This is a genomic window from Alloyangia pacifica, from assembly GCF_900116195.1.
In the GTDB taxonomy this organism is placed as follows: Bacteria; Pseudomonadota; Alphaproteobacteria; order Rhodobacterales; family Rhodobacteraceae; genus Salipiger; species Salipiger pacificus.
Window position 1 is genome coordinate 1 of record NZ_FOZW01000002.1, and the last position, 449,927, is coordinate 449,927.

Consider the following 449,927-nt stretch of genomic DNA (forward strand, 5'->3'; position numbering starts at 1 on the left):
CGCGGCGGTTTTCGGCCTCGGCGGCATCGGGCTCAACGTCATCCAGGGCCTGCGCATGGCGGGGGCCGACATGATCATCGGCGTGGATCTCAACGACTCCAAGGCCGAGATGGCCAAGAAGTTCGGCATGACCCACTTCGTGAACCCCTCGAAGATCGAGGGCTCCGTCGTGCAGGAGATCGTCAACCTCACCAAGCGCGGCGCGGACCAGATCGGCGGCGTGGACTACACCTTCGACGCCACCGGCAACGTCAAGGTGATGCGCGACGCGCTGGAATGCTCGCACCGCGGCTGGGGCGTGTCGGTGATCATCGGCGTGGCGCCGGCGGGGGCCGAAATCAGCACCCGTCCGTTCCAGCTGGTCACCGGCCGGGTCTGGAAGGGCACGGCGTTTGGTGGCGCCAAGGGCCGCACCGATGTGCCGAAATTCGTCGACTGGTACATGGACGGCAAGATCGAGATCGACCCGATGATCACCCACAAGCTGAGCCTCGACGAGATCAACCACGGCTTCGATCTCATGCACGAGGGCAAGTCGATCCGCGCGGTGGTCGAGTTCTGAGCCGCCCCGGTTCCCGACCGACCTGAAATTTCTCCCGGCGGGCGCTTGGCTTGCCGGGAGTTCGACATGTCCTTCCTAGTCGGACATTCGGAGCCGAACGCTTTCTCCGGGCAATGGGACCATTCATGCATTGCTCTCATGAGTGCCTTCCACTCTGAGCGGATTATCCAGTCGGGCGGTCTCGCCTAGATACCGGGTCATGAAGCGGACAGGGCCGGTAAGGCGTCAGCGACATCTCGTCGGTCGCACCTGTCCGGGAACCCAGAACCGGAGTGACACAGATGATCCTCGAAGAAACGTTCACCCTGCCGAATGGTGTCGCCATGCCGAAACTCGGCCTCGGCACCTGGATGATCGAAGACGATGTCGTGGCCGACGCCGTGAAGGCGGCCATCGCGATGGGCTATCGCCACATCGACACCGCTCAGGCCTACGGCAACGAGCGCGGTGTCGGTTTGGGCATCCGCGAGAGCGGCGTGGCCCGTGACCAGCTGTTCCTGCAGACCAAGCTGGCGGCTGAGGTCAAGGACTACGAAGGCGCCAAGGCGGCCATCGACGGCTCGCTCGAGACCCTCGGGCTCGATTATATCGACCTGATGATCATCCACAGCCCGCAGCCCTGGGCAGAGTTCGGCGGCGAGGACCGCTGGTTCGATGGCAACCTTGCCGCATGGAAGGCGCTGGAAGAGGCCTACGAGGCCGGCAAGCTCCGCGCCATCGGCGTGTCGAACTTCAAGCAGGCCGACCTGCAGAACCTTCTGGACAGTGCCACTGTCAAGCCGATGATCAACCAGGTCCTCGCGCATATCAGCAACACCCCGTTTGAGCTGATCGACTTCTGCCAGCGGAACGGCGTGCTGGTTGAAGCCTATTCGCCCATTGCGCACGGCAAGATCCTCGACAACGCCGAGATCAAGGCGATGGCCGACACATACGGCGTCACCGTCCCGCAACTCTGCATCCGCTACGTGCTGCAACTGGGTCTCGCGGCGCTGCCGAAAACCGGCAACCCGGCGCACATGAAGAGCAACGCCGAGCTGGACTTCGTGATCTCGGACGCGGACATGGACGCCCTGAAGAGCGCCGAGGAGATCAAAGACTACGGCGACGCCAGCATGTTCCCGGTCTACGCCAAGAGCTGAGCTGCCAGACCGAGACGGGCACGGAGTGTCCCGAGAGACGCCGCGCAATTCGCGCGGCGTCTTTTTGTGCCGGGCGGCCCTCGAGGCTCAGGACCCTTTGTTTGCAGGGGCCATGATTCAACCTTCGGAACACGGCCGGTGACACGTCTGTCTGGGCTGAGCGAGGCGCAGGTTGCGCGACGGCAGGCCTGTTTTCCAGAAGCCCGGGGCAAGCCATTCGTCGCTGACTGGCGCGGGCGTTTCTGGACAGTCTGCCAAGCGGCAAATGGTTGCTCGGCAATGGGGGCCATGCCACTGATCGGTCCAGGGGCGCGCTCGAAGACAAGGGGGAAGTGCGCCTGCATCCCCGGCCGACCGCAACGCATGACGGACAAGCGGCGCAACCGCATCAAGATGATGTTTGGACCGCCAAAGGACTGGCGTCGCATCGCGACCAGATACGACCGCTGTCTCAGCGCCTTCCTCTCCGCCATCGCCCTCGCAGCGAGGGTCATCTGTTGCTATGAGGCCTGAGCCCAGAACGTGGGGCGCGGGCCCGGGGCGAGGGCGCCGAAGAGATCACCGCGGCCCAGGTTGATCGTTTCGCCGATGCTTCCGAGAAGGTTTCGGGACCGGTGGCGGTGGCAAGGGTATTGCTGCAAAAAGTGCGAGTTACGAAAGAAGAGCTGATCGGGCTCTCGCGCTATTTCGTCCCGCGGGAAGGTGGGCTGGACTTGCTCGCAGAACTGCGCAGCGAGAGCGTTTCGGCGAGGGTGGTTGCCAATTCACTGTCCACGACCGAGGTGCCTGCGCTGCATCACCTCTGGGCACCAGCGCGGCGCGCGCCACTCGCAGAGAAGGCACGGAGCTGGGATTTTGGCACGCTTCCCCTCGCGGAAGGTGCGACGGCGTCTGCTTCGTGTGCCCAGGCCCATGTCATTGCGCGCGAGAAGCGCTTTGTCGGCTCGTTCAACTGGCTCACGGCCGCGGCGGCTCAATTCCGAGGTGGTCCCGCTGATCTCGTGGCATCGGGTTTGACGGCGGGACTGGCCGGGGTGTTGAGGATCACCGGGCAGATGGAGAGCCGGCGCAGCACAGCCCGTTGCGCGCTCGGATTGAAAGCGGTCCTGATCCCGGGGTCGCACAAGACGATCCGTCGGTCGAGTTCACAGAGGAGGACCCGGAGCTCTGCCTTTGGCGCGACCGCAACGGGTGGCGACCGCAGTCGGCACCCGGAGCTTTTACCCCGAGTGCCGTTGCGGTCCCATTCAAGTCAGCGCGAGGGGCTGCATGAGCTCCGGACCACCGACGCGCCAGGTCCCCTATCGAAGTCCAGGCACCTTGTGCGAGCCGCTCAGCATGGGCCCGCTCACTGGTGGTCGCGGTCTTCTCGACGCAGGGATCAACGATAGATCAGGGTCGGCAGCCACATGGTGATGCCCGGCACGAAGGTCACCAGCAGCAGCACCAGCACCAGCGGGATCAGGAAGGGCGCCGTGCCCGAGAGCGCCCGCTCGAAGGGAATGTTGGCCACCCGGCTCAGCACGTAGAGCACCATGCCGACCGGCGGCGTCAGCAGCCCCAGCATCAGGTTCAGCACCATGATCACCCCGAAGTGCACCGGATCGACGCCGAGCTGTACCGCGACCGGCAGCAGCACCGGCACGAGGATGGTGATCGCCGCAACGGTCTCCATGAAGCAGCCGACGATCAGCAGCACGAGGTTGATCAGCAGCAGGATGACCACCGGGTTGTCCGATGCGCCGAGCAGCAGGTTTGCCGCCATCTCCGGCACCCGGTTCGACGTCAGGATCCAGGCGAAGATCGAGGCAGCGCCCACCACCAGCAGCACCACGGCGGTCGTCTCGATGGTGTCGTAGCTGACCCGGATCAGCCGGCGCAGTGTGAGCGTACGGTAGACCACGGCTCCGAGGAAGATCGCATAGGCACAGGCGGCCACGGCGGCCTCGGTCGGGGTGAAGGCCCCGGTGAGGATGCCGCCGACGATGATCACCGGGGTGAGCAGCGACAGGAAGGCGCGCTTGAAGCTGTGGGCGAGGATGCGGATCGCGAAGGGCTGGTCGCGCTTGAACCCATCTCGGCGGGCGAAATAGGCCACCATGAGCATCAGCGCCACGGCCATGACCAGTCCCGGGATGAAGCCCGCGGCAAAGAGCTGGCCGATCGAGGCGCTCGCCACCACCCCGTAGATCACCATCGGCAGGGAAGGGGGGATGATCGGACCGATGGTCGACGAGGCGGCGGTGATGCCGACGGCGAAATCGGTCTTGTAGCCGGCATCGCGCATGGCCTTGATCTCGATCGCACCGAGCCCGCCGGCGTCGGCCACCGCCGCGCCGGACATGCCGGCGAAGATCACCGAGGCGCCGACGTTCACATGGCCGAGCCCGCCGCGCATCCAGCCGACCAGTGCCAGAGCGAAGTTGAAGATGCGCTCGGTGATCCCGGCGGTGTTCATCAGGTTGCCGGCGAGGATGAAGAAGGGCACGGCGAGCAGCGGGAAGCTGTCGACGCCATTCACCATGCGGTGCGCCACCACCATCGGCGGGACGGTGCCCGACAGGATGAAGGCCAGCGAGGCCCCGGCCAGCGCGATGGCCACCGGCACGCCCACCAGGATGAGCACGAAGAGCAGCACGAAGAGAAGCGTGATTGTCATGTCCGGGTCCTAGTCGATGGCGCGGGGTTCATCCGCGAAGTCTTCGGGGTCGATGAGCCGGCTGGTGCCGCTGGTCAGGTGGCGGATGCCGTTGATCGCGGAATGGATCGCCATGCCCGCGAAGCACAGGGCGACGAACCAGTAGACGTAGGACTTCGGCACGTCGATCGAGACCATCATGCCGCCGGTGCGCGTGGCGAGCTGGCCCGAGAGCCAGGCGAGCGTGGCGAAGAAGCCGGTTGTGATGAGGTCGATGACGCTCTGCATCACCCGGCGCAGCGGGCGCGGTACCCAGCGGTAGAGGAACTCCACCGCGATGTGGCTGTGCTTGCGCGCCGCCATGACAGAGCCGGCGAAGGTGACGCCGATCAGCAGGTAGCGGGCGATCTCCTCGGTCCAGCCCAGCGAGTCGTTGAGCACGTAGCGGGTGAAGAATTGCAGGAAGACCACGAAGGCCAGCACCCAGAACAGGGCCAGCACCAGAAAGTCCTGCGGACGGATGTCGGAGAGGTCGATCTCCTCCGCGTCCTGATCCGAGATGTGGAGGCTCAGGTCCTCTTGGCCGGAGGTGTCCGGCTTGGTGTCGTCGTACATGGGGCGCCTCGCATGAGGATCGGTGAGCCGGGGCGGCAGAGGCCGCCGCCGGCACGTTGGTCGGGCTGGGGGCCCGTTACTGGCCGATGGCCTGCAGACGGTCGTAGGTCTCCTGGTCCCAGGTCGCCATGTCGCCGTTGTGCACCGCCTTCACCGCCTCGATGAACGGACCGCGATCCACCTCGTTGACCGTCACGCCTTCGTCGATGAACCACTGCGTGAGGTTGTTCTCGGCCTCGATCACCTGTTCGGTGGCGCAGGTGGCGGTATCATCCAGCACCTGTTCGAGCGCGGCCTGATCCTCTTCCGACAGGCTGGTCCAGGTCGGACCGCCGACGATGGTCAGCAGCGCGTCGGTGATATGGCCGGTGAGGTTGATGTTGGACTGCACCTCGTAGAACTTCTTGGCCTGGATGGTCGGCAGCGGGTTCTCCTGCGCGTCCACCGTGCCCTGCTGTAGCGCGAGGTAAACCTCGGCGAAGGCGATCGGCGTCGGATTGCCGCCGGTGGCCTTGGGGAACATCATGTAGAGCGGCGCGTTGGGCACGCGGATCTTCAGCCCTTCCATGTCCGCCGGCGCGAGGATCGGCTTGTTCGAAGTGACGTGGCGCTGGCCGTAGTAGGTCAGCGAGGTGACGTGGTTGCCGGTGGCATCGGCGTAGCCCTGGGTCAGCTCGTCGAAGAGGTCCGAGTTGCGATAGGCGTCCCAATGCGCGTAGTCGCGGAACATGAAGGGCGCACCGCCGATGGCGAGCGGTCCGTAATAGCGCCCGGCGAACAGCTGGCCGGTGTAGATGATGTCCACCGTACCGAGGCTCAGGCCCTCGTTGATGTCCGACTCCTTGCCCAGCGTCGAGGCCGGGAAGACCTCGATGCCGAGGCGGTTGTCGGTGGCCGACATCAGCGCGTCATTCGCCGACACGGCGCAGGTGTGATAGGGTTCGGCGGTCTCGTAGACATGCGCGAACTTGAGCACGCGCTCGGCCTGCGCCGAGGCCGGCAGGGCCGCTCCCAGCGCAACCGCCGCGGTGGTCAGCAATGCCAGTGTCTTGGTGATGCGGGTCATTTGGTTCTCCTCCCTAAATTCCCAAAAAGTTGGACTTTTCAGCTGCCCACCACCTCCAATGGCGGGATGCCTTTTTCTTGCGCGAAGCGCGTCAGCGCCTCGACGGCCGTCTGGTCGAGCGTCATGCCCTGCAGCGCCCGGCGCTTGCCTTCTGCCCACTCGCGGTCACCTGCCGCCATCACCTCGGCCCCCTGCGCGGCGCTCGAGCCCCGGATGGCGTTGCGATAGCGGCGAATGGTGTCGGTGAAGATCTCGAGCCCGGCAAAGGCCGCCGGGTCAAAGGCCATGACGAAGGCCCCGAGCCCGCGCGGGGTGGCCATGTCGTCGGAAATCATCCCGGGCAGCTCGAAGCTGAGCGGCGCCCCCGAAAGCGCGGTGCTGAGGATTTCCGAGATCCCCGCGAGCCCCGCGCCCTTGTAGCCGAATTCGCCACCGAGCGGCGCGAGCATCTCGGCCAGTTCGGGGTCTGTGACATTCTCGCCGAGCGCATTCGAGGCGGTGTCCGCAGGCAGCTCGATGCCGAGCGCGCGGGAAAGCTGCACCTTGTTGAAGGGGATCGCGCTGGTTGCCATGTCGAAGAGCCAGGGCTCTTCGTTCTCTCCGGCGGGGCCCGCCATCGAGATCGGGTTGGTGCCGTGGAACTTCTGGGCGCCGCCGTGCAAGCGCACGAAGCTGTCGGAATTGCAGAAACAGAACCCCAAGAGCCCCTCTTCGGCGATGGCGCGTGCATAGGCCCCCGCCGCACCGAAGTGAGAGCTGGCCCGGATCGCCACTGCGCCTGAGCCGCTGGCGCGTGCCAATGCCACGGCCTTGTCGACCGCCGCATAGGTGGCGCGCGCGCCATGCGCATCGTCGCCGTCGAGCAGTGCGGCGCCAGCGCTTTCGCGCAGGAAGCGCACCTCGGGCGCGGGGTTCAGCCGTCCCTTGGTGAAGCCCTCGAGGTAGTGCGGCAGCAGCCTGTAGCCATGGGTGTCGACCCCCAGCGAAGAGGCATGGCTGAGCGCACGGACCACCGCCGCCCGGGTCGGGGCATCGCAGCCCGCTGCCGCCATCGCGTCCTCGGCGAACCGCTCCATCTCGGCCTGCATCACGCGCGCGGGCGGTCGCGGCGCGGCGCTCGCAGCGCTCTCCTGCGCCAGGTAGTTCTGCGTGGTGTCACGGATGTGGCTGCGCATCAGCGTCTCGGCCGCCGCGATGTCCCCCTGGGCGACCAGCGCAGCGAGGTGCTGGTGCTCCGCGAGGGAGCGCTCGTTCAGCTCGTGTTCGCGGCTCAGCTTGTTGCGCAGCGCCTGGATACGGAAGGACAGCATGTGATGCGTCTTTTCCAGGTAGACGTTGCCACATTCGGCAAAGATCGCATGGTGAAAGACGTTGTCGAGCAGCTTGTAGCTACGCGCGTCGCGGGTGGCGAGTGCCTCGGTCATCTGCCCGGTGATCTCGCGCAGACGGGTGGCGAGTGGCAGGGCATTGCGGGCTATGGCGAGGCGCAGCGCCTCGGTCTCGAGCATCTCGCGCAGCTCGCCGAGGCTGCTGATGTCGTCCTGAGACATCTCGAAGACGCGCGGGCTGCGGTTCGGACGGGTGGTGATCATCCCCTCGCATTCGAGTTGCACCAGTGCCTCGCGCACGGGGATCTTCGACATGCCCAGGCTCGTGGCCAGCTCGGATTCACGCAGGGCAGAGCCCATTGGCAGGTCACCGGAGATGATCTGGTCCCGGATCGCATCGCGGGCCCGGTCGGACAGTTTGGGCGTGCCCTCACGCAAGGTCGCTGCATCCACGATCGTCCCTCCTCCACATGTCCGAACGGTATATGGTATACCAGCGATCGGTCAACTGTGATCTTAGGCTGTGGAGGCAAGGGTCCTGCGGAGTGTCCCTGTCTTCAGGTGAACGACCGCCAAGCTGTGGAACCTCTGAAGGTTGTGCACGCGCCGCGGGGTGTCCGGCGCCATCGTTCACGGCACATCTGAATTGATTTCGGAAAGGAAGGCTTCTGGCTCACCCTGGTCACCACGGAGCGGAGATGAGTCAGAAACCCGGCACACAGAAGCTATCCGCCGAGAAGGCCGTGACATACATCCGCTGGCGCACCCGCAAACAGCACTTGGCGGAGGATATGGTCCGCCAAGTGCTTGAGGGCCTTTGCGGCAGGAAGAGCGTCGGTCAGGCGTAGTCGGGCTCTGGCAGCTCCAGACGGATACCCACTTCCGCGCTCACCGCCATGATGTGATCGGCCGACCTGCGGATGTAGGCGCGGGCTTCGGCGTAGCGGTAGGACTGATTGGCGTAGCTCGGATAGCCGTAGTTGCGGCTCTCGTAAGTCTCCCAGTTCTCGATGGCACCGCGGGCGATGCGCTCCTCGTAGACATCAACCATCTGCATGTAGGCCTCGTATTCCTCGGCCGTCAGGTCCGGATGGACCGCACGCCAGACCGGGTCATTGATCTGGATGCATTGGCGCGGGTTGGCGGCGCGGGGCTTGTCGTCGCAGGAGGCTGCCATTTCGAGCGAGAGGTTCAGCTGCGGGTTCGCCTCGACGAGGATCGGCAGGATCGCCGCGAAGTCGACGATGCCCTCGCCGCAGGCGCGGCCCTGGAAGTCGAGGCCGCCGGGGGCGCGGGCGACATAGGCGTCCTTGATGTGGGTCTGCCGGACGTAGGGCGCGAGGCGCCGGGCCGCCCAGACCGGGTGCTCGCCGCGCTGCAACCCGTTGGCGGTGTCGAGCACGGCACCGGTCACATCGTCGCCCACCGCCTCGATCAGGCGCAGGATCTCGAAGGAGGTGATCTCGTCATGCGTCTCCATGTTCATATGCGAGCCATGGTCGCGCAGCGCGGGCGCGAGGCGATGCATGATCTTCTCCATCGCGGCAAGCTGATCGGCCCAGTCGATGTCGGTGCGGAAGCGGTCGTTGGCGAGGCGGCCGGGGAACTGGCCCTTGAAATTGCCGGGCGAGATCCAGAGCTCGTGCAACCCGATCTCGGCGGCGATCTCGATCATGCGGGTCAGGCCGGCGAGGATATCGCCATTGCCGGCGGCGCGCAGCTCGGGCGCCTCGGCGCTGCAGTAGGGGTTGATCTTGCCGAGGCCCGCTTCGAGGTAGAGCCCCATCGCGTCGGCCTTGGCGCGCAGCTCCTTCAGGAAGCCGCGGTCCAGCGTCGGGGACATGTCGAGCACGGTGGGAAAGAAGATCCCCGCGAGCCCCATCTCCTGCACGTGGTCGAGGCTGGCCATCGGGCCGCGCGTCGTGGCTTCCGGCAGTTTCTGCCAGTCGATGCCGAGTTTCATGGGGAAGTCCTTTCCGGTGGGGATCAGTTTCCGCGGCCCTTGGGCGCGAAGCGTTTCTCTAGGTAATGCTGGCCGATCTGCGCCACCGTGGTGATGCCGAGGTACCAGATGGAGGCCACGAACAGCAGTTCGATGACCAGGAAGTTGGCGGCGTAGATCTGCTGCGCCATGGTCAGCAGGTCGCGCATGCCGATGACCGAGACGATGGCGCTGGCCTTCAGCATGCCGATCGCCTGATTGCCGGTGGGCGGGATGACCAGCCGCACCGCCTGCGGCAGGATGATCGTGCGCATGATCTGCAGCGGCTTGAGGCCGAGCGCCTGCGCCGCCTCGCGTTGGCCCTTGTCGACAGCCTTGAGGCCCGCGCGGATGATCTCGGACATATTGGCGGCCTCGTGCAGCCCGAGGGCGAGGAAGCCCGCCACCGCCGGGGTCACCAGCAGGTTGATGTCATAGGGCCCGAGGCGGGGCACGAAGAGCGCGATATTGAACCACAGGAAGATCTGCACGATCAGCGGCACGCCGCGGAACCACCAGACGAAACCCGCCGCGATGGCGCGCAGCACGAGGTTCTCGCTGATCGCCATGGCCGCCACGACGCAGCCCACGACGATGCCGAAGATCATGGCGCCCACGGTCAGCTTCAGGGTCAGCACCACACCGCTGAGGATGCGCGGATCGAGCAGGTAGCCGGGGATCTCGGCCCAGAGGATGCTCTGGCTCTGGGCGACGACCCAGACCATGGCGCCGAGGATCAGCAGCGCCGTGCCGCCCGTGGCGATCTGCCCCCACCGGATCTTCAGTCGTGCGGGCGGTGCGCGAAAGTCGGTCTCGATGGAGGCCATGGTGTCTTACTCCGTTTCGACGGGCATGGAGGCGGCGTCATTGACCTTGACGGTCTCGACGGCGAGCGGGGCGAGGCCCCATTTCTCCATGATCTGCGCATAGCCGCCTGCGTCGACCATCTGCTGAAGCGCGGCGACGACGGTGTCGCGCAGCTCGGGGTTCTCCTTGTGGGTCAGCATGCCAAGGTAGCCGACCGCGAGGCGGATGTCGGGCAGTGCCTGAAGGCCCACGCCCTTGCCGACCTGTTTCTCGGTCGAATAGACGCTGGTGGCATAGCCGTTGACCGTGGCATCGGCGCGGCCGCTGCGGACGGCCTGAAGCACTTCGGGCATCTTCGGCAGCGACATGATGTTCATTGGTTCTGCGCAGCCTTCGGCGAAGGCGGTGACGAGGCGGTTCTGGAAGGTGCCCACGGGCACCGCGACGCGCTTGCCGCAGAGATCGTCCATCGAGGCGATGTTCAGCGGGTTGCCGTCAAGCACCATGATCGTCGTCGCGTCATACATGTAGTCGATCACGTCGACCTGCTTTTCCAGTTCGGGATCGTCGTTGATGCCCGAGATCGTCATGTCGAAGCGCCGGGACAGGATTGCCGGGACGATGCCCGCGCCTGCGCCGAGGTCGGTCATCTGCACCTCGACACCGAGGATCACGCCGAGGGAGGCGGCAATATCGGCGTCGATGCCGATGAGCTTGCCCGCGTCATCGTGAAAGCTGATCGGCGGGGTGAGGTCGGTGGCGACGCGCAGCACGCCCGCATCGCGGATCGTTTGCGGCAGGCCCGCAGCGAGATCAGGGTTGGCGGTGACGCCGGGCAGGGCGGTGATGTCATCCGACGCGTGCATGACCTCGGTCATGCCCTGCGCGAGGGCGGAGGTGGCGAGGGTGGCGGCGAGCGCCGGGCCGAGTGCCATCTTGACGAGTTTGTTCATGAGGAGGGTCCCTGTTGTCAGGCGCGCCGTTGCTCGGCGCTACACCCTCAAACTCACCTCACGACAAAACTTGCGCAAGTTCATTCGAAAGTTTTGGCGAACCGCAGCGTGGAAAATGTCGTGGAGCGCCGCGCGCGCGAGCAAAACGCAACTCAGAACGTCATGATGGCGCATTCTTGGGCGAAATGCGAACGCTAGGCGCGATTCGTCCCGGCCTCTGCCGGGCGCTGCGTCGGGATCAGGGCTTGCCGGTCATCCGCTCGAGGATGGCAAGGAACTCGTCCTTTTCGCCGTCGACACCTTCGAAGGCGATGTTGCCTTCCATGTCCTCGAGATGCACGGCCATGGCCGTGCGGGCTGCGTCATAGTCCCCGGCCTTCAGGTGATCGAGGATCAGCGCGTGATGGGAGGTGCCGCAGGTACAGTCATTGGCGCGTTCATAGAGAGCGTTGACCAGCGAGAGCCGGGTGATGACGTTTTCCAGCATCTCGAGCAGCACGTGATTGCCCGCGTATTCCGCCAGAATATGGTGAAAATCTCCAGCAATGCGCTTTTTCTCCGTGGCGTCACTGCCCGAGTGGACCTTTGTCTCATTCTCTATGGTGCGCGCGAGAACGTCGAATTCCTTCTTGTTCAGGCGGCCCGGCAGCGCGTCCATCACCGCCATTTCAAGCACGCGGCGGGAGGCGAGGAGGTTCTTCGCCTCGGCCGGGGTGGGGGTGGCCACGAAGGAGCCGTGGTTGCGCCGGCGCTCCGCGAGATGCTGCTGCGCCAGCATGGTCAGCGCGCCGCGCACCACCGTGCGGGAGGCGCCGAAATGCTTCGCCAGGATGTCTTCCTTCAGCTTGTCGCCGGGCTTCAGCGCGCCTTCGAAGATCGCCGCGCGCAAAGTTGCGCAAATCACCTCGGAGATGTCGTCAGATAGAATCATGCTGTCTTTCATTGGAAACGCTCCACAGGCCGGCCTCTCGGAATGACCGAGATTTAGCGGTCCGCGCAGCAAAGATACAGGGAATGCGTTCTCAGGGCGCCCGGAAAGGGCGCACCTTGAGTATATCTGCGCAAAAACTCCGCACAATAGTCGCGAACAAACTTTCGTACAAACTTACGCATTGATCTGCGAACATGATGTGACGCAACAGTCGAGTCATCACAGTTCGCAACCAGCGGAGCACCCGTATCATGGCCGACACCGGATTGCAGATCAGCAACGTGGATCACAGCTACGAGGACAAGCAAGTCCTCCACAACGTGAATTTCGACGTGCCCGACGGCAAGGTCGTTGCCCTGCTGGGGCCCTCGGGCTGTGGCAAGTCGACGATCCTGCGGGCCATCGCCGGGCTCATCACCCCCGACCGCGGCCGTATCTCGCTGCAGGGGCGTGACCTGACCAAAGTGCAGGTGCGCAACCGCAAGCTGGGGATGGTCTTTCAGAACTTCGCGCTCTTCTCGCATATGACGGTGGCCGAGAACGTCGCCTATGGCCTCGCCCATCTGCCGCGGCAGGAGCGCAGGGAGCGCGTTTCCCGGCTGCTCGAACTGGTCCGGCTGACCGCCTTTGCGAACCGCTTCCCGCCGAGCCTTTCGGGCGGCCAGCAGCAGCGCGTCGCCGTGGCCCGCGCCCTGGCGACCGATCCCTCGGCGCTGCTGATGGACGAGCCCTTCGGCGCGCTTGACCGCGCACTGCGCTCCGAGCTTCAGGCCGAACTGGTGCGCATGCAGGATGACGTGGGCATCACGACGGTCATGGTGACCCACGATCAGGAAGAGGCGCAGGCGGTTGCCGGCCAGCTCGTGGTGATGAACGAGGGCCGCGTCGAACAGGTCGGCTCGCCGGAAGAGATCTACGACCATCCCGCCAGCCTCTTCGTCAACGGCTTCATCGGCCACGCCAACCAACAGCACGCCACAGTGACCGGCGCGGGCCGCCTGAGGACCGCCGATGGTTCCGAGATCGCGATGAACCGGACGCTGAACTACCTCCCGGGCGCCGAGGTGATCGTGACTTCCCGTCCCGAGGACCTGAGCCTGTCGCTCACCGAGCAGCCCGGCGCCATCGCCGCGCGCTTCGATCGCGCCGTGGTGATGGGGCGCTTCCTCACCATCGACGCCAAGCTTCCCGACGGCACCGCGATCAAGGCGCAGGTCCTGCGCGACGGCGGCCCCCGTCCCGGAAAGGGAGATGCCATCTGGCTGATCCCGGACACCTCCCGCCTGCACGTCTTTCCCGGCAACAACCAGATCAACTGAAAAACCCAACGAGGAGACTGACATGACCATCAACCTGACCCGCCGCGCCTTCACCATGGCCGGCCTCTCGGCCCTTGCCACGCCGGCGCTGATCCGTCCCGCCTTTGCCTCCGGCGGCAAGGTCGTCGCCGCCACTTTCCCGGGCAGCTGGGAAGACGCCTACCGCTCGATCGTCGGCCCGATGGTCAAGGACGCGGGCTTTGATCTGACCGTCGCACCGTCGCTGGCGCAGGACCAGATCGCCCGCCTGATGGCCAGCCCCGGCCAGCCGCCCTATGACGCGCTGCTCGTCTCGCCGGGCCAGAGCGACATCCTGATCCAGGAAGGGCTGATCGAGAAGATCGACCCCACGCGCCTGAAGAACTGGGACAAGCTGAGCCCCGCCGCGCAGAACGAGTGGGGGCCCTATGTGACGATCGAGGTCAACGGCATCGCCTACAACCCCGAGGTGGTCGACAAGCCCGCGGGCTACAAGGCGCTCTTCGAGGACCCGCAGTACGAGGGCAATCTCGCGCTCATCGGCTTCGGCTCGAACACCGCGACCATGGCCTATACCGAGATCAACAAGGCCTACGGCGGCACCTATGACAACATGCAGCCGGTCTTCGACCTGCTCGAGGCCTACCTGCCGAAGATCGGCGCCATCGCGACCTCGGGCTCGAACCAGATGACCATGTACCAGCAGGGCGAGATCGCCGTGTTCATGGCCTCGACCGGCAACGTCGCCAAGCTGCGTGAACTGGGTATGCCCTGCGAGTTTGCCCATCCCGAAACCGGCTCGCCCTCGGTGCCCGTCGCGATCCACCTGGTGAAGGGTGCGTCCAACCCCGATGGCGTCTACGCCTATATGGATGCCGCCATCGACGCTGCCGCGCAGACCCAGCTGGCCGAGCCGCCGACCGCGATGATCCCGACCAACATGGATGTGCCGTATTCCGAGGTCGTCTCGCAGTTCGTCACCCCCGAACAGGTCGCCAACGCCGTCTACCCGGACTGGCAAGCGATCAACAAGCACCGCGCCGAGTGGACGGAAACCTTCGACCGCCTCGTCGTCCGCTGATCGGGAGAGCCGCGATGATCCGCAAAGAAACCTTACTGTCGTGGCCCATGATCGCCTTCATGGTGCTGTTCTTCATCTCGCCACTGCTGCTGCTCGCCGGCATCAGCCTGCGCGGGGCGGATGGAAGTTGGGGCCTTGGGAACTTCGCGGCCTTCCTTTCCGATCCCTTCGCGCGCGGCGTGCTTACCGGCACGCTGGCGCTTGGCGCGAAGGTGACCTGCTTCGTCTCGCTGGCGGCGCTGCCGCTGGTGATGCTCTATTGGCACGCGGGGAAACGTCTCCGCGGGCTGATCCTGATCTGCACGCTCTTGCCGATGCTGACCGCCAACGTGGTGCGCACCTTCGCCTGGGTGGTGCTGCTCGGGCGCAACGGGCCGATCAGCCAGACGCTGCTCGGGCTCGGCCTCACCGAGCGCCCGTTCTCGCTGCTCTTTTCCGAGACCGGGCTGATCATTGCGCTGGTGCAGATCGAACTGCCGCTGCTGCTGCTGCCGGTCTTCGCCGTACTCAACCGCGCCGACCGCAAGACGCTGGAGGCCGCTGAGGTGCTCGGGGCGGGGCGCTGGCGCGCCTGGTTCTCGGCGATCTTCCCGCAGATCATCCCCGCCGTGCTGGCGGGCTGGGTGCTGGTCTTTGCCTCCGCCACCACCTCCTACGTAACGCAGAGCGTCATCGGCGGCGCGCGGCTGATCTATCTTCCGCAATTCGTCTACCGCGAGGTCGGTGTACTCTTCCAATGGCCGATGGCCGCCGCGATCTCGATCCTTCTTCTGGCGTCCACCGGCGTCATCATGCTGGGCCTCACCATGCTCGCCCGTCACGAAAGGCTCCAAGGTCATGCTTGAGACACGTTCGAAGATCTCCACCGCCTTGTATTGGGCCTTCGTCTGGGGCTGCGGCCTCGCGATGCTGGCCTTCATGATCGGCCCGATCCTGCTGGCACTGCTGATGTCCTTCAACTCCGGCACGACGCTGCGCTTCCCGCCCGAGGGCTTCTCGCTGCGCTGGTACGAGATGCTGTTCGATCCGATCGCCTCCGAGCCGATCCACACCGCCGCGAAGAACTCGATCGAGGTGGCGCTCTCCACGGTCGCCGTGGTCACGCTGATCACCGCCCCCGCCGCCTGGGCGCTGGCGCGCGCACCGAAGCGCTTCGCCGGATCGGTCGAGCCGGTGCTGCTGGCACCGCTGGTGCTGCCCAGCCTTGTCTACGCGCTCGCCGCGCTGCTGGCTCTGAGCCTGCTCGGTCTCGGCCCCTCCTTCCTCGCGGTGCTGATCGGCCATGCGGCGGTCTTCGCACCGCTGATGTTCCGCACGGTGCTGGGCCTCGCGCAGCGCATGAACCCGGCGCTCGAGGAAGCCTCGGCCACGCTCGGCGCCAGCCGCGCCCGCACCTTCCTGCGTATCAGCCTGCCGGGCATCCTTCCCGGTATCCTCGCGGGCGCCTTCCTCGTCTTCATGCAGTCGCTCGACAACGTGTCGGTGACACTCTTCCTCGGCGATCCCGGCCGGACCATGCTGCCGCTGCGCCTCTTTGCCATGCTCGAGGAAAGCCTCGACGGACGGGTCGCTGCGGTTTCGGGCGTGCTGATCCTCGCCGCGGCCCTGCTGCTCGTTACCCTGCAACGCTTCGGTGGGCGAGATGCCCGCTGACCCCGAACTCCCTCACGGAAAGGACCATCCCATGAACGCGCACAGCTCCGGCGCCCGGCCGTCCATCGAAAGCCTGCTCGGCGATTTCGCCCCCGACTTCGATTTCACCCCCGCGATGCCGATCCCGCCGGAGGAATACGCCGAGCGGATGCGCAAGTTGAAGCGCGAGGCGGTTTCTGCCGGGCTCGACGCGGTGGTGGTGCATTGCGACAGCGTCGGCTGGTTCCATGCCGCGCATGCCTACCTGCGCTACCTCTGCGACTGGATGCGCGAGGGGGTGCTGATCGTGCCGATGGACGAGGACAAGGAGCCGGTGCTGCTGTCGTTCTTCACCCAGTCGGTGATCCTGCCGCCGGGTGGCGAGCCGGTGGGCGTGGACCGCATCCTGCAGATCGGTGCCGTGGGCCGCGAATACGCCGACATTCCCGGTGACTCGGGTGCCAAGACGATGCAGGCGCTGGTTGGTATCCTGGGTGAGCTGAAGGCCGACAATATCGGCTTCATCGGCGACAAGCGCTCGGCCGCATTCCGTGCCGCGCTGGTGGCCGAGATGCCCAAAGCGAAATTCTCCGACCAGCACGGCATCCTCGAGCGCATGCAGCGCAACCGCACGCCCGCCGAGATCGCCCAGTTCCGCACTGCGGCGCAGCTGATCAGCATCGCGACGCAGGCGGCCTATCATGTCGCCCGCCCCGGCGTGACCGACTACGAGATCTACGCCGCCTTCACCCTCGCTCAGATGGCCCGCGGCGGCGAGACCGGCGACGGCTACCAGATCGGCGCAAACGAATGGGGCACCCATTGCGGCAAGCCCTACGGCCACGTCATGCGCAAGGGCGATCTGGCGAACCTCTACGTGTCGAACGTCACCTACCAGGGCTACACCGCCCAGACCGCGCGCATGTTCGCCTTCGGCGAGCTGACCGATCGGCAGGAGCTGGTGCTGGACGCCTGCACTCGCGGCGTGAAGGCCGCCGAGAAGCTGATCCGCCCCGGCACGCTGATCCGCGACCTGAACAACGCCGCATTCGACAGCTACATCGAGGCCGGCCTGCTGAAAGACGCCGAGGCGCGCACCATGCCCTACAACTGGCGCACCGGCGACGATGGCGGCCCGCGCGAGATCCCGCGCCAATACGTCCCCGACGCCGACTACGAGGCGCAGGGCCGCAAGCTGATGCACGTCTACCCGGCAACCTTCGGGCCGCATAACCCCAACCTCGGCCATTCGGTCGGCATGGCGGGCGGGCAGAATGCCTTCAACATCTCCTCGCACAACTATGACAGGCTGGAAGAGGGCATGGTCTTTGTCCTGCACACGCAATGGCTTGAACCCATGTCCGCGGGCTGCAACATCGGCGACATGTACGTCGTGACCGCCGACGGTTTCGAGAACCTCTCGCGCCACACGCCCCTCGAGACCTACCGGGTGCCCGCATGAAGGATCATACCATGACCAGCCACGCTTTCGATTTCGCCGAGCTGACGCCGAAGCAGCGCTACAAGCTGCTGATCGGCACGGTGATCCCGCGCCCCATCGCGCTGATCACCACCCTGTCGGAGGACGGTACCCCCAACGCGGGCTCCTTCAGCTTCTTCAACATCCTCACCCATGATCCCGCGATCATGGCGGTGGGGATCGAGCACAAGCCCGACGGCACCCCCAAGGACACGGCGGCGAACATCCTCGCCACCGGTGAGTTCACCGTCCACATCTCGGACCATGCGCTGGTCGACCAGATGGAGATATGCTCGATCAAGTTCCCGGCGGATGTCGACGAGCTCGCCCTTGCGGGGCTCGAAACCGCAGCCGGCGAGACGGTGCGCAGCCCGCGCATCATCGCCGCGCCCGCGGCTTTCGAGTGCCACTTGGTGCAGACGGTCTCGGTCAGCCCCGCACGCACCATCGTGCTGGGCGAGGTCAAGCGCATGTTCGTGCGCGAGACGCTGGTGGATCCGGAAACCCATTACGTCGACCAGATCGGCATCGACGCCGTCGGGCGTCTCGGCGGGCATCTCTACGCGCGTCAGCTCGACCAGTTCGAACGGGTGACGCCGACGGTAGAGGAATTCATGGGTCTTTCGACGAAAGCGGGCTGAGCCCCATTTTGCAAACGCCAGGAACGATCTCTTGAATTGCCCGGCAGCGGCCGCCTCCATGGACAAGAAGACTGGATTGTGACCGCGCCGCTGGAGAGAGCAGATGAAGAGATGGAGCTCTGGTGCGGAACTCCAGGTCGCGGCGGCGAGACCGATGCGGGAACGCGGCGCAGGCATCTTCAGCGTAGCCAGGGTCTGTGGGACGGACAGCTTGTCCTGCGCCGAAGGATGCGGTCGCAAAACCCTGTGCTGTGCGCTGGGCGAAGGGCCGCTGCCGATCGCCTCTTTCTGGGACTGACCTCGTCAAAGCGCGCGGCACATGGCTGGATGCGCGCTTGTGGGTGGCGACGGCGCGGTGGAGTCTGTCCGGGCGAGGAAGTCGACGAACCTGCGGACCGGTGCCCGTCGTTCTGAACGGAAGACAACTCATGCTCAAGGCTACGCCCGGCGCCCACCTGCACCAGGAGATGGGCGCCCCCGGAGCAGCAGCGATCAACATTGGATCGTTGACGCACACGGCGGCGGTGAACCCGTTGAGCCGTGACATGCCGGTGTGCGCCTTCGGCGCATTCACTCAGGATTTACACGCCCTGTCTGATTGGGGTGCGGACTGTGGAGCGATCAGCGTGGCAATGACGTCGACGGGCCCCTGCGGGACCCGGGCGTTCGAATGCCCCGAGGCCCGAGCTTAGCAAGCCAAACCCAGGGTCCGCGGAGCCGGCAGCCGCCGCTGCCGAAAAGCCGCCGCCCAGAGAGGGCGACGGCTGGCCGGAAATCATCCTGTCTCAGGACGCAAGCAACCCGTGCGGATCGAGCACGAACTTCTTCGCCACGCCGCTATCGAAGCTCTTGTAGCCTTCGGCGGCCTGATCCAGAGGCATGATCGTCGCGTTGACGATGTCCGCGATCGGCAGACGGTCGTGCAGGATCGCCTGCATCAGCTGACGATTGTACTTCAGCACCGGGGTCTGACCCGTATGGAAGCTCTGGGCTTTGGCCCATCCCAGCCCGAAGCGCATCGAGAGGTTGCCCGACTTCGCGGCGTCGTCCACGGCACCGGGATCCTCGGTGACATAGAGTCCCGGAATGCCGATACCGCCCGCGACACGGGTGATCTCCATCATCTGGTTCAGCACGATGGCCGGCTGTTCGCCTCCCGAGTGGCCGCGCGCCTCGAAGCCGACCGCGTCGATCGCCGCGTCCACTTCTGGAGAGCCGGTGATCTCGGCGATCATTTCCGGCAGGTTGTCGCCCTTCGACAGGTCGACCGGGGTGAAGCCCACCTTGGCCGCGTGAACGAGGCGTTCCTTGTTGAAGTCGCCGATCATCACCACGGCCGCGCCGAGGATGCGCGCGGAGGCCGCCGCGGCGAGGCCCACCGGGCCGGCACCCGCGACATAGACGATGGAGCCGACGCCGACGCCGGCCTGCAACGCGCCGTGAAACCCTGTCGGAAGAATGTCCGACAGCATGGTCAGATCGCGGATCTTCGCCATGGCCTGGTCGCGGTCGGGGAACTTCAGCAGGTTGAAATCGGCGTAGGGCACGGTGACGTAGCGGGCCTGGCCGCCGATCCATCCACCCATGTCGACGTAGCCGTAGGCGCCGCCCGCACGCTCGGGATTCACCGTCAGGCAGACGCCGGTATCGCCCTCGCGGCAGCAGCGGCAGCGCCCGCAAGCCACGTTGAACGGTACCGAGACGATGTCGCCTACCGTCAGCATCTCGACGTCCGAGCCGATCTCGATCACCTCTCCGGTGATCTCGTGGCCCAGCACCAGGCCGGGTTGTGCCGTGGTTCGTCCGCGCACCATGTGCTGGTCGGAGCCGCAGATGTTGGTCGAAATGACCTTCAGGATGACCGCGTGCTCCAGCTTGCGCCCATCAGGGGCCTGAAGCTTCGGGTCGTCGATCTTCTGGACCTCGACGGCCCCCGGGCCGGTGTAAACCACTCCGATATTGCTCATGTGCGTCTCCTCCCTAGGTCTTGCACGGGTGGGGCGCCGTATCCCGGCCTGCGGTCGAACCCGGGCCCCACCGGCAAATGCATATCCAATGCACGCAGGGCCAGCTGCCGGGAAACGACATTGGCCCGAGCGCTTGCGACAGGGCGACCTCGGCGGCCAAGGTGGCGGCTAGAACTGGCGCGGTGCGGGTCAGGATCGCGCAGGCGGGGGGAGCGGCGATCCGGGCCGCGGGAAGACTCTGCCGGGGGAGGTGCGCGAACCCGGCGCCGCATTGTCGCGGAGACGGATGCGCGCGGCCCGCGGCCATGGCAAGGCGATCGCAGCGGTTCCGATCCACGTCCCGAAGGAATTGGGCGCAGGCCCCCCCCCCCTCGCAATCCTCCGGCCGTGGAGGGCCGTCAGACTTCTTCGCCGCCCGGACGCGACCGGCGCGAGTGGGAGCCGACCCGCGCCGTCGTTGCCATGTTTACTGGACATCGCGCTGCATCCGGCCTAGCCTCGTCCTACAGACAGGAGGCGGCCACATGCCATTTCGCATGGACCCACATCGCACCCGCGGACCTGTCCCCGCCCTGCGGATCCGTTCGCAGGGCTGACGGGACAGGCTAGCGCTCTCCCGGTCGGCCCGGGTCGTCCCGCAAGGGGACGGCCGCTTTGTACCCGACCGATAAGTGAGACTGCGATGTCCCTTCTGACCCTGAAATCCCTGTCCCTGACCCTTGGTGCTCCGCTCTTCGAGGGACTCGACCTGACCCTGAACCCCGGCGACAGGCTCGGGCTTGTTGCCGCGAACGGCCGTGGCAAATCCTCGTTGATGCGCCTGATCGCGGAGGGCGGTGCGCCGACCTCGGGCGAGATCGCCACGGCGCGCGGCCTGAAGGTGGCGCTGCTCGAACAGCAGGTGCCGGGCGCGCTGCTCGGCCAGAGCGTGCGCACCGCGGCCTGCGCGCGGCTCGATCCCGAGATGGTGGACTACGAAAGCTGGCGCGCCGAGATCGCGCTCGACGATCTGGGAGTGTCTGAAGAGCTGCGCGACCGCCCGCTCGGCGCTCTCTCCGGTGGCTGGCAGCGGCTGGTGCTGCTGGCGGGACTTGCCGTTACCGAGCCGGATCTGCTGCTGCTGGACGAGCCGACCAACCACCTCGATCTCGCGCGGATCGGCCAGCTGCAGGACTGGCTCGCCGCACTGCCCGCGCGCTGCGGGATCATCGTGACCAGCCACGACCGCGCCTTCCTCGACGCGGCGACCAACCGCACGCTGTTCTTGCGCCCCGGGGGGAGCCGTGATTTCGCCTTGCCCTATTCGCAGGCGCGTGCGGCGCTTGACGAGGCGGATGCGGCCGACGCCCGGCAGTTCGCGGGCGAGATGAAGCGCGCCAGACAGCTGCGTCAGCAGGCCGCGAAGCTGAAGAACGTCGGGGTGAACTCCGGCTCCGACCTGCTGACGGTCAAGAGCAAGCAGCTGCGCGAGCGGGCGGAGAAGCTGGAAGAGGCCGCGCGTCCGGCCCATGCCGAGCAGTCCGCCGGACGGATCCGACTGGACAGCAGCGACACCCACGCGCGGGCGCTGGTCTCCTTCGAGGCAGCGGATGTCGTGGCACCGGGCGGGCGGGTGCTCTACCGGATGCCGAAGATGTGGATCGCGCCCGGTGACCGGGTTGTGCTGCTTGGGCCGAACGGTGCGGGCAAGTCCCGGCTGATCGAGGCGGTGCGCGCGGCCTGTCGCGGCAATGCGGGCCCCATCCGCACCGCCGCAACGCTGAAGGCGGGGGAGATGGGGCAGGGACTGGATCAACTCGACGGCTTTTGCAGTCCGATGGAAGCGGTCACCCAGCTCTCAAGCGGCGGGGATGCGCGGGCGCGGGCGGCGCTGGCCGGGGCGGGGATCGGTATCGATCTGCAGACGCGACCTCTCGATGCGCTCTCGGGCGGTCAGCGTGCGCGGCTCGTGCTGCTGATGCTGCGGCTCACGAAGCCGACCCTCTTCCTCCTCGACGAGCCGACCAACCATCTCGACATCGAGGGGCAGGAGGCTCTGCAGGGCGAGTTGCTCTCGCAGGGGGCGGCCTGCCTGCTGGTGAGCCATGACCGGGCGTTCGTGCGCGCGGTGGCGACGCGGGTCTGGTCGATCGAGGCGGGAAGACTGGTCGAGCGCGACGATCCGGAGCCGGTGCTTGAGCGGCTGATGGCAGGGTAGGCCGCTGGGTGGTGGCGGGCCCGGTCTGGATTTTCGCCAGTCTGCGGGGGATGGCAAGTGCGTGTAGCCCGCGCGCTTCGGCGCAGCGCATCTGCTGCCTGTCCACGGCTCGAACGGCGCGGACCGGCGGAGGCAGGGTCAGGAAACGCGCTGCCGTCGAGCCCGGTTCCGACACGCATTCGGCACCGCGGGAACGGGCGCCTTTTTGCTGGGTCCTGCCGTTTTGCTAGGCGGCAATCGGCGCTTTTGCCTGCAGGTCCGACTTTTCGTGGATCCTCGGGCGAACCCGCCTCCGCTGCACCGGGTTGGCGTCTCAGGAGGACTAGATCCATGAAAAAGTACCTGTATATCACCGCCATCACTCTGCCTTTCGTCACCGGGCCCGTCTGGGGACAGGAAGCCACCATGTCGCCGACCGACGAGGCTCCCGCCGAGCAGATGGAAGGCCAAGCGCCGGAAGCTGGCGCTGACATGAATGCGCAAGCACCGGGCGCTGACACTTCGGCGCCGGGCTCGACCGACACTGCGCCCGCCGAAGGCATGGCGGGAGAGACGCAAATGGACGCGGCTCCGGCCGATGGAATGCAGGCCGAGACGTCCGATGGCGATGCCGCCGCGCCGACATCGGACGCCGTGGTGCCGCAGCAAGACAGCGCCGAGATGCTGGGTGACTGGCTGCTCAGCACCTCGGTCACATCGCCTGATGGCGAGACCATCGGCAGCATCAAGGATTTCATCATCACCGGGGAGGGGCAGATCACTGCCGTCATTCTGGGTGTCGGCGGGTTCCTTGGCATGGGCGAGAAGGACATCGCGGTCGACTATGATGAGCTGGACATTCAGTACGACGGCAACGCCATTCAGCTCGAGATGACGCGGGATGAGGCGGACGCGGCTCCCGAGTACCAGTACCGGGACAAGCAGACCCCGCCGCCGGCTACCGGGGACGCGATGGGCGCGACCGGGACCGATATGAACAGCGGTACCGGGATGACCGGCGGCGAGGCCGGGACCGCCGGGACCGAGCTGACCGAATAACGACATCTGCTCACAGCTCTGGCCATTTGCGCCCGGCAGGCTCGCCTGCCGGGCGCGTCGTTCTGGGAGTCTCGCGGGTCAGCGAAATCGCGCTCCGGGCCCGGTGACTGCGGCCCGGAGGAGACCGATCTCCAGGGTTTCGGGCGCGGGAGTTGAAATCTGCCCCCCTGTTGATGTTATCATGCGGGCCTCGCGCACGCCGGATGCCAGGCCCGACGCGACACCCGTCCTGTTGAACAACTCCGATGGAGGCCCGTTATCGACGCTCATCTGCTCGCCGCCCTGATCCTGTCTCCCTTCGTTATGGCCTTCTGCTACGCAGCTGTGCACGAATACCTGAGGTACAAGGCGGAGGGCAGCGCGACCTATGGCCTGGTGTTCGACGAGGAGACGGGAACGTCCTATGTGACGGGTATCGGCGACGAGGCAGAGGCCTTCGATCCCGGGGAATTCAATCCCGATGACTACAACGATCCGGAGACAAACAAGTGGGATCGTGAGGCAAGGTTCTGACACCGGCCTCCCGGCGCCGGGCTCAAAGGAGCCGAGGGGGCTCTGACGGGCCGGGCTTGGCGGAGGGAAGGATGCGCAGCAGCAAGGTCATTCACGTCGTCTCATGCCATGCGGAGGGGGAGGTCGGTGATGTCATCGTGGGCGGGGTCGCGCCGCCGCCGGGCGAGACGCTCTGGGAGCAACGCCGCTGGATCGCCAAGGACCAGACCCTGCGGAACTTCGTGCTGAACGAGCCGCGCGGCGGCGTCTTTCGCCACGTGAACCTGCTGGTGCCGCCCAAGCTCCCCGAGGCGCAGGCCGCCTGGATCATCATGGAGCCCGAGGACACGCCGCCGATGTCGGGCTCGAACTCGATCTGCGTGGCAACAGTGCTGCTCGACAGCGGGCTGATCCCGATGCAGGAGCCGGTGACTGAGCTGGTGCTGGAGGCCCCCGGCGGGCTTGTGCGGGTCCGCGCCGACTGCGCCAACGGCAAGGCCGAGCGCATCCATGTCGAGAACCTGCCGTCCTTCGCCAGCCGCCTCGATGTACCTCTGGACGTGCCGGGGCTGGGCGAAATCCGCATCGACACCGCCTTTGGCGGCGACAGCTTCGTGGTGGTCGATCCCGCGGCGCTGGGGGTCGCGCTGGTGGCCGACAAGGCGCGGGAGATCGCCGAGCTGGGCATCCGGATCACCAATGCCGCCAACGCGCAATACCGCTTCGAGCATCCCGAAAAGCCCGACTGGGCGCACCACTCCTTCTGCCTCTTTGCCGGCAAGGTCCGGCGTGAGGGCAATGAGCTGCGGGCGCAGTCCGTGGTTGCAATCCAGCCCGGCAAGCTCGACCGCTCGCCCACCGGCACGGCGGTTTCAGCGCGCATGGCTCTGCTGCAGGCGCGGGGCGAGATGGGGAGGGAGGACCGGCTGACCTGCGAGTCGATCATCGGGTCGGAGTTCACTGGGCGGATTCTCGGCACCACGAAGGTCGGCGCGCTCGACGCGATCCGACCTGAGATCAGCGGCCGCGCCTGGATCACCGGCACGCATCAGCACATGCTCGATCCGGGCGATCCCTGGCCGGGCGGCTACCGGCTCGCTGATACCTGGCCGAAGCTCTTCTGAGAGGAACGCCCCGCCGGAGGTCGGACCTCGGGTGGGGCCTAGGCGTGACTCAGAAACGATCGGCGCGGAACGGGGACAGGTCGATCCCCGGCGCGCGCCCGGCGCAGAGCGCGGTGATCAGCTGCGCGGTGCCTGCCGATTGCGTCAGGCCGAGGTGGCCGTGGCCGAAGGCGTAGATCACGTCGCGCGATTTGGGCGAGGCGGAGATCACCGGCAGGCTGTCGGGCATCGAGGGCCGGAAGCCCATCCATTGCTTGCCCCCCGTAGGCTCGAAGCCCGAGAGGAACTTCGCGGTCTTCTCCACGAGGGTCTCGGCGCGCCTGTAGTTCGGCGGCAGATCGAGCCCGCCCAGTTCCACCGCGCCGCCGACCCGCAGCCCCTCGCCGATGCGGGTCACGACGAAGCCGTGGTCGCTGAAGGTGAGGTGGGTGCGCAGATCGAAGCTGGCCGTGGGGAAGGTGGTGTTGTAGCCGCGCTCGGTGTCGAGCGGGATGCTGTCGCCGAGCGTACGGGCAATGCGGTGCGACCAGGCCCCGGCGGCGAGCACCACCTTGGCGGCGCGCAGGGTGCCGTTCGCGGTTTCGACCTCGACGCCGCGCTCTAGCGGGCGCAGGGCGCGTATCTCGGTGATCTCGATGGTGCCGCCTCGCGCGACGAAGGCCTCGGCGACATGGCGGGTCCAGAGCGCCGGATCGACGGTATTCATCCATTCGGGCGTGTAGCCGGCGTGGGTGAAGCGTCTCGAGACGCCGGGCTGGATCTCGGCGATGGCCTCGGGGCTTTCCAGCAGCTCGAATTTCACCCCATGCTGGCGGCGCAGCTCCCAGGACGGCAGGCTGGCCTTGTAGGAGGTCGCGCCCTCGTAGAGCTGCATCTGCCCTTCTCGGCGCATCAGCGGCTCGCCTGAGACCTGCGTGATCAGCCGCTCCTGCGCTGCCTGAGCGAGATGCATCAGTTCGGACTGCGCCTTGACGGCGGCGGCGTAGCGGTCCTTGCGGCTGGCGCGCCAGAACTTCAGCAGCCAGGGGGTGAGTTGCAGCGCGTAGCCGGGGCGCAGCGACAGCGGCCCCAGCGGGTCGAGCAGCCATTTGGGTGCCTTGCGCATGATCCCCGGGGTCGCCAGCGGCTCGACGTCCGCATAGGCGAAGGCCCCGGCATTGCCCACCGAGGTGCCTGCGGCAACGCCTGTCCGGTCGAGCAGGCGCACCGTGTGGCCCTCGGACTGCAGCGCCAGCGCGGCGGTGACACCGATGATGCCCGCGCCGATGACAAGAATTTCAGTATGCTCGGCCTCAGCCATGGCGGACCTCGAAGTACGCGGAACAGGGAAAAATCCGCCGCGCCCCGGGGCTGGGCGCGCGGCGGCGGGGCATCAGAGCTCGATACCGTGCTTGAACGGATCGGCAGGATCAAAGAGCAATTTGCTCTCGGCCATGACGTAGGCGCGGCCGGTAATCGAGGGGATCACGCCACCCTTGGGACCCGCAATATAGGACAGCCGGTAGCTGCTGCCGATGACGCTTTCCTGCACGATCTCCTCGCCCGCGCCGAGGCGGCCCGCGGCGGCGAGGCACGAGAGCCGCGCCGAGCTGCCGGTGCCACAGGGCGACCGGTCGTAGGCGTCGTCGGGGCAGAGCACGAAGTTGCGGCTGTGCACCTTGGCGCTGTCAGAGGGCCCGTAGAAGATCACGTGGTCGATCTCGCCGCCGTTCTCGCCCGCGATGCCCTGCGCCTTCAGCGCGGCACGGGTGGCGACGGTCATGTCGGTGAGCTGGCGGATGTTCGACGAAACGACCGGCACCGGGCTGGGATCGACGAGGAAGAACCAGTTGCCGCCGTAGGCCACATCGCCGGTGACCGTGCCGAGCCCCTCGACTTCGACCGAGACGTCCGCCTGCGTGCGGCGGCTCTCGACGTTGGTGACGGTGACGGTGTTGGCGTCGAGGACCTCGACGGTGACGACGCCCACCGGGGTCTCGATCTTGTGTTTGCCCGGACCGATCCTGCCCATATGCGCCAGCGTCACCGCAAGCCCGATGGTGCCGTGACCGCACATGCCCAGCACCGCTTCGGCGTCGAAGTAGATGACGCCGGTGACGCACTCCGGATCCACCGGCTCTACCAGCAGCGCGCAGACCATGGCGACCTGACCGCGCGGCTCGAGGCTGACCGAGCGGTAGAAGGCGCGGTGCTCGGTCGCCAGCTTGGCGGCGCGTTCGGCCAGCGGCCCGGACCCGAGGTCCGGACCACCCTCCAGGATCACACGCGTGGGCTCGCCCCCGGTGTGGCTGTCGATCACATGCATTCGGCGATCACTCCACCCTGTTTGGACCAGGTCGCGAACCAGCGGTTGAACTGGTGGAACTGCGCCTCGCAGAACTTTGCCTGCGACGGCGACAGCGCGTCGGTCTCGTATATGTTCAGACGGTATTCCTCTTCGCCCTTCAGCACCATCAGGTGCTTGAAGTAGAGCACCAGATCGACGCCCTCGTCGAATTTCGCCAGCACCGAGAAGGCCCCGGCCAGCTCGCGGGCGCGCATGTCGGCCTCGGGGCAGCCGGTCGCGGCACGGCGCGACAGCTCGACCTGCAGCAGCGCTTCGGTGGGGAAGATCGTGCCGATGCCGGTGATCGCGCCGACCGCGCCGCATTTGACGAAGCCGTGGTAGACCTCGGTGTCGACGCCGACCATCAGGATCACGTCGTCATCCTGCGAGGTGATGTGCTCTGCCGCGTAGCTCAGGTCGGCCTTACCGCCGAATTCCTTGAAGCCGATCAGGTTGGGGTGCTCGGCGCGCAGGGCGAAGAACAGGTCCGCCTTGGTGGCATAGCCGTAGTAGGGGCTGTTATAGATGATCGCGGGCACGTCCGGAGCGGCGTCGAGGATCGCCTTGAAGTGGTTGCGCTGCGCCGCGACCGACAGCCCGCGGGACAGCACGCGCGGGATCACCATGAGACCGGCTGCGCCGACCTTCTGGGCGTGAGCGGCGTGGGCGACGGCGGACTTGGTGTTGATCGCACCGGTGCCGACGATGACGGGCACATCCGCCTCGGTCAGCCGTGCGACACCTTCCATGCGCTGCGCGTCGGTGAGCAGGGGCCAGTCGCCGCAGGAGCCGCAGTAGACCACCGCCGACATGCCCGCCGCGATCATCTCCTTGCCCTTCTTCACCAGCGCGTCGAAGTCGGGCTGGCGGTCCGGGGTGCAGGGGGTGAGCAGGGCGGGAATGGTGCCGAGGAAGACGTCTTTGTTCATGTGAGTGTCCGTATGGTCGAAATGGGTGGATGGGCTTGACGGCGTGGGCATCACGCGTTGCGGGTTGGGGTGGGGGAAGTCGTGCCGGTGTCGATCCAGCGCGGCGGAAATGCGGGGGCGTGTCTGCTGCGGGCGGCAGATCGGCTTCGGCAGAGTGATCCGACAGCCTGCAGTGCCGTCGGGGCCGAGGCGGTGCCATCGGCGCTGCAGAGCGCCTTGAAGGGGTTCTCTTTTGGTGTGCTTTTTTCCAGTCCGCGCGTCAGCGGGATGCAGTTGGACGCGGCCTGAGCCTTGCGTAGGCCGCGCATTGGACCAAAGGCATCGCCGGTCGGCTCGGGCAAGGTGACGTCGATGACAAGGCCCGTGGAGAAGTCTGCGTCGCCCGGGTGGCTGATCCCGTCGTCACCGATGAGAAACGGACTCCCGATCATCTTGGCAAGGCGCGATCTTGGCATGACGAGTCCTTTCCTGGACCTTGTTTATCGGCCGCAAGCCCGAAAAACTCTGCAAAATGGGGACAGGCCAGACTGTTTTCTTCGCTGCGGAATAGGGCGGTTGCGTTCTACGCAATATTTGCATAAACGATCATTAATGGTAAAAAAAGAAAAATCATGAGTGAAACGGAAAAAGACGCAAATCCACCGGGCGGGACCGACTGGGAGGCGGAGCGCCAGCAGCTGCGCAGCGACCTAGGTGCGCGCATGAAGGCGGTCCGGCAGGCCTGCGGCTTCACGTTGGAGGTCGCGGCGCAGCGCACGGGGCTGGCCCTCTCGACGATCCACAAGATCGAGAACGGCCGCGTCTCGCCGAGCTACGAGAACCTCGTCCGTATCGCCCGGGCTTATGGCATCGGCATGGAGCGGCTGTTCTCGGCAGATCACGAGGCGCATCAGACCACCCGTTTGACGGTCACCCGCGCTGGGCAGGGCCGCAAGGTCCGCTCGAAGAACTTCGAATACGAGGTGCTCTGCAACGCGCTGGCCGAGAAGAAGATCATCCCGCTGGTCACCAAGGTCGAGCAGCGCGCGCCGCTGAAGCGCGAGGAGCTGGAAGCGCACGACGGCGAGGAAACGCTTTACGTGCTATCGGGGCGGGTCGAGCTGACCGTCGAGCACTACGAGCCGGTGATCCTCGAGGCGGGCGATTGCGCCTATTTCGACAGCACCCTCAAGCACGGACTGCGCGCCGTGGATGACACCGAAACCAGGGTCTTCTGGGCCTGTACCTATATCGACGTGGACAAGTGATCCGGCTTTTCCCGCCGACCTTTCCACCTGAACCACTCAAGGAGAGCGCCTGAACATGGCCGATCAGCACATCATTTCCGTCGACCGGCTCATGAACCGCGTCCAGGCGATCTTTGAAAAGAGCGGGCTGAGCCCCGACAACGCCCACGCCGTGGCTCATGTGATCGTGGCCGGCGAGCGGGATCACTGCAAATCGCATGGCATCTACCGGATCGAAGGCTGTCTGCGGGTTCTGGCCGCGGGCAAGGTGTCTCCGGATGCCGTGCCGCAGCTGCAGGACTCGGGCAAGGCGGTGATCGAGGTGGACGCGGGCGGCGGTTTCTCCAACCCCGCCTTCTACGCCGCGAAGGACGCGCTGGTCGCGCGCGCCCGCGAGACCGGGCTGGCGGCGCTGGTGATCCGCGACTGTCTGCATTTCTCGGCGCTCTGGCACGATGTCGAAGCGCTGGCCGAGGAGGGGCTCGCCTCGCTCTCGATGTGCCCGAGCTATTCCTTCGTCGCCCCCGCGGGCGGCAAGGAGCCGCTGCTGGGCACCAACCCGATCGCCTTCGGTTGGCCGCGTCCGGGCCCGACCCCCTATGTCTTCGATTTTGCCACCAGCGTCGCTGCGCGGGGTGAGATCGAGCTGCACCGCCGCGCCGGCACGCCGATCCCCGAGGGCTGGGCGGTGGACCGTGATGGCAACCCGACCACCGACCCAGACGCGGCGCTCGATGGCGCGATGCTGACCTTCGGCGCGCACAAGGGCTCGGCGATCTCGACCATGGTCGAGCTACTGGCCGGGGCAATGCTGGGCGAGTTCATGAGCAAGGAGGCGCTGGACTTCATGGGCGGCGGTGCGCTGCTGCCGCGCCACGGCGCGCTGATCCTGGCGCTCGATCCGCAGACCTTCGCGAAACGCTCGGGCCGCGATCCCATCGCCGAGGGCGAGAAGCTGCTGACCGCGATCAGCGGCCAGGGCGCGCGCTTGCCGTCGGAACGCCGCTTCACCGCGCGCGCCAAGGCACTGTCCGAGGGGATCGTGCTGACCGCGGCCGAGATGGCGCAGCTCGACCGTTTCGAGGCCAAGGGGCTCGCCGCGTTGGAGGGCTGAGCGTTCCACGAGGGATCGCAGCCAGGGCGCGGGGTCGCTCCCGCGCCATTCTTCAACGTCGCGCCGGGTACAGACGCTTGTTCGTCTCGTCGGCATAACGCCGGAGGCAGTAGTGCTCGTTGAGCGTGCCGAGCACGGTCATGTCGCTGCCCACAACAGCCAATGTATCCGCCTCGTTGCGGGCAAAGGAGTTGATCGCGTCGCGCACGGTCTGCTCCGGGCGCAGCCAGGCGGATTTGAACCGGGCGAGGCTGGCCAGCCGCTCCTTCGGATCGTGTCCGTCCCAGTGCAGATCCGTCATCAGACACATGCCGGCGTAGCTGTCGGTCTCATCGAGGAGCGGGACGGCCTTGGTCGAGCCCAGCGGAAAGCGACGCCGAGCCTCGGCGATGGTGGTGCCCGTCGAGAGCGTGTTGGCAGTGCGGCGCATCAGCCGCCCCACTGTGAGATCGCGGATCCAGCCAATGTCGGTGGCCGAGCGGATGCTCTCGCCGCGCAGGTGGAAGCGCCAGGTCGAGAAGCTGAAGCCGAAGAACTGGCGCACGATCGAGGTCGAGAGCAGGGCGGAGAAGAGCACGGCGAGCGCGAGCGGCAGGCTTTGGGTCATCTCGAGCGCGAGAAAGCTCATCGCCATGGGCGCACCGATGATCGAGGTGGCCAGGGCGCACATGCCCACCACCGCGAAGATCACGATCGGGATCTGCAGGCCGAAGGCGATCATCCAGCCGATGGCGAAGAGCTTGCCGAGGATCGCGCCGAGCAGCAGCGAGGCGAAGAAGAGGCCGCCGCGGAAGCCAGACCCGAGCGAGAGGATCGACGCGAGCGTCTTCAGCAGAAAGAGCGACAGAAGCGCCCAGATCGTCATGTTGGTGCCGAGAACGAGCGTCATCGCGCCGTGACCCGAGGAAAGCACCTGCGGCGATACGAGTGCGAGGAACCCCACGGCCAACCCGCCGATCATGGGTTGGGTCCAGCCCGGGATCGGGCTCTTGGCGAAAAGCTGCTCCATCATCGCCACCGACCGCATGATGACGATGCCGACGCCGGCGGCAAGCACCGCCAGCAGGGCAATGGGAAGATAGCCGTCAACCGGAACCTGGCCGGCATAGAACAGGCTGGGACCATGGCTGTCTGTAATCAGCCGGGTGACCGCGGTGGCCGCAATCGAGGCCGCGAGCACCGGCAGAAGGGCGGCCACCGTATAGGTGGCCAGCACCAGCTCGAAGGCATAGAAGGCTCCGGCCAGTGGCGCGTCGAAGGCCGCGGCGATGGCTCCTCCCGCCCCGGCCGCCACCAGCTGGCGCAGGTCCTCTCGCCGCAGGCGCAGCCGCTGGCCCAGCCAGGAGGCCCCTCCGGAGGCGACCTGAGTGTAGGCGGCCTCCATCCCGACAGAGCCGCCAAAGCCGCTGGACAGGATGGTCTGCGCGGTGATGTAGAGGCTTCCCGGCACGCCGATCTTGCCGCCGCCGACGGCATTGGCCTCGATCGGGTCGGCGACCCTGCGGAACCAGCGCCTGCCGATCAGGTAGGACAGGCCCACCAGCACGCCCCCCACCACCGGCCCGGCAAAGGCGCGGATCGGATCAAGCTCCGCCGCGCCGCTGACCGGGTCTTCCGAGCCGAAGATCCACAGGCCCATCAGGTGGATGAGCTCCTGCATCCCGACCACCGCCAGCCCCGAGAGCAGCCCGATGATCGCGGCCAGTGCCGTGTAGGCAATTTCGTTGCGCCGGATCAGCGTCCGCAGGCGAAACGGAGCGACGATCCGGCGCAGGGCCTTTCGCCTGCGCAGAGTATGCAAGCGGGCCGCCACCAATCAGGCCCGGATGTACGCTTGATAGAGGGTGTTCATCCTGGCGGTCATCGGGCCGGCAACCAAGGACTCGTCCGCGGAATAGACCTGGGCCAGGATGTAGGGTTTTTCACGCACGGTCAGACCGGCGTCTTTCCAGACCTTGTTGGTCTTCTTGCGCGCGATGCCGTTGAAACAGGTCATACCATCCGAGGTCCAGAGTTCGTCTCGGCGGATGATAAAGAAGTTCGTCGAGTTGCACGAGGCCACAAAACCGCGATTATCGAGCATCAGTGCCTCGTCGGCGCCCATGTTGATCGCCCATGTTGACCGCTCGGATCAGCGCCTGGATGAGTTGAGGCGTCTCTGCAAGTTGAGGCGCATGGCCTGCGCCCGGGTCATGCCGATGGCGAGCGCGCCCTCCATCTGGCCGCGGTGGATCGATGCGATGCCGCCTCGGAAGATCGCCGCGGCATAGGGCTAGGCGTTCAGCGTCAGCCCGAGCCGCGCTGCGGCGTAAGGACCGAGCTGTGGTAGCGCCAGAGGAACTGGATCAGCATCGGCGTGTCTCGGAACAGCTCGACGTAGACGAGGCCGGGGCCGCGGACCCAGCCGCCCGCCAGCCCGACGAGGACCGAGGAGATCCAGCCCTAGATGACAACCCAGATCCCGCGCAACAGGCCGGTCCAGGTGTCGGCAACGCTGCTGAAGTCGGGGACGCAGTTTATCGTGCGGGCGTCACAGGTAGGCCGTCATCCGGGCTTCGGCGAGCAAGGCGCGCTGGCTCGAGGTGACCAGAAGCACGAGGGACATCAGCGCGATGGTCGTGTGGGCTTCCGGAAGTCACCAGCATCTTCTGGTAAAGCCGGTCGGCCTAGAAGGCGGCGGATTGCGACGACTGGGCCGGCACGGCAACAGGGGGCTTCCAGACTGATCGCCAGCAATACCGGCAGCGCGTAGAAGAACGAGAAGTGAACGATCGACGGCGTGTAGCGGTAGAACCCGTTGAAGACGAGCGTCGGGAGGGTCAGCTACCTGCGCGGGGACAGGCGCATCATCGCAAGGACGAGCCACATGAGGACGCCCAGAACGATCGAGGCAGCGGCGATCTTGACGGTGTTGAGCAGCCCCAGCGCCAGCATGTGCAAACGCTCCAGCACCGGGCCGAAGTTACCGGAATTGTCCGTGTGACGTCTTTCGCTCGATCAGAGAGGGCGCAGACCCACCGGTGGGCGGTCGGTCCGCGCAGGGCCTTACCAGTCTTCCTTGAGCAGTCCGGGAATGCCGTTCGGATCGATGTCCTTGCTGGCGAGGTAGGCGCCGAAAAGCTCGTCCGGCACGCCCGCGGCGTAAAGGTCGGCAAAGGTGGTGTTCACCCAGTCAAGGAATTCGGTGCTGTCTTCCTGGCGCATGCCCGCCGAGGTCGCGACCGGGTCGACCGGTTCGGGCAGCAGCACCTTGCCCATCCTCAGGCGCGAGTACTGCACGACGAGCGCCGGGTGGAACTGCACCACCGCGTCGATGCGGCCTGCGGCAAAGGCGTCGGTCGCCTCGTCGTTGGACGAGAAACGGCTGATCTGCGCCTGTGTCATCATCTCGGTCACGCTGAGGTCGAGCGAGGTGCCGAGCGTGACGCCGATGCGGGTCTCGGGGGTGTCGAGCTCGTCCCAGGTCTTTGCCTCGGAGCCCTCCTTCACCAGCGCGCCCATGGCGTAGTAGAACAGCGGGTTTTCCGGGAAGGCGAGCGCTCTCTTGCGCGCTTCGATGGCGTCGAGCACGAACATGATGTCGAACTGATTGGCCTGCAGGCCGGCCACTGCATTTGCCCAGGAGGTCTCGACCGGGAACAGTGCCACGCCAAGGTCATCCGCCATGCGCTCGCCCATGGCAACGCCGATACCGGCCCATTGCTCCGACGTCGGATCCTTGTAGAACCACGGCTCCGCCGAGACGACGCCGATGCGCAGCTCGCCCGCCTCTTTGACCCGCGCCATGGTGCCGCCGTTCTGGGCATGCGCCATCGGTGCGAGCGCCAGCGCGGCTATGGGGGTGAGAATGAGGGAACGTATCTTCATGTCTGTCTCCTGTCGGAACCGGCCTTCTTCGCCTCGACGGAGGAGACGAAGGCCATGGTCTTTCCGAGTCGGTGGCGCCTGTGGTCGCGGATATCTTCCTTCATCCGCTCGCAGCTGTCTCGCAGCGCGAGGCGGACGCCGTGCGCGGTCTCGGTCGCGGGTCCGCCCGGCTCGAATTCGCCCGAGAGGATCGCGCGGCGCAGCAGGCCTCCGTGCCGGGCTCCCATTGTTGCTCGCTTGATCATGCCGGCCATCAGAAGGTTTTGCGGTGAGACTAAGATGTAGATTGTTCCAATGTTAAATCCTTTCCAATCTTGAATAATTCTTCGGGCATTTTGCGCCCTCCGTGCCGGCTGGCCAGGCACGGCGCCGGCTCATGAGCCGTGCCGGACGCCTGAAGCTCTCCTGCTCAAGCGCCAATCCTCTTGTCTCCCGATCGAGCCGTTTGTGGTTTTCTGAGGTGATGACCCGCCCGGAGGCACCTCCCGGTGGCGCAAAGACCTCTGTCATGACCGGTGCTCATCTTCAGGCGGTCGCGCGCCGTGAGCCGGTCCGACATCCCTTGCCGGCCCGGGGCTGCGACTCTTCTTCGCAAGCGAGGGTTAGCAGGTGCCAAAACGCGCCTCCCGGGCGACACTCGGCCTGCGCCGCGCGCGCCCATGCACCGTTTCCGTTGCCGCGCTGCTTCTCCTTCGGAAGGATCGGATCATGCAGTCACCCGAGCCCTCAGCCGACCACGGAGTCCCGCTTCACGCGTTGCCGCCAGAGGCGGCGCTGGAGCGCTTTGGCGCATCTGCGGCCGGGTTGAGCGAGGCTGAGGCGGCACGGCGGCGATCGCTGCATGGTGCCAACCGGCTTCCTGGCGCGCCGAAGCAGAAGCCGGTCCTGCGCTTTCTGAAGCAGTTCAACAACGTACTGATCTACGTGCTCATCGGTTCTGCCGTGGTCACCGCCGCGCTTCAGCACTGGGTGGATACCGGCGTCATTCTTGCGGTCGTGCTGATCAATGCCGTCATCGGCTTCGTGCAGGAGGGCCGTGCCGAGGATGCCATGGCCGCGATCCGCGACATGTTGGCGCCGCAGGCGATGGTGCTGCGGGACGGGCAGCGGCAGAGCCTCGATGTCGCGGCGTTGGTGCCCGGGGACATCGTCTGCGTCGAACCCGGCGCGCGCGTGCCCGCCGATCTTAGGCTGATCGAGGCCCATGCACTTCGGCTCCAGGAGGCCGCGCTCACCGGCGAATCCGTTCCCGTCGAAAAGGGCATCGCGCCGGTCGGGGCGGGCAGTGCGCTCGGGGACCGCAGCCCGATGCTCTACTCCGGCACGCTGGTGGCCGCCGGAACCGGGCGGGGCGTTGTCGTCGCCACCGGACTGTCGACCCAGATCGGCCAGATCAGCGGCATGCTCTCGCGGGTCGAGACCGTGAGGACACCGCTGCTGAACCAGATGGATCGTTTCGCCCGCTGGCTCACCGCCGTCATCCTGCTCGTCGCGGTGGCCCTGTTGGCCTATGGCGCGCTCGTCCGGCAGCTGCCCTTTGCCGATCTCTTCATGGCCATTGTCGGCCTCTCGGTCGCGGCCATTCCCGAGGGGCTTCCCGCCGTACTGACCATCACGCTGGCCGTCGGGGTCCGCACCATGGCGCGGCGAAACGCCATCGTCCGGCAGTTGCCGGCCATCGAGACGCTCGGCTCGGTCTCGGTGATCTGCTCCGACAAGACCGGCACGCTGACCCTCAACGCGATGAAGGTGGTGAACCTCGTTGCCTGCGACCGGGTCTATGACATCGGCGGCGACGGCTACGCCCCGGAGGGAGCCATCCGCCGGGAGGGCATCGACATTCGCGCGCCGGAGGATCCCGTGCTGCAGGATTTTGCCCTCGCGGCTGCGCTCTGCAACGACGCGAGCCTGCACCAGCACGGGCCCACCTGGCATGTCGAGGGCGACCCGATGGAGGGTGCGCTGATGGCGCTGGCGGGCAAGATCAGCGAAGAGGGTCCGGCTCCCTATCGGCGCTGGGGCCGGACCGATGCCATTCCCTTCGATGCGGCGCATCGCTACATGGCCACGCTGCACCACGACCACGAGGGGCATGCCGCCATTCACGTGAAGGGGGCGCCCGAGGCGGTGCTGGCGCTATGCCGAACGCAAGGCGCCCCGGGTGCCGGCGATCAACCCCTCGACAGCGCCTACTGGCACGAGATGATCGAGACTCTCGCCGCCGAGGGTCAGCGGGTGCTCGCGGTCGCCCGTCGCGAGGTGCCGCCGGATCGGACTGTCCTGAACACTTCCGACCTTGAGGGAGAGCTTACCCTGATCGGCCTCGTCGGCCTGATTGACCCGCCGCGCCCCGAAGCGATTGCCGCCGTCACCGAATGCCGCATTGCCGGTATACGCGTGAAGATGATCACCGGGGACCACGCCGCCACCGCCCGCGCCATTGCGCGGCAGATCGGGTTGCAGAACGTGGACCGCGTGTTGACCGGTGCCGAGTTGCAGGTGATGGAGGATGCCGCCCTGTCGCGGGCCGTCATCGAGACCGACATTTTCGCGCGCACCTCGCCCGCCCACAAGCTGCGTCTGGTCACCGCGCTGCAATCGCACGGGCTGACCGTGGCCATGACCGGCGACGGGGTCAACGACGCCCCCGCGCTGAAGCGCGCGGACGCAGGCATCGCCATGGGGCAGGGCGGGAGCGAGGCGGCCAAGGAGGCCGCCGCCGTGGTCCTCGCCGATGACAACTTCGCCTCGATCGTGGCTGCTGTGCGCGAGGGCCGCACGGTCTACGACAACATCAAGAAGGTGATCAGCTGGACCTTGCCGACCAGCACCGGCGAGGCGATGACGGTGGTCGTCGCGCTCTTTGCGGGCATGTCGTTGCCGATCACGCCGGTGCAGATCCTCTGGGTCAACCTGATCACCGCCGGCACGTTGGGGCTGGCGCTTGCCTTCGAGCCGACCGAGCCGGGCACCATGCGGCAGCCGCCGCGCCCGCGACGGGAGCCCTTGCTCAGCGGCACGCTTGTCTGGCACATCGCGCTGGTGTCGATGCTGTTTCTCGCGGTGGTCTTCGGCATGTACTTCCTGGCCATCGCGCGTGGGGACTCCATTGCCTACGCCCAGACGCTGGCGATGAACACCATGGTGATCCTCGAGATCTTCCATCTCTTTTTCATCCGCAACATCCATGGCACCTCGCTGACCCTCAGGGCCGCGCGCGGGACACCGATCATCTGGGCCTGCGTCCTGACGGTGACCCTCGCGCAGGTCGCGATCACCTACATCCCCGCGCTCCGGGCGATCTTTGGCACCGAGCCGCTGTCCCTTGGCGACGGGATGCTGGCGGTGGCAGTGGGCGTCGTCTTTCTCGTGGCGCTTGAGGTGGAAAAGCAGATGCGGCTGCGGTGGCGCAGGACGCGGGGTGGAGCCTAGGGCAGCGTACCGCCCGCCTGCGCTGAGAGCGCCAGAGCGGCGGCCCCGCAAAGGATCGCCGCGGCGTAGACCGGCAGTACCCGCAGGCCTAGACGGCGGTTGCCCGCGACGAGGCTGATTGCGCCCTTCACCGCCGAGTTCACCGACACGGCGATGACGACCGCCACCGATCCATGGAAGGCTGAAAACTCCGTACCGACGAGCCGGGACACCGAGATGGTCAGCGCGTCGACGTCGGTGACACCCGAGAGCGCCGCCGCGGCGTAGACCCCCTCCACTCCAAGCCAGAGCCGCAGGTAGTGCACCCCCAGCAGAACAACCGCCAACACCGCACCGAAGCCGAGCGCCGTTCCGAGCTCGAGCGGGTTGCCGATGCCCTCGACGCCGTCGGGTTTCCCTTCCTCGCCGTTCCTGCCCGCAAGGAGAGCGAGTCCGGCCGCCCCCAGGAAGCCGACCCCCGCCATGATCCCCACCGGCAGCGCGAGCTGCCGCAGCAACAGCGGCTGGAACATTGCCGCGAGGAAGAGCACCCGCAGGAAGGCCATCGAGCCTGCCACAACGATCCCTGCCGCGGCCATCGGTGCAAGGGTCGGTTGGCTGCGCACCATGCGCGACAGTGCCAGTGTCGTAGAGGTCGAGGAGGCAAGCCCGCCGGCAAGACCGGTCAGCAGCATCCCCAGACTGGCCCCGCCGATGCGGATCGCCACGTAGCCAAGGAAGGACAGCCCGGCGACGACAACCACCGCCCACCACAGCTCGTAGGGATTGAGCACGCCTCCCGGGCCGTAACCTTGGTCCGGCATCAGCGGGAGGCCAACCACGGAGATCAGTGCGAGCTTGAGCAGGGCCGAAAGCTCGCCGGCGTCCATGCGGGCGATCCAGCCGTGGAGACGGGACTTCATCGATAGCAAGAACGCGCAGATGACCCCGGCGGCGGCGGTCGGTGCGGTCTCGCCGAGCACCGCCGATACGCCCAGAACGTAGACCAGCACCAGCGCGATTTCGGTCGTCAGCCCGACGTCTCCGTCGGCGCGCAGGGTGTTCCAGTAGCCGAGCGCGAACAGGGCGCTCAGGGTCAGCAGGACCGCCACAATGGCGCTGGGCCCCGCCACCGGGACCAACGCGCCGGAAACGCCGCCTAGCAAGCCGACCAGCGCGAAGGTCCGAAAGCCCGCAACGCGCGCGCCCTCGCGTTCCGCCCGCCCGTGCCAGCCCCGTTCGAGCCCGACCAGTAGGCCAATTGCCAGCGCCAGCCCGAGGCGCAGCAGGAGATCGATATCCGTCATGGCAGCCGTTGGCGCTCCGTACCTGGTTTCATCAACGATAGCAGACACACCGAAGGCGTTTGGTGATCGAGGTCAAATGACGGTTGTTCGAGAACGCCTTGCTGCGCCACGAAGTGGGTCGGGCGCTGCAGCCGGTCGGGCCGAGTCGCGAAGAACTCCGGAGCCTACGCTTGGGGCGCTGCCCGGATTGGCGATGGTGCCAGCTCAGCGGGGTCGGACACCCGGCAGCGGCGGCGGACAGCGCAAACGGACCATTGCTTGCATTCGGGAGGCATTTCGCGTGATAGGGCCACAGTTAACCTCTCCTCGGGTGGACCGATAGCCACAATGCCCCAGACCGATCCCATCACGACCGATCACCTCGAGACCGATTGTTCGAAATGCGCGGCGCTGTGCTGCCTCGCGCTGGCCTTCGACAAGGGCAAGGATTTTGCCTTCGACAAGAACCCCGGAGAACCTTGCCGCAACCTCTCGGGGCACAGCTGCACGATCCACGACCGGCTGACGGAGGAAGGTTTTCCCGGCTGCGTTGCCTATGATTGTCTGGGCGCCGGCAACCGTGTCGTCCAGGAGGTCTTTGCCGGTCAGTCCTGGCAGAAGGAGCCGCGCTTGACGCGGTTGATGATGGAAGCCTTCTCCGGCATGCGCGAAGTCCACAAGCGCATCGACCTGCTGCGCGCTGCCGAGACTTTGCCGCTGGAACAGCGCGACGAGCAAATTCGGCGGGATTTTCTTGCCCGCCTCGAGCAGCACCGTTGGAGCGGGCCCGAACTGAACGATTTCGAGGTGGGCCTCGCGTTGGAGATCGACCTCTTCTTCCACAGCATCCGGAAATACTTGCCGGTCTCACACTCAGCCGAGTGGTGAACCACGGAGCCGCGCCGACGCGGCCGTTCGGTCGACCCAGGCGCAAGTTCACCGGGGCACAACGCTGTGCGAGGGCGCGCCGCGGCGGTCGGCATCAAACTCCTTTTGGTCACGTAGATCTTGCGCCCCCTGTGGCGCGTCTCTTTCGGCGTCGTCCGCTCTACGGGATTTCCCGCTTGCTCTGCAGCAAAATGGACATCCAGAGGCCGGAGGCCGCGCAATCTTGGCAATTGCACCGGCGCCCGGTCGCGCAGGCAGCCTGCGGGCGCGGCGCATTGGTCGGGGTGGCCACGACCTCGGGTCATCGCGGGGCGTGCCTGACGTGGCAGAGCGTCTCGGTTTCCGCTCGCGGTGGCGGGCCGCGTGTGCTGACCCCCGAGCCCAGCAGAGGCGCTTGGCCCATCGGGGGGCTGGCCGCTTCCGGCGGATTTCCGCCGCATTGCGGGAGCTAGAAGTTCTCGATTCCGAAACCGGCGGGGGCATGGCCTCATATCATATGTAATTTATTGAATTTATTTATGTGCCGCAGATTCAGCATTTCTCTGGAGGCCCTTCCCATGGCGATTTCTCCGTCAGGTGTTTCTCGATTTGATCTACCCCTTGAAGAATTCTCCGCGCCAATTTTGACCGGGCGCACCGAGGCCGAAAAGCTGACGCTCGCACAGGGCTTTGCCGTCAGTGCCAATCCGCACGCTTCTGGCGGTGCCTATGTCGAAGCCACGGCGGAGGTGTCGCGGGCGGGCGGGGTCTTCGAGGGGGCACCGGGCCTCTACGATCTGACACTCGGCTATATGGACGAGAGCGATGGGGTCTCCTACCTCGAGGTGCTGGTGAACGGCGCGGTGGTCGCGGCCTTTGACTGGGACCGGCCGGTAGGCACGGCGATCGTGACCGCGACGAGCAGGACCGAGCACCTCGTGACCGGGCTCACACTGGCGCCGGGTGACGTAATCGAACTGCGCGGCGCTGCGGAGGGCGGCGAGCCGCTGCGAACCGACTTCCTCGACATCTCGGTAGGACAAACCCCGGCACCGGGGGACAGCTTCGAGATCGAGGCCGAAGCGCTGCAGATCCTCGGAGGCTTCTCCGTGGTTGCGAACGGGGCGGGATCGGGCAGAGCGGTTCTGCAGCATACCGAGGGGACCGAGGCGCGGGCACTCTATGAAGTTCAGCAGGCCGGAAGGTTCGACCTGACCCTCGGGTATTTCGACGAGACCGACGGCATCTCGTCCCTGCGCGTGCTGCTCAATGGCGTCGAGATCGACGCTTTCGACTGGGACTCGGATCGGGGCGGCGTGCTGGCTAGCGCCGAGAGCCGCGCCGAAAGGGTCCTGCAGGGGATCGATCTCGCCGTAGGCGATCTGCTCGAGTTTGTCGGACACGGTGACGGCGGCGAGCCGCTGCGCCTCGACAGGCTCTCTTTCACCCGCAGGTTGGAGACCGTCGATTACGATCCGTTCCTGACCGAGTTGCCGAACGTCGAGATGGTTGCGCGCCGGGGCGATCACATTGCGTTGCTGACGCCTCTTGCCGACGAGAGCCGGTATGACGATGCGGTGCTGAGGCGCATCGTCGAGGCGGTCGACACCGGCTGGGAGTTCTACCAGAAGGTCACGGGACGCGCGCCGAGCCTGCATCCGGTCTATTCGCTAGACGGTCTCGGCACCGTCGCGGTGGTCGAGCGGACCATCGGCGCAGGTGGCGGCTTTCTGGGTTACACGGGCATCGAGATCTGGGCCGATCCCTATTTCGACGTCTGGATGCACGACAACGTCCGCGATCACGACCAGTTCGACCAGATTCCCTTTTACGAGCTGGGGCGCAATTTCTGGTTCTATTCTGGTGCGCTCGGTGCCCTGCCGGTGGACGAGGCGACGAGCTTTGCGGTGGTGAACCGCTATTTCGCCATGGATTTCGCTGGGGTCGATCCGGCGCCGTACAACAACCGCTATCCCTTTGACGCGTTGCGAGACGAACTGCTCGACGATCTCGCCCAATTTTACCTTCAGGACCCGGCGCTCGACTGGAGCAACACAATCGAGATCAACGCCGGACCGGTCCTGCCGGAAGCCTATGCCCGCTGGGACGGCAGCGCGCTGCTGGTCTCGCTGTTCGCGCGGGTGATGGAGGACCTGGGCATCGACGCTTATGCGCGGATGTGGCAGCTCATCGGGCAGGCTCCCCATGCAGGTGACCCGGAGGCGGCGGCGGAGAATTTCTTCGATGCGGCCTGGCAGGCGACCGGGGTCGACTACGGCTTCCTGCGCAAGCAGGGCGGCGAGCGATTCTTCATCGGAGATGATGGGGACAACACGCTAACAGCGTCGAGCACCACAGCCGGACGCGCGGTGCTGCACGGTTTTGCCGGGAATGACCACCTCGAAAGCGAGGCGGCATGGCCCTACGGGCACTCGCAGCTGTTCGGGGGCTCCGGGGACGACCACCTTGTCGCGAAAGAAAGCGGCGCCACCTTGGTCGGGGGCACGGGCAACGACCTGCTCGAGGCGACCTCGCGAAGTTACGGGCAACTCCACGGCGGCGACGGCGACGACAGGCTTTCGGCACCCGGATACCTTTACGGCGAGGCAGGCCGGGACACCTTTGCAGTCGGCGTGCTGGTCGACGACACGCTCAGCCACGGCTGGATGCGGATCCAGGACTACCAGCCCGGCAGCGATGTCATCGACATGGGCGGCTACCCGATCGAATATGCGGTCGAGCGCGAGGGCCAGGTCGAGCTGAGTGTCCTCGGCGGCCAGAGGTTGGCGGACCGCGTCTATATCAACGGGGCGAGCACGCTGGATGAGATCAGCTTCGTCAATCTGGGTGACCCGGCAATTCCTCTGCTTTTCGAGGCCGAGGACCTCGACATTCTCTCCGGCTTCGAGGTCGTCGCCAATATCAATGCATCGCGGGAGTACTTCCTTCAGCATGTTCACACCGAAGATCCCGCGCGTGCGCTGCTGCGCGTCGAGGAGACCGGAACCTTCGACATCACCATCGGCTATTTTGACGAGACCGATGGTGTTTCGAGGATGCATGTCCTTCTCAACGGCGAGGAGATCGGGGTCTTCGACTGGAACGCCACCACCGGCGATGACATCGCCTCAAAGGCGAGCAGGGCCCAGCATACCCTCGAGGGTGTCGAGCTCGCCGACGGCGATGTGCTTGAACTTCTGGGGCAGGGCGATGGTGGCGAGCCATTGCGCACCGACTGGCTGATGCTGAGCCCGGTCGCGGCGCAGGCGGTCGATATCTGGTATAAGGAGCGCGCGCCTGACGCTGCGGGCGACCGCGCAATGATCGGGGCCAATGACGGCAGCGGTAGCTTCAGCGAAACCGATCCCGCTGTCGGCTGGGACGGGCAGACCGTCATGGCCGCCGATGTGGACGGGGATGGTGACGACGATTTCGTGCTGATCGACGGCCCGCGATCTTTCGACAGCTCCATTCCCAATCCCGCGATACTGGAGTTCACCTTCAGCATTCGGGAGAATCTCGGTGGGGGAGATTTCGTCGCATCCGACAGCTACGCGCTACAGGTCGAACTGCAATTCGAGGACTATCTCCTGGAGGACTACCTCGCCTCGCCTGCCTCGCTTACGTTTCTCGAGGATATCATGGAGCTGCAGGACGCTGCGGACGTCGACGGTGATGGTGATGTCGACCTTCTGGCCACGAGCTACGTTGCGCAGGCCTTTCTCATCTTCGAAAACGATGGCGCCGGCCACTTTCAGGTCATGGCGCAAAGCCCGGGAATTCTCGGCTCCAATGGCAGCGAGGCGCTGTTTGGAGACTTCAACGGAGACGAGGCGCTGGACGTGGTGGTGGCAACCGCCGGCGACTATGCTGGCATCTGGATGATGATCAACGACGGCAGCGGGCAACTGAGTTTCGGGGCCGGGTCGTCTCCGTCCGACGATTCAGCCCGCGATCCGCAGGTCGTCGATCTCGACGGGGATGGCGACCAGGACGTGCTCTTCATCGGTGGCGGCGACGGGCATGGCATTTTCGGCCTGCTCAATGACGGCACCGGCAATTACCAGCGCGTGTCGCAGCCGAGCATCAGCCCGGGCGATTTCGCGACTGTAGGCTCGGCGCGGGCTGCCGACTTTGACGGGGATGGCAAGGTCGAGGTGGTCGCGGCTGGGCTTTCCAACGGAACCGACATGCCGCCCGGGCTGCGGGTCTTCGAGGTCGTTTCGTCAAGCGAGGGCGTCGATTTCGTTGAGACGGGGTACGACCCGCGCTTCAGCGGCAACGTGAAGGCGCCCGCCGACTATGATCTTGACGGGTATGTCGATCTTCTGCTCACCCAGAGCAGTGCGGAGGGCTATATCGTGACCCTGCTGCGGAACGACGGCACCGGGCAGTTCGAGGACGGCGGGCGGGTGATCGCCCCCTTTTCTGCGGCGGAATATTCGTGGGGGCCGCAGGTTCACCTTGGGACCTTCGACAGCCTTGAAGCGCTCGTCTGACGCTTTGGACAGCGAGTTTGTCACCGAGGGCAGCCTGCGCGCGGAGGCATGGCCCATCGGGTCGCAGGCGGGGTACCCTGGAAACGGTTGGCAGAGCGGTTCCAATTGCGGCGCGGTGGGCGCTCAGCGTTAGGTGAGACCCTTGCGGCGCGCCGCGAGATCAGGCGGAGGCCCGGGCGGAGCGATGGTCGCCGATGCGCCGATCCCTGCCGCCTGAAGCCCTCTGTCCGGACGGGTCCTACTGGAAGAAATACTGCGCGTAGATCGGTGCGCATCCGGCGCCGAGCGCCCGGGCATTGGCGCCGACCCGGGCTTCCTCCGGGCGGGGGGGCAGCATCCCCCTGGTGTCCAGCCGGTCGAGCGCGTCGCAGGTGTGGGCAACCACCCGGGCTCGCACCTCGGCCGGCATGGCTCCGTCGATCAGCGCGACCTCGAAATCCAGCACCGAGCCGATCGAGCGGATCGCATGGGCCAGCGCCTCGCCGGTGCGTTCGACCCAGGGGCCGATCTGCCGCTCGAAGGCGCGCCAGTCCTGCGGCTGCGTCCAGAGCGCCGTGGTGTCCAGCCCTTCCGCCGCGATGGCTGCCTCCAGCGGGTGCAACGAGGCGGCGTCGATCAGCGGCAGCTCGCCGCCGCCGGGCGCGGGCACGCGGAGCGAGCCGAAGGCCCCGGCGTTGTTCTGCGCGCCGACGGTAACGCTGGAGTTCAGCACCACCCCGCCGCCGATGAAGGAGCCAATGAAGAAATACGCGTAGTCGCTGAACTCGCGACCCCGCCCGAAAACATGCTCGGCGCGGCAGGCGGCAGTGCCGTCGTTTTCGGTGAACAGCGGCAGCTCGCTGATCCGCGCCACCTCTTGCTGAACGTCGATCTGCGCCCAGATGCTGAAGTCGATGGGAGCGCCCAGAACCTCGGTCCAGCTCCAGATCTCCGAGGGGGCGGCGATGCCGATGCCGCAGAGCCGCTCGCGCTGGTAGGCCGAAAGCCCCCGCGCAAGGTCCTCCATGCCACCTTCCAGATAGGCAAAAATCTCGGCTGGCATGGGATAGGGGTAGGTGGACTGCGAAGAGCCCAGAACCTCGCCCATCAGGTTCATCACCACGAGGTCCGCCGAGCGCCGGCCGATCTTCAATCCATAAGAGAGCGCCGCGTCTGGGTTCAGCGCCATCGGCACCGAAGGCTTGCCGACCCGCCCGCGTTGCGGCTCGCGGCGCAGCAGGAACTCCTCCGCCTCGAGCTTGCGCAGGATGTTGGAGACGGTCTGGGCGGAGAGACCGGTGTGCTTGGCGATGTCGCTGCCGGGCAGCGCGCCGTGGCGCTGGATCATTGACAGGATCAGCCGCTCGTTGTGTGCCCGCACGCCAAGCAGGTTGGCGCCGTCGCTGAGCTTCCTGATCTCCTGTCCGACCTCCCGGATCTCCATGCTGTCTCCCCCGTACCGACGTGCCACAGACTACCTGCTCCAGTTAATAAATCAATTTTATTTATTTATTGACGCAAGGTCGGAATCGCCAGTATCACAGTGGGCAATCCGTTGGAGGACGGAGGTTTCACGGGGCGCCCGGCGAGGCGACCCCATGACACGATAGGGAGGAGGAGACCCCATGAAGAAGCTGATTTCCGTCAGCGCGTTTGCGCTGCTCGCATCGACCCTCGGCGCCCACGCGCAGGACGGCGGCAGCGCCTGCCTGATCACCAAGACGGACACCAACCCGTTCTTCGTGAAGATGCGCGAAGGCGCGGCGGCCAAGGCCGAGGAACTGGGCATGACGCTCAACTCCTACGCCGGCAAGGTGGATGGCGACAACGAGAGCCAGGTGGCCGCGATCGAGACCTGCATCGCAAATGGCGCGGACGGTATCCTGATCACCGCGTCGAGCACCTCGGCGATCGTTCCCTCGGTGCAGCAGGCGCGCGACGCGGGAATCCTGGTGATCGCGCTCGACACACCGCTCGATCCGATCGACGCCGCCGACATGACCTTTGCCACCGACAACTTCCTTGCCGGCGAACTTATCGGCCAATGGGCCGCGGCCAAGCTCGGCGATGCGGCGGCCGATGCACGGGTGGCCTTCCTCGATCTTGATGTCAGTCAGCCGACCGTCGGCGTGCTGCGCGATCAGGGCTTCATGCAGGGCTTCGGCATCGATCTCGCCGACCCGAACAAATGGGGTGACGAGGACGATAGCCGCATCGTCGGCCATGACGTCACGCAGGGCAACGAGGAAGGTGGCCGCAAGGCGATGGAGAACCTGCTCGCCACCGATCCGATGATCAACGTGGTCTACACGATCAACGAGCCCGCCGCCGCCGGCGCCTACGAGGCGCTGAAGGCCATCGGACGCGAGAACGATGTGCTCATCGTCTCGGTCGACGGCGGCTGCCCCGGTGTGCAGAACATCGCCGACGGGGTGATCGGCGCGACCTCGCAGCAATACCCGCTGCTCATGGCGTCCAAGGGCATCGAGGCGATCGCCGCCTTTGCCAAGGACGGCTCCAAGCCCGAGGCGACCGAGGGCAAGAACTTCTTCGACACCGGCGTGAAGCTGGTGACCGACCAGCCCGTCGAGGGTGTCGAGTCGATCTCGGTCGAGGAAGGCACGAACCTCTGCTGGGGCTGAGCCCGGCAGCCCGGGCCCGTGCCGCCTGACGGGGCGGGCCCATTCCAGATTACCGCAACCTGCGGGTCACGGCCGGTGAGGGGCCGCCCGCGTACGCGAGAGGAGGGCGCGAGATGGCCGAAGCGGACAGGTACGAAGACGTTGTCCGAACCCGGAGCGACGAGAAGTTCGCCGAGTTCGAGGACACGGGAAAGGGGCTCTGGGGACGCTTCCATGAGCTTTTGCACACCACCCCGGCCATTGTGCCGCTGATCGTGCTGCTGGCCGCCTGCGTGGTCTTCGGGCTGGTCCTCGGATCGAAATTCTTCTCGCCCTTCGCGCTCACACTGATCCTGCAGCAGGTGCAGATCGTCGGGGTGCTCGCCGCCGCGCAGGCACTGATCATCCTGACCGCCGGGATCGACCTGTCGGTCGGGGCGGTGGCGGTGCTCTGCTCGGTGATCATGGGGCAGGTGACCTTCCGCTACGGTGTGCCCGCGGTGCTCGCCGTGCCCATCGGTCTGGCCTTCGGTACCGCCATCGGCGCAATCAACGGTTGGCTGGTCAGCAAGGTGAAACTACCGCCCTTCATCGTCACGCTGGGCATGTGGCAGATCGTGCTGGCGGTGAACTACCTCTATTCCGCCAACGAGACGATCCGCGCCCAGGACATCGAGGCGCAGGCTCCGTTCCTGCAGTTCCTCGGCACCAAGTTCAACGTCGGCGGCGCGGTCTTCACCCTTGGCGTGGTGCTCATGCTGCTGCTCGTGCTGGTGCTGGCCTACGTGCTGCGCTCCACTGCCTGGGGGCGCCACGTCTACGCGGTGGGCGATGACCCCGAAGCAGCGCAACTCGCGGGCGTCGACCGGCACAAGACCATCATGTCGGTCTACATGCTGGTGGGCTTCATCTGCGGTCTCGCGGGCTGGGTGATGATCGGTCGCTTCGGTTCGGTCTCGCCCTCCGCGACCACCGGCGTCATCGGCAACATCCAGGCGATCACCGCTGTGGTTATCGGGGGCATCTCGCTCTTCGGCGGGCGCGGCTCGATCCTCGGGGCCTTCTTCGGGGCGCTGATCGTGGGTGTCTTCGAACTGGGCCTGCGCATGGCCGGGGCCGACCCGCAATGGACCTATCTTCTCATCGGTGTGCTGATCATCGCCGCCGTGACCGTGGACCAATGGATCAGAAAGGTGACGGCATGACCTCTCCAGTTCTCGAAGCCCGTGGCCTCGTCAAGCGCTACGGCAAGGTGACCGCCCTCGACCACTGCGACTTCGACCTGATGCCGGGGGAAATCCTCGCGGTGATCGGCGACAACGGCGCGGGCAAGTCGACGCTGATCAAGGCGCTCTCCGGCGCCATCCAGCCCAACGCGGGGGAAATCTTCCTCGAAGGCAAACCGGTCAGTTTCGACTCGCCCAATGACGCGCGGGGCGAGGGGATCGAAACCGTCTATCAGACCCTCGCCATGTCCCCGGCGCTATCGATCGCCGACAACATGTTCATGGGGCGCGAGCTGCGCATGCCCGGCTTCATGGGCCAGTACTTCCGCAAGCTCGACCGCAAGCGGATGGAGGAGTTCTCGCGGCAGAAGCTCTCGGAACTGGGGCTGATGACCATCCAGAACATCAACCAGCCGGTCGAGACGCTCTCGGGCGGCCAGCGTCAGGGTGTGGCGGTGGCGCGGGCGGCGGCCTTCGGCTCGCGGGTGGTGATCCTCGACGAGCCGACCGCGGCGCTCGGGGTGAAGGAGAGCCGCCGGGTGCTCGACCTTATTCAGGAGGTGCGGGCGCGGGGCATCCCGATCATCCTGATCTCGCACAACATGCCGCATGTCTTCGAGGTCGCCGACCGGGTGCACATCCACCGCCTTGGCAAGCGGCTCTGCGTGATCGACCCCAAGGAGCACACGATGTCAGATGCGGTGGCCTACATGACCGGTGCGGCGGTGCCGGAGGGGGTTGCCGAACCGGCGTGACCTGCCGATCCCGCCCAGACCGGACGACGCCCGGCTCCTAGATGGGGCCGGGCGCATTGGTGTCCAAGCGCGCCGGTACGTCAGAAGATGCGCGTTCTCAGCTGACCAGCTTCTTCTGGGCGGCAAAGGGGCTCAGGCCGAGCCACTTTTGAATTGTCGACGCGACGTCGCGGCAGCCATCCATCTCGAATTTGTCCGCGGCCCTGGCGGTCGTCGTCAGGCCCATCCAGACCTCGGTCATCGTCCGCAGGTCGGTGGTCACCACGAGATCGACCTCGAAGCCGGGGTCGACGAGGCAGAGATCAACCGCGCCGTTCGGCTCGACAATGAGCCACCAGGACCGTTTCGACTGGGGCACGTCGGCGAACTGGAAGTTCAGCACCGTGCGCCTTGGCGGCAGTGGGCTGGGGTCGAGATTGCGCCGCATGTCCCACATCAGCAGCGAGACATCGAGCCGTTCGAGCGAGGGCTCGGATTTCACCCATTTCTGCCCCCAGATGCCGAAGGCCTCGACGATCGACAGCAGGTCCGCGCCAGCCGTCGTGAGCAGGTAGTCGACGTGTTGCGTGCCGGCGACCGGGTGCCGCTCGACGATGCCCGCGGCCTCCAGTTCGCGCAGCCGCTGCGCCAGCAGCGAACGCGACATGCGCGGCACGCCGCGCCGCAGGTCGTTGAACCGCGTTGACCCGGCGACGAGCTCTCGGACAAGCACCATTGTCCAGCGTGTACAGAGAATTTCGGCGGCCATGGCCACCGGGCAGAACTGGAAGTAGCTGGCATTTGACATATCCGCTCCCCTGGCTTGCAGGCCGCATTATAGCCCACATTCCATTTTTTGTATCCGGTCCAGACTCTGGACCGGCTGGTCCAGTTTCGACACTGGTTTCAAATCCGTCCCAGCTGCATCCTCCTGCGCCATGAACCGCACCGCATGTCGGTTCGGCACAGGGGCGCCCGGCCGGTGCCGCCGCCCCGCAACCAGCGGAGGAAACCATGACCAACGGAATCGAGGTGAACGGCCTGGACGGCACCAGGCAGAAGGTCTCGGCGGAGGCGCGGGCGGAACTTGACGGGGCGCTGCGCGGCGCTGTCCTTTCCGACGGCGAGGACGGGTTCGAAGAGGCGCGGGCGATCTGGAACGGTATGGTCGACCGCAAGCCGGCGCTGGTGATCCGGGCGATGGGCACCGGTGATATCCGCGCCGCGGTGAATTTTGCCCGGGACCACGGTCTGCGGATGTCGGTGCGCGCAGGCGGGCACCAGATCGCCGGGCTGGCGGTCGAGGAGGGCGCGCTGATGCTGGATCTGTCGCAGATGCGCTCGGTGCATGTCGATCCGGCGGCCCACACGGCGCGGGTCGAACCCGGTGCCACGCTTGGCGATATCGACTGCGAGACGCAGGTGCACGGGCTGGCCGTGCCGGTGGGGGTCAATTCGACCACGGGCATATCCGGGCTGACGCTGGGCGGCGGCTTCGGCTGGATCACCCGCAAATACGGCATGACCATCGACAACTTGCTCTCGGCCGAGATCGTCATTGCGGACGGCACCATCCTGCATGTGTCGGAAACCGAGAACCCCGACCTGTTCTGGGCGATCCGCGGCGGGGGCGGCAACTTCGGCGTGGTGGCCTCCTTCGAGTTCCGCCTGCATCCCGTCGGCCCCGAGGTGCTGTCAGGGCTCATCGTGCATCCCTTCGCCGAGGCCGCCGAGCTGCTGCCGAAGTTCCGAGCGCTCTGCGATACGGCCCCGGACGAGCTGACCATATGGTCGGTGCTGCGCAAGGCGCCGCCGCTGCCTTTCCTCCCCGAAGAGTGGCATGGCCGCGAGGTGCTGATCTTTGCCGCCTGCTACGCCGGTGACATGGCCGAGGGCGAGGCGGCGATGCGCGAGCTGCGGGCGCTTGGCTCGCCCATCGTCGACGTGATCGGCCCCCACCCATTCGCCGGCTGGCAGGCGGCCTTCGATCCGCTGCTCGCGCCGGGCGCGCGCAACTACTGGAAGAGCCGCGATTTCCTGACCCTTGGGAGAGGCACCATCGGCGCCATTCTCGATGCGGTCGGGCAATTGCCGGACCCGCAGTGCGAGGTGTTCATCGCCCATGTCGGCGGTGCCATGGCCCGCGTCGCCTCGAATGCGACTGCCTTCCCGCAGCGTGACAGCCACTTCACCATGAACGTTCACACGCGGTGGGACGATCCGGCGAAGGACGCGGCCTGCATTGGCTGGGCGCGCGATCTCTTCGAGGCAACGGCGGCAGATGCGGCCCCCAGCGTCTACGTCAACTTCATGCCGGAGGACGAGCCCGATCGTCTTGCCGAGGCCTATGGCGGCAACCTAGAGCGACTGCGCGAGATCAAGGCGCGCTACGACCCGGCGAACCTCTTCCGGGTCAATCACAACATCCAGCCGCAGCGGGTGACCGAAGCCGCGCAATGAGCGGTGGTGCAGGCGCGCCCTTCGGTGCGCCTGCTTCAGAATGCGGCGCGCCGCGGACGAGGAGCTGGCGGCGACCCATACATAACGACGGGAGGGAAACATGGAACGCTCACTCTACGACCGGCTCGGCGGCAAGCCAGGCGTCGCGGCCCTGGTGGACGACGTCATCGAGGCGCACCTGAAGAACCCGGTGATCCAGGCGCGGTTTCTGCCGTATCTCGAGATGCCGGAGCGACTAGCAACGGCCAAGGCGCATCTATGCGATTTCTTCGGGGCCGGGAGTGGCGGGCCGGAGACCTATACCGGACGCAGCATGGTCGAGGCGCACCGCGGCATGAACATCAGCGCAGCCGAATACCTTGCGGCCATGGACGACATCATGGCCACGCTCGAAGCGCATGACATCGACGAGCAGGCCCGCAAGGACGTGCTGATGATCTCCTTTTCCCTGAAGCCGGAGATCGTGCGGCAGTGATGCCCGTCGCGGAGTGGCGAGCCCTCTGCGGCGGGATCATTTCTTGCCGAGGAACTGGCCGACGATGGCGGTCAGCACGCCGCCACCGGCGGCTCCGCCAAGCAACTGCCCGATCAGGGCGCCGATATCGAGCCCTCCGGCCGCAGTGGCCGCATCGGCCGCCGCTGTCGGATCACCGCCCCCGAGAAGTGCGCCGATAGCCGAGCCGCCGAGGATGCCCCCGACCGCTCCGGACAGGAGCTTCGGTAGGACCGCCATGCCGACGGTCTTCACCACCTGCCCGGCCACGCCACCGCCAACCATGCCGGCAATGGCCTGGACGATCAGTGCTGCAATACCTTCCATGAATTTCGTCCTTCGATTGCAAATGTCCTCAAGTAATCAGCTCATGGTAACTCAGTCGGAAAAATTCCGTTAGGTAAAACTCTACCGCGGGTGAAAAGCGAGCGCGGTGTGCGCGACAGGCAGGACTGCCTGGAGAGTGTAGGGTCCCGGTCGGGGGGAGCCGGAACCCCACCGGTCAGGAATAGGCCCCTGCCGAATAGGTCAGCTCGTAGCTGTGGCTGTAAAGCTCGAAGACGTTGCCGAAGGGGTCCTCGACATAGACCATGCGGTAGGGTTTCTCGCCCGGGAAATAGGCGCGCACCGGCATCCGCTGCTTGCCGCCCGCGGCAACGATCTTTTCCAGCAGCCCCTCGATGTCCGGGTCCTGGATCGCGAAATGGAATGTCCCGTGACGGCGGAAGGCGAAGTTGTCCTCCGGGGCGTGGTTCCCGGCGAATTCGAAGAGCTCGATGCCGATGCCGTCGCCGGTGGAAAGATGTGCGATCCGCAACCGCTCCCAGCCCGAACCGAAGACGTCGGTGCACATCACGCCGATCGCGCTGTCATCCTCGACGACCTCGCTCGGGGGCATGAGCACGTAGAAGCCAAGAACCTCGGCGTAGAATTTCACGGCGGCGTCGAGATCGGGTACGGAAAGGCCGATGTGCGAGAAGGTGCGGGGGGTCGGTTTCATGTCGCTCTCCTGTTTGTTGAGGATGGGCGAGGTGTAGACAGGCACTCCCTATATGTGAAATTATCATATCTCATGATGATTCAAATGATGCGTTATGATTTATGCTCAATGCCACCTGGATCGAAACCTTCACCGTGCTTGCCGAAGAGGGGCATTTCACCCGGGCGGCCGTCCGGCTGAACATGACGCAGCCCGGCGTGTCGCAGCACCTGCGCAAGCTCGAAGCGCAGCTCGGGCAGGCGCTGATTTCGCAGGAAGGCAAGGGCTTTACCCTGACTGCGGCGGGGGAGGCCGTCCGTGATCTCGGCCTCTCGCGCCGCGCCGAGGAGCGCGCGCTTCGGGAGGCGGTCGGGCGCGATGACCCGGAGGTTGGAGAGCTGCGCGTCGCCTGTTCGGGCAGTTTTGCCATGCTCTTCTATCCGCACGCCATCGCGCTCATGCGGCAGTCGCCTGGCCTTTCGATCCACGTCGAGGCGGCACCGCAGGATCGGGTCCTCGCCGGTATCCTTGAGGGGCGCTTCGACCTCGGCGTGATCGCGGAGGACCCGCAGCATCCGCGGATCGACGCGCGGCACATCGGGCAGGAGGAGCTCTGCCTCGTGGTCCCGGCGGGGACTGCCAGCCCGCTGCGGTTCGCCGAGTTGGAGGCACTCGGGCTGGTCGCCCACCCGGACGTCTACAGCTATGCCGATGACCTCTTCGCGCAGAACTTTCCCGAGGCATTCACCGGGGCGGACAGGCTGCGGCTGCGCACCTACGTGAACCAGATCGGGCAGATACCTGCGCCCGTGGCCGAAGGGGTGGGGTACACGCTGCTTCCGCGCAGCGGTCTCACGGCGTTTCCACTCGCGGACCGGGTCGAGATCGCGCGTCTGCCGCACCCGAGGTACCATGAGCTCTGGTGCATCGCCCGGCGCGGGCGCGTGCCAAGCGCAAGGTTCGAGCGGATCAGGACGCTTGTCGAGGCGCTCTCGGCCGAGCTCGACTGAGGGCGGGCCGGTGCGACGCCGGCCCGCCCTGTCTCATTCAGTCAGGCGCCGCGTCGCGCAACGATGCCCGGTCAGCTGCCCAGGCCCTTGGCCTGTCCGGTGCCGCCCATCGCCGCAGGGGCGGGCGATGATGCCGAACCGAAGGCAAAGACCAGCGGCAGCATCGCGCAGATCGCAAGCAGCGCCTGTATCCCGAAGATCAGCGCATAGGGCGGCAGCGTGCTGCCGTTCGACAGGGTGACCAGCTGGCTGAGCAGCTCGAAGCCTTCCAGCCCGATTTCCGTGCCGATGATGATCACGAAGGCGAGGAAAAGCTGCGCTGCGCTCTTGGGGCCTGCGATCCGGCCCACGGCAAAGATCGTCGCCGTGGTCGCCATGCCGCCGCCGAAGCCGGTCAGCAGGCGTGATCCGATGAAGATGGCGTTGTCTGGCACGGGATAGAAATTCAGCACCAGCAGGCCCGGGTAGGCGAGGTAGGACACCAGCCCCAGCGCGGCGATGCCGATCCCCGTGAGGATGAGCGTGCCGTGGAGGTTCCAGCGCGCGAGCGCCATGGCGGTGCCGGTGGCGGCAATCACCTGCGCCAGCGCCGCCAGCGTGGCGCGATCGTCGATCAGCGTTGTCGAACAGGCGTGACGCACGAGGTAGGCGGTGTCGAAGAAACCCGTGGTCGCCACGTTCAGCAGGAACAGCGCGGCGAAGAGACCCGCGATGCGGCGGCGCGTTCCGGGTGCGGCGGCGGTGCCGGCAGGCTCGGCCCGCCAGACCTTATGCAGGTACCACAGGCTCGCGGCGAAGACCGCCGTGAGCGGCAGAACGAGCGGCGAGCGGATGGTCTCGAGCGAGGTGAGGAAGGTCAGCCCCTCGAAGAGGATCAGCGCCATGAGCGCCGCCAGCATCAGGCGGCCGGACAGCAGGGGCGGGGCATCGGGGGCCTCCTCCGGGGCGCGCCGGCGCAGCAGCAGGATCGCGCCGATCAGCAGCAGCACGACCACCGCGAAGCCGGCGAAGAAGCTGTCGAGCCCGTGCCGGGGCGCGACGACGCGGACGAGCTGGGGCGTGACGAGAAAGGCCAGCGGCATGGCCACCGACCAGACCCCGGTCAGGAACTTCTCCCAGCGCGGGCCGCCGAAGCCCGTCCAAGCCTGCGAGATCGGCGCCAGTGTCGCCAAGCCGAAGCCCGCCATCGGGAACAGCAGCACCACCAGCGCCACGCGGGTGTCCACCGGCGGGGCGAAGCGGAACAGCGCCGCCAGACCCAGTGCCGCCGCGCCCGACATGAGGCACATCCAGACCGCGAGGCGCCTTGCCGGAATCCGCCGCATCAGCCAGGGCGCGACCAGCAGCGAGACCAGCACCGCCCCCATGAGCAGCTCCATGATCGCCGCCGTGGCCTCGACGGTGATCGACAGGAAGCTGGCGAAGCTGCCCTCCGAGACGAAGACGGTCGAAGCGATGACCGAGCGCAGCCCGTTGCCGAGCAGCACCAGCGGCACCAGCAGGAGGAGACCCAAGCCGTTCATGCCCCGAGATGCTCGGCAAGGCGGATCGCCATGGCGGCGATGGTGAGCGAGGGGGCGTTGACCGGGCAGCTCACGTGCGTGCTGGCTCCAAGGATGTAGAGATTGTCATGCTGGTGGCTCCGCAGGTCGGGGCGCACCACCGAGGTGTTCGGGTCGGTGCCCATGCGGGTGGTGCCACCGATGATCGCGTTCGACAGGTAGGGATCGTTGGTGTGCACCTCCGGCGCGCCCATGCGGGTCAGCACCTCGCGCGAGACATCGGTGGCCACCTTGATCCCGGCGTTGGTGTAATCGTCCACGGTGAACGCGATGCGCGGCTTGGGGATGCCGGCGCTGTCCAGCTGGTCGGACAGGGTGATGCGGTTGTCGGGGCTGCCCAGCGTCTCGGCCGAGGAGTTGAGCCGCACGTGCCGCCCGATCTGGCTGTCCAGCGCGGTGACCAGCGCCGCGCCGCGCAGGCCCTTGGCGATCAACTCCTTCGACAGCTTGGTGGCGTCGTCGTTGCCGCTCCAGCCATTGTTCATGAAGGAGGTGCCGAAGGGTGCGTACTCCTTGCGGAAGGCGCCGTCGCGATATTCGGTGATGCCCGAGGTCTGCTGCGGCCCGCGGTAGGGATAGACCGGGTCGCGCACCTCGCCCCAGACATCGACGTTCCACTGCGAGAGCAGGTAGCGCCCCACGTGGTCATTGCCGTTTGCCACGCCATTGGGCGCGGTCTCCTGCTTGGAGTTGAGCAGCAGGCGCGGCGTCTCGATGGCGTGGCAGGCCAGCACGTAGGTATTGGCGCTGACGCTCTGGGTGGTGCCGTCCGGGCGACGGATGGTGAGGCCGCTGACCTTGCCGTCTTCGCCCACGGCGACATGGGTGACCAGCGCCTGCAGCTCGATCCGGGCGCCGGCGGCCACCGCCTTGTCCATGTCGACCGAGGCGTCGTACTTGGCGGCGATCGGGCAGATCGGCACGCAGGTGTTGTTGCCGCAGCAGGGCGGGCGGCCGTCGTGCACCTCCGAGTTGCGGGCATGGCTGAAGATCGCCGCGTTCAGGCCCATCTGGTCGAGTGCCTGCCGCTGGATCTGCGTGTCCATCCAGGAGGCGGGGATCGGCGGCATCGGATAGGGATCATCCGCGGCGCGCGGTGCCCCCCAGGTGTGCGCCGGGTCACCCGCAACGCCCCAGCGTTCCTCGGCCTGACGGTAGTAGGGCAGCAGGTCGTCGTAGCTGATAGGCCAGTCGGCACCGCGCCCGTAGAGCGTGGCGGCCTTGAAATCCTCTGGGCGCAGCCGGTCGGCAAAGCCGGTCCAGTGCCAGCTGGTGCCACCATAGATGCGCAGGTAGGCCCCGACGAAGCGTGCCGGTCCCGCCTGATCGTAGAAGGCGTCGTAATCGGTGTCGGTGGGATGCGGCGCGAAGTCCTGGCTGGGGTAGGGCGCCTGCGGTCCCTTTACCGGGTTCTCGTAGAAATCCGCCAGGTACTCGCCACGGGTCTTGCGCCCGCCGGCCTCGAGCACCAGCACGTCGCGCCCGGCCTCGGCGAGGCTGCGCGACAGATGCGCGCCGCCCATGCCCGAGCCGACGATGACAATGTCGGCAGAGAGGTCAGCAGGTCCGGTCACGCGGCGCTCCATTCATCATTCCAGTAGCCGAAGCCCGGCCCGGCACAGAGCCCCGGCGCTTTGCCGAAGCTGAGGGATTTCCAGCCGAGCGCGTGGGGGTAGTTGATCATCCGCGCGTCGTCGTCCTCGGGGTCGGCGGTGCCGGTGAACAGCGCTTCGGTCAGCCATTGCAGCTGCGCCTCGCGGCTCGCGTCCTCCTGCGGCTCGAGCAGCGGCGCGACGCCGGCCTGCGCCGCATGGGCCGCGAGCACGTCCACCGCGGACGCACCGAACTTCGCCTCGAAAAGCGCCGTGACGCTCTCCAGCAGTTGCGGCGCCACCTCGACCGGGCCCGCGAGCGCGTAGAGGATCGAGCGGAACATGGTCCGGTCCCGCGCGGTGTTGAGCGAGGCCGCCAGCGCGCCGCCGGGCAGCGCCGCCATGGCGACGAGGCTGACGCCGCCGCCCAGCACGGCGCGGCGGGAGCGCGGCGCGGGGCTCATGGTGCCGAGACCACGACGAAGCCGCGCGAGCGGTTCGAGCCGCTGTCGGTCATCATCATGCCCGCATGCAGCGTCTCCACCGAGACCCAGACCGGAGGGTACTTGTACTTGGCCACGTCGAGGATCAGCACGCTGTCGCTCGCCTCGTCATAGGCGGCGACCGGAGAGATGTGCCCGTCACCCTCCTGCGGCAGCGCCTTGCGCGAGTAATTGGCGATGAAGCGCGAGTTGCGATCCGACAGCGTGGCCTTGATCGCCTCGCGCAGCGCGTCCACCGAGGTCTCGTCGGCGAAATGGTGGTCGGCCTTCATCCCGAGGTTCTCGATGAAGGTATCGAGCTCGGCCAAGGTCAGGCCTTCGTGCTCGACCATGGCATAGGGTTTCAGCTTCTGGTTTGCCTCGTTGAACAGCGTGTCCTGGGTGAACAGGGTCCACGGGTAGAGCCGGTCGGGCGAGGGGCGCGAGATGTCCAGCGAGTTCGCCACGGCGGCGACCGAGGCCGGGCCGCAGAAGGTCAGGATCTGCTCGTACTCCAGGTAGGAGGCGAGCGGGAAGTAATCGCGGTTCATCGAGGTCGCCAGCAGACGGTCCTCTCCCTCGGCGCTGGTCAGGTAGACGAGATCGTCTGCCATCACCGGCCCGGCGAGCGTCAGCCCGAGCAGGGCGGCGATCAGTTTGCGGCGAACCATTTTGCGATCTCCTCGATGTCGCTGTCGGAAAGTTCCTTGGCGTAGACGCCCATGACGTCGGCCATGCCACCTTTGCGGTAGCCGGAGCGGTAGGATTTCAGCGCGCTCTGAAGGTAGTCCTCGCGCTGCCCGGCGAGGATCGGCACGCCCGCGACCAGCGGGTTGCCATCAGCCGAGTGGCACGACACGCAGGACGAGACGCTGGCGGGCACGGCGGGTGCATCATCTGCCCAGGCTGCGCAGGGTGCGAGCAGCGCGAGCAGGGCGAATTCAGGCCTGAATGGCGACATTGAACATCATCCCCAGATCTTCGTGTGGCAGGATGTGGCAGTGCATGACGAACCGCCCGTCGAAATCGGTGAAGCGCATGCGCAGGGTGACCGTGCCCGCGGCGGGCACCGCGATGGTGTCCTGCCATTGCGGATTGGCCAGCGGCTCGCCGTTGATCTTGATCACCTGCATCGGGTTCACGTGGACGTGGATCGGGTGCGGGAAGGGCGTGGTGTTCACCAGCTCCCATTCCTCGGCCTCGCCCAGCTTGGCGACGATATCGTCGCGCTTGGGATCGAAGGGCTCGCCGTTGAGCGTGAACACCGTGTCCTTGAACATGCCCTCGACATCACTGACGCCGAGCACGATCTGCCGGGTGCGGACGATCTCGTCGTCGGGGATGTCGGTGAGCACCTTGTTCTTCGGCAGCGGCCCCTTGGGCAGCTCGGTGCCCATCTTCACGTCGGGCGCAATGCGGTTGGTGTCGGCGGGCAGCACGATGACCTCGGCCATCAGCACCTCGTCCAACGGCTGCTTGCCCTGGCTGAAGGCCGGACGACGCAACATGTAGCTGCCCGGCTCCAGCGCCTTGACCATCAGGTTCATGCGGTTGCCGGGGGCGAGGAAGATCTCGCCGGTCTGGCGCGCCTCGGGGTAGGGGTTGCCGTCGAAACCGATCTCGTGGAGCTCGAGGCCGTCCAGCGTCATCGGCAGGAACTGCTGATCCCCGGCGTTGAGCATCCGCCAGTGCTGCACCTCGCCCGCGCGCATGTAGATGCGCGGGTGGTAGTGGCCGTTCACCAGCCAGTAGCGCTCGGCGTCCAGCGACCAGATCGTGTCGTAGCTGTCGAGATCCTCGGCCTTGGGGTCGACCACCGGGCATTGGAACACCATGACCCGCTCGATCGCGGCCGCCACCTCGGGCACCTCGTCGAGCGTGCCGCCGACGATCATCATGCCGCCGCAGCCGGAGGCCACCTGCAGCGCCACCGAGCCGTGCCGGTGCGGATGGTACCAGTAGTTGCCCGCCGGATGATCCTCGGGCAGGCGTACGATGTAGTTGAAGCTCTCGCCGGGGTGGATCTGCAGGTAGACGTTGTCCGAGTTGCCCTTGGGGCTGACGTGGAAGCCGTGGAAATGCAGGTTGGTCGTGCTGAACTCGTTGGGTGTGTTGAGCACCGCCGGGGACGGATCGGCGTTCGGCGGCATGTCGTTGTGGAGGGTGATCTCCATGTCGTCGCCGGGCAGCACGCGGAAGGTCGGGCCGGGAATCTCGCCCTCGTAGAGCCGCAGCTTGGCCTGCGCGTAGGGCAGTTCGATCTGCGATTGCTTCATCGTCAGGTCGAGCCGGAAGCGTCCGGCGACGGAATGGACCTCGCGCGGGTTCGGCAGGTCGGCCGCCAGTCCCAGCGGCGAGCGCGCCGGTATTTCGGTCTCCGCCCCTGCGGCGAAGGCGCCTGCTGCGCCTACTGCGCCCAGCAGCGCGGCCCCTCCGACAGAGGCCGTCGACAGCAACAGCGTCCTGCGGGTGAGTTCCTTGGCGTGGGGGGCGAATGGATCGGGCTTGGCCTGTGGCATGGGTCTTTGGGTCCGATCTTGGCTCGTCAGCTAGGGGTGTCTTTCGTCAATACTACCTATGCACGAAGATGGTACCCGTTATGCGCGTACAGACTGGTTCAGATTTGGCAACAATGCGAAAGAGCTCCCCTTCATAATCCCATCGGGTCGCGTGAGTGGTCGGTTGGCATGTTGCACGTTTTGATTGTGCCTTGTGCATCAGGCGTTTGCCGATTTCTGTGAGGAGGAAGGACCGCGAAGCTGTGCTGCCGTTTCTGCGGTCACGGCATCTTTCCGCGTTGCCGAAAAGCAACGGGGCCCGCGTCGCGGACCCCGTGCAGTTTCTGAAAAGACGTCGGGCGCTCAGGCCTTTGCGTCGAAAAAGGCCCGCGCCCGGATGAGAACCGCGCGAAAGGCCTCGAGGTCACCCGGCATGTCATCGCTTGCCGCGTCCTCGGCGACGAAGGCGCCGCCTGACTGGTCAACGGCGGTGTCGAGCATCAGGTTGTCGCGCATGCCGTGGTTCTCGATCATCAGCCCGTCGGCGGCGCGGGTCACCTCGCCGTCGGCCTCGAACGGGCCGCCGGCGTAGAAATCCTCGGTCAGCCGTGTGTAGTAGTCGCGCGCCGAGTTGGAATAGGCAAAGCAGGGCTTGCCCTGCGCGCGCATGTAGCCGACCTCGAAGGCGGTGCCGACATCCGCCGAGATGCCTCGGAACGGCGTCAGATTGGCGATGATGAAATCGCTCTCATCCATCATCTTCTCGTTCGCCAGCCCGATCGACAGGCCGAAGGCGAAGGGGGTGTCACCGCCGAGCGCGTCGCCGTCCTCGGCCAGCGTCGAGGGATGAAAGCCATACTCCAGCGCCATTTCGCCCTTGGTCCGCATTACCTCGGAGGCATTGCGGAAGAAGACGTCGGGCCCGGCGATATAGACCTTGTGCGTCGGGGTCACGTCAGTTTCCCCGCATCCAGCGCCGCGAGGATCCAGTTCTTCCAGGTCTGGTCCTTGTCGGCCTTCTCGGGGATCACCTTCGAGGCCTCTTCCATGAAGAAGCGGTAGTCCCGGCCCATCTGCTGGCCCTTCAGCGTGTGCATGTCGAGCGCCACGTCAGGAATTTCCGGCAGGCGCTCGCCCAGTTCCACCGAGCGACGCGCCCAGTTCACCAGGTCGTCCGAGGTGCGTTCCTTCTCGCTGCCCGAGATCATGCGGATGGCATGGGCGGCAAAGAGGAAGCGGTCGCCGGCGGGGCGGGGGTAGCGCTTGTGCTGCTGGTAGAGCGTTTCGACCAGCACGGGCAGCTGCGAGTTGCCGGTGCCGACATCCTCGACCGCGATGACACAGAGGCGGGACCACATCATCTCTTCCATCTCGGGGCTGGTGAGGAACATCTCCCAGCCGAGCAGGATGGCGTTTTCCAGCATGCCGCGGCGCAGGCTCTTCTGAAGGGCCGAGATCACGTCATCGGCGGCGAAGCCGTGCTCAGTTGTGGTGCGCTGCCAGGGATCGGGGGGTTGGTGTACGTTGATCATGGATCACTCCGGGTTGTACGGCGCTTACGACCAGCGCGTCCTGACGACGCGTTCGGCCCGGTGCGCAAGGGAAAAGCAGAGAACGGCGGCGACGGTCACCACCAGCGAGGTGCCGAGCGCGCGTTCCATGGCGAAGCGGCTGGCGGCTTCGCGGAACATGAAGCCAAGGCCGCTGCGGCCCATGAGGAACTCGGCGAGGATGGCGGCGAGCACGCCCTCGGGGACGGTGATGCGCAGGGCGATCATCAGGTTCGGGACCGTGGCGGGCAGCACGAGGTGGCGCAGCCGCGCCGCGCGGCTGGCACCGAGCACGCCGAAGAGGTCATCGGCGCCGCGCGGCAGGTCCTTCAGTCCCGCGCCGACGAAGACGAAGGTCGGGAAGAAGGCCGAGACGGCGACGATGGCGACGACCGTCGAGATGTCGTAGCCCAGAAGTCGCGCCAGGATCGGGATCAGCGCGACCACCGGCACCGAGGAGAAGATCAGCCCGAGCGGCGTCAGCATCCCCGCCAGCAGCCGAGAGGCCCAGGCCGCCACGGCGACCAGCGCGCCGAGCGCGAGGCCGATCGCGACGCCCGCCGCGGCGGTGGCCAGCGTCTGCGCGGCATTGGCAAGATAGAGCGCGGGATGGGACAGCACATCGCGCAGCACCGGCCAGGGGGCGGGCAGCACGATGGAATTGAGACCGGCGAGGCTGACCCAGCCCTGCCAGAGCGCGAGCAGCAAGAGCACGGCCCAGTTGCGGGCGAGGAATTGCGAGAGGCGGGTCATCGGAATCTCCGGTGCACGGCCGCCTCGAAGAGCCCGAGCAGCCCGTAGAGGATCAGCGATGTCAGTGTGGTCAGCAGAACGGCGGCCCAGAGCAGCGGGATCTGGAAGTTCTGCATCGCCGAGATCATCAGCAGGCCGAGCCCACGCGAAGCGCCGAACCATTCGCCGACGATGGCCCCCATGAAGGAGACCGGCACCGCCAGCTTCAGTCCCGAGGCGAGCGCGGGCAGGGCCGAGGGCAGTTCGAGCCGCCAGAAGGCGGTCAGGGGGCGCGCGCCGAGGGTGCGGAAGAGATCGGCATGCGCGGCCTTGGTGGCCTCCAGCCCCGAGGTGGCGGCAACGTAGATCAGGTAGGTGACCGCCAGCGCCGAGATGGCGACGGGGATGGTCTCGCGGCTCATCAGGATCATGAAAACCGGGGCAAGCGCGATGGCGGGTGTGGCGTGCACCAGCGCCACGAGGCGGTCGATCCCGGCGCGCGCGGGCCGGACGAGGCGGGTGAGCAGTGCCAGACCGAGGCCGATGCCGGTTCCGGTGAGGTAGCCCAGGGCCACCGCGGCAAAGGTGGTGCCGGCGGCGCGGCCAAGCAGCTGGTGATGCGCGGGGTCGGCCAGATAGGCGAGGACTGCCGTGAGCGGCGGCCAGGTCATTCCCGCAAGGCGATAGGCCCCGATCAGCTGCCACGCCAGGCAGAAGAGCAGCACGCCCAGCACTGGCGGACCGTAGCGATGCAGGCGCGCGCGCAGTGTCAAAGCGCCGCCTCCTCGGGTTCGAGCGCCAGCGTCAGCTCGTCGACCATCGCGTGGAACTCCGGCGTGCGGAGCACCGAGGGGTCGCGCGGGCGCGGGAAGGGCACGGTGACCTCGCGCAGGATGCGGCCGGGGCGGCCGGTCATGACGATGATGCGGTCGGCGAGGAAGATCGCCTCGTCGACGGAATGGGTGACCAGCAGGGTGGTCAGGGTGCGGGTGCTCCAGATCCGCTGAAGCTCGACGTTCATGTGCCGCCGGGTGACCGCGTCGAGCGCGCCGAAGGGCTCGTCGAGCAGCAGCACGTCCGGATCCAGCACGAGGGCGCGGGCGATCGAGGCGCGCTGGCGCATGCCGCCCGAAAGCTGGCTCGGCCGCGCGTCGCGGAAGCCGGTGAGGCCGACCAGCTCGATCAGCGCATCGACGCGGGCGTTGTCGACCTTGGTTCCGGCGACGCGGTAGGGCAGGGCGATGTTCTGCGCGACCGAGAGCCAGGGCAGCAACGCGTGATCCTGGAAGGCGACGCCAAGCCGGTGCGCGGCGGCCAGCTGCGAGGGCGCGCGGCCCTCGATGCGCACCTCGCCGGTGCTGGCGGACTCCAGCCCGGCGATCAGCCGCAGCACCGTGCTCTTGCCGCAGCCCGAGGGGCCGAGCACGGCGACGAACTCACCTTCGCGCAGGCCGAGGTCGATCCCCTCCAGCGCGGTCACGCTATTGCCGTCATCGAGGCGGAAGGACTTCGAAACGCTGTCGAGGCGAATGGCGTCGGGGGTGGCTTGCGTCATGCGGGCTCCGGGGCGTCAGGGCAGAGAGGCCATGGGGGCAATGCGCTCCCATGGCCGATGTGCGTCAGATGGGGGTTCCCCTCAGAGCGAGGCGAGCGCTTCTTCGAGCGGGCCGAGATCGACGATCTCGGAGGCGACAACCGGGGCCTCGATGCCTGCAGCGGCGGCGACCGGCGCGACGGAGCTTTCCACCAGCGCGACGTCGAACCAGAAGGGGCCGGGGCCGCCGGGTGCGGTGACCAGCGGCTGGCCAAGCTCGCTCTGGCGGGTCTGCTGGGCAAGGTCTAGGCCGAAATCGGCACCGTATTTCTCGACCGCGAGCTTTGCGCCCTCGGCCGGATCCTTGCCGTTCTGCACCCAGCCGCGGGTCAGCGCGCGCAGGTAGCGCACCACCAGGTCACGGTTCTCCTCGACGAAGGATCGGCGGGCGACGAGCGGTGCGCCGGGCACGGTGTAGCCGAGATCGCTGAACAGGGTGACGTGGAAATCCTCGCCCTCGGTGAGGCCCATCTGTTCGAAGGTGATCGGCTGATTGGTGGCATAGGCCATGTAGGCATCGCCGTCGCCTGCCAGCAGCGGCTCGGGCGAGAAACCGGTCGGCACCAGCTCGAACTGGTTCTGCTCCAGTCCCGCCTTTTCCAGCACGAAGTTCAGCGTGTTGGCGTCGGCGGGCATTTGCGACAGGATGCGCTTGCCGATGATGTCCTCGGGTTTCAGCACCGGGTTTCCAGACAGCGACATGATCGCCGAGGGGCTGGTGGGGTAGTTGCAGCCGAGCACGATGAAGTCGTTGCCGCGGGCGCGGGCCTCGAGGAAGGGAATCCAGTCACCGCCGGCAAAATTGCATTGGTCCGCGGCCAGCTGCACCAGTACGCCGGGCGCGTTGGGGCCGCCGGGGGTGTAGCGGCCCTCGATGCCCTCATCGGCGAAATAGCCGTTCTCCAGCGCCATCCACAGGCCGGCGTATTCGGCGTTCGGAATCCAGCCGAGCGCGGTGGTCAGCGGCACGAGATCCTGCGCGGCACCAAGGCGCGGCAGGGCGGTCGCACCGAGCAGCGCGGTACCACCGGCAAGGAAAGAGCGGCGAGAGACATCGAAAAAGGGTGTCATGGTCGACTTGTGTCCCGTAACTGAGGTTACATTTGCACCGGTGTGTGGGATAATTTTTACACATAGCCAAGAAGAATGTGCTATTTGTTACATTGCGGGCGTTGGCAGGGTCGGAAGTGCTGAGAAAATGAGCAACAGTCAGGCGCAATACGGATTGCCGGCCCAAACCTCGGTCGCGCGTCGGATCCAGGAAGCCTATCCCGAGCTGACCGCCGCGCAGCGCCAGTTCGCCGAGCTGGTGCGCCGGTCGCCTCTCAAGGTGGCGCGGTTGAATATCCATGACGCCGTGGCGCAAGTCGGCGTGTCCGTGGCCACCGCGAACCGCTTTGCGACGGCCCTCGGATATGAGGGCTACGCCGAGTTCAAGGCTGAGCTGATCCGCGGCTTCGAGCTGCTGTTCGAGCCCTATGACCGCTTCGAGCAGGAGCTGCAGGAGCACGAAGGGCCGCTCGGCGCATTGCGCATGTCGCTGGCCACGGATGCCGAGAGCCTGCGCAGGGCCTCGGCCGCGATGACACAGGATGACCTCGAGAACGCTGTAACTTTGGTTACAGAAGCGCGACGGATCCATGTGGCAGGCTTCGACCTTGCGGCCCATCTGGCTGGGATCTTTGCCATCGACCTGTCGATGATCGGCTGCCGTGCCACCACCGCCACCAATGGCGGCGGCTCGATCGGTGCGATCCGCGAAATCTTCGATTTCGGCCCCGAGGATCTGGTGATCGCCATCGCCTTTCCGCATTACTACACCGACACGCTGCGCATCGCGAACTATGCGGCGGAGGCCGGGATCCCGGTGCTTGCGGTGACCGACACGCTGGCCTCGCCGCTGGCGGCAATCGCCCGCACCAGCCTGTTCGTGCCTCCGGCGCAAGGCGGGCAGTTGCCGTCGTCCACAGCGATTCTCGGGCTGCTGGAGGGGCTGACCGCGGCGGTGGCAAAACGCCGCCCGGATGCAACCGAGGCGGGCCGGCGCTTTGCCGAAGCTGCCTACCCGTGGATGACCGCCGGTCCCAAAAGCTGGCCGCATCGGGACTGAGGGATCGTCAGCGCGCGGAGATCGCTCATGAGGGGCCGGCTCCGGCCCGGCCCGGTCGGGTCGCGGCTGCCGGGCAAATGCGTCGGCGCGTGGGCCGAACACCGCGGCGGCCATCAGTACCATCAGCAGCAGCCCGCGGGGCGGTGCGCCAGCCGACGGCCCCTGCGGCGCGCTGAGCGTGCCAAGATCGGTCAGCTCCCCGTCATGGAGCACCTCGACCTTGTCCAGTTCCGGAGGTGAATGACCCGCTCATGGGGGATACGTTGAAATAAACGATGCGGTGCACAGCCCCTCGGGGCCTCTCGGGATGGAGACGGATTGCCCCGGCCAGATGCCCGACCCTTCGAGCGTGGCGATCACCTTGACTGAAGGTCCGGGGTACGTCCGTCGGAACACGGCACCGGCTGCTTCGGAGGTTTCACCCGGCGCGGTCGGTGGCCTCGGACAGCGGCATTCGTCCCGCTTTCGCCACCATGACGCCCGAGCAGGTGTTGCAGCGGCTCGCGCGTCAGGCCGATCCGGTCGCCCCCTTTGGAAGTCGGGCACCTCATCGCTGGGCGGGAATCGAATTCTGCGCCCCATGATCCGCACGCCGGGGCGGGCGCGTGCGTTTAGGAAACCGTCAGCGCCCGCGGCGTCGATCTCGGTCAGGCGTTCGGAGGTGATCCATACGACTGACGGTTGCCGCGACGCTGTCAACGGCAGCCGGATCAAGTGGTCGCTGATCGTGGCGAATGACGCGACCTTTCCGTTGACGGCAGTCCGGCTCAGGCGGGCAGGTTGTCCGAGCTGAGGCAGGGGCACCCTGTCGGTTCTCGGGCACCAGACCTGCTCTGGGCGTCGAAATATGTCGGACCGTTCATGCCGCCTTTGTGCAGCGCGGCGATCAGCGCCGCCAGCGCCGGACGCGGCGCGGGTGAGGGCCCGCGCCGCGGCAGAGACGCATCAGGTCGGCGGTTGGTCGTGGTGCACCGGGCGGAAGCTGCCATGCTCGGCGACGATGGTCTCGAGGCCGAGCGCCTGCGCCGCGGCAACGCCTTCAGGCGCCACCACCATGGTGGTGCCCGAGCCGACAACGTCGCCTCTGCGCAGGATCGGCCGACCGCTGCCAAAGCTCAGAACCGGTTGCCTGCGGCCGAGATCGATGACGGTCACATCCGCATCCGCTCCGGGTGCCAGATGCCCCTTGCGAGCCGAAAGACCCATCATCCGGGCCGGCTCCGCCGAGGTCTTCAGCACGAATTCGGACAGGCTCAGCGCGTTGAGGTGCACCAGCGCAAGGCCGCGCTCGCAGAGGTCGTTGCGCGGCAGGCCGCCACCGTCGGTGGCCAGTGCATCGATTGCGAAGCGGCCGGTCTCGCGGCGCAGCAGCGCCAGCGTGATCGAGGTGTCGGCGGGGTTGACGAAATAGCTCATGCCGATGTCGGTCTCGGACTCGCGCCACGCGGCCACTGCGGTCTCGCCGGTTTCAAGCCGGGTGACGCCATCGGCGTAGACGTGGATATGCGCCCAGCCCTCGAGGATCGCCTGCTCCATGCCCTTGATGTCGGCGCTGTAGCCGCCGGCGATCAGGTTGCGCTGGGTGGCGACGCTTTCGGGGATGCCGTTGGCGCATTTCGCCGAGTTGCCGTTGATCGGGGCGAGGTAGCTCTCGGACCAGATGTTGGGATAGCGGGAGAGGATCTGCGCCGCCTCGTAGGCCTCGAGCACCGCGGGCCCCTGGAAGCCGCGAGAGTAGGCATTGACGTGCGGCATGTGCAGCGGATGGCCGCCCGCCAGCTCGCAGGCCTGCCGCAGACCGTCGAGGTTCTGCGGCGTGTCGAGCGTGCCGGCGTGGAAGGCGACATGCGCGCCTTCGCGGCCGCAGAGCTCGATGACGCGCCCCGAGGCCTCGGGGGTCAACGGGAAGTGCCCGCCCAGCACCTTGAGCCCCACCGCACCGGCGGCGCGGGCGCGGGCCAGCCCGGTCTCAAGCTCGGGCATCTCGGGATTGGTGGTGTCGACAGTGTGGCCGGGGCGCACGTAGTCGATGCAGGCCAGCGTGAGGCCGGTACCGGTGCGCGCCGCGATCTGCATGACGCTGTCGATCGGCCCGGCCATGTCGAGCGCGGTGGTCACCCCCGCCAGTGCCAGCATCCGGTGCCCGGCGCCGCCGCCCATCCAGCCCGATACGTGCACGTGCGAGTCGATCAGCCCGGGCAGAACGTGCAGTCCGGTGACATCCTCTTCGCGCGCGGCAGGGGCGCTGATCTGCGGCGCGACCTCGGCCACCTTGCCGCCCTCGAAGGCGACATCGGCGATGCCGTTCACGCCCGAGCGCGGGTCGCAGACGTGGCCGCCGCGCAGGATCAGGTCATAAGTCATCGTGTCTTTCCTTTCGCGCCCGTCCCCGCGGGGACAGAGCGGTCGATCAATCGGGGTTGGCGCGATGCGGCGCGCCGTCGTCGCCGCTGTGGCGGGCGAGGATATGGACGAAGATCACCACGATCATCAGCGGCACCGCGATGGCGACCCAGATGGTGTGGAAGGGCAGCGCCTCGGCCATGGTCTTGGTGTGCCGCAGCAGAAAGCCGCGCGCAGGGTTCATGCCGGGACCGACGAAACAGTAGAGCAGCACCGGGGCGAGGTAGACAAGGACCACCAGCGACCGCACCAGTTCGGCGGCGGTCTGCAGCCACGGCGGGCCGTTCTTGACACTGTTCATCAGGGCCGGATCGAAACGGCGCTTGAACGCCATGGTGGCGCCGATGAGGCCGGCCCAGATCATCGCGTAGCGCGCGACCTCCTCGGTCCAGGAGGGCGGCTGCTGGAAGATGTAGCGCGCCGCCACCTGAAGCAGCACCACGCCCACGAGCACGACCAGCGCGGTGAGTGTCACCGCGCTGGCTGCCCAATCCAGAACCCGGCTGATCCGGAGGATTGCGTTTTTCAGGGAGGTCATGACCGCTCCTGCTTACTCGGCCGCGGCCTTGGCGTCGGTCCAGAGCTGGAAGTCCTCTGCCGAGACCTGGGTCTCCCACAGCGGTGCGGCCATCTCGATCATCTTGTCGCGCTCACCCTCGGCCAGCGGGGTGATGGTCACGCCCAGCTCTTCCTGACGCTCGGCGATCTCGGTGGTCCACTCGGCGAGCCATGCGCGGTTGGCCTCGAGGCCGGCTTCGAGCGCGGCGTCGATCTGGCCCTGCTCTTCCTCGCTCAGGCTGCTGTACCAGTCATCCGACACCATGATGGCGCGGGTCGACGGGAAGAGGTCGGCCGGGGTGTAGTTGGTCAGGAAACCGGTGTGGCCGCCACGGATGGCCGAGCTCGGCGGGTTGAAGTAGCCGTCCGCGACGCCGGTCTGGATGGCATTGGCCACTTCCGCCCAGGCGATCACGGTGCCGTTCGAGCCGAGCGCTTCCATCAGGTTCAGCTGCTCGGGGTTCAGGGCGCGGAAACGCAGGTCGGCGAGATCGGCAACGGTCGAGACCGGCTTCTTGGCGTTGTGGATGCCCATCGGGGTGCCGATGAAGTTGATGCCGGCAAAACGCACGCCAAGGTCGAGCAGCGGCGCGCTGGCCTTCTCCATCATCATGTCCTCGGACATGATCTTGTCGAGCTGTTCGTTGCTGTCGAAGAAGAACGGCAGGGTCAGGCCCTTCAGGACGGGCGAGACCGAATAGGCGGTCGAGGCGGCGGCGAGGTTGATCTCGAGCAGGCCCGAAGACACCTGGTCGAGGCGCTCCTTTTCCTTGCCGAGGGTCTCCGACGGGTAGATCTCGACGGTGAAGTCGGTGCCTTCGAGCGCGTCGGCGAAGCCATGCGCGAAGGTGGCCTCGCCGCTGTTCGCCGGATCGTCGACCGAGTTCATGGCGATCTTGATTTCAGCGGCCTGGGCGCAGGTGACGCCAAGTGTCAGCGCGCTGGCGGTGAGCAGGGTTGCAAGGGTGTTCATCTGGGAGGTCTCCTTGTTGGTAGGGCTCTTGATTGGGAGGGATCAGCGCAGCCCGAGCGCCGTGGGAAGTGCGAGGGTGATGGCCGGGACGTAGGTGAGAACCAGCAGCAGAAGCAGCTCGGCGATCAGGAAGGGCATGGTGACCCGGATGAGCCGCCAGTAGTCGAGCTTGACCACCGTCGACAGGATCAGCAGCACCGCGCCGAGCGGCGGCGACAGCAGGCCGGCGGTGATGTTGAAGCAGATGACGATCGCCAGGTGGATCGGGTCGATCCCCATGGCCAGCGCGGCCGGCACGAAGATCGGGGCAAAGAGCGCCACCGCCGCCTTCACGTCCATCGCCATGCCCGCGCCGAGGAAGATCACGTTGATCAGCATCAGGTAGCCGAGCGGCCCGAGGCCCCAACCTTCGACCACGCTCTGGATCGCCTGCGGCCACTGCAGCAGCGCCGCGATGTAGGAGAAGGTCGAGATCGCGCAGAGCAGGATGAACAGGCCGCCGAGCATCACGCCGGTGCGCATCAGGCTGTCGAGGATGCCCCTGAGGTCGAGCTTACCGTAGCCGATGCCGATCAGCACGGCCGCCAGGACCGCCACACCCGCCGCCTCGGCCGGGGTCATGAAGCCGAAGAGCGTGCCGCCGAGAATGATCACCGGCAGCATCAGCGCCGGGATCGCGCGGATCAACGAGGGCAGGAACGGCGGCAGGTCCATGTCTGCGCCGCCGGGGTGATCGTCGCGATGGGCGTAATAGGCATTCATCGCCATCAGCATTGCGGCCAGCAGCAGGCCGGGCAGAATGCCGGCGGCGAAGAGCGCGGTGACGTTGGTCTCCATCAGCGCGCCGTAGAAGATCATGATCGACGACGGCGGGATGATCGGCCCGATGATGGACGAGGCCCCGGTGATCGCAGAGGCGTAGTCGCGGGTGTAGCCGCGGCGTTCCATCTCCGGCACCAGCGAGTTCCCGAGCGCCGCGGCGTCCGCGGTGGCGGAACCAGAGACCCCGGCAAAGAACACCGAGGTCACGACGTTCACATGGCCCAGCCCCCCCTTGAGACGCCCGAAGACCGACATGCTGAGATCGATCAGCGCAGAGGCGACGCCGCCGCGGTTCATCAGGTCTCCGGCGAGGATGAAGAGCGGCATGGCGAGAAAGGCGAAACTGTCCAGCTGGCTGAACAGGCGCTGCGGCAGAACGGCCATGAACTGGGACTTGTCGACGGCCCAGAAAGTCAGGATCGCCGAGGCGCCGATCAGATAGGCAATGGCAGACCCCGCGGCGAGCGCGACGGCGGTAAAGACGAGGATAAGGGAGACGGGCAAGGCGAAGTCCATGTGGGAGGCGAGTTCCCGGGACGCTGCAGAGCGGTGATGTGAAAGAAAATCCTCTAATACTTCACATAATATAACCCCCGCTTATACATTTCCGGATGAAGTGAGATAAGATGTTTTATTTCAATTGCTTGGGTGGAGAATTTCGGATTCTCCAAGTTCGAGCGGAATAGCGTTGATCCGGACGATCGCCGGTTCGATGGGCATCTCCTCTGGGGGTGTTTAAAAATCGGGCAGTCCGTCGACAAGTCTCGACAGCCATGCGCAGGAAACCTTCGACGCGGAGCGCTTTCACGGCAGCTGTTTGTACCCCGCGCCCCGGGGTCCATGCCGCCACGAATTGCCGTGGCTGTCCCATGCTCGCGGCGATCGAAGCGCGACGGCGCGCTGGAGCCGGCCACGCTGGACAGCGGGGGTCATTTGCCCGAGGGATGTGGCCCGGCCTGCGCAAGCCGGGCCGGCCCTGCTCCCAGCTCCGGTCATCAGGCGGGAGCCAGGGGGGCTTACATGTGGCGGCGGGTCAGTCGACCATGAAGAGCGTGGCTCCAGTTTCGGTGCGGGAGGAGTGCGGCTCGGCGTCGTCGGCCACCTGATAGCTCATGCCTTCGCGGACCTTGAGCACGCGCCCGTCCTTGAGGTGGGTATCCATGCCGCCCTTGATACAGAAGATCACGTGGCCCTTGGTGCACCAGTGATCGGAGACATAACCGGGGGAATGCTCGACGAGCCGAACACGGATGCGGTTTTCGCCTTCGCCGAAATATTGCACGCGCCACAGCGAGAAGCCTTCGTCACCTTCGTGGCGCTCGGGCTCGATCTGCGACCAGTCGGTGAGGGTGATGGCGAAGTCGGCAAGTTTCATGTCGGTCCTTTCTTGCAGTCGGGGCGGCGGTGGCGACCGGTGCGGTCGCACAGGCATGACCGCAGCCTTCCGTCGCGGCACTTAGGTCAGCAGAATGAGGAGAAGGTCAACGGGAATGCGGGAGTGCGGTAGTGCGACCGGCGCCGGGGGGCGCTCCTGGGGCGCGCGGAGCCGGTCTGACCCCGATGCCGCATCTGTGCGGGCTTTCGGCAGTCAATGTCCTCCCCGCGTGGCGCGGCCGACGACCCTGGTGCCCGGCTGGGTCGGCAACCTGCCTCTGCCGGGGAAGGGGGGAGCGGTGGCCTGCCGATCGATTGTCGATGCGCTGCGCGCGGATGTCCGGCCAGCGCAGGTGGCGAGGGAACTCTCGGCCAAGCGCCGAAACGAAGAGTTGTCACGGCAGGGTGCGCGCGACCCGCGCTCGGCGCTAGGTCCTTTCTCTTCCGGGCTGCATCCGCTAGGTCGAGGGTGACCCCTGCAACAGGAGCTGCACATGCTTCCCTGGGAGCTTCTAGCGACCGCGACCGCCCCCGAGGGCGACACGCTCCGGCTCTTCCGGCGCGGCGAGGAATACTCGATCCGCCTGAGCGATGGAAACGAACTGATGAACAGCCGCCTCGGTGGCTCCGAGGAGGCGCTGGCAACGCTCGCCTTCGACAAGCTCGCCGGCCGCACCGCACCGCGCGTGCTGATCGGTGGCCTCGGCATGGGCTTCACCCTGCGCGCGGCGCAGGCTGTGGCGCCCGAAGGCGGTCGTCTCGTGGTCTCGGAGATTGTGCCGGAACTGGTGGACTGGGCGCGGGGGCCAATGGCTCCGGTGTTCGGAGATTGCCTGTCCGATCCGCGTATCGAGATACGGGTGGGGGATGTTGCCACGGAGATCCGCGCGGCGCCCGGGGGCTTTGACGCCATCCTGCTCGACGTCGACAACGGCCCGGGCGGGCTGACCCGTGCGGGCAACGACACGCTTTACGGCGAGCGGGGCCTGCAGACGGCGCACGCCGCTCTCGCACCGGGCGGCGTGCTGGCGATCTGGTCGGCGCATCAGGACGAGGCCTTTACCCGCAGGCTCGGGCGCTGCGGTTTCGAGGCCCGCGCCCACATGGTGCGCGCCGGTCGCACGAAACGCGGCTCCCGGCACACGGTCTGGATCGCCCGGCGCGCGGTCCGCTAGCTCTGAGAGTGGGCAGGGGGCGGAAATGTCGCCCCCCGCGCCTTGCTCCTGCGGCTCAGTAGATGCGGTCGACCGGATGGCCGAGCGCCAGCGCACCGACATACTCCGCCTGTATTTCCTTCTGCAGCGGGTGGTAGCGGGCCGCCTGCACGTCGCGAAACAGCCGTTCAAGCTCCGCCTTGCGGTAGAACCCGGCACCTCCGGCCAGTTCCAGCGCCAGCTCGACCGTCCGGATGGCGTTCTCCTCGACCAGCCGGCGGCCGGTCATCACCTGGCCGACGGTCTCAGCCGAGGGCGCGTTCAACTCGCAGGTCGCCACCATGTGCTGATGCGCGAGCCGCGCCGAGGTGAGAGCCGTCTCCATCCGCCCGGCGCGGTCCCGTAGCAGCGCCGAGGCCGGACGCCGGGCCGCGATCTCCACGGCAAGATCGCGCGCGCGTTCGGCGACGCCGAGGTAGACCGCGTAGATCAGCGGAAAGGCGATCGTGCCCAGCATGAAGAAGACAGGGTGCCATTGCCCTTGCGGCCGCTTGACCGCGATCTTCTCGGCGGGAACGAACAGCCCCTCGATCATCACGTCATGGCTGCCCGTCCCGCGCATCCCGAGCGTGTGCCAGGTGTCGAGCACCGAGACCTCTGGCGCGGTCATGGGGCAGGGGAAGTGGAGGATGGTGCCGCCGTCTTCGGGCGAGACCGCGCTGGTCATCAGCAGATCGCCCGCGGGCGCGCCCGAGACGAACATCTTGCGCGCGGTGATCCGGTAGCCGCCCTCGACCGGCTCGGCCTTGCCGGAGCCGCCGATCCAGTCACCGCCGCCCGACGACAGGAGCACCAGCTTCTCGGCGGTCACGCGCTTCAGCAATGGCTCGGTCTTGTCGCGGGTCGCCTGTTGGTGGTGCCAGCGCCAGGCCGGAAACGCGACCTGATGGCTGTGCATCGACAGTGCCAGCGCCGTGGACGAGCAGCCATGCGCAATCCGCCTCAGCATGTCGGCGAGGGCGCGCACGTCCGCCCCGCCGCCGCCCAGTTCCGAGGGAACGCCGGCGTCAAGCAGCCCGGCCTCCGCCGCGCTCTTGTAGTTGTCGGCGACGAAGCTGTCGTCGTCGTCCCGGGCCTGCGCCGTCCGGGCGCAGCCCTGCGCGAACCGCTCGGCAATGGCTGCAAGGTCGTCTGCCTGCGGACGGTCCACCGTTTCGAGTGTGTCGATCTGGGTCATGTCGGGCTCCTTCCTTCCCTGAGGTGCCTTCAGCATGACGACCGGGCGCGCGTCGCGATAGTTCAGGAAATGTACCGGCTCTGTTATGATGCGCGGATGGAGATCACCAACCTCTATGGCCAGTTCTGCCCGATCGCGATGGCGTCAGAGGTTTTCTGCACGCGCTGGACGCCGCTCGTGGTGCGCGAGCTTCTCTGCGGCTCGACGCGCTTCAACGATATTCGCAAGGGCGTTCCGAAGATGTCTCCTAGCCTTTTGTCGAAGAGGCTCAAGGAGTTGGAGCTTGCGGGGGTGATCCGGGCGGAGCCGGGCCCGCGCGGCACGCAGGAATATCACCTGACGCCCGCCGGCGAGGAACTGCGCCCGATCGTGATGGGCATCGGCAGCTGGGGGCAGCGCTGGGTCGAGTCGCGCCTGTCACTGCGTAACCTCGACCCCTCGCTGCTGATGTGGGACATCAGGCGGAATTTCGACCCGGATCCGCGCCCCGACAGCCGCTGCACGATTCAGTTTCTGTACCCCGATATCGGAGAAAATCTGCGCGACTGGTGGCTCGTTGTCGGTGCCGAGGACACGGATCTGTGCAAGTTCGATCCCGGGTACGAGATCGACATCCTCGTCACTGCCGACCTCAGGGCCATGACCTCTGTCTGGATGGGGCTGTCGAAGCTACGTGACGAGATCGATGGCGGCCACATCCGGATCGATGCGGTGCCGGAACTCGAGGCGCGGCTGAAGTCCTGGTTGAAGCTGAGCGTCTTCGCGCCGCAGCCTCGCATGGCGCAGTAGCACGGACCCGGCCCGCCAGTGCGGTCGGGTCAGCCGGGGCGCAGTGCTTGGCTCGCGCGGGGGTGGTCCGGACCTTCTTGCGATGGTCTTGTGGGCTTTGAGGCCGAGCCGCTGTTTGACAAGCCGCCTGCAGTCGGCGATCCACCCTTGGGTATCCGCGGTCGCCGCATCCCCGACTTTCAGCGGGGGAGACATCATCGCGTGGAGCAAATGGGCCCTGCGGTGTGCATGTCATGCAGCCGGCGGGCTCTCCGGAAGCGTCGGCGAGCGGGGGGAGGGACGTAGGCTCGCTGATATGGGTATTTTCGGGATATCGCCGTGCAGCGCCAGCGCCAGGGGGAATTGTCCGGTCTATTAACGCAAGGGCACATCAATCTGGCGCTCCGGGCGCAATGGGTGATGGATGAACCACACGTTCCAGAAGTGATTTGCTTTCTTGAATATTTGACGTGTTGGAGGGCTTTAAAAGAAATATTCTGGATACATCTAATGTGATTTTATTCGCTCGGGTCTGGTGTTGAAAAAATCCCTCATGTTTGATTCAACAACTGTATCTTTTTGATAAAATATGGACGTCCAAGGGTATCGTGTTGCACAAGAGTTCCTGTGCGCACGTGGTGTTTTTTTGAGTTGGGTGCATGTGGATAGTGAGGCTAATGGCAGTGCTGTGGCTTCTGGCACCGTCATTCGCGCGGGCCGGAGGTATCGAGCTGCTGCTTTTTGACGCGAAGACACAGCAGAAATTTGCGGGCTGCCTGACCTGCGACCGCGCCGAGCCAGAGGCAGTCTGCAACGATCTGGGCGATTACGGATCACGACTGATGGCCAATAGCATTTGGAATATGCATGGGGCATTCGGGTCGAAATACAGCGAGGACAGTCCCTGGAATGACGCGGGCGAAGGCTTGGTCATCGTTGACGAGAAAGGAAAATTCTACGGCCGCTTCACTCGGAATGCGGAGGCCAACCGCGGCCAGCCGGTGATCGCATCTGCGCGATATATCATGAGCCTCTACGAGAAATACACCGATCTCTCCGTCGTCAGGGACCTGCTCTGCGAGAGGTAAATCTTCGGCCGCATGTGAGCCTGACCGGCGGTCGGCGACGGCGCAGCACGCGTTCGCGAACCGTTTGGTCCTGAAGCGACGCGCGATCTCCGCACCGCCAAAGCTGTTCCGGACCTTGAGCCTTTGGGGAAATACGCCTTGACTGCCCAAGGCAGCCAAGGCGGAAGCTGATAAAATGGGATGCTACGCCACCACTCACGGAACTCACTCACAAGCCACTCGTTACCTGACGTTGCGGCGACTCGGTAGCACGGGGGCAAACGACCTCCAAGAGTTTATCATTTCGATAAAGTCATTTCTGACCGGAAGCGTGACATTGTTGACCTGGCCGCCGCACTGTAGGATGAGTGTTCGGATGGACAAGCTTAGCTCAATTCTGCACCTGCGCGAGATGCTGCGGCAGCTCGAACGCGACGTCGGCCTCGAGGACCTCAGCCGTTTCGAGCGTGACGTCCTGCTGGCTGCGCATGGGCTTTGCGAGCGCCCAGGCGACGTGATCAGCTCGGAGCAGATTCGCGAGCATGCTCTCGTCCGGTCGGCAGCGCAGGCGACGTTCTACCGTGCCCTGCGCACCTTGCTTGCGCGCGGACTGCTCGAGCGGGCCGCCGACACCAAGGCCAAATCCTACATCGTGCGCAGCGATCTGGTCGGCGCGCCGCTGCCGCTGCGCTGATCCGCGCCACACAGAAACGGTCGCACCGATGAGCCCCGCACGCCCCTCGCGAAACGCCCTCGATGCGCTACGAGCCTTCACGCTGATCCCCGGGGTGGCGGCGTGACCGCTGCGTTGAACATGGCGGTGGTGGTGCTGGCCTACATCCTCGCGCACGGGCTGACGGCGATGCTCGTCACGCCCTTGCAGATGCGGTTTCTGCCCGATGTGACCGCATTCGCCAGCCTCGTCTACCTGCCGCACGGGGTGCGCGTGCTGTCGACATGGCTGATGGGAAAGGTGGCTTTCTTGCCGCTTTGCGTCGGCGCCTTCCTCTCGGAAGTGCTCTTCACGCCCGCCGAGCTGCGCGTGGCGATGGAGCCGGTGATCCTTCTGTCGATCGCGGTGGGGGCCGCCTCGGCGTTGCTGGCCTTTGAGGCGGTCGCGCTGGCAGGGCATCGGATCTATGCCAGGCAGCAGGCGGTTATCCATTGGAAGTGGCTTCTTCTGGCGGGGACGGTGGCATCGGTCATCAATTCCGTCGGGCAGTCGCTTGTCTTCTCGGGAGCGGTGCTGCCCGATCATTCCTATGCGGTGCTGACGGTCTACGCGGTCGGTGACCTGATCGGCCTGATTGTCACCACTTTTGTGCTGATGTTCGTCTTCCGCTGGCTCCGCGTCCTGTCCGCCGCGCGGTGAACAGGCGCTCGGGCACGGACACGCTGCGCTTGACGGTGGTCGAGCTCAGGCAAGCCCGGCAATCGTGCGCGAAACCAGATCGCGGACCCAGCGCATTACGGCGGACTGATGGGTCCGGGCGCTCCAGACCATCTTGACCTCGATCGTCGAGACGACCGGACAGTCGACGATGGCCAGCGACGGGTCCTGCAGGATCGCCAGCCGCCGCGGGACCGTCGCCACGAGGTCCGACCCCGCCACCAGCCTGTCGATTCCCGCCGGGCTGGGCACTCGCAGCGCCACAGACAGGCTGTGCCCCGCAGCCTCGATCTCGCTCACGTAGGGAGAAACCCAGCGCCCGCCGTAGGTGATGAAGATGTGCTCGAAATCCAGATATTGCTGCAATGTGGGCGTCCGGCCGGCGGCGGGATGGGCGCTGTCCATCAGGCAGGCGTAGCGATCGGTGAGCACCATGCGCTCGTAGAAGGAGGCATCCTGCCGCCGGTAGGGGCCGATGAGCAGGTCGGCCTCGCCGTCGAGCAGGCGTTGGTGGCCCTGTCCGGAGGCATCCACGACCTCGATCTGCAGGCGCGGAGCCTCGCGCCGGAGGTTGGTGATGATCGGCGGGATCATGAAGCTGCGCTCGTAGTAGTTGCAGGCGATCGTGACCCTGTCACCTGCCGTGGCCGGGTCGAACGCGGGACGGGCGCGGATCGTGTCGAACCCCGCAATAAGGTCAACCGCATAGGCCACAACCTCCTCGCAGCGGGGGGTCGGCAGCGTGCGGCCGGCCTCGCGCACGAAGAGCGGATCGTCGAAGACCTTGCGCAGCTTCTCGATGGCATAGCTCACCATCGACTGGCTGGTCCCGAGCACCTCGGCGGCGCGGCTGAACGAGCGCTCGCGGTGGACCACGCTGAGCACGTGGAAACTGCGAAAATCCAGCTGTTGGGGGTCGATCATCGGGGCCTCCTCTCTGCATCCGGCCTAACTCTATCGAATTTTCAGATCAATGATATCGTAACGATCAGGTTGCGCGATGGGCGCGGCCTATGGCCTCTTGCCGGAAGCACGTTCTTTGGGAGGAGGCGTCAACCATGCCACTGGCACCAGTTGATGAGACTGTTTCAATCGGGGATCTGGTTCGCGACCCCTATCCGATATATCGCCGCATGCGGGCCGAGACGCCCGTGGTCCGGGTGCCCTCGGTCAAGCGCACGTTCCTGACCAAGGCCGCCCACACCAAGATGGTGAAGGACGATGTGGTTCGGTTCAGCTCGAACGATCCCACCACGCCGATGGAGCCGGCCTTCCGGGCGCACACGCTGATGCGCAAGGACGGCGAGGAACACCGCCGCGAGCGCATGGCTATGCAGAAGGCCTTCACGCCCAAGGTCATCAAGACCAATTGGGCACAGCTCTACCGCGACATCACCGACCGCTACCTCGACCGGCTGCCGCGCGGCGAGACGGTGGATCTCTACAGCGAGATTTGTGCCCCGGTCTCGGCGCGCATCCTGACCCATATCCTCGGCCTCGAAGGGGCCAGCGACGAGGAGATGATGCGCTGGTCGCAGCAGCTCATCGACGGCGCGGGCAATTTCGGCTGGGATCCCAAGCTTTTCGAGATCACCGACAAGGCGAACGACGAGATGGATGTGCATATCGCGGCCTGCGCCGAGCGGCTGCGGGCCGAGCCCAACGACTCGGCTCTGTCGCTGATGGTCAATGCGGCGGACCCGATCCCGTGGAGCCAGATCGTCGCCAATATCAAGATCGCCATCGGCGGCGGCATCAACGAGCCGCGCGACGCCATGGCGACCATCGTCTACGGGCTGCTGACCAACCCCGATCAGCTCGAGGAAGTCCGCCGGCAGGAAGCCTGGGGCGCGGCCTTCGAGGAGGGCATACGCTGGGTGGCACCGATTCAGGCCTCGTCGCGGCTGGTCATGGAAGACACCGAGATTGGCGGCATCGACATTCCCAAAGGGGATATCGTGATGAGCATCCAGGCCTCTGCGAACCGCGACGAGGAGTTGTTCGAGGAGGGCGAAGACTACCACGTCTTCCGCGACAAGAACCCGCATCAGGCTTTTGGCACCGGCCCGCACCATTGCGCCGGGGCGCATATCGCGCGCCGCACCGTGGGCGAGATCATGATGCCGGAGCTTTTCGAGCGCTTCCCGAACATGAGCCTGCCGGACCCCGAGGCGATCGTCTGGCACGGCTTCGGCTTCCGCGGGCCGCTCAGTATGCCGGTGACGCTCAACTGAGCGGGGCAAGTTTCTAGGAGGAGGAACTCATGGTCAAGGTGACCTATGTCGCGGCCGATGGCACGCGCACCGATGTCGATGCCGAACCCGGCAGCAACGTGATGCAGACCGCGCTCGACAATGATGTCGACGGGATCGTCGGCGAATGCGGCGGGGCGATGATGTGCGCCACCTGCCATTGCTACGTCGACGAGGACTGGACCGGGGCCACCGGTGCCCGCAACGACGGCGAGGACGACATGCTCGATTGCGCCGCCGATGAGGTGAAACCGAGCTCGCGCCTGTCGTGCCAGATCAAGCTCACCGAGGCGCTCGACGGGCTGGTCGTGCACCTGCCCGAGGAGCAGGCCTGAGCGATGCAGGACATCGTCATCATCGGCGCGGGGCAGGGCGGCTTGCAGGCGGGCATGAGCCTGCGGCAGGACGGTTTCGAGGGCAACATAACGCTGATCGGTGCCGAGCCGGGACTGCCCTACCAGCGCCCGCCGCTGTCCAAGGCCTATCTGAAGTCCGGTGATGCGGGCGCGCTGCAGCTGCGCCCCGAGAGCTTCTTCGAGAAGAAGCAGATCACGCTGGTCAGCGGCACCCTGGTCGACCGCATCGACCGGGATGCAAGGACCGTTCAGGCGGGGCAGCGGGTGTTCTCCTACGACCACCTGATCCTTGCCACGGGCACGCGCAACCTGCGCCCGCCGATCCCTGGCGCGGAGCTGGCGCTCGACCTGCGCACGCTGGAAGATGCGGCGCGGCTGCGCGACGCGCTCGACAGGCCGATGCGCTGCGCGGTCATCGGCGGCGGCTTCATCGGGCTTGAATTTGCTGCCGTGGCGCGGGCCCTCGGGCACGAGGTGACCGTCGCCGAGGCGGCGCCCCGGCTGATGGCCCGGGCGGTCTCGCCGGAAACCTCGGAGCGCTTTCTCCGGATGCACCGGGACATGGGCACGGAAGTCCTGCTTGGCGATCCGGTCTGCGAGGTGCGGGCGGACGGCATTTCGCTGGCGGGCGGCACCCGGATCGCGGCGGACCTGGTGCTGATGGCTGCCGGGGTGACCCCCAACACCGAGCTCGCTGCAGCGGCGGGGCTCGCGGTGGACAACGGCGTGGTGGTGGACGCGCATATGCTGACCGCGGATCCGGGGATCTCGGCCCTCGGCGACTGCGCCGTCTTCCCCGACCCGGCCACCGGACGCCCGGTGCGGCTGGAGTCGGTGCAGGCGGCCACGGACCACGCGCGGCTCATATCGAAGCGGCTGACGGGCAAGGCGGAAGCGCCCTACGATGCGGTGCCGTGGTTCTGGTCGGATCAGGCCGACAGCAAGCTGCAGATCGCCGGTCTCGCGGCCGCCGGGGACGCCACGGTGACGCGCGCGGACGGGGCCATCTTCCGCTTTGCCGGGGACCGGCTCTCGGCGGTCGAGACGGTGAACGACGCGCGCACGCACATGCTGTCACGCAAGCGGCTCGCGGGAGCCCCGGTACTGCGGCGGGATCTGGAAGCGGCAGGCTTTGATCTGGCGGAGGTCTGATGCGGCAGTGCCGCTTCGGTCGCGCGGTCCGGAGGGCAGATCCCCGGCGGAAAAGTCGCTGTAGAGGTCCGGACGCGTCCGGCTGCCGCCCACCAGTCGTTTGGCGATAAAGCGCACCACGTAGCCCCCGAAGTCGGCGTGCAGGCCGAAAGTCCACATGAGACAGGCTCCGTCGAGCGCGACCACGCGGCAGGGCGGGCGGCAGATCGCGGTGGGGGCGTGCCTTGCCGCGTCCGAACAGGGCCATTTCCCCGAAAAGCGCATCTTGGCCAAGAGTGATGTCCAATGCGGGCGACTCGATCTCTCCCTCCTCCAGCAGGTAGACGTGATCGAGAGGTCTCCACGCAGGAAGATCAGCTGCCCGGGCGCAAAGGCCATGAGAGTGTCCTCTGGCGCGGTAGGCTCCGGAGCGCGGTTCACCGAGGGCATGCCGACATTGCGATCGCCGGCGAGCAGCAGCGCGCAGAGCCAGCCTGTAACATCGAACCAGGACATCGGATTTCCTTTCCGGCGTCGGGTCTGACGCGGGTATCCCGCACGTCCGGCGGTTGCACATACGGCTTTTGTGAGCGTCAGTCCGGAGGCGCGGCCATGGCCCCCGCCCCCGAGCTGCGAAAGAGGTTGCCGCACCAGAACTTCTTTCATCCGGCTGCCATGGCAGCGGGGCGGTGCGCCTGCCGCTCCGGGAGCTGACGGCAGGCGGCAGGCTGTGCGCTACCGTCAGGCTCTGCCCCGGCCCGGTGCGGGCAGGCAGTCATTGTCGAGACTGCACCCCCGCGGGATAGCCTACTGCGGGTCACGCAGCGCGCACGGTAGGGGGGCTTGATCATGGGGGCGGCTGCGGGGATGCAGATCGCGCCGACATGCGGGTGGCGGCACCGCGCGCACAGCACCTGCGCTTCGGCAAACAGGCCCGTGGCTTGCGGGGTGGCCTCTGCAATGACTAGCTATGCGCCAAACGGGCCCGGCAGCTGGGATGTCCCCTGCCGCAGCCGCCCGAGGAGTATCGCTATGAAAAAGATCGGCTTCCTGTCCTTCGGACATTGGTCCCCGCAACGCGGCTCGGCCACCCGCACCGCCTCCGACGCCCTGCTGCAGGCCATCGACCTCTCGGTGGCCGCCGAGGAGCTGGGCCTCGATGGGGCCTACTTCCGGGTCCACCACTTCGCCCGCCAGCATGCCAGCCCCTTCCCGCTGCTCGCCGCCGTCGGGGCGCGCACCAAGAAGATCGAGATCGGCACCGGCGTCATCGACATGCGCTACGAGAACCCGCTCTACATGGCCGAGGATGCCGGCGCGGCCGACCTGATCAGTCAGGGCCGGCTGCAGCTGGGCATCAGCCGCGGCAGCCCCGAGCAGGTGATCGAGGGCTGGCGCTATTTCGGCTACGCCCCGGCAGAGGACGAGACGGATGCGGATCTCGGCCGTCGCCATGCGCAGGTGTTCCTGCAAATGCTCGAGGGCCATGGTTTCGCCGAGCCCAACCCGCGTCCGATGTTCCCCAACCCGCCGGGCAAGCTGCGGCTGGAGCCGCATTCCGACGGGCTGAAGGACCGCATCTGGTGGGGAGCGGGCTCTAACAAGACCGCCGAATGGGCCGCCATGCTGGGGATGAACCTGCAGAGCTCGACGCTCAAGGACGACGAGACCGGAGAGCCCTTCCACATCCAGCAGGCGCAGCAGATCCGCGCCTACCGCGAGGCGTGGAAATCCGCGGGCCATTCCCGCAAGCCGCGGGTTTCTGTGAGCCGTTCGATCTTTGCCATCACCAATGACGAGGACCGGATGTATTTCGGCCGCGGCGGCAAGGAGCAGGACTCGGTGGGCTTCATCGAGCAGCAGCGCTCGATCTTCGGCCGCTCCTACGCCGACGAGCCGGACAAGCTGATCGAGCAGTTGAAAGGCGATGAGGGGATCAAGGAAGCCGACACGTTGCTGCTGACCATCCCCAACTCGCTGGGCGTCGACTACAACTCTCATGTGATCGAAAATATCCTGACCGAAGTCGCGCCGGCGCTCGGCTGGCGGTGACCCTGGCGCCCGGCCGAGAGGCCGGGCGCACTGCGGCGGAACAAGGCCGCGAGATGGCGTAACGTCATGCAAGTGTCATCCCACGGTATCACGCCCGTCACAGAACGCGCTTACCCCGGCGCGGAACAAGAACGGGGGACACCAAATGTTCAAGACAACCGGACTCGCGATCGGTTCGATGCTGATGGCCTCGACCGCCTTCGCCGCAACCGACATCACCTGGTGGCACGGCATGGGCGGCCGCAACGGCGAGGTGATCAACGAGATCTCGCAGCAGTTCAACGCCGCGCAGGATCAGTGCAACCTGACGCCGATTTCGAAGGGCACCTACGAAGAGGCGCTCTCCTCGGGCATCGCGGCCTTCCGCTCAGGCGAGCAGCCCAACATCCTGCAGGTGTTCGATGCCGGCGCCGCGACGATCATCGCCGCCAAGGGCGCGACGATCCCCGCCGAAGACCTGATCACCGGCGCGGGTGAAGAGTTCAACCGCGAAGACTTCATCGCCGGCGTGCGCAACTTCTACGCCGACAGCGACGGCAAGTTCATCGGCATGCCGTTCAACTCTTCGGCGCCGATCATGTACTACAACATCGCCGCCTTCGAGAAGGCCGGTGTGCAGCCGCCGAAGACCTGGGAAGAGTTCGAAGAGGTCGCCCCGAAGCTGAAAGAGGCCGGCTACCTGCCGATGACCGCCTCGCAGCTGACCTGGATGATGGTCGAGAACTTCAAGTCGCGGAACAACCAGCAGTTCGCCACGAACAACAACGGCTATGACGCCACCCAGGGCACCGAGATCATCGTCAACGACGAGAACCAGGTGATGATGTTCGAGAAGCTCAAGGAATGGGCCGACGAAGGTCTCTACGGCTTCTACGGCGCCGGCTGGGCCGACAACCTCAAGCCCTTCGAAGAGGGCGAGGCCGCCATGTGGATCGGTTCCTCGGGCAGCTTCGGCGGCCTGCAGAAATCGGCCGACTTCGACTTCGACGCGGTGTACATGCCCTATTGGGACAGCATCGAGGGCGCAGGCACCCAGAGCTTCATCGGTGGCGCGGCGCTCTTCGCCATGGCCGGCAAGCCCGAAGAGCAGAACACCTGCACCGCGCAGTTCTTTTCCTTCCTGACCTCGCCGGAAACGCAGGTCTACTGGCACAAGAACACCGGCTACGTGCCGATCACCGAGGCCGCCTACGAGATGGCCAAGGGGGAAGGCTACTACGACGAGCAGCCGGTGGCCGAGGTCGGCATCCAGCAGCTGATGCTGGAGACCGGTGAGTGGTCGAAGGGCTACCGCCTGGGCTTCTACCCGCAGATCCGCACCGTGATGGAACGCGAGTTCAACCGCATCTTCTCGGGTGAGACCGAGGTGAAGGCGGCCTTCGACACCATCCAGCAAGAGGGCAATGCGCTGCTCGCGCGCTTCGCCAAGACCGCCAACTAAGGACCGGCTCCGCCGAGTTCCGGGGTCCCGGGCAGCTGCCCGGGGCCCCGATGCCATTGCCGCGCCGCGCGGCGGCGCCTTTCCCGATCAGGACACAGCCCGTGACCGATACCCCGCTCAACATGGTGGAGGCCGACCAGACGCTGGTCACGCGCCTCCGCGCCTGGTGGTCCGGCGAGACCGCCAATCCCGCCAAGCGCGTGCAGTTCGACCGCCCGCTCACCCCCTGGCTCTTCCTGCTGCCGCAACTCGCGGTGGTGGTGATCTTCTTCTACTGGCCCTCGGTGCAGGCGGTGACCTCCTCCTTCTATCTCGAGGACCCATTCGGCTTCGGCTCGACCTTCGTCGGGATGGAAAACTACACCGACGCGCTGAACAGCTCCGAATACTTGGGCACCGCCGCCTTCACCGCCTTCTTCTGCGTGGTGGTCACGACGCTTGCGCTGAGCATCGGCCTGCTGCTGGCGGTCAAGGCCGACAAGGTGATCCGCGGCGCCGAGAGCTACAAGACGCTGCTGATCTCGGTCTACGCCATCGCGCCGCCGGTCGCCGGGCTGATCGGCATGATGTTCTTCGACATGCATATGGGGCCGCTCAAGGACCTCGCGGCCTTCTTCGGCTACGATCTCAAGGTCGGCATCAACTACTGGGACACCGCCACTGCGCTGATCGTCATCGCCGTGTGGAAGCAGATCCCCTACAACTTCATCTTCTTCCTGTCGGGATTGCAGTCGGTGCCGGTCTCGGTGCGCGAGGCGGCGCTGATCGACGCGCAGTCCGGATGGCGGCGGTTCTGGGACATCACCCTGCCTCTGCTCGCGCCCACCGCCTTCTTCCTGCTGGTTATCAACATCACCTACACGATGTTCGACACTTTCCCGATCATCGACGTCATCGTGAAGGACAAGCCCGCCAACAACCCGATGACGCTGGTCTACAAGGTCTATCTCGACGGGTTCAAAGGCAATGACATCGGCGGGAGCTCGGCGCAGTCGGTGATCCTGATGGGCGTCGTGGCGCTGCTGACCGTGCTGCAGTTCCGCTTCCTCGAACGCCGCGTGCACTACGGATAAGCCCATGCAGAAGATCAAACCCTTCGACCACCTGATCCTCATCCTCGGCGTGCTGTTTCTCTGCGCCCCGGTGGTGATGGCACTGATGTCCTCGACCCACGCGGCGATCGACATCCACTCCAACGGCCTGTCGCTGCTGCCCGGCGGCAACGGCATCGAGACCTACACCAAGGTGCTGACGCACAAGGGCGGCTTTACCGGTGACGTCACTGGCCTTTTGATGCTGCGCAACTCGCTGATCATGGGGCTCGGCTTCGCTGTCGGGAAGATCGCGCTGTCGATGATGGCCGCCTACGCGCTGGTCTACTTCCGCTTCCGCTTCGCGACGCTGCTCTTCTGGGCGATCTTCGCGACGCTGCTCTTGCCGCTTGAAGTGCGGATCATGCCCTCCTACCAGGTCATGTCCGAGCTGCACCTGCTGAACACCTACACCGGCCTCATTGTGCCGCTGCTGGCCTCGGCCACCGGCACCTTCTTCTTCCGGCAATTCTTCCGCTCGGTGCCTGACGAGCTGCTCGAGGCGGCGCGGATCGACGGGGCGGGCCCGGTCAAGTTCTTCATCGACGTGCTGGTGCCGCTGTCGAAGACGATGATGGCGGCGATCTTCATCATCATGTTCATCTACGGCTGGAACCAGTACCTCTGGCCGCTGCTGATGACCACGGACGAGAGCTTCTACACGCTCATGCGCGGCATCAAGTCGATCCTGCAGGTCTGGGTCGGCAGCCAGATCCCCGATTACAACGAAGCCTTTGCCCTCGCGGTGCTGGCCATGGTCCCCCCGGTTGCCGTGGTGGTGATCTTCCAGCGCATGTTCATCAAGGGCCTGACGGAAAGCGATAAATAATGGCTGAGCTTACTCTCAAGTCGGTCGGCAAGACCTATGCGGGCGGCGTCGATGCCGTCTCGGACGTGAACATCGACATCAAGGACGGCGAGTTCATCGTGCTCGTCGGCCCCTCGGGCTGCGGCAAGTCCACGCTCCTGCGCATGGTGGCGGGGCTGGAGACGGTGACCCGCGGCGACGTCCATATCGGCGGGCGTCGGGTCAACGACCTCGACCCGGCCGAGCGTGACATCGCCATGGTGTTCCAGAACTACGCGCTCTACCCGCACATGTCGGTGCGCGACAACATGGCCTACGGGCTGAAGAACCGCGGCGAGAGCAAGGCGGTGATCGAGGAGCGCGTCGCCGAGGCGGCGCGGATGCTGGAGCTCGGCCAGTACCTCGACCGCAAGCCGCGCGCGCTCTCGGGCGGCCAGCGCCAGCGGGTGGCAATGGGCCGCGCCATCGTGCGCCAGCCGTCGGCCTTCCTCTTTGACGAGCCGCTGTCGAACCTCGACGCCAAGCTGCGTGTCTCGATGCGCATGGAGATCCGCAAGCTGCAGCAACGGCTCGGGACCACCTCGCTCTATGTCACCCACGACCAACTCGAGGCGATGACGCTCGCCGACCGTCTGGTGGTGCTGAACGGTGGGCGGGTCGAGCAGATCGGCGCGCCGCTCGAGGTCTATCGCAAGCCCGCCTCGACCTTTGTCGCCTCCTTCATCGGTGCCCCCGCCATGAGCCTTCTGGATGCGCGCATCGAAGGTGGGCAGCTCTCGCTGGCGGGCCATGCGCTGGCACGCCTCGGCAATGCGCCGGGCCCGGTCACGCTGGGGCTGCGGGCCGAGGATCTGCGCATCGTCGACACCGGCCTGCCGATGCGGGTGGAATACGTCGAGGAGCTGGGCGCGCAGCGTATCATCCACGGCATGGTGGGCGATCAGGCGCTGGCGGTCACCGATACGCATGACACGCCGCTCGGGCCGGAAGTGCGTGTCGCGGTCGACTCCGCGAAGATTCACCTTTTCGACGCCCAGAGCGGCCGCCGCATGGATAAGCGCCTGCAAACTGTCTCCGAGCCAGCGGAATGATCCGCGACACAACGGCCGCGCTGCCCGTACCCGGCGCGGAAGAGCTCGCCATCCGTGACTTGCCGCGCGAGGTCGCGGTGCATGACGCCCATATGGCGAAGGTGCCGGGCATGACCATCGTCGAGATCGGCGGAGGGGCGCCGGATGCGCCCCTCGCGCTGCCGCTCACGGTGGCGGCCTGGAATCTCGAGCGCTGCCTCTTCCCCGAGGCCTCGGCTTTGCATGCGAAGGACTGCGACCTTCTGCTGCTGTCCGAGATGGACCACGGCATGGCCCGCACCAAGCAGCGCAACACCACGGCCGTCATGGCGGCGGAGCGGGGCATGGCCTATGCCTACGCGGTGGAGTTTCTCGAGCTGGGCCTCGGCTCGCCCATCGAGCACCAGTTCTGCGATGATGGACACAACGCACGCGGCTATCATGGCAACGGTCTCATGGCGCGCGGCGCACTTCATGAACCCTTCGCGCTGCGGCTCTGGGGCAAGCGGCAATGGTTCTTCGATGACGAGCAGCCGCGGCTCGGCGAGCGCATCGCGGTGGGCGCGCGGATCGAGACGACGGAGGGGCCGTTCCTCGCCGTCTCGACGCACCTCGAAAGCGCCTGCGGTCCCGCGCACCGGGAGCGGCAGGTGGCGGAACTGATCGCCGCGCTCGACGCCGAATTCCCCGGCGTTCCCGTGCTGATCGGCGGCGATCTGAACACCGGCAACCACGCTGGCGGCGACTGGCGCTCGGAGGGGCTGTTCGACGTCGCCCGCGCCGCCGGGTTCACCGTGCACGGCGGGCCCGAGGATCAGATGACCACCCGCCCCAGCCTGATCACCCGCTGGCCCGAGCGCGCGATGAAGCTCGACTGGTTCCTCGCGCGGGGGCTTCGGATGGGGCCGGTGGAGATTCGCGCCTCGCTTGGCGCGGACGGCACGCCACTGTCCGACCACGACCTGATCGTCGCGCGGATCGAGGGGCTGTCCGAGCCGGGCTGAACCGCTCCCAGCGTGGCATCTTTCGGTACGGAGCGATGGGCCAGGGTCGCGCCTGCGCCGGATGTGCGCTGCGGTTCTGGCGGAATTGGTGATGCGCGGTGGCACCTGTACGATACGGGCCGTGTTCGTTCTTGGCGCCGGTTGGTTCTGCGCGACGACCGCGGCGAAGTTCGCGGCCCGTTCGCGAAGGGTGGCGCAGTACGTGCATGCACGCAGCTGGCTGCGGGAACTGCGTGTCGCAAGAGACACCCTGCCGCGTCAGGGGGATAGGTCGAGCGGGACCAGTATGGTATCGAGGCTTGTACCAGTGGAGGGAAGCTCATGAAGGTACTGCCCCTGTTCCTGACGGCAATCGCCCTTGGACAGTCTGCGTCGGCCGAGGATGCACTGGTCCAGCCGGTGATCGACGGGTGCATCGACCAGTTGATCGCGCGCGGAGGCGCCTCGCGCCCCGGCGGGCAGGTGATCGACAGCCAGTATTCCGAGGCAGGGTCGATGATCTTCCTGCAGGATGCAGACGGTCGCATCTGGCAATGCTTCGGCTACCGGGACGGCAGCGTCGAGAGCCTCGATCTCGCCGGGGCGGATGCTGCCGAGGCCGCACTGGCCCGTGCGGGGGAAAAGGCGGCCATGGCACCGGAGCGGATCCGCTTTGCACCGGGCACCAGCGGCGCCGAGTTGAGCCGCAGGCTCGAGGCCGGCGGTGCCACGCAATTCGTCCTGGGGGCACGGGCGGGGCAGGTGCTCGACCTGCGCGTCGTGCCCGAGGGCGGTGCGATGTATTATATCCTGCGCAATCCTGACAATTCGATCCTGCTCACGGGTACGGATGCCGCGACGCCCTTTCGCGCGGAGCTGCCGCAGTCCGGGGATGTCACCGTCGAGGTTGTCAGCAAGGAAAGCATGCCTATGGCGTTCGACCTGATCGTGACAGTCGAATGATCCGGCATAGCGCAACGAGCGCCGGATGAGGGACCGCGCTTCGACTGCCGATCACCGTCGTCTTGGCATCGCCGGTGGCACGCTCGTGCTCTGGACGCTGGTCACCATCTTTGGTGTCGGCGCCCGGAGCGATCCGATCGAGCTCGAGGATCTGACGACCAGCGGGATCGCCTGGCAGGTGCTCGCCGCGGGCCTGCTGCTCGTGGCGGTCATCGCGTGGCGCCGCTGGCGCGACATGGGCTTCCGCGCGCCCACGCCGGGCACGCTCAGATTGCTGTGGTTGCCGGGCCTGATCCTGATGCTCCTCTTCGCGCTGCTGCTGGCGCTCGGGCTACCCGCGCCGGTGACCGTACTGCTGGTGCTGGTCAACACGCTGCTGGTGGGGTTCTCGGAGGAAGTGATGTTCCGCGGCGTCTTGTTCAGGGCGCTCCGGACGCGCCTTTCCATCTGGCCGGCGATCCTCTGGACCACCGCGGCCTTCGGCGCGGTTCACGTGTTCAATGGTTTTCTGACCGGCCATTTCGCCCTGGCGGCGCTGCAGGCGGTCGCCGCCTCCTGCACCGGGCTCATGCTCATGGCGATCGTGCTGCGCACCGGCTCGCTCTGGGTCGCCATCGTGCTGCACGCGGCCTGGGACTGGGTGACATTCCTCGTGGTGCTGAGCGCAGGGGCCCAGAGTGAGCTCCAGGAGGTGCCGGGCGGAGGTGCCGCTCTGCCCGAGCTGAGCGCCGGGCAACTGGTCGCGCCCTTCCTGCTGGTGCTGCCCAACCTGCTCTACGGTCTCTGGCTGCTGCGCCGAATCCACCTCCGCCCTGTGGCGGTGGACCTTGCGGCCCGCTGAGCCCGCTCTCCGGTGGCGATGAGCCTCTCGAGGCGCCCGCTGATCTGGCGGTGCCTGCGCTGCTCCGCAGTTCGCATCATGCCGAGGGGCATCCTGACGATCGGGGGGGAGAGCCCGAGTCCGGGCAATGGTCGCAGCGGCTTCACGAGGGAGAGCAGAGAGTCCGAATGTCGCACCTCCGCTTTGGCCTGCCCGTGACTTCGGACGCTGCCGGCCGCAGCTTTTCCGCAAGTCGGGACGGGGTCATGCACATCACCGGAGGTGCGCAATCCCGGCGTCGGGCCGCGCAGGTCTCGGCTCGCCTCTTGGCAAATCCCGCGCTTTGGGGCAGAGGAACGGCATGAGCCTGACCTCCTTTACCCTTTCCGGCCGGGACGGCGCCGCACGCACCGGGGTGATCTCCACCCCGCGCGGCGAAATCCGTACCCCCGCCTTCATGCCCGTCGGCACCGCCGCCACCGTCAAGGCGATGCTGCCCGAGAGCGTGCGCGCCACCGGGGCCGACATTCTGCTCGGCAACACCTATCACCTGATGCTGCGCCCCGGCGCGGAGCGGGTTGCGCGGCTTGGAGGCCTGCACAAGTTCATGAACTGGGAGCGGCCGATCCTGACGGACTCCGGCGGTTTCCAGGTGATGAGCCTTTCGGGGCTGCGCAAGCTCACCGAGGAAGGGGTCACCTTCAAGAGCCACATCGACGGCTCCAAGCATATGCTCTCGCCGGAAAGCTCGATGGAGATCCAGCGGCTGCTCGGCTCGGACATTGTCATGTGCTTCGACGAATGCCCGGCGCTGCCCGCCGACCGCAAGCGCATCGAGCAGAGCATGCGCCTGTCCATGCGGTGGGCACAGCGTTCGCGTGATGCCTTCGGCGACCGGCCCGGCCACATGCTCTTCGGCATCCAGCAGGGCGGGCTCGAAGAGGACCTGCGCGGCGAGAGTGCCGAGGCGCTGACCTCGATCGGCTTCGACGGTTACGCCGTCGGTGGCCTCGCCGTGGGCGAGGGCCAGGAGGCGATGTTCAAGGTGCTCGATTTCGCCCCCGGCCAGCTGCCCGAGGACAAGCCGCGCTACCTGATGGGCGTGGGCAAGCCCGATGACATCGTCGGCGCGGTGAAGCGCGGCATCGACATGATGGACTGCGTGCTGCCCTCTCGCTCGGGGCGCACCGGCCAGGCCTGGACCCGCCGCGGCATGGTGAACATCAAGAACGCCCGCCACCAGGATGACCCGCGCCCGCTCGACGAGCACTGCACCTGCCCGGCCTGCCGCAGCTACTCGCGCGCCTACCTGCACCACGTCTACCGCGCCGGAGAGATGATCTCGGGCATGCTGCTGACCTGGCACAACCTGCACTACTACCAGGAGCTGATGCAGGGTCTGCGCGATGCGATCGCGGGCGGCACCTTTGCCGCCTTCGAGGACCAGTTCCACGCGCAAAGGGCCGAGGGCGACATTCCGGTTCTGTGACGATCTGAGGACTGGCTGTCCAAAGGGCTGGCGGGCCTTCTCCGACGAGGCTCAGCGCAGGCGTGTGGCGATGAGCCGGATGATCAACCAGAGTCCGCAGAGCGTCGCGAACCCTGCGAGGAACAGCACCTTGTACCCGGCATCGGTCGCGGGTCTTGCCCAGCAGGCGAAGGCGACCGCGACCAGCGCGGCATAGAGATAGGGCACCACTCTGTGGCCCAGTTCAGCCATCGCCGTCTCCGGCGGGGCCGGGCAGGGGCAGCGCGCGCAACCATGTGGCGCCAGGCCCATCTGCCCAGGCCCGCAGCTGCAGACGGGTATAGGCGATCCGGCCCATGCGCTCGACCAGCGCCCGCGCGTAATTTTCCTCGAGGCCTATGTCGCTGTCCCACCTGGCAAAGCGGGCGCGGGCCTCCTCGGCGCGGGTCACGTCGGAGAGATCGTCGAACAGGATCGGCTTGCCCGGGCTGGCGAAGGCCGCGCCCGGTTGCCATGCCATCAGGAAGGGGCCGCGCCGGAACGGGTTGAGCAGCCCGCTGTCCACGGCTGCGCTGATGGCGACATGGGCAATGGGCATCCTGTAGCGTTGGAGAGCGATCGGGCAGGCCTCCCCGGGCGGTGCCTGCGTCGCGCGCTCGGCCGAGGCCGAGCTCTGCATCGGCCAGACGGTCACCACGATCCGCGCGGGAGAAGGTGTGGCCTGAGCAGGTCGAGGCGCGAGCGTTGCCAGAAAGGCCTCGCAGATCATCCTGTGGCGCGCCACCTCGGAGTCGCTGGCGTCGACGGCGACTTTCGGTGCTCCGTTGAAGGCAATGACCCCGTAGGCGGCAAAATCATCCGGCGAGAGGTCGCCCGGCCCGGCGAACAGCCGGGCGGACCTCGGCCGGAGCCTGCCGCCGCGCGGTTTCGGCGCGGCAAGCTCTTGGGTGGAGCTTTCGGTCTTGGGTGCGGGAGGCGCGATGCCGGTGCCGGAGTCAGGGCCGGTGGCGATCCTCGGACCAGACGGTGCGGGCGGCGTTCCCTCCCTCGGTGTTTCCGGGAAGGCCGGGGCCGGGGGCGTACGCAGGGGTGGCAACGAGAAGCTTTCGCGCAGTACGGAGCCGCCCTCGCGCAGCGGGGCGTAGAGCCTCGCCGGAAGCAGCGCGAAGAACATGCACAGGAACAGGGCCAACAGGATATCGCGCATCGGAAAAGTCGGAGCGCCCTTGAAGTTGCGGGAAATGGGGTCTTGAGCAATTCTGCAAGCGTAGCACGCAACCGGCTCTCCGCGGAAGCGTCACGCCTTGCGTTGCCTTCACCGGCGCCTTCACCGGCGCATTGCCACCGAGGCATGCGCTCCGTGCAAATCCGCACAGCGCCCTGCGCGCTTGCCGCGGCGCGGCGCATTCCTATCTTTGCAGTCCGAAGCCGGGACAGCCCGGTGCGATCTTGGCCCAAAGCAAGGGAGATATTCCATGACCGAGGCCCTGTTTACCCCCTTCACCGCTGGTGCCATTGAGATGGCCAACCGCGTGGTGATGGCCCCGCTTACCCGCAACCGTGCCGACAACGACACCGCCGAGGTGAACGAGCTGCACGTCGAATACTACCGCCAGCGCGCAGGCGCCGGGCTCATCATCACCGAAGCCTCGCAGATCTCGCCGCAGGGCAAGGGCTACATCCAGACCCCGGGCATCTACTCGCCGGGGCAGGTGGACGCCTGGAAGAAGGTCACCGACGCCGTGCACGCAAAGGGCGGCAAGATCGTCATCCAGCTCTGGCACGTCGGCCGCATCAGCCACACCTCGCTGCAGCCCGGCGGGCAGGCGCCGGTTGCTCCCTCGGCAATTCCGGCGGGCGGCAAGACCTTCACGCTGAACGGCTTCGAGGAGACCTCTACGCCGCGCGCGCTGGAGACGGATGAGATCGCCGGCATCGTCGCCGACTACCGCCACGCCGCCCGCGCGGCCATCGAAGCCGGTTTCGACGGGGTCGAGGTGCATGGCGCCAACGGTTACCTGATCGACCAGTTCCTCAAGACCGGCGCCAACCAGCGCGAGGATGAGTATGGCGGGTCTATCGAGAACCGCGCGCGCTTCCTCTTCGAGGTGCTGGACGCGGTGACCGACGAGATCGGTGCCGACCGTACCGGCTTGCGCCTGTCGCCGTTCTCGCCGGCCAACGGCATCAGCGATGCGGATCCCCAGCCGCTGTTCGAGTACGTCGTGGGCAAGCTCAACGGCTACAAGCTGTCCTACCTGCACGTGGTCGAAGGCACCACCGGCGGTCCGCGCGCGCTGAACGAGGGCGAGAGCCTCGACAAGCTGCACGCGCTCTATGACGGCGTCTGGATGGGCAACAACGGCTATGACCGCGAGATGGCCATCGAGGCGGTCAAGTCGGGCAAGGCCGATCTGGTCGCATTCGGCCGCCCGTTCATCTCGAACCCCGACCTCGTGGCGCGCCTGCAAAAGGCCGCTCCGCTCAACGAGGGCGACCAGGGCACGTTCTACGGCGGCGGGGCGGAAGGCTACACCGACTACCCGACGTTGACAGAAGCCGCCTGAGGGCGGTGGGGAGCGCGGCACCGCGTGTTCGGGGTGCTGCCGTTAAGGCTGTTTCAAGGTTTTGGTGCCGCGCCCCCCGCAATCTCCTGCCTTCCGCCAATTGCCCGCTTGCGCCCGGCGCAGCGGAGCGTCACATTGGTGGGAACCGGGTCTGGCGCGCTTGAAAAGTTAATGGCTGCGCCCCACCTGAATACCTCGACAGGGGACGGCAGAGGTCGCCGATATCCGGGGCCGGACCGTCCTGCCAGTAGCAAGGAATGCGTATGCAACAGCCTCTCAACACATCCTATCCGGTGCTGCCGCTGCGGGACATCGTCGTTTTCCCGCACATGATCGTGCCGCTCTTCGTAGGGCGCGAGAAATCGGTGCACGCGCTGGAAGAGGTGATGGCGGACGACAAGCAGATCCTGCTTGCCGCCCAGATTGATCCGGCCGTCGACGACCCCGATTCCGACGGCATCTACAAGACCGGCGTGCTGGCCAATGTGCTGCAGCTGCTGAAGCTGCCCGACGGCACCGTGAAGGTGCTGGTCGAGGGGCAGGCGCGCGTCAAGATCACCGAATACCTGGAAAACGAGCGCTTCTTCGAAGCCAAGGCCGAGTATCTCTCGGAGATGCCGGGCGATCCCGCCGCGATCACCGCACTGGTGCGCACCGTCGCCGAGGAATTCGAGCGTTACGCCAAGGTCAAGAAGAACATCCCCGAAGAGGCGCTTTCGGCGGTTGCAGAAACCACCGAGCCGGCCAAGCTCGCCGACCTCGTCGCGGGCCACCTCGGCATCGAGGTGGAGCAGAAGCAGGAGCTTCTTGAAACGCTGCCGGTGAGCGAGCGTCTGGAAAAGGTCTATGGCCTGATGCAGGGCGAGCTCTCGGTGCTGCAGGTCGAGAAGAAGATCAAGACCCGCGTCAAGTCGCAGATGGAGAAGACCCAGCGCGAGTATTACCTGAATGAGCAGATGAAGGCCATTCAGAAGGAACTCGGCGACGGCGAGGACGGCCAGAACGAGATCAACGAGCTGGCCGAGAAGATCGAGGCCACCAAGCTCTCGAAGGAGGCCAAGGAGAAGGCCGAGGCCGAGCTCAAGAAGCTGCGCAACATGAGCCCGATGTCCGCCGAGGCCACCGTGGTTCGCAACTATCTCGACTGGATGCTGTCCATTCCGTGGGGCGTGAAGAGCCGCGTGAAGAAGGATCTGGGCCGTGCTCAGGAAATCCTCGATCACGACCACTACAGCCTCGACAAGGTCAAGGAGCGCATCGTCGAATATCTCGCGGTTCAGGCGCGCAGCCAGAAGCTGAAGGGCCCGATCCTCTGCCTCGTCGGCCCGCCGGGCGTGGGTAAAACCTCGCTGGGCAAGTCGATGGCCAAGGCCACCGGGCGCGAGTTCATCCGCATCTCGCTGGGCGGCGTGCGTGACGAGTCGGAGATCCGCGGCCACCGCCGGACCTACATCGGCTCGATGCCGGGCAAGATCATCCAGGCGTTGAAGAAGGCGAAGACCACCAACCCGCTCATCCTGCTCGACGAGATCGACAAGATGGGTCAGGACTTCCGTGGCGATCCGGCTTCGGCGATGCTCGAGGTGCTCGACCCCGAACAGAACGGCACCTTCGTCGATCACTACCTCGAAGTGGAGTACGACCTGAGCAACGTCATGTTCGTGACGACCTCGAACTCGTACAACATGCCGGGGCCGCTGCTCGACCGGATGGAGATCATCCCGCTCTCGGGCTACACCGAGGACGAGAAGCTCGAGATCACCAAGCGGCACCTGCTCGACAAGCAGATCAAGGCGCATGGCCTGAAGAAGGGCGAGTTCACCATTACCGACGAGGCGCTCACCGACATTCTGCGCTACTACACGCGCGAGGCCGGCGTCCGGAACCTCGAACGGGAAGTGGCGAAGATCGCGCGGAAAGCGGTGACCAAGATCGTCAAGGGCGAGACCAAGCACGTGGAAGTCACGCGGGACAATCTCGACGACTTCCTCGGCGTGAAAAAGTTCCGTTACGGTCTGGCCGAGGACGAGAACCAGGTGGGTGTCGTCACCGGTTTGGCCTATACCTCGGTGGGCGGCGACCTGCTGCAGATCGAGGCGCTGCGCCTGCCGGGCAAGGGTCGGATGAAGACCACCGGCAAGCTCGGCGACGTGATGAAGGAGTCGATCGAGGCCGCGTCGAGCTACGTCCGCTCGATCTCGCCGCAGATCGGGGTGAAGCCGCCGAAATTCGACAAGATGGACATCCACGTCCACGTGCCGGACGGTGCCACGCCCAAGGACGGCCCCTCGGCCGGTTTGGCGATGGTGACGGCGATCGTCTCGGTTCTCACCGGCCTGCCGGTGCGCAAGGACATCGCCATGACCGGCGAGGTCACCCTGCGCGGCAATGCTTCCGCCATCGGTGGGCTCAAGGAGAAACTTCTCGCGGCGCTGCGGGGCGGCATCAAGACGGTGTTCATCCCCGAGGAGAACGAGAAGGATCTCGCCGAGCTGCCGGACAATGTGAAGCAGGGCCTCGAGATCATCCCGGTCAAGCACGTCTCGGAGGTGCTGGAGATGGCGCTCATCGGCAAGCCGGAGCCCATCGAGTGGGACGAGGAGGCCGAAGAGGCCGCCGCTGCCCTGCGCGCCAAGGACGAGAAGGGCGCGGGAGCCACGGCGCACTGACGCTCTGCCTCGCCGGCACTGATGCAACAAAGCGGGCCCTTCGGGCCCGCTTTTTTCATATTTTGAGCCCCCTTCGGTCTCTTCCACATGGTTCAAATATCCCGGGGGAGACCGCGCAGCGGGCGGGGGCGGAGCCCCAATCCAGTACGCAGTTGCAACCACGCCGCTGCCGCTGCGGCAGGGTCGGAAATTTGTGAAATTTTTGCGCCGACTCCTCTTGCGCCCCCCATGCCATATGAGTAAAAGCCCGCCTACCGGGTGATTAGCTCAGTGGTAGAGCGCTTCGTTCACATCGAAGATGTCAGGAGTTCAAATCTCTTATCACCCACCACTCTTCCAAGAGGCGCGCTGATCGGTTTCCCCGAGGCGCGCCTCTTCTAGTTTCCGGACCTTTCTTCAGTCTCGGTACCGCAGCGGAGGCGGGGGCGGCGGGCCGCCGTCGGAAAGCCCGACGTCTCGGGACAGCCGGGGGCCCGCGCGCAGCTCGGCGCTGCGCCGTGCAATCCGGCGCGCGCTGCGCCAGCGCAGGAGCATCGCGAGAAGCCCTGTTTCTGTCCGCTGCCGACGGGTCTTGGTGTTTCTTGCGGTCACTGTCTCTCTCCTTGCAGAGTCGCGGAACGCCTGCGAGACTGCTTTCTCAAGTTCACTTGAGGTCAAGCGCCTTTCGTATGCGTGAGGAAACTCCATGTCCCGCAGGTCCCGTCCTGTCAGACGTGCGCGCTCCAATGACCTGAGCGTGGGAGAGGTCGCCGCCCGCGCCGGTGTCGCCGTCTCGACGCTGCATTTCTACGAGGCAGAGGGGCTGATCGAGAGTTGGCGCACCGACGCCAATCACCGCCGCTACGACCGGCGAGAATTGCGCCGCATCGCCGTGATCCGCATGGCGCAGAAGTTGGGCGTTCCATTGGCGGAAATTCGCGAGATGCTTTCGGCGCTGCCGCGCGACAGGGCGCTCTCCAAAGCTGACTGGCAGGCGGTCTCGCAGGGCTGGCGCGCCCGGCTCGACGCGCGAATCCGTCAGCTCGAACAGCTGCGCGATGAGCTCGACGGCTGCATTGGTTGCGGCTGCCTGTCGCTGGAGAGCTGCCCGCTCTACAACCCGTCCGACCGGCGCGGCCGCGAAGGCCCGGGGCCGCGCGTGTGGATCGAGGAAATGACGAAGGATCAGGCTTGAAAGCCGCCGGAAGCTTGGCTAAACCCCGCCCTACGGGTGATTAGCTCAGTTGGTAGAGCGCTTCGTTTACACCGAAGATGTCGGGAGTTCGAGTCTCTCATCACCCACCATTTTCAATCACTTAGCGACCTCGCCGTCTTCATGTTTCCCAATTTCGGGAAACTGTTTCCCAAAGTCTGGTAGCAGCAGCACCGTCTCGCGGTTCATGTGCTCAACCTCCGCGCGTCTTGCGTAATGCTTCGACATGCGCTCTGACAGGTGTCCGAGCATTGCCTGAACGCGCTGGATGCCGCCGAATAGCTCTGGGTTTCGGGCGACGGTGTTGGCGATGACTGTGGCGTTCGTTGTGCGCAGGCCGTGGAAGGTCGGGCGAAATTGCCCAGCTTCGATTTCCTCGACAGAGTGGGGCCGCAGCTTGAGGCGGATCAGCTCTTTGGTCCAAGAGGCGCCGAAGCCTTTTCCCCACGGTTTGCCGCGGCTGTTGGTCAGGAGGGGAAGAGCCGGGGCGACGATCTGAGCCTTGCGCCGCGCTGCGCGTTCTTCCTCGATGATCGCCAGAACGACCGGGTGCAGGGGGACAGTCACCGGGTTGCCGGTCTTGCCCTGCTCGATGGTCCAGATGCCGTCTCGAATCTGGGTCTCACACATGCCGATCACATCAGCGCGGCGCTGTCCGGTATAGAGCGCGACCAGGGCGACCTTCACGAGATGCCGCTTGCCTCGACCGATCAGGATTTCGAGCTGGTCATCGGGCCACGGCTCATAGCTCTCTTCGCTGTGCACGCGCTCGATCCGGCGGCAAGGGTTGTCGTCTGCAAAGCCTCGCGTTCTGCCCCAGCTGAACACTGCGCTCATGTCATCAAGCCGCCGGTTGGCAGTCGCTGGGCGATCAGAAAGACTATCGTAGACCGCCTGCACATGGATGGGCCGGATTTGGTCAGCGTCGAAGGCGCCCCAACGGTCACCCATCAGGTCCAGGGCGTAGTCCCGAAGGAGGCGGCTCGCTTTGGGGAGCCTGGCATATCTCGCGCTGTCTTTGTGGTCTCGGATAAGGCGGGCGATTGCCTTCGGGCTTTCGAACTCTCCCGGGATGGTGCCGAAGGCTTCGTGGTGCGCCGCGTTGTAAGCTGCGCGGTAATCGGCCTCGAACGGATGCGGGAGTGAGCGGCGAAGCTCTTTGCCCTTACGCACCACACGGAAGAAGAAGTACTCCTTCCCTCGCGCAATCTTGCGCTGAACATACTTCTCAAGGCGGATGTCACCGGCCACGGCTGGCCCTCAGGATTGGATCGGCATCGTCGGGCGACCCTGCCGCACCATCGATGAATGTTTCAACCTCCGACCACTTCCATCTGGTCGCACCGCTCGGCATCTTCCGTGGCTTGGGCAGGTGGCCCTTGCGCGTCCAGTCCCAGATCGTGCTCTCGGATATGTCCATCAAGACGCCAAGCGTCTTCGCGCTGACATATGCCAGTGGTCGGGCCTCGACGGCGAACTCGGCGGGCTGCACATGGGTCATGCGATCGGGGGGCATGCCTCTGGTTCCTTCTATCGTGGGTTAGTTGGACTGTTCGTGGGTGGTCGCCGAGCGGCGGGCGGCGCACCGCCGCTGCAGCTCGCGCATTGTGATCTCGACAGCGCCGGCGGCGACCGCCTTGGCGCGCAGCCCCATGCCGATGTCGAAGTGCTCGTCAGCGGTTCCGGCTTTCTGCAGCCATTTCCGCTTCAGGCCGATCCGGTCCGCCATGGCGAGCAGCTCGTCGGTGCTGTCCGCGATCATGTGGCTCATCTTCATGTGCCGAAAGCGGCCCATGGCGGTCCGGTACATGTCGTCGACGTACACAGTCATGCTGCGGCCTCCTGCAGGGCGTAGCTTCCCCACTGCTCGGCCCAGGCCTGCGCATCCGACAAGGGCGCGGAGGGGGGCATCAGAAGCCCTCCGCCGTCTTTGCCGCTCTTCGCAGGGTGCGGATCATGTTTTCCGCTTCGCAAGCGATGGCGTCGAAGACATCACTGATGGGGGTGCCAAGATCGGCGCGGGCTTGCTGCCGTGCACGGTCGCGCACGTCGCTAAGGCGGTCGATCTCGTCCATGGCGTCGCGCATCAGAGCATCCCCTCGATCAGCATGGCGAGCGACCGGATCGCCGCCGCCAGAAGGTCGAGGCCGAGCCAGATGGCGAGGGCACCGCCCGTCGCAAGGATGGCCAGCACGAGGAACGCGAACCAAAAGCCCTCGGGAAGCCAGCGCTCCTCGTCATGGCAATCTTCCCAGAGGCGATCCGAGAGGCCTTGCCCCTCATATTCACGCTGGGGCGGAAGCGGCGTCAGGGCGGCCGATTTGCGGTGCTCGTGCTCGGAGCGTTTGGCGCGGATTTTCGCGAGGATGTCGTCGGGGCTGGTGTGGCTGGTGTCGGTCATCAGTCCATCCCCAGCGCGGCTTTGTACATCTCGAGCACCGCCTCTTCCTCGGCGATGTCGTCCTTGTCGCGCTTGCGCAGGGCGATGACCTTGCGCACGATCTTGGTGTCGTAGCCGCGCCCCTTGGCTTCGGCCATGACCTCCTTCTGTTGGTCCGCGATCGCCTTCTTCTCGGCCTCCAGCCGCTCCAAGCGCTCGATGAACTGTTTCAGTTCTCCAGCAGCGACGCCGTATGCGCCATCAGAAACCGCTTTGTCCTCGGCGGTCTCCTTCATGGGGGTGCGCTTGCGCGACGCCGCGCGTGCCATGTCGGCGCCGGCGGTGTCGGGCTGGAAATCGGTCTCTTGGGGCATCAACATGCTCGATCCTCTTGAAGAAACTGGGCCCCTCGCCGCGTTCGTCTTGGGGGCAGAGACGATCCATGCTGGGTCGCGGCGAGGGGATGCGGGCCTCATGCCCGGCATTCGTATTGGCGGGCGCCTCAGCAGGCGCCGCAGCCGTGTAAGGTGTGCAGGGCGTTCCGAACCGCCTTGTCGGCGACGAAAAGCAGGCCGATCCCGCCGGCGGTGATCATCAGCCAGCAAGCGACCGACAGAAGCCGCTCACCGGCGTCCACTGCCGCGCGTTCAACCTCGTCTGCGTCGATGCTGAGCCTGTGCGTGATGCTGCGCGCTGGGACGTGGGTGTGCTGGTAGGTCATCTGATCCTCCGGTTCGGTCGGCGCTTGGCGCGGCGGAATTCGAGGTCGAGGGCGATGGCGCAAAAGCGCGCGGCGCTCGGGCTCGGCATGTTCACGAGGGCGGTGCGGCGCACGGCGTCCCTGAGCACGATGAACTCGCGAAAGGGGCGTGCCTGGATGGGGCGGAAAGAGACCCTCATCGCTTTGCAACCTGTGAATGAAAATGCATGGAATTACTTAGGGTCACCCCTTGCGGGCCTTTTCGCCTTGGGCGGTGGCGGGTAATTGTTCTGCGGGGATTCGGCACAACTCTAAGGAGAGGCGGCTCATGTTGGGCGGTTACGGTCACTGCTTGCGCTCCTCGATGAGGGTGGCAGGCAAATGCGGAAGTGCGGGCGGCGGCGTGCTGCTGCCGTCGTCAGAAGAGGCCGCAAAAATGTCGGCAAGATCGACAGCGCGGGCGGATGCCGCGGGGCGATTGCCCTCGCGGATAGCGCGCTTGAGCAGTTCAAGTCTGTGCTGAAAATGATCCATCGGTGATGTCTCCCTGAAAATGAACCGCGATCAGCCCTGGTTGGGTGTCTTCGGCGGCGCACGTTCGGGAAGTTCGCAGATAGCGAACAGATCGTCAATCAAAAGGTTCGCTAATAGCGGACATTCCAGACGCGAAGTCGCGTCGGTGTTCTTGAAGTTGCGAACAAGTTCGTGAAGGTTGCCCTAGCGGTAGAAGGAGCAAGGCAAGTTAATGACTGACGATCAAACGGATAACGCGAAGCTCCTGAAAGAGCTTCTTGCGATGGAGCGCGATCAGTTTGAGGCGTTTATTTCCGAGGCTCACCGGATTCGGCGCGATCTCGAAATGCGCGAGCAGTCTCAAGGATCAGACCGCGATGCTCAGGAGACATGAGCTGGAAGGCCTCTAAGAGGTCTTTGGCGTCTTCGCTCAAGTTTTCATCATTGATGAGGTCGAAGACGGAGACGCCAAGCGCCTTCGCGAACTTTTCCAGCCTGTAGCTGTTCGCGCGGCGCTTTCCATTCTCGAGGTCGCTTACGTAGGACTTCGACAGGCCAACTGCGTCAGCGAGTTGCTGAACGGTCAGACCCTTTCGGGTGCGGAGTTCTTTGAGCCGAAGTTCCATAGCGGACGAATAGCACGGGTCTGCGGACATATCCCGCCGCAAATAGCTTACAGGCGGCTTGCAAGGTTGTCCGCTATGTGCGACCACTTCCATCATGACATCGCTTTCTGAATATCTGCGGTCGAACGGCCTGTCGCAGCGAGAGTTCGCCGCTCGTGTTGGGCTTTCGAAGACCTATGTGAACGAGATTGTTGCGGGCTCGAAGACCCCGAGCTTGAAGGCTGCCCTTGAAATTCAGGAGGCAACGAAGGGTGCAGTGACACTAGCATCTCTTCTGAAATCCAATTCTGCAAAGGTTGCGAGCTGATGAAATACCCTCAGCCTCAAAGACCTTTGATCTGTGAAGCTTCATTTCAAGCAGCACCTGCGAAAAACCGCATCCTGGCAGCGATTGCGCCGGGCAGCAGCGCGGGCAGGGGCTTCTCCTCCTCCCTGGTCCCGCCCGCGCTGCACCAAACACTCACCACTCACTGAACAAACCACTCGTCCCATGGTCTCCAACATGAGGCGGGTCGCCAAGTCCTTCCAGCTAAACGAAAATGAGGCCTTCACATGCGAGACCAGATTTACGGCACGATCCAGAGCGCGGTGTGTGCAGCGGTCGAGGCGACCGGGAAGCGCCATCAGGATGTGGCCGAGTTCCTTGGAATTCGGGGGTCGACGCTTTCCTATGGGATGGAGGTCAGCGAGACGCGGCCGGGCGGTCTCGGCGTGAACTACCTGCACCGTCTCGGCGCCGATTGCCCGGCGGCGGCGCTCCCGCTGGCGCAGCACTTTGCTGGTCTGGCCGGAGGTGTGTTCCAGTCGGTCAACGTCGGTGGCGTCGTCACCTCGCTCTATGCCCAGTGCGGCACTGTCGCGAAGGAGTGCGGAGAAGCTCAGGCCGCGATCATCCGCGCCGCAGAGAAGGCCGGTGGTCATGGGAATTCCGCGCGCGCAAATGCCGAAGCGCTCTGCGAGATCGACGAGGCGATCGAGGCGCTGACCCGCGCTCGCGCCTCGATCGTTGCCAGCCGGGATGCTGCATAATGCGTGCGGCGATCTCTTCCTATTCGATCCCTCGCGCCGGGGTTACAGGCGCTTCTTCCTGTCGAACTTCCCCGCGCGGCCAGGTGCCGCGTGGGGCTTTTCGGGGGGTGGTTCATGGATAACTTGCAGCTTTCGGGGCGTGAGAAGGCCATCTTCACTTTCTGGCGCGCGGGTTTGACCGATTCCGAGATCGTGAGGAAAGTCGGCTGCTCTGAGGAGTTCGTTTCGACGACACGCCGGCGGATTGAGCTGGCCGCAAACAAGCCGAGCCCGACCGCTCGTGCCGAGGCGCAGGAGGCGCTGGACGCGGCTGTGGCGGAGCTCTGGAGCGCGGGCATCCCCGACGTGCGGATCGCGGATCGGCTCAAGTGTGGCCGCTCGACGGTCGCCCGGACAAGGGCTCGGCTTGGCTTGGCGACGTTGCCGCGCAAGAAGAGCATAGACGATGCCGAGCTTCGAAGGCTGCACGGAGCGGGCCAATCGGATGCCGAAATGGCCAAAGCCCTCGGTGTGGCCCGCGGTACCGTGGCTGACCGTCGTGCCTATCTCGGGCTCGTCCGAAACCGCGCCACCGATGGTGCGCTCCGTATCGGGCCTCAGGCCTTCACCGAGGCGCAGCTGCGCGCGGCGCACGCTGAGGGGCTCTCCGACAAGGAGATCGCGGAACGGTTCGACGTGAGCACGAAGACGATTGGGAATTGGCGGCGCAAGTACGGTCTGGATGTTCACTCCGATGAGCTGACGGCTGAGGACGCGGTTTCCGCTGAAGAGGTCGCGCGCGATGCCATGCTTCGCCGGGCCGCCCGCTGCGCATTCGCTCTGGCGCCCGAGGACCAGCGCCTTCTTCCCATGCTTGAGCCCTACGTGGCCGAGGAAATGCTGAGGGCCCGCGCATGAGTGGCTCGGCGCGCTCGGTCTTCGTAATCGCGGCCACCGCTCTCGCGCTGCACAAAGGCGGCATGACGCTCTGCGGTGGTGGCATCATTGCGCTGAGCGATGCGCTCGATGCCTTCCCGAATGTCGCGCCGGGCGATGAAGTCGCCTTGGCGCATGCACGCGCTCGCGAAGTGGTAGCAGCGCGGCTTTCCAGCAATGAGACCGCGTTCAGCGCGGCGAAATACGCGCTTGAGGTGGAGATGGCCTCTCTTTGGTCACTCCGAGTTCAGGCTTTCTCGAAAGGAGTGCGAGTATGACCTCGGCGTCACCGTTCCAAGTGGTTGGGGGCAACAACCCTCTGCCCGAATACCCGGTCGAGCTTTGCGATGCGCACCTCACCTCGGACTACTTCACCCTGTTCTGGCATGACCGCTGGTTGGCCTCGAAGCTCCACCTGAAGGCGCCCCTCGCGGTTCAAGGTGCGGCGCTCAACCTGTTCTTCCTCGCGCGCAAGCAGAGCCCGGTCGGGTCGCTTCCGGCCGACGAAGAGCTGCTGGCGCGGCTGCTCAGGGTCGATCTCGCTGACTGGCGCGGCATGATGGCCCAGCCGATCACGCCCCTGCACAAATGGACCAAGTTCTGCCACGGCGACGAAGTCGTGTTGGGCCACCCTGTGGTAATCGAGATCTGCATGGACGCGCTCACGAAGCGTGAGGAACGCAAGGCCAGCAATGAGGGCAAGGCGGTCAACATGCGGCAGAAGCGTCTCTCGGAGATGATGCAGGAGATGGGCTGCGTGCAGGCCATGTGCCAGGACAGGGTTCTCATCGAGCGCCTCGACGCGTGGCTCATGGAAAACCACCACGGTCAGCGCCGGCGTCCGCAGATCGAAGCGTCGATCAAGCGCTCGCTCGAGCATGCGGCCAGAGAGGGTTGGATCGGGCAGCAAAGGTTATGACACTGAAAACAGTGAGGAATTCTTTCCTCTTGTTGCCGGAACAGTTCGGAACGGTTGCGGAACAGGTTTCCCAAAAACGGAACAGTTCCAGACAGAGAAGAGAAGAAAAGAAGAAACAAAAGAAGAGAACACGGAACGGAACGCGCCGTGCTCTCAAAGCGGATGGGGCGAATTGCTTAGAAAGGGGTTGGCCGTGACGGAAGAGCAGACCACCACCGAAACGAAGCGGGGCAGAGTGAGGCGCCTGTTGATCGAGCCGCTGACCGAGCACGGCTTTCGGAAGCCTGGCAACGTGAAGACGGGCGCACATGACGGCTTCCTGGTGAAGCTGGCCGATGCGCTCACCTACATGTCGGATCATCAGCTTGAGACCCTGCGCGACATGCTGCGCTATCGAGGCGAGGGAAAGTCGCGCGATGCCTGGCCGTCGATGGCGACGATTGCTGCCATGGCCGAAACGGTCGCGCCGCGCCCCCTTGAAGAGCATCCGACGATCCTAAGCTGGTTCGGCTCGGCGCGCGGGCCGAAGGCTCTGGAGGAGGGCGTGCTCGTCGCCGAGTTCGCCTTTCTGGAGAGGCGGAAGCGCCCGCCGCTGAATGACGGTGATCGCCGCGCAATCCGCGACCGGGCCGATGAGTGGGCGCGGCAGCGTGAGCTGATGCTCGATCGAGGTCGGCGCGGAATGTCGCGGGACGGCGATGCGCAGTGGTTGCGCTGGTATGACGGAATGGAGCGGCGGGCAATGTCCCTGCTGCCGGAGGGGACTGCATGATGATGGGTCATCGACAGCTTGCGCGTGAGAAGGTCGGCGTGGAGCGCGGGCCGCGCGCGGCGAATGGCAAGGAGCTGATCTCGGTTCGCGGTCTTCTCAATTGGGCATTCGGCATCGAGTTTGCTTCGATGGATTTCGATGAGGTCGGATCAGCGGCGGTTGAGTATCGGCCAGCGGTCGGCGCGGAGTATCGGATCATGCAGCAGCTCTCGCTCGGCAAGCGCTCGGGAGAGGGGGTTCGTCCAGACACCTCGTTCGGGAGGAGCCTGCCGCATGATGATGCTGACCTCGTGGCGTCTGTGCTGCGGAACTCGGTGCCATGGCACATGGCGATTCGTGTTGCGGAGCTGGCTCGGGCCGGACGGGCTCCGCAATGGGACCTCGGACCGCAGCGCTTCCAGCCGCGCGAGTGGTCAAAGCGCAATCACCTCGGGCAGTACGGCAAGGCCGAGGTGTGCCAGGAGGTCAGTTACGTGTGTCGCGGTCGGCAGCGTGTGCGCAAGGAATACTGGACGCCTGTCATGGTTGTCCCGAGCGCCCGTGAGATGGCATCAGCACGGCGCGAATACCTTGATTGGTGGGGTGCGCTGCTGTCAGTGCATGCTGGCCTCAGTGGCGTGCAGCTCCGCAAGTTCGAGGTCACTGACCGGATGCCACCGATGACGCCGTGGAGAAAGTGATTGACAGGAATGAGCTTCTGTTGACATCTTGTCTGCGAACCGAATTGCGCCCGGAGCGGAGATACCGCTGCCGGGCGCTTCTCATTTCAGCGGGTCAGTCATGGGAAGATTGAGCGGACGCGGCTTGCCGTCGCGGCTTGGTGCTGCGTCGTCGCGCCTGAAGAAGTCGGCGGCTCAGCCGTCGGGCGATGCGCCGGGGCGGCGCTCCCACAATTGGCTGAACACCTCGCGGTGGCGTCGGGTGCGACAGCGAGTTCTCGAGCGCGACTGCTACGTGTGCCAACAGACCGGCGTGATGTTGATCGGCAAGTACCCGGCGGCGAACAGTCCGGTGGTCGACCACATCAAGCCCCATCGCGGCGACCCCGCGCTCTTCTGGGATGAGAAGAACCTGCAGGCCGTGAGCAAGGTCTGGCACGACCGGACCAAGCAGAGCCTGGAGAAGCGCGGGCTCGCCTGAGGTGCCGCGAGGCCGGGGGGGGGAGGGCAAAAGTTCGGGGTCGAAAAAGCTGGAAACCCGTCGCCCCATCATCCGGAGATTTTTTTTGTGTCGAACCAAGAAAATCAGGACGAAATCATAGGTTTCACCTTCTGGGGTGATCCGGTCTACAAGGTCAGCCGGAAACGCGGTCGCCCGCCGTTCCAGTGGACCGAAGAAAACTCACATAAAGTCAGTATGTTACTGGCTATGAACTGGTCGAATGAGCGGATCGCGAATTGCATCGTCGATCCGAGGACCGGGAAGAAGATCAGCATACCGACGCTGAAGCGGTATTTTAGATCCGAGCTCGCTCTCCGAGATCAGGCTCGTGACCAGCTGGTCGCCAAGCAGATGATGTCGCTGGCCGAGCTGGCGTTCGGCGGGAACGTCGGAGCGATGAAGGAATTCCAGCGCATGGTCGAGAAGAACGACCTCGCGCTGATGAGCAGCAACATCAAGGAAGCGCAGCGCCGGCCGAAGGCTGGTGAGCGGCTGGGCAAGAAGGAAGCGGCGCGCAGGGACGCCGGACAAGTCGCGGCCGGTGGGGGCGAGGGCTGGGGCAATGATCTGAAGCCTGGCGGGTTCCACTGATGCTCGACGCGATCGATCTTGACGCGCTGGGTGTTGATCCGGCCTGGAACACGGCAGTCCCCGATTGGCACGAACGGCTCCTCGGCGGTCAGTCGATGATCCCCGACCTTCCGCTCTTCGATGCGGTTGCGGAGAAGGCGCTTCGTATCTTCAAGCGGCTCAAGGTTCCGGACCTTCCGGGAACACCGACGTTCGGTGAAATCTGCGACGACTGGGTTTTCGAGTTCGTCGAGGTGATCTTCGGCAGCTACGATCCGGAGACGAAGCGGCGCATGTTGCGGGAGTTCTTCCTGCTGGTGCCCAAGAAAAACGGCAAGTCGGCGATCTCGGCGGGGATCATCGTGACGGCGGCGATCATGAACGAGCGCCCGCAGGCCGAGCTCTACCTTATCGCGCCGACGCAGAAGATTGCGGGCATCGCGTTCAAGACTGCCGCCGGGATCATCCGCTTGGATGACCAGCTGTCGCGCCTCTTCAAGGTGCAGACGCACCAGAAGCAGATCACCCATCTGGTCACCGAAGCGGCGATCATGATCCTGTCGGCCGACGGCGATGTCGTGACCGGCTCGAAGGGCTGCTACATCCTGGTGGATGAGACCCACGTTCTCGGCTCCAAGCACAAGGCGCCGGACATCTTCATCGAGCTTCGAGGCGGTCTGAAGTCCCGACCAGAGGGTTTCTTCCTGCAGATCACGACGCAGTCGAAGGAGCGCCCAACGGGACAGTTCGAGAAGGAACTGGAAACGGCGCGAGCTGTCCGCGACGGTGAGATTGCGCTGCCGATGCTCGCGGTCATGTACGAGCTTCCGCGCGAGATGGCCGAGGCCGAGGCATGGCGCGACCCGAAGACCTGGCATCTCGTGAATCCGAACCTCGGAAGATCGGTCCACCTCGAAGACCTGGTGAACGATCTTCGGAAGGCGGAGCGGGAAGGGCCAGAGGCGCTGGCGCTCTTTGCTTCGCAGCACTTGAACGTCGAGATCGGCGTCGGGATGCATTCCGGCAGATGGGTCGGCACCGACTACTGGACCAAATCGGCGAGGTCCGAGATGACCCTCGAAGACATCGTCGAGCAAAGCGACGTATGTGTTGTCGGGGTAGATGGTGGCGGCCTCGATGACCTGCTCGGCGTCGGTGTCCTTGGGAGACACAAAGAAACTCGCGTCTGGATGCATTGGGGCAAGGCGTGGGCCGACCGTGACGTGCTGAAGTTGCGGAAGAACATTGCCGCCGAGCTCGAGGTGCTCGAGCAGGAAGGCGATCTGACGCTAGTCGACAATCTGGAACTCGAGGCAATCCCGGAGATTGTGGAAGTGTGCCTCACGTTGAAGGCTGCGGGTCTTCTTCCCGAAGACAGCGGCATTGGGATGGACCCGGAAGGGGTGGCGAAGATCGTCGATGCCCTGATCGAGGAGGGTTTCACGATCGACGACATTCGGGCCGTAAGCCAGGGCTACAAGCTTAATGCCGCGATCAAGTCCGTGCCCGTGAAGCTGAAGAATGGATCGATGATACACTGTGGTCAGCGGATCATGGGTTGGTGCGTTGGAAACGCGAAGGTCGAGGCCCGCGGGAACGCCGTCATCGTGACCAAGGCGCAAAGCGGCAGCGCCAAGATCGACCCGCTCATGGCGCTGTTCAACGCGGTGATGCTGATGAGCTGGAACCCCACGGCTAGCGGCGGGCCGAGCGTCTACGAAACCCGCGGCATCCGCACTGTCTGAAGGGAAAACCATGGGTTTGATGAACCTCCTGCGCCGCTCCGAGCCGGAGGCGCCAGCCGAAGCTATTGCAGAGCACGAAGCGGAAACGCAGTCGCAGGTTCGGGCAATGGCGGGCGAAATGGCGCAGTTTTCGGGCCTGACCGATCCGCAGTTCTACGAGTTTCTGCGTCAGGGAGGCGGCGCAATGACCGAGAGCGGCGCGACGGTCACAGTGAAGGCGGCGATGCGCAACACCACCGTCCTACGGTGCGTTTCCCTCATCTCGTTTTCGATCGGGATGCTGCCGCTTCATCTTCAGCGCAAGGATGACAAAAGCGCGGCGAAGGATCATCCCCTCGATCGTCTTCTGCACCGTCGCCCAAACGCTTGGCAGACAGCTTTCGAGTTCAAGAGCCTTATGGAGCAGCGTGCTCTGCAGCATGGTAGCGCCTTCGCGCGGATCGTGCGGAGCGGTAGCCGAATTCTTCAGCTCATCCCGATTGATCCTGAGCGGGTGGTCGTCAAGCAAAACGCGGATTGGACGCTTCGCTACGAATACCGCCGTGACGACGGAAGCAATCTGACGCTGCAACAGAAAGATGTGTTCCACCTGCGCAACGGCTTGTCCGAGGACGGGCTCACCGGATTGGCGATGGTCAAGCAGGCCGCCGAAGCGATCGGGTTGGCGCAGCAGGCCGAGCGCGCGGCTGCCCGGCTCTTTCGCAATGGGATGATCGTCGGCGGGGCGCTCAAGCACAAAGGTCAGCTTTCTCCGGAGGCCTACGAGCGGCTGAAGGAAAGCATGAACGAGGACCGAGGCGCCGGCGGCGCGCACAACTGGAAAATCCTCGAGGAAGGGATGGAGCTGCAGACGGTGAGCCAGTCTGGCCGAGATAGCCAGACCATCGAAAACCGCAGCCACCAGATCGAGGAAATTTCGCGCGCCTTCGGTGGTGTTCCGCGGCCCCTCCTGGTCATGGGCGATACGTCTTGGGGAACTGGCATCGACGCGCTCGGCCAGCTCTTCGTGCGCTACTCCCTGAATCCTTGGTTTCAGGCTTGGGAGCAGGCGATCGAGCGCGACCTGCTCAGTGACGAGGATGCCGAGGTCTACGAGGCAAAGTTCAATGCAGGGGCGCTTCTGCGCGGCTCGATGAAGGACCAAGCGGACTTCTTCGCCAAGGCTCTCGGCGCTGGTGGGCATCAGCCGTGGATGCTGTGGCAGGAAGTTCGCGAGACCATGGATTTGCACGAGCTCGAACAGGCACCTCCGCCGCCGCCGGGCTTGGTTGGAAAAGGGGAAAGCTGATGAGCCTGAGAAAACTACCCGAGATCACCGCCGGCCGACTGCCGGAGGTCTGTGCCTTCCAGCCCGACGAGGATGCACTCGATCGCTGGAATGCCTCGGTCATGGCAGCGCAGACGTCGGAGAACACCATCTCGGTACTCGACGTGATCGGCGAGGATTTCTGGACCGGTGGTGGCGTGACGTCCAAGCGGGTGTCGGCTGCGCTTCGTGCCATTGGAGATCAGGAAGTCTTCGTCGACATCAACAGTCCGGGCGGTGACTTCTTCGAGGGCGTGGCGATCTACAACGCGCTTCGGGCACACCCGCGCAAGGTCACGGTGCGGATCCTCGGGATTGCCGCGTCGGCTGCCTCGGTGATCGCCATGGCCGGCGACGAAATCCAGATCGGCAAGGCAGGCTTCCTGATGGTTCACAACGCCTGGGTCGTCGCGATGGGCAACCGTCATGACCTCACCGAGGCCGCGGCCACGATGGAGCCTTTCGATGACGCGATGGCGACGGTCTATTCGGACCGGGCCGGGGTCAAGAAGGCCAAGGCCGCCGAGTGGATGGACAACGAAACCTGGTTCAACGGCGAGCAGGCGGTCGAGGAGGGGCTCGCAGATGGGTTTCTTCCCGCTGACGCCGTGAACGAGGACAAGGCGAAAGCGCACCTGGCCAAGTCGCCCAAGGCGATCAACCGGGTGGACGCAATGCTCGCCAAAACCGGAATGCCGAGGTCGGAACGCCGTGCGCTTCTTGCCGAGGTCAAGGGGGTCACGCACGACGCTGACCCGACCGTCACGCACGACGCTGACGCACTCAAAGCCCTTACGCAGGGCCTTTTCCAACTCTGAAAGGAATGATCATGTCGAAGCACATGACCCCCGCGAAAGCTCGCGGGATCATCGCCGTGCGTGCCGAAACCGGCGACGTGGCGAAAATCCTCGCTAATCTCCAGAAGGACTGGCAGTCGTTCAAGGACACCCAGGCCGAAAAGGACAAGGAGGTCAGCGCGAAGTTCGATGACGTGGTGACCACCGAGAAGTTCGCGCGTATCGACGCCAGCGTTGGCGAGCTTCAGTCCGCGGTCGATCAGGCCAACGCGCAGCTCGCCGCGATCGCCATGCAGGGCGGTGGCGCTGGTCAGGTGGTCGATGCCGAGTATTCGCAGGCCTTCCTCGCGAACTTCCGCAAAGGCGACATCAACGCGGCGCTGAACAAGGGCGCGGACGATGAGGGCGGCTACCTGGCGCCGGTTGAGTGGGATCGCACGATCACCGACAAGCTGGTCGAGGTCTCGCCGATGCGCCAGATCGCCTCGGTGCAGCGCATCTCGAAGGCCGGCTTCACCAAGCTCTTCAACCTGCGTGGAACCGGCTCGGGCTGGGTCGGCGAGGAAGCTGCCCGCGGCGAAACCGCTACGCCGACCTTCGGCACCATGACCATCACGCCGGGCGAAATTTACGCGAACCCGGGCGCGACGCAGGGGATGCTGGATGACGCCGAGGTCGACCTCGAGGCGTGGATTGCGGGTGAGGTGGAGACCGAGTTTGCCAAGCAAGAAGGTGCAGCCTTCGTCGCGGGTGACGGCACCAACAAGCCCGCTGGCTTCCTGTCCTTCGCCACCGGCGGAGCGAACGCAGCCGCGAACCCGCTTGGCGCAATCGAGGTGCTCGATGCCGCCTCGACCACCGCAGTGACCGAGGACGAGTTGCTCGATCTCATCTACGCGGTGCCTTCGGCCTATACCTCGGAGTCGCGTTTCACCATGAACCGCACTTCGATGGGCAAGATCCGCAAACTGCGCGATGCCGATGGCCGCCAGCTCTGGCAGCCCTCCTCGGTCGCAGGGCAGCCCTCGACGCTGCTGGCGTACCCGCTGACCGAAATGGCGGACATGCCTGACATGGCTGCGGGCGCCATGGGTATCGCCTTCGGCAACTTCCGCCGCGGCTACCTGATCGTGGACCGTGCGGGCGTGCGCGTGCTTCGCGACCCCTTCACCGCCAAGCCCAAGGTGCTGTTCTACACCACCAAGCGCGTCGGCGGCGCGGTCACCGACCCGACCGGCATCAAGGTGCTGAAGCAGGCCGCTGCCTGATGATATGCGCCCTGGCGGCTCTTCCGCCAGGGCGCTCCGTTTAACTCGGATTTTCTTGGAGTTCCAATCATGGTTGATCAAACCAAGGCAGCCGCGCCGAAAGCGGGAGCCGCAAAACCGGCGAAGCGTCAGGGCATGACCGCTGAAGAGGCGAAGAAGGCCGGCCTCGATCCCGTTCCCTACGGCGGCAAGGGCAAGTAACCCATGTTTCGCCCGACCCTTATCACCCCGCCTGCCGGGAAGCCCGTGGGCGCCACTGAGTGCAAGTCGCACGCGGTCGTTGACTACAGCGAAGATGATGCGATCGTTGAGGCGATGATCGACGCCGCGGTGTCTCATTTCGACGGCTTCCGAGGGGTTCTGGGTCGGGCGATCATCCTGCAAACGTGGCAGGTCGAAATGGGCGCGTGGCAGCGCTGCGTTGATCTGCCGGTGCCTGACGTATCCGCGGTCACAATCACCTACGCGGATGCGGCTGGCGAGCAGCAGGATGGGCCGAATGTGCGGATCCTCGCGACCTCGGGCGGTACCCGAGTTGTGCTGCCGAACAACTGGTCGTTCCCGGCAACTGAAACCGGAAACCCGGCACCGATCAGCATCCAGTTCACGTGCGGTTTCGGTGATGCCAGCGCCGTGCCGTCGGCGATCAAGATGGCGATCATGCAGATGGTGGCGCACATGTTTGCAGAGCGCGAAGGGATATCGATCGCAGAGCCGGTGTACGATCGGCTCATTGCGCCCTGGCGGTGGGCGCGCCTGTGATCGGGCGGAAGGAAAAGAGGGCTCTGTCTGGAAAGGCTGGCGTCCTGACGGAGCGGGTTGCGTTCGATGAGAACGTCGGCGTGACCGGCAGCCTCGGTGGCACTGTGACAACTTGGACTGAGCGGCACCTCTGCCGAGCCGAGTGGATTTATCAGCGCGGCGATGAGGCGGTGCAGGCCGCGCGTCTCGCGGGGCGGCGCGTCTTCAAGATCAAGGTTCGCTCCTGTGCCGCGACACGGTCGATCACGACGGATTACCGGATGCGCGACATGCGCCGCGGGCTGCCGTCCGGTGTCGGCGAAGATGTCCTGCCGGGAAACCGCTGGGATGTGAAGGATGTCGACGCGATCACCGACCGGCAGTGGGTTTATCTGACCGTAGAGGGGGAGGTGGTGTCGTGAGCATCTCCATGAAGATGTCCGGCTTTCGCGAAATCGAGAAGGCTCTGGCGCGACTGCCTGCGGGCGCGGCGAAGGGTGTGGCACGGCGGGCGATGCGCGATGAGCTGAAACCTGTGGCTGCCACCGCGAATGCGTTTTGGCCGGGCTCGAGTGACGATGTTTTCCGCATCGGCTCGCGCCTCAGCAAGGGGCAAAGAGGTGCCAGCGCCGTGCCAACGGGCCGGAGCGTGACGAATTTGTTTGTCGGCTCCCCTGGCGGCCGGAACGGGACGCCAGAAGCGCACCTTATCGAATTCGGTACCGGCCCGCGGTTTCAGAAGAAAGGGCGTTTCACCGGCTCGGTGGCGCCTCAGCCCATGCTTCAACCGGCGTGGGACATGCACAAGCAGAGCATGCTCGAGGGTCTGGGTGCGCGGCTCTGGGGTGAGATTGAGAAAACGATGGACCGGCGCGCGAAGCGGGCGTCGAGGGGATGATGCAAGAACACCTCTATGCGCTGCTTTCAGGCGCGGTCAGTTTCACCGTCGCGTGGGGCAGCCTCGGCTCTGGCGTGGGTCTGCCGCGCGCGTCGATCTTCCGTACCAGCGGCGCGCGGGACATGCACCTGCAGGGCACCGGCCTCATGCAGACACGCGTGCAGATCGACTGCTACGGCGCGACCGTCGAGGACGCCCATGCCGCGGAGTCTGAAATCCGGTCTGTGCTGGAGGGTTACCGCGGCGGACCGATCCTCGGGATTTTCCTCGAGGCGGTGCGGGACGGGTTCGAGGATGACACGCAGCTTCTGCAGCGGGTCTCCCTCACATTCGCGGTCAGGCATCGCGACTAGACGCCGGGCAGCCGGCAATCACTCAACGCTGAAACAAGGAGATCGCCATGGCGACCAAGCAGCGCATTGTCTACGGTGCCACGTCCGAGTGGGGAACCGATGGCAGCACCTGGGAAAATATTCCCGAGGCCAAGGGGATCGCGGTTCCCACGGTGGAAGTCGAGTATCAGGACGCCACACACCTCGGGAGCCCCGGCGGTTTCCGCGAGTTCGTGCCGGGCCTGAAAGACGCGGGCTCGATCAGCATTCCGTGCGGCTATTCGTCGGCGGGCTATGCTGCGGCCTTCGACCACATGACCAACCGCACCTTGGTTTATTTCAAGACCACCATGCCGCTGGAGGAGGGGCAGACCACCGGCGATATCTTCGAGTTTGAGGGGTACGTCACCCCCGAGCTCAACACCGATGAGGTGGGTAACATCATCTCTATGAACCTCGCGGTTCGTATCAGCGGCGCACCGAGCTTCACTGAGGCCACCACGGCATGATCAGCGGAGTAACCAAGCAGATCGGCGGAACGTCTGAGACGTTCCGCATGACCACGCGCGCGATGATGGAAATCGAGGACGCGCTCGGGGCAGGCATCGTTGACGCGATGAAAGGCCTGAAGGCTGGTTTTCGGGTCGGCACAGTGGTGCGGCTCTTGTCGGCGTGCGCGGACAATGGCTCCGGTCGGGATTTGGCCTGGGCGCAGTGGGCGATCGATGAGATTGGCCTCGCGGCGGCGGGCGAGCTGATGGGCGAAGTGGCCGAGGCCGCATTCCCCGAGGCGAGTTCGAAAGGGCGCCAAGCAAAAAACGCGAAGGGGGCGGATCGGGTCAAATAGACTGGTCCGCCCAATTTCGGGCATGGGTCTTGGCCGGGGAAGCGCCCGAGGCATGGCCCAACGCAACATTCCGAGAGGCGCAGGTCATCATCAAGGCTGCGTCTCTCCGCGATGCGCGCCTCGCTTGGCAGGCGGCGCACTTTCACCGCTACGCGGTGCATCAGCCAAACGATTTTCCCGAGGAGCCGAGCCTTGAACCTCGCGCGGAGGTTAGCGGCGAGGCTGATCGGGTCGCGGCGAAGGCTTGGATGCGGGCAATGAGCAGGAGGGCGGCAAATGGCAGTTGAAATCGGGGTCCTGCGGGCCCTCCTGAGCCTGGATAGCGCGGCCTTCGAGAAGGGCGCTAAGCGTGCGCAGGCCAGCATGAACGGCCTGCAGCGCTCTTTCAGCAAGACCGCTGACAAGATGGGCGACATTGGCCGTACCATGTCAACGCGGGTGACGGCGCCCGTGATTGGTGCATTGGGCCTGATGGGACATGCCACGATCGATAACGCGGTGGAGATCGAACGCCTTTCGCAGGTCGCGAATGCCAGCGCGACGGAGCTGCAGCGCTTTGCGGCTGGCGCGAGAACCGTGGGGATCGAGCAGGATAAGCTCGCCGACATTCTGAAAGACACCAACGACAAGATCGGTGATTTCCTGACCACAGGCGGCGGCCCATTGGCCGACTTCTTCGAGAATATTGCTCCGCAGGTCGGCGTCACGGCGGAGCAGTTCAAGAACCTGAGCGGGCCGGATGCGCTGCAGCTCTATGTCTCGTCCCTCGAAAAGGCGGGTGTCGGTCAGCAGGAGATGACCTTCTACATGGAGGCCCTTGCCTCGGACGCGACTCTGCTGCTGCCCCTCATGCGTGAAAACGGAAAGGAAATGCAGCGGCTCGGGGATAGCGCGCAGAAGGCCGGCGCCATCATGGGCGAGTCGACGATCGCGGCGTTGCTGAGAACCCGCAGTGCCATGCGCGATGCCGGCAACGCTCTGAGCGGGCTGGCAAACCAGATCATGGCTGCCCTCGCGCCCGCCATGGAGTGGATCGCCGAAAAGGTCAGTGAGGCCACCGAATGGTTCGGCAACCTCTCGCCGGAGGTGAAACAGATGATCGGCATTGCGACGGCGGTGGCGGCGGCCCTTGGGCCCCTGGCGCTCGCCATCAGTGCCGTCACAGCCGCGCTGGCTGTTCTCTCCGGCCCGGTGGGCATCATCTCGGCCCTGATCGGCGCTGCCGCCGCCGGGTTCGTCCTGTTCGGCACGAATGCAGGTGAGGCCGAGGTCGCGAGCTATGACGCGGCAGAGGGTACGGCGAAATTGGCCGATGCTCTGGCACTGGTCACGGCGGGCGCCCCGGGCGCGGCGCAATCGGCCATAGATATCGCCAACGCCAACTATCAATTGGCGGCGAGCGCGGTCGATGCCGCCCGCGCCGAGCTGGCAAAGAGCAAGGCGCTCCTGGCGTCTCGGGAAGCCAACCCGAATATCGCTGGCCGCAATCAGAACAGAAGAACGCTGAATGCCGAGATCGCCAAGGATCAGGAAGCGCTGGAGGCCGCGCTCGCCGCCCTCGAAGAGGTGGCAACCCAACGGCAAGAGGCCTATCGCGCGATCAACCAATCGGGTGCGCCCGGCAGCAACGCAGCGGTGCTCGATGTGGACACCAGCGCCGCGACGGGTGCCATGCAGTCGATCATCGACAGCATGGATTCGGCAACCGCAGCTGGCGGCAGATTGAAGGACGTTGTCACCGAGACGCCCGAGGCCATCGAGACGGAGGGGGCGAAGATCGCTTCCTTCTACGACGATATTGGGAACGCCGTGGCGGGTGCGATCACCCAGGGGCAGAATTTCGGCGAGGCCATGGGCAATGTGTTCCAGCGGATCGCGAATGACTACATCGCCTCCGGCGTCAGCGACATTTTCGCCTCCCTATTCGGGGATTTGAAGGCTGGAAAAGATGGCGGCTCGGGCGGCTGGCTGAGCAGCATCGGCTCCGCCTTCGCCGGCCTCTTCGACAAGGGCGGCCGCATCCCCTCCGGACAGTTCGGAATCGTCGGCGAGCTTGGGCCGGAGCTGGTGCGCGGCCCGGCCGTGATCACCTCGCGCAAGGACACCGCCGCGATGATGCAGGGCGGCGGCACGCAACGTGTCGAGGTCGCCTTGGTCGGCGGTGGCCTCACGCTGACCGATGGCGGCCAGATCATGACTGAGGTGGGCGCCGTTGTCGCGCAGGGCGCGCAGGCCACCGAGGCCAAGATGCGCGCAGACGTGCGCGACGGGCGCGGCCTGGCGCGCGATCTGCGCAGCACCACCACCGCGCAACAGCGCCTGAGCCCGAGGTAAGACCATGGCAAATTGGCCGGATAATGTGCCGTGGATCGCCCTCGGCTTCACGGAAGTGCCGCAGGACGGGACAATTCGCACCGCGATGAGTGCCGGGGCGGCCAAGCAGCGGCCGCGCTTTTCGGCGGTCTCGCGCGCGATCGCTGCGAGCGCGGTGCTGACGGCGGCTCAATATGCCGCGCTCAAGGCGTTCTACTACACCACGCTTGCGGGCGGCAGCCTGACCTTTGAGCAGATCGATCCGCAGACCGGCGCAAGCGCGACCTGGCGCTTTAACGGCCCGCCGTCCGGCGCGGCGCTGCGCGCCGATGGCGAGACGCTGACGGCCGATCTGTGGAGCGTGTCTCTGCCTTTGGAGATCTTGCCCTAATGGCGCTTTCCCAAACCCTCATCCGCGCCGCGACCGCGCAGCAGACGGGCGAGCTGGTGCTCGCCCTGGTGACCTTCACGCACCCGATTGCCGGGACGCGGCGCCTGGTCAACGACACGCAAGCGCTGACCAGCGGCGGAAACCTCTTCGAGGCCTACCCTTTCTCGGTGGTGCTGATGGCCGACAAGCCCGACGATCAACCGGTGATGACCCTGCGCGCCGCAAATGTCTCGCGCAAAGTGCTGGCCTACGCCCGCACCGCGGCGGCGAGCGGCACGCGCGCGAAGGTCATGATCCAGATCGTAGCGCGGGATGAGCCGGACATCATCGGGGCGCAGTACACCAATCTTGATGCGGCCGAATGGCGCTATGACCTCGAGAATATCAGCTGCAAGCTGACCTTCCGAAGCTATCAGAACGAGCCTTATCCCGCAGAGAGCTTTACGCCGGGCGCCGTGCCGGGGGTGTTCTGATGCATTGGTCGGCCGGGTTCGTCGGCATCCCGTACCTCGATCGCGGCTATGACCGCACCGGGGCCTGTTGCTGGGGCCTCTTGTGGCTGGTGCAACGCGAGGTGTTCGGCCGCGACGTGCCGCGCCATGATGAGCCGGTGGCGATGGTGCAGGCCGGCAAGGAGCTGATGGCATCGACCTTCTTTGCCGGTGCGCGGGTTGTGCCAGTCGCGCCCGCGGAGGTGCAGGCCGGCGACGTGCTGCATATGAAGGGCTTTCGCGCGGGCAAGGTCACGCGGCTGCACTGCGGTGTTCTGACGGGCCGCCACCACGTTCTCCATACCTCAATCACCACGGGCGCAATCGTCGAAGACCTTCGGCGCGCGCCATGGCGCTGGATACAGGCGTACCGCTTTGTCTGAGACTTTCTCCATCCGCATGATCGAAGACCCGCTCCTGCCGGGCGCCTCGGTCCATCAGTACCCGGTCGGCACCTCGCTCGCCTGGGCAATGGATGACCTTGCGCGCGCCTATGGCATGGATGTCGAGCTGATCGAGGTGTTCGACAGCGAGGCGCACCTGGCGCGCGAGACCTGGGAGGCCACCTATCCGGCGGCGGGGGTCGCGCTCTACCTCAAGGCGGTGCCGGGCATTGAAGGGGCAATCGCGATCTTCGCGAGCGTGGCGGGGAGCTGGGTTTCCGGCCTTACCTTCCTCGGCGGCGGGCTTCTGGCGCAAGCGGTTGGCCTCGCGGTGACCTTCGGCATTCAAGCGATCGCCAACAGCTTCATGTCTCCGGATCAGCCGGAAATCGGCAATTCGTCCGGCCCGCAGCGTTACTCTCTGAGCGGCGCGCAAAACAGGTTGGTGCAATGGGGAGCAATCCCGATTGTCATGGGCCGCATGCGGGTTACGCCCCCATATGGCGCTGTCCCTTACACCGAGGTGCGCGGGGTCGATCAGTATCTGCGCATGGTGTTCCTCTGGGGTCGCGGGCCGGTACGCCTATCCGATATCCGGATCGGCAACACGCCGATTTCGAGCTTTCAGGGCGTCGAAATCGAGCATGACCTCAATGGATATTCCGGGCTTGGTCTCTATCCGAGCGATGCCGCGCAACAGAGCCTCAACGTCAACTGCACGCACCAATGGGTGACGCGGACCACCGAGCCGGACACCGATGAGTTCGGGGTCACGATCACCTTTCCGAGCGGCATCTATGAGATCACCGACGAAGGCGCGCAAGGCGACCTGAGTTTCAACGTGACTGCGCAGTATCGCAAGGCAGGCACCGCGGCCTGGACGACCTTTTACTACATCTCCGGCGAATGGGAGCGCACCGACCTGGTGCGCCTGGCGGCAAACGCGCGCCCCGGCGCGCGGGCGCAGTATGAGGTGCGCGTCCTGGTCAACATGGCGCCAGGCGATAAGGGGCGCAGCGACGATGGTGTCCTGACCGCGCTGCGCAGCTTCCGCCATGAGGCCCCGGTCAATGCGCCTGGCATCGCCAAAACCGCTCTGGTCATCAAGGCGAGTGACCAGCTCAATGGTGCGATTGACGAGCTCAACGCCATCGTCGAGCGGCAGATCCCGATCTGGAATGGTGTCGACTGGTCGCAGCGGGGGTTCAGCGCCAACCCGGCCGCGCTCTATCGTGACGTGCTGACCGGGCCATCCAATGCGCGGCCGGTGACCGCCGCCAATGTGGCCGACCACAACCTCGGCGAATGGTATGAGCACTGCGCCGCGCTTGGGCTCACCTATGAGAATTATCTCGACCGTCAGAGCGTGTCGGCGGTGCTGGGTGCCATCGCCACCGCAGGCTTTGCCAGCCCGACGATGTATGACGACAAGTTCGGCGTGGTGATCGACCGGGCGCGAGACACCGTTGTGCAGGCCATCACGCCGCGCAACTCCTGGGGCTTCGCGGGCCAGATCAACGCGCCCGAGGAGCTGCAAGCGCTGCGGGTTCAGTTCCGCAACCGCAGCAAGGACTATGCCGATGACGAGGTGATCGTCTACGCCGAGGGTTACTCGGCCGCCAATGCCACGCTCTACGAGGTGGTGAACCCCGAGGGCATCTCGACGGCGGCGCAGGGGCAGCTCATGGGCCGGTTCCTGCTCCTGTCGCGCATCCTGCGGGCCGAGCCGTACCAAGTCAGCATGGATTTCGAGCACCTGCTCGCGCGCCGCGGTGACCTGGTGGCTTTCAGCCACGATGCGGCGCTTGTCGGTGACGTGGCGGGGCGCATCAAGGCGGTTGACGGCACCACGCTGACAGTCGATGAGCCGGTCACCTTCGAGGCCGGCATCGCCTACAACGTGCGGGTGCGGACCCGCGATGCGCAAATGCTTTTGCTCACGGCCGCGGGCACCGGCACTACCGCGCAATTCGAGGTGTCGAACGCCGCGGGCCTCAATCCCGGCGATCTGTTCATGTTCGGCCAGGTGGGGAGCGAAAGCCGCCTTTGCGTGATCTCGGACATTGAACGCGGCGATGATCTGCAGGCGAATATCGCGCTGCTGCCCTATGTGCCCGAGCTCTACGAGGCCATCGACCAGGGCGTGCACGAGAGCAACCTGAGCGAGCCGGTAGGGTTTTCCAAGGTCGGGCCGGTGCAGCCGCGCATCGTGGGCGTTGTGTCCGATGAGCGCGCCCTGCCGCGATCGGCAACGGGCGACGTGCAACCCGCGATCCTGGTCTATTTCGATCCGGGCTTCGCCCCGGCGGGCAACGCGCGCGTGACCCGCACGCAGTACATGCTTGTCTCCTGGCGCGAGACCGGTGCGGACGAATGGAGATCGGAGATCGTGAGCGCGCTGGCGGGGGAGGTTCGGATCTCGGGGGTGACCGCGCGCCGGTCCTACGATATCCAGCTGGTCGCGCAGGATGCCGAATTTCGCACCTCTGAGGCGGCGCTGGTCAGCGGGCATGTGGTCACTGGCCTAGCGGCCCCGCCGCCCGCCGTTGCGACCTTCCGCACCAGCGCCAACGGCAGCCAAGTCTATCTCGAGTGGACCTATCCCGCGATCGTCGGCGACGTGGTGGGCTATGAAATCCGCTATCACCCGGATCAGGGCGTGACGGATTGGCGGATCATGAGCCGCGTGGCGGACAACGTGCCCCGCGCGGCGCGGTCGATCATGGCGCCATCGACGGTGGGCAGCTACGCCATCAAGCCGTTTGACGCGCTGGGTATTAGGTCGGTCGAGGCACTCTATCTGTCGAGCGCGATCTCCGACCCGGCGCTGACCAACGTCATTGCTGTGCTGAGCGATGCGCCGGACTTCGCCGGCGTGCGGGATGGGGTGACCTTCCTTGATGGCGGTCTACAGCTCGACGGCTCGGCGGTCATGGCAGACTGGGCCACGCTGGACGAGGTGGAAAACCTGCTTCGACCCTACGGCAACGACACGCCTCTCAATCCCGTGGGCACCTACACCCTGTCGGAGCCCTTCGATCTGACAGGGGTCTATACCGTGCATGCGGATTTCGACATTCGCATCGAGGTCGCGAGCTACCGGGCGCTTGTCTCCGATTGGGCAAACCTCTCCGATCTCGCTGACCTCACCGGCGGCGTGACCGGCGATGAATATTCGGTCGAGGTGCAGATGCGCTATAGCCGCGAGGATGTGGCCAGCGGCTTCACCTGGTCGGAGTGGCAGACATTCCGGCCCGGCGAGATCACCGCGCGGCACCTCGATTTTCGGGCTGTCCTGGAAACCACCGACCCGGCTGTGTCGCCATCGATCGAGGCCCTGACGGTTTCGATCGATGTTCCAGATCGCGTGGCGCGCGGGGATGAGATCACCTCGGGCGCTGGCGCAAAACCGATCACCTTTTCGCCCGCCTTCACGGCCACGCCATCCATCACCGTGACCGCTCAAGACATGCAGGCGGGCGACTACCAAGAGATCACCGGGAAAAGCCGGGAGGGCTTCACCGTCACTTTCAGAAATCAGGCCGGAACGGCTGTCAGTCGCACCTTCGATTGGCAGGCTATCGGCTACGGCAGGGAGCTGGGCACATGAGCCAGAACTTCGTCACCAATACGCCGCCCTCGACCACGAGCGGATCGGCCTTCGCAACGCAGACCGATGATCGGTCTGACGCGCTTCTCACGATGCACTCCGGCGCGGTCCGTCCGCCCTATGCTAAAGCCGGCACCGCTTGGCTCAAAAACGATGGCAGCCCCTGGGTACTGTATTTCTACGATGGGGCGCAGGATGTGCAGCTCGCGACGGTCGATCCAGTTACACACGTGATCTCCTGGAACCTCGCGGACAGCTATGACCCGGACCTCGCGGCCATTGCTGGACTGTCGCCGACCAAGAACGACCAGCTTGTTTACCGCGATGGCGCGTGGGCTGCGGTTCCGGGGCTTCTGTCGGGTCTGAGAAATCGCCTGATAAACCCCCTGTTCTACGTTGACTTCCAGGCGCAGAACACCGGCGTGACTGCGGATGCTCGCCATGTCGTCGAGGGATGGGTTCTTTCGCACTCCAATGATGTGACCACGCAAACGCTGAGCCGGGTAACGGGGGACAGTGTTCCCTACTCTCTGCGGTATGCGGTCACTACTGGGAGCGATCCGAGTCTCGCAGCCGGTGCCTACGCTGCTATTGAGACTGCGGTAGAGGGCAACGACCTGGCAGATGCACTTTGGGGAACGGCAAATGCAAAGCCTGTGTGGATTGCTGGGCGCGTTATGGCCCCAACTACGGGGGTCTACTGCGTTTCCCTCTGCAATTCCGACAACTCCCGCTCGTATGTTTTTGAGGTCGACTGCATCGCAGACACCTGGGTCGACTTTGAAGTAGAAGTGCCTGGGGATACGGCAGGCACGTGGCTGAAAAACCAAGGTATTGGTACCCGGCTTCGCTTCTGCGTAGCCGGCGGAGCAAACTTCGAAACCGCTGCCGATGCATGGGCTGGTGGTAACTTCCTGGTGACTGCAAATCAGGCCAACGGCACTGAGACAAACGGCAATCAATACCGCATTGAGAATGTTCGTCTCTCTGTTGGTGCTCCGGTTGGTCAAGACTGGATTGGCTATAACAACGAGCTGCTGCGATGCCAGAGATACTATCAAGTCCACACGCACAGACTGCGCTGGGATCAGGCCATTGCTGGTGAGGTTGTTGGTCAGATCCTTCCGATGCCTCAGGCAATGAGGGCAACCCCGACTGTGGTTATTGACCAACTTGACGCTATCAACATGCAATCGATCAACGTGTATGGGGTGTCCTCTTATTCCATGCAGATCGATTACGGCGGTTCCGCCGCAGGTGGTGCGTCCGACTACAGGTTCAATGTGCGGCTTAATGCGAGGCTCATCTGATGGAAATCACAGAAGCAAACTTCACAAGTGTCGGAACAATCCTTGCCGTCGTTGACGGTGAGGAACTCAATATCCCCGACGATATGGAAAACCGGCACCGCGCAGCTCTTGCTGCGTGGGAGGCGGCGGGCAACACGATCGCGCCCTATGAAGCCCCGGCGACCACGGCGGCCTCTGTTGATGCCGAGCGTGACCGCCGCATCGATGGCGGCTTCACCTTCGATGGCGCGCTCTATCAGACCCGGCCCGAGGATCGCGAAAACATGGCCGGGGCGGCAACCTCGGCGCTTGCGGCCATCGTGAGCGGCGCGCAGGCCGGCGATCTCTACTGGCACGGCGGTGCCGAGCCCTTCGCCTGGATCGCCGAGGACAACAGTCTCACCGAGATGGACGCGCAGACCATGCTCGCCTTCGGGCAGGCCGCGATGGCGCACAAGCAGGCGCATATCTTCGCGGCTCGGGCGATCAAGGATTTGGACCCGCTGCCCGCCGACATCACCGACGACGCGCTCTGGCCGTGAGCGCCTACACGCACGCCCTCGATTGGTGCGAGCGCCACGGGGTCGGCTACCGCGTCACGCACGCCCTGAGCTGGGACGTGGGGCGCCCTGGCTCGGGCCTGCAGGTGACGGTCCCGCCGGGCTTCGGCTTCGAGGTCAGCGTGCCGCGCTGGCTCTGGTGGGCGGCAAACCCTCACCGGCCTGAATACCTGAAAGCCGCGGCCCTGCACGACTACACGCTGCAAAGCGGGTGGGATCGTATCAGCGGCGGGGCGCTCTTTCATGCAGGGCTGAAGGCGGATGGCGTCGGCCGGATGCGCCGCCTCGCCATGACGCTGGCGGTCATGCTCTACCGCTTCCAGTGAGGGCAGAATGCCGATCATCTATAAGAACAGGCTTCTCGAATGGTGGTTCGCTGCGTCGACTGTCGGCTTTGGCGTCTGGCTCGGCTTGCCGATGGACAGCATGTCGACCGGCGCTTTCGCGGACCTCACCCGATGGCTGACCGAGGCCGAGTGGGCGTTCCTCTTCGGTATCACCGGTGTCGCCCATTGCGTTTCGCTCTTCGTCAACGGTCGGCGGTGGTGGACGCCGTTCGCGCGCACCCTAATGCTCACGGTCAATTCGCTTTGCTATGGGCTCTTCGCTGTTGGCTTCGCCGTGACCTACTGGCCAACCACGGCCACCTACACCTATGGCGTGATGATCCTCGGGGCCGCGCTGATCTGTATCTACCGCGCGGTGAAGGACTGCGTGCATGCCTTGGAGGGTCTCGCCCATGCCCACTGATCCCAGCTTCGCCGAGCAGTTCGGTCTCGTGATTGGGGCAATCGCGACCCTGATCACTGCCATCGGCGGCGTCGCGATCATGAAGGGTCGCAAGGAGACCAAGGCGGGGGAAGGGCCATCCCAGGGGGCGGCAATCCTTGCTGAGCTAAAGCGGCAGACCGATGTGCTCGAGCACGAGGCAGGCCACGCCGCTCAGCAGCGCGCGGAGCTGATCAACATCGCCCGCTCGGTCCACCACCTCGCCATCAAGTTGGACGCCCGCAGCAACTAGGCTGCGGAGAAAGGCCGCGCCGCCTAAGGGCGAGCGGCCCTCATTTTTCGGAGAAAGCGATGCGACAGGAAATCCACGCCCTCCAGACGGGGGCGAACGCGCTTGGCTTCAACGCCGGGCGCGCAGATGGCCTGTGGGGGCCAAAGACTGAAGCAGGCCTGCTTGCGCTGCTGGCTTCGCACGTAGGCCGCTGGGGCGATCCGGTCGAGGCAATGCACCAGGCGGTCATCGACCTCGGATATCTCTCCGCGGGGCCGGTCAGCCGGGTCTGGACGCCCGAGCTGGATCGCGGGCTGCGTGCAGTCGTCGAGGCTGAGGGCCTGCCGCGTGCAGGAGCGATCGTCGAGGATGTCACGTTGTCGCCCGGTTGGGGCGGATGGGTCTCTCACGAGAAGCAGGTGCTGCAGGGCTCCGCTGGCTACGTGGTAGGGCTCTTCGTCTTGCACACGACCGCGACCTCGGCGACCTGGTGGAAGGGCAAGAGCAACCGCCAGATGTTTGATGAAGTGCGCGGCTGGCATCTCGCCAAGGGTTGGCGCGACATCGGCTACCACGGTCTGATCTTCCCGGATGGCGAGGTCATCGAGGGCCGCGGCTGGGGCGAGATCGGCGCGCATGTCATCGGCCACAACGCGGGCTCTCTGGGCTATTCGATGGTGCCGGTGAACACCGTCACGAACATGGGCGCGCCCGAGGACTTCTACACCGCCGAGACGCTCGACGCGATGCGCGGGGTGATCTCCAAGGCCTGCAACGCCACGCAAATCCGACGGATCGCCGGCCACAACGAATTCGCCAACAAGCTCTGCCCCGGGTTCAAGGTCGACGACGCCGACTGGGCGCCGCTGGGGTGGGCGGCATGACCCGGGCCGTCCACTACCGAGACCGCAACGCCTTCCTGCAGGACCGCGCGCCCGGATCGTTCTGGATCAGCGGACCGGAAGAGACTGGCGAGCAGAGCTTTATCTTCTTCTGCCCGTGCGGCTGCGGCGACAAGTCGGTGCTGAAGGTGGGCAGCGGCTTCAAGCCGAAGCACGGGCCGAGCTGGTCCTGGAATGGATCGACCACCGCGCCCGAGCTCGCGCCTTCGGTCAACTGGCAGAGCCACTGGCACGGCTGGCTGCGCGAGGGCGTCTGGCGCTCGTGCTGATCAACCTGCCGATCTCCGACTGGCGCCTCGCGCTGGTCCTCTCTGCGGCTGCGGCCGCCATCCATAAGGGACAATTTGATGGACTTCCTCAAAAGCATTCTCGCCAGCCCCGAGCTGGTCAACGCCCTGATCGGTCTCTTCGGACTTGTCCTGATGCTGATCATCAACCGCGGTGCCGGGGCGATCGAGGCCTTTACCGGCATCAGGATCGAGGCAGCCGCGCGTGAGGCTCTGCATTCCGCGATCAAATCTGGGGTCGAGGCAGCTGTGCTCGAAGGCCCTGGCGCAGGCTTCGAGGTGGTCAAGGCGCACGCGATCTATCACGCGCAGCAGTCGGTGCCGGATGCGATAGAGCGATTGGTTCCCGGAGATGGCGTCCTCGATCGGATCGCGCTGCGCTACTACCGCGAGGCCATGGCCAGTGCGGGAGTGAAGATCCCGGAGGCGGCGTAGTCCGCCCCGGCAGGTCGAATGATGGGCGGATCACTCTCGCCCGTGTCGCCCCAGCAGGGGCCTGTTTCTGAAAGGGTTTCGCCATGGCTTTCCACGGCAATATCGAGGTCAATTCGGACCAACCTGCACTTCTCACTGCCGAGGACGTGTCCGGCAATTTCTTGTGCCAGAACCAATCGGGTGAGCCTGTCCGCCTCATCGGTGCAACTGACACGACCGTGCCGGCGGCGGATGCGCCTGGTCTCGAGTTGGCGCATGGTGCGGTAATTCTCAATGAGGCGATGACCGATCTCTTCCCTAGCATCGCAGCAGTGCGTGTCTTCGCGGTGAGCCTGAGCGGCAGTGGTCCCGTCTTGGTGTCCTATGCGTGAGTTTGCGCTAGCGACCTTCGGTGGTTTCCGCGTCGGGCGCAGGCACGAGAAAGGTCCTGTCGCGGTCCTGCCGCTGATCATCGTCGGCGCGTCCAACGCCGCCGGTGGCGCAACAGATGATCCTGCTGCCTTGCCGCTCACCGCAGAGGACATGGATGCGAGCATCACGATCTACGACCCTAATGCCAACACGGTGCGCGCGCTCGACAACGACCTCGGAATCCCGCGGCCCGGCGATGGTGCAATCACGACCAGCACCACCCCGGCGATCAACTTCGCCAAAGAGGTGCGCAGGGCGACAGCGGGGAAAGTCATCGTGGTGCTGATCCCAACTGCCGTCGGCGGGCGCAAGCTCGACGGTGGCTCTTGGGACCCGGACGGGGCAGGGCCTGCATGGACCATCGGCGGATCGGCGGCGGCGACTGATGTGGTAGGCGCGCTCTACCTCGCGCACGCCAATGGCACGTTCCGCGATGCGGCCCTGGCGGCCATCGCGGCGGAGTATCCGGGTTTTCCGGTCCTGGACCCGGTGTTCTTCGGAAGCCTCGTGAATGAGAACGACACCGGCTCGGACATTCCCACGCTGCTCGACAAGGGCGAGCGCGGGATGAACGGCATCCGCTCTGCGTGGAACGCGCCGACCGCGCCTTGGGTCACCTACGGTGGCCCGCCTGAATTCAGCTATGACGGCGGCGCGGACAAGGACATGATCGCCGCGGTGAACCTGATGTTGGCCGAGCGGATGACGCATGTTGGCTTTGCCCGTGGCGTCGAAGGCAACACGCACAGCACCGAGCCGATTCACTACAGCAACGTGGGTTACCGGATCGAGGGGACCTACGCTGCAGGGGCCTATGCCGCAGCTGTGGCCAATGCGCAGGCGCGCCCCGAGATGGTCGACTGGGCCGATGACCTCACGAACAAGCCGGCCCGCCTCTATTCGCTCTACCGGGGGCTCTCGACCTACACCGGCCCGCTGTTCCAGATCACGAACGGCACCACCACGCTCGACATCTCCGCCGACTCTGACGGATACCCGGATATCGCTGCGATGCTGACCCATGCGGCGGCAGGCTCGGACAGCGCCAACGTGAAAATCGTCTACGACCAGATGGGCTCGGGCGCGACGATGATCCCCGAAGGCACCGGCACCCACACCATCGTCAACGCGGGTGCAGTCTGCCTGCAGGGCAAGCGCATCGCCTGGGGCGAGAATGGCACCCTGACGGGGCTGGTTGACGCATCCTACGACCTTCCTGCCGCCGGCGCGCTGCTGGCGCTGGGGCACATCCGGGATTCCGGAAACTGTGTGCTGCTGGCCGCGCATCAATCTGCCGTCGCGCTCTATGCTCAGAGCGGCGTCACGCGCGCGGCGATCGGCAGCGTGGGCTACGATCTCTCGCCCGCGCTGCCCTATGAGCCCGCCTGGCTCGTCTCGCAGAACGGCCACGGCCTCAACACGCACGGGGTTTATGCTGACGCTGCCGGTGTCATCGCCAACGGCGAGGCCTCGACGCTGACGCCAAACGGGCTCACCGGCTCGGGCTACGGGACCACCGGCGTTCTTTCGTGGGGCATGCGCTCCGGCGCGACGAACCGATCGGGCGGCGGAGCTTACACGCTGGCGGTCGCTTGGGACGTGGCGCCGACCGGCGCCGACCGCGAGCTGCTGCGATACCTCACCGGATTCTGGGCGAGGAAGGATGACGTCTGACGGAAGGGCCCGGCCATAGCGCCGGGCTTTTTCTTTTCCCGGGTGGCGCCTATCTCCGCACCATGTGGACACGCAAAAGAACAGTGGTGGCGGGCAGAACGGACGGCGACAGAGACTGGATGGTCTACGAGGACCGCCAGAAGGTCGGGCGCGTCTATGCCACGCGCATCAGCGACCCGGCGCTCCCGTGGTTGTGGTTGGTGCAGGTCGGGCCGGTGGGGCACGGGTATGCGCCGTACATGGCCGAAGCGCTCGAGGAAGTTCGCCGGCGCATCGGCTGATGCGGCGTCTCCCGAAACGTAGGCGATGCGTCCGCCGCCCACCCTTGACATATCAACTGAGGCACTCGGCGCTGATCACGCCGAGTGCAGCTTTCCACGCTTTAGCGGGAAATTGGGCCGCGGAACAAAACTCACAGTTCTTGTCCGTAGCACCTACGCTGGCGGCGCTTGGCGGCGGACCTAAAGCGCTTGCTGAAGCGTCTGCCCAGAAACTTCGCGTCACCCAAGAGAGCATGTATCCGGTAGTCCCAGTAATCGATCTTGAAAGCCAGACGGGATTTTCTAGCCTCTATGTCTCTTGCAAGCTCGTCTCGCTCAATCGTCAAGCGTTCCCGCTCCATCGTCAAGCGTTCCAGGTCCATCGTCAAGCGTTCCAGGTCCATCCTCAAGCGTTCCCGATCCACGTTCGCGCTTTCGAAATCTAGGAGCGCAGAGTTGAAAGCTGCTGCCAGTGATGATAGATCTTCGCTCTCAGATGAAATTTCAACTTTATTTTGATTTTTGCTATTGTTGTATGTAATTATTATTTCTTCATCCGGGGGGAGGATTTGGTTGAAGTATTCGATAGGAGTTCGAAATTTTTCTTGGAATTGGGCGACCAGTCCTGCGGATAGCCAAGCTTCTTGAGGTCGAACATTGGGTGAGATTTCAACGAGTCGATCGCTTACGAAAGTCCCAACTCTCCCCCCAAAGTTTTTGTTCACCGTTCGAACGAGTCTGAGCTCTATCGCAGAAAGAGAGCGGTTGACTATGCGTTGCTCTGCGTCAGCATAACCTTGAGTGAGAAGCGTGTTTGTGCAGTTAAGTTCTTCTAAGAACCTGCTAATTGTACTCTTCTTCGTTTTGGAGTAATTTACGACTCTGACAGGAACGCCAAGGTCTGAAAGGTTTTGGTGCCATAACTGCGCCTCCAATAGGTGATCCTCGTCGAGCGCGAATTCCTCCAGTTCTCTGGTTTCCTCATGTCTCTTGACTCGTTGGTGATACACAGCGGCTGCCATTTCTAGAGGATTTCTAATAAACATTATCACTTCAAAATCAAATCCTCCAATCATGCATTCAATTTCTTGGATTATCTCAATTCTCTGATAAAACATGTGTTCACCGGAGAAGAGAATCCTTGCTCTATTTTCTGCAGTTTCTGCCTCTTTGCGAATCTCCTCAAATATTTTACATGCTTCATCTGGACAGTTTCCGGAAGTGATGCCGCCGCGTTGGGCTTTTTCAAAAGATGCGTGTTTCGGGTATATAACTCCGTCCTGCTCTAATTGGTGAACGTTAGATGCCAGAAAAGACTGGATGGCAGAGGTACCTGTTTTTCCGTGCCCGATGTGTAGAATGACGCTCTTTTTCACTTAAGTAGTCCTGCAAGTCCAAATAGTAGGGATCGTGATGCGGGCGGATTTTGCATGTCAGGTCGGCAACCTCAAGGTTAGGTTTCGATAGTTAAGGTTAGGTCCTTGAGGTTTGGGGATTGGTGGAGCGGAAATGCCACTAGTTCTATTGCGCCACTGTAGCGGGGACCGTTTACAGGGATCGCCAGCCGGTTGGTCCTGTCTACATGACCCACATCAGCGACCCGGCAATGAACTGGATCTGGATCGTTCATGTCGAGCCAGTTTCCCAAGGGTAGGCCAAGAGCCTCGAAGAACCGCTGGGGGAGGTGCGGCGGCGGGTCGGATGATCCGCCGGGCGCGGGTTAGTTGGACTCGCGTCGCATGACCGTTCCCAGCCCGAACATGCCCTTCGCCTCGAGATGCCTCGACCGGTGAAGCGGACCTTCATCGCGAGGCCATTGGGCGACCGAGGAGCGGACAAATTGAACTTTCGCTTCGGTTGTGATGTTATGCGCATTTCGTGTGACGATTGCGCAGAATTTCGGTACGCTGCCTCTGCAGTATTTGCGAACAAGAGCAATTTCTGGAGCGCCGCGATGGAGAACGATGAACGGGAAATCGAAAAAATAGTAGAACTAGAAGTTAGGCGAATCCTAAGCGAAAGCGAGGCAGAACGCGGAAAGGCGATACTTGAGTCGTTGAACTCGCAGAGGGATTTCATGATCGGCAACACTAAGTGGGCTGTGACTGGCTTCTTCGGATTGATCGTTTTATTTGGAGCGATTGGGACTTTTCTTTTTGGAACACAGGTAGACACCAAAGTGATTGAATATTTTGTGAATCCCAAAATCGCTAGTGTCATCGATGCGCGTATATTGTCGTCCGGGAACGAAGTGGCAAACAGGAAGATCGAGGAACTAAAAATTTCAATCTATACTGAGGCTGATGCTCAAGCCCAGAAATCGATAAGTCTAGTTCGAAATGCAGTCCGTCAAGAAGCCGATTTGATTATTGATGAAGCGGTAAAGAAATCGATTGTTGAGGCGCAAAGAGAATTCACAAGTGAATCAACTGATGAGATTATCCAAAGGTTATTCCCTCGCGGCGCGGTCGTTGCTTTTGACCGGGTGGACCTGAACCGCGACATTGGCGAGGCATGCCCAGAAGGCTGGCAGCTATTTGAACCAGCTGGCGGAAGAATGATCTTAGGCGCTGGAAGGCATCAGAATGCCGACGCCAAAGGCACACCCTTGTCAATTTACCCAGTATATGCAGATAGCCCAGAGCGTTCTATTGGAGGTTCGGAGACACACACTTTGAACGTCGCCGAAATGCCTAGTCATACCCATCGGATTTCATATGGCGGCGCTGATACCGCCGTAGACATAGCGGGCCTGAATACGGGTGTTAACTGGGGTATCCGGCGAACAATAAGTTCGGATTCCACGAGCGCAACTGGCGATGGACAGCCACACAACAATATGCCGCCCTTCATCGCACTATACTTTTGTAAGAAAGGGTAAAGCCGACATTTATGCAAGTGCAGCCTCGGTCAATTTGGGCTCTGAGGCGTCGATCGCCGCGCTCAGCCCGAACGGCCGCTTCCGAGAAATGAGCCCAACGGAGCGAAGTCCGCTCCCTGCGCTGAACGGTCGCTGCGGGTTTTCTGGACTCGGTTCAAATGACCGCTCCCAGCCCAAAGCGGTCTACCGTGATAGAAGCAGAGAAGGCTCACTCGCAACCTTTAGCCGTCGGTCACACCCCTGCGAGGCTCCAAGCCGGACACGCCCCGGAAAGCGGAAAGCCGACGGACGCTGCAGGTGCGACCCAGTGTAGCCCCTCTTTACGAATGTCGTCATTATCAATCTGCATCGGCACTCAGAAAATAAGGGATGTACCCTCGATATGTCTCTGAAAGCTGTAGCAACTGAAATCGGGACTAATCCAACGATCACCTGCAGGGACGAGCCTGCACACTCTTTCACCTCCCACTCTCAAAAAATTCTCCAGTCGATCAATAAAGGCGGCGTCCTTGGTATCGACCATTCGCAAATAGTATCTGATATCAAGGAGATCACCTTTCCTTGTGGCGTAGGGTACAATCGCGCCGTCGCAGCTCCCTATGGCTGCTGAGTTTGCAGCAATCTCCAAAAGTGAAAGTGATTGAGGCCAGAATTCTTGGATTTCTTCTAAAGCCCTTTCTTTGAGATCGCGCCCCCAGATTGTGATCGAGCCTTCGATGATCCGTTCCCAGATAGGTTGACTGGACGCTGGCTCGCCAGACCAATATCTTTCGGCCATCGCCTCCCACCCATCGACAAGGATATTCTTGTCGTCGCGCATCATTGTTATCCAGACTGCATCGAGACGAGAAGACTGGTCGGCAGAAACTCCGACGTCTGTTAGGTAGTCTGGGTTGAAGTGACCAGACCAGGCGACGTCGTCCCAAACCTGAGCAGCGCTGTCAATGTCGTCGAATACAAATATGCCTGTTAGTCTCGAGGCCGCGCCAGAAAAGTGCCTTCTCCTAAAATCCTCTAAACGGAATTCAGCTGTGGCTCTCGAGGCGTTTCCGTTCCGAAAAAGATTAGAAGTCCCGAAACTTAATGCGCCACGCCGCTCTGATTGTGGAAGGTGCGACGGTGAATAAAAGTTCGAGCGAACCACATTCCATGCGACCATTGGATTATCGATCTGTATGTAGACGAAGCCTTCAAAATTCTCGGTCATTTTTTCCTACTTATAATGGCGGACAAAGCTTCGGAGGTAGCTTCCGGGGGCCTCATGGCACAAAAGTTCGTACCTTCGCTCCTACGCCCTTTAGTATCCCGTTGAGTGATCCGCTTCTCGCGAATGTCAGGTTCATAGGGCTAGGCAACTGCATTGCCAACGTGCTTGAACGTCCGCAGTCGCCCTGTCGGACCGGGTAAGGTTCCCTCGTCTGCAAATGGGAAGGGTCCGCTTGCTGCGCGTAGCGGACCTCGCGGGTTTTCTGGACAAGGCCGTTCGGTTGCTTGCACCCCTAAATTGCCCTTCGCCTCGAGCCACAGCGGCCGGCAATGCGGACCTACCCGCCAAGAGCATGGCGTGATCGCTCAGCGGACTTCGCTGTCGTTCGTCGATGGCGCGAACGACCTTGATGACAAGGCTGAAAGCGGGCTCGCGCCTCAACTGCAAGTTCACATGCGATCCCGTTCATGTTACCTGCCATCATAAAAGGAGCGATATCTTTCTAAAAAGACGCAACTGGGAACCAGAAAACGAAAGTAAAAAATGTTCGCCTACGTGGATGAAACCGGTAACACCGGCAAAAACATCTTTGACCCGGATCAGCCTGAATTTTTCACGGCTGCATTGATCACGAAGACGAATTTCGACGTTCTGCATGGAAGGACGCTCCAGTCGATTTCCATGCGAGCAGGCGTCCCGGCACTGCATGCCTCCGTGGTTGGAATGGGTCCAATCGAGAGTGCTGCGGGCGACATCTTGAGCCTACTCAAGAAGGTCGATGCCCGCTTCTTTGTATCGCGTGTAGAGAAGCGATACCTACTGGCGACCAAGGTCTACGATGTCTTCTTCGACTCGGGAGAGAACCCAGCTGCCTCATGGTCAGCGTATAACATCAGACCCCTGAAGATGATCCTTTGCTTCAAGGTTGCGACCTTGATCACTGAGCAGATTGCCCGCGACTTCTGGGATATGCTGATGGCGCGTAACGAAAAGACTGCTCGCCAGAAAATTCCCGGTATCTGCGAAGCTCTTTTGGCGCAGGTGCCGACTTTAGCAGATGCGCGCTCACGTGAAGTGGTAACAGAGACGCTAACATGGTCTCGCGATCATCCAGAGGCACTCGACATCTTCATCGCCGGACGGCAGGCCAAAAATGGTCACATGCCCAACATGGTTGCTTTCGCAAATCTCCTCGATGGCTTGGAGGGTTTCTCGAAACGCTGGCGTCGGCCCTTGAAGAAGATTGTCCATGACCGACAGTCTCAGTTCGAGGGGTCGCTCGCTGAGTGGCATATGATGTTCTCCAACGCCTCCGATGAGCCGATCCATCGACCCGGCGAAACCATTGTGTTTCAGAAAGTGGCGGGGTCGACCTTTGAGGTTTCCGCTTCTGACGACAGCGCCGGAATTCAGATCGCTGATTTGGTCTTGTGGTTGTTTCGGCAGCATCTCTCGGGAAAACGCCTCCCTCCAGCATCGGGGCGGCTCCTAAACTATGTTCTCAAGAAAGGTTACCACAGCGACTTTTCTTTCGACGGAGTCGGTCAGCAGGTGGAAGAGCAATATAGGCAGATTATGGCGACTGAACTGACGCCCGAGATGGAACAGGTGGCTCAGAAAATGATTGCGGATAACGAACAGCACCGCCGCCGTATGGTCGCCGCCTATGAAGAGGACGGGTTGATGCCTTACCAGCGGTCCCCATTGAAACTCGCCGGAGAAGGCAAGGACTAAGGGCTTTTATGGGCTCGGTGCGGCCGATCGCTGCGCGCCGCCCGAGCGGCAGCTTTCGAGAAATGGTCTCTGCGGAGCCAGGTCCGCTGCTTGCGTCAGGCGGCATTGTGGTGCCGCGGGCGCAAAGGGCCGCTACCTGCGCTGAGCGGCCCCTGCGGGTTAGTTGGACTGGGAGTTTTGGGCGCAGCTCCCGACGCAAACCCAAATGTCGGCGTAGTCCATGGAGGCCACGACTGCCGCGCCGATGAATACCCACATGGCGGCTTCGCGGACCTTGGCCCACGGGTCGAACTGGTTCGCGGTTTTCCGAAGCTGCTTCGCGATGAATGACGCATCGCTGTTGGTGATGTTGAACTGGCAATCAGCCATGGCGGGCGCCTTTCGGGTTAGCTGGACCGCTGTTGGTCGGCCCATTTCTGTGGGGTGTAATCGAGGGCGTGCTCGATTTCCTGCCATTCGCGGCGGTCGCCCTCGGTGAAGTCGCGCGGCGGGGACGCATGAGCCGCCTCAATCGCGCGGATCAGATCGTCCCTCTTCTCGTAAAGGTCGCGCCAGATATCCTCTCTCATGGCGGTCATAGTGCCTCCTGCGGGTTTTCTGGAACAGTTGGCGCAGATCGCTTCAACCGTGCCAATAAGTACACACCTTCCGCGGTTGGTAGGTTGCGTGTTGCGGGTGGCGGCTGGGAGTGCGTAGGTAGCCAGGGTGTTTCGATTTTGAGGCGAAGTTTGCCGAGCTCTCAGTAAGGGTGTTGTAGCGTGATGGACAAATATGTACTCGGCGGAAATCTTGATGCCGACATTCTATTTAATTGGGCCCCCTGGGGAGAGCTGGTGGAGACCCAAGCTGAATTATTCGACGTTGCGATACTGAAGGAAATTTCAGATCGACTCCAAATGGAGTTTCACAGAGGACATGCCCCTGGAAGAGACATGCCGGAAATTCCTCGCAATGCTTGGTCTACTAAACTGCTGGATCGTTACTCCCATAAGACCATTGGCTATGATCTGCCGTGCTTGCTCTCAGCGGCGCGCCCCTCGCGTGGGCGGATCATGCTGTGTGCTCAAGATCCGAAGCGGGACGGCTCGGAGAGCAAGCTCACAGTCGGGACATTCTTTGGCATCGATAGCGACTACCACCGTGTGCGCCGGCATTGGGGCATGATGTGGCAGCTCATAAGACGCTGCGTTCTGGCTGGGTATGATGTTTGGGTGACGGATGCGATCAAGGTGTACGCAGGAACAAACGTCTTGCGCCGTGATCCTGAGCTCCGGGCGCTTTGTTTCTCAGTTATCCGAAAAGAGGTAAACGCTTTCAGGCCTGATAGAATTCTCGCGATCGGCAATGACGCGAGAGATGCTTTGCAGGCTGCAGATATCTCCTCCCCTGTTACCCATGTCGTTCACCCGACAGCTCGCGGTTTGAAAGGACCTTTAAGTGAACGTTTGGAGCTCTACTGGGGAGCGCTGGGTGGTTCTGAGCTAGTCAGCTAATTGCGTGCAGTCGGGTTAGTTGGATTGATCGCCCGGGGTGCCTGCATCGGCGGCCCATTTCTTTTCGAGCCGGTCCATGATCTCGGCGGAGCGCGCGGCGCTCTCGTCCAGAAACTGCCCGGCGCGAGTGAGAGCTGCTTCATATGTCGGGCCGGTAAACCACATCGGGAACCCGTGCAGCTTGGCCTGATACTCGCCGTCCTTCTTCGTGATCGTCACCGTTTCGCGCTGCGCCATGGTTCCCCCGTTTCACGTTGCAATAACTTAATAGGGTAATATAGTGGCGCAAAGCTGAAACCGAACGAAGGCGGGTAAGTTTGTCCATTATCTGGGGATACATCCTTGAGGCTCCGGGGCGTCCGCCGCTGGCAAAGCAGCGCGAAGTCATGCGCGCCCTGGGCGTGGATATGAGCGAGTTCGGCACCTGCTGGCACGACAAGATCACGAAGGGCTCGACGCGCCCGCGTTCGCAGCTCACCGGGCGGAATGACCTGCTGTTGGCGGTCATGGAAGGCGACAAGGTAGTGATCGCCGCGCCGCTATGCCTTGGGCTTTCTGAGAGGGACGCCGCGTGGCTCCTTGCCGAGCTGGCCGAGCGCAAGGTGGAGGTGACGGTCAACGGCGACCTCGACACCATCAAGCCGGGCGACGATCATTCGGACATGCTGCGCCGCGTGGCGAGCGCTCACAACGTCCATCATGTGCGGGTGGCGAAGGCCAAGGCCCGCGCGAAGTCCAAGTAGGAGTGGGAAAGAATGTCCGAGGACGAAACCTACGTCGAAATCTTCAAGCATATGAATGAGAAGGTGATCGACACAGCGAACTTATTTCTGCGCAGCGCGATCTTGATCAACGGCGGTGCTGCGGTCGCAGTGCTCGGTTTCGTTGCTTCAATCGCGAAGGCTGACAAAGCCTACTCGGAGGCCATCGTCGGCGTCGCGGATGCTATATCCTACTTCGCACTCGGCGCGGTCGCTGGGGTTCTCGGTATCGCCATTGCATACCTCACAAACTATGCCGCCCTTGCAACACTGAACCAGAGGGGCGGGACACGCGAGAAGTTCTTTGGGAACGTAAAGCGGTTTGTCCATCTCTTTGCTCTGGTGGTTGCCGCGTCCACGGTCGCTTTCTTCTTGCTGGGAGTGTTTGAGGTGAAGTCCGCCATCACGAGCGGGCTCGTCTGAGAAAGGAGTGTGCGTGCGTCTTTTAAGTGTTCTGGCTTTCTGCCTGACTATCGCTGGGTCGATTTCGGCCCAGACAGTTGATGATCTCGCAGACTACGTCGCAGGCATGCCGCGTGGCATGCTCGGTATCCCGGCGTACTGGTTAGAGATGGAAAGTGCAGTTGGCTGGGAGAGAATGATTTTGGTGATCGGCTACGCCAACAATCAAAGCATCTGTTCAATGCTGGAAGGCATGGCGAGGGAAAGCAGCCCCGGCCGACGCTTCAAGTGCTCGGAAGCCAACTGATCCAGAAAAGGAGCGGGAATTGACTGACAAGGTAGGCAGGAGTTCTGATCTCCCGACTGAGGAAAGATACTCGGCGGCAGTCTGGTCATATTTGCTCGCAGCAGAAGTTCTTTGGAAGCGGCAAAAAGACGAACCTCTGCCGTTGGTACTTCCGATATCGCAATGCCTGGCTCACGGACTTGAACTATTTCTGAAGGAAGCCCTCATCCGTCGTGGGCGCAGTCCAACGGAGGTAGCGAAATTTCGCCACGACATCTATAAAATGTGGATGTTGAAAGACTTCAGCGATCTCCGAACTCATGCACAGGCGCTGGCATTTGCCTGTGTGGGAGTTAAGCCTCAGCCATATGCAGATCCTAATATCAAATCAATTGATGATACGATTAAGGAATTGGACCATCTCTACAACAAGTCTTCGAGGTATTCGCTCCGCTACCCAAATGGGGAGTTCAAGGTGCCATACCCGCAGCCTCTACTCTGGGTCTTGGCAGAGTTAGTTCGAGACGAGAGATGGAAGTCTGCGGCCAGCTCTGAGTAGCTAGCGCCACTGTCGGCTGGCGCTGGCGCCGCAGAACGCATCGAGTGCGGCTGCATTATTCATGCCTAGTGCGGTCGATATGGGTGCGCGAAAGCCAGTTCACACATCGCGATTCGTTCACTGAATGTCCGTGTGAATGAAATTGACCTAGGCGGCTGATTTCGCTCCGAGTTGACCAAATTCAAAATCCCCTGCGCTTTCGCGGAGGGGATTGCGCGCAGCGGTAACAGTAGATCGAGTAATAGACGACAGCGAAATCCTGGTCAGCGCCACCGTCTGCATAAGCCTTCCGCTATCATGATATTCGCTAAGCTTCGCCCGTCAGAAAGAGTGCACTCCCCGATCTCTCGATCGTAGCTCTTCCGGCCCGTCAGGGTGCATCTTAACGCTCGGTTCAAGGCCAATGACCTCATTCGCTCGCTAGCGCGTTCTCCCTCGGCGGTACCAAGTTCAGCACAGTCGAGCGATCCAAAGCGAATTGGAACACCTTGTACTTCAATCGTGTCGCCATCGCGAACGTGCGTGGTGACGCCGGTCAACTCGACTGAGGTCGTACGAACTCCCAATCGATGCACACGCACGCTTTTTCCGAGGGATTCGGGTTGGAGCCGGTTGCGAACCTCGCCATACGCGAACACGCCAGCTGCGGCAAAGGCGATGGCTGCAATGGCAAGGTCTTCCTTCCATGTTCGATGTGCCGACCGCCGTCTGGGAAGTTGGCTCGTTCTTTTCCCTCGCTTGGTGCCTTGCCATGGGTTGGCCTGGCTCTGCCTATGCAATCTGGCTTGGCGCAGTAAAGCGAAAAGTGACAATCCTATCGCTACAGCAACGGACAAAAACACCCAAGCCGGAGCCACGATTTCCGACGCAGAGGCAAGCCAAATTTTTGTGCCTTGTAGAAGGTCTATAATCCAATCACTCATTCTACACTTCCGAAAACATGAGCCCTAGCTGATTTCGTTCTATATAGCTGCAGAAGTATACAGGGATTTTCTGCCTTTGAGGATGAATCCTCTAGTAGACCCATTGCCAATTTGACAACGACAGGATTGTGTGGCCGGTTGGAAAGCAATCGGCTGTTCGCGTGAAAGTTGTTCTCTGACGTTTCCCAAGTTCCGGCTTCGTTTTGGTTTTGTCCGGCGTGTTCTGCTGGGGTGTTGGGAAACGGTTATTAAGTGTATTCAGTGCTTTAGAGTTCTAGTTTGCTCGTTTACACCGAAGATGTCGGGAGTTCGAGTCTCTCATCACCCACCATCCCATCCCATTGAAATCTCGCAAAGTATTGATTTCGTGGGGAATGCGCCACCTCAACTGGTATCTTGAGGCGGTATAAGATTAGACCCCGACCATTCCAAATCGGAGCGACCTATTCCCTGCGAGTCCACGTGCTGGGCCGTGCAGCGGGGACACCGTCTCTCTGCCAAGCCAAGCTCACCACAGATGCCACGGCCTCTCTGAGGCCCGAGGATTGCGCCGAGGCGAAGCGACGCTTTTTGCAGGCGCTCTGGCTGCACGGGAGAGCTATTGGGAGACGCTCAGAGCCGGCACTCAAGACCTGACTCAAAGGCCAGCGTGCGCAGTTGCCGGTGAGCTAGCCAAAGACTTTCTCGATGGGTTCGAGGAAATCCCCGGCTGCCCGGAAATGTGGACGCGTGCGCGTGAGATGGACGAAGACGCGGTAGGCGAGGGCCGCGCTGTTCGAGTACATCGCAATCTTCTGTCGCCGGCGCCGGTACCGGCGCCAATCGAGCATCGGATACCGCTCGCCCGAGTAGTTCAGATCGACATGTCCGCACAGTGAATATCAGTCCAGTCCGGGATCCAGTGGCAAATTCAGGGGTATGCTGGCCAGGCGATCCGAGGCGGAGCTGCGTGATGCCTGCGCGAGCTGGCCTCTGGCGGCGGGAACACCGTAGACTTTCACGGACCGCGCCAAGGTTGAAAGCGACTTACGCGCCGCGAAACCCAACGACGACGCGATCACCGAGGGCCAGACCCTGCGCAAACAGATCAGCATCGCGGTTCCGATCATCGGCCCAGCTGCTCGCGCCGAGGTCGCGTTGCAGGTGCCAGTGCCCGGCCGTACCAACGATCTCCAATATGTCCGGGGTAAGATCCTGCTGGTTCTCCGCCGGTATACGGGGGTAGGAGCAGTCGGCTTCGAAGCCGCCGGGCCGAAGTCGGAGCGCAGGAATTCAGGGCCGGGCATCAAACCGTGGATGCCTCGCCAACCGACGTCCGGCCATTCGACGTCGGGCCGACCACGCGGGAGCGTCGGGAGGGCCGCGAAGCGGCGACGGCGCCGGCAGGATCGGGTGACAGCACACGCCGCCGTGGGGGCGGCGGCGCGAAGGCTGGTCTCCGCGCCCCAGAGGTCTCAGGCTTTCTCGGGGAGCGCCAGCCGCGTGATCGCCTGATCGCTGCTCATCGGAACACCCGTGCAGCCCGCGACCCAGCTCAGCGCCATGTCGTGTTTCTCACGGCTGAAATCCGCGAGGGCATCTGCCACGAAGAAGGGTTCAATGTCGCGCTGGAAGGCCTCTGCCGCGGTGGCAAGGCAGCCGATATGGGCGTAGATCCCCGTCACGATCAGCTGGTCGCGCCCGCGCGCGCGCATCAGCGTGTCGAGGTTGGAGCGCTGGAAGGCGCTGTAGCGATGCTTGACGAGGGGGATGTCGCCCTCGACCGGGGCGAGCATCGGGATGATCTCCTCGTGCTCGGGGGTCGCCTGCATGCCCGGCCCCCAGAGATCGGCCTGCAACCCGCGGTCCGGGCGGAACTGGTTGCCCTTCTGCGCGGTGTAGAACACCGGGACGCCGGCCCCGCGGGCGGCCTCCAGCAGCCGCGCGATATTGGCCGCCGCCGCGGCGATCGTGCTGCCATCGCGGGTGAAGGCGTCCTCGCCGTAGGCGGCGCAGAAGTAACGCTGCATGTCGTGCACCAGCAGCGCGGCGCGCTGCGGGGCCAGCTCGAAGGGCGCGCGCGGCTGCGGCAGCTCGGCCTCGGTGGGCAGCGGGTAGTCGGGAATCTTGGGAAGGGCCATCGTGTCTCTTCTGTGGTCTGGGTCGGCGGGCTCAGAGGCTTTCGGCGATGCCGAGCGCGCGGCGCATCGCGATGAATTTCGCGCGAGTCTCGGCGACCTCTTCGAGCGGGTCCGAGGCGGCGACGATCCCGGCACCGGCAAACAGCCGCGCGGCGCGGCCCTCGATCATCGCGCAGCGCAGGGTGACGTGCCATTCGCCGTCATTCGCCTCGTTCACCCAGCCGAGCGTCCCGGCATAGAAATCGCGGTCGAAGGGTTCGGCCTCGGCGATCGCCTGCAACGCCTCGCGCAGCGGCGCACCGGCGACGGCGGGGGTCGGGTGCAGCGCTGCCAGAAGCTCGAGGCAGGGCGTGTCGGCATCGCGCAGGGTGCCGTCGATGCAGGTGCCGAGGTGCCACATGCTGGCGGTGCGGTCGAGCTGCGGCGCGTCGGGCACGCTCAGCGCCGAGCAATAGGGGGCGAGGATGTCGTGGATGTATTCGACCACCACGCGGTGCTCGACATTGTCCTTCTCGGAACCGAGCAGCGCGGCCCTGGCATCGGCGTCCTCGCGGGCATCCTCGCGGCGTCGGGCCGAGCCGGCGAGCGGATGCGAGCGAATGTCGCCGCCGGTTTTGCGCAGCAGGAGCTCCGGGGTGGCACCGACCAGCCAGCGTGTCTCCGCGCGGCGACCGGGCAGCGGCAGGCAATAGGCGGTCACATGCGGGTCGGTCCCGAGCCGTTTGGCCACGGCAAAGGGATCGAGCGCGCGATCCGTGCGCAGGTCGAGCGCGCGGGCCAGCACGGCCTTTCTGAGCGGATTGGCGGCGTCGGCCACCTGCGCCGCCGTTGCCGCCACTGCCTCGCCGTAGGCGTCCTGCGAGGGCAGGCGGCACAGGTCCAGCGCGCGGGCCGGTTTCGCCTTGTTCAGATCGGCCTGATGCGAGTCGGGGCGAATTCCGTAGAGCCAGCCAGCCTTTTCGCGGGCGAAGGGAAAGGCACCATACATGCGCCGGTCAAAGGGGCTGTGGGTGCGGGCGAGGTTGGCGAGCGTATCGCTCTGCGCCTCTTCGATGACGCCGCCCAGCGATCCGAGGCGCAGGGGAAGTCCGGCGCAGGAGGCTGCCGACTGCAGGGAAATGGCCAGTTCGCTCAAGAAACAAATCCTGTTCTAGGAGCTGCCTGCCGGGAAGGTGGGTGCTGTCGGTGAAAAGGGCGCGGCGTCGCGCATCCGGTGCCCCGCACCTAACGCGGGCGGGCGAGGGCTGTCAATTCACAAGCAGCGCGCGCCGGGGTGCCTTTTGCGTGAGGCCCCTCTCGACCGGTGGCTGTGTTTGGGCGTGCGGGAATGCGGACCGAGGTCGTGCGGCTCCCGGGGTCGGAGATCGTGCCGCCCATGCGTTGAGGTCTCTTCGCGGGCTGATCCACCTGCGGCGGCAGGGGTGCTAAACGCAGTCTTGTCCTGAGGCGTGCGCCCTGCCCACGTACTGCGCTATTAGTAGCGACCCTGATCGGCGGCCGAGTAGGGGCCATCCGGGTCTCTGTTAAGTTGGAGCTTTCCGGCGGCATTTGCATCGGACCTTGGGCTGGGCCGGTTCAGTTCAGCAGGCTCTTGATCCGGCTGCGCTTGTTGGCATCGCTTTCCCTGCCATAGAGGACTGCGCGGAGTTTGCCGATCCTCTCCGGCGGAATCATGCCTGCGTCAATCCCGGGGACCAGCATGCGCAGTTGCTGGATCTCGCCCTGCGTGAGCTCGACGGGCCGGCCGAGGCTCATCGCGTAGCGTTCGCCCTCCGGCTGCGTATCGGGTGTCGATGCCCGGTCCGTATTGGTCGGTGTCCGCGCACGGCTGGTGGCCGCAGCGCCGACGACGACCAGCATGGCTCCGAGGGCGAAGACGACAGCAAGGCTTTTCATGGTGGGTCCCGATCGGTCAGCATTCAACACACCAAAGATAGTCCGTCGGGGGGCACGCGCAAGGTGAGCTAGACGCGCGGGGCATGCGACTTCACGTGGTCGATGAAGGCGCGCAGCGCCGGGGGCATCAGCCGTCGCTCGGTGAAGTAGAGCGACGGGCCGGGGAAGGCCGGCGTCCAGTCGCCGAGCACCTGCACGAGCCGCCCGGTCTCGAGGTCCGCCGAGAGGTACTCGTCGAAGGCATAGATCAGCCCGTGCCCGGCGCGCGCCGCGACCAGCGCGGCGGCGGAGCTGTTCACCGAGAGCCGCCCCTGCGGTCGGATGTCGAGCGCCCGTCCGTCCTTCTCGAAAGACCAGGGCAGGGTGTTTCCGGTGCCGAAAACATGGGTGATGCAGGCGTGCTGCGCGAGGTCGTCGGGGGTGAGCGGCGTGCCCCGCGCCGCGAGGTATTCGGGCGCTGCGGCGACCAGCATGCGCTGGTCGGGGCCCAGCCTCACGGCCACCATGTCCTGCGCCAGCGTTTCGTCGTAGCGCAGCCCGGCGTCGAAGCCGCGCGCCACCACGTCCACCAGATCGCCTTCGCTGACCGCCTCGATCCGCACCCCCGGGTGTCGCGCGAGGAAGGAGGTCACCAGCGGCATCAGCCGTAGCTCGATCGCCGGGGCGGGGCCGTTGATGCGGATGCGCCCGCCCAGCGGAGCGTCGCGCCCGCTGCCGACGGCGGCGGCGGCCTCATCCAGCACGGCAATCGCATCGCGTGTGCGCGCGAGCAGGCGCTCACCGTCCTCGGTCAGCGAGGTGCTGCGGGTGTTCCGGTTGAGCAGCCGTACGCCGAGCCGCGCCTCCAGCTCGCGGATGCGCTCGCTGAGGGTCGAGGGGGATATCGCCAGCTCGGCTGCGGCACGGCGGAAATTCAGGTGCCGGGCGACGGCGACGAACTGCGCGAGGGTGTTCAGGTCGAGTTGCTGCATTGTTCGGATATCCGGATAGCCTATACGAATCTATACGATTTATCGCATGCTGCGAGCAACGTATCTCTTCCGGCAGGCGGGCGGCCATGCTGCCCAAGCACAGGAGAGACCGACATGACCCCTAAAATTGCCCTCATCACCGGCGCGAGCCGTGGCCTTGGCCGCGCCGCCGCATTGCACCTCGCCCGCGCGGGTGTCGAGGTGATCGGCACCTACAACAGCTCGCCCGAGGCCGCCGCCGAGGTCGCGCGCGAGATCGAGGTGCTTGGCGTGCGGGCAGCGATGCTGCCCTTCGATGCCGAGCATGGCGACATCGCGGAATTTGCCGATCGGGTCCGCGAGGCCCTCTCTCAGACCTTCGGGCGCGACAGCCTCGACTATCTGGTGAACAACGCGGGTCTCGGGGTTCACCGCAGCATTGCCGAGACCGGGCCGGAAGACCTCGACCTGCTGTACCGCGTGCACGTGCGCACGCCCTTCCTGCTGACTCGCGCCTTGTCGCCGGTGATCTCCGAGGGCGGCTCCGTGCTCTTCGTTTCCTCCGGCCTCGCGCGGTTCACGCTGCCGGGCTACGCCGCCTATGCCTCGATGAAGGGCGCGGTGGAGGTACTGACGCGCTACGCGGCGCAGGAATTCGGGCCACGCGGCATCCGGGTAAACTGTATTGCTCCGGGCGCAATCGCCACGGATTTCGGCGGCGGTGCGGTGCGCGACAATGCGCAAATCAACGCGGGCATCTCTGGTATGACCGCGCTTGGCCGGGTGGGCGAGGCCGAGGACATCGGCGCGGGGGTTGCCGGGCTGCTGACCGGCGGGTTGTCGTGGATGACCGGTCAACGGGTTGAACTGTCGGGCGGGCAGCGCCTCTGACAGCCTGCGCCCGTGCGGCGCAGCGGAGGTCATTTTCGTGGATGAAGGCGTCATGCGTGACCACGCATGAAACGCATCAAAAGCTCCTTGGGCCGCCGGCAGGTCTGCCGTCCGGACCCAAGGAGTGCAGGGTTTAAAAGAATACCACTCACATTGGAAACAACCCTGCCTCGACGCTAATCGGAGTAGGGTGAATCTTTCGTGAATCCCGGTAATTCAGCGACTTACAGCAGAAATCTTGCGACTTGGTGCAGAATCGCTTGGGGTGAGGTCCGCGTGGCCACCAGCAGAGTGGCCACGCGGAAACACCGCTCACGCTCAGTCCGGCAAGGCACCGCAGAAGCCGCCCGAGGCGGCGCTGCCAGAGCCGAAGGCCAATATGGCGGGGGCCTGGTAGGGATTCGGCGGGGTCCTGGTGAGGTCGAAGACCAGCAGCGCTGCGACGAAGGCCAGCGCGAGAGAGGCGGTGAAGCTGCGGGTCATGACCGCGCCTCCAGTCCCAGCATGGGCCGAAGCCGGATGCCGAGGAAGGCTCCGCCGAAGGCAGCGATGAACCAGACCCAGCCGTGCAGGCTGCCGGTCGAGATGCCCGAGAAGAACGCCCCCACGTTGCAGCCGAAGGCGAGCCGCGACGAATAGCCGAGCAGGAAGCCCGCGACGATGGTCGCGACCCAGGCGCGCGCCGGGTAGGTCGGGAGTTTCGCCGCCAGCGCGCCGCGGCGCCAGGCCGCCACGCCGAAGGCGCCGAGGATGATGCCGATGTCGGTCAGCGAGGTGTAGTCGGTCAGCACGCTCGACTGCACGCGCTCCATCGAGCCCGGCGCGGCCCAGAAGGCCGAGGCCGAGAGGTCGCCACCGAGCGCGCTATAGCCCTTGGCCGCCCAGAGCCCGAGCCCGTAGACCACGCCCCAGGGCTGGCCCGCCACCAGCAGGTTGCCGATTGCCAGCAGCGCCAGCACCACGGCGGCGATGGCGTGGCGGCGGCTCAGCTTCACGGCGCCGGGCGCGGCGCGCCACAGGAAGATCGCGGCGGCCAGCGCCAGCAGCACCAGCGTCACGCCAAGGCCGGCGCCGCCCGAAAGCGTCAGGATCGGCAATGCGCCGAGATCGGTCCACCAGATCAGACCCCAGGCCCCGGCAAAGCTGCCGAGTGCGAAGAAGGGCAGCGCCAGCAGGCTGACCGGGTTGCCGCTTCCGGCGTTGACCAGCGTGCCCGAGCCGCAGCCGAGCACGATCTGCATGCAGGCGCCGAAGACGAAGGCGCCGCCGACCATGGCAAAGCCGATGGGGGCCTGCGCACCGACGAGTTCCCCGGCGTGGCTCGACAGCAGCGGAATGGCGACCACGGCAACCAGCGCGATCGCCAGCAGCTGCGCCAGCACCCCCGAGGGTTCGCGGCGCAGGATCATCGCGCGCCACGGCCCGGCGAAACCGAAGCGCATGCCTTCGAGCGCGATGCCGAAGCCGAGGCCGATCGCGAGCAGCAGCCCGTAGCGCGCGCCGGCGAAAAGCGCGACCAGCGCGACTATGACAAGCGCGCCGAGGATCAGCCCGGCGCGCTTTCCGAAGGGGCCTGCGGGGGCGGTCTCTGCCGCCCCCTGTAGCGTTGCCTGGCTCATCAGTTGCCCCCGGTAACCTGGTTCAGAAGGTTCTTGAACAGGCCCGGCGAGTTCTGCATGTCACGGCCGGTCTGCGAGTATTCGACCATCGAGCCGGGGTAGAGTTTGACGTTCTCGATCCCCGCCATCTCGCTCAGCGCGAACCAGTTGGTGGCCGCCCAGTGGCCGGTGTTGCAGAACGAGACGATCTCCTCTCCGTCGTCGACGCCGAGCGAGGCTTTCAGCGCCTGCACATCCGAAATCTGGCCGATTGCGGTGGCACCGCTTTGGAAGAACTGCGTGTAGGCATAGTTCTGCGCGCCGGGCAGGGTGCCGGGCTTGGCGGCGGCGCCATGCGCCTTCTTGCCCTCGAAGAAGGCGGCGGGGCGGGCGTCGAGCAGCAGAGCCTCGTGGCCGCCGTCGACCACGTCGGCGACCTCGGGGGTCTCGGCGGTCCAGGCGTCGTTCCAGCTGATGTCGAGCTCGGTGGGCTCGGGGGTCACGGCGTCCTTGCTCAGCGGCAGGCCGGCATTCACCCAGGCCTGCGAGCCGCCGTTAAGGATCGACAGATCGGTGAAACCCGAGCTCTTCAGCGTCCAGTAGACGCGGGCGGCGGCACCGAAGTCGGTGTCGGTGTCCCCCTGCGAGACGATGACCACCTGCGCGTCGGGTTCGAGGCCGAGCTTCTCGTAGGTGGTTTCCAGCTGGTCCGACGGCACCAGCGCGCCGGGGTTGTCTTCGGGGCCGCGGAACAGGCCGTAGGGGGCCGAGACGGCGCCGGCGATGTGACCGTCGGCATAGGCGTCGCCGCGGATGTCCAGCACTTGCGGGGTCTCGGCGTCGTTCAGGGCGGTTTCGAGCTCGGCGGGGCTGACCAGCGGGCCCAGGTCGGCGGCAAGGGCACCGGTCGCTGCGAGGCCGCTGATCGCGGCGGAGAGAGCAATCGCTTTGTAGGTCATTGTGGAGCCTTCTCGTAAACGGGGTCTTTTGTGGCCTTATTTCGGTCAGATAGCCTGCGCTGCAAGGGCTGGCAGGGCACCCGGGCGCAGCGCGGCCGGGACAGTGCTCCGCCGATCCGGCGCGGCTTGGATCAGCGATTTCTGGGAGCGGCGCGGATGGAATATCATTCCCTGCGCGCCCCTCCTTTGGTGACGATGTTCTTATTCGCTGCGGCGAAACCCGGGTCGTGTCGGACCCCTGTCCCGATCACCTCATTCGATACCGCTGCGCCGCGCATCCCAGAGCGTGATCGCGAAGAGCACGAAGCCCCCGGCGCTCAGCGCCGCCCCGACATAGCCCGAGGAGGGGAAGTCGTGGCCAGCGGCGATCACCCGCGCCGCTAGGAAGGGCCCGACCGCGTTGGCGACGTTGAAAGCCGCGTGGTGCAGCGAGGCGGCAAGCTGCTGCGCCTCGCCTGCGACGTTCATCAGCCGTGTCTGCATGACCGTCGAGACACCGCCGAGGATGCTCATGCAGAGCACCGCGACGCCCATGGTCCAGAGGCCCCCCGACACGGCGGCCGGGAAGAGCGCCAGCACCAGCGCACCGCCGCCGAAGGAGACGAAGGCGGTAAGGTTGAGGTTCTTGTCGGCCAGCGCCCCCATCAGGAGGTTGAAGATCGTCATGCCGACGCCCGCGGACATCAGCATCACCGCCACCATGTCCTCGGAGGCGCCAAGCGTGCTCTGCACCGTCGAGGCAATGTAGGTGTAGACTGCGAAGAAGCCGCCGAAGCCGACCGCGCCCGTGGCCAGCGTCAGCCAGACCTGGCGGTTCTTCAGCGCGCCGAGCTCGCGCAGGGGGTTGGCGTTCGGATCGGCCGGGGTGCGCGGCGCCTTGAGGTAGACCGCCAGCGCCGTCGCCAGCGACAGCGCGCCGACGATCACGAAGCCCGAGCGCCAGCCGATGTACTGGCTCAGCCAACTTGCGGCGGGTACGCCGATGGTGGTGGCAATGGTCAGCCCGAGGAATACCCGCGAGACCGCCGTGGCGCGCTTGTTGCGCGGCACGATCGAGGCCGCGACCAGCGCCGCCACCCCGAAATAGGCGCCATGCGGAAGACCCGAGAAGAAACGCGAGACAGTGAAGAGGCCGAAGGTCGGCGCCATGGCCGAGAGCGTGTTGAAGGCGGCGAAGGCAAGCATCAGCCAGATTAGCAGCATCCGCTTGCGCATCTTCGCCGCGGCCACCGCGAGCACCGGCGCGCCGACCACCACGCCGAGCGCATAGGCGCTGATCGCATCCGCCGCGCGGGCCTCGCTGACGCCGAGGTCACGGGCGAAGCTGGGCAGCAGCGCCATGGCGGCAAATTCCGTGGTGCCGATGGCAAAGCCGCCCATGGCGAGTGCGAAGAGCACCATGCGTGCAGAAATCTGTCTCTCGCTGCCGGCCATCGAGGCAGGCGCGGTATGGGCCGCTCTGTCGGTCATGCCAATCCATCTGGTCTGTCGGGAATCGGGAGGGATTCCGGGTCTGCCTCACTCCCTGAGATCACACCTAGGACGCAGCGGCAGGCGTGGCAAGCGGTGGGGCCAGGTTTCTCGACCACAGCGACCGGCCTTGCGCGCGGATGCGGCGTTCGGGCGATGGACGCAGCCCGATCCCGCTGCTATCAGGCGCGCGAGCGATAACAGGAGAGGCGCCATGTCGAGCCACGGGGACCCCATTCCGATGATTGCCCGCAAGTCCGCGGGCCTTAAGGGCGAGGCACATGTGCCGGGCGACAAATCCATTTCGCACCGGTCGCTGATCCTCGGCGCCATGGCAGTGGGCGAGACCAAGGTCACCGGATTGCTGGAAGGGCAGGACGTGCTAGACACGGCCAAGGCCATGCGCGCCTTCGGCGCCGAGGTCGAGAAGACGGGCGACACCTGGCACGTGCACGGCGTTGGCGTCGGCGGTTTCGCCGAGCCCGGCAATGTCATCGACTGCGGCAACTCTGGCACCGGCGTGCGGCTGATCATGGGCGCCATGGCGACGACGCCGATCACCGCCACCTTCACCGGTGACGCCTCGTTGAACTCGCGGCCCATGGCCCGCGTCACCGATCCGCTGGCGCTCTTCGGTGCGCGCGCCTACGGGCGCAAGGGCGGGCGGCTGCCGATGACCATCGTTGGCGCGGCGGATGCGCTGCCGGTGCGCTATGCCACGCCCGTGCCCTCGGCGCAGGTGAAATCGGCGGTGCTGCTGGCCGGGCTCAACGCCCCGGGCGAGACCGTGGTGATCGAGCGCGAGGCGACCCGCGACCACTCCGAGCGGATGCTGACGGGCTTCGGTGCGCAGGTGACCACCGAGGAGAGCCCGGAAGGCCGGGTGATCACGCTGGTCGGCCAGCCCGAGCTGAAGCCGCAGACCATCATCGTGCCGCGCGATCCCTCGTCGGCGGCCTTCCCGGTCTGCGCCGCGCTGATCACCGAGGGCTCGGACGTGCTGGTGCCGAACATCGGCCTCAACCCGACCCGTGCCGGGCTGTTCTTCACCCTGCAGGACATGGGCGCGGATCTCACCTTCGAGAACATGCGCGAGGAGGGCGGCGAGCCCGTCGCCGACCTGCGCGCCAAGTTCTCGCCGAACCTCAAGGGCATCGAGGTGCCGGCCGAGCGTGCCGCCAGCATGATCGACGAATACCCGGTGCTTTCGGTGGTCGCGGCCTTTGCCAGCGGCAAGACCCACATGCCCGGCGTCAAGGAACTGCGCGTCAAGGAAAGCGACCGCATCGACGCCATGGCCACCGGCCTGCGCCTCAACGGCGTCGAGGTCGACGAGGGTGAGGACTGGTGGACGGTGCATGGCCGCGGCTTCGGCGACGTGAAGGGCGGGGCGACCGTGGAAAGCCACCTGGACCACCGCATCGCCATGTCGTTCATGGTCATGGGGCTGGCCACCGAGGCACCGGTGCGGGTGGACGACGGCGGGCCGATCGCCACCTCCTTCCCGATCTTCGAGACGCTGATGACCGGCCTTGGTGCCGACATGGGCCGCGACGCGTGAAACACATCCTGCCGCTCGTTGCGGCCTTCGCCGCCGCGCTGCTGATCTGCATGGGCTATTATACCTGGGCGGTGCTCTGGCCCGGCACCGGTGGGTTGCTGCCCTTCGATCTGCGGGTCTTCGGCTATTCGGCGGCGGAGGCGCAGCGTTACCTGCTGGCGCTGAGCGACGACGCGCGGGCGGTCTACCTGCTGGAAATGCGCTGGCTCGGGCTGGCCTTCCGCGTCGTCTTCGGCCTCGCGATGTTGCTCGGGGCCTTTTATCTCTCCAAGGGCCGAGCGTGGTGGCGACGCGGGATCTTCGTGGTGCTGGCGCTCGCCTGGATCGGGGCGGATGCCGCCGAGAACCTGCTGATCAACGAGATGCTGCTGCGTGGGCCGGTGGCGCTCGACCGGGCGCTGGTCGAGTGGTCGAGCCTGTTCACCCGGCTCAAGTACGTGCTGCTGGCGGTCTGTGGCGCAGCGCTCTTCGGCCTCTGGAAGCAGCAGCGGGGCAGGTAACTTGCGGCCCTTCCCGGCGGGGGCCATAAAGGCCGCGATCTGAAAGAAAGGGACGGCCATGGCCTTTACCATTGCCATCGACGGGCCGGCGGCTGCCGGCAAGGGCACGATCAGCCGCGCCGTCGCGGCACATTTCGGTTTTGCCCATCTCGACACCGGGCTGCTCTACCGCGCCGTCGGGCGCAAGATGTTGGACGGGGTCGAGCCGATCCTCGCGGCTCAGGAACTGGTGCCCGATGACCTTCAGGTGGAGGGGCTGCGCACCGCCGCCGTGGGGCAGGCCGCCTCGCGCGTGGCGGCGATCCCCGAGGTGCGCGCGGCGCTGCTCGACTTCCAGCGCGCCTTTGCCCGTCGCGACGGTGGCGCGGTTCTCGACGGGCGCGACATCGGCACGGTGATCTGCCCGGAGGCAGAGGCCAAGCTCTTCGTCACCGCCAGCGCCGAGGTGCGCGCCCGCCGCCGCTACGAGGAACTGGTGGCCGGAGGGGCCGTGACCGATTTCGAGACGGTTCTGGCCGAGACCCGCGAGCGCGACCACCGCGACGCGACCCGCGCCGACGCGCCGCTGAAGCCGGCGACCGACGCGATGATGATCGACACCTCTGAGCTGGACGTCGAAGCTGCCGTGGCCGCCGCAATCTCGGCGGTGGAGGCGCGCAGCCTTGAGCGTGTGAAAGGATGAGCATGAAGACAGTTCGCATGGGGTCCGGCGGCCCCGAGGTTCCCGCCTTCGGTATCGGTGCCATGTCCTTTGCCGAGTTCTACGGGCCAACCACTGAAGCGAACTCCTTTGCGGTGCTCGACGCCGCGGCGGAGGCCGGCGTGGTGCATATCGACACGTCGAACGTCTATGGCATGGGGCGCTCGGAGAAGGCGATCGGGGCGTGGCTGGAAGCCAACCCCGGGGCGCGCGAGACGCTGCATATCGCCACCAAGGCCGGCATCACCAAGGACGCGGACGGCAACCGCTGCTACGACAATTCTGCCGCCCACCTCGAAGGCGAACTCGACGGCTCTCTGGCGCGCATGGGGATCGAGCAGGTCGATCTCTTCTACGTGCACCGCCGCGAGGCCGACCGACCCATCGAGGAGGTCACCGAGACGCTCGCCGGGCTGGTGAAGAAGGGCAAGATCAAGAGCTTCGGCTTTTCCGAGATCGCGCCGTCCTCGCTGCGCCGGGCCGCCGCGGTGCACCCTGTGGCCGCGGTGCAGTCGGAATACTCGCTCGCCACGCGGTTCGTCGAACTGGGGCTCCTGGCGGCCTGCAAGGAGTTGGGCACCGCCTTCGTGGCCTTTTCGCCGGTGGGCCGCTCGCTGCTGACCGACAGCCCGATCGGCACCGAGACCATCGCGGCGAACCCTTTCCTCGCGGGCAACCCGAGGTTCACCGAGCCGAACCTCGCGGCGAACCTTGTCATCACCGACCGGTTCCGCGCGCTGGCCGCCGATATGGGGCTGCCCGCCGCGGGTCTCGCCATCGCATGGCTGCTCACCCGCGGCGATCACGTGATCCCGATCCCGGGCACGCGCTCGGTCGCGCACTTCCGGGAGCTTCTGACCGGGCTGAGCGCCACGCTCTCGGACGGCGATCTCGCGCGGATCGAGGAGGTGCTTCCCGTCGGTTGGGCGCATGGCGACCGCTACTCGGTGATGCAGCGCGTCGGTCCCGAGAACTTTTGCTGAGTTTGCCGGTGTCCCGCGGGACAAGGGAAGGGGGTGCTGCCTCCTCGCCGCTGCGCGGCTCTCCCACGGCGTATTTGATGGAACAATGAAAGGGGCGGGGCATGTCTCATGTCACCCTCGTGCGGCACGGGCAGGCAAATACCCATGCCAAGGACGAGATCAGCTATGACCGGCTGAGCGATCTGGGGCGCCAGCAGGCGCGCTGGCTGGGCGATCACCTGCGCGGCACCGGCGAGGTCTTTGCCCGTGCCTATTCGGGCACGTTGCAGCGCCACCGCGAGACCGCGGCGGAGATGTCGATCGGGCTCGAGGTGGTGCAGGACGCGCGGCTCAACGAGCTGGAGTATTTCACCATGGCGCAGCTCATGGACCAGCAGCACGGCATTGCCCTGCCGCCGGACCGCGAGGGTTTCATCCGCCACATGCCGCGGCTGCTCGGCTATTGGCGCGAAGGGAGGCTCGAAGGCGTGCCCGAGAGCTTCGAGCATTTCGAGAGCCGCGTGCGCGAGGTGCTGGGCGAGATCGCCGCGGGCGAGGGGCGCGCCGTGGTGGTCACGTCGGGTGGGCTCATCGGCATGGCGATGCGGGTGACCATGGGGCTCGAGGTGCAGGCGCTGGCGCATGCCTGCCTAGCCATCGAGAACACCTCGCTGCACCGCTTCCAGCCGCTTTCGACCGGGCTATGCCTGACTTTGTTCAACGCGGTGCCGCACCTCGAAGGCGCGGAGCGATCACTGGCACGCACCCATCTCTGACGGCCGGCTTTCCCCGCGTTGTGCTTTTCTATAGCAAGGCGGGGAATTTGGCTGTGGAGAAACGGATGACACATCTCTGGGTGCGCGCGGAGCAGCGGCAGAACGAGGACCGGGTGGGCGTGACCCCCGAGGGGGTGAAGGCGCTGATCGCCGCGGGGCTGCGCGTCACCGTCGAGGAAAGCCGCGCGCGGGTCATCGGCATCGAGGGCTACCGCGCCGCCGGCGCCGAGATCGCGCCGGAGAACAGCTGGCCGGAGGCACCGGGGGATGCGATCATCTTCGGCCTCAAGGAGCTGCCCGAGGACGGCACGCCGCTGCGCCATCGCCACATCATGTTCGGCCATGCCTTCAAGGGCCAGCCCGCCGGGCAGCTCCTGCTGAAGCGCTTCGTCGCGGGCGGCGGGGCGCTCTACGATCTCGAATATCTCGTCGCCGAGGACGGGCGGCGCGTCGCGGCCTTTGGCTACTGGGCGGGCTACGCCGGGGCGGCGGTAACCCTGCTGGCCTATGCGGCGCAGAAGCAGGGCGGGCTCTGCGCGCCAGTCTCTGTCTGGCCCGGGGCGGCGGCGATGGAGGCATCGGTCACCGACGCGCTCGACGCGGCGGGCGGCGGGCGTCCGAAGGCGCTGGTCATCGGCGCGCTGGGGCGCGTCGGCACCGGGGCGTCGGACCTCTGCCGCAAGGTCGGCGTCGAGGTCACCGGCTGGGACATGGCCGAGACCGCCCATGGCGGGCCGTTCCCGGAGGTGCTGGAGCATGAAATCTTCTTCAACTGCATTCTCGCCCATCCCGGCACGCCGGTCTTCGTGCCCGCCTCGGCGGCAACAGGCGCGCGCAGGCTGCGCGCCATCGGCGACATTGCCTGCGATCCCGACAGTGACTTCTCGCCGGTGAAGGTCTATGACCGCGTGACCGACTGGCAGGCCCCCGCGCTTCGCGTTCACGAGGAGCCGCCGCTCGACGTCATGGCGATCGACAACCTTCCCTCGCTGCTCCCGCGGGAGAGCTCGGAGGATTTCGCCGCGCAACTGTTGCCGCATCTGCTGACCCTGCCCGCGCTGGACGCGGGCGTCTGGGGCCGGGCGGCGGCGACCTACGACAGATACCTCAAGGAGGAACTTGCATGATTCATTGGTGCGGAACGGGGCTTTCGTCCATCCCGGGGCTGCGACGCCTGATCGAAGCCGGCCACGACGTGATGGTATGGAACCGGACCGAAACCAAGGCCCGCGAGGCCGTGGGCGATCTGACGAACCGCATTCTCGCCTTCGCCCCCGAGGCGGTGGAGTCGGCGGTGCAGGAAGGCGATGTGATCGTCTCGATGCTGCCCGGCGACTGGCACGTGATGCTGGCCGAGATCGCCATCAAGAAGAAGGCGCATTTCGTGTCGTCCTCCTACATCTCGCCGGAGATGCGCGGGCTTGATGCGAAAGCCAAGGAGGCCGGGGTGGCGCTGGTCAACGAGGTCGGGCTCGACCCGGGGATCGATCACCTGATGGCGCATGACCTCGTTGCGGCCTACCGGGCGTCGGGCGCCTTCGATCCCGCCAATGAGATCAGCTTCCTGAGCTATTGCGGCGGCGTGCCGAAGGAGGCCAATGCCTTCCGCTACAAGTTCTCCTGGGCACCGGTCGGCGTGCTGAAGGCGCTGCGTTCGCCCTCGCGCTCGATCCGCCACTTCGAAGAGCTGAACGTGCAGCGTCCCTGGGATGCGCTGACCCGCTACGATGCGCCGCTCGATCCGCCCGAGAGCTTCGAGGTCTATCCCAACCGCGACTCGCTGCCGTTCATCGAGCAGTACGAGTTCGGTCAGGACTGGAAGGTGAAGGACTTCGTGCGCGGCACGCTGCGCCTGAACGGTTGGTCCGAGGCGTGGAAGGACATCTTCGCCGAGGTCGAGACAGCCGACGATGCGCGGCTGGCGCAGATGGCCTCCGACCTGCTTGCCGAGAACAAGTACGAAGAGGGCGAGCCCGACCGGGTGGTACTCTGCGTGACGCTGAAGGCCGAGAAGGCCGGAGAGACGGTCTGGCACAAGACCTGGGTGATGGACGCCTGGGGCGACGCGCGCGGCTCGGCCATGGCGCGGCTGGTGTCCATGCCGGTGTCCTGGGCGATCGAGGCGGTGCTGAACCGCGAGATCAAACGGGGTGTCTCGGCGGCACCGTCGGACCCGAAGCTGGTCACGCGCTGGCTGGGCGGGGTCGAGAGCCTCGCGCAGCGGATGATGCGCGTCGATGAGGCCGGCTGAGAAAAGTGAGCCGCTGGCGGGGCGAGGGCCTCGCCGGCGCATTCTGTAAGAAGGGCAAGGCGCAGTTGCGCCGGCCCGGTCGCCTGCCTGTCGCTCTCGGGAAGGTCTCAGGCGGCGGTAGAGGCGATCATCGTCTTGCGCTCGGCGACCATGTTCACCTTGCGATACTCCTGCAGTCCGGTCACCTCGCGGCCCACCCATGCGGGCAGGGGCAGGGGCGTGTCGATCGCGGGCAGTTCGACCTCGGCGATGATGATCCCGGCCAGCAGCCCTTCGTAGACATCCACGGTCCAGACCAGCGGCCCCGCCGGAACGTAGTGGCGCGTCTTTTCGACGAGATTCTCGCAATGGGAGGCGAGCATCTCTTCGGCATCCTGCGCCGGGATGGGGTATTCGAACTCGTCGCGCGACAGCCCGTCGCGGCGACCCTTGATGCACAGGGTGGCGCGGTCGTCGTAAAAGCGGACGCGGGCCTTGCGCCCGTCCGCGGCGGCGATCAACCCGTCGCGCAGGCGTTCGCTGCGGACGGCCTCGATCTGCCAGCCCTGGTCGGCCACGAGGAACTTGCGTTCGATTTCCTTTGCCATGGTCGCCTTAGGATGGATGAAATTTTGGGCTCTTTGCGAATCCAGCTTTAGCCCGGCGCCCGGTCGAGCGCCACCGGGCAAAACCATGCTTTTCCGCCAAGATGTCCCGGGATCGAGACACGCGTAACGTCCGCTGGGTCCGAACGAAAAAGGACGCGCCGGCATGGCGCGCCCTGATGGCCGGCACCCTGGCGCCGGCGTGTCCGAGAACGGCTTACTGCGCGTCTTCGTAGTGCTCGTCGAGAACCTTGGCGAACTCGTCGTAGGACATGTTCGAGTAGGGCTTGCCGTCGATGATGAAGGAGGGCGTCGCGGTGATGTTGTCGCGGGTCGCGTTCTCCTGGTACCAGCCGACCAGCGCTTGCAGCTTGGCGCCGTCGTTCATGCAGGCGTCAAGCTGCTCTTGGCCGATGCCGGCCATCAGGCCGATTTTGCGCAGGCCGTCGGCGATGCCCTGGTCCGAGCCCGCCTTGATCCAGTCGCCCTGGGTCTTGTACACCATGTCGGCGATGCCGAAGAACTTCTCGGGCTGGCACCGCGCGACCATGGCCGCCCACATGCCGTACTTGTCGAAGTAGACGTCCCGGTAGACCAGTTTCACCTTGCCGGTCTTGATGTAGTTCTCCTCGATCTGCGGCAGCACCTCGTTGGAGAAGCGCGCGCAGTGCGGGCAGGTGAAGGAGGCGTATTCGATCATCTCGACGGGGGCGTTCACGTCGCCCTTCACCATCTCGACGATTTCGGGTGCGGTTTCGGTGGCGCTGGCCTCGCTGCTCGCCTCCTGCGCGCTGGCCGCGCCGGACAGGGCGACGCCCCCGAGGGCGAATGCGGCCGCGAACGCGGCGACGGGGAAAATGCGGGTCATGTAAGGTCCTCTTGTGGTTGCCTTGCCTGCGGCGCTATTGCCGCGATTTCGAGATGACGTTGCCGGCGAGGCGCTCCAGCGCCGCGCGCAGCCCGTCGTCATGGATGTCGCCGGCCACCTTGTGTGCCTCCGCCTTGATCTCGGGCGAGGGCTCGGGCTTTTCCGCCTTGGCGGCATGGCCAAAGGCGACGCGCCCTTCGGCGAAGCCGGTGGCGGCGGTCTGGGTGATCCGGACGCGCGCGATGGCGTTGTAGCCGTAGATCGCGTTGACCTTCTCGCGCAGCTGTTCCTTCTGCATTTCGAGAAGCGGTGCGTTGGCACCGGTGGTCAGCAGGGTCAGCGTCGCGCCGAGTCCCTGCTGGCGGGAGTAGCTGACCTCGACCGGGCGGGCCATGGCGGCCACGTCGGCACCGACGATCTCGTCCCAATGGGTGAGCAGGCGCGACTGCGCAAAGCCGCGGCTCTCGCTGGCCTTGCGGATCTGCGCGTTCAGCAGGCCCGAGGTCTTTGCGAACCCGTATGTTGAGGTGTTGCGCCGTGCCATCTTGAATCCCTCTCTGCGGACCTATTCTAGTGACCCCGCATCCGCATGCCAGCAGGGAATCGCTTTTGTCGTCGATGATCAAGGGAATGTCAGCCACGCGTGACACGGCGCAGGCCGCAGATCTGCTCACCTGGTACGATCGCCATGCGCGCGAGCTTCCGTGGCGCGTCAGCCCGGCGGCGCGGGCGGCTGGCGTGCGCCCCGATCCCTACCGGGTCTGGATGTCCGAGATCATGCTGCAGCAGACCACCGTGGCCGCGGTGAAGAGCTACTTCGAAGCCTTCACCACGCGCTGGCCGACGGTGTCGGACCTCGCCGCTGCCGAGGATGCCGACGTCATGGCCGCCTGGGCGGGGCTGGGGTACTACGCGCGGGCCCGCAACCTGCTGAAATGCGCGCGGGCGGTGGCCGATGAGCACGGCGGGGTGTTCCCCCAGACCCTGGAAGGGCTTCGCGCCCTGCCGGGGGTCGGGCCCTACACGGCGGCGGCGGTGGCGGCGATCGCCTTCGATCTGCCCGAGACGGTGGTGGACGGCAATGTCGAGCGGGTCATGGCGCGGCTGCACGACGAGCACATGCCGTTGCCGCAGTCGAAACCGGTGTTGACCGGCTATGCCGCCGCGCTGACCTCGCAGGGACGGCCCGGCGACTACGCGCAGGCGGTGATGGACCTCGGTGCCACCATCTGCACGCCGCGCAACCCGGCCTGCGGGCTTTGCCCGTGGCGTACCGCCTGCGCCGCCTGGGATCGCGGCACGCAGGCCGAACTGCCGAAGAAGGCCCCGAAGAAGCGCAAGCCGACCCGTCACGGCATCGCCTATCTGGTGAAGCGGGTGGACGGGGCCTGGTTGCTGGAACGGCGGCCCGACAGTGGGCTGCTTGGTGGCATGCTGGGTTGGCCTGGCTCGGACTGGTCCGAGGAGGCCCCCGCCGACGCGCCGCCCATCAGGGCCGAATGGAAGACGCTCAATGCCGAGGCGCGCCATACCTTCACGCACTTCCACCTGCGGCTGACGGTGAAGACCGCGCTGGTGCCGATGGAGCGCCGCCCCGAGCGCGGCGAGTTCGTCGAGGCGGAGGTCTTCGATGCCGGTGACCTGCCCACGGTGATGCGCAAGGCCTTTGCCCTGACCACGGGCTGAGGCAGGGCGGCCACGTCACGCAGCCCGCGGCCCTTGCGTCGCATTGACCGGGGCCCATGATCGGCTCAAGCTGCGGCAAAAGGGCCTCGATATGCGCCGCGCGCCGGCCAGAAGCGATATCCGGGGCGGACGTTTGGGACGAGTGCATGATTTCCGCAGATAAATTCTCGCGCTGGACCGCTGCGGCTCCGTTCTGGCTGGTCTATCTGCTGCCCTTGCTGGTCTGGATCGGCGCGCTGAACGGCGGGCTCTGGGTGCTGCTGCCCCCTTTGGCCACGTGGTATCTCTTCTCGGCGCTCGACGCGGCACTGGGCCTGAACGCCGAGAATGCAGACCCGCAGACCGAAGAGCGCGCGCTCGTCTGGTATCGCGCCGGGGTGATGCTCTGGGCACCCGTGCAGTTCGTCACGCTGTTTGCGCTGATCTGCTACGTCTCTGGCAATGACGCCCTCAACAACTGGGAGAAATTCGGGGTCTTCTTCGGCACCGGGGTGATGACCGGCACGGTGGGGATCGTCTACTCCCACGAGCTCCTGCACCAGCGCAACAATCTCGAGCGGCGGCTGGGGGACTGGCTGCTGGCCATGGTGCTCTATTCGCATTTCCGCTCCGAGCACCTGCTGGTGCATCACCTCTGGGTCGGCACGCCGCGGGACCCGGTGACCGCGCGCTACAACGAGGGCTTCCATCGCTACTACGCGCGGGTGCTCCGCGATTGCCCTGTCTCGGCCTTCCGGGCGGAGAAGCGGTTGCTGGCGCGGCGCGGGCTGCCCTGGTGGCACAGGCGCAACCCGTTCTGGCTCTACCTGGCGCTGCAGGGGGCGATGCTGGCGCTTGCGGTCGCGCTTGGCGGACCCGGAGGGCTCATGCTGTTTCTCGTGCAGACGGGGGTGGCGATCTGGCAGCTCGAGCTGACCAACTACGTCGAGCACTACGGGCTGACCCGCGAATACCTCGGCGACGGGCGCTACGAGCACGTCAAGCCGCACCATTCGTGGAACTCGGCGCATACCGCGACCAACTGGCTGCTGATCAACCTGCAGCGCCATTCCGACCATCACTACAAGCCTGACCGGCGGTTCCCGCTCCTGCAGACCTACGCCGAGAGCGAGGCGCCGCAGCTGCCCTATGGCTACCCCGTGATGACCATGGCGGCGATGGTGCCCCCGGTCTGGCGGCGGGTGATGAACCCGAGGGTGAAGGCCTGGCGCCGGACCTGGTACCCGCAGATCGGAGACTGGTCCGACTACAATCGGGCGCGCACGCCCCTGCCGAAGGGATCGGCCTGAGGCATGGGCCGCACCGCCGGGGGTTTCACGCCACCGCACCCCCGTGGGATATTTTCCTCTGGACGAAGGGGGCGGGGGGCGCGGGGATTGCATTCGGCGTGAACGCCTCGCAACATGGCGCCGAAAGTCCAAAGAGGTGCGCCATGTCGCTCGAGAACGCCGCCCGCGCGGTGCGTGAAAACGCCTATGTCCCCTATTCGAAATTCAAGGTCGGGGCGGCGATGCTGGCACCCTCGGGCAAGATCTACGCCGGTTGCAACGTCGAGAACGTTGCATATCCCGAGGGTACCTGCGCCGAAGCGGGCGCCATTGCCGCCATGGTTGCCGCTGGCGAGACAGAGATCATCGAGGCCTATGTCATCGCTGATTGCGAGCACCCGCTGCCGCCTTGTGGCGGCTGTCGTCAGAAGCTCGCCGAGTTCGGCCGGTCGCATGCCAAGGTAACACTGGCCACCACCGATGGGGCGACGCTGGAGACCACCGTGGGCGAGCTGCTGCCGGGCGCCTTCGGTACGGGGCACATGGACCGGGTCTGATGGACGCGCGCACGGTCATCGCCGCGCTGCGCCGGGGCGAGGTGCCTTCGGACGAGGGGCTGCGCTGGTTCGCCGCGGGGCTCGCAGACGGCACGGTGACCGCGGCGCAGGCCGGGGCTTTCGCCATGGGGGTCTGTCTGCGGGGGCTGCCGGAAGACGCCCGCGCGGTTCTGACCCTCGCGATGCGCGACAGCGGAGAGGTGCTGCGCTGGGACCTTCCCGGGCCGGTGCTCGACAAGCATTCGACCGGCGGGGTGGGGGACTGCGTGAGCCTCGTGCTCGCGCCGATGCTGGCCGCCTGCGGGGTCTATGTACCGATGATTTCGGGGCGCGGGCTCGGCCATACCGGAGGCACGCTCGACAAGCTTGAGGCGATCCCGGGCTACGTGACCGACCCGAGTGCGGCGCGGCTGCGCACGGTCCTGCGCGAGGCGGGCTGCGCCATCGTCTCGGCCTCCGCGGGCATCGCCCCGGCGGACAAGCGGCTCTACGCCATAAGGGACGTCACTGCGACGGTGGAGTCGCTCGACCTGATCACCGCCTCTATCCTGTCGAAGAAACTTGCGGCGGGGCTTGAGGGGCTGGTGCTGGATGTGAAGGTGGGCTCGGGGGCCTTCATGAAGACCATGGAGGAGGCGCGAGCGCTGGCGCGCTCGCTGGTCGGCACGGCCAATGCCGCGGGCTGCCCGACGACGGCGCTGATCACCAACATGGACCAGCCGCTCGCCGACGCGCTGGGCAACGCGCTGGAGGTGCGCGCGTCGATGGAGGTGCTGACCGAAGGCGCGGGCGGGCCGCTCCTGGAGCTCTCCGTCGCGCTTGGCGCGGAACTTCTGTCCGGGGCCGGGATCGCGGAGGGCGAAGCACGGCTGCGCGAGAGCGTTGCCAGCGGCGCCGCGGCGGAGCGTTTCGGGCGCATGGTGCGCGGGCTTGGCGGCGCGGAGGATTTCGTCGAGCGCTGGCGCGATATGCTGCCGCAGGCACCGGTGGTGATCGATGTGCCCGCGGCAGAGGCCGGGCATGTGGCGGCCATGGATGGCGAGGCGCTGGGGCTGGCGGTCGTGCACCTCGGCGGCGGGCGCGAGGTCGAAAGCGATCCGGTTGATCCCGCCGTGGGCCTGTCCCATGTGGTGCGCCTCGGGCAGCGGCTCGAGGCGGGACAGTCCTTGGCGCGGGTTCATGCGGCGAGCGAGGACGCGGCGCAGGTGGCGGCGCGGGCGGTGCAGGCGGCGGTCCGGATCGGGGAAGCGCCGCACGTAGGCCCATTGGTGCGGGAAAGGATCGCCTGATGCGGGCATTTCTGCTGGTGATGGATTCGGTGGGCATCGGCGGCGCGCCGGATGCAGCCTCCTATTTCAATGCGGGACATCCCGACACCGGGGCGAACACGCTCGCGCATATCGCGCAGGCCTGCGCCGAGGGCCGGGCCGAGGAAGGGCGCAGCGGGCCGCTATGCCTGCCGGTGCTGGATGCCCTCGGGCTCGGCGCCGCCGTGCGGCTGGCCAGTGGCGACGCGGTGCCGGGGCTCGAGGTCGAGCCTTCAGGTCTTTGGGGGGCGGCGTCCGAAAGCTCGAGGGGCAAGGACACGCCCTCGGGGCATTGGGAGCTGGCCGGGCTGCCGGTGCCCTGGGACTGGCACTATTTCCCGGTCGAGCAGCCGGTCTTCCCGCCGGAACTGCTGGCCGAGGTCTGCGAGATCGCCGGTGTGGACGGCACGCTGGCCAATTGCCACGGCTCGGGCACGGTGATGCTGGAAGAGTTTGGCGAGGAGCATCAGCGCAGTGGATGGCCGATCTGCTACACCTCCGCCGACAGCGTCTTCCAGATCGCCGCGCATGAAGAGAGTTTCGGGCTGGATCGGCTGCTGAACCTTTGCGAGAAGATCGCCCCGGCGCTGCACAAGATGAAGGTCGGCCGGGTCATCGCGCGGCCCTTCGTCGGCGCGCCCGGCAGCTACAAACGTACCAGCAACCGCCACGACTACGCGATCATGCCGCCCCAGCCGATCCTCACCAACTGGGTGCAGGACGCTGGGCGGCGGGTCTACGCCATCGGCAAGATCGGCGACATCTTCTCGATGCAGGGCATCGACGAGGTGCGCAAGGGCGAGGACGCCATGCTGATGTGCCACCTGTCGGACCTCGTGGAGGAGGCCGAGGAAGGTTCGCTCACCTTTGCCAATTTCGTCGAGTTCGACAGCCTCTACGGTCACCGGCGCGACGTCTCGGGCTACGCCCGCGCGCTCGAGTGGTTCGACGCCGAGCTGGGCCGGCTGCTGCCGCGGCTGCGCGAGGGCGACATGCTTCTGATCACCGCCGATCATGGAAATGACCCCACGTGGACCGGCACCGATCACACCCGCGAGCGGGTTCCGGTGCTTGTATATGGCCGCGGGGCAGGGCAGATCGGGCAGATCGCATTCGCCGATGTGGCGGCAAGCATCGCGGCGCATCTGAAAGTGCCCGCGCAAGGACCGGGAAGGAGCTTCCTTTGAGAGACCCAAGAGACCACGACGAGGAAAGCCTGCACCGGATCAAGGCCTTGCCCAAGCTCGAGCTGCACCTGCACATCGAGGGCGCGGCCCCGCCGTCCTTCATCCGCGGGCTGGCGCAGGAGAAGAAAGTGCGCCTCGATGGGGTTTTCGCCGAGGACGGCTCGTACATCTACCGCGATTTCGTGCATTTCCTCGAGGTCTACGAAGCGGCGACCTCGGTGCTTAAGTCGCCGGAGGATTACGCCCGGCTGACCCGTGCCGTGCTCGAAGAGTGCGCGCAGAACGGCGTGATCTATGCCGAGACCTTTATCTCCCCCGACTTCTGCGGCGGCGGCGATCTCGGCGCATGGCGCGAGTACCTGCATGCGATGCAGGATGCGGCGGACCGCGCCGAGCGCGACATGGGCATCACCCTGCGCGGCGTGGTCACCTGCGTGCGCCACTTCGGCCCCGAGAAGGCCAAGGCCGCGGCGCTCTGCGCGGCGGAGACCGCGGGCGACTGGATCGTCGGTTTCGGCATGGGCGGCGACGAGAACCGCGGCGAGCAGCGTGACTTCGCCTACAGCTTCGACATGGCGCGTGAGGCCGGGCTGCGGCTGACCACCCACGCCGGCGAGTGGCGCGGGGCCGCCGAGGTGCGCCGGGCGATCGAGGACCTGGGTGTCGAGCGCATCGGCCACGGCGTGCGCGCCATCGAGGATCTCGCGCTGGTCGAACTCATCGCCGAGCGCGGCATCACCCTCGAGGTCTGCCCCGGCTCGAACGTGAGGCTGGGCGTCTATCCGTCCCTCAGCCAGCATCCGATCCAGAAGCTGCGCGAGCGGGGCGTGAAGGTCACCGTGTCCACGGATGACCCGCCGTTCTTCCACTCGACGATGGTGCAGGAGTACGAAAACCTTGCACGCACCTTCGGATGGGAGGAAGAGGACTTCATCGAGATCGCCAAGACCTCCGCCAACTCGGCCTTCTGCTCGGCCGACACGCGCGAGGCGCTGCTGAAGAGACTGGAGAGCGCATGAAACACCTGACCGTCGTCGATCACCCGCTGGTGCAGCACAAACTGACCCTGATGCGGGAGAAGGACACTTCCACCGCATCCTTCCGTCAGTTGCTGCGCGAGATTTCCCTGCTTCTGGCCTATGAGGTGACCCGCGAGCTGCCGGTGACCACCAAGCAGATCGAGACCCCGCTCTGCCCGATGGCCGCCCCGACCATCGAGGGCAAGAAGCTGGCGCTGGTGTCGATCCTGCGTGCCGGCAACGGTCTGCTCGACGGCATCCTCGAGCTGATCCCCGCCGCGCGGGTCGGCTTCGTGGGCCTCTACCGCGACGAGGAAACGCTGGAGCCGGTGCAATATTACTTCAAGGTGCCGAAAAACCTCGAGGATCGCACGGTTATCGCGGTCGACCCGATGCTCGCCACCGGCAATTCCTCGGTTGCGGCCATCGACCTGCTGAAGCAGGCGGGGGCGAAGAACGTGATCTTCCTGTGCCTGCTCGCCTCGCCCGAGGGCGTCAAGCGCATGGAAGAGGCACATCCCGATGTGCCGATCATCACCGCCTCGCTCGACGAGAAGCTCAATGAAAAGGGCTACATCGTTCCCGGACTAGGGGATGCGGGCGACCGCATGTTCGGCACAAAATAAGCCCGTCCAACGCTTTACAGCCGCGCGGCCCTCATGCAATGCTGGCCGCGTAGCTTCCTGGGGGCGACATGGGTTTCAAGGTTCTGGCAAGTCACGCCATTCTGGCACTCGGGACGGCGCTTGCCGCCGCTCCGGTTGCGGCACAGCGGATCGATACGATCAGCGATCCGGCGGAGCTTCCGCCGGCCAGCTATTCCGCATCGCAATACGTCGACAGCCGCGGCTGCGTTTTCGTGCGCGCCGGGTTCGACGATGCGGTGATCTGGGTGCCGCGGGTCAGCCGCGCCGGCGATCCGGTCTGCGGTTACGCGCCGAGCCTGCAGGGCCAGGGTACCGCCACGGCGGCCGCTCCGGCCCCGAAGGCCAGCCCGACTCCGGTCCAGACACCGGCCCCGGCGCCTGCCGCCACTCGCACGGTCCAGGCGGCCGCGCCGACGCAGGCTCCCGCCCGCAGCAGCCAGCCGATGACCACCGTGGCCTCGAAGCCCGCAACCGTGGTCAAGGCCCCGGCCTCCAAGCCGCCTGCCGCGCCTGCGCCGCGCGTCGTCGCGACGGTTCCCGCGCCGAAGGCCGTGGCAGTTCCCGCACCGCAGGGCGGCGGTCTGGTCGGTGGGGCCTGCGCTCCCGGTTTCAGCGGACAGATCCAGAGCGATGGCCGGACGGTGCGCTGCGGGCCGCAGACCGCGCCCTACGTCACCGAGGTGCGTCGCGGCGAGGCGCCGGCACCCGGAAAGAACGTCTACTACAATACCGGCAACGGCACCGGCAGCTGGCAGGACGGCAAGCTGATGGTGCCCGGTAGCACCCGCATCCTGCCGCGCCACCTCTACGAGGAGGGGCCGGCCGAACGCACGTTGATCCCCGCGGGCTACCGCCCCGCCTGGGAGGATGACCGGCTGAACCCGCATCGCGCGCTGCAGACGGTAAAGGGCTACTACGACACCCAGCGCGTCTGGACCAAAGAGATTCCCCATACCTCGACCGCCGGCTCCACGGTGGTCGCCAAGGCCCCGCGGGTGCGTTTCGAAGGCGACCCGGTGCTGAAGCCCGCCCTGTCCAGCACCGCGGCCCGGTCTTCCACGATGGTCGCCGTGGCGTCGGACAGTGCCTCTGACGTAAGCGCCAAGCCGCGCTACGTGCGGATCGGCGCCTTCACCTCGCCGCAGAAGGCCGAGGAGGCGCGCCGCAGATTGCAGGCCGCCGGCCTGCCGGTGCAGGAGCTTCTGCGCAAGACGGACGGCATGCGCCGCCTGCGCGTCGGTCCTTTTGCCGACGAGCGCGCGGCGCGGGTTGCCCTCGCAAGGGTTCAGGCCACCGGCTACGATCAGGCAGCGCTGCGCTGAGCGCGCTCACCCCTTCTTCTCCTTGAAAATACGCCGGGGGAGTCCGCGTCAGCGGACGGGGGCGGAGCCCCCTCTCGGGCCTGGGTCCCGTGCCTTGTTCCGGCCCGTGTACCTCAGCCGCCGCATATTCCCTGCAGCCGCACCCAATCCGCATCGCTGAGCACCTGCACGCTGCCCTCCGCGGCGCGCGGGTCGCCCTCGACCAGCGGCAGCACGGTCTCGCCGGTGATGTCATGGGCATAGGCATAGGGCGAGCTGCGTAGCTCGATCTTCGCGAAGGCGGCGAGCAGCTCGTCTTCGGGCACCGGCACCTGCGGGCGGGTGAGCAGGGTCTCGGCGTAGCTCTCCAGCGTGCCGCGCGGCAAGGTGCCGGTGGTCAGCAGCTTGAGGCTGGACCAGAGGCCGGCGTGCCGAAGCAGATCGCCAAGCGGGTCCGATTGCTTTGCCCGGAGCGACTCGGCGAGGATGTAGCCCGCTGCCACGTCCGGATCCTCGTAATCCTCGAGCAGATCGCTGCTGACGAGGATCAGCCCGCCCGGCAGATGCGCTGTGTCGCGGACCCCGTCGCGCAGGACGACGAGATCGTTGCGGCGGCTCTCGCCGAGGACGCGCGCCGCGAGGTGGCGCAGCGGGCGGGTCGCCTCGCCGGTGCCGCAGGGCCGCCCCGAGACGCGGGTGATCTGGCCGAGCAGCGCCTGTCCGATCTCGACACGCTTGGCGCGCGGCACCACCCGCTCGGCGTGGTCGAGCAGCGCGCCGGGCAGCCACAGCAGCGCGCCCGCGGCGACGATGGCGGCGGTGCCGATGACCATCCGCATGCGCAGTTTTCCGGGCTTGGGACGGCGGCGCTCGATGTCGCGCAGCACGCGGTCGATGGCGTCGATCATCGTCGCCTCGTCCTCGGCCAGTTCCAGGGTCTCGCCGGGATCACCGTCGGGATGGTAGAGCGCCGGGTTGCGGCCCTTGTTGGCGCGCACCACGGCGGCCATCGACCAATGCGACAGGGCCCGGCCCGAGACATCGGAGACGGTCAGAGTGGCGTCGCCCATAGAGAGGATAACCTCGCGCCGCTGCGCATCCGGCTCGGGCCGCCAGAGCGCGGTGGATTCGAGGCGCTGGTACTCCTTGAGGGCTGTCATGCTCGGGGTGTGTTCTCGGGGCGTTTCTGGGGCGCTTGGGGTGGCCGGGGCGGCATCTGCTCTGCCTTTTCTCCGCCACTGATTAGCAAGCTCGTCGTTCAGGGGCAATCGCTCCCGCGCGCCGCTGGTCGCATGGACCTGCGCAGCCGTGCCACGGTGGCGAAAAAGACGCGGATTGGTCGGGTGTTGCGGATGTTCCGGCAGCCGCGGCGGCGTTAGTCTCGGACGCATGATCATCTCACCCGGCCGCGCCTACATCTTTGTGCATATCCCCAAGACCGGGGGCACCTCGCTGGCGCGGGCACTGGAGCAACGCGCGCACCGCGACGACATCCTGATCGGCGACACCCCCAAGGCGCTGAAGCGCAGGGGCCGGCTGAAGGCGCTGACGCCGCGCGGTCGGCTGTGGAAACATTCGACGCTGGCCGACATCGACGGCATCCTGACGCCCGAGGAGATTGCCGGGATGCGCCGGGTCGCGCTGGTGCGCAACCCCTGGGACCGGATGGTGAGCTACTACCACTGGCTGCAAGCGCAGGCATTCGATCATCCCGCGGTCGGGCTGGCGCGACAACTCGACTTCGCCTCCTTCGTCCTGCACCCGCAGACCACGCAAAGCCTGCGTGCCTGGCCGAGCGCCCGCTACCTGCGCGACGCGCGCGGGGCCGATCGCGGTGACATCTGGCTGCGTCTCGAACATCTCGAGGAAGATTTGCCGCCGCTCGAGGCGCATCTCGGGTTTCGCCTCGCGCTGGGGCATGAGAACCGCTCCGAGCGGCAAGGCGACTACAGGGCGTACTACAACGAGAGCGTCTCGCGCCACGTGGCAGAGATCTGCGCCGAGGACATCGGCCGTTTCGGCTATTGTTTCGGCTAACGCGCCGGCGCTTTGTGGAGTTTTCGGCCATGGGACAAAATTTATGTCCTCTTAAGGGCGGTTAACTATTTCGTTAACCATTTCTTAAGAACTTGGCGATTTGACTGCTGGCACGGTCGCGACCTCGTTTACTGGCGGCCGTGCCAGGGGGTGAACCGCTCCTATGATCGTTTCCGTTTTCTGTATGCTGGCAAGCATTTGATCTTGGATCGGGTACACCCTCTGGCGCTTTTTCCCTGCCGCCGATGCCCCGCTGCAAAACCTGCCGTCTTGGCCGATCTCCTTGGCTGTCGCAAAGGGTCGGGACGTGGTTCAATCTCATCGGATCGGGTCGAGCAAGGCATTCCCAAGGCGGCAATCCTTAACCACGTCCTGGCCGCAGGGCACGGGCTCCAGTTCCTTGGAGAGGCACAGTCGCGCCTCCTGGATGCGGCCCGATTGGCAGGTGATGGTCAGCATGTCCGGCTCCCAGCCGGGATTGGCCTGCAAGAAGGCCTCCTCGATCACCGTCGCTGGCAGGGTGACCGGATCCTCGAGCCGGCGCAGGACCTCGGGTCGGGACACGCTCTCGTAGGCGCGGCGGGCGAGGGCGAAATAGTCCTGCGCGGACAGCCCGGCGCAGACGCCGTGTTTCTTCCACTGGTACCAGGCCAGCCCCGGCGTACCCATGATGTCGGCCATGGCGGCGGTCTCCTTGCGGCTCGGCGGGCGGGCGGTGGAGTCGCAATAGGAGGGGTAGCCGCGGGTATACTGCGGCCAGAGCCCGTGCAGCACCCAGCCGAGCGCGCGCTCGCATTGCGGCGAGTTCCGCGCCTCGCCCTCGAGCGCGCACCAGGTCGGCGACCAGCTCAGCGACAGCACGTAATAGTCGAAAGCGCCGGCGCGCTCGCCCTCGGCGCGGGCGGAGGGAGCCAGCGGGCAAAGGATGACGCAGGTGAGCAGGATCGGCAGCCAGCGCATTTTCTCTTTCCTCTTGGGTTCGCCGCGACTATATAGGCCCGAAGTTCCCCGACAACGGTAACCCGTCCTGGAGAAGTAATCCGGGACCTCCCGAGGCCAACGCCTTGGGGGAGGGGAGAAGATTTACGTAAGGAGATGATCCATGGCAAAACTGCTGCATCCCAAGGCGACCGCTGTCTGGCTCGTCGACAACACCACTCTTACCTTCAAGCAGATTGCCGACTTCACCGGCATGCACGAACTGGAAATCCAGGGCATCGCCGACGGTGACGTTGCTGGCGGCGTGAAGGGCTTCGACCCCGTGGCCAACAACCAGATCGAGCAGATCGAGATCGACAAGGCCGAGAAGAACCCCCTCGCCAAGCTGAAGCTGAAGTACAACCCCGCCGCCGTCGACGAGGACAAGCGCCGTGGCCCGCGCTACACCCCGCTGTCGAAGCGCCAGGACCGTCCGAACGCCATCCTGTGGCTGGTGAAGTTCCACCCTGAGCTCAGCGACGGCCAGATCTCCAAGCTGGTGGGCACCACCAAGCCGACGATCCAGTCGATCCGCGAGCGCACCCACTGGAACATCCAGAACATGCAGCCGATCGATCCGGTCGCGCTGGGTCTTTGCCGCCAGTCCGAGCTTGATGCCGCCGTGGCCAAGGCCGCGAAGAACCGCGACGAGGTGATGACCGACGACGAGCGCCGCAAGCTGGTGTCGACCGAGCAGAGCCTCGGCATGGACAGCCACGAGCCGCGCCTGCCTTCGGCGATCGAAGGCCTCGAGACCTTCTCGCTCTCCGATCCGCGCGGCGAGGACGACGAGGAAGAAGACAAGGGCCCGAGCGATTTCTCGGACGCCGACAGCTTCTTCAACCTGCCGTCCAGCGACGAGGATGACGACGAGGACGACAGCGACGATCCGCGCGGCTGACCCCGCGCGCCTGCGCGGCAGGGGCGGGTCCGCCCGCACGCAGCGCGGGTCGCCACGATCGTCTGAAAACATGGGGCCTGCCGGGGATATCCGGCAGGCCCTTTCTTTTGCGCCAGGCGCTGTTCACTGGGCGCTTGCGGGACGTTGATGCCGCTTGGTCACGTGTCTCGGCATGTTTGCATGGACATGGGGCTATCCGAATCTTGCCGGCCGCATCCTGCTGGGCATTCGGCCTCGGTCGGAGCTGGTCACAGGGCCGCTGTCGTGGCCCCGGTCAGAGCTCCCGTGGACGCCGAGTTGTTGGGCGCAGTCCCGAGTGTCGGCGGCCGGGCGGCATGTCCACCCCTCCGTTTGACGGGATCGGAGCCTCTGACCGGCTCTCTCGTTCCGGTCACACCGGGCTCGGGCCGACTTGGCTTTCGGAACGCCGGCAAGCGCGCGATGTACCGCGCGTCGGGGGGCGTTCCGTCATCACAGACGCGGAGCATAGCCATCGGGAAAGGGTGTGTTGCCCGCATCTCTTGACCCCCCGTGTTCCGCGGGGCCAGCGATAGCGCGCACCGTGAGCTGACCGCGGGAGAGCCCGGAGGGTCGCGCGGCGGACAACCCGCCGCGCGCGTCCTCAGAAGCCGATGGTGCGCAGCAGCAGGAAGCAGCCTGCGGACAGCAGGGCGGCGGCGGGCACCGTGATCACCCAGGCCGCGACGATGGTCATGAAGTGCGAGCGGCGCACGAGCTTGCGGCGTGTGCGTTCCTGGCGGGGAATGCTCACCGCGGGGCGGTTCAGGTGGATCTTGCGGGCGCGGCGCTCGGAGTGCCATTCGCGGAAGAAGCCGACGCCGAACACGCCGCCGACGGCGATATGGGTCGAGCTGACCGGCAGGCCCAGCCAGGAGGCGGCAATCACCGTCACCGCCGCCGAGAGTGCGACGCAATAGGCGCGCATCGGGTTCAGCTTGGTGATCTGGTTGCCCACCATGCCGATCAGCTTCGGCCCGAAGAGCACGAGGCCGAAGGAAATCCCCAGCGCGCCGATCACCATGACCCAGAGCGGGATCGAGACCTCGCCGGCGACGCTTGCGGATTGCTGCACGTAGACGATGGCGGCGAGCGGACCCACGGCGTTGGCCACGTCGTTCGCCCCGTGGGCGAAGGACAGCAGCGCCGCCGAGACCACCAGCGGCAGGCGGAAAAGGGCCTTGAGAGAGCGGGTCCGGTTCTCCAGCCCCTCGGACTGGCGGCGGATGAAGGGCACCGAGATGAGGCCGATCACCACGCCGGCCACGGCGCCGATGAACAGCGCGGTCGCGAAGTCGATCTTCACGAGCTTCTTCAGGCCCTTAAGCGACAGATAGGCGGCGAAGGCGGCGGCCATGATGCCGATCAACACCGGCACCCAGGTCCGCGCGGCGGCGATCTTGTCCTCGACGTAGATCACCCGCCACTTGATGAAGGCCAGCATCGCGGCGGCGATCAAGCCACCGAGCAGCGGCGAGATCACCCAGCTGGCGGCGATGGCCCCCATGGTGGGCCAGTTCACCGTGCCGAGCCCGGCTGCGATGATGCCGGCGCCCATCACGCCGCCAACCACCGAATGGGTGGTGGAAACGGGCGCGCCGAGCCAGGTCGCGATGTTCACCCAGATCGAGGCCGCCAGCAGCGCCGCCATCATGGCGCGCACGAAGATCGCCGTGTCCGCCAGCCCTGCAGGATCGATGATCCCTTTCGAGATGGTCGACACCACGTCGCCCCCGGCGATCAGCGCCCCGGCGGTCTCGAAGACCGCGGCGATGGCGATCGCCCCCAGCAGCGACAGTGCCTTGGCCCCCACGGCGGGCCCCATGTTGTTGGCCACGTCGTTTGCGCCGATGTTGAGCGCCATGTAGGCGCCGAAGGCGGCCGCCACGACGACAGCGAGGCTCTGGACCTCACCGCCGGTGAAGATGGCCGCGGCCACGGCCGCGAGCGAGACGAAGACAAGGCTGACGCCCACGCCGACGAGCGGCCGCGACGCGTACATGGTGGCCTCTTCCAGACGCGTCAGACGGTTCAGGTCCTTGTCGAGCGTCTTCCACTCAGTCGTGGTGTCATCAGTCACTGTGAGTTTCCTTGAAGTCCTGTGGTCCGTCCGGCGCTGGCAGTGCGCCGCGGGCCCGCTCAGGGTTGGCGCGCGTTCGCGAGCAGGGCAGGGAAGTCGGCGAGGATCGTTTTGAGCTGCTCCTCGTCGACGGCCTCCGCGGCGTCGGCCGGGGCCATCCACTTGCGTTCGCGCGACTGCATGTCGGGGTAGCTGTCCAGCAGCTTCTCGACCTCCACGGCGTAGACATCCACGTCGGTGGTCACCGGCAGCTGGTCGTTGACGATCTTCTTGTAGCGATATTGTCCGATGCGGATCGGGCGCTGGCCGCGGTGCTTGACCCCGGCTTCCTCCCAGGCTTCCTGCAGCGCGGTTCCGGCGCCATCGGTGCCACTCATCGGCCAGCCCTTGGGCAGAATCCAGCGGTGCGCGCCGTGGGTGGAGGTGATCAGCAGGACCTCCGGACCGTCGTCGGCCGAGCGGTGACACAGCGCGGCGATCTGGACGCGGGCAGGCCTGCCCAGAAGCGGCGCAAGATAGCTATTCCACAGACGGCTGAACATGGGCTCACCGGGCTTCGACAGGGACGGATCGGGGGCGTGTATCGCATCGCGCGCAGGATCTCAACCCGGCGGTGGGCTGTCGCAGGGTCAGGCGGTCTCGCAAAGTCGCCGGCAGCAGACGGCACGCCGGGCTAGGCGCCGCGCCGCACGAGGTGCCCGGCGGTACGGTTGGCGATTGCGCCGGTCAGCTCCGAACGTGTCGGCAGCTCCCAAACGATGGCGATGCTCATCCCCGTCATCGCGAGGGTGCGCCTGCCGCCTTGGCGCGCGAGCATGGCATCGAGAGTGCCGAGAGTTGCCGGTTGCCGATGACATCCGGATGGCCTTGCATGGGGCGGGCCGGGGGGGCTGCACGGTCGGCGCGCAGGCAAGACTTCGTCGAAGCTGCCGCGGCCGCTTGCCGTGCGCTCGGAACCGCGGCGCGGGCGCGGGCCGTCTCCATGACCCTCGGTGTACTGAGCTGCCGGGCCCATCGCCCATGTCCGAGCCAGGCGGTCGCCCCGCTCGGCAGGAGACCGGCGTCAGCCTGCCGCGGCCACAACTCGGCGAGATCGGCTTCGGCCTTTTCGGCGCCTTGGCGGCTGCTGCTGCCCCTATCGGTGCCCGGACCTTCGGTGCGCCCACACCAGCCTGCCCCGGTCGGCAGGGTGTCCAAACCGAGTACCGGCGTCATGGCGCCCTGTCATCAGTGTCTCGAGAGAGCGTCGGCCTGCGGGGCCGCTGCAGCGCATTGCCTCGAGGCGGAGGCAAGGCGGGGCCACCGGGGGCAGCCGAAGGTCGACGGCGGCCCGCGGCCGAGTTTTTCGCGCAAGGCACTGTTGCCCGTACCGAAAAGCGCCTGGCCGACGCAGACCTCCCCGAGCTCGGCGGTCGCGAAGCGGGCCAGCTGGTCATCGGGGCGCGGCCCATGGCGCGCCCGGGCCAGAGGCGTGCGGGCCGACCGCAGAGGGACTGTCCGTGCGGCGCTGGCTGGTGCCACCGCAGGCACGCCGCCGCGGATGCAGCTCGATGCCGTCGCCGCGGCGGCGGTCGGAGGGGAGCCGGAAGCGGTGATCGAGGCACGCGCGATCCTCTTCATGCGCAAGTTTCTTGGCCGCAGTCCCGCTCCGGCCTTGCGTTTCGCGCGGGGCCGTTCGCCTGGCGCGGCGCGGTTCACTCGACCGGCGCGCCGAAGACCGCGATCACCAGTCCCAGCAGCGCCAGCGCTTCGAAGGCCAGCGCCCGCCCGCGCTGGCCCTGCGCCCGTGCCCCCATCGCAGCGATGCCGGACTGCAGTGCGTAATAGAGCGCGAAGGCACGGCTGGCGAAGGCGATGATCTCGAAGACATCCAGCATCCACGTCAGGACCAGCCCAAGGCCGACCAGCAGCGCGTAGGCCGTGCGCACCCGGATGCGGCGGCGGGTCAACTCCTCCACCAGCCCACCCGCGCCACCGGTGTCGGCCACCGCCGCGCTGAACTGCGCCGCAAGCGCCGCGGCGGTGAGCATCAAGGGCAGGATCGGCGCCACCAGCCCCATCAACCCGATGATCGCCGTCTCGCTGGCGTCGCCGGTGCCCGGGGGGAAGACATAGGCGATGAGCCCGATATAGGCCATGTAGATGCCTGCCGAGAGCCCCTGTGCGAGCTTCATCGCGCGGATGCGGGTGGGCGCGGTGTACTCGGCGCCGAGATAGCGGGTGGTCTCGAACCCCTGCACGGTGACGATGAGGCCGAAGCCCAGCGTCAGCGCCGCCCAGCCCGACAGGGTCGGCGGGTTGGCAAGCAGCGCCCCGTCTCCGGCCTTGTCGCTGAAGAAGACCGCCAGCCCCGCCAGCAGCCCGGCGGTGATTGCCAGTTTCAACCCCACGGCGATCTGCTCCAGCCGCTCCAGCGCCGAGAAGCCGCGCGTCCATCCGACGCCGAGCACCAGCAGGAACATCGCCGAGGTCAGCAGCTTGGCATGCAGCGGATCGTTCCAGGGAGTCAGCCGGGTGCCGAAGGCGCCGAAGAGGTTGAGGTAATAGGCCACCGAGATCACGTAGGCGAAGGCCAGCGCCCAGGAGGCGCCGGTCTCCAGCCGCTCCTCGGCGGCGCTGCGCGTGCCCTGCGCCCGGCGCGCGATATTGGCGCGCACCGCCGCGCCGAAGAGCCAGGCGCCAAGGCAGAGCGCCGCCATCACCACCGGCGCCCAGATGCCGTAGGCGGCCTCGAGGATTGGTCCGAGAACGAGAAAACCGCTGCCGATGATCGAGGCGAGCGGGGTCACCGTGGCGCGCCAGAGCCGGGCGCGGGACAGCCGGGGCCAGAGCAGCAGGAGCGCGGTGCCGAGTGTGGCGCCGAGGATCAGGGCAGTCATCATGCAGGCAGGCTAATCCCGTGCCGTGCCAAAGGAAATGCGACATCGCGGGCCGTGTCGCGGGCTTGCGGGAGGGGCGGGGCCGCACTAGGGTCGCGCCGCAGTCAGAAGGGAGCAGCGCATGGCCCACGAGTTTCCGGTGCGTGTCTACTACGAGGACACCGACATGGCGGGGATCGTCTACCACGCCAACTACCTCAAGTATATCGAGCGCGCCCGCTCCGACTGGGTGCGCGCCCGCGGCATCGACCAGAATGCGCTGCGCGAGGTCGAGGGCATCGTCTTTGTGGTGCGCCGGATCGAGGCGGACTATCTTGCCCCGGCGCGTTTCGACGAGGAACTCGTGGTCCGCACCGAGGTGAAATCGGTTTCCGGCGTGCGGCTGGGGCTGGTGCAGGAGGTGCAGCGCGGCGGCAAGCCGCTGTTCCGCGCCGAGGTGACGCTGGTGGCGATCACCTCCGACGGCCATCCGGCGCGCCTGCCGGCCGCGATCCGCCAGCAGATGCACTGAGCCCGGACACCCGGCCGGCGTCCGGGGCTTCTTCTCTTTCCAAATACGCATTTGGCCCCGCCGGGCCATGTCGGACTGGCAGGGCGACGCGGGAAGCGACGGCCTTGGCGGCGCTCGTTCCGGCGCGGCGCCGCGGCTTCAGCGCTGCGCCGCGCCGTTGACCCCGCGGAAATGGGCGATTTCCCGCGGGAATCTGCCGCTTTCACGCCCCTGATGACGTCAATGTGTTGGTGATGCGCCTGCAAATCGGCTACATAGGCCGGTAATCGAGAGCCTCGAACGGAGGCCAATTCATAGCCCATGAGGAAGAGCAGGCTTATGGACGCAAATACCCTTGCGCTCGCGCAGGAGATCGACTTCTCCATGTGGGGGCTCTTCGCCCGTGCCACGCTGACCGTCAAACTGGTGATGCTGATGCTGATCCTGTCGTCGGTCTGGGCCTGGGCCATCATCTTCGAAAAGATCGTCGCCTATCGCCGCGCGCGCCGCGAGGCCGCGGTCTTCGACCGCGCCTTCTGGTCCGGCGAGCCGCTCGACGAGCTTTTCGACCAGATCGGCCCCGAGCCGCGCGGTCGCGCGCAGCGGGTGTTTGCCGCCGGCATGACCGAGTGGCGGCGCTCGCATCGCGGCGACGGCGGGATGATCGCAAATGCCTCGGCGCGGATCGACCGCTCGATGGATGTCGCCATCCAGAAGGAGGCCGAGGACCTGCAGCGCGGGCTGCCGGTGCTGGCAACGGTTGCTTCGGCTGCGCCCTTCGTCGGGCTTTTCGGCACGGTCTGGGGCATCATGCACGCCTTCATCGAGATCGCGCAGCAGCAGGACACCTCGCTGGTGGTCGTGGCACCCGGCATCGCCGAGGCGCTCTTTGCCACGGCGCTGGGTCTTGTCGCGGCGATCCCGGCGGTGATCTTCTACAACAAGCTCTCGGCCGACTCGGATCGCGTGATCGCGGGCTACGAGGCTTTTGCCGACGAGTTCTCGACCATCCTCTCGCGCCAGCTGGATTCCTGATCCATGGCCGGTGGCGTGATGAAAAAGGGAGGCGGCGGAGGCCGCCGTCGGCGTCGCCGCAGCGGTGGCGGGGGTCAGCCCATGGCCGAGATCAACGTCACGCCGATGGTGGACGTGATGCTGGTGCTGCTGATCATCTTCATGGTCGCCGCGCCGCTGCTGACCGTCGGCGTGCCGGTGGAGCTGCCGAAGACCGCGGCCTCCTCGCTGCCGAACGAGGCCGAGGAGCCGCTGACCGTGACCATCGCCGCCGACGGCATGGTGATGATCCAGACCACCGAAGTGCCGATGGACGAGCTGACCCCGCGCCTGCAGGCGATTGCCACGGAGCGCAGCGACGACCGCATCTTCCTGCGGGCCGACGGCTCGGTGCCCTATGACACCGTCGCCAAGGTGATGGGCGCGTTGAACCGCGGCGGCTTCTCGTCGATCGGCCTTGTCACCGACGCCGGCGGTCCGACGCTGGACGGCACGGCCCCCGCGGCCGGCAACTGAGGGAGCGCCCTTGCGCAGGAACCTCTATATCTCGGGCGCATTGCACCTTGCCGTGATCCTTTGGGCGATCTTCGGCAATGTCTTCCGCCCCGATCCGCCGCAGGTCGAGACCTCGGCGGTCACGGTGATCTCGGAGGCCGAGTTCGCCGCGCTGACCCGTGCCGCGCAATCGCCGGAGACGTCGCAGGAAATCGACGCGCCGCCCGCCCCCGAACCTGACGCGCGCCCCGCGGCACGGCCCGAACCCGCCGAGCCAGAGCCCGTGCCCAATCCAGAGCCGCCCGCGCCGACGCCCGAGCCGGAGCCCGAGCCCATGCCGGAGCCGGTCGCGCCGCCCGCGCCGGTGACCCCGCCCGACACCACGCTGCCCGAGGCGCCGCCGACCCCCGAGGCCTCGGCCCCGCCGCCGGTGCTCGCGCCCGAGCGCGCCGATCGCCCGGTGCCGCGCCCCGCGCCGCGAGTCGCGCCCGAGCCCGTCGCGCCGCCCGAGCCCGACACCAATGTCGCCGAGGAGGTCCAGCAGGCCGCCGAGGCCGAGTCGGACTCCGCCGAGGTGGTCGAGGAAGAGCAGGAGGCGACCGCCCCCGAGGAAGTGGCGACCGAGATCGTCACCGAGGCCGAGGAGCCCGCCGCCGCCGAGGAGCCCGCGCCGCCCGCGCCGACGCTCGCGCCGGATGCCTCGCGCCGTCCGCTGACCCGGCCGACGCAGCTCGCGCAACGCCCAGAGCCGGAGCCTGAGCCGAAACCGGAAACGCCGAAGCCGGCCGAGAAGCCAGCGGAGACACCGAAAACCGAGACCGCGCAAACCGAAACGCCCAAGCCCCCCGCGCCGGAACCGGCCGAGGACGCCGTGGCCGATGCCATTGCGCAGGCGCTGGCCGCCGGCGGCGCTGCCGAGAACACCGGGCCTGCCGGGCCGCCGCTGACGCAGGGCGAGCGCGACTCGCTGCGCGTTGCGGTGCAGAAGTGCTGGGTCGTCGACGTCGGCAGCCAGGCGGCCAACGTGACGGTCACCGTCAGCATGGACATGGAGCCCGGTGGCCGGGTGGTCTCGTCCTCGCTGCGGATGATCGGCTCGTCGGGGGGGGATGCCTCCGCGGCGGAGACGGCCTTCCAGAACGCACGGCGGGCGATCCTGCGGTGTCAGGCCGACGGCTACCCGCTTCCGGCGGACAAGTACGACCAGTGGAAGACCATCGAAATGACCTTCAACCCCGAGCAGATGAGGCAGCGGTGACCGCCCGTTTCGCAAGGTTTTGCGCAAGCCGCGCGTTGCGGCGCTTTGTCCGGGGCACCTCCCCGCGCTATGTTTGCCCCGAGGCAGTCACCTCGGCCGACAACAAGCGCGGCGGCGCGACCGGGAAGGAGAACACGAGCATGACAAGACTACTGGCCCTGATCCTCGCCCCTGCGCTCGCAGTGGCGGGTCTGGCGGCGCCGGCGCTGGCCCAGAACGGCCCGCTGCGCATCGAGATCACCGAGGGGGTGATCGAGCCCTTGCCCTTCGCGGTGCCGGATTTCGTCGCCGAGAGCGGTGACGCCGGGCAATACGCGCAGCAGATCAGCCGGGTGATCGCCGAGGACCTCACGGGCACCGGCCTCTTCCGCGAGATCCCGCGCGACGCGCATATCAGCCGCGTGTCGAATTTCTCGAGCCCGATCCAGTTCTCGGACTGGAAGGCGATCAACGCGCAGGCGCTGATTACCGGTGCAGTGTCTTCGGATGGCGGCGGGCGGCTCACCGCCAAGTTCCGCGTCTGGGACGTCTTCGCCGGTACCGAACTCGGGCAGGGCATGCAGTTCTCGGCCACCGCCGACGGCTGGCGCCGGCTCGCGCATAAGGTCGCCGACCAGGTCTACTCGCGGATCACCGGCGAGAGCGGTTACTTCGACAGCCGCGTGGTCTTCGTGTCAGAAACCGGGCCGAAGGACGAGCGTGCCAAGCGGCTCGCGGTCATGGACTACGACGGCGCCAACGTGCAGTTCCTGACCTCCAGCAACTCCATCGTCATCGCGCCGCGCTTCTCGCCGAACGGCGACCGGGTGCTCTACACCAGCTACGAGACCGGCGAGCCGCGGATCCATGTGCTCGACGTCGGCTCGGTGCAGAGCCGCATCCTGCCGACCTCGGACGGGGTGATGAGCTTTGCGCCGCGCTTCTCGCCGGACGGCTCGCAGCTGCTCTACTCGATGACCCGCGGCTCGAACACCGACATCTACGCGATGGACATCAACTCGGGCCAGACCCGGCAGCTGACCACCGCGCCCTCGATCGAGACCGGCGCGAGCTTCTCGCCCGACGGCAGCAAGATCGTCTTTGAAAGCGACCGCTCGGGCACCCAGCAGCTCTACGTGATGTCGGTGGGCGGCGGCGAGCCGACGCGGATCAGCTTCGGCCAGGGCCGCTACGGCACGCCGGTCTGGTCGCCGCGCGGCGATCTCATCGCCTTCACCAAGCAGAACGCCGGCCGCTTCCACATCGGGGTGATGCGCACCGATGGCTCCGAAGAGCGCTTGCTGACGGCATCGTTCCTCGACGAGGGCCCGACCTGGGCGCCGAACGGCCGGGTGCTGATGTTCGCCCGCGAAACGCAGGGCGCGACCGGGGCGAGCTCGCTCTATACGGTCGACGTCTCGGGGCGGAACCTCAAGCGGGTGCGAACGCCGGATGGCGCGTCGGACCCGAGCTGGGGACCGCTGCAGTAAGCGCGGCACCCTGCGCGCCAGCCGGTGGGTCGGCGCGCAGGGCGGTTTCCGTTCAATCCCCGGACGGAGACCCTGCGCGGCGGAGTGAGACCGGCGGCGTTGTTGCTCAAGAAACAAACCTCTCAAAAGGGTTATCTTGCCTTCAATGCGCCACGTTCCCAAGGCTTTCGCGCTGTGCTAGCGTTGGTGCAAACACACGAGCAGGACAGTGATCCAATGACATATCTTCCGAAGGTGATGATGCTGGTGGCCGGCCTCGGGCTTGCCGCCTGTACCAACCCTGACCGCTTTGGCGCGGGCGACGGCTCCGCGGGCGCGGGTGCTGGTTACGGCAATGGCAGCGGCGTGAACGGCGGCTACCTCGAAGGCTCCGCCAGCGACCCGCGCTCCTCGGCCTATTTCAACCAGGCGATCGGCGACCGCGTGCTCTTTGCCGTCGACCAGTCGACGCTCTCGGCGCAGGCCCAGGCGACGCTGGATGCACAGGCGCAATGGCTGATGACCAACTCCGACTACCTCGCGGTGATTGAAGGCCACGCCGACGAGCAGGGCACCCGCGAATACAACATCGCACTCGGCGCGCGCCGTGCCAACGCGGTGATGGAGTACCTGATCTCCAAGGGCGTGGCATCGAGCCGCCTGCGCCAGATCTCCTACGGCAAGGAACGCCCGGTCGAGATCTGCTCCGAGGAAGCCTGCTACGCCAAGAACCGCCGCGCGGTGACGGTGATCTCCATGGGCATGACGAGCTGAGGCTGAGCGAATGCGTCTGACCGGCATTGCCCTCTGCCTGGGCCTGATCGCCACCGGAGTGCAGGCCCAGCAAACCGAGACCCTGGCGGACCTCCGCCAGGAACTCGTCATGCTCAACGGTGAACTGCAGAAGCTCAAGCAGGAACTGAACACCACCGGGATCGGGTCGATGAACGTCTCGGGCAGCACGCTCGACCGTGTTAACGCGATCGAGGCGGAGCTGTCGCGGGTGACCGCGCGCACCGAGGAGCTGGGTCATCGCATCGACAGCGTCGTGGCGGATGGCACCAACCGCATCGGCGATCTGGAATTCCGCATCTGCGAGATGGAGCCGGGCTGCGACATCGGCAGCGTCGGCCAGACCAAGCCGCTTGGCGGGCAGCAGCCGTCGACGGGCGGCACGCCCGCACCCCTTCCCGCGGTCCCGGCGGACACCGCAGAGACGCCCCTCGCGGGCGGCGCGCAGCTTGCCGTCGGCGAAGAGACGGACTTCCGGCGGGCGCAGGAGGCGCTCGCCAACGGTGACTTTCAATCCGCCGCGGACAAGTTTGCGGCCTTCCGCCAGACCTACCCGGGCTCTCCGCTAGAGGCGGCGAGCTACGTGGCCGAGGGGCAGGCGCTGAAGAAGGCGGGCGACACCCGCGAAGCGGCCCGCCGCTTCCTCGGAGCCTATGCCAACTACCCCGAGAGCGAGGTCGCCCCGGCGGCGCTCTGGCAACTCGGCACGGCGCTTGGCGAACTGGGCAGCACCACCGAGGCCTGCGTGACGCTGGGCGAGGTCGCGACCCGCTACCCGGGCGCACCCGAGGTCGCCCAGGCACAGGCCGAGATGGGTCGCCTCGGCTGCCAGTGAGGCAGCCGGTGACCCTGCGCTCCGAGAGCCCTGTCGGCGCCTCGCTCGACCAAAGGTTCGCCGAGGCGATGGGGGCGGCGCTCGGCCCTGATTTTCCCGAAAGCATCGCGCTCGCCGTCTCCGGCGGGGGCGACAGCATGGCGATGCTCACGCTGGCGCACAACTGGACCCATGTCTGGGGCGTCCGGCTGCGCGTGGTGACCGTCGACCACGGGCTGCGCCCGGAGGCCGCCGCCGAGGCACAGATGGTCGCCGAAACCTGCGCCGAGCTGGGCTGGGAGCACCAGACCTTGCGCTGGCATTGGGATGGGCAGGGCAACCTGATGGACGCGGCGCGGCGGGCCCGGCTTTCGCTGATCGACGCCTGGCGGGGAGACACCCGCGATGTGCTGCTGGCCCATACCGCGGATGATGTCGCCGAGAGCTTCCTCATGCGCCTCGCGCGCGGGGCGGGTGTCGAGGGGCTGTCTGCGATGCGTCCCGTCCGCGAGGTGCACGCGGGGCAGGGCACGCCGATGCGGATCCTGCGCCCCTGCCTCGATATGCGCCGGGCGGAACTGCGCCACTACCTGCGGGTTCTGCAGGGCCAATGGGTGGATGACCCCTCCAACGACGACGAGAAATACGAGCGCGTTCGCGCGCGCCGTCTGGTGGCGCGGCTCGAGGCCGAGGGGACGCTCGCCGGCGCGGATCTGAGCGGTGCGGCCGCCCGCATGGCGCGGGCCTCCGAGGCGCTGCGGGCACGGGCGGCACAGGTCTGGGGCGAGATCGCCGTCGCGCCGTCTCCGCAGCGCCTCGGCGAGCTGATCTGCGACCAGTCCGGGTTCCAGTGCGTCGAGCGGGACACGCAGCTGCGGCTGCTGTCCTCGGCGCTCCGCTACGTTTCCGGCGCCGAGTACCCGCCACGCGAGGCCCCGCTGGAGGCGTTGCTCGACCGGCTCCTCGGCGGCGGAGGCGGCACGCTGCATGGCTGCGAGGCGCGGATCGAACGCGGGTGCATCGCGATCTTCCGGGAGTTCGCCGCCGTGCAGGAGCTGCGCGTTCCAGCCGTTGCGGCTGCGCTCTGGGACGGTCGCTGGCGGCTGGCGCGCGACGTGCCAGAGGGATTGATCCTGCGGGCCCTTGGCGAGGATGGCTGGGCGCAGCGTGACCGCGCGGCCCCGCAGCCGGTGCCATTCCACGCCGCACGCAGCGCCCCGGCGCTCTTCGAGGGCGCACGTCTCGTCGGCTGTGATGCGCTGCAACCCACGGGAGAGCTGCCGCTTTTCGACTTCTGCCTCTTCGGGCATGGGGGGCAGGACTTCGCGGCTTTCCTGAGGTATGGCCCCGCTTCGGGGTGAAATCGCATTGAACCGGCTGGCTCAGCCCTTATGTTAGGCACACATCGCGACTTCGCGAGGAGCGCGAGATACGTCATTTTAGGAGGCCGTCCTTGGGCAACGCACGAAATATCGCCTTCTGGGTCGTTCTTTTCCTGTTGATTCTGGCGCTCTTCAACCTCTTCTCCGGGGGTGGAAGCACGCTGCAGAGCCGGGAAATCAGCTACTCGGACTTCATGGAGGCGGTGGATTCGCAATCCGTCAGCTCCGTCACCATCGACGGCGAGCAGATCCGCTATCGTGGCAATGACGGTCAGGATTACGTCACCGTCAAGCCCGAAGATGCCCAGGTCACCGATACGCTCATCGACAAGGGCGTAACCGTTCGGGCCGAGGCACAGGAACAGTCGGGCTTCCAGGCCTTCCTTCTGAGCCTTCTGCCCTTCCTGCTGCTGATCGGCGTGTGGATCTACTTCATGAACCGCATGCAGGGTGGCGGCAAAGGCGGGGCCATGGGCTTCGGCAAGTCCAAGGCAAAGCTGCTGACCGAGAAGCATGGCCGCGTCACCTTCGACGACGTGGCAGGCATTGACGAGGCCAAGGAAGAACTCGAAGAGATCGTGGAATTCCTGCGCAATCCGCAGAAGTTCTCGCGCCTTGGCGGCAAGATCCCCAAGGGCGCGCTGCTGGTGGGCCCTCCGGGCACCGGTAAGACGCTTCTGGCGCGCGCCATCGCGGGCGAAGCCGGCGTGCCGTTCTTCACCATCTCCGGTTCGGACTTCGTGGAAATGTTCGTCGGTGTCGGCGCATCGCGTGTGCGCGACATGTTCGAGCAGGCCAAGAAGAACGCCCCCTGCATCGTCTTCATCGACGAGATCGACGCCGTTGGCCGCAACCGTGGCTCTGGCTATGGCGGCGGCAATGACGAGCGCGAGCAGACCCTCAACCAGCTGCTGGTCGAGATGGACGGTTTCGAGGCGAACGAGGGCGTGATCATCATCGCGGCCACCAACCGCCGCGACGTGCTTGACCCCGCGCTGCTGCGTCCGGGCCGCTTTGATCGTCAGGTCATGGTGGGCAACCCCGACATCAAGGGCCGCGAGAAGATCCTCGGCGTGCACGCCCGAAAGACCCCGCTCGGCCCGGATGTCGACCTGCGCATCATCGCGCGCGGCACGCCCGGCTTCTCGGGTGCGGATCTGGCGAACCTTGTCAACGAGGCCGCGCTGATGGCCGCCCGCGTCGGCCGCCGTTTCGTGACCATGGAGGACTTCGAGAACGCCAAGGACAAGGTCATGATGGGCGCCGAGCGCCGGTCGATGGTCCTGACCGCCGAGCAGAAGGAAAAGACCGCCTACCACGAGGCTGGTCACGCCGTCGTCGGTCTGCTGCTGCCGCAGTGCGACCCGGTCTACAAGGCGACGATCATCCCGCGCGGCGGTGCCCTCGGCATGGTGGTCTCGCTTCCCGAGATCGACCGCCTGAATTGGCACAAGTCCGAGTGCGAGGAAAAGCTCGCCATGACCATGGCCGGCAAGGCCGCCGAGATCATCAAGTACGGCGAGCCCAACGTGTCGAACGGCCCGGCTGGCGACATCCAGCAGGCCTCGGCGCTGGCGCGTGCCATGGTCCTGCGCTGGGGCATGTCGGACAAGATCGGCAACATCGACTACTCCGAGGCGCACGAAGGCTACCAGGGCAACACCGCGGGCCTGTCGGTGTCGGCGCACACCAAGGAGCTGATCGAGGAGGAGGTCCGTACCTTCATCCAGGTCGCCTACGAGCGTGCCTACCAGCTGCTCACAGAGCACAACGAGGAATGGGAACGCCTCGCGCAAGGTCTGCTTGAATACGAGACACTGACCGGTGACGAGATCAAGCGCGTGATGAAGGGCGAGCCGCCGCAGGCCTCGGGTGGCGAGGACAGCGGGTCGGACGACACGCCCAGCATCACCTCGATCCCCAAGACCAAGCCCAAGGCCAAGCCCGCCGATGACGGCGGCATGGAGCCCGAGCCCTCGGCATGAGCCGGATGGCTACCACAGACTGGAACCCCGGGACCTATCACAGGTTCCGGGGTTTGCGTTTGCGCCCCGCACTGGATCTGCTGCGCGCGCTGGGTCCGCTGCCGGAGGGCGCGGTGATCGACCTTGGCTGCGGTGCCGGCGACGTTGGACCCGCGTTGTCCGGGTTGGGACGGCGGCTCGAGGGGGTGGACCTGAGCCCGGCCATGCTCGAGAGCGCCCGCGCGACAGGCTGCTATGACGCTCTGCACGAGGCTGACCTCTCGGCCTGGGCACCCGACGGACCGCCCGCGCTGATCTTCTCCAACGCCGCGCTGCACTGGCTGAAGGGCCACGAAACCCTGCTGCCGCGATTGCTGCTCATGCTCGCGCCGGGCGGCACCCTTGCGGTGCAGGTGCCGGCACAGAACAACGCGCCCTCGCACCGCATGTGGCTGGCGCTGGCCGACGAGCATTTTCCGGGGCGCGTCGATCATGCGAAGATCCCCGGCATCCTGCGCCCGGCGGAGTATCATGCGCTGCTCGAGCCGCTGGGCGAGGTCGCACTCTGGGAGACGGAGTATTACCAGCTGCTCGACCCGCAGGAGGAAGGCCACCCCGTGCGGCACTTCACCCAGGCGACTTTTGCCCGCCCGGTGCTCGAGGCGCTGACCCCCGCGGAGCAGGCGCAGCTGATTGCGGCCTACGAGGAGGTGATCGCCAAGGTCTACCCGGTGGATCCGCAGGGCCGGGCGCTGTTCCCCTTCCGGCGGCTGTTCTTCACCGTCACGGTCTGAGGCGCCACGTCTGCCCGGTGCCACCACTCGCACGGCAGGTGGCGGCGCTGATGATGGCGCAGACTGGCCCGGCCCCAACATGCACCGATATTGGCAGAGCGGCAGGAGTTCTTGAGCAGACCGACCTCCGGCGCGCCATGTTGGCTGCGGCGACAGTACAAGGGTCGGCACCGTGCCCAGTGTTGTTCCGCTGCGCCCGGGGATGGAGGATTTCCCCCCTCGACGCCGGGTCGTATCTGTGGCCCAAGTAGGCCCCGTACCGTCATTTTCCGAGGACACGCCATGCCCGCGCTTATCCCCACCGAGTTCACCGCCCGCATCACCTGGCTCGGGCAGGTCCCGATGGAGGGCGACAATATCCGCTCGCAGGCGGTCGAGGCGCTGGACATCGGCTGGGGTGGGCCGGAGGGAGAGCGCCACGGCGGGATCACCCGGCCGTCCTGTTCGCGGGTCACCTCCCAGCACAAGCGCGGCACCGAGATCGCCAATGTCCGCCAGCTGTGCCTGATGTCGGCCGAGGAACTGGCGGAGATCGCCGAGAGTCTGAAGCTCCCGGTGGTCGACCCGCAGCTTGCCGGGGCGACGCTGGTGCTCGAGGGTATCCCCGATTTCAGTCACCTGCCGCCCTCGTCGCGGCTGCAGGGGCCGGACGGCGTGACCTTGGTCATCGACATGCAGAACCGTCCCTGCCACCTGCCGGCGCGCGAGATCGAGGTGGAGCACGAGGGCCACGGCAAGTCCTTCAAGACGGCGGCCAAGGGCAAGCGCGGCGTGACCGCCTGGGTCGAACGGCCCGGGCACCTGGCGATCGGCGACACGCTGCGGCTGCACATCCCCGACCAGCGCGCGTGGGATCACCTCGGGGCAGCGCGGAAAGGCTGAACGCTTCGGGCGTGACCGGGGCGGGGGAAGCCGTTATGAGGGCGGCAGAAAAGCAGCCGGACAAGGGGGCCCAGCCATGACCACCGACATCGAAATCGCCCGCGCCGCCGAGAAGCGCCCGATCCAGGAGATCGGCGAGAAACTCGGGATCACCGGTGCCGACCTCATCCCCTATGGCCATGACAAGGCTAAGGTGTCCGCCGGGTTCATCGCCGGGCTCAAGGGGCGCAAGCAGGGCCGTCTGATCCTCGTCACCGCGATCAACCCGACGCCGGCGGGTGAGGGTAAGACCACCACGACCGTCGGTCTTGGCGACGGGCTGGCGGCGATCGGCAAGAATGCCGCGATCTGCATCCGCGAGGCCTCGCTCGGGCCGAACTTCGGCATGAAGGGCGGGGCCGCCGGCGGCGGCTACGCGCAGGTCGTGCCGATGGAAGAGATGAACCTCCACTTCACCGGCGATTTCCACGCGATCACCGCGGCGCACAACCTGCTCTCGGCGATGATCGACAACCACATTCACTGGGGCAACGCGCTCGACATCGACCTGCGCCGCATCGTCTGGCGGCGGGTGCTCGACGTCAACGACCGGGCGCTGCGCGACGTCGTGACGGGGCTTGGCGGCGTGCCCAACGGCTTCCCGCGGCAGGGTGGCTTCGACATCACCGTCGCCTCCGAGGTCATGGCCTGTCTGTGTTTGGCCGATGACCTTGCCGACCTGCAGCAAAGGCTTGGCGACATGATCGTCGCCTACCGCCGCGACAAGACCCCCGTGCACGCGCGCGACCTCAAGGCCGATGGCGCGATGACCGTGCTGCTCAAGGACGCGCTGCAGCCCAATCTCGTGCAGACGCTGGAGCACACGCCGGCCTTCGTGCATGGCGGGCCGTTTGCCAATATTGCCCACGGCTGCAACTCGGTCATGGCGACCAAGACGGCGCTTGCTCTGGCCGACTACGTGGTGACCGAAGCGGGCTTCGGGGCCGACCTCGGGGCCGAGAAGTTCTTCGACATCAAGTGCCGCAAGGCCGGGCTGCATCCAGACTGCGTGGTGCTGGTGGCCACGGTGCGGGCGCTGAAGATGAACGGCGGCGTGGCCCGCGCCGACCTCGGGGCCGAGGACGTGGCGGCGGTGAAGCAGGGTTGCGCCAACCTTGGCCGCCACATCGAGAACCTGCGCCAGTTCGGTGTGCCGGTGGTCGTGGCGATCAACCATTTCGCCGGCGACAGCGAGGCAGAGGTGGCAGCGGTCAAGGCCTATGCCGAGGCACGCGGTGCCGAGGCGCATCTCTGCCGCCACTGGGCCGAGGGCTCGAAGGGCATCACGGCGCTCGCTGAGCGCGTGGCGCATATCGCCGATGGTGACGCCGCGCAGTTCGCCCCGATCTACCCCGACGAGATGCCGCTCTGGGAGAAGATCGAGACCGTCGCCAAGCGCATCTATCACGCCGAGGAGGTCTCCGCCGATCCGCGCATCCTTGCGCAGCTCAAAGAGTGGGAGGAACAGGGCTTTGGCAACCTGCCGGTCTGCATGGCCAAGACCCAGTATTCCTTCTCGACCGATCCCAAGAAGCTCGGCGCGCCCACGGGGCACATGGTGCCGGTGCGCGAGGTGCGCCTCTCGGCGGGAGCGGGCTTCGTCGTGGCGATCTGCGGTGACATCATGACCATGCCCGGCCTGCCGCGCGTGCCGGCCGCCGAGACCATCCGGCTCAACGACGCAGGCGAGGTCGAGGGGCTGTTCTGAGGCCACCTGTCCCGTCCCAAGCGCGGGCGCCGTCTCCGGGCGGTGCCTGCGGTTTCCGATCCGCGCCCCGATTGTCGTCTTTGTACTGAGCTTTGCCGCACTGGTGCGTTGATCATCGCGCCGCATCGCGGCATAGGGGGCGCACCGGATCACGGTCACTTTGCAAGGAGACGCTCATGCGCGATCCCGCAACCCTCGGCGACATGGCGGCGCTGCGCGCCGAAATCGATGCCACCGACAAGGCGCTGTCGGCGCTGCTGGCGCACCGCCAGAGCCTCATCGACCGTGCCGCCGAGATCAAGACCGGCGCGGGTCTGCCCGCCCGGATCAAGGCCCGCGTCGACGAGGTCATTGCCAATGCCCGGCGCAATGCCGAGGCCGAGGGGATCGATCCGGACCTGAGCGAGACGCTCTGGCGCGAGCTGGTGGACTGGTCGATCCGCCGCGAAGAAACGGTACTGGGACAGGAGTGAGGCGCATGAGCGCGACGATCATCGACGGCAAGGCCTTTGCCGCAAAGGTGCGTGAACAGGTTGCCGCCCATGTGGCGCGGCTGAAGGACGAGCATGGCATCACCCCCGGCCTCGCCGTGGTGCTGGTGGGCGAGGACCCGGCCTCGGAAGTCTACGTCCGCAACAAGGGCAAGCAGACGCTCGAGGCGGGGATGAACAGCTTCGAGCACAAGCTTGCCGCCGACACCTCCGAGGCGGACCTGCTGGCGCTGATCGACCAGCTCAACACCGATCCGGCGGTGCACGGCATCCTCGTGCAGCTGCCGCTGCCGGGGCACCTGAACTCGGATTTGGTGATCAACTCCATCGACCCGGCCAAGGATGTGGACGGCTTCCACATCTCCAACGTCGGCCTTCTGGGCACCGGGCAGAAGAGCATGGTGCCCTGCACCCCGCTCGGCTGCCTGATGATGTTGCGCGACCACCTCGGTTCGCTCTCGGGGCTGAACGCCGTGGTGGTGGGGCGCTCGAACATCGTCGGCAAGCCGATGGCGCAGCTGCTGCTTGGCGACAGCTGCACGGTGACCATCGCGCATTCGCGCACCAAGGATCTGGCCGAGGTCTGCCGCCGTGCCGACATCCTCGTCGCCGCCGTCGGCCGCCCCGAGATGATCCCCGGCGACTGGGTGAAGCCGGGCGCTACGGTGATCGACGTGGGCATCAACCGCATCCCCGCGCCGGAAAAGGGCGAAGGCAAGCACCGGCTGGTCGGTGACGTCGAGTTTGCCTCCGCCGCAGAGGTCGCGGGCGCAATCACCCCGGTGCCGGGGGGCGTCGGTCCGATGACCATTGCCTGCCTGCTGGCCAACACGGTGACAGCCTGCTGCCGGGCCAACGCTCTGCCCGAGCCCGAGGGGCTGACGGCGTAACTGCGCGTGGAGCCGGGGGAGCGCCAGCCCATGGGTAGGCGCTCCCCCTGCGGCCTTCGGGCTTGATTTCGTGGAGACGTCTGCCGCTACCTCGGCATCGGCAGACGCACCGGCTTTGCCCCCGTCAGGATCGCCTGCGCGCCGTCGTCCATCAGCGCCGACAGAACCGCGCTGTCGGTCCGCAATCCGCCAGTATAGGCGCCGTAGGCCGGCATCAGCAGCCGCGACGTATCCAGCAAGAAACAGGGCCGCGAGATCACCCGCCCGCGCAGCACAAGCCGCGCCTTGGGGTGGTAGTGGCCCGAGACCTCGCCCGTCGCGTCAGGCTCGGCGATGTGCCGCAGTACCAGCCCGCCCAGCTCCAGCTCTGCCAGATGCGTGCCGCCCAGAGACACCGGGCCGGGATCGTGGTTGCCCTCGATCCACATCCAGTCGCGCCCCGCCTGCAGCCGGGCAATCCACAGCCGCTCTTCCTCGGGCAGCAGCAGGTCGAGCCCCGCTGCGTCAAAGCTGTCGCCAAGGCACACAACCCGGCGCGCGCCGGTGGCCTCGAGGTCGTGCTCCAGCCGCAGCAGGGTTTCCCGCCCCTCGTAGGGGGGCAGTAGCGCGCCGCCTTGTGCCGCCAGCCGCGCCGATTTGCCGAGGTGCAGGTCCGAAACCACCAGCAGTCGTTCGGAAGGCCAAAAAAGTGCCCCCGATCCCAGCGCCTCGAGCGCCGCGTCATGAAATTCGAAGCAGAGCCGTGTCATCGGCGTTGCCATGCCAGAGCGCTGCGCGCCCCGCAAGGCGCTTGCCGCCGGCACCGGGCCGCCCTAGCTGGCGGGCAGGACACAAGAAGGAGAGAGCCATGCGCCGCGCAATCGTCACCGGGGGATCGGGCCTCATCGGCCGGGGCATCTGCGCGCGGCTGATCGCGGCGGGCTGGGAGGTCGCCAGCTTCGATCTCGCCGAGGACGGTCCCGCCTGCCACATCCGCTGCGACGTCTCCGACGAGGCTTCGGTGAAGACTGCCTTCGACAAGCTCGGCTGGGACCGGCTCGATCTGCTGGTCAGCAACGCCGGGCGCACCGGCGGTATCGACATGGAGCTCGGGGCGACATCTCTGGACGACTGGAACGGGATGATCGGCAGTCATCTGACCGGCGCCTTCCTGATGAGCCGGGCGACGCTGCCGCTGATGGGGCAGGGCGGGGCGATTGTCATCATGGCCTCGACCCGGGCGCTGATGTCCGAGGGTGGGGATTTCGCCTATGCCGCCGCCAAGGGCGGGCTGATCGGGCTGACCCAGGCGCTGGCGGTGCAGCTCGGGCCGAGGGTCCGCGTCAATGCCATCGCGCCGGGCTGGATCAGCGGCGAGGCTGAATTGGCGATAGAGGACCACGCGCAGCACCCGGCTGGGCGCGTCGGCCGGAGCGATGACATCGCTGACGCCGTGCTCTATCTCGCGGATGCGGGCTTCGTCACCGGCCAGACGCTGACCATCGACGGCGGCATGACCAAGAAGATGATCTACGCCGAATAGCGCTCAGAGCTCGCCGATCCCCGCCTCCTGCAGCAGTGCGCCGATCTCCTCCTCCAGCAGCCGCGCCTCAGCGCTGCCCCGGATCGGCACCTTGCCGGGTTCGAGAAACAGCGGCGCCGAAAGCGGCGAGAGCCGGTCCAGCCGCACGAGGTCGATCCGCCCCGCGATTCGCGTGCACATCTCGCGGATGCGGGCGAAATCCACCAGACCGCGCATCGCCTCCTCGCGGGTGATCTGCAGCAGCAGGTGGTCCGGGTCGTATTTCACCAGCGTGTCGTAGAGGATGTCCGAGGACATGGTCGCCTGCTTGCCGGTCTTGCGCTGGCCGCCATGGTTGCGTTCGATCAGCCCGGCGATGGTGGCCGAGGCCCGGAAGGTGCGTTTCATCACCGCGTTGCCCGAGAGCCAGCCCTCCAGCCCCGCCTCCAGCGCCCGAAGATCAAAGAGCGGTGCCGGGTCGATCACCGCATCCAGCCCCCAGATCAGCACGGCGTAGTCGGTGGCGACAAAACCCATCGGAGCCAGCCCTTCCTCCTCCATGCGCTTGGTCAGCAGCAAGCCCAGCGTCTGCATCGCGTTGCGCCCGGCAAAGCCGTAGACCACCAGCTGCTCGCGCCCGTCATGCGGAAAGCTTTCGATCAGCAGCCGCCCGGGCTGCGGCAGGGAGGATGCATCGCGCTGAAGCCTCAGCCAGTCTGCGGTATGCTCCGGCAGCCCGGGCCAATCCTCCTGCCGGAACATCCGCAGGATGCGTTCCGAGAGCTGGGTGGAGGTGGCGAACTTGGTGCCCATGAAGGTGGCGATCTTCGGCTTGCGGTGAGCGTCGCGGCTCACCTGCACCACCATCTCGCGCAGCCCTTCATAGCGCACGATCTGCCCGCCGATGAGGAAGGTGTCGCCCTTCGTCAGCTGCGCCGCGAAACCTTCCTCGATCTCCCCCAGCGGTGCGCCGCCGCGACCGCGGTAGCGCACCTTGAGCGTATCCGTGTCCTGAATGGTGCCGATGTTCTGCCGGATGCGCGCCGCCGAGCGTGGATCACGCAGTTGCCAGAGCCCGTCGTCGCGCTGCTTCAGCCGCTGCCACTGGTCGTAGGCACGCAGCGCGTAGCCGCCGGTGGCGCAGAACTGCAGGCAAGCGTCGAACTCGGGTCGCGTCAGTCCCGCATAGGCCCCCGCCGTGGTCATCTCGGCATAGAGCGCATCCGCCTCGAACGGCCCTGCGCAAGCGGCGATGAGGATGTGCTGGCACAGAACGTCGCGTGGCCCGGGGCCGCGGCTCTCGCCGTCGAGATCGCGCGCCCGCACCGCCTCGAGCGCCGCCACGCATTCCACCACCTCGAAGCGGTTGGCCGGCACCAGCAGCGCCTTTGAGGGCGCGTTGTAGCGGTGGTTGGCCCGGCCGATGCGCTGCACGAGTCGTTTGACGTTTTTCGGCGCGCCGATCTGGATCACCAGGTCGACATCGCCCCAGTCGATCCCGAGATCCAGCGAGCCGGTGCAGACGATGGCGCGCAGCTCGCCGCGCACCATGGCGGCCTCGACCTTCTCGCGCTGGCCGCGGTCGAGCGAGCCGTGGTGGATGCCGATCGGCAGAGCCTCCTCGTTCTCCAGCCAGAGCTTGTGAAAGAAGATCTCGGCCTGCGCCCGGGTGTTGTGGAAGATGAGCGTCGTGCGGTGTCGTTTCACCTGCTCCAGCACCGCCGGGATCGCGTAGGCCGCGCCGCCGCCGGACCAGGGCGGGGCTGCCTCGGTCTGCAGCATCGAGATGTCCGGCTCTGGCCCCGGGTCGGCCTCGAGAATTTCGCAAGGGTCCGGGTGCTTCGCCAGCAGCCGGGCGATGGCCTGCGGGTCCTCGACCGTGGCCGAAAGCCCGACCCGCCGCAGCCCGGGGCACAGGGATTGCAGCCGCGCCAATGCCAGCATCAGCTGGTCGCCGCGCTTGCTTTCGGCCAGCGCGTGGATTTCGTCCACCACGACGCGCTGCAGCCCGTCGAAGATGCGCGGCGCGTCCTCGTAGGAGGTGAGCAGCGCCAGACTCTCGGGCGTGGTCAGCAGAATGTGTGGCGGATCAGCCCGCTGCCGCCGCTTGCGCGAGGACGATGTGTCGCCGGTGCGGTCTTCGACGCGGATTGGCAGCCCTGCTTCCTCGATAGGAATCAGCAGGTTGCGCCGGATGTCCGCCGCCAGCGCCTTAAGCGGCGAGATATAGAGCGTATGCAGCCCGGGCCGCGGCGCCTCGGTCAGTTCGGCGAGGGTCGGCAGGAACCCGGCCAGAGTCTTGCCACCCCCGGTCGGCGCGATGAGCAGAAGGGCCGGCGCACCGGCCCGCTCCAGCATGGCGCGCTGGTGAGGGTGCGGGCGCCAGCCACGGGCGGAGAACCATCGGTCGAGAGAGCTGGGCAATTCGGACATGCTCTCCAAGATAGGCGCGCTTCGCTCGTGGAAAAGCGCGTCGCATGTCCTTTCGCCTAGGTGAAAATATCCCGGGGGAGGCCGCGTGGAGCGCGGGCGGGGGCAGAGCCCCCGGGGGCCGGCACCACGGGACTGGGAGATCCGCGGACACCTGCGCAGCGAAAGCCTCACACCCACTTGTGCCGCCATGCACAGCGCCGGCTCTGGCCTTTCGGGCGCAAACCACTAGGGTTCGCCCCAATCAGACAATGGAGCCCTCTCATGAACGCCGCATATACCCCTCCCAAGGTCTGGACATGGGACGCCGAGAACGGCGGCCAGTTCGCCTCGATCAACCGTCCCATCGCCGGGGCGACCCACGACAAGGAGCTGCCGGTCGGCAAGCACCCGTTCCAGCTCTACAGCCTCGCCACGCCCAACGGCCAGAAGGTCGGGGTGATGTTCGAGGAACTGCTCGCCGCCGGCCATGACGCCGAATATGACGCCTGGCTGATCAAGATCGGCGACGGCGACCAGTTCGGCTCGGGCTTCGTGGACGTGAACCCGAACTCGAAGATCCCGGCGCTGATGGACCGCTCCGGAGACAAACCCGTGCGGGTCTTTGAATCCGGCGCCATCCTGCTGCACCTGGCCGAGAAGTTCGGCGCCTTCCTCGGCAAGCCCGAGGACCGGGCCGAAATGCTCAGCTGGCTGTTCTGGCAGATGGGCAGCGCGCCCTATCTCGGCGGCGGCTTCGGGCATTTCTACGCCTATGCGCCGGAGAAATTCGAATACCCGATCAACCGCTTTGCGATGGAAACCAAGCGCCAGCTCGACGTGCTCGACCGCAACCTCGCGGACCGCAGGTTCATGACCGGCGACGAATACACCATCGCCGACATCGCGATCTGGTGCTGGTACGGCAACCTCGCGCTCGGCCGCCAGTACAGCGCTGGCGATTTCCTCGACGTGGAGAGCTACAAGAACGTCCAGCGGTGGGCGCAGGAGATCGACGCGCGCCCGGCGGTGAAGCGCGGCCGCATGGTCAACAAGGCCACCGGCCCGCTCGAAGAGCAGCTGCACGAACGCCACGACGCCTCGGATTTCGAGCTGCGCACGCAGGACAAGCTGGAAGCGTGAAGGGAGGAGCAACGTCCTTCGAAGGACGTTGCAAATCTCTTCGAAGAGATTTGGCCCGGGCGCTCTCGCTCCCGGGCCTTTTCTTGATCAGACGCCGAGCATCTCGGTCAGCACGCGCAACGCCTCGCGGTCGGCGTCGTTCATCTTCGCGGCGCGCGAGCGGAAGAGCGTGGCCTGGCTGCGCAGCACCGGCTCCTCGGCCAGCACCTTGAGATGGTTGGCGCGCAGCGTCTCGCCGGTCGAGGTGATGTCGGCGATGGCCTCGGCGGTGAGGTTCTTCACCGTGCCCTCGGTCGCGCCCTGGCTGTCGACGAGCTGGTAATCGGCGACGCCGCCCATGCGCAGGTAGTCACGCACCAGCCGGTGGTATTTGGTCGCGATGCGCATCCGGAAGCCATGGCGCGCGCGGAAGGCGGCGGCGGCCCCGTCGAGATCGTCGAGCGTGTCCACGTCGACCCATGCGGCGGGCACGGCGACGATGAGATCGGCCTGTCCAAAGCCCAGCTCGGCCAGCGGCTCGACCTTCTGGTCCCATTGCACCAGCTTTTCGCGGATTAGGTCGGTGCCCGTGACCCCGAGGTGGATGCGCCCGGCGGCGAGCTCGCGCGGGATTTCCCCGGCCGAGAGCAGCACCAGCGACACCCCTTCGACGCCCTCGACCGCGCCCGCGTATTCGCGGTCCGAGCCGGTGCGCGACAGCTTCACGCCGCGCGCACCGAACCAGTCGAAGGTCTTCTCCATCAGTCGGCCCTTGGAGGGCACGCCAAGCTTGATGCTCATTTCGCGACCTCCAGAAGGATGCCCGGGCGGATCACCCCGCCCACCGCCGGGATTTCCTGACCGCCGCCGAGCCGCCGGGTCAGCGCATCGTAGCGCCCGCCGGTGGCGATGGGGGGCAGGTCCGGACGGCTTTCGCAGACGAAGCCGAAAGCGAAACCGTCGTAATATTCCATCGAGCTGCGACCGTAGCTGGCCTCGAAGTCCAGCTCCGCCACGTCGACGCCGCGTGCCGAGAGGGCATCGCAGCGGCGCTCGAATGTCTCGAGCGCGGGCAGCAGGGCGGGCATGTCCACGGCGATGTCGCGCAGGTGCTCGAGCGCAAAGGAACAGGTCTCACGCACCGCCAGAACGGCGTCGATCAGCTCGACCTGTCCGCGCGAGAGCGCGGGCTGCGCGGCATCGGCGCGCAGCGCGGCGATGCGGGTCTCGATCTCGCGCTCGGAGCGCAGGCCGATCACCGGCCCGGCCGTGGCCATGGGCGCGCCCTGCGCCAGCATGGCGGCGCGGGTGGCGGGCACCGGCGTCTTGCCCGAGAAACGGTCGAGCAGCGCGCGGAAGCGGCGCGGCCGCCAGATGTGGCGGAGCAGTGCGTCGCGGCGCTCCTGCGAGGTCTGCAGCCCCGCGACGGCGGCGGTCAGGATGCCGATGTCGCCGGTCACCGGGCGCAGGTTCACCGGCTTCAGCACCTCGGCAAAGAGGCCGAAGACCTCGGCGTCGAGCTTGGCCTGATCGCCCCGGTCAAAGACCTCGTAGCCCACCTGGTAGTATTCCGAGGGGCGCTCGGGATGCTCTTCCTGGCGGCGGAAAACCTCGCCCGCATAGGTGTAGCGGGCCGGCTCGGCGCCGTCGGACATGTGCATCTCGACCACCGGCACGGTGAAGTCGGGGCGCAGCATCATCTCGCCGCGGCTCGGGTCGTGGGTCACATAGGCGCGGGCGCGGATGTCCTCGCCGTAGAGGTCCAGCAAAGTCTCCGCCGACTGCATGATCGCGCAGTCGAGCGGCTGCGCGCCGGCCTCGGCGAAGACCGCCCTCAGCCGCTCCGCCTCGGCCTTCTCGGCGGCGAAACTCACGCCCATTGGCTCAGGATCTCGCGCACCTTGGCGACCAGCTGGTCGCGCGGCACCTCGTATTGCGAGGGGCGTTCCTTCCACTCTTCGAGGCTGGCGCTCTGCGCCAGCTTCGCGCCGAGGATCAGGTCCTTGATCTGCACCACGCCGCGCTCTTTCTCGTCGCCACCTTCGATGACGGCCACGGGGGATTCGCGCTTGTCGGCATACTTGAGCTGGTTGCCGAAGTTCTTCGGGTTGCCGAGGTAGACCTCGGCGCGGATGCCGTTGTTACGCAGCTCGGCGACCATCGCCTGATAGTCGGCCATGCGCGCCTTATCCATGACGGTGACCACCACCGGACCCTGCGCGGTGCCGCCGATGCGGCCCTTGGCGCGCAGCGCGGCGAGCAGCCGGTCGACGCCGATCGACACGCCGGTCGCTGGCACCGATTGGCCGGTGAAGCGCTTGACCAGATCGTCGTAGCGCCCACCGCCCGAGACCGAGCCGAACTGCCGCTTGCGGCCCTTCTCGTCGAGGATCTCGAAGGTCAGCTCCGCCTCGAACACCGGGCCGGTGTAATAGCCGAGGCCGCGCACCACCGAGGGGTCGATCTCGATGCGGCTGGAGCCGTAGCCGCCCGCGTCGAGCAGCGTGGCGATCTCTTCGAGCTCGTCCACGCCCTCGGCTCCTACCGCCGAGCCGCCGATGGCGGCGCGCAGGTTGGCGAGCGTCGCGGCGGCGTCCGTGCCCTTAGAGGTCAGGAAGGCCAGCACCGGCGCCGCCTGATCATCGGAAAGGCCCACGCCGTCGATATAGGCGCCAGATGCGTCGAGACGACCCTTGCCCAGCAGCTCGCGCACGCCGCTCTCGCCGACCTTGTCGAACTTGTCGATGGTGCGCAGAACGGCCTGCTGCTGCGCGTCATCCGACAGGCCCATGGTCTCGAGCACGCCGTTGAGAACCTTGCGGTTGTTGACCCGCACAAGGTAGTCGCCGCGCGGGATGCCGACCTCTTCCAGAGTGTCGGACAGCATCGCGCAGATCTCGGCGTCGGCGGCCACCGAGGGCGCGCCCACGGTATCCGCATCGCATTGATAGAACTGGCGGAAGCGGCCCGGTCCGGGCTTTTCGTTGCGCCAGACCGGCCCCATGGCATAGCGCCGGTAGGGGGTCGGCAGGTCGTTGCGGTGCTGGGCGTAGACCCGCGCCAGCGGCGCGGTCAGGTCGTAGCGCAGCGCCACCCAGCCGTCGTCATCGTCTTCCCAGGCAAAGACACCCTCGTTCGGACGGTCGACGTCCGGAAGGAACTTGCCGAGCGCCTCGACGGTCTCCACGGCGGAGCTTTCCAGCGCCTCGAAGCCGTAGCGATGATAGACCCCGGCGATGGTATGCAGCATATGTGCACGCTCGGTCACTTCCGTGCCGAAATAGTCGCGGAACCCCTTGGGCGTTTGTGCCCGGGGGCGGGGGGCTTTCTTTTCCTTGGCCATGGCCTCGCTCCGGCTGTCCAGATTGCGCGCATCCCATAGCCGCTTGACCACCAAGGAGCAAGCAAAGGCCTTGGGGTCCGAGGCTTTGGCGATCCTGCCCGCACGATTGTGTCCGCCGGGGCGCGGGCGACGGGGGCGCGGGAGAGGGGTCTTGCCGAGACTGCGGCGGTATGCGCAGCCTTGTGGCTTACGGGGGGCGTCGTGTCGCGCGCGCCGTGATGGCGCAAGACGAAGGAGCACCGATGGCCAAGCAGGACGACAAGGCGCTGCGGCAGAACCCACACGCCCTGCGTGAACAGCGCGAGAAGAATCTCGAGGTGGCGATCGGGCGGCAGGTGCGCGATCTGCGCAAGCGGCAGCGGATGACGGTGGCCGATCTGGCCACGCAGACCGGCCTGTCGGTGGGCATGCTGTCGAAGATCGAGAACGGCGTCATCTCGCCCTCGCTCACCACCATCTCGACGCTGGCCCATGCGCTGCGCGTGCCGCTGGTGCAGCTCTTCTCCGGCTACGAGGAAGAGCGTGGCTGCATGCACGTCAAGGCGGGCGAGGGGGTGGAGATCGAGCGCGCCGGCACCCGTGCCGGTCACCAATACCACCTGCTCGGCCACATCGGTTCGAACAACTCGGGCGTGGTGGTCGAGCCCTACATGATCAGCCTCGACAGCGAGAGCGACCAGTTCCCCACATTCCAGCACGAGGGGATCGAGCTGCTCTACATGCTCGAGGGCGAGATGGGCTACCGGCACGGCGACCGGCTCTACCGGATGGAGCCGGGCGACTCGCTGCTCTTTGATTCCGACGCGCCGCACGGGCCGGAAGAGCTGATGTCGCTACCGATCCGCTACCTGTCGATCATTACCTACCCCCAACAGCGCTGACTCTGCCCAAAACGCAGGCAGAAATTCCGGAGAGGAAAATAATTTTCCCCACACGGATGATTTTCTTGGAGGGAATAAAGTTTTCTCAATAGTGATCTTGATCAAAGGGCGGTCCCGCCCGTTCCTGAACACTATGGAGGACCCATGTGCGGCATCGTTGGCCTTTTCCTGAAAAAGGATGACCTGCGCCCCCAGCTGGGCGACATGCTGACCGACATGCTCATCACCATGACCGATCGCGGCCCGGACAGCGCCGGCATCGCGATCTACGGGGATGAAGCGGCCGGTCTGAAGATCACCGTCCAGTCGGACACGCCGGACGAGGATTTCGCCGGTCTCGACGCGGCGCTCTCCGGCGCGCTCGACACCGAGGTGGCGATGCGCGTCGCCAGCACCCACGCCGTGCTGACCCTGCCGCTCGACAAGGAAGCCAAGGCGCTGGCCTTCCTCGAGGCGCGCGGCCTGCGGGTCATGGGCTCGGGCGAGAGCATGGAAATCTACAAGGAAGTCGGCCTGCCCAAGGACGTCGCCGCCCGCTTCGGCATCCGCGCGATGGGCGGCAGCCACGGCATCGGCCACACCCGCATGGCAACCGAAAGCGCGGTGACAACGCTCGGCGCACATCCGTTCTCCACAGCGGGCGACCAGTGCCTCGTGCACAACGGCTCGCTGTCGAACCACAACGCCATGCGCCGAAAGCTCGCCAAGAAGGGCGTCTTCACCAAGACCGAGAACGACACCGAGGTGGGCGCTGCCTATATCTCCTCGCGCATCGCCGAGGGTGCGTCGCTGGGCGAGGCGCTGGAAGGCACGCTGAAGGACCTCGACGGCTTCTTCACCTTCGTCACCGGCACCAAGAACGGCTTCGGCGTGGTGCGCGACCCCATCGCCTGCAAGCCCGCCGTGATGGCCGAGACCGACGACTACGTCGCCTTCGCCAGCGAATATCGCGCCTTTGCCGACCTTCCGGGGATCGACGCCGCCCGCGTCTGGGAACCCGAGCCCGCCACCGTCTACTTCTGGGAGCGCTGATCCATGCCCGTTCTGGATATGCTGAAAACCGAGCTGCGCGAGGTCAACGCCACGCTTCAGGCGGCCGCCAAGGCCAAGGGCAACGAGGCCTTCACCATCGAGAACCCGCGTGGCGCGCATGCCATGGCGGTGGGGCTCGACGGGCCGATCTCGGTCACCGTGAAGGGCTCGACCGGCTACTACTGCGCCGGGATGAACAAACTCGCGACCGTGCATGTGACCGGCTCCGCCGGACCGGGCGTGGCCGAGAACATGATGTCCGGCGAGGTGATCATCGAGGGCGATGCCAGCCAATACGCCGGGGCCACCGGCCATGGCGGGCTGCTCAACATCAAGGGCAACGCCAGCTCGCGCTGCGGCATCTCCATGAAGGGCATCGACATCGTCGTGCACGGCAACATCGGCCACATGTCCGCCTTCATGGCGCAGAAGGGCAATCTGGTCGTTCTGGGCAATGCCGGGGACGCGCTCGGGGACAGCCTCTACGAGGCGCGGCTCTTCGTGCGCGGCTCGGTGAAATCTCTGGGCGCGGACTGCGTCGAGAAGGAGATGCGCCCCGAGCACCTCGAGATCTTGCGCGGCCTGCTCGAACGCGCCGGCGCGGATGCCAAGCCCGAGGAGTTCAAGCGCTACGGCTCGGCGCGCAATCTCTACCATTTCAACATCGATCACGCCGACGCCTACTGAGGAGCGGACCATGGACAAGACACCCCAGAAGACTCCCCAGACCGACCCGCGCCAGTCCTGGACCTTCTCGCGCGAGATCAACTCCGAGATCCGCCGCGCGGCGGCGACCGGCATCTACGACATCCGCGGCGGAGGGGCGAAGCGCCGCGTGCCGCATTTCGACGATCTGCTGTTCCTCGGTGCCTCGATGAGCCGCTACCCGCTCGAGGGCTACCGCGAGAAGTGCGACACTTCGGTGGTGCTCGGCACGCGCTTTGCCAAGAAGCCGATCGAGCTGAAGATCCCGATCACCATCGCCGGCATGTCCTTCGGCGCGCTCTCGGGCAACGCCAAGGAGGCTTTGGGTCGCGGCGCGACGCTTTCCGGCACCTCGACCACCACCGGCGACGGCGGCATGACCGAGGAAGAACGCGGGCACAGTGAAAAGCTGGTCTACCAGTACCTGCCGAGCCGTTACGGCATGAATCCCGACGACCTGCGCCGTGCCGATGCCATCGAGGTGGTGGTGGGGCAGGGCGCCAAGCCCGGCGGCGGCGGCATGCTGCTTGGCCAGAAGATCACCGAGCGGGTTGCCGGGATGCGCGATCTGCCCGTGGGCATCGACCAGCGCTCGGCCTGCCGTCACCCGGACTGGACCGGGCCGGACGATCTGGAGATCAAGATCCTCGAACTGCGCGAGATCACCGGCTGGGAAAAGCCGATCTACGTGAAGATCGGCGGCGCGCGCCCCTACTACGACACCGCGCTGGCGGTGAAGGCCGGGGCCGACGTGGTGGTGCTCGACGGCATGCAGGGCGGCACTGCCGCAACGCAGGATGTGTTCATCGAGCACGTCGGCCAGCCGACGCTGGCCTGCATCCGTCCCGCGGTACAGGCGCTGCAGGATCTGGGCATGCACCGCGAGGTGCAACTGGTGGTCTCGGGCGGCATCCGCACCGGCGCGGATGTGGCCAAGGCGCTGGCGCTCGGCGCGGATGCGGTGGCCATCGGCACCGCCGCGCTGATCGCGCTCGGCGACAATGATCCCAAGTGGGAAGACGAGTATCGCGAGCTCGGCACCACCGCCGGGGCCTATGACGACTGGCACGAGGGCCGCGACCCAGCGGGCATCACCACGCAGGATCCGGCGCTGATGGCGCGTCTCGACCCCATCGCCGCCGGACGCCGGTTGCGCAACTATCTCAACGTGATGACTCTCGAATGCCAGACCATCGCGCGGGCCTGCGGCAAGAGCCATGTGCACAATCTTGAGCCGGAAGACCTCTGCGCGCTCACGATGGAGGCCGCAGCCATGGCGCAGGTGCCGCTTGCCGGGACAAACTGGTGGCCGGGCAAGGGCGGGTTCTGACCGCCTTAGCCCCGGACGCAAAACGGCGAGGGCGGCCAACGCCCCGTCGACACCAACAGGGAACGAAAGGGACCACCATGGCTGATCTGGCCGAATTCGCCCGGGCGCGCGGCGTGAAATACTTCATGATCTCCTACACCGACCTCTTCGGCGGCCAGCGCGCCAAGCTGGTCCCGGCGCAGGCGATCGCGGACATGCAGGAGGACGGCGCAGGCTTTGCCGGCTTCGCCACATGGCTCGACCTCACCCCGGCGCATCCCGACATGCTCGCCGTGCCGGACGCCGAGGCGGCGATCCAGCTGCCGTGGAAACCCGAGGTGGCCTGGGTGCCCGCCAATTGCGTGATGGAAGGCGACGACGTCGAGCAGGCGCCGCGCAACGTGCTGCGCAAGCTGGTGGCCGAGGCGGCCTCGGAAGGGCTGCGGGTGAAGACCGGGATCGAGGCGGAGTTTTTCCTGCTCACGCCCGAGGGCGACCAGATCTCCGACGCCTTCGATACCGCTGAGAAGCCCTGCTACGACCAGCAGGCGGTGATGCGCCGCTACGACGTGATCGCCGAGATATGCGACTACATGCTGGAGCTGGGCTGGGGCCCGTATCAGAACGACCACGAGGACGCCAACGGACAGTTCGAGATGAACTGGGAGTATGCCGACGCGCTTGTCACCGCCGACCGCCACAGCTTCTTCAAGTTCATGGTGAAATCTGTGGCCGAGAAGCACGGGCTGCGCGCCACCTTCATGCCGAAACCCATCGAGGGGCTGACCGGCAACGGCTGCCACGCGCATATCTCGGTCTGGGATGCCGAGGGCAAGGTCAACGCCTTTGCCGACAAGGACAAGGAACTGGGCCTGTCGGATCAGGGCCGGCACTTCCTCGGCGGCATCATGAAGCACGCCGAGGCGCTGGCGGCGATCACCAACCCGACGGTGAACAGCTACAAGCGGATCAACGCGCCGCGCACCACCTCGGGCGCCACCTGGGCCCCCAATACCGTGACCTGGACCGGCAATAACCGCACCCACATGGTGCGCGTGCCCGGCCCCGGCCGCTTCGAGCTGCGGCTGCCCGACGGCGCGGTGAACCCCTACCTGTTGCAGGCGGTGATCATCGCCGCGGGCCTCTCGGGCGTCCGCTCCAAGGCCGATCCGGGCAAGCGCCACGACATCGACATGTACGCCGAGGGCCACCTGGTGAAGGACGCGCCGCGCCTGCCGCTCAACCTGCTGGATGCCATCCGTGCCTATGATGCCGACGCCGAGCTCAAGGAGATGATGGGCGCGGAATTCTCGGCCTCCTACAGCAAGATGAAGATGCAGGAGTGGACGTCCTTCGTGTCGCATTTCTCCCGTTGGGAACGCGACAACACGCTCGACATCTGACCCTTCCCTCATTGCACAAGAGCTGAGCCATGCATTTCTCCGGCCTGCGGGTCATCAAGGAAGCCCTCACCGGCCACAAGGGCTGGAAACCGCTCTGGCGCGATCCCGAGCCCAAGCCGGCCTATGATTTCGTCATCGTGGGCGGCGGCGGGCACGGGCTCGCCACCGCTTTCTATCTCGCGAAGACCTTCGGTCAGGCGAAGGTGGCGGTGCTGGAGAAGGGCTGGCTCGGCTCGGGCAACATCGGGCGCAACACCACGATCATCCGCTCGAACTACCTGCTGCCTGGCAACGAGCCGTTCTACGAGTTCTCTATGAAGCTCTGGGAGACGCTCGAGCAGGAGACCAACTTTAACTCGATGGTCAGCCAGCGCGGGATCATCAATCTCTACCACTCCGACGCGCAGCGCGATGCCTACCGGCGGCGCGGCAACGCCATGCTGCTGGCCGGCGCGGATGCGCAGCTGCTGGGGCCCGAGGACCTGCGCGCGCGGCTGCCCTATCTCAACTTCGACAACGCCCGTTTCCCGATCAAGGGTGGCCTCCTGCAGGCCCGCGCCGGCACCGCCCGGCATGACGGCGTCGCCTGGGGCTACGCGCGCGGCGCCGACATGCGCGGCGTCGACATCATCCAGAACTGCGAAGTCACCGGTATCCGCATCGAGGGCGGCGCGGTGAAGGGGGTCGAGACCACGCGCGGCTACATCGGTGCGGGCAAGGTCGGCGTGGCGGTCGCGGGCTCGTCCAGCCGGGTCATGCAGATGGCCGGGATGCGCCTGCCGATCGAGAGCCACGTGCTGCAGGCCTTCGTCTCGGAGGGTCTGAAGCCGCTCATCGACACGGTGATCACCTTCGGCGCCGGGCATTTCTACATCAGCCAGTCCGACAAGGGCGGGCTGGTCTTCGGCGGCGACATCGACGGCTACAATTCATACGCGCAGCGCGGCAACCTGCCGGTGGTCGAGGACGTGGCCGAGGGCGGTATGGCCCTCATGCCGATGATCGGTCGGGCGCGGCTGCTGCGCAGCTGGGGCGGCATCATGGACATGTCGATGGACGGCTCGCCGATCATCGACGCGACGCCGGTGGATGGGCTCTACCTCAATGCCGGCTGGTGCTACGGCGGGTTCAAGGCGACGCCGGCCTCGGGCTACGCCTTCGCGCATCTGCTGGCGACCGGTCGCTCGCACGAGACCGCGACCGCCTACCGGCTCGACCGCTTCGCGCGCGGGCATCTCATCGACGAAAAGGGCGCCGGCGCCCAGCCGAACCTGCATTGAGGTGACACGATGCTGATCCCGCACCCGCTCCTCGGCCTGCGCGACGCGCAGGAGTTCACCTACCTCGGCGACGCCGCGCTGCTCGATCGCCCCTCGCCCGAGGGCGAGGGCGCCGAGGCGGCCTTCTGCGACTACGTCTTCCTGCGCGGCAACCCGGCGGGCGTGCACCGCGAGCTGTGGTTCCACGAGCAGGGCGACCGCTCGTGGCTGGTCGTGACCCGCAACACGCTGACCCATGAGATCCTCGGGGCCGAACTGGCTTCGAAGGTGGCAAAGGCCCTGAAGGGAGCCGCCGAATGACCCGTATCCCCGGCGGCCTGATCGACCGCAGCCAGACGCTCACCTTCAGCTTCAACGGCAAGCGCTACACCGGCCATCCCGGCGATACGCTGGCCTCGGCGCTGCTGGCAAACGGCGTGCACCTGATGGGCCGCTCGTTCAAGTACCACCGCCCGCGCGGGCCGGTCTCGGCCGGCAGCGAAGACCCCAACGCCCTCGTCACCCTGCGTAGCGGCGCCCGCGCCGAGCCGAACACCCGGGCCACCGTGGCAGAGCTCTACGACGGGCTCACCGCGCGCAGCCAGAACCACGTCGGCCCACTCGGCTTCGACGCCATGGCGGTGAACGACCTGCTCTCGCCGGTCTTCGCGGCGGGCTTCTACTACAAGACTTTCATGTGGCCGCGGGCCTTCTGGGAAAAGCTCTACGAGCCGATGATCCGCCGCGCGGCGGGTCTCGGCGCCCTGTCGGGCGAGGCCGACCCCGACTCCTACGACCGGGGCTACCTGCACTGCGACCTCTTGGTCATCGGCGCGGGCGCGGCGGGGCTGTCGGCGGCGCTGACCGCCGCCCGCGCCGGCGCGCAGGTGGTGCTGGCCGACGAGGACTTCCGCCTCGGCGGTCGGTTGCTGGCCGAGAGCGATCCGCTGGACGGCGGACCCGCAAGCGATTGGGTGGCCGAGGTCGAGGCCGAACTGCGCGCGCTGCCGAACGTGCGCATTCTGACGCGGACCACCGTCTTCGGCACCTATGATCACGGCATCTTTGGCGCGGTCGAGCGGGTCGCCGACCATCTTCCGGTGCCCGGTACAAGCGTGCGCCAGACGCTCTGGAGGATCACCGCGAAACGCAGCGTGCTGGCGGCGGGCGCGACCGAGCGGCATATCCCCTTCGCCAGCAACGACCGTCCGGGGATCATGATGGCGGGCGCCCTGCGCGCTTATGCCAACCGCTGGGCGACATTGCCGGTGGCAGGGCCGCAGGACCGCATCGCGGTCTTCACCAACAACGACGATGGCCACCGCACCGCGCTGGATCTGCTGGCAAAGGGTGCCAATCTCCTCGGCGTGATCGATCCGCGTGCGGATGCGCCGCGCTTCGGCGACTACCAGCTCTTTGCCGGAGCGCAGGTCACCGGCACACATGGGCGGCTGGGATTGAGTTCGATCGAGATCACCCGTGACGGCCGCGCCGACTGGCTCGAATGCCATGCGCTTGGCGTCTCGGGCGGCTGGAACCCCAACGTGCATCTGGCCTCGCACCACCGCGGACGCCCGGTCTGGAACGAGGAGCTACAGGCCTTCGTGCCGGGCGAGGGCGGGCCGCAGGGCCTCATCCCCGCCGGTGCCTGCGCCGGGCGCGGCTCGACCTCTGCCGCGCTCGGGGATGGCGCGCGGGCGGCGCAGGCGGCCCTGTCGGAGCTTGGGATCAGCGCGGCGCTCCCCCGCCTGCCCGAGGCCGAAGACAGGCCCCTGCGCCAAACCGCCTTTTGGCATGTGCCGGGCAAGGCGCGCGCCTGGGTGGACTTCCAGAACGACGTGACCGTCAAGGATATCGCGCTGGCCCACAAGGAGAACATGCGCCCGGTCGAGCACCTGAAACGCTGGACCACGCTCGGCATGGCCACGGATCAGGGCAAGACCGCCAATGTCACCGCGCTCGCCGTGATGGCCGAACTCACCGGCAAGGCGATCCCCGAAACCGGCACCACCATCTTCCGCCCGCCCTATACCGGCGTCTCGCTCTCGGTGCTCGGCGGCGGCGACACGGGCAAGGACTTCCGCCCGACGCGCCTCACCCCGACGCATCACTGGGCCGAGGCGCAGGGCGCGGCCTTCGTCGAGGTCGGGCCGTGGCTGCGGGCGCAGTATTTCCCGCGCCCCGGCGAGACCCATTGGCGCGAAAGCGTAGACCGCGAGGCGAAGGCCGTGCGCAGCGCCGTCGGTCTCTGCGACGTGACCACGCTGGGCAAGATCGACGTGCAGGGCCGCGATGCCGGGGAATTCCTCAACCGCGTCTATTCCAACATGATGGGCACGCTGAAGGTCGGCCGCGTCCGCTACGGGCTCATGCTGCGCGAGGACGGGCATCTCTACGACGACGGCACCTGCGCACGGATGGCCGAAGATCACTACGTGGTCACCACTACCACCGGCAACGCCGGGCTGGTCTACCGCAACATGGAATTCGCCCGGCAGTGCCTCTGGCCGGAGCTCGACGTGCAGATCATCTCGACCACCGATGCCTGGGCGCAGATCGCCGTGGCGGGGCCGCGCTCGCGCGAGCTGCTGTCGCGGATCGTGGACGGGTTCGACCTGTCGAACGAGGCCTTCCCCTTCATGGCCTGCGCCTCTCTCTCTGTCTGCGGAGGCTTGCGCGCGCGGCTTTTCCGCATCTCCTTCTCGGGGGAATTGGCCTATGAGGTCGCCGTGCCCGCTCGCTACGGCCATGCGCTGATGCAGCGGCTTATGGCGCAGGGCGCGGATCTCGGCGTCACGCCCTACGGCACCGAGGCGCTCGGTGTGCTGCGCATTGAAAAGGGCCACGCGGCGGGGGCCGAGCTGAACGGCCAGACCACGGCGGCGATGATCGGGCTTGGCATGATGGTGTCGGGCAAGAAGGACTCGATCGGTGCGGTCATGTCGCGCCGCGAGGGGCTGGCGGAGGACAGCCGCCGCCTTGTAGGTCTGCAGCCGGTGGACCCCGAGGCGAAGGTGGTACCCGGCTCGCATCTCTTCGCCGACGGAACTGCGCAGGACATGGCGCATGACCAGGGTTGGATCACCTCGGCCTGTTTCTCGCCGCATGTCGGCAGCTCCATCGGCCTTGGGTTTCTCGAGGATGGCGCGGCGCGCATGGGTGAGGTGATCCTCGCCGCCAATCCGCTGGAGGGCAGCTGCGCCGCACTGCGCGTGGTCCCGCCGCATTTCGTCGACCCAGAAGGAGAGCGTCTGCGTGGCTGACCTCCGTCCCCTCACGGCGCTCGGCGCCGACACCGCGCGCAGCGCCCGCTTCGGCGCGCTCACCCTGACCGAACGGCCCGATATCGCGCTGGCCTCGCTGGCGCTGCGCGCCGGCGCTGCCGAGCCCGCGCCCTTCGGCCTGACGCTGCCCGGACCCGGCGGGCTATCGGGCTCGCAGGATCACGCGGCTTTCTGGACCGGTGCGGGGCAATGGATGGTTCTGGCCGAAGGGCGTGCCGAGACCGACTTCGCCGCCGAGCTGCGCGCCGTGGCACCCGGATGCTCGGTGACCGAGCAGACCGACGGCTGGGCCGGGGTCGACATCACCGCGCCCGGCGCGGATCCGCTGGAACGGCTCACCGAGCGACTGGTCAACCTGCCGCCCGAGGCGCTCGCCCCGGGCCGCGCCACCCGCACGGTGCTGCATCACATGCCGGTGCTCGCGCTGAGGCATTCGGATACGCGGCTCACGCTGTTCGCCATGCGGTCCGCCGCGGCCAGCCTGTGGCACGCGCTGGAGACCTCCGCGCAGCGTCAGGCGGTGAGCTGAGCTGCCGCCTGTTCCCGGGGGCCTCCCGGAGCGGTCGAGGTGACGGGGGCACAGGCCCCCTCTGCAAGGCGCGAAACGCAAACCGGCCGCCCCCTTGGGGGCGGCCGGTGCATTTCCTGCAGAGCGGGTGGCGCTCAGATCTGGCGCACGGCACCCTTGGCGGCCGAGGTGGTCAGCGCCGCATAGGCCTTCAGTGCCTTCGACACCTTGCGCTTGCGCTGCTCATCCGGCTGCCAGCCTTTCTCCTCGCGCGCGGCGCGACGCTCGGCGATCACCGCGTCATCCACCGCGAGGTTGATCTTGCGGTTGGGGATGTCGATCTCGATGAGATCGCCCTCTTCCACGAGGCCGATGGTGCCGCCCTCGGCCGCCTCGGGCGAGACGTGGCCGATCGACAGGCCCGAGGAGCCGCCCGAGAAGCGCCCGTCGGTGACCAGCGCGCAGTCTTTCCCGAGGCCCTTCGATTTCAGGTAGGAGGTCGGGTAGAGCATTTCCTGCATGCCCGGACCGCCGCGCGGGCCTTCATAGCGGATCAGCACCACATCGCCCTTGTGCACCTTGCCGGTGAGGATCGCGCTCACCGCGGTGTCCTGCGATTCAAAGATGCGCGCCGGGCCGGTGAATTTCAGGATCGACTCGTCCACGCCCGCGGTCTTCACGATGCAGCCGTCCTCGGCGAGGTTGCCGTAGAGCACGGCAAGGCCGCCGTCCTTCGAGAAGGCATGCTCGGCGTCGCGGATCACCCCGGTCTGGCGGTCGAGGTCCAGCGTGTCGTAGCGCATTGACTGCGAGAAGGCAGTGGTCGAACGCACGCCGCCCGGCGCGGCGCGGAAGAAGTCGTGCACCGATTCCGAGTTGGTGCGGGTCACGTCCCAGCGGTCGAGCGCATGGGCCATGGTCTCGGCGTGCACCGTGTGCACCGAAGTGTCGAGCAGCCCGGCGCGGTCGAGCTGGCCGAGGATCGACATGATGCCGCCGGCGCGGTGCACGTCTTCCATGTGCACGTCATCCTTGGCGGGCGCGACCTTGCACAGCACCGGCACATTGCGCGAAAGCCGGTCGATGTCGGCCATCTCGAAGGGCACTTCGCCCTCGTTCGCGGCGGCCAGAAGGTGCAGCACGGTATTGGTCGAGCCGCCCATGGCGATGTCCAGCGTCATGGCGTTCTCGAAGGCCTTCACCGTGGCGATCGAGCGCGGCAGCACCGAGGCATCGTCCTGCTCGTAGTAGCGCTTGGCCAGATCGACGATCAGGTGGCCGGCCTCGACGAAGAGGCGCTGGCGGTCCGAGTGGGTGGCCAGCGTCGAGCCGTTGCCGGGCAGCGAAAGACCGAGCGCCTCGGTCAGGCAGTTCATCGAGTTGGCGGTGAACATGCCCGAGCAGGAGCCGCAGGTCGGGCAGGCCGCTTCCTCGATCGCCTGCACCTGCGCGTCGGTGTATTTGTCATCGGCGGCGGCGACCATGGCGTCGACAAGGTCCAGCGCCTTCTCGGTGCCTTCCCAGTTGACCTTGCCCGCTTCCATCGGGCCGCCCGAGACGAAGACCACGGGGATGTTGAGGCGCATGGCGGCCATCAGCATGCCGGGGGTGATCTTGTCGCAGTTGGAGATGCAGACCATCGCGTCGGCGCAATGCGCGTTGACCATGTATTCGACCGAGTCGGCGATGATCTCGCGCGAGGGCAGCGAGTAGAGCATACCGTCGTGGCCCATGGCGATGCCGTCATCCACCGCGATGGTGTTGAACTCCTTGGCGACGCCGCCGGCCTTTTCGACCTCGCGGGCGACCATCTGGCCCAGATCCTTCAGGTGCACGTGGCCGGGCACGAACTGGGTGAAGGAGTTCACGATCGCGATGATCGGCTTGTTCCAGTCGCCATCCGTCATGCCTGTGGCGCGCCACAGGCCGCGGGCGCCGGCCATGTTGCGGCCGTGGGTGGTGGTGCGGGAGCGATAGGCAGGCATGGGGCATCCCCTCGGAGTTTTGGATTACCGGGGGTGTTTAGCGCCCATAGGGGGCAGCGGCAAGGGCAAGGGGACGCTGCAGCGCGGCGTTGCGCAAGAAGGTTGCGTGACTTGATTGCCGGGCTTCCCGAAAGTTCCTCCATGCAAGGTGGAGGATGTAATTTTTCGCGTGTCGTCGGTTGTTTGCGCGTGTTCTCCTGAAACACCGCAGAAGGCCGCCGGGCAAGCGCCCGCCCGCCTCGGCGGGCGGGCGCTTCTTTGCCTGGAGCACGGAGTTCGAGACCCGTGCGGGTTTGGCTTTCAGAAAGCGCGTTCCACAATCGTCGCAGCGCCCCGCCACGGGCGGGCGCTCGCCCGGCGCGCGTCGGGGTGTCTCACCCCGCGCTGCGCCTGCTCCGGCCCTTCGGGCGCGGCGGCTTCGGCGCCACCTTGGTCTCGATGTGCTCGATGATCAGGCCCGAGATGTCCTTGCCCGAGACCTTCTCGATGCCCTCGAGGCCCGGCGAGCTGTTCACTTCCAGCACTTTCGGCCCGTCCGAGCCGCGCAGCAGGTCGACCCCCGCCACGTCGAGTTTCATCGCCCGCGCGGCCTTGATCGCCACCTCGCGCTCGGTCTTGCTGATGCGCACCGGCTCGGCGGTGCCGCCCTGGTGCAGGTTCGAGCGGAAGTCGTCGGGCTTGCCTCGGCGGCGCATGGTGGCCACCACCTTGCCGCCCACCACGAGGCAGCGGATGTCCTCGCCCGCGGCCTCCTTGACGAAGCTCTGCACGAGGAAGTCGGCCTTCAGCCCCTGGAAGGCAGAGATCACGCTCTCGGCGGCCTTGGGGGTCTCGGCCAGCACCACGCCCTTGCCCTGGCTGCTCTCCAGCAGCTTCAGCACCAGAGGTGCGCCGCCCACGAGGTCCACGAGGTTGCCCGAATCCTTCGGGCTGCGGGCGAAGGCCGTGGTCGGCATGCCGATGCGGTGACGCGCCAGCACCTGGTGCGCGTGCAGCTTGTCACGCGAGACGGTGATACCCTCGGAGCCGGCGAGGCAATAGGTGCCCATGCTCTCGAACTGGCGCACCACGGCGGTGCCGTAGCTGGTGATCGAGGCACCGATGCGCGGGATCACCGCGTCGTAGTGGGGCAGGCGGCGACCGTCGTAATGCACTTCGCCGCCGACAGCGCGGATGTTCATGTAGCAGCGCGAGGTGTCGATCACCTCCATCGTGTGGCCGCGGTGCTCGGCGGCCTCGATCAGCTTGCGCGTCGAGTAATTGTGCGGCTCGCGGGTCAGCACCGCGAGGCGCAGGGCGCGGCGGTGCTGCTTGTGGCGCGGGATGCCGCGGTAGGCGTCATAGTCGAGCTCGGGCTGCTGCAGGCGCTGGCTGGGCGAGACAACCATGTCATCGAGCAGCGCGCTGCGGCCGAGCAACATGCGGTAGGCCATGCTGCCGCGATCGGTGAGGGTGATCTCGAGCGGCCAGCGGCGGTCGCCCATCACGACCTCGGTCTCGATGACGAAACGCAGTTCGGTCTCGCCGTTCGAGGAGGTCACCTCGCGCCGGTCCTTGAGCGGCGCGGAACAGATCACCTCGAGCCCGGGCTCGGCGGGATCGGGGTGGATGGCAAAGCGCACCATCGGCTTGTCGGAGGGGCCGAATTGCTCGATGGCGAAGGCGTGCAGCGCCGAGGTCCGCGCGCCGGTGTCCACCTTGGCGCGGATCGCGGGCAGGCCGAGGCCGGGCAGGGCAAGCCATTCTTCCCATCCAAGCGTGAACTGCGTCATGTCTACCTCCTTCGCGGGCCGGGGTCGGATTGACGGCCTCTATCCGCGCAATGTGACAGGCGCAATACGGCACGCAGCGCTCCCGCAAGGGAACGCTCATCTCGACGGGGGTTGACCTAGGCGCGATGCGGCGCAGGGCAATGTTGGCCGAGCGCGGATTGGCTCCGCGCCGTGGGGCGGGGTGCGGCGACGCACTGTCCCTGTGGGGACTGCGCCGGTCCGCCGGGCGCGAGGGTACGCTCGGCGGTTTCGCCTTGGCGGCATGGATGGCGCGCCTGTCCCCGCGGGGACAGACACATGTGCCTCAGGCCCCCGCGATCATCTCGGACTGGCGCACGATCACCTCGGCCTGCTTGATCGAGGCGATGTCCACCAGCCGGCCCTTGTAAACCGTCGCACCTTCGCCCTTGGCCTTAGCGGCCTCCATGGCGGCGAGGATCTCGCGCGCCTCGGTCACTGCGCCCTCGGAGGGGGTGAAAACCTCGTTGGCCAGTGCCACCTGCTTGGGGTGAATCGCCCATTTGCCGACCATGCCCAGCGTCGCCGAGCGCAGCGCCTGCGCGCGGTATCCCTCGTCGTCCGAGAAATCGCCGAAGGGGCCATCGACCGGCAGCACGCCATGGGTGCGGCAGGCCGCGACGATGGCGGCCTGCGCCCAGTGCCACGGATCCGACCAGTGCTTCGCGCCTTCGTGCAGCATGTAATAGTTTTCCTGCGTGCCGCCGATGCCGGTGGTCGCCATGCCCATGGAGGCGGCGAAATCCGCCGCGCCAAGGCTCATCGCCTCGAGCCGGGGTGAGCCGGCAGCGATCTCTTCCACATGGGCGATGCCGGCTGCGCTCTCGATGATCACCTCGAACTTGATCGGCTTACTGCGTCCCTTGGCACGCTCCACGGCAGTGACCAGCGCGTCGACGGCATAGAGATCCCCGGCGCAGCCGACCTTGGGGATCATGATCTGGTCGAGCCGGTCGCTCGCCTGCTCCAGAAGGTCCACCACGTCGCGATACCAATAGGGCGTGTCGAGCCCGTTGATGCGCACCGAGAGGGTCTTCTTGCCCCAGTCGATATCGCCGATGGCCTCGATGATATTGGCGCGCGCACTACCCTTGTCGTCCGGGGCCACGGAATCCTCGAGGTCGAGGTTGATCACATCCGCGGCGCTGCCGGCCATCTTCTCGAAGATCGCCGGACGCGAGCCGGGGCCGAAGAGCTGGCAGCGGTTCGGACGGGCAGGCGCGGCGGGCTGGATGCGAAAGCTCATGTGGGCACCTCGTGCGGGTAATGAAGTTACATATTTGCGATTGTGAGGGTTATTAAATTGCGCGACGCTGCGCAAGCGAAATTTGCCGCGCTGCGGCGCAAGTCTCGCGCGTTCTGCCCGGAGCGCGTGCACGATTCTTCGGCGCTGGCGTCGAAATGCGTGGAATTTTGGCGTTGTCCCCGGTGATGGCGTGGAAATCGAGACGGATTTGCGTGCCATACAGGGCAGAGTGAGCGTCGAAACCGCTGGCCGGGCGGCCTCCCAACAAACGCCCCGTCGGCCATCATACACGAACACAGGGAATACAAGAATGATCGAGACGCCGTACCTCCTCTTCCTCGGTGACGCCCCCGACGGCCTGGCCGCCAAGGTGGCCCAGGGCATCAAGGACTGGCGCCCCGAGAACTGCGTTGGCCAGTTCCGCCTCGAAGGCTGCAAGGCCGACCTCGGCCTGCAGGACATGACCCTCGCCGAAGCCAAGGCCGCCGGCGCCAAGACGCTGGTGATCGGTGTCGCCAACCGCGGCGGCAAGATCTCGCAGGCCTGGAAGAAGGTCCTGGTCGAGGCGTTGGAAGAGGGCTTCGACCTCGCGTCGGGCCTGCACAACCTGCTGCGCAACGAGGAAGACCTGAAGGCCGTGGCAAAGGCCACCGGCCAGACGCTGCACGACGTGCGCATTCCGTCCGTGGAATACCCGATCGCCAACGGCGAGAAGCGCACCGGCAAGCGCCTGCTGGCCGTGGGCACCGACTGCTCGGTCGGCAAGATGTACACCGCGCTGGCGATGGACGCCTGCATGCGCGAGAAGGGCATGAAGTCGACCTTCCGCGCCACCGGACAGACCGGCATCCTGATCACCGGCGACGGCGTGCCGCTCGACGCGGTCATCGCCGACTTCATGGCCGGCTCGATCGAATACCTCACCCCCGACAATGATCCCGATCACTGGGACATCATCGAGGGCCAGGGCTCGCTGTTCCACGTTTCCTACTCGGGCGTGACGCTTGCGCTGATCCACGGCGGCCAGCCGGATGCGCTGGTGCTCTGCCACGAGCCGACCCGCACCCACATGCGCGGCCTGCCGGGCTACAAGCTGCCGACGCTGGAAGCCGTGCGCGACACCGCGCTGGCGCTCGCCAAGGTCGGCAACCCGGACTGCAAGGTGGTCGGCGTGTCGATCAACACCCAGCACATGGGCGAGGAAGAGGCCAAGACCTATTGCGCAGAGGTCGAGGAAAGCCTTGGCCTGCCCTGCGTCGACCCGTTCCGCCATGGCGCCGAGCGCCTGGTCGAGGCGCTGGCCGCGGTCTGAGCCGTCTGGCAGAGTGACCACATCACCCCCGGCGGCGGCGCTTCCGGCGCCGGGGATTGCGTATTTATGGAACAATGAAAGGGGCAGGGTTTGAGCATCGAGGTCACCCGCGACACCTTCAAGCTGGCGCAGGTTTTCACCATCTCGCGCGGCAGCCGCACCGAATCCCAGGTGATCACCGTGAAGATCACCCGCGACGGCATCACCGGATGGGGCGAATGCGTGCCCTACGCGCGTTACGACGAGACGCTCGACAGCGTCGAGGCGCAAATCCGCTCGCTGCCGCAGGACGTGACCCGCGCGGCGCTGCAGGATCTCCTGCCCTCGGGCGCCGCCCGCAATGCCGTCGACTGCGCGCTCTGGGATCTCGAGGCCAAGACCGCCGGCAAGAGGGTCTGGGAGCTGCTGGGTCTGCCCGCGCCGAAGCCCGAGGTGACCGCCTACACGCTCTCGCTCGCCGCCCCCGAGGAGATGCAGGCGCAGGCCGCAAAGAACGCCTTCCGGCCGCTGCTGAAGGTGAAGCTCGGCACCCCCGAGGACCTGCCGCGCCTCGAAGCCGTGCGCGCCGGGGCACCGGACAGCACCATCATCGTCGATGCCAACGAGGGCTGGACTCCCGAGGTCTACGCCGAGCTGGCGCCGCATCTGCTACGTCTCGGCGTCGCCATGGTCGAGCAGCCGCTGCCCGCAGGGGACGACGACGCGCTTCTGGGCATGGACCGTCCGGTGCCGATCTGCGCCGACGAGAGCTGCCACGACCGCGCCTCGCTGCCGAAGCTCAAGGGCAAGTATGACATCGTCAACATCAAGCTCGACAAGACCGGCGGGCTGACCGAGGCGCTGGAGCTGCTCGAGGCCGCCAAGGCCGAGGGCTACGGCATCTTCGTCGGCTGCATGGTGGGGTCGTCTCTGGCGATGGCTCCGGCGGTGATCGTGGCGCAAGGCGCGCAATACGTCGATCTCGACGCGCCGCTGCTGCTCGGCGAGGACCGCGAGCATGCGATGATCTACGACGAGGCAGGCGTGCACGCCCCCGAGGCGGCGCTCTGGGGCTGAGCCCCGCGGTTGCCGGGGCGCCGAGCTCCGGCGCCCGAACAATATCTGCACGACACCGGCATGACGGGTGGCCTGCTCAGGTCAAATTGATCGGGCGGGCTTGACCCCGGGTCCGCTTTGGCGGAACTGACCCACAGCGAATTATGGAGAGAGCTGCAATGCGCACCGTTTACGTCAATGGCGAGTACCTGCCCGAGACCGAGGCCAAGGTGTCGATCTTCGACCGGGCCTTCCTGATGGCCGACGGGGTCTACGAGGTGACCTCGGTTCTCGGCGGCAAGCTGATCGATTTCGACGGCCACGCCAAGCGTCTCGCCCGCTCGCTGAAGGAGCTGGACCTGAAGGCACCCTGCACCGAGGACGAGCTGCTGGCGATCCACCGCGAGCTGGTGGCGCGCAACGAGGTCACCGACGGTCTGGTCTATCTGCAGGTGACCCGCGGCTCGGCCGGCGACCGCGACTTCGCCTTCCCCGACCCCGAGACCACCGAGCCGACGCTGGTGCTCTTCACCCAGAACAAGCCCGGCCTCGCCGACAACCCGGCGGCCAAGAAAGGCATCAAGGTGATCTCGCTCGAGGATATCCGCTGGGGCCGCCGCGACATCAAGACCGTGCAGCTGCTCTACCCGTCGATGGCCAAGATGGCCGCCAAGAAGGCCGGCTGCGACGACGCCTGGTTCGTCGAGGACGGCAAGGTGACCGAGGGCTCGTCGAACAACGCCTATATCGTCAAGGGCGGCAAGATCATCACCCGCGAGCTGTCGACCGACATCCTGCACGGCATCACCCGCGCCGCCGTGCTGCGCTGCGCCAAGGAAGCGCAGATGGAAGTCGAGGAGCGCAGCTTCACCATCGAGGAAGCCAAGGAGGCCGACGAGGCCTTTGTCACCTCGGCGTCGAGCTTCGTGATGCCGGTGGTCGAGCTGGACGGCGCCAAGATCGGCACCGGCACCCCGGGTCCGGTCGCCGCGCGGCTGCGCGAGATTTACCTCGACGAAAGCATTAAGGCGGCCGTCTGAGCTATCGCCGTCTGAGTTGAGATGGGCGCCGCTCCGCAGGGGGCGGCGCCTTTTTCTTGCGGCGCTGCCGATCGGTGAGGGCTGGCGGGCTGCGCGCCTCCGCGGGGCAGAGCCCGGGCGCTCACGTCCCGGTCCCCGGTCCCTTGCGGTACATGGTGATGCGCCGCGAGTCGCGGAACCCGAGCTTTTCGTAGAACCGGGTCAGCGCCTGATCCTGCTCAGCCTGCGGCGTGATCACCAGCACCGTCTCGCGCGCGCCGTGCTCCCGGGCCCAGTCGAGCACCGCCGCGACCAAAGGCCGTGACCATCCCATCCCGCGGGAGCCGGGGCTCAAGTAAAGGTCCTCGAGCTCGGCCGACCAGCCGAATTCCACGCCGAAGGTGAGGCTTCCCGCGGACATGCCCGCCAGCCCGCCCCCGGTGTCGGCCACGAAGATGCAGGCGCGGGGATCGCCAAGCATCACCGACAGGTTCTCGGCAATGGCCTGCGGCGGGGTGGCGATGCCGTCCTCGCGGAAGAAGGCGACGTAGAGGGCGCTGAGCGCCTCAATATCGGAGGACGTGGCACGCCGGATGATCATGGCCTGCCCCCAGCCAATGGCGAAGCGGCGTCCCGGACTGCCGGGGTAGGAGCTGCCGTGGCCATGGTCAGTGGTCCGGAGGCGGGGCAGCCGCCAGCCGCGCCGCCGCTGCCCGGCCGGCCCAGAGGCCGGTGGCGAGGCAGCCGGTCAGCAGGTAGCCGCCCGTGGGCGCTTCCCAGTCGAGCATCTCGCCGGCGACGAAGGTGCCCGGTCTGTCCTTGAGCATCAGCCCCGCGTCCAGCGCCCCGAGGGGCACCCCGCCGGCCACCGAGATCGCCTCGTCGAGCGGGCGAAGCCCTACGTGCTGCACCGGCAGCGCCTTCAGCAGCGCGGCCAGCGCGGCGGGCTCTTCGGGCAGGGGACGGGCGCATTCCATCAGCAGGGCGCGGGCCGCTGGCGAGAGTTTCACCACCTTACGCAGGTGGTTCGACAGGCTCTGCTTGCCACGCGGCCGGGCGAGGCGGCGGGTGAGCGCGGCGAGATCCACGTCCGGGCAGAGATCGACGGTCAGCGCCGCCCCCGCGCGCAGCGCCGGCGACAGCGGGTAGAGCCCGCCGCCCTCCAGCCCGCGCGCCGAGATCACCGCCTCGCCGCGCGACGCCAGATCGCCCGCGTGGAAGGCCACGCCCTTCAGTGGTGCGCCGAACTGGGCTTTCATATGCGCTGACCAATCCACGCAGAGACCGGCGTTGGCCGGGGCGAAGGGGGTCACCGGCAGGCCCGCGCCCTGGAAGATCGCGGCCCATTGCCCGTCCGAACCGAGCCGTGCCCAGCTTGCGCCGCCAAGCGCCAGCACGGTGACACCGGGGGTCAGCCGGCGCGCGCCCTCGGGCGTCTCCATCAGCACCGCCTCGCCGTCCCAGCCGGTCCAGCGCCAGCGGGTGTGCCGCTCCAGTCCCATGCCGTCCAGCCGTGCCAGCCAGGCGCGCAGCAGCGGCGAGGCCTTCATCCCGTGCGGAAAGACCCGCCCTGTGGAGCCGGTGAACAGCGTCTGCCCCAGCCCCTCGGCCCAGTGCATCACCTCCTCGGGCGGAAAGGCCGAGAGCATGGGCCGCAGGGCAGGGGCCGCCGCGCCGTAGTTGCCGAGGAAGGCGGCAAAGGGCTCTGCCTTGGTCAGGTTCAGCCCCGACTTGCCCGCCATGAGCAGCTTGCGCCCGAGCGAGGGCTTGGCGTCGGCCAGCACCACCGGGTGTCCCGCCGAGAGCAGCGCGTCTGCCGCCATGAGCCCCGCCGGGCCGCCGCCGATCACCAGCGCGCCCATCATGGCCTGTCGTCCGCGGAGCGCGCTGCGCGCATGGGGAGTCTCCTGTCTCGCATGGCTGTCGTCTTGCCCTGCCGCGCCGCCCGGCACAAGGTCGCGGGCCGCTGTGGCGCCTCTCGTCGGGGCGCGCCGCCTGCGGCTGAGGCAGGATAACGCGGCGCGGCGGCGGATGGCCGAACTTCGCCTTGGCGCAAGAGCTCCCGCAGAAGTTGTTGATTTTTCAAGCCGGGAGGCGTTTCAATCGCACATGTTCTGATTGTGTCCGAGTCGCTCCGGTCGGGGCGGACTTCATTTGACAAGACGATTTTTGAAATGCCTTCGCAGCCGAAAGGACGCCCCATGACGCGACGCATGGTCTCCCTCGCACTTTCCACCACCCTGCTGGCCTCGCCGCTGCTGGCGCAGGTGACCACCGACGCCGGCACCATCGACCCCGAGAAAATCGAGCGCTTCTTCAACCAGCCGGGCTATTCGCCCTATGCCGGGCGCAGCTTCCCGACCCGCCCGCTCTGGGGCGAGCAGCATCTTCACACCTCCTGGTCGCCGGACGCCTTTGCGGGCGGCACACGGGTCGGACCGGACGACGCGCTGCGCTATGCCGAGGGCGAGGAGATCACCTCGAGCACGGGCCAGCAGGTCAAGCTGTCGCGCCCCTACGACTGGATGGTCGTCGCCGACCACTCGGACGCGCTCGGGATCGTTGCCAGCATCTACGAGGGGGATCCTGCGCTGCTCGCAGACCCCGTCCTCAAACGCTGGCACGACGGAATGCAGAAAGGCGGTGAATCGGCCACGGCCGTGGTCATGGAGATGATCACCGCGCAGGGCGAGGGCAAAGTCCCTGAAGCTATGACCGACCCCGAGACCCAGATGGACATGTGGACGAACATGACCGGCATCGTGGAGAGCCACAACAAGCCCGGCCAGTTCACCGCGCTCATCGGCTACGAGTGGACGTCGAACTACGGGGGCGGCAACAACCTGCACCGCAATGTCATCTATCGCGACGACAAGTATTTCGCCGACCAGGTGCGGCCGCTGACCACCTTCGATACCGAGCAGCCGCGCGAGCTCTGGGACTGGATGCAGGCCTATGAGGACAAGACCGGCGGCCGTCTGCTGGCCATCCCGCACAACGGAAACCTGTCAAACGGGCTGATGTTCGCCACGGAAACCCCGGACGGCAATCCAATCGACACCGAATGGGCCGAAAGCCGCGCCCGCTGGGAGCCGCTCTACGAGGTGACCCAGAGCAAGGGCACCTCGGAACAGCACCCCTCGCTTGCGCCGTCGGACGAATTCGCCAACTTCGAGCTCTGGGACAAGGGCAACCTCAACGTGGTGCCGAAAGAGCCCGGCATGATCGAATATGAATACGCGCGCCAGGCGCTGAAGCGCGGCCTGCTGCTCGAGGACGAATTCGGCACCAACCCCTTCAAGTTCGGCCTCGTCGGCTCCACCGACGATCACACGGGGGTCTCGTCGGCCGAGGAGAACAACTTCTGGGGCAAGTTCCCGGCCAGCGAACCGGGGCCGGAACGCTCGACCGGCAACGCCTTCGACTTCGAGGGCCGCACGGTGAAGGATTGGCAGCTCGGCGCCTCGGGCCTGACCGCGGTCTGGGCCGTCGAGAACACCCGCGCCGCGATCTGGGACGCGATGAAGCGCAAGGAGGTCTACGGCACCACCGGCCCCCGCATCGGGCTGCGCTTCTTCGGCGGCTGGGAGTTCGAGGAGGCCGACGCGCTAGGGAGGAACCCGGGCACCATCGGCTACGGCAAGGGCGTGCCCATGGGGGCGGACCTGATGCCCGCGCCCGAGGGGGCCAGCGCGCCGAACTTCCTCGTCGCCGCGCTGAAGGATCCCTACTCGGGCAACCTCGACCGCATCCAGATCATCAAGGGCTGGGTCGATGCCGAAGGCGAGATGCAGGAAAAGATCTTCGACGTGGTCTGGGCGGGCGACCGCGCGCCCGGCGAGGACGGCAAGCTGCCCCCGGTCGGCGATACGGTGGATGTCGAGAATGCTTCCTTCACCAATACCATCGGCGCGCCCGAGCTGATCACCGTCTGGACCGATCCCGAGTTCGACCCGGCGCTTGACGCCTTCTACTACGCCCGGGTGATCGAGATCCCGACGCCGCGCTGGACGGCCTATGACGCTGCCTATTTCGAGGAGTCGGACTTCCCGGAAGACACGGTGATGAAGGTCACCGAACGTGCCTACTCCTCGCCGATCTGGTACTCGGCGGGCGAATGAGCATGGCTGGTTTTGGAACCGACGTGACCCTCGACCGCCCGTTTGACGAGGCGGTCGAGGTGGTGACCGCGGCGCTGGCCGCCGAGGGCTTCGGGGTGATATCCCGGATCGATCTCGACAAGGCCTTCGCAGAGAAGCTCGGCACCGAGTTTCGCCGCTACACCATCCTCGGGGCCTGCAACCCGGGGCTGGCGCATCGGGCCATCACCGCGCGGCCCGACGTGGGGCTGCTGCTACCCTGCAATGTCACGGTAGAGGAGGCGCCCGGTGGCGCGCTGGTGCGGCTGGTGGATGCCGGGCAGATGATGGCCATGGGCGATCTCGGCGAGGTGCCCGAGATCGCCGATCTGGCGCAGGACGCGGGCGCCCGGCTGGGCCGGGTCGCCGATGCGCTGCGCAGCGGCTGACGGCGGAAGGGACAGGAAGGCAGGACCATGAAGATCGGCACCATTCTCCGCTCTCCGCTGCTGCATTTCTTCGTGCTGGGCGGGCTTGTCTTCGGCCTCTACGCGGTGACGGCCCCGCTCGAGGCCCGTGCCCCGCGCGACGATGTGCTGCACCTCTCCGAGGCGGAGATGAACCGCATGGCCGACGGTTTTCTCGCCGCATGGGGACGCGCGCCGACCGAGGCGGAATCCCGCGGCCTCGTGCGCGACTGGGCGATAGAGGAGGTGATGGTGCGCGAGGCGCTGGCGCTCGGTCTCGACAAGGGCGACGCGATGATCCGCAACCGCCTGCGCGCCAAGATGGAATTCCTCGCAGAGGCCCCCGCCGCAGCCATGACGCCGGACGATGCCACGCTGGAGGCGTATTACTCGGAGAACGCCGCGGCCTACGCCCGTCCCGCGCAGGTCAGCTTCGCGCAGGTGCTGCTGCCGGGGGATGCCACGGCGGAGGAAGTCGCGGCGCTGCGCGCCGAGCTGGAACAGGGCGCGGACCCGGCCGGTCTCGGGCAGGCGACGATGCTGCCGCCGCGGCTCGAGGCGATGGCCACGCCGGCGGTGGAGCGCGTCTTCGGCGGCGGCTTCGGCGCGGCGGTGGCCGGGCTGCCGGTCTCGGGATGGTCCGGCCCGTTGTCCAGCGGCTACGGGCAGCACCTCGTCAGACTTGACGCGGTCGAGGCGGCGCAACTGCCGCCGCTCGAGAGGCTGCGCGACAAGGTGATCGCCGACTGGCGCTCAGCCGAGGCGCGCAAGATGCGGGGTGCCTTCACCGATGAGCTGCTGAGCCGCTACACGCTGGATTTGCCCGGTGAGGAGGCGGCGGAGCAGCCATGAGGAATCTTCTTGCCCTGATCTTGCTGCTGACCGCGGCGCTGCACCCCGGCGGAGCATCGGCTCATGCGCTCGATCCCGGCTTTCTCGAACTTTCGGCCATGGATGGGACGCAATGGCGGGTGAGCTGGCGGATGCCCGACGTGAACGGCCGCCCGATGCCGATCAGTCCGCGCCTGCCCGAGAACTGTCAGCAGACCCCTGCGCCTGATCCGGCCTTCGACGGGAGGGCCTGGGTCACCTCGTTCCTCGCCACCTGCCCCGAGGGGCTGGCTGGCGGCAGCATCGGAATCGACGGTCTGGAGCGCACGCGCACCGACGTGCTGGTGCGTTACGAGCTGGAACCGGGGCAGGCGCAGACGCAGCGTCTCACCGCGGGATCGCCGGAGTTCAGCGTCCCCGCCGAGCTGGGACCCGGCGCGGTCTTTGCCAGCTACGTCGCGCTGGGGGTGTCGCATATCCTCGAGGGGGTCGATCACCTGCTCTTCGTCTTCGCGCTGCTGCTTCTCGTACGGCAACCGCGGCGACTGCTCTGGGCGATCACCGCCTTCACGCTGGCGCATAGCCTCACGCTGGCCGCCGCCACGCTGGGACTGCTGCGCCTACCCTCGGCCCCGGTCGAGGTGGTGGTGGCGCTGTCGATTGTCTTTCTGGCCTACGAGCTGGCGCTGCCGCCGGAACGGCGCGACCCCGTCTCCGAGCGGTTCCCCGCGCTGGTGTCCTTCGGCTTCGGGCTGGTGCACGGGCTGGGTTTTGCCGGGGCGCTGCGCGAGATCGGCCTGCCGCAGTCCGACATCCCGCTGGCGCTGCTGTCGTTCAACGTCGGGGTGGAGCTGGGGCAGCTGATGTTCATCGCGCTGGTGCTGAGCCTCGGATTTCTGGCGCGCCGCATGGCACCGGTGCTTGCCGATCACGGTGCGCGCCTGAGTCGCCTCGCCAGCTACGGCATCGGCAGCATCGCGGCCTTCTGGGTGATCGAGCGCATGGCCGCCTTCTGACCGCCTCCGGCCAGGTTCGAGGGCATGTGGGGCTCAGGCGATGCGGGCGGTGACCGCGATGTCGGTGCCATCGAAGGACAGTTTCCAGACCTTCGAGGCGATGCGGCTTCCGGCGGCGGTGCGGTATCCGGCCACGGTCAGGACGCTGCCCGAAAGCCGCGCGTCGGCGCGCATCCCGTCGGCAAAGAGCAGCACCGCCGGCGTCTCGGCGGCAGTCGCAGACCCGGCGGTCACGCGGCCCTTCGCACCCGGGTAGAGGTGGGTGTGAAAGACCTCGATCTCGATCATCAGAACCCGCTCAGCGCGTCCTGCACGATGGTCATCGTGGTGGCGATATGCGCGCGCGCTAGCTCTTCGGCCAACTGGTCGTCCTGTGCCTCTATGGCGTCGATGATGCCGAGGTGCTGGGCGTTCGACGCCTCCACCTGCTCGCGGGTGAAGAGGATCGGCAGGCGCAGGTTCCAGTAGTTGTACTGCGTGCGCTCGTGCATCTCGATGAAGAAGGCATTGCCCGAGGCTTCGACGATCAGCCGGTGGAACTCGCGGTCGAGCGCGTTCAGCTCGGCGCGGCTGAGGCCGGAAAAATTCGACATCTTCTCGGCCAGCCCGCGCAGCGTTGCGATCAACGTGTAGGGGCGGCGCTTGGCGGCGAGCCGGGTGGCATACCCCTCGATCGCGATCCGGCTTTCGAACAGCATCGGTGCGTCGGCCGGGTCGATCTCGTCGACGACCCAGCCCTTTTCGCGGGCCACGAAGCCTTCGCCCTGAAGCCGCAGCAGCGCCTCGCGCACCGGGGTGCGCCCGACGCCCAGCGTCTCGCTGATCTCGTCCTCGATCAGCCGGGTGCCCGGCTTGAATTCCAGCGTCAGGATTTTCTGCCGCAGGATGTCGTGGACGTTCGCCGCGAGAAGCTTGCTGCCGTTCTTTCTGACCATGTCGTGTCCCATTGTCCTGCCTTGCGACCGTTAATGAGCCGAATCCGCATAGTGATCAAGGAACTGACGCGTTCGCGCCTCGCGCGGGGCGGCAAAGAACTCCGCCGCCGGGCGATCCTCAACCACATGGCCGTCCGCCATGAACACCGCCCGGTCGCAGAAGCTCGAGGCGATGGACATCTCGTGGGTCGCGATCATCATCGTGTAGCCGAGGTCGGCGAGGCCCCGGATGGTCGAGATCACTTCCTTGCTCAGCTCCGGGTCGAGCGCACTGGTCGGCTCGTCGAGCAGCAGCACCTTGGGCTCCATCGCCAGCGTGCGGGCGATGGCAACGCGCTGCTGCTGCCCACCCGAGAGCTGGCTCGGGTATGAATCCGCCTTGTCGCTCAGGCCGACAAGACCGAGCAGTTCAAGTGCCTTGGTCCGTGCTTCCCCGCGGTTCTGGCGCAGCACCTGCAGGGGGCCGGACATGACGTTGTCGAGCACGGTCATGTGGCGGAACAGGTTGAAGCTCTGAAATACCATGCCGATGGCGCGGCGCTGCCGGGCGATCTGCTTGTCCGGAAGCTGGTGCAGCCTGTGGCCGCGCTCCTCGTAGCCGATGAGCTCGCCGTTCACGTGGATCTTCCCCGCGTTGATCGTCTCGAGATGGTTGATGCAGCGCAGCAGGGTGGACTTGCCCGAGCCCGAAGGCCCGAGCAGGGCGACGACCTGTCCCCGCGGAACGTCGAGGCTGATGCCCTTGAGCACCTCGAAATGGCCGTAGGATTTGCGCACGTTGTCGATGGAGATGATGGTCTGGCTCATGGGGATCACCGCAGGGGAAAAGTCTTTTCCAGCATCGTCTGGATGCCGGTCGCGAAGGCGGTCATCACCAGGTACCAGACCGCCGCGACGGTCAGCAGCTCGACGACAAGGAAGTTCGACGAGTAGATGTCCGTGGCGATGCGCAGCAGCTCGAGATAGCCGATGGCGGAGGCCAGCGAGGTCGACTTCAGCATCATGATGTACTGGTTGCCGCCGGCCGGCAGGATGATCCGCGCCGCCTGCGGGATCACCACCCGCCGCATCACCTGCGCCCGGGTCATTCCGAGTGCCCGCGCCGCCGCCTGCTGGCCCTGGTCGACGGCCTGGATGCCGGTGCGGATGATCTCGGACATGTAGCCCGCCTCGGCCAGCGACAGGCCGATCAGCGCCGCGACGAAGGGGGTGACCATCTGCGTTGTCGGCGCCTGCAGCAGCATGATGTCGGTGAAGGGCAGCGGAATGCTGATCTCGCCGAACATGATCGGCACGGCATTGAACCAGAACAACAGCTGGATCAGCATTGGCGTGCCGCGGAAGAAATAGACGTAGATCGCGGCGATGGAGGCCATGATCGGGTTTCCGGAGACCCGCATCAGCGCCACCACCAGCCCGACGCCGCAGGCCAGCACCATGGCAAGCGAGCCCAGCACCAGCGCGTTGCGCGCGCCGATCAGGATCTGTTCGCTGAACAGGTATTGAACGAAGAGCTCCGGGTCGAGGATGCGTGCCTCGATCCCGGCGCGCAGGACGGCGAGGATCAGGCCAAGGCAGAGGAAGCTGAGGAGCCAGGCCCCCCAGTTCCGCCGATGCACGACCTCCTGCACCGGCTCCGGTGCGAAGTGCGACTGTGCTGCGGTCATCATCAGCGTCAGGTCCTCAGCGCTTGCTTGCGGGCAGGTTTATGGTGATCTCGGGGAGGGCCGCGCCCTGCATCCCCCACTCCTCGAGGATGGCGAGATAGCTGCCGTCCTCGAGCATCCCCTGCACCGTCTCCTGGAACAGCGGTGTCAGCGGGCTTTCCTTCGGGAAGGCCCAGGAGGTCACGTATTTCACCAGCAGGTAGTTGCCGTCGGCGATGACGTATTTGTCGGGATCGCCGGAGATCATGTAGACCAGCGCCGGGAAGTCGCCGATATAGCCGTTGACCCGTTTCAGATCGAGCTGCATGCGGCTGTCCGGGGCGCCGGGCAATTGCTCGGCGGTGATCTCTCCCTTGCCCGCCGCCACGCAGTCGGCCGACGCTGCCTCGACCGCAGTCATGATGGTCCGCCCGCCCAGCATGGTCGAGATGGAGTCGTCGCAGAAGTCCATGATGGTCTTGTATTTTCCGTCATCTTCCTGGCGCAGGAGGATCGAGGCTCCTGACATCATGTAGTTGACGAAATCGACCTTCTGCTCACGCTCTTCGGTGTCGGAAATGCCGCCCGAGGCCATGTCGAAACGTTTCGCCTCGAGCCCGGGGATCAGCGCCGAGTAATCGGCCTGTCGGTATTCCAGCGCCAGCCCCAGGCGCTCGGTGATCTCGGCCAGCAGGCTGGCGGAGACGCCGACCGGCATGTCCTCGCCGTCACGGCGATACTCGACCGGCGGGAAGGTCTGCTGCGAGCCGACGGTGAGCACGCCTGCGGCCTTGATGCTCTCGGGCACCTTGGCGGCGAGCTCGGGTTTAACCTCGGCCTGGGCTGCGCCCGCCATCCCGAGGATGGCGGACAGCAGGGTGATATTGAGCGTATTCTTGATCTTGTTCATGTGTCTCTCCCTGTGGGCGTTGCGCTCAGCGCGAGGCGGCGGATTTTCCGGGGATTTTCGACGGGTTCGGTCGATCCGCGTCGGGGCATTCGGCAGCAGCTTCGTAGGTGTCGAGCACCGACTGGATGTACGCCTCGGGGAAGCCGTGATCGCGCATCCCCTTGGGAATGTGGTTCCAGTAGAAGTGCGGCGGACGCATCGGGACGCCGGGGGTGATCAGCCGGTAGGTCCAGCAATCGTAGGTATTTCCGTCGTCGCCCAGCACGGTGACCGTGCAGCGCTCGAAATCGTCGTATTCGTCGTTGAAGTGGATGCCTTCATGCTCGAACACGATGCCATGCGCGGTGGTGCCCCAGGCGTCCTTGCAGGTGCTGTTGAAGTGGCACCAGCCGCGATCGGTGCGGTCTGCCGCAGCATGGAAGGTCAGCCGGTGGTTGGGCGCAACTGCGTGCGTCACCTTCTTCGCGTTCGGCATGAAACGGCGGAGTTCGGCGTCGTCGAGCCAGGTGCAGTAGCCAAAGTAGTACATGTCAATCCTTCTTCGTTTGCGGGCCCGGCCATCGCCGGAGCCCGCATCTTCTGTTTGTGTCGGGTCAGGGCGACCCGGTCGTTACAAGAGCAAAGCGCCGTAGCGCATATGTAAAAATATACGAAGAAATATACGAAGCAAGATGGAATTTTTCCACCTAGGGTATCCGCATATAATCGTCTGTTTTTACGAGAATTTTTTCTGGTCGTCCGGGGTCTTGCGGATTTCCAGCACGACGCCGGCCTGCGCTTTCGTGTCGAAATAGCAGAAGCCGGATTCGTCGGTCTTGCGGCCGCGGGCGACGACCTCGAGCCCCATGGCGCGACCTTCGGCTTCCGCTGCGTTCCGGTCGGGCACCTCGAAGCCGAGCTGATAGACGCCTTCGCCATGAGCATCGAGATGGCGTTTCTGCGGGCTGTCTAACTCACCGGGATCGCAGAGTTGAATCTGGAAATTTTCCAGATCGCAGCACTTGTAGCGCATGGCGCGGGAGGCGGCTGCATTGGGCACGTCGAACTCCAGGTAGGCGCCCGACTTCGGATAGTCGAACCAGGGGCCAATGCCGACGCTTTCGTAAAATTTCTGCTTCTCCTCGAGGTCCCTGACAAGGACGCAGACATGGTGGAGTTGGTTGAAGATGGGCATGAGAAACCTTTCGCTGTGTTTGACAAATTGCGAGTCGTATACGACAGCGTATATCCTGATGATTGCACGTCGGATGTCAAACTCGCAATTCGCCGGGGCTCCTCGGTGCAGCCCTACCTATGGCCTTCGGCCTCGCTGGGACGGGGGTGCCGCCCGGCCATGGTGCCGAGAAGAGGGGGCGACCTTGGCGCTGACCGCGCTGGAGCCACACATGGGGGGAATATTGCAGCGGCGTTGCGACGGTGCCGCGAGAACGGCAGAAACTTCGGGAAGCGGGCGCGATACGGCAGATCTTTTCACGCGATCCGTTAGATAACAGGATAGACGCGGTCGGTCACAGGGCCAGTGGCCAGAAATGGAAAGAGATGAGCATGAGTGTCGCCCAGGATACGTCCGATCACGCGCTGCCGCCGGGCAGTGCCGAACTGATGCCGCCCGAGGCTCTTGCCCGTCATCTCGCCTTCATGCGCCGCGAGGCTCCGAAGGTGGAGAGCGACTGGATGCAGGTGGACACCTACAAGGCACGCATAGAGCCGGTCGCCGCGTCGATGATCGACCGTCTGCACGAGCTGACGGTAAGCGTGTTCTGGCCGCACCGCGCCAGTGACATCGAAATGGTGCTGGGGCTGGGTACCGGCTACCTCGCGCTCGACGAGATCGGCCGACCGCTCAGTTCGGTGATGGGCTTTCCGAGCGGCGATGATTTCACCATGCTCGGCATGATGGTGACGACGCCGCGCCTGCAGTCGCAGGGCACCGGCGGGCGGCTGCTGCGCCGGGTGATGACCGAACAGGCCGGGCGCGACCTGCGGCTATCGGCGACGCGGCAGGGGTACCGTCTCTACGAGGGGGCGGGCTTCACGCCGGTGCGCCTCGTGTACCAGCATCAGGGGGTGGCGCGGGCGATCCGGCCTCCCGAGCCGGTGCAGGGCGTTTCCATCCGGCCGATGCAGGAAAGTGACCTGCCGGCGATCCGGGCGCTCGACACCCACGCTTACGGTGCAGCGCGCACGGCGATCCTCGATGCGCTCCTGCGCGTGTCCGAGGTGCTGGTCGCCGAGCGCGGCGGCGCGATCGAGGGCTACGCGATGATCCGCAACTTCGGCAAGGGCCGGGTGATCGGCCCACTTGTGGCCGAGCAGGACGGGGTGGCCATGCAGCTGGCTGCCGAGTTCATCATCGCGCATGAGGGCCAGTTCCTTCGGCTCGACACGATCATCGAGAGCGAGCGCTTCGAGGCCTTCGTCTCGGCGGCGGGGCTGGGGGTCTACGACACGGTCACCGACATGCGCTACGGCCGCCTGCGCCGGGCGAGCAGCGGGCCGATGACCTACGGGCTGGCGATGCAGTCTCTGGGATGAGGACAGGGGGCCAAGGGCCCCCTTCGTGTTTTCAGGAAATCCGGTCCTTCAGGCCGAAGTACATGCCGACCAGCGGCAGGAACCACGGCTTGCCGGAATGCAGCGGCACCTTGGGCCAGTCGAGGCCGCGCAGCGGGTTGGTGTCGTTGCGGCCCATGGCCATATCCGCCAGCACCTGGCCCATCAACGTCGACATCTGCGCGCCGTGTCCGGAGTAGCCCATGCCGTAGAGCATGCCGTCGGCCTCGCCGGCGCGGGGGAAGCGGTCCTTGGTCATGCCGACCATACCACCCCAGCAATAGTCCAGCTCGACCTTGGCCATCTGCGGGAACATTTCGGTCAGCGCCGCACGCAGCACCTTGCCGGACTTGGCGTCCGAGCTCTGGTCCGAGGTCGCGGAGAACCGCGCCCGCCCGCCGAAGATCATCCGCTTGTCGGGGGACAGGCGGAAGTAGTTGCCGATGTTCATCGAGGTGACATAGGTGCGGTTGCCCGGCAGCGTGGCGGCGATCTCGGCGTCGCTGAGCGGGCGGGTCGCCACGATGAAGGAGCCGACCGAGATGATGCGCTTCTTGAAGAAGCCAAGGGGGGCCTTTCCGACACTGTTGGAATAGGCGTTGGTCGCGGCGATCACCCGCTCGGCGCGGATCGAACCTTTCGGGGTCTCGATGAGCCAGCCACCGCCGTCGCGAGTGCGCCCGATGACCGGGGCGTCTTCCCAGATCCTGGCGCCATGGCGGTGGGCGGCATCCGCCAGCCCGGTCACGTAGCGACCCATGTGCATCATCGCAGATTTGCCGTAGAGCATGCCACCGTGGAACTGCTCCGAGCCGACCTCATCCGCCAGCTCGTGCTTTTCGAGGAAGCGGGTGTCGGCGTCGACCTCGCGGTGGATGGTCTCGAAGTTGGCGCGCAACCCGGCGACGTGGCTGGGCTTGGAGGCGAGCTTTAGCTTGCCGCAGCGGCGGAAGTCGCAGGCGATGTCCTCCTCGGCGATGACGTCCTCGATCATGTCGATGGAGCGGTCGTAGGCCTGCCAGAGTGCCTTGGCCCGGCTCTCGCCAAGATGTGCCTTGGCCTCGCCGTAGCCATGCGCCATGCCGTTGTTGAGGTGGCCGCCGTTGCGGCCCGAGCCACCGAAGCCGACGTGACGGGCCTCGAGCACCGCGACGCTCACACCCTCGCGGGCCAGCTTGCGTGCGGCGTTGAGCCCGGTGAAGCCCGCGCCGATGACCACCACGTCGACCTTGCCCTCGACCGGTCCGCGCTCTGCCGCGGCAAAGGGGGTGGAGGTGGCGTGCCAATAGGACTGAAACTGCATCGCGGTGCTCCTCGCTTACAGGCCGACGACGCCCGGCAGCCCCGAGATGTCCTTGATCTCGGTGTAGCCGTAGAACGGGTTGGCGGGCTCGTGGCCACGGTTGACCCAGACCTTGTTCTTGATGCCGAGGTCATGCGCGGTCATGAGGTCGTAGCGGAACGACGAGGAGACGTGCAGCACGTTCTCCGGCCCGCAGCCCAGCTCGTCGAACATGTACTCGAAGGCGCGCATCTGCGGCTTGTAGGCCTGCGCGCTCTCGGCGGTGAAGACATGGGCGATGGGCGCGCCGAGCTTGGCGATATTGTGCGGGATCTGGCTGTTCATCGAGTTCGTCAGCGCCACCAGCGGGATGTGCGGCGCGATCTTGGCCAGGCCGGCGGGCACGTCGGCATGCGGACCCCAGGTCGGCACGCGCTCGTAGATCTTCTGCGCGATCTCGGGGTCGAAGGCTACGCCGTTGCGCTTGCAGGTGCGCTCGAGCGCGTTGTGCACGACCTCGGCATAGGGCTTCCACGCCCCCAGCACCTCGTCGAGCCGGTAGGCAGAGAAGTCGCGGATGAAGACCTCGATCATCTCTGTACCGAGCGCTTCGCCATAGAAGTCGCGCGCCGCGCCGGCCATGTCGAAGAGGATCATGGTGCCATGGCAGTCGAAGGTGATGAATTTGGGGCGGAAGGTCATTGTCGTCTCCGGGGGGTAGATGTCGCAATCATCTTCACCCGGCCTCCGCGACAGCGCCTGCCGCGTTTCCCGCTTTCAGCGCACGAAATTGCGTTTGATGCGAAGGCGGCGGCAGGGTCTGCCGTCTCGCCCGCGCTTTCGGTCCCTCTCGGGGGGCGGCGTGGGCCAATCTTGCGCAAAGCAAACACGATCATCCGAAAGACCCGACCATGACCAAGCTTGTTCCCCTCACAACCGCTCCGACCTTCTCCCCGCGCGAGGCCGAGGCCGCCCCCGAGCGCTGCATAGAGGGCGTGCCCTCCTACAAGACCTGGGAGCTGGATACTGCCCTCGCCGAGGCCGCCCAGTGGGGCAAGGTTCGTACCGGCATCTGGGAAGCCACCCCGGGCACAACGATCTCGATGAAGGGCGAGACCTTTGAATTCTGTCACATTCTGTCGGGTCGTTGCGAGATCTCCGAGGACGGCGGTGAAAGCCATGTCTTTGGGGCAGGCGACAGCTTCGTCATGAAGCCGGGCTTCGTGGGCAAGTGGAACACACTGGAGACGGTGAAGAAGATATTCGTCATCGCGTCCTGAACTTCGTGTCTGTTCCACGGCCGCATAGAGGCTCAGATTGCGCCGGTCCCCCAAGACCGGCGCTTTTGCTTTGCATAAGGCGGGCGCGGGAATGCCAAGCCGCTCCTTCCCGGCACCGGCTGGCGGCGCAGCATAATCTGCGGCAGCGCGGAGGGCCTTTCGCAGAAAACTGCCGCCGCTTTCCGGGATCAAATCGAAACTGCCGCCCGCGCGCGCCTAGCCTGAACGGGACCAGAACGGAGCCGACCATGACCGACAGCCCCTCGGGAACCATGCCCCGACCGCAGACCGCAGAGATCGTACCCTTCGCCCCCGAGCATGTCGCCGGTGCCCTGCGGCTCTCGCGCGAGGCCGGTTGGCCGCACCGCGCCGAGGACTGGGCGCTGACGCTTTCGGTCTCGCAGGGGGTCGTGGCGCTGCTGGAGGGCGAGGTGGTGGGCACCGCGCTCTGTTCGATCTTCGGCGAGGTGGCGGCCATCAACATGATCATCGTCGACGCGCGGATGCGCGGGCAGGGGCTCGGCCGCAGGCTGATGCAGGCGGTGCTGGACATTGCAGGCGAAGGCGAGCTGCGCCTGACCGCCACTGCCGACGGGCTGCCGCTCTACGAGAAGCTGGGGTTCGAGGTGACCGGACACATTGCCCAGCACCAAGGCATTGCTCGGGCCAACCCGCCCGAGGTGCCGGTGCGCATTGGCGGCGCGGTGGACGTTGCGGAGCTCGTTGCCATGGACCGTGCCGCCAGCGGCCTCGACCGCACCGCGCTGCTGGGCACCATCCTGCGCACGGGCGATCTGCTGCGCGCCAAGCGCGGCTTTGCCATTCTGCGCGAGTTCGGACGGGGCAGGGTGCTGGGCCCGGTAGTGGCGCAGGATCCCGAGACCGCTCGCGCGCTGATCGCCGCCGGAGCAACGCGCTGTGCCGGGCAGTTCCTGCGGATCGACCTGACCGATCCCGCACTTGCCGCTCATGCCGAAAGCCTCGGCCTCGCCCCTGAGGGCGGCGGCACCTCGATGACCAAGGCCGCGCGCCGCGTGGCCGAAACGGAACTCAAAACCTATGCCCTCGCCTCGCAGGCGCTGGGCTGACCCTTCGGAGAGCTTCATGCTGACCAATTCCCTTGTCGAGCTGGACCGCCAGCACCTTGTCCACCCGGTCTCGTCCTTCCGCGGCCACGAGGCGCGCGGCGTGCGTGTGCTGCGCTCGGCTTCCGGCGCGACCGTCACCGACGCCGAGGGCCGCGAGCTGATCGACGGCTTCGCGGGCCTGTGGTGCGTCAATGCCGGCTACGGCCATGAGAGTGTTGTCGAGGCCGCCGCCGAGCAGATGCGCAAGCTGCCCTATGCCACCGGCTATTTCGATCTGGGTGCCGAGGCACCGATCCGCCTTGCCGCGGAACTGGCCGAGCGCAGCCCGGGCGATCTCAACCACATCTACTTCAGCCTCGGCGGCTCGGACGCGGTGGACAGCACGATCCGCTTCATCCGCTACTACTGGCACGCCAAGGGCCAGCCGCAGCGTGACCAGTTCATCTCGGTCGAACAGGGCTACCACGGCTCCACCACCATGGGTGCCGGCCTGACTGCGCTGCCCGGCTTCCACGAGGGCTTCGGCGTGCCCTACCAGTGGCAGCACAAGATCTCGTCGCACTACATCTACCGGAACCCGCTCAAGACCGAGCAGGAAATCATCGACGCCTCGGTCGCCGAGCTGAAGGCCAAGGTCGCGGCGATCGGCGAGGACAAGGTCGCCGCTTTCTACGTCGAGCCGATCCAGGGCTCGGGCGGGGTGCTGGTGCCGCCGAAGGGCTGGGTCAAGGCGATGCGCGACGCCTGCGCCGAGATGGACATTCTCTTCGTCGCCGACGAGGTCATCACCGGCTTTGGCCGCACCGGCCCGCTCTTTGCCTGCGCCGAAGAGGGCATCGTGCCCGACCTCATGACCACCGCGAAAGGCCTCACCTCGGGCTACGTGCCGATGGGCGCGGTCTTCATGCGTGACCATGTCTACGAGACCATCGCCGAGGGCGCGGGCGCCAAGGCCGTGGGCCACGGTTTCACCTACTCGGCGCATCCCGTGTCCGCCGCTGTGGCGCTGGAAGTGCTGCGGCTCTACGAGGGCGGTCTGCTGGAGAACGGCCGCAAGGCCGGGGCGCGGCTCATGGCGGGGCTCGAGAGCCTGCGCGATCACCCGCTGGTCGGCGACGTGCGCGGCCGCGGCATGCTGGCCGCCGTCGAGCTGGTCACCGACAAGGAAAAGAAGACGCCGCTGCCCGCCGCCGTGCAGCCTGCCACGCGTCTCTTCGACCGGGCATGGGAGCAGGGACTCATCGTGCGCAGCTTCGCGCAGGGCATCTTCGGCTACGCGCCGCCGCTGTGCTGCACCGAGGCCGAGATCGACGCCATCGTCGAGCGCACCCGCACCGTGCTCGACCTGACGCTGGAAGACCCGGAAATCCGCGCGGTCCTTGCCTGATGGCGCTGCTCTATCTCTCCACGGCCGACCGCGCCGAGGTCTGGAAGCCGCTCTTCGCGGCAGCGGGCGAGGAGATGATCATCGGCGAGGCGGCGGTGACCGACCCCGCCGCGATCACTCATATCGTCTGCTGGGTGCCGCCGCAGGATCTGCGGCGCTACCCGAACCTGCGGGTGGTGATCTCGACCGGCGCGGGCATCGACCAGATGCCCGCCATGCCCGAGGGCGTCAGCCTCGTGCGGACGCTGGCGCCGGGCATCGAGGAGATGGTGCGCGACTGGGTGGTCATGGCGACGCTGATGCTGCACCGCGAGATGCCCGTCTACCTCGGTCAGCAGCGCGCCGCGGAATGGAAGACCCGCCCGGTGCCGCTCAGCCGCGGGACGCGGGTCGGCATCATGGGGCTGGGGCGCATCGGCCTTCTGGCCGCCGAGACCCTGCGCGGCATGGGGTTCGACGTTGCCGGCTGGTCGCGCTCGGGCCGCCCGGCGGAAGGGATCGAGGTCTTCGGGGCGGAGGGGATGGATGCCTTCCTTGCGCGGTCCGATATCCTGATCTGCCTGCTGCCGCTGACTGCCGAGACGCGCGGCCTGATGGATGCGGCCTTCTTCGAGAAACTGCCGAAGGGCGCGATGCTGGTTCACGCGGGGCGTGGCGCGCAGCTCGACATGGCGGCGCTGAAGGGCGCGCTCGATGCCGGTCAGCTGGCCTCGGCCATGCTCGATGTCACCGACCCCGAGCCGCTGCCGGCGGATCACTGGGCCTGGGCCGACCCGCGGCTGGTCATCACGCCACACGTCGCCGCCAACACCGACGCGGCCGAGGGTGCCCGGCACGTGCTGAATGTGCTGCGCGCCAGCCGGGCAGGGGAGCCGCTTCCGGGGCTCGTCGATCAGGCGCGGGGCTATTGAAACACCTCTCCGGGGCACGGCGCGAAAATGCCGCGCCCCGGGGGAATACAGAAGAATATGCCGCCCTCCCGCCCGCTTTCGGAGTTTCCGAAGCGCCATTTCGGGGGAAGCTGAATGCAACAGGGACGTGACGACCCGACGGGACTACGCAGGATTTCCCCGAAAATCAGGGGGAAAACGACGGAAACCAGCGTGGGTGGCGCAAAACCGCAGGCCAAGCAGAAAATTCTGCGAAAGCCCCGCGTCCCGGCACGGATCATGGCGCCCCTCCCGCGCCGCTACATCGCAGAAAGGACTGCCGAGATGGCAACCACCACCGCCCTGAAACCGCTTACCGCCTTCAGCTACGTCACCTTCGACGTGGTCGGGACGCTCATCGACTTCGAGGGCGCGATCAAGGACGGACTTGCGACCATCGCCGCCCGCGAAGGCGTCGACGTGGACGGCGAAGCGGCGCTCTCGGTCTACCGCGACGCGCGCTACGAGCCGGGCGCGGGGCTTTTCCCCGACGACCTGGGCCGCTGCTATTCGCGCATCGCCGAAGCTTTCGGCCTGCCCGACACCGAGGAATACCGGCAGCTGATGATCGACACGGTGGGCGAGGCGAAACCCTTCCCTGACAGCGCCGAGGCGATGGCAAAGCTCAAGGCCCGCTACAAGCTGATCGCGATGACCAATGCCCGCCGCTGGGCCTTCGAGAAATACGCCGAGAAGCTGGGTCAGCCGTTCTGGGCTGGCTTCACCACCGACGACACCGGCTGCGAGAAGCCGGACCCCGACTACTTCCGCCAGGTCTTCGACTACGTGGCCAAGGACGGCGGCTCCAAGGACGACATCCTGCACACGGCGCAGAGCCAGTACCACGACATCGGCATTTCGCGCGAACTGGGCATGACCAACGCCTGGATCCAGCGCCGCCACGCGCAGAACGGCTATGGCGGCACCATCGAGCCGAAGGAATTCACCGAGCCCGACTACCATTTCCACGCGCTGATCGAACTGGCCCTCGCGGCCGAAGACGCCTTCGGCGCGTAACCCCGCGAACCAAACGGTCCCAGGCGGCGGCAAGACCGCCGGGGCCATTCAAACCATCACAACAGGGAAGCACGACATGACCAAGATTCCTACCAACTGGACCGGCCGCGACGACGCGATGGTCGAGCAGATGATCCGCCGCGGTGCCTCGCGCCGGGAGCTGCTGAAGATGCTGATGTCCTCGGGCGTCGCTGCCGCGGCAGGCGGCTCGCTGCTGATGCGCGCCGGTGCTGCCGTCGCCGCGACCCCGGTTTCGGGCGGCTCGCTCAAGGCCGCCGGCTGGTCGTCCTCGACCGCCGACACGCTGGATCCGGCCAAGGCGTCGCTCTCGACCGACTACGTGCGCTGCTGCGCCTTCTACAACCGCCTGACCTTCCTCGACGAGGCCGGGCAGGTGCAGATGGAACTGGCCGACAGCGTTGCTTCGGACGATGCGCAGACCTGGGAAGTGAAGCTGAAATCCGGCGTGACCTTCCACGACGGCAAGACGCTCTCGGCCGATGACGTGGTCTTCTCGCTGAAGCGCCACCTCGACGAGGCTGTCGGTTCCAAGGTGAACTCGATCGCCAAGCAGATGACCGAGATCTCCAAGGTCGATGACCTGACCGTGAAGATCGTGCTTTCGGCACCCAACGCCGACCTGCCGACCATCCTCTCGCTGCACCACTTCATGATCATCGCCGACGGCACCACGGATTTCTCCAAGGCCAACGGCACCGGCGCCTTCATCTGCGAGGCCTTCGAGCCCGGCGTGCGCTCGGTGGCGGTGAAGAACCCGAACTACTTCAAAGCCGAGGGCCCGTATCTCGACAGCTTCGAGTTCTTCGCGATCCCCGACAACAACGCCCGCGTCAACGCGCTGCTCTCGGGTGATATCCAACTCGCCGCCTCGGTCAACCCGCGCTCGATGCGGATGCTCGAGGGGCAGGACTCGGTGATGACCTCGGTGACCACCGCGGGCAACTACACCAACCTCAACATCCGGCTCGACCTCGAACCCGGCGCCAAGGCTGATTTCGTCGAGGGCATGAAGTACCTCGTGAACCGCGAGATGATCCAGAAGTCGGTGCTGCGCGGCTTTGCCGAGATCGGCAACGACCAGCCCGTGTCGGCGGCCAACCGCTACCACAACCCGAACCTCGCGCCGCGCGCCTTCGATCCGGAAAAGGCCAAGTACCACTTCGAGAAGGCGGGCCTGCTGGGCACCGAGATCCCGATGGTCGCTTCCGACGCCGCCTCGTCCTCGGTCGACATGGCAACCGTGGTGCAGCAGGCGGGCAGCCAGATCGGCATGAACCTGAAGGTCGAGCGCGTGCCCTCCGATGGCTACTGGTCGAACTACTGGCTCAAGGCGCCGGTCCACTTCGGCAACATCAACCCGCGCCCGACGCCGGACATCCTCTTCTCGCTGCTCTATTCCTCGGACGCGCCGTGGAACGAGAGCCAGTACAAGTCCGAGAAGTTCGACAGCATGATGGTCGAAGCACGCGGTGCCCTCGACGAGGAGAAGCGGACCGCGATGTACTGGGAGATGCAGGAGATGATCGCCAACGAAGCCGGCACCATCATCCCCGCCTACATCTCCAACGTCGACGCCGTGTCGAGCAAGCTGGGCGGCCTCAAGGCCAACCCGCTGGGCGGCATGATGGGCTACGCCTTCGCCGAATACGTCTGGCTCAACGCCTGATCTTCGCGCACACTCCGGGCCCGCGCCAGACGCGGGCCCGGTCTTCGAGTTTTCCGACACCCCCGGCCGAAAGAGGTGCCCCACTTGCCCCAATCGCTCACGCCATGGTTCCTGGTGATACAGCGGCTCGGCATTGCCCTGCTGACGCTGGTCATCGTCTCCTTCGCCGTCTTCTTCGCCACCGAGCTTCTGCCCGGTGACGTCGCCGAGATCCTGCTGGGTCAGGCCGCCACCCCCGAGGCCGTCGCCGGCCTGCGCGAGGCGATGGGCCTGAACGAGCCCGCGCTGAGCCGCTTCGTCGGCTGGCTGGTCGGGCTGCTGGGCGGCGATCTGGGCACCTCCTACGTGAACAAGATGGAAGTGGTGGAGCTGATCTCGGGCCGGCTGGGCAACTCGCTGAAGCTCGCCGGGGTGACGACACTGGTTTCGGTGCCGATCGCGCTGGCACTCGGCATCGGCGCGGCCATGTGGCGCGGCTCGCTCTTCGACCGGATCGTCTCGGTGCTGACTATCTCGGTGATCTCGGTGCCCGAGTTCATGGTGGCGACGCTCGCCGTGCTGATCTTCGCCGTCTGGCTCGGCTGGCTGCCGGCGCTGAGCTACGGCGCCGACGTCAGCTCGCTTTCCGCCATGCTCAAGGCCTACGCGATGCCGGTGATCACCCTGTCGTTCGTGGTCTCGGCGCAGATGATCCGCATGACCCGTGCCGCGGTGATCGAGACGATCAATACCCCCTACGTCGAGATGGCGCTGCTCAAGGGTGCCTCGCGCAAGCGCATGGTGCTGGGCCACGCGCTGCCCAACGCGCTGGGGCCGATCGCCAACGCGGTGGCGCTGTCGCTGAGCTACCTCGTCGGCGGGGTGATCATCGTCGAGACGATTTTCAACTACCCCGGTGTCGCCAAGCTGATGGTCGATGCGGTCAGCACCCGCGACCTGCCGCTGATCCAGTCCTGCGCGATGATCTTCTGCGTCAGCTACCTGTCGCTGATCACCCTGGCGGACATGATTGCAATCCTTTCCAACCCGAGGCTGCGTCGATGATGGCTGAAGTTACCACCACCACCGCCAAGGACACGCCGAAGCGCAAGGGGCCGGGCTATCGTTTCAACTGGGTCGGCAAGATCGGCCTCGCGATCATCCTGTTCTGGGCCGTGGTCGCCGTCGTCGGGCCGTGGCTGGCGCCGCACCCGCCCGGAGAAATCGTCGACTGGGACTACTTCGGCCCGGTGACCAAGGATTTCTGGATGGGCACCGACTACCTCGGGCGCGACATTTTCTCGCGCATCCTGATGGGCGCGCGCTACACCGTCGGCATCGCCCTCGCGGCGGTGACGCTGGCCTGCACGCTGGGGGTGATCCTCGGCATGGTGGCCGCCGTCGCGGGCGGCTGGTTCGACATGATCCTGTCGCGCCTGCTGGATGCGTTCAACGGCATCCCCTCGCTGCTCTTCGGGCTCGTCGTGGTGGCCGCCGTCGGCTCGTCGATCCCGGTGCTGGTGCTGACGCTGGCGGCGATCTACATGCCCGGCGCCTACCGCTTCGCCCGGGCGCTGGCGGTCAACGTCAACACGATGGATTTCGTCACCGTGGCCCGCGCCCGCGGCGAGGGCACGCCCTACCTGATCCTGCGCGAGATCTTCCCCAACATCCTCGGACCGGTGCTGGCCGATCTGGGTCTGCGCTTCGTGTTCATCGTGCTGGTGCTCTCGGGCCTGTCGTTCCTTGGCCTCGGCGTGCAGCCGCCCAACGCCGACTGGGGCGCGCTGGTGCGCGAGAACATCGAGGGGCTGAGCCTCGGCGCGCCGGCGGTGATCTTCCCCTCGGTGGCCATCGCCTCGCTGACCATCTCGGTGAACATGTTCATCGACAACCTGCCCACCAAGATCCGCGACAGGAGCGAATGATGACAAACCCCCTCGTTTCCGTCCGCGACCTGCGCATCGGCGCGACCACCGACGCCGGCCGCAAGGTCGAGATCATCAAGGGCGTCAGCTTCGACATCGAACCGGGCGAGATCGTCGCGCTGATCGGAGAGAGCGGCTCGGGCAAGACCACCATCGCGCTCTCGCTGATGGGCCACACCCGCACCGGCTGCCGCATCGACGGCGGCAACATCCGCCTCGGCACCTCCGAGATCACCGCCATGTCCGAGCGCGCCCGCGCCTCGGTGCGCGGCACAGAGGTCTCCTACGTGCCGCAATCGGCGGCGGCGGCCTTCAACCCCTCCAAGCGGATCATGGAGCAGGTGATCGAGATCGCCGCGATCCACGAGCTGATGCCGCGCGCCGAGGCCGAGAAAAAGGCGGTCGAACTCTTCCGCGCACTCGCACTGCCGGACGCCGAGCACATCGGCCAGCGGTACCCGCACCAGGTGTCGGGCGGGCAACTGCAACGCCTCTCGGCGGCAATGGCGCTGATCGGCGATCCCAAGCTGGTGATCTTCGACGAGCCCACCACGGCGCTCGACGTGACCACCCAGATCGAGGTGCTGCGCGCCTTCAAGAGCGTCATGCAGAAGGGTGGGATGGCCGGCGTCTACGTCAGCCACGACCTTGCCGTGGTGGCGCAGATCGCCGACCGCATCATCGTGCTGAGGGGTGGCGAGATCCAGGAAGTCGGCAGCGCCGAGCAGATCCTGCGCGCGCCCCAGCACCCCTATACGAAACAACTGTTGGCGGCCTTCGAGCCCGTGCCGCACCAGCCTGTCGACCAGCCGGTGCAGGCGGCCAAGCCCACCCCCGTGCTCGAGGTCTTCGACCTCTGCGCGGGCTACGGTCCGATGCGCGATGGCGTGCCCTTGGCCAAGATCCTCAAGAACGTGAACTTCAAGCTCGAGCGCGGCCGCAACCTCGGGGTGATCGGCGAATCCGGTTCCGGCAAGTCGACGCTGGCGCGGGCCATCGCCGGAATCCTGCCCGCCTATCGCGGCGCGGTCATGGTCGACGGCAAGGAACTGAAGCCCGATCTGCAGAACCGCTCCAAGGACGACCTGCAGCGCATGCAGATGGTCTTCCAGCTCGCCGACACGGCGCTCAACCCGGCGCATTCCATCGGCAGCATCCTCGCCCGCCCGCTGACCTTCTATGAGGGGCTGCGCGGCAAGGCGCGCGAGGCACGGGTGATCGAGCTGCTCGACATGGTGCATCTTCCGGCCGCGCTGCGGCACCGTTTGCCGGGCGAGCTCTCGGGCGGCCAGAAGCAGCGGGTGAACCTCGCCCGCGCGCTCGCGGCCAGCCCCGAGCTGATCCTCTGCGACGAGATCACCTCGGCGCTCGACACGGTGGTGGCGGCGGCGATCCTCGAGCTGCTCAAGGAGCTGCAGCGCGAGCTGGGGCTGAGCTACATGTTCATCAGTCATGACCTGTCGACGGTCGAGGCGATCTGCGACGACGTGCTGGTGATGTACAAGGGCGAGGTGGTCGAGGCGCTGCCCGCCGCGCGCATGTCGAGCGAGGCGACGCATCCTTATTCACGGCTGCTGATTTCCTCGGTGCCGCAGCTCGACACGGGCTGGCTGTCGGGGCTGGAACAGGACCCCGAGCTTGTGGCGCAATTCGCCAATCGCTGAGGACAGCGGGGTGCGGGCGCCGAGGTGCCCGCACTGCTCGGCTCAGACCTTGTCGGCGAAGAGATGGGTCAGCGGCATCTGCGTCTTGGAAAACGGCGTCTTCATCACCACGAAGCTGAAGTACTTGTCGATCCCGATGTTGCGGTCGATCAGCCCCTCGACGATCGTCTGGTAGTCGGAGATCGACGAGGTGACGAATTTCGCCAGGTAGTCGTAGCCACCCGAAACGAGGTGGCACTCGACGCAGCAATCGACCTTCTCCAGAGCCTCCTGGAAGCGCGCGAAGTCGATCTGGCGGTGGTTGCTCAGCGTGAACTCGGTGAAAACGGTGAGCGTCTCGCCCAGCTTGGCCATGTCGATCTGCGCCGCGTATCCGGTGATGTAGCCCGCCTTCTGCAGCTTCTTGACCCGCATCAGGCAGGGCGAGGGCGACAGGTGCACGAGGTCCGCAAGCTCGACATTGGTGATCCGGCCATTGCGCTGCAACTCGGCGAGAATCTTCAGGTCGATCCGGTCGAGCTTGTAGCTGCTGGTCATTCTTCTTGGTCCTCGGAGTCTGCGCGCCGTACGCGTCTTGTGAAGGGCAGAGCGGTCCTCAAGTCAACCGTATTCGACAGGAAATGCCGTGATCGCACGGTGATCCGGCAGATGCGTCTGGCCGCGCCGTCGTAGAAGATCCGGGGACTACAGGAGAAGACCATGACCGCCCCCTTGCTGCACATCGACACCCAGACCGAGCTGCCCGAGACCGCCGACTGCGTGGTGATCGGCGCCGGCATCGTCGGCACCAGCGCGGCCTACTGGCTGGCGCGCGCGGGCCAGAAGGTGGTGCTGCTGGAAAAGGGTCGGGTCGGGGCCGAACAGTCGAGCCGCAACTGGGGCTGGTGCCGCCAGCAGAACCGCGACGCGCGCGAGCTGCCGCTCTCGACCCGCAGCCTCGCGCTCTGGGAGGAGATGGCCGAGGACATCGGCGAGGACCTCGGGTTCCGACGCTGCGGGCTGTTGTACCTCTCGGATGATCAGGCCGAGATCGACGGCTGGGCGCGTTGGGGCGCCTTCGCCCGTGGCGAGGGGGTGGACACGCGGATGCTGAGCGCTGCCGAGGCGACGGAGCGTGGCGCGGCCACCGGGAAGGCGTGGAAGGGTGGCGTCTGGTCGCCCACCGACGGCACCGCCGATCCCTCGCGCGCGGCACCGCTGATCGCCAGCGGCATTGTCAAGCACGGCGGCGTGGTGCTCCAGAACTGCGCGGCGCGGGGCATCGAGACCTCGGGCGGCGCGGTCTCGGCGGTGATCACCGAGAAGGGCACGATCCGCACCAGACAGGTGGTGCTCTCGGGTGGGGCCTGGGCGGCGAGCTTCCTGCACCAGTCGGGCATCTTCTTCCCGCAGGCCTCGGTGCGCAGCTCGATCCTGTCGGTGGCCCCCGGTGCCGAAGGTCTGCCGCCGGCCTTGCACACCGCCGCCGTCTCGATCACCCGCCGCGGCGACGGCGCCTACACGCTGGCCATCTCGGGGCGCAGCAACATCGATCCGACCCCGGGCACGCTGCGCGGCGCGAAACATTTCCTGCCGATGTTCGCCAAGCGCTGGCGGGCGCTGTCTCCGGGCGGGCTGCAAGCGTGGAAGGCGGGCTTCGAGACCCGCGATATCTGGGCGCTGGACCGCGAGACCCCGATGGAGCGGGTCCGCATTCTCGACCCCAGGCCGTCGGAAATCCTGATCAACGAAACTCTTACCCGGGCCCGCCGCCTTCTGCCGTCGCTCGAAAATGTGCCGGTGCAGGCCAAGTGGGCGGGCTATATCGACAGCACCCCCGACGGCGTGCCGGTGATCGACAGCGACATCGGCATCCCGGGTCTGACGCTGGCCGCGGGCCTCTCGGGACACGGCTTCGGCATCGGGCCGGGCGTGGGGCATCTCGTGGCCGACATGCTGACCGGGCGCGAGCCGATCACCGAGACCGCGCAGTACCGCCTCGACCGCTTCGAGAGCTCGCAATGGGGCAAGGTGGCGAAATTCTGATCTCACGCCGCGAACCGGGTGATCGCCATCGCCGCGATCGGCGTCTCGCAGGTGCCGGTTGCGATCAGCTCGGCCATGGCATCACCGACGCCGGGGCCGAGCTGGAACCCATGACCGCAGAAGCCGAAGGCGTGGAAGAGGCCGGGCGTCGTGCCCGAGGCCCCCATCACCGGCAGCATGTCGGCCGTGTAGCCCTCGTTGCCCGACCAGTTCCGGATCACCGCCACATCCGCCAGCGCGGGGCAAAGGCGGACCACCTTCTGCAGCTGCGTGACCTGCCCGGCGGGATCGTATTTCGCGTAGCCCGAGCCATCCACCGGCACCCGCGTCACGCCGCCGCCGAAGACCACATTGCCGCGCTCGACTTGCCGCAGGTAGGCGCCGCCGTCGCGCGCCCACATGCCGACCACCGGCAGGATGCGGTGGGGCAGGGGCTCGGTCACCCCCATCTGCGGACCGTGCGGCGTCAACGGCACGTCCTCGCCGAACTGGCGGGCAATGGCGCGCCCGCCGGAGCCGGTGCAATTGACCAGCACATCGGCGCCGAAGCTGCCCTGCGCGGTGTCGACCTCGAAGCCCGCCTCGGTCCGGGTGATCCGCACATCTCCGGCCCGCGCGACGATCTCGGCCCCGGCGCGTGCCGCGGCTGCGGCGAAGGCCGGGCCGACCAGCCGCGGGTTGGCGCTTCCGTCCTTGGGCGAGAAGCTGGCGCCGATTGCCGTCGGTCCGAGACCGGGAAAGCGGCGGTGAACCTCGGCGGCCTCGAGGTGCTCGAGCGTAAGGCCCAGCGGGCGGGCGGCCGCGGCGAAGCGCACCATGTCCGCGCGGCCTTCCTCGTCGAAGATCAGCCGCAGGTGGCCGGTGGCGCGAAACTCCACGTCGCGGCCAAGCAGGTCCTCCGCGCGGGTCCAGAGCGCCAGCGACCGATGCGCCAGCGCCATCTGCTCCAGCGCCCGTCCGGTGCGGCGGATATTGCCGAAGGAGGCGACGGTGGCCCCCGCGCCGATATACCCGCGTTCGATCAGCCGCACGCGGATGCCGCGCCGGGCCAGGAAAAAGGCCGTGGCCGTGCCCATCAGCCCGCCGCCGAGAACGATCACCTGCATCACACATCCTTTCCGTCTGCGCGCAGGAAACCCCGGCCCGCCCCTTCCGGTCAAAGACGGGAAACGACTAGTGTCATAAGCCAGACCTATGGAGCCGCCCATGCGCGCACGTCAGCTTGAAGTCTTCACCGCGGTCATGCGCGCCGGCACGGTGACCGAGGCAGCGCGGATGCTGAACATCTCGCAGCCCGCGTTGAGCCAGATCCTGCGCCACACCGAGGACGAACTGGGCTTTGCGCTCTTCGACCGCGAGAAGGGGCGGCTGCGCCCCACGCCCGAGGCGCAGGAGCTTTATCCCGAGGCGGAGCGGCTGTTCGGCGAGCTCGAAGGGCTGCGCCGCAAGACCGCCGACCTGAAGCTGGGTCGGGCCGGGCTGGTGCGGGTCGGCTGTTCGACCCCGCCGGCCATGTCGCTGCTTCCAAGGGTCATGGCAGCCTTTCGCGCGCGGCATCCAGACCTCGCCCTGCGCTGCAACGTCGCCCCGGTGCAGTCGCTGCGTACCATGCTGCGCGAGGGGGACGCGGCGCTGGCGTTGGCGCTGACCGACCGCATGCCCGACGAGATCGAGGTCGAGGTGCTGGGCCGTACCGGCTTTTGCTGCCTGCTGCCCGAGGGCCACGCGCTGGCCGCGCAGTCGGCGGTCGGTCTTGCGCAGCTCGGCGAGGAATTCGTGATTTCCTACCGTGCCGCGACCCGGCCCTTCGACGAGCTGGACAAGGCGGCGCGGCGCTCGGGACTGCGCTTCGAGCCGCGGCTGGAAATCGACACCTCGATATCGGCGGTGGGCTTCGTGCAGGCGGGCCTCGGCATCGCCGTGGTCGACTCGCTGCTGCCTTGGGAGCAGTTCGACGGCATTCACATCCGCCCGCTGGAGGACTCGCCCGCCTTGCCGCTGTCGCTGCTGACCCTGCGCGGCAAGTCGCTGTCGCGCGCCGAAGAGTTGATGCGCGGGCAGATCCGGGCCCTGCTGCCCGCGGGTCTCGCCGCCCCATAGGTTGGGCTTATGGCCTGAGCCGTCATCCGACTTGGACCGCCACGCCGCGCTCTGCTCGACTGGGACAGAGGCAACAAAAGGCGACGAGCGATGGACGGCCAATTCCCCGGTTCGGATGGGCAGAGCGTAGGCAAACAGGGCGAAGACTGGAAGATCGGCGTCGATATCGGCGGCACCTTCATGGACTTCTGCGCGCTCGAGGCCCGCTCGGGGCGCATCGCCTCGCTCAAGGTCCTGACCACGCCCGACGATCCCGGTGCCGAGCTGCGCACCGGGCTTGACCTGCTGGCCGAGCGCGAGGGGCTGGATGCCGCCGCGGTGAGCCGCTTCGTGCATGGCACGACAGTGGGCATCAACACCATCATCCAGCGCAAGGGCGCGAGATTGGCGATGTTCACCAACGCCGGTTTCGAGGACGTGATCGAGCTGGCGCGGCTGCGTATGCCCGACATGTACTCGCTGTTCTGCCACCGCCCCGACCCGCTGGTGCCGCGCGACCTGATCTTCGGCCTGCCGGTGCGCATGCGCGCCGATGGCAGCCGCACGGATGCGCCCGAGGGGGGCGTGGCAGAGGCGGTCGCCGGGGCGCGTGCCGCCGGGGCGGAGGGCATCGTTGTGGCGCTGCTCCACGCATGGCGCGACCCGGCGCAGGAGGTGGCGATCCGCGAGCAGATCGAGGCGCTCGCGCCGGACCTCTTTGTCTTCACCTCCTCCGAGGTCTGGCCGGTGATCCGCGAGTACGAGCGCAGCTCCACGGCGATCCTCAACGGCTACGTCCACCCGCGAGTCTCGGGTTACCTCGAGGCGCTGGAGGCGCGGCTGGCGGCGCAGGGCGTGCCCGCCCGCGCCATGCTGACCAAGTCGAACGGCGGGGTGATGACCGCCGGCGAAGGCCGCCGCGACTGCGTGTCGATGCTGCTCTCGGGCACCGCCTCGGGGGTGATCGGTGCCGCCTGGCTGGCGCGGCAGGCGGGCGAGAGCCGCATCCTGACGCTCGACATCGGCGGCACCTCGGCCGATTTCGCGCTGATCATCGACGGCGAGGTGCAATTCGGCTCGGACGAACTGGTCGGGGAGTTCCCGCTGCACATCCCCTCGGTCTCGGTCAGCTCGATCGGGATCGGCGGCGGGTCGATCGCCTCGGTAGACGCGCATGGCGTGCTGCGCGTGGGGCCGGAGAGCGCGGGCTCGGTGCCCGGCCCGGCCTGCTATGGGCGCGGCGGCACCCGCGCCACGGTGACCGACGCCATGGCGGTCTGCGGTTGGCTGGGGCATTCGGAAATGGCCTATGGCCAGCTCGACATGCAGGTCGAGCTGGCGCGCGAGGTCGTCGGCGCTCTGGCGGCGCAACTGGGGCGCGGCGTCGAGGAGACGGCGCAGGCGATTCTCGACATCGCGGTGTCGGAAATGTTCGTCGAGGTGGAGAAACTCTCGTCCCGCGCCGGGGTCGACCTGCGCGACTTCGCGCTGATGCCCTTCGGCGGCGGCGGCCCCATGCTGGGCGCTTTCCTTGCCCGCGAGCTGGGAATGCCCCGGGTCATGGCGCCGCGCCGCCCGGGCGTGGTCTCGGCGCTCGGGGGGCTGGTGGCGGACCTGAAGGGCGACTTCATCCGAACAGTCTTTGCCGATCTCGACGCGGCGCGGCTGCCGCTGCTGCAGGAGCAGTTCCGCGCGCTCTCCGACGAGGGCCGCGCATGGCTGGAGGCGCAGGGGCATGACGGCGCCATCGAGCTGAAGCTTTCGGCGGACATGCGCTACGCCGGGCAGAGTTACGAGATCGAGGTGGCGCTGGAGCCCGCGTGGCTCTCGGACCTCGAGCGGATGACCGGGGCCTTCCACGCCACCCACCGCCGCATCTACGACTTCGACGACCCCGAGGGGCGGATCGAGATGGTCAACCTGCGGCTCTCGGCCATCGGCGCCGGGCCCAAGCCCGATCTTGCCGAGCTGGCGCAGGTCGAGGCGGGGGAGAGCCGCGAGGTGCAGGTGCATATCGGTGGCTGGCGCCCGGTGCCGCTGCACAGTCGCGCCGCGCTGGCCCCGGGCGCCACCTTCGACGGCCCGGCCATCGTCGCGCAGGAAGACACGACCTTTGCCATCCCGGCGGGCGCAAGGGCGCGTGTCGACGGCCATCTCAACATCCACCTGCAGTTCGAGGACTGATCCATGTTCGACAAGATGACCCTCCAGGTGCTCGCCAACCATGCCCGCGCCGCGGCCGAGAACATGGCCCATACGCTGCACCGCACTGCCCATTCCGCTTTCGTGAAGGAGACGCAGGACTTCACCGTCATGCTGATGGACCGCACGGGCGATACCTTTGCCGTGCCGATGGAGCTGGGCGCGACCTGGTATCCCGGGCTGACCTATGGCCGCGCCATCGACATGGTGGAGGAAGAGTACCGGCCCGGCGATGTCGCCTTCACCAACGATCCCTATTCCGGCCACGTGGCGACCCACGCCCCCGACACGCACCTGTGGAAGCCGGTCTTCGCCGATGGCGAGATCGTTGCCTGGACCGGAGGGCACATCCACAACACCGACATGGGCGGCGCGGTGCCTGCCTCGCTGTCGCGCTCGCTGACCGAGATCCACCAGGAAGGCCTGCGCTTCCCGCCGATGAAACTGGTGCGTGAGGGGGTCTTCGATGAGCAGATCATGAAGATCATGTCGACCAACGTGCGCAAGCCCGCGCTCAACATCGGCGACATCAAGGCGCTGGTCGGTGCGCTCGGCACCGGTGAGCGCAAGGTGCATGCGATGATCGAGCGTTTCGGCAAGCTGGGCTTCGTGCAGGGCGTCGCGGCGCTGATGGATCAGGCCGAGGCGCAGGCGCGCTCGGTGCTCGCTGAAATCCCGGACGGCCAGTACGTCTTTGCCGACTACGCCGACGAGGACAGCGACGAGGCCAATCCCTGCCGCCTCAAGCTGACGCTGACCATCCGCGGCGAGGAGGCGGTGCTCGACTTCACCGGCTCCGACCCGCAGCTGGCCTCCTCGCTCAATGTGCCCTCGGGCGGCGATCCGCGGCATACAATGCTGCTCGTCGGCGTCTACTACGTTCTCTACACGCTGAACCCGCGCATCCTGCTGAACACCGGGCTGACGCGCCCCTTCACCTGCATCACCCCAGAGGGCACGGTGCTCAACCCGGTGTCGCCTGCGGCGGTGGGCATGCGCTCGCTGACCTGCGCGCGGCTGCGCTCGGTGATCTTCGGGGCCTTTGCTCAGGCAATTCCCGAGCGGATGCCCGCGGCACCCGCCGGCAACAACTGCATCGTCAACGTGATGACCCGCGACGAGCGCAGCCAGAAGACGGTGATCGCGGCGGTAAACCCGGTGGTCGGCGGCGGCGGCGGCATGCCGCATCGCGACGGCACCAACGGCTCGGGCGCGGATGCGGCCTATCTCAAGAACACGCCGATCGAGATCACCGAGACCGAGGTGCCGGTGGAATTCGTCAAATACGGGCTGGCGCAGGACACCGGCGGCGCCGGGCGTTGGCGCGGCGGGCTGGCGACTGAAATGGCTTTCCGCGTCTTTACCCCCGACAGCCGGATCACTGCGCGCAACCGTGACCGCTCGTTCTTTCGCCCCTGGGGCACCGGCGGTGGCCGGGCAGCGGGGCTCGCCGACATGGTGGTGAACCCCGGCACCCCCGACGAGCGTCGCATGGGCTCGAAGGACACGGCGATCCTGCAGCCGGGCGACGTGCTCGAGGTCCGCTCGGCGGGTGGTGGTGGCCGCGGCAACCCGGCGGAGCGCGAGCCGTGGCGCGTCGCCCGCGACGTGGCGCGGGGCTATGTCTCGCCCGAGGCCGCCGCGCGCGACTACGGCGTGATCCTGAAGGAAGGCGCGGTGGACGAGGCGGCGACCGAAGCTGCTCGCGCCGCGATGCCGGCACCTTCCGAGGCGTTTTTCCACTACGGCCCCGAGCGAGAGGGCTACGAGGCGCGTTGGACCGCAGAGGCCTACGACCGGCTTACGGGGATCCTCGCCGCCCTGCCGATCCACTGGCGCTTCTTCACCAAGACCGAGATTTTCCGCCGGATCGAGGGCAGCGGCGCGGCAGCGGTGGACGCGGCCTTCGAGGCCACCTGCGCGCGCTTTCCCGAGCTGCCGCGCCCGGCCGCCTATTCCGAGGCCGCGGAATGAGCGCCGGACGGCTCGTCCGGCTGGCAGAGACCGCCCGCGCGCCGGTCGGTTTCACCTTTGACGGCGAGGCGCTCACCGGGCTCGAGGGCGACACGGTGCTGACCGCGATCCTGCTGTCGCGCCGGGCTCTGCGCGATGCCGAATTCGGTCCTGAAGCGCGCGCTGGCTTCTGCCTGATGGGGGCCTGCCAGGATTGCTGGGTCTGGCAGGAGGACGGCCCGCGCCTGCGCGCCTGCTCGACGCCGTTGACGGAAGGCATGCGCCTGCGCAGCGCCGCCACCGCGGATTGGCCCGGGGTGCCCGCATGACCCGTGTGCTGATCGTCGGATCAGGACCTGCGGGCATCCGTGCCGCCGAAACGCTTGCGGCCGCCGGGCTGCGCCCTGTGGTGGTGGACGAAGGCGCGCGGGCGGGTGGGCAGATCTACCGACGTCCGCCCGCGGGGTTCACCCGCCCGGCGGAGAAGCTCTATGGCTCCGAGGCCTCCAAGGCGCGCGCGCTGCATGACGTTTTCGACCGGCTGGTGGCGGCGGGGCAGGTGAGCCATCTGCCGAACCGCTCGGTCATCGCGCTACGGGACGGCGTGGCGCATGTGCTTGGCGATACGCTGGAAAAGATCAGATATGACCGGCTGGTGCTTGCCACGGGGGCCACGGACAGGCTCGCGCCGGTGCCTGGCTGGGAGGTCGGCGGCGTTTACTCGCTCGGCGCGGCGCAGATCGCGCTGAAGGCGCAGGGTGTGGCGCTCGGCCGGAAGATCGTGCTTGCGGGCTCCGGGCCGCTGCTGACGTTGCTGGCGACGCAGCTGATGGCGGCGGGCGCAGAGGTTGCGGCGGTGCTCGACACAGCACCGATCCGGACCCAGCTGCGCGGAGGTCTGCATATGGCGCTGGCCCGCCCGCTCGTCACCTTGCGTGGGTTGCGGATGCGGGCGGCGCTCGGACGGCGTTACCACGCCGGTGTCACGCTCGACCGCATCGACAGCGACGAGTCCGGCCCCACCGCGCTGCTTTGGCGCGATGCGCGGGGCGAGGCGCGGCGCACCGCCTGCGACACGGTCGCGCTCGGCTGGCACCTGCGGGCCGATGGCATGCTGGCGGACCTCGCGGGGGCCCGCTTCGACTGGAGCCCCGCCTTTGCCCAGTGGCTGCCCAGGGCCGATCCTCTGGGCCGCGCGGGCGACGGGGTCTATCTCGCCGGCGACGGGCTGCGGATCCTCGGGGCGGATGGGGCCGAACTGGCCGGTCGGGCCGCTGCCATAGCCTGCCTGCAGGACCTCGGCCTGCCATCTCCCGATCCCGCGACCGTGCTGCGCCGCCTGAGGCGGATGCAGCGCTTCGCCGAGGCGATGGCCTGTGCTTTTCCCTGGCCCGTCGAGCATATCCGGCACCTGCCCGACGCTGCAGTGGTCTGCCGCTGCGAGGGCATTTCCGCAGGCGACCTGCGCGCGACTTTGCCGGTCTCGGGGCCCGAGGCCAACCGCGTGAAATCGATGGCTCGGGTTGGCATGGGACGCTGCCAGGGCCGCTATTGCCAGCTGGCCGGTGCGGAGATCGTCGCAGCCGCCTCTGGCACCGCGCCCGCGCAGGTGGGCCGCCTGCGCGCCCAGCCCCCGGCCCGGCCTGCGCCGATCGGGAGCCTGCTCGCGGCGGGGGACCGCGAGGCAGAATAATCTGCCAGCGTGGCGCATCCCGCAGAGAATTCTGCGGCAGCGCGGCTTTCGGCAGCTTCCGCCGGGGCCGCGCGCGCATTCTGCTTTCAACGAACGGTCGGAGGGGGGTATGCCCGGCACCCAAGCCCCCTGTGGCGGGGCCGCAAATCCGTACCGACGGGACTATGAGTTGGGAGTATCCGATGAAGACCTACAGCCTTGCCTTGATCCCCGGCGACGGGATCGGTGTTGACGTCACCGATGCTGCAATGGAGGTGCTTGGCGCCGCCGCGAAGGGGCGCTTCGCCTTCGAGACCACGAGCTTCCCGTGGTCGTGCGAGTATTACCTCGAGCACGGCAGCATGATGCCCGAGGACGGGATCGAGACGCTGCGCGGGTTTGATGCGATCTACCTCGGCGCGGTCGGCTGGCCCGCGACGGTGCCGGACTCTGTCTCGCTGCACGGGCTGCTGCTGCCGATCCGCAAGGCTTTCAACCAGTATGCAAACATCCGTCCGCACCGACTGCTTTCGGGCGTCGAGGGGCCGCTGAAGGCCGAGGGTTTCGATATCCTGTGCATCCGCGAGAACACCGAAGGCGAATATTCCGGCGCCGGCGGCCGCGTGCATGAGGGCAAGGACAATGAGGTGGCGGTCGAGACCTCGGTCTTCACCCGCGCCGGCGTCGAGCGCATCCTGCGCTTCGGCTTCGAGCAGGCCCGCGCACGTCGCAAGCACCTGACCTCGGTGACCAAATCCAACGCGCAGAAATACTCGATGGTGTTCTGGGATGAGGTGACCCGGGAACTCGCGGCCGAATACCCCGATGTCACCGTCAGCCACATGCACATCGATGCCATGGCCGCCAAGATGGTGATGGCGCCGCAGGATCTCGACGTGGTGGTCGCCTCGAACCTCTTCGGCGACATACTCACCGACCTCGGGGCGGCGATCCAGGGCGGGCTGGGCTTTGCCGCCTCGGCCAATATCAACCCGGACCGCTCGGCGCCCTCGATGTTCGAGCCGGTGCATGGCTCGGCGCCGGATATCGCCGGCAAGAACATCGCCAACCCGATCGCCGCGATCTGGTCGGTGGCGCAGATGCTCGAGCATCTCGGCGAGGCCGAGGCGAGCGCCGCCGTGCTGTCCGCCATCGAGGCGGCGACCGGCAAGGGCATCGGCATCCGCCCGGGCCTCAACACCACCCAAGAGATCACCGCGGCCGTTATCGCCGCTTTGGAGGCCTGAGCCATGACCCTTCACACCGCCTTCGCCGCCGACATCCGCGAGAGCCTTTCCGATCCCGACCTCTTCCGCGAGGCGGCGCTGATCGACGGCCAGTGGATCGCCCGCGGTGACATGGAGGTCAGGAACCCCGCCACCGGCGGCACGCTTGGCCACATGCCCGATTGCACTGCCGAAGAGACCACGCAGGCCATCACCGCCGCCGAAGCGGCGATGAAGGCGTGGAAGGCAAAGACCCACGCCGAGCGCGCCGATCTGCTGATGGTTTGGTACCAGCTGATGCTCGAGCATGCCGACGATCTGGCGCTGATCCTCACCGCCGAGCAGGGCAAACCGCTGGCCGAGGCCAAGGGCGAAATCCTCTACGGCGCCTCCTTCGTGCGCTGGTTCGCCGAGGAAGCCCGGCGGATCAATGGCCACATCATCCCCTCGCCGGTGCCGGGCAAGAAGATCTTCGCGATGAAGGAGCCGGTGGGCGTCTGCGCGATCATCACGCCGTGGAACTTCCCCAACGCGATGATCACCCGCAAGGTCGCGCCCGGCCTCGCCGCGGGCTGCACCATGGTGATCAAACCCTCGGACTTCACGCCCTATTCGGCGCTGGCGCTCTGCGTGCTGGCCGAGCGGGCGGGCATTCCGAAGGGCGTGCTCAACGTGCTGACCGGCCGCCCCGAGGAGATCGGCGCGACGCTCACCGCTTCGCCGGTGGTTCGCAAACTGTCGTTTACCGGCTCGACGCGGGTCGGGGCGCTGCTCGCCGAGCAATGCGCGCCGACGCTGAAGAAGATGTCGCTGGAGCTTGGCGGCAACGCGCCCTTCATCGTCTTCGACGACGCCGATCTCGACGCGGCAGTCGAAGGCGCCATGGCTAGCAAGTTCCGCAACGGCGGGCAGACCTGCGTTTGCGCCAACCGCATCCTCGTGCAGTCCGGCATTCACGACCGTTTCGTCGCGGCGCTGGCGGCGAAGGTCGACGCGCTGAAGGTCGCGCCGGGCACCGAGGAGGGGGCGCACATTGGCCCGATGATCAACGCCGCCGCGATCACCAAGATCACCGCCCACGTCGAGGACGCGCTGTCGAAAGGCGCCGCCCGCGCCACCGCACCGCGTGAGCTGCCGGCGCAATTCGCCGACCCGGTGGTGCTCACAGGTGCCACGCAGGAAATGCGCCTCGCCTCCGAGGAAACCTTCGGCCCGGTCGCTCCGATTTTCAAATTCGAGACCGAGGAGGAGGCATTGGAGATCGCCAACGGCACGCCCTTCGGCCTCGCGGCGTATTTCTACACCACCGACATGGCCCGCGCCTTCCGCTTCGGCGAGGCGCTGGAGGCGGGGCTGGTGGGGCTCAACACCGGCGCGGTGTCGCACGCCGAAGCGCCTTTCGGCGGGGTGAAGGCCTCGGGCCTCGGCCGCGAGGGCGCACAGGAGGGCATCGAGGAATATCTCGAGACCAAGGCCTTCCATTTCGGCGGGCTTTGACTCTGAAAGCCCCGGCAAACGCAAAGGCCCGCGCCGTTCGGCGCGGGCCTTCTTGCGTCCGACGGTGCCTTCCGGCGACCGGCTGCGGCGCGGAAACAAATGAAACGTACACCGGCATCGGGCTGAAACGGGTCTGGGCGAGAGTGACGGGGTCGAAACGCTCTGCGAAAGGCTGATCCGATGACCAAGCACCCGACCGACCCGAGCCCCAAGGCCCCCACTCGCTGGACCCCGACGCATCCCGGACCGCGCATGCCCACCAGCTGGCGCTTCACCGACTGGGCCGCGATCTGATCGCGGACCCTCTCCTTCACATCGCCGCGCGTGGATCAGACCTGCGCGACGGCAAAAATGGCAGGCGCCTCGAACGAGATGGTGCCATCGCTGTTGCGGTACTGGCCGAGCGGCTCGGCGGCCGCCGCCTTCAAGGTCGCCATGATCTCTGGCGTGGCGAGGCTGGCGAGTGTCCAGCCGCCGATCTCGGTGTCGAGCCAGGCGTCGAGCGAGGCATGACGGACCTGACCGGTCTTGTGGATCATCTGCGCGCCGCCGAGCCCCGCGTCCTCCAGCAGACCCTCCAGCACACCCGGCCCGCCGAGGCAGAAGGGGGCCTTGAGCGCCTCCGCGGCCTGCGCCCCCATCACCTCTGACAAGAGCGGGATCAGGTCGCGGTAGCCGGGCGAGTTTTCCCAGGTATCGAAGACCGAGACCGCGACGTGACCGCCGGGGTGGCAGACCCGGGCCATGTCGCGCAGGGCCTGTACGCGGTCGGCAAAGAACATAAGCGCGAACTGGCAGGTCACCGCGTCGAAGGCATCGTCCTCGAAGGGCAGGGACTCTGCTGGCGCGCGTTGGAAACTGACCTGCGGCGCCAGTTCCCGCGCCACGGTCAGCATGCCCTCGTTGATGTCCACAGCCGTCACGCTCGCGCCGCGATGCAGCGCCGCGCGGGCGACGATGCCGGTGCCGGTCGCCACGTCGAGCACCCGCCCGCCGCCGCGGATCCCGGCGGCCTCCACCAGCCAGGGAGCGAATTGCCCGAAGAGTGCGGGCACGAAGCATTTCTCGTAGACCCGCGCGGCCTCGGCTGCGATCTGGCCGGTGGCTGCGTCTTCCTCCTGAACGCCCATGACCTCCTCCTCCTGTTCAGAGCATTGGCCGGGTCAGTATAGCACAGTCGGGAGCGGGAAATGGTGGCGGGCCGGGAAGGGTGCGAGGGCACACGCGGCATACGGATGTGCGAGAGCCGGCCCGCTTCCGGACCGACTCTCGTGGCATATGTGGACCGTCAGCGGGCGGTGTAGCCACCGTCGACCAGGTGATAGGAGCCGGTGATGAAGCCGGCCTTGTCCGACAGCAGGAAGAGCGTCAGGTTCGCCACTTCCTCGGGGGTGCCCATGCGGTTCTGAGCCGCCTGGCTTTCAAGGAAGGCCTTGGTGTCATCGTCGAGGTTGGCATCGAGCAGCGGCGTCTTGATGAAGCCCGGCCCGATCGAGTTGATGCGGATGTTGTCCTCGGCGTGTTCCAGCGCTGCCGATTTGGTCAGCCCCACCACGCCGTGCTTGGCGGCGACATAGGCCGAGGAGTTGGCGATGCCCACCGAGCCCAGCATCGAGGCCATGTTGACGATGGCGCCGCCGCCGGCCCGCTTCATTGCCGGGACCGCGAAGCGGATGCCGTAGAAGACGCCGTTGAGGTTCACGTCGATCACCGATTTCCAGCTGTCGAGCGGGTAGTCGCCGGCCTTGGCCGCGGCGCCGCTGATCCCGGCATTGCTGACCAGAATGTGCAGCGCGCCGGTCTTCTCCTCGGCGAAGGCGACCATGGCCTCGACGCTGGCGGGGTCGGCCACGTTGCCGGCAAAACCATAGGCCTTGCCGCCCTTGTCGGTGATTGCCTTGGCCTCGCGGTCGGCGTCTTCCTGCTTGAGGTCCGCGACGATGACGGTGGCGCCCGAGGCTGCCAGCGACTCGGCGATGGCGAGGCCGATGCCAGAGGCACCGCCGGTGACGATCGCGGTCTTTCCGGTGAACGAGATTTCCATGACAGGACTCCTTCCAATGCTACAGGAAGAAATTGTATGCATTTGCATGCAATGACAATTCGCGTTCATGCACAGATGATTGCGCAAAGGCGATCATCACGTGTTCGGGGTTGGGAGGGGTATCGCCCACAGGCAACGCCTGGCAGCCCTTCCGGCAGGTTTCCCTCACATCCGACGCCGATTGCGGCTAAGGCGACCCGCAGAGAGAGATTCTTCCTAGGAGAGAGCGATGTCCTACTTCCCGCGATGGCGCGTTGGCACGGGCGCGGTGATCATGCCCAACGAGAGGCTGCCCGGAGCCGGATCCGTTCCCATGGGGATCCAGCACCTTCTGGCGATGTCCGGCTCGACCATCGTCGCGCCGATCCTGATGGGTTTCGATCCCAACGTTGCGGTGTTCTTCTCGGGCATCGGCACGCTGCTCTTCTTCATCCTCACCGCGGGCCGGGTGCCGAGCTATCTCGGTTCCTCCTTCGCCTTCATCGCGGTGGTGCTGGCGGTGCTCGGGCAAGAGGGCGCAACCATCGCCCATGCGCTCGGCGGGATCATCGCCTGCGGCGCGCTCTACGCGCTGATCGGGCTGGTCGTCATGGCGGTCGGCTACGGCTGGGTCGAAAAGCTGATGCCGCCCGTGGTCACCGGCACCATCGGCATTGCCATCGGGCTCAACCTCGCGCCGGTGGCGGTGGACCAGCTCAATGCCTTCGGCTCGCCCACTCCTTCGCACCTGACGGTGGCGCTGCTGACCGTGCTCTGCATGGCGATGGTTTCCTGCTACGGCCATTCCCGCACCCGGCGGCTGTCGGTATTGCTGGCGCTGATCTTCGGCTACGCGCTGGTGCTGGTGCTGGGCAATGTCCTCGGGCTTATGCCCGCCATCGACTTCTCGAATGTCGCCGCCGCCGCCTGGTTCGGTCTGCCGCACTTCCAGACGCCCGAGTTCCACTGGTCGGCGATCACCCTCATTGCCCCGGTCGCCATCGTTCTGGTGGCCGAGAACCTCGGTCACATCAAGGCGCTCGGCGCGATCACCGGGCAGGACATGGACCGTTACATCGGCCGTGGCTTCCTTGCAGACGGGCTGGCGACCATGGTCGCGGGCTCGGGCGGTGGCACCGGCGTGACCACCTACGCCGAGAACATCGGCGTCATGGCAATGACCAAGGTCTACTCCACGCTGGTCTTCGTGATTGCCGCCTTCGTCGCCATCCTGCTTGGTCTCTCGCCGAAGTTCGGCGCGTTGCTGCAGACCATTCCCGCCCCGGTTCTCGCGGGACTGTCGGTGGCGGTCTTCGGGTTGATCGCCTCGGCCATGGCGCGCATCTGGATCGAGAACCGGGTGGATTTCTCGGACCCGCGCAATCTCTTCACCGCGGGCATCGCGCTGATCTTCGGGGCGGGGGACTTCACGCTGCACCTCGGCGACTTCGCGCTCGGCGGGATCGGCACCTCGACGCTGGCGGCGCTGCTGCTCTACCAGTTGCTCGGCATCGGCCGGAAGGCCTGACGGCCGCACAGGCTCCGTGCCACCTTTGGTGGCGCGGAGCCGGCTGCTGCGCCGGTCAGAGCTTGACCGGCTGGCCGGTGCGGATGCTCTCATCCGCCGCGAGGCAGATGCCCAGCGAGGCGACGGCATCGCTCATGTGCCGGGTCAGGTCCACGTCCTCGACGATGGCGCGATACAGGTAATCCTGCTCGCGGTCGCAGAGCGCCTGGTGATCGGGCTCGCCTTCCATGCTCAGCCATTCGTCCTCGCGCAGCAATGCGCCGTCCTCGCCGGTCTCGGCATGGTGGACGCGCAGGCGCGAGGTCTGGGTGTGGGCGTTGATGTCGGCAGAGCCGGTCTTTTCCTCCATGACGATGGACACCGCGCCGTTGGGCGACATGACGTCCTTCACGAAATAGGCGGTCTCCGAGATCATCGGACCCCAGCCGGCCTCGTACCAGCCGACGCTGCCGTCGTCGAAGAGCACCTGGAACTGGCCGTAGTTGTACATGCCCTCCTTCAGCCCCTTGGCGAAGGGCACGCCCATGCCGCGCACCTCAACGGGCGTGCCGTCGGTGATCTGGCACATGACATCGACGTAGTGCACGCCGCAGTCGACGATGGGCGAGGTGGTCTTGAGGATCTCCTGGTGAATCTTCCAGGCGGTGCCGCTCGACTGCTGGTTGAGGTTCATGCGGAAGGCGTAGGGTCCGCCCAGTTCGCGCGCCTCGGAAATCAGCCGCATCCACGAGGGGTGATGGCGCAGAATGTAGCCGACGACCAGCTTGCGGCCGTGCGCCTTGGCGGCGGCCACGACACGTTCGGCATCGGCGACATTGGCGGCGAGCGGCTTTTCCACGAAGACATGCGCGCCCGCTTCGATGGCGGCGACGGCGTAGTCGGCATGGGTGTCGGTATGGGTGGCGATCGAGACCACGTCGGGCTTAAGCTCGGCCAGCGCCGCTTCGAAGTCATGGTGCAGCGGGTAGCCTGCGAGCGCCTCGGGCAGTTCGCGTTTGGAGCGGTTCACCAGGCCGACGATCTCGAAGCCGGGGTGGGCGTGGTAGGCGTGCGCGTGGCTCTGACCCATCTGGCCGAGGCCCACGACCATGACGGAGAGTTTCTTGCTGGCTTGATCGCTCATCGGGTCTGTCGTCTTTCTGTTTTCGCGGTGTCGCGGAGCGCCGCGCCTGCCCGGGAGGGGCGACGCGGCGGGACTCGGTCAGGCGGCGGCTTCGGTCACGGTGCGACGCGCTTCGGCGATCTTGCGCGCGCCCATGCTGGCCAGAGCCACGATGAAGGGCGTAGGGTTGGTGGCGGTCACCGTCGGGATGATGCCATTGCCCGCCACATGCAGGTTCTCGAAGCCCCAGACGCGGCTGTGGCGGTCGCAGACGCTGGTGCCGTCATCCGCCTCGCCCATGCGCATGGTGCCCTGGTAGTGCAGCGAGTTGCCGGTCGGGATGCGGACCGTGGCGAAGCCGTCGAGCGGCCTGCCGAGCGTGGTGGCGATCTTCTCGGCCACGGCCTTGCCCATCTCGATGCGCTTTTCGTCGACCTCGTTGATCGGCGCGTGGATCGAAAAGCTGGGCAGTCCCTTCCAGTCGAGGGTCTCGTCGTCGAAGATGATGCGGTTCTCGGGGCGTGGATCGGCGGCAACGAAAAGGCCCATGCCGACCAGCGTGCCCTCGACCTGCTCGGGGAAGGGGAACTTCGCCGGATCATTGCCGTGGATGGTGACCGAGAAGGGGAAGTCCTCGTTGTCGACCCGCGGGATCCAGGACATCGAGGTCAGCGGGCCCTCGATGTCGGTGATGAAGAAGCGGTTGATCAGGTAGTGATCGTTGATCGTGCGCCCCAGCGCTTCGGGGCGGATGCCGGACCCGTAGAGCAGCTGCGGCCCGTGCAGCGAGTCCGCCGCGACAACGACCGTGCCCGCGCGCACCTGCCAGCTCTCACCACTGGTCATGCTGACCAGCTCGACGCCGGTGGCGGTGCCGTTTTCGTGCAGCACGCGGCGGCAGGCAGTTTCGGGCAGGATGCGGAACATCTCCTCGGGCTCGTTCACCATTTCACCGAGGATGTGGTCGGTGCCATGGGTGATGACGCCCTCTTCGGTCACCGTGTAGGCCAGCGGCATGGGCTGCACCTTGCGGTCGTCGGGGCGACCGGGGTTGAACACCTCGCCGAGCCGCCGGCGCATCTCCTCGGAGCCCTTGCAGCCGGGGAAGGGGTTCTTGTTGGAGCCGAGCAGCTCATCGGCCAGCTGCAGCGCGGCCTCCATCTCTGCCTCGTCGATGAAGGGCACACGCTCGGATTTCGACGGATGCGGGCAGCCGGAGGTCCATTGCACGCCCATGCCACCGACCGAAGCCGCGGCGAAGCCGGCAAAGGCTGTCTCGTCGGGCGTGTCGGTGTTGGCGAAGAAGAGACCCGGGCGGCGCTGCAGCGAGGCGTCGTGCTTGCCGGCCTTGCGGGCTTCCCACTCCTCGCGGGTGATCGGTGCATAGGTCACGCCGCGCTTCGGACCCTGTGCCCGGAGCTGCGCTTCGGTGCGGTCGGCGTCGGGCAGGTTGTCGAGGTGCTTGCCGATCTCGGGGGTGGTCTTGGGGCCCGCCTCGACCATGAGAATGCGTGCTTCGGGCCAGTCGCGGCGGATGATCCGCGCGTAGGTGGAGCCGGTGGGGCCGCTCCCCACGATGACGACATCTGCGGCACGGGTGGTCATGGTCGGAACTCCAAGTGGGCGTAAATATTTTTCACTTTGGGGCGCATGAACGCCCTCTGGTGCCGTGAAGTCAATAAGGTTGTGTAAAAATTTTTCGGGTGCTAGCGTCCCGGGAAGTCCTGTTTCCGCAAGGGGCTGGGCACCCATGTTCCCAAAAGAATACAAGGATTTGCCATGCAATTCGGCGTCAGCTCCTACAGCTTCCAGCCGCTCCTGCGGCGCGACGAGATCACCCTTGAGGGGGTGTTCGAGCAGATTGCGGCTTCCGGCGGAACGCACATGGAATTGGCGACGCTGACGATCGGTCAGGGCCTCGAGGCCATGATGGATTACGAGCTCTACGAGGATGCCGAGACGCGGGGCCGGCTAGAGGCTGCTGCCGCCAATTCGGGCGTCGCGCTCTCGGGTCTCTGCATCCCCGCAAGCTTCATTGACGAAGATGCGAAGGCCCGCCGCGCGCAGATCGACCGGGCGAAGCGCTATGTCGATCTCTGCGCCGACATGGGTGTGCGTTTCCTGCGCACCGACGTGGTGCCCTGGGCACTGCGCCCGCAGAGCTATGCGCAAGTCGAGGCATTCTTTCCGGTCATCACTGACGCCTGCGTCGAGCTGGCCGAACATGCGGCCAGCCGCGACGTGGTGACCAGTATCGAGAACCACGGCTTCCTGATGAACTCGAGCGAGCGCTGCCGTCGCCTCGTTCAGGCGGTGAACAGTCCGAACTTCCGCATGACGCTGGACGTGGGCAACTTCCTCTGCGTCGACGAGGACCCGCTGATGGCCACGCGCAACTGCCTCGACATCGCCAGCTTCGTGCACGTGAAGGATTTTCTGCTGCGCAAGCAATACCCGGGTCCCGGCTGGCTGGAGACACTTGGCGGTCGGCATATCGTCGGCACGGTCTTCGGTTTCGGCGACGTGGACACGCGCGAAATCGTCCGGGCTGTACTGGCGTCGGGCTTCGACGGCTATGTCTCGCTGGAGTTCGAGGGCAACGAGCCGACGCTTATGGGCTGCGACACGGGACTGGCGAATGTGATCCGCATCTTCGACGAAGTACGGGCCGAGATCGGGGGCTGACCCCGACCTGTCCTTGCGATTGTCGGGGACGCGGCGTCTTGTTCGGCGCGCCTTCGAGGGAACTTCATCCCCCCTGCCGGGTCGGAAGGCACGTGCCTTTCATGCGCGTGGCGGTTGGGTCGTGAAGGCAAGTGAAGCGCTCTCTGACGTGGCCCCAGTTGGTTGGGTGTCGTGGCGCGTCTCCACTCCGAGGTCGAGGCGCGGTATTATTTGGTACGTGTGATCGCAACATAAGGTTGCAAGTTGAAGTGCCTCTATGTAACCTTCGATTCATATTAATCTGGAGTATTTGAGATGAACTTGACGAAAATTTCCGTTATTTCTATGGCGCTTGTCATGTCGTCCAGCGCAGCCTTCGCGAACGTCACGCAGGTGTCCTGTGTGGACTTCGTGATCACTATTGCAGATGAAATCGCCAAGGCAGCGGAAGAGCGTGCTTCCTCGGTGACCGAAGCCAAGGAGAATATCTGCGAGGCGGCAAAGCAGATTTCGATGAGCGGCGGCGACGATCCCGAAGTGCATGAGATCGTGATCCTGCCCTACGAGATCCGCACGACCGTCGTGATCACACCTACAGATAAATAAGGGAACACCCCGGGTCCGGTATTCCGGGCCCGGGAACCCGCCGACAGCGCCGCCTTGATGCGGCGCTTTTTTGTGGCAAGGGCCCTCACCGCGCAGAGGCTGCTCAGAGGCTCCGCAAGTCTTCGACCCGGGCACGGATGTCTGCCAGCCTCTCGCGACCACCGCCGGGAACCTCGACCGAGGCCCAGCCGCTGTAACCGATCGCGCGCAGCGCCGCGTTCACCGACGCCCAGTCACAATCCCCGTCACCAAGTTCGACATCGAAACCCTTCCATGGGCCCTCGGCATCCATCTTGGTGCGGCTGTATTCCTTGAGATCGACGCGGCAGATGCGCTCGCCCAGAACCTCGATCCAGTCGGTCGGATAGCCATTGCGCAGGATATTTCCGACGTCGAGGTACCAGCCCAGCAGGGGATGGTCGAAACGGTCGATGAAGGCCGCCGCCTCCAGCGGGCTGAGCAGGAAGTTGTTCCACACGTTCTCGATGGCGATGCGCACGCCGGTGCGCTCGGCATGGGGCAGCAGCAGTTCGAGCCCCGCGATCGCCCTCTCCCAGGCGGCGGCGTAGCTGACCTCGGGACCCACCGCGCCGGGCACCAGCAGCACCGTGTCGGCGCCGATGGTCTCGGCGGTTTCCAGCGCTTCGATCATGCCTTGCACCCCTGCGGCGCGGATGTCCGCGTCAGGCGAAGACAGCGGGTGGCTCCAGTGCCGCGAGTTGATCACCCCGGGCAGCGCAACCCCGGTCGCGGCGCTGGCTGCTTTCACCTCCATGAGCGGCAGGTCGGTCGGGCCGTCGATCTCGACCCCGTCATAGCCGAGATCGGCCAGCATGGCGAAAGTGTCGGCGATGCTCAACTCGGGTGTTTCGATCATGCTCCACTTGAGGCTGATCCGTGCAAAGGGGGGCGAGGTAGGGGCGGTGGCTGTCATGGAGCGATGTGGTCCTTGTGCATGGGCTCGCGGGAGGGGCGAGATCGGATGATCTATTGCGCCAGAGGGCGCGGATTCTGCCGGTCCGGCCGCAGGTCGGCTGGTCCGTCAGCATGATTTGTCTAGGGTTGGTCCGAAAATCAATTTCAGAAAATCGTGCCGTTCCGGAGGAATCTATTGCCTATTCGCGCCAATACCGCCAGAAAAAAGAAAATCAATTTCGTGGAGTCCCCGACATGACCATTCCCGGTATCCAACGTCTCGATGTGGCTGACGCCCAGGCCGGCGGCCAGGAGCGGCCTTTTTCCAAGGCGGTGCGCGCCGGCGATTTCGTCTTCGTCTCGGGGCAGGTGCCGACGCGCGACGGCGAAGTGGTCGTGGGCAATATCGCCGTGCAGACCGAGGTGGTGATCGAGAACATCAAGGAGGTTCTGGCGCTGGCGGGCTGCGGCATGGAGCACGTGGTGAAGGTCGGTGTCTGGCTCGACGACGCACGCGACTTCTCCTCATTCAACGCGGTCTTCAAGAAGCACTTCAGCATTCACCCGCCGGCCCGGTCGACCGTCGAGTCGCCGCTGATGGTTGATGCCAAGGTCGAGATGGACGTGGTCGCCTATTGCCCGCTGAAGGGCTGATCGGCGGTGAAAATCCTGATTCTTGAGGATGCGGCAGCGGCGGCCGAACGCGCGGCGGAGATCATTGCCGCGCAGGTGACCGCGAAGCCCGGGTCGGTGCTGGGCCTCGCTACGGGCGGCACGATGGAGGCCGTCTACGAACGGTTGATCGCCCTGCACCGGGCGGGCAGCGCCTCCTTTGCCGGGGCGTCGAGTTTCAATCTCGACGAATACGTCGGGCTGGCCGGGGATCACCCCTGCTCCTATCGCCGGTACATGGCCGAAAAGCTCTTTGACCAGATCGACATCGCCCCCGGCGCGGCGCATCTGCCCATGGGCGAGGCGGCGGATCCGGAGGCCGAGGCGGCGCGCTACGAGGCCGCCATCGTCGCGGCGGGGGACATCGACCTGCAGCTGCTCGGGCTCGGGCTGAATGGCCATATCGGGTTCAACGAGCCGACTTCCAGCCTCACGTCGATCACCCGGCTGAAGACGCTGGAGCGCTCCACCCGTGAGGCCAACAGCCGCTATTTCCCGGACGGCGACGAGCCGCCACGGCTGGCGATCACCATGGGCATCGGCACGATCATGCGGGCGCGTGAGGTGCTTCTGGTGGCCACCGGCGCGGCCAAGGCGCGGGCGGTGGCGCAGGTGATCGAGGGTCCGGTCTCGGCGCGCTGGCCGGGCAGCGTGCTGCAGATGCACCGCCATGCGACGCTGGTGCTCGACCGGGCGGCGGCCAGCGAGCTGGAGCTGATCGACTACTATCTCGACGTGCACCCCGAGTAGGGGGCGGCGCGGTTCGGTTCCGTGAAGGGCGGCCTCGGGGCCGCCCTTGTCATGTCCGGAGAAGCCGCTTCAGCCCGGCCACCGTGGCCGCATCCGTGCGCCGTGCGCCCTCGGGCTGGAAGCCGAAGCGGGCGATGGCGCCTGTCCCGGGGTCCGGATGCGAGGCCGAGGCATGAACCTCGGCCGGGTCCAGCGCTTCGATCAGCGCGGGCAGGGTGGCGGCGGAGACGCCGGCCCCGGGCATGATGGCGATCCGGCCAGCAGCGTGGGCCGTCATCTGCCGCAGTCGGGCGAGCCCCTCGGTGGCCGATGCGGCGCCGCCCGAGCTGAGGATGCGAGAAGCCCCGAGATCGGCCGCCTGATCTATCGCGGTCAGAGGGTCTTCCATGAGGTCGATGCAGCGGTGAAGGGTGATGTCGAGGCCCCGCGCCGTGCTCACCAGCCGCCGCATGACGGCTAGGTCGAGCGTTACACCGCCTGGCTCGCTGCGCGTTGCGCCGATCACCACGCCTGCGAGTCCGGCGCGCGCGACGGCGGCAATCTCCACCTCCATGGCCGTGACCTCGTCTGCGTTCCAGTCAAAGCCCCCGGCGCGGGGGCGGATCATCGCCATGACAGGGACAGGCGCGCGCGCCGCAAGCGCGATCAGCCCCGCCGTCGGCGTCAGCCCGCCGAGTGCCAGCGCCGAGCACAGCTCGATCCGGTCCGCGCCGCCCTCGATGGCGGCAGCCAGCCCGTCGGGGCTGTCGACGCAAATCTCCAGAATGCGGGTCATTTCGGCTCCTTCGGGTTGGATCAATGGATCGGCCGCCAGCGTTCCAGTGCCACGAGCCCCAGCGCCCCGGCAAGCCCGACCACAATCCCCATGGCCGCGACGGTGGCATAGCTGCCGATGCTGGTGCCGAGGCCGAAAAGCCCGGCGGCGATGGCTCCTGCGAGAAACAGGTTCAGCGAGATGAGCGAGGCCGAAAGGCCGGGGCGGTCGGCGATCAGCTCCTGCAGGTAGCCCAGCGGCAGGGTGATCAGCGCCGAGGCAGCGGTGCCGCCGAGGAAGGCCCCCGCGATGATCATGCCGGGCGAGGAGGCCATGGCAATGGTGCCGAGGTAGCCGGTGTAGAGCGCCATGGCGATGGCCAGTGTGGTGACCGTCGAGATGTAGCGGGTGACCCGTGCCCAGGCGAGCAGGAAGACCAATTCCATCCCCGCAACGATGCCCACCGCGATCCCGACGTCACCGGTGGTGCCCCCGGCCCGCCCGGTCATGATCAGCGGCATGACGGCGGCATGCACGTGGATGGCGGAGGTGATCGCGGCGGTGCCGAGGACGCGCAGTGCCACCGAAGGGCGCGCGAGCAGTCCGAAGGCGCCGAGCAGCGAGACTTTCGGCGGCCGCCTTGCGGGATCGCCGCTGCCACCGCGCGGCATGGTTAGCTTCAGCACGATGAGCACCGCCGTCGCTGCGAGCGCCGCCACGAGGAAGGCCGGCAGCATCGAGCCGCGTCCTGCCAGCGCAAAGCCCAGCACCCCCGGCACGAGGATCCAGGCCGCCGAGACCATGCCGCGCAGGGCCGAGGACATGGCGGCGCGGTCGGCGGCGGGCAGCCCCTCGGAGAATACGCGCCCGGCGGCAAAGAGCATGGGCACCAGCCCGTTGAAGATCGACACCGGCAGCAGCAGTGCGAGCACGAAGACCGCCGGATGCGGGAAGAGGAAGATCGCGCCGTATCCGGCGATGCCGACGGCGGCGAGCCACATCAGGAGCTTGCGGTAACCGGTGTCGCGGTCCGCCAGCGTGCCGAGGTAGATCGAGGCGATCACGTTGATGACCGCCGCGCAGAGGGTGAGCGCCGAGAAGGCGGCGTCCGACAGCCCCAGCTCGCGGATCGCCACCACCGACTTGTAGGGCGCGGTCGAGGCCGCCGCGATGCCGCAGCAGAAGACCGCCGCGGCGCAGGCGCGCAGGCCTTTCGAGGCGTTGAGGGATTTGAGAATGTCGAACATCGGGCTCTCGGAGGTGGGCGGCCCGCAGGTCGCGGCAATGCGGTCGTGCTTTGACGCGGCGCATTTACACGCCGCGTCTGGGGATATGTGTTCTTAGGAGGTCACGCGCGGGCAGAGCGGGTCGGAGCCGGGGTGAATGTCGCCTCCAGGTCCCAGGGGTAGATGCCCGGCGCGCGGTGGTGGCTCTCGAGCCGCGGGATGTCCTGGTTCACCACGCCATCGGTCAGCGCCATGAGGTTCGGGTTGGCGATCGGCGCGAGGTCCGGGGACAGGTAGCCCGACTTCACCACCAGCAGGCCGACCTTGCGCGGATCGAGTCCGAGCAGTTCGAAGTCTTCGAAATTGTGGTAGGGCCTGCGTCGAGCCGCGAGCACGAGGGTGATGCCACCGGTCTTCACCACTGCCTGGGCAAAGGCGCCGCCCGCACCCTCCACGAGATTGACCACGGTGAAGCGCGCAGTGGCGCTCTCGCCCGCCGGGTCGAGCTTCGCGCCCACGGTCAGTTCCAGCTCGGCACCGGTGCCTGCTGCGAAACAGGCGGCGACGGCCTCGGGGTCGGTGATCCCGGCGATCAGCGCATCCTGCCAGTCGCGCGCGATCAGCGCTTTCAGCACCAGCCCGTTGTCACCGACTCCGCCGCCGGTGGGGTTGTCGCCGCTCTCGGCGAGGATCACCGGCGCGGTGCCCGCATTGGCCGCAATCTCCAGCATCTCGTCCAGCGGGCCGGTCACCGGGCCGAAGGCGAAACCGCCGCGCGCGTCCCAGTAGGCCTGCGCCAGCTCGGTCGCCACGGCCTCGGCCTCGGCGGCGTCGGTGCCGGTGACGATGGCGGCGGCGGTGCCGCGCGGCTCGTCCGCCCAGACGTAGCCGACCATCTGGTCGGCGGACCAGATGCCGGGGCGCGTGTCATGGCCGGGCAGGGCGGCGTAGAGCGATTTCGCCGGCTCATCCTCGGTCGAGGAGCGCTCGCCGGGCATCAGCACCGGGATCTTCGCCCAGGTGACGAAGGGGCGCTCGCCGCTGCGCAGGCAGCGCAGCAGCATCTCCCAGGCGCGCCCCATGGTCTCGGCCACGTCGATATGCGGCGCGGTGCGATAGGCGGCGAACATGTCGATCTGGTCGATGATCCGCTGGCTGACATTGCCATGCAGGTCGTAGCTGACCGAGATCGGCACCTCGGGGCCGACGAGATCGCGCACCGCCTTGATCCAGTCGCCCTCGGCGTCCCACATACCGTCCACATGCATCGCGCCATGCATGGCGAGGTAGACCCCATCGAGCGGCAGCGCCGCCTCGAGCCGGGACAGCAGGTCGGACTTGAAGCCCTCGTAGGCGGCGCGGTCCACCGGACCGCCGGGCACGGCGCGGGCGTGCAACAGCGGCAGGATCTCCACGTCGTCCTGCTGCAGGAAGGCGAAATAGTCCGAGGCGGTCAGCGCGTCGCCGCGCATCACGGCGAAATCCTCTGCGCGAATGAGCACCGGGTTGTAGGTCGAGCATTCGGTATGGATGCCGCCGACGGCAATCCGTTTCTTCGTGGTCATGGTGGTCTGGCCTGTTGGTCTGGCGTTGCGGAGGGGGCCGCTTTGGCGCGACCTCTTGGGGAGGGGGCTCAGTCGCCCAGAAGCTGCCGGTCGTCGCCGTCGCGGTGGCGGATCAGGCTCTCCTTGATCCGGCGCAGGGTGGCGGCGCTCTCGGTGCGGTTGGTGTAGGCGACAAGGTTGGCGAGGATGTCGACCACTGCCAGCATGGCGTAGCGGGTCGACGTGGGGCGGAAGATGTTCTCGCCCTCGGGCAGGTCGACCGAAAGCACCACGTCCGCAGCCTCGGCCACGGGAGAGGTGGATTGCGTCAGCGCGATGGTCTTTGCCCCCTGGTCGCGGGCGAGTTCGAAGGCGCGGACCAGCTCGGCGTTGCGCCCCGAGAAGGACGAGCCGATCACCACGTCGTGCGGCGTCACCGCCGAGGCCTGCATCATCTGCATGCCGTGGTCGGTGGTGGAGGTGATCCGCTTGCCGAGCCGGAACAGCCGGTTCTGCAGCTCGTTGACGATCATCGAGGAATTGCCGCCAGAGCCGAAGGCATAGATCATCTCGGCCCGTGCGAGGGTTTCGGCAGCGCGCTCCATCGCCGCCATGTCGAGCGCATCATGCATCATGAACAGCGCCTTCTGGGCCTTGGTCACGATGTCCTCTGCGACCTCGGAGGGCGTGGAGGAACGCGCCTCGGGGCGCAGGTAGCGCAGCCCGACGTAAGAGGATTTGGCCAGCGTCACCTTGAAGTCGGAAAAGGAGTTGCAGCCGAGACGGCGGCAGAAGCGGGTCACCGTCGGCGGCGACACTTCGGCCCTTGCGGCGAGGTCGGTTATCGAGGCATTGGTGGCAAAGTCGATATCCTTCAGCACCAGATCGGCGATCCGCTGCTCGGATTGCGAGAGCTTCAGCCCCTCCTGCATCAGCGTGGCAAAGATATCCATGGCCCGTCCCCTCCGGCAGTTTCGTCGGTCGCCGGCCATGGTTGAAAACACCCCGGAACCGAAAATCATTTTCTTATTTTCGTTGACACTCTGGCATGGGCCTAGAAAAGTAACCAGAGTTTTCGCTCGAACACGAAAAAAATTTGCAACACAACAACAGAAGAGGCCGCAGAAATGCGTGATCCGATGCAGAACCCCTTCGCGCCGGAAGACAGCGCCCGTCATGCCATCTGGGAGATGCTGGTGCCGCGCGACATCGATGCCTTCATCGGTGCCGACTGGGGGATGATCGAAGGCGATTTCATCTCCGAGAACTTCATCGGGATGAACGGCAACTTCGATCCCGATCCGCAGAACTGGGGGCTCTCCTTCGGCTCGCTCGATGCCTATCGCGACGAATGGCTGCGGCAGGCCGCCGAGGGGCAGAAGACCGACTATGCCGAGGATCAGCGCGCGGGCATCTTCCGGGCGACGAAACTCGAGGAGATCGAGATCGACGGGCCGGTCGCGCTGGTGCGCAAGAAGTTCGATGGCACGATCAAGCGCGCCGATGGCGGCGAGGATCGGCTGCTGTGGCAGACGCTCTATACCTGCCGCGAGACGGCGGACGGCTGGAAGATCGCCGGCTTCGTGGGCTACCTGCCCTATGGGGGGCACTGATGCCGGAGATCGCGAACATCTGGCCCGCCCCCGGCACGCCGCTCACCGAGCTTCTGACCCCGCTGCCGGTTATCGACGAAGCGCGCATGGCCGCCAACATCGCGCGCGCTCAGGCACATATGAATAGCCTCGGCCGGGCCTTCCGGCCGCATATCAAGACCCACAAGCTGCCGGAGGTGGCGCGCGCGCAGATCGAGGCGGGTGCGGTGGGGATCAACTGCCAGAAGGTGACAGAGGCAGAGGTCTTCGCCGCGGCGGGCTTCGACGACATACTGATCACCTACAACATCCTCGGGGCCGCGCGGCTGGCGCGGCTCAAGGCGCTGAACACGAAGGTCGGGCATCTGTCGGTGACGGCGGACAGCTCCGAAGTGGTGGCCGGGCTTGCCGCGACCTTCGGAGCCGAAGAGCCGCTCACGGTGCTGGTCGAATGCGATACGGGGGGCAAGCGGTGCGGCGTGCAGACACCCGAGGCGGCGGCGGCGCTGGCAGGCGAGATCGCGGCGACCGAAGGGCTGCGCTTCGGCGGGCTGATGACCTACCCGGCCCCGGGAGGGGCAGTGGCGGTCGAGGCTTTCGTGACCGGAGCCAAGGCGCTGCTGGACGAGGCGAGCCTTGAGTGCCCGGTGGTGACGGTCGGCGGTACGCCGGACTTCTTCGCCGCCGGAGATATCCCCTCGGCCACCGAACACCGTGCCGGGACCTATGTCTACAACGACCGCGCCATGGTGCGGGCGGGACATGCCAGCCTTGACGACTGCGCCATGCACATCCTCGTCACCGTGGTCTCGCGCCCGACGCCGGACCGGGCGGTGATCGACGCGGGATCGAAGGCGCTGACCTCCGACCTGCTGGGGTTCGAGGACCACGGGCTCATCGTCGAATACCCCGGCGCGCGGATCACCGGGCTGTCGGAGGAGCATGGCGTGGTGGACCTCTCGGACATCGAGGGTGAGGGGCCAAAGGTCGGCGACGTGCTGCGGGTCATTCCCAACCACACCTGCGTGGTCACCAATCTCTTTGACCGGATGGTGTTCCACGACGGCGCGGTTGTCACGCGGGTGCTCGAGGTGGCGGCGCGCAGCACCGTCTGGTGAGGGCCCGCGCAGAGCGTGGGTAGTCGGAGCACACCTGCCGGTGCTCTGCGCGAGAGAGGCGGCACGATGGTGCGTCCGGACGAGTTTGCCATTGACGATGCCACCCTCGCGCGCCTGCTGCACGCGCAGGCCCCGGGCTGGACCGAGCTGCCGCTGCGCCGGCTTGCCTCCTCGGGGACCGACAACGCGATCTACCGGCTGGGCGAGCACCTTTGCGTCCGGGTGCCGCGCAGGCCCTCGGCGGAGGGTCTTCTGGCAAAGGAGATGGACTGGCTGCCGCGCCTCGGCGGCCTGCCGCTGGAGGTGCCGCACCTCAGGTTCCGCGGGCGGGGGGACGGGGTCTCGGTGCCCGATTTCGCCGTCCTCGACTGGATGGAGGGCGGTATCGCCTCGCCGGGGGCGATTGCCGACTGGCCTGAGGCGGCGCGGCAGCTGGCTGCCTTCCTTGGCGCTTTGCAGAGGCAGGACACGCGGGCCGCGCCGCGTGCCGGCGAGAGCAATCACAGGCGCGGCGTGGCACTTCGGGACTTGAGCCCGGTGACGCGCGATTGCATCGACCTGCTGGCCGACGAGATCGACGCTGCGCCCGCCCGTCAACTCTGGGAAGACGCCTGCATCGCGGCGTTCCGCGGGCCGCCGGTCTGGCTGCACGGCGATCTCAAGGCGGACAACCTGATTGCCCGGGATGGCACTCTCTGCGGCGTCATAGACTGGGGGTTGGCGGCAATCGGGGATCCGGCCGTAGACCTTGCGGCCGCATGGTCCTGGGTGGCGCCCTCTGCCCGCGAGGACTTTCGAGACGCGCTGGATGTGGATGATGTGGTTTGGCAGCGGGCCCGGGGCTGGGCGCTCTACGGGGCGGTCATCGCGTTGAGCTATTATCGCGGCGGCAGGAACGAGGCGCTCTGCCGCCAGTCGCGGCAGACCCTGGCGCGGCTCGGGCTGCTGCTCTAGCGATTGCGGCACCGCTGGATACCTGAAAGCCAAAGCCCCCGCTGATCGAGCGGGGGCTTTGCTGTCTCCGTGTCCGGCCCACAAGAACTGGACGGCATACCTGTTCCTAGGCGGTGGCCGCGTCCGGGATCGGCATGGCGCTGTCGACCCTGCGCGGGAGCGCGGTGCCCTCGGCGTCGAAGAGGTGGCAGTCGGCGGCGACGAAGGACAGGGTGGCGGGCACCTCCGGGGCGACCTCGGAGGCGCCGGGCAGCAGTGCCGAGACCGTGCCGACGTGCTCCAGTTCCGCGTAGGCCACGGTGTTCACGCCGAGCCGCTCGACGACGGTCGGCACCACCTCGATCGACACATCCCCTGAGGTCTGGCTCAGGTGCTCCGGGCGGATGCCCAGCGTGATCTGCGTGCCTCGCAGCCCCAGCGGTGCCTCGACCGGCACGGTGATCGTGCCGCCGGTGACGAGATGCACCGTAGCACCCTCGGGGCCGACAGCGGTGCAGGTGCCGGGGATGAAGTTCATCCGCGGGTTGCCGATGAAGCCCGCCACGAAGAGGTTGTCGGGCTTGTGGTAGAGTTCCAGCGGCGCGCCGACCTGGCTGATGTTGCCGCCGTCGAGCACAACGATCCGGTCGGCCATGGTCATCGCCTCCACCTGGTCGTGGGTAACGTAGATCATCGTCGCCTTGAGCTTCTGGTGCAGCGCGGTCAGCTCGATGCGCATTTCGGCGCGCAGCGCGGCGTCGAGGTTCGACAGCGGCTCGTCGAAGAGGAAGATCGAGGGCTCACGCACGATCGCACGGCCGATGGCGACACGCTGGCGCTGGCCGCCCGAGAGGTTGCCGGGTTTCTGCTGCAGCCGGCTTTCCAGTTGCAGGACGCGGGCGGCGCGCATCACGCGGTCCTTGATCTCGGCCTCGGGCAGCCTCTCGACGCGCAGCGGAAAGGCGATGTTCTCGAAGACCGACATATGCGGGTAAAGCGCGTAGCTCTGGAACACCATGGCGATGCCACGCTTGACGGGGGGCAGATCGTTGACGCGCTGGCCGTCGATCGTGCACTCGCCTTCGGTGATCTCCTCCAGCCCGCAGATCATCCGCAGCAGGGTGGACTTGCCGCAGCCCGAGGGGCCGACGAAGACGACGAATTCGCCATCCCGGATGTCGAGGTCGATCCCGTGGATGACCTCAAATTTGTTGAAGCGCTTCTTCACACCGCTCAGGGCAAGCTGTCCCAAGGGAGATTCCTTTCCTAATCAAGCGGTCCGGACCCGAGGGTCCGGACCATGAGAACCCTTGCGGGTTCGGATCACTCGAGTTCCTTGAGGGCCGCGTCGGCCTTGGCCAGCGCGTCGGCCGGTTCCGCCTGGCCGGTCACCACGGATTGGACCATCTCGATCATGATGTTCTGGAAGCCGCGGTAGTCGGTGAAGAGCGGCTCCGGGCCACCGAACTCGATGCCGTCGATGTAGGGCGCCCAGTAGGGGTTCTCCGCGACCAGCGCGTCGATGTTGGCGGAGGGGCGCAGCGGGGTCAGGCCTTCGGCGAGGTCATACTCTTCCTGCGCTTCCGGCGCGGTGAGGAACTTCGCCAGCTCGATGGCCTTTTCCTCGTAGCCGGAGCCCGAGAAGACGGCGAGGCTGTCGGTGATCAGCAGCGTGCCGGGGCCCTCGGCTTCCGGGCCGAGCGGCAGGTTGGCCACGCCCCAGTCGATGTCGGTGTCCTGCAGGCGCGAGACCGCGCTGATCGAGGCGTGCATCATGGAAACGCCGCCGTCGAGGAAGATCGCGCGGACCTCGTTCTGCTCGTAGGCGGTCGGGCCTTCCTCGGAGTAGGGGACCAGCGTCTTGTAGGCTTCCAGCGCCTCGAGGTTCTGCGGCGAGTTCAGGACGATGTTGCCCTCGTCATCAACCACCTGGCCGTTGTTGGTGTACACCCAGTGCAGGAACTGGTGCATGGTGTTGTCGAAGGTCTTGGCGACGAGGCCGAACCCGGCGCTGTCGGTATTCTCGGTGACCGCCTTGGCGGCGTCGATGACCTCGGCCCAGGTCTTGGGCGGGGTTTCCGGGTCAAGACCGGCTTCCTTGAAGAGGTCCTTGTTCCAGTAGAAGGCCTTGGTCGAGAAGGCGACCGGAACGCCCCATTGTTCGCCCTGGTAGGTCACCGTGTCGACCACGTTGGGGAAGTAGGAAGCCTTTTCCTCGTCGCTCATAGGGATCGGCTCGATCAGGCCGAATTCGGCGAATTCCTTGAGAGTGCGCGATCCGACGTAGGCGAGACCCACGGGGGTGCCGGCGACGGCGAGCGTGGTCACCTTGTCCTGGCACTGGCCCCAGCCGACAACCTCGGGGGCGACGGTCCAGCCCTCGTTCTCGGCTTCCCACTGGTCGATGTACTTCTGCTGAACCGGGTTCATGTTGTCGCCGCAGACGATCATCGTGATCTCTTCGGCCATGGCCGGCATCGCTGCGGTCAGCGCGACGAGCGCGGCGCCGGTGCGAAGAAGGGTCTTGGTCATTGCTTTTCTCTCCTGTTGGTGCCCCTCGGGGCGGGCCGGGTCTTGCCGCGTCCGCGGCGGGCCTTTTGGTGCCCCCTTTTGCGGGGGCCGCCGGTCACCCCCTCCCCGGGGGCCGTTGGTGGGCCCCCGCGCGCGGCGCGGGAGCCGGGTCTTGCGCGGCTTACTGCTTCACCGCCCCGGCGGTGAGGCCGGCCACGAGGTAGCGTTGCAGCGCGAAGATCAGGATCATGGCCGGGGCGATGCCCACGAAGCTTGCGGCCATGAGTTCATTCCAGATCACCTCCTGGCGACCGAAATAGGCATAGAGGCCGATGGGCAGCGGCATGTACTCGGTCTTGGAGTTGAAGGTCAGCGCGAAGATGAACTGCTGGGCGTAGGCACCGATGAAGGTGGTGATCGCCACCACGGTGATACCCGGCATCGCCAGCGGCAGGATCACCCGGCGCAGGATGTAGAAGTGGCTCGCGCCATCGACATAGGCGGCCTCGTCCAGCTCGCGCGGGATGCGGCGCATGTAGGTCGAGAGCAGCCAGATCGCGGTGGGGATGAGGAAGGCCACCCCCGGCACGATCATCGACCAGTAGGTGTTGAGCATGCCGTAGGCGCGCATCAGCCGGAACAGCGGGATCAGCAGCACCGCGCCCGAAAACATGTTCACCGCCAGGAAGGCGCCGAGCAGAGTGCCTGAGCCGCGGAAGGTGATCCGGGCGAAGGCATAGGAGGCCGGCACCACCAGGATCAGCACTACGGCGGTAATCACCGTGGAGATGAAGAAGGAGTTGAAGATGTAGCGGCCGAACTCCGGCACGCTCTCCCACATGGTGAAGTAGGCCTTGAACGAGCCGTTCTCGGGCAGGAACTTGTAGGGTGTCGAGAACAGCAGCCCGAGCGGCTTCAGCGAGACCAGGAAGCCCTCGATGAAGGGGGCCAGCACGAAGAAGAGGAACACGAAGATACCGCAGTACATCAGGACCACTTCCCACCAGCGGTAGCGGTCGATCATGGCGTTTTTCTTCATCATGTCGTCATCCTCTTCGACAGCTTGGTGACCGCGCGGAAGTAGAGCAGCGCGAAGGCCGACAGGAACAGGCAGATGACCACCGCGCGCGCCGCGCCTTCGCCGAACTTCTTGGAGCCGAGCGCGGTCGAGTAGGTGTCGATGATCATCGTCGTGGTCGATCCCGAGGGGCCGCCCTGGGTGAGGATCCAGATCGGATCGAAGGAGTTGAAGGTCGAGATCAGCGAGATCATCGACATGGTGATCGCCGCCGGGAAGATCATCGGCAGGGTGATGCGGCGCATCCGGTAGAAGCGGCTGGCGCCATCGGTCCAGGCGGCCTCGTGCAGATCCTGCGGCACCGATTGCACGGCGGCGAGCATGTACATGGTCACCATCGGCACGCCGATCCATACGTCGGTGATGATCGTCGCCCAGAAGGCGGTGTTGCCATAGGCAAGGAAGGCCACCGGCCCGTCCACCAGCCCGAAGCGCTGCATCAGCCCGGAGATCATCCCGAACTGGCCGTTGTACATCCAGCCCCACATGAAGATGCCGATCGCCATGGGCACGATCCACGGCGGCATTGTCAGGATGCGGAAGAGGGCGCGACCGGGCAGGGCGGCGTTGAGCAGCATCGCCCCGCCGGTGCCGATGATCATCTTCAGCGAGACCGACAGGAAGGTCCACAGGAAGGTCCGGCCGATGATGGTGGCGAACTCCGCGTCGAAGATCTTGGCATAGTTCTCCCAGCCGATGTAATCGGTGGTGCGCCGCAGCGAGGCGTTGGTGAACGACAGGTTCACCGTCTGCAGCAGCGGGTAGACGACGATGGCGGCCACATAGGCCAGCGCCGGGATCAGCAGGATCCAGGCGAAGATGACGGCTGATTTCTGTCCGGGCATCAGGCCGGCACCCTGGCGTTGAGCGCCTCGTCGAACAGGTCCCACGTGCGCGACATCTCGATCACCGAGCGCTTGGCGCGGGCCTCGTCCATGGCCATGACCAGCAGCCCGGCCTCCAGCGCGTCGAGCACCGAAACCGGTTGCTTCGCCCCGGTCAGCACCGAGGCGATGACCCCCTTCGCCATTTCCTCGTCAGCGCCGTAGTGGTGCGACAGCTCCGAGGCCTCGTAGACCTTGCGCTGCAGCGGCTGGCGGGTGTGGCTGTCGGTCACGTTGAGATAGCCCCGGACGAAGTCGCCCTCGGCCATGCCGCGGGTGCCGATCACCGCGAAGCGGCGGAAATCGTCCGGCACGTTGAGGTTGGTGTGGAAGTTCAGCGCCGCGCCGTTCTCGTATTCGACGATGGCCACCTGGTAGTCGATGATCTCGGCGTCGCTGTCGAAGACCTTGTCCGACCCGTTCCAGCCCGAGGGTTTCTGGCTATAGACCCCCAGATCGTTGATGCCCCGGTTGCGCGGGTCGTTGGCGGGCACAAAGCTGCGCCGGCCACCGAAACTGCTGACCCGCTCGGGGCGGGCACCGATGACGCCGTTATAGAGGTCGATATCGTGGCAGCATTTTTCCAGCATGAAGCCACCGGCCCAGCGGTCGTAGCGCCGCCAGTCGCGCATGAAGAAGGCGCCGTGATAGGGCGGGATGTGCTCACTGGCTTCAATCGAGACCACGTCGCCGAGCTCGCCCCGGGCCTGCGCGGCGCGCAGGTCGGTGTAGAGCGGCGCATAACGCAGCACGAGGCCGATCAGCAGGTTCTCGACGCCGTATTTCGCCAGCAGCTTGGCAAGCTCGAAACTGTCTTCCTTGGTGGTGACCACGGGCTTTTCCGAGAACACTTTCACCCCGGCCTCGAAGCCGGCGCGGATGTGCTGCAGGTGCATGTAGTTGGGCGAGCCGACCATCAGCAGGTCGAGGTCCTCGGCCTTCAGAAGCTCTTCCACGCTCTCATAGGCGGTGCCTGGGGAGATGCCCTTCTCCTCCAGCAGGCCCATGCCCGCGGGGGCGGGATCGACGTAGCCGGCGATCTCGAAATCAGGATGCATTTGCGTAAAGACCTGGGCCAGATAGCCAAGGCGGTACCCTAGCCCGACGATGCCGACTTTCATTCTCGATCCCTGTTCTTGCCTCGGGTGCCGACGCCATGCATGAGCAGAGACGATGCGGCGTTCGGACCCGAATTCCGTAATTTATTTTCGTAGACTGTGGGCGAGTTTCGTGACAGTCAATATAAAAATGCGAAAGACAGCGGCTATGATGAAATTCATTTTCAGACTCTGCCTCCGGTGCGGGCAATGCGCTCCGGTCTGGCAAGAGCCTTGCGGGCGCAGGGGGCTTCGAAGCGCATGACGGCAAGGGTTTCTCCGGTTGCGCGCCGACTCTTCGACGGTCGTAACTGGCACGAAAACGCGGCGCTGGCGCATGCGGACGGGGTGGTCACCGAGGTGATTCCCGGCGGCGCGCCGGAGGTGGCACTGATCGTTCCCGGCCTCGTCGACCTGCAGGTCAATGGCGGCGGCGCCGTGCAGTTCAACGACGACACCAGCGCCGAGGGGCTGGCGGCGATCTGCGCCGCGCATCGGACGCTCGGCACGACTTCGATCCTTGCCACGCTGATCACCGACACCGCCGCGAAAACCGCCGAGGCGCTCGCAGCCTGCGCGGAGGCGCGCTCGGCGGGGCAGGCCGGATTGGCGGGCCTGCACCTCGAGGGGCCGCATCTCGATCCGCGCCGCAAGGGCACCCATGCCGAGGAGCTGGTGCGGCCGATGGAGGAGGCTGACCTGCAGCGAATTCTCGCAGCCGAAGACAGCTGCGGCCATCTGCTGGTGACGCTGGCCCCCGAGGCTGCGACGGCGGAGCAGGTGGCGCGGCTGGTGGCGGGGGGTGTCCAGGTCTCGCTCGGCCACAGCGATTGCAGCGCCGAGACGGCGGCGGAGTATTTCGCCGCCGGTGCCAGCATGACGACCCACCTGTTCAATGCGATGAGCCAGATGGCGCACCGTACCCCCGGTCTCGTCGGGGCCACGCTGGACGCGGGCACGGTGAGCTGCGGGCTGATCGCCGACGGGCATCATGTCAGCGACGTGGCCATGCGGATCGCGCTGCGTGGCAAGCGCGGGCCGGGGCATGTCTTCCTCGTCTCGGATGCCATGGCGGCGACCGGCTCGGACCTCGCCGAGATCACCCTGAACGGCCGCACGATCTACCGAGCGGGCGGGCGGCTGACGCTGGCCGACGGCACGCTGGCAGGGGCCGACATCTCGATGCTCGACGCGCTGCGCTACTGCGTCGAGGGGCTCGAAGTGCCGCTCGACGAAGCGCTGCGCATGGCGACGCTCTATCCTGCGCTGGCGGCGGGCCTGACTGGAGTCGGGCATCTGGGTGCGGGGGCACAGGCGGATTTCCTCGTTCTGGACAACGCGCTGCAGCTGCAATCCGTATGGGTCGGCGGTGACTGCTCCAAGGGCGAGGGCGGGGCATGATCGTCTGTTTCGATATCGGTGGCACTTCGGTGAAGAGCGCCGTCGCCACCAGTGTCCACGACGTGCGCGCGCTGTCGCGCCGTCCGACGCCCGGGGATGACTTCGACGCCTTTGTCGCCACGCTGGCCGCCGCCATCGCCGAGGCCGGTGGTCGCCCCGAGCGCGTCGCAATCTCCATTGCCGGGGTGGTTGATCCCAAGACCGGCCGGGCCACCGTCGCCAATATCCCCTGCCTGACCGGACGCCGCCTTGCGCCGGAGCTGTCGGCGAAGCTGGGGCTCGAGGTGCTGGTGGCCAATGATGCCGATTGCTTCGCGCTGGCCGAGGCGGGTGTCGGCGCGGGCCGCGGCCATGACGTGGTCTTCGGCGCGATCATCGGCACCGGAGTCGGTGGCGGGCTAGTGGCCGGGGGGCGGCTGATCGGCGCGGGCAGCGGCTACGCCGGGGAATGGGGCCACGGGCCGGTGGCCAAGCGGCTGCTCGACTGCCTCGATGCGCCGCTGCCGTCCTATCAGTGCGGCTGCGGCCTGAAGGGCTGTCTCGATGCCACCTGCTCGGCACGCGGCATCGAGCGGCTGCACCGCGACATTGCCGGGGCCGAGCTGCCGTCCACCGAGATTCTCGCGCTCTGGCACGCGGGAGACGAGGGCGCGGCGAAGACCGTCGCGGCCTGGCTGGAGCTGCTCTCCGGCCCGCTGGCGATGGTCGTCAACATGACCGGGGCGACCGTGGTGGCCGCGGGTGGCGGGCTGTCGAACGACGCTGGGCTGATGCAGGCGCTGGATGCCGCCACCCGGCCGCTCACGCTGTCCAAGCCGGCCGAGCCGCTGGTGGTACAGGCGCAGTGCCGCACCGAGCCGGGGCTGGTGGGCGCGGCGATCCTCGCCCTGCGCGAGCCGCCGCGCGACGCCGCCTGAGCGGATGGTCCGGCACGCGGCGACGAGTTTTCACCAAGGCAGGCCGCTTGCGGCCCGCCGCAACGCAAGGAGGGTCGCCGCGTGAGGGTGTTTACCGCGTCTCTGGCCACCGAAACGAATACCTTCTCCCCGCTGCCAACCGACCGGGCGGCCTTCGAGGCGGCCTTCTACGCGGGCCCCGGGGAGCATCCGGAGACGCCGACGCTCTGCTCCTCGCCGGTGCCTATCCTGCGTCAGCGTGGGCGCGAAGAGGGTTTCACCGTGATCGAGGGCAGTTCGACTTGGGCGGAACCGGCAGGGTTGATCAAGAAAGAAACCTTCGAGGAGCTGCGCGACGAAATTCTGGATCAACTGCGGGCGGCGCTGCCGGTCGACGGCGTGGTGCTCGGCCTGCACGGGGCGATGGTGGCGCAGGGCTACGACGACTGCGAGGGAGATTTCCTCGCGCGGGTGCGTGATATCGTCGGCCCGGATGTGCTTGTCGCTGCCGAGTTCGACCCGCACAGCCACCTGACGCGCAAGCGCGTGGCGCAGCTCGACCTCGCGGCGACCTTCCTCGAGTTTCCGCACACGGATTTCCAGGAGCGCGGCGCGCATGTGGTGGACCTTGCGCTCAGGGCGCTGCGCGGCGAGGTGCGCCCGGTGATCTCCACCTTCGACTGCAAGATGATCGGCATCTACCCGACCAGCCAGCAGCCGATGCGCGGTTTCGTCGACCGGATGAAGCTGCTGGAAGGTCAGGGCAATATCCTGTCCTGCTCGGTCATCCACGGGTTCATGGCGGGCGACGTGCCCGAGATGGGCACGAAGATCATGGTGGTGACCGACAATGCCCCCGAAGAGGGCGCGGCGCTGGCCCGCAAGCTGGGCGAGGAGCTCTATGCGCTGCGTGGCAGGACCGCGATGCCGATCCTCGACTATGAGGATGGCATTGACCAGGCTCTCGCCGTGCGCAAGGCCGATCCGTCGATGCCGGTGACCATTGCCGACACATGGGACAACCCGGGCGGCGGCTGCGCCGGAGATGGCACCTACGTGCTGATGTCACTGATCGCGCGGGGCGTGGACAAGGTGGCGGTGGGGGCGATCTGGGACCCGGTTGCGGTGAGCTTTTGCCATGCCGCCGGCCTCGGGGCGCGCCTGCGCCTGCGCTTTGGCGGAAAGGCTGGGGCCGAGGCCGGCCCGCCGATCGATGCCGAGATCGAGGTGATCCATCTCGCGCAGGAGGGCCACCAGAGCTTCCGCGCCAGCCGGGTGACGCTGGGCCGTTCGGCCACGGTGCGCATTCTCGGCACCGAGATCGACATCGTGCTGATCTCCAGCAGGACGCAGACCTACGAGCCGACGCTGTTCTCCAACCAGGGCGTCGATTACGCCGGGAAGGAAATCCTGCTGGTCAAGTCCACCAACCATTTTCACGCCGGGTTCGATCCGGTGTCGTCGCGGATCATTCACGTGGACAGCCCGTCCTCCTACCCGACGAAACCTGCGCAGACCGACTACCAGAAGGCGGGCCGGGATTTCTGGCCCAAGGTGGCGGATCCGCTCGGTCTTGATGCCGTGACCGCCGAAGACGAGGAAGCCTGATCATGTTGCTGAACGGAAAACGCGTTGTGCTGACCGGGGCCGGGGGCGGCATCGGCACCGCCATGCTGGCGGCGCTGAAGCAGGCGGGCGCGCATGTGGTGGCCTGCGACCGGGCAGGCAGCGGCGTGCAGGGCGACGAGGTGGTCGAGTTCGACATCACCGACACGGCACAGACCGAGGCGGCTGCGGCGAAGATCGCCGCGGCGCCTGTGGACGTGCTGATCTCCAACGCCGGGGGTACCCGCGTCGATCTGATCGAGCACACCGACACGGCGGCGATCCTGCACGACCTGCAGCTCAACTTCACCGGCGCCGCGGTGTTCAGCCGGGCGCTTCTGCCGGCGTTGCGCGGCCGCCCCGAGGGCGCCGCGGCAGTCTTCGTCGCCTCGGTCAACGGGCTCGCGCATTTCGGCAGCCCGGCCTATTCCGCGGCCAAGGCCGGGATCATCGCCTGGGCCAAAGCGCTGGCCACCGAGGAGGGCAAGCACGGGTTGCGCGCCAACGTGGTGGCTCCGGGCTCGGTGCACACGCCCGCCTGGGACGAGCGCAAGGCCCGCCAGCCCGACATCTTCGCCAAGGTGACCGCGCTCTACCCGCTGGGCCGGCTGGTGAGCCCCGAGGAGGTGGCCAAGGCGGCGATCTTCCTCGCCTCGCCAATGGCAAGCGGCATCACCGGCACCGTGCTTCCGGTCGATGCCGGGCTGACTGCGGGCAATCTGCCATTCATCGACATCATCACCGCCTGATCCGTCGCGGCGGGCGGTGAGAGGTAGGAGGGGTAGGCGATAACCCTGCCTCTTTGCGTCTTGCAGTGGTGCCCCACGCGTCGGTGCCGGGGTCAGTGCCCAAGCCGGAAGCGGCGCAGGGCGGGCAGCACGTGACCCAATTCGCGGGGCCGCCCCTCGCCGAAGGCGAAGTAGACCTCGCGGAACAGGCCCGTCAGCTCGGCGTAGGCCGCAGCGGTTTCGGGCCGGGGAGCGAAGACCCGCGTGGGTGGGCACATGGCCGCCTGCGCCTCGGTCAGCCCGGCGAATGCCCCCGCCGCCATGGCGGCGAAGACGCAGGCTCCGACACCCACCGGCGAGCGCTCGGGCACATGCACCTCGCGCTGCAGCACGTCGGCGTAGACCTGGTTCAGCACATCGTTCTTCTGCGGGATGCCGCCCGCGTTGATCACCCGGGTGAACTCCGTGCCGCCCGAGCTCATGCGGTCGATGATCAGGCTGACGTGCATCGCCATGCCCTCGATCGCCGCGTGCATCTCGTCGGCGGCGGTATGCGCCAGATCCCAGCCCAGCGTGAGGCCGCCGAGGTCGGGGCGGACCAGCACCGTGCGGTCGCCGTTGTCCCAGGGCAGGCGCAGAAGGCCGCTGCTGCCGGGCGCGCGCCTGCCGAGGCCGGCGCAGAGGCTGGCGACATCCGTACCGGCGCGCGTCGCGATGGCGTCGAAGAGATCGCCGGTGGCCGATTGCCCGGCCTCGATACCGATGGCCCCGGGGGCGACGCTGCCCGGCACCGCGCCGCAGATACCCGGCACCGGGCCGCTCTGCGGGTCGGCAAGGGCGATGATGCAGGTCGAGGTGCCGACCACGTTCACGACGTCGCCGGGGCGGCAGCCGGTGCCGATGGCGTCCCAATGCGCGTCGAAGGCCCCGAAGGGCAGGGGAATACCGGGGCGCAGGCCCATCTTTGCCGCCCACTCGGGGCTGAGCCGTCCGGCCTCCTGCAGCGAGTGGCCCCAGCGGCCGGTGATCTGGTCATTGATGCCGTCCAGCAAAGGATCGACGCGGCTCAGGAAGTCTTGTGGTGGCAGGCCGCCCCAGCGCTCGCCCCACATCCACTTGTGCCCCATGGCGCAGACGCTGCGCGGCATCTGTGCCGGGTCGGTGATGCCGCAGAGCGTGGCGGCGATCATGTCGCAATTCTCGGCGGCGGTGGCGAAGCGCGCGCGCATTTCGGGATTGTGCCGCAGGAAGTGCAGCAGCTTCGAGTAGCCCCACTCGTGGCTGTAGGTGCCGCCGCACCAGTCCAGCGCCTCGATCTTCTCGGTTCGGGCGCGGGCGGTGATCTCGGCGGCCTCGGAGTGGGCGCTGTGGTCACACCAGAGGTAATAGTCGGCCAGCGGTTGCAACTGCGCATCGAGCGGGATCACGCTCGACCCGGTGGTGTCGGCGGCAAAGGCGGCGATCTCTGTCCCGTCGATCCCGGCCTCGGCGATGGCCGCGCGCATGGCCTCGCAGAGCGCCATCATCTGGTCGTCATGCGACTGCCGCGCGACCAGCGGATCGGCGGGGTCGCGGTCCAGCGGATAGGCGGCGGAGGCCGAGGCCAGGGCCGCACCGCTGAGGGTGTCCATGATGGTGGCGCGCACGCTGAGCGTGCCGAAATCGGCTCCGGCGACAAGGGTCATCGGCGTCTCCTCCCTGAGAGTGGGGTCCGGTTACTGCCCGTAGGTGGCGTTGGCGCCGTGCTTGCGCAGGTAATGGCGGTCGAGCAGGGTCTGCGAGATCGGCGGCGGTGCGGCGTCGAGCGCGGCGCCATGCCAGGCCATCTTCGCCACCTCCTCGAGGATCATGGCGTTGAGCACCGCCTGTTCCGGATCGCGTCCCCAGACGAAGGGACCGTGCCCGGCGACCAGCACCGCCGGGATCGCCAGCGGATCGCCACTGCCGACGGTCTCGGCGATGACCTCTCCGGTCGCCTCGACATAGCGCTCGGTGATCTCCTCCGCGGTGAGATCGCGGGTGACCGGGATCGTTCCGTGGAAGTAATCCGCATGGGTGGTGCCGAGCGGCGGGATCGGGCGGCGGGCCTGCGCCATGATCGTGGCATAGGTCGAATGGGTGTGGATGATCGCACCGATGGTCGGAAAGGCGCGGTAGAGCACGAGGTGCGTGTCGAGATCCGAGGAGGGCCGGAAGCGATTGTCGAACGTCGTGCCCGCAAGGTCGGTGATCACCATGTGATCGGCGGTCATCTCCTCGTAGGGCACGCCCGAGGGCTTGATGGCGATGCGTTCGGAAACGCGGTCGATGCCGCTCGCATTGCCGAAGGTGGCCTTGACCAGCCCGTGCCGCACGGTGGCGAGATTGGCCTCGAGCACGGCCTGTTTGAGTGCAGCAAGCGTCATCGCTGGTCCTCTCGGTGGTGTCGGGTCTTCTGGTGCCGGGCTTGTGCCCGGGGGAGGGGGAGGACGGCGCCCGGCGGGCGCCGTCCCGGTCTGGCGGTTTCGGTCCGGCTCAGCGCGGGTCGGTCCAGCCCTTGTAGCCATCGAGGTTGTCGGCGGTGATCAACTCGGGCTCGAGCAGAACGGTGTCGGTCTCGGGGGTGTTGCCCATGAACATGTCGTAGCCCATCTTCAGCGCCTCGCCGGCCATCACGTAGGGGTCCTGCGAGGCCGAGGCGCGGATCAGCGAGCCGTCGCCCTTGGCCAGCTCGTCCTCGATCACCGGGGCGCCGTCGACGCCGGTGATGATGAACTCGTCACGGCCCAGCTGCTTTGCGGCCAGCGCCGCGCCGACGGCGGTGGGATCGTTGATCGCGAAGACCGCGTCGATGTGGTCGTAGCGGGTCAGAATGCCTTGCATCACGTCGAGGCCGCCATCGCGCGAGGCCTGGCCGTTCTGGTCGTCCGACAGCACGTTGATGCCGTCGTTGGCGCTGAACACCTCCTGGCAGCCGGCCACGCGGTCGATGATCGACGAGCTCTGCGGGCCGTTGATGATGACCACGTCGCCGCTGCCGCCCTCGAGGTTGTCAACGATGTACTGGCAGGCCTTGCGCCCGGCATCGACGTTGTCGGTCATCACCGTGACATCCGCACCGGGGGCCGAGACGTCGAAGGCGGCGACCACGATGCCGGCGCTCTTGGCGCGCTTCACCGCCGGGGCGATGGCGGCGGCATCCACCGCGTTCAGCATGATGATGTCGACGCCCGAGGCGATGAAGTTGTCGATCTGGCTGGCTTGCTTGTTCAGGTCGTAGTCGGCCGAGACCGAGGTCACCTGCACGTCGGGATTGATCTCCTTGGCGCGGTCCTCGATGCCCTTGATCGTGGCGACGAAGAACGGGTTGCCGAGCAGGCCGACCGAAATGCCGATGCTCTCGAGCGTCTTGTCCTGCGCCTGCGCGCCGCCTGCGGCCAGCGCGGCCGCGCAGGTGGCGGTGGTCAGAAGTGTGGTGATCTTACGCATGGTTTCCTCCCTGAAATGCGTGAGTTCGTCTTCGGCGCGGCCGGTTAGGTCCGCGCCCCTCCCTTCAGCCGGTAGCGGTCGAGCGCCACGGCGGCGATGATGACCAGTCCCTTGATGATGAACTGCCAGATGTCCGACACGCCGGTCAGGATCAGGCCGTTGGACAGCACCGCGATGATCAGCGCGCCGATCAGCGTGCCCCAGATCGAGCCGACACCGCCCACGAAGGACGTGCCGCCGAGGATCACCGCCGCGATGGCGTCGAGCTCGTAGGCCTGACCCAGCTGCAGCCCGTTGGCGGCGTAGAGCCGGGCGGCGGACATCACCCCGCCGAGCCCCGAAAGCAGGCCAGACATGGCATAGACGAAGAGCAGCACCAGGCTGACCTTGATCCCGGTCAGGCGCGCCGCCTCCTGGTTTCCGCCGACGGCATAGATCCAGGTGCCGAGCACGGTGCGGCGCAGGATGAACCACGACACGACCACCGTGGTCAGCGCGAAGATCGCCAGCCAGGGCACCCCGAAGAGGCTGCCGTTGCCGATGAATTCGAAGGGCAGGTCGGCGTTGAACACCGTGGTGTCGCCGCCCATCAGCCGCGCGACGCCGCGCACCGCCGTCAGTGAGCCGAGGGTGACGATGAAGGGTGGCAGGCCGAGGTAGGCCACGAGGCAGCCGTTGGCGAGCCCGAAGACCAGCCCCACCGCCAGCCCCGCCGGAATGCCCAGCAGCCCCCAGTCCGGGATCAGCGAGACGCTGACCGCCGCCATGGCCGAGGCCGCCAGCACCGAGCCGACCGAGAGGTCGATGCCGCCGGTCAGGATCACGAAGGTCATCCCTGCCGCCAGCACCACGTTGATCGAGGCCTGCTGCATGACGATCGACAGGTTGTTCACCGACAGGAACTTGCCGGTCATCAGGTGAAAGCCGATGGCCAGCAGGATCAGCACCGGCAGCATGCCGAGCGCCATGATGGTGCTCTTCATCCGGGCGGCACTGCCGCCGGAGTCCGGGCCCTTGCGGTTCGATGCGGTCACGTCTTGCGCGTCGCTCATTCTTTCCTCCCTTGCGGTCGCCGGGCTGCCGTCAGGCGGCGGCCCCGGTCGACAGCGTCATGATCTCTTCCTGCTGCACCGGGCGGCCCGGCGCGGCGCGGACCTCGCCTGCGATGCGCCCCTCGCGCATCACCAGCACCCGATCGGCGACGCCGACGATTTCCGGCAGTTCCGACGAGATCATCACCACCGCCAGCCCCTCCCGGGCGAGCGCGTCGATGAGCCGGTAGATCTCGGATTTCGCCCCCACGTCGACGCCGCGCGTCGGCTCGTCGAGGATCACCACTTTCGGTTTCGCTTCGAGCAGCCGCGCCAGCAGCACCTTCTGCTGGTTTCCGCCCGACAGCGCGCCGACGTTGAGCTTTGCCGAGGGGGTCTTGATCGCCAGGTCCTTGATCGCCCTGGCGGCCCGGCTGGCGGCGGCGCGGAAGTTCAGCGTTCCGGCCGTGCCCGCGTCCTCCTCCAGCACGCACATCGAGATGTTCTGCTGGATGCTCATGTCGAGGAAGAGACCCAGCGCCTTGCGGTCCTCGGTGAGGTAAACGATGCCCCGTTCCAGCGCCTCGCGCGGGCTGCGTGGGGTGACCTCTTCGCCGTTCAGCCAGACCGTGCCGGAGGTGGCCGGATCGGCACCGTAAATCAACCGTGCCAGCTCTGTCCGGCCCGAGCCGACCAGACCCGAGACGCCCAGAACCTCGCCCTCGTGCACCTCGAAGCCGCACTCCCGCACCAGCCGACCGTCGGACATGTCCGCGACCTTCATCACCACATTGCGTTGGCCCTCCGTGGCGACATGCTCCTTCTTGTAGAACGAGCTGAGATCACGCCCGACCATCATCGCCACCAGCTTCTGCGCCGAGAGTTCTTCGCGGTCGAGCGTGCCGACGTAGCTGCCGTCGCGCAGCACCGAGCAGCGGTCGGACAGGCGGTAGACCTCCTCCATCCGGTGGCTGATGTAGATGATCGCGATGCCCTGCGCGGTCAGCGCGGCAATGACGTCGAAGAGCTTCTCGGTCTCGCGGCTCGACAGCGAGGTGGTCGGCTCGTCCATCACAATGATCCGCGCCTCCGAGGCGAGCGCGCGGGCAATCTCCACCAGTTGCCGCTCGCCCAGCGAAAGGCCGGCGACGCGCGTGTCGGGGCCGAAGTCGACACCGAGCCGGTCCAGCACGGGGGTGGCGAGGCCGATCATACGCGCGCGGTTGACCATGCCCGAGCGCGAGGGTTCGCGGCCGAGGAAGATGTTCTCGGCGACCGTCAGGTTGGGGGCGAGCGACAGCTCCTGGTAGATCACCGCGATGCCGCGGGCGCGGGCCTCTTTCGGATCGCCGGTGGGAACGGGCGTGCCATTCACAAGCACCTCGCCGCCGCGGTCGGCAACATAGGCCCCCGAGAGCACCTTCATCAGCGTCGACTTGCCCGCGCCATTCTCGCCCATCAGCGCGTGCACCTCGCCGGGCCAGGCGGTGAGCGAGACGTTGTCGAGCGCGCGCACGGGGCCGAAGGTCTTGGAGATGTTGCGCATTTCGAGCAGCGGGGTGTCTTCGCGCCGGGTCATGATGCCGCCCCGGAGGTCGCGGCGATGCTGAAGGCGACACCCTCGTCCTCGAGCATGGCGGCGTCACGGTCCGACAGGCCGTCGTCGGTGATCAGCCGGGTCACCCGGCTCAGCGGCAGTGCCACGCTCGACGGGCGTTCGGCGAATTTTCGGCTGTCGACCAGCACGATGATCTCGTTGGCCAACCCGCACATGTCGTTGATGAAGCGCACCAGAAGCGGGTGGTTTTCCAGCAGCCCCTCTTGGCTGACGCCGAGCGCGCCGACGAAGAACTGCGAGGCGTAGAATTCATAGCCGCCGCGCGCCGGGTCGTAGAGGATGCCCGGCTCGCGGTGCAGATCGCCGCCGCCGACGGTCAGCTGGCAGGTGCCATGCTCGCTGAGATAGCCGGCGAGCGGCATGGAATTGGTGAAGACGCGGACGTTGCGATTGGCGATGCGGGTGCCGAACTCGAAGCAGGTCGAACCGCCGTGCACGATGATCAGGCTGCCATCCCGCACCAGTTTCGAAGCTTCGGTGGCGATGGCGCGCTTGGCTTCCACCGCGATGTCGCGGTTCTCGACAAAGGGCAGCGACACGGTCTTGCGACGGGGCCCGCCCTCTGGGGCGGCGAGACCGCCATGCACCTTGCGCGCCGCGCCAGCCTCGTCGAGCTTGTCGATGTCACGGCGCACGGTGGCGGCAGAGACGCGCAACATGAGCTGCAACTCCTTCACCGATACAAAGGGGCGTTCCTCCAGCAATGCCGTGATGACGTGATGACGATGCGTTTCGCTCATCCTCGACTCCTCTCTCCGGGGTTCAGGATGATTGAAAAACATCATTTTGCAAATTGAAACTCAAGTTTCCTGAAGTGTGTATTAAAAACAAGTGTATAATGACGAATGTGTCGCAACTGTTGATGCGGATATTGGATGAATTCGCCATGCGTACGGGAATCACTCGTGCTAGTTGAGCGATTTCGCGCATGCAGCATTCGAAAAGTGAGATATTTTGCTCATGCGAGGGGTGCGGACGAACCCGCGCGGATGGCGGGCACCGGGGCGCGGTTGCCTCTCGGTACGCGAAGACAGCCCGGTCAGTGCCTATAGATGCTTTCGGCGCTGGCGATCACCGCGCCGTCGCTGGCGCGTCTGGCGTGGCTCTGGATTGCCACGGTGGCGTCTGGCGATATCCTTTGAACGCTGGCCCGGGCGCAGATCTCCAGCCGGTCGCCGACGTCGAGGTTCCCGAAGAAATGCACCCTGCGGTTCTGCATGGGATAGCGGCCGGGGATCTCGGGGGCGGCATTGCGCTCGGCCCGTTCGATCATGTCGTGGATATTGGCGAAATACACCAGCCCGACGCCGTTCAGATGCGTGTCTTCGTGGATCTCGAAGGACATGTGCGGCGGACCATCATCGCGCAGCGCACGGTCCCGGTCGTGGCGACCGAGGGTGCGCAGGATCGCCGCGCGGCGCGCCGCGTCATGCCCGTGGTTGGCCTTGTACATGGTTTCGAGTTCCGGCGTGCCCAGCTTGGCGTTCGACCTGCCGTTGCGCCGCGCGAAGCTGGTCAGGATCTCCGTGCTCAGGGCGCCGTCCGGCCCGCGCAGGTCCGACCGGCTGCACCATCCGTTCCGCGCTGTGGGGGCCTCGGTCTGCACGAAGGTGCAGATATCATCCTCGTGGAACGCGCCGGCGTCGCCCTTGAGCGTGCAGGCCACGACCGAGGGCATGACCCGCGCGCCGGTCAGGTCGCGAAGCTCCGAGGGGGTCACGCCCGCCTCTGCCGCGATGGAGAGCCAATGCCTGTGGCAGGCCTCTCTGAGAACCCATGAGCGGTGGACGCCCGTGGCGCTCATGTGGGGCATGCCCAGCCGGATGCTGACCTGTGCGGGGGGCGGTGCCGCCACAGCGGAAGTCTCCACGTTGAGCGTACGAAACATGTCTGGCTCCTTTCGTGCCATTGCAATCGATGCACGTGCGTGGCGTGGGCCGGGCAGGCCGCCGGACGCGCCCTCCGAGTGTCTCCAGCACATTGTTGCAGCAGTGTTTGAATGCCCCAACATCGCGGGCCCGGCGCGCATATTCCGGCGCAAATGCCCGTCAGACATGCGGTTTCAGATGCCCGGCGACGATCTTGGAAAAGGGTGTCGGGGTGAAGCCGGGGAGGTACTCGGCGAGTGTGCGTCCGTCGAGACTGTGCGGATGCCCGAAGAGATAGCGCATCTCCGACAGTTCCCGGGCGAGTTCCCAGACCGGCGACGCCAGCCGCAGCGCCCACCATGGAAAGCGCGTGATGCGCAGGGGGCGACCGGTCTGCCGAGTGATCTCTTCGGCGAACTCCACAAGGCTGAAGCTGTGCCCCGGAAAGGGTATGTCGGCAAAGGTCGGCAGGTCCTGTCGCCGCGACAGCAGGGCCGCGGCCCGGGCAAAGTCCGGCAGGTAGGCATGGGCGCGCCGCACATCCTCGGGGCCAAGCGCCGTGATGCGGCCGCGTGCCAAGGATTTCAGGACGACCCGTCCCATAAGCAGGCCCGGCTGGGCGCCGTCGATGAAATCCCCGGCGCGCAGGATCGTCACCGGTATCCCGGAGGCGCGCCAGGCGGCTTCCATCTCGGCCCGTATCCGCCCCTTGCGGCTGCAGGGCACATGCGGGGTCTCGGCGGACCAGGGCGCCGGCTGGCAGCCATAGACATAGACGTTTCCGGGGATCAGCACCCGTGCGCCGCTAGCGCGGGCGGCAGTCATGGCGAGGCGGGTGATCTTCGGAATTTCATGCGCCCAGTCGTGGTAGTCGGGCGGGTTCATCGCGTTGACGATGAGCTCGACACCCCGAGCCGCCTCGGCGGGATCGGTGCCGCGCCGAAAGTGCCGGACCTGCCAGCCGTCCTCGGCGAAGGCGCGGGCGAAGGCGCTGCCGGAGTGACCCGATGCGCCGAGGATGAGAACGCTGCGTGTCATGATCTGTCCAATACCTGTGGGTCTGAGGGGCGAATGTCTCGGTTCAGGCGAATTTTGCACGTAAGGTTTCGTATGGGTATTGCGTAAATCTGCTGGCCGGCCATTCATGAATGAATGGACATGCGGCGCCTCGACTGGTCACTTCTGCAAAGCTTTCTGCGCGTCGCGACCGCGGGCTCGCTCTCGGCGGCGGCGCGGGCCAGCGGTCTCAGCCAGCCGACGCTCGGCCGCCATATTCGCGCGCTCGAGGCTGCCCTCGAGCAGCCACTCTTCCTGCGCCGTCCGGATGGGCAGAGCCTCACGCCGATGGGCCATCAGTTGCTGGCGCATGCGCGCGAGATGGAAGAGGCGGCCGCGCGCCTGAGCCTGACCGCCGCCGGGGCCAGCGCCCGGATCGAGGGGACGGTGCGGATCACCGCCTCGCGCGTGGTGTCCTATTGGCACCTGCCGCGATTGATCGCGCGGCTGCGCCATGAAGAGCCGGGCATCCGCATCGACCTCGTGGCCTCTGACGTGCCAGAGAACCTGATGCATCGCGAGGCCGACATCGCCCTGCGCATGTTCCGGCCCGAGCGCGGCGATCTCGTTGCGCAGAAGGTCGCCGAGCTGGGCCTCGGCCTCTATGCCGCGAAGAGCTATCTCGACCGGGTGGGCCGGCCTACCACCGCCGAGGCACTGCAGGCGCTGGATTTCGTCGGCTACGGAGAGGGTGACATCATGCAGCGGGTGATGGTCGAGAACGGCTGGAAGCCCCGGCGCGAGAGCTTCCCCGTGCGCTGCGAAGACCAGCTGGTCAACTGGGCGCTGGTCTGCGCGGGCTGCGGCGTGGGCGGCTTTCAACGGGCGATCGCGGATGCCGATCCCCGTGTGGAATACATCGGCGATTTCGTCCGGCTGCCTGCGCTACCGGTCTGGCTGGTGGTGCCCGAGGCCCTGCGGCGCGTGCCCCGCGTGGCGCGGGTCCGGCAGGTGCTGGCCGAGGAAATGGCGCGGATCGGCGGCCAAGGCGGCCGCTCCTGAGGGCTCATGCGGTCTCGGGAGGTTCCGGGTCCGGCTTCGGGTTCGCATCGTCCGGCGGGGGTGGCGGTGGATCGCGGTCGACGCGCCGTTCGAGGTTCTCCGGCCGGTAGTCTGGCACCAGCGCCTTGCGATCGGTGACGGAGGCATGGATCTCGGCATCCGTCGCGATCGGGCGCGGCTCGGATCTTGGCAGGTAGACCCCCGCGAAGATCCGCCGCCAGGGCCATTCCCGATACTTCGCGCGTTTGGGCAGATACTCGAGCACCGGCCAGAATCCGATCATGGAGTCGTTCAGCGGGGCGTCCGCCTTGGCAGGCACGTAGTCGTCGGGGTCCTTCGGCGGGTCTTTGGGGATCAGGTGGTTCACCATCCGGGTGCTGACCTTCAGCCCCTCGGCCACCGCCTCGTCGATCATCCACCTGAGCGGGAATTTCGACAGGCCGCTGCGCGGCTCGGGCCAGCCGCCGCCGACGTCCGAATGCGATCCGGCGAACCAGACCTGCTTCGTGCTGTGCCCGAGATCCTGCGTGTCGAAGGGGTTCGGGTTGCACAGCTCGGGCGGGATCCACTTGTTGAGGCGGAACATCCGCCGCCGCTCGTCGATGGCCATGGCGTGGCGGAAACTGCGGACGCCCTGGTTGGTGCGCGTGTACGGCAGTCTTTGGAGCGAGGGAATGTACATCCGGTCGGCCCGCGGCACGATGACCGAGCTGACCGTGTCCCACGCGCCGACAAAGTGGATGGGGACCCGACGCGAGTTCAGGATGCGGCGGACGCGCCAGCCATAGCTGAGGGAATTCTCGCTGCTGGCCCGCTTGTAGGCCACCAGTGCATGGCCACTCAGGTTCTTCTGGCTCGGCTCAAGCAGCCCGACGAGGTAAATCATCCCCGCCAGGGCGCGCACGGTGTAGGCCCCCCGGCTGAAGCCGAAAAGGAAGATGCGGTCGCCGTCTTCCCAATGTTCGACGAGAAAGTCGTAGGGCTCGCGGATATTCTGGTCGAGCCCCCAGCCGGTCGCCAGCCCGAAGATGACCTTGGCCCTCTGCTTAAAGCGGGCCCAGGCGTCGGAGCTGCTCAGCGTGCCGATGCCGGGATCGTAGAAGACCAGCTGCTCCTCGTCCCGTTTCAGGCAGCGGTAGAGCTTCAGCACGTTCGAGAGGTTCTCCTTGATCTCGTTGCCCGTGCCGTCGCAGCAGATCACGATGTTCTTCGGCATTTGATCTGTCTCCTTCTTGATGTGGGGCGCGTCAGGCCGTGCTTTCGCTGTCGCAAAGGACGACGTGATCGGTGACCTGCATCCAGCACGTCACGCGGTCCCATTGCGCGGAGGGCATTTCGCCGGGAAAGGCGGCGTCTCCGCGCGGGAGGGCCAGAAGCAGCGAATCCAAGTGCCCCTGCCGGTACATGCGGATCGCAACGCGGTTGTCAGGGGGGATCAGCGCGGCCGTCCGGGGCAGTGCTCCTCGTGCAGCAGGGCGAAGGACTCGGCGCTGCGTGCCAGCTCGATGTCGTCGGCGAGGGTCTTGGCGGTGGGGGTGATCCAGTCGATCTCGAAAGACACCGGGTCGAGAAAGACGCTCGATCCTGCGCAATAGGTAAAGTCGCGGCGTTCGGGCGGCGGAATGCCCGCCTCGTCCCGCTGTTTCTGCAGCTCGGCATCGAAGGTGCCGTCGCGGCGCCGGGTGACCTCGACCACCTAGAAGCTCTCTTCCGACGGTCGATGCCAGCGGCGCTGGATCTCTCGCATCGCCCGGACCTCGACGGTGTAGGTGTCCCTGCTGCCGCGGTACAGGCTCCGCGCCGCCGCTCCGGATCCCATCACGAGGGTCAGTGGCCCTGGCGCCTCGGCGCTCTCGGAGCCCTCCCGGACCGGCGTATCGACCGACATCAGCGTGCATGCCGGACGGCGCGATGCCCCATTCGCGGAAGCGCTGCGCGAAGGCGACCCGGCAGCCGTCGCCTTTGATTGGATCGATGTCGAGGTCGCCGCGGGCCTCGCGCAGCTGGGTCTCGAGGATGCCTGGGTAGGAGAACCTCTGAGAGATCGCCACAAAGTCGGAACAGGCTTCGCGAAAGGTATGCACGTCCAGATTGCAAGGCTCGTTGAACCGCGGGTGCAGCCCGTCGAGACGCGCGTCGTTCATCTGGTGCATGATGGTGTGATGCAAATGGCAGAAAACCACCTTGGTGTCGGGTGTGCTTTTCTCTTCCTTCGCAGCTGCCGGAAAATATCCGAACAGGAGCGCTTTCTCTCGCGGACCGTAGTGGGCATTCCGTGCCCCTATTGCGTGCGGATATATGCGAAATCGCCGTGCGAATTGGTCTCGGTAGCGGCCGTCGCGGATCACCCGGCTCGACCAGAGGGCCTTGCTGCCGACCGCGTTCTCGAAGAGGTCGAACGTGGCCATGACGATCGCGTAGACCATTTTTCGGCGGAATCTTGTATTGTTTTCAGCGGCCGAAAACCCATCCTGAACAAAGATAACCGTGTCCGCGAAGTTGGCCGGTTCGTAGAAGGGATTGCGCGCGGGATCGACGTCGACGATTTCAATGTGGGTGCCGACCGGACCCGGACGGAGGCTCGGCTTTCCTAGCGTGTCGATCTCGTGCAGGATTTCAATGAGTATTTCGTTGACGTCCCGGGTGCCGATATCGTCGCGTAGGCTCGGTTCAAATGAATAGCAGCGAAGTCGCCGCTTTCGGGGAAGTGGCGTGCGCAAGGAAATTGTCCGTCCAAAATGACTTTGGCTGGACAATATCACATATCAGGGGGTCTTCGCAGGTTTAATTCGTGTCGCTGGCTCGCGCCGACCCGCCGCCGGGCAGGGCTGTCACAGGCGATGCAGGCAGACGCGGCGGTCGGCCCAGGGCCGGAGATTGGGCGAGGTCAGGGGCTGGGCGCGCCCTAGCGCACGCGCAGCCCATCGAGGAATACGCCGAGCAGAACTTCGGCGCGGGCGGGGTCGGCTCCGGGGCCGTAGTTGAGGCTGAGCAGCACCCGCAGCAGGTCCTCGCTGGTCACGTCGGGCCGCAGGCGGCCCTCGGCGACGGCGCGGGCGTGCAGCGCGGCGACTGCGCCGCGCAGGCGCTGGGATTGGTCGCTGAAGAAGGTCGAATCGGGCTCGAACACCGGTGCGAGCGCGGCGACCATGCCCTTCTTTGTCGCCATCAGCCGCAGCGCGCCGCGCATCCAGTCCTCGAGCTGGTCCTCGGCGGCGCGGCGTTCCAGCGTCTCGACCTCGCGCGCGTAGACCGCCTGGAAAAGCGCCTCTCGCGACGGAAAGTGCCGATAAAGCGTGCCGATTCCGACCCCTGCCTCCCGCGCCACCGCTTCAAGGCTTCCGCCTTCGCGGCCAAAGACCTCCCGTGCGGCATCGAGCAGCCGCTCGCGGTTGCGCAGTTGATCGGCCCGCGGCTTCCTCGCTTTCGGCTTTTCCTGGCCTATTTCGCTTCCCATGCGTCAACTCACTTGAAAACGGAGGGTGCCTCCGTATTTAATGATCCATGGCCGGACCTGCCGGCTTCCCCACCAGCTTATTGCAAGAGAGGGAAAGATGACACCGACGCTCAATCTTACCATCAATGGAGTGCCGCAGCAGATCGCCCTCGACGATCCGCGCGCCACGCTGCTCGACGTTCTGCGCGAGCGGATCGGCCTCACCGGCACGAAGAAGGGCTGCGACCGCGGCCAATGCGGCGCCTGCACGGTGCTGATCGACGGGCGGCGGATGAATTCCTGCCTGGCGCTGGCGCTCTCCCACGACGGTGCCGAGATCACCACCGTCGAAGGGCTCGCCGACGGAGACCAGCTGCACCCGGTGCAGGCGGCCTTCATCGCCCATGACGGCTTCCAGTGCGGCTACTGCACGCCGGGTCAGATCATGTCCGCCGTGGGCCTCATCGCCGAGGGCGAGGCCGGGCTCGATCCGGAACGTGTGCGCGAGGGGATGAGCGGCAACCTCTGCCGCTGCGCCGCCTACGCCGGGATCACCGAGGCCGTGCTCGACGCCACCCGCGAGATCGCCGCGGGCACCGAGAAAAGGGAAACCGCATGAACCGCTTCGAGTACTCCCGCGCCGAGACGCTCGGCGCTGCCGTCGGGGCCGAAGGGGCGCTGCTCGCCGGCGGCACGAACCTGCTGGACCTGATGAAGATCGGCGTCGCCACGCCCGAACGGCTGGTCGACATCTCGCGCCTGTCGCTGGACCGGATCGAGGAAAGCGCCGGCGGCCTGCGCATCGGTGCCATGGTGCGCAATGCCGACATCGCCCGCGACCCGCAGGTGCTGGCGCGCTACCCGGCGCTGGCCGAGGCGCTGCTGTCGGGAGCCTCGGCGCAGCTGCGCAACGCGGCGACGACCGGCGGCAACGTCATGCAGGCCACCCGCTGCAGCTACTTCCAGGACCCGCTGTCGCCCTGCAACCGGCGCGCGCCGGGCAGTGGCTGCGGCGCATTGGGCGGCGCGACCCGGAACCACGCGGTGCTCGGCTGGACCGAGGGCTGCATCGCCGTGCACCCGTCTGACATGTGCGTGGCGCTCGCTGCCTATGACGCGGTGGTCGAGATCACCGGGCCGGAGGGTCTGCGCGAAGTGCCGATGGAAGAATTCCACCCGCTGCCCGACGCCGAAGGTTCCGGCGCGGCGCCACTGGCTCCGGGCGAGATCATCACCCACATCCGCTTGCCCGATCCCCGCGCGCTGGCGCGCAACGCCCGCTACGTGAAGCTGCGCGAGCGCACCTCCTTTGCCTTTGCCATCGTCTCCGCCGCCGCTGCGCTGGCGATCGAGGATGGCGTGATCACCGAGGCGCGGCTGGCGCTCGGCGGCGTCGCCGCCCGCCCATGGCGCTGCCGTGCCGCCGAGGCGGCGCTGAAGGGCCAGCCCGCGACTGCCGCGAGCTTTGCCCGCGCCGCCGAACTGGCCACGGAAGGCGCCCGGCCCTCGGGCGACAACGCCGCCAAAATTCCCCTCGCGCAGCGCATCGCCCTGCGCGCTTTGGAACGGGCCGCTGCCGGAACACCCGAGCGGTTGCCCGCGCTTCCCGCCTCCGTCTTTGCAGGAGATGACAATGGATGACCTGATGAACATGCAGGGCCAGGGCCACGTGCGCCTCGGCTCGAGCGCCGGACAGGCGCTGACCCGGCGCGACGGGATCCTCAAGGTCACCGGCGCTGCCACCTATGCAGCCGACAACCGTCCGGACGGGCTGCTGCACGCGGTGCTCGCCACGGCGGGGATCGCCAAGGGCCGCGTCACCCACCTCGACGTGGCCGCCGCCGAGGCGCATCCCGGCGTGGTCAAGGTCTACACACCTCAGACTGCCCCGAGGCTCGCCGTCAGCCCCGACGAGAAGATCCACCCCTTCGTCTGGCGCATGGAAACCCTGACTGACGACAGCGTGCGCTACGCCGGCCAGCCAATCGCTCTGGTCCTGGCGGAGACCTTGGAGGCCGCCACGGAGGGTGCCCGGCTGCTGGCCCCTCGCTACGAGACCGAGGCGCATGGGGTCACGCTTGACGATGCCGAACCCTTCGAGACCGACACCACCGCCTTCGGTCGACCTGCCGGGCATAGTTCCGGCGATGTGGATGCGGCCCGCGCAACTGCCGCGCGCCACGTCAGCACCACGGTCGAGACCTCGCAGCAATATCATAACGCCATCGAGCCCCATGCGATCACCGCCCGCTGGGAAGGTGACCGGCTGGAGATCGACACGCCCAACCAGGCGATCGGCCTGTCGAAACAGACCTTCGCGGCCTTCCTCGGGATCGATCCGTCACAGATCGTGCTGCGCAGCCCCTTCCTCGGTGGCGGTTTCGGCTCGAAGGCGATCCTCTATGGCGGGCAGATGCTGGCGATCCTCTCCGCGCGCGATCTGGGCCGCCCGGTGAAACTGGTGCTGCGACGCGACCAGATGTACGGCCCGGTCGGCCACCGCGCTCCGACCCGTCAGGCCTTGCAGATCGACCTCGATGCAGAGGGCAACATCGCGGCGCTGGAGCACGACACGGTCACGCTCACCTCGACGTTCGATCAGTTCCTCGAGAGCGCGTCCAACGCCTCGCACAGCCTCTATGCCGCGCCGAACCTGCGCACTTCGCACCGTGGGCGGCGGGCCGACGTGGGCACGCCGGGACCGATGCGCGCACCGGGCGAGGCACCGGGGTCAGCTGCGCTGGAGATCGCAATGGACGCCGCGGCGCAGGCGGCCGGCATGGACCCGCTGGAGTTCCGCCTGAAGAACTACGCCGAGAGCGATCCCTCGACCGGCATGGCGTTTTCCTCGAAGGGCCTGCGCGAATGCTACGCTGAGGCGGCGAAGCTTTTCGGCTGGGCCGAACGCTCTGCCGCGCCGCGCAGCATGCGGCAGGGGCGGCTGCTGAAAGGCTGGGGCATGGGCACGGCGCAGTTTCCCTGCCCGATGTTCCAGGCCGCCGCCCATGCCACGCTGCGCGCCGACGGCAGCGCGGTGATCGAGACCTCGGCCGCCGACATGGGGCAGGGCGCCTGGACCGCGCTGGCGCAGATCGCCGCCGACGGGCTGGGGATCGACATCGACAAGGTGGAGTTCCGCTCGGGCCATTCGGACCTTCCCGACGCGGGGGTCGCCGGGGGCTCGGGCCATACCGCCACCGCCGGGACCGCGCTGTTCAACGCCGGGGCGGATGCGGTGCGGCAGCTCGCCGAGCTGGCCACCAACGATCCCGCCTCGCCGCTCTTCGGCGCGGGCAACGCGGGGGTGACGGCGCGCTCGGGGCGGCTTTATCGCAACGACGACGAGCGTTCCGAAGCCTACGAGGACATTCTTGCCCGCGCCGGGCTGGAGCTGGTCCGCGGCGAGGGCACGGGCGCGCGCGAAGGCGAGCCCGACCGCGCGATGTTCTCGCACGGGGCGGTCTTTGCCGAGGTGCTGGTCGATCCCGATCTGGGGCAAGTGCGGGTCAGCCGCCTGATCGGCGCCTTCGCTGCCGGCCGGATCGTCAACCCGCGGCTGGCGCGCAGCCAGCTGCTCGGCGGGATGATCTGGGGCATCGGTATGGCGCTGCAGGAAGAGGCCGTGCACGACACGCGCAGCGGGCGGCTGACCAATGCCGATCTCGCAGGCTACCATGTGCCGGTGAATGCCGACGTGCCGATGATCGAGGCGCTGACCGTGCACGAGGACGATCCTTTCGTGAACGCGCTCGGCATCAAGGGCGTGGGCGAGATCGGTGTGACCGGCACTGTCGGGGCCATCGGCAACGCGGTCTGGCACGCGACCGGCGTGCAGCCGACGCGCTTCCCGATCCACCCTGAAAGCCTGATCTGACGGGCACATCCCCGGCGCGTTCTTGCATCGCGCCGGGGTGCAGGCTTGCCCTGGGGCGGGGCGCAGGCTTGCGCCGAGGCGGGAGGGCATAGGATAGTGACTGCAGCCACCCCCACCGGACCCCGCCTCGCCCTATGAACATTCCCCGACGCCTCCTCGACGACCGGCCCTTCGTGCGGGCCACCGCGCTCGCGCCGGTGCTGCGGCATTTCGAGGAGCGCGACGAGGATCTCACCGGCATCCTGCAGGCCGAGGGCATCGCCCCGGGCGCCCTGCGCGATCCCTACGAGGAGCTCTCGCTGCCCGCCTACCTGCGCATCTTCGAGGCGGCCGCCCGCGCCGCCCATGACCCGGTGCTCGGCGCGCGGCTCGGACGGTCGATCACCCCGGCGGACCTCGGCCCGACTGGGCTGCTGCTGGCGCAATCGGCGACGCTGCGCCTCGGGATCACCCGCTTCCTCGGGGCACTGGCTGCGTTGCAGAGCGCCACCGAGATGATCTTTTCCGACGCGGCGGACGAGAACGGCTGGCTCGGCATCAGCTACCAGATCCGCGGCGCCGCCAAGACTTCAGGTGCGCAGGACGCCGAGTTCTCGCTCTCCTCGCTCTGCCAGCTCCTGCGCCAGTCCTTCGACCGCCACTGGTCGCCCGCCGAGATCCAATTTACCCATGCGCCTTCGCGCCGGCCTGACCTGCTCGAGCGCCTTTTCGGCGCGCCGGTGCGGTTCGAGCAGAGCGCCAACATGCTGCTCTTCGGCGCCGAGGGGCTCGACACGCCACGCCGCACCGAGGACGCCGGGCTGATCGCGGTGATCGAGCGGCATGTGGCCGACCTCGTGCGGGCGCAGGACCCGGAGATGAGCGTGGCGGACCGGGTGCAGATGGTGGTCAGTCGCAACCTCGGCCGTGCGCCGGTCGACCTTCCGCATATCGCCGGGGCGCTCGGCATGGCGCCGCGCAGCCTGCAGCGGCACCTCGCACAGGAGGGCACTTCGTTGCGGGCGCTGGTGCAGGCCGAGCGCCGGCAGATCGCCGAGCAGCAGCTTGCCCGGCCCGGAACCCGCCTGAAGTCGGTGGCGGCAACCCTGGGCTATTCCGACGAGACGGTGTTCTGGCGCGCCTGGCGGAGCTGGACCGGAGAGGCTCCCTCACGCAGCCGCAGCTAGCCGACTCATCGCCGCGGCCCGCGCGCAATGTTCCCACTCTGCCAACGCCGCGCTCATAGACTGCGACAAATCGCCCATCAAACATGCAGCTGGAAGACAGGTTTCACGTACACGGGCCGTTCTGGCAGCCCCAAGTCCCGTGAAACTGATGCGCGCCACCGTGTTTGGCGCAATTTATCGAATCTATGGCGCATACTGCAATAGATGCACCGTCCGCTCCTCTTCAGCCTTTGGGAAACCGCGACACCCGAGAGGACGAGATGAGCGACACCATCACCGAAACCCCGCCCGCCGAGGCCGCAGCATTGCAAACCGTCAAGCATCCGCTGGACCCGATCACGGCGACCGAGATCACCACGCTGAAAGCCGTGCTCGAGGCCGCGGGCTTTGCCGGGGAGAGCACACGCTATTCCTATGTCATGCTGCGCGAGCCAGCCCGCGAGACGCTGGCCGCCTTCACCTCCGGCGCGGACATCCCGCGCGAGATCGGCGTTCTGGTCACCGACCTCGCGGCCGGGGCATTGACCGAGATCGTCGTCGACATTCCCGCGAAGGCGATCATCCACCAGCGCAGCCTCGATCCCAAGGTCGACGGCTGGGGCCCGGTGCTCGACGAGGATTACGTCGCCGCCGAAGAGATCGCCAAGGCCGATCCGCGCTTTGTCGAGGCACTGGCCAAGCGCGGCATCACCGATCTCGACACCGTTTTCTGCTGTCCGCTTTCGGCCGGCGTCTTCGGCTTCGAGGAAGAGGAAGGCCGCCGCATGCTGCGCGTGCTCAGCTTCCAGGCACCGAGCGCCGACGCCATCCACGCGCTCTGGGCCCATCCGATCGAGGGGGTGGTCTGCCACGTCGATCTCACCGAGCGGAAGGTGCTGCGCTTCGTCGATACCGGCTTCCCCACCGTGCCCGCGCAGAATGACGACTACCTCGATCCGGCCATCGAGAAGCGCACGACCATGAAGCCGCTCAACATCACCCAGCCGCAGGGCGGGTCCTTCACCATGGAGGACAACGTGCTTAGCTGGGAGAACTGGTCCATCCGCGTCGGCTTCAACGGGCGCGAGGGGCTGACCCTGCACGACATCCGCTTCAGGGACGGCGACCGCGACCGCTCGATCCTCAACCGCGCCTCGGTGTCGGAGATGGTGGTGCCCTACGGCGAGCCGCAGCCGACGCACGAGTGGCAGAACTACTTCGACGCGGGCGAGTATCAATTCGGGCGTCTGGCGAACTCGCTGGTGCTGGGCTGCGACTGCCTTGGCGAGATCCACTACGTCGACGCCACGGTGGTCGACGACTTCTGCAACCCTATCGAGATCAAGAACGCCGTCTGCATCCACGAGGAGGACTTCGGCACCCTCTGGAAGCACACCGACATCTTCACCGGTCGTTCCGACGTGCGCCGCCAGCGCCGCCTCGTGGTGTCCTTCTTCGTCACCGTCGGCAACTACGACTACGGCTTCTACTGGTACTTCTACCTCGACGGGAAAATCGAGCTGGAGTGCAAGGCGACCGGCATCGTCTTCACCTCGGGCCGCCCCGAGGGTGACTACGAATGGGCCACCGAGCTTGCGCCGCAACTGGGCGCGCCGCAGCACCAGCACATGTTCTCGGCACGGCTCGATTTTGCCATCGACGGGCTGAAGAACCGCGTCGACGAGATCGACGTCAAGCGCGTGCCGATGGGGCCGGGCAACCCGGTGGGCAATGCTTTCACCCGGCAGATCACCCGGCTGGAGACCGAAAGCGATGCGCAGCGCGTGGCGCGCAACGAGTTGGGCCGGGTCTGGCGCATCTCCTCGGCCGAGGCGACCAACTACCTCGGCGAGCCGACCGCCTATGTGCTGGCCCCCGAAGGGCTGCCTCTGCTGCTGGCGGATGACGCGGCCTCGATCACCCAGCGCGCGGGCTTTGCCACCAAGTCGCTCTGGGTCACCAAGTTCGACCGCGACGAGATGTGGGCGGCGGGCTACACGCCGAACCAGCATCCGGGCGGTGCGGGGCTTCCGGCCTATGCCGCGGCGAACCGCTCGGTGGACGGCGAGGACATCGTGGTCTGGCACACCTTCGGCCTGACGCATTTCCCGCGCACCGAGGACTGGCCGGTGATGCCGGTGGATTACGCCGGCTTCAAGTTGCGCCCCGAGAACTTCTTCGACCGCAACCCGACGCTGGACGTGCCCAAGGACCCGAACGGCGCGAAGTGCTGCCGGTCGAACAAGATCGCGGCGGAGTGAGCCTTGTCCGGCTGGCACCTCTCCCTGCTGGCCCTCGCGGCGCTCGGCACCCTGGCCTGCATGGCCGGGGCAGGTCGGGCGCAGCGCGGGGCGGCGCTGGCCTCGCTGGCTGCCATGGCGCTGGCCATGGCGGGCGGCACCCCGGGGCTGGTGCTGGGGGCAGGGGCCCTGCTGGCGCTGGTGCCGCTCGCGGCCCGTGGCGCGGCCCCAGCGCTCTGCGCGCACCGGGCGGCGTCGAACCTCGTGATGGCCCTCGTGCTGGGGGCGCTCTTTGTCCTCAACGGCAGCGCGCTCTGCGCCAGCGGTGCCATTCCCCTGCTGTCGGCGCAGGGTCTTACCCGCCTGCCGATGCCGGGACCGGACCTCTACCTGCAGGGCGCCGCGCTGGCGCTGGCGCTCTACGCCGCCTTCGGGCTGCTGCTGAGCCTGCGCGCGATCCGCGCCCGTGACCTCGCCCGGCTGGGCGAGATCGCCCCGATGACCTTGGCCACCGCCGGCATGGGCGTGGGCCTCGCCTGAAGAAGAAAAACCAACGATCCAACAGGAGACAGACATGACACGCATTGCCCCTCTCGCCCTCACCGGCGTCCTTGCGGCCCTCCCCGTCGCAGCCCTTGCGGAATACCCCGAAAAGCCGGTGGAGTTCGTCATTCCCTTCCCGCCGGGTGACCTCGAGGACATCCTCACCCGGATGATCGCCGATGAATTCCAGACCGAATACGGCGTCGCCGCCGCGGTGGTGAACAAGCCCGGCGGCGGCGGTGGCCCGTTCCCCGGTGCCGTGGAAGTCGCAGGCGCCCCGGCGGATGGCTACACCATCGGCTCCTTCGTGTCGGACGTGCCGCTCTCGGGCCCCGAGATCGGCATCCCGCAGCTTTCGCCGAACCCCTTCGAGCCGATCGGCATCTTCGTGACCTATCCTTTCGTCATCGCCACCTCGGGTGACGCGCCCTATTCGTCGCTGGACGAGCTGGCCGATTACGCCAAGGAAAACGACGTCGCGCTCGGCCACTTCGGGTCCATGCTGACGCCGACGCAGATCACCTTTGCCGTGGCGCAGGCCAAGGGCTTCGACTTCGCCTACGAGAGCGCCTTCGACGCGCTCGACTGCAACACGCTCGCCTCGGGCGATGTGGACGTGATGAACACCACGCTGCAGCAAGTCTTCCCCTGCCTTGATGACATCAAGGTGCTGGCCTCCATCGGCTCCGAGCGCATCCCGCTGACCCCCGACACGCCGACCGTGGGCGAAGTCGTGCCCGAGCTGAACCTCGCGCTGTGGAACGGGCTTTTCGTGAAGTCGGACGTGCCGCAGGAGGCGCGCGACAAGATCGCGGCCGTGGCCGAGAAGGTCATGTCCTCGGAGGCCGCCAAGAAGCTCGCCGCCGACACCGGCGCGCTGATCTACTGGCAGGACGCGGCGGAGTCCGAGGCGCAGCTCGAGGCCGATATGGCCGCGCGGGCAAAGATCGCCGAGCTTCTCGATGAGTGACCCGATCGCCAAACCGGTGCCGGGCGTGGACATTCCTCCACGCCCGGGCCAGCGCACCGGCACGCGGTTTCAGCGCGTGCTACGCACCATCAGCCCGCGCATCGTCACCGGGGTGCCGCGCCGCGCCGCCGGGCCGGGCGAAGTGGTCTTCGCGGCGGGTTTCTTTTGCCTCTCGCTGATCCTTCTGCTGCTGCTGCCGTTCCAGACCGACTGGCTGCCGCGCACCAAGATCTTCGTGCAGCCGCGCTTCTGGCCCGCCATCGCGATCCTGACCATGCTGGTCTTCTCCGGCGGCCACCTGCTGCGTGCGCTCGCCGCGCATCCCTCGGGCGGCGCATGGGAGGAGATCAAGGGCTGGCTGCGCCCGCTGGAATTCGCGCTGTGGTTCCTCGGCTACGTGCAACTCGTGCCTCAGGCAGGCTACCTGCTGGCAACCATCCTCTTCACCTGCGCAATCAGCTGGCGGCTCGGCTACCGCTCGCTGCGCTGGATGGGGCTCGCCACGCTTTTCGCTCTCGGCACGGTGCTGGTTTTCCGCAGCCTTTTGGGCGTGAACATCCCGTCGGGCGCGATCTACGAGTTGCTGCCGCCGGGCGGTTTCCGCTCTTTCCTGATGACCCGCTTCTGAGGCCCCGCCATGGACATGCTCCTTTCCGGCATCGGCATGCTGATGCATCTTGATGTGCTGCTGGCCCTGCTGATCGGCTCTGTGGGCGGCGTCATCATCGGCGCCATCCCCGGCGTCGGCCCGGCCGTGGCCATCGCCATCCTGCTGCCTGCGACCTTCGCGCTGCCGCCGCTGGTCGGGCTGGTCATGCTGCTCGGCATCTACGGCTCGTCGATGTTCGGCGGCGCGCTGCCGGCGATCCTGATCAACACCCCCGGCACGGCGGTCAACGCGCTGACCACCTACGACGGCCACCCGATGACCAAGCGCGGTGAGGCGCTGAAGGCGCTGGGGCTCGCTTATGGCGCCTCCTTCGGCAGCGGTATCCTGTCGATCCTCGCTCTGATCCTGCTCTCGCCGGTCCTCGCCAAGGTCGCGCCGATGTTCGGCTCGAAAGAAATCTTCCTCGCCGCCCTCCTTGGCCTCGTGCTGGTGGTGATCGCGCACCGGGGGCAGGCGCTGGCGGCGGGCATGCTGGCGGGCTTCGGCGTCTTCCTCGGTACCGTTGGTCTGGAACCGCTGAAATACACCCAGCGCTTCACCTTCGATCAGCCGTGGCTGGCCTCGGGCTTTGACCTGATCGTCGTCGTGCTGGGGCTCTTCGCGCTGAGCCAGGCCTTTCTGCTGCTCTCGGGCCCCGAGGACGCGCCCGATGCCAAGCCGATCAAGGGCTCGATGGCCCGCGCCATGGGCCGCACCTTCCGCCACAAGCGCATCGTCGCGGCGGGCACCGGCTTTGGCGTGCTGATGGGGATGATCCCCGGCGTCGGCGAGTTCACCGCGCAGTTTCTCAGCTACACCTACGCGCAGAAGACCTCGAAGGACCCGGACGCCTTCGGCAACGGCAGCGAGGAGGGGCTGGTCGCCTCGGAGTCGGCCAACAACGCCGTTCCCGCCGCCGCGATGATCCCGCTCCTGGCGCTCGGCATTCCCGGTGAGGCGCTCACTGCCATGATGCTGTCGGTGTTTTACGTGCACAACGTCATCCCCGGCCCGCAGCTTTTCCAAGGGCAGATCGATTTCGTCTATGCGCTCTATGCGGCGATGATCCTGCTCAACGTGATCGTGGTGCTGTTCATGATGGTCTCGTCGAACCTGCTGCTGAAGATCATCCGCATCCCGACGCGCTTTCTGGGGGTGATGATCCTGACGCTGAGCTTCGTCGGGGTCTACAGCCTGCGCAACTCGATCAGCGATTGCGTCATCGCCGCTGTCTTCGGCTGGATCGGGCTGGTGCTGAAACGGCAGGACCTGCCGCCGGTGCCGATCATCCTCGGGCTGGTGCTCGGCGGGATCATGGAGACGAAGTTCCGCCCGGCCATGGCGCGGGTCGAGGTCTTTGCCGATTTCTTCCAGCGCCCGATCGCGGCCTTCCTCGGCCTCGCGATCCTCGCGCTGGTCATCGGCCACCTCGCATCGCTGCGCCGGCAGGCACTGGAGCGGGCGGAGGAGGAGGCCGGGGCTTAGGCTTGCCTCATTTCCCCAAGAAGAACCCCCGCGCCGGTCGGGCGCGGGGGCTGGTGTTTCAGGTCTTCGGCAGGGCGTAGGCGATGATCCAATCCGCCTGGTCGAAGGGATTGTAACGGGCCCCTCCGGCGGTCAGCACCACATACTGTCGCCCGTCCTTGCCGATGTAGGTCATCGGCGCGGCCTGCGAGCCCGAGGGCAGACGGCCCTTCCAGAGGATGTCGCCGGTCTCGGTGTCATAGGCGCGCAGGTAGTAGTCCTGGGTGCCCGAGTGGAACGACAGACCCGACTTGGTGGTCACGAGACCCGCCATCCCCGGCATGCCGATCTGCGCCTTCAGCGGGCTCTTGCCCAGCGTGCCGAGCGGCGTGTCCTCGGAGGTGCCCGCCGGCTGCTGCCAGGCGATCTCGCCTGTCGCCAGGTCGATGGCCGAGACCATGCCCCAGGGCGGCGTGATGCAGGGCACGCCGAGCGGCGACATGAAGTTGCGCAGGTCGTGGCCATAGGGCAGGCCGAACTGCGGCGAGCGCCCGTGCGAGTTCATCACCAACTCGTCGGTCTGGCCATACTCCTCGCGCGGGATCAGCCAGTTTACCGTCGGCATGCGCATGTCGACCACAAGCATGCGGTTGCGCGTCTGGTCATAGGACACCGACGCCCAGTTGAAACCGCCGCCGTTGCCCGGGTTCATCAGGGTCTTGTCGGTCGACTGCGTGGTGAACTCACCCTCGTAGCGGTAGCTCTTGAACATGATGCGGCAGAGCATCTGGTCGATCGGCGTGGCGCCCCACATCGAGGCTTCGGTCAAATGGTCCGCCGCGATGGTCGGCATCTCGACCGAGTAGGGCTGCGTTTCCGAGTAGTACTCGCCCTCGATCTTGCCGTCCGAGACAGGGACGGGCTTTTCCACGACCTTCTTCAACGGCTCCCCGGTGCGGCGGTCGAGCACGAAGATCTGGCCGCGCTTGGTGACCTGGATCAGCGCCTTGTCGGTGCCGCCCTTGCCGTCGGGAATATCGGCCAGCGCCGGCTGGGCCGGCAGGTCGTAGTCCCAGATGTCATGGTGCACGGTGCGGAAGTGCCAGGCCTCGCGCCCGTCCTCGAGGTTCAGCGCCACCACGGCCGAGCTGTACTCGTCATCGAAGTCCCGACGTGCGCCGCCATAGTAGTCCGGCGTGGCGTTGCCCATGGGCAGGTAGACCATGCCCAGCTCTTCGTCGATGGCGATGCCGGTCCAGACGTTCGGCGTGCCCTTGGTGTAGCTCTCGCCCTCGGGCGGCAGCTTGGTGATCTCGGGGTTGCCGAGGTCCCAGGCCCAGTCCAATTCACCGGTCAGCGCATTGAAGGCGCGGATCGCGCCCGAGGGTTCGCCGCGGCTGATGTTGTCGGCCACCCAGCCGCCCAGCACGATCTTGTCACGCCCGACGAAGGGCCCGGTGGTCTGCGCGAGGAAGCCCGGCAGCGGGGCGACCTCGGCGGTCTCGTCAAGGTCGCGCTGCGGCACCAGCTGCGTCATGCCGATGCTCAGATCGACCGTGCCGCCCTCGCCGAAGCTCTCGCAGAGCTCCCCCGTCTCGGCTTTCAGCGCGATGAGGCGCATGTCGGTGGTGGTCATCAGGATGCGCGGGCCACATTCGTCGCCCGCGGGCGGCGCGTAGTAGCCCATGGTCCGGCAGCGCTTCCACAGCGGCGAGGTGCCCTTGGGGTCGTACTGCCACTTGATCTCGCCGGTGGTGCCATCGAGCGCGGTCACCTGCGAGGCGGCGGCGCATTGGTAGAGCGTGCCATCGACGTAGAGCGGCGTGTTCTGGTCCTGCTTGCTCTCGGACTGGTCGGCGATGAAGCCGGTGCGTGCGGTCCAGGCGACCTCGAGCTGACCCACGTTCTCGGGGGTGATCTGCTCGGCGGTGGAGAAGCGGGTGCCCTCGCTGGTCTTGCCCCAGGACAGCCAGCTCTCGCCGGAGGCCGCGGTGGCGGCAGAGACCTCGCCGGGCACGATGGGCAGATCGTTCTGCACGACGTTGTGCGGCACGAACATCAGGCCGAGAAAGACGGCGAAGCCGGCCAGCATCGCGAGACCGCCAAAGCGCAGGCCGCGCGCGCAGGCGGGCTTGCCCTCGTGGCGCCGGGCGGCGGGCAGCAACAGCAATGCCAGCGCGGCCATGAAGATCGGCGCGACGAGGCGCGGGACCAGCGCCCAGAAATCAAGCCCGGCTTCCCAGAGTGCCCAGAGGACAGTGCCCGCGAAGAGCGCGAGGAAGAGGGTCAGGCCCGCGGCCCGTCCCCTGAAGCAGAGCACGGCGGAGGCGAGCATCAGCAGACCGGCGATGCCGTAGTACCACGAGCCGCCAAGGCTGATCAGGTAGATGCCGCCGGCGGACAGGACCAGCCCGACGACGGCGAGTAGAAGTCCGAAGGCCCAGAGCAGGGCAGGCGGACGGGAACGTTTTGCGACCTCGGTCACGGATGGTTCTCCCTCGGTTTCCAAGATGACGAGCGTGCGGACCGGTCGCCAACGGCGTCCGGGCATATGTCACGCTCAAAAATGACCAGCGGTCATGATTATTGTGACCACTGGTCATTTTCAAGGAGCCGAGTGCGGCTTTGCCGCGAGGTCATGGCGTGCAAGGTCTGCGAAGATGGCGGGGCGCTCAGGCGCCCCGCACCAGGTGCCGCATCACCGACAGGAACATTCCGGCAAGGACCACCGAGAAGGGCAGGGTCATCACCAGCATCGCGTCGCGGATCGCGCCGATGCCCCCGGCGGCGATGATCGCCCCGGTGAGCGCCGCGATGGCCACCGCCCAGAGCATGGAGTGCAGCGGCGTCTCGCCGAGCGGGCTGCCGCCCGCGCCGATCGCCTTGATGGCGATGATCGCGGCGGTGGAAGAGGCCATGATCAGCACCACGAACAGCAGCGTCAGCGCCCCGGTCATCAGCGCCGCCCCGGTCGGCCCCAGCATGACATTGACCGCCGCGACGATCCGGTAGGCATGCTCGGCCTGCAGGATCGCTCCCCCGGCGCGGCCGTCGATCTCCATGAGCAGCGCCGAGCCGCCGGTGCCCGAGAACCACACGAAGCACATGAGCGATGGGCCGAGCATCGCGCCGAGCACGAACTGCCGCACCGTGCGCCCCTTGGAAATGCGCACGAGGAACAGCCCGACGAAGGGTGCGAAGGCGATCCACCAGGCCCAGTAGAAGATCGTCCAGTCGCCCTGCCAGACGTGCCGGGCGCTGTCCTGCACCGGGTCGTAGAGCATGACGATCTGGCTCGGCAGGGTCTCGACATAGCGCTGAACGCTTTCGGCGAAGACGGAGAGGACTTCGGCCTTGCCCCCGAAGATCACGAAGACCGCCAACACCACGAAGGCCAGCGCGATGCCGCAATGCGACGTCCATTTCACGCCGCGCTCCATGCCCGAGACGATCGAGGCGATGGTGGCGGCAATGGCGAGAACCAGCGCGGTAAGCAGCGCCACCAGCGGCGGGTTGCCGGCCTGGTCGGCGAAGAACGGGCTGCCGGTCAGCTCCGACAGGCCGGAGCAGATGTGCTCCAGCCCCAGCACGATGGTGGTCGCGATGCCCGAGACCGTGGCGAGGATCGCCAGCACGTCGATCACGTCTCCCAGTCGGCCCTCGAGTCGCTTGCCGACCAGCGGCTCCAGCCCCGAGCGCATGGTCAGCGGATGCCCGTTTCTGTGGCACGCCAGCCCCAGCGCCAGCCCGACGATCACGTAGCTGCTCCAGGCCGAAAGGCCCCAGTGGAAGAAGACGAAACGCATCGCCGAGGGCAGGGTTTCCGCCTGCGCCGAGGGCGTGCCGCCCGCCATGATGTCGGGGTTGTTCAGAAAGTCAGAGACCGGCTCGCTGACCGAAAAGACGAGGATCCCGATACCGATCCCGGCGCAGAACATCATCGCCAGCCACGAGAAGGTGCCGATTTCGGGCCGTGCCCCGGGCGGTCCGAGCCGCAATCGGCCCGAGACCGGCAGGCAGATGACCCCGAGGTTGAACACCACGAAGGCGGCCAGAAGGTAGACGTACCATCCGGCAAAGCGGGTCAGCACCAGGTCCTTCAACATCTGCAGCTCGCGGGTCGCCATCGCCGGGGCCAGCAGGATCAGCAGCATCAGCGCAACGATCAGGGCCTTGGCGGTGATCGACACGGCCGGGTTGAATCCCCGGTAGAAGCCGGCGGGCACCGTCCTGAGCTGCAGCTGCGCGGTCTGGGTGTCTGTGGGCATGAAGCGGTCTCCTCGAAAAATTGGGGCTGGCGCGCCGAACCGTGCCGGGCAGGTGGCGTGAACGCGCACGCGACGCGTCTCCCTGAAGGGCAGACAAGATCGATTGGGGTGCGCGGCTTGCAGGCAGGGGAAGGGCAGGCGAACGCGCGGGCTCAAAGGCCGCGGCAAGCCTGCGGGCGAATTGTTGTGAGACTGTTTGAAAACGTGCCGCGCTGCTCTCGGGCGAGGCCTCTTGGCGGCGTCAGCGCTTCTGGCGCGCGCCGACGATGTGGCCCTCCTCCGGCGCGCCAAAGTCTCTGCGGCCTGTCTCACCCTCGAAACGGAGCACCGCACCCCGCGCCTCCAAGGTGCGATGGACCTGCGCCATCTTCGGCACCCGACCCGAAGTTTGACGGGCCCGGAACGGCAGCCAGCCGCTCGCGTGCTCGGAGAACTTCAGACCCACGTCTCGCCACAAGCATCGCCTTGGCGTGCCGCCCGAAGCGCATGGGCTAGGGGTGTCGCCACGCCCATCCCGGAGCCAGCTGCCGGGCACACTGCCGCGCGACAGCCGCAGCGCCGCGACGCAGGACAAGGCGGCTCTGGCTCAGCGTCACCTCGGCGCGCCGGAAGAGCGCTCCGCACACACCCGGCGCCCGTGCCCGCATGCCGCCGTCGCCAAGGGTGAGGCAGGTCGGCTCGGGTTCCGAGTTGGGCCCTGATCACCGGGCGCGAAGCTCTTGGCGCGCCGCTGCACGGATGCCCGCTCGGCGTGGGGGACAGGTGCGCACCTCGGCGCGAGGGATGTACAACGCCGAGGCAAAGGCGACGCGATCGGCGGATTTCTGCCATAGCGTGTATCTGCCTCCGTATCGCCGCAACGAAACACTTGCGCTTTGCGCGGCATCGCCGATCCTGAAACCTACATTTCCTGAAGACATTTCATCCGCGACGCGGCGGGCCCTGACTCCCACGCGATGCGCCCAGTTATTTCGAATGCGAAGCCCACGGAGGATTGTCTTGGGCGGCACCATGGATCGTATCCTGTTCTTGCTTGACGAGCGCGCCCGGCACCGGCTCTGGCGCGTCCTCGCGGTGAGCGTCGGCATGGGTCTGGCGGACATGGCGGCTGTGCTCTCCATCGCCCCCTTCCTCATGGTCGCGGCCAGCCCCGAGAAGGCGCTGTCCAATCCCGCGCTCGCGGCGCTGCGAAATGCCCTTGGCATCGAGGGGGAAACCGCCTTCCTGGTGCTGCTGGCGCTCGGCTCGCTGGGGATGCTGACCTCGGCCATCGTCTTCCGCATCTGGGGGTTCACCTACCTGCGCGGTTTCGTCCGGGGGCAGAGCGTCAGCCTCGCGTCGCGGCTGGTCTCTCTCTACATGCGCGCGCCGCTCGACCGGCGGCTGCGGCGGCATTCGGCGGAGCTTGTCACCAACATCCAGTCCGAGGTTGAACGGGTGGTCAACGGTGTGATGATGAACGCCGTGCGGCTGCTCACTGGTGTCAGTACGGCGCTGTCTCTGGCGGTCATGCTGGTGGTGGTCGAGCCGCGCGCCGCGCTGACCATGGCGCTGCTGCTGGGGCTCGGCTACGGCGCGATCTTTGCCGTGGTGCGTGGCCCCATGCGCCGCGTCGGTGCCGCGCGGATGGGCGCCACCCGCGAGACCGCGCGGCTGCTCAGCGAGGCGCTCTCGGGCTCGCGCGAGGTGAAGCTCTACGGCATGGAGCGCAGCTACCTCGACCGTTTCGAGGCGGCCTTCCGGCGCCGGGCCGAGGCCACCACCACCGCCGACCTGCTGCGCGACATCCCCAAGTCGGTGCTCGAGGTTCTGACTTTCGGCACGATGATCCTGCTGGTGATCTGGACGCTGGTCGAACAGGGCGAGGGCAGCAGCGCGCTGCCCATGGTTGCGCTCTATGCCTTTGCCGCAGCTAGGCTCTTCCCGGCGTTGCAACGGATTTACGCGGCCGGGGCGGCGCTTCGAGGCGATCTTCCGGCGGTGGACGAGCTGCATGCGGATCTCGCCGCGGTCGAGGGCGTCGATCTGTCGGACGGTCGGGCCACCGAGGCGATGCCGCTGGAACAGTCGCTGGAGCTGCGGAGCGTCGGCTACGACTACCCGGACGGTGAGCGTCAGCTGATCCGCGATCTCGACCTGCGCGTTCCGGCGAAGCGCATCGTCGGGCTGGTCGGCGCGACCGGCGCGGGCAAGAGCACCATTCTCGACATGCTGACCGGGCTGATCCGTCCCGCCAGCGGCGGCCTCTACGTCGACGGCACCCGCATCACCCCCGAGAACCTTGCGCGCTGGCGCCGTTCGGTGGCCTATGTGCCGCAGGACAGCTGCATGATCGAAGGGTCCATCGGCGACAACATCCGCTTCGGTTTCACGCCGCGCGGCGATGCCTCCGAGGCACTGTGCCGGGCGGGTGCCTTTGCCGGGCTGGACGGCCTGATCTCCGAGCTGCCGCAGGGCTACGACACGCCGCTCGGCGAGCGCGGCCAGAGCCTTTCTGTGGGACAGCGCCAGCGCATCGGCATCGCCCGGGCGATCTACCGCGAGCCGGCGCTGCTGGTCATGGACGAGTCCACTTCGGCGCTCGACACGATCAGCGAGGCCGAGCTGACCGCTGCCGTGCAGGGGCTGCGCGGGCGCACCACCGTGGTGATCGTCGCGCACCGGCTCAGCTCGGTGCGCAACTGCGACCTGATCTACCTGATTGGTGCGGGGCGGGTGCTTGAAGAGGGCAGCTACGAGGAACTCACAGGGCGCGAGTCGAAGTTCCACGCCTTTCACCGGGCCGGCACATGAGCGTCGTCCCGGCCCCGGCCCCGGGCCTGCCGCCACTCCGCGTGGCGCAGGTGATCGGCAACCTCGAATGGGGGGGCACGCAGGAGCTGCTTGTCTACCTCGCCGAGCGCCAGCGGATCGAGCGGCTGGCGCTTCGGGTCTTCGTGCTCTCCGGCCCGGTGGAGACGCCTTACGCGGCACGGCTCGAGAGCGCCGGCGTGCCGGTGAGCTACCTGCGGCGCGGCGCGGGCGGGATGCCGGGACTTGTCCGGCAGTTGGCGGAGGCGCTGCGCCGCTGCGGGGCGCAGCTGGTACACGCGCACCTGCGCCTCGCCAATACCATTGCGCCACCCGCAGGGCGGCTCTGCGGCCTGCCCGTGCTTGGCGGGCTGCACCTGCCTCCGCCCGGTCCGGACCGCCGGGCCCGCCTGCGCGGCCTGCTCGAGGCGCAGGCTTTGCGCCGCGCGGCCACGGGGGCCATCGCCTGTTCCGAGAGCGTGGCAAGCGGCAACCGTGCACGGCTCGGAACGCTGCCGCTGGTGACCTTGCCCAATCCGGCGCCGCCGCCTCCCGATCTTGCGACCGTCGAGGTGGCCCGCGCTGATGGCAGGGCGCCCGACGCCCCGGCGCGCTTCTTGGTGGTCGGTCGGCTGTCGCCGGAAAAGGACGTGGACACGGTGCTTTGGGCGGCGGCGCGCCTTGCGGCGCGCGCGGTTCCGTTTCACCTGTCGATTGCCGGGGATGGCGAAAGCCGCGCCGCGCTCGAAGAGCGGGCTCGCGACCTCGCGCTGCGCGATCAGGTCAGCTTTCTCGGGCCCCGGGACGACGTGCCCGGGCTGCTCTGCCGCCATGACGCCTATGTCAGCGCGTCGCGTGCAGAGGGGCTGTCGATCGCGCTGCTTGAGGCGATGAGCTACGCGCTGCCAGTGGTCGCCACCCCGGCGGGCAGCGCCTTTTCCGTTGTCGATGCCAGCGTCGGACGCCGGGTGATGCCGGGCGATCCCGAGGCGCTGGCCACGGCGATGGCCGAACTGGCGCTGGATCCGGCCCTGCGCAGCAGGCTTGGCCGCGCGGGACGCGCGCGGGTGCTGCGCAGTTACCGGGTGGAAGACTGGAGCGCGGCGCTGCGCCGGCTCTACCGCAATACGATTGAGGGTGATTTCCGCGCGAGCACCGGCCGCGCGGGGGAGTGTGTCGAAGATATTTCCCGAGCCGGTCCATGCTGAAAACAACAGAGACGGAGGAGGAAAGACGTCTATGCCAAATACAAACAAGATCGAGAGGAGCGTCAAATCGGCGTTGCAGGGCTCACCGCTCTACGCGCCGGCAAAGGTGGTCAAGGAGCATATGCGTCGGGCGCATTTCTCTATGGCGCAGGTCAGCGACAAGCTGGTGCGCCCGGCCCCGCACGAGGTCTTCCTGAGCCTGACGGCAAACTGCAATCTTCGTTGTGGTGCCTGCTGTTACGGTCGGGACTTCATGCACGGAACGCAGCTGCCCTGGGAGATCGGGGCGCAACTGATCGACGATTGCAAGGAGCTGGGGATCGGCAATATCCGGCTCTACGGTGGCGAGCCGCTGCTGCACCGGGACCTCGACAAGTTCGTGGCCCGCATCCGCGACCGTGGCCTCAACATGTATGTCACCACCAACGGGCTGCTGCTCGACAAGAAGATCGACAAGCTTGTGGAGGCCGGGCTGCGCAAGGTCTCGGTCGGGCTCTACGGGCTGGGACAGGATTACGACGACTACGTGCAGCGCAAGGGGTCCTTCGAGCTGGTGAGGAAGTCGCTCACCGAAACCCGGCGCCGCCATGGGGCCGACAAGCTGCCGATGAGCCTCGACTGGTTGCTGATGCGCGGCACGGGCAAGCCCGAGACGGTGCGGGACACGCTGAAATTCGCCCGTGATCTCGACATGCAGATCTATATCAACCTGATCCACTACTCGCTGCCCTACTTCGTCAAGAAGGACGGCGCCGGCGACAACCAGCCCTTCTGGTTCGAGGAGGAGGACCGGCCGCTGCTCGACGACATCTGCGGGATGTTGCTCGAGGCCAAGCAGAAAGAGCCGGACCTGATCCGCAATACCGAGCGCGGCATTCGGTCGATCCCCGACTGGCTGATCCGCAAGGAGAAGATGCGGCTGCCCTGCACCAGCTACGACATGCTCTGGATCGGGCCGGACGGGACGGTGCAACTGTGCTTCGTGACCTTCAAGATGGGTGACCTGCACAAGCAGCGGCTGACCGAGATGCTGTTCACCGAGAAGCACAAGCGCTTCTCGCGCGATGCCTTCAATCTCAACTGCCCGAACTGCAACTGCGGCTACGACAAGCGGGTCAACCTGCACCGCCAGTCGCGCGCGCTCTACACGCCGACCTAGGCCTGCACGCCCGCGACATGCGCTGCCTGATCCAGCGTGCGCCGCGCGCCCTTGCGCGCGTCGCCGAGGATCACTGCGCCCGCGCGCCGCAATGAGCGGCCCGAGGCATCGCAGGGGCACCAGCCCGACGCGTCCGCCAGCCCGGCCACCCGGGCCAGCGGACCGGCGCTGCGCGGGGTGACGAAGTTAACCACTTCGGCGCGCAGGCGCCCGGCATCGGTCTCGATGAGACCTTGCCGGGCGTCGACCGCGGTCACCCGTGCGCGCTGCCACTCCGCGCAGAGCCAGCCACCCCGCCGGGCCACCTGCTCGTGGAACCGGCCCGACAGTGCCTGGGTGTCACTGCCGTCGAGCACAGTCAGCCGTGCGGCGGGGCGCGCGCGGCGCAACCATGCCGAAAGCAGCAGCGCCCGGTCGAGCGCCACCTCGGGATGACTAATCTCGGCCGGAAGGCGCAGGACCACGTGGCCGCGCTCCGGCAGGGCGCCAAGCTGTGCCGCCAGCCGGCGGGCCTCCTGCGTGCTGCCCCAGGCGGCGGGCCAGCGGTGACGGGTGACGGCGTCGAGGCCGGGAATGGCTTCGGCCACGGCCGCGGTGCCGGGGGCCAGCACGATGCGGTCAAACGCCAACGTCCTGCCGCTGAACAGCTCAAGCCGCGCGGTGCGCCAGTCGATCCCGGCGGCCTCGTCGAGCAGCACGCCGACGCCTTCGGCATCCAGCTCCGACAGCGTGACGCCAGCGCCGGGCTGCTCGAAGGCGCCGGCTGTGGAGGTTCCCAATCGCGTGGGATCGCGCTCGACCAACAACACTTCGGCTCTGGGATCGCTGCGCCGGAGCGCAAGCGCGGCCATGGCGCCGGCGGGACCGCCTCCGATGACGAGGCTGCGGGCGCGGCTGCCGGGCGGGACCAGACCGGCGGCGGCAAGCCCACTCACTCCGGCGAGCAGCGACGTGGTGAAGCTTCGGCGTGTAAGCATTGGCATTTACGTCTCCTTTTGCGTGTGTGGCCTGGTGCGTCCGCGACTCATGACTTCTTCTCAAGCAGCTCGGCGTCGGGGTGTATCGGGCGGTAGATTTCAACCCGGTCTCCTTCCTTCACCGGCTTTTCCAGCTTGGCGATGGCGCCGAAGATGCCGACCTTGTTCACCGCGAGGTCGAGTTCGGGGAATTCGTTGAGGAGCCCCGAGGCCTCGATCACCTCGCGCACCGTGGCGCCATCGGACACCTCGAGGTTGCGCCAGACCTGCGCGGTGGGCCGGGCATAGGCGATGCCGACATTCATGACGTTTCTCCCTCCTCGGGCCGGGGCAGCACGCCCACGGCGGTGAAGCTGCGCGCTGCGCGGGCGGTCTTGGCCTCGCTCCCGGCGCGGCGGCGCCTGTCGGCCAGCGATTTCAGCGCCAGCAGAAAGCCAAGCACGATAAAGCCGCCCGGCGGCAGGATGAGCAGAAGGAAACCCTGGTAGCCCGGGATCACCACGGTCTCGAGGAAGCCGAAGCGTGCCCCCAGCAGCACCGAGGCATTGGCAAAGAGCGTGCCCGACCCGAGGATTTCCCGCAGCCCGCCCAGCACCGTCAGTGCCAGGGTGAAGCCGAGCCCCATCATCAGCCCGTCGAAGGCGGAGGCCAGCGGCGTCTGTTTCGAGGCAAAGGCCTCGGCCCGGCCGAGGATGGCGCAATTGGTGACGATGAGCGGGATGAAGAGGCCCAGCACCTTGTGCAGGTCATGCACCCAGGCGTTCAGCGCCATGTCCACCACCGTCACGATGCAGGCGATGATCAGCACGAAGGCGGGGATACGGATCTCCGGCGTGATCGCGCCGCGGAGCAAGGACACCGCCAGCCCGGAGGCCACCAGCACCGCGGTCGTTGCCAAGCCCATGCCGAGCCCGTTGGTCGCCGTGCCGGTCACCGCCAGCAGCGGGCAGAGTGCCAGCATCTGGCCAAAGACGATGTTGTTGTCCCAGAGCCCGTCACGGGCGATCTTGGCATAGTCGGCCATCAGCCTGTCTCCTCTGCGCGGAGCGGGGCGAGCAGCGCCGCTTGATTGGCCTCGAACAGCTCCAGCCCCCGGTGCACCGTGGCGACCACCGCGCGCGGGGTGATCGTGGCGCCGGAGAACTGGTCGAATTGGCCACCGTCCTTGCGGACCTTCCAGCCCGCGGGGGTGGGCGAGGTCATGGATGTCCCGGCGAAGCCCTCGATCCAGTCGCTCTTGGCGGTCTCGATCTTGTCGCCCAGCCCCGGCGTCTCGGCATGGGCCAGCACGCGCACGCCAAGCACCGTCCCCCCGGCATCGACACCAATCAGCACCCGGATCGCGCCGCCGTAGCCGTAGCCGGTGAGCGCGAAGGCCAGCGCCGTGACGTTGGGGCCCTCGGCACCGACGTAGACCGGGATGGGCTGCTCGCCGTCGAGCATCTGCCGCAGGCTGGCGGTCGGATCGTTGTCGTAGCTGCCCGGCGGCAAGACCTGCGCCAGCGAGGCATAGAGGTCTTCGGCCCCGCGCGCTGCGATGGCATCGCGGGTCAGATCGTCCGACAGCGCGAGGACCAGCGCCGTGCCCAGCGAGAAGAGCGCCAGCAGCAGCCCCGGGGCGAGCGGCGTGGTCTTCAGCGCCGAGAGGCGCGACGGATGGGGCGCGGTGTCGGTCATGGCTTTTCTCCCGCACTGGCGGCCAGCGGCAGCGGCTTGCCGGACCGGGTGCGCCCGAAGATGCGCGGCCGCACGTAGGTGTCGATCAGCGGCGTCACCGCGTTCATCAGCAACACGGCAAAGGCGACACCCTCGGGGAAGCTGCCCCAGACCCGGATCACCCAGATCAGCGCGCCGATCCCCGCACCGTAGATCGCCCTCCCGGCGGTGGTGACAGGTGCGGTGACGTAGTCGGTGGCGATGAAGAAGGCGCAGAGCATGGTCGCCCCCGAGGCAAGGTGGAAAAGCGGCGGCACGAAGTGCTCGGGGTCGATCAGCCAGGCGGCGCCCGACAACAGGAAGATCGACCCCAGCACCGCCAGCGGCGTGACGATCTGGATGATCCGCAGAGACACGAGGCACAGCCCGCCGATCAGCAGCAAGAGCGCGCTGGTCTCACCCAGGCTTCCCGCCATCAGCCCGAAGAACTGGTCGTGCAGGCTCGCCATGCTGCTCAGGATCTCGGGCATCGGCCTGCCCGCATCGAGCTGGCTCTGCACATGTCCCAGCACCGAGGCGCTCGACATGGCGTCATAGCCCGGCCCACCGCCGAAGGTGATGCGTAGCGCCTCGCTGATGCCCGGCCCGTCCTTCAGACCCATCGGCGCCACCCATTGCGTCATCGGCACCGGCAGGGCGATCAGCAGCATGGCGCGGGCGACCATGGCGGGATTGAAGAGGTTCTGCCCCAGCCCGCCGAAGACCTGCTTGCCGATCACGATGGCGACGAAGGCGCCCAGCACCCCAACCCACCAGGGCGCCCAGGGTGGCAGGGTCATCGCCACCAGCCAGCCGGTCAGCAGCGCCGAGCCATCCGTCGCGAAGGGCAGCACCGGGCGTCCCGCCACGATCAGCGACAGCACCTCGAAGATCAGCGCCGCGGCCAGCGTCACGGCAAAGAGCAGCACCGCCGGCCAGCCGAACTGGTAGAGCCCGAAGCCGGTGGCCGGGGCGAGGCAGACCATCACCGCCACCATGGTGCGCGGCACGTTGAACATCGAATGGAAATGCGGCCCGCTGGCCACCTGCGGCAGTTTCATTTCACCACCTCTCCATCGGGCTGTGCCGCCGCTTCCGCCGCCTCGCGCGCCTTCTTCGCGGCCATCTCGGCCTTGCGCTTGGCCATGGCGGCGCGCTTGGCCTCGGCGAGCGCCTCTTCGCGCGCGCTGCGCGCCGCGGCGAGGCGCTTGGTCTCTTCCTGCTGGTGCTTGCGGGCCTGTTTCTCGGCGAGCCTGCCCTTGGCGAAGTTGAAGCCCTGCACCAGCGCGATGTTCGAGGGGCAGATGAACGAGCAGCAGCCGCAGGAGACGCAGTCGAGCAGGCCTACCTCGGCCGCCCCTTCAAGGTCATCTGCCTGGATCCGCGCGTTCAGCTCGAAGGGCGTCAGCCCGCAGGGGCAGGCCTGCACGCAGCTGCCGCAGCGGATGCAGGGCATGGCGGCACTGCGGTGGGTCTCGGACGGGCTGAGAGCCAGCACGCCATTGGTGCCCTTCACGATGGGCACGCGCAGGTTGGCGATCGGCTGGCCCATCATCGGTCCTCCGAGCAGCAGCTTCTCCGGCTCCCCGCTCAGCCCGCCGCAATGGGCGATGAGGTCGGCCACCGGCGTGCCGATCAGCGCCCGCACGTTCGCGGGCCGTGCGATGCCGCGCCCCGAGACCGTCACCACCCGCGAGATCAGCGGCTCGCCGTAGCGCACCGCCAGATGCACCGCATGGGCGGTGGCGGCATTGTGCACCACGATCCCCAGCTCGGCGGTCAGCGCGCGGGCAGGGGTCTCCTGCCCGGTGACCGCCTTCACCATGTGTTTCTCAGAGCCCATGGGATATTGCGTCGGCACCACCTTCACCTCGATGGGATACCCCATGCCGAGGTTGTGGCGGCGCATGGCGCTGGCGGCCTCGGGCTTGTTCGACTCCACCACCACGATGATCCGCGCCACCCCCAGCGCCCGCGCCATGATGCCTGCGCCGTCGGCGACCTCCTCGGCGTGCTCGCGCAGCAGCCGGTCGTCGCAGGTGAGGTAGGGCTCGCATTCGGCGGCATTTAGGATCAGCGTGTGCAGCGGGTACTTGCCGCGCAGGTTCAGCTTCACCGCCGCCGGGAAGGTGGCGCCGCCCATGCCGACGATCCCGGCCTCGGCGACGCGGGCGGCGATCTCCTCGGGGGCGGCATCCTCGGGGCGCAGACGCGGCAGGCGCGGCCCCCAGCGGTCCTCGCCATCGGGGCGCAGGGTGATGGTCGGCACCGGCAGCCCCGAGGGATGCGGTGCCGGGAAATGCCCCACGGCGATCACCTTGCCCGAGGTCGGCGCGTGCAGGTTGGCCGAGACCGGTCCGCGCGCGCGACCGATGAGCTGGCCCTTGAGCACCAGATCGCCCTGTTTCACCAGCGGCTCGGCAGGCGCCCCGATGTGCTGCTGCAAGGGCACCCGGATCAGCGCGGGCAGGGCCATCGCCTCGATGGCCGACCCGGCGCTGAGGAACTTGCGGGTCTCCGGATGCACCCCGCCGCGGACCCGGAAGAGGGTCGAGGGTTTCAGACCAGACAGCGAAAAGCGGATCATGACACCGCCTCCGTGCCGCGCGTCGCGAAGGGCTGGGCCGGTTTCTCCCAGTACCAGCCCTGCAGCGTGCGCGGCTTGCGGCGCAGCAGGATCGCCTCGGTCGGGCAGACCTCGACGCAGGCGTCGCAGCCGATGCAGGCGTCCCAGATCACCGTGTGGATCTGCTTGGCCGCGCCGACGATCGCGTCGGTCGGGCAGCGCTTGAAGCACTTGGTGCAGCCGGTGCAATGGTCCTCGAAGATGAAGGCGATCATGGGCTCGGCCTCGGCCATGCCCGAAAGGTCAGCCCCGCCCGCCGCGCCGCAGCCGCAGTCGCTTCCGGTGACCTCTGCCAACTGCAGCGCCACGTCGCGCCCGCCGGGCGGGCAGAGCGTCACCGGGGCAGTGCCCTCGGCCACCGCCTCGGCGGCGCCCCGGCAGCCGGCAAAGCCGCATTGCCCGCAGTTGGTGCCGGGCAGCAGCGCCTCCAGCTCGTCGACGATGGGCGGGGTCTCGACGTGGAACTTCCGCGCGGCGGCGCCCAGCAGCAGGCCGAGACCGAGACCGAGGGCGGACATCGAGGCGGCGGCGGTGATCATCTCTTGGTGCTCCCTTGCAAGGTCAGCTCGGCGGCAGGGTCAATTCGGAACAAGGCCGGCAAAGCCCATGAAGGCCATCGACAGTAGCCCCGCGGCGATGAAGGCGATGGGTGGTCCGGCGAAGGGCGCGGGCACGGATAGCTGCGCCAGCCGCTCGCGCAGCCCGGCAAAGACCACCAGCACCAGGCTGAACCCCAGCGCCGAGCCGAAGCCGTAGAGCGCGCTCTGCGCAAAGCCGTGCTGCCCTTGGATGTTCAGCAGCGCCACGCCCAGCACGGCGCAATTGGTGGTGATCAGCGGCAGGTAGATCCCCAGCGCGCGGTAGAGCGTGGGGGCGATCTTGCGCATCACCACCTCGGTGAACTGCACGATGGCGGCGATCACCAGGATGAACGACAGGATGCGCAGGAACCCCAGATCGAGGGGGATCAGGATCGCCGTCTCGACGATCCAGCTCGCGATTGCGGCCAGCGTCAGCACGAAGGTCGTCGCCATGCCCATGCCGATCGCGGCGTCCACCTTGCGCGACACCCCCATGAACGGGCAGAGCCCTAGGAACTTGACCAGCACCACGTTGTTCACCAGCGCGGTGCCCAGCAGGATCATGAAGAACTCTTCCATCGGCTGCTCCGGTCTGAGGAGGGCGGCGCGCGATCGCGGGCCGGTTGCCGATCTGAGCAGCAAGGCGCGTGCCAAGTGCTCGGAGGCGCTGCCAGGGCGGCGCGGGCAGGGCGGATCGCCGGACGGGCCGGATCGCCGGGTGGGGCCTGCGCGCGCATGCTTCGGGATTTCTCAAGGAAGGCCTCCCAACGAAGGCCGACCCGTGTAGGCGGCTCGGGGCGCGGACCGGCGCGACCCTGTGCGTGACCTTTCCGCAGTTCTCCTGCCTGCGGACCCGCGCTTGCGGCCTGTCGCATTGCCTACAATTTGTCGGACCTGCGGCGGTGCTCCCGCGTCGGGTGCGCCCGCAGGCCGGTCGAGAGGCCGCCTTTCACCCTTCCGGCGCTTGGCACGCAGCTTGCTGCTCACCCCCGGAACGCCCCGAAAGACTCCAGTGGGCCCCGGCAGCAGGAGGCCGCCATGACCAAGTCGCAGCTGACCTTCACCGACGTCGATCTGACGGTGACCGTCCCCGCGGGGACGCGGATCATCGAGATCAGCGAAAAGATCGGCGCGGGCATCACCTACGGCTGCCGCGAGGGCGATTGCGGCACCTGCCTCACCCATGTGGTCGAGGGGGCCGAACATCTCTCGGAGCCCTCGGCGCTGGAGCTGCGGGTGTTGAAGGAAAACCTTGCCGGGCATTCCGACCGCCTCGCTTGCCAGTGCCAGGTGCTGGGCGGCGCGGTGAAGGTCCGGCCCGGCTGAACCGCTCCCCTCATGATTCAACTTTAACGAAAGGACCCAACCCTATGGCCATGTTCATCGTTTCCGATCTCTGCACCTCCTGCGGCGACTGCGAGCCGGTCTGCCCGACCGGCGCCATCGTGCCCAAGAAGGGGGTGTTCTTCATCAACGCCGACGTCTGCACCGAATGCGAGCCGGACCACGAGATGCCGCAGTGCCTTTCGGTCTGTTTCGAAGACGGCTGCATCATCCCGGCGGAGTAAGGCAATGAGCCGCGCCGCCTGCTCCGATCCGCGCGCGCTGCGCCAGCGGCTGCGTGTCACCGCCGTCTCCAAGGGGCGGATATCGCTCGAGGGGGCGCGCGCCGCGGCCTGCAGCGGCTGCGCGGCGCGCAGCGGCTGCGGTGTCGGCGCGCTGGCGGAGCTGGCGGGCGGGCGGCTTCGCCTGACGATGCCGCGTCCGGAGGGGGTGATGCCGGGCGACGAGGTGATCGTCGTCCTGCCCGCCGCCGCCTTCCTCGGGGCGGCGGGGCTGGCCTACCTGTTGCCGCCAGCGGCGCTGGTGATGGCATTGGCACTCTGCGCCGCGCTGGGGTTGCCGGACCTCTGGTCGGCGCTGCTGTGCCTGCCCGTGCTGGGAGTTTCGCTCCTGCCGCTGAGGCGCGCGGAGCTGCGCGGCGCCGTGACCGAAGCGCTGCACATCGAAGACATCGTCCCCGCGGGGACGGGCGCAGGAAAGGCGCGATGACCCCGCTGCAAGTGCGCCGCTGGGTGATCGCCGGGGGGCTGCTGGTCTCGGCGCTCTATTTCGGCGCGGTTCGTGCGGCGCAGCCCGAGCGGGAGTTTCGCGAAACGCTCTATGTCTTCGGCACGCTGGTCGAACTTGTGCTCTACGGCGAGGACGAGGTGTCGGCTGCTGCCGTGACCGCCGAGGCCGGGCGTGAGCTGCAGCAGCGGCACCGCGATTGGCACGCCTGGCAACCCGGTGAACTGGAGGACCTCAATGCGGCGCTCGCAGCAGGCGAGTCCATGGAGGTCGATCCACGGCTTGCGGAACTGCTCCGCGAGGGGCAAAGGCTGAGCTGTCTCAGCGGCGGGCGTTTCGACCCGGGCATCGGCGCGCTTGTCGAGCTCTGGGGGTTCCACCAGGACACGCGGCCCGAGGGCGCGCCTCCCGCAACGGAGGAAATTGAAGCTCTGCGCGCGGCGCATCCGAGCATCATGGCTTTGCATTTTGACGGCACCCGGATCACCTCGACCGACCGGTCGGTTCAGCTCGACCTCGGCGGCTTTGCCAAGGGCGCGGCCCTCGATCGGATCGGTGCTAAGTTCCTGGCGCAAGGGGCTGAGAATGCGGTGCTAAATGCCGGTGGGGACGTGAATGTCATCGGCAGCCACGGCGGGCGCCCCTGGCGGGTGGCCATCCGCGACCCCTTCGTCTGGAGCGCGATGGGATCGGTCGATCTTCAACCTGGGGAAGTTCTCTACACATCAGGTAATTACGAGCGGTACTTCGAGCAGGGCGGCCAGCGCTTTGCGCATATTCTCGACCCGCGCACGGGCTACCCGGTGGCGGAGATCGTCTCGGTCTCGGTTCTGGACACCCGCGGCACCCGCGCCGATGCCGCCGCCACGGCGCTTGCAGTCGCAGGGCGTGCGGACTGGCCACAGGTGGCCGCCGACATGGGCGTATCGGCGGTGCTGTTGATCGCCGGAGACGGCAGCCTCTACGCCACGCCGGAGATGCTCGCGCGGCTCAGGCCGGTGGGCGGGGGCTTTCCCGCAGAGCCGCAGGTGGTGCCACTCCCTGCCGCCGTGCCCGATCCGGCATGCGCGGCGCTCTGAGTTTTCCAAACCTATCCCAGAACAGGAGACAACCGCATGAAAGCCAATGTGAAACTGCCCGACGTCACCTTCCGCACCCGGGTCCGAGACGAGAGCGTCGGCGGGCCCAACCCTTACCGCTGGCAGGACAGGACCACGGCGGAGTACTTCAAGGGCAAGCGGGTGATCCTCTTCTCGCTCCCCGGGGCCTTCACGCCCACCTGCTCGACCTACCAGTTGCCGGGCTTCGAACAGGGGTTCGACGCCTTCGCCCGGCAGGGGATCGATGCGATCTACTGCCTGTCGGTGAACGACAGTTTCGTCATGAACCAATGGGCGAAGGCCCAGGGCATCGAGAAGGTGCAGGTGATCCCCGATGGATCTGGCGAGTTCACCCGCAAGATGGGCATGCTGGTGGACAAGGATAATCTCGGCTTCGGGCAGAGGTCATGGCGCTACGCTGCCATCGTCAACGACGGGGTGATCGAGGCATGGTTCGAGGAGCCTGGGTTGATGGACAACTGCCCGGACGACCCCTACGGCGTGTCGAGTCCGGAGAGCCTTATGAGCTACCTGACGCAGGCGGTGGCGGCGGAGTAAGGCGCGCATTCAAGGCTGGGGATTTCGCCCCGTCGCGGTCACCGCGGCGGGGTTTTTCGTTCGGGAATGCGCGACGCGAACCGGGCGCGCGCCGGCCCGTGCCGCTGAGGGCATGCCGGTCTTCATTCCGGCACCTTCGGTGCGACGGGGCGAGCCGGCGCTTGCCCGTGGTCTTCGGCCTTGTGGCTGGCGGAAGGCACGAGCCTTTGAAACCGCATTGTCGGGCATTGTCGGGTTTCCTCCACTTCGTGGAGGTGTCTCAACTATCTGATTTTCAATAATATACGCGCCATCAAAGCTTGGCACGCTTCCTGCTCATTCCTTCCTGAGCGCGGTCGCGAACCGTCTCACCTTCGCGAGATTGATCACACCAGACCAAAGGACAAGGACATGAGCGAACTTCGTCAGATCGCCTTTTACGGCAAGGGGGGGATCGGCAAGTCGACCACCTCGCAGAACACCCTCGCGGCCCTCGTCGAGATGGGCCAGAAAATTCTCATCGTCGGCTGCGACCCCAAGGCGGACTCCACCCGCCTGATCCTCAACTCCAAGGCGCAGGACACCGCGCTGCACCTCGCCGCCGAGATGGGCTCGGTCGAGGACCTCGAGCTCGAGGACGTGCTCAAGGTCGGCTTCAAGGACATCAAGTGCGTGGAATCCGGCGGCCCTGAGCCGGGCGTCGGCTGCGCCGGGCGCGGCGTCATCACCTCGATCAACTTCCTCGAGGAGAACGGCGCCTACGATGATGTCGACTACGTCTCCTACGATGTGCTCGGCGACGTGGTCTGCGGCGGCTTCGCCATGCCGATCCGCGAGAATAAGGCGCAGGAAATCTACATCGTCATGTCCGGCGAGATGATGGCGCTTTATGCCGCCAACAACATCGCCAAGGGCATTCTCAAATACGCCAACTCCGGCGGCGTGCGTCTCGGCGGTCTGATCTGCAACGAGCGCCAGACCGACAAGGAGCTGGAACTGGCCGAGGCGATGGCTGCCAAACTGGGCTCCAAGCTCATCCATTTCGTGCCGCGCGACAACATCGTGCAGCACGCCGAGCTGCGCCGCCAGACGGTGCTGCAATACGCGCCCGAGAGCCAGCAGGCCGCCGAGTACCGCGAACTGGCCCGCAAGATCCACGAGAACTCGGGCAAGGGCGTGATCCCGACCCCGGTCACCATGGACGAGCTGGAGGAGATGCTGATGGAGTTCGGCATCATGCAGTCCGAGGAAGAGCGTCTCGCCGCGATTGCCGCGACGGACGGACAGGCCGCCGCCTCCTGAGACACGCCCGGCCGGCCCCCGCGGGCCGGCCTTCCCCCCAGATTTGTGAGAAGGAGCCAAAAGGATGGCCAAGGATCACGCAAGCGGGCCGGACGACTACGAAAGCCTCATTGAAGAGGTGCTCGAAGCCTACCCCGAGAAGGCCCGGAAGAAGCGCGCCAAGCACCTGCAGGTGTCGCAGACCACCGACGAGGCGCCCGATGCCACCACCGGCATCGCGTCGAAATGCGACACCACCAAGTCCAACATCAAGTCGATCCCCGGCGTGATGACGATCCGCGGCTGTGCCTATGCCGGCTCGAAGGGCGTGGTCTGGGGACCGGTCAAGGACATGGTCCACATCTCCCACGGGCCGGTCGGCTGCGGCCAGTACAGCTGGTCCCAGCGCCGCAACTACTACATCGGCAAGACCGGCATCGACAGCTTCGTCACCATGCAGTTCACCACGGACTTCCAGGAGAAGGACATCGTCTTCGGCGGCGACAAGAAGCTGGCCAAGACCATCGACGAGATCAACGAGCTCTTCCCGCTGTCGAACGGCGTGACGATCCAGTCGGAATGCCCCATCGGCCTCATCGGCGACGATATCGAGGCAGTGGCCAAGCAGAAGAAGAAGGAAAGCGGCAAGACCATGGTGCCGGTCCGCTGCGAGGGCTTCCGCGGCGTGTCGCAGTCGCTTGGCCACCACATCGCCAACGACGCGGTGCGCGACTGGGTGTTCGAGCAGGAAGAGAGCGAGGCGGTGAAGGCCTACGAGCCGGGGCCGTATGACGTGAACGTCATCGGCGACTACAACATCGGCGGGGACGCCTGGGCCTCACGCATCCTGCTCGAGGAGATGGGGCTCAACGTGGTCGGCAACTGGTCCGGCGATGCGACGCTGGCGGAGATCGAGCGCGCGCCGAAGGCGAAGCTCAACCTCATCCACTGCTACCGGTCGATGAACTACATCTGCCGCTACATGGAAGAGAAATACGGCATCGGCTGGATGGAGTACAACTTCTTCGGCCCGACCCAGATCGCCGCATCCCTGCGGGCGATCGCCAAGAACTTCGACGAGACCATCCAGGAAAACGCCGAGAAGGTCATCGCCAAGTACCAGCCGCTGGTCGACGAGGTCATCGCGAAGTTCCGCCCGCGTCTCGAGGGCAAGTCGGTGATGCTCTACGTCGGCGGCCTGCGCCCGCGCCACGTGGTGACCGCATATGACGATCTCGGCATGGTCATCGCCGGGACCGGCTACGAGTTCGGCCACAACGACGATTACAAGCGCACCGGCCACTACGTGAAGGACGGCACGCTGATCTACGACGACGTGACCGGCTACGAGCTCGAGAAGTTCATCGAGAAGATCCGCCCCGATCTCGTCGGCTCGGGGATCAAGGAGAAGTACCCGGTGCAGAAGATGGGCATCCCGTTCCGCCAGATGCACAGCTGGGACTATTCCGGCCCGTACCACGGCTACGACGGCTTCGCGATCTTCGCGCGGGACATGGACCTCGCGATCAACAACCCGGTCTGGGGCATGTACGACGCGCCCTGGGAAACTCCGGCCATCGCCGCCGAGTGATTACCCGCGATACCGGGCGTATCCTTCTGAATGGAGGACCGCGCCCGGCCCGTGGGTGGGCGCAATCGCGCCCGCCACCGGAGGCGGCATGCCTCCGGCAGGACGGAGGCGGGACGAACGCGGCCCGGGACGTACGCGCCCCGGGCAGGTCCGGGCGGCCCTCGCAGCGCCCTCATCTGCAACGTCATGATCCGGGAGACCCTCTCCCACCTTTCTTCAACTCAGGCGCGTCTCGGAATGCGGACGGCCAACAGAAGGATCACAGCCATGCCCCAGTCGGCAGACAAGGTGCTCGATCACGCACCGCTCTTCCAGCAGCCCGAATACAAGGAGATGCTGGCCCAGAAGAAGATCAACTTCGAATGCGGTCACCCTGACGAGATGGTCAAGGAGATCGGTGACTGGACCAAGTCCTGGGAGTACCGCGAGAAGAACCTCGCCCGCGAGGCCCTCACGGTGAACCCCGCCAAGGCCTGCCAGCCGCTCGGCGCGGTCTTCGCGTCGCAGGGCTATGAAGCCACCATGCCCTTCGTGCACGGATCGCAGGGCTGCGTCGCCTACTACCGCTCGCACCTGTCGCGGCACTTCAAGGAGCCGAGCTCCTGCGTGTCGTCTTCGATGACCGAGGATGCGGCGGTCTTCGGCGGGCTGATCAACATGGTCGACGGGCTTGCCAACACCAAGGCACTCTACGATCCCAAGATGATCGCCGTCAGCACCACCTGCATGGCCGAGGTGATCGGTGACGACCTCAACTCCTTCATCCAGCAGGCCAAGCAGAAGGGCTCGGTGGCCGAGGACTTCGATGTGCCGCACGCCCATACCCCGGCCTTCGTCGGCAGCCATGTGGACGGCTACGACAACATGCAGAAGGGCATCCTGAGCCACTTCTGGGACAAGGCCGAGCGCGTCGAGGGCGAAGGGCTCAACATCATCCCCGGCTTCGACGGCTTCGCGGTCGGCAACAACCGCGAGATCAAGCGGATGCTCGATGAGATGGGCGTCGATTTCACCTTCCTGTCGGACGTGTCGGATGTCTACGACACCCCCTCGGACGGCGAATTCCGCATGTACTCGGGCGGCACCAAACTGGAAGAGGCCAAGGCGGCGCTGAACGCCAAGGCCACCATCAGCCTGCAGGAATGGTGCACCCCGAAGACCATGGAGTACATCGCGGGCAAGGGGCAGGAAACCGCCGCGTTGCACTATCCCATGGGCATCCAGGCCACCGACGAGTTCCTGATGAAGGTCAGCGCGCTCACCGGCAAGGCGATCCCGGGCAGCCTGAAGCTCGAGCGCGGCCGCCTCGTTGATGCGCTGGCCGACAGCCAGGCACATCTGCACGGCAAGACCTACGCCATCTACGGCGATCCGGATTTCGTCTATGCCATGGCACGTTTCGTCATGGAGATGGGCGGCGAGCCGGTGCACTGCCTTGCCACCAACGGCGGCAAGAAGTGGGCCAAGCAGATGGAAGAGCTGCTGGCCTCCTCGCCCTTCGGCAAGCAGGGCCAGGTCTGGGCCGGCAAGGATCTCTGGCACATGCGCTCGCTGCTCGACACCGAGCCGGTCGACATGCTGATCGGCAACTCCTACGGCAAATACCTCGAGCGCGACACCGGCACGCCGCTGATCCGGCTGATGTTCCCGATCTTCGACCGCCACCACTACCACCGCTTCCCGACCATGGGCTACCAGGGGGCGCTGAACGTGCTGGTCAAGCTGCTGGATACCGTCTTCGACAAGCTCGACGATGACACGATCATCCCGGGCGAGACCGACTACAGCTACGACCTGACCCGCTGAGCCGGGCAGGGCAGAAAGAGGACCGACCGCGGGAGACCGCGGTCGGTTTGGTTTTCGGGTTGCGCCTGCCCGTCCGGGCGGGCTGTCTCTCTGAGACCGAGGCACGACGGCTAGAGGTCTCTCGGACGTGGCCGGGATAAAGTGCCGACCTCAACCGGTGCGGCGCCACCCCACGGGCAGGCACCCGCCCGGCTTGCGTCGCACTGACTTCGTGCTCTCTACGGCCGCACGTAGGCGTAGCCTTCCTCCTGCAGTTCGATCAGCCGGACCACGCCCGAGGGCACAACGCTGGCCTCGTCCAGAAGCACCAGTTTCTCGCCGGTCTTCTTCTCCATCCCGGCGATGGTGTTGGCGCAGGCGGAGAAGGTGATCGGTAGCTCCAGCGCCATGGTCGAAATGCGGTCCTTCACCGGGCTCTTGCCCTCGACCAGCATGTGGAGGCCCGGGCCATAGGCGACCATCTCGATCACCACCTCGTCGCCGGCTTCGCTGTAGTAGGCCGCGACGTTCTGGGCATTGTTGAGCGCCATATTCAGAACCTGCGGGTCGTTCTGGTCCACGTGGATCGCCACGTGGTGGGTCTTGCCTTCTGCCATCGCCATAAGCGGCGCTGCCGCCAGTATCGCGGCGAGCGCGGTTCTCCTGATCATCGTTGTCTCCTCCCTTAGACAACGTAATCATATATGTGAATTGAAGAATAAAATAGGGTTTTGATGCGGATGCGCGTCGGAGGTATCGGCGCGCGACGCGGGTCGTGCTTGCCTCATTGTCGCGAAGCCTACATCCACGACAAACCGGGAGATGCCGGTCAAACCCCTGAAAACCCGGGCGTGTCGCACTTGGCACGGCGCTTGCTGGATACCCTCGAACCGCGCGAGGAGATGCAGCATGGCCGACGCCCTGAAGGACAAGATTGCCGATGTCTTCGACGAACCCGCCTGCGGGCACAACGTCAACAAGACCGAGCAGCAGCGCAAGAAGGGCTGCGCCAAGCCGCTGACGCCGGGTGCGGCGGCGGGAGGCTGCGCCTTCGACGGGGCGAAGATCGTGCTGCAGCCCATCGTCGACGTCGCGCATCTGGTGCATGCGCCGCTGGCCTGCGAGGGCAACGGCTGGGACAACCGCGGCGCGGCCTCCTCAGGCTCCGAACGTTACCGCACCGGCTTCACCACCGACATGACCGAGCTCGACATCGTCATGGGCTACGGCGAGAAAAAGCTCTTCCGCGCCATCCGCGAAGTTATCGAAGCCGAGGACCCGCCCGCCGTCTTCGTCTATTCCACCTGTGTCCCCGCGCTCATCGGCGATGACATCGACGCAGTGTGCAAGGCGGCGAGCGACACCTTCGGCACCCCCTGCATTCCGGTCAATGCGCCGGGCTACGTCGGCAGCAAGAACCTCGGCAACAAGCTCGCCGGCGAGGCGATGCTCGATCACGTGATCGGCACCGTCGAGCCCGCCTTCACCACGCCCTACGACATCAACATCGTCGGCGATTACAACCTGTCGGGCGAGCTGTGGCAGGTGAAGCCGCTGCTCGACCGGCTGGGAATCCGCATCCTCGGCTCGCTCTCGGCCGATGCGCGCTACAAGCAGGTGGCGATGATGCACCGCGCCAAGGTCACGATGATGGTCTGCTCCAAGGCGCTGATCAACGTTGCGCGCAAACTCGACGAGCGCTACGGCATTCCCTTCTTCGAGGGGTCTTTCTACGGCATCTCCGACACCTCCCAGAGCCTGCGCCAGATGTGCCTGATCCTTGTCGAGCAGGGTGCGGAGCCCGAGTTGCTGGACCGCTGCGAGGCGCTGATCGCCGAAGAGGAAGCGCAGATCTGGGCGCAGCTCGAGCCGTTCCGTCCCCGCGTCGCGGGCCGCAAGGTGCTGCTCTACACCGGCGGGCACAAGAGCTGGTCGGTGGTGGCGGCGCTGCAGGAGCTGGGCATGGAGGTGATCGGCACCTCGGTGCGCAAGGCCACCGAGGAGGACAAGGGCCGGGTCGTCGACATCATGGGCGACGACAAGCACATGTTCGACAACATGGCACCCAAGGACATGTACCACCTGCTGAAGGATGCCGGCGCCGACGTGCTGATGTCGGGCGGGCGCAGCCAGTTCGTGGCGCTGAAGGCGAAGATGCCCTGGGTCGACGTGAACCAGGAAAAGCATGAACCCTATGCGGGTTACATGGGCATGGTCGACCTGCTGCGCGCCATCGACCGGGCGGTGAACAACCCGATGTGGGAAGAGCTGCGCGCGCCCGCGCCCTGGGAGGAGCCGCTGACCGAGGGGCGGGTGCTGCCCGCCCATTCCGGTGCCTGCCCGGTGACCGGGATAAGCGCTGGCATGGGCAGGCCGGTCAGCCTCGTGCCGCCGCTGCCGCCTGCCGAGGTGATCGCCAGCGCCGCGCCGGAGGTGTCCGGCTTCACCTCCTCCGACACCGATTTCGAGGATTGCTGACATGGCCCGGCTCATCCATCCCAAGCGCGCGCTTTCGACCAACCCGCTGAAAAGCTCGGCCCCTCTGGGCGCGGCGCTGGCCTATCTCGGGATCGAGAAATCCGTGCCGCTGTTCCATGGCTCGCAGGGCTGCACCGCCTTTGCGATGGTCCATCTCGTGCGCCACTTCAAGGAAGCCGTGCCGCTGCAGACCACGGCGATGAACGAGGTCTCGACCATCCTCGGCGGCGCCGACCAGATCGAGGAGGCGATCGAGAACCTGCGCAAGAAATCCAGCCCGAAGTTCATCGGCATCGCCTCCACCGCGCTGACCGAGACCCGGGGCGAGGACGTGCCGGGCGAGCTGAAGGAGATCGTCGCGCGCCGCAGCGATTTTGCGGATACGAAGATCGTCTATGCCTCCACCCCCGATTTCGACGGCGCGCTGCAGGATGGCTGGGCCAAGGCAGTGGAGGCCATCGTCGAGGCGCTGGTGCCGCGCGTCAGCGAGCGTGACCCCGACCTGCGACAGGTGACCCTGCTTTGCGGATCGCACCTGACGCCCGCCGAGATCGAGGAACTGGTGCGGATGATCCGTGCCTTCGGGCTCGAGCCCATCGTGCTGCCGGACATTTCCAGCTCTCTCGACGGGCACGTCAGCGACGACTGGTCCGGCACCTCGCAGGGCGGCACGCCGCTGGCCCAGATCGAGGCCATCTCGCGCAGCGCCTTCACGCTGGCGGTGGGCGAGCAGATGCGGAAAGCGGCTCAGATGCTCGAGGACCGCGCCATGACCCCTTACCGGGTGTTCCAGTCGGTTACGGGCCTCAAGCCGGTCGATGCCTTCGTGCGCACGCTCATGGGGTTGTCGGGGGTGCAGGATCCGCCGCCCTCGATCAAGCGCGACCGTTCACGGCTGATCGACGCCGCGCTCGACGCGCATTTCCACACCGGCGGGCTGAAGGTCGCCATCGGCGCCGACCCGGACCTGCTGTTCGCGCTGTCGGGCGCACTGGCCTCGATGGGCGCCGAGATCGTCACCGCGGTCACCACCTCGCAGCACTCGCCACTCATTGATCGGATGCCCTGCGAAGAGGTGATCCTCGGCGATCTCGGCGACTTCGAGCGCAGCGCCAGGGAGCAGGGCGCGCAGATCCTGCTGACCCATTCGCATGGCCGCCACGCCGAGCACCGGCTCCACAAGCCGCTGGTGCGCGTCGGCTTTCCCATCTTCGACCGGATCGGCGCGCAGGATGCCTGCCGGGTCGGCTACCGCGGCAGCCGGGCGTTTCTCTACGAGATCGCGGCCACCGTGCAATCGCTTCACCACCGCTCGCGCCCCGAGGATTTCGGCGCGGCCCCCATCGCAGAGGAGTTCGAACATGTCCCGCACTCTACGCGTCATTGACGGCGACACTGCCAGCGCTGGCCCGGCCCCGGGCGAGACGCCGCTGCGCATCGCCATCGCGACCAACGACATGGAATACCTTGGCGCGCATTTCGGCTCCGCCAAGAAGTTCGCCGTCTACGAGGTCTGGAAGTCCGGTCATCGCTTCATCGAGGCGCATGAGTTCGACAATGTGACCAAGCAGAAGGGCAAGCACGACGACCAGGACGACAAGATCACCCCCAAGGTCGAGGCTTTGCGCGGCTGCGCGCTGCTCTTCGCGCTGGCCATCGGCGGCCCCTCGGCCGCGAAGATCGTCAAGGCCGGGGTGCATCCGATCAAGCGCAAGGACCCCGAGCCCATCGAGGCGGTGCTGGAGCAGGTGCAGGTGATGCTCAACGGCACGCCGCCACCCTTCCTGCGCAAGATCCTCGGCACCTTCGACAAGCCCAGCTTCATGGACGATTACGCACAGGAGACCGTCTGATGACCCTTGAGACCCTAGAGACCCCGCGCGGCGGCGAGATGGTGGTGAGCGATTTCCTCACCCAGCTCGCCGCCGTGATCCGCGCCGAGGACAGCTATGGCCAGTGGGACGAGAAGTCCGACGCCGACCTCCTGTCCGAGTTCATCGTAACCCGCGAGGAGCGCCGCGACATTCCGATCATCGGCGATCCCGATCCCGACGTGATGTGGCGGGTGACCAAGTTCTACGATGCCGTCGGGCTCTTGATCGAGAAACGCTCGGGCTGCATGGCCAGCCAGATGCAGAAGATGAGCCACGAGGGCTTCGGCCGTGTGGTGCTGATCGCCGGCAAGCTGGTGGTCGTGTCGAAGCACTTGCGCGACGTGCATCGCTTCGGCTTCGAGAGCTGGGCCAAGCTGGCCGAGGCCGGGGACAAGCTGGTCGCGGGAGCGGTCGAGACCATCGATAAGTTCCCCGATGCGGCGAGGGGGTGAGCCATGGTCCGCATCGAGCCCCTGCCGCGCCCGCGCAAGCCGGTCCCCGTGCTCTCGCTGAAGCCCGCGGCGGGGCGTACAGCGTTGTCGCGATTCATCCGAAATCCCGCAAAGATACCCGCGAAGAGGAAAATGTCATGAGCCTCGAAGAGCTGGAAACCCGCGTGAAGAAACTGTCGATGCGGGCCACCGATGCCAAGATGAACCTGCACGACCTCGCCGAGGAGCTGCCGGTGGACTGGGAGAAGATCCCCGAGACCGCCGAGCGCACCTTCGAGATTTTCAAGGAGCTCAGCGCCGCGCGCCGGCAGCTGAAGGCGGCGAAGAAAGCCGCGGCGGAGGCGTGAGATGAGCGTTGTCGCCTATACCCGGGGCGGGGCCGAATACGTGCCCGAGTACCTCATGGCCATCGACCCCGAGAAATGCATCGGCTGCGGGCGCTGCTACAAGGTCTGCGGTCGCGACGTGATGACCCTGCACGGGGTCACCGAGGACGGCGAGATCGTCCGCCCCGGCACGGATGAGTACGAGGATGTCGAGGACGAGATCGTCAAGAAGGTCATGTCGATGATCGCCCCCGAGAATTGCATCGGCTGCGGTGCCTGCGCCCGGGTCTGCCCCTCGGACTGCCAGACCCATGCAGCGCTCGCCTGAGCTGACTGCCGGGACCGCCGGGGCGGGGCTGCTCGCCGGGGCGATGCTGACGGTCTCGGATTTCTGCTGCATCCTCGACCACGCGCTGTCCGAGCGCGAGGCGGGGATGGGTCCGCTGACCGAGCGGCTGGGCCTTTCGGGATCGCAGCTGCGGGCCCTGCGCGACCGCTGGTTGCCGCACGCGGTGCTGCCCGATCTCGACCTGCCCGCGCCTGACGTGCCCGACGACCAGCGGGCGATCCGGACGCTGATCCTATGGCGCTGCGGCGTGGCCACCGACGAGGCGCGCTGGCTCGCCGCCATCCTCGCGCGCCGCGCCGCCGAGCCGCATCACCTGTGGGAGGATCTGGGCCTGCCGGGGCGGGCCGCGCTCTCGGGGATGATCCGTCGCCACCTGCCGGGACTCGCGCAGGCCAACAGCCGGAACATGCGCTGGAAGAGGTTCTTCTACCGGCAGATCTGCTCGGATGCGGCCTTCTCGCTCTGCCTCTCGCCGTCGTGCGACGCTTGCGACGAGAGGGCCGAGTGCTTTGCCCCCGATTGATCCCGCCACGCTGCTGGCCGGGGCCGAGGCCGCGCGCACCCGTCCCATCGAAAGCGCCGAGGCCATCGCCCGCGCGCTGAAGGCCGCGCCCGCCGATCCCGAGGTGCGGCTGGCGGCCTATCGCTTCCATTTCTACAGCCACGACCACGCCGCCGCGCTCGAGCAGGCGCGGGTGCTGCTGGGCTTTGCCGCCCGGCGGCTGAACGTCTCGGCGGACTGGAGAGATGTGCGGGCTTGGGACGCGGCGTTCACGGCGCATGACTTCGCACCGGGGCTCTACCTGCAGGCGCTGGTGGCGATCGGCTATTGCGCCGCACGGCTGGGACAGATCGAGGAGGCGGGGGACGTGCTGGCGAAGGCGGCCGAGCTCGATCCCACGGACCGTTTCGGCGGCGCCTGGCTGCTGGCGCGGCTTGCGGCGGTGGAGGAGGACTAGGGTCTTCAAACTGTGCATCGCGAGTCATGCAAGCGCTAGCCCGTCACGCTGAAGGCGCATCGATATTCATCGGCGCACCTTTGGCGCGACGGGATGGCGTCGTTCATCGGGCTCGATCGGATGCCGCCACGATGAACGACCGCTCGCACTGCGGTATTTGGCCTTAGTTCCATGCGGCGCAGCGCGAGACCAAAGCCATTGTCGCATGTCGCACATCCGTCATTGTCGCCATCTGCCGCACTCTGCCACCCCGCGTAACCATCTGAAAAACATGTCTCCCGCCGCTTGGCACATTCCTTGCTGAGGCAAGTGAAAGGCCACGCCACCCGCACAGGAGACACTCCCATGATCGAGATTACCGAACCCGCTCGCAGCGCCATCAAGACCGCCATCGACGGCGCCGGACAGCCCGTCGCGGGCCTGCGCGTCATGGTGCAGGGCGGCGGTTGCGCCGGGATGAAATACGGCATGGCGCTGGAGCTCGAGGCCCAGCCCGACGACGCCGTGGTCACCGCCGGCGAGGTCACCGTGCTGATCGATCCCGAGAGCCAGGCGCATCTCAGCGGCACCACCATCGATTTCGTCACCGGGCTCGAGGGATCGGGCTTCGTCTTCGACAATCCCAACGCCAGCAGCTCCTGCGGCTGCGGCAAGTCGTTCTGCTGACGGGGAGGGCGCGCCGATGTGGGACTATAGCGACAAGGTCAAGGACTACTTCTTCAACCCCCGCAACGCCGGTGCGCTGGTCGATGCCAATGCGGTGGGCGAGGTCGGCAGCCTCTCCTGCGGGGACGCGCTGAAGCTGATGCTCAAGGTGAACCCCGCGACCGAGGTGATCGAGGACGCGAAGTTCCAGACCTTCGGGTGTGGCTCGGCCATCGCGTCCAGCTCGGCGCTGACCGAGCTGGTGATCGGCAAGACCATCGCCGAGGCGCGGCAGCTGACCAACCAGGACATCGCTGAGTTCCTCGGCGGGCTGCCGCCCGAGAAGATGCATTGCTCGGTGATGGGGCAGGAGGCGCTGACGGCCGCCGTCGCTGCCTACATGGGAGAAGAACTGGACGAGGACGACCATGAGGAGGGCGCGCTGATCTGCAAGTGTTTCGGCGTCGATGCCGGGATGATCGAGCGTGCGATCCGCACCAACAAGCTCACCACGCTCGAGATGGTCACCTTCTACACCAAGGCGGGCGGCGGCTGTAATTCCTGCCGCGAGCCGCTGGAAGAGCTGCTCGCCGACACCAACACCGCAATGGTCGCCGAGGGGCTGATCAAACCCGAAGAGGCCTATGTCTTCGGGGCGGCTCCGAAGCCGCAGAAGAAGAAGGCGCAGGGTTTCGTCATCCCCGACATGCCGCCCGCGCCGAAGCCGCCCGCCCAGCCTTCGGCGCCGGTCCAGATCGAGCCGATCCAGATCGCCGTGCCCGGCCCCTCCGCCGCGCCCGCCGCCGTGGCTGTGGCCGAGGTGGCTGCTCCGGTGCCTGCCCTAGCCAGCGGCCTCAGCCCCGCCAAGGAGGCGATTGTTGTCGCGAAGATCATCGAGGAGATGCGCCCCACCTTCCGCCGCGACGGCGGCGACGTGGAGCTCGTCGACATGGAGGGCAGCCTCGTGCTGGTCAGCCTCGTCGGCGCCTGCTCGGGCTGCCAGCTTGCCGCCAGCACGCTCGGCGGGATCGCCAAGGTGATCACCGAAACCCTCGGTCGGCCCATCCGGGTCATGCCCGTGGCCAAGTCCTGAGAGGAGAGGATGATGAAGGATACGGCGCTTCCCCCCGTCTATCTCGACAACAATGCCACCACCCGGGTCTTCCCCGAGGTCGTCGAGGCCATGCTGCCCTATTTCACCGAGCAGTTCGGCAATGCCTCGTCGATCCATGCCTTCGGCGCCGAGGTCGGCGACGCGCTTCGGCAGGCCCGCAAGTCGCTGCAGGCCCTCATCGGCGCCGAGTTCGACCACGAGATCATCTTCACCTCGGGCGGCTCAGAGTCGAACAACACCGCGATCCGCTCGGCGCTGCAGGTCCAGCCGGGCCGCACCGAGATCATCACCTCGATGGTCGAGCACCCGGCGATCCTGTCGCTCTGCGACTGGCTGGAGAAGCACGAGGGCGTCACCATCCACCGTATTCCCGTCGACAAGCTGGGCCGGCTCGATCTCGACGCCTACCGCGCGGCGCTCTCCGACAAGGTTGCGCTGGTCAGCTTCATGTGGGCCAACAACGAGACCGGCACGGTGTTTCCCGTCGATGGTCTCGCCGAGCTGGCGCATGAGGTGGGCGCGCTCTTTCACACCGACGCGGTGCAGGCGGTGGGCAAGTTGCCGATCGATCTCAAGACCACCGAGATCGACATGCTCTCGCTGTCATCCCACAAGTTCCACGGACCCAAGGGTCTTGGCGCGCTCTACCTGCGCAAGGGCACCCGCTTCCGCCCGCTGCTGCGCGGCGGGCACCAGGAGCGCGGCCGCCGCGCCGGGACCGAGAACGCCCCGGCGATCATCGGGCTCGGCAAGGCCGCCGAGATGACGCTGGCGACGATGGCCGAGGACAGCGCCCGTATGACCGCGCTGCGCGACAGGCTTGAGAAGGGGTTGGTGCAGAGCGTCGGCCATTGCTTCGTCACCGGCGATCCGCACGACCGGCTGCCCAACACCGCCACCGTGGCCTTCGAGTACATCGAAGGCGAGGCGATCCTGCTGAAGCTCAATCAGGCGGGCATCGCGGCCTCGTCCGGCTCGGCCTGCACCTCGGGCTCGCTGGAGCCCTCCCATGTGCTGCGCGCCATGGACATTCCCTTCACCGCCGCCCACGGCGCGATCCGCTTCTCGCTCTCGCGAGAGACCACCGAGGCCGAGATCGACCGCGTGCTCGAGGTCATGCCCGGCATTATCGCCGGCCTGCGCGAAATGTCGCCCTTCTGGTCCGAAGGCGGCGCGCAACCGGACGGCTTCAACCCCGCTTACGCCTGAGGAGACAGACCGATGTTCGCCCCTACGCATCCCGACGCCTTCCCGCCGCACACCGCCGCCAGCCGGGTCGCGCTTTGTGACACGACGCTCCGCGACGGCGAGCAGACCGCCGGGGTGGCCTTTTCGCTGCCCGAGAAGAAGGCCATCGCCCGGGCCCTCGACAGGGCGGGCGTCGCGGAGATCGAGGTGGGCATCGCCGCCATGGGCTTCGACGAGGTGGCCGAGATCCGCGAGGTCATGGCCGAGCTGACGCAGGCCGTGCCGGTGGTCTGGTGCCGGCTGCGGATGCATGATCTCGACATGGCCGGGAAGACCGGTGCGCGGCGCATCCATTTCGCCGTGCCGACCTCGGACCGGCAATTGCAGGGCAAGTTGAAGGCGGACCGGGACTGGGCGCTGCGCGAGACCGCCGCGCTGGTCTTCTGCGCGGTCGACCGGGGCTTCGAGGTCTCTGTGGGCGCCGAGGACGCCAGCCGAGCCGATCCCGATTTTCTCGTACGGCTGGCCGAGGTTGCGGCGGCGGCGGGGGCGATGCGCTTCCGCATTGCCGACACGCTCGGCATCCTCGATCCCATGGCGACCTACCGGCTGGTGGCCGAGCTTGGCAGCCGCACCGATTTGCCGCTGGAGATCCACGCACACAACGATTTCGGCATGGCGACGGCGAACACCATGATGGCCGCCTTTGCCGGGGCCAGGCATCTTTCGGTCACCGTCAACGGCCTCGGCGAGCGGGCGGGCAACGCCGCACTGGAAGAGGTCGGCGCGGCGTTGGAGGCGGGGGGCATCGCCACCGGGCTCGACCTGCGAGCGCTGCCGGCGCTGTCGCAGATCGTCGCCACCGCCTCTGGCCGCGCGCTGCATGTCTCGAAGCCGATCACCGGCGCCATGGTCTTTGCCCACGAGGCAGGAATCCATGTCGATGCCATCCTCAAGCAGGCCGACACCTACGAGGATCCGCGCTGCGCCCCGGCGCGCTTCGGGCGCGAGCGGCAGTTCGTCATCGGCAAACATTCCGGCACCGCCGGGCTGCGCGTGGCGCTGGCCGCCGCCGGGCTGCCCGCCACAGAGGAGATCGCCCTCCGCCTCAAACCGCTCCTGCGCGAGCACGCGGTGCGGGCCAAGCGCCCGGCCACCGGCGATGATCTGGCGGAGATGATTTCGCGCCTTGCCCGGCCCATCCTCGTGAGCTGCCGCGAAGGAGGGCTGGCATGAGCCTGCTTGCGCTTCTCCGCAGCGATTTCGCCGCCATCCGTGGCCGCGATCCGGCGGCGCGCGGGCGGCTGGAGACGGCGCTGACCTATCCCGGGCTGCACGCCATCGCGGCGCACCGCGTGGCGCATCGCTTCTGGGGCGCGGACTGGCGCGGCACCGCGCGGCTGCTGTCCTATCTCGCGCGCATGGCCACGGGGGTCGATATCCATCCCGGCGCGCGCATCGGCGCGGGTTTCTTCATCGACCACGGCTCGGGCGTGGTGATCGGCGAGACCGCCGAGGTGGGCCGCGACGTGACCCTCTATCACGGGGTCACCCTGGGCGGCGTCTCCTGGTCGCCGGGCAAGCGGCACCCGACGCTCGGCGATGGCGTGATGGTCGGGGCAGGGGCGAAGATCCTCGGCCCGATCACAATCGAGGCCGGGGCTCGCGTGGGGGCGAACTCGGTGGTGGTCGAGCCGGTCCCGGCGGGCGCCACCGTGGTCGGCATCCCGGCGCGCATCGTGCAGACCGAGCGCCCGCCCTCCAGCGATCCGCTGAGGGTCGACCTCAACCATCACCTGATGCCCGATCCGGTGGGGCGCACGCTCGCCCGGCTGGCCGACCGCATCGCCTTTCTCGAGGCAAGGCTGGCGGCGCGCGACGCGGCGCTGGCCCGGCACGAGACCCATTGCGCCGCGCGCATGGCGGTGAAGCAGGACGGCATCGAGATGCCGCGCGAGACCTCCGCAGCCAGACACGAATTTCACAGCTGACCAGCCAGAGGAGAGACCCAATGCCCAAGGATTTCGAAGAGACCGGTGTGCTCGACCACATCAACAAGCTGTCCTCGGCCGAGGACATCTTCACCTACCTGCTGCTGCCTTTCGAGAAGGAGGTGGTCGATGTCTCGCGCCTGCATATCATGAAGCGCTTCGGTGGCTATCTGAGAGCGGCAGATTTTGCTGCGAAGACCGAGGAAGAGGTCTTCCTCGAGGCCCGGCAGCTCCTGAAACAGGCCTATGGCGACTTCCTCGAGAGCACCCCGCTGAAGGAGAAGGTCTTCAAGGTGTTCCGCGACGAGGAGGCCAAGCTGAAGGCGCGTTTCGTCGGCATAGACACGCTGAAGCTCGCGGGGGAGTGAGCTTGTTCGGGAGAGGGAGAGCGCCGGCGCCCGGCGCGCCGCGGATCATCCTGCGCCGCCGGAAAATCGACAGCGCCGCGCTGCGCGCGATGACCCGCATCTGCCCCGGTGCCTGTTTCCGCTTCGGCGCGCGGGACCGGATCGAGGTTTCGCCCGAAAGCTGCCTGCGCTGTGGCACCTGTCGCACCGTGGGCGAGGCAACCGGAGAGATCGAATGGTCCGGCGGATGGTCCGCCGTGGCCTCCGCCTGAAACATCGTCAAGGAGACCCGCCGCATGAAATGCGCCCTGCTTCCGCTGATCGTCGCCTTGTGGCCCGGGGTCGCTGCTGCCGATCCCATGCTGCTGGCCGCTGCCTCGACCGGGGCGGCGCTGAACGAGGGCATCGCCGAGAGCGGTATTTCTGCCATCCCCAGCTACGGCGCTTCGGGCACCTTGGCGCGGCAGATCGAACAGGGCGCGCCCGCCGATCTCTACATCTCGGCCAATCCCAAGTGGATGGCGCATCTCGCCGGGCTGGGACTGGTGGTGCCGGAGGATGTTTCGGTGCTGATGTCCAACAGCCTCGTGCTGATCGCCCCCGAGGGTGCGGCGCCGCTCGAGCCTGCTGCGCTCGACGCGCGGCTGGCGGGTGAGAGCTTTGCCATGGCCGATCCGCAGGTCGCGCCGGTGGGTGGATACGGTCAGGCGGCGCTCGAGAGCCTCGGCTTGTGGGGCGCGGTCGCGAACCGGCTGGTCCCGACCCGCAACACGCTTGCCACCGTCGCCGCCGTGGCGCAGGGCGAGGCGGCGCTGGGGCTTGTCTATGCCAGCGATGTCGTTGGGGTGGCGGGCGTGCAGGTGGTCTGGCAGATCCCTCGGGACAGCCACCCGCCGATCAGCTACCTCATCGCGCCGCTGACGCAGGGCGACGATCCCGAGGGTGCGGCTGCGTTGCTGGACTACCTGATGAGCGACGCGGGGCAAGCGGTGCTCGCCCGTCACGGCTTCTTGCCGATGCGGGAGGGTTCGTGATGGAAGTCCTCAGCCCCATGGAGACCTCGGCGCTGCTGCTCTCGTTGAATGCCTCGGCCTGGGCGGTGCTCTGGTCGCTGCCGCTGGCGGTGGGCTTCGGCTGGCTGCTCGGCACCCGGCGCTTTCCCGGCCACGCGGCGCTCAACGCGCTGGTGCATTTGCCGCTGGTGCTGCCGCCGGTGGTGCTGGGCTACCTGCTTCTGGTGCTGCTGGGTCGCAACGGGGTGATCGGCAGGCCGCTGAACGATCTCTTCGGCATCCGCATCGCCTTTTCGGGAATTGCGGTGGTCATCGCCTGTGCGGTTGTGGGCTTTCCGCTGATGGTCCGCGCGATCCGCCAGTCCGCCGAGGCGATCGACCCTCGCTACGCCCGCGCCGCGCGCAGCCTCGGTGCCTCTGAGCCGCGCATCTTCTGCACCGTCACCCTGCCATTGATGGCGCCGGGGATCCTCACCGGTACGACGCTGGCCTTCGCCCGCGCCGTCGGCGAGTTCGGCGCGACCATCACGTTGGCGGGCAACATCCCGGGCCGCACCCAGACGCTGCCTCTGGCGCTCTTCACTGTGACTCAGACGCCGGGACAGGAGGCCGAGGCGATGCGGCTCTGCCTGCTGTCGCTGGTGCTGGCGGGGGCGGCGCTGCTGATCTCCGAGGCGCTGTCGCGTCGGATGGGCCCGCAAGGAGTATCCGCATGATCGAGATCCATCTCCGCCACCGACAGGGTGCCTTCGTGCTCGACGTCGATCTTGCGCTGCCCGCGCGGGGGATCACCGGGCTGATTGGCCGCTCGGGCTCGGGCAAGTCGACGTTGTTTGCCTGCCTCGCGGGGCATCTCAGGCCAACCCGCGGCTGCATCTCGCTGCGCGGGCGTGCGCTCTACCACAGCGAGGCGAAAATCGACGTGCCTCCCGCGCGGCGCGGCATCGGCGTGGTCTTTCAGGAGGGGCTGCTGTTTCCGCATATGAGCGTGGCGCGCAACCTTGCCTACGGCGCGCGAAATGTCGGAACGGAGTTCTGGAACGAGGTGATCGCGGCGCTCGACATCCGGCATATTCTCGACGCGAAGCCCGCGCGGCTCTCGGGAGGCGAACGCCAGCGCGCCGCCATTGCCCGCGCGCTGATGGCCGAGCCCGAGCTGCTGCTGCTCGACGAGCCGGTCTCGGCGCTCGATCCGGGGCTGAAGGCCCGCACGCTGGAGTTGATCGCGCGGGTGCAGGCGCGCACGCGGGTCCCGATGATCTACATCTCGCACGCCCCCGAGGAGGTGCGCCGGCTCTGTGACCAGGTGGTGACCATGCAGGACGGGCGGGTGGTCTCGGTAACGTCCGAGGGCCGTGTCGGCGCGCCCTATGCCGCCGGGACCGCGGCGCCGGAGTTGCGTTGTGCGCGCTGAGCCAGGTGCCCGCATGCGGGCATATGCCGAAATTCGCGGCGGCCGTCTTTGCGGGCGCCGGATCGCAGCCGTCTCCGGCCCGGCCCGGGGGCACGCCATGATAGGATAATGTCCATGGAACTCGTCCAGACGATCTCGCAACGCCAGACGATGCAGATGGGGGGGCAGATGCTCCAGTCCCTCACCATCCTCGGCATGGCCTCGCAGGATCTGTCCGAGCACCTGCGCGAGAAGTCCGAGTCCAATCCCTTCGTCACCTACAGGCCGCCCTCCGCCTTTGCCGCGCGCGGCGGTGATGAGTTTGACGCCGTGGCCGCCGTCGCCGCCGACCGACCGAGCCTGATGGCGCATGTGGTTGGGCAAATCGAACTGGCCTTTCCCGCGCCAGCCGACCGGATGATCGCGCTCTATTTCGCCGAGGCGCTGGAGCCGACGGGCTGGCTCGGCCAGCCGGTGGAAAGCATTGCACTGCTCGCCGGCTGCCCGCCGGGCAAGGCCGAGCAGGTGCTTGGCGTGTTGCAGGGCTTCGAGCCGGCGGGGCTCTTTGCGCGCTCGCTGTCCGACTGCCTGATGATCCAGGCGCGCGAGGCGGATCTGCTGACATGGGAGCTCGAGACGCTGATCGCCAACCTCGAGTTGCTGGCCGAGGGACGGACGAAGGAGCTGGCCGACCTCTGCGATTGCGAACCGCGCGACATTCCAGAGATCGTCGCGCAGATCCGCGGGCTGAACCCCAAGCCCGGACTGGCCTTCGAGCACACGCCCGCGCCGGTTTTCCCGCCCGACCTGGTGGCGACGCGCGGGACGGATGGCTGGACCGTAGAGCTGAACCGCGCCACCACGCCGACGATCAAGGTGCAGGAAGAGCGGCTGCCGGACGGCAAGATCGACGCGGAGGCGCGCAAGCAGCGCCGTCGCGCCCTGTCCGAGGCGCGGGCACTGGCTCTGGCTCTGGAACGGCGCGGCGACACGCTCTTGCGCACCGCCGCCGTGCTGGTGGCCCGGCAGGGGCAGTTTCTCGATCGGGGCTCCGCCTACCTGACGCCGCTGACGTTGGAGGATGTGGCAGGCGAGCTGGGCGTGCACCCCTCGACCGTCAGCCGTGCGGTCTCGGGGCGGATGATCCAGACGCCGGGCCGCGCGCTGCCGCTGCGCGCCTTCTTCTCGCGTCCCGTCTCGGGCACCGGGGGCGAGGCGGTCTCGCGCGACAGCGCCATGGATTTCGTGCAGCGCGTGGTTGGTGCCGAGAACCCCCGCGAGCCCCTGAGCGATGACGCCATCGTTTCTCTGGCACAGAGCGCGGGGCTGCGTATCGCCCGGCGCACGGTGGCCAAATACCGTTCGGTGCTTGGGCTCGGCTCCTCCTACGAACGTCGCCGCAGAGCCATGGATGCCTGAGGGGGCGCCGATTCTCACGTGAGAATATGTGACCACTCCTCTTCGGTGTCGTCAGATGGGCCGCTATTGCGGCGGCGCTGCCGAAACCTTGCGCATTTCGCGCCGCTGATACGCGTGTGGACGCATCAATCGTGCCAAGTGACGCGCGGCCGCGTCACGGGGCGAGTGGTTGCTGCTACGCTTCCTCCAAAGGCGAATTTGAGCGCCGCTGCGCCGGGAGACGTTCCCGCGACGCAACCGAAGGGGACCCAGCGAGCGAAAGCGAGGCCTCACGATGAATGAAGCAGTATCGACGGAGACCACCTCGGGGCGCCTGAAACGGGGACGGACGGAGGCCATGCAGGCCGGACCGCCGCGCGACCGGCTGGCGCTCGACGCGATCTACGAGATCGCCCGGACCTTTGCCACCGCGCCCGATCCGATCGACGTGGTGCCGAGCATTCTCAACGTGCTCTCCTCCTTCCTCGATTTGCGCCACGCGGTGCTGGCGCTGCTCGCCGAGCCGGGGGCGCAGCCGGTGCCGGGCGTGGTGAACCCCTATACCATCGCCGCCACCGCCTTTGCCCGTGACGCCGATGCGCCGCCCTCCGATGTGCTGCCCGATGCGGTGGCACGGATCGTCTTCCGCTCGGGGGTGCCGCTGGTGTCCTTCGATGTGGCCGAGGAATTCGGCCCCGAGGCGGTGCCGCCGCGCCTGCGCGGCGAAGGGCAGACGCTGGTCGCCGTGCCCCTGCGCGATCCGGAGCAGAGCCATTTCGTGCTGGGCATTCTCTGTGCGTATCGCAGCCACGCGGATGCGCAGGCGGGGATGTCGGATCTGGACGTGCGGGTGCTGACCATGGTGGCCTCGCTGCTGGAACAGGCGCTGCGCTTCCGCCGCCGGATCGCCCGCGACCGCGAGCGCGCGCTGGAGGACACCCGGCGGATGCTGCAGAGCGCCACCGAGCGCAGGCCGTCCGAGATCCCGATCTCGCTTGAGGGCATCATCGGCGACAGCCCGGCCATCGTCGACGTGATCGCGCAGGTCAAGCGCGTGGCAGGGACGAACACGCCGGTGCTGCTGCGCGGCGAAAGCGGCACCGGCAAGGAGCTTTTCGCCCGCGCCGTGCATTCGCAGTCCGAGCGGCATCGCGGGCCCTTCATCCGGGTCAACTGCGCGGCGCTGTCCGAGACCTTGCTCGAGTCGGAGCTTTTCGGCCACGAGAAGGGCGCCTTCACCGGGGCCATGGCGCTGAAAAAAGGGCGGTTCGAGCTGGCCGACGGCGGCACGCTCTTTCTCGACGAGATCGGCGAGATCAGCCCGACCTTCCAGACCAAGCTGCTGCGGGTGCTGCAGGAAGGCGAGTTCGAACGGGTCGGCGGGACGAAGACGGTGAAGGTGGACACGCGGATCGTCGCCGCCACCAACCGCGATCTCGAGGATGCGGTGGCGCGCGGCGAGTTCCGCGCCGACCTCTATTTCCGCATCTGCGTCGTGCCCATCGTCCTGCCGCCGCTGCGCGACCGCAAGGGCGACATCCGGCCGCTCGCGCAGCTCTTCCTCGACCAGTTCAACGACCAGAATGGCACCAATGTGCGCTTTGCCGACGATGCCTTCGAGACCATCTGCAAGTGCAACTTCCCCGGCAACGTGCGCGAGCTGGAGAACTGCGTGAGCCGGGCCGCCGCTCTGTCGGACGGCGAGATCGTGCTCGGCGGCGAGCTGGCCTGCAACCAGGGCTCGTGCCTCTCGGCCGAGCTGTGGCGGCTGCAGGAAGGGGCCTCCCCGATTGGCGGGCTGGCGGTGGGCAGGGTGGTGACCCCCTCGATCCGCCGCCCAGAGCGCCCGGCCTCGCCGGAACAGGTGGAGCCCGCCGACACCTTCCCGCGTCGCAAGACCGCCAATACCGCCCGCGAGGAGCTGATCGCGGCCATGGAAGAGGCCGGCTGGGTGCAGGCCAAGGCGGCGCGGCTGCTGGGGATGACCCCCCGGCAGGTGGCCTATGCGCTGCAGAAACACGGGATCGAGGTGCGCCGCATCTGATCCCGGCGCCTCCCCGGGGCGCGGAAGCGCGCGGCCACCCTCTCTCCCGGGCCGCGCGCTTTGCTTTTGCGGGGCCGCGGTTTCGGTTTGACCGTTTCGCATCTTCGCCCGGCTCGTGGTGCACCGCCTCACGCTTTTGTCGCACCGCTTTGTGGCCAACCCGACAAACTGCCGCGCCAATGCCGCCGAAACCCCGGCGCAGCACATGGCACGCTCCTTGCTCCTCCCTGCCTAGATAGCCAGACCCCAACAGCGAGGATGCGCCATGTCCGGAAATGTCATCTCACTCGACGGCCTGTCGGTCAGCTCGAAAGACACGTTGACCAAGGCGATGGAGGCGGATGGCTGTTCGTCCTCGGCCTGCGGCTCCTCCGACGCGCCCGAGGACATGGACCCGGCCACCTGGGAAAAGGTCAAGGATCACCCCTGTTACTCGGAAGAGGCGCACCATTATTTCGCCCGCATGCACGTGGCGGTCGCGCCCGCCTGCAACATCCAGTGCAACTACTGCAACCGCAAGTACGACTGCGCCAACGAAAGCCGCCCCGGCGTGGTGTCGGAGCGGCTCACGCCGGAAAACGCCGCGCGCAAGGTGATCGCGGTGGCCAACGAGATCCCGCAACTCTCGGTGCTCGGCATCGCCGGACCGGGCGACAGCGCCTACGACTGGCGCAAGACCCGCGAGACCTTCAGGCTGGTTCACCAGCAGCTGCCCGACATCAAGCTGTGCCTCTCCACCAACGGCCTCGCGCTCCCAGAGCACGTCGACGACCTGATGGACATGAACATCGACCACGTCACGCTCACCATCAACATGATCGACCCGGAGGTCGGCACAAAGATCTACCCGTGGATTTTCTACGAGCACAAGCGCCGCACCGGACTCGAGGCCAGCCGGATCCTGCACGAGCGGCAGATGCAGTCGCTCGACATGCTGCACGAGCGCGGCATCCTGGTGAAGGTGAACTCGGTGATGATCCCCGGGATCAACGACGAGCACCTGCTCGAGGTCAACAAGGAGGTGAAGAAGCGCGGTGCCTTCCTGCACAATATCATGCCGCTGATCTCCGCCCCCGAGCACGGCACGGTCTTCGGTCTCGAGGGTCAGCGCGGGCCGACCGCCGCCGAGCTGAAGAAGCTGCAGGACGCCTGCGCCGGTGGCGCGAACCTGATGAAGCATTGCCGCCAGTGCCGCGCCGACGCGGTCGGGCTGCTCGGCGAGGATCGCGGGCAGGAGTTCACCATGGATCTCGTGCCCGACGAGGTGACCTATGATCCGGCCAAGCGCGAGACCTACAAGGAGTGGGTCGCCAAGGAACGCGAGGATCGCCGTGCCGCCGCCGCCGTCGCGAAGGCCGAGACCGATGCCGCCGTCGCCGAAGAAGCCGCGCCGATGCTCATCGCCGTCGCCACCAAGGGCGGCGGACGGATCAACCAGCACTTCGGACACGCCACCGAATTCCAGATCTTCGAGGTGGATGCCAAGGGCGTCAACTTCGTCACCCACCGCCGCTGCGACAACTACTGCGTCGGCGGCTATGGCGAGGAGGACAAGCTCGAGCTGGTCATCAAGACGCTGGAGGGGATCGACACCATCCTCTGCGCCAAGATCGGGGATTGCCCGCGCGAGGACCTCGCCGCCGCTGGCATCGAGGCGATCCAGGACTACGCCTACGAGTATATCGAGACCGCCGTTTCGGCTGTCTACCGCGCCAGGCGGGGTCTGCCGGCGGTCGAGGCCGAAACCGCCTGACGCATCCATCCCCCGGCGGGCGGCGCAGCCCTCTCGCGCCGCCCCGAACCGCCGGTTCCCAGCCACGCCCCGAAGCCACGGATAAGGAGAGACAAGAGATGGCCCTGCAAATCATCCAGAGCAACTGCACCGTCTGCGGCGCCTGCGAGTTCGAATGCCCGAACGCGGCGATCCTCTTCGAGAGCGACACCTACATCATCGCCCCCGAGCTCTGCACCGAGTGCAAGGGCCACTACGACCGCCCGCAATGCGCCGAGGTCTGCCCGGTGCCCGAAACCTGCGTGCCGGCCTGAGCGATGCCCGAGGGTCCGGCACCGGTCGACTGGCAGGGGGAGGCGCTCGATTGCGCCGCCTGCCGCTTCCGCGCACGGCTCGATCTGGGGCAATGCGGGCAGGGCTGGGCCTGTGCCCATGACCGCTACGCCAAGCGGATCGAGCGGTTCTTCCTGCTCAATCCCGACCTTGCCGACATGTGCCTGAGCCATCCCTATTTCGAGACGCGGATGAATGCCGCGCGGGTGGCCTCGGTGTTCCGCCTGCCGCGGCTTCTGTCGGACGCGGATGCCGGGGTGCGCGCCATGGCGATCCTGCGCCTGCCGCCCGCCCACGCCGAGCGGCGCATCAAGGACCCCGACCGCCGCGTACGCATCGCCGTGGCGCATCGATTGCATCGCGAGCAACTTTTGCCGATGGCGGCGGACGAGGACGGCTACGTGCGCTCGATCGTGGCGCGTCGGGCGGAGCCGGGGATGCTGCCGATCATGATCGGCGATGCCGATCCCGAGATCCGCCGCATCGTCGCGCGGCGGGTGGGGACAGGCTGGCTCGACCGTTTTCGCGCCGATCCCGATCCGCTGGTGCGGCGCGAGGCGGCGCTGCGAAGGCCGGGGCTTTTCGTGCAGGACGACGACCTGCGGGTGCGCCACGTGGTGGCCGAAAGCGGGGCGGCTGCCGATGTGCGCGCCTTGCTCGACGATCCGGAAGACATCATCCGCGAGACCGCCGTCACGCGGCTCGCGCAACTGAAGGAGGGCGCCTGATGTCCACCGACGACCGCGAAATCGAGGTCTACCGCGACCCGGCCTACATGCCGGGCGACAAGGTGATCTCGAAGAAGAACATCAAGAACGACGGCACCATGGCCGGCAAGGAGATCGGCGAGACCGTGGTCCGCAAGGGCGACGTCGGCTATGTGCGCGACATCGGCGTCTTCCTGCAGCAGTTCTACATCTACGCCGTCGATTTCGTCGACCGCGCCAGCATCGTCGGCATGCGCGAGCGCGAGCTGACCCCCGAGGGGCCGCTGCAGCGCCGGCGGGACGACCCCGACGCGCTGCAGTCCCATATCGTCACCCGACACGCACAGGAGGCCGCCGAATGAAGGTCATGATCCGCGAAACCGCCAAGGGCCTCGAGGCCTATGTGCCCAAGAAGGACCTCGAGGAGATGGTCGTCGAGACCGAGAAGGACGGGCTCTGGGGAGGCTGGGCGAAGCTGGCCAATGGCTGGGTCTTTGCCATGCCCGAGTTCGACGAGCCGCCGCAGCTGCCGATCACGGTGGAGGCGCGCCGGCTCGCCACCGCAGAGGAGGACTGAGTGATGAACGCATTGGATCAGCTCGAACAGGCGATGAACGAGGTCGCTGGCGGCAAGCGCATCGCCTATCTCGGGCCGGAGGTCTCGGCCCTATCGGGTGGCGCGGCGCCGTCCACGCCGGCCGCGCTCTGCGCGATGATCGAGGCGCAGGTGCGCGCACCGCGCCGCGCCTCGGGCAACCTGTGGTCGGTAGCGCAATACGTCGAGAGCCGGAAATTCCGCGCCACGCTTGACAAGATTGTCATAGAGGCCTTCGACGCGCCCGCCGCGCAGCCCAACCCGGTGCACGACTGGCTGGCGCGGGTGCGCCCGCCGATGGTGGTGGACAGCTGGTACGACGACGGGCTGCTTCGTGCCTTCGGGACAAGCGGAAACTGGGGGCTGGTGCAGGGCGTCAGCCGCAACGGCGAGTGGATCGACATCTTCACCCGCGCCTATGACAGTGCCGGGCAGCAGGTCGAGGCCGCCGATCCGACATGGAAGACGCTGCTCTATAAGCCGCACGGCATCGCGCGGGCCGGCTCTTCCTATCTCATCTCCGACAGCGACTACGTCGAGGTGCTGACCGAGATCGACATTCAGCGCCCGATCCCCGAGGCGGTGCAGGAGCGCCGCAGCGGCAGGCCCTTCCTTTTTCTCGGCTGCCGCTTCGACGACCAGATGCTGCGCATCTTCGCCCGGCAGATCACCAAGCGCTCGGGGCAGGGGCACATCGCGGTGATGCCCGGTCCGCTGACCCGGATGGAGCGGCGGTTCCTCGAGGATGGCGGCATCACCTGGCTCGACCTTCCGGTCTCGGCGGTGGCCGAGGCGCTGAGCGTGCCCGAGGGGTGATCCTGCCGGGAGCAAGCGGGGCGGGGTCAGTCCCGCCCGGGTTCAGCGCATCGGGGACTGCTGCGCCGCCTGCTTGAACTGCGCAAGATCGAGCACCGGCTTCAGCCAGCCGGTCTCGTCCACCCGCTTGCTGAAGAATGCGGCCCCGACCAGCGTATGGTGTCCGTAGTCGGGAAAGTACTTCTCAAGCTTTTCGTTGGCCGAATAGCAGATCCGCTCGGCCTCGGCGCAGACGTAGTCCATGCGATCGAGCACGATCACGTCCGGGAACAGCGCGCCGATACGGTCGATCTCGGCATTGGCCGCGACGACCCTCGTGTCCTGTTCGCCGGTCCGGTAGATGGCGTAATACTCGGCGTTCGAGCGCGCGGCGATCTCGGCGCCGTCCGTCAGCCCCGCGGCGTAAGCCTCGTGGACGATCTTGTCGAAGATCGTCCACTTGCCCCCGAGGTAGGTTGGAAACTCGAAGATGTTCTTCACCAGCACCACCGATTTCCCGTCGTCGCGGAACCGCCGGACGAGGCTCTCGAGGGCGGCGGCGTCTCCGCGGTCCTCTTCGTAGCGGCTGACGACCATCACCGCGTCCGCCTCTCGGTAGCTTTCGGCTTTGAATATGGGGTTCCCGTGCGTCAATTCGCCGATCTGCGCCTCGAAGCGCGCCAGTTCCACCTGCTTGGTGGTCGGCGCGCTCATGAACAGCATGTTGAACATGTCCTTGGAGTGGGAATTTCCGACCAGCAGCAGGTGCAGCTTGTCGCTGCTGGCATCGAACCACTTGCGCTGGTTGTTCCCGGACTTGCAGTCGCCGAGGCAATCGAGCTGTCGTGCGTAGGAGTCCAGCGGTGTCCAGCTCGCCTCGCGCAGCGAGGTGTTGTTGTTCTCGTAGTCGAGCATGGCGATCTGTCGGTCCAGCAAATTGTGGCGACCGCTGGCGATGGTGGCGCTGTCGGTGGCGTAGACGAAAAGGCCGAGCGCGACGAAGGCCAGCAGGCCGGTCGCGCTGAAGGCGAAGACCCGGATCTGCGGCATCCGGCCCTTGCGGACCGGGGTCTCGATATAGCGAAGGCTCAGCCAGGCCAGCACCAGTGTCAGCACGACAAGCGCGGCCATCACGTACCACGCCGGCTCTTCAAGCGAATTGTGCCGGGCGAAGGACATCAGCGGCTGGTGCCAGAGATAGGCGCTGTAGGAGATCAGCCCGACCGCCACCATCGGCCGCAGGCTCAGCAGGCTCTGGACCCAGGTGCCGGGGCTTGCGAAGAGGATGATCAGCGCGGTGCCCAAGGTGGGCGCCAGCGTCGTGAGGCTGGGCGTCGGCGTGCGTGCGTCAAAGCCGAAGATGGCGTAGGCGATGAGCCCGAGGCCGAGCAGCGACAGCGCGTTTCTCAGCGCCGTGCTCAGTGCCGGGGGGCTGCCGCGCAGGTAGAAGGCGCAGAGCGCGCCGATGCCCAGTTCCCAGGCACGGGCGGGCAGCAGAAAGAAGGCCGCCATCGGCGCGTGCACCACCTGCCATTGCGCCAGCGCCAGGCTGCCGAGGCAGATCGCGGCGATGATCCAGGCCAGCCGGGTCTGCCCGAGCCTCCACAGCGCCATCAGCAGCAAGGGGAAGAAGATGTAGAACTGTTCCTCGACGGCGAGGCTCCAGGTGTGCAGCATCGGCTTCATCTCGGCGGCGGTGTCGAAATAGTCGGCCTCGAGCCAGAACAGGATGTTCGACGAGAAGGTCGCGACGGCCACGAGACTGCTGGTGAAATCCGTGAAGTCGCGGCTGTGCAAGAGCAGCCAGGCCATGAGCAGCGACACGGCGCAGACCACGAAGAGCGCGGGGAGGATGCGTTTCGCCCGCCGCTCGTAGAAGCGCAGGATGCTAAACTCGCCGCGGCTCAGTTCGTCCGCGATAATCGTGGTGATGAGATAGCCGGAGATGACGAAGAAGATGTCGACACCCACGAAACCGCCGCCGAAGAGGTGCCAGCCGGCGTGAAAGAAAATGACAGGGAGGACGGCAACGGACCTCAGGCCATCGATTTCCGAACGGTACTTCATCAGATGACGTCCATTCTAAATAATATCTAAAATACAGCTCCGGCAAAAATGGGCCGGGCCAACATGAAAAACGGGTGGCGGCTCGAATCGCCGCGACAGAATGAGTGTTCAGTATAACCCTGATCGGCCCGAGGCATAGGTCCTCCGGCTCGCCGGCATCACGAGGCCGCGCGCAGGCGGTGCGGCTGAGCAATGAGGCGGCAGCGCGGGCGGCTCTCTCAGCGTTCGCGCCGTGGCAGGCGGCGGGGTTGCGGCTGGCCGGTGAGGTCTTCCCAGAAGGCATCGGCGCGTTTCTCGAAGGTGGCCGCCTCGCGCGCGTCGCTTTGGTAAAAGGCGCCCTTGCCTATGCCCGGGGCGTAAGTCTGCTCGACCCAGCCGCGCGGGTCATCATGCGGGAAGAGATAGCCGACATGACCGAGCTTTTCCGCGCCCTTGTAGTGCGCGTCGCGCAGGTGCAGCGGCACGGAGGCGGGGGGCTGGCTGGTGACATGGCCGAGCGCCGCGCCGATGCCCCGCGTCACCGAGCCCGACTTCGGCGCGCGCGCCACGTGCAACGCGGCATGGGCAAGGATGATCTGGCTCTCGGGGTAACCGATCTTTTCCACTGCCTGCGAGGCCGCCACGGCGGTCTGCAGCGCGGTATTGTCGGCCAGACCCACATCTTCCGACGCATGGATCATGATACGCCGGGCGATGTAGCGCGGGTCCTCTCCGGCGTGGATCAACCGGGCCAGCCAATAGAGCGTGGCGTCGGGATCGGAGCCGCGCATGGATTTCACGAAGGCCGAGACGACGTCGTAATGCTGGTCCCCGGAGCGGTCGTGGTTGATCGCCGCCGAGGCATAGGCCTCCTCGAGCATGGCCTCGGTGATCTCCACCGCGCCGCCGTCCTGACCGACGCCATGGCCGATGGCGAGGCTTTCCAGCGTGGTCAGCGCGCGCCGAGCGTCGCCGCCGGAGCGCCCGGCGATCAGCCGAATCTGTTCGGGGGCCATGGTCACCTCGACACCCTGCGAGGCGAGGTGAGCGATGCCCCGGCGCACCACCATCTCCATGTCGTCGATGCTCATCGGCTCGAGCTTGAGAATGGTCGAGCGCGAGACCAGGGCGGGCGGCAGCGCGTGGTAGGGATTGCCGGTGGTGGCACCGACGAAATCGGCAGTGCCTTCCTCGCAGATCGACAAGAGGTCGTCGGCCTGGGTGGCCGAGAAGCGGTGCACCTCGTCGACGAAGATCAGCAGGGGGCGGATGCGCGCCTCATCGGCGATCTTGCGCAGTTCCTTCACCCCGTCGCGGGTGGCGTGCAGCGGGCGGAACTCCTTGCCCAGCATGTTGCCGACGGCGCGGGCGATGGTGGTCTTGCCGATGCCCGGCGGCCCGTAGAGGATGATGCTTCCCAACGCCTTGGCGGCGATGCGGCGACGCAGGATAGAGTTCGGCGCGGTGATCGCCTGCTGGCCTATCACGTCGTCCAGGGTCTCGGGCCGCAGCGCGGCGGCGAGGGGCACGTGGCCCTGAAGGGGCGCTGCGTCGAAGAGATCGCTCATGGTCGGGCCTGTATCCGGGACGTTGCCGAATGCGCTAGCAGATCGCGCGGGGGCGGGCAAACGCCGGAGGGGCAGGCGGCTGATCGAAGCATCAATCTTTCTTCTACCGGCTTTTCACGGGCGCAGGGCCTGCTAGACATTTCCGCAACTTGGCCCGCTGCCGGTGAGGCAGGGGCAGGACCACAGGAAGGACCTCCATGACCGACTTCGTTTTCGCCCCGCAGCGCCAGCCCTCGGTCGCGGTCACCGGCAGCGAGGCGCGCTTCCCGCTGCGCCGGATCTTCTGCGTCGGCCGTAACTATGCCGAGCATGCACGGGAAATGGGCCACGACCCCGACCGCGAGCCGCCGTTCTTCTTCGATAAACCGATCGACACCATCGCCGAAGAGGGCGACGCGATTCCGTATCCGCCCGCCACCGCCGATCTTCATCACGAAGGCGAGCTGGTCGTGGCGCTCGGCAAGGGCGGTGTCGATATCCCCGAGAGCGAGGCGCTGGACTGCGTCTGGGGCTATGCCGCCGGGATCGACCTCACCCGCCGCGACGTACAGGCGGAAGCCAAGAAGAAGGGCCGCCCCTGGACCATGGCGAAGGGCTTCGATTTTTCGGCGGTCTGCGGCCCAGTGCACCCGGTGGCCGAGGTCGGCCATCTGGACAAAGGCACCCTGCGGCTCGCGGTCAACGGCGAGGAGCGGCAGAACGGCGATCTCGCGCAGATGATCTGGTCGGTGCCGGAGGTGATTTCTTACCTGTCGGGGCTGGTCGAGTTGAAGCCCGGCGATCTGATCTACACCGGCACGCCTGCCGGTGTCAGCGCGCTGGAACGCGGCGACACCTGCGTCGTCGAGATCGACGGGCTCGCGCCGCTCAGCATCAGCATCGGCTGAACCGGACATGCAAAGGCGCGGCTCCGGGCCGCGCCTTTCTCGTTCCGGGGGAAGACTAGCGGTTCACTCTTCCCAGTCGCCGGAAAACCCCTTGGGGATCATCAGGATATCGCGGTCCACCGTGTTGATGTCGGTGCGCCCACAGAGCGCCATCGACACGTCGAGCTCCTTGTGGATCACCTCGAGCGCGCGGGTCACGCCCGCCTCTCCCATGGCGCCGAGGCCATAGATGTAGGCGCGGCCGATCCAGCAGCCCTTGGCACCCATGGCGACGGCCTTCAGCACGTCCTGGCCCGAGCGCACGCCGCTGTCGAGATGCACCTCGATCTTGTCACCCACCGCGTCCATGATCGGCGCCAGCGCGCGGATCGAGCTGAGCGCGCCGTCCAATTGCCGTCCGCCATGGTTCGACACCACGATGGCATCGGCGCCGACGTTGCAGGCCTCCAACGCGTCGCGCGGGTCGATGATGCCCTTGATGATCAGCGGGCCGTCCCACATCTTGCGGAACTCGCGGATGCGGTCCCAGTCGAGCGCCTGGTCGAAGCTCTGCGCGGTCCAGGTGGTCAGCGACGAGGGATCGGTCACGCCCTTGGCATGGCCGACGATATTGCCGAAGAAGCGCCGCTTGGTCTGCAGCATCTCGAGCCCCCACGGCACCTTGGTGGCCATGTTGGCGATCGACTTCGGGGTCAGCTTGGGCGGAGCCGAGAGGCCGTTCTTCAGGTCCTTGTGGCGCTGGCCGAGCATCTGCAGGTCGACCGTGATCACCGCTGCCGAGCACTTGGCGGCCTTGGCCCGGTCGAAGAGCCGCTTCATGTAGTCGTCGTCCTTGAGCGTGTAGACCTGCATCCAGAACGGCTTGGAGGTGTTCTCGGCCACGTCCTCGATCGAGCAGATCGACATGGTCGAGAGGCAATAGGGCACGCCGAACTTCTCGGCCGCCTTCGCCGCCTTGATCTCGCCGTCTGCGTTCTGCATCCCGGTCATGCCGACCGGCGCGAGCGCCACCGGCATTGCCACGTCCTGGCCGATCATCTGCGTCGCGGTGGAGCGGCCAGTCATGTCGATCGCCACGCGCTGGCGCAGGTAGAGCTGGTCGAAATCGGTGCAGTTCTCGCGGAAGGTCTGCTCTGTCCAGCTGCCCGACTCGCAGTAGTCGTAGAACATCTTGGGCACCCGGCGCTTGTAGATGCGCTTGAGGTCTTCGATCTCGGTGATCACGGGCATGGGCCGGGGTTCCTCCTTGGACTGGTCAGGTTTCCTTACCGCTTCCGGGATATTTGCGCAATGACGTGTGCTTGTATCTCCCAATCCGAGCGCGTTTAGTGCGCGGCAGCAGTTCGGAGGCATCATGCAGGACATTCTCTGGGGCGTCGGCGGCGGCATGATCGCGGCGCTGGCGACCACCGCGGGCGCGATCCCGGCGCTGATCGGGCGCAAGATGACGCAGGCCACGTCGGACATGATGCTGGGCTTTGCCGCCGGGGTGATGCTCTCGGCCTCCTATTTCTCGCTGATCATCCCGGGCATCGAGGTGGCGCAGGAGCAGACCGGTTCGGTCTGGACCGCCGCCGCCATCGCCGCCTTCGGCATTGCCTTCGGCTCGGGCTTCGTGGCCTGGCTCAACCACGCGATCCCGCACGAGCACTTCAAGACCGGCCCAGAGGGCGGCGCAGACCAGGCAACCTTCGCGCGGATCTGGCTCTTCGTGCTGGCGATCTCGATCCACAACTTCCCCGAGGGGCTGTCGATCGGCGTCGCCTACGGCGTCGACCGCACCAACGGCCTGTCGGTGATGACGGGCATCTCGCTGCAGGACATGCCCGAGGGGCTGGCGGTGGCGGTGGCGCTGGTGGGGCTGGGCTACTCTCGGGGGAGGGCGCTGTTCTACACGGCCCTGACCGGCATGGTCGAACCGGTAGGGGCGCTGCTGGGGGTGGTGGCGGTCTCGGTCAGCGCGGTGCTGCTGCCCTGGGGGCTGACCTTTGCCGCAGGCGCGATGCTCTACATCATCAGCCACGAGATCGTCCCTGAGACGCACCGCAACGGTCACCAGAAGCGCGCAACCACCGGGCTGATCTTCGGGCTGATCCTGATGATGTTCCTCGACGTGACGCTCGGCTGAGCGGCGCGCTCCTGCGCCACGTCGGCGTCGGCCGGAGAGGGCGGGAGGTGAGTATTTGGGGAAAGATGAAAGGCTTGGAGCGGGGCGCGGCGGGCTTTTCGTTGTCAGAGGCGTGGTTGGATTTCGCGGGGCTTGGGGGCGGAGACGCTGGCAATCGGGCATTTCGGGAAGAGGCGAAATGCCTGCGGGCACGGACGGCGGGGCCGGCTCGCTCTTCCGTGAGGGCGGCAGCGCCGCCACTGGACCTTGCGGACGCGTGGGCATAGGGTCCGCGCAAATTTCGCAGGAGACACGACGATGGCAACGGGCAAGAACATCCGCACCTATTTCCAGGGAACCTGGCACGACGGCGACGTGATGATCATGCGTGGTGCCGACCACGCGGCGTGGCTGGGCAGCTCGGTCTTCGACGGCGCGCGCTACGTCAACGGCATCGCCCCCGACCTCTACGCCCATTGCGCGCGGATCAACCGCTCGGCCAAGGCGCTGATGCTGACGCCCTTCGTGTCCACCGAGGAGATGGTGCAGATCGTCTGGGAGGGGCTCGCGGCCTATCCCAAGGAGGCGGCAATCTATATCCGCCCGATGTACTGGGCGACGCAGGGCGACGCCACGGCGATTGTTCCGGGCGAGGAGGGCACTGCCTTTGCCATCTCGCTCGAGGAGATCCCGATGGCGCCCGAAGGCGCAGCGACCCATCTCGGGCGCACCCGCTTCCGCCGGCCGGTGCTGGAGAGTTCGGTCTGCAATGCCAAGGCCGGCTGCCTCTATCCCAACAACGCCCGGATGCTGACGGATGTGCGCTCGCGCGGCTTCGGCAACGCGCTCGTTGCCGACGCGCTCGGCAATGTCGCCGAAAGCGCCACGGCCAACGTCTTCATGGTCAAGGATGGCGCGGTCTTCACCCCAGTCGCCAACGGCACCTTCCTGTCGGGCATCACCCGTGCGCGCCATATCAAGAACATGCGCGCCGACGGGATGGAGGTGCACGAGGCGGTGCTCTCCTTCGAGGATTTCGAGGGCGCCGACGAGGTCTTCCTGTCGGGCAACCTGCAGAAGGTCACGCCGGTGTCGGGCTTCGAGGACACCAACTACCAGATCGGTCCCGTGACGCGCCGCGTGCGCGAGCTCTACTGGGACTGGGCGCTGACCGAAGGCTGAGCCTTGCGCCGCGAGCCGCCGCTGCGCGCGACGCGCCCCAAGGAGCCGCAGCGCCCGGTGCTGCGGGCCGAGCGCGGTTTGGGCGCCGCGGCGGGGCAGGGCGCGCCGCGCGAAGCGCGGGGGCTCGTCGCCGGGCGCGGGCAAGGGCAGACTCGGCGCGGGCCGCGACGAACCCGGCGGCGGCTGGCACGGGTCATTCGGGCGCTGCCGCTGCTGCTGAGCCTCCTGCTCGGGTTCTGGGCGCTCACCACCAACCCCTTCGCGCAGCCCTTCCTGCGTGCCAGCGAGGCGGAGGTGCGCCAGGCACTCGATGCGGCGCTTGCACGGACGTTGACGCCCGGGCGGCTGGAGCAGGAGATCGGCACCGCGTTGGAGGCTGACGATCTCGACCGCATCGACATGCTGCTGCCTGTGGCGGCGCGGGTCGGGGTTTTGCCCGATGCGGCGCAATCCGAGCAGATCGCCGCGTTGCGCGAGGAGAAGGACAGCGTCTGGGGCAAGGTCGAGGCCTGCGGCATCTGTGCCGCCGATATCGCCGAGTGCCCCTCGCTGCAGATGCTGGCCTATTGCGGCATCCCGCTGGAGCTGACGCCGATCGGCGACTTGAATGCTCTTCGCCGGGCTGGGGGCGACTATTTCAGCGGTGCCGATGTGGACGAGGTCGAGGTGACGCTGGCCACGGTGGGCCTCGCCGCCACCGGCACGCTGGCGCTGACCGGGGGCACCTCGGCCACGGTCAAGGCCGGGGCGACGGCGCTGCGCATGGGGCGGCGACTGCGGACGCTGACGCCCTCCTTCCTCGACGAGCTTGCCCGGCTGGCGGATCCGGCGATGCTGCGCCGGCTGGTCTCGGGCGCGGGGGACGCCGCCGACACGGCTCGGCTGGCGCGGGCCGAGGCGGTGGCGGGCGATGTCAGCCGGGTGGTGCGCAACACCTCGATGACCGATGGCGTGCTTCTGCTGCGCCACGTCGACAGCGCCGAGGATGCGGCGCGGCTCGCACGGGTGTCGCAAGTGGCGGGCTCCGAGACGCGCGGGGTGATGGAGGTGCTAGGCAAGTCGCGGACCTTCCGTGCGCTGGTGCGCCTGTCGGACCACGCCATCGCCACCGCCGCGCTCCTGTGGCTGGCCTTCGCGCAGGCACTGACGGCGCTCGGCGGCTGGCTGGGCACGCGCCTTCTGCGTCCGGCGGCGCGCGGCATGGCGGCGCATCTCGACCGCTGATTTTCGCAAGTGTCAAAAGCCCGTTGCCTGCATCCGGCCGCTGCGCCAATATCGCCCCGAAGGAGACCAAGGGATGCGCAAGTTTCTCGTCGTGCTGGATGACAGCCGCGAATGCCTCAATGCTATGCGGTTCGCCGCGATGCGGGCTGCGAAGACCGGCGGCGGTGTGGCGATCCTGTCGGTGATCGCGCCGGATGAATTCAACCACTGGATCGGTGTCGGGGACATCATGCGCGAAGAGGCCCGCGAACGGATCGAAGCGCATTACGAGGTCTTTGCCAAGTGGATGCGCGACCGGCAGGGGGTGGACCCCGAACTGGTGATCCGCGAGGGCGACCCGGTGACCGAAATCCTCGGGCAGGTGAATGACGATCCCTCCATCGGCGTGCTGGTGCTGGGCGCCGCTGCCGACAAGAAGGGGCCGGGGCCGCTGGTCTCCTCGATGACCCGCAGCTCGGGCAGCTTGCCGATCCCGCTGACCATCGTGCCGGGCGACATGTCCAAGGAACGGCTCGAGGCGATCACCTGAGCGCCTGAGAGTGCTTGCCTAGTTTCTGGCGCGATCGAGGAAGACCTCGGCGCCACAGCCGTAGGTGCTGGGATCAAGATCGATACGATAGTGCCCGAAGAGTTGGCCGCTGTAGCCATTTGGTTCGAGATCCATGCGCCCGACCCGCTTTCCGCCCCGCAGGAGGTCCGCGGCGACGAGATTGTCGCCACTGATCGGCGAGCCGGCCGCGGTGGTCCCGCGCACCGTCAGGCGTGCGCCTTCCTCCATGACGACGGTCCCTTGCACCACGCCGCCGTCGATGACGAGGGTCGCCGCGCCGCCGTTGGTGATGCAGGGGTCGAGCTGCCTCTGCCCCTTCGCCGGATCGGCGCGCCTCCAGTATTGCCCCGGGTAGAAAAAGCCCTCCCAGGTGCCTTCGAGGGTGATCGGCACGTTCCAGTTGGGCGTGCCGCTGATCTGGTTCCAGATGATATCACCGCAGGCGCAGAGCGGAAGGCAGGCCAGAAGGGCGGCGGCTCTCGGGAATTTGGCGTTTCGGGTCATCGGGCGCCTCCTCGTGCCGAGATGACACGGCGTTCGAGGCCGCGTCGTTGACGCAGATCATCCCGGGGCATCCGGCGCGTTCGAAATGGCTTGTGCGCCTGATCTCGTTTTAGAATGGTTCCAAAACTTGACGTTCGTCCGGAGGCGGCGCATATAGGGTGCAGCCCGGAGAAAGGTATCTCGCAGATGTTCATCCAGACAGAATCCACCCCGAACCCCGCGACGCTGAAGTTCCTGCCGGGCCAGACCGTGCTCGACGCAGGGACCGCGGATTTCCCCAGCCCCGAGGGCGCCGAAACCTCGCCGCTCGCCAAGCGCCTGTTCGGCGTCAACGGCGTGACCGGCGTGTTCTTCGGCAATGACTTCGTCACCGTGACGAAGGACGAGGCGGCGGACTGGGACCACGTGAAGCCCGCCGTTCTCGGCGCGATCATGGAGCATTTCCAGTCCGGTGAGCCGGTGATGGCCGGAGAGGCACGCGCCTCGGGCCACAAGGAATTCACCGGCGAGGACGCCGAGATCGTCGGCCAGATCAAGGAGCTGTTGGACAGCCGCGTGCGCCCGGCTGTGGCGCAAGACGGTGGCGACATCACCTTCCACGGCTTCGATCGCGGCGTCGTCTACCTGCACATGCAGGGCGCCTGCGCCGGTTGCCCGTCCTCGACGCTCACCCTGAAGATGGGCATCGAGAACCTGCTGCGCCACTACATCCCCGAGGTTACCGAGGTGCGCCCGGTCGCCGTCTGAGCGCCGCGCCCGTCGCATGAGTGATCTGATGATCCTTGCCTTTGACACATCGGCCGCGCATTGCGCGGCCGCTTTGCTGCGCGGTGACGAGGTGCTCGCCGCCCGCGCCGAGGAGATGGGCCGGGGGCAGGCCGAACGGCTGATGCCTTTGCTCGAGGAGGTGCTCGCCGAGGGCGGCGCAAAATGGGCAGACCTCGACCGCATCGCCGTGGGCATCGGGCCGGGTAACTTCACCGGTATCCGGATCTCGGTCTCGACCGCGCGCGGGCTGGCGCTGGGGCTCGGCAAGCCCGCGATGGGAGTCAGTACCTTCGAGGCGATCCATCTCGAAGCGCCCGACGCGCTGGCCGGGGTGCCCGCGCCGCGCGGACAGATCTACGTGCAACGGCATTGGAGCGCGCCCGAACTGGTGGCTGCCGAGGGCAGCGATGCCGTAAGGCCGCCCGCGCCGCGTGAGCTGGCGGTGCGTATCGCCCGCGCCGCTGCGGTGAAGGAGCCGGGGCGCCGCCCCGCGCCACTCTACATCCGCGCCGCCGATGCCGCGCCCTCGCGCGATGCGGCACCGCGATTGCTGGACTGAACTGCTGGGCTGACATGGGTCTCACCGCCGCCGAACTCGCCGCGCTGTCGTCGCGCGCCTACACGCACATGGAACCCTGGGGCGAGCGTGCCTTTGCCGGCACGCTCGAGCAGCCGAGCAGCCTGCTGGTGAGCGAGCCGGGTGGGTTCGTTATGGGCCGCGTGGTGCTCGACGAGGCGGAGATTCTGGCACTGGCCACGGATCCGGCGGTTCAGCGACAGGGGGTTGCCCGGCGCCTGCTCGCCGCTTTCGAGGCGCAGGCCGCCGCGCGGGGTGCGGCGCAGGTGTTCCTGGAGGTCGCGGCCGCCAATGCACCCGCACAGGGCTTCTACAGCGCCTGCGGCTACACGCTTACCGGGCGCCGGAAAGGCTATTACCGTCATGCGGATGGCCGGCGCGACGATGCGCTGCTCATGAGCCGGGCGCTGACCTGAGGTCAGAGACCACGATGGGTCAACCCTGTGCGCAGACTTGCAAAAAGCAGTTGACCCCCCGGTAGGGCGCAGGGTTAATCGGGCATGATCTGCCTCAGTGCAGTCCAATTCGCGGGCCAGCTGAAAGATGCCCGCACGTCCAGACCCGGGAGCAAGACATGACCTTCATGAAATCCATCCTCGGCACCGCCGCGACGCTGGCCCTGACCGCCGGCGCCGCGCTGGCGGATCCGGCGCTGATCTACGATCTCGGCGGCAAGTTCGACAAATCCTTCAACGAGGCGGCCTACAACGGTGCCGAGATCTATGCCAAGGAGACCGGCGGCTCGTACAAGGACATCGAACTGCAGTCCGAAGCACAGCGCGAGCAGGCCCTGCGCCGCTTTGCCGAGGCCGGGTTCAACCCGGTCGTGACCACCGGCTTCTCCATGTCCTCGCCGATCGCCTCGGTTGCGCCGGACTACCCGGACACCAAGTTCGTCACCATCGACGGCTTCGTCGATCCGGCCGAGCACCCGAACGTCCTGTCGATCCTCTTCTCCGAGCATGAAGGCTCGTACCTTGTCGGCATGCTGGCCGCGATGGCTTCGGAGTCGGGCACCGTCGGCTTCGTCGGCGGCATGGATATCCCGCTGATCCGCAAGTTCGCCTGCGGCTACGCGCAGGGCGCCAAGGCTGTCAGCGATGACGTCAAGGTCATCTCCAACATGACCGGCACCACCCCGGCGGCCTGGAACGACCCGGTCAAGGGCTCCGAGCTGACCAAGGCGCAGATCAGCCAGGGCGCGGACGTGATCTTCGCCGCCGCCGGCGGCACCGGCATCGGCGTGCTGCAGACCGCCGCGGACGAGGGCATCCTCTCGGTCGGCGTCGACAGCAACCAGAACTACCTGCACCCGGGCAAGGTGCTGACCTCGATGCTGAAGCGCGTCGACGTGGCGGTGGCCGAGGCGATGACCGCCGGCCCCGAGCTGGAAACCGGCGTGAAGGTGCTGGGCCTCGCCGAGAGCGGCGTCGGCTACGCGCTCGACGAGAACAACGCCGAGCTGGTGACCGAAGAGATGAAGGCCGCCGTCGACGAGGCGAGCCAGAAGATCATTGCTGGCGAGATCGAAGTTCATGACTATTCGGCGGATGACAGCTGCCCGGCGCTGAACTTCTGATACGGACTTGACGAGCGGGGGTGCGGCTGCTGCCGTGTCCCCGTTTTTTGCTTTCGTGTGGCCCGGTTCCTCGTTTACAGGAAACCGGGCCGTACTTTCCAATGCCGCGAGGCTCCGCATGAACGACACCCCCGCCATCGAGCTGAAGGGCATCTCCAAGGCCTTCGGCCCGGTCCAGGCAAACAAGGACATCTCGATCCGCGTGATGCCCGGAACCATCCACGGCATCATCGGCGAGAACGGTGCAGGCAAGTCGACGCTGATGTCGATCCTCTACGGCTTCTACAAGGCCGATGCCGGCGAGATTTGGGTCAACGGCCAGAAGAAGGACATCACCGACAGCCAGGCCGCGATCTCGGCAGGCATCGGCATGGTGTTCCAGCACTTCAAGCTGGTGCAGAATTTCACGGTGCTGGAGAACGTCATTCTCGGCGCCGAGGACGGCCCGATGCTGCGGCCCTCGCTGGCCCGCGCGCGCGGCGTTCTGAAGCAGCTGGCCGAGGAATACGAGCTGGCCGTCGATCCCGACGAGCTGGTCGAGAACCTCTCGGTGGGCCACCAGCAGCGCGTCGAGATCCTCAAGGCGCTCTACCGCCAGGCTGACATTCTAATTCTCGACGAGCCCACCGGGGTGCTGACCCCGGCCGAGGCCGACCACCTGTTCCGCATCCTCGACCACCTGCGGGCCGAGGGGAAGACGGTGATCCTGATCACCCACAAGCTGCGCGAGATCATGGAGATCACCGACACGGTCTCGGTGATGCGCCGCGGCGAGATGACCGCCACCGTCAAGACCGCCGAGACCTCGCCCGAGCAGCTCGCCGAGCTGATGGTCGGGCGCAAGGTGCTGCTGCGGGTCGACAAGACCAAGGCTGCGCCGGGCCAGGTGCTGCTCGACGTGCAGAATCTGCGCCACGTGGACGACGCCGGAGTCGAGCGTCTCAAGGGCGTGTCGCTGCAGCTGCGCGCGGGCGAGGTGCTGGGCATCGCCGGGGTCGCCGGCAACGGCCAGTCGGAGCTTCTCGAGGTGCTGGGCGGCTATGCCGATGCCACCGGCACGGTCACCCTGAAGGGCGCGCCGCTGCCGCTCTCCGGGGCCGGGGCGGACGGCAGCGCCCGCCGCGCCGCGGGCATCGGCCACGTGCCGGAGGACCGCCAGGAAGAGGGGCTGATCATGCCCTACACCGCCTGGGAGAACACCGTCTTCGGCTACCACCGGGATCCGCGCTACCAGTCGGGCCCGCTGATGAACAACGCGCTGATCAAGGAAGAAGCGCAGGACAAGATGACCCGCTACGACGTGCGCCCGCCGAACCCCAACCTCGCGGCGCGCAACTTCTCGGGCGGCAACCAGCAGAAGATCGTGCTCGCGCGCGAGATCGAGCGCGATCCCGACGTGCTGCTGATCGGTCAGCCCACCCGCGGCGTCGACATCGGCGCCATCGAGTTCATCCATCAGGAGATCATCCGCCTGCGCGACAAGGGCAAGGCGATCCTGCTGGTCTCTGTGGAGCTCGACGAGATCTTCTCGCTGTCGGACCGCATTGCGGTGATGTTCGACGGCCAGATCATGGGCGAGCGCATGCCAGAAGAGACCGACCAGACCGAGCTCGGCCTGCTGATGGCCGGCGTCACCGAAAAGCCCGAGGGCCGGGTCATCGACGCCGTGGACGCCTCGCTGCAGGAAAAGGAAGCGCGCGAGGCCGAGCAGCATGACTGACCGCGCCGCTTCATTGTTCGCCAAATACGCCCGCCGGAGGCAGCAGCGCCCGCAGGGCGCTCCCCGGACCGAAAAGAAGAACGAGGTTCCGAATGGATAAGATGCCCGCATGGGCCGACGCGGTGCTCGTGCCCCTGATCTCGATCCTGCTGGCGGCGATCCTGTCGGCGCTGGTGATCCTCGCCATCGGCGAGAGCCCGGTCGAGGCCTTCAAGCTGATGGTCGACGGCGCGCTGATGCGCAGCTCCGGCTGGGGCTATACGCTCTACTACACCACCAACTTCATCTTCACTGGCCTCTGCGTCGCGGTGGCCTTCCACGCCAAGATGTTCAACATCGGCGGCGAGGGGCAGGCGATGATCGGCGGGCTGGGCGTGGCGCTGGCCTGCCTCTTCATCCCGTTCCCGCACTGGTCGGTGGCGCTGATCGTGGCGACGCTGGCTGCCGCCGCCTTCGGCGCGGCCTGGGCCTTCATCCCGGCCTTGCTGCAGGCCAAGCGCGGCAGCCACATCGTGATCACCACGATCATGTTCAACTTCATCGCCGCGGCGCTGCTGAACTACGTGCTGGTCAACCTGCTGCGCCCCGTGGGCGCGATGGAGCCGGCGACCGCGGGCTTCCCCGCGGCCACGCATCTGCCGACATTCCAGGACATGTTCGCCTCCGAAGGCAACCCGCTGTTCCGCGGCTCGCCGGCAAACGTGACCTTCTTCCTCGCCGTGGCCGCCTGCATCGCCTTCTGGTTCCTGATCTGGCGCACCAAGCTCGGCTATGAGATCCGCGCCTTCGGCCATTCCGAGAGCGCCGCGCGCTATGCCGGAATCTCGCCAGTGCGGATCACCGTGGTCGCCATGCTGATCTCCGGCGGGCTTGCCGGGATGATGGCGCTCAACACCACCATGGGCGAGGCCGAAAGGCTGGTGCTCAACGCCACCGAGGGGGCGGGTTTCATCGGCATCGCCGTGGCGCTGATGGGCCGCTCGCATCCGGTGGGTGTCTTCCTCGCGGCGCTGCTCTTCGGCTTCCTCTACCAGGGCGGCGCGGAACTGGCGCTCTGGACCTCGATCCCGCGCGAGCTGATCACCGTGATCCAGGCACTGGTGATCCTCTTCACCGGGGCGCTCGACAACATGGTGCGCATGCCGCTCGAAAAGCTCTTCCTTGCCACGCGCCGGAGGTCCTCGTGATGGATTACGCGACGCTTCTTCAGGTGCTCGACTCGACCGTGCGCCTTGCCACGCCGCTGCTGCTGGCCTGCCTGGCGGGTCTCTTCTCGGAACGCGCGGGCATCGTCGACATCGGGCTCGAGGGCAAGATGCTGGCCGCAGCCTTCTTCTCGGCGGCCATCGCCGCGGTCACCGGCTCGGTCTGGCTCGGCCTGCTGGCGGGCATCGCCGCCTCGATGGTCATGTCGGGCATACATGGGCTCGCCTCGATCACCTTCCGCGGCAACCAGCTGATCTCGGGGGTGGCGATCAACTTCCTCGCCTCCGGCATCACCGTGCTGATCGCGCAGGACTGGTTCAGCCAGGGCGGACGCACGCCCTCGCTCATGGGCGGCGGCCGCTTCGAGAGCATCACGCTGCCCTTCGCCGAGGCGCTGCGCGGCGTGCCGGTGATCGGCCCGCTCTACTACGAGCTGATCTCGGGCCATTCGATCCTCGTCTACGTCGCCTTCCTGATGGTGCCGCTGACCTGGTGGATCCTCTTCCGCACCCGCTTCGGCCTGCGCCTGCGGGCGGTGGGCGAGGCCCCCGAGGCGGTGGATACGGCGGGCGTCTCTGTGGTTGGGCTGCGGTTTGCCGCCATTGCCATCTGCGGGCTGCTGACCGGCCTCGCGGGGGCCTATCTGGCCACCGGCCTGCAGGCGGGCTTCGTGCGCGAGATGACCGCGGGGCGCGGCTACATCGCGCTGGCGGCGCTGATCTTCGCCAAGTGGCGGCCCTGGTACGCGCTTTACGCCTGCCTGCTCTTCGGCCTGCTGCAGGCGGTGGCGCTGCGCTACCAGAACATCGACCTCGGCGGCTTCATCATCCCGGTGCAGTTCATGGATGCGCTGCCCTATATCCTGACCGTGGTGATCCTCGCCGGTTTCGTCGGCAAGGCGATCCCGCCGCGCGCCGGTGGCGAGCCCTACGTCAAGGAGCGCTGAGAGCGCCCGGCGCACGGAGGCCGAAACAAAAAGAGAGGGGGCCTCGCGGCCCCCTCTTTTCGTTCCGAACGTGCGGGCCTGCGCCCGCTGGCGGTGCTCAGCGCGGCAGCGCCGCCGCCTCGCGGGCCAGCGCCACGATGCCGTCCCAGTCGCCGGCCTGCATCAGCTCCTTGGGGGCGACCCAGGAGCCGCCGCAGCAGAGCACGTTCTTCAGCGACAGGTAGTCGCCGACGTTCTTCATGCTGATGCCGCCGGTGGGGCAGAACTTCACCTGCGGGATCGGCGCGCCGATCGCCTTCAGCGCGGGCGCTCCGCCATTGGCCTCGGCGGGGAAGAACTTCTGCACCGAATAGCCGCGTTCAAGCAGCGCCATGGCCTCGGAAGCGGTGGCGGCGCCGGCCAGAAGCGGCAGGTCCGCCGCCTCGCAGGCGTCCAGCAGCCTGTCCGTGGCACCGGGCGAGACGCCGAACTTCGCGCCGGCCGCGACCGCCGCGGTCACGTCCTCGGGGGTGAGCAGCGTGCCTGCGCCGACCACGCCGCCCTCGACCTTCGCCATCTCGCGGATCGCGTCGAGCGCAACAGGGGTGCGCAGGGTCACTTCGAGCACCGGCAGGCCGCCGGCGACCAGCGCCTCGGCCAAGGGGCGGGCGTGGGCGACGTCATCGATCACCAGCACCGGGATCACCGGGGCGAGCTTGCAGAGGGCTTCGTTGGCGCGGCTGGCGTCCTGGGGGGTCATGGGCGGGGCCTTTGTCTGGATGTCGGAAGGACCGGATCGGTCAGCTATTGAGTATTTTCAGAAAGATGAAAGGGCAAGGGCGGCGCTTTGTGAACGCCGACGTCAGACCACCACCGCCGCTCCGTTGGAGGCGAGCCCGACGTTCTGGCGGAAGGCCTCGAAGAGCTCGCGACCGACGCCGTGGCCATTGCCCGAGAGGTCCGCTGTGACGGCCTCGCGGGTCTCGAAGCCCTCGGTCAGGCATTGCAGCGTGCCGGCGCCCGCGTCGAGCCGCACGATGTCGCCGTCGCGCAGCTTGGCGAGCGGGCCGCCGTCGGCGGCCTCGGGGCAGACGTGGATCGCCGAGGGCACCTTGCCGGACGCGCCGGACATGCGCCCGTCGGTGACCAGCGCCACCTTGAGGCCGCGGTCCTGCAGCACCGCCAGCGTCGGTGTCAGGCTGTGCAGCTCGGGCATGCCGTTCGATTTCGGCCCCTGGAAACGCACCACGACGATGGTGTCCGAGGTGAACTCGCCGGCCTTGAAGGCGTCCTTCACCTGCGCCTGGTCGTGGAAGATGCGGACGGGGGCCTCGACCACGTGATGCTCAGGCTTGACCGCCGAGATCTTCATGATGCCGTGGCCGAGGTTGCCGATCATCTGCTTGAGACCGCCGCTTTTCTGGAACGGGTCAGAGGCGGGGCGGAGGATCTTGTCGTTCTGGCTCTCGCGCGGGGCGTCCTCGTAGACAATGGCGCCGTCCTTGAGCTTGGGCTCCTGCGTGTAGAGGTGCATGCCGTCTCCGGCGACGGTCTTGACGTCCTCATGCATGAGGCCCGCGTCCAAGAGCTCGCCGATCATGTACTGCAGCCCGCCCGCGGCGTGGAAGTGGTTCACGTCGGCCAGGCCGTTGGGGTAGACCTTGGCCATCAGCGGCACGGCTTGCGAGATCTGATCGAAGTCCGACAGCTCCAGCGCCACGCCCGCAGCGCGCGCCATGGCCGGCAGGTGCAGCACGAGGTTGGTCGAGCCCCCGGTCGCCATGAGGCCCACAATGCCGTTGACGAAGGCCTTGGCGTCGAGCACGTCGCAGACCGGGCGATACTCATTGCCGAGCGCGGTGATCGCCAGCGCCCGTTTCGCCCCGGCTTCGGTCAGCGCGTCGCGGAGCGGAGTGTTCGGGTTGATGAAGGAGCTGCCGGGCAGGTGCAGCCCCATGAACTCCATCAGCATCTGGTTGGAGTTGGCGGTGCCGTAGAAGGTGCAGGTGCCGGGGCCGTGATAGCTCTTCATCTCCGCTTCCATCAGCTTGTCGCGACCGACCTCGCCGGTGGCGTATTGCTGGCGGACCTTCGCCTTCTCGTCGTTCGGCAGCCCCGAGGTCATCGGCCCGGCGGGCAGGAACAGACCGGGGATATAGCCGAAGGTGGCGGCGGCGATGACGAGGCCGGGCACGATCTTGTCGCAGACACCGAGATAGACGGCGGCATCATAGGTGTTGTGCGAGAGCGACACGCCGGTCGCGAGCGCGATCACGTCGCGCGAGAACAGCGAGAGTTCCATGCCGACCTGGCCCTGGGTGACGCCGTCGCACATGGCCGGAACGCCGCCCGCCACCTGCGCCGTGCCGCCGACCGAACGCGCCGCGGTGCGCAGCAGCTCGGGGTAGCGTTCGTAGGGCTGGTGGGCCGAGAGCATGTCGTTGTAGGCGGTGACGATGCCGAGGTTCGGGGCGCGTCCCTCGGCGAGGGCCTGCTGGTCCTGCCCGGTGGCGGCATAGGCGTGCGCCTGGTTGCCGCAGGTCAGGTGGGCGCGGCGCGGGCCTTCCTCGGCAGCGCGGCGCATGCGGTCGAGATAGGTGCCGCGGAGTTTCTCCGAGCGTTCCTCGATCTCGGCGGTGACCTTGGCGATGGTGGCGTTGAGCGACATGAGAGGGGGCTCCTTTCGCTGTCCGGGGGCGACCCGGTCTGGCGTCCTTGGGGAGGATGTAACCCGGTTAGCGCTATCAGTAAAGGCGCATCAGTGGCTCGATGCGGGCGACGATGGCTGGCGCGCGAATTTGTGGCAGGGCGTCGCTCGCGGGCCGGCAGATGCGCACGCTCGGGATGTCGCAGGCGCCCGGGCCTGCCCGAGGCCGCACAGTCGGGCGTGACAGCGCTGGCGCGACCTGTCGAAGACGCTTCCCAAGTCTGCCGCGCGGCGCTAAAGGGGCGGCATGACACAGCCCGATCTCCCCACCGTCCGTCTCCTTCCCAAGTCGAAGCCGCAAGCTCTGCGCCGCGGCTATCCTTGGGTCTATGCCAACGAGCTGGTGGTTGACCGCCGGACCCGTAACCTCGCCGCAGGCACCGTCGCGCGGCTCGAGGACAACGAGCGCAAGCTGCTCGGGCTGGTGGGCGTGACGCCAAGCTCGAAGATCATCTGCCGGATGCTCGACCGTAACCCCGAGGCCTCGATCGACAAGGCCTGGCTCGCGGCCAAGCTGACCCGCGCGCTGGAGCTGCGGACGCGCCTCTTCCCGGCGCCGTATTACCGGCTGGTCCATGCCGAGGCCGACGGGCTGCCCGGCGTGATCATCGACCGTTTTGGCGATACCGCGGTGATCCAGCCGAACGCGGCTTGGGCGGAGCTGCTGCTGCCCGAGCTGACCGAGGCGCTGGCCGAGGTTGCCGGGGTGAAGAACATCCTCAAGAACGCCGGGGGCCGCGGCCGCCAGCTCGAGGGGCTCGACGATCAGGACGCCGTGCTGCTGGGCCAGGCGCCCGAGGCGCCGCTGCCGGTGGAGATGAACGGCGCGACCTACATGGCCGACCTCACCGGCGGCCAGAAGACCGGCCTGTTCTACGACCAGCGCCCGAACCACGGCTTCGCGGCGCGGCTGGCAAGCGGGCAGAAGATGCTCGACGTCTTCAGCCACGTCGGCGGTTTCGCACTCGCGGCGCTGGCAGGCGGCGCGACAAGCGCGCTGTCGGTGGACGGCTCGGCCTCGGCGCTGGCGCTGGCCGAGGAGGGTGCCAAGCGGATGGGCGCGGCGGAGCGTTTCGCCACCCGTCAGGGCGATGCTTTCGATACTCTCGAGGCGCTGGGGACCGAAGGCGAACGCTTTGGCCTCGTGGTCTGCGACCCGCCCGCCTTTGCCCCGGCCAAGCCGGCGCTGGAAGCGGGTCTGCGCGCCTATGAGAAGGTCGCGCGGCTGTCGGCACCGCTGGTCGAAGAGGGAGGCTATCTCGTGCTCTGCTCCTGCTCGCATGCGGCGGATCTGTCGAGCTTCACCGGTGCCTGCCTGCGCGGCATCGGACGCGCCGGTCGCCGGGCACAGCTGCTGCACACCGGCTTTGCCGGGCCGGACCACCCGCTGCTGCCGCAGTTGGCGGAATCTGGCTACCTGAAGGCGCTGGTGTTCCGCCTGTGAAGGTGCTGCTGGACACCTGCGTCATCTACCCCACGGTGATGCGCGAGGTGCTCCTCGGCGTGGCGGCACAGGGACTCTACCAGCCGCTGTGGTCGGCGCGCATCCTCGAGGAATGGGCGCTGGCCGCGCGCAAGCTCGGACCGATGGGCGAGGTGCAGGCGCGCGGAGAGATCGCGCAGGTCCGCGCCGCGTGGCCGGGCGCCGAGGTGCGCTATCAGCCAGCCATGGAGGACCGGCTTTGGCTGCCTGATCCGGCGGATCTGCACGTGCTGGCCGCGGCGATCTCGGGCAGTGCAGACCTCATCGTGACCGAGAACGCCAAGGATTTCCCGCGCAATATCCTCGCCGAGGAAGGCCTGTCCCGCGTTGACGCAGACGGTTTCCTGCGCGGGCTCTGCGAGGCCAATCCGGGCAAGGTCAAGGATGCCTGCGAGGCGGTGCTCTCAGAGGCACGGCGGCTCTCCGGAGAGGAGTGGACCATGCGCGGTCTGCTCAAGAAGGCGCGCCTGCCACGGCTCGGCAAGGCGCTGGAGGCGGCGGGCTAGCCGCCGCTCCGCGCAGGCTCCCGCTTAGGCATCGGCCTTCATTTCAGGCACGCTCGGCGTGTCCTCTTCGTGCTTGGCCTGCGTCGCCCAGATGCGGTCGCGCGCCGGCTTCGGCAGAGGCTTGCGGTTCTGGCCCAGGTGGATGTGCACCTTGCCGATGAAATAGGCCGAGACCGGTGCCGTCATGAACAGGAAGGCGATGATCAGCAGCTCGTGGTAGGAGGGTGCGCCGGAGGCATAGGCGAAGAGCACCGAGGCGAGCAGGATCGAGCCCACGCCCAGCGTCGAGGCCTTTGTCGGCGCGTGCAGCCGGGCCATGGGGGCTTTCAGCTTCAGCAGGCCGATGGAGCCGACGAGGGTGAACAGCCCGCCGATGACCAGCGCCGCCGCGATGACGATATCGAGGATCTCGGGGCTCATTCGATGATGTCTCCTCTCAGCACGAAGCGCGCCACGGCCACGGTCGACACGAAGCCGAGCATGGCGATGATCATCGCCGCCTCGAAATAGATCTGCGTCGCCCCGGCGATCCCCACGAGGATGATCAGTGCCACGGCGTTGATCGACAGCGTGTCGAGCGCGAGGATGCGGTCGCCGGTGTTCGGACCTTTCACCAGCCGCACCATGGTCAGCAGCAGCGACAGGCTCACGGCGGCGAAGGCGAAGATGAGCGCGTAGGTGACGATCATTCGAAAATCTCCTTCAGGCGGCGTTCGTAGCGGTGCTTGATTTTGCGGGCGACCGCCTCGGGGTCGTCGGCGTGCAGCGCGTGCACCAGCAGCGCGTGGCCCTCGTCCGAGAGGTCCACCGAAACGGTGCCCGGCGTCAGCGTGATGGTGCCCGCCAGCGCGGTGATCGCCTCGGGGGTCCGGATGTCGAGCGGGATGTTGACCCAGGCGGAATGGATGTTCCGGTTCGGCTTGAACAGCACGATCATCGCCACGGTGACGTTGGCGGTGATGATGTCCCAGGCGACGAGCAGCCCGTAGGGGATGAGCTTCCAGGGCCGGGTCACCTGCGGCCGGTTCGGCCAGTAGGCGGCGGTGGCGAAGGGCAGCAGCACGCCGAGGATGATGCCGAAGACGAGGCTGTTGATCGAGGGTTGATTGGCGAGCAACTGCCAGATGATGACCAGAGCCACCGACAGCAGCGGATGCGGAAAGAGCCGTTGAATGAAGCGCGTGGCCATCAGTGTCCTCCCAGGGCGTCGTCGGTTTGAGCCTCTGCGCCCGGCTCATGGGCCTCGTCGGCGGGCAGGTCTCCGTCCTCGCCATGTCCGCCGTCGCCACTCTCGCCGTGGTCGTCGCCGTGCTTCTCGATCTCCTTGCCCGGGGTGTCGAGCACGGTGGAGATATAGGGCTGGGGCGCGAAGAGCTGCGCGGCGGTGGCATCGAGCTGCCGCATGACGGGTCCGGCAAAGACGGTCAGGGCGATCAGCAGCGCCACCAGCGTGCCGATGGCGAGCATCGGCATGGGCTGGTTGCCGCCAGTGGGATCATGGACCTCGCGCGCCCCCTGTTCGTCCTCGGGGTCGTCCACCGAGCCGCATTTCTCGACCGCGACCTGGTGCGGTTTCCAGAAGATCGTCGAGCCCGCCCGCGAGAAGCCGACGACCGCGATCAGCGACGAGCCGAGCACCACCGCCCAGACCCAGCCCATCATCGGGCTGCCGGTCGAGGCCTCGAGGATCAGCAGCTTGCCGATGAAGCCCGACAGAGGTGGCAGGCCCGCCATGGCGATGCAGGCGACGAAGAAGAGCCCCGCCACCAGCGCGCCGCCTGCCATGGGCAGGGTTTCCTCGACCTCGCCGGCGACGCGGCCGCGGCGCTCGCGGATCACGTCGACGATGAGGAAAAGCGCCGCCGTCGTCAGCGTCGAGTGCAGCGCGTAGTAGAGTGCCGAGGCGATGCCGGCCGGGGTGAAATGCGCCACCGAGGCCAGCAGCATGCCCATGGAGCCGATCACGGAGAAGGCCACCAGCCGTCCGATCTCGCGCGCGCCGAGCACGCCGATCATGCCGATCATCAGGGTGAGCAGCGCCAGCGGCAGCAGCCATTCTTCGTGCGCGCCCGCCATCAGCGGCGAGGAGGGCGGGAATATCATCGTGTAGAAGCGGATGATGCCGTAGGCGCCGACCTTGGTCATGATGGCAAAGAGCGCAGCGACCGGGGCCGGGGCTTCGGCGTAGCTCGACGGCAGCCAGAAGTGCAGCGGCAGCAGCGCCGCCTTGATCGCGAAGACCAGTAGCAGCAGCACGGCGGCGACGCGCAGCCCCGCGGAATTGCCCGGATCCGCCTGCGCCACGCGCTGCGCCAGGTCGGCCATGTTCAGCGTGCCGGCCTGCGCGTAAAGCGTGCCGAGCGCGAAGAGGAAGAGCGTCGAGCCCAGCAGGTTGTAGAGCATGTATTGCACGCCCGCGCGGGTGCGCGTCGCGCCCCCCGAATGGACCATGAGCCCGTAGGAGGCGATCAGCAGCACCTCGAAGAAGACGAAGAGGTTGAAGGCATCGCCGGTCAGGAAGGCGCCCATGATCCCCATGATCTGGAACTGGAAGAGCGCGTGGAAATGCTGCCCGCGCCGGTCCCAGCCCGAGCCAATGGCATAGACCAGCACCGGCAGCGCCAGCACCGCGGTCAGCAGGACCATGGTCGTTGCCAGTCGGTCCGCCACCAGCACGATGCCGAAGGGTGCCTGCCAGTCGCCGAGCTGGTAGAGCGTCACGGTGCCGTCGCTGGCCTGCATGTAGAGACCGATCGAGATGGCAAGGACCGCCACCAGCGAGGCGACCGAGAAGATGCGCTGCAGGGTCTCGTGGAAGCGCGCGGCCAGCACGATGATCGCGGCCATCATGGCCGGCAGCAGCACGGGGGCGATGATCCAGTGCATCATGCGCGGGACTCCTTCTCGTCGCCCCGTTGTGTGTCGGGGTCTTCTTCGGGGTCTGTCCCGGCGCGTCGGTCGCGGGACAGGTCCTGCGCCTCGTCGACGTGGTCGTCATCGGCGTTGAGGTAGGAGGCCAGGGCGATCATCACCACCACGGCAGTCATGCCGAAGGAGATCACGATGGCGGTCAGCACCAGCGCCTGCGGCAGCGGGTCGGTGTAGCTCGTCACGTCGTCGCGCAGGATCGGCGGCTCGTTGATCACCAGCCGGCCCGAGGCGAAGAGGAAGAGGTTCACGGCGTAGGTCAGCAGCGAGGTGCCGATGATCACCGGGAAGGTGCGCAGCCGCATCACCATGTAGATGCCCGCGGCGGTCAGCACGCCGATGGTGGTCGCTATGAGAAACTCCATGGATCAGGCCCCCCCGGTCTCGGTGTCGCGCGAGGGGTCGATGTCCATCGCATGCTCGCTGGTCTCGTCGCCGGAGCGGCGCGCCATGCGCGAGAAGCTCTCGAGCGACAGCAGCACGGCGCCGACCACGGCGAGGAAGACGCCGAGATCGAAGGCCATGGCCGAGGCCAGCTCGAATTTCTCGAGGCCCGGCAGCTTCACGTAGCCGAAGGTCGAGGTCAGGAAGGGCCGTCCGAAGAGCCAGGCTCCGATGCCGGTGAGCCCGGCGATCAGCACGCCCGCGCCGATCACCCCGTGGTAGGGGTAGCGCTGGCGCTCATTGGCCCAGGCGAAGCCCGAGGCCATGTACTGCATGACCACCGCGATCGACACCACGAGGCCCGCGACGAAGCCGCCGCCCGGCTCGTTGTGGCCGCGCAGGAAGATATAGGCGCCCACCATCAGCACCACCGGCAGGATCAGCCGGGTGACCACCACCATCATCAGCGGGTGGGCGTCGCCGGCCTGTTTCTGGTCGGGGATGCGGTTGAGCAGCCGCGCGCGCACCGGCCCTGTCAGCAGCGCCTCGGTCACCGCGTAGATCACCAGCGCGGCGATGCCGAGCACGATGATCTCGCCGAAGGTGTCGTAGCCCCGGAAGTCCACGAGGATCACGTTCACCACGTTGGTGCCGCCGCCACCGTCATAGGAGTTCTCGAGCATGTAGTCCGAGATCGTGCCCATCGAGAAGTCGCGGCGCAGGATGGCATAGGTCAGCCCGGTGGCGCCGAGCCCGGCGACCACCGCCAGCACCGCGTCGCGAACCCGGCGCGAGACCGGCGACTCGATGGGGGTGGTGTTGGGCAGGAAGTTCAGCGCCAGCAGCAGCAGGATGATCGTCACCACCTCGACCGAGATCTGCGTGAGCGCGAGGTCGGGGGCCGAGAGGTAGTTGAAGGCGATCGACACCATGGTGCCGATGACCCCCATGAGGATCAGCGTGGCAAGCCGGTTGCGGTGCAGGAAGACGATCAGCCCGGTGGCGCTGACGATCAGGATCCAACCCGCCAGCGGCAGCGGCTCGATCGGCAGCATTTCTCGGTTCACCGGCCCCAGCGTGCCGGTGAACCAGGCGTGCGCGGCCACGGCCAGCACCGTCACCGTGAAGATCGAGGCGTAGCGCGAGAAGCTGCCGTTGTGCATCCCGCTGGTCAGGCGCTCCGCGCCGCGGGCGCAGGCGCCGACGAGGGCGTCAAAGATCTGCTTGGCCTCGGGGCGCGGCGCTGCGTCCCAGCCCTTCAGCAGCGGGGTGAAGAGCGCCAGCAGGATGAGGCCGCCGACGGTGGCGATGATCGACATGATCAGCGCCGGGGTGACGCCGTGCCAGAGCGCCAGATGCGCGCCGGGGACTTCGGTGACCTCGCCGATCACCGCGGCGGTCACCAGCTTGACGACCGGTTCGGCGAGGAAGGGCAGGCAGCCCACGGTGACCACGATCAGACCAAGGAAGGCGGGCGGCCCCCACATGCCGAAGTTCGGGTCATGCGGTTTGTGAGGGTAGTCGTCGCGGGTCTTGCCGAGGAACGCATGGGCGATGAAGCGGAAGCTGTAGGCGGCCGAGAAGATCGCCCCCAGCGTCGCCAGCGCAGGCACCAGCCAGTCCGCGCCGAAGAGCACCGTGTGCGAGGCTTCCTCGAGGAACATCTCCTTCGACAGGAAACCGTTGAACAGCGGGATGCCCGCCATGGCCAGCGCGCCGACGATGGCGATGGTCGCGGTGATCGGCATCAGGTGCCGCAGCCCGCCGAGCCGGCGGATGTCGCGCGTGTGTGCCTCGTGGTCGACGATGCCCGCGCTCATGAAGAGCGAGCATTTGAAGGCCGCATGGTTGAGGATGTGGAAGACCGCCGCCATCGCGCCATAGGCGGTGCCGGTGCCGAGCAGCATGGTGATCAGGCCGAGGTGCGAGACCGTCGAGAATGCCAGCAGTGCCTTGAGGTCGTGCTTGAACAGGCCGATGACCGCGCCCAGCACCATGGTGATCAGCCCCGCCGAGGTGACGATCCAGAACCATTCCTCGGTGCCGGAGAGGGCGGGCCAGAGCCGCGCCATCAGGAAGATACCCGCCTTCACCATGGTTGCCGAGTGCAGGTAGGATGACACCGGCGTCGGCGCGGCCATGGCGTGTGGCAGCCAGAAGTGGAAGGGGAACTGCGCCGACTTGGTGAAGCAGCCGAGCAGGATCAGCAGCAGCGCTGGCACATAGTAGGGCGAGGCCTGGATCACATCGCGCCGCGCGAGGATCTCGGTGATCTCGTAGGTGCCCGCCGCCGAGCCCAGCAGCAGCATGCCCCCGATCAGCGCCAGCCCGCCCATGCCGGTCACCGTCAGAGCCATGCGCGCGCCCTGCCGGCCTTCGGGCAGGTGTTTCCAGAAGCCGATCAGCAGGAAGGAGGAAAGCGAGGTCAGCTCCCAGAAGATCAGCAGAAGCAAGATGTTGTTCGACAGGACGATGCCCACCATCGCACCCTGAAAGAGCAGCAGGTAGGTGTAGAACTCGCCCATGTTGTCATCGCGCGTCAGGTAGTAGCGGGCGTAGATGATCACCAGCGCGCCGATCCCGAGGATCAGCATCGCGAACATCATGCCCAACCCGTCGAGGAAGAGCGTCATGTTCAGCCCGAGCGTCGGCAGCCAGATCACCGAGGTGGTGACCGTCTCTCCGGCCCAGACCGCGGGCAGGTGGGTGACCAGACCGAGCAGCGCCGCGAGGGTGACGAACAGGGTCGTCATCCCGCAGGCGCGCCGGCCGGCCTGAATCATCAGGCCCGGAAGCAGGGCTCCGAGAAAGGGAAGGAGCGCGATGATGAATAGCGACATGGAACTCCCTGATCGTCGTTGGCGGCGTCGAGAGAAGGCAGCCGATTTCACACGGTATCACAACCCGAAATCGGCCACGCTGACGTTAATTTTAGCAAAGTTAGCCGAATTCTAACGGTAATGTCAGGTTGAAAAACTCCTTCGAACTCTTGCGATTGTTACTTGCGGTTACTATGGGCGTGAGGCCCCTAAAGTCGAACTTTTGCCGCGATATTCAATTTTAGGTTGTTTCGGGGATGTGCGTATTTGACGCAGGGTTGCGAGCGCCGACTCCGGTGGTGCAACGGGCCAATTTCTGTATCGCGCGCGGGCAGATGCGCCTCGACGTTGATCGCGGACCCGGCGCGCGGCCCGGTGCGGGACCCCTCCGTCTTGTCTGCCGGTCTGGGGGCTGCTACTCCGGCTGATAAGCTCAATCCCCGATCATTTTCTTCGGGTACAACGCGAGGCAGGCAACAGTGGCGCAACCCCGACTGGAGGTCCGGAATCTCGTGCGGCGTTTCGAGGGCCGCGCCGTGGTGGATGACGTCTCGCTCACCATCGAGCCGGGGAACGTCACCTGCCTGCTGGGACCTTCGGGCTGCGGCAAGTCGACCACGCTGCGGATGATCGCCGGCGTCGACATGCAGGACAGCGGCTCGATCCACGTCGACGGCACGCTGGTCTGCGACACGGTGTTCCGCATCCCGCCCGAGCGCCGTGCCATAGGCCTGATGTTCCAAGACTTCGCGCTCTTTCCGCACCTGTCGGTGGGCGAGAACGTCGCCTTCGGCCTCAAGGGCGCGGGCAGCGCCAAGAAAGCGCGGGCGACGGAACTGCTCGACCGGGTGGGGCTGGGCCATTTCATCGACGAGTACCCGCACCAGCTCTCGGGCGGCGAGCAGCAGCGCGTGGCGTTGGCCCGGGCGCTGGCCCCGCGCCCGCGCATCATGCTGATGGACGAGCCTTTCTCGGGCCTCGACAACCGCCTGCGCGACGGCATCCGCGACGAGACGCTTGCGGTGCTGAAGGAGGAGGGTGCCTCGGTCCTGCTGGTCACCCACGAGCCGGAAGAAGCCATGCGCATGGCCGACGAGATCGCGCTGATGCGCGGCGGCAAGATCGTTCAGCGCGGCGCCCCCTACAACATCTACAACGCCCCCGCGGACAAGGCGGCGGTGGCCTTCTTCAGCGATATCAACGCGCTGCGGGGCAAGGTTCAGGGGGCTCTGGCGCAGACGCCCTTCGGTCCCTTCCTCGCGCCCGGTGTGCCCGACGGCGAGGAGGTCGACATCGTCTTCCGCCCGCAGCACGTCGGCATCGACTTCGATCGGGGCGGGCGCGGGCCGAACCCGACGCAGATGGCCGGCACCCCGGCGCGCGGCGTCGTCGAGCGCGCGCGCTTCATGGGCTCGGAGAGCCTCGTGGAATTCCGCATGGATTTCGACGGCGGCATGATCAAGGCGACGGTGCCCAACGTCTTCCTGCCCAAGCCCGGCACGCCGCTCTGGCTGACCGTGCGCCGAGACCGCTGCTTCGTCTTTCCGGCGAAAGACTGAGGTTCAGGCCAGCGCCGCGAGCGAGATCAGCGACAGCGCGCTCGTCCAGATGGTCACCGCCGCGATGCGGTCGGTGCGCTCGCCATGCAGCAGCGCCAGCGCGAAGGCCATGGCGCCGGAGGGTCCCGCGGCCAGAAGGGTGAACTGTGCCTGCCAGTCCGCGGTGGCCCCGGCGAGCCATACTGCCAGCATGACAAACAGTGGAAAGCCGAGCAGTTTCAGCGCGGAAAAGGTGGCGACCACCGGAGAGGGACGCAGGCTCTGCCCCGAGAGCAGCACGCCAAGCGCGAAGAGCACCAGCGGCGCGGTTCCGGCCCCGGCGAACTCGCAGGCGGTGCGGATCGGCTCGGGCAGGGGCAGGCCGGCCGCATTGATCGCGATGCCCAGAGCGATGGCGATCAGCGTGGGGTTGACCGAGAGCCGCTTCAGCGCCGGCAGCGGCCCGGCCGAGGGGCGGGCGATGAGGTCGGCACTGATGATGAAGAAGGCAAAGGCGATCGCCGTATCCCAGGCCACCACCGCCGTCACCGGCAGCGCGCCGTCCTCGCCGTAGATCAGCAGCGCGATCGGGCGGATGTAGAGCAGCGAGTTGACGAAGATCACCGACATTGCGAGCAGCCAGGCCTCGAGCTTCTCGCAGCCGAAGGCGCGGCGCGCCAACACGTAGGACGCGGCGAAGGCCAGCGCCTCGCAGATGCCGTAGGTCAGCAGCGCGCGCAGCTCGAACTCGGCGAAGGGCACCGTGGCAATCACGACGAAAATCAGCCCGGGCTGCATCACCATCAGCGCCACGCGGTTGGCCGAGGCGGCGTCCTGCCGGGCGAACACCCCGCGGCGCCCCAGCAGGAAGCCGAGTGCCAGCAGCGCGAAGACGGGCAGGATGTCGTGGGTGAGGACGGTGAGCATGGGCCTTCCGGATATGGTGCGCCCCGAGTTGACGGCCCGGGGCGGTGAGGGTCAAGCGCAGGTTAGCGCCCCTGTGGGTCGCCGAAGTGGCGTGCGCGCAGCGCGGGCAGGTCCAGCGTCCAGCGGCGCAGAAGGCCGTGCTCGGCGAGGCGCCGTGTGAGGTCGGGCGTCGCGGTGCAGACCTCGTCGTAGAAGGCGCGCAGCGCCGCCTCGCCGCCGGTCTGCTCGATCAGGGCGAAGAGTTCGTGCAGGCTTACCGCTCCCTCGCTGCGTGCCTGCGGCTTCAGCTCGGCGCGGTAAGAGCCCTGCGCCAGCCGGAAGCGGTAGGCCGAGAGGAAGTGGTCCCAGTCAGCGGCGTGGAAGTGCCCCAGCTCGGTCCCGGGCAGCGGACGTTCTCCGGGGTTCGTCTGTTCGCCGAGGGTCACATTGTGGATGCGGATGTCGAGTCCCTCGGTCCCCGGACGAAAGAAGAGCTTGCCGGCGACGTGGCTCAGGAACCCACCCGAGAGCTGCGGCCCCCATGTGGGAAAGCAGGCCTCGGCGGCGCGCTGGCGGTCGCGCTGGTCGAGGTGGAAGGACTTGAACAGCGTCTCGGCCGCATCGTCTCCGGGCATGGGGGCCAGTGCCTCGACCGGGCGGACTCGGGCGCAGAGACAGGTGTCTGGCAGCTCGGCCAGCTGCTCGGCAATCGGGCGGCGCGGCAGCAGGAACTCGTCCACGTCGATGTGCGCCAGCCAGTCGGTCTCGGGTCTGCGGTTGTTGGCGTGACGGGCGTTGCGACCCTGCCGGGCCTGGTGCTTTTCGGGGCGCTTGCCGCGCTTCGCCCACCAGTCGGCATCGGTGGTGAAGACGCGGATCTTCGGATGGGCGCCGAGCACCTGCGCCGCCTCCGGATCGGGCGTGTCGAGGTAGATGTAGAGCCGGTGTGCGCCCAGCTCGAGATGCCAGGCCGCGAATTCCAGGATCCGGGGCAACGGCGCATTGGTGGTGGTCACCGTGCCCCATCGGATCACGGCAGGGCTCCGAAGGTGCGGGTTACGGCGGCGTCCGGGTCGAACGGATGATCGATCAGCATGCTCTGCGCCGACAGCCGGGCGCGCAGCGCGGGCGTATCGGCACAGACCTCTTCGAAGAGCGCCCGCAGCCCGGCGTCGCCTTCCTCCTCGGACAGGAAGGCAAGCAGCTCGGCCTGTCCCATCTCGGGCCGCTCCGAGCTTTTGCGGTAGGACCCGAGCGTCTTGCGGAACTCCAGGTCGGCGCGGAACTGTTCCCACGAGCGGGCGTGCAGATGCGCCAGCCAGACCTCGCCCAGCCGGTGGCGGTTGGTGGCATCCTCGTCGCGATATTTCAGCGTGTGGATGCCGAGCCTCGTGTCCTCGATGCCGGTGCGGGCAAAGACCTTGCCAGAGGTATGGCTGAGGAAACCGCCGTAGAGATGCGCGCCAAAGGTGGGGTAGATCTCCTGCAGCACGGACTTGGGCTGCCCGGCGTGCTTGTGCGTGGTCTTGAAGTGCTGTGGCATGCCGCTTTCCGGCGCCAGTGCCTCGGCTGGCGCGACGCGCGCAAAGGCGGCACCGGGCGGCACCTCGGAGAGCAGTTCGGACATGGGGCGCTGCGGCAGCAGGAACTCGTCGACGTCGAGGTGCCCAAGCCAATGCACGCCCAGCCCGTCTCGCAGGCTCTGGGTGGCGTTAAAGGCCTGGCGGACCTGATGCGCTTCGGGGCGCTTGCGCCCGCTGGCCCGCCAATAGGCCTCATCGCATTGGGTGATGCGGATCGCCGGGTGCCGGGTGAGAAAGGCCTCGGCTTCTGGGTCGGGCGCATCGAGGTGGATGTGCAGCACCTGCGCACCCAGCTCGATATGATGCGCGGCAAACCTCGCGATCTCGGCCAGCGGCGCGCGGATGGTCGAGGTGAGCCCCCAGCGCAGAGCGCTCGCGGTGAGGCCGCGATGGCTGGCGGGAACCGGCGCGGGATTGCCTGCCACATCGCCCTTCGGGGCGGCGTCGCTGCGCCGGGCCTGTCGCTTGCGCATGGTCATCAGGCGACGGAACACCGTGCGTTCGTCTGTGATCAGCATTTCCAGCAGGTGGTGCGCCAGCGGGCCGATCACCGGATCGCCCTCGGCCTCGAGCCACAGTCGCCCGATCATGTTCACGTCGAGACCGCCCCCCGAGAGCGAGTAGCCGTCCATCTCCAGCGGCAGCGGTCCGCGGTCGCGCCGGTCGAGCGTGTGGGGTCGGTCGGAGGGCAGCCCGGAGTAGAGCCGCTCGGACTCGTAGAGCTTCATCGTGCCGAAGAGCGTGCTCAGAGCCAGCCCCACCGAGCGCTGCACGAGGCTCAGCCCATGGTCGCCGAAGGTGGTGACCGACGAGACCAGCCAGCGCGGATCGAGTTGATCGAGCAGCGCCTCGCCCTGCTCGATCCAGAGACGCTGGAACAGGGCCGGGGCATGCGAGGGGAAATCCCGCTTGCGCAGGTGGGCGATGAGCAGCGCGTTGAGGAACACCAGCTCCGAGCGCCCCGCCAGCTCCCGGCGCAGCGCGTGCCGCTTGCGGTGGTAGGACGAGCGGAAAGGCGGTGCCTCGGCAGGGTCCGCATCGGGGTCTGTGACGATTTGCGTCGCCAGCTCGGCCAGCGGGGTGTCATAGGGCGGCAGGTCTTCGCCGGGCGCATAGTCAATGGCATCGCGGCGCCCGTCCATCTGGGTGAGAATGGCTGCGATTCCGCCGGGATAGGGGGTGTTCTTCTCTGCGCTCATGGCGCGGAGACTGGCGCTTTGTCGCGGCGGGCGCAATCTCCACAAGTGCTCTGCTGTGCCATCACCCGTCGCCGTCGCCTTTCCGCCACGGCGGCCCGAGCGGTCATTCCATCGCGAGGATCATGTTGCGCACCACCGGGTAGATTTCGTTCTCCCATTTGCGGCCGTTGAACACGCCGTAGTGCCCTACGTTGGCCTGCAGGTGGTGGCGTTTGAGATGCGGGCGCAGCGAAGAACAGAGATCATGCGCCGCCGAGGTCTGGCCGAGCCCGCAGATGTCGTCGCGCCCGCCCTCGACGGTCAGCAGCGCGGTGTGACGGATCTTGGACGGATCGACCTTGCGCCCGCGGTAGGTGAACTCGCCGGTTGCCAGCTCGGCCTTCTGGAAGACGCGTTCGATGGTTTCGATGTAGAATTCCTCGGTGAGGTCGAGCACGGCGAAATACTCGTCGTAGAACTCCTTGATCCTGCGCGCCTGCTCGGTCTCGCCGGCAACGAGGTGATCGTAGAGCCGTTTGTGCTGCGCCTTGTGCCGATCCATGTTCATCGACATGAAGGCGGTGAGCTGCACGAAGCCCGGATAGACCTTGCGCCCGGCTCCGGCGTAGCGCCAGGGCACGCGGGCGATCACGTTGCGCTCGAACCATTCGATCGGCTTCTCGTTGGCCAGATCGTTGACCATCGTCGGGCTTTCACGCACGTCCACCGGCCCGGCCATCAGTGTCATCGACAGCGGCGTCGCCGGGTTGCGGTCCTCGGACATGACTGCCACCGCCGCCAGCGCCTGCACGCAGGGCTGGCAGACCCCGAGGATATGGCCGCCGGGACCGATCTCCTCGAGAAAGCGGATAACGTAGGCGACATAGTCCTCGACGCCGAAATCCCCTTCGGAGATAGGCACATCGCGGGCATTCTTCCAGTCGGTGATATAGACGTCATGGTCGCGCAGCAGCACTTTCACCGTGCCCGCCAGCAGCGTGGCGAAATGCCCGGAGAGCGGCGCGGTCACCAGAACCTTGGGCTGCGGCGTGTCCATGTCCTTGCGGAAATGCAGAAGCTGGCCGAACGGCAGGTCGAGCGCCACCTCCTCGACCACGGGCACGTCGCGGTTGTCGACTCGCACCGAATGGATGCCGAAGGCCGGGCGGCTGTGGCTGAGCCGGAAGCGGCTGACCATCTCCATCGCGGCGCTGTTGTGGCGCGTCAGCTGCGCGAAGGAGCCGTTGAGCCGGGGCATGAAGTTGATCCCCTGCATCGCCGCCATGCGCAAAGGGGCGATAAAATCATCAAGTCCCTGGTATCCGGCGTAGAGCACGTCGTTTTCCCTTCGCTGCCTCGTGAAAACGCTAGCCAGGTCTGCTTAGCCGATGCGACAAGAAAATGTGGTCTTTTGTTCGGGGACAGCCGGAGGAGCAGACATGGCCGAGGCAACGCTCACCATTTCATCGAAGAACTACTCGTCCTGGTCGCTGCGCGGCTGGCTGCTGTGCCGCATGGCCGGGCTGGATTTCACCGAGGAGATGGTCGACACCTCCGACGCCACCGCCCGGCAGGAGCTGCTGCTGCTCTCGCCGACGGTTCTTGTGCCGCGGCTGATCCACGGGCGGGTGCAGGTCTGGGACACGCTGGCCATCGCCCAGTACCTCAATGAGATCTTCCCCAATGCCGGCCTCTACCCAGAAGACATCGCCGCGCGCTCGCATTGCCGGTCGATCTCCGGCGAGATGCACTCGGGCTTCTACAACCTGCGCTCGGCGCTGCCGATGAACCTCAAGGCGCGGCATGCGAGCTTCAAGATCTTCTCGGGCGCGCGGCCCGACGTCGAGCGCATCAAGGTCATCTGGAACGAATGCCTCGACGGCCACGGCGGCCCTTTCCTCTTTGGCGACAACCCCTCGGTGGCCGATGCGATGTATGCGCCGGTCTGTACCCGCTTCCGCACTTACTCGGTACAGCTCGATGACCGGCTCGAGGCCTACGTGGACACCATCCTCGACTGGGCGCCGATGAAGGAATGGACCGAGGGGGCGCTGGCGGAGCCCGACGAGATCGTCGAGCTGGAGGTGGAATTCTAGCGCGCCAGCTCACGGATGCCGCGCTCGATCCCTTCCAGCGTCATCGGCACCATGCGCTCCTCGAAAATCTCACGGATCATCGCGATCGACTGCGTGTAGCCCCAGTGCTTCTCGGGCACCGGGTTGATCCACAGGTGATCGGGCCAGTGCAGCCGCGCCCGCCGCAGCCAGACTTCGCCCGCCTCCTTGTTCCAATGCTCGTTGGCCCCGCCCGGCACGGCGATCTCGTAGGGGCTCATCGAGGCGTCGCCGACGAAGATGCACTTGTAGTCCGGCCCGTAGGTGTTGAGCACCTCCCAGGTCGGCATCTGCGCGCCCCAGCGCCGCCGGTTGTCGCGCCAGACCCCCTCGTAGAGGCAATTGTGGAAGTAGTAGTGCTCGAGGTGCTTGAACTCGGCCCGGGCCGCCGAGAACAGCTCCTCGACCACCTTCACGTGTGGATCCATCGAGCCGCCGACGTCGAGAAACAGCAGCACCTTGACCGCATTGCGCCGCTCGGGCCGGGTTTTCACGTCCAGATAGCCATGCTCGGCGGTGGCGCGGATGGTGCCGTCGAGATCAAGCTCCTCGGCCGCGCCGTCGCGGGCCCAGGCGCGCAGCCGCTTCAGCGCCACCTTGATGTTGCGCGTGCCGAGCTCGACCTGGTCGTCGAAATTGCGGAACTCGCGCTTGTCCCAGACCTTCACGGCGCGCTGGTGGCGGCTCTCGTCCTGGCCGATGCGAACGCCCTCGGGATTGTAACCATAGGCTCCAAAGGGCGAGGTGCCGGCGGTGCCGATCCACTTGTTGCCACCCTGGTGCCGCGCCTGCTGCTCGCGCAGCCGCTGCTTCAACGTCTCCATGAGCTTGTCGAAGCCGCCCGCCGCCTCGATCTCGGCGCGTTCCTCAGGGCTGAGGTGCTTCTCGGCCATCTTGCGCAGCCAGTCCTCGGGCAGGTCGAGTGCCTCGACCATCTCCTCCAGCGAGATCGCCTCGAGCCCCTTGAAGGCCTCGGAGAAGGCGCGGTCGAAGCGGTCGAGATGGCGTTCGTCCTTCACCAGCGCCGTGCGCGCGAGGTAGTAGAACCCCTCGACATCATAGCGCGCCAGCCCCGCCTTCAGCGCTTCGAGGAAGCTGAGGAACTCGCGCAGCGACACCGGCACCTGGGCGGATCTCAGGGTTTCGAAAAATCGCAGGAACATGCGCCACCTCCGCGTGCGATGATGCCGTGCCGCGCCGATGCCCTCAACCCGCGTCTTCTTCTCTTTCGAAATACGCCGGGGGGAGCCCGCAGGGCGAGGGGGCAGCGCCCCCTGGAACCTTGGGACCAAAGCGCCAACGCCATGAATTGTGCGTCAGAGGGCGAGCTTTTCCACGAAGATCGTCAGGATCAGCCCGGCCAGCCCGAAAGCGATGGCGTAGACCGCGACGAACTGCGCGATGTCCGCCCTGTTGCCCTTGCGGCGCCTGGCGGTGATCCCGCCGATGATGCCGCCAAGAATGGCTGCCGCGATGACGATCATGCGCTCTCCTCAACTCCCTCGTGCCGGATCGAGCGCCGCGAGCTTGCGTTTCTGCGCGCCGCCGTCCCAATCCGGGCCGAAGCCGTAGCGTGCCCATCCCAGAGAGTCCAGACGGACCTCGGAGGCTTCGGCGCGGCGCCCCAGCGCGTCCAGTGCCTCGGCGCGCAGGGTCATCAGGCTGGCCAGCAGCGCGGCGTTCTCGTAGCGCTTTGCAGTGGCCTCCTGCGGTGTGGTCAGCGCCAGTGCTTCCTCGGGGCGGTCCATGCGCAGGGCGAGCGCCGCGAGCTGGGCGTCGGCGTAGGCCTCGTGCAGCCGGGCGTCGGGCAGCGCCGAAAAGACGCGGCGGGCCGCGCGGAACTGAGCCTCCGCCGTCACGGGATCGCTGCCGACCAGAAGCCGCCCGAGTGCGAAATGCGAAAAGCCGAGCCGATGATCGCGCCAGCCCTCGGCGCGGGCGAGGCGCAGCGCCTCCTCGCCGGCAGCGCGGCGCTGCGGCATCGGGGCGCCGGTGGTCAGCGCGGTCTGGATCGCCTCGATCCAGGGGCGCGGCGTCGGGGCAAGCTGGCGGTCGGGCACCTGCGCGCCCGCCGGGTTCAGCCGGGCGAGGATCGCGGGCAGGGCGGCGGCCACCTCGCCGCGGCTCATCCCCGTGCGCAGCGCCGGATCGTAGAAGGCGCGCAGCACAAGTATGTCGTAGCCCGAGAGCACGGTGTGGACGTTGTCGTCGTTGAACACGCTCTCGCCCAGCCGGTAGAGATCGTTCAGCGGCCCCAGCGCCTGCGCGATCTCCTCGTGCAGGCAGTCGCGCAGTTCCTGCGGGGCGGCATCGGCGGGGAGGAAGACCGCGACCCTGTCGCGCGCCCGCACCTCGGTCCAGCTGGTCTCGCCGGCAGATTGCGCGCGCCGGAACTCACGCCAGGAGCTGACCCCGGGAATGACGAAACAGGCCGCCTGCGGCAGCTCGCGGCGGATGGTCCGTCGCGGCACCGGCACCAGCGTGATGTTGGCCTCGCCGCGGTCCACCTCGGTGATGTCGATTCCGGCCTCCTCGCGCAGGCGGCGCAGCAGGCGGGACAGGTCGGGGGCGAGGCTTGCCGGTGCCTTGCCATCGACGCGCAGCGTCACCGGTCCCTCGAAGCGGGTGAAGACCGGCAGCGCGCGGCCCGACTCCAGCATGAAGGCGAGGTCGAGAATGTCCCGTGCGATCTGAGCGTTGGCGGCCTGCGGTGGTACCGGGTCGGGCGCGCCGAAGCGGCTCTCGAGCGGCGGGCTGACGTCCGGAGCGACGGTTGCGGCGTTGGCGGCGCGGCTCACGCTTTCCGGCGCCATCGGCGCGCAGGCACCGATCAGCAGACCGAGCAGGGGCAGCAACCGCCGCACGGGTCAGCTCCGCTGGTACTTGATGAAGGGAGTCTGCGTGCCGATCCGGTCGTAGAGCTGGCGCGCGGTGGTGTTGAAGTCCTGCGTCATCCAGTAGACGTTCGGCGCGCCCTCGGCGTCGGCGGCAGCGTAGACCGCCTCGATCAGCGCCCGGCCCACGCCCGTCCCGCGCGCTTCGGGGGCGGCATAGAGGTCCTGCAGGTAGCAGACGTTCTCGATCCGCCAGCAGTGGCGGTGGAAGACGTAATGCACCAGCCCGACCGGTACGCCATCGACGAGGGCCAGGAGCCCGTGGAAATCCTGCGGATCGTCGCCCAGCAGCCGCGCGAAGGTGCTGGCATAGACCGCCTCGGGCACCGAGGTCTCGTAGAAGGTGAGATACCCGGTCCAGAGCTCGCGCCACGCGGCCTCGTCGCCGGCCTCCAGCGGCCGGATGATCACGCTATGCTGGGACATGCTGCCTCGATCGTCTTTTGTCGTTCTCTGCCCGGGGCTTCGCACCCTCTGACGGGGCGAGTATAGCGGCAGGTGCGGCCCAGGTGTCCCCCAAACAGAACGGCGCCGCGAAAATGTGATTTCGCGGCGCCGTCCGAGACAAAGTGACGTTTGGTCAGGGGTTTAGCCTGTGCAAGCCTGCAACAGCGCGGCTCAGACCATCATTTCCTTGGTGGCAGAGAGGGTCACGCCCGGATAGTCGCGCTCGACGCGGTCGATGTCCCACTGCATGCGCGTCAGGTAGACGATGTCGCCGTCGTTGTCGTGGGCGATGTGCTGCTTGTTGGCCGCGGCGAACTTCTCGACCGCCGTCTTCTCGCCATGCACCCAGCGCGCCGAGGTGAACTGCGAGGCCTCGAAACGCACCGGCAGCGAGTACTCCTGCTCGATCCGCGCGCCCAGAACTTCGAACTGCAGCGCGCCGACGACGCCGACGATGTAGCCCGAGCCGATCGACGGCTTGAAGACCTTGGCCGCGCCTTCCTCGGCGAACTGGTAGAGCGCCTTTTCCAGGTGCTTGGCCTTCAGCGGATCGCCAGCACGGACGCTCTGCAGAAGTTCCGGGGCAAAGGACGGGATGCCGGTGACCTTCAGCGCCTCGCCCTCGGTCAGCGTGTCGCCGATGCGCAGCTGGCCGTGGTTCGGAATGCCGATGATGTCGCCGGCCCAGGCCTCTTCCGCCAGTTCGCGGTCGGCGGCGAGGAAGAGCACCGGGTTGGAGATCGCCATGGGCTTCTTGGTTCGCACATGGGTGAGCTTCATGCCGCGCTCGAAATGTCCCGACGACAGGCGCACGAAGGCGACGCGGTCACGGTGCTTGGGGTCCATGTTGGCCTGCACCTTGAAGACAAAGCCCGCAACCTTCTTCTCGTCCGGAGCGATCTGGCGGGGCGCGGCCGAGGTCGGCTGCGGCTCCGGGGCGAGCTCGCCGATGCCGTCCATCAGTTCCTTCACGCCGAAGGAGTTGATCGCCGAGCCGAACCAGATCGGGGTCATATGCCCCTCGAGCACCGACTGCGGGTCGAGCGCGGGCAGCAGTTCGCGCGCCATCTCGACCTCCTCGCGCAGCTGCTCGAGCAACTCTGCGGGCACGTGCTCGGCCAGCTTGGGGTCGTCGAGGCCGCTGATCTTGATCGATTCCGCGACACGGTTGCGGTCGGCGCGGTCCATCAGTTCCAGCCTGTCGTGGATCATGTCGTAGCAGCCGAGGAAATCGCGCCCCATGCCGATCGGCCAGCTGGCAGGCGTCACGTCGATGGCGAGGTTTTCCTGGATCTCGTCGATGATCTCGAAGGTGTCGCGCGCCTCGCGGTCCATCTTGTTGCAGAAGGTCAGGATCGGCAGGTCGCGCAAACGGCAGACTTCGAAGAGCTTCTGGGTCTGGCTTTCCACACCCTTGGCGCCGTCGATCACCATGATCGCCGCATCCACCGCGGTCAGCGTGCGGTAGGTGTCTTCCGAGAAGTCCGAGTGGCCGGGCGTGTCGACGAGGTTGTAGCGGAACTTGCCGTATTCGAAGGACATCGCCGAGGCGGAGACCGAGATGCCGCGCTCCTGCTCCATCTTCATGAAGTCCGAGCGCGTGCGGCGCGCCTCGCCCTTGGCACGGACCTGTCCGGCCATCTGGATCGCCCCGCCGAAAAGCAGGAACTTTTCGGTCAGCGTGGTCTTGCCCGCATCCGGGTGCGAGATGATCGCGAAGGTGCGGCGCCGCGCGATCTCGGGCGGCAGGGTGGGGCGGTTCGAAGCGGTGTCCAGCATGAGCGCGCATATAGGTGCGGGCGGGGGTTTTGTCTATGGGGAACCGCGCGCGCCGGACGGCGGTTGACCCGGTGAAAGGAGACCTGCCATGACCAAGGATCACGGCCCCTCGATCAAGGATGACAAGCTCTACGAGGACCTGCGCGATCAGGGCTACTCGGCGGAGAAGGCAGCGCGCATTTCCAACGCCAGGGCGAACCCCGACATACACCCCTCGAAGAAGGGCGGCAAGGCACCGCCCTACGAGGAGTGGACGAAAGACGCCCTCTACGAGCGCGCGCAGGAAATCGGCATCGACGGGCGCTCGAAGATGACCAAGAACGAACTGATCGAGGCACTGCGCAGCCACTGAAGCCTGCGCCTGTTGCAGCCTCCGGCGGGCGTATTTTTGAAGAGAAGAAGCTGCGGGATTTCCTGGACGGCGATTTCTTTGTGGCTCAGGTGCGACCGCGTGAGGCGCGCTGCGCGATCGGAGTTGGGCCCTCTGCGGGGCCTTTCGGACCGTGCCGGAGAAAGGGTCGGTCGTCGGTGTCGGGGTCGCCCGTTGCCTTTTGATTGAGGCTGCAGAGCTCCGATATATGGAGCCGCGCTCAGCCTGCCGAGGAGCGCCGGAGCAACTCTGCAACGTCAGGCCGTTGCAGCAGGGTTTCCTGCACCTCCAGCTCCGGCTGGTCGGAGGACCGGTGGCGCGGCAGCAGGCCGGCCAGTTGGCCCGAGAGCTCCGCGGGCAGGGCGGCGCGGGTGCGGGTGTCCACCAGCATGGATTCCGCCGCGATACCCTCGGCGTAGATGATCTGGTGGTGATCGAAGAGCATCTGGAAGTAGTCCACGAAGCCGCCTTCCTGGCGCAGCACCGTCTCGCCGTTGATCAGGTGGCGGGCGCGCAACAGCAGTTCGGAGCGCCCCGCGCCGAGCCGGTCGCTTCGCTGGTAGACGAAGAGCCGGTGGTCGGGGCTGACAAGCAGGTCTCGGGCGGCATTGAGCGTGCCGGCGCGGATCAGGATCGGAGCGAAGGCGCCCACAGCGCGCAGGGTCTGGTGGCCGATCCAGCGCAGTTCCTGCGGTCCGTCGTCCCGGGTCAACACCCGGTCGCCGACGCGCAGATCCTCGACCGCGCGCTGCGCGCCCGAGGCGAGGGTGATCATCGTGCCGCCGGTAAAGGAGACGCAGGCGGCTTGGGCAAAGCGCGCAAGCGCGGTGTCCCGGCTGACGCCGACCAGCGCGTAATCCTTGCGCGGCAGCATCGGGGCGAGCGGCATCAGGCAAACCTCGGCCACCAGCCCCTCGGCTGTGGTCGCGACGAGCAAGAGCGCCTCGGTGATGGTGCCGTCGCCGCTCATGAAGGTCAGGCAGGCGTCGAGATGAAGGTCCGCGCCCGGCTGACCCAGATCGCTTTCCGCAGCGATGCGGAACGGTGAGGCCCCGGCGGGCAGCACGGCAAGCCGCATCGGGCGGGCGGCGGGTGAGAGCGCGTAGACGTCGTCGGGCTGGAGCTCCTCGGCAAAGCTCAGCTCGTCCCCGAGGTTCGCACCGCTGACCACGCGCAGATGCGCGCCGCGGTAGACCGTCACGCTGTGGGCCGCCCGGCGGCCAGCATCGGAAAGGGCGTCTGCCATCACTCTACTCTACTCGCACACGCATTTCGGATATCCCCGAAACGTCACGACCGGCTCCGCCGTTCCCGGACCCTCGTCAGTCCCGGCGGGAACATCTCAGCCTACACGCCATTGTCTGCCAGGGGAATGTGTCATCATATGGCCCCGAGCCCGGCGTTTTGCCGGCAGACTGCAAAGGGAGCACAAGATGGATCTCGGGATCGCGGGAAAAACGGCGCTGGTCTGCGCCTCGTCGAAAGGGCTGGGGCGCGGCTGCGCCGAGGCGCTGGCCGAGGCGGGGTGCAACCTCGTGATGAACGCGCGCGGCGCGGAAGCGCTCGAGGAGACCGCGGCGGCGATCCGTGCGACCTATGGTGTCGAGGTGACGACCGTCGTGGCGGACATTGTCTCCGAAGACGGCCGGGCGCAGGTGCTGGAGGTGGCGCGCGGCGCGGACATCCTGGTGACCAACGCGGGCGGCCCGCCGCCGGGACACTGGAGCGACTGGGACCGGACCGATTTCCTCAAGGCGCTGGACGGCAACATGCTGACCCCGATCGCGCTGATGCAGGCGCTGCTGCCGGGCATGATGGAGCGCGGCTGGGGGCGGGTGGTCAACATCACCTCGCGCTCGGTGAAGGCACCGATCCTGCAGCTGGGCCTGTCGAATTCGGCTCGCGCCGGGCTGACGGGCTTTGTCGCCGGCACCTCGCGGCAGGTCGCGGAAAAGGGCGTGACGATCAACAACCTGCTGCCCGGCGTGCATGAGACCGACCGGATCGTGCAGATGGACCGCCACGAGTCGGAAAAGACCGGCCGCCCGATCCCCGAGATCAGCGCCGAGCGCGCCGCGGGCATCCCCACGCGCGAATACGGGCAGGCGGCGGATTTCGGGCGCATGTGCGCCTATCTCTGCTCGGTCCACGCGCGTTTCATCGTCGGGCAGAACATCGTGCTCGACGGCGGTGAGACGCTGGCGACGATCTGAGGCGGCAGCCATGGCAAGAGGACCTGACGGGCAGGGCGGCGGGGCGGGTTTCTCGCTCGCCGACCAGCTGTTCAATCGCCAGTCACTGAGCGATCTCGGCCGCGAGTTCGCGGTGTTGCCCGGCTTCGATGCAGGGCGCTTCGTGGAGAGCGCGCTGCCGCAGCTGCAGGGGCTGGGCGTGCACGCCCGGCTTGAAGTATTGGCGGACACCTTGGCGGAACAGCTTCCTTCGGGATTTCCCGAAATGGCGGAGCAGGTCGAGGCGGCGCTGCCGCCGCCGCTCGATCCGGCGCTGAAGGACGATGATTTCGGGCGCTTCATCCACGCCGTGCCCGGGGTGCTGGCGGTCAAGCATGGCATGGCGCATCCGGAGCGTTCGCTCGACCTGCTGCACGCGGCGACGCAGCGGTTTTCCATGGAGTTCGCGCTCAGGCCTTTCCTCAACCGTTGGCCAGAGGAGGTGCTGGCTCGGCTCGATCGCTGGGTCGAGGATCCGCATTACCATGTGCGCAGGCTGGTCTCCGAGGGCACGCGGCCGAAGCTGCCCTGGGGCATGGGGATCACGCTCGATCCTCTGGTGCCACTGCGCTATCTCGATGCGCTGCACGCGGATGGCACGCGCTTTGTCACCCGCTCGGTGGCCAACCATCTCAACGACCTGTCGAAGATTGCGCCCGCCGAAGTGATTGCGCGGCTGTCGAGCTGGCAGGCCGGGGGGCGGCAGGCACCAAAGGAGATGGACTGGATGACCCGCCACGCGCTGCGTACGGCGGTCAAGCGCGGTGAGCCCGAGGCGCTGGCGCTGCTCGGCTACCGTGCCGATCTGCCGGTGATGGCAGAGGTGGCGGTGGCAGAGCCGGAGGTGCGGATCGGCGAGACAATGCGCTTTGAGGTCACGCTGAGCTCGCCCGAGGCCGGGCCGGTGCTGGTCGACTACCGGCTGCGCTTTCACCGGCCCGGCGGAAGCGCCGAGAAGGTGTTCAAGCTGAAGTCGGCGAGGCTCGCGCCGGGTAAACCGCTGACGCTCGCCAAGACGCACCGGATGAAAGGCGACGCCACGACTTTCCGTCTGCACCCCGGCCCGCATACGGTGATCGTGCAGGTCAACGGGCGGGACGTGGGGGAGGCGGTCTTCGAGCTTTTGCCCGCCTAGCGGTCCGAGGGGGCCTGCCGCAGCGCCGCGTCGACCCGCGCTGCGACGAAGCGTGCGATCATCGGGCCGGTGGCCAGAACGACGATGAAGCGCAGCGTCTGCATGGCCATGACAAAGGCCATGTCCACGTCGCTTGCGGCGGCGATCACCGCGACGGAGTCGGCCCCGCCGGGGCTGGTTGCGAGGTAAGCGGTCAGCGGGTCGACCCCGGCGAAGGCGACCAGCGCCGCCGCCATCAGCCCGCAGAGCCCCATCAGCAGCAGGATCGAGACGGCCAGCCGCGGCAGCGCGCGCGCCGTATGGCGCAGGATGTCGCGACTGAAGCGCAGGCCGATGGCCCAGCCGATCACCGCGTAGGCCAGCGCCATCATCCATTCCGGCGTCACCGGCGAGAGCCATCCCACGCCGTTTGCGAAAGCGCCGAGCAGCAGCGGGATCAGGAAGGTTCCGGCGGCCATGCGGGTGATCCGGGTCAGCACCACCCCGAGCGCCATCAACAGCAGCGCATCCAGTAGGCCGCGGTCGGGGATGGGAAACCAGGGCGTCGGGGCGCTTGCGATCTCGGGCGCGCCGACCCAGAAACGCGCCACCATCGACGCGCCGCCCGCAACCATGCCGACACGCAGATATTGCATCACCGCCACCAGCCGGATGTCCGCGCCATGCGCCTCGGCGAGGAAGACCATGGCCTGTGCCGCTCCGGGCGACGATCCCCAGACCGCTGTGTTTCCGGGCAGCACCTGCCGGCGCGCGAGCAGGTAGCCGAGCAGCGCCGCGGCGACGATCACCGAAACCACGCCTGCCGCGAAGATCGGCCAGTCGCGGCCGATCTCCGGCAGAACCGAGGCGGGAATCTGCCCGGCGATCATCGCCCCCACCGCCGCCTGTGCCAGCTCGAACAGCGGGCGCGGGGCCGAGATCGCGCGGGCGCCCGAGGTCAGTCCGGATGCCGCAAGCGCAATGGCCGCCAGCATTGGCCCCAGCAGCAGCGCGGCGGGGAAATGCACCAGATCGAGCCCTGCGGCAAGCAGCGCCGAGAGCGCGATGAGGGCGAGCCACGCCAGCGCGCGGGACAGGGAAGGGCGGGCCATGAAGCCTCCGTTCGGGACATGGATGCCGCGCGGGGGCGGAGCAGGTCGCGGCGCTGACGCCTGGCTGTGGGTCATGGCATGTAGATTCCGCCGTTCACCCAGAGCACCTGACCGGTGATGAAACCGGCATCCTCGCCCAGCAGGAAACGGATCGGGCCGGCAATGTCCAGAGGCTCCGCGACACGTCCCAGCGGTGTGCCGGCCCTGTGGCGCTCCAGATCCAGCACGTTGGGTCCGCTTTCATCCGAGCGCCCGGTGCCGCCACGCAGAAAGGCGGTGTCCACCGCGCCGGGGCCGACGGCGTTGACGCGGACCCTGGGGGCAAGCTCCAGCGCGAAGGTCTGCATCAACGCAATCACCGCTGCCTTGGAGGCGCCATAGGGGCCGAATCCGGGTCGGATGAACCTCCCGAGGCCGGAGCTGCAGAGCACCATGCTGCCGCTCTCGGCCAGCAGCGGCGCGGCGGCCTTGGTGGCAAGGAAGACCGAACGCAAGTTGCCCTCGACGATCTCGTCGAAATAGGCGGCGGGAGTTTCGGCTAGCGGGCGGATCTCGGAGTTCCATCCGGCGAGATGCACGAAGCCCTGCAAGCCCCCGGGGCAGAGGCACGCCAGCGTCTCCATGCCGGCGGTGACCGAGGCTTCGTCGGTCGCGTCGAGGGCGATCTGCGCGTCGCCGACCGGGTGACGCTCGAGCGAGGCGGGCAGGTCGAGCACGATCACCCGGTCGCCCTGCGCGGCGAGCAGCGAGACGAGGGCTCGGCCGATGCCGCCTGCGCCGCCAAGCACGGCGATGGTGCGGGGAGTGTCAGTCATGTGAAAGGGGCCTTTCCGGAAGGGGAGGAGGAGGTCAGGCGAGCAGTCTGCCGGCGGGCGACGCGGAGCGTGCTTGGAGGCCTGCCGCGAGCAGGGCCGCGCGCAGCGTCGCGGTGTTCGAACTGATCACCGGAATTCCGAGCTCCTGCTCCAGTTCCGTGATCAGTGGCAGGGTCGGGAAATCGGTGCAGGCCAGCAGCACCGCCTCGCTGCCGGGCGTGACCGTCTCCAGCACGTGCGCGCGGACCTCGGCCAGCGTGGTGCGGGCGATGCGGGGGAACTCCGACGGCCCGCCCGCGCCGATGCCGAGACCGCGGATCCCGAGCACCTCGAAGCCGTGATCGTGCAGGAAGTGGGCCTCGTGCTGGTTGAGCGCCTCGTGGTAGGGCGTCGCGACGCTGATCTTTCGCGCTCCCACGGCGCGCAGCGCGTCCACCACGGCCGCGGCGGTGGTGACCACCGGCACGCCGTTTCGCGCGGTCAGGGCCTCTGGCAGGGATTGCGCCGGTGTGACGGTGGAGCCGGCGGTGCAGGCATAGGCCACCACGTCGACGCCCGCCGGGGTCAGCATGGCGATCGCCTGGTCGAGGTCGTCATGCAGCGCGGCCAGCCCCTCGGGCGTGTCGAGCCCGCCGTGCAGGCGCATGCGGTGGCTGTGGAACGTCACCCCCTCGGGCACCATCCGTGCCCATTCCGCCTCGTTCACCGTGTTGGTGGGTGGCACCACGATACCGAGGCGGGCGCGGTGCCCGAAAGCGCGGGCGGGTGTGGTGGTGGAGAGGGGGAGGGTCATGTCGCTTGTCCTGCGGTGGTGTCTGGATTTAGATGGGGGCCGGTTTGACGGCGGCCCGGACCCCTTCGCGGTCGGGGCGTCTGCCGGATCGGGAAACGGGAGGAGTTACAGTCACATGTCCGAAGACCTGCCTGCCAAGGGCACGCTTTCCGGCGCGGCGGAGGAGACCGTGGGGCCGCGCTACGCGCGCCTTCAAAGGCAGCTCGAGCAGCGGCTGCGCGACGGTCTCTACCCGGTGGGCTCGCTGCTGCCGACCGAGGTGGAACTGGCGGCGGAATTCGAGACCTCGCGCTTCACCGTGCGCGAGGCGCTGCGCCATCTGACCGAGGGCGGCTTCGTCGAGCGCCGGCAGGGGGTCGGAACCCGCGTCATCTCGAGCCACCCGCAGGTGCATTACGCGCAGAGCTTCACCGACCTTCAGGAACTCTTCCAGGTCGCGGTCGAGACCTACTTCGTGCTCATGGGACAACAGGACGTGGTGCTCGATGCGGCGCTGGCCGAGACCGTAGGTGGCGTAGAGGGTGAACGCTGGATCCGCGTCGACGGGGTGCGCTGGACCGAGCCGGGCGGGCGGCCCTTGTGCTTCATCGAGTCCTTCGTACCCGAGCGGTTCCGCGAGGTCGTCGCGGGCTTTGGCCAGACCCGAGGGCCTTTCTTTGCCCGGCTGGAAGAGGCGGCCGGCGTTCCCATCGACGTGGTCGAACAGGACATCCGGGCCCGCGCCATGCCAGAGGTGCCGCAGCGGCTGCTGGGCCTGGCGGACGGGGCGCAGTCGCTGCAACTGCTGCGCCGCTACGTGACTGAGCAGGGGGTGCTGATCTGCTCGATCAACTGGCATCCTGCCGACCAGCTGACCTACAAGATGAAGATCCAGCGCACCCGCAGTCCCGGCTGAACGGCGCACGCATCGCATCCCCCTCAGACCCATTCCGCGCGCCAGGCGTCCCCCTCGGCCCGCACCCGCATCGCCAGGGCGCCGCGCAGGTGGGCCGGGACCAGCAGGTCGCCGCTCTCGGCAAGCTCGGCCAGCAGGGCGCGCCGTTTGCGTGCGGCCTCGGCGCCGTCGAAGCAGAAGCGCGAGGACCAGTCCGGCTGCGCCAGCTGCAGCGGCGAATGCACGGCGTCACCGCAGAGCAGCAGCCGCCCGCCTGGGTGCGAGAGCCACAGCCCGAGTTGGCCCGGCGAATGCCCGGACAGGTCGCAGCTTTGCAGCAGCCCCGGCTCCAGCGTGAGGTTGGGACCGAGATCGGCGCCGCCCTCGATCTCGTCCATCAGTCCCGCCTCGAGGATCGGCAGCACGCTGTCGGCGAAAACCCCATGTCCGGCGACGCCCGGCGCACGGGCCTCCTCGGCCATCCAGTGGCGCAGCTCGGCGCGACCGACGAGGTAGCGCGCGTTGGGGAAGGTGGGCACCCAGCGGCCGTCCTCGAGTCGGGTATTCCAGCCCGCGTGATCGGCGTGAAGATGGGTGCAGAAGACCACGTCCACCTCCTCGGGGCGAACCCCGGCGGCGGCAAGACGGTGCAGATAGTCCGCGCCGCTGCGCTGGTGCCATTCGGGCCGGGCCGGGCGCTGCTTGCAGTCGCCGACACAGGTGTCGATCAGGATGATCCGCCCGCCGATGCGCAGCAGGTGGCTCTGGACCCCGAGCAGCACCTCGGCGCTGGCGAAATCCAGATGCCAGCCCTCCAGCCAGACCTTTGCGGGCTCCAGCGCATCGAGGCTGGCATCGGGGAACAGGAAATCGAGCGGCAGGCGGAACGGATCGAGGTCGATGATCCGCTCTAGGGTGAGGTCGGGGGCAAGGTGCAGCACGGGTTACATGATCTCCGGCTTGGGGCGATGCGGCGCGCGCGCAGCCGCGGCGGCCTCGGGCGCGGGCAGCCCGGGGTCCCAGAGCCGGGCGATGAAGCGCCCGCCGCTCACCCCGTCCGAACCGGGCCCGCAGAGCCAGCTGATCCCACGCCGCATGATCCCGGCGGGCAGGAGGTTGCCGTCGGCGCCTTTCTTGTCCGGCGAGGGCGGCAGCAGGTCGGTGTCGGCGGCGCCGCCGGGCAAGTAGACGTTGACCGTCACGCCGGTGCCCTCGAGGTCCTGCGCCCAGACCCGCGAGGCGGCCTCGAGCGCGGCCTTGCTGGGCCCGTAGGGTGAATAGCCGCGGCGCACCATGGTGACATCCGAGGTCGAGATATTGACGATCCGCCCCCAGCCGCGGGCGATCATGCCGGGCACCACGGCGCGGGCGAAGTTCAGAGGGCCGTTGACGTTGGTGGCGATGATCCGGGCCCAGGCCCCCGGATCGGCCTCCCAGAACTTCGTCGGCTCGGTATTGAAGGTCTCGGAGATGGCGCGCATCCCAAGTCCGGCGTTGTTGACGAGGATGTCGACCGGGGCAAGGCGGGCCTCGATCGCCGCGATGGTGGCGGCGCAGGCCTGTGCGTCGGCAGCGTCGCAGGTGAAGGCTTCGGCGTTTGCGCCGAGCGCGCGGACCTCGGAGAGCGTCTGGCTGAGCGCGTCGCTGTCGCGGCTGCCGTGCAGCGCCAGCGCGGCGCCGGTGGTGGCGAGCTCAAGCGCCATCTCGCGGCCAAGCCCGCGCGAGGCGCCTGTGACGAGCGCGACGCGCCCGGAGAGTTCTGTCATGGAGCCCTGTCTTTCTGGACCTCCGAGCGCAGCGGCCGACTCGACAGGATATGGCCGAGCATCGCGGCGGAGGCCCATTCCGGGTCGCGGCTGCGCAGCGCGCGCAGGATGTCCTTGTGGTGGGAGTTCGAGCGCACCGGGTCGAGCGGCTGGTCACAGAGGAACTGTTTGATCGTCGCCAGCGGCAGCGCAAAGACCTGCGCGGTGACCGAGCGCAGCTGCGTCGAGCGCGTGGCGTTGAGGATCAGCTTGTGGAACTGGTCGTTGAGCGGCACGAAATTCTCCGGCTCGGTGGCCGGGACCTCGTCCATCTGCCGGACGAGATCGGCAAGCCGCTCCAGCTCGGCATCGGTGATGTGGCGGGCGGCGAGGCTGGCGGCATAGCCCTCGATCCGGGCACGCAGCTCGAAGACCACCGAGACCTCGTCGTAGTTGAAGTCGGCGACGAAGCGGCTGCGCCCTTCGGAGAGCGCCAGCCCCTCGGCGCTGAGGCGCTGCAGCGCCTCGCGCACCGGGGTGCGGGAGGCGCCACACATCTCGGCCAACGTGCTCTCGGCGAGATGTGCGCCGGGCGGCAGTTCGCGCGACAGGATCGCCGCGCGAATGGTGTGATAGGCCCGGTCCGCAGGGCGGCCAAGGTCGGCCACGGAGGGCAGGTCTTGCAGATCGGACTCGCTGGGTGTCATACGGCTCTCTTTTCTGGGGCGCCTTGCGCGCAGTGGTCGAGATACCAGTCTGCCAGTTCTTCGCGGGAACAGAACCAGATATCGTCGAACTGCTTCACATAGCGCAGAAAGTCCCGCAGCGCACGGATCCGGAAGGGCTGGCCGACCACATGCGGGTGCAGGCCGATGTTCATCACCCGCCCCGACCCCTGCGTGATCGCCTCGCCGCGCAGCCAGTCGAACTGCTCCTTGAACACCTTGATCGCGCCGTCCACGTCCATGCCCTGGCGCATGAAGACGGTGAAGTCATTGACCTCGGAGGTGTAGGAGATCGACACGAGGTCACGCCCGCACTCGGTGTTTATCAGATAGGGCTGGTCGTCGTTCAGCAGGTCGGTGAAGAAGGTCAGCCCTTCCTCGGCAAGAATGTCGGCGGTGTTCAGAGTCGAGCGCAGCGACGAGCTGAGCCAGCCGCGCGCCGGCTTGCCGACCACGTCCCGGTAGACCTTCAGCGTCTCGCGGATCACCGCGCGCTCGGCGTCCTTGTCATGAGCGAAGTCGGTCAGCAGGTCGGTCTGCACGAAGTTGTGCGGCACGATCTCGTAGCCGCGCGCCATGGCTGCCTCGATCACCGGGCGGCGCTCCAGCGCCATCTTGGCATTCATCGTGCAGGAGGTCGGGATGCCCTCGGCCTCGAAGACATCGAACATGCGCCAGACGCCGACCCGCTGGCCGTATTCGCGCCAGGTCCAGTTGGGGTTGTCGTAGACGTTGCCGGGCAGCGTGCCGCCGACGATCCCCGGACCGCCGGGATAATAGGGCGCGGGATCGTCGCGCTCCTTGTCCCAGTATTCGAGGTTGGTGGTCAGGATGACGGCGATGGTCTTCCCGTTCGGAAAGACCAGTTTCTCGCGCTCGGGCTGCGGAATGAAATCGTAGTGCATCCGCCTGCGCCTCAGTAATGCGACAGGAGCGAGCCGAAGCCCTGCACCTTGTCCTCGATGCCGTTCATCCGCAGCGCGTGCCAGTAGGTCGCGGTGTTGATGGCGATCACCGGCTTGTCGAGCCAGAACTCGGCCATGGCGCCGACGCGGGCCATCGCGAGGTTGGTGCCAGCCTGCACGATGGCTTCGACCGAGGGGTCGTTCACCTCGATGATCGCGTCGCGCAGCGTCTGCTCGGTCTCATGGGCGATGAGCATGGGGCTCTTGCACTTCAGCCCCTTCACCGTGACCACCTCGTAGCCGCAGTCGGTGAAGAACTTGCGCACCTGCTCGTCGCCGATCGGCATGTAGGGGGTGACCACGGCGATGCGCTTGACGTTGCCGAATTTCGACAGCGCCGCCTGACAGGCGTCGGAACCCATGGCGACGGGCATTCCGGCGCGCTCCTCGACCTGTGCCTTGAGCGTGTCGGCGCGATCCTTGCCGTCCCAGAAGGTCTCGGCCGACATGCCCATGATCATTGCGCCGGGGTCGCAGGTCTTGACCGCGTCGATCGCCTCCATCGTGGCACCGCGAATGCGCATTACCAGCTCGTTGAAATCCTCGTCCGAGTTGACCGGATCATCGGGGATCACGATGCGCGAGAAGTGGTTGGTCACGCCCACCGGGCGCATGTCGTCGAATTCGGGCTGCACGGAGGTGTTGGTCGAGGGGGCGATCACCCCGAATTTCATGCGGTAGCCAAGGCTGTCGGTCACGGTCGTGTTCCTTTGTGGGGGAGGTCTTTCAGGCGGTCCATCGGGTGGTGCGTCAGGCCACCGCGTCGAGATCGCGCAGGGACTGGATCATCGAGGACTTGCGCACGAAGGCGAGATGCGCGGCGCGGTCCTCGGCGGTGCGGCGCAGCTCCTCGTGATAGGCGGCGCGCGCGGCGGGGTCGGTTTCGGCCATCATCCGGCGGTTGCGGATCGATTGCTGCTGCACCGTGTCGATGCAGGCCTTCCGGCGCTGGCGCTCGTAGAGGTCAAGAAGGTCCATTCCCGCCTCGCCACGCCAGATCAGCGCCAGCTTCTCTACGAGGTTCACCGCGTCGTGCACGCCGCCGTTCATCCCCATTCCGCCGAGCGGGTTGTTGAGGTGGGCGGCATCACCGACGAGGAAGGCGCGGCCCTTTACGTAGTTCTTCGCCACCCGCTGGTGTACCCGGTAGGCGGTGGCATGGGCGATCTCGTAGCGGCCCGGCTTGGGGCAGAGCGCCTGCATGCGCGCCTCCATGCCCTCGGGGTCCTTCACCTGCTCGTCGGTGAGGCCCGGATCGGTCGGCAGAAGCACGCGCCAGAGGCTCGGCGTCTGCAGGATCACCGCCCACTCCTTGGGGTCGGTGATGTAGGAGATCGGGGTCAGATCCTCCATCGCCGCCGAGAAATCGAAGGGCGTCGACATGGAGAGGAAGATCTCGGGAATGGTCATCCCCTCGAACTCGATGTCCAGTGCCTTGCGCAGCAGCGAATGGGCGCCGTCGGCTGCGATCACATAGGCGGCGCGCATCGGCTCGGTGCTGCCGTCCTCATGCTCGACGGTGAGCGTCACACCGTCGGCGTCCTGCGTCAGGCCGGTGGCGCGGACCTTGTAGACGATCTCGGCCATCTCCGAGGTCTCGATCAGGTCGCGCAGCATCTCGGTGAGCTTCCACTGCTCGCATTGCAGCCGGTAGGGGTGGTTGGTGTCCCCCGCCAGCAGGCCCAGATCGAAGGTGGCGATGACCCCCTCGGTCCGGCCGCGGAACTGCCAGTTCGGACAGACGAGCCCGCGCGGGATCAGCTTTTCCATCACCCCGAAGCGGTCGAGCATGTCCATGGTCGGCGGATGGAAGGTCGAGGCGCGCAGGTCCTTGGGCAGGTCCTCGCTTTTTTCGAGGATGGTGACGGGAATCCCCTCGGCGGCGAGCGAGCAGGCGGCCACCAGACCCACGGGACCCGCGCCCACCACGATCACGCGGTCGTTTCCTTGGCCCGGCGATGCACTCATCTGACGCGTCCTTCTAATCATACAATGTATACCGAAGGTCATTACAAATGCGAGCCATCCTGTCCAGATCGTTCCCCGTCACAGGTGCGATCTTTTAGGAGATCTGGGCTTAGTCTCCCCTGAGTTTTGTGTTGAGGCGGGGTGCGGATTTCCATCTGCGCCTATGACACTATCGCACTTTTTGCTGAAAAATAGCGATTCATGGATGGAGATTAAATTTGAGGCAACTGTTTCGAGAAAAGACGCATCTGGGGGTGAACTATCGGCCTGGCCTCGTTTCCGGCCTTCCGTGAGTCGGAGAATCGTGCAGACAAATGGCATGAGGCGGTTTCCGCTTGTGTACAAAACTCGCGAAGGATGGGCATGCTACTCCTGCAACAGATCGTTAACGGGCTGATGCTCGGCTCGGTATACGTCACGGTCGCCGTGGCCTTCACGCTGACCATTGGCATCCTCAACTTCCTGAACTTCACCATCCCGACACTGTTCATGCTCGCCGGCATGGTGGGCTGGGGGCTGGCCTATTTCGGGCTGCCCTTCGGTCTGTCGGGGCCGCTGCCCTGGCCGCTGGCGCTGGCGATCGGCATCGCGGCGGCGATCCTCTGCTCGCTGGTCGTCGAGCGCTTCACCTTCCGCTACCTGCAGACGAAATACGGCGACAGCACCGAGCACGCGATCCCGCTCGTCTCGTCGCTCGGCTTCCTGCTGATCCTCGAGAACCTCGTGCGCATCGCCTACGGCGGTGATGCGCAGCGTTTTCCCGGTCCCTCGGGGGATCTGACCGCCGAGTTCGGAGGGCTGTTCTTCCGGGTGCCGCAGCTTGTCAGCTTCTTCATCGTGCTAGCGCTGATCGTCGGGCTGGCCTGGATCATGCGCGCAACGCGCATCGGGCGCGGGCTGCGCGCCATCGCCGAGAACCCGGATGCCGCCGCCATCCTCGGTGTCGAGACCGGCCGCGTCGTGCCCATGGTCTTCTTGCTGACCGGGCTGCTCTGCGGCCTCGCGGGGGCACTCTTCGCGGTCAACTACGGCGAGGTCTCGCCGCAGATGGGCGAGGACATCGGCTCCAAGGCGATCGCCGGCATGGTGGTCGGCGGGCTCGGCTCGCTCTGGGGCGCAGTTGCGGGCGGCATTGTCGTCGGGCTGGTCGAGATCCTCACCGTGCACTTCTTCGGCGCGGACGCGGTGCAGGTGGCGGTCTGGGGGGCGCTGCTGCTGACCTTGCTGGCCCGGCCGCAGGGTCTCTTTGGCCACAACGCCATCGGCAAGGGGAAACTGTGATGAGCGGATATTGGGCCGGACTTCTCACGCTGCTGGCGATCAACGTGGTGTTTGCCTACGGCATCTACCTCGCGGTGGCCGCCGGGCAGCTCAACCTCGGCGGGGCGGGGTTCCAGGCTGTCGGGGCCTATGCCGCCGCCTGGCTCGCCTTCGAGATGGAGATGCCGCTGGCGGTGACCATCGCCGCCTCGGCCGTGGTCACCGGAGTTGTCGGCTACCTCTTCGCCTTCCCGATCCTGCGGCTCAAGGGGGTCTATCTCGTGCTCGGCACCTACGCCTTTGCCGAGGTGGTCGCCGGGGTGATCCTGAACTCGGACAGCCTCGGCGGGGCCATGGGCATGCCGGTGCCAACCTTCATAGACTGGCAGGTGCCGGTGATCGCCGCCGCCGCGACTGCGTTGCTGTGCTTCTACCTCATGTCGACGCGTTTCGGGCTGGTGGTGCGGGCGGTGCATGACGACGATCTCGTGGCCGATCTGATGGGGGTCAACGTGCCGCGCATCCGGGTCATCGCCTTCGGCATCGGCGCGGCGCTGGCGGGTCTGTCGGGTGGGCTCTACGCCCATGCCTACAGCTTCGTGGAAATCCAGAACTTCAACGCGGCGCTGTCGATCTACGTGCTGCTCTACGTGCTGCTGGGCGGCGCGCAGACGCCTTGGGGGCCGTTTGCCGGGGCCGCCTTCTTCACGCTGCTGCCGGAGCTGCTGCGCGCGGGTCTGCCGGCATTGACCGAGATGCTCTCGGCGCTGCTGGGCAAGACCGGGGTGATCTCCACTCCCGACGAGAGCTGGCGCTTCGTGATCCTCGGTGTGGTGACCGTGCTGATGATGGTCTTCCGCCCCGAGGGGCTGATCACCCGCGCCGCGATCGAGCGCCTGACCCATCCGCGCCGCCGCGCGAAAGACACCGCCGTGGAGGTGACCGAATGAGCACACCGATCCTCTCAGTCGAGAACCTGTCGATTTCCTTCGGGGGGCTGACGGTGATCGACGATGTGAGCTTCATCGCCCCCGAGGGAGGGCGCGTTGCGTTGATCGGCCCGAACGGGGCCGGCAAGACCACCATCTTCAATCTTCTGTCGGGCGTCTATCGGCAGGACAAGGGGCATATCCGCCTCGGCGGCGCGCTGATCGATGATGCCCCCTCGCGCGCGCGCATCGGGCTCGGCATGGCGCGCAGCTTCCAGAACATCCGCCTGATGCCGCACCTGTCGGTGGTCGAGAACGTGATGCTAGGGCAGCACTCGCGTGCTGACCGGCCCGGCGGCATGTGGGCACCCCTGAAGCTCTTCGGCCGCTCGCCCGCGCGCGACGAGGCGGAGGCGCTGCTCGCCGACATGGGTCTCGGCACCTGGCCGGGGCAGGAGGTGGCGACGCTGCCCTATGGCATCCGCAAGAAGATCGAGCTGGTGCGCGCGTTGGCCGCGCGGCCGCGCCTGCTGCTGCTCGACGAGCCGGCGGCGGGACTCAACGGCACCGAGACCGCCGAACTCATGGCCTTCCTCGACCGCATCGCCGGCACCGGTGTGACGCTGCTGGTGGTCGAGCACGACATGAGCCTCGTGCGCAGCCTCTGCGACACCGCCGTGGTGCTCAACTTCGGACGCAAGATCTACGACGGCCCGACCGCCGAGGTGCAGAAGGACCCGCAGGTCCTCGAAGCCTACCTCGGTCCGCGCCACGCCGGGGAGGACGCCCATGTTGCTTGATGTGAAGGACCTCGAGGTCACTTATGGCCGCACCCGCGCGGTGCGCGGCGTGTCACTCTCGGTGGCCGAGGGCGAAATCGTCACCGTGCTAGGCTCGAACGGTGCGGGCAAGACCTCGCTGTTGCGGGCGCTGCAGGGTGCGCGCAAGCCGCAGGGCGGCAAGATCACCTTCGACGGGCGCGACATGACCAATGCAAGCCCGGCCACGCGGCTGGCGGCGGGCATGGCGCTGGTGCCCGAGGGGCGGCAAATCTTCGTGTCGATGACCGTGCACGAGAACCTGCTCATGGGGGCCTACTTGCGCGGGGAAGGCGGGCTTGATCGCGATCTCGACGCCATCTACGAGCGCTTCCCCAACCTCGCCACGCGCCGCGACATGAAGGCCAGCGTGCTCTCGGGCGGCGAGCAGCAGATGCTCGCGGTGGGCCGGGCGCTGATTTCACGGCCCCGGCTGATGATGCTCGACGAGCCGTCGCTGGGTCTCTCGCCGCTCTTTGTCGCCAAGCTCTTCGCGCTGATCCGCGAGATCAACGACGGCGGGCTGTCGATCTTGCTGGTCGAGCAGAACACCCACATGGCGCTGGATGTGGCACAGCGCGGCGTCGTGCTCGAGCTGGGACGCGAGATGCTCTCGGGGTCCGCCGCGGAACTGGCGGCTGATCCGAGCCTTGCCGAAGCCTATCTCGGGGCGGCGTGAACCGTCCCCTGTCCCCCGGAAAACCAAGAAACAACGGACCAACAAGGAGCACTCTCATGACCACCAGACGACACCTCCTCGGCGCGGCAGCGCTCTGCGCTGCCTCATTCGCGGGTCTGCCGGCCCTCGCGCAGGAGACCATCAAGATCGGCAACCTCGTCACCCAGAGCGGCTTTCTGAAGTCGGTGGGCGAGACTGCGGTCACCGCCTTCGACATTGCCGTTGGAGAGATCAACGCCGCGGGCGGGGTCAACGGCAAGCAGATCGAGCTAGTGCAATTTGACACCGGTTCGGATCCCAAGCAGGCGGCCACCGGCGCGCGCAAGCTGATCCAGGATGACGCCGTGGTGGCAATCCTCGGGCCGTTCTCGTCGGGCGAGACCCGCGTGGCGATGACCATGGCGGAGCGCGCGGGGACCCTGATGATCCCCACCGCCGCCTCCGCACCGGGGCTGACCGAAGGTGCCGAGTACACCTGGCGTCTGACCGAGGACGAAGAGAAGCAGTTCGGCCGCCTGCTCACCGCGCTCACCGCCTCCGACATCCCGCATGCCACCGCCGAGATCGTCTACGTCTCGGATGAGGTCGTGGCCAACAGCGCGGGCACGCAGCTCTATCCCGCGATGCTGGCCAAGGCCGGGATCGAGACCGGCGAGCCGATCCCGGTGCAGCGCAAGAGCTTCGACATGTCGGCTCAGGTCGCGGGCATCATGCAGAAGGCCCCGGACATCGTCGCCGTCGCGGCGCTGCCGGACAGCGCCTCGAAGCTGATCAAGGAGCTGCGCCGCCAGGGGTTCGAGGGCCGGATCATCGGCTCCCAGATCTTCGCTGATCCGCAGGTGACCGAGCTTTTTGGCGAAGAGGGCGATGGCACGATGGTGGTCGCGGGATTCTGGCACGGCCGCACCGAGCAGTCCGAAGCCTTCAACACCAAGTTCCTGGCCGAGGTCGAGGCGCGCGGCATCCACAAGCTGGGCGCGCACCACACCGACGCGCAGGCCTATGACGGGGTCTATCTGCTCAAGCAGTTGATGGAGGCCGCGGGCACGACCGGCGATCCGGCGCAGCTGGACGAGGAACGGGCCGCGCTGGCCGCGCAGATGGAGGGCGTGAGCTTCTCGGGGATCGTCGGCGACGACGTCTGCTTCCAGGGGCACGATGCCGAGCTCCCGGGCTACGTCATCGAGATCAAGGGGGGCGAATGGACCAAGTTCGCCGAAGCTGCGGCCGACGGCTGCGAGTGATCACCGGGCCGGGGCGGCGATGCCGCCCCCATGTCTTGCCAAGGCCGAAGGCGCAGGTCTCCATCCCGGAGCCTGCGCCTTTTCAGTTCTGAAGTTCTAGGGCTGAACGGCGTCCGGGCCATAGAGGCCGGGGCACCGCGTTCAGGTCGCTGCGCGGCGAGCGCGCAGCACCGGGGTCAGGTGCTGCGCCAGCAGAAGCAGGCCGAAGGCCGAGACGCCCCATTCCACCGCGTGCCCCGCGAGCGCGTTGAGCGGGGCAATTGTGGCCAGCCCGGTTCCGGCCCAAAGCAGCCGCATCACGCCCTGCAGGGGCCGCAGCGCATGCCCGATCACCCCTCCGGCAACCAGCACCAGCGCCACCAGCGACGAGACCGCGACGTAGAGGATCTCGCCCGCCGTGCCGTCCATCAGAAGTGCCGGCTTGTAGATGAACAGGAAGGGCAGCAGGTAGGCGACCCAACCGACGCGGAAGCTTTCGACGCCGGTGCGGATCTGCCCCGCTCCGGAGATCGCCGCAGCGGCGAAGGAGGCGAGCGCGATGGGCGGTGTGATCATCGACAGCATACCGTAGTAGAAGACGAACATGTGCGCGGCGATCGGCGGGATGCCGACCTGCACCAGCGCCGGGGCGGCCAGCGAGGCGAGCAGCAGGTAGACCGCCGTGGTCGGCAGGCCGAGCCCCAGCACGATGGCGACCAGCGCGGTGACCGCCAGCATGCCGAAGAGCGTGCTGCCACCAAGGTCAAGCAGCAGGATCGACAGGGTGAAGCCGAGCCCGGTGATCGACAGGATGCCGACGATCATGCCCGCGGCGGCGGTGACCAGCAGCACTTCGGCCACGGCCTGGCCGGTCTTGCTCAGCGCGGACCAGCAGCCGCGCAGCGTCAGGCTGCCGCTCATGCCGGGGCGCAGCGTCTGGGCGATCAGCGCGGCAATCACCAGCGCAAAGACCGTCCATGTGGCGGCCACCTCGGCCTCGCGGTTCAGCACGAAGATGCTGCCCAGCAGCACCACGAAACCCAGCATGGTGCTCCAGCCCGCGCGCAGGATGGTCTTCATCGCCTCGCGCCGCTCTCCCGCCAGCGAGCCGACCTTGTCGCGGCGGGCGAGGAAGTCGATCTGCAGGAAGATCGAGGCGTAGTAGATCAGCGCCGGCAGCAAGGCTGCAACGAGGATCTCGCGGTAGTCCACCTGCAGCAGCTCCGCCATAAGAAAGGCCGCTGCCCCCATGATCGGCGGCATCAGCTGGCCGCCGGTGGAGGCGACGGCCTCGATCGCCCCGGCCTGCACCCGCGATAGCCCCGAGCGGATCATCATCGGGATGGTCATCACCCCGGTGGACATGACGTTCGACACCGCCGAGCCGGAGATCGAGCCAAAGAGCGCCGACGCGGTGACGCCGATCTTTGCCGCGCCACCCGGGCCCGAGCCCGAGACCCGCATCGACAGCTGGGTGAAGAACTCGCCGCCGCCGACGGCGATCAGAAAGCCGCCGAAGAGCACGAAGACAACCACCACGAAGCTGGCCACCTGCAGCGACGAGCCCCATGTGGCGGCGCTGTCGGTGGCGAGATATTGCAGCAGCTCGGTCAGCGGCATCGGCCGGCCCGCCAGCGCGCCCGGCAACACGTCGCTCCACAGCGCGTAGGCGACGAAGAGCGCGAAGATGCCGACCAGCACCCAGCCCAGCACGCGGCGCACCGTGTCCAGCACCAGCCCGACCACACAGACGCCGAGGATCAGCGCCTCGGTCGGGTAGTAGATCGCCTGCTCGGAAAGCACCTGGAAGCGGGCGAAGACCCATCCGCCGACGCCCAGCGACAGCAGTGCAAGCGCGATGTCCACGCCGCGCGGCAGGCCGGAGCGGCCGCGGGTGTTGAGGTAGATGGTCGCCAGCGACAGTGCCAGCATCACCGCCGCGATCTGTTCGGGAAAGATCAGCAGGCCCATGTGGGTGGGCAGCTTAAGGACCCAGATGATCGCCAGCAACGGCACGGTGGCGGCCATGATCTGCGCGGTCAGCAGGGGTTTCGGGACGGTGTCTTGGCTCATGCGCTGTTCCGGTGTCTTGGGTCGTCAGGGAAGCGGGGCCGCCGCGGCGCCGGGCTGCGGCGGCCCGGGGTGGGGTCAGCCTTCCGGCAGCAGGCCCTTTTCCTCGTAGAAGGCGGCGGCAGCGGGGTGGTAGGGCAGGCCGGTCGCGCGGGCCATGGTGTCGGGGTAGAAGGTGTCCCACATCGGCGAGGTCGCCAGCAGCGCGTCCTTGCCCTCGTAGAGCGCCTTGATCATCGCGGTCACGACCTCGGCCGGGGTCTCGTCGTTGGCGAAGAGCAGGTAGGGGTAGCCGAAGATCTTCGTCTCGCCCTCGACGCCCGGCTGCTCGGAGCCGGTGACGTCGTAGACCAATGTGCCCGGCAGCACCGAGTCGAGCTGCTCGGCGTCATCCGCCTCGTCGAAGGACAGGAACTTCACTTCCCCCGCGGCTGCAGCGATGTCCATCACGGCGGCGGAGCCGATGGTGGCGATGGAGGTGTCGAGCGTGCCGTCCTTCAGGCCCTGGAACATCGAGGGGAAGTTGGCCATGGGCACTTCCTCGACGTCGTCATAGGTGAGATCCGCGGTGGCCAGCACCGCGCGGATGACGAAATCGCCCAGCGAGTTGTCCGGAAAGCGCGGCACCTTGTGGCCGGCAAGGTCGGCGGTGCTCTCGATGCCCGATGCCTTCAGCACCAGCATGCCGGACTTGAAGTCCATGAGGGTGGCGACGATCTGCAGGTGCTCGGAAGGCTTGCCCTCGGAGAGGCCGGTGCCAGTGATGGCAAAGGCAGTCTGCGGATAGTTGGCGATGCCGAACTCGATGCGGCCCTGATCGACCATTGGGATGTATTGCGCGGTGTTGGCGGTCTCCTGCGGGATCACCCGGATCTCGCCAGCGGTGGTGGCGATATTGGCGATGGCGGTGCCGACCTGTCCGGTCGAGCCGCCCTTGGTGGTGCCGAGCGCGACGGTCTGCGCGCTGGCTGCCTGCGCGACGAGAAGGGCGAAGGCGGCGGTTGCGAGGCTTGTGAGAAGTCTCATGTCAGGGTCCCTGTTGTTTTAATTGTCATGTCATTTTGTATACCGACTCTCATCCTGCCGACGCGGATTGCATCCCCTTGGCCCGGGCTTTTTTGGGTAGGAGCGGTGCCTCTTCTAATAATTGTGCAAAGTACGGACTTTTGGTCGGAGATTTGACCGGAAGCTGTGCGGCGTTGGGCTGGAGCTCGCGCCCGAAGCATAGGTGGGCTTGTATACATGTGTGACCGAGTCTCGCGGCGCAAATCTCGCCTTGCCTGCGCCAAAGCGATGTTCGCGTCGGGAAGTTGGGCGCGCCCTGCGCGATCGGACGGATTGCGTTTGGGGCGCAGCCGCAGGAGACGCCAGTGGGTCTGACGTCGGATGCCTTGCAACAAAGGCGATTGGGTAGTCCGGACCTGTGCAGAGAGCGATTGACGTTTCGCTACGCGCCCGTGGCCGCCGAAGCGGTACTCCAAACCGGACTGGCTCAGGGCTGCCAGCCCGGGCGCAACGTCGCTCCGGTATGCCGCCACATCGGCCCAGCTCGCGGATCGGACTGCGCCGACGCGGTTTCCATGCTATTCTTGCGGCGGTGACCGAGCTCGCGCGTCGACACGGTCGGGGTGTCGCCGCAGCGTGATGCCGGGTGGCTCGCATCCGCCCAGTCGAGGCAATGGCCAAGGGGAGGAGCGCCATGGCAGATCCATTTTCCAACATGAGTGCAGCGGGCGACGATTTCATCGCCGTGGCGGTCGAGGCGCTGGAGAGGCGCGCGGCGGAACCGGTGATGAGTGCCGCCGTGGACCGCTACCTCGAGGCGCTTCCGAAGGCGCAGATCAAGCGGGTCGTCGAGATCGGGGCCGGCTCCGGACCGGTCTCGCGCCGGATTGCAGCCTGGGCTCCTGCGGCCGATGTGCTTGCCACCGAACCGGCCGCGGGATTCCTGCCGCATGCCCGCGCATTGGCCGAGGGGATCGGCAACCTGCGGTTCGAGACCCGCGACGGCACGGCGCTTGGACTCGAGGATGCGTCAGTGGATCTCGTGGTGCTGCACACGGTGCTGAGCCATGTGCCGGATCCCGCTCCGCTGCTCGACGAGGCCTTTCGCGTGCTGCGCAATGGCGGCTGGCTGGTGATCTTTGACGGAGATTTTTCCAAAGGCAGCCTGGCCAGTTTCCCGGGCGATCCACTGGCCGCATGCCAGGTCTATTTCCAGCAGAACTTTGTGGTCGATCCCTTCATCTGTGGCCAACTCGCGGAGATCGCGCGTGGGGCTGGCTTCGAGACGCGGGATTTCTGGATGTCGCCGCGGGTCATTCGCGACGACGATGGCATGATAATTTGGGTGCAATTCACCACCAACATGATGCGCGATAGGGGACAGATCGGGCCCGAGCTGGCGCAGGGCCTGATGGACGAATACGCCCGTCGCCGCGATGCCGGCACGTTGCTCGGCTTTCAGGCCTATGCAACGCTGATCGCGCAAAAGCACGCGGAGGGATAGTCGCTGCCGCGCGGCTCAGACATTCTCTGAGGTGTGCACGTCGAAGGGGATGTTCACCCGCTGCGCCCCGGCTTCGGGGCCAGCCTTCTTGGCCTTGACCATGGTCTCGATGATCTGCCGCGCGAAGCATTCCAGCGGGTAGGAGAGGGTCATGGTGATTGTGCCGTCGATCAGCGCGGCCCGCGTGGCATCGAAAAGCTCGTAGGCAACACAGACGAAACCCTCCTCCGGCTTGTGCTCGCGCAGCGCTGCCAGCGCGCCGGTGATGCCGCCGCCGGAGACGAAGAGCCCGCACATGTCAGGATGTTCCTGGAACAGTTTTTCGGTCATTTCCCGTGCGACTGCGGCGGACTCGAACGTGGGCAGCGGCTCAAGCAGGACGAAGTCGGAATTGTGCTCGCGGAAATAGGAGCGGAAGCCGCTCTCGTTGATCTCCTGGTTGCGGTAGCGGTGGTTGCCCAGCAGGATCCCGATCTTGCCGGGCTTGGGGCAGCACTTGTGAAAGGCCCAGCCGGCCATCCGGCCCTTTTTCCAGTTGTCGTGTCCGATGTATCCGACGTTGCCACGGGCCGAGAGCGGGCCGATTAGCGCCGAGACCGGCACGCCGCTTTCCATCAGCGCGGTTATCGCGTCCGAGACCATCGGGTGCTCTGCCGCGACGACTCCGAGCGATTCCGACGTCTGGCCGAGCGCGGTGATTCTGCTTGCCACATGGTCTGGGGAGAGGTCGTCGAGATATTCTAGCTCCAATGAGATGTTTGCACCCGCATAGGCCTCGGCGGCGCGCAAGAGGGCGTTCCCGAGCCCGCGGTAGAACACCCTGTGGCCTTGCTGGAGGAGGATCGCCAGACGGTGGGTCTCCCGCCCCTGAAAGACCGAGCTCTCGATCGTTCCGAGCCCGTAAAATCCAATGTTCTCAGCAGCATTGAGGACGATCTCGCGCGTCGACTGGCGCACGGATTCGGCGCCGCTGATCACCCGGTTCACGGTGGCCACCGAGACCCCCGCTTCCCGTGCCAGATCCTTGATTGTGGGACGTGACATGACCTGCTCCATTTGTCTCATTTTGTCTCACAGTGGTATTCGTATGAGACATATTGATACGAAATGCATCTATCCCAATTGGTACGATTGATCTGATTTATGTCAATCGGCAATGTTCAGAGACCAGCGGCGAGGAGGCCCTGGCAGATGCGGCAGAGGAGCCGTGTCACATGGAGGAGTTCACAGGTTTTCCGCGGCACGATGCCGCGACGCATGCGCAGGGGGCGTGAGGCTTCTGCGCACCAGCCGAGTTGTCCGCCGGGACACCGCAAGAGGAGCGCGGGACCGGGTCCACGGACGTTGACTGCCGCCACAAGGCGGTGACGTACCTTAGGGAGGAACTACGCATGCAACTGACCAAGACCCTGAAAGCGACCGTTTGCGCCGCCGTTCTCGCAGCCACCGCCGTTCCGGCCTCTGCTGCGAACATCGCGGTGATCGCCGGTTCGATCGAGGATGGCTTTTTCAACCTGATCAAGAAGGGCGTGGACGACGCGACCCTGATGGTCGAGGCGAACGGCGGCTCGGTGAACTACCTGCGCACGCCCAACTACGACAACTTCGGCCCGGATCTGGTGAACCTGATCAACCAGGCTGTGGCACAGGGCGTCGAAGGCATCGCGATCCCGGTCTGGGTCCCCGAGGCACAGGTTCCCGCGCTGCAGGCCGCCGCCGGGAAGGGCATCAAGATCATGATGTACAACTCCGGCCAGGACGTGAAGGACGACGTTCAGGGCGTCAACTACTTCGGCTCGGACGAGTTCGTCGCGGGCAAGGCCGGCGGTGCCTACATGGCCGAGCAGGGCGCGAAGAAGATCCTCTGCCACATCCACACCCCGGGCGCGGTCAACCATGAAAGCCGCTGCGCCGGCGTCAAGGAAGGCGGCGAGGAGGGCGGCTCGGAGGTAATCATCCTGCGCACCCCGGCCAACCTCGACGGAGACATCACCGGCACCGCGGAATCGATCAAGTCCGAGCTGGTCGCCGACCAGTCGATCGACGCGGTGATCTCGCTGGCCGCCTGGTCCGCCGACGCCTCGACCAACGCCGTCGCCCAGATCGGCGCGCAGGACCGGGTGATGGTCGGCTCCTTCGACCTCAGCGAGTCCGCGCTCGACAGGATCAAGGCCGGCACCCAGAAAATGGCAATCGACCAGCAGCCCTACCTGCAGGGCTTCCTCGCCACCGCCATGCTCGCCGCCCACATCGACTTCGGCACCGAACTGGCCACCGATCCGGTGCTGACCGGACCGGCGATCGTCGACGCGTCGAACATCGACACCGCCCTCGCCGGCGTGTCGAAGGGCGCCCGCTAAGTCACCGCGACCTCGGTCCCGGGCCAGAAGGTCCGGGACGTCCCGCCCGGCGCTCGCGCACCCCGAGGGTGCCCGCGCGGAGACCGCACCCCTGCCAGAGAGAACCGTATGACCATGGAAACCACATCACAGACATCGAAACCCGCGCGGCCCGCCGCCACGCCGTCTTTTTCCATCGGCGCCCTGTTCCGCCGTCCCGAGGTTGGCGCCTTCATGGGCATGGTACTGGTCTTCGTCTTCTTCGCGTACTTCGGGTATGATCGGAACTTCCTGTCGCCCTTCGGCACCTCGTCCTGGGTCAACATGGCCTCGACGATCGGGATCATCGCAATTCCCATCGGCTTCCTGATGATTGCCGGCGAACTCGATATTTCCATCGGTGCCATGGTTCCGGCGGCCAAGATGTCGATGGCCATCGCCTGCGGCTTCTACGGGCTGCCCTTCGTCGTCGGCCTGCTGATCACCTTCGGCATCGCCTTCGTGGTCGGCTGGATCAACGGCATGCTGGTGACCCGCACCAATGTGCCCTCGCTGATCGTCACACTCGCGACGCTCTTCGCGGTCTCCGGCCTGACGCTGTTCCTGTCTCTGCTGCTGACCGACACCACGAGCCAGGCGCTCACCTCGCCGCCGGTGGCGAAGTTCATCTTCGGCGACTACCACTTCTGGGGCTTCCAGTCCTCGGTCTTCTGGTGGATCGCCATTGCCGCCGCGCTCTACTACGTGCTGCACATGTCGCCCTGGGGCAACTGGATCCTCGCGCTCGGCGGCGACAAGGAAAGCGCCCGCAACGCCGGTATCCCGATCAACAAGCTGAAGATCTCGCTGTTCATCCTGACCGCCATGGCCGCTGCCCTCTCGGGTGTCTGCGAGACGGTCCTGTCGAACTCGGCCACCACCACCACCAACTTCGCGCTGATCTTCAACTGCATCATCGCGGTGGTCGTCGGCGGGGTGCTTCTGACCGGCGGCTTCGGCACCGTGGCGGGCGTCTTCTTCGGCACCGCGACCCTGGCGATCGTCCAGCAGGGCATCGGCTACACGCCCTTCGACCGAAACCTCTCGTCGCTCATCATCGGTGTCATGCTGCTCATCGCGGTCCTGATGAACGACACCTTCCGCAACATGGCGACCTCGATGTCCGCCTCGAAAAAGGGGAAGTGAGCGATGACCGCACCCGTTCTTGAAATGCGCAATGTCGACAAGAGCTTTGGCCCGATCGACGTTCTTCACGAAATCAGCCTCAAGGTCCATGCAGGGGAGGTGCTCTGCCTCCTCGGCGACAACGGCGCCGGCAAGTCCACCCTGATCCGTACCCTCTCGGGCGTGCACAAGCCCACCCGCGGCGAGATGCTGATGGATGGCGAGCCTGTCAACTTCACCAATCCCAAGCAGGCGCAACAGATGGGCATCGCCACGGTGCACCAGTTCGGCGGCACCTACCCGCTGATGTCGGTTGGCCGGAACTTCTTTGTCGGCGCCGAACCAACCAAGGGCTGGGGGCCGTTCAAGGTCTTCGACCGCCAGAAGGCCAACGCTATCGCCGTGGATGCCGTGCAGAAGTTCGGCATCACCCGGATCACCGACGGCGACCGCCTGGTCGGCGGCCTGTCCGGCGGCGAGCGCCAGTCGCTGGCCATTGCCCGGGCGGTGCACTTCGGCGCCCGCGTGCTGATCCTCGACGAGCCGACCGCCGCGCTGGGGGTCAAGCAGGCCGCCCACGTGCTGCGCATCGTCAACGAGGCCAAGCGGCGCGGCCTGGCGGTGATCTTCATCACCCACCAGGTGATGCACGCCATGGCGGTGGGCGACCACTTCGCGGTGCTGATCCGCGGCGCCATCGCGGCGGACTTCCGCAAGGGCGACAAGTCGCGCGAGGAGATCGCCGATCTCATGGCCGGCGGCGAGTCCATGGCCGACCTGGAAGCGTCGATCGAAGGCTACATGGAGACTCACGAGGGGCATCCTCCGCCCGCCCACTGAGCCTCCAGGGGATGCGGCAGCTCCCAAACCGCATCCCTCTTGGTGACCCGGCCCCCGTGTCAGCCGGGTCACCACCCAGAATTCCCACCCCCGAACCCCGTGGATTGAGAAAATGACCACCCGAATTGCCATCATCGGAGCCGGCCTCATGGGCGCCGACCATGCCAGGATCGTCGCCGAGGAACTGCCCGGCGCCGCGCTGCAGGTGGTCTGCGACATGGACGCCGCGCGGGCGAAGGCGGTGGCCGACCGGCTGGGCGCAAAGGACGTGGGCAGCGATCCCGAGGAGGTCATTGCCCGGTCCGATGTGGATGCGGTGATCATCGCCAGCCCCGATTTCACCCATGCGCCGCTCTCGCTCGCCTGCATTCGCGCGGGCAAGAAGGTGCTCTGCGAAAAGCCCCTGTCGCAGTCGTCGCAGGAGTGCCTCGCCGTGATCGAGGCCGAGCAGGCCGCTGGTGCGCGCTACGTGCAGCTCGGCTTCATGCGGCGCTTCGATCCCTCCTACGTCGAGATGACCGCGGCGCTGGCCGCCGGCACGCTCGGGCGCCCGCTGATGATGCACAATTTCCACCGCAACCTCGAAACTCCCGCTGCCGAGTTCACCGGCGCGATGGCGATCACAAATTCCGCCCCGCATGAGTTCGACGTGGTGCGCCACGTGCTCGGCACCGAATACACCTCGATCTCTGCCTTCCAGCCGACCCGTTCGGACGCGCTGGTGGCGCCGGTGGTCATGGTGCTGGAGACCGAGGGCGGCCAACTGGTGACCATCGAGATCAACAATAACGCCGCCTATGGCTACGACGTGCGTGCCGAGCTTGTCGGCGAGGCCGCCAGCATCTCGATGAACCACGTGGCCTACACGCGGCTCGACAGGGCGCAGAGGCAGTCCACCACCTTCGAAGCCGACTGGCGCGGGCGTTACTTCGATGCCTACCGGCAGCAGAACCGCGCCTTCCTGCGCTTCGCGCAGGGCGAGGCCTTCCCCGAGCAGGGGGCGTCGGCCTGGGACGGCTATGCTGCGGCGGTCGTCGCCGAGGCCGGCGTCACCGCGCTGGCGTCGGGCGTGAAGACCGCCGTGGCGATGATCGACCGTCCGGAGGTCTACGCATGAAGCTGGGTTTCGTCTCCGACAGCCTCGGCGGCGTGGGCTTCACCGAGATGCTCGACCACGCGCAGCGCATGGGCGTCTCGGGCATCGAGGTAACCACCGGTGGCTGGTCCACCGCGCCGCATCTTGATCTGAACGACCTGCTGGCCAGCGCAGAAAAGCGCCGCGCCTACCTCAAGGAATTCGAGGCGCGCGGGCTGGAGATCATCAGCCTCAACGCCAATGGCAACCCGCTGCACCCGACGGACCCGGCGCAGGGTGACTGCCTGAGGAACACCCTGCGGCTCGCCGGTGAGCTGGGGCTCGGCACCGTCTGCACCATGTCCGGCCTGCCCGAGGGCTGCGCCGGGGACCGGATGCCGAACTGGGTCGTGTCCTCCTGGCCGCCCGAGACGCAGGCGATCCTGCGCTACCAGTGGGAAGAGCGGCTGCTGCCGTTCTGGACCGAGGTCGCGGGGCTGGCTCAGGAGGCGGGCGTCAACCGCATCGCGCTCGAGCTGCATGGCAACCAATGCGTTCACAACGCGCCCTCGCTGCTGAAGCTGCGCGCCGCGATCGGTCCGCTGATCGGCGCCAACCTCGACCCGTCGCACCTTGTCTGGATGGGTGCCGATCCGCATGTGGCCGCCGAGACGCTGGGCGCGGCGATCTATCACGTGCACGCCAAGGACACCTTCCTGAACGGGCCGGTGCAGGCCGTGTCGGGCCTGCTGGAGACCGGCTCTCTGATGGACATTCCGGCGCGCAGCTGGAGCTACATCACGCTCGGCTTCGGCCACGGCGAGGAATGGTGGCGGCAGTTCTGCTACCGCCTGAAGATGGCTGGCTATGACGGCTGGCTGTCGATCGAACATGAGGACGTGCTGCTCAACAGCCTGGAAGGGCTGGAGAAATCCGTAGAGCTGCTGCAGCGGGTCATGCCCCGCGCGGTGTCGGATTTCAAACCGCAGGACATCTGAGGAACGACCCGCGCGCCGCAGGAGGAGACGCCGGTGCGCAAGACTGAGGAGGAGAGGTCACATGACCCTGAGGATCGGAGTTGTCGGTTACGGCACCGGCGGGCGTCACTTTCACGCACCGTTCATCGACGCTGCGGCGGGCTGCGCGCTCGCGGGCATCGTGGCGCGGGCGCCGGGCACCGTTGCCGCCGCCAACGCGGACTGGCCGGGCCTGCCGGTCTACCCGAGCCTCGCCGCGATGATCGAGGCCGGGGTCTGCGACGCGGTGACCATCTCGACGCCGCCGCATACCCGCCGCGAGCTAGTGCTGGAGGCCATCGAGGCCGGGCTGCACGTGGTGGCTGACAAGCCTTTTGCCCCCAGTGCCGAGGCGGCGCTGGAGCTCGACGCGGCGGCAGAGGCAAAGGGCGTCACGCTAGGCGTCTACCAGAACCGGCGCTACGACGCCGACATGCAGACGCTGGCCAAAGTGCTGCGCGACGACACGCTCGGCCCGCTCTGGCGCGTGCATTCGCGGATGGATTTCGACGATCCGGCAACGCTCGAGGCCGGCCCCACCGGCGGGCTGCTGCGCGATCTCGGCAGCCATCTCGTCGACCAGATGATCTGGCTGCTCGGCCCGGTCACGGAGGTCGATGCGCAGATGGATTACCTCGATCTGCCCGAGGGTCCGACCGACGCGGGCTTTACCATCACGCTGCGCCACGAGGGCGGCACGCATTCTCACATCAACGCCAGCAAGTGCAACTTCCTCAACCTGCGCGAACTGCGCGCGCTCGGCGGTGAGGGCAGCTTCGTGGCGCAGAGCACCGACGTGCAGGCGCAGCAGATCTTTGCCGGCAAGCGCCCGGCGGCGGACCCCGAGACCTGGGGGTTCGAGCCCGAGAGCAACTGGGGTGTGCTGCGCACTTCGGATGGCGCACGCCATGTGCCTTCGGAGCAGGGCCGCTACCACGACTACTACGAAGCCTTCGCAGCGGCGGTGCGGGAGGGCTCCGCCCCCCCGGTCACCGCCCGGCAAGGTGCCCGCACCCTCGCCGTGCTCGACGCGGCACGGGAAAGCGCCACCAGCGGGCGCTCCGTCTCACTCATCTAGTCACCACACGCGCCCGGTCAGGGATCAACGGAGGACCGGCGCGACACAGGACAGACATCCAGGAAAGGCCAAGCCGTGAAAATCGCACTCGACCCCTTCATGCACCGCCATCTGAGCCTCGAAGAGCTGCCGTCCAAGGTGGCAGAGCTGGGTTACGACTGGATCGAACTCAGCCCCCGCGGGGACTTTCTCGAATGGTTCAAGGCGCCGCGCGTCTTCCCCGACCGCATCAAGACCTTCAAGAAGGCGCTGTCCGACGCCAACGTCGGCATCGCCACGCTGCTACCGATGTACCGCTGGGCCAGCAACGACGAGGACGAGCGCAAGGCAGCGGTCAAGCACTGGAAGCGCGCCATCGAGATCGCCGTCGAACTGGGCGTCGACACGATGAACTCCGAATTCGGCCGCGGCCCGCACCCGGACAAGGGCAGCTGCTACTGCTGCCACACCGGCTCGATGATCGAGGCCTGCGAGGACGCCTGGTGGCGGTCCATGGAAGAGCTGGTGCCGGTCTTCGAGCGCGAAGGCATCAACCTGCACATCGAGCCCCATCCCGAGGATTGGGTCGAGACGCTGCAGCCTTCGGTCGACCTCATTCGCACGGTGAACAGCCCGCGGGTCAAGTTCCTCTACTGCTGCCCGCACACCTTCTATTTCGGCGACGACACCGTGGCGATGCTGCGCGAATGCGCCGACGTGCTGGCGCATGTGCATATCGCCGACACCTTCAACCACAAGGCCAGCTCGGGCCTGCGCTACATCCTCAACCCGCCGGGTACCCAGGCGCGCGTGCACCAGCACCTGAACATCGGGCAGGGCGAGGTGCCGTGGGACGATTTCTACCGGACGCTGGCCGAGATCGGCTTTGACGGGATCATGACCGCCTGCGTCTTCGCCTGGGAGGACAAGGCCGACGAGTCCGGCAAGTTCATGCGCGCCGAGATGCAGCGCCTCATCGACAAACATTTCAAGTGAGGGCCGGGAGAATGACGCTCAAGGTCGGAGTTATCGGGACGGGGATGATCGGGCAGGACCACATCCGCCGTCTGACCAAGGTGCTGTCGGGTGTCGAGGTCGCAGCCGTGGCGGACATCGCCCGTGATCGCGCCGAGGCCGCCGCGCCCGAAGGGGCCGAGGTCTTCGACACGCCCGAGGCACTGATTGCCTCGGACACCGTCGAGGCCGTGGTGATCTGTTCGTGGGGGCCCGCCCATGAGGAGCAGCTGCTTGCCTGCATCGACGCCGGCAAGCCGGTGTTCTGCGAAAAGCCCATGGTCACCTCGGAAGAGGCGGCGCTCAGGGTGATGGCGGCCGAGACCGCTTTTGGCCGACGTCTCGTGCAGGTCGGCTTCATGCGCCGCTTCGACGCCGACTACCGCCGGCTCAAGGCAGTGATCGACGGCGGCACGCTGGGCGCGCCGCTGATCTACAAGTCGATCCACCGCAACGCCTCGGTGCCCGAGGGGCTCTATACCTCGGAGATGCCGCTCAACGACACACTGGTGCATGACGCGGACATCTCGCGCTGGCTGCTGAGCGATGAGGTCACCGGGGTGGAAGTGCGGCTGCCGCGCCGCTCGACCCGCGGCGGTGAGCTGCGCGATCCGCACATCGTGCTGCTGCACTGCGCCTCGGGGGCCATCGTCGACGTCGAGATCTCGGTGAACATCGGCTACGGCTACGACATCCGCGGCGAGGTCAGCTGCGAGATGGGTGTGGCCGCGCTGCCGAACCGCCCCGCGACCGTCGTGTCGGATCAATACGGCATCCGCCAGACCATCCCAGAGGACTGGCGCGAGCGCTTCATCGAGGCCTACGATCAGGAATTCCGCGAGTGGATCGTCGCCGCGGGGCAGGGCACCGCCACCGGCCCCTCGGCCTGGGACGGCTACGCGGCGACGCTGGTCGCCGATGCCGCGCTGCGCGCTGTGGAAAGCGGCGCCCACGAGAAAATCACCATGATCGACAAGCCGGCGCTCTACGCCGCAGCCTGAGCAGCTCTTCGGGAGGAGAGAAAAGAATGAAACTGTCCATCTGCACAGACGTGATGGGGGATCTGCCCTTCACCGACATGCTCGACAAATGCGTCGACCTTGGCGTCGAGGGCATCGAGATGACCGGCGGCGGCTGGTCGCCCGCGCCGCATTTCCGCGCCGAGACGCTGCTTGCCGACAAGGGCGAGCTGAAGAAGCGCCTGAACGAGATCGAGGCCCGCGGCCTGCAGATCGCCGCGCTCAACTGCTCGGCCAACCCGCTCGATCCGGGCGAGATGGGCACGCGCCACCGCAAGGAGATGGAGGACACCATCCGCCTCGCCGGCGAAATCGGGGTCAAGAAGATCGTCACCATGTCCGGCCTGCCCGAGGCGGCGCCCGGCGACACTGTGCCGAACTGGCTGGTCTACACCAAGTCCTGGCCCGCCGAGATGCCCGAGCGCGACCGCTACCAGTGGGAGGACCGGGCCTTCCCGCTCTGGCACGACCTCGTCGCGCATGCGAAATCCTGCGGCGTCGAGAAATACGCGCTCGAGAACTTCTCGGCGATGCTGGTCTGGAACCCCGAGACGCTGTTCCGGCTGCGCAGCGAGGTCGGCGAGATGGTCGGCATGAACCTCGATCCCAGCCACCTCTTCTGGAAGGGTGCCTGCCCGATCGCGGTGGCGCGGGCGCTCGGCCCGGCGATCCACCACGTGCACGGCAAGGACACGCGCATCGAGCGCGGGCTTGCGGACATCAATGGCTATCTGGAGCTCAAGGAGGTGACCGACGTCGCCAATCGCGCGTGGAACTACGTGGCGGTCGGTGCGGGCCATGACCTGCAATGGTGGAAGGAGTTCTTCTCGGTCGTCGGCATGATGGGCTACGACGGCTGGGTGAGCCTCGAGATGGAGGATTTCACCATGTCCACCGAGGCGGGCATCCGCTCCTCGATCGACGCGCTCCAGGCGACGATCATCCGCTGAGAGGGGGCGCAGGTGTACAAGTTCATCATCACCATCGACTGCCAGCCGGGCACGCGGGACAGGATACTCGCGCAAGCGCCGGAGGCGCAGGCGGCGACCCGCGCCGAACCTGGCTGCATCGCCTACGACTTCTACACCTGCACCGACAACCCCGACCGGCTGGTCTTTGTCGAAAGCTGGAAGGACGAGGCTGCCCACGCCTTTCACATGCGCCAGGCGCACACGCAGCGCTTCATCGCCCACCACGAACAATTTCACGACCGGCTGACGTTCGAGACGATCAACGTCGCCAGCACCTAACCCGCAAGACCGGAGACAGCGAGATGAGCAAGACCTTGGACGTGATCACCATCGGGCGCGCGGGCGTGGATTTCTACGGCGCGCAGATCGGCGGACGGCTGGAGGACATGGGCAGCTTCGAGAAATACATCGGAGGCTCGCCCACCAACATCGCCTGCGGCACCGCGCGGCTCGGGATGAAATCGGCACTGATCTCCCGCGTCGGCGACGAGCACATGGGCCGCTTCATCCTCGAGCAGCTCGCCCGCGAAGGGGTGGAGACGAAGGGCGTGGCCACCGACCCCGAGCGGCTCACTGCGCTGGTCATCCTCGGCATCCGCGACCAGGAGCAGTTCCCGCTGATCTTCTACCGCGAGAACTGCGCCGACATGGCGCTCTGCGAGGACGACATCGACGAGGACTTCATCGCCTCGGCCCGGGCCGTGGTGCCCACCGGCACGCATCTGAGCCACGAGAACACCCGCGCCGCGGTGCTCAAGGCGCTGGAGCTGGCCAAGAAGCACGGCGCGCAGACCGCGCTCGACATCGACTATCGCCCGAACCTCTGGGGGGTGCTCGGCCACGGCGACGGCGAGAGCCGCTTCGCCGAGAGCGCCGAGGTCACCGCGCAGCTGCAATCCACCCTGCATCTCTTCGACCTGATCGTGGGCACCGAGGAAGAGTTCCACATCGCCGGCGGCTCGACCGACACGCTGGAGGCGCTGCGCAACGTGCGCAAGGTCTCGGACGCAACGCTGGTCTGCAAGCGCGGACCGATGGGGGCGACGGCCTTCGAAGGCGTGATCCCGGACAGCCTTGACGGCGGTCAGACGGGGCCGGGTTTTCCAATCGAGGTGTTCAACGTGCTGGGCGCCGGCGACGGCTTCATGTCGGGTCTGCTGAAGGGCTGGCTCGATGGCGAGGACTGGCCCACCACGCTGAAATACGCCAATGCCTGCGGGGCCTTCGCCGTCTCGCGCCACGGCTGCACCCCGGCCTACCCGAGCTGGGAAGAGCTGCAGTATTTCTTCGAGCGCGGCATCAAGCGAAAGGACCTGCGCAATGACGCGGCGCTCGAGCAGGTGCATTGGGCGACAAACCGCAAGGGCGACTGGTCGACCATGCGCGTCTTCGCCTTCGATCACCGCAGCCAGATGGAAGAGATGGCCGGCGCAACTCCGGAAAAGATCGGCGCCTTCAAGCAGCTCTGCCTGCGCGCCGCGCATGAGGTCGCGGGCGGGCAGGGCGGCCACGGCATCCTCTGCGACGGGCGGCTCGGGCGCGACGCGCTCTTCGAGGCCGAGGGCACGGGGCTGTGGATCGGACGCCCGGTGGAATGGCCGGGTTCGCGGCCGCTGATGCTCGAGCCCGATCTGGGGCCGGACTACGGCGGGCTGACCGAATGGCCGCGCGATCAGGTGGTGAAATGCCTGTGCTTCTGCCACCCCGAGGATGACGCCGAGACATGGGCCGCACAGGAAGAGACCGTGCTGCGGCTCTTCACCGCCGCGCGGCGCAACGGGCTGGAATTCCTGCTGGAGGTGATCCCCTCGAAGGTTGCGCCGGTAAACGACGAGACCACGGCGCAGGTGATCCGCCGCTTCTACGCACTCGGCGTTTGCCCCGACTGGTGGAAGCTCGAGCCGTTCAAGACCGAGGCGGCCTGGGCCAAGGCGGTGGCGGCGATCGAGGAGAACGACCCGCGCACCCGCGGCATCGTGGTGCTGGGTCTCGACGCCCCGGAGCAGGAGCTGGCCGAGAGCTTTGCGCTGGCCGCGCGCCAGCCGCTGGTGAAGGGCTTTGCCGTGGGCCGGACGATCTTCGGCGATGCGGCGCGGGCCTGGATGAGCGGCGCGATCAGCGACGGCGCGGCAATTGAGCAGATGGCGGCGCGCTACGCGAAGCTTTGCAAGGTCTGGGACGCGGCGCGCGCCGGAGCGCAGGAGGCCGCGGCGTGAAGGATGGCGACGTGAGAGGGGGCGCTGCCCCCGTCCGCGCCGGGGCGCGAACTCCCCCGGGATATTTTGATCTAGACGAAGGGGCCGCTGGCGGCCGCATGGGAGGAACGACGATGGGCACGATCCGGCTGACCGCCGCGCAGGCGATGATGAAATGGCTCTCCGTGCAGATGACCGAGGAGGGTGACCGCTTCATCGAAGGGGTCTGGGCAATCTTCGGGCATGGCAACGTCGCCGGGATCGGCGAGGCGCTGCACGGCATCGGCGATGCGCTGCCCACCTGGCGCGGGCAGAACGAGCAGACCATGGCCCATGCCGCCATCGCCTATGCCAAGACAAAACGGCGGCGGCGGGCGCAGGCGGTGACCTCCTCGATTGGCCCGGGCTCGACCAACATGGTGACGGCGGCTGCGCTGGCGCATGTGAACCGGCTGCCGCTGCTGCTGATCTGCGGCGATGTTTTCGCCAACCGCCGACCCGACCCGGTGCTGCAGCAGATCGAGGATTTCGACGACGGCACGGTTTCGGCCAACGACTGCTTCCGCCCGGTGTCGCGCTACTTCGACCGCATCACCCGGCCCGAGCACCTGCTGACCTGCCTGCCGCGGGCGATGCGGGTCATGACCGATCCGGCGAACTGCGGCCCGGTCACGCTGGCCTTCTGTCAGGACGTGCAGGCCGAGGCCTACGACTACCCCGAGGCCTTCTTCGAGCCGAAGGTCTGGCGCATCCGCCGGCCCGAGCCGGATCCGGTCGAACTTGAGGCGGCGCTCGAGATGATCAAGGCGGCACAGCGCCCGCTGATCGTCTCGGGTGGCGGCACGCTCTACTCGGGCGCGGAGGGCGAGCTCGCGGAGTTCGCCACCCGCCACGGCATCCCGGTGGTGGAGACACAGGCGGGCAAGGGCGGGCTCTCGTGGGAGCACGCGCTGAACTTCGGCTCGCCGGGGGTCACCGGCTCTGCCTGCGCCAACCAGCTTGCGGCCGAGGCGGATCTGATCATCGGCGTCGGCACGCGGTTCCAGGACTTTACCACGGGCTCGTGGACGGTCTTCGGCGCCGAGGGGCGCAAGCTGCTGTCGATCAACCTCGCGGGCTATGACGCGCAGAAGCACAATGCCGCGCCGGTGGTGGGCGATGCCAAGGTGGTGCTGGAGAAGCTGGGTGCGGGGCTCGGGGCGCAGAGCTTCGGCTGGCACGATGCCGCGTCGCGGACGGGCTGGCACGACGCCGTGGCGCAGGTCACCGCCGCGCCGAACGGGGCGGGGCTGCCCACGGATGCGCAGGTGATCGGGGCGGTGCAGCGGGTCTCGACCAGGGACACCGTGGTGATGTGCGCCGCGGGTACCATGCCCGGCGCGCTGCAGGTGCTCTGGCAGGCGGCCGAGGGCGGCTATCACATGGAGTACGGCTATTCCTGCATGGGCTACGAGGTCGCCGGTGCCATGGGCATCAAGCTCGCCGCGCCCGAGAAGGAGGTGATCTGTTTCGTCGGGGACGGCTCCTACATGATGGCGAACTCCGAGCTGGCGACGGCGGTGATGCGGCGCGTGCCCTTCACCATCGTGCTCACCGACAACCGCGGCTACGGCTGCATCAACCGGCTGCAGATCGAATGCGGCGGGGCCGAGTTCAACAACATGTACAAGGACAGCAACGTCGAGGTTCAGCCCGAGATCGACTTCGTCGCCCATGCCGCCTCGATGGGCGCGCATGCGGAGAAGGCCGCGGACATTGCCGAACTCGAGGCGAAGATCGCCGAGGCGCGCAGCCGCGACATTCCTTCGGTGATCGTCATCGACACCGACGCGGTGCCGGGCACCGGCGCGGGCGGGCATTGGTGGGACGTCGCCGTGCCGCAGGTCGGCGGGCCCGAACGGCTCGAGCAGGCGCGCGAGAAATACGAGGCGCATAAGGCCACGCAATTCGTGCTGAACTGAGGGCGCAGGTCCGGAGTATTTTGGGAAAGATGAAAGGCAGGGGGCCATGATCCGGTTCGGCACCAATCCCATCGCCTGGTCGAACGACGACGATTGGTCGATCGGGGATCACCTGAGCCTCGAGGACTGCCTGCGGGACTGCCGCACGCTCGGCTTCGACGGCATCGAGAAGGGGCACAAGATGCCGGGCGAGGGCGCGGCGCTGAGGGCGGTGCTGGATCGCTACGGGCTGCGCTTCGTCGGTGGCTGGCATTCGACCAATCTGCTGGTCAATGACCTCGAGGCCGAGGTGCGGGCACTGCGGGAGGTCATCGCCTTCGTGAGGGCGGCGGGCGGCGATCATGTCAACGCCTGCGAATGCTCGAACGCGGTGCATGGCCGGGACGCGGACGCGGTGAACGACAAGCCGGTGATGACCGAGCCGGAGTGGGAGCGCTTCTCGACCGGCTACGAGGAGCTGTCGCGCGTGGCGGTCGAGGAGGGGATGGCCATGGGCTATCACCACCATGTCGGCACGGTGATCGAGACCGAGGCGGAGATCGAGCGCTTCATGGACATGGGCGGGGCACACACGCGGCTGCTGCTCGACACCGGCCACGCCTGGTTCGGTGGAGCAGACCCGGAAAAGCTGGCGCGCAAGTACATGGACCGAGTGAGCCACATCCACTGCAAGAACGTGCGGCCCGACGTGGCGGCGCAGGTGCGGGACGAGCGGCTCAGCTTCCTCGAAGGAGTGCGCCGCGGCGCCTTCACGGTGCCCGGAGATCCCGAGGGCTGCGTCGATTTCGGGCCGGTTCTCGCCGCAGCGGCGCGGCAGGGCTACGCCGGCTGGGTGGTCATCGAGGCCGAGCAGGACAGCGCGCTGCGCGACCCGTTTGAGTACCAGGGCCTGGGGCTGCGGACGCTGAAAGCGCTGGCCGCCGAGGTTGGGCTGATCCAGCCGCAGGACGCCTGAGACGGGGCGCGGTGCGAGACCGAGAAACTGAGCGGGTGAGGCGGAGGCCTCGCCCGGAGCGGGAAAGGACGAAAGACCCATGAGCCATCTTCTTCATCATCCCTTCGGCACCCACGGCAAGGTGCATGAGATCACCCCGCAGAGCGCCGGCTGGCGCTACGTCGGCTTCTCGCTCTACCGGCTGCGGGCGGGCGAGAGCGTCTGCGAGGCCACCGGCGATCGCGAGGTCATCCTCGTGATGGTCGAGGGCAAGGCCAAGCTCACCGGCGCGGGCAAGGACTGGGGTGAGCTGGGCGAGCGGATGAATGTCTTCGAGAAGACCCCGCCGCATTGCCTCTACCTGCCCAACGGCACCGACTGGAGCGCCGAGGCCACCACCGACTGCACGCTCGCGGTCTGCTCGGCGCCGGGCATGGGCGGCCACGAGGCGCGGCGGATCGGCCCCGACGGCATCACCCTGACGCAGCGCGGCGAGGGGGCGAACACGCGGCATATCAACAATATCGCCATGGAGAACGAGGACTACTGCGACAGCCTGCTGGTGACCGAGGTGTTTACCCCGGCGGGCAACTGGTCGTCCTACCCCAGCCACCGGCACGATGAGGATGACTTTCCGCGGATCACCTACCTCGAGGAAACCTACTACCACCGGCTGAACCCCGGCGACGGTTTCGGCATCCAGCGCGTGTATACCGACGACCGGATGCTCGACGAGACCATGGCGGTGCATGACCACGACGTGGTCTGCGTGCCGCGCGGCCACCATCCCTGCGGTGCGCCCTATGGCTTCGAGATGTATTACCTCAACGTGATGGCTGGCCCGCTGCGCAAGTGGCGCTTCGTGCCCGCGCCGCCGGTCGAACACCTGATGTGACGCGGTGAGGCTGGTCCGGCGCAAGGCTGGCCTGTCGAAGAAAAAGGCCGCAGGAGATATCTCCTGCGGCCTTTATTTGTACCTGCAGCGTTGCGCGATCAGTTCGTCGCGGCGCGCAGCGGCTCGCGTGCATCCAGCGCTTCGCGCATTTCGGCCACCGCCTCGGGCGAGACCGCCTCGGCGCCATTGCCGAAGCTGTTGCGCACGTAGGTCAGGATGTCGGCCACCTGCGTGTCGTCCATCTTCCAGGCGAAGGACGGCATGCCGGCGGCGGTCTGCGCGTCATGCGTGTGCGCCGCGCGGGTGCCCTTGAGCATCGCGTGGATCATGTTGGTCGGATCGCCGAGCAGTCCGTGGTTGGCCGAGAAGGCCGGGACCATGCCCTCGATGCCTTCGCCATCCAGCCCGTGACAGGCCGAGCAGTTGACCTCGTAGACATCCGTCAGTCGCGCCATGTCGGTCTCGGCGAGCGAGGCCGCCTTGGGGGCGGGGTTGTCCGAGGCGGGCAGGGAGGTGAGGTAGGTGCCCACCGCCAGCGCGTCCTCGTCGGTCAGGTACTGCAGCGAGTGCTCGACCGCCTCGGCCATCGGGCCCGCCGCGACGGCGACGCCGTCGGTACCGGTCTTGAGGTAGGTGGCGATGTCCTCGGCCGAGCTGCCGCCGAGGCCGACGTGCGGGTTCGGGGTCAGGTCGGGCGCGTACCAGTCGCCGATGTTGCCACCCTGCAGGTAGGCGCTGGCCACCTCGGCCCCCAGCGCGTTGCGCGGGCTGTGGCAGGCGGCGCAGTGACCGCCGCCATCGACGATGTACTTGCCGCGGTTCCACGCGTCGCTCTCGGAGGCCACCGGCTCGAAGCCGGAATTGTCGAAGAACAACATGTCCCAGCCCGCCATGGCGAGGCGGATGTTGAACGGGAAGGGCATGCCGCCGTTTTCGTCGATGTCGTTCTGCACGGGCTCGACCGTGGACATGTAGGCCCAGAGATCGTGCATGTCCCGGTCGGTGAACTTTGCATAGGCGGTGTAGGGCATCGCCGGGTAGAGCATGCCGTGCTGGCCGATGCCCTGGCGCAGGGCATTGAAGAAGTCCTTCTCGGTCATCCCACCGATGCCGGTTTCGGCATCGGGAGTGATGTTCGAAGAGACCAGCGTGCCGAAGGGCGTAGCAATCTCGTAGCCGCCGGCGAACTCGCCCGCCTCGCGGGTGTGGCATGCCGCACAGTCGCCCATGCGCATGACATACTCGCCGCGCTCGACGGCCTCGGCGTCTTCACTGGTAAACTCGGCCAGCGTGACGCTGTCTCCGGCCACCTTCGAGCGCCCGGTGTTCAGCGAGTCCCACGCCCAGACACCGGCCCCGACGGCGGCGATCACCACCACGCCGCCTGCGATCTTGATCCATTTTGCCATGGGTTATGCCTCCACCAGCGGGCCGGGGTTGTTGATGTAGGTCTCGTGGATCGCGCGGGCGGCGCGGACCGCGAGGGCACCCACGGTGAGCGTCGGGTTGTAGCCGCCGTTGTTCGGGAAGGCCGAGGCGCCGACCGAGAACACGTTGTGGCAGTCCCAGCTCTGCAGGTAGGGGTTCAGCGCCGAGGTGGCGGGGTTCGAGCCCATGACCAGGCCGCCGATCGTGTGCGAGCTGTGCTGCTTGTAGGGGTTCCACGAGGCTTCGGCCTGGTTGTCGACCATGATGTCCTCTCCGCCCGCCTCGCGCATGATCTCGACCGCCTTCTTGGTGGTGTAGTCGATCATCGAGGCGTCGTTGCGGTTCCAGTCGAAGGTCAAGCGCAGCAACGGCTGGCCGTGGCGGTCCTTGTAGGTGGGATCGAGCGACAGGTAGGCGTCGCGCGTGGGCATCGAGGTGCCCTGGCAGAAGATGTTGGCCACCTCCTGGTAGTCACGCGCATAGGCTTCCTTCCACTCCGAGCCCCAGCGCTTGTTGCCCGGGCGGATGCCGTTCATGTTGGCGATCGGACGACCGTTGGTCGAATAGCCCATGATCCCGGCGCCGCCGATGAAGTCGAGATCGCTGTGGTCGAAGTTGTCGCCGTTGAAATCGTCGATCTGCACGCCGAGCGCGCCGCCGCCGATGAACGGGTTCATCTTGGCCCCCGAGAAGAAGCCGGTGACCGACGAACAGGTCTGGTAGCTGTAGTTGCGGCCGATGGTGCCCTGCTGTGTCGCGGGGTCGTACTGCTCGCCGATGCCCGAGAGCAGCATCAGGCGGACGTTGTCCATCTGGTAGGCGGTGATGCAAACCACGTCGGCGGGCTGGAAGCCCTCTTCGCCGTCGCGGGTGACGAACTTCACGCCTTTCACAGTCTTGCCGTCCTCGTGCTTCACCGCGTGCAGCACCTCGGTTTCGGTCAGCACGGTGAAGTTCGAGCGGCGCATCAGCGCCGGCAGGATGCAGGCCTGCGGGCTCGACTTGGAGAAGTTGCCGCAGCCGTGGAAGTCGCAGAAGCCGCAGTAGGTGCACGGCCCCATGGTGACGCCGAGCGGGTTCACGTAGGCTTGGGAGATGTTGCCCGCCGGGATGGTGAACGGGTTGTACCCCATTCCCTCGGTGGTCTGCCGGTACATGGACATCCAGTTGGTGTCCTTGAGCTGCGGCGTCGGGTACTCGCGCTCGCGCGGGCCCTCGAAGACGTTGCCGCCCTTGATCTTCTGACCGTTGAGGTTGCCCGCCTTTCCCGAGGTGCCGGCGATGCGCTCGAAGCGGTCGTAGTAGGGCGCCATCTCTTCGTAGCTGACGCCCCAGTCCTGCAGCTGCAGGCCCTCGGCCATCAGGCTGTCGAGGCGTTCCTGGCCGTAGCGTTCGGCGGTCTGGGTCGCGACCTCGAAATCCCAGGGCAGGAAGCGCCAGGACATGCCGGCCCAGTGGGTGCCGGCGCCGCCGACGTTCCAGCCGAACTGGAAGGCGTTCCAGTTGCGCACCGGGGCCGCCTGCTGGCCGGTCTTGTTGCGGAAGGTGGTGGTCTCCACGCTCATCGGCTGCAGCAGCTCGCGGCGGGTGTGCCAGCGCAGCTCGTCGGGGTCGACGGCGGGGGGGAAGTCGGTCGAAGTGTCGCGCCATGCGCCGCGCTCGATGGCGACCACGTTGAGGCCTGCGCGGGTCAGCTCTTCGGCCATGACCGATCCGGCCCAGCCGAGACCGACGATCACCACGTCGGCCTTGGGACGTTCATTTGCCATTGTTGGTGTCTCCTTGGCCTTAGTCGTTCGGGATGAGGCTGACGGGCGTCAGGCCCAGGTCCTCGTTGCGCCGATCCACGTAGGGCCGGTAGTCGTAGCGCGCGCCCGGGAAGCCGATCATCTTCCAGCCCGCCATGTCGCGGTTGCCGCCGTAGAGCGGGTCGGCGAGATACCCCTCGCGCACGTTCTGCAGCATCAGTTCGAAGAAGGCCTGACCGTTGACGCCTTCGCCGAGGTCGATCTCACCCGCTTCCAGCCCGGTCAGGATCTCGTCGATCCGGTCGGGCGAAAGCGCGTGGAATGCCGCGCCGTCGGTTTCCTGCGCATAGGCTTCGAGCGCCTTGAGGCCGGTCTCGTAGCGCTCGCGCGGGGTCGAGAGGAACTGCGGCGCGCCCATGATGGCTTCTTCGTTCTCGGGGCTCAGCGGGGCCTCGAGATAGAGCGCCTTGCCCGCGCCGTAGTCACCCGAGAGCTGGTCGTCGAGAAACTCGAGGCAGCCGGCCTCGGAGGCGGAGGGGCCGAAGTCATCCGCCGGGATCAGCCGGTCGAAGACCGCCTTGACCGTCTTCTGGTCGGTCTCGCTCTTGAGCACCTGAAAACCGCCGCCGCTGCGCGCGGGGGTCGGCAGGTGATCGGCGGACATGGCGGTCTGCTTGGGGAACCCTTTCAGCTCGGCGGCGCCGGCACGGGAGGCGAGCCCCCCTGCGGCGGCCATCGAGCCAAGGGAGAACAGGGCTTCTCTTCGGTTCATCGGGTACCTCTGGTCTGCGCCGGCGCCACCCTTGGCCGGCACAAAGCGGTCCCGTCCGGGCGGGGCCGGCGGGATCGCCCTTGGTCTGGCAGGGGCGTCGACGTCACAATCTGGCAAAAACGGTCACCGTGGGCGGCCGTGGCATCGGGGAGGGAGGCCGTTCCGCGCCGGATGCCGGGACGCGGAACGGTCGTATGTTCGGGTCCAGCGCGCTCAGGTTCATGCGGGAGGGCTTCTGGCGGAGGCTGGAGCTGTATACTGCGGTATGTCGTCGCGGCAGGCCGGGCAAGGCGGCAGACGGCTAAGATTCATCCGTGGCACAGTTTTCCTTCCGCATGAGAAGGCGTGACGTTTCAATTCCCTCATTTTGAGAGATTTCCAGCTCCAAAATGCGGCGTTGCCTTCGCACCATCACCTGCTAGAACAACGCTTTGGGGAGGAGCCGCGCGAACAGCCAGTCGAAAGGCCCGACCTTGCCAGCACGCATCACCATCGCCGATCTCGCCCGCGAGGCCCGGGTCAGCGTTTCCACCATCGACCGCATTCTCAGCGGCCGGAGCCGGGTGAAACCCGCGACGGTGAACCACGTACTCGCCACGGCGGAACGCATAGGCTTCCACGCGGTCGGCTCGATCCGCAGCCGCCGCGAGGAGCCCGGCCCGGCGAAGACCTTCGGCTTTCTGCTCAACGACAGTGCGCGGCACTTCTATGATGTGATGAGCCGGCGCATCGCGCGCGAGGTCGCGACGCAGACCAGCGTCGACGGCAAGGCAATCTTCTCGCATGTGACCGATCTCGACCCGGCGCGCACCGCGGAGGCGCTGCTGGCGCTCGGCGAGACATGCGATGCCATTGCCGCGGTCTGCATCGACCATCCCCGGATCAACCGCGCGGTCGACGAACTGGCCGAGCGCGGCGTCCCGGTGGTCACCATGCTGTCGGACATCTCCTCGCCGCAGCGCCGGGGCTTCGTCGGCTCGAACGACTGGCAGCTGGGCCGTTCTGCGGGATGGTTCGTCACCCGGCTCTGCCCGCAGGGCGGCAAGATCGGCCTGGTTCCCGGCAATCCGCGCTACATGTGCCAGCAGTCGCTCGCCGCGAGCTTCCGCTCGTTCATCGCCGAGAGTGCCCAGGACGGTTTCGGCATCGTCGAGGCCGCGCCGACCGAAGAAAGTGACGCACGCGCGATAGAGGTTGTGACGCAACTCATGCAGACGCATCCCGATGTCACGGCCATTCTGATGCTCGGCGGCGGCCTCGAAGGGGCGGCGAAGGTTCTGGGGCAGGGTGGCAAGCGCCCGCTGCTGATCGGAACCGAGCTGACCGAACACACCCGCGCCATGCTGACCGACGGCGGCATCGACATGATCCTCGCGCACCCTGCGACCGAGGTCGCACGGGAGGTCGTTCAGACCTTGGTCCGTGTGCTCGAAGGCGGCGAGCGCACCGCTCACCTGCAGAAGATCATGCCCTTCCAAGTGCTGATCGGCGAGAACTGCTGAGCGGCGCCTTCAGCCGCCCATCCCGGCGGCGAGGTGATCGACGAAGGCCCGCACTCGCCGCGACTCGTACTGGCGCGGCGGGGTGACGGCGTAGAGGTTCGTCGGATCGGCGGTGAAGTCCTCCAGCGCCGTCTCCAGCCGCCCGGCGCGCAGATCCTCGGCGATGTCGAAACTCGACTTCTGGACCACTCCCGCCCCGGCGATGGCCCATTGCCGCAGCGCCTCGCCGTCGTTCACCTGCCGCGTGCCGCCCACCCGGATGCGGAAGCGCTCGCCATCTTCCCGGAAAGTCCAGAAGGCGTGCCGCTCGCCCGGTGCGCCGAGCAGCAGGCAATTGTGCGCGGTCAGCTCTCGCGGGTGGGTGGGCTTGCCGTGGCGCTGCCAGTAGCCGGGCGAGGCGCAGATGCTCTTGTGTCCACGCAGCAGCAGCCGGGCTTTCAGGTCGGAATCCCGCAGTGGTCCCGTGCGGATCCCGAGATCGAAGCCGCCCTCCACCAGATCCACGACGCTGTCGCTGAGAAACAGCTCGATGGTCAGCCCGGGATGTCGATGCATGAAGTCATCGACCAGCGGCGCGATGCGCTGGCGACCGAGATCGTTGGTCGTGGTCATGCGGATATTTCCTGCAAGCGCGCCTTGCTCGGTGAAGCCGGTCATCACCTCGTCCACGTCGGCAAGGATGCGGCGGCTGCGCTCGAGAAAGCGCTGGCCCTCCTGCGTCAGCGACAGCTGCCGGGTGGTGCGCACGACGAGCTGTGCCCCGAGGCTGTCTTCGAGGCTCTTCAGCCCGTAGGTGACAGTCGAGGGGGCAATCCCCCAGTCCCGCGCCACCGACGAGAGATTGCCGCTTTCGGCGATGGCCACGAAGAGCCGCATGCTGCGGAAGGCATCCATTGTTCGATCCAGTCGAATAGTCTCTGCAAATTTCTAGCCATTCCATCCTCTGATCAAAAGCTACTTCTTGCGTGGCAACGACAGACCCCATCTGGATCGGAGGCCCAATGTCCCTTCCCAAACCCCATGCGCTGGTTGCCGGCGGGCTCGGCGTGATTGGCCGCAACGTGGTCAGCCACCTTGCCGACGAGCTTGGCTGGCAGGTCACCGCGATCTCGCGCCGAAGCCCGGACTTCGAGACCGCGGCGCGCTATCTCTCGGTCGACCTGCTCGACGAGGCAGCGACGCAGGCCTCGCTCGCCGAGGTCGGCCCCTTCAGCCATGTCTTCTATGCCGCCTATCAGGAACTCGAAGATCCGGCCGAGCAGGTCTCGGCCAACCTCGCGATGCTGCGCAACTGCGTGACCGGGGCCGAGGCGGCCTCGCCGGAGCTGCGGCGCGTCGTGCTCTACGAGGGGGCGAAATACTACGGCGCCCATCTCGGTGCCTTCCCGACACCGGCGCATGAGGACGACCCGCGCGTCATGCCGCCGATGTTCTATTACGATCAGGAGGACTGGCTGACCGAGCGCGCGCGGTCCGCGGGATGGGACAGCGTCGTGCTGCGGCCGGATGTGGTCTGCGGCTTTGCCATCGGCAATCCGATGAACCTTGCCATGGTGATCGCCGTCTACGCCGCGATCTGCAAGGAGCTTGGGCTGCCGCTGCGCTTTCCGGGCAGCGCCACCTGCTACGGCAAGCTGGCGCAGGTCACCGACGCGGCACAGCTGGCGCGCGGCTCGGCCTGGGCCGGGACCGAGGCGGAGGGCGGCACCGCCTACAACCTCACCAACGGCGACATCTTCCGCTGGAGCCACCTGTGGAAGCGCATCGCCGCGCATCTGGACATGGACCCCGCCGAACCGATGCAGATCAGCCTTTCGGAGATGATGGCCGACAAGGGACCACTCTGGGAAAAGATCAAGGAACGGCATGGGCTTGTCGACGTTCCCTTCGAGAAGGTCGCGGCCTGGGGCTTCGGCGACTTCATCTTCAGCTGCGATTGGGACGTGATCTCCTCGACCACCCGCATCCGGCAGGCCGGCTTCGCGCCGGTGGTGGACAGCGAGGAGATGTTCCTGCGCCTCATCGACGAATTCCGCGAAAGGAAAGTCATTCCATGAGTACCATCCGAGGCATCGAGCACATCGGCATCACCGTGCCCGACCACGACGCGGCGGTGAGCTTTCTCAAGGCCGCCTTCGGCGCAGAGCCCATGTTCTCGCAGACCGCGAGCAACGGCGGGCCGATGGCGGCCGAGGACGTCGGGCCGATGAACGGTCTGCGCGCCGGCACTGCCATGAAGAAAGTCAGCGTGCTGCGCATGAAACACGGGCCGAACATCGAGGTCTTCGAGATCGACCGCCCCGCCGGGACGCCCGCGACGAACATCGCCGACTACGGGATCAGCCATTTCAGCGTGAACGTGAGCGACGTCTACGCCGCTGCCGGAGCCTTTGCCGAGGCCGGGGGAGAACTGCTCTCGGACCCCTACGATCTGGGCGGCCCCGAGGAAGGCCCGGGCAACCGCGGCGTCTTTGGCCGTGCGCCCTGGGGGCTGCTGATCGAGATGGAGCAGCTGCCCGCGCCGATGAGCTACTACCCCGATGCAGAAGCACGCCGCTGGCTGCCCGGACAGGAGGACTGACATGGATCTGACCGATCAGAAAGTGCTGGTGCTGGGCGGCAGCTCGGGCATCGGCTTTGGCGTCGCGCAGGCGGTGAGGGCAGCCGGGGCGAAGGTGACCATCGCCTCGCGTTCGGCGGAAAAGGTCGAGGCGGCCGCGAACAAGCTCGGCTGCGAGGGCGTCACGCTCGACACCGGCGATGCCGACGCACTCGAGTCCTTCTTCGCGGATCGTGCCTTCGGCCATGTGTTCTGCTCCGCGGCCAGCACCAAGGTAGCGGCGGTGCGCGAGTTGCCGTTGGAGGATGCCTATGGCTCCTTCGACTCGAAATTCTGGGGCGCCTACCGTCTGGCCCGCGCCGCGCGGATCGAGGAGGGTGGTTCGCTGACGCTGGTCTCGGGCTTCCTGTCGGTCCGGCCCAAGCCCGGGGCGGCGATCCAGGGCGCGATCAACGCCGGGCTCGAGGGGCTGACCCGCGGGCTGGCGCTGGAATTCGCGCCGGTGCGGGTCAACTGCATCTCGCCGGGGCTGATCAAGACCGAGATGTACGACAGGCTGGATGGCGACGGCCGGAAGGCAATGTTCGACGGCGCGGCGGAGCGCCTGCCCGCCGGACGCGTCGGTACCCCCGAGAATATCGCCGTGCAGGCGCTCGCGCTGATGGCCAACCCCTACATGACCGGCACCACCGTCTTCATCGACGGCGGCGGTGCCATCGCCTGAGTTTCCCCGAAAAGGAGTTTCCCAATGCAACGCAAGATACTCGGAACCACCGGCTTCGACATCGCCCCCATCGTCTTTGGCGGCAACGTGCTGGGATGGACCACCGACGAGGCCGAGAGCTTCCGCGTGCTCGACGCCTTCATCGACCATGGCTTCGACGCCATCGACACCGCCGATGTCTATTCGGCCTGGGTGGATGGCCACGTTGGCGGCGAATCCGAAACCGTGCTCGGCAAGTGGTTCAGCGCGCGCCCCGGCATGCGCGACAAGGTCAAGCTCTTCACCAAGGTCGGCTCGGACATGGGCGGGCCAGGCGAAAAGGGGCTCTCGGAGGCCTGGATCACCCGCGCCGTCGACAAGTCGCTGGCGCGGCTGCAGACCGAGGCAATCGACCTCTATTTCTCGCACTGGCCGGATCCCGACACCGCGCACGTAGAGACGCTGGGCGCCTACGACAAGCTGCTCAAGTCGGGCAAAATCCGTGCCATCGGGGCGTCGAACTACGATGCGGCGCTGCTTGGCGCGGCGCTGGAGACGGCGGAAAAGGAAGGGCTGCCCGCGTACCAGGTGATCCAGCCGGAGTATAACCTCTACGACCGCGGCGCATTTGAGGGCGGGCTGCAGGAGCTCTGTGTCGAGAAGAACATCGGCGTGGTGACTTATTTCTCGCTCGCCGCCGGGTTCCTGACCGGCAAGTATCGGAGCGAGGCGGATCTCGAAGGGCGGCAACGCGCGGGCATGGTCGGCAAGTACATGACCGAACGCGGCATGGCTCTGCTCGATACGCTCGAGGACATTGCCTCGGCGCATGGCGCCAAGCCCGCCGAGGTATCGCTGGCCTGGCTGATCGCGCAGAGGGGCGTCACCGCGCCGATTGCCAGCGCAACGAGCGTGCCGCAGGTGGAGAGTTTCGCAAAGGCCGCGGCGCTGAGCCTGTCGCAGGAAGATCTGTCCCGGCTGACCTCGGCCGGGGCCATGGCCTGACCCCTGAGCCGGGCACGGGTGTCAGGCCCGTGCTCGGCGTTTCGGTCGCGTTCTTAAGGGCGGTACGATCTGTGGCCGATGCAGGGTATCCGCAATTTAAAGGAGTGGGTAAGGCGAGTCGCTATCGTGATGTCAAGGAAAAATCAGCTTTGGATTGTCCGGAATCCGATAATGCCCGGAAAGAGAGTGCCATGGTAGAGTAAGCTCATTTCAACGGCCATTTGAAAGGAGCTCCCCATGTGCGAGACTCATCACGACAGCCGGGATTTCAAAGCCTTTTCCAAGATTTTCGAGAAAACGGAATTTTCCGGCAATTGGCACAATTTCTTTGGTCAATGTTCCGGGGGCGGTAACGATCGATGCTGCGTCGCCCCTGCACCCGACCTTAAAAAGAAAATAGACAAGGCGCTGAAGGAAATGCGCGCCGCCGCCCCTGACGGCATGGCGGAGCTCGTGACGCTGCGCAAGAAACCGCGGGTCGGCTTCAACGATGGGCTGATCGTGCCGGGCACCGAGCTGCCGCTCGGCACGCCGCCCATGGCTGCACGCAATTTCGCGGCGCAGCGCAGCCCGCTCAGCGGTGACGTCCGCGTGGTGGTGGTGCTGGCCGAATTCTCTGACAAGTCCTTCGGCTCGGGCGCGGCGCAGCGCTTCCAGGACCTCTTCTTCTCGACCGGGGTGATTTCGACCGGCTCGGTGAAGGAATATTTCGATGATGTCACCAATGGCACGATCAACATCGTTGGCGAGGTGGCGGGGCCGTTCACCATGCCTGACACGCTTGCTGACTACGCCAACGGCCAGTCGGGAACCGGCAGCACGACGCCCAACGCCCGCGACATGGCGCGGGACGCGGCGACCGCGGCCAACCCCTCGGTGAACTTTGGTCCCTATGACAACGACGGCGACGGCTTCGTCGATGCCTATGTGGTGGTGCACGCGGGCTCGGGCGCGGAGCAGACCGGCTCGGGCGGCGATATCTGGTCCCACAAGTGGGTGATGCGCTCGCAGTTCAACGCCGATGGCACCAAGCTCTACGCCTATCTCACCATCCCCGAGGACGCTCGACTGGGCGTCTGCGCGCACGAGCTGGGCCACCTGCTGTTCGGCTTCCCCGACCTTTACGACACCGACCAGAGCTCGGAAGGCGTGGGCAACTGGTGCCTGATGGGCGGCGGCTCCTGGAACGGGGGAGGCGACACGCCGGCGCATCCTTCGGCCTGGTGCAAGGCCAACCAGGGCTGGGTCACTGTGACCAACATCACCAGCAACGGCACGCGCTCGATCCCCGATGTGAAGACCTCGAACGAGGTGTTCCGCCTGTGGAAGGACGGTGGTGCGGGGCAGGAGTACTTCCTTGTCGAGAACCGGCAGCGTGACGGCTACGATGCCGACCTTCCGGGCGAGGGCCTGCTGATCTGGCATATCGACGAGGCCATTTCTACCAACTCCGACGAGGCCCACCCGAAGGTGGCGCTCGAACAGGCGGACGGGACGAACGGTCTTGGCACGGGGGCCAATCGGGGCGACGGCGGCGATCCCTATCCGGGCAGCGCGAGCAACACGGTGTTCGACAAGAACTCGACGCCGAACTCGCGCAGCTACGCGGGCAGTGACACCTGCGTGGCGGTGGCCAGCATCTCGGCACCCGCGCCGACGATGAGCGCGGAGCTGCGTGTGCGCTGCGGCAAGTCGCTGATCAAGGATTTCCGGGACAAGCGGTTCGACAAGAACATCGTCACCGACAAGTATCGCGACAAGATCTTCGAGAAGCGTCTGATAAATGAGAAGCGGTATGGTATCGACAAGCGCCCGGAGAAGCCGGAGATCGACAAGTCGGTCGCCTACGACAAGGGGGATTTCGAGAAGCGGACCGACAAGCTGCGTGATGGTGGCTTCGACCGTCCCGGCGGTGGTGGTCTCGGTGGTGGTCTCGGCGGTGGTTTCGGAGGCGGCTTCGGCGGGGTCGAGGAACGGCTCGCCGCGATCGAGACCGCGGTGGCGGCGATCGCCCCCTTCATCGAGGCATCGCTGCGCCCCGATCTCGACATGAGCGCCTACTCTGGTGAAGAGGACCTCCAGCAACTCATGGACGAGGCCGGCGGCAACAAGGCGCAGGCCAAGCGGCTGCTCGATACGCGGCAGGGCTGAGCCATGTGCCCTGCGCGTGCGCAAGGCGGGGAGGGCGCAGAGGCGCCCTTCCTCCTTATCCTTGCCGAAACCGAGGACCTCACCGCGCTGCGGGTCTGCGCCGCCCTGCGCCGCGCGGTGCGGGCCGAGTTCGTCACCCCCGAGGAGCTGTTCATGGCGCCGCACTGGTCGCATGATCCGCTCGGCGAGAGCCAGGTGGAGCTGGCCTCCGGTCTGTTGCTGACCGGTGCGACGGTGCGTGGCATCTTCAACCGGGTGCGACGCGTCGCGCCCCTGCAATTCGCCGGGGCCACAGCGGCGGACCAGCGCTACGCCGGAGAGGAGCTGTTCGCGCTGCTGGTCAGCTGGCTGACCAGTTTTGGATCACGCTGCGTGAACCGGCCCCACCCGGGGTCCATCGCGGGTTTCGCGGCGCGGAGCGCGGCCGAGGACCGGCTGCGGCTCGGCGCGGATCTGCATGCCGCCAGCCGTGCCCGTCATCTGGGGCTTGGCGCGCCGCCCTGCGGTTTTCCCGATCCGGCGCTGCAGGTCATGCCCGGTGGCCCGGGGCAGAAGCTGCCCGTGGCGACGCAGCGCCGGGTGCTGATCGCCGGGGAGACAGCCTCGCACGAGCTGCCCGGCCCGCTCCGCCAGTCCCTGCTGGCCGAGATGTTCCGGCGCGGGCTGACCCTCGCCGAAGCGACACTCGAGGAGACTGCGGAAGGTTGGCAACCGGTGCTCCTCAACCCGTTCCCGGAAATCACGGACGCGGCGGAGGTCGCGCTGATCGCCGCGCATCTCGTTGCAACCTCCGAGCACGAAAGGGGGGCGGCATGATCCTCGTTGTCGGCATTCCCTCGGAGCCGCCAGTGCGCCTCGTGCTCGAGGCGGCGGAGGCGCAGGGCATCGAAGCCGTGCTGCTCAACCCGCGCGAGGCGGCCCATGCGGACCTGTGCCTTCGGCAAACCGGCGGACGGGCGCGCCTGACCCTGCATCGCGCCGGGGAGCAGCGGGAGCTTTCGGAGGCACGCGGCGTCTATACCCGGCTCGGCATTCCCGACACCTTGCCCGAGTATCGCAGCGGCACCGCCGAGGAGCGCGCGCGCATCGCGGCCTGGCACGGGCTGCTCAACGACTGGATGGAGACCACGCCGATCCCCGTGCTCAACCGCATCAAGGACTGCAATTCGAACATGTCCAAGCCTTATCAGGCGCGGATCATCGCTGAGTGTGGGCTGGGGGTGCCGGAGACGCTGGTCACCAACGACCCCGAGGCGGCGCTGGCGTTCCGTGCGCGTCATGGGACTGTGATCTTCAAGTCGGTCAGCGCGCACCGCTCGATCGTGCGGCGGCTCGAAGGGGCGCATCTGGCGAGGCTCGACCGGATCCGCTACCTGCCGGTCCAGTTCCAGCAGTGGATCGACGGCACTGATATTCGCGTGCACGTGATGGGCGACGCGCTCTTTGCCACCCGGATCGAGACCGAGGCGCAGGATTATCGCTACGCGGACTCCGAAGACCAGGAGGCGCGCTATACGGCGACCCGTCTTCCGCCCGCGGTCGAGGAGGCCTGCCTGCGGCTCTCGCGTCGGCTCGACCTGCCGCTCTGCGGGATCGACCTGCGCGAAACGCCGGATGGGCGCCACATCTGCTTTGAAGTGAACCCCTCGCCGGCCTATTCTTGCTTCGAGGACCAAACCGGCCAGCCGATGTCCCGCGCCATCGCGCTCTGGCTCGAGACCGGCAAGTGCGAGGAGGGCCGGGCGCAGGAACGCACCGGGTAGGAAGGACAGACATGCAGATCGTCGAGAACTGGGCTTATCTGATCGGGGTGATCCTCGGCGTGCTGCCTGCGCCCGAGCGGGCGGGCTTCTACGAGGTTCATGTCCGCCTCGAAGCGGTTGAGAAAGTGGAGGCTTTCCCGATGATGGTGCAGGCCGGGCCGGGCGAGGAGATCGTTGTGCTGGTGCGGGCCGAACAGGTGCCGGCGCCCGAGGCGGCAAAGGACAAATCCTTCGCCGCACGGGTGCGCGCCGCCGGACCGCAGCCGCTTACTTACTTCGTCGCGCCGGACTGGACGCTCCAGAAATAGCGCCGGGCGGGCTAGGGCCCGGTCATTCGGGCCCGGTGATCTCCAGCGTCACCGCCGCGTACCAATCGGCCACGGCACGGATCTCCTCGTCGGTCATATCGGCCGCAATGGAGGACATGATGTCGTGCTTGCGCTTGCCGGTGCGGAACGCCTTGAGTTGGGTGTCGATGTAGATGTTGACCTCGCCCGCGAGGTTCGGTGCCTCGGGCAGAAGCGCAATGCCATCCGCGCCGTGGCACGACACGCAGGCATCCGGCGCGTCCGCCTCGGTGACCCCCTCCGGGAGCGTGGCGCTGGCCGTGTGCGCCGCATACCAGGCGGCCACGTCCGAGATCTGCTGCGCAGTCAGCCCGGCTGCCACGACCGACATCATCTCATGCTCGCGGGCCCCGGTCTTGAAAGCCATGAGCTGGCTTTCGAGATAGGCTTCGGGCTCGCCGCCGATGTTCGGCGCGATCGGAATTTGTGCCACGCCGTCAATGCCATGGCAGGTGCGGCACATGTTGGCGACCTTGCGCCCCTCTGCCGGGTCTCCGGCCGCGAGGGGCGTGCCCCCGGCGAGCATCAGCCCGCCGAGGAACATCAGGGCAGCAGCCCTCATTCGGACGCCTTGGGCGTGTGGGCGATGCGCCAGATGGCCCCGGCGAAATCATCCGACACCAGCATCGACCCATCGCGCAGGAAGGCGATGTCCATCGGGCGGCCACGATATTCGCCGGTGTCCTCGTCGAGCCAGCCGTCAGCGAAGACCTCGGTCGAGGCGGCGTTGCCCTCTTCGTCGAGCGCGGTGAACATCACCCGTGCGCCCACCGGCGTGGTGCGGTTCCACGAGCCGTGCTGCGCCGAGAAGATCCCGCCCTGGTATTTGTCGGGGAAGGAGCTGCCGGAGTAGAAGCTCATCCCCAGATCGGCCGCATGGGCCTGCATGTTGACCTGCGGATCGACGAACTCCACGCCCTCGGGGCGCTCGACGTCCTTGTAGTCGGGGATCTCGGTGCCGCCGTTGGTCCAGGGGAAGCCGAAGTGCTGTCCGGCAGATGTCTGGCGGTTCAGCTCGCCCGGCGGGATGTCGTCACCCATGCCGTCCACCTGGTTGTCGGTGAACCACAGCGAGCCATCGGCGGGGTTGAAGTCATGCCCGACCGAATTGCGGATGCCGCGCGTATAGACCTCGCGCCCGGTGCCGTCGGTATTGATGCGGATGATGCCACCGATGCCGATCTTGTCGTACATCTCCAGCTTGTCCTTGGGCTGGATGTTGTGCGGCTGGCCCAGCGAGATATAGAGCTTGCCGTCGGGCCCGACACGGCAGACGCGGGCGGTGTGGTTGAAGCTCTCTTCCTCGGCGGGGATCAGCTCGCCCTTGGGGATCACCTCGCCCACGGCGGGATCGGGACCCTCGAAGAAGAACTCCGCCGCCGGGAAGGTCAGCACCCGGTTGCGCTCGGCGATGTAGAGGAACCCGTCGGGCGAGAAGCAGGGCCCGTTCGGCACGTCGAAGGTGATCGAGGGCGCGAAGTCCTTCACTTCGTCGGCCACCCGGTTGCGGTCGCGGTCGACGATGGACCAGACCTTGTCCTTGCGTGTCCCGGCAAAGACCACGGTGCCCTGCGGCGCAACGGCCATCGAGCGCGCATCGGGCACCACGGCATAGAGGCTGACCTCGAAGCCGTCGGGCACGTTGATATGCGGCAAGATTTCTTTCAGCGCGTCGGCGCGCTCCCCCTCCTGGTCGATGAAGGTGAAGGTGGCATCGGTGCGCTGCATATTGGACAGCTTGTCCATGTTGTCCTGCGCCATGGCGGGCGCTGTCAGGACGGTGGACAATAGTAGACTCGAAACGAATTGCTTGGTGTTCATGATTTCCTCCCTAAATCGGCCCTCCACACTCCGCGTCGTGATGGAGCTCCTCCGGGAGGACCTCACGAAAGCTGCGGGCGGTATGTGCGATTCGTCAACGATTTCGTGCAATTCAAGGATGCATTTAAAGTAAAGCATGCATTTCAATGGAGAGCGCCGTGCGTGATGCACGGCGCCTTCGACGGGTCTTCGCGCGGCTGGGGCGCTACTGCGCCGCCAGCGGTCTCCGCGCGAGCTGGCATTCGGCCCAGAGCGCCTCGAGCGCCAGAACCAGCCGCCGGATGTCCTCGGCGGAATGCACCGGCGAGGGGGTTATGCGCAGCCGCTCGGTGCCGCGCGGCACCGTGGGGTGGTTGATCGGCTGGATGTAGATGCCATGTTCGGCCAGCAGCCGGTCCGAGATGTAACGGCACTTCTGCGGGCAACCGACGACCACCGGGATGATGTGGCTGGGGTTGGGCAGATGCGGCACGCCAATCCGGTCGAGCGCCTCGCGCACGCTGGCCACGGCCCGGCGCTGCGCTGCGCGCTCGAGCTGCGAGCCCTTCAGGTGCGCCACGGCAGCGCGGGCACCCGCGGCCACGGCAGGCGGCAGCGCGGTGGTGAAGATGAAGCCCGAGGCAAAGCTGCGGATGAAATCGCAGAGCGTAGCCGAGGCGGCGATATAGCCGCCGGTCACGCCATAGGCCTTGCCCAGCGTGCCCTGAATCACGTCGATCCGGTGCATCAGCCCCTCGCGCTCGGCGATGCCGCCGCCGCGTGGACCATAGAGGCCAACCGCATGCACCTCGTCGAGATAGGTCATCGCGTTGTAGCGTTCGGCCAGGTCGCAGATCTCGGCGATCGGGGCGATGTCACCGTCCATCGAGTAGACGCTCTCGAAGGCGATCAGCTTGGGCCGGTCGAGGGGCAGGGCGGCGAGATGGCGTTCGAGGTCGGCCAGATCGTTGTGCGTCCAGACGATCCGCTCGGCTTTCGAGTGGCGGATTCCCTCGATCATCGAGGCGTGGTTGAGCGCGTCCGACAGGATCACCAGCCCGGGGATGCGCGCGCCGAGCGTACCGAGGCTGGCCCAGTTCGACACGTAGCCCGAGGTGAAGAGCAGCGCCGCCTGTTTGCCGTGAAGATCCGCGAGTTCGGCCTCAAGCAGAACGTGCTCATGGGTCGTACCCGAGATGTTGCGCGTGCCGCCCGCGCCCGCGCCGCAGGTGTCGAGCGCGCCGTGCATCGCCTGCAACACCGCCGGATGCTGGCCCATTCCGAGGTAGTCGTTGGAGCACCAGATGGTCACCTCGCGTTGCGCGCCGTGATGGGTGGCGGCGGGAAACTGGCCGCGGTGGCGTTCCAGCTCGGCGAAGTGGCGGTAGTTGCCACCGTTTTTCAGCTCATCGAGCTGCGCGCGGAAGAGGGCGTCATACATGTTCAGAACTCCGTGGCGGCGGCGGTGATGCGGGCCAGCAGCTCGTTGACCGGGGCCATGCTCTCGCGCTCGAAGCTGCGGTAGCCGACGCGGGTCTCGCCGTTGCGGCTTTCGACGAAGATCGCATAGGGGCAGAAGGCGATGTTGTCGGGATCAGCCTCCATCACCTCGCGCGAGGTGGTCGCCGAGCAGAAGAGATAGACGTCCGCGGCATCGTAGAGATGGGTCTCGGCGCCGATGTCGGCACCGGTGCGGGCCAGCATCTCGCCGACGCGGCTGACGTGATCGACCACCAGCCCCTCGCCGATGATCGCGTTCTCGAGGGCAAAGGTCGCCTCGTCGAAGGAGCCGTCATAGGGCTGGGTGATCACCTCCTGCGCCATGGCGGCAGCGGGCAGGCCGATCAGCAGGGCGAGCATCTTGAACATGGCGGGCCTCCTTGGTGCTGGGCCCGGCCGCGGGTGTCCGCGGCCGGGCCGTTGGTTACTCTTCGAAGGTCGAAAGATAGGCGATGACCGCGTCGATGTCCTCGGCCTTGCGCAGGCCGGGGAAGGACATCTTGGTGCCTTTCATCGCGTCCTTGGGCTTCTCGAGGAAGGCATGCAGCCGCTCCGGGGTCCAGGTCTCTCCGGCGCCATGGGCTTCCTCGAAGACCTTCGAGTAGCGGAAGCCGTCGATGGAACCGATCCCACGCCCGACGATGCCGTTGAGCTCGGGACCGGACTTGTTCTTTGCGCCGTCGCCCACCGCGTGGCAGGACTGGCACTTCTTGAACACCTTCTCGCCGGCGGCGACCAACTCGGGATCGGCGGCAGCGGGGGCCGGTGCTGGGGCCGGCTCGGCAGCCGCCGGGGCAGCATCCGTCGCGACCGCTGCGGCCTGCGTACCCGTGTCCGCAGAGGCCATCTCGACCGTCTCGGCAGGGGCGTCGGTCGCGGCGGGCCCTGCCGCTGCCTCGTCCTGCCCGTGGTCCGGGGTCACGTCGAGCACCGTGGCGCGCATAGTGATCTCGACGCTGTCCTTGCAGTCCGTCATGCAGGGCTCGCCGGACCACTGCGGGTACTCGGTCTCGGGGCGGTCATCGACGATGAAGCCGCCTTCGTTGGGCAGGATCACCTCAGCGAAGTTCTCGTTCGACA

440 protein-coding genes, 3 tRNA genes and 2 pseudogenes (1 of these 445 running past the window's edge) are annotated in these 449,927 nt (G+C 66.8%); 268 read left to right on the forward strand and 177 right to left on the reverse strand.

Annotation, left to right across the window (positions count from 1 at the left end; all coding sequences use genetic code 11):
- The 3 genes and pseudogenes from BM397_RS04410 to BM397_RS29605 all read left to right on the forward strand — a co-directional run.
- Positions 1-562, forward strand: a 562-nt coding sequence (locus tag BM397_RS04410) for a zinc-binding dehydrogenase (protein WP_143187054.1), incomplete at its 5' end; no start/stop codon positions are given.
- A 281-nt stretch (positions 563-843) separates the two neighbouring features.
- On the forward strand, positions 844-1,704 hold the full coding sequence (locus BM397_RS04415) for an aldo/keto reductase (protein WP_092418977.1): 861 nt from the start codon (positions 844-846) through the stop codon (positions 1,702-1,704).
- Between the two features lie 230 nt (positions 1,705-1,934).
- Positions 1,935-2,217 (forward strand): annotated as a pseudogene (locus BM397_RS29605) (IS5/IS1182 family transposase); the annotation flags it as partial.
- An 868-nt stretch (positions 2,218-3,085) separates the two neighbouring features.
- On the opposite strand, the gene BM397_RS04420 reads toward BM397_RS29605, so the two are convergent.
- The 8 genes from BM397_RS04420 to BM397_RS04455 all read right to left on the reverse strand — a co-directional run bounded on the left by BM397_RS04420 (position 3,086) and on the right by BM397_RS04455 (position 12,035).
- Positions 3,086-4,363, reverse strand: a complete 1,278-nt coding sequence (locus tag BM397_RS04420) for a TRAP transporter large permease (protein WP_092418979.1) — start codon at positions 4,361-4,363, stop codon at positions 3,086-3,088.
- A gap of 9 nt (positions 4,364-4,372) precedes the next feature.
- The gene (locus BM397_RS04425; protein WP_092418985.1) at positions 4,373-4,957 is read right to left on the reverse strand and encodes a TRAP transporter small permease; all 585 of its coding nucleotides are present in this window, start codon (positions 4,955-4,957) and stop codon (positions 4,373-4,375) included.
- Positions 4,958-5,033: 76 nt separating this feature from the next.
- Positions 5,034-6,023: a sialic acid TRAP transporter substrate-binding protein SiaP gene (locus BM397_RS04430; RefSeq protein WP_092418987.1), complete on the reverse strand. Its 990-nt coding sequence runs from the start codon at positions 6,021-6,023 to the stop codon at positions 5,034-5,036.
- Positions 6,024-6,061: 38 nt separating this feature from the next.
- A complete protein-coding gene (locus BM397_RS04435; RefSeq protein WP_245695922.1) occupies positions 6,062-7,804 on the reverse strand; it encodes an Ldh family oxidoreductase in 1,743 nt (580 codons plus the stop codon).
- 385 nt (positions 7,805-8,189) lie between these two features.
- Positions 8,190-9,314 (reverse strand): sugar phosphate isomerase/epimerase family protein, encoded by a 1,125-nt coding sequence (locus BM397_RS04440; RefSeq protein ID WP_092418989.1) that lies wholly within the window; start codon positions 9,312-9,314, stop codon positions 8,190-8,192.
- Between the two features lie 23 nt (positions 9,315-9,337).
- The gene (locus BM397_RS04445; protein ID WP_092418991.1) at positions 9,338-10,159 is read right to left on the reverse strand and encodes an amino acid ABC transporter permease; all 822 of its coding nucleotides are present in this window, start codon (positions 10,157-10,159) and stop codon (positions 9,338-9,340) included.
- 6 nt (positions 10,160-10,165) lie between these two features.
- Entirely contained in the window at positions 10,166-11,092 is a 927-nt protein-coding gene (locus tag BM397_RS04450; RefSeq protein WP_092418993.1) for an ABC transporter substrate-binding protein, read from the reverse strand.
- A gap of 238 nt (positions 11,093-11,330) precedes the next feature.
- Entirely contained in the window at positions 11,331-12,035 is a 705-nt protein-coding gene (locus BM397_RS04455; protein WP_092418995.1) for a GntR family transcriptional regulator, read from the reverse strand.
- A 239-nt stretch (positions 12,036-12,274) separates the two neighbouring features.
- Here BM397_RS04455 and BM397_RS04460 point away from each other — a divergent pair, with 239 nt between their 5' ends.
- The 6 genes from BM397_RS04460 to BM397_RS04485 are packed head-to-tail and all read left to right on the forward strand — an operon-like array spanning position 12,275 to position 18,155.
- Positions 12,275-13,342, forward strand: coding sequence for an ABC transporter ATP-binding protein (locus tag BM397_RS04460; RefSeq protein WP_092418997.1), 1,068 nt, complete (start codon positions 12,275-12,277; stop codon positions 13,340-13,342).
- A gap of 22 nt (positions 13,343-13,364) precedes the next feature.
- Positions 13,365-14,402, forward strand: coding sequence for an ABC transporter substrate-binding protein (locus BM397_RS04465; RefSeq protein ID WP_092418999.1), 1,038 nt, complete (start codon positions 13,365-13,367; stop codon positions 14,400-14,402).
- A 14-nt stretch (positions 14,403-14,416) separates the two neighbouring features.
- A complete protein-coding gene (locus BM397_RS04470; protein WP_092419001.1) occupies positions 14,417-15,247 on the forward strand; it encodes an ABC transporter permease in 831 nt (276 codons plus the stop codon).
- Complete coding sequence (locus BM397_RS04475; protein WP_092419003.1) at positions 15,240-16,055, forward strand: ABC transporter permease; 816 nt, start codon at positions 15,240-15,242, stop codon at positions 16,053-16,055. The genes BM397_RS04470 and BM397_RS04475 overlap by 8 nt, the downstream gene beginning before the upstream one ends.
- 31 nt (positions 16,056-16,086) lie before the next feature.
- Positions 16,087-17,496, forward strand: a complete 1,410-nt coding sequence (locus BM397_RS04480; RefSeq protein ID WP_092419005.1) for a M24 family metallopeptidase — start codon at positions 16,087-16,089, stop codon at positions 17,494-17,496.
- A gap of 11 nt (positions 17,497-17,507) precedes the next feature.
- Complete coding sequence (locus BM397_RS04485) at positions 17,508-18,155, forward strand: flavin reductase family protein (RefSeq protein WP_218124831.1); 648 nt, start codon at positions 17,508-17,510, stop codon at positions 18,153-18,155.
- 785 nt (positions 18,156-18,940) lie between these two features.
- Here the strand turns inward: BM397_RS04485 and fdhA are convergent.
- Positions 18,941-20,122, reverse strand: coding sequence for a formaldehyde dehydrogenase, glutathione-independent (gene fdhA / locus BM397_RS04495; RefSeq protein WP_092419011.1), 1,182 nt, complete (start codon positions 20,120-20,122; stop codon positions 18,941-18,943).
- Positions 20,123-20,804: 682 nt separating this feature from the next.
- Between fdhA and BM397_RS04500 the strand changes: the two genes are divergently transcribed.
- The 4 genes from BM397_RS04500 (at position 20,805) to BM397_RS04515 (ending at position 24,973) form a co-directional block, all read left to right on the forward strand.
- Positions 20,805-22,319 carry an ABC-F family ATP-binding cassette domain-containing protein gene (locus BM397_RS04500; protein WP_092419013.1) on the forward strand — a complete coding sequence of 505 codons (1,515 nt, stop codon included), beginning with the start codon at positions 20,805-20,807 and terminating at the stop codon, positions 22,317-22,319.
- A 330-nt stretch (positions 22,320-22,649) separates the two neighbouring features.
- Positions 22,650-23,357 (forward strand): PRC-barrel domain-containing protein, encoded by a 708-nt coding sequence (locus BM397_RS04505; protein WP_092419015.1) that lies wholly within the window; start codon positions 22,650-22,652, stop codon positions 23,355-23,357.
- Positions 23,358-23,660: 303 nt separating this feature from the next.
- The gene (locus BM397_RS04510) at positions 23,661-23,870 is read left to right on the forward strand and encodes a hypothetical protein (RefSeq protein WP_342707593.1); all 210 of its coding nucleotides are present in this window, start codon (positions 23,661-23,663) and stop codon (positions 23,868-23,870) included.
- A 71-nt stretch (positions 23,871-23,941) separates the two neighbouring features.
- Entirely contained in the window at positions 23,942-24,973 is a 1,032-nt protein-coding gene (locus BM397_RS04515) for a trans-3-hydroxy-L-proline dehydratase (RefSeq protein WP_092419019.1), read from the forward strand.
- A 49-nt stretch (positions 24,974-25,022) separates the two neighbouring features.
- On the opposite strand, the gene BM397_RS04520 is transcribed toward BM397_RS04515, so the two are convergent.
- From BM397_RS04520 to BM397_RS04535, 4 genes are all read right to left on the reverse strand, one after another.
- Positions 25,023-26,273: an NAD(P)/FAD-dependent oxidoreductase gene (locus BM397_RS04520; RefSeq protein ID WP_092419020.1), complete on the reverse strand. Its 1,251-nt coding sequence runs from the start codon at positions 26,271-26,273 to the stop codon at positions 25,023-25,025.
- Positions 26,274-26,345: 72 nt separating this feature from the next.
- Positions 26,346-27,278: a 4-hydroxyproline epimerase gene (locus BM397_RS04525; RefSeq protein ID WP_092419022.1), complete on the reverse strand. Its 933-nt coding sequence runs from the start codon at positions 27,276-27,278 to the stop codon at positions 26,346-26,348.
- Positions 27,269-28,228, reverse strand: coding sequence for a dihydrodipicolinate synthase family protein (locus BM397_RS04530; RefSeq protein ID WP_092419024.1), 960 nt, complete (start codon positions 28,226-28,228; stop codon positions 27,269-27,271). The genes BM397_RS04525 and BM397_RS04530 overlap by 10 nt, the downstream gene beginning before the upstream one ends.
- Positions 28,229-28,278: 50 nt before the next feature.
- Positions 28,279-28,659 (reverse strand): hypothetical protein, encoded by a 381-nt coding sequence (locus BM397_RS04535; RefSeq protein WP_143015316.1) that lies wholly within the window; start codon positions 28,657-28,659, stop codon positions 28,279-28,281.
- A 180-nt stretch (positions 28,660-28,839) separates the two neighbouring features.
- Between BM397_RS04535 and BM397_RS04540 the strand changes: the two genes are divergently transcribed.
- A complete protein-coding gene (locus BM397_RS04540; protein WP_092419028.1) occupies positions 28,840-29,475 on the forward strand; it encodes a helix-turn-helix domain-containing protein in 636 nt (211 codons plus the stop codon).
- A 55-nt stretch (positions 29,476-29,530) separates the two neighbouring features.
- Positions 29,531-30,568 (forward strand): Ldh family oxidoreductase, encoded by a 1,038-nt coding sequence (locus tag BM397_RS04545; protein ID WP_092419030.1) that lies wholly within the window; start codon positions 29,531-29,533, stop codon positions 30,566-30,568.
- A 52-nt stretch (positions 30,569-30,620) separates the two neighbouring features.
- On the opposite strand, the gene BM397_RS04550 is transcribed toward BM397_RS04545, so the two are convergent.
- From BM397_RS04550 to BM397_RS29245, 5 genes are all read right to left on the reverse strand, one after another.
- Positions 30,621-32,369, reverse strand: coding sequence for a chloride channel protein (locus tag BM397_RS04550; RefSeq protein WP_143015317.1), 1,749 nt, complete (start codon positions 32,367-32,369; stop codon positions 30,621-30,623).
- Positions 32,370-32,384: 15 nt separating this feature from the next.
- On the reverse strand, positions 32,385-32,678 hold the full coding sequence (locus BM397_RS04555; RefSeq protein ID WP_342707598.1) for an aminotransferase class IV: 294 nt from the start codon (positions 32,676-32,678) through the stop codon (positions 32,385-32,387).
- 713 nt (positions 32,679-33,391) lie between these two features.
- Positions 33,392-33,520 (reverse strand): hypothetical protein, encoded by a 129-nt coding sequence (locus BM397_RS29610; RefSeq protein ID WP_256218732.1) that lies wholly within the window; start codon positions 33,518-33,520, stop codon positions 33,392-33,394.
- A 93-nt stretch (positions 33,521-33,613) separates the two neighbouring features.
- On the reverse strand, positions 33,614-34,435 hold the full coding sequence (locus BM397_RS04560) for a transporter substrate-binding domain-containing protein (RefSeq protein WP_092419034.1): 822 nt from the start codon (positions 34,433-34,435) through the stop codon (positions 33,614-33,616).
- Positions 34,432-34,689, reverse strand: a complete 258-nt coding sequence (locus tag BM397_RS29245) for a hypothetical protein (protein WP_176806450.1) — start codon at positions 34,687-34,689, stop codon at positions 34,432-34,434. Before BM397_RS29245 ends, BM397_RS04560 begins: the two co-directional genes overlap by 4 nt.
- 454 nt (positions 34,690-35,143) lie before the next feature.
- On the opposite strand from BM397_RS29245, the gene BM397_RS04570 reads away from it, so the two are divergent.
- On the forward strand, positions 35,144-37,867 hold the full coding sequence (locus BM397_RS04570) for an HAD-IC family P-type ATPase (RefSeq protein WP_092419036.1): 2,724 nt from the start codon (positions 35,144-35,146) through the stop codon (positions 37,865-37,867).
- Here BM397_RS04570 and BM397_RS04575 read toward each other — a convergent pair.
- Complete coding sequence (locus BM397_RS04575) at positions 37,864-39,153, reverse strand: MgtC/SapB family protein (RefSeq protein WP_092419038.1); 1,290 nt, start codon at positions 39,151-39,153, stop codon at positions 37,864-37,866. The genes BM397_RS04570 and BM397_RS04575 overlap by 4 nt on opposite strands.
- 327 nt (positions 39,154-39,480) lie before the next feature.
- Here BM397_RS04575 and BM397_RS04580 point away from each other — a divergent pair, with 327 nt between their 5' ends.
- Entirely contained in the window at positions 39,481-40,020 is a 540-nt protein-coding gene (locus BM397_RS04580; RefSeq protein ID WP_092419040.1) for a hypothetical protein, read from the forward strand.
- 623 nt (positions 40,021-40,643) lie between these two features.
- Positions 40,644-44,498 carry an FG-GAP-like repeat-containing protein gene (locus BM397_RS04585; RefSeq protein WP_143015318.1) on the forward strand — a complete coding sequence of 1,285 codons (3,855 nt, stop codon included), beginning with the start codon at positions 40,644-40,646 and terminating at the stop codon, positions 44,496-44,498.
- 238 nt (positions 44,499-44,736) lie between these two features.
- Here BM397_RS04585 and BM397_RS04590 read toward each other — a convergent pair whose 3' ends face one another.
- Positions 44,737-45,921 carry an ROK family transcriptional regulator gene (locus BM397_RS04590; protein ID WP_092419044.1) on the reverse strand — a complete coding sequence of 395 codons (1,185 nt, stop codon included), beginning with the start codon at positions 45,919-45,921 and terminating at the stop codon, positions 44,737-44,739.
- 181 nt (positions 45,922-46,102) lie between these two features.
- Between BM397_RS04590 and BM397_RS04595 the strand changes: the two genes are divergently transcribed.
- The 3 genes from BM397_RS04595 (at position 46,103) to BM397_RS04605 (ending at position 49,079) form a co-directional block, all read left to right on the forward strand.
- A complete protein-coding gene (locus tag BM397_RS04595; protein ID WP_092419046.1) occupies positions 46,103-47,119 on the forward strand; it encodes a sugar ABC transporter substrate-binding protein in 1,017 nt (338 codons plus the stop codon).
- 113 nt (positions 47,120-47,232) lie between these two features.
- Positions 47,233-48,303, forward strand: coding sequence for an ABC transporter permease (locus BM397_RS04600; RefSeq protein ID WP_092419048.1), 1,071 nt, complete (start codon positions 47,233-47,235; stop codon positions 48,301-48,303).
- Positions 48,300-49,079 carry an ATP-binding cassette domain-containing protein gene (locus tag BM397_RS04605; protein WP_092419050.1) on the forward strand — a complete coding sequence of 260 codons (780 nt, stop codon included), beginning with the start codon at positions 48,300-48,302 and terminating at the stop codon, positions 49,077-49,079. The genes BM397_RS04600 and BM397_RS04605 overlap by 4 nt, the downstream gene beginning before the upstream one ends.
- A gap of 97 nt (positions 49,080-49,176) precedes the next feature.
- Here the strand turns inward: BM397_RS04605 and BM397_RS04610 are convergent, their stop codons facing one another.
- Positions 49,177-49,866, reverse strand: coding sequence for a winged helix-turn-helix transcriptional regulator (locus BM397_RS04610; RefSeq protein ID WP_092419052.1), 690 nt, complete (start codon positions 49,864-49,866; stop codon positions 49,177-49,179).
- Positions 49,867-50,072: 206 nt separating this feature from the next.
- Between BM397_RS04610 and BM397_RS04615 the strand changes: the two genes are divergently transcribed.
- Positions 50,073-51,518, forward strand: coding sequence for an FAD-binding oxidoreductase (locus BM397_RS04615; protein ID WP_092419054.1), 1,446 nt, complete (start codon positions 50,073-50,075; stop codon positions 51,516-51,518).
- A gap of 100 nt (positions 51,519-51,618) precedes the next feature.
- Entirely contained in the window at positions 51,619-51,993 is a 375-nt protein-coding gene (locus BM397_RS04620; protein WP_092419056.1) for a group I truncated hemoglobin, read from the forward strand.
- Positions 51,994-52,029: 36 nt separating this feature from the next.
- Here BM397_RS04620 and BM397_RS04625 read toward each other — a convergent pair whose 3' ends face one another.
- Both BM397_RS04625 and BM397_RS04630 read right to left on the reverse strand, forming a co-directional pair.
- Positions 52,030-52,338 (reverse strand): hypothetical protein, encoded by a 309-nt coding sequence (locus BM397_RS04625; protein ID WP_092419058.1) that lies wholly within the window; start codon positions 52,336-52,338, stop codon positions 52,030-52,032.
- Positions 52,339-52,513: 175 nt separating this feature from the next.
- Complete coding sequence (locus tag BM397_RS04630) at positions 52,514-53,011, reverse strand: lactoylglutathione lyase family protein (protein ID WP_092419060.1); 498 nt, start codon at positions 53,009-53,011, stop codon at positions 52,514-52,516.
- A gap of 101 nt (positions 53,012-53,112) precedes the next feature.
- Between BM397_RS04630 and BM397_RS04635 the strand changes: the two genes are divergently transcribed.
- Positions 53,113-54,000 (forward strand): LysR family transcriptional regulator, encoded by an 888-nt coding sequence (locus BM397_RS04635; RefSeq protein WP_092419062.1) that lies wholly within the window; start codon positions 53,113-53,115, stop codon positions 53,998-54,000.
- A gap of 71 nt (positions 54,001-54,071) precedes the next feature.
- Here the strand turns inward: BM397_RS04635 and BM397_RS04640 are convergent, their stop codons facing one another.
- The 12 genes from BM397_RS04640 to BM397_RS04695 form a co-directional block, all read right to left on the reverse strand.
- On the reverse strand, positions 54,072-55,523 hold the full coding sequence (locus tag BM397_RS04640) for a hypothetical protein (RefSeq protein WP_092419064.1): 1,452 nt from the start codon (positions 55,521-55,523) through the stop codon (positions 54,072-54,074).
- Entirely contained in the window at positions 55,520-57,136 is a 1,617-nt protein-coding gene (locus BM397_RS04645; RefSeq protein ID WP_245695925.1) for a GMC oxidoreductase, read from the reverse strand. Before BM397_RS04645 ends, BM397_RS04640 begins: the two co-directional genes overlap by 4 nt.
- The gene (locus BM397_RS04650) at positions 57,133-57,618 is read right to left on the reverse strand and encodes a sugar dehydrogenase complex small subunit (protein ID WP_092419068.1); all 486 of its coding nucleotides are present in this window, start codon (positions 57,616-57,618) and stop codon (positions 57,133-57,135) included. Before BM397_RS04650 ends, BM397_RS04645 begins: the two co-directional genes overlap by 4 nt.
- Positions 57,615-58,307 carry a phytochelatin synthase family protein gene (locus tag BM397_RS04655; protein WP_092419070.1) on the reverse strand — a complete coding sequence of 231 codons (693 nt, stop codon included), beginning with the start codon at positions 58,305-58,307 and terminating at the stop codon, positions 57,615-57,617. The genes BM397_RS04650 and BM397_RS04655 overlap by 4 nt, the downstream gene beginning before the upstream one ends.
- Positions 58,289-58,597, reverse strand: a complete 309-nt coding sequence (locus tag BM397_RS04660) for a c-type cytochrome (RefSeq protein WP_092419072.1) — start codon at positions 58,595-58,597, stop codon at positions 58,289-58,291. Before BM397_RS04660 ends, BM397_RS04655 begins: the two co-directional genes overlap by 19 nt.
- On the reverse strand, positions 58,578-60,155 hold the full coding sequence (locus BM397_RS04665; protein WP_092419074.1) for a multicopper oxidase family protein: 1,578 nt from the start codon (positions 60,153-60,155) through the stop codon (positions 58,578-58,580). Before BM397_RS04665 ends, BM397_RS04660 begins: the two co-directional genes overlap by 20 nt.
- 342 nt (positions 60,156-60,497) lie before the next feature.
- The gene (locus BM397_RS04670) at positions 60,498-61,088 is read right to left on the reverse strand and encodes a nucleoside 2-deoxyribosyltransferase (RefSeq protein ID WP_092419076.1); all 591 of its coding nucleotides are present in this window, start codon (positions 61,086-61,088) and stop codon (positions 60,498-60,500) included.
- Complete coding sequence (locus tag BM397_RS04675) at positions 61,085-61,666, reverse strand: AAA family ATPase (protein ID WP_092419077.1); 582 nt, start codon at positions 61,664-61,666, stop codon at positions 61,085-61,087. The genes BM397_RS04670 and BM397_RS04675 overlap by 4 nt, the downstream gene beginning before the upstream one ends.
- A gap of 24 nt (positions 61,667-61,690) precedes the next feature.
- Positions 61,691-62,437 carry an ABC transporter permease gene (locus BM397_RS04680; protein WP_092419079.1) on the reverse strand — a complete coding sequence of 249 codons (747 nt, stop codon included), beginning with the start codon at positions 62,435-62,437 and terminating at the stop codon, positions 61,691-61,693.
- Positions 62,434-63,189, reverse strand: a complete 756-nt coding sequence (locus tag BM397_RS04685; RefSeq protein WP_245695926.1) for an ABC transporter permease — start codon at positions 63,187-63,189, stop codon at positions 62,434-62,436. The genes BM397_RS04680 and BM397_RS04685 overlap by 4 nt, the downstream gene beginning before the upstream one ends.
- A complete protein-coding gene (locus BM397_RS04690; protein ID WP_092419081.1) occupies positions 63,186-63,971 on the reverse strand; it encodes an ABC transporter ATP-binding protein in 786 nt (261 codons plus the stop codon). Before BM397_RS04690 ends, BM397_RS04685 begins: the two co-directional genes overlap by 4 nt.
- Positions 63,972-64,052: 81 nt before the next feature.
- A complete protein-coding gene (locus BM397_RS04695) occupies positions 64,053-65,081 on the reverse strand; it encodes an ABC transporter substrate-binding protein (protein ID WP_092419083.1) in 1,029 nt (342 codons plus the stop codon).
- A gap of 127 nt (positions 65,082-65,208) precedes the next feature.
- Between BM397_RS04695 and BM397_RS04700 the strand changes: the two genes are divergently transcribed.
- Complete coding sequence (locus BM397_RS04700; protein WP_092419085.1) at positions 65,209-66,120, forward strand: MurR/RpiR family transcriptional regulator; 912 nt, start codon at positions 65,209-65,211, stop codon at positions 66,118-66,120.
- A gap of 945 nt (positions 66,121-67,065) precedes the next feature.
- On the opposite strand, the gene BM397_RS04710 is transcribed toward BM397_RS04700, so the two are convergent.
- The 5 genes from BM397_RS04710 to BM397_RS04730 form a co-directional block, all read right to left on the reverse strand.
- Positions 67,066-68,484, reverse strand: coding sequence for an amidohydrolase family protein (locus BM397_RS04710; protein ID WP_092419089.1), 1,419 nt, complete (start codon positions 68,482-68,484; stop codon positions 67,066-67,068).
- 46 nt (positions 68,485-68,530) lie between these two features.
- Complete coding sequence (locus BM397_RS04715; RefSeq protein ID WP_092419091.1) at positions 68,531-69,061, reverse strand: TRAP transporter small permease; 531 nt, start codon at positions 69,059-69,061, stop codon at positions 68,531-68,533.
- 12 nt (positions 69,062-69,073) lie between these two features.
- Positions 69,074-70,054 (reverse strand): TRAP transporter substrate-binding protein, encoded by a 981-nt coding sequence (locus BM397_RS04720; RefSeq protein ID WP_092419093.1) that lies wholly within the window; start codon positions 70,052-70,054, stop codon positions 69,074-69,076.
- Positions 70,055-70,096: 42 nt separating this feature from the next.
- Positions 70,097-71,380 (reverse strand): TRAP transporter large permease, encoded by a 1,284-nt coding sequence (locus tag BM397_RS04725; RefSeq protein ID WP_245695927.1) that lies wholly within the window; start codon positions 71,378-71,380, stop codon positions 70,097-70,099.
- 529 nt (positions 71,381-71,909) lie between these two features.
- Entirely contained in the window at positions 71,910-72,251 is a 342-nt protein-coding gene (locus tag BM397_RS04730) for a DHCW motif cupin fold protein (RefSeq protein ID WP_092419097.1), read from the reverse strand.
- 493 nt (positions 72,252-72,744) lie between these two features.
- Here BM397_RS04730 and BM397_RS04735 point away from each other — a divergent pair, with 493 nt between their 5' ends.
- Positions 72,745-73,425 carry a spermidine synthase gene (locus tag BM397_RS04735; RefSeq protein ID WP_092419099.1) on the forward strand — a complete coding sequence of 227 codons (681 nt, stop codon included), beginning with the start codon at positions 72,745-72,747 and terminating at the stop codon, positions 73,423-73,425.
- A 55-nt stretch (positions 73,426-73,480) separates the two neighbouring features.
- On the opposite strand, the gene BM397_RS04740 is transcribed toward BM397_RS04735, so the two are convergent.
- Positions 73,481-74,641, reverse strand: a complete 1,161-nt coding sequence (locus tag BM397_RS04740) for an acyl-CoA dehydrogenase family protein (RefSeq protein WP_092419101.1) — start codon at positions 74,639-74,641, stop codon at positions 73,481-73,483.
- Between the two features lie 96 nt (positions 74,642-74,737).
- On the opposite strand from BM397_RS04740, the gene BM397_RS04745 reads away from it, so the two are divergent.
- The 4 genes from BM397_RS04745 (at position 74,738) to BM397_RS04760 (ending at position 77,848) form a co-directional block, all read left to right on the forward strand.
- Positions 74,738-75,430, forward strand: coding sequence for a winged helix-turn-helix transcriptional regulator (locus BM397_RS04745; RefSeq protein ID WP_245695928.1), 693 nt, complete (start codon positions 74,738-74,740; stop codon positions 75,428-75,430).
- 656 nt (positions 75,431-76,086) lie between these two features.
- Entirely contained in the window at positions 76,087-76,497 is a 411-nt protein-coding gene (locus tag BM397_RS04750) for a hypothetical protein (RefSeq protein ID WP_092419103.1), read from the forward strand.
- Between the two features lie 355 nt (positions 76,498-76,852).
- A complete protein-coding gene (locus BM397_RS04755) occupies positions 76,853-77,170 on the forward strand; it encodes a hypothetical protein (RefSeq protein ID WP_092419105.1) in 318 nt (105 codons plus the stop codon).
- A 120-nt stretch (positions 77,171-77,290) separates the two neighbouring features.
- The gene (locus BM397_RS04760; protein ID WP_092419107.1) at positions 77,291-77,848 is read left to right on the forward strand and encodes a hypothetical protein; all 558 of its coding nucleotides are present in this window, start codon (positions 77,291-77,293) and stop codon (positions 77,846-77,848) included.
- Between the two features lie 45 nt (positions 77,849-77,893).
- Here the strand turns inward: BM397_RS04760 and BM397_RS04765 are convergent, their stop codons facing one another.
- Positions 77,894-78,790, reverse strand: a complete 897-nt coding sequence (locus BM397_RS04765; protein WP_092419109.1) for a LysR family transcriptional regulator — start codon at positions 78,788-78,790, stop codon at positions 77,894-77,896.
- A gap of 134 nt (positions 78,791-78,924) precedes the next feature.
- On the opposite strand from BM397_RS04765, the gene BM397_RS04770 reads away from it, so the two are divergent.
- From BM397_RS04770 to BM397_RS04780, 3 genes are read left to right on the forward strand one after another with little or no spacing between them, the layout of a single operon-like run.
- Positions 78,925-80,100 carry a cytochrome P450 gene (locus tag BM397_RS04770; RefSeq protein WP_092419111.1) on the forward strand — a complete coding sequence of 392 codons (1,176 nt, stop codon included), beginning with the start codon at positions 78,925-78,927 and terminating at the stop codon, positions 80,098-80,100.
- A gap of 29 nt (positions 80,101-80,129) precedes the next feature.
- Positions 80,130-80,453, forward strand: coding sequence for a 2Fe-2S iron-sulfur cluster-binding protein (locus BM397_RS04775; RefSeq protein ID WP_092419113.1), 324 nt, complete (start codon positions 80,130-80,132; stop codon positions 80,451-80,453).
- Between the two features lie 3 nt (positions 80,454-80,456).
- On the forward strand, positions 80,457-81,626 hold the full coding sequence (locus tag BM397_RS04780) for an NAD(P)/FAD-dependent oxidoreductase (protein WP_092419115.1): 1,170 nt from the start codon (positions 80,457-80,459) through the stop codon (positions 81,624-81,626).
- Here the strand turns inward: BM397_RS04780 and BM397_RS28905 are convergent.
- Entirely contained in the window at positions 81,549-82,121 is a 573-nt protein-coding gene (locus BM397_RS28905) for a hypothetical protein (protein ID WP_143015319.1), read from the reverse strand. The two genes, BM397_RS04780 and BM397_RS28905, sit on opposite strands and share 78 nt — an antisense overlap.
- A gap of 516 nt (positions 82,122-82,637) precedes the next feature.
- Between BM397_RS28905 and BM397_RS04790 the strand changes: the two genes are divergently transcribed.
- The 9 genes from BM397_RS04790 to tgt all read left to right on the forward strand — a co-directional run bounded on the left by BM397_RS04790 (position 82,638) and on the right by tgt (position 92,322).
- Positions 82,638-83,657, forward strand: a complete 1,020-nt coding sequence (locus BM397_RS04790; protein ID WP_092419120.1) for an LLM class flavin-dependent oxidoreductase — start codon at positions 82,638-82,640, stop codon at positions 83,655-83,657.
- A 145-nt stretch (positions 83,658-83,802) separates the two neighbouring features.
- A complete protein-coding gene (locus BM397_RS04795) occupies positions 83,803-85,098 on the forward strand; it encodes an extracellular solute-binding protein (protein ID WP_092419122.1) in 1,296 nt (431 codons plus the stop codon).
- 101 nt (positions 85,099-85,199) lie between these two features.
- The gene (locus BM397_RS04800; protein WP_092419124.1) at positions 85,200-86,171 is read left to right on the forward strand and encodes an ABC transporter permease subunit; all 972 of its coding nucleotides are present in this window, start codon (positions 85,200-85,202) and stop codon (positions 86,169-86,171) included.
- 4 nt (positions 86,172-86,175) lie between these two features.
- Positions 86,176-87,018 carry a sn-glycerol-3-phosphate ABC transporter permease UgpE gene (gene ugpE / locus BM397_RS04805; RefSeq protein ID WP_092419126.1) on the forward strand — a complete coding sequence of 281 codons (843 nt, stop codon included), beginning with the start codon at positions 86,176-86,178 and terminating at the stop codon, positions 87,016-87,018.
- Complete coding sequence (locus tag BM397_RS04810; RefSeq protein ID WP_092419128.1) at positions 87,018-88,088, forward strand: sn-glycerol-3-phosphate import ATP-binding protein UgpC; 1,071 nt, start codon at positions 87,018-87,020, stop codon at positions 88,086-88,088. Before ugpE ends, BM397_RS04810 begins: the two co-directional genes overlap by 1 nt.
- A complete protein-coding gene (locus tag BM397_RS04815) occupies positions 88,085-89,071 on the forward strand; it encodes an endonuclease/exonuclease/phosphatase family protein (protein WP_092419130.1) in 987 nt (328 codons plus the stop codon). Before BM397_RS04810 ends, BM397_RS04815 begins: the two co-directional genes overlap by 4 nt.
- 321 nt (positions 89,072-89,392) lie before the next feature.
- The gene (locus BM397_RS04820; protein WP_092419132.1) at positions 89,393-90,013 is read left to right on the forward strand and encodes a hypothetical protein; all 621 of its coding nucleotides are present in this window, start codon (positions 89,393-89,395) and stop codon (positions 90,011-90,013) included.
- Between the two features lie 25 nt (positions 90,014-90,038).
- Positions 90,039-90,854 carry a CPBP family intramembrane glutamic endopeptidase gene (locus tag BM397_RS04825; protein ID WP_092419134.1) on the forward strand — a complete coding sequence of 272 codons (816 nt, stop codon included), beginning with the start codon at positions 90,039-90,041 and terminating at the stop codon, positions 90,852-90,854.
- Positions 90,855-91,194: 340 nt separating this feature from the next.
- Positions 91,195-92,322, forward strand: coding sequence for a tRNA guanosine(34) transglycosylase Tgt (gene tgt / locus BM397_RS04830; RefSeq protein ID WP_092419136.1), 1,128 nt, complete (start codon positions 91,195-91,197; stop codon positions 92,320-92,322).
- 51 nt (positions 92,323-92,373) lie between these two features.
- On the opposite strand, the gene BM397_RS04835 is transcribed toward tgt, so the two are convergent.
- Together BM397_RS04835 and BM397_RS04840 are read right to left on the reverse strand one after the other, a co-directional pair.
- Complete coding sequence (locus BM397_RS04835; RefSeq protein ID WP_092419138.1) at positions 92,374-92,553, reverse strand: hypothetical protein; 180 nt, start codon at positions 92,551-92,553, stop codon at positions 92,374-92,376.
- Positions 92,546-93,508, reverse strand: coding sequence for a hypothetical protein (locus BM397_RS04840; protein ID WP_092419140.1), 963 nt, complete (start codon positions 93,506-93,508; stop codon positions 92,546-92,548). Before BM397_RS04840 ends, BM397_RS04835 begins: the two co-directional genes overlap by 8 nt.
- Before the next feature lie 268 nt (positions 93,509-93,776).
- On the opposite strand from BM397_RS04840, the gene BM397_RS04845 reads away from it, so the two are divergent.
- The 5 genes from BM397_RS04845 (at position 93,777) to BM397_RS04865 (ending at position 98,821) form a co-directional block, all read left to right on the forward strand.
- Positions 93,777-94,868, forward strand: coding sequence for an alkene reductase (locus BM397_RS04845; RefSeq protein WP_092419142.1), 1,092 nt, complete (start codon positions 93,777-93,779; stop codon positions 94,866-94,868).
- Between the two features lie 263 nt (positions 94,869-95,131).
- On the forward strand, positions 95,132-97,537 hold the full coding sequence (gene lon / locus BM397_RS04850; RefSeq protein ID WP_092419144.1) for an endopeptidase La: 2,406 nt from the start codon (positions 95,132-95,134) through the stop codon (positions 97,535-97,537).
- Positions 97,538-97,793: 256 nt separating this feature from the next.
- Positions 97,794-97,868, forward strand: a tRNA-Val gene (locus BM397_RS04855).
- 354 nt (positions 97,869-98,222) lie between these two features.
- Complete coding sequence (soxR, locus tag BM397_RS04860) at positions 98,223-98,711, forward strand: redox-sensitive transcriptional activator SoxR (RefSeq protein WP_092419146.1); 489 nt, start codon at positions 98,223-98,225, stop codon at positions 98,709-98,711.
- Positions 98,712-98,745: 34 nt separating this feature from the next.
- Positions 98,746-98,821: transfer RNA gene (locus tag BM397_RS04865), tRNA-Val, on the forward strand.
- A 7-nt stretch (positions 98,822-98,828) separates the two neighbouring features.
- On the opposite strand, the gene BM397_RS04870 is transcribed toward BM397_RS04865, so the two are convergent.
- From BM397_RS04870 to BM397_RS04905, 9 genes are all read right to left on the reverse strand, one after another.
- On the reverse strand, positions 98,829-99,980 hold the full coding sequence (locus BM397_RS04870) for a tyrosine-type recombinase/integrase (RefSeq protein ID WP_092419148.1): 1,152 nt from the start codon (positions 99,978-99,980) through the stop codon (positions 98,829-98,831).
- On the reverse strand, positions 99,970-100,245 hold the full coding sequence (locus tag BM397_RS04875) for a helix-turn-helix transcriptional regulator (RefSeq protein ID WP_092419150.1): 276 nt from the start codon (positions 100,243-100,245) through the stop codon (positions 99,970-99,972). Before BM397_RS04875 ends, BM397_RS04870 begins: the two co-directional genes overlap by 11 nt.
- Before the next feature lie 24 nt (positions 100,246-100,269).
- Positions 100,270-100,560, reverse strand: a complete 291-nt coding sequence (locus tag BM397_RS04880) for a DUF4031 domain-containing protein (RefSeq protein WP_092419152.1) — start codon at positions 100,558-100,560, stop codon at positions 100,270-100,272.
- A gap of 79 nt (positions 100,561-100,639) precedes the next feature.
- On the reverse strand, positions 100,640-100,816 hold the full coding sequence (locus BM397_RS29250; RefSeq protein ID WP_176806452.1) for a hypothetical protein: 177 nt from the start codon (positions 100,814-100,816) through the stop codon (positions 100,640-100,642).
- Positions 100,816-101,130 (reverse strand): hypothetical protein, encoded by a 315-nt coding sequence (locus tag BM397_RS04885; RefSeq protein WP_092419154.1) that lies wholly within the window; start codon positions 101,128-101,130, stop codon positions 100,816-100,818. The genes BM397_RS29250 and BM397_RS04885 overlap by 1 nt, the downstream gene beginning before the upstream one ends.
- Positions 101,130-101,405 (reverse strand): DUF2312 domain-containing protein, encoded by a 276-nt coding sequence (locus tag BM397_RS04890; protein WP_092420531.1) that lies wholly within the window; start codon positions 101,403-101,405, stop codon positions 101,130-101,132. Before BM397_RS04890 ends, BM397_RS04885 begins: the two co-directional genes overlap by 1 nt.
- 206 nt (positions 101,406-101,611) lie before the next feature.
- Entirely contained in the window at positions 101,612-101,830 is a 219-nt protein-coding gene (locus tag BM397_RS04895; protein WP_092419156.1) for a hypothetical protein, read from the reverse strand.
- Entirely contained in the window at positions 101,827-102,009 is a 183-nt protein-coding gene (locus tag BM397_RS04900; RefSeq protein WP_092419158.1) for a hypothetical protein, read from the reverse strand. The genes BM397_RS04895 and BM397_RS04900 overlap by 4 nt, the downstream gene beginning before the upstream one ends.
- A gap of 145 nt (positions 102,010-102,154) precedes the next feature.
- Positions 102,155-102,343, reverse strand: coding sequence for a hypothetical protein (locus BM397_RS04905; protein WP_092419160.1), 189 nt, complete (start codon positions 102,341-102,343; stop codon positions 102,155-102,157).
- A gap of 211 nt (positions 102,344-102,554) precedes the next feature.
- On the opposite strand from BM397_RS04905, the gene BM397_RS29615 reads away from it, so the two are divergent.
- The gene (locus tag BM397_RS29615; protein WP_245695930.1) at positions 102,555-102,716 is read left to right on the forward strand and encodes a hypothetical protein; all 162 of its coding nucleotides are present in this window, start codon (positions 102,555-102,557) and stop codon (positions 102,714-102,716) included.
- Positions 102,717-102,774: 58 nt separating this feature from the next.
- Here the strand turns inward: BM397_RS29615 and BM397_RS29930 are convergent.
- Positions 102,775-103,044, reverse strand: a pseudogene (locus BM397_RS29930) (helix-turn-helix domain-containing protein); the annotation flags it as partial.
- On the opposite strand from BM397_RS29930, the gene BM397_RS29935 reads away from it, so the two are divergent.
- From BM397_RS29935 to BM397_RS29255, 36 genes are all read left to right on the forward strand, one after another.
- The gene (locus tag BM397_RS29935; protein WP_092419164.1) at positions 103,043-103,255 is read left to right on the forward strand and encodes a helix-turn-helix transcriptional regulator; all 213 of its coding nucleotides are present in this window, start codon (positions 103,043-103,045) and stop codon (positions 103,253-103,255) included. The pseudogene BM397_RS29930 and the gene BM397_RS29935 overlap by 2 nt on opposite strands.
- Before the next feature lie 245 nt (positions 103,256-103,500).
- Positions 103,501-103,977 carry a hypothetical protein gene (locus tag BM397_RS04920; protein ID WP_092419165.1) on the forward strand — a complete coding sequence of 159 codons (477 nt, stop codon included), beginning with the start codon at positions 103,501-103,503 and terminating at the stop codon, positions 103,975-103,977.
- A 114-nt stretch (positions 103,978-104,091) separates the two neighbouring features.
- Positions 104,092-104,874, forward strand: coding sequence for a helix-turn-helix domain-containing protein (locus tag BM397_RS04925; RefSeq protein WP_143015320.1), 783 nt, complete (start codon positions 104,092-104,094; stop codon positions 104,872-104,874).
- Positions 104,871-105,170 carry a hypothetical protein gene (locus tag BM397_RS04930; protein WP_092419167.1) on the forward strand — a complete coding sequence of 100 codons (300 nt, stop codon included), beginning with the start codon at positions 104,871-104,873 and terminating at the stop codon, positions 105,168-105,170. Before BM397_RS04925 ends, BM397_RS04930 begins: the two co-directional genes overlap by 4 nt.
- Positions 105,167-105,811, forward strand: a complete 645-nt coding sequence (locus BM397_RS04935; protein WP_092419168.1) for a hypothetical protein — start codon at positions 105,167-105,169, stop codon at positions 105,809-105,811. The genes BM397_RS04930 and BM397_RS04935 overlap by 4 nt, the downstream gene beginning before the upstream one ends.
- Before the next feature lie 193 nt (positions 105,812-106,004).
- A complete protein-coding gene (locus BM397_RS04940) occupies positions 106,005-106,583 on the forward strand; it encodes a hypothetical protein (protein WP_092567361.1) in 579 nt (192 codons plus the stop codon).
- Positions 106,580-107,263, forward strand: coding sequence for a hypothetical protein (locus BM397_RS04945; RefSeq protein WP_092419171.1), 684 nt, complete (start codon positions 106,580-106,582; stop codon positions 107,261-107,263). The genes BM397_RS04940 and BM397_RS04945 overlap by 4 nt, the downstream gene beginning before the upstream one ends.
- A gap of 100 nt (positions 107,264-107,363) precedes the next feature.
- On the forward strand, positions 107,364-107,723 hold the full coding sequence (locus BM397_RS04950; protein ID WP_092419173.1) for an HNH endonuclease: 360 nt from the start codon (positions 107,364-107,366) through the stop codon (positions 107,721-107,723).
- 87 nt (positions 107,724-107,810) lie between these two features.
- Positions 107,811-108,335, forward strand: coding sequence for a hypothetical protein (locus tag BM397_RS04955; protein ID WP_092419175.1), 525 nt, complete (start codon positions 107,811-107,813; stop codon positions 108,333-108,335).
- Complete coding sequence (locus tag BM397_RS04960; RefSeq protein ID WP_092419177.1) at positions 108,335-110,059, forward strand: terminase large subunit; 1,725 nt, start codon at positions 108,335-108,337, stop codon at positions 110,057-110,059. Before BM397_RS04955 ends, BM397_RS04960 begins: the two co-directional genes overlap by 1 nt.
- A gap of 10 nt (positions 110,060-110,069) precedes the next feature.
- Positions 110,070-111,347, forward strand: a complete 1,278-nt coding sequence (locus BM397_RS04965) for a phage portal protein (RefSeq protein ID WP_092419180.1) — start codon at positions 110,070-110,072, stop codon at positions 111,345-111,347.
- Entirely contained in the window at positions 111,347-112,183 is an 837-nt protein-coding gene (locus BM397_RS04970) for a head maturation protease, ClpP-related (RefSeq protein ID WP_092419182.1), read from the forward strand. Before BM397_RS04965 ends, BM397_RS04970 begins: the two co-directional genes overlap by 1 nt.
- An 11-nt stretch (positions 112,184-112,194) precedes the next feature.
- A complete protein-coding gene (locus BM397_RS04975; RefSeq protein WP_092420534.1) occupies positions 112,195-113,430 on the forward strand; it encodes a phage major capsid protein in 1,236 nt (411 codons plus the stop codon).
- A 69-nt stretch (positions 113,431-113,499) separates the two neighbouring features.
- Positions 113,500-113,631, forward strand: a complete 132-nt coding sequence (locus BM397_RS29620; RefSeq protein WP_256218736.1) for a hypothetical protein — start codon at positions 113,500-113,502, stop codon at positions 113,629-113,631.
- A gap of 3 nt (positions 113,632-113,634) precedes the next feature.
- On the forward strand, positions 113,635-114,192 hold the full coding sequence (locus BM397_RS04980; RefSeq protein ID WP_092419184.1) for a head-tail connector protein: 558 nt from the start codon (positions 113,635-113,637) through the stop codon (positions 114,190-114,192).
- Entirely contained in the window at positions 114,189-114,593 is a 405-nt protein-coding gene (locus tag BM397_RS04985) for a phage head completion protein (RefSeq protein WP_256218737.1), read from the forward strand. The genes BM397_RS04980 and BM397_RS04985 overlap by 4 nt, the downstream gene beginning before the upstream one ends.
- Positions 114,590-115,069 carry a hypothetical protein gene (locus BM397_RS04990; RefSeq protein WP_092419188.1) on the forward strand — a complete coding sequence of 160 codons (480 nt, stop codon included), beginning with the start codon at positions 114,590-114,592 and terminating at the stop codon, positions 115,067-115,069. The genes BM397_RS04985 and BM397_RS04990 overlap by 4 nt, the downstream gene beginning before the upstream one ends.
- A complete protein-coding gene (locus BM397_RS04995) occupies positions 115,066-115,422 on the forward strand; it encodes a hypothetical protein (protein WP_256218738.1) in 357 nt (118 codons plus the stop codon). The genes BM397_RS04990 and BM397_RS04995 overlap by 4 nt, the downstream gene beginning before the upstream one ends.
- Positions 115,423-115,469: 47 nt before the next feature.
- On the forward strand, positions 115,470-115,910 hold the full coding sequence (locus BM397_RS05000; protein ID WP_092419190.1) for a phage tail protein: 441 nt from the start codon (positions 115,470-115,472) through the stop codon (positions 115,908-115,910).
- Positions 115,907-116,248 (forward strand): hypothetical protein, encoded by a 342-nt coding sequence (locus BM397_RS05005; RefSeq protein ID WP_092419192.1) that lies wholly within the window; start codon positions 115,907-115,909, stop codon positions 116,246-116,248. The genes BM397_RS05000 and BM397_RS05005 overlap by 4 nt, the downstream gene beginning before the upstream one ends.
- Positions 116,249-116,524: 276 nt before the next feature.
- Positions 116,525-118,582, forward strand: coding sequence for a phage tail tape measure protein (locus BM397_RS05010; protein ID WP_092419194.1), 2,058 nt, complete (start codon positions 116,525-116,527; stop codon positions 118,580-118,582).
- Positions 118,583-118,586: 4 nt separating this feature from the next.
- Positions 118,587-118,952: a hypothetical protein gene (locus BM397_RS05015; protein WP_143015321.1), complete on the forward strand. Its 366-nt coding sequence runs from the start codon at positions 118,587-118,589 to the stop codon at positions 118,950-118,952.
- The gene (locus tag BM397_RS05020; RefSeq protein ID WP_092419200.1) at positions 118,952-119,425 is read left to right on the forward strand and encodes a hypothetical protein; all 474 of its coding nucleotides are present in this window, start codon (positions 118,952-118,954) and stop codon (positions 119,423-119,425) included. Before BM397_RS05015 ends, BM397_RS05020 begins: the two co-directional genes overlap by 1 nt.
- Positions 119,425-119,826 (forward strand): NlpC/P60 family protein, encoded by a 402-nt coding sequence (locus tag BM397_RS05025; protein ID WP_092419203.1) that lies wholly within the window; start codon positions 119,425-119,427, stop codon positions 119,824-119,826. The genes BM397_RS05020 and BM397_RS05025 overlap by 1 nt, the downstream gene beginning before the upstream one ends.
- Positions 119,819-123,436 (forward strand): TipJ family phage tail tip protein, encoded by a 3,618-nt coding sequence (gpJ, locus tag BM397_RS05030; protein ID WP_143015322.1) that lies wholly within the window; start codon positions 119,819-119,821, stop codon positions 123,434-123,436. Before BM397_RS05025 ends, gpJ begins: the two co-directional genes overlap by 8 nt.
- Positions 123,433-124,746, forward strand: coding sequence for a hypothetical protein (locus BM397_RS05035; RefSeq protein WP_092419209.1), 1,314 nt, complete (start codon positions 123,433-123,435; stop codon positions 124,744-124,746). Before gpJ ends, BM397_RS05035 begins: the two co-directional genes overlap by 4 nt.
- A complete protein-coding gene (locus BM397_RS05040) occupies positions 124,746-125,267 on the forward strand; it encodes a DUF4376 domain-containing protein (RefSeq protein ID WP_092419212.1) in 522 nt (173 codons plus the stop codon). The genes BM397_RS05035 and BM397_RS05040 overlap by 1 nt, the downstream gene beginning before the upstream one ends.
- Positions 125,264-125,611, forward strand: a complete 348-nt coding sequence (locus BM397_RS05045; RefSeq protein ID WP_092419214.1) for a DUF1353 domain-containing protein — start codon at positions 125,264-125,266, stop codon at positions 125,609-125,611. Before BM397_RS05040 ends, BM397_RS05045 begins: the two co-directional genes overlap by 4 nt.
- A gap of 7 nt (positions 125,612-125,618) precedes the next feature.
- Positions 125,619-126,035 carry a hypothetical protein gene (locus BM397_RS05050; RefSeq protein ID WP_092419217.1) on the forward strand — a complete coding sequence of 139 codons (417 nt, stop codon included), beginning with the start codon at positions 125,619-125,621 and terminating at the stop codon, positions 126,033-126,035.
- The gene (locus BM397_RS05055) at positions 126,025-126,306 is read left to right on the forward strand and encodes a hypothetical protein (RefSeq protein WP_092419220.1); all 282 of its coding nucleotides are present in this window, start codon (positions 126,025-126,027) and stop codon (positions 126,304-126,306) included. Before BM397_RS05050 ends, BM397_RS05055 begins: the two co-directional genes overlap by 11 nt.
- Positions 126,307-126,365: 59 nt before the next feature.
- Complete coding sequence (locus BM397_RS05060) at positions 126,366-127,169, forward strand: N-acetylmuramoyl-L-alanine amidase (RefSeq protein WP_092419223.1); 804 nt, start codon at positions 126,366-126,368, stop codon at positions 127,167-127,169.
- A complete protein-coding gene (locus tag BM397_RS05065) occupies positions 127,166-127,456 on the forward strand; it encodes a ubiquitination-like system serine protease family protein (protein ID WP_092420541.1) in 291 nt (96 codons plus the stop codon). The genes BM397_RS05060 and BM397_RS05065 overlap by 4 nt, the downstream gene beginning before the upstream one ends.
- 78 nt (positions 127,457-127,534) lie before the next feature.
- Positions 127,535-127,909: a hypothetical protein gene (locus BM397_RS05070; RefSeq protein ID WP_245695933.1), complete on the forward strand. Its 375-nt coding sequence runs from the start codon at positions 127,535-127,537 to the stop codon at positions 127,907-127,909.
- Positions 127,910-127,992: 83 nt separating this feature from the next.
- Positions 127,993-128,280 (forward strand): hypothetical protein, encoded by a 288-nt coding sequence (locus BM397_RS05075; RefSeq protein ID WP_092419226.1) that lies wholly within the window; start codon positions 127,993-127,995, stop codon positions 128,278-128,280.
- Entirely contained in the window at positions 128,273-129,994 is a 1,722-nt protein-coding gene (locus BM397_RS05080; RefSeq protein ID WP_092419229.1) for a hypothetical protein, read from the forward strand. The genes BM397_RS05075 and BM397_RS05080 overlap by 8 nt, the downstream gene beginning before the upstream one ends.
- Before the next feature lie 119 nt (positions 129,995-130,113).
- Positions 130,114-130,275 (forward strand): hypothetical protein, encoded by a 162-nt coding sequence (locus BM397_RS29255; protein WP_176806457.1) that lies wholly within the window; start codon positions 130,114-130,116, stop codon positions 130,273-130,275.
- 131 nt (positions 130,276-130,406) lie between these two features.
- On the opposite strand, the gene BM397_RS29260 is transcribed toward BM397_RS29255, so the two are convergent.
- A complete protein-coding gene (locus BM397_RS29260; protein ID WP_176806459.1) occupies positions 130,407-131,630 on the reverse strand; it encodes a hypothetical protein in 1,224 nt (407 codons plus the stop codon).
- A gap of 578 nt (positions 131,631-132,208) precedes the next feature.
- Between BM397_RS29260 and BM397_RS28910 the strand changes: the two genes are divergently transcribed.
- The gene (locus BM397_RS28910) at positions 132,209-133,135 is read left to right on the forward strand and encodes a phage tail protein (protein ID WP_143015323.1); all 927 of its coding nucleotides are present in this window, start codon (positions 132,209-132,211) and stop codon (positions 133,133-133,135) included.
- Positions 133,136-133,490: 355 nt separating this feature from the next.
- Here BM397_RS28910 and BM397_RS28915 read toward each other — a convergent pair whose 3' ends face one another.
- Positions 133,491-134,342 carry a DUF2441 domain-containing protein gene (locus BM397_RS28915; protein ID WP_143015324.1) on the reverse strand — a complete coding sequence of 284 codons (852 nt, stop codon included), beginning with the start codon at positions 134,340-134,342 and terminating at the stop codon, positions 133,491-133,493.
- A 543-nt stretch (positions 134,343-134,885) separates the two neighbouring features.
- On the opposite strand from BM397_RS28915, the gene BM397_RS05095 reads away from it, so the two are divergent.
- Positions 134,886-136,076 carry a DUF3800 domain-containing protein gene (locus BM397_RS05095; RefSeq protein ID WP_092419240.1) on the forward strand — a complete coding sequence of 397 codons (1,191 nt, stop codon included), beginning with the start codon at positions 134,886-134,888 and terminating at the stop codon, positions 136,074-136,076.
- A gap of 159 nt (positions 136,077-136,235) precedes the next feature.
- Here the strand turns inward: BM397_RS05095 and BM397_RS05100 are convergent, their stop codons facing one another.
- A complete protein-coding gene (locus tag BM397_RS05100) occupies positions 136,236-136,445 on the reverse strand; it encodes a hypothetical protein (RefSeq protein ID WP_092419243.1) in 210 nt (69 codons plus the stop codon).
- Between the two features lie 17 nt (positions 136,446-136,462).
- Positions 136,463-136,654, reverse strand: coding sequence for a hypothetical protein (locus BM397_RS05105; protein WP_092419246.1), 192 nt, complete (start codon positions 136,652-136,654; stop codon positions 136,463-136,465).
- Positions 136,655-136,837: 183 nt separating this feature from the next.
- On the opposite strand from BM397_RS05105, the gene BM397_RS28920 reads away from it, so the two are divergent.
- Positions 136,838-137,569 (forward strand): uracil-DNA glycosylase family protein, encoded by a 732-nt coding sequence (locus BM397_RS28920; RefSeq protein ID WP_143015325.1) that lies wholly within the window; start codon positions 136,838-136,840, stop codon positions 137,567-137,569.
- A 15-nt stretch (positions 137,570-137,584) separates the two neighbouring features.
- Here the strand turns inward: BM397_RS28920 and BM397_RS05110 are convergent, their stop codons facing one another.
- Positions 137,585-137,806, reverse strand: coding sequence for a hypothetical protein (locus BM397_RS05110; RefSeq protein ID WP_092419250.1), 222 nt, complete (start codon positions 137,804-137,806; stop codon positions 137,585-137,587).
- 80 nt (positions 137,807-137,886) lie between these two features.
- Here BM397_RS05110 and BM397_RS05115 point away from each other — a divergent pair, with 80 nt between their 5' ends.
- The 4 genes from BM397_RS05115 to BM397_RS29265 all read left to right on the forward strand — a co-directional run bounded on the left by BM397_RS05115 (position 137,887) and on the right by BM397_RS29265 (position 140,831).
- Positions 137,887-138,312: a hypothetical protein gene (locus tag BM397_RS05115; protein ID WP_143015326.1), complete on the forward strand. Its 426-nt coding sequence runs from the start codon at positions 137,887-137,889 to the stop codon at positions 138,310-138,312.
- Between the two features lie 12 nt (positions 138,313-138,324).
- Positions 138,325-138,753, forward strand: coding sequence for a hypothetical protein (locus BM397_RS05120; RefSeq protein WP_092419256.1), 429 nt, complete (start codon positions 138,325-138,327; stop codon positions 138,751-138,753).
- Positions 138,754-138,766: 13 nt separating this feature from the next.
- The gene (locus BM397_RS05125) at positions 138,767-139,039 is read left to right on the forward strand and encodes a hypothetical protein (RefSeq protein ID WP_092567364.1); all 273 of its coding nucleotides are present in this window, start codon (positions 138,767-138,769) and stop codon (positions 139,037-139,039) included.
- Positions 139,040-140,729: 1,690 nt separating this feature from the next.
- Positions 140,730-140,831: transfer RNA gene (locus BM397_RS29265), tRNA-Val, on the forward strand.
- A gap of 550 nt (positions 140,832-141,381) precedes the next feature.
- Here BM397_RS29265 and BM397_RS28925 read toward each other — a convergent pair.
- The 5 genes from BM397_RS28925 to BM397_RS05145 form a co-directional block, all read right to left on the reverse strand.
- Positions 141,382-141,609 carry a hypothetical protein gene (locus tag BM397_RS28925; RefSeq protein ID WP_143187055.1) on the reverse strand — a complete coding sequence of 76 codons (228 nt, stop codon included), beginning with the start codon at positions 141,607-141,609 and terminating at the stop codon, positions 141,382-141,384.
- A 345-nt stretch (positions 141,610-141,954) separates the two neighbouring features.
- Positions 141,955-142,620 (reverse strand): isochorismatase family protein, encoded by a 666-nt coding sequence (locus tag BM397_RS05130; RefSeq protein ID WP_092419262.1) that lies wholly within the window; start codon positions 142,618-142,620, stop codon positions 141,955-141,957.
- 31 nt (positions 142,621-142,651) lie between these two features.
- Positions 142,652-143,755: an isochorismate synthase gene (locus tag BM397_RS05135; RefSeq protein WP_092419265.1), complete on the reverse strand. Its 1,104-nt coding sequence runs from the start codon at positions 143,753-143,755 to the stop codon at positions 142,652-142,654.
- Between the two features lie 440 nt (positions 143,756-144,195).
- Positions 144,196-144,516 carry a hypothetical protein gene (locus BM397_RS05140; protein ID WP_092567365.1) on the reverse strand — a complete coding sequence of 107 codons (321 nt, stop codon included), beginning with the start codon at positions 144,514-144,516 and terminating at the stop codon, positions 144,196-144,198.
- Between the two features lie 68 nt (positions 144,517-144,584).
- Complete coding sequence (locus BM397_RS05145; RefSeq protein ID WP_092419271.1) at positions 144,585-145,487, reverse strand: LysR substrate-binding domain-containing protein; 903 nt, start codon at positions 145,485-145,487, stop codon at positions 144,585-144,587.
- Positions 145,488-145,601: 114 nt separating this feature from the next.
- On the opposite strand from BM397_RS05145, the gene BM397_RS05150 reads away from it, so the two are divergent.
- Entirely contained in the window at positions 145,602-146,357 is a 756-nt protein-coding gene (locus BM397_RS05150) for an SDR family NAD(P)-dependent oxidoreductase (RefSeq protein ID WP_092419274.1), read from the forward strand.
- Between the two features lie 318 nt (positions 146,358-146,675).
- On the opposite strand, the gene BM397_RS29270 is transcribed toward BM397_RS05150, so the two are convergent.
- The 4 genes from BM397_RS29270 to BM397_RS05165 all read right to left on the reverse strand — a co-directional run bounded on the left by BM397_RS29270 (position 146,676) and on the right by BM397_RS05165 (position 150,384).
- Positions 146,676-146,840 (reverse strand): hypothetical protein, encoded by a 165-nt coding sequence (locus tag BM397_RS29270; RefSeq protein ID WP_176806461.1) that lies wholly within the window; start codon positions 146,838-146,840, stop codon positions 146,676-146,678.
- The gene (locus BM397_RS05155) at positions 146,837-147,976 is read right to left on the reverse strand and encodes a YeeE/YedE family protein (RefSeq protein WP_092419278.1); all 1,140 of its coding nucleotides are present in this window, start codon (positions 147,974-147,976) and stop codon (positions 146,837-146,839) included. Before BM397_RS05155 ends, BM397_RS29270 begins: the two co-directional genes overlap by 4 nt.
- Positions 147,976-148,914 carry a sulfurtransferase gene (locus BM397_RS05160; protein ID WP_092419281.1) on the reverse strand — a complete coding sequence of 313 codons (939 nt, stop codon included), beginning with the start codon at positions 148,912-148,914 and terminating at the stop codon, positions 147,976-147,978. The genes BM397_RS05155 and BM397_RS05160 overlap by 1 nt, the downstream gene beginning before the upstream one ends.
- A 252-nt stretch (positions 148,915-149,166) precedes the next feature.
- On the reverse strand, positions 149,167-150,384 hold the full coding sequence (locus BM397_RS05165) for an MFS transporter (RefSeq protein ID WP_245695936.1): 1,218 nt from the start codon (positions 150,382-150,384) through the stop codon (positions 149,167-149,169).
- A gap of 214 nt (positions 150,385-150,598) precedes the next feature.
- On the opposite strand from BM397_RS05165, the gene aroA reads away from it, so the two are divergent.
- The 7 genes from aroA (at position 150,599) to BM397_RS05200 (ending at position 157,134) form a co-directional block, all read left to right on the forward strand.
- Positions 150,599-151,945, forward strand: a complete 1,347-nt coding sequence (gene aroA, locus BM397_RS05170) for a 3-phosphoshikimate 1-carboxyvinyltransferase (protein ID WP_092419284.1) — start codon at positions 150,599-150,601, stop codon at positions 151,943-151,945.
- The gene (locus BM397_RS05175; RefSeq protein ID WP_092419287.1) at positions 151,942-152,445 is read left to right on the forward strand and encodes a hypothetical protein; all 504 of its coding nucleotides are present in this window, start codon (positions 151,942-151,944) and stop codon (positions 152,443-152,445) included. Before aroA ends, BM397_RS05175 begins: the two co-directional genes overlap by 4 nt.
- A 58-nt stretch (positions 152,446-152,503) precedes the next feature.
- Complete coding sequence (gene cmk / locus BM397_RS05180) at positions 152,504-153,127, forward strand: (d)CMP kinase (RefSeq protein ID WP_092419290.1); 624 nt, start codon at positions 152,504-152,506, stop codon at positions 153,125-153,127.
- Between the two features lie 2 nt (positions 153,128-153,129).
- Positions 153,130-154,128 carry an aldo/keto reductase gene (locus BM397_RS05185; protein ID WP_092419293.1) on the forward strand — a complete coding sequence of 333 codons (999 nt, stop codon included), beginning with the start codon at positions 153,130-153,132 and terminating at the stop codon, positions 154,126-154,128.
- Positions 154,129-154,229: 101 nt separating this feature from the next.
- Entirely contained in the window at positions 154,230-154,883 is a 654-nt protein-coding gene (locus BM397_RS05190) for a histidine phosphatase family protein (RefSeq protein WP_092419296.1), read from the forward strand.
- A gap of 65 nt (positions 154,884-154,948) precedes the next feature.
- The gene (locus BM397_RS05195) at positions 154,949-156,010 is read left to right on the forward strand and encodes a saccharopine dehydrogenase (protein WP_092419299.1); all 1,062 of its coding nucleotides are present in this window, start codon (positions 154,949-154,951) and stop codon (positions 156,008-156,010) included.
- Positions 156,007-157,134 (forward strand): saccharopine dehydrogenase C-terminal domain-containing protein, encoded by a 1,128-nt coding sequence (locus tag BM397_RS05200; RefSeq protein WP_092419302.1) that lies wholly within the window; start codon positions 156,007-156,009, stop codon positions 157,132-157,134. Before BM397_RS05195 ends, BM397_RS05200 begins: the two co-directional genes overlap by 4 nt.
- Positions 157,135-157,241: 107 nt before the next feature.
- On the opposite strand, the gene BM397_RS05205 is transcribed toward BM397_RS05200, so the two are convergent.
- From BM397_RS05205 to BM397_RS05215, 3 genes are all read right to left on the reverse strand, one after another.
- The gene (locus tag BM397_RS05205) at positions 157,242-157,721 is read right to left on the reverse strand and encodes a CYTH domain-containing protein (protein WP_092419305.1); all 480 of its coding nucleotides are present in this window, start codon (positions 157,719-157,721) and stop codon (positions 157,242-157,244) included.
- A gap of 214 nt (positions 157,722-157,935) precedes the next feature.
- A complete protein-coding gene (locus tag BM397_RS05210; protein ID WP_092419308.1) occupies positions 157,936-158,586 on the reverse strand; it encodes a DsbA family protein in 651 nt (216 codons plus the stop codon).
- Between the two features lie 34 nt (positions 158,587-158,620).
- A complete protein-coding gene (locus BM397_RS05215) occupies positions 158,621-159,130 on the reverse strand; it encodes a DUF721 domain-containing protein (protein WP_092419311.1) in 510 nt (169 codons plus the stop codon).
- 86 nt (positions 159,131-159,216) lie between these two features.
- On the opposite strand from BM397_RS05215, the gene mutY reads away from it, so the two are divergent.
- The 8 genes from mutY to BM397_RS05255 all read left to right on the forward strand — a co-directional run bounded on the left by mutY (position 159,217) and on the right by BM397_RS05255 (position 167,579).
- Positions 159,217-160,272 carry an A/G-specific adenine glycosylase gene (gene mutY / locus BM397_RS05220; protein ID WP_092420550.1) on the forward strand — a complete coding sequence of 352 codons (1,056 nt, stop codon included), beginning with the start codon at positions 159,217-159,219 and terminating at the stop codon, positions 160,270-160,272.
- Positions 160,273-160,418: 146 nt separating this feature from the next.
- A complete protein-coding gene (locus BM397_RS05225) occupies positions 160,419-161,561 on the forward strand; it encodes an alkane 1-monooxygenase (RefSeq protein ID WP_092419314.1) in 1,143 nt (380 codons plus the stop codon).
- Positions 161,562-161,704: 143 nt separating this feature from the next.
- Positions 161,705-162,097, forward strand: a complete 393-nt coding sequence (locus BM397_RS05230; RefSeq protein WP_092419317.1) for a cytidine deaminase — start codon at positions 161,705-161,707, stop codon at positions 162,095-162,097.
- The gene (locus tag BM397_RS05235) at positions 162,097-163,386 is read left to right on the forward strand and encodes a thymidine phosphorylase (protein WP_092419320.1); all 1,290 of its coding nucleotides are present in this window, start codon (positions 162,097-162,099) and stop codon (positions 163,384-163,386) included. Before BM397_RS05230 ends, BM397_RS05235 begins: the two co-directional genes overlap by 1 nt.
- Positions 163,383-164,591, forward strand: coding sequence for a phosphopentomutase (locus BM397_RS05240; RefSeq protein ID WP_176806490.1), 1,209 nt, complete (start codon positions 163,383-163,385; stop codon positions 164,589-164,591). Before BM397_RS05235 ends, BM397_RS05240 begins: the two co-directional genes overlap by 4 nt.
- Positions 164,588-165,610 carry an adenosine deaminase gene (locus BM397_RS05245; protein ID WP_092419326.1) on the forward strand — a complete coding sequence of 341 codons (1,023 nt, stop codon included), beginning with the start codon at positions 164,588-164,590 and terminating at the stop codon, positions 165,608-165,610. Before BM397_RS05240 ends, BM397_RS05245 begins: the two co-directional genes overlap by 4 nt.
- The gene (gene upp, locus BM397_RS05250; RefSeq protein ID WP_092419329.1) at positions 165,607-166,236 is read left to right on the forward strand and encodes a uracil phosphoribosyltransferase; all 630 of its coding nucleotides are present in this window, start codon (positions 165,607-165,609) and stop codon (positions 166,234-166,236) included. Before BM397_RS05245 ends, upp begins: the two co-directional genes overlap by 4 nt.
- Positions 166,237-166,304: 68 nt before the next feature.
- Complete coding sequence (locus BM397_RS05255; protein ID WP_092419332.1) at positions 166,305-167,579, forward strand: SPOR domain-containing protein; 1,275 nt, start codon at positions 166,305-166,307, stop codon at positions 167,577-167,579.
- A gap of 113 nt (positions 167,580-167,692) precedes the next feature.
- Here BM397_RS05255 and BM397_RS05260 read toward each other — a convergent pair whose 3' ends face one another.
- Positions 167,693-168,718 carry a hypothetical protein gene (locus BM397_RS05260; protein WP_092419335.1) on the reverse strand — a complete coding sequence of 342 codons (1,026 nt, stop codon included), beginning with the start codon at positions 168,716-168,718 and terminating at the stop codon, positions 167,693-167,695.
- Positions 168,719-168,947: 229 nt separating this feature from the next.
- Between BM397_RS05260 and BM397_RS05265 the strand changes: the two genes are divergently transcribed.
- Positions 168,948-169,595, forward strand: a complete 648-nt coding sequence (locus BM397_RS05265; RefSeq protein WP_092419338.1) for a sulfotransferase family 2 domain-containing protein — start codon at positions 168,948-168,950, stop codon at positions 169,593-169,595.
- A gap of 318 nt (positions 169,596-169,913) precedes the next feature.
- On the opposite strand, the gene BM397_RS05270 is transcribed toward BM397_RS05265, so the two are convergent.
- Positions 169,914-170,555, reverse strand: coding sequence for a ribonuclease T2 family protein (locus BM397_RS05270; protein WP_092419341.1), 642 nt, complete (start codon positions 170,553-170,555; stop codon positions 169,914-169,916).
- A gap of 142 nt (positions 170,556-170,697) precedes the next feature.
- On the opposite strand from BM397_RS05270, the gene BM397_RS05275 reads away from it, so the two are divergent.
- Positions 170,698-171,474, forward strand: coding sequence for a DUF1013 domain-containing protein (locus BM397_RS05275; protein ID WP_092419344.1), 777 nt, complete (start codon positions 170,698-170,700; stop codon positions 171,472-171,474).
- Positions 171,475-172,096: 622 nt separating this feature from the next.
- On the opposite strand, the gene BM397_RS05280 is transcribed toward BM397_RS05275, so the two are convergent.
- From BM397_RS05280 to BM397_RS05295, 3 genes are all read right to left on the reverse strand, one after another.
- Positions 172,097-173,572 (reverse strand): inorganic phosphate transporter, encoded by a 1,476-nt coding sequence (locus tag BM397_RS05280; protein ID WP_092419347.1) that lies wholly within the window; start codon positions 173,570-173,572, stop codon positions 172,097-172,099.
- Between the two features lie 59 nt (positions 173,573-173,631).
- On the reverse strand, positions 173,632-174,114 hold the full coding sequence (locus tag BM397_RS05285) for an NUDIX hydrolase (protein WP_092419351.1): 483 nt from the start codon (positions 174,112-174,114) through the stop codon (positions 173,632-173,634).
- A 1,152-nt stretch (positions 174,115-175,266) separates the two neighbouring features.
- A complete protein-coding gene (locus BM397_RS05295; protein WP_092419354.1) occupies positions 175,267-176,454 on the reverse strand; it encodes an Aq_097 family APC-type transporter in 1,188 nt (395 codons plus the stop codon).
- A gap of 118 nt (positions 176,455-176,572) precedes the next feature.
- Here BM397_RS05295 and ybgC point away from each other — a divergent pair, with 118 nt between their 5' ends.
- From ybgC to folD, 14 genes are all read left to right on the forward strand, one after another.
- Complete coding sequence (ybgC, locus tag BM397_RS05300; RefSeq protein WP_092419357.1) at positions 176,573-176,962, forward strand: tol-pal system-associated acyl-CoA thioesterase; 390 nt, start codon at positions 176,573-176,575, stop codon at positions 176,960-176,962.
- 318 nt (positions 176,963-177,280) lie between these two features.
- Entirely contained in the window at positions 177,281-177,976 is a 696-nt protein-coding gene (tolQ, locus tag BM397_RS05305; RefSeq protein WP_092419360.1) for a protein TolQ, read from the forward strand.
- 3 nt (positions 177,977-177,979) lie between these two features.
- Positions 177,980-178,471: a protein TolR gene (tolR, locus tag BM397_RS05310; protein ID WP_092419364.1), complete on the forward strand. Its 492-nt coding sequence runs from the start codon at positions 177,980-177,982 to the stop codon at positions 178,469-178,471.
- 10 nt (positions 178,472-178,481) lie between these two features.
- The gene (gene tolA / locus BM397_RS05315) at positions 178,482-179,708 is read left to right on the forward strand and encodes a cell envelope integrity protein TolA (RefSeq protein WP_176806463.1); all 1,227 of its coding nucleotides are present in this window, start codon (positions 178,482-178,484) and stop codon (positions 179,706-179,708) included.
- A gap of 140 nt (positions 179,709-179,848) precedes the next feature.
- Positions 179,849-181,177, forward strand: coding sequence for a Tol-Pal system beta propeller repeat protein TolB (tolB, locus tag BM397_RS05320; RefSeq protein WP_092420553.1), 1,329 nt, complete (start codon positions 179,849-179,851; stop codon positions 181,175-181,177).
- Between the two features lie 216 nt (positions 181,178-181,393).
- On the forward strand, positions 181,394-181,930 hold the full coding sequence (gene pal, locus BM397_RS05325; protein WP_092419370.1) for a peptidoglycan-associated lipoprotein Pal: 537 nt from the start codon (positions 181,394-181,396) through the stop codon (positions 181,928-181,930).
- A 10-nt stretch (positions 181,931-181,940) separates the two neighbouring features.
- Positions 181,941-182,783 (forward strand): tol-pal system protein YbgF, encoded by an 843-nt coding sequence (gene ybgF, locus BM397_RS05330; protein WP_092419373.1) that lies wholly within the window; start codon positions 181,941-181,943, stop codon positions 182,781-182,783.
- Between the two features lie 8 nt (positions 182,784-182,791).
- Positions 182,792-184,123 carry a tRNA lysidine(34) synthetase TilS gene (gene tilS, locus BM397_RS05335; RefSeq protein ID WP_245695939.1) on the forward strand — a complete coding sequence of 444 codons (1,332 nt, stop codon included), beginning with the start codon at positions 182,792-182,794 and terminating at the stop codon, positions 184,121-184,123.
- Between the two features lie 92 nt (positions 184,124-184,215).
- Entirely contained in the window at positions 184,216-186,129 is a 1,914-nt protein-coding gene (ftsH, locus tag BM397_RS05340) for an ATP-dependent zinc metalloprotease FtsH (RefSeq protein ID WP_092419376.1), read from the forward strand.
- Between the two features lie 59 nt (positions 186,130-186,188).
- Positions 186,189-186,902: a methyltransferase domain-containing protein gene (locus BM397_RS05345; protein WP_245695940.1), complete on the forward strand. Its 714-nt coding sequence runs from the start codon at positions 186,189-186,191 to the stop codon at positions 186,900-186,902.
- 282 nt (positions 186,903-187,184) lie between these two features.
- Complete coding sequence (locus BM397_RS05350; RefSeq protein ID WP_092419382.1) at positions 187,185-187,784, forward strand: MOSC domain-containing protein; 600 nt, start codon at positions 187,185-187,187, stop codon at positions 187,782-187,784.
- 76 nt (positions 187,785-187,860) lie between these two features.
- A complete protein-coding gene (locus BM397_RS05355) occupies positions 187,861-189,531 on the forward strand; it encodes a formate--tetrahydrofolate ligase (protein WP_092419385.1) in 1,671 nt (556 codons plus the stop codon).
- Positions 189,532-189,707: 176 nt separating this feature from the next.
- Positions 189,708-190,004 (forward strand): chorismate mutase, encoded by a 297-nt coding sequence (locus tag BM397_RS05360; RefSeq protein ID WP_092419389.1) that lies wholly within the window; start codon positions 189,708-189,710, stop codon positions 190,002-190,004.
- Positions 190,005-190,009: 5 nt separating this feature from the next.
- Positions 190,010-190,912, forward strand: coding sequence for a bifunctional methylenetetrahydrofolate dehydrogenase/methenyltetrahydrofolate cyclohydrolase FolD (gene folD, locus BM397_RS05365; protein WP_092419392.1), 903 nt, complete (start codon positions 190,010-190,012; stop codon positions 190,910-190,912).
- A gap of 86 nt (positions 190,913-190,998) precedes the next feature.
- Here the strand turns inward: folD and pdeM are convergent, their stop codons facing one another.
- Positions 190,999-191,673, reverse strand: a complete 675-nt coding sequence (gene pdeM / locus BM397_RS05370; RefSeq protein WP_245695941.1) for a ligase-associated DNA damage response endonuclease PdeM — start codon at positions 191,671-191,673, stop codon at positions 190,999-191,001.
- An 86-nt stretch (positions 191,674-191,759) separates the two neighbouring features.
- Here pdeM and BM397_RS05375 point away from each other — a divergent pair, with 86 nt between their 5' ends.
- The gene (locus tag BM397_RS05375; protein WP_092419396.1) at positions 191,760-192,434 is read left to right on the forward strand and encodes an SDR family NAD(P)-dependent oxidoreductase; all 675 of its coding nucleotides are present in this window, start codon (positions 191,760-191,762) and stop codon (positions 192,432-192,434) included.
- Between the two features lie 3 nt (positions 192,435-192,437).
- Here BM397_RS05375 and BM397_RS05380 read toward each other — a convergent pair whose 3' ends face one another.
- The gene (locus BM397_RS05380) at positions 192,438-194,846 is read right to left on the reverse strand and encodes a ligase-associated DNA damage response DEXH box helicase (RefSeq protein ID WP_092419399.1); all 2,409 of its coding nucleotides are present in this window, start codon (positions 194,844-194,846) and stop codon (positions 192,438-192,440) included.
- A 261-nt stretch (positions 194,847-195,107) separates the two neighbouring features.
- Here BM397_RS05380 and yghU point away from each other — a divergent pair, with 261 nt between their 5' ends.
- Positions 195,108-195,965, forward strand: a complete 858-nt coding sequence (gene yghU / locus BM397_RS05385) for a glutathione-dependent disulfide-bond oxidoreductase (protein WP_092419402.1) — start codon at positions 195,108-195,110, stop codon at positions 195,963-195,965.
- 87 nt (positions 195,966-196,052) lie between these two features.
- Here the strand turns inward: yghU and hisG are convergent, their stop codons facing one another.
- The 3 genes from hisG to hisS are packed head-to-tail and all read right to left on the reverse strand — an operon-like array spanning position 196,053 to position 199,287.
- On the reverse strand, positions 196,053-196,745 hold the full coding sequence (hisG, locus tag BM397_RS05390; RefSeq protein ID WP_092419405.1) for an ATP phosphoribosyltransferase: 693 nt from the start codon (positions 196,743-196,745) through the stop codon (positions 196,053-196,055).
- Positions 196,742-197,824: an ATP phosphoribosyltransferase regulatory subunit gene (locus BM397_RS05395; RefSeq protein ID WP_092419408.1), complete on the reverse strand. Its 1,083-nt coding sequence runs from the start codon at positions 197,822-197,824 to the stop codon at positions 196,742-196,744. The genes hisG and BM397_RS05395 overlap by 4 nt, the downstream gene beginning before the upstream one ends.
- A complete protein-coding gene (gene hisS, locus BM397_RS05400; protein ID WP_092419411.1) occupies positions 197,815-199,287 on the reverse strand; it encodes a histidine--tRNA ligase in 1,473 nt (490 codons plus the stop codon). The genes BM397_RS05395 and hisS overlap by 10 nt, the downstream gene beginning before the upstream one ends.
- Positions 199,288-199,529: 242 nt before the next feature.
- On the opposite strand from hisS, the gene BM397_RS05405 reads away from it, so the two are divergent.
- The 9 genes from BM397_RS05405 to BM397_RS05445 all read left to right on the forward strand — a co-directional run bounded on the left by BM397_RS05405 (position 199,530) and on the right by BM397_RS05445 (position 209,689).
- Positions 199,530-200,168, forward strand: a complete 639-nt coding sequence (locus BM397_RS05405) for a helix-turn-helix domain-containing protein (RefSeq protein WP_092419414.1) — start codon at positions 199,530-199,532, stop codon at positions 200,166-200,168.
- 144 nt (positions 200,169-200,312) lie between these two features.
- The gene (locus tag BM397_RS05410; protein WP_092419417.1) at positions 200,313-201,200 is read left to right on the forward strand and encodes a class II glutamine amidotransferase; all 888 of its coding nucleotides are present in this window, start codon (positions 200,313-200,315) and stop codon (positions 201,198-201,200) included.
- 3 nt (positions 201,201-201,203) lie between these two features.
- Entirely contained in the window at positions 201,204-201,887 is a 684-nt protein-coding gene (locus tag BM397_RS05415; RefSeq protein ID WP_092419420.1) for a GltB/FmdC/FwdC-like GXGXG domain-containing protein, read from the forward strand.
- A 10-nt stretch (positions 201,888-201,897) separates the two neighbouring features.
- Positions 201,898-203,235, forward strand: coding sequence for an FMN-binding glutamate synthase family protein (locus BM397_RS05420; RefSeq protein ID WP_092419423.1), 1,338 nt, complete (start codon positions 201,898-201,900; stop codon positions 203,233-203,235).
- A gap of 77 nt (positions 203,236-203,312) precedes the next feature.
- Positions 203,313-204,617 carry a type III glutamate--ammonia ligase gene (glnT, locus tag BM397_RS05425; protein WP_092419427.1) on the forward strand — a complete coding sequence of 435 codons (1,305 nt, stop codon included), beginning with the start codon at positions 203,313-203,315 and terminating at the stop codon, positions 204,615-204,617.
- Between the two features lie 29 nt (positions 204,618-204,646).
- Positions 204,647-205,897, forward strand: coding sequence for a sarcosine oxidase subunit beta family protein (locus BM397_RS05430; protein WP_092419428.1), 1,251 nt, complete (start codon positions 204,647-204,649; stop codon positions 205,895-205,897).
- Positions 205,898-205,906: 9 nt separating this feature from the next.
- Positions 205,907-206,197, forward strand: a complete 291-nt coding sequence (locus BM397_RS05435; protein ID WP_092419431.1) for a sarcosine oxidase subunit delta — start codon at positions 205,907-205,909, stop codon at positions 206,195-206,197.
- Positions 206,194-209,139, forward strand: coding sequence for a sarcosine oxidase subunit alpha family protein (locus tag BM397_RS05440; RefSeq protein ID WP_092419434.1), 2,946 nt, complete (start codon positions 206,194-206,196; stop codon positions 209,137-209,139). Before BM397_RS05435 ends, BM397_RS05440 begins: the two co-directional genes overlap by 4 nt.
- On the forward strand, positions 209,132-209,689 hold the full coding sequence (locus BM397_RS05445) for a sarcosine oxidase subunit gamma (RefSeq protein WP_092419437.1): 558 nt from the start codon (positions 209,132-209,134) through the stop codon (positions 209,687-209,689). The genes BM397_RS05440 and BM397_RS05445 overlap by 8 nt, the downstream gene beginning before the upstream one ends.
- Positions 209,690-209,823: 134 nt before the next feature.
- On the opposite strand, the gene ilvD is transcribed toward BM397_RS05445, so the two are convergent.
- From ilvD to BM397_RS05460, 3 genes are all read right to left on the reverse strand, one after another.
- Positions 209,824-211,653, reverse strand: coding sequence for a dihydroxy-acid dehydratase (ilvD, locus tag BM397_RS05450; protein ID WP_092419441.1), 1,830 nt, complete (start codon positions 211,651-211,653; stop codon positions 209,824-209,826).
- Positions 211,654-212,027: 374 nt separating this feature from the next.
- On the reverse strand, positions 212,028-213,425 hold the full coding sequence (gene rimK, locus BM397_RS05455; RefSeq protein WP_092419444.1) for a 30S ribosomal protein S6--L-glutamate ligase: 1,398 nt from the start codon (positions 213,423-213,425) through the stop codon (positions 212,028-212,030).
- 304 nt (positions 213,426-213,729) lie between these two features.
- A complete protein-coding gene (locus BM397_RS05460) occupies positions 213,730-214,689 on the reverse strand; it encodes an L-malyl-CoA/beta-methylmalyl-CoA lyase (RefSeq protein ID WP_092419447.1) in 960 nt (319 codons plus the stop codon).
- Positions 214,690-214,999: 310 nt separating this feature from the next.
- On the opposite strand from BM397_RS05460, the gene dgcN reads away from it, so the two are divergent.
- From dgcN to BM397_RS05475, 3 genes are all read left to right on the forward strand, one after another.
- Positions 215,000-216,001, forward strand: a complete 1,002-nt coding sequence (gene dgcN, locus BM397_RS05465) for an N-acetyltransferase DgcN (protein ID WP_092419450.1) — start codon at positions 215,000-215,002, stop codon at positions 215,999-216,001.
- Between the two features lie 90 nt (positions 216,002-216,091).
- On the forward strand, positions 216,092-217,057 hold the full coding sequence (dgcA, locus tag BM397_RS05470) for an N-acetyl-D-Glu racemase DgcA (RefSeq protein WP_092419453.1): 966 nt from the start codon (positions 216,092-216,094) through the stop codon (positions 217,055-217,057).
- 158 nt (positions 217,058-217,215) lie between these two features.
- Positions 217,216-218,076, forward strand: coding sequence for a D-amino-acid transaminase (locus BM397_RS05475; protein ID WP_092419456.1), 861 nt, complete (start codon positions 217,216-217,218; stop codon positions 218,074-218,076).
- Positions 218,077-218,197: 121 nt separating this feature from the next.
- On the opposite strand, the gene BM397_RS05480 is transcribed toward BM397_RS05475, so the two are convergent.
- A complete protein-coding gene (locus BM397_RS05480) occupies positions 218,198-218,656 on the reverse strand; it encodes a GNAT family N-acetyltransferase (protein ID WP_092419459.1) in 459 nt (152 codons plus the stop codon).
- A 67-nt stretch (positions 218,657-218,723) separates the two neighbouring features.
- Positions 218,724-219,920 carry a TIGR03862 family flavoprotein gene (locus BM397_RS05485; RefSeq protein ID WP_092419463.1) on the reverse strand — a complete coding sequence of 399 codons (1,197 nt, stop codon included), beginning with the start codon at positions 219,918-219,920 and terminating at the stop codon, positions 218,724-218,726.
- A 336-nt stretch (positions 219,921-220,256) separates the two neighbouring features.
- Here BM397_RS05485 and BM397_RS05490 point away from each other — a divergent pair, with 336 nt between their 5' ends.
- The 4 genes from BM397_RS05490 to BM397_RS05505 are packed head-to-tail and all read left to right on the forward strand — an operon-like array spanning position 220,257 to position 224,448.
- On the forward strand, positions 220,257-222,176 hold the full coding sequence (locus BM397_RS05490; protein WP_092419467.1) for a DUF3604 domain-containing protein: 1,920 nt from the start codon (positions 220,257-220,259) through the stop codon (positions 222,174-222,176).
- A 2-nt stretch (positions 222,177-222,178) separates the two neighbouring features.
- Positions 222,179-222,583: a DUF302 domain-containing protein gene (locus BM397_RS05495; RefSeq protein WP_092419470.1), complete on the forward strand. Its 405-nt coding sequence runs from the start codon at positions 222,179-222,181 to the stop codon at positions 222,581-222,583.
- Positions 222,584-222,610: 27 nt separating this feature from the next.
- Entirely contained in the window at positions 222,611-223,453 is an 843-nt protein-coding gene (locus BM397_RS05500) for a peptidylprolyl isomerase (RefSeq protein WP_092419473.1), read from the forward strand.
- A complete protein-coding gene (locus BM397_RS05505; protein ID WP_092419476.1) occupies positions 223,450-224,448 on the forward strand; it encodes a HupE/UreJ family protein in 999 nt (332 codons plus the stop codon). The genes BM397_RS05500 and BM397_RS05505 overlap by 4 nt, the downstream gene beginning before the upstream one ends.
- A 33-nt stretch (positions 224,449-224,481) precedes the next feature.
- Here BM397_RS05505 and BM397_RS05510 read toward each other — a convergent pair whose 3' ends face one another.
- From BM397_RS05510 to BM397_RS05540, 7 genes are all read right to left on the reverse strand, one after another.
- A complete protein-coding gene (locus BM397_RS05510; RefSeq protein ID WP_092419479.1) occupies positions 224,482-224,736 on the reverse strand; it encodes a hypothetical protein in 255 nt (84 codons plus the stop codon).
- Positions 224,736-225,383 carry a GntR family transcriptional regulator gene (locus tag BM397_RS05515; RefSeq protein ID WP_176806465.1) on the reverse strand — a complete coding sequence of 216 codons (648 nt, stop codon included), beginning with the start codon at positions 225,381-225,383 and terminating at the stop codon, positions 224,736-224,738. Before BM397_RS05515 ends, BM397_RS05510 begins: the two co-directional genes overlap by 1 nt.
- Positions 225,384-225,413: 30 nt before the next feature.
- Positions 225,414-226,190: an amino acid ABC transporter ATP-binding protein gene (locus BM397_RS05520; RefSeq protein WP_092419485.1), complete on the reverse strand. Its 777-nt coding sequence runs from the start codon at positions 226,188-226,190 to the stop codon at positions 225,414-225,416.
- A 5-nt stretch (positions 226,191-226,195) separates the two neighbouring features.
- Positions 226,196-227,053, reverse strand: coding sequence for an amino acid ABC transporter permease (locus tag BM397_RS05525; protein WP_218124833.1), 858 nt, complete (start codon positions 227,051-227,053; stop codon positions 226,196-226,198).
- A gap of 13 nt (positions 227,054-227,066) precedes the next feature.
- Positions 227,067-227,939 carry a transporter substrate-binding domain-containing protein gene (locus tag BM397_RS05530; protein ID WP_092419488.1) on the reverse strand — a complete coding sequence of 291 codons (873 nt, stop codon included), beginning with the start codon at positions 227,937-227,939 and terminating at the stop codon, positions 227,067-227,069.
- Between the two features lie 25 nt (positions 227,940-227,964).
- Positions 227,965-228,468: a gamma-glutamylcyclotransferase family protein gene (locus tag BM397_RS05535; RefSeq protein ID WP_092419491.1), complete on the reverse strand. Its 504-nt coding sequence runs from the start codon at positions 228,466-228,468 to the stop codon at positions 227,965-227,967.
- Positions 228,469-228,654: 186 nt separating this feature from the next.
- Positions 228,655-229,113 carry a VOC family protein gene (locus tag BM397_RS05540; protein ID WP_092419494.1) on the reverse strand — a complete coding sequence of 153 codons (459 nt, stop codon included), beginning with the start codon at positions 229,111-229,113 and terminating at the stop codon, positions 228,655-228,657.
- A gap of 371 nt (positions 229,114-229,484) precedes the next feature.
- On the opposite strand from BM397_RS05540, the gene BM397_RS05545 reads away from it, so the two are divergent.
- Positions 229,485-230,474, forward strand: a complete 990-nt coding sequence (locus BM397_RS05545; RefSeq protein WP_092567367.1) for a GNAT family N-acetyltransferase — start codon at positions 229,485-229,487, stop codon at positions 230,472-230,474.
- Positions 230,475-230,505: 31 nt separating this feature from the next.
- On the opposite strand, the gene BM397_RS05550 is transcribed toward BM397_RS05545, so the two are convergent.
- Entirely contained in the window at positions 230,506-231,795 is a 1,290-nt protein-coding gene (locus BM397_RS05550; RefSeq protein ID WP_092419500.1) for an NAD(P)/FAD-dependent oxidoreductase, read from the reverse strand.
- Positions 231,796-231,810: 15 nt separating this feature from the next.
- Positions 231,811-232,476, reverse strand: coding sequence for a haloacid dehalogenase type II (locus tag BM397_RS05555; RefSeq protein WP_092419503.1), 666 nt, complete (start codon positions 232,474-232,476; stop codon positions 231,811-231,813).
- A 209-nt stretch (positions 232,477-232,685) separates the two neighbouring features.
- On the opposite strand from BM397_RS05555, the gene BM397_RS05560 reads away from it, so the two are divergent.
- The 9 genes from BM397_RS05560 to BM397_RS05600 all read left to right on the forward strand — a co-directional run bounded on the left by BM397_RS05560 (position 232,686) and on the right by BM397_RS05600 (position 242,733).
- Positions 232,686-233,054 (forward strand): cupin domain-containing protein, encoded by a 369-nt coding sequence (locus tag BM397_RS05560; RefSeq protein WP_092419506.1) that lies wholly within the window; start codon positions 232,686-232,688, stop codon positions 233,052-233,054.
- A 248-nt stretch (positions 233,055-233,302) separates the two neighbouring features.
- Positions 233,303-234,142: a GNAT family N-acetyltransferase gene (locus BM397_RS05565; protein ID WP_218124834.1), complete on the forward strand. Its 840-nt coding sequence runs from the start codon at positions 233,303-233,305 to the stop codon at positions 234,140-234,142.
- A gap of 16 nt (positions 234,143-234,158) precedes the next feature.
- Positions 234,159-235,529 carry an aspartate aminotransferase family protein gene (locus BM397_RS05570; RefSeq protein ID WP_092419509.1) on the forward strand — a complete coding sequence of 457 codons (1,371 nt, stop codon included), beginning with the start codon at positions 234,159-234,161 and terminating at the stop codon, positions 235,527-235,529.
- Positions 235,529-236,440 carry a 2-hydroxyacid dehydrogenase gene (locus BM397_RS05575; RefSeq protein ID WP_092419512.1) on the forward strand — a complete coding sequence of 304 codons (912 nt, stop codon included), beginning with the start codon at positions 235,529-235,531 and terminating at the stop codon, positions 236,438-236,440. Before BM397_RS05570 ends, BM397_RS05575 begins: the two co-directional genes overlap by 1 nt.
- Before the next feature lie 303 nt (positions 236,441-236,743).
- Complete coding sequence (locus BM397_RS05580; protein ID WP_092420570.1) at positions 236,744-237,475, forward strand: HAD-IA family hydrolase; 732 nt, start codon at positions 236,744-236,746, stop codon at positions 237,473-237,475.
- 76 nt (positions 237,476-237,551) lie between these two features.
- Positions 237,552-239,162, forward strand: coding sequence for an ABC transporter substrate-binding protein (locus BM397_RS05585; protein WP_092419515.1), 1,611 nt, complete (start codon positions 237,552-237,554; stop codon positions 239,160-239,162).
- 75 nt (positions 239,163-239,237) lie between these two features.
- Entirely contained in the window at positions 239,238-240,206 is a 969-nt protein-coding gene (locus tag BM397_RS05590; RefSeq protein ID WP_245695942.1) for an ABC transporter permease, read from the forward strand.
- Complete coding sequence (locus tag BM397_RS05595; RefSeq protein ID WP_092420577.1) at positions 240,206-241,069, forward strand: ABC transporter permease; 864 nt, start codon at positions 240,206-240,208, stop codon at positions 241,067-241,069. The genes BM397_RS05590 and BM397_RS05595 overlap by 1 nt, the downstream gene beginning before the upstream one ends.
- A complete protein-coding gene (locus BM397_RS05600) occupies positions 241,069-242,733 on the forward strand; it encodes an ABC transporter ATP-binding protein (protein WP_092419518.1) in 1,665 nt (554 codons plus the stop codon). Before BM397_RS05595 ends, BM397_RS05600 begins: the two co-directional genes overlap by 1 nt.
- Positions 242,734-242,775: 42 nt before the next feature.
- Here BM397_RS05600 and BM397_RS05605 read toward each other — a convergent pair whose 3' ends face one another.
- Positions 242,776-243,270 carry an Lrp/AsnC family transcriptional regulator gene (locus tag BM397_RS05605; protein ID WP_092419521.1) on the reverse strand — a complete coding sequence of 165 codons (495 nt, stop codon included), beginning with the start codon at positions 243,268-243,270 and terminating at the stop codon, positions 242,776-242,778.
- A 162-nt stretch (positions 243,271-243,432) separates the two neighbouring features.
- Between BM397_RS05605 and BM397_RS05610 the strand changes: the two genes are divergently transcribed.
- Positions 243,433-244,758 carry an NAD(P)/FAD-dependent oxidoreductase gene (locus BM397_RS05610; RefSeq protein WP_092419524.1) on the forward strand — a complete coding sequence of 442 codons (1,326 nt, stop codon included), beginning with the start codon at positions 243,433-243,435 and terminating at the stop codon, positions 244,756-244,758.
- 2 nt (positions 244,759-244,760) lie between these two features.
- Here BM397_RS05610 and BM397_RS05615 read toward each other — a convergent pair whose 3' ends face one another.
- A complete protein-coding gene (locus BM397_RS05615; protein WP_092419527.1) occupies positions 244,761-245,864 on the reverse strand; it encodes an NAD(P)/FAD-dependent oxidoreductase in 1,104 nt (367 codons plus the stop codon).
- Positions 245,865-245,964: 100 nt separating this feature from the next.
- On the opposite strand from BM397_RS05615, the gene BM397_RS05620 reads away from it, so the two are divergent.
- The 7 genes from BM397_RS05620 (at position 245,965) to BM397_RS05650 (ending at position 255,387) form a co-directional block, all read left to right on the forward strand.
- On the forward strand, positions 245,965-246,858 hold the full coding sequence (locus tag BM397_RS05620) for a LysR family transcriptional regulator (RefSeq protein WP_176806469.1): 894 nt from the start codon (positions 245,965-245,967) through the stop codon (positions 246,856-246,858).
- A 90-nt stretch (positions 246,859-246,948) separates the two neighbouring features.
- The gene (locus BM397_RS05625; protein ID WP_092419533.1) at positions 246,949-249,021 is read left to right on the forward strand and encodes a hydantoinase/oxoprolinase family protein; all 2,073 of its coding nucleotides are present in this window, start codon (positions 246,949-246,951) and stop codon (positions 249,019-249,021) included.
- A 3-nt stretch (positions 249,022-249,024) separates the two neighbouring features.
- Positions 249,025-251,013 (forward strand): hydantoinase B/oxoprolinase family protein, encoded by a 1,989-nt coding sequence (locus tag BM397_RS05630; protein ID WP_092419536.1) that lies wholly within the window; start codon positions 249,025-249,027, stop codon positions 251,011-251,013.
- Positions 251,010-251,321, forward strand: coding sequence for a (2Fe-2S)-binding protein (locus tag BM397_RS05635; RefSeq protein ID WP_092419539.1), 312 nt, complete (start codon positions 251,010-251,012; stop codon positions 251,319-251,321). Before BM397_RS05630 ends, BM397_RS05635 begins: the two co-directional genes overlap by 4 nt.
- Complete coding sequence (locus BM397_RS05640) at positions 251,318-252,685, forward strand: NAD(P)/FAD-dependent oxidoreductase (RefSeq protein WP_092420580.1); 1,368 nt, start codon at positions 251,318-251,320, stop codon at positions 252,683-252,685. Before BM397_RS05635 ends, BM397_RS05640 begins: the two co-directional genes overlap by 4 nt.
- 182 nt (positions 252,686-252,867) lie before the next feature.
- Positions 252,868-253,911 (forward strand): tartrate dehydrogenase, encoded by a 1,044-nt coding sequence (locus BM397_RS05645; protein WP_092419542.1) that lies wholly within the window; start codon positions 252,868-252,870, stop codon positions 253,909-253,911.
- A 3-nt stretch (positions 253,912-253,914) separates the two neighbouring features.
- Positions 253,915-255,387 (forward strand): NAD-dependent succinate-semialdehyde dehydrogenase, encoded by a 1,473-nt coding sequence (locus BM397_RS05650; protein WP_092419545.1) that lies wholly within the window; start codon positions 253,915-253,917, stop codon positions 255,385-255,387.
- 329 nt (positions 255,388-255,716) lie between these two features.
- On the opposite strand, the gene BM397_RS05655 is transcribed toward BM397_RS05650, so the two are convergent.
- Complete coding sequence (locus BM397_RS05655) at positions 255,717-256,517, reverse strand: methyltransferase domain-containing protein (RefSeq protein ID WP_092419548.1); 801 nt, start codon at positions 256,515-256,517, stop codon at positions 255,717-255,719.
- Between the two features lie 158 nt (positions 256,518-256,675).
- Positions 256,676-257,431, reverse strand: a complete 756-nt coding sequence (locus tag BM397_RS05660) for an SDR family NAD(P)-dependent oxidoreductase (protein WP_092419550.1) — start codon at positions 257,429-257,431, stop codon at positions 256,676-256,678.
- Positions 257,432-257,660: 229 nt separating this feature from the next.
- Here BM397_RS05660 and BM397_RS05665 point away from each other — a divergent pair, with 229 nt between their 5' ends.
- Positions 257,661-258,938, forward strand: a complete 1,278-nt coding sequence (locus tag BM397_RS05665) for a solute carrier family 23 protein (RefSeq protein WP_092419553.1) — start codon at positions 257,661-257,663, stop codon at positions 258,936-258,938.
- Positions 258,939-258,993: 55 nt separating this feature from the next.
- Here the strand turns inward: BM397_RS05665 and BM397_RS05670 are convergent, their stop codons facing one another.
- Positions 258,994-260,061: a Gfo/Idh/MocA family protein gene (locus BM397_RS05670; protein WP_092419556.1), complete on the reverse strand. Its 1,068-nt coding sequence runs from the start codon at positions 260,059-260,061 to the stop codon at positions 258,994-258,996.
- Positions 260,062-260,139: 78 nt separating this feature from the next.
- On the reverse strand, positions 260,140-261,645 hold the full coding sequence (locus BM397_RS05675; protein ID WP_143015327.1) for a GMC oxidoreductase: 1,506 nt from the start codon (positions 261,643-261,645) through the stop codon (positions 260,140-260,142).
- A gap of 174 nt (positions 261,646-261,819) precedes the next feature.
- Here BM397_RS05675 and BM397_RS05680 point away from each other — a divergent pair, with 174 nt between their 5' ends.
- A complete protein-coding gene (locus tag BM397_RS05680; protein ID WP_092419562.1) occupies positions 261,820-262,725 on the forward strand; it encodes a sugar phosphate isomerase/epimerase family protein in 906 nt (301 codons plus the stop codon).
- A 294-nt stretch (positions 262,726-263,019) separates the two neighbouring features.
- The gene (locus tag BM397_RS05685) at positions 263,020-263,310 is read left to right on the forward strand and encodes a hypothetical protein (protein ID WP_143015328.1); all 291 of its coding nucleotides are present in this window, start codon (positions 263,020-263,022) and stop codon (positions 263,308-263,310) included.
- 103 nt (positions 263,311-263,413) lie between these two features.
- Here the strand turns inward: BM397_RS05685 and BM397_RS05690 are convergent, their stop codons facing one another.
- Complete coding sequence (locus tag BM397_RS05690; RefSeq protein WP_218124837.1) at positions 263,414-264,244, reverse strand: sugar phosphate isomerase/epimerase family protein; 831 nt, start codon at positions 264,242-264,244, stop codon at positions 263,414-263,416.
- Positions 264,245-264,480: 236 nt separating this feature from the next.
- Here BM397_RS05690 and BM397_RS05695 point away from each other — a divergent pair, with 236 nt between their 5' ends.
- Both BM397_RS05695 and nagB read left to right on the forward strand, forming a co-directional pair.
- Entirely contained in the window at positions 264,481-264,879 is a 399-nt protein-coding gene (locus BM397_RS05695) for a RidA family protein (RefSeq protein WP_092419572.1), read from the forward strand.
- Positions 264,880-264,885: 6 nt separating this feature from the next.
- Positions 264,886-265,647, forward strand: a complete 762-nt coding sequence (gene nagB, locus BM397_RS05700; protein ID WP_092419575.1) for a glucosamine-6-phosphate deaminase — start codon at positions 264,886-264,888, stop codon at positions 265,645-265,647.
- Positions 265,648-265,696: 49 nt separating this feature from the next.
- On the opposite strand, the gene BM397_RS05705 is transcribed toward nagB, so the two are convergent.
- From BM397_RS05705 to BM397_RS05720, 4 genes are all read right to left on the reverse strand, one after another.
- Complete coding sequence (locus BM397_RS05705) at positions 265,697-266,422, reverse strand: copper homeostasis protein CutC (protein ID WP_092419577.1); 726 nt, start codon at positions 266,420-266,422, stop codon at positions 265,697-265,699.
- Between the two features lie 20 nt (positions 266,423-266,442).
- Positions 266,443-267,648 (reverse strand): MFS transporter, encoded by a 1,206-nt coding sequence (locus BM397_RS05710; protein ID WP_092419580.1) that lies wholly within the window; start codon positions 267,646-267,648, stop codon positions 266,443-266,445.
- A gap of 101 nt (positions 267,649-267,749) precedes the next feature.
- Positions 267,750-269,192 carry a M81 family metallopeptidase gene (locus BM397_RS05715; protein ID WP_092419583.1) on the reverse strand — a complete coding sequence of 481 codons (1,443 nt, stop codon included), beginning with the start codon at positions 269,190-269,192 and terminating at the stop codon, positions 267,750-267,752.
- Between the two features lie 68 nt (positions 269,193-269,260).
- A complete protein-coding gene (locus tag BM397_RS05720) occupies positions 269,261-270,124 on the reverse strand; it encodes a MurR/RpiR family transcriptional regulator (RefSeq protein WP_092419586.1) in 864 nt (287 codons plus the stop codon).
- 174 nt (positions 270,125-270,298) lie between these two features.
- Here BM397_RS05720 and BM397_RS05725 point away from each other — a divergent pair, with 174 nt between their 5' ends.
- The 3 genes from BM397_RS05725 (at position 270,299) to BM397_RS05735 (ending at position 272,835) form a co-directional block, all read left to right on the forward strand.
- Positions 270,299-270,784, forward strand: coding sequence for a hypothetical protein (locus BM397_RS05725; RefSeq protein WP_092419589.1), 486 nt, complete (start codon positions 270,299-270,301; stop codon positions 270,782-270,784).
- Entirely contained in the window at positions 270,784-271,881 is a 1,098-nt protein-coding gene (locus tag BM397_RS05730; RefSeq protein WP_092419592.1) for a D-TA family PLP-dependent enzyme, read from the forward strand. The genes BM397_RS05725 and BM397_RS05730 overlap by 1 nt, the downstream gene beginning before the upstream one ends.
- A 66-nt stretch (positions 271,882-271,947) precedes the next feature.
- Complete coding sequence (locus BM397_RS05735) at positions 271,948-272,835, forward strand: aminoglycoside phosphotransferase family protein (RefSeq protein ID WP_092419595.1); 888 nt, start codon at positions 271,948-271,950, stop codon at positions 272,833-272,835.
- Between the two features lie 106 nt (positions 272,836-272,941).
- On the opposite strand, the gene BM397_RS05740 is transcribed toward BM397_RS05735, so the two are convergent.
- The 5 genes from BM397_RS05740 to BM397_RS05760 form a co-directional block, all read right to left on the reverse strand.
- Entirely contained in the window at positions 272,942-274,066 is a 1,125-nt protein-coding gene (locus BM397_RS05740) for an ABC transporter ATP-binding protein (RefSeq protein WP_092419598.1), read from the reverse strand.
- A 71-nt stretch (positions 274,067-274,137) separates the two neighbouring features.
- Complete coding sequence (locus tag BM397_RS05745; RefSeq protein ID WP_092419601.1) at positions 274,138-275,346, reverse strand: ABC transporter substrate-binding protein; 1,209 nt, start codon at positions 275,344-275,346, stop codon at positions 274,138-274,140.
- Positions 275,347-275,506: 160 nt separating this feature from the next.
- A complete protein-coding gene (locus tag BM397_RS05750; protein ID WP_218124838.1) occupies positions 275,507-276,367 on the reverse strand; it encodes a carbohydrate ABC transporter permease in 861 nt (286 codons plus the stop codon).
- Positions 276,364-277,248, reverse strand: a complete 885-nt coding sequence (locus BM397_RS05755) for a carbohydrate ABC transporter permease (RefSeq protein ID WP_092419604.1) — start codon at positions 277,246-277,248, stop codon at positions 276,364-276,366. The genes BM397_RS05750 and BM397_RS05755 overlap by 4 nt, the downstream gene beginning before the upstream one ends.
- Positions 277,248-278,408: a Gfo/Idh/MocA family protein gene (locus BM397_RS05760; RefSeq protein WP_092419607.1), complete on the reverse strand. Its 1,161-nt coding sequence runs from the start codon at positions 278,406-278,408 to the stop codon at positions 277,248-277,250. Before BM397_RS05760 ends, BM397_RS05755 begins: the two co-directional genes overlap by 1 nt.
- Positions 278,409-278,645: 237 nt before the next feature.
- On the opposite strand from BM397_RS05760, the gene nagA reads away from it, so the two are divergent.
- The 4 genes from nagA to BM397_RS05780 all read left to right on the forward strand — a co-directional run bounded on the left by nagA (position 278,646) and on the right by BM397_RS05780 (position 283,035).
- Complete coding sequence (nagA, locus tag BM397_RS05765; protein ID WP_092419610.1) at positions 278,646-279,785, forward strand: N-acetylglucosamine-6-phosphate deacetylase; 1,140 nt, start codon at positions 278,646-278,648, stop codon at positions 279,783-279,785.
- The gene (locus BM397_RS05770; RefSeq protein ID WP_092419613.1) at positions 279,782-280,702 is read left to right on the forward strand and encodes an ROK family protein; all 921 of its coding nucleotides are present in this window, start codon (positions 279,782-279,784) and stop codon (positions 280,700-280,702) included. The genes nagA and BM397_RS05770 overlap by 4 nt, the downstream gene beginning before the upstream one ends.
- Positions 280,703-280,783: 81 nt before the next feature.
- On the forward strand, positions 280,784-282,289 hold the full coding sequence (locus tag BM397_RS05775; protein ID WP_092419616.1) for a M81 family metallopeptidase: 1,506 nt from the start codon (positions 280,784-280,786) through the stop codon (positions 282,287-282,289).
- A gap of 2 nt (positions 282,290-282,291) precedes the next feature.
- Positions 282,292-283,035: an SDR family oxidoreductase gene (locus tag BM397_RS05780; RefSeq protein WP_176806471.1), complete on the forward strand. Its 744-nt coding sequence runs from the start codon at positions 282,292-282,294 to the stop codon at positions 283,033-283,035.
- A gap of 92 nt (positions 283,036-283,127) precedes the next feature.
- Here BM397_RS05780 and BM397_RS05785 read toward each other — a convergent pair whose 3' ends face one another.
- The 8 genes from BM397_RS05785 to BM397_RS05820 form a co-directional block, all read right to left on the reverse strand.
- Entirely contained in the window at positions 283,128-284,699 is a 1,572-nt protein-coding gene (locus tag BM397_RS05785; protein ID WP_092419622.1) for a ribulokinase, read from the reverse strand.
- Between the two features lie 30 nt (positions 284,700-284,729).
- Positions 284,730-285,419 (reverse strand): L-ribulose-5-phosphate 4-epimerase AraD, encoded by a 690-nt coding sequence (araD, locus tag BM397_RS05790; protein ID WP_092419626.1) that lies wholly within the window; start codon positions 285,417-285,419, stop codon positions 284,730-284,732.
- Between the two features lie 109 nt (positions 285,420-285,528).
- Positions 285,529-286,482, reverse strand: coding sequence for an ABC transporter substrate-binding protein (locus BM397_RS05795; RefSeq protein ID WP_092419630.1), 954 nt, complete (start codon positions 286,480-286,482; stop codon positions 285,529-285,531).
- Positions 286,483-286,526: 44 nt separating this feature from the next.
- On the reverse strand, positions 286,527-287,534 hold the full coding sequence (locus tag BM397_RS05800; RefSeq protein WP_092419633.1) for an ABC transporter permease subunit: 1,008 nt from the start codon (positions 287,532-287,534) through the stop codon (positions 286,527-286,529).
- Positions 287,535-287,565: 31 nt separating this feature from the next.
- Entirely contained in the window at positions 287,566-289,092 is a 1,527-nt protein-coding gene (locus BM397_RS05805; RefSeq protein ID WP_092419635.1) for a sugar ABC transporter ATP-binding protein, read from the reverse strand.
- On the reverse strand, positions 289,089-289,871 hold the full coding sequence (locus BM397_RS05810) for a DeoR/GlpR family DNA-binding transcription regulator (protein WP_092419638.1): 783 nt from the start codon (positions 289,869-289,871) through the stop codon (positions 289,089-289,091). The genes BM397_RS05805 and BM397_RS05810 overlap by 4 nt, the downstream gene beginning before the upstream one ends.
- A 299-nt stretch (positions 289,872-290,170) precedes the next feature.
- Complete coding sequence (locus BM397_RS05815; RefSeq protein ID WP_176806473.1) at positions 290,171-291,019, reverse strand: LnmK family bifunctional acyltransferase/decarboxylase; 849 nt, start codon at positions 291,017-291,019, stop codon at positions 290,171-290,173.
- 160 nt (positions 291,020-291,179) lie between these two features.
- On the reverse strand, positions 291,180-292,037 hold the full coding sequence (locus tag BM397_RS05820; protein ID WP_092419644.1) for a Rossmann-fold NAD(P)-binding domain-containing protein: 858 nt from the start codon (positions 292,035-292,037) through the stop codon (positions 291,180-291,182).
- Positions 292,038-292,157: 120 nt separating this feature from the next.
- Here BM397_RS05820 and BM397_RS05825 point away from each other — a divergent pair, with 120 nt between their 5' ends.
- A complete protein-coding gene (locus tag BM397_RS05825; protein ID WP_245695943.1) occupies positions 292,158-293,057 on the forward strand; it encodes a LysR family transcriptional regulator in 900 nt (299 codons plus the stop codon).
- A gap of 4 nt (positions 293,058-293,061) precedes the next feature.
- Here the strand turns inward: BM397_RS05825 and BM397_RS05830 are convergent, their stop codons facing one another.
- Both BM397_RS05830 and BM397_RS05835 read right to left on the reverse strand, forming a co-directional pair.
- Positions 293,062-294,273, reverse strand: a complete 1,212-nt coding sequence (locus BM397_RS05830) for a T6SS phospholipase effector Tle1-like catalytic domain-containing protein (RefSeq protein WP_092419650.1) — start codon at positions 294,271-294,273, stop codon at positions 293,062-293,064.
- Between the two features lie 219 nt (positions 294,274-294,492).
- On the reverse strand, positions 294,493-294,753 hold the full coding sequence (locus tag BM397_RS05835) for a hypothetical protein (RefSeq protein WP_092419653.1): 261 nt from the start codon (positions 294,751-294,753) through the stop codon (positions 294,493-294,495).
- A 73-nt stretch (positions 294,754-294,826) separates the two neighbouring features.
- Between BM397_RS05835 and BM397_RS05840 the strand changes: the two genes are divergently transcribed.
- The gene (locus tag BM397_RS05840; protein WP_092567368.1) at positions 294,827-295,651 is read left to right on the forward strand and encodes a hypothetical protein; all 825 of its coding nucleotides are present in this window, start codon (positions 294,827-294,829) and stop codon (positions 295,649-295,651) included.
- A gap of 311 nt (positions 295,652-295,962) precedes the next feature.
- Here the strand turns inward: BM397_RS05840 and BM397_RS05845 are convergent, their stop codons facing one another.
- The gene (locus BM397_RS05845) at positions 295,963-296,514 is read right to left on the reverse strand and encodes a TetR/AcrR family transcriptional regulator (RefSeq protein WP_092419663.1); all 552 of its coding nucleotides are present in this window, start codon (positions 296,512-296,514) and stop codon (positions 295,963-295,965) included.
- 97 nt (positions 296,515-296,611) lie between these two features.
- On the opposite strand from BM397_RS05845, the gene BM397_RS05850 reads away from it, so the two are divergent.
- The 9 genes from BM397_RS05850 (at position 296,612) to BM397_RS05890 (ending at position 307,399) form a co-directional block, all read left to right on the forward strand.
- Positions 296,612-297,112, forward strand: a complete 501-nt coding sequence (locus BM397_RS05850) for a (2Fe-2S)-binding protein (protein WP_092419666.1) — start codon at positions 296,612-296,614, stop codon at positions 297,110-297,112.
- Entirely contained in the window at positions 297,109-298,134 is a 1,026-nt protein-coding gene (locus BM397_RS05855; protein ID WP_092419669.1) for an FAD binding domain-containing protein, read from the forward strand. The genes BM397_RS05850 and BM397_RS05855 overlap by 4 nt, the downstream gene beginning before the upstream one ends.
- Positions 298,127-300,367 carry a xanthine dehydrogenase family protein molybdopterin-binding subunit gene (locus BM397_RS05860; RefSeq protein WP_218124839.1) on the forward strand — a complete coding sequence of 747 codons (2,241 nt, stop codon included), beginning with the start codon at positions 298,127-298,129 and terminating at the stop codon, positions 300,365-300,367. Before BM397_RS05855 ends, BM397_RS05860 begins: the two co-directional genes overlap by 8 nt.
- Positions 300,368-300,501: 134 nt before the next feature.
- A complete protein-coding gene (locus BM397_RS05865) occupies positions 300,502-301,533 on the forward strand; it encodes an AraC family transcriptional regulator (protein WP_092419676.1) in 1,032 nt (343 codons plus the stop codon).
- 260 nt (positions 301,534-301,793) lie between these two features.
- A complete protein-coding gene (locus tag BM397_RS05870) occupies positions 301,794-303,773 on the forward strand; it encodes a primary-amine oxidase (protein WP_092419679.1) in 1,980 nt (659 codons plus the stop codon).
- Positions 303,774-303,776: 3 nt separating this feature from the next.
- Positions 303,777-304,292: a hypothetical protein gene (locus BM397_RS05875; protein WP_092419682.1), complete on the forward strand. Its 516-nt coding sequence runs from the start codon at positions 303,777-303,779 to the stop codon at positions 304,290-304,292.
- 34 nt (positions 304,293-304,326) lie between these two features.
- The gene (locus tag BM397_RS05880; protein ID WP_092419685.1) at positions 304,327-305,265 is read left to right on the forward strand and encodes a tripartite tricarboxylate transporter substrate binding protein; all 939 of its coding nucleotides are present in this window, start codon (positions 304,327-304,329) and stop codon (positions 305,263-305,265) included.
- Positions 305,258-305,893 (forward strand): tripartite tricarboxylate transporter TctB family protein, encoded by a 636-nt coding sequence (locus BM397_RS05885; protein WP_092419688.1) that lies wholly within the window; start codon positions 305,258-305,260, stop codon positions 305,891-305,893. Before BM397_RS05880 ends, BM397_RS05885 begins: the two co-directional genes overlap by 8 nt.
- A 9-nt stretch (positions 305,894-305,902) precedes the next feature.
- Positions 305,903-307,399 (forward strand): tripartite tricarboxylate transporter permease, encoded by a 1,497-nt coding sequence (locus tag BM397_RS05890; protein ID WP_092419691.1) that lies wholly within the window; start codon positions 305,903-305,905, stop codon positions 307,397-307,399.
- Positions 307,400-307,457: 58 nt separating this feature from the next.
- Here the strand turns inward: BM397_RS05890 and BM397_RS05895 are convergent, their stop codons facing one another.
- Positions 307,458-309,863: a membrane-bound PQQ-dependent dehydrogenase, glucose/quinate/shikimate family gene (locus BM397_RS05895; RefSeq protein WP_245695944.1), complete on the reverse strand. Its 2,406-nt coding sequence runs from the start codon at positions 309,861-309,863 to the stop codon at positions 307,458-307,460.
- Positions 309,864-310,050: 187 nt separating this feature from the next.
- The gene (locus BM397_RS05900; protein ID WP_092419697.1) at positions 310,051-311,646 is read right to left on the reverse strand and encodes a BCCT family transporter; all 1,596 of its coding nucleotides are present in this window, start codon (positions 311,644-311,646) and stop codon (positions 310,051-310,053) included.
- Between the two features lie 1,011 nt (positions 311,647-312,657).
- Here BM397_RS05900 and BM397_RS05910 point away from each other — a divergent pair.
- Genes BM397_RS05910 through BM397_RS05920 form a run of 3 tightly spaced genes read left to right on the forward strand, consistent with a single transcriptional unit; the run spans position 312,658 to position 316,803 of the window.
- Positions 312,658-314,439, forward strand: coding sequence for an ABC transporter ATP-binding protein (locus tag BM397_RS05910; RefSeq protein WP_177239596.1), 1,782 nt, complete (start codon positions 312,658-312,660; stop codon positions 314,437-314,439).
- Positions 314,436-315,644 carry a glycosyltransferase gene (locus BM397_RS05915; protein WP_092419706.1) on the forward strand — a complete coding sequence of 403 codons (1,209 nt, stop codon included), beginning with the start codon at positions 314,436-314,438 and terminating at the stop codon, positions 315,642-315,644. Before BM397_RS05910 ends, BM397_RS05915 begins: the two co-directional genes overlap by 4 nt.
- A gap of 31 nt (positions 315,645-315,675) precedes the next feature.
- On the forward strand, positions 315,676-316,803 hold the full coding sequence (locus tag BM397_RS05920; RefSeq protein ID WP_092419709.1) for a radical SAM protein: 1,128 nt from the start codon (positions 315,676-315,678) through the stop codon (positions 316,801-316,803).
- Here BM397_RS05920 and BM397_RS05925 read toward each other — a convergent pair.
- From BM397_RS05925 to rsxA, 8 genes are read right to left on the reverse strand one after another with little or no spacing between them, the layout of a single operon-like run.
- Positions 316,800-317,786 (reverse strand): FAD-dependent oxidoreductase, encoded by a 987-nt coding sequence (locus BM397_RS05925; protein WP_092419712.1) that lies wholly within the window; start codon positions 317,784-317,786, stop codon positions 316,800-316,802. The genes BM397_RS05920 and BM397_RS05925 overlap by 4 nt on opposite strands.
- 41 nt (positions 317,787-317,827) lie before the next feature.
- Complete coding sequence (locus BM397_RS05930; RefSeq protein ID WP_092419715.1) at positions 317,828-318,085, reverse strand: RnfH family protein; 258 nt, start codon at positions 318,083-318,085, stop codon at positions 317,828-317,830.
- Entirely contained in the window at positions 318,082-318,804 is a 723-nt protein-coding gene (locus BM397_RS05935; RefSeq protein WP_092419718.1) for an electron transport complex subunit E, read from the reverse strand. Before BM397_RS05935 ends, BM397_RS05930 begins: the two co-directional genes overlap by 4 nt.
- Positions 318,804-319,457, reverse strand: coding sequence for an electron transport complex subunit RsxG (gene rsxG, locus BM397_RS05940; protein ID WP_092419720.1), 654 nt, complete (start codon positions 319,455-319,457; stop codon positions 318,804-318,806). The genes BM397_RS05935 and rsxG overlap by 1 nt, the downstream gene beginning before the upstream one ends.
- A complete protein-coding gene (locus BM397_RS05945) occupies positions 319,454-320,536 on the reverse strand; it encodes an RnfABCDGE type electron transport complex subunit D (RefSeq protein WP_092419722.1) in 1,083 nt (360 codons plus the stop codon). Before BM397_RS05945 ends, rsxG begins: the two co-directional genes overlap by 4 nt.
- Complete coding sequence (rsxC, locus tag BM397_RS05950; RefSeq protein WP_092419724.1) at positions 320,533-322,062, reverse strand: electron transport complex subunit RsxC; 1,530 nt, start codon at positions 322,060-322,062, stop codon at positions 320,533-320,535. Before rsxC ends, BM397_RS05945 begins: the two co-directional genes overlap by 4 nt.
- Positions 322,059-322,640, reverse strand: a complete 582-nt coding sequence (locus BM397_RS05955) for an RnfABCDGE type electron transport complex subunit B (protein WP_092419727.1) — start codon at positions 322,638-322,640, stop codon at positions 322,059-322,061. The genes rsxC and BM397_RS05955 overlap by 4 nt, the downstream gene beginning before the upstream one ends.
- 39 nt (positions 322,641-322,679) lie before the next feature.
- Positions 322,680-323,261: an electron transport complex subunit RsxA gene (gene rsxA / locus BM397_RS05960; protein ID WP_092419731.1), complete on the reverse strand. Its 582-nt coding sequence runs from the start codon at positions 323,259-323,261 to the stop codon at positions 322,680-322,682.
- A gap of 459 nt (positions 323,262-323,720) precedes the next feature.
- Between rsxA and BM397_RS05965 the strand changes: the two genes are divergently transcribed.
- The 8 genes from BM397_RS05965 (at position 323,721) to nifK (ending at position 331,067) form a co-directional block, all read left to right on the forward strand.
- Positions 323,721-324,008 (forward strand): 2Fe-2S iron-sulfur cluster-binding protein, encoded by a 288-nt coding sequence (locus BM397_RS05965; RefSeq protein ID WP_092419734.1) that lies wholly within the window; start codon positions 323,721-323,723, stop codon positions 324,006-324,008.
- Positions 324,009-324,052: 44 nt separating this feature from the next.
- Positions 324,053-324,250, forward strand: a complete 198-nt coding sequence (locus BM397_RS05970; RefSeq protein WP_092419736.1) for a 4Fe-4S binding protein — start codon at positions 324,053-324,055, stop codon at positions 324,248-324,250.
- A 4-nt stretch (positions 324,251-324,254) separates the two neighbouring features.
- A complete protein-coding gene (locus BM397_RS05975) occupies positions 324,255-324,734 on the forward strand; it encodes a SoxR reducing system RseC family protein (RefSeq protein ID WP_092419738.1) in 480 nt (159 codons plus the stop codon).
- Positions 324,731-325,831: an FAD:protein FMN transferase gene (locus BM397_RS05980; protein ID WP_092419741.1), complete on the forward strand. Its 1,101-nt coding sequence runs from the start codon at positions 324,731-324,733 to the stop codon at positions 325,829-325,831. The genes BM397_RS05975 and BM397_RS05980 overlap by 4 nt, the downstream gene beginning before the upstream one ends.
- Before the next feature lie 36 nt (positions 325,832-325,867).
- Entirely contained in the window at positions 325,868-326,410 is a 543-nt protein-coding gene (locus BM397_RS05985; protein WP_092419744.1) for a peroxiredoxin, read from the forward strand.
- 390 nt (positions 326,411-326,800) lie between these two features.
- Positions 326,801-327,691 (forward strand): nitrogenase iron protein, encoded by an 891-nt coding sequence (gene nifH / locus BM397_RS05990; RefSeq protein WP_092419747.1) that lies wholly within the window; start codon positions 326,801-326,803, stop codon positions 327,689-327,691.
- Between the two features lie 64 nt (positions 327,692-327,755).
- Positions 327,756-329,261, forward strand: coding sequence for a nitrogenase molybdenum-iron protein alpha chain (gene nifD, locus BM397_RS05995; RefSeq protein ID WP_092419750.1), 1,506 nt, complete (start codon positions 327,756-327,758; stop codon positions 329,259-329,261).
- Between the two features lie 267 nt (positions 329,262-329,528).
- A complete protein-coding gene (gene nifK, locus BM397_RS06000; protein WP_092419753.1) occupies positions 329,529-331,067 on the forward strand; it encodes a nitrogenase molybdenum-iron protein subunit beta in 1,539 nt (512 codons plus the stop codon).
- Between the two features lie 218 nt (positions 331,068-331,285).
- Here nifK and BM397_RS06005 read toward each other — a convergent pair whose 3' ends face one another.
- A complete protein-coding gene (locus tag BM397_RS06005) occupies positions 331,286-331,717 on the reverse strand; it encodes a DsrE family protein (RefSeq protein WP_092419756.1) in 432 nt (143 codons plus the stop codon).
- A gap of 238 nt (positions 331,718-331,955) precedes the next feature.
- On the opposite strand from BM397_RS06005, the gene nifE reads away from it, so the two are divergent.
- From nifE to BM397_RS06135, 26 genes are all read left to right on the forward strand, one after another.
- Entirely contained in the window at positions 331,956-333,524 is a 1,569-nt protein-coding gene (gene nifE, locus BM397_RS06010; RefSeq protein WP_092419759.1) for a nitrogenase iron-molybdenum cofactor biosynthesis protein NifE, read from the forward strand.
- Position 333,525: 1 nt separating this feature from the next.
- On the forward strand, positions 333,526-334,911 hold the full coding sequence (gene nifN, locus BM397_RS06015; protein WP_092419762.1) for a nitrogenase iron-molybdenum cofactor biosynthesis protein NifN: 1,386 nt from the start codon (positions 333,526-333,528) through the stop codon (positions 334,909-334,911).
- A complete protein-coding gene (gene nifX / locus BM397_RS06020) occupies positions 334,886-335,377 on the forward strand; it encodes a nitrogen fixation protein NifX (protein WP_092419765.1) in 492 nt (163 codons plus the stop codon). Before nifN ends, nifX begins: the two co-directional genes overlap by 26 nt.
- Positions 335,377-335,850 carry a NifX-associated nitrogen fixation protein gene (locus BM397_RS06025; protein WP_092419768.1) on the forward strand — a complete coding sequence of 158 codons (474 nt, stop codon included), beginning with the start codon at positions 335,377-335,379 and terminating at the stop codon, positions 335,848-335,850. Before nifX ends, BM397_RS06025 begins: the two co-directional genes overlap by 1 nt.
- Before the next feature lie 137 nt (positions 335,851-335,987).
- Positions 335,988-336,197, forward strand: coding sequence for a CCE_0567 family metalloprotein (locus BM397_RS06030; RefSeq protein WP_092419773.1), 210 nt, complete (start codon positions 335,988-335,990; stop codon positions 336,195-336,197).
- Position 336,198: 1 nt separating this feature from the next.
- On the forward strand, positions 336,199-336,504 hold the full coding sequence (gene fdxB, locus BM397_RS06035; RefSeq protein ID WP_092419776.1) for a ferredoxin III, nif-specific: 306 nt from the start codon (positions 336,199-336,201) through the stop codon (positions 336,502-336,504).
- Positions 336,488-337,048, forward strand: a complete 561-nt coding sequence (locus tag BM397_RS06040) for a nitrogen fixation protein NifQ (RefSeq protein WP_245695945.1) — start codon at positions 336,488-336,490, stop codon at positions 337,046-337,048. The genes fdxB and BM397_RS06040 overlap by 17 nt, the downstream gene beginning before the upstream one ends.
- Positions 337,035-337,484: a hypothetical protein gene (locus BM397_RS06045; protein ID WP_092419778.1), complete on the forward strand. Its 450-nt coding sequence runs from the start codon at positions 337,035-337,037 to the stop codon at positions 337,482-337,484. Before BM397_RS06040 ends, BM397_RS06045 begins: the two co-directional genes overlap by 14 nt.
- Positions 337,485-337,829: 345 nt before the next feature.
- Positions 337,830-338,150 (forward strand): iron-sulfur cluster assembly accessory protein, encoded by a 321-nt coding sequence (locus BM397_RS06050; RefSeq protein WP_092419781.1) that lies wholly within the window; start codon positions 337,830-337,832, stop codon positions 338,148-338,150.
- A 16-nt stretch (positions 338,151-338,166) separates the two neighbouring features.
- Positions 338,167-339,222, forward strand: coding sequence for a Fe-S cluster assembly protein NifU (gene nifU / locus BM397_RS29940; RefSeq protein WP_092419784.1), 1,056 nt, complete (start codon positions 338,167-338,169; stop codon positions 339,220-339,222).
- A gap of 12 nt (positions 339,223-339,234) precedes the next feature.
- Complete coding sequence (gene nifS / locus BM397_RS06060) at positions 339,235-340,452, forward strand: cysteine desulfurase NifS (protein WP_092419787.1); 1,218 nt, start codon at positions 339,235-339,237, stop codon at positions 340,450-340,452.
- A 12-nt stretch (positions 340,453-340,464) separates the two neighbouring features.
- A complete protein-coding gene (nifV, locus tag BM397_RS06065; protein WP_092419791.1) occupies positions 340,465-341,667 on the forward strand; it encodes a homocitrate synthase in 1,203 nt (400 codons plus the stop codon).
- Positions 341,664-342,422 carry a serine O-acetyltransferase gene (gene cysE / locus BM397_RS06070; protein WP_092419794.1) on the forward strand — a complete coding sequence of 253 codons (759 nt, stop codon included), beginning with the start codon at positions 341,664-341,666 and terminating at the stop codon, positions 342,420-342,422. Before nifV ends, cysE begins: the two co-directional genes overlap by 4 nt.
- A gap of 20 nt (positions 342,423-342,442) precedes the next feature.
- Entirely contained in the window at positions 342,443-342,790 is a 348-nt protein-coding gene (nifW, locus tag BM397_RS06075; protein ID WP_092419797.1) for a nitrogenase stabilizing/protective protein NifW, read from the forward strand.
- Between the two features lie 2 nt (positions 342,791-342,792).
- Complete coding sequence (locus BM397_RS06080; protein ID WP_092419800.1) at positions 342,793-343,041, forward strand: hypothetical protein; 249 nt, start codon at positions 342,793-342,795, stop codon at positions 343,039-343,041.
- A 24-nt stretch (positions 343,042-343,065) separates the two neighbouring features.
- A complete protein-coding gene (modA, locus tag BM397_RS06085; RefSeq protein WP_092419803.1) occupies positions 343,066-343,803 on the forward strand; it encodes a molybdate ABC transporter substrate-binding protein in 738 nt (245 codons plus the stop codon).
- The gene (modB, locus tag BM397_RS06090; protein WP_092419806.1) at positions 343,803-344,498 is read left to right on the forward strand and encodes a molybdate ABC transporter permease subunit; all 696 of its coding nucleotides are present in this window, start codon (positions 343,803-343,805) and stop codon (positions 344,496-344,498) included. The genes modA and modB overlap by 1 nt, the downstream gene beginning before the upstream one ends.
- Complete coding sequence (locus tag BM397_RS06095) at positions 344,495-345,196, forward strand: ATP-binding cassette domain-containing protein (protein WP_092419809.1); 702 nt, start codon at positions 344,495-344,497, stop codon at positions 345,194-345,196. The genes modB and BM397_RS06095 overlap by 4 nt, the downstream gene beginning before the upstream one ends.
- Before the next feature lie 114 nt (positions 345,197-345,310).
- Positions 345,311-346,594, forward strand: a complete 1,284-nt coding sequence (gene rpoN / locus BM397_RS06100; RefSeq protein WP_092419812.1) for an RNA polymerase factor sigma-54 — start codon at positions 345,311-345,313, stop codon at positions 346,592-346,594.
- Between the two features lie 337 nt (positions 346,595-346,931).
- Positions 346,932-348,617 carry a nif-specific transcriptional activator NifA gene (nifA, locus tag BM397_RS06105; RefSeq protein ID WP_092419815.1) on the forward strand — a complete coding sequence of 562 codons (1,686 nt, stop codon included), beginning with the start codon at positions 346,932-346,934 and terminating at the stop codon, positions 348,615-348,617.
- Positions 348,618-348,882: 265 nt separating this feature from the next.
- Positions 348,883-350,370, forward strand: a complete 1,488-nt coding sequence (gene nifB, locus BM397_RS06110) for a nitrogenase cofactor biosynthesis protein NifB (RefSeq protein ID WP_092419818.1) — start codon at positions 348,883-348,885, stop codon at positions 350,368-350,370.
- 98 nt (positions 350,371-350,468) lie between these two features.
- Complete coding sequence (locus BM397_RS06115) at positions 350,469-350,663, forward strand: 4Fe-4S binding protein (RefSeq protein WP_092419821.1); 195 nt, start codon at positions 350,469-350,471, stop codon at positions 350,661-350,663.
- Positions 350,664-350,666: 3 nt separating this feature from the next.
- Positions 350,667-351,410, forward strand: a complete 744-nt coding sequence (locus BM397_RS06120; RefSeq protein ID WP_092419824.1) for a 4Fe4S-binding leucine-rich repeat protein — start codon at positions 350,667-350,669, stop codon at positions 351,408-351,410.
- Positions 351,410-351,751, forward strand: coding sequence for a nitrogen fixation protein NifZ (locus tag BM397_RS06125; RefSeq protein ID WP_092419827.1), 342 nt, complete (start codon positions 351,410-351,412; stop codon positions 351,749-351,751). The genes BM397_RS06120 and BM397_RS06125 overlap by 1 nt, the downstream gene beginning before the upstream one ends.
- Complete coding sequence (gene nifT / locus BM397_RS06130) at positions 351,748-351,966, forward strand: putative nitrogen fixation protein NifT (RefSeq protein ID WP_092419830.1); 219 nt, start codon at positions 351,748-351,750, stop codon at positions 351,964-351,966. The genes BM397_RS06125 and nifT overlap by 4 nt, the downstream gene beginning before the upstream one ends.
- Before the next feature lie 3 nt (positions 351,967-351,969).
- Entirely contained in the window at positions 351,970-352,800 is an 831-nt protein-coding gene (locus BM397_RS06135; RefSeq protein ID WP_092419833.1) for an SIR2 family NAD-dependent protein deacylase, read from the forward strand.
- A gap of 42 nt (positions 352,801-352,842) precedes the next feature.
- Here BM397_RS06135 and BM397_RS06140 read toward each other — a convergent pair whose 3' ends face one another.
- Both BM397_RS06140 and BM397_RS06145 read right to left on the reverse strand, forming a co-directional pair.
- Positions 352,843-354,846 carry an acyltransferase family protein gene (locus BM397_RS06140; protein WP_092419836.1) on the reverse strand — a complete coding sequence of 668 codons (2,004 nt, stop codon included), beginning with the start codon at positions 354,844-354,846 and terminating at the stop codon, positions 352,843-352,845.
- A 218-nt stretch (positions 354,847-355,064) separates the two neighbouring features.
- Entirely contained in the window at positions 355,065-356,393 is a 1,329-nt protein-coding gene (locus BM397_RS06145) for a replication-associated recombination protein A (RefSeq protein WP_092419839.1), read from the reverse strand.
- Between the two features lie 197 nt (positions 356,394-356,590).
- On the opposite strand from BM397_RS06145, the gene BM397_RS06150 reads away from it, so the two are divergent.
- Complete coding sequence (locus BM397_RS06150) at positions 356,591-357,280, forward strand: fumarylacetoacetate hydrolase family protein (RefSeq protein WP_092419842.1); 690 nt, start codon at positions 356,591-356,593, stop codon at positions 357,278-357,280.
- Between the two features lie 63 nt (positions 357,281-357,343).
- Here BM397_RS06150 and BM397_RS06155 read toward each other — a convergent pair whose 3' ends face one another.
- Complete coding sequence (locus BM397_RS06155; RefSeq protein WP_092419845.1) at positions 357,344-358,510, reverse strand: alpha-hydroxy acid oxidase; 1,167 nt, start codon at positions 358,508-358,510, stop codon at positions 357,344-357,346.
- 124 nt (positions 358,511-358,634) lie between these two features.
- On the opposite strand from BM397_RS06155, the gene BM397_RS06160 reads away from it, so the two are divergent.
- The 4 genes from BM397_RS06160 to BM397_RS06175 all read left to right on the forward strand — a co-directional run bounded on the left by BM397_RS06160 (position 358,635) and on the right by BM397_RS06175 (position 362,322).
- The gene (locus BM397_RS06160; protein WP_092419848.1) at positions 358,635-359,408 is read left to right on the forward strand and encodes a ZIP family metal transporter; all 774 of its coding nucleotides are present in this window, start codon (positions 358,635-358,637) and stop codon (positions 359,406-359,408) included.
- A 297-nt stretch (positions 359,409-359,705) separates the two neighbouring features.
- Positions 359,706-360,569: a branched-chain amino acid aminotransferase gene (locus BM397_RS06165; protein ID WP_092419851.1), complete on the forward strand. Its 864-nt coding sequence runs from the start codon at positions 359,706-359,708 to the stop codon at positions 360,567-360,569.
- Between the two features lie 3 nt (positions 360,570-360,572).
- Positions 360,573-361,793, forward strand: a complete 1,221-nt coding sequence (locus BM397_RS06170) for a hypothetical protein (protein WP_092419854.1) — start codon at positions 360,573-360,575, stop codon at positions 361,791-361,793.
- A 73-nt stretch (positions 361,794-361,866) separates the two neighbouring features.
- On the forward strand, positions 361,867-362,322 hold the full coding sequence (locus BM397_RS06175) for a universal stress protein (RefSeq protein WP_092419857.1): 456 nt from the start codon (positions 361,867-361,869) through the stop codon (positions 362,320-362,322).
- Positions 362,323-362,340: 18 nt separating this feature from the next.
- Here the strand turns inward: BM397_RS06175 and BM397_RS06180 are convergent, their stop codons facing one another.
- Positions 362,341-362,847, reverse strand: coding sequence for a hypothetical protein (locus tag BM397_RS06180; RefSeq protein WP_092419860.1), 507 nt, complete (start codon positions 362,845-362,847; stop codon positions 362,341-362,343).
- Between the two features lie 186 nt (positions 362,848-363,033).
- Here BM397_RS06180 and BM397_RS06185 point away from each other — a divergent pair, with 186 nt between their 5' ends.
- From BM397_RS06185 to BM397_RS06215, 7 genes are all read left to right on the forward strand, one after another.
- Entirely contained in the window at positions 363,034-363,594 is a 561-nt protein-coding gene (locus BM397_RS06185; RefSeq protein WP_092419863.1) for a NifU family protein, read from the forward strand.
- A 28-nt stretch (positions 363,595-363,622) separates the two neighbouring features.
- The gene (gene tsaB / locus BM397_RS06190; protein ID WP_092419866.1) at positions 363,623-364,174 is read left to right on the forward strand and encodes a tRNA (adenosine(37)-N6)-threonylcarbamoyltransferase complex dimerization subunit type 1 TsaB; all 552 of its coding nucleotides are present in this window, start codon (positions 363,623-363,625) and stop codon (positions 364,172-364,174) included.
- A gap of 14 nt (positions 364,175-364,188) precedes the next feature.
- Positions 364,189-364,608: a ribosomal protein S18-alanine N-acetyltransferase gene (rimI, locus tag BM397_RS06195; RefSeq protein WP_092419869.1), complete on the forward strand. Its 420-nt coding sequence runs from the start codon at positions 364,189-364,191 to the stop codon at positions 364,606-364,608.
- Between the two features lie 158 nt (positions 364,609-364,766).
- On the forward strand, positions 364,767-365,771 hold the full coding sequence (locus BM397_RS06200; RefSeq protein ID WP_092419873.1) for a BMP family lipoprotein: 1,005 nt from the start codon (positions 364,767-364,769) through the stop codon (positions 365,769-365,771).
- Positions 365,772-365,889: 118 nt separating this feature from the next.
- The gene (locus tag BM397_RS06205) at positions 365,890-367,491 is read left to right on the forward strand and encodes an ABC transporter ATP-binding protein (RefSeq protein ID WP_092419876.1); all 1,602 of its coding nucleotides are present in this window, start codon (positions 365,890-365,892) and stop codon (positions 367,489-367,491) included.
- A gap of 92 nt (positions 367,492-367,583) precedes the next feature.
- The gene (locus tag BM397_RS06210) at positions 367,584-368,678 is read left to right on the forward strand and encodes an ABC transporter permease (RefSeq protein WP_092419879.1); all 1,095 of its coding nucleotides are present in this window, start codon (positions 367,584-367,586) and stop codon (positions 368,676-368,678) included.
- A complete protein-coding gene (locus tag BM397_RS06215; RefSeq protein WP_092419882.1) occupies positions 368,678-369,643 on the forward strand; it encodes an ABC transporter permease in 966 nt (321 codons plus the stop codon). Before BM397_RS06210 ends, BM397_RS06215 begins: the two co-directional genes overlap by 1 nt.
- A 97-nt stretch (positions 369,644-369,740) precedes the next feature.
- On the opposite strand, the gene BM397_RS06220 is transcribed toward BM397_RS06215, so the two are convergent.
- Together BM397_RS06220 and edd are read right to left on the reverse strand one after the other, a co-directional pair.
- Positions 369,741-370,382 (reverse strand): bifunctional 4-hydroxy-2-oxoglutarate aldolase/2-dehydro-3-deoxy-phosphogluconate aldolase, encoded by a 642-nt coding sequence (locus tag BM397_RS06220; RefSeq protein WP_092419885.1) that lies wholly within the window; start codon positions 370,380-370,382, stop codon positions 369,741-369,743.
- A gap of 102 nt (positions 370,383-370,484) precedes the next feature.
- Positions 370,485-372,290, reverse strand: a complete 1,806-nt coding sequence (gene edd, locus BM397_RS06225) for a phosphogluconate dehydratase (RefSeq protein WP_092419888.1) — start codon at positions 372,288-372,290, stop codon at positions 370,485-370,487.
- Positions 372,291-372,576: 286 nt separating this feature from the next.
- On the opposite strand from edd, the gene BM397_RS06230 reads away from it, so the two are divergent.
- A complete protein-coding gene (locus tag BM397_RS06230; RefSeq protein ID WP_092419891.1) occupies positions 372,577-373,773 on the forward strand; it encodes an RSP_2647 family RNA methyltransferase in 1,197 nt (398 codons plus the stop codon).
- Positions 373,770-374,318, forward strand: a complete 549-nt coding sequence (locus BM397_RS06235; protein ID WP_092419894.1) for an RSP_2648 family PIN domain-containing protein — start codon at positions 373,770-373,772, stop codon at positions 374,316-374,318. The genes BM397_RS06230 and BM397_RS06235 overlap by 4 nt, the downstream gene beginning before the upstream one ends.
- 24 nt (positions 374,319-374,342) lie before the next feature.
- Here BM397_RS06235 and BM397_RS06240 read toward each other — a convergent pair whose 3' ends face one another.
- Genes BM397_RS06240 through BM397_RS06265 form a run of 6 tightly spaced genes read right to left on the reverse strand, consistent with a single transcriptional unit; the run spans position 374,343 to position 380,470 of the window.
- Complete coding sequence (locus BM397_RS06240) at positions 374,343-374,738, reverse strand: Na+/H+ antiporter subunit G (protein ID WP_092419897.1); 396 nt, start codon at positions 374,736-374,738, stop codon at positions 374,343-374,345.
- Positions 374,735-375,007 carry a K+/H+ antiporter subunit F gene (locus BM397_RS06245; protein ID WP_218124840.1) on the reverse strand — a complete coding sequence of 91 codons (273 nt, stop codon included), beginning with the start codon at positions 375,005-375,007 and terminating at the stop codon, positions 374,735-374,737. The genes BM397_RS06240 and BM397_RS06245 overlap by 4 nt, the downstream gene beginning before the upstream one ends.
- A complete protein-coding gene (locus BM397_RS06250) occupies positions 375,004-375,507 on the reverse strand; it encodes a Na+/H+ antiporter subunit E (protein ID WP_092419900.1) in 504 nt (167 codons plus the stop codon). Before BM397_RS06250 ends, BM397_RS06245 begins: the two co-directional genes overlap by 4 nt.
- Positions 375,507-377,207 carry a monovalent cation/H+ antiporter subunit D gene (locus tag BM397_RS06255; protein WP_092419903.1) on the reverse strand — a complete coding sequence of 567 codons (1,701 nt, stop codon included), beginning with the start codon at positions 377,205-377,207 and terminating at the stop codon, positions 375,507-375,509. Before BM397_RS06255 ends, BM397_RS06250 begins: the two co-directional genes overlap by 1 nt.
- Positions 377,204-377,611 (reverse strand): Na+/H+ antiporter subunit C, encoded by a 408-nt coding sequence (locus BM397_RS06260; RefSeq protein WP_092419906.1) that lies wholly within the window; start codon positions 377,609-377,611, stop codon positions 377,204-377,206. Before BM397_RS06260 ends, BM397_RS06255 begins: the two co-directional genes overlap by 4 nt.
- A 3-nt stretch (positions 377,612-377,614) precedes the next feature.
- Entirely contained in the window at positions 377,615-380,470 is a 2,856-nt protein-coding gene (locus BM397_RS06265; RefSeq protein WP_092419909.1) for a monovalent cation/H+ antiporter subunit A, read from the reverse strand.
- Between the two features lie 458 nt (positions 380,471-380,928).
- Between BM397_RS06265 and BM397_RS06270 the strand changes: the two genes are divergently transcribed.
- Positions 380,929-382,008, forward strand: coding sequence for an ABC transporter ATP-binding protein (locus BM397_RS06270; RefSeq protein WP_176806477.1), 1,080 nt, complete (start codon positions 380,929-380,931; stop codon positions 382,006-382,008).
- Positions 382,009-382,011: 3 nt separating this feature from the next.
- On the opposite strand, the gene BM397_RS06275 is transcribed toward BM397_RS06270, so the two are convergent.
- The 4 genes from BM397_RS06275 to BM397_RS06290 all read right to left on the reverse strand — a co-directional run bounded on the left by BM397_RS06275 (position 382,012) and on the right by BM397_RS06290 (position 386,990).
- Positions 382,012-382,914 (reverse strand): AEC family transporter, encoded by a 903-nt coding sequence (locus BM397_RS06275; protein WP_092419915.1) that lies wholly within the window; start codon positions 382,912-382,914, stop codon positions 382,012-382,014.
- Between the two features lie 62 nt (positions 382,915-382,976).
- On the reverse strand, positions 382,977-383,927 hold the full coding sequence (locus tag BM397_RS06280) for a glycosyltransferase family 2 protein (protein WP_092419918.1): 951 nt from the start codon (positions 383,925-383,927) through the stop codon (positions 382,977-382,979).
- Positions 383,924-385,675, reverse strand: a complete 1,752-nt coding sequence (locus BM397_RS06285; protein WP_092419922.1) for a glycosyltransferase family 2 protein — start codon at positions 385,673-385,675, stop codon at positions 383,924-383,926. Before BM397_RS06285 ends, BM397_RS06280 begins: the two co-directional genes overlap by 4 nt.
- Positions 385,676-385,778: 103 nt before the next feature.
- Positions 385,779-386,990: a polyhydroxyalkanoate depolymerase gene (locus BM397_RS06290; RefSeq protein ID WP_092419925.1), complete on the reverse strand. Its 1,212-nt coding sequence runs from the start codon at positions 386,988-386,990 to the stop codon at positions 385,779-385,781.
- Positions 386,991-387,093: 103 nt separating this feature from the next.
- On the opposite strand from BM397_RS06290, the gene BM397_RS06295 reads away from it, so the two are divergent.
- Positions 387,094-387,750, forward strand: a complete 657-nt coding sequence (locus BM397_RS06295; protein WP_092419928.1) for a glutathione S-transferase family protein — start codon at positions 387,094-387,096, stop codon at positions 387,748-387,750.
- Here the strand turns inward: BM397_RS06295 and BM397_RS06300 are convergent.
- The 5 genes from BM397_RS06300 to BM397_RS06320 all read right to left on the reverse strand — a co-directional run bounded on the left by BM397_RS06300 (position 387,747) and on the right by BM397_RS06320 (position 392,888).
- Positions 387,747-388,931 (reverse strand): vWA domain-containing protein, encoded by a 1,185-nt coding sequence (locus tag BM397_RS06300; protein WP_092419931.1) that lies wholly within the window; start codon positions 388,929-388,931, stop codon positions 387,747-387,749. The genes BM397_RS06295 and BM397_RS06300 overlap by 4 nt on opposite strands.
- A 153-nt stretch (positions 388,932-389,084) precedes the next feature.
- Positions 389,085-389,252, reverse strand: coding sequence for an apolipoprotein acyltransferase (locus BM397_RS06305; protein ID WP_092419933.1), 168 nt, complete (start codon positions 389,250-389,252; stop codon positions 389,085-389,087).
- Positions 389,253-389,261: 9 nt separating this feature from the next.
- A complete protein-coding gene (locus BM397_RS06310; protein ID WP_092419936.1) occupies positions 389,262-390,632 on the reverse strand; it encodes a DUF2927 domain-containing protein in 1,371 nt (456 codons plus the stop codon).
- Positions 390,633-390,635: 3 nt separating this feature from the next.
- Entirely contained in the window at positions 390,636-391,088 is a 453-nt protein-coding gene (locus BM397_RS06315; RefSeq protein WP_092419939.1) for a GNAT family N-acetyltransferase, read from the reverse strand.
- A 192-nt stretch (positions 391,089-391,280) separates the two neighbouring features.
- Positions 391,281-392,888, reverse strand: coding sequence for a peptide chain release factor 3 (locus BM397_RS06320; protein ID WP_092419942.1), 1,608 nt, complete (start codon positions 392,886-392,888; stop codon positions 391,281-391,283).
- 88 nt (positions 392,889-392,976) lie between these two features.
- Between BM397_RS06320 and BM397_RS06325 the strand changes: the two genes are divergently transcribed.
- Positions 392,977-393,240 carry a DUF7218 family protein gene (locus tag BM397_RS06325; protein ID WP_092419945.1) on the forward strand — a complete coding sequence of 88 codons (264 nt, stop codon included), beginning with the start codon at positions 392,977-392,979 and terminating at the stop codon, positions 393,238-393,240.
- A gap of 238 nt (positions 393,241-393,478) precedes the next feature.
- On the opposite strand, the gene BM397_RS06330 is transcribed toward BM397_RS06325, so the two are convergent.
- Positions 393,479-394,504 carry a Hint domain-containing protein gene (locus BM397_RS06330; protein WP_092419948.1) on the reverse strand — a complete coding sequence of 342 codons (1,026 nt, stop codon included), beginning with the start codon at positions 394,502-394,504 and terminating at the stop codon, positions 393,479-393,481.
- A gap of 187 nt (positions 394,505-394,691) precedes the next feature.
- On the opposite strand from BM397_RS06330, the gene BM397_RS06335 reads away from it, so the two are divergent.
- Entirely contained in the window at positions 394,692-395,471 is a 780-nt protein-coding gene (locus BM397_RS06335) for an SDR family oxidoreductase (protein WP_092419951.1), read from the forward strand.
- Positions 395,472-395,481: 10 nt separating this feature from the next.
- Entirely contained in the window at positions 395,482-396,624 is a 1,143-nt protein-coding gene (locus BM397_RS06340) for a YhaZ family DNA alkylation repair protein (RefSeq protein WP_092419954.1), read from the forward strand.
- On the opposite strand, the gene BM397_RS06345 is transcribed toward BM397_RS06340, so the two are convergent.
- The 3 genes from BM397_RS06345 to BM397_RS06355 form a co-directional block, all read right to left on the reverse strand.
- Positions 396,621-397,715 (reverse strand): AbrB family transcriptional regulator, encoded by a 1,095-nt coding sequence (locus BM397_RS06345; RefSeq protein WP_092419957.1) that lies wholly within the window; start codon positions 397,713-397,715, stop codon positions 396,621-396,623. The genes BM397_RS06340 and BM397_RS06345 overlap by 4 nt on opposite strands.
- Positions 397,716-397,786: 71 nt before the next feature.
- The gene (locus BM397_RS06350; RefSeq protein WP_092419960.1) at positions 397,787-398,530 is read right to left on the reverse strand and encodes an SDR family NAD(P)-dependent oxidoreductase; all 744 of its coding nucleotides are present in this window, start codon (positions 398,528-398,530) and stop codon (positions 397,787-397,789) included.
- A 34-nt stretch (positions 398,531-398,564) separates the two neighbouring features.
- Positions 398,565-399,323: a maleate cis-trans isomerase family protein gene (locus BM397_RS06355; protein ID WP_092419963.1), complete on the reverse strand. Its 759-nt coding sequence runs from the start codon at positions 399,321-399,323 to the stop codon at positions 398,565-398,567.
- 115 nt (positions 399,324-399,438) lie between these two features.
- On the opposite strand from BM397_RS06355, the gene BM397_RS06360 reads away from it, so the two are divergent.
- Positions 399,439-400,218 (forward strand): GntR family transcriptional regulator, encoded by a 780-nt coding sequence (locus BM397_RS06360; protein WP_092419966.1) that lies wholly within the window; start codon positions 399,439-399,441, stop codon positions 400,216-400,218.
- Between the two features lie 23 nt (positions 400,219-400,241).
- Here the strand turns inward: BM397_RS06360 and BM397_RS06365 are convergent, their stop codons facing one another.
- From BM397_RS06365 to BM397_RS06390, 6 genes are read right to left on the reverse strand one after another with little or no spacing between them, the layout of a single operon-like run.
- Entirely contained in the window at positions 400,242-401,138 is an 897-nt protein-coding gene (locus BM397_RS06365; RefSeq protein ID WP_092419969.1) for an MBL fold metallo-hydrolase, read from the reverse strand.
- A gap of 3 nt (positions 401,139-401,141) precedes the next feature.
- The gene (locus tag BM397_RS06370; protein WP_092419972.1) at positions 401,142-401,963 is read right to left on the reverse strand and encodes an SDR family NAD(P)-dependent oxidoreductase; all 822 of its coding nucleotides are present in this window, start codon (positions 401,961-401,963) and stop codon (positions 401,142-401,144) included.
- Positions 401,960-402,649 (reverse strand): GntR family transcriptional regulator, encoded by a 690-nt coding sequence (locus tag BM397_RS06375; RefSeq protein ID WP_092419973.1) that lies wholly within the window; start codon positions 402,647-402,649, stop codon positions 401,960-401,962. The genes BM397_RS06370 and BM397_RS06375 overlap by 4 nt, the downstream gene beginning before the upstream one ends.
- On the reverse strand, positions 402,646-403,572 hold the full coding sequence (locus BM397_RS06380; RefSeq protein ID WP_092419976.1) for a polysaccharide deacetylase family protein: 927 nt from the start codon (positions 403,570-403,572) through the stop codon (positions 402,646-402,648). Before BM397_RS06380 ends, BM397_RS06375 begins: the two co-directional genes overlap by 4 nt.
- A gap of 11 nt (positions 403,573-403,583) precedes the next feature.
- Positions 403,584-404,330 (reverse strand): maleate cis-trans isomerase family protein, encoded by a 747-nt coding sequence (locus BM397_RS06385; RefSeq protein WP_092419979.1) that lies wholly within the window; start codon positions 404,328-404,330, stop codon positions 403,584-403,586.
- A gap of 52 nt (positions 404,331-404,382) precedes the next feature.
- Positions 404,383-405,600: an FAD-dependent oxidoreductase gene (locus BM397_RS06390; protein WP_092419982.1), complete on the reverse strand. Its 1,218-nt coding sequence runs from the start codon at positions 405,598-405,600 to the stop codon at positions 404,383-404,385.
- Between the two features lie 363 nt (positions 405,601-405,963).
- Here BM397_RS06390 and BM397_RS06395 point away from each other — a divergent pair, with 363 nt between their 5' ends.
- From BM397_RS06395 to BM397_RS06415, 5 genes are read left to right on the forward strand one after another with little or no spacing between them, the layout of a single operon-like run.
- A complete protein-coding gene (locus BM397_RS06395) occupies positions 405,964-406,881 on the forward strand; it encodes a branched-chain amino acid ABC transporter permease (RefSeq protein WP_092420593.1) in 918 nt (305 codons plus the stop codon).
- Positions 406,881-407,810: a branched-chain amino acid ABC transporter permease gene (locus BM397_RS06400; protein WP_092419985.1), complete on the forward strand. Its 930-nt coding sequence runs from the start codon at positions 406,881-406,883 to the stop codon at positions 407,808-407,810. Before BM397_RS06395 ends, BM397_RS06400 begins: the two co-directional genes overlap by 1 nt.
- Complete coding sequence (locus tag BM397_RS06405; protein WP_092419987.1) at positions 407,807-408,589, forward strand: ABC transporter ATP-binding protein; 783 nt, start codon at positions 407,807-407,809, stop codon at positions 408,587-408,589. Before BM397_RS06400 ends, BM397_RS06405 begins: the two co-directional genes overlap by 4 nt.
- Positions 408,579-409,286 carry an ABC transporter ATP-binding protein gene (locus BM397_RS06410; protein WP_092419989.1) on the forward strand — a complete coding sequence of 236 codons (708 nt, stop codon included), beginning with the start codon at positions 408,579-408,581 and terminating at the stop codon, positions 409,284-409,286. Before BM397_RS06405 ends, BM397_RS06410 begins: the two co-directional genes overlap by 11 nt.
- 56 nt (positions 409,287-409,342) lie before the next feature.
- The gene (locus BM397_RS06415; protein WP_092419993.1) at positions 409,343-410,530 is read left to right on the forward strand and encodes an ABC transporter substrate-binding protein; all 1,188 of its coding nucleotides are present in this window, start codon (positions 409,343-409,345) and stop codon (positions 410,528-410,530) included.
- Between the two features lie 141 nt (positions 410,531-410,671).
- On the opposite strand, the gene BM397_RS06420 is transcribed toward BM397_RS06415, so the two are convergent.
- Positions 410,672-412,582 carry a TRAP transporter permease gene (locus BM397_RS06420; RefSeq protein WP_092419995.1) on the reverse strand — a complete coding sequence of 637 codons (1,911 nt, stop codon included), beginning with the start codon at positions 412,580-412,582 and terminating at the stop codon, positions 410,672-410,674.
- A 75-nt stretch (positions 412,583-412,657) separates the two neighbouring features.
- A complete protein-coding gene (locus BM397_RS06425) occupies positions 412,658-413,605 on the reverse strand; it encodes a TAXI family TRAP transporter solute-binding subunit (protein ID WP_092419998.1) in 948 nt (315 codons plus the stop codon).
- Positions 413,606-414,278: 673 nt separating this feature from the next.
- Between BM397_RS06425 and BM397_RS06430 the strand changes: the two genes are divergently transcribed.
- Positions 414,279-415,088 (forward strand): class I SAM-dependent methyltransferase, encoded by an 810-nt coding sequence (locus BM397_RS06430; protein WP_176806479.1) that lies wholly within the window; start codon positions 414,279-414,281, stop codon positions 415,086-415,088.
- Positions 415,089-415,103: 15 nt separating this feature from the next.
- On the opposite strand, the gene BM397_RS06435 is transcribed toward BM397_RS06430, so the two are convergent.
- Complete coding sequence (locus BM397_RS06435) at positions 415,104-416,132, reverse strand: LacI family DNA-binding transcriptional regulator (protein ID WP_176806481.1); 1,029 nt, start codon at positions 416,130-416,132, stop codon at positions 415,104-415,106.
- A 347-nt stretch (positions 416,133-416,479) separates the two neighbouring features.
- Between BM397_RS06435 and BM397_RS06440 the strand changes: the two genes are divergently transcribed.
- From BM397_RS06440 to iolB, 14 genes are all read left to right on the forward strand, one after another.
- Positions 416,480-417,448: a substrate-binding domain-containing protein gene (locus tag BM397_RS06440; protein WP_092420006.1), complete on the forward strand. Its 969-nt coding sequence runs from the start codon at positions 416,480-416,482 to the stop codon at positions 417,446-417,448.
- A 108-nt stretch (positions 417,449-417,556) separates the two neighbouring features.
- On the forward strand, positions 417,557-418,612 hold the full coding sequence (locus BM397_RS06445) for an ABC transporter permease (RefSeq protein WP_245695948.1): 1,056 nt from the start codon (positions 417,557-417,559) through the stop codon (positions 418,610-418,612).
- A gap of 3 nt (positions 418,613-418,615) precedes the next feature.
- A complete protein-coding gene (locus BM397_RS06450; RefSeq protein ID WP_092420009.1) occupies positions 418,616-419,431 on the forward strand; it encodes an ATP-binding cassette domain-containing protein in 816 nt (271 codons plus the stop codon).
- A 112-nt stretch (positions 419,432-419,543) separates the two neighbouring features.
- Positions 419,544-420,548 (forward strand): Gfo/Idh/MocA family oxidoreductase, encoded by a 1,005-nt coding sequence (locus BM397_RS06455; RefSeq protein WP_092420012.1) that lies wholly within the window; start codon positions 419,544-419,546, stop codon positions 420,546-420,548.
- Positions 420,545-421,504 carry a sugar phosphate isomerase/epimerase family protein gene (locus tag BM397_RS06460; protein ID WP_092420015.1) on the forward strand — a complete coding sequence of 320 codons (960 nt, stop codon included), beginning with the start codon at positions 420,545-420,547 and terminating at the stop codon, positions 421,502-421,504. The genes BM397_RS06455 and BM397_RS06460 overlap by 4 nt, the downstream gene beginning before the upstream one ends.
- 61 nt (positions 421,505-421,565) lie before the next feature.
- The gene (locus BM397_RS06465) at positions 421,566-422,600 is read left to right on the forward strand and encodes a Gfo/Idh/MocA family protein (RefSeq protein WP_092420018.1); all 1,035 of its coding nucleotides are present in this window, start codon (positions 421,566-421,568) and stop codon (positions 422,598-422,600) included.
- A 75-nt stretch (positions 422,601-422,675) separates the two neighbouring features.
- On the forward strand, positions 422,676-423,575 hold the full coding sequence (locus tag BM397_RS06470; protein WP_092420021.1) for a sugar phosphate isomerase/epimerase family protein: 900 nt from the start codon (positions 422,676-422,678) through the stop codon (positions 423,573-423,575).
- An 11-nt stretch (positions 423,576-423,586) separates the two neighbouring features.
- Positions 423,587-424,594 carry a Gfo/Idh/MocA family oxidoreductase gene (locus BM397_RS06475; protein WP_092420024.1) on the forward strand — a complete coding sequence of 336 codons (1,008 nt, stop codon included), beginning with the start codon at positions 423,587-423,589 and terminating at the stop codon, positions 424,592-424,594.
- A 26-nt stretch (positions 424,595-424,620) separates the two neighbouring features.
- The gene (locus BM397_RS06480) at positions 424,621-425,562 is read left to right on the forward strand and encodes a sugar phosphate isomerase/epimerase family protein (RefSeq protein WP_092420027.1); all 942 of its coding nucleotides are present in this window, start codon (positions 424,621-424,623) and stop codon (positions 425,560-425,562) included.
- Positions 425,563-425,574: 12 nt separating this feature from the next.
- Positions 425,575-425,862: a putative quinol monooxygenase gene (locus tag BM397_RS06485; RefSeq protein WP_092420030.1), complete on the forward strand. Its 288-nt coding sequence runs from the start codon at positions 425,575-425,577 to the stop codon at positions 425,860-425,862.
- 23 nt (positions 425,863-425,885) lie between these two features.
- A complete protein-coding gene (locus BM397_RS06490; protein ID WP_092420033.1) occupies positions 425,886-427,799 on the forward strand; it encodes a bifunctional 5-dehydro-2-deoxygluconokinase/5-dehydro-2-deoxyphosphogluconate aldolase in 1,914 nt (637 codons plus the stop codon).
- A 98-nt stretch (positions 427,800-427,897) separates the two neighbouring features.
- On the forward strand, positions 427,898-429,739 hold the full coding sequence (gene iolD / locus BM397_RS06495; RefSeq protein WP_092420036.1) for a 3D-(3,5/4)-trihydroxycyclohexane-1,2-dione acylhydrolase (decyclizing): 1,842 nt from the start codon (positions 427,898-427,900) through the stop codon (positions 429,737-429,739).
- A 46-nt stretch (positions 429,740-429,785) separates the two neighbouring features.
- Positions 429,786-430,694, forward strand: a complete 909-nt coding sequence (iolE, locus tag BM397_RS06500) for a myo-inosose-2 dehydratase (protein WP_092420039.1) — start codon at positions 429,786-429,788, stop codon at positions 430,692-430,694.
- Positions 430,695-430,773: 79 nt separating this feature from the next.
- Positions 430,774-431,568, forward strand: a complete 795-nt coding sequence (iolB, locus tag BM397_RS06505) for a 5-deoxy-glucuronate isomerase (protein WP_092420042.1) — start codon at positions 430,774-430,776, stop codon at positions 431,566-431,568.
- 98 nt (positions 431,569-431,666) lie between these two features.
- Here the strand turns inward: iolB and BM397_RS06510 are convergent, their stop codons facing one another.
- Genes BM397_RS06510 through BM397_RS06520 form a run of 3 tightly spaced genes read right to left on the reverse strand, consistent with a single transcriptional unit; the run spans position 431,667 to position 435,516 of the window.
- Positions 431,667-432,977: a cytochrome c gene (locus BM397_RS06510; protein WP_092420044.1), complete on the reverse strand. Its 1,311-nt coding sequence runs from the start codon at positions 432,975-432,977 to the stop codon at positions 431,667-431,669.
- A gap of 3 nt (positions 432,978-432,980) precedes the next feature.
- On the reverse strand, positions 432,981-434,765 hold the full coding sequence (locus tag BM397_RS06515) for a GMC family oxidoreductase (protein ID WP_092420047.1): 1,785 nt from the start codon (positions 434,763-434,765) through the stop codon (positions 432,981-432,983).
- A gap of 19 nt (positions 434,766-434,784) precedes the next feature.
- Positions 434,785-435,516 carry a gluconate 2-dehydrogenase subunit 3 family protein gene (locus tag BM397_RS06520; RefSeq protein ID WP_092420051.1) on the reverse strand — a complete coding sequence of 244 codons (732 nt, stop codon included), beginning with the start codon at positions 435,514-435,516 and terminating at the stop codon, positions 434,785-434,787.
- 473 nt (positions 435,517-435,989) lie between these two features.
- Here BM397_RS06520 and BM397_RS06525 point away from each other — a divergent pair, with 473 nt between their 5' ends.
- A complete protein-coding gene (locus BM397_RS06525; protein ID WP_176806484.1) occupies positions 435,990-437,018 on the forward strand; it encodes a LacI family DNA-binding transcriptional regulator in 1,029 nt (342 codons plus the stop codon).
- Positions 437,019-437,027: 9 nt separating this feature from the next.
- On the opposite strand, the gene BM397_RS06530 is transcribed toward BM397_RS06525, so the two are convergent.
- Complete coding sequence (locus BM397_RS06530; RefSeq protein WP_092420057.1) at positions 437,028-437,912, reverse strand: LysR family transcriptional regulator; 885 nt, start codon at positions 437,910-437,912, stop codon at positions 437,028-437,030.
- Between the two features lie 107 nt (positions 437,913-438,019).
- On the opposite strand from BM397_RS06530, the gene BM397_RS06535 reads away from it, so the two are divergent.
- From BM397_RS06535 to BM397_RS06570, 8 genes are all read left to right on the forward strand, one after another.
- Positions 438,020-439,075: an SDR family oxidoreductase gene (locus tag BM397_RS06535; RefSeq protein ID WP_092420060.1), complete on the forward strand. Its 1,056-nt coding sequence runs from the start codon at positions 438,020-438,022 to the stop codon at positions 439,073-439,075.
- Entirely contained in the window at positions 439,072-439,599 is a 528-nt protein-coding gene (locus BM397_RS06540) for a VOC family protein (protein ID WP_092420063.1), read from the forward strand. Before BM397_RS06535 ends, BM397_RS06540 begins: the two co-directional genes overlap by 4 nt.
- A gap of 1 nt (position 439,600) precedes the next feature.
- Complete coding sequence (locus BM397_RS06545; protein WP_092420066.1) at positions 439,601-440,302, forward strand: SDR family oxidoreductase; 702 nt, start codon at positions 439,601-439,603, stop codon at positions 440,300-440,302.
- A 24-nt stretch (positions 440,303-440,326) separates the two neighbouring features.
- Positions 440,327-441,286, forward strand: a complete 960-nt coding sequence (locus BM397_RS06550) for an aldo/keto reductase (protein WP_092420069.1) — start codon at positions 440,327-440,329, stop codon at positions 441,284-441,286.
- A 417-nt stretch (positions 441,287-441,703) separates the two neighbouring features.
- The gene (locus BM397_RS06555) at positions 441,704-443,437 is read left to right on the forward strand and encodes a M6 family metalloprotease domain-containing protein (protein WP_245695951.1); all 1,734 of its coding nucleotides are present in this window, start codon (positions 441,704-441,706) and stop codon (positions 443,435-443,437) included.
- A gap of 3 nt (positions 443,438-443,440) precedes the next feature.
- Positions 443,441-444,253 (forward strand): hypothetical protein, encoded by an 813-nt coding sequence (locus tag BM397_RS06560; RefSeq protein WP_092420075.1) that lies wholly within the window; start codon positions 443,441-443,443, stop codon positions 444,251-444,253.
- Positions 444,250-445,200 carry an ATP-grasp domain-containing protein gene (locus tag BM397_RS06565; RefSeq protein ID WP_092420078.1) on the forward strand — a complete coding sequence of 317 codons (951 nt, stop codon included), beginning with the start codon at positions 444,250-444,252 and terminating at the stop codon, positions 445,198-445,200. Before BM397_RS06560 ends, BM397_RS06565 begins: the two co-directional genes overlap by 4 nt.
- Positions 445,201-445,211: 11 nt before the next feature.
- Positions 445,212-445,508, forward strand: coding sequence for a hypothetical protein (locus BM397_RS06570; protein ID WP_092420081.1), 297 nt, complete (start codon positions 445,212-445,214; stop codon positions 445,506-445,508).
- A 22-nt stretch (positions 445,509-445,530) separates the two neighbouring features.
- Here BM397_RS06570 and BM397_RS06575 read toward each other — a convergent pair whose 3' ends face one another.
- The 5 genes from BM397_RS06575 to BM397_RS06595 all read right to left on the reverse strand — a co-directional run.
- Complete coding sequence (locus BM397_RS06575; RefSeq protein ID WP_092420084.1) at positions 445,531-446,109, reverse strand: c-type cytochrome; 579 nt, start codon at positions 446,107-446,109, stop codon at positions 445,531-445,533.
- Complete coding sequence (locus BM397_RS06580; RefSeq protein WP_092420087.1) at positions 446,106-447,368, reverse strand: PQQ-dependent sugar dehydrogenase; 1,263 nt, start codon at positions 447,366-447,368, stop codon at positions 446,106-446,108. Before BM397_RS06580 ends, BM397_RS06575 begins: the two co-directional genes overlap by 4 nt.
- A 205-nt stretch (positions 447,369-447,573) precedes the next feature.
- Entirely contained in the window at positions 447,574-448,788 is a 1,215-nt protein-coding gene (gene hemA, locus BM397_RS06585; protein WP_092420090.1) for a 5-aminolevulinate synthase, read from the reverse strand.
- Positions 448,789-448,790: 2 nt separating this feature from the next.
- Positions 448,791-449,216, reverse strand: a complete 426-nt coding sequence (locus tag BM397_RS06590; protein WP_092420093.1) for a DUF302 domain-containing protein — start codon at positions 449,214-449,216, stop codon at positions 448,791-448,793.
- Positions 449,217-449,271: 55 nt separating this feature from the next.
- Positions 449,272-449,927, reverse strand: the 3' portion of a protein-coding gene (locus BM397_RS06595; RefSeq protein ID WP_092420096.1) for a c-type cytochrome. The gene runs 589 nt beyond the window's last position; the window shows 656 of its 1,245 coding nt (coding positions 590-1,245); its start codon lies off the right edge, out of view; its stop codon occupies positions 449,272-449,274.

Coding starts and splice junctions, on each gene's coding strand:
- nifX (WP_092419765.1), top strand. CDS start 334,886: ATGTCCCGCACTCTACGCGTCATTGACGGCGACACTGCCAGCGCTGGC.
- BM397_RS06125 (WP_092419827.1), top strand. CDS start 351,410: ATGTCCACCGACGACCGCGAAATCGAGGTCTACCGCGACCCGGCCTAC.
- BM397_RS04510 (WP_342707593.1), top strand. CDS start 23,661: ATGGCCTTCTGCTACGCAGCTGTGCACGAATACCTGAGGTACAAGGCG.
- BM397_RS06445 (WP_245695948.1), top strand. CDS start 417,557: ATGACCATGGAAACCACATCACAGACATCGAAACCCGCGCGGCCCGCC.
- BM397_RS06580 (WP_092420087.1), bottom strand. CDS start 447,368: ATGAACACCAAGCAATTCGTTTCGAGTCTACTATTGTCCACCGTCCTG.
- BM397_RS06230 (WP_092419891.1), top strand. CDS start 372,577: ATGACACAGCCCGATCTCCCCACCGTCCGTCTCCTTCCCAAGTCGAAG.
- BM397_RS04470 (WP_092419001.1), top strand. CDS start 14,417: ATGATCCGCAAAGAAACCTTACTGTCGTGGCCCATGATCGCCTTCATG.
- BM397_RS29615 (WP_245695930.1), top strand. CDS start 102,555: ATGACTGACGATCAAACGGATAACGCGAAGCTCCTGAAAGAGCTTCTT.
- BM397_RS05225 (WP_092419314.1), top strand. CDS start 160,419: ATGATTTCCGCAGATAAATTCTCGCGCTGGACCGCTGCGGCTCCGTTC.
- BM397_RS04575 (WP_092419038.1), bottom strand. CDS start 39,153: ATGACGGATATCGATCTCCTGCTGCGCCTCGGGCTGGCGCTGGCAATT.
- BM397_RS06215 (WP_092419882.1), top strand. CDS start 368,678: ATGGATTACGCGACGCTTCTTCAGGTGCTCGACTCGACCGTGCGCCTT.
- BM397_RS04825 (WP_092419134.1), top strand. CDS start 90,039: ATGAGGGACCGCGCTTCGACTGCCGATCACCGTCGTCTTGGCATCGCC.
- BM397_RS05505 (WP_092419476.1), top strand. CDS start 223,450: ATGAGGAATCTTCTTGCCCTGATCTTGCTGCTGACCGCGGCGCTGCAC.
- BM397_RS05405 (WP_092419414.1), top strand. CDS start 199,530: ATGGCCAAGCAGGACGACAAGGCGCTGCGGCAGAACCCACACGCCCTG.
- BM397_RS05260 (WP_092419335.1), bottom strand. CDS start 168,718: ATGACAGCCCTCAAGGAGTACCAGCGCCTCGAATCCACCGCGCTCTGG.
- BM397_RS05885 (WP_092419688.1), top strand. CDS start 305,258: ATGAGTGACCCGATCGCCAAACCGGTGCCGGGCGTGGACATTCCTCCA.
- BM397_RS05945 (WP_092419722.1), bottom strand. CDS start 320,536: ATGAAACTGCCGCAGGTGGCCAGCGGGCCGCATTTCCATTCGATGTTC.
- rsxG (WP_092419720.1), bottom strand. CDS start 319,457: ATGACCGACACCGCGCCCCATCCGTCGCGCCTCTCGGCGCTGAAGACC.
- BM397_RS04920 (WP_092419165.1), top strand. CDS start 103,501: ATGCGAGACCAGATTTACGGCACGATCCAGAGCGCGGTGTGTGCAGCG.
- BM397_RS05670 (WP_092419556.1), bottom strand. CDS start 260,061: ATGAGCGATCAAGCCAGCAAGAAACTCTCCGTCATGGTCGTGGGCCTC.
- aroA (WP_092419284.1), top strand. CDS start 150,599: ATGTCGAGCCACGGGGACCCCATTCCGATGATTGCCCGCAAGTCCGCG.
- BM397_RS06135 (WP_092419833.1), top strand. CDS start 351,970: ATGAACGCATTGGATCAGCTCGAACAGGCGATGAACGAGGTCGCTGGC.
- BM397_RS06180 (WP_092419860.1), bottom strand. CDS start 362,847: ATGACCCGAAACGCCAAATTCCCGAGAGCCGCCGCCCTTCTGGCCTGC.
- BM397_RS04445 (WP_092418991.1), bottom strand. CDS start 10,159: ATGGCCTCCATCGAGACCGACTTTCGCGCACCGCCCGCACGACTGAAG.
- BM397_RS05130 (WP_092419262.1), bottom strand. CDS start 142,620: ATGGCCCTTCCCAAGATTCCCGACTACCCGCTGCCCACCGAGGCCGAG.
- BM397_RS04625 (WP_092419058.1), bottom strand. CDS start 52,338: ATGGAAGGTATTGCAGCACTGATCGTCCAGGCCATTGCCGGCATGGTT.
- BM397_RS06040 (WP_245695945.1), top strand. CDS start 336,488: ATGCAGCGCTCGCCTGAGCTGACTGCCGGGACCGCCGGGGCGGGGCTG.
- nagA (WP_092419610.1), top strand. CDS start 278,646: ATGACGGCAAGGGTTTCTCCGGTTGCGCGCCGACTCTTCGACGGTCGT.
- BM397_RS06540 (WP_092420063.1), top strand. CDS start 439,072: ATGAGTACCATCCGAGGCATCGAGCACATCGGCATCACCGTGCCCGAC.
- yghU (WP_092419402.1), top strand. CDS start 195,108: ATGAACGCCGCATATACCCCTCCCAAGGTCTGGACATGGGACGCCGAG.
- BM397_RS05050 (WP_092419217.1), top strand. CDS start 125,619: ATGCCGATCATCTATAAGAACAGGCTTCTCGAATGGTGGTTCGCTGCG.
- BM397_RS05520 (WP_092419485.1), bottom strand. CDS start 226,190: ATGAGCCAGACCATCATCTCCATCGACAACGTGCGCAAATCCTACGGC.
- tgt (WP_092419136.1), top strand. CDS start 91,195: ATGAGCCTGACCTCCTTTACCCTTTCCGGCCGGGACGGCGCCGCACGC.
- BM397_RS04635 (WP_092419062.1), top strand. CDS start 53,113: ATGCTCAATGCCACCTGGATCGAAACCTTCACCGTGCTTGCCGAAGAG.
- iolE (WP_092420039.1), top strand. CDS start 429,786: ATGATCCGGTTCGGCACCAATCCCATCGCCTGGTCGAACGACGACGAT.
- BM397_RS05985 (WP_092419744.1), top strand. CDS start 325,868: ATGAAAGCCAATGTGAAACTGCCCGACGTCACCTTCCGCACCCGGGTC.
- BM397_RS04730 (WP_092419097.1), bottom strand. CDS start 72,251: ATGAAACTTGCCGACTTCGCCATCACCCTCACCGACTGGTCGCAGATC.
- BM397_RS06510 (WP_092420044.1), bottom strand. CDS start 432,977: ATGGCAAAATGGATCAAGATCGCAGGCGGCGTGGTGGTGATCGCCGCC.
- BM397_RS04890 (WP_092420531.1), bottom strand. CDS start 101,405: ATGAAGGAGACCGCCGAGGACAAAGCGGTTTCTGATGGCGCATACGGC.
- BM397_RS04700 (WP_092419085.1), top strand. CDS start 65,209: ATGAGCAACAGTCAGGCGCAATACGGATTGCCGGCCCAAACCTCGGTC.
- BM397_RS05615 (WP_092419527.1), bottom strand. CDS start 245,864: ATGCAGGTGATCGTTCTCGGCGGCGGGCTGATGGGCACGGCCACGGCC.
- BM397_RS04695 (WP_092419083.1), bottom strand. CDS start 65,081: ATGACACCCTTTTTCGATGTCTCTCGCCGCTCTTTCCTTGCCGGTGGT.
- BM397_RS06330 (WP_092419948.1), bottom strand. CDS start 394,504: ATGGCAGACGCCCTTTCCGATGCTGGCCGCCGGGCGGCCCACAGCGTG.
- BM397_RS05690 (WP_218124837.1), bottom strand. CDS start 264,244: ATGACAGCCACCGCCCCTACCTCGCCCCCCTTTGCACGGATCAGCCTC.
- rimI (WP_092419869.1), top strand. CDS start 364,189: ATGGGTCTCACCGCCGCCGAACTCGCCGCGCTGTCGTCGCGCGCCTAC.
- BM397_RS04610 (WP_092419052.1), bottom strand. CDS start 49,866: ATGTCAAATGCCAGCTACTTCCAGTTCTGCCCGGTGGCCATGGCCGCC.
- BM397_RS05595 (WP_092420577.1), top strand. CDS start 240,206: ATGGCTGAAGTTACCACCACCACCGCCAAGGACACGCCGAAGCGCAAG.
- BM397_RS04900 (WP_092419158.1), bottom strand. CDS start 102,009: ATGAGGGTCTCTTTCCGCCCCATCCAGGCACGCCCCTTTCGCGAGTTC.
- BM397_RS06490 (WP_092420033.1), top strand. CDS start 425,886: ATGAGCAAGACCTTGGACGTGATCACCATCGGGCGCGCGGGCGTGGAT.
- BM397_RS04780 (WP_092419115.1), top strand. CDS start 80,457: ATGCAGGACATCGTCATCATCGGCGCGGGGCAGGGCGGCTTGCAGGCG.
- BM397_RS06410 (WP_092419989.1), top strand. CDS start 408,579: ATGTTGCTTGATGTGAAGGACCTCGAGGTCACTTATGGCCGCACCCGC.
- BM397_RS04995 (WP_256218738.1), top strand. CDS start 115,066: ATGATGCAAGAACACCTCTATGCGCTGCTTTCAGGCGCGGTCAGTTTC.
- hemA (WP_092420090.1), bottom strand. CDS start 448,788: ATGTATGACGCCCTCTTCCGCGCGCAGCTCGATGAGCTGAAAAACGGT.
- BM397_RS05160 (WP_092419281.1), bottom strand. CDS start 148,914: ATGACCTACAAAGCGATTGCTCTCTCCGCCGCGATCAGCGGCCTCGCA.
- BM397_RS05540 (WP_092419494.1), bottom strand. CDS start 229,113: ATGCCCATCTTCAACCAACTCCACCATGTCTGCGTCCTTGTCAGGGAC.
- BM397_RS05605 (WP_092419521.1), bottom strand. CDS start 243,270: ATGACCAGCAGCTACAAGCTCGACCGGATCGACCTGAAGATTCTCGCC.
- glnT (WP_092419427.1), top strand. CDS start 203,313: ATGGCTGATCTGGCCGAATTCGCCCGGGCGCGCGGCGTGAAATACTTC.
- BM397_RS05040 (WP_092419212.1), top strand. CDS start 124,746: ATGGAAATCACAGAAGCAAACTTCACAAGTGTCGGAACAATCCTTGCC.
- BM397_RS05435 (WP_092419431.1), top strand. CDS start 205,907: ATGCTGATCCCGCACCCGCTCCTCGGCCTGCGCGACGCGCAGGAGTTC.
- BM397_RS05545 (WP_092567367.1), top strand. CDS start 229,485: ATGAGTGTCGCCCAGGATACGTCCGATCACGCGCTGCCGCCGGGCAGT.
- BM397_RS06210 (WP_092419879.1), top strand. CDS start 367,584: ATGGATAAGATGCCCGCATGGGCCGACGCGGTGCTCGTGCCCCTGATC.
- BM397_RS04935 (WP_092419168.1), top strand. CDS start 105,167: ATGACCTCGGCGTCACCGTTCCAAGTGGTTGGGGGCAACAACCCTCTG.
- BM397_RS04710 (WP_092419089.1), bottom strand. CDS start 68,484: ATGACTTATGACCTGATCCTGCGCGGCGGCCACGTCTGCGACCCGCGC.
- BM397_RS05815 (WP_176806473.1), bottom strand. CDS start 291,019: ATGTTTCGTACGCTCAACGTGGAGACTTCCGCTGTGGCGGCACCGCCC.
- BM397_RS05665 (WP_092419553.1), top strand. CDS start 257,661: ATGTCCTACTTCCCGCGATGGCGCGTTGGCACGGGCGCGGTGATCATG.
- BM397_RS06325 (WP_092419945.1), top strand. CDS start 392,977: ATGACCAAGGATCACGGCCCCTCGATCAAGGATGACAAGCTCTACGAG.
- BM397_RS06275 (WP_092419915.1), bottom strand. CDS start 382,914: ATGCTCACCGTCCTCACCCACGACATCCTGCCCGTCTTCGCGCTGCTG.
- cmk (WP_092419290.1), top strand. CDS start 152,504: ATGGCCTTTACCATTGCCATCGACGGGCCGGCGGCTGCCGGCAAGGGC.
- BM397_RS05630 (WP_092419536.1), top strand. CDS start 249,025: ATGTTCGACAAGATGACCCTCCAGGTGCTCGCCAACCATGCCCGCGCC.
- BM397_RS05100 (WP_092419243.1), bottom strand. CDS start 136,445: ATGGCTGATTGCCAGTTCAACATCACCAACAGCGATGCGTCATTCATC.
- BM397_RS04925 (WP_143015320.1), top strand. CDS start 104,092: ATGGATAACTTGCAGCTTTCGGGGCGTGAGAAGGCCATCTTCACTTTC.
- BM397_RS05415 (WP_092419420.1), top strand. CDS start 201,204: ATGCCCGTTCTGGATATGCTGAAAACCGAGCTGCGCGAGGTCAACGCC.
- BM397_RS04775 (WP_092419113.1), top strand. CDS start 80,130: ATGGTCAAGGTGACCTATGTCGCGGCCGATGGCACGCGCACCGATGTC.
- BM397_RS05550 (WP_092419500.1), bottom strand. CDS start 231,795: ATGCAGTTTCAGTCCTATTGGCACGCCACCTCCACCCCCTTTGCCGCG.
- BM397_RS06450 (WP_092420009.1), top strand. CDS start 418,616: ATGACCGCACCCGTTCTTGAAATGCGCAATGTCGACAAGAGCTTTGGC.
- BM397_RS06200 (WP_092419873.1), top strand. CDS start 364,767: ATGACCTTCATGAAATCCATCCTCGGCACCGCCGCGACGCTGGCCCTG.
- BM397_RS06265 (WP_092419909.1), bottom strand. CDS start 380,470: ATGTCGCTATTCATCATCGCGCTCCTTCCCTTTCTCGGAGCCCTGCTT.
- BM397_RS05065 (WP_092420541.1), top strand. CDS start 127,166: ATGACCCGGGCCGTCCACTACCGAGACCGCAACGCCTTCCTGCAGGAC.
- BM397_RS06155 (WP_092419845.1), bottom strand. CDS start 358,510: ATGCCCGTGATCACCGAGATCGAAGACCTCAAGCGCATCTACAAGCGC.
- BM397_RS06360 (WP_092419966.1), top strand. CDS start 399,439: ATGTCCGAAGACCTGCCTGCCAAGGGCACGCTTTCCGGCGCGGCGGAG.
- BM397_RS06245 (WP_218124840.1), bottom strand. CDS start 375,007: ATGATCGTCACCTACGCGCTCATCTTCGCCTTCGCCGCCGTGAGCCTG.
- BM397_RS05910 (WP_177239596.1), top strand. CDS start 312,658: ATGGATCGTATCCTGTTCTTGCTTGACGAGCGCGCCCGGCACCGGCTC.
- BM397_RS06160 (WP_092419848.1), top strand. CDS start 358,635: ATGCAGGACATTCTCTGGGGCGTCGGCGGCGGCATGATCGCGGCGCTG.
- BM397_RS06425 (WP_092419998.1), bottom strand. CDS start 413,605: ATGAGACTTCTCACAAGCCTCGCAACCGCCGCCTTCGCCCTTCTCGTC.
- BM397_RS05970 (WP_092419736.1), top strand. CDS start 324,053: ATGGCCATGTTCATCGTTTCCGATCTCTGCACCTCCTGCGGCGACTGC.
- fdhA (WP_092419011.1), bottom strand. CDS start 20,122: ATGAGCAATATCGGAGTGGTTTACACCGGCCCGGGGGCCGTCGAGGTC.
- BM397_RS04665 (WP_092419074.1), bottom strand. CDS start 60,155: ATGCCACAGGCCAAGCCCGATCCATTCGCCCCCCACGCCAAGGAACTC.
- BM397_RS04845 (WP_092419142.1), top strand. CDS start 93,777: ATGACCGAGGCCCTGTTTACCCCCTTCACCGCTGGTGCCATTGAGATG.
- BM397_RS04450 (WP_092418993.1), bottom strand. CDS start 11,092: ATGAACAAACTCGTCAAGATGGCACTCGGCCCGGCGCTCGCCGCCACC.
- upp (WP_092419329.1), top strand. CDS start 165,607: ATGAAACACCTGACCGTCGTCGATCACCCGCTGGTGCAGCACAAACTG.
- BM397_RS06295 (WP_092419928.1), top strand. CDS start 387,094: ATGGCCGAGGCAACGCTCACCATTTCATCGAAGAACTACTCGTCCTGG.
- BM397_RS05850 (WP_092419666.1), top strand. CDS start 296,612: ATGACACCGACGCTCAATCTTACCATCAATGGAGTGCCGCAGCAGATC.
- BM397_RS06005 (WP_092419756.1), bottom strand. CDS start 331,717: ATGATCAGGAGAACCGCGCTCGCCGCGATACTGGCGGCAGCGCCGCTT.
- BM397_RS04465 (WP_092418999.1), top strand. CDS start 13,365: ATGACCATCAACCTGACCCGCCGCGCCTTCACCATGGCCGGCCTCTCG.
- BM397_RS06145 (WP_092419839.1), bottom strand. CDS start 356,393: ATGAGCGATCTCTTCGACGCAGCGCCCCTTCAGGGCCACGTGCCCCTC.
- BM397_RS05195 (WP_092419299.1), top strand. CDS start 154,949: ATGACACATCTCTGGGTGCGCGCGGAGCAGCGGCAGAACGAGGACCGG.
- nifB (WP_092419818.1), top strand. CDS start 348,883: ATGTCCGGAAATGTCATCTCACTCGACGGCCTGTCGGTCAGCTCGAAA.
- BM397_RS06205 (WP_092419876.1), top strand. CDS start 365,890: ATGAACGACACCCCCGCCATCGAGCTGAAGGGCATCTCCAAGGCCTTC.
- BM397_RS05555 (WP_092419503.1), bottom strand. CDS start 232,476: ATGACCTTCCGCCCCAAATTCATCACCTTCGACTGCCATGGCACCATG.
- BM397_RS06370 (WP_092419972.1), bottom strand. CDS start 401,963: ATGACAGAACTCTCCGGGCGCGTCGCGCTCGTCACAGGCGCCTCGCGC.
- BM397_RS05120 (WP_092419256.1), top strand. CDS start 138,325: ATGTCCGAGGACGAAACCTACGTCGAAATCTTCAAGCATATGAATGAG.
- BM397_RS04770 (WP_092419111.1), top strand. CDS start 78,925: ATGCCACTGGCACCAGTTGATGAGACTGTTTCAATCGGGGATCTGGTT.
- BM397_RS05675 (WP_143015327.1), bottom strand. CDS start 261,645: ATGACCACCCGTGCCGCAGATGTCGTCATCGTGGGGAGCGGCCCCACC.
- BM397_RS04650 (WP_092419068.1), bottom strand. CDS start 57,618: ATGAGCCCCGCGCCGCGCTCCCGCCGCGCCGTGCTGGGCGGCGGCGTC.
- BM397_RS06390 (WP_092419982.1), bottom strand. CDS start 405,600: ATGAGTGCATCGCCGGGCCAAGGAAACGACCGCGTGATCGTGGTGGGC.
- BM397_RS05860 (WP_218124839.1), top strand. CDS start 298,127: ATGGATGACCTGATGAACATGCAGGGCCAGGGCCACGTGCGCCTCGGC.
- BM397_RS05535 (WP_092419491.1), bottom strand. CDS start 228,468: ATGTACTACTTTGGCTACTGCACCTGGCTCGACGACGCCGAACTCCGC.
- BM397_RS06575 (WP_092420084.1), bottom strand. CDS start 446,109: ATGAGGGCTGCTGCCCTGATGTTCCTCGGCGGGCTGATGCTCGCCGGG.
- BM397_RS05695 (WP_092419572.1), top strand. CDS start 264,481: ATGACCATTCCCGGTATCCAACGTCTCGATGTGGCTGACGCCCAGGCC.
- BM397_RS04460 (WP_092418997.1), top strand. CDS start 12,275: ATGGCCGACACCGGATTGCAGATCAGCAACGTGGATCACAGCTACGAG.
- BM397_RS05375 (WP_092419396.1), top strand. CDS start 191,760: ATGCGCCGCGCAATCGTCACCGGGGGATCGGGCCTCATCGGCCGGGGC.
- BM397_RS04965 (WP_092419180.1), top strand. CDS start 110,070: ATGGGTTTGATGAACCTCCTGCGCCGCTCCGAGCCGGAGGCGCCAGCC.
- BM397_RS06255 (WP_092419903.1), bottom strand. CDS start 377,207: ATGATGCACTGGATCATCGCCCCCGTGCTGCTGCCGGCCATGATGGCC.
- BM397_RS04605 (WP_092419050.1), top strand. CDS start 48,300: ATGACCTCTCCAGTTCTCGAAGCCCGTGGCCTCGTCAAGCGCTACGGC.
- BM397_RS06405 (WP_092419987.1), top strand. CDS start 407,807: ATGAGCACACCGATCCTCTCAGTCGAGAACCTGTCGATTTCCTTCGGG.
- nifS (WP_092419787.1), top strand. CDS start 339,235: ATGAAGGATACGGCGCTTCCCCCCGTCTATCTCGACAACAATGCCACC.
- folD (WP_092419392.1), top strand. CDS start 190,010: ATGAGCGCGACGATCATCGACGGCAAGGCCTTTGCCGCAAAGGTGCGT.
- BM397_RS05780 (WP_176806471.1), top strand. CDS start 282,292: ATGTTGCTGAACGGAAAACGCGTTGTGCTGACCGGGGCCGGGGGCGGC.
- BM397_RS06115 (WP_092419821.1), top strand. CDS start 350,469: ATGGCCCTGCAAATCATCCAGAGCAACTGCACCGTCTGCGGCGCCTGC.
- soxR (WP_092419146.1), top strand. CDS start 98,223: ATGTCCCGCAGGTCCCGTCCTGTCAGACGTGCGCGCTCCAATGACCTG.
- BM397_RS05805 (WP_092419635.1), bottom strand. CDS start 289,092: ATGACCCGGCGCGAAGACACCCCGCTGCTCGAAATGCGCAACATCTCC.
- BM397_RS05015 (WP_143015321.1), top strand. CDS start 118,587: ATGGCAAATTGGCCGGATAATGTGCCGTGGATCGCCCTCGGCTTCACG.
- BM397_RS06560 (WP_092420075.1), top strand. CDS start 443,441: ATGTGCCCTGCGCGTGCGCAAGGCGGGGAGGGCGCAGAGGCGCCCTTC.
- BM397_RS06455 (WP_092420012.1), top strand. CDS start 419,544: ATGACCACCCGAATTGCCATCATCGGAGCCGGCCTCATGGGCGCCGAC.
- BM397_RS06150 (WP_092419842.1), top strand. CDS start 356,591: ATGACCGACTTCGTTTTCGCCCCGCAGCGCCAGCCCTCGGTCGCGGTC.
- BM397_RS06555 (WP_245695951.1), top strand. CDS start 441,704: ATGCGCGCCGCCGCCCCTGACGGCATGGCGGAGCTCGTGACGCTGCGC.
- BM397_RS05565 (WP_218124834.1), top strand. CDS start 233,303: ATGACCGACAGCCCCTCGGGAACCATGCCCCGACCGCAGACCGCAGAG.
- BM397_RS05205 (WP_092419305.1), bottom strand. CDS start 157,721: ATGGCAAAGGAAATCGAACGCAAGTTCCTCGTGGCCGACCAGGGCTGG.
- BM397_RS05685 (WP_143015328.1), top strand. CDS start 263,020: ATGAACTTGACGAAAATTTCCGTTATTTCTATGGCGCTTGTCATGTCG.
- BM397_RS05215 (WP_092419311.1), bottom strand. CDS start 159,130: ATGGCACGGCGCAACACCTCAACATACGGGTTCGCAAAGACCTCGGGC.
- tolQ (WP_092419360.1), top strand. CDS start 177,281: ATGGACGCAAATACCCTTGCGCTCGCGCAGGAGATCGACTTCTCCATG.
- BM397_RS04515 (WP_092419019.1), top strand. CDS start 23,942: ATGCGCAGCAGCAAGGTCATTCACGTCGTCTCATGCCATGCGGAGGGG.
- BM397_RS04660 (WP_092419072.1), bottom strand. CDS start 58,597: ATGTCGCCATTCAGGCCTGAATTCGCCCTGCTCGCGCTGCTCGCACCC.
- BM397_RS06520 (WP_092420051.1), bottom strand. CDS start 435,516: ATGAACCGAAGAGAAGCCCTGTTCTCCCTTGGCTCGATGGCCGCCGCA.
- BM397_RS04580 (WP_092419040.1), top strand. CDS start 39,481: ATGCCCCAGACCGATCCCATCACGACCGATCACCTCGAGACCGATTGT.
- tolB (WP_092420553.1), top strand. CDS start 179,849: ATGACAAGACTACTGGCCCTGATCCTCGCCCCTGCGCTCGCAGTGGCG.
- BM397_RS04750 (WP_092419103.1), top strand. CDS start 76,087: ATGGCAGTGCTGTGGCTTCTGGCACCGTCATTCGCGCGGGCCGGAGGT.
- BM397_RS04655 (WP_092419070.1), bottom strand. CDS start 58,307: ATGGTTCGCCGCAAACTGATCGCCGCCCTGCTCGGGCTGACGCTCGCC.
- BM397_RS06025 (WP_092419768.1), top strand. CDS start 335,377: ATGACCCTTGAGACCCTAGAGACCCCGCGCGGCGGCGAGATGGTGGTG.
- BM397_RS04505 (WP_092419015.1), top strand. CDS start 22,650: ATGAAAAAGTACCTGTATATCACCGCCATCACTCTGCCTTTCGTCACC.
- BM397_RS06050 (WP_092419781.1), top strand. CDS start 337,830: ATGATCGAGATTACCGAACCCGCTCGCAGCGCCATCAAGACCGCCATC.
- BM397_RS05355 (WP_092419385.1), top strand. CDS start 187,861: ATGACCACCGACATCGAAATCGCCCGCGCCGCCGAGAAGCGCCCGATC.
- BM397_RS05635 (WP_092419539.1), top strand. CDS start 251,010: ATGAGCGCCGGACGGCTCGTCCGGCTGGCAGAGACCGCCCGCGCGCCG.
- BM397_RS05560 (WP_092419506.1), top strand. CDS start 232,686: ATGACCAAGCTTGTTCCCCTCACAACCGCTCCGACCTTCTCCCCGCGC.
- BM397_RS05755 (WP_092419604.1), bottom strand. CDS start 277,248: ATGCCCGGACAGAAATCAGCCGTCATCTTCGCCTGGATCCTGCTGATC.
- araD (WP_092419626.1), bottom strand. CDS start 285,419: ATGACGCTTGCTGCACTCAAACAGGCCGTGCTCGAGGCCAATCTCGCC.
- BM397_RS05025 (WP_092419203.1), top strand. CDS start 119,425: ATGCATTGGTCGGCCGGGTTCGTCGGCATCCCGTACCTCGATCGCGGC.
- BM397_RS05725 (WP_092419589.1), top strand. CDS start 270,299: ATGCGTGATCCGATGCAGAACCCCTTCGCGCCGGAAGACAGCGCCCGT.
- BM397_RS06530 (WP_092420057.1), bottom strand. CDS start 437,912: ATGGATGCCTTCCGCAGCATGCGGCTCTTCGTGGCCATCGCCGAAAGC.
- BM397_RS06250 (WP_092419900.1), bottom strand. CDS start 375,507: ATGGCCACGCGCTTCATTCAACGGCTCTTTCCGCATCCGCTGCTGTCG.
- BM397_RS05585 (WP_092419515.1), top strand. CDS start 237,552: ATGACCAAGATTCCTACCAACTGGACCGGCCGCGACGACGCGATGGTC.
- BM397_RS05620 (WP_176806469.1), top strand. CDS start 245,965: ATGCGCGCACGTCAGCTTGAAGTCTTCACCGCGGTCATGCGCGCCGGC.
- BM397_RS06375 (WP_092419973.1), bottom strand. CDS start 402,649: ATGACACCCAGCGAGTCCGATCTGCAAGACCTGCCCTCCGTGGCCGAC.
- BM397_RS04455 (WP_092418995.1), bottom strand. CDS start 12,035: ATGAAAGACAGCATGATTCTATCTGACGACATCTCCGAGGTGATTTGC.
- BM397_RS05715 (WP_092419583.1), bottom strand. CDS start 269,192: ATGACCACGAAGAAACGGATTGCCGTCGGCGGCATCCATACCGAATGC.
- BM397_RS04715 (WP_092419091.1), bottom strand. CDS start 69,061: ATGACCTCCCTGAAAAACGCAATCCTCCGGATCAGCCGGGTTCTGGAT.
- BM397_RS04720 (WP_092419093.1), bottom strand. CDS start 70,054: ATGAACACCCTTGCAACCCTGCTCACCGCCAGCGCGCTGACACTTGGC.
- BM397_RS04945 (WP_092419171.1), top strand. CDS start 106,580: ATGATGATGGGTCATCGACAGCTTGCGCGTGAGAAGGTCGGCGTGGAG.
- BM397_RS05190 (WP_092419296.1), top strand. CDS start 154,230: ATGTCTCATGTCACCCTCGTGCGGCACGGGCAGGCAAATACCCATGCC.
- rsxC (WP_092419724.1), bottom strand. CDS start 322,062: ATGATCCGCTTTTCGCTGTCTGGTCTGAAACCCTCGACCCTCTTCCGG.
- BM397_RS04970 (WP_092419182.1), top strand. CDS start 111,347: ATGAGCCTGAGAAAACTACCCGAGATCACCGCCGGCCGACTGCCGGAG.
- BM397_RS04745 (WP_245695928.1), top strand. CDS start 74,738: ATGGAGATCACCAACCTCTATGGCCAGTTCTGCCCGATCGCGATGGCG.
- BM397_RS06320 (WP_092419942.1), bottom strand. CDS start 392,888: ATGCTGGACACCGCTTCGAACCGCCCCACCCTGCCGCCCGAGATCGCG.
- nifE (WP_092419759.1), top strand. CDS start 331,956: ATGGCCGACGCCCTGAAGGACAAGATTGCCGATGTCTTCGACGAACCC.
- BM397_RS05515 (WP_176806465.1), bottom strand. CDS start 225,383: ATGGTCAGAAAGAACGGCAGCAAGCTTCTCGCGGCGAACGTCCACGAC.
- BM397_RS05150 (WP_092419274.1), top strand. CDS start 145,602: ATGACCCCTAAAATTGCCCTCATCACCGGCGCGAGCCGTGGCCTTGGC.
- BM397_RS04680 (WP_092419079.1), bottom strand. CDS start 62,437: ATGACCCGCCTCTCGCAATTCCTCGCCCGCAACTGGGCCGTGCTCTTG.
- BM397_RS06465 (WP_092420018.1), top strand. CDS start 421,566: ATGACCCTGAGGATCGGAGTTGTCGGTTACGGCACCGGCGGGCGTCAC.
- BM397_RS05145 (WP_092419271.1), bottom strand. CDS start 145,487: ATGCAGCAACTCGACCTGAACACCCTCGCGCAGTTCGTCGCCGTCGCC.
- BM397_RS04640 (WP_092419064.1), bottom strand. CDS start 55,523: ATGAACGGCTTGGGTCTCCTCCTGCTGGTGCCGCTGGTGCTGCTCGGC.
- BM397_RS06535 (WP_092420060.1), top strand. CDS start 438,020: ATGTCCCTTCCCAAACCCCATGCGCTGGTTGCCGGCGGGCTCGGCGTG.
- BM397_RS05185 (WP_092419293.1), top strand. CDS start 153,130: ATGAAGACAGTTCGCATGGGGTCCGGCGGCCCCGAGGTTCCCGCCTTC.
- BM397_RS04520 (WP_092419020.1), bottom strand. CDS start 26,273: ATGGCTGAGGCCGAGCATACTGAAATTCTTGTCATCGGCGCGGGCATC.
- BM397_RS04740 (WP_092419101.1), bottom strand. CDS start 74,641: ATGACCCAGATCGACACACTCGAAACGGTGGACCGTCCGCAGGCAGAC.
- BM397_RS05095 (WP_092419240.1), top strand. CDS start 134,886: ATGTTCGCCTACGTGGATGAAACCGGTAACACCGGCAAAAACATCTTT.
- cysE (WP_092419794.1), top strand. CDS start 341,664: ATGAGCCTGCTTGCGCTTCTCCGCAGCGATTTCGCCGCCATCCGTGGC.
- BM397_RS05380 (WP_092419399.1), bottom strand. CDS start 194,846: ATGTCCGAATTGCCCAGCTCTCTCGACCGATGGTTCTCCGCCCGTGGC.
- BM397_RS06095 (WP_092419809.1), top strand. CDS start 344,495: ATGATCGAGATCCATCTCCGCCACCGACAGGGTGCCTTCGTGCTCGAC.
- BM397_RS05440 (WP_092419434.1), top strand. CDS start 206,194: ATGACCCGTATCCCCGGCGGCCTGATCGACCGCAGCCAGACGCTCACC.
- BM397_RS05760 (WP_092419607.1), bottom strand. CDS start 278,408: ATGAAAGTCGGCATCGTCGGGCTAGGGTACCGCCTTGGCTATCTGGCC.
- BM397_RS05575 (WP_092419512.1), top strand. CDS start 235,529: ATGGCGCTGCTCTATCTCTCCACGGCCGACCGCGCCGAGGTCTGGAAG.
- nifN (WP_092419762.1), top strand. CDS start 333,526: ATGGCCCGGCTCATCCATCCCAAGCGCGCGCTTTCGACCAACCCGCTG.
- BM397_RS05750 (WP_218124838.1), bottom strand. CDS start 276,367: ATGATGAAGAAAAACGCCATGATCGACCGCTACCGCTGGTGGGAAGTG.
- BM397_RS04895 (WP_092419156.1), bottom strand. CDS start 101,830: ATGACCTACCAGCACACCCACGTCCCAGCGCGCAGCATCACGCACAGG.
- BM397_RS05165 (WP_245695936.1), bottom strand. CDS start 150,384: ATGACCGACAGAGCGGCCCATACCGCGCCTGCCTCGATGGCCGGCAGC.
- ybgF (WP_092419373.1), top strand. CDS start 181,941: ATGCGTCTGACCGGCATTGCCCTCTGCCTGGGCCTGATCGCCACCGGA.
- BM397_RS04600 (WP_092419048.1), top strand. CDS start 47,233: ATGGCCGAAGCGGACAGGTACGAAGACGTTGTCCGAACCCGGAGCGAC.
- BM397_RS05255 (WP_092419332.1), top strand. CDS start 166,305: ATGGGTTTCAAGGTTCTGGCAAGTCACGCCATTCTGGCACTCGGGACG.
- BM397_RS06460 (WP_092420015.1), top strand. CDS start 420,545: ATGAAGCTGGGTTTCGTCTCCGACAGCCTCGGCGGCGTGGGCTTCACC.
- BM397_RS06140 (WP_092419836.1), bottom strand. CDS start 354,846: ATGAAGTACCGTTCGGAAATCGATGGCCTGAGGTCCGTTGCCGTCCTC.
- BM397_RS04980 (WP_092419184.1), top strand. CDS start 113,635: ATGTTTCGCCCGACCCTTATCACCCCGCCTGCCGGGAAGCCCGTGGGC.
- BM397_RS05955 (WP_092419727.1), bottom strand. CDS start 322,640: ATGATCACCGCCGCCGCCTCGATGTCCGCCCTCGGTCTCGGTCTCGGC.
- BM397_RS05475 (WP_092419456.1), top strand. CDS start 217,216: ATGCGCACCGTTTACGTCAATGGCGAGTACCTGCCCGAGACCGAGGCC.
- modB (WP_092419806.1), top strand. CDS start 343,803: ATGGAAGTCCTCAGCCCCATGGAGACCTCGGCGCTGCTGCTCTCGTTG.
- BM397_RS04615 (WP_092419054.1), top strand. CDS start 50,073: ATGACCAACGGAATCGAGGTGAACGGCCTGGACGGCACCAGGCAGAAG.
- fdxB (WP_092419776.1), top strand. CDS start 336,199: ATGAGCGTTGTCGCCTATACCCGGGGCGGGGCCGAATACGTGCCCGAG.
- BM397_RS06475 (WP_092420024.1), top strand. CDS start 423,587: ATGACGCTCAAGGTCGGAGTTATCGGGACGGGGATGATCGGGCAGGAC.
- BM397_RS29255 (WP_176806457.1), top strand. CDS start 130,114: ATGGTCTACGAGGACCGCCAGAAGGTCGGGCGCGTCTATGCCACGCGC.
- BM397_RS05710 (WP_092419580.1), bottom strand. CDS start 267,648: ATGTTCGACATTCTCAAATCCCTCAACGCCTCGAAAGGCCTGCGCGCC.
- BM397_RS06305 (WP_092419933.1), bottom strand. CDS start 389,252: ATGATCGTCATCGCGGCAGCCATTCTTGGCGGCATCATCGGCGGGATC.
- BM397_RS29250 (WP_176806452.1), bottom strand. CDS start 100,816: ATGCGCGACGCCATGGACGAGATCGACCGCCTTAGCGACGTGCGCGAC.
- BM397_RS06030 (WP_092419773.1), top strand. CDS start 335,988: ATGAGCCTCGAAGAGCTGGAAACCCGCGTGAAGAAACTGTCGATGCGG.
- BM397_RS04540 (WP_092419028.1), top strand. CDS start 28,840: ATGAGTGAAACGGAAAAAGACGCAAATCCACCGGGCGGGACCGACTGG.
- BM397_RS05285 (WP_092419351.1), bottom strand. CDS start 174,114: ATGTTCAGCCGTCTGTGGAATAGCTATCTTGCGCCGCTTCTGGGCAGG.
- BM397_RS28920 (WP_143015325.1), top strand. CDS start 136,838: ATGGACAAATATGTACTCGGCGGAAATCTTGATGCCGACATTCTATTT.
- BM397_RS28915 (WP_143015324.1), bottom strand. CDS start 134,342: ATGACCGAGAATTTTGAAGGCTTCGTCTACATACAGATCGATAATCCA.
- BM397_RS04975 (WP_092420534.1), top strand. CDS start 112,195: ATGTCGAAGCACATGACCCCCGCGAAAGCTCGCGGGATCATCGCCGTG.
- BM397_RS06220 (WP_092419885.1), bottom strand. CDS start 370,382: ATGACCCCCCAGGACGCCAGCCGCGCCAACGAAGCCCTCTGCAAGCTC.
- lon (WP_092419144.1), top strand. CDS start 95,132: ATGCAACAGCCTCTCAACACATCCTATCCGGTGCTGCCGCTGCGGGAC.
- BM397_RS05495 (WP_092419470.1), top strand. CDS start 222,179: ATGGCTGGTTTTGGAACCGACGTGACCCTCGACCGCCCGTTTGACGAG.
- BM397_RS04620 (WP_092419056.1), top strand. CDS start 51,619: ATGGAACGCTCACTCTACGACCGGCTCGGCGGCAAGCCAGGCGTCGCG.
- BM397_RS04475 (WP_092419003.1), top strand. CDS start 15,240: ATGCTTGAGACACGTTCGAAGATCTCCACCGCCTTGTATTGGGCCTTC.
- BM397_RS06345 (WP_092419957.1), bottom strand. CDS start 397,715: ATGGCCCGCCCTTCCCTGTCCCGCGCGCTGGCGTGGCTCGCCCTCATC.
- hisS (WP_092419411.1), bottom strand. CDS start 199,287: ATGGCCAAGGAAAAGAAAGCCCCCCGCCCCCGGGCACAAACGCCCAAG.
- BM397_RS05265 (WP_092419338.1), top strand. CDS start 168,948: ATGATCATCTCACCCGGCCGCGCCTACATCTTTGTGCATATCCCCAAG.
- tsaB (WP_092419866.1), top strand. CDS start 363,623: ATGATCCTTGCCTTTGACACATCGGCCGCGCATTGCGCGGCCGCTTTG.
- BM397_RS05745 (WP_092419601.1), bottom strand. CDS start 275,346: ATGACCAAGACCCTTCTTCGCACCGGCGCCGCGCTCGTCGCGCTGACC.
- BM397_RS05890 (WP_092419691.1), top strand. CDS start 305,903: ATGGACATGCTCCTTTCCGGCATCGGCATGCTGATGCATCTTGATGTG.
- BM397_RS05975 (WP_092419738.1), top strand. CDS start 324,255: ATGAGCCGCGCCGCCTGCTCCGATCCGCGCGCGCTGCGCCAGCGGCTG.
- BM397_RS05005 (WP_092419192.1), top strand. CDS start 115,907: ATGATCAGCGGAGTAACCAAGCAGATCGGCGGAACGTCTGAGACGTTC.
- BM397_RS05420 (WP_092419423.1), top strand. CDS start 201,898: ATGGACAAGACACCCCAGAAGACTCCCCAGACCGACCCGCGCCAGTCC.
- BM397_RS06395 (WP_092420593.1), top strand. CDS start 405,964: ATGCTACTCCTGCAACAGATCGTTAACGGGCTGATGCTCGGCTCGGTA.
- BM397_RS04535 (WP_143015316.1), bottom strand. CDS start 28,659: ATGATCGGGAGTCCGTTTCTCATCGGTGACGACGGGATCAGCCACCCG.
- BM397_RS05640 (WP_092420580.1), top strand. CDS start 251,318: ATGACCCGTGTGCTGATCGTCGGATCAGGACCTGCGGGCATCCGTGCC.
- BM397_RS06340 (WP_092419954.1), top strand. CDS start 395,482: ATGGCAAGAGGACCTGACGGGCAGGGCGGCGGGGCGGGTTTCTCGCTC.
- BM397_RS05000 (WP_092419190.1), top strand. CDS start 115,470: ATGGCGACCAAGCAGCGCATTGTCTACGGTGCCACGTCCGAGTGGGGA.
- BM397_RS05795 (WP_092419630.1), bottom strand. CDS start 286,482: ATGCGTAAGATCACCACACTTCTGACCACCGCCACCTGCGCGGCCGCG.
- BM397_RS04420 (WP_092418979.1), bottom strand. CDS start 4,363: ATGACAATCACGCTTCTCTTCGTGCTGCTCTTCGTGCTCATCCTGGTG.
- BM397_RS05510 (WP_092419479.1), bottom strand. CDS start 224,736: ATGATCGAGATCGAGGTCTTTCACACCCACCTCTACCCGGGTGCGAAG.
- BM397_RS04930 (WP_092419167.1), top strand. CDS start 104,871: ATGAGTGGCTCGGCGCGCTCGGTCTTCGTAATCGCGGCCACCGCTCTC.
- nifW (WP_092419797.1), top strand. CDS start 342,443: ATGCCCAAGGATTTCGAAGAGACCGGTGTGCTCGACCACATCAACAAG.
- BM397_RS05900 (WP_092419697.1), bottom strand. CDS start 311,646: ATGCCCACAGACACCCAGACCGCGCAGCTGCAGCTCAGGACGGTGCCC.
- BM397_RS06435 (WP_176806481.1), bottom strand. CDS start 416,132: ATGTCACGTCCCACAATCAAGGATCTGGCACGGGAAGCGGGGGTCTCG.
- BM397_RS05490 (WP_092419467.1), top strand. CDS start 220,257: ATGACGCGACGCATGGTCTCCCTCGCACTTTCCACCACCCTGCTGGCC.
- BM397_RS06420 (WP_092419995.1), bottom strand. CDS start 412,582: ATGAGCCAAGACACCGTCCCGAAACCCCTGCTGACCGCGCAGATCATG.
- BM397_RS04760 (WP_092419107.1), top strand. CDS start 77,291: ATGGCGGTGGTGGTGCTGGCCTACATCCTCGCGCACGGGCTGACGGCG.
- BM397_RS05820 (WP_092419644.1), bottom strand. CDS start 292,037: ATGACACGCAGCGTTCTCATCCTCGGCGCATCGGGTCACTCCGGCAGC.
- BM397_RS05075 (WP_092419226.1), top strand. CDS start 127,993: ATGGCTTTCCACGGCAATATCGAGGTCAATTCGGACCAACCTGCACTT.
- BM397_RS06285 (WP_092419922.1), bottom strand. CDS start 385,675: ATGAGCGCAGAGAAGAACACCCCCTATCCCGGCGGAATCGCAGCCATT.
- BM397_RS06175 (WP_092419857.1), top strand. CDS start 361,867: ATGCGCAAGTTTCTCGTCGTGCTGGATGACAGCCGCGAATGCCTCAAT.
- BM397_RS04875 (WP_092419150.1), bottom strand. CDS start 100,245: ATGCCCCCCGATCGCATGACCCATGTGCAGCCCGCCGAGTTCGCCGTC.
- BM397_RS05275 (WP_092419344.1), top strand. CDS start 170,698: ATGGCAAAACTGCTGCATCCCAAGGCGACCGCTGTCTGGCTCGTCGAC.
- BM397_RS04590 (WP_092419044.1), bottom strand. CDS start 45,921: ATGGAGATCCGGGAGGTCGGACAGGAGATCAGGAAGCTCAGCGACGGC.
- BM397_RS05395 (WP_092419408.1), bottom strand. CDS start 197,824: ATGGGCGTGAGTTTCGCCGCCGAGAAGGCCGAGGCGGAGCGGCTGAGG.
- BM397_RS04765 (WP_092419109.1), bottom strand. CDS start 78,790: ATGATCGACCCCCAACAGCTGGATTTTCGCAGTTTCCACGTGCTCAGC.
- modA (WP_092419803.1), top strand. CDS start 343,066: ATGAAATGCGCCCTGCTTCCGCTGATCGTCGCCTTGTGGCCCGGGGTC.
- BM397_RS05825 (WP_245695943.1), top strand. CDS start 292,158: ATGCGGCGCCTCGACTGGTCACTTCTGCAAAGCTTTCTGCGCGTCGCG.
- BM397_RS05350 (WP_092419382.1), top strand. CDS start 187,185: ATGCCCGCGCTTATCCCCACCGAGTTCACCGCCCGCATCACCTGGCTC.
- rpoN (WP_092419812.1), top strand. CDS start 345,311: ATGGAACTCGTCCAGACGATCTCGCAACGCCAGACGATGCAGATGGGG.
- BM397_RS28905 (WP_143015319.1), bottom strand. CDS start 82,121: ATGTCCTGGTTCGATGTTACAGGCTGGCTCTGCGCGCTGCTGCTCGCC.
- BM397_RS06565 (WP_092420078.1), top strand. CDS start 444,250: ATGATCCTCGTTGTCGGCATTCCCTCGGAGCCGCCAGTGCGCCTCGTG.
- BM397_RS05055 (WP_092419220.1), top strand. CDS start 126,025: ATGCCCACTGATCCCAGCTTCGCCGAGCAGTTCGGTCTCGTGATTGGG.
- BM397_RS05060 (WP_092419223.1), top strand. CDS start 126,366: ATGCGACAGGAAATCCACGCCCTCCAGACGGGGGCGAACGCGCTTGGC.
- BM397_RS05650 (WP_092419545.1), top strand. CDS start 253,915: ATGACCCTTCACACCGCCTTCGCCGCCGACATCCGCGAGAGCCTTTCC.
- BM397_RS05230 (WP_092419317.1), top strand. CDS start 161,705: ATGTCGCTCGAGAACGCCGCCCGCGCGGTGCGTGAAAACGCCTATGTC.
- BM397_RS06335 (WP_092419951.1), top strand. CDS start 394,692: ATGGATCTCGGGATCGCGGGAAAAACGGCGCTGGTCTGCGCCTCGTCG.
- tolR (WP_092419364.1), top strand. CDS start 177,980: ATGGCCGGTGGCGTGATGAAAAAGGGAGGCGGCGGAGGCCGCCGTCGG.
- BM397_RS04560 (WP_092419034.1), bottom strand. CDS start 34,435: ATGAAGATACGTTCCCTCATTCTCACCCCCATAGCCGCGCTGGCGCTC.
- BM397_RS05600 (WP_092419518.1), top strand. CDS start 241,069: ATGACAAACCCCCTCGTTTCCGTCCGCGACCTGCGCATCGGCGCGACC.
- BM397_RS06185 (WP_092419863.1), top strand. CDS start 363,034: ATGTTCATCCAGACAGAATCCACCCCGAACCCCGCGACGCTGAAGTTC.
- BM397_RS05785 (WP_092419622.1), bottom strand. CDS start 284,699: ATGACCCTTGTCGCCGGAGCCGATTTCGGCACGCTCAGCGTGCGCGCC.
- BM397_RS06550 (WP_092420069.1), top strand. CDS start 440,327: ATGCAACGCAAGATACTCGGAACCACCGGCTTCGACATCGCCCCCATC.
- rimK (WP_092419444.1), bottom strand. CDS start 213,425: ATGACGCAGTTCACGCTTGGATGGGAAGAATGGCTTGCCCTGCCCGGC.
- BM397_RS06240 (WP_092419897.1), bottom strand. CDS start 374,738: ATGAGCCCCGAGATCCTCGATATCGTCATCGCGGCGGCGCTGGTCATC.
- BM397_RS05410 (WP_092419417.1), top strand. CDS start 200,313: ATGTGCGGCATCGTTGGCCTTTTCCTGAAAAAGGATGACCTGCGCCCC.
- BM397_RS05770 (WP_092419613.1), top strand. CDS start 279,782: ATGATCGTCTGTTTCGATATCGGTGGCACTTCGGTGAAGAGCGCCGTC.
- BM397_RS04815 (WP_092419130.1), top strand. CDS start 88,085: ATGATCCGCGACACAACGGCCGCGCTGCCCGTACCCGGCGCGGAAGAG.
- BM397_RS05295 (WP_092419354.1), bottom strand. CDS start 176,454: ATGATGACTGCCCTGATCCTCGGCGCCACACTCGGCACCGCGCTCCTG.
- BM397_RS29245 (WP_176806450.1), bottom strand. CDS start 34,689: ATGGCCGGCATGATCAAGCGAGCAACAATGGGAGCCCGGCACGGAGGC.
- BM397_RS05140 (WP_092567365.1), bottom strand. CDS start 144,516: ATGAAAAGCCTTGCTGTCGTCTTCGCCCTCGGAGCCATGCTGGTCGTC.
- BM397_RS05920 (WP_092419709.1), top strand. CDS start 315,676: ATGCCAAATACAAACAAGATCGAGAGGAGCGTCAAATCGGCGTTGCAG.
- BM397_RS05430 (WP_092419428.1), top strand. CDS start 204,647: ATGCATTTCTCCGGCCTGCGGGTCATCAAGGAAGCCCTCACCGGCCAC.
- BM397_RS06570 (WP_092420081.1), top strand. CDS start 445,212: ATGCAGATCGTCGAGAACTGGGCTTATCTGATCGGGGTGATCCTCGGC.
- ugpE (WP_092419126.1), top strand. CDS start 86,176: ATGCAGAAGATCAAACCCTTCGACCACCTGATCCTCATCCTCGGCGTG.
- ilvD (WP_092419441.1), bottom strand. CDS start 211,653: ATGCCTGCCTATCGCTCCCGCACCACCACCCACGGCCGCAACATGGCC.
- BM397_RS05965 (WP_092419734.1), top strand. CDS start 323,721: ATGACCAAGTCGCAGCTGACCTTCACCGACGTCGATCTGACGGTGACC.
- BM397_RS06430 (WP_176806479.1), top strand. CDS start 414,279: ATGGCAGATCCATTTTCCAACATGAGTGCAGCGGGCGACGATTTCATC.
- BM397_RS04595 (WP_092419046.1), top strand. CDS start 46,103: ATGAAGAAGCTGATTTCCGTCAGCGCGTTTGCGCTGCTCGCATCGACC.
- BM397_RS05845 (WP_092419663.1), bottom strand. CDS start 296,514: ATGGGAAGCGAAATAGGCCAGGAAAAGCCGAAAGCGAGGAAGCCGCGG.
- nifA (WP_092419815.1), top strand. CDS start 346,932: ATGCAGGCCGGACCGCCGCGCGACCGGCTGGCGCTCGACGCGATCTAC.
- BM397_RS05500 (WP_092419473.1), top strand. CDS start 222,611: ATGAAGATCGGCACCATTCTCCGCTCTCCGCTGCTGCATTTCTTCGTG.
- BM397_RS29270 (WP_176806461.1), bottom strand. CDS start 146,840: ATGACCCGCAGCTTCACCGCCTCTCTCGCGCTGGCCTTCGTCGCAGCG.
- BM397_RS04885 (WP_092419154.1), bottom strand. CDS start 101,130: ATGACCGACACCAGCCACACCAGCCCCGACGACATCCTCGCGAAAATC.
- BM397_RS06300 (WP_092419931.1), bottom strand. CDS start 388,931: ATGTTCCTGCGATTTTTCGAAACCCTGAGATCCGCCCAGGTGCCGGTG.
- BM397_RS05460 (WP_092419447.1), bottom strand. CDS start 214,689: ATGAGCTTTCGCATCCAGCCCGCCGCGCCTGCCCGTCCGAACCGCTGC.
- iolD (WP_092420036.1), top strand. CDS start 427,898: ATGGGAGGAACGACGATGGGCACGATCCGGCTGACCGCCGCGCAGGCG.
- BM397_RS05865 (WP_092419676.1), top strand. CDS start 300,502: ATGAACATTCCCCGACGCCTCCTCGACGACCGGCCCTTCGTGCGGGCC.
- BM397_RS05660 (WP_092419550.1), bottom strand. CDS start 257,431: ATGGAAATCTCGTTCACCGGAAAGACCGCGATCGTCACCGGCGGTGCC.
- BM397_RS04735 (WP_092419099.1), top strand. CDS start 72,745: ATGCTTCCCTGGGAGCTTCTAGCGACCGCGACCGCCCCCGAGGGCGAC.
- BM397_RS05855 (WP_092419669.1), top strand. CDS start 297,109: ATGAACCGCTTCGAGTACTCCCGCGCCGAGACGCTCGGCGCTGCCGTC.
- BM397_RS04525 (WP_092419022.1), bottom strand. CDS start 27,278: ATGCATGTGATCGACAGCCACACCGGGGGCGAGCCCACGCGTGTGATC.
- BM397_RS05210 (WP_092419308.1), bottom strand. CDS start 158,586: ATGACCCGCATTTTCCCCGTCGCCGCGTTCGCGGCCGCATTCGCCCTC.
- BM397_RS05035 (WP_092419209.1), top strand. CDS start 123,433: ATGAGCCAGAACTTCGTCACCAATACGCCGCCCTCGACCACGAGCGGA.
- BM397_RS06440 (WP_092420006.1), top strand. CDS start 416,480: ATGCAACTGACCAAGACCCTGAAAGCGACCGTTTGCGCCGCCGTTCTC.
- BM397_RS04790 (WP_092419120.1), top strand. CDS start 82,638: ATGAAAAAGATCGGCTTCCTGTCCTTCGGACATTGGTCCCCGCAACGC.
- BM397_RS06480 (WP_092420027.1), top strand. CDS start 424,621: ATGAAACTGTCCATCTGCACAGACGTGATGGGGGATCTGCCCTTCACC.
- BM397_RS04425 (WP_092418985.1), bottom strand. CDS start 4,957: ATGTACGACGACACCAAGCCGGACACCTCCGGCCAAGAGGACCTGAGC.
- BM397_RS05070 (WP_245695933.1), top strand. CDS start 127,535: ATGGACTTCCTCAAAAGCATTCTCGCCAGCCCCGAGCTGGTCAACGCC.
- BM397_RS05480 (WP_092419459.1), bottom strand. CDS start 218,656: ATGATCATCCGGCGTGCCACGTCCTCCGATATTGAGGCGCTCAGCGCC.
- mutY (WP_092420550.1), top strand. CDS start 159,217: ATGTCAGCCACGCGTGACACGGCGCAGGCCGCAGATCTGCTCACCTGG.
- BM397_RS05080 (WP_092419229.1), top strand. CDS start 128,273: ATGCGTGAGTTTGCGCTAGCGACCTTCGGTGGTTTCCGCGTCGGGCGC.
- BM397_RS04440 (WP_092418989.1), bottom strand. CDS start 9,314: ATGAAACTCGGCATCGACTGGCAGAAACTGCCGGAAGCCACGACGCGC.
- BM397_RS06120 (WP_092419824.1), top strand. CDS start 350,667: ATGCCCGAGGGTCCGGCACCGGTCGACTGGCAGGGGGAGGCGCTCGAT.
- BM397_RS06165 (WP_092419851.1), top strand. CDS start 359,706: ATGGCAACGGGCAAGAACATCCGCACCTATTTCCAGGGAACCTGGCAC.
- BM397_RS04950 (WP_092419173.1), top strand. CDS start 107,364: ATGGGAAGATTGAGCGGACGCGGCTTGCCGTCGCGGCTTGGTGCTGCG.
- BM397_RS04630 (WP_092419060.1), bottom strand. CDS start 53,011: ATGAAACCGACCCCCCGCACCTTCTCGCACATCGGCCTTTCCGTACCC.
- BM397_RS04905 (WP_092419160.1), bottom strand. CDS start 102,343: ATGGATCATTTTCAGCACAGACTTGAACTGCTCAAGCGCGCTATCCGC.
- BM397_RS05270 (WP_092419341.1), bottom strand. CDS start 170,555: ATGCGCTGGCTGCCGATCCTGCTCACCTGCGTCATCCTTTGCCCGCTG.
- BM397_RS06415 (WP_092419993.1), top strand. CDS start 409,343: ATGACCACCAGACGACACCTCCTCGGCGCGGCAGCGCTCTGCGCTGCC.
- BM397_RS05580 (WP_092420570.1), top strand. CDS start 236,744: ATGGCAACCACCACCGCCCTGAAACCGCTTACCGCCTTCAGCTACGTC.
- BM397_RS04690 (WP_092419081.1), bottom strand. CDS start 63,971: ATGACGCAAGCCACCCCCGACGCCATTCGCCTCGACAGCGTTTCGAAG.
- BM397_RS05110 (WP_092419250.1), bottom strand. CDS start 137,806: ATGGCGCAGCGCGAAACGGTGACGATCACGAAGAAGGACGGCGAGTAT.
- BM397_RS05155 (WP_092419278.1), bottom strand. CDS start 147,976: ATGAGCCAGGCAACGCTACAGGGGGCGGCAGAGACCGCCCCCGCAGGC.
- BM397_RS04415 (WP_092418977.1), top strand. CDS start 844: ATGATCCTCGAAGAAACGTTCACCCTGCCGAATGGTGTCGCCATGCCG.
- BM397_RS06515 (WP_092420047.1), bottom strand. CDS start 434,765: ATGGCAAATGAACGTCCCAAGGCCGACGTGGTGATCGTCGGTCTCGGC.
- BM397_RS05810 (WP_092419638.1), bottom strand. CDS start 289,871: ATGAGCGAAACGCATCGTCATCACGTCATCACGGCATTGCTGGAGGAA.
- pdeM (WP_245695941.1), bottom strand. CDS start 191,673: ATGGCAACGCCGATGACACGGCTCTGCTTCGAATTTCATGACGCGGCG.
- edd (WP_092419888.1), bottom strand. CDS start 372,290: ATGTCGCTCAACGCCACCATCGCCAAGGTCACCGCCGAGATCGAGGAA.
- BM397_RS29620 (WP_256218736.1), top strand. CDS start 113,500: ATGGTTGATCAAACCAAGGCAGCCGCGCCGAAAGCGGGAGCCGCAAAA.
- BM397_RS05925 (WP_092419712.1), bottom strand. CDS start 317,786: ATGCCAATGCTTACACGCCGAAGCTTCACCACGTCGCTGCTCGCCGGA.
- BM397_RS04835 (WP_092419138.1), bottom strand. CDS start 92,553: ATGGCTGAACTGGGCCACAGAGTGGTGCCCTATCTCTATGCCGCGCTG.
- BM397_RS04545 (WP_092419030.1), top strand. CDS start 29,531: ATGGCCGATCAGCACATCATTTCCGTCGACCGGCTCATGAACCGCGTC.
- BM397_RS04755 (WP_092419105.1), top strand. CDS start 76,853: ATGGACAAGCTTAGCTCAATTCTGCACCTGCGCGAGATGCTGCGGCAG.
- BM397_RS04810 (WP_092419128.1), top strand. CDS start 87,018: ATGGCTGAGCTTACTCTCAAGTCGGTCGGCAAGACCTATGCGGGCGGC.
- BM397_RS06545 (WP_092420066.1), top strand. CDS start 439,601: ATGGATCTGACCGATCAGAAAGTGCTGGTGCTGGGCGGCAGCTCGGGC.
- BM397_RS05645 (WP_092419542.1), top strand. CDS start 252,868: ATGAAGACCTACAGCCTTGCCTTGATCCCCGGCGACGGGATCGGTGTT.
- BM397_RS06400 (WP_092419985.1), top strand. CDS start 406,881: ATGAGCGGATATTGGGCCGGACTTCTCACGCTGCTGGCGATCAACGTG.
- BM397_RS04485 (WP_218124831.1), top strand. CDS start 17,508: ATGACCAGCCACGCTTTCGATTTCGCCGAGCTGACGCCGAAGCAGCGC.
- BM397_RS05935 (WP_092419718.1), bottom strand. CDS start 318,804: ATGGCCGACTATGCCAAGATCGCCCGTGACGGGCTCTGGGACAACAAC.
- BM397_RS28910 (WP_143015323.1), top strand. CDS start 132,209: ATGGAGAACGATGAACGGGAAATCGAAAAAATAGTAGAACTAGAAGTT.
- BM397_RS05915 (WP_092419706.1), top strand. CDS start 314,436: ATGAGCGTCGTCCCGGCCCCGGCCCCGGGCCTGCCGCCACTCCGCGTG.
- BM397_RS04960 (WP_092419177.1), top strand. CDS start 108,335: ATGCTCGACGCGATCGATCTTGACGCGCTGGGTGTTGATCCGGCCTGG.
- hisG (WP_092419405.1), bottom strand. CDS start 196,745: ATGAGCATCAAGCTTGGCGTGCCCTCCAAGGGCCGACTGATGGAGAAG.
- BM397_RS06350 (WP_092419960.1), bottom strand. CDS start 398,530: ATGACTGACACTCCCCGCACCATCGCCGTGCTTGGCGGCGCAGGCGGC.
- BM397_RS06590 (WP_092420093.1), bottom strand. CDS start 449,216: ATGTTCAAGATGCTCGCCCTGCTGATCGGCCTGCCCGCTGCCGCCATG.
- BM397_RS05720 (WP_092419586.1), bottom strand. CDS start 270,124: ATGGATATCTTTGCCACGCTGATGCAGGAGGGGCTGAAGCTCTCGCAA.
- BM397_RS05020 (WP_092419200.1), top strand. CDS start 118,952: ATGGCGCTTTCCCAAACCCTCATCCGCGCCGCGACCGCGCAGCAGACG.
- BM397_RS05525 (WP_218124833.1), bottom strand. CDS start 227,053: ATGATGACCGCAGCACAGTCGCACTTCGCACCGGAGCCGGTGCAGGAG.
- BM397_RS05610 (WP_092419524.1), top strand. CDS start 243,433: ATGACCGCCCCCTTGCTGCACATCGACACCCAGACCGAGCTGCCCGAG.
- nifT (WP_092419830.1), top strand. CDS start 351,748: ATGAAGGTCATGATCCGCGAAACCGCCAAGGGCCTCGAGGCCTATGTG.
- BM397_RS05830 (WP_092419650.1), bottom strand. CDS start 294,273: ATGCCGAAGAACATCGTGATCTGCTGCGACGGCACGGGCAACGAGATC.
- BM397_RS05730 (WP_092419592.1), top strand. CDS start 270,784: ATGCCGGAGATCGCGAACATCTGGCCCGCCCCCGGCACGCCGCTCACC.
- BM397_RS04500 (WP_092419013.1), top strand. CDS start 20,805: ATGTCCCTTCTGACCCTGAAATCCCTGTCCCTGACCCTTGGTGCTCCG.
- pal (WP_092419370.1), top strand. CDS start 181,394: ATGACATATCTTCCGAAGGTGATGATGCTGGTGGCCGGCCTCGGGCTT.
- nifV (WP_092419791.1), top strand. CDS start 340,465: ATGTTCGCCCCTACGCATCCCGACGCCTTCCCGCCGCACACCGCCGCC.
- BM397_RS05880 (WP_092419685.1), top strand. CDS start 304,327: ATGACACGCATTGCCCCTCTCGCCCTCACCGGCGTCCTTGCGGCCCTC.
- dgcN (WP_092419450.1), top strand. CDS start 215,000: ATGATCGAGACGCCGTACCTCCTCTTCCTCGGTGACGCCCCCGACGGC.
- BM397_RS05735 (WP_092419595.1), top strand. CDS start 271,948: ATGGTGCGTCCGGACGAGTTTGCCATTGACGATGCCACCCTCGCGCGC.
- nifD (WP_092419750.1), top strand. CDS start 327,756: ATGGCCAAGGATCACGCAAGCGGGCCGGACGACTACGAAAGCCTCATT.
- BM397_RS05485 (WP_092419463.1), bottom strand. CDS start 219,920: ATGATGGGCGCGCTGGTGATCGGCGGCGGCCCGGCGGGGCTCATGGCG.
- nifH (WP_092419747.1), top strand. CDS start 326,801: ATGAGCGAACTTCGTCAGATCGCCTTTTACGGCAAGGGGGGGATCGGC.
- BM397_RS05530 (WP_092419488.1), bottom strand. CDS start 227,939: ATGAACAAGATCAAGAATACGCTCAATATCACCCTGCTGTCCGCCATC.
- BM397_RS05800 (WP_092419633.1), bottom strand. CDS start 287,534: ATGAGCGACGCGCAAGACGTGACCGCATCGAACCGCAAGGGCCCGGAC.
- BM397_RS05980 (WP_092419741.1), top strand. CDS start 324,731: ATGACCCCGCTGCAAGTGCGCCGCTGGGTGATCGCCGGGGGGCTGCTG.
- BM397_RS05930 (WP_092419715.1), bottom strand. CDS start 318,085: ATGAATGTCGGCATCGCCTATGCCCGGCCCACCGCGCAGGTCTGGCGC.
- BM397_RS05235 (WP_092419320.1), top strand. CDS start 162,097: ATGGACGCGCGCACGGTCATCGCCGCGCTGCGCCGGGGCGAGGTGCCT.
- BM397_RS06380 (WP_092419976.1), bottom strand. CDS start 403,572: ATGCACTACGATTTCATTCCGCAGCCCGAGCGCGAGAAACTGGTCTTT.
- BM397_RS05680 (WP_092419562.1), top strand. CDS start 261,820: ATGCAATTCGGCGTCAGCTCCTACAGCTTCCAGCCGCTCCTGCGGCGC.
- BM397_RS06260 (WP_092419906.1), bottom strand. CDS start 377,611: ATGGAGTTTCTCATAGCGACCACCATCGGCGTGCTGACCGCCGCGGGC.
- BM397_RS05625 (WP_092419533.1), top strand. CDS start 246,949: ATGGACGGCCAATTCCCCGGTTCGGATGGGCAGAGCGTAGGCAAACAG.
- BM397_RS04430 (WP_092418987.1), bottom strand. CDS start 6,023: ATGACCCGCATCACCAAGACACTGGCATTGCTGACCACCGCGGCGGTT.
- nifU (WP_092419784.1), top strand. CDS start 338,167: ATGTGGGACTATAGCGACAAGGTCAAGGACTACTTCTTCAACCCCCGC.
- BM397_RS05200 (WP_092419302.1), top strand. CDS start 156,007: ATGATTCATTGGTGCGGAACGGGGCTTTCGTCCATCCCGGGGCTGCGA.
- BM397_RS05360 (WP_092419389.1), top strand. CDS start 189,708: ATGCGCGATCCCGCAACCCTCGGCGACATGGCGGCGCTGCGCGCCGAA.
- iolB (WP_092420042.1), top strand. CDS start 430,774: ATGAGCCATCTTCTTCATCATCCCTTCGGCACCCACGGCAAGGTGCAT.
- nifK (WP_092419753.1), top strand. CDS start 329,529: ATGCCCCAGTCGGCAGACAAGGTGCTCGATCACGCACCGCTCTTCCAG.
- BM397_RS04880 (WP_092419152.1), bottom strand. CDS start 100,560: ATGACTGTGTACGTCGACGACATGTACCGGACCGCCATGGGCCGCTTT.
- BM397_RS06315 (WP_092419939.1), bottom strand. CDS start 391,088: ATGTCCCAGCATAGCGTGATCATCCGGCCGCTGGAGGCCGGCGACGAG.
- BM397_RS05010 (WP_092419194.1), top strand. CDS start 116,525: ATGGCAGTTGAAATCGGGGTCCTGCGGGCCCTCCTGAGCCTGGATAGC.
- BM397_RS05655 (WP_092419548.1), bottom strand. CDS start 256,517: ATGGGCGTTCAGGAGGAAGACGCAGCCACCGGCCAGATCGCAGCCGAG.
- BM397_RS04530 (WP_092419024.1), bottom strand. CDS start 28,228: ATGAACAAAGACGTCTTCCTCGGCACCATTCCCGCCCTGCTCACCCCC.
- BM397_RS05705 (WP_092419577.1), bottom strand. CDS start 266,422: ATGACCCGCATTCTGGAGATTTGCGTCGACAGCCCCGACGGGCTGGCT.
- BM397_RS04675 (WP_092419077.1), bottom strand. CDS start 61,666: ATGATCAACGTACACCAACCCCCCGATCCCTGGCAGCGCACCACAACT.
- BM397_RS29935 (WP_092419164.1), top strand. CDS start 103,043: ATGACATCGCTTTCTGAATATCTGCGGTCGAACGGCCTGTCGCAGCGA.
- BM397_RS05105 (WP_092419246.1), bottom strand. CDS start 136,654: ATGACCGCCATGAGAGAGGATATCTGGCGCGACCTTTACGAGAAGAGG.
- ybgC (WP_092419357.1), top strand. CDS start 176,573: ATGGCCCACGAGTTTCCGGTGCGTGTCTACTACGAGGACACCGACATG.
- BM397_RS06355 (WP_092419963.1), bottom strand. CDS start 399,323: ATGACCCTCCCCCTCTCCACCACCACACCCGCCCGCGCTTTCGGGCAC.
- BM397_RS28925 (WP_143187055.1), bottom strand. CDS start 141,609: ATGATCGGAACCGCGATGCTGATCTGTTTGCGCAGGGTCTGGCCCTCG.
- BM397_RS05570 (WP_092419509.1), top strand. CDS start 234,159: ATGCTGACCAATTCCCTTGTCGAGCTGGACCGCCAGCACCTTGTCCAC.
- BM397_RS04840 (WP_092419140.1), bottom strand. CDS start 93,508: ATGCGCGATATCCTGTTGGCCCTGTTCCTGTGCATGTTCTTCGCGCTG.
- BM397_RS04795 (WP_092419122.1), top strand. CDS start 83,803: ATGTTCAAGACAACCGGACTCGCGATCGGTTCGATGCTGATGGCCTCG.
- BM397_RS04480 (WP_092419005.1), top strand. CDS start 16,087: ATGAACGCGCACAGCTCCGGCGCCCGGCCGTCCATCGAAAGCCTGCTC.
- rsxA (WP_092419731.1), bottom strand. CDS start 323,261: ATGGAAGAGTTCTTCATGATCCTGCTGGGCACCGCGCTGGTGAACAAC.
- BM397_RS04820 (WP_092419132.1), top strand. CDS start 89,393: ATGAAGGTACTGCCCCTGTTCCTGACGGCAATCGCCCTTGGACAGTCT.
- BM397_RS04570 (WP_092419036.1), top strand. CDS start 35,144: ATGCAGTCACCCGAGCCCTCAGCCGACCACGGAGTCCCGCTTCACGCG.
- BM397_RS05870 (WP_092419679.1), top strand. CDS start 301,794: ATGAGCGACACCATCACCGAAACCCCGCCCGCCGAGGCCGCAGCATTG.